The organism is Streptomyces sp. JLSY215, from assembly GCF_059682825.1.
In genome coordinates this window covers 4357905-4817554 of the sequence record NZ_CM185022.1, presented here as the reverse complement: position 1 = coordinate 4817554, position 459650 = coordinate 4357905, and the positions used below count along the sequence as shown (strand labels likewise).

Genomic DNA, 459650 nt, shown 5'->3' with positions numbered 1-459650 from the left:
ACCCAACGCACCGAAGCCCTGACAGACTTCCTCCACACCTACAACCACCACCGATGCCACACCGCACTGGACGGGAAACCACCCATCAGCCGCGTGAACAACGCTGCGGGTCAATACACCTAGGGAGCCCCCGATGAGCATCACCGTCAACGGCCTGGCCGAACTGAAGAAGCTCGCCGGCAGCGATCTCGGCGCCGGCGCATGGACCGAGATCACTCAGGAGCACATCGACACCTTCGCGGACGCCACCGGAGACCACCAGTGGATCCACACCGACCCCGAGCGCGCCGCGAGCGGTCCGTTCGGCGCCCCGATAGCCCACGGATACCTGACCCTCTCCCTCTTCATCCCGCTGTTCACCGAGCTGCTCGACATGCGGGGCGTCACCACCAAGGTCAACTACGGCCTGGACAGGGTGCGTTTCCCCGCGCCCGTCACGGTCGGCTCCCGCATCCGCCTGGTGGCCCGCCTCGCTTCGGTCGACGACGTGCCCGGCGACGGCGTACAGCTGGCGGTCGACGGCACCCTCGAGATCGAGGGCGGCCCCAAACCCGCGGCCGTCCTGCGGAGCCTGACCCGCTTCTACGCATAGGGGCCCCGCCATGACCACCACCACAACCCCCGCACGCCCACCCCGCTCCCGGACACGCCGCGCCACCGGCATGGCGCTGGCCGCCCTGCTCATCGCCGCGGCCCCCGCCCCGCCCGCCACCGCGGCCCCCGACGGGCCACACCCCCGCCACCTCACCGGCACGCTCGGCTCCGGCGCCGCCTACGTGATCGACGTACCGGCCGCATGGCACGGCACCGTGCTGCTGTTCAGCCACGGCTACCGCCCGGAAGGCAGCGCCAACCCGGCCGTCGACGCCCCCGACGAAGCCACCCGCGCGCTGCTGCTCCGGCAGGGTTACGCCCTCGCCGGCTCCTCCTACGCCGGCACCGGCTGGGCCGCCGAGCAGGCCGTGCCCGACCAGCTGCACACGCTCGGCGCGTTCGCCCGGCGCGTCGGCCCGCCCCGGCGCACGCTCGCCTGGGGCGAGTCGTACGGCGGACTCGTCACCACCGCGACCGCCGAACGCCATGCCGACCGGATCGACGGCTCGCTGGCGATGTGCGGGCTCGTGCACGGCGGCGTCGCCAACTGGAACAACACCCTCGACCCCGTCTACGCGCTCAAGACCCTGCTCGCTCCCCGCTCCGGCATCCCCCTGACCGGATTCGCCAACCAGCGGGAGGCCAGGAACGCCGCCGCGGCCCTGAGCGGCACCGTCGCACGGGCACAGGACACCGGGGCGGGGCGCGCCCGCATCGCCCTCGCCGCGGCCCTGCACAACATCCCCGCCTGGAACAGCCCGGACCGGCCGCGCCCCTCCCCCGGCGACCACACGGGCCAGGAACGCGCCCAGTACCCGGTGATCCAGAACCTCATCACCGGCCCCGCCTTCTCCTGGCGCCAGGAAGCCGAGGCACGGGCGGGCGGGAACATGTCCTGGAACACCGGCGTGGACTACGCCGCGATGCTCCGCCGCTCCGCCAACTACCGCCAGGTCAAGGCCCTCTACCGATCCGCGGGGCGCTCCCTGCGCGACGACCTGCGCACGCTGGCCCACGCACCCCGCACCAGGGCGGACCGCGGCGCCGTCGGCTACCTGGAGCGCAACGTCACCTTCACCGGCCGGCTGACGAAACCGCAGCTCGACGTGCACACCATCGGCGACCCTCTGGTGCCGGTACAGACCGAGAGCGCGTACCGCCGCGCGGTCACCCGAGCCGGCCGCACCCACAACCTCCGCCAGGCCTATGTGCACAACGCCGGGCACTGCACCTTCTCCCCCGGGGAGTTCGCCGCCGCGGTGAAGGCACTCGACCACCGCGTGCACACCGGCCACTGGGGCAACACCTCCGCCGGCTCCCTCAACTCCGCCGCGCGAACGGCCGACCCCACCTCCCCGGCCCGCTTCCTCCACTACCGCCCCGGCCCGTACCTCCGCCCCTACGAGCTGCCCGCCCCCTGAACACCCCGCTCCCCCGACGGACCTCCGCCGCACCCGGCGCTACGCCACCGGCGGCCGCCGGTCCCCCCTCCCACCCTCCACATGCCGAACGTGCCGAACATGCCGAACATGCCGGAAGAAATCCAACGCCCACTCCCACTGTTCCTCGGTGTCCGGCACGCGCCTGCCCCGTGCCCGCTCCATCCGCGCCCAGGCGCGCTCCGGCGCGCTGCCTTCCAGGATCAGCAGCGAGACGGCTATCAGGGAGGAGCGCCCGATGGCGCAGCGGCAGTGCGCGACGAGATGAGCACCGGCCCGCAGGTCCGCGGCGAGCCCGCGCAGCACCGGCAGGACGGCGGGGATCGACGGAACCGTCAGATCGGGGATGGGCAGGGGGACGAACCGCAGCCCGGCGGCCTCGGCGAGGCGGGGCTCGTCCGCGAGACCGAGTGCGGTGCGCTCGGCGTCGGTGAGGGCACACACGAGGATGTCGGTGCCGGCCCGCCGCAGGGCCGCCATATCGGCCGCGAGGCGCCCGTGCCCGCGGGGCCGGGCCATGGTGCTCAGCCGCCCGGGTCCCTTCGGCCCGGTAACGGTGAAGAGGACGGGGCCGGGGTGGGCACCGGGAGCGGGGGCGGGCGACTCGGTCATCGGACGGACTCCCCCGGCGCGAGCCACTGGTAGCGGCCGCCGCACTCGTCCCCGAGCCAGCCGTTGAGGCTGCTCAGCCCCCGCCCGTTGACCTGCCCGTCATGAATGCCGTACGCCCGTTCCGGCGCGGCGGCCCGCACGAAGTCGATGGCCTCGGACGTCTTCAACCAGGATCCTTGCAGCGGCACCATCAGGGTCTCCAGCGGCCGGCCGGGAAGGCACAACGAGTCCCCGGGATGATAGAGCCGCCCCTCGACGAGGTACCCCAGGTTGGCGCAGTCCGGAAGATTCCCGTAACTCGGCGCATGCCGCCCGCCATGGGCCGACACCCGGAACCCGGCCGCGGTGAACTCCTCGCCGGGGACGACACCGACAAATTCCAGCCCGGGAATCCGCGCCCCCCTGGGCGCGTGGACGGGCACCCCCAGCCCCTTCAGCCGCAACGGGTCGACATGGTCGCCGTGTTCATGCGTCACCAGCACCGCATCCGCCCCGACGAGCGCCTCGGGCTCGCTCCACACTCCGGGATCGATGACGAGCGTGCCGCCACCGTCATGCTCCAACCGGACACAGGAATGGGTGTACTTGGTCATCAGCACCCACACGAGCTTAGCGACAGGGCGGCGCCCATCCCCTCGGAAATCGGATCCGCCGGACGGCTCCACGGCGACTGGCGTCCCGCACTCCCCCCCCCGCCCGAGGTCCGGCTTCCGCCCGGACACTGCCACCAGGGCGGACGCCCTCCCACCACGGGCACCGCCGTCAACGAGCCGGACGTGGACATGCCCACCATCCCGGAGATCCTCGGGGAACGCCTTCCCGCCTCGCCAGGAGCCCGCATCCGAGACCAGCACCGAGACCACCGCCACACCCGCGGCACGGCTCCCGCCGCCGTCGCCACCTCCACCGAACGAGAAAACCCCAGGTCGGAACGGATCCGACCTGGGGTTTCTCACTGAGCCGCCTTCGGGATTCGAACCCGAGACCTACGCATTACGAGTGCGTTGCTCTGGCCAACTGAGCTAAGGCGGCGTGGTGCGCGGCCCAGTCTACACATTGCCAGGGGGTGCTTCTGCACGGGTTTACGGGCTGGTCAGGGGCGGCGGGGTGCGGGTCAGGTGCAGCGCTTGTTTTTGGGCGGGGCGGTGCCTTCGAGGAGGTAGGTGTTGATGGCGGTGTCGATGCAGTCGCTGCCGCGGCCGTAGGCGGTGTGGCCGTCGCCCACGTAGGTCAGGAGGGTCGCGCTGGAGAGCTGGCCGGCGAGGCTCTTGGCCCAGGTGTAGGGGGTGGCGGGGTCGCGGGTGGTGCCTACGACGACGATGGGGGCGGCGCCCTTGGCCGGGATGCGGTGGGCGTTGCCGCTGGGCTTGACGGGCCAGTAGGCGCAGTTCAGGGCGGACCAGGCGAAGGTGTCGCCGAAGACCGGGGAGGCCTTGCGGAACTCCGGGAGGGCGGCGCGGACCTGGTCGGGGGTGGTGAAGGCGGGCGGGAGGTCGAGGCAGTTGACGGCCGGGTTGGCGTACATCTGGTTGGCGTAGTGGCCGCTGGCGTTGCGCTCGTAGTAGCTGTCGGAGAGGGCGAGCAGGGCTCGGCCGTTGCCCTTCTGGGCCTGGGCGATGGCCACGCGCAGGGTGGGCCAGGACTGGTTGTCGTACATGGCCGCGATCACGCCCGTGGTGCCCAGGGACTCGGTCAGCTTGCGGGCCTCGCCGGTTTCGGCCGGATGGGCGTCGAGCTGCTTGAAGAAGGCGGAGAGGCGTCGGCCGGCGTCTGCGGTGTCCTTGTTGCCGAGGGGGCAGTTCGCGTGCTTGATGCAGTCGGCGGCGAAGGACATGAAGGCGGTGTTGAAGCCCGCGGTCTGGTTGATGTTGGTGGTGCGGGAGTCGAGTTCGGGGTTCATGGCGCCGTCGAGGACCAGACGGCCGGTGCGGGTGGGGTAGAGACCGGCGTAGGTGGCGCCGAGGAAGGTGCCGTAGGAGGCACCCACATAGGTGAGCTTCTTGTCGCCCAGGACGGCGCGCAGCATGTCCATGTCGCGGGCCGCCTCGATGGTGGAGACATGCCCGAGCAGCTTGCCGGAGCGGGCTTCGCAGTCCTTGGAGAAGTCGCGGTAGGCGGTGGTGAGCTTGTTGACCTCGGCAGGTGAGTCAGGGGTCTGGTCGGTCTGGGTGTAGCGGTCCATCTGCTTGTCGGTGAGGCATTCGACGGGTTCGCTGCGGGCGACGCCGCGCGGGTCCATGGCCACCATGTCGTAGCGCGCGCGGACGGCCGCGGGCTGGGGCGCGAACTGCTGGAGGTAGTCGATCGCCGATCCGCCGGGGCCGCCCGGGTTGACCATGAGGGAGCCGAGGCGGCTGCCGGGGCCGGTCGCCTTCTTGCGGGCCACCGCGAGTTTGATCGTCCCCGCGCCGGGATTGTCGTAGTCCAGCGGCGCCTTCATCGTCGCGCAGTCGAAGCCGGCGACGCCGCATGCGTGCCAGCTGAGCTTCTGGGCGTAGAAGGGGCGCAGGTCCGCCGGAAGGACGGTCGGGAGGGGTTCCAGGACGGACGACGAACCGTCGCCGGGGGTGGCGCGCTCGGCGCCGGCGTCATTCGCGCGGCCGGGGGACGCCGCCGTATGGGGGGCGGCCGGGCCTCCCGATGAGCAGCCCGAGATCAGCAGGGCGGTGGCCGCGAAGACGGCAGCGGAGGTGCGGAGCAAGCGGCTGGTGGCCATGAGCGATCGATCCCTCGGTCTCGGTCCCTGGTTCGGCGAGGCGGCTTGGCCGGTGTGGGCGGCGCAAGCGGGCGGGCGGGCGGCGCAGGCGGGACGGGCGGCGTGGGCAGCGGGGGCGTGCACCGTTGGCTGCGGTGACGGCGAATGTGATGTTGAACGGAGCGTATCCGGGGTGGGACTGTCTGTGCGCTCTGGTTCGTGCATTCCGGGCTGTACGGACGGTCCGGTGCCTCGGCCGAGACTCTGCGGGAGGGGTGGGTGTCGGGTGGGGCTCCTTTCCGCGGTGGGGTCCGGTGTCGGTGTCCGTGTCGCTGTCGGTACCGGTGCCGGTGCCGGTCAGCCGGACCGTAGGGCGACGGTCATCGCTTCCACGGCGAGCAGCGGGGCCACATTGCGGTCCAGGGCGCCGCGGCAGGCGATGACGGCTTCTATGCGGCGCAGGGTGCGCTCGGGGGTCGAGGTCGTGGCGACGCGCTGGATGCTGTCGCGGACCTCGTCGTTGGCCAGGGGGACGGCGGCGCCCACCTGAAGGGCGAGGACGTCGCGGTAGAAGCCGGTGAGGTCGACCAGGGCCAGGTCGAGGCTGTCGCGCTGGGTGCGGGTGGCGCGGCGCTTCTGTTTGTCCTGGAGCTCCTTCATGGCGCCGGCCGTGCCGCGGGGCAGCCGGCCGCCCGTCCCGGCCGCGGCGCCGAGGGCGGCGCGCAGCTCCTCGGTCTCCTTCGCGTCGACCTCCTCGGCGACCTGCTTGGCATCCTCGCCCGCGGCGTCGATGAGCTCCTGGGCCGCCTTGAGGCAGCCGCCGATGTCGTCGATGCGCAGCGGGAGCTTGAGGACGGCGGCGCGGCGGGCACGGGCCCGCTCGTCGGTGGCGAGGCGGCGGGCCCGGCCGATGTGGCCTTGGGTGGCGCGGGCGGCGCGGGCGGCGGCCGCCGGCTCGATGCCGTCGCGGCGGACCAGCACATCGGCGACGGCGTCGACCGGCGGCGTGGTCAGCGTGAGGTGGCGGCAGCGCGAGCGGATCGTGGGGAGGACGTCCTCGATGGAGGGGGCACAGAGCAGCCAGACCGTACGGGGGGCGGGCTCCTCGACGGCCTTCAGGAGGACGTTGCCGGCGCCTTCCGTGAGGCGGTCGGCGTCCTCCAGGACGATCACCTGCCAGCGGCCGCCGGCGGGTGAGAGGGAGGCCCGGCGGACCAGATCGCGGGTCTCCTTGACGCCGATGGAGAGCAGATCCGTACGGACGATCTCGACGTCGGCGTGCGTGCCGACCAGGGTGGTGTGGCAGCCGTCGCAGAAGCCGCAGCCCGGGACGCCGCCGAGCGCACGGTCCGGACTCACGCACTGCAGCGCGGCGGCGAAGGCGCGGGCGGCGGTGGCCCGGCCGGAGCCGGGCGGGCCGGTGAACAGCCAGGCGTGCGTCATCTGGGAGGCGCCGCGCGGTCCGGCGGGCCCTGGTGCGCCGAGCGGGGCGTGCGCGGCGTCGCCCGCCGCGTCATCGGCCGTCACGACGGCGTCGGCGTCGCGCGCGGCCGCGGCGAGCTGCTCCGTCACCCGCTCCTGGCCGACCACGTCGTCCCATACCGCCATCGCGCTGCCCGCCGTTCCTGTCCGTCCTGCGTCGTGCCCTGCTGTGGGCCTCTTGCTGCCGTGGGACCTGCTGCCGTGCGCACGCTGTCGTGCGCACGGTGCCATGAACCCCGTGCCGACCTGTCGGCCCACTCTTCGACCCATTGTGGTGCAACCCACTGACAAATGGATTCGGGCGCCGGTCACGAGGCCATCCGGCACCCGCCCCGCACCGGAAAACGGCCGTGGCCGCAGCGTCTGCGCTGCGGCCACGGCCGATGTCGTACGCGATGCGGGCTCAGCCGCGCCGCCCCCGGCGGCCGCCGTCCCCGTCCGTGTCCTCGTCGGGACGCGGGCCCAGGAGCTCGTCGGCCAGCGTCGGCAGATCGTCCAGCGGGGTCTCCTCCGCCCAGTCCGGGCGGGGGCGGGAGCGCTGCGGCTCCACGGGGTGGCCGGTGGCCGGGTCGATCTGCGGGAGCTCGCGGGTGCGCTCGGTGCCCGACTCGGCGGTGCCGGACTGCTGCGCCGCCGCGCCGTTGGCGTCCTCCTTGCGGAACATCCACGGCGGCACCCGGTCGGCGGGGTCACCCCCGTCCCGTACGGGCGGCAGGACGCTGGTCTCCTCGGCGTCCGGCCCGGTGTCGTACCGCGGCAGCACCGCCGTCTCGTCCGCCGCGCTCCGCGGCGCCTCGGGCCGCGGCAGTGCCTCCGTACGCTCGGCATCGGCACCGGAGGCCGGGGCGGAGCCCGTACCGCCGTCCTCCACGTACCGCTTCCGCAGATCCGCGACCGGCGTCTCCCGGGTCGGCGCATCGGCCGCCGCGGCCGCCTCCGCCGCCGCCCTGGCCTCCGCCGCCGCGGCCGCCTCGGCCGCCGCCACCCGGGCCTCCTCGGCGCGGAGCAGGGCCTCCTCGGCCTTGCGCTGCTTCTCCAGGCGGCGCTCCTCGGCCTCCCGGCGCAGCTTCGCCTCCTCCTCGGCGCGCTGCCGCAGCCGCTCCTGCTCGGCCGCGCGGGCGCGTTCCTCGGCCTCGCGGCGCTGCCGCTCCGCCTCCGCCGCCTGCCGGGCCTCCTCGGCGCGCTGCCGCGCCTCCTCCGCCTGGCGGGCGGCCTCGCGGGCCCTGGCGGCCTCTTCTTCCTGGCGCTTGCGCTCCTCTTCCTCGGCGCGCAGCTTGGCGAGCTGCTCCTGGCGCTCGCGCTCCAGCCGCGCCTCCTCCGCCTTGCGCGCGGCCTCCTCCTCGGCCTTGCGGCGGGCTTCCTCCTCGGCCGCCCTGCGGGCCTCCGCCTGGGCCTTGACCTCGGATTCGGACAGCGGCAGGACCTGGTCGAGGCGGTGCCGTACGACCGTGGTGACGGCCTCCGGCTCCTGTCCGGCGTCGACGACGAGATAGCGCGCCGGGTCGGCGGCGGCCAGGGTCAGGAATCCGGCCCGTACCCGCTCGTGGAATTCGGCGGGCTCGGACTCCATCCGGTCGGGCGCCTCGGTGAAGCGCTCGCGGGCGGTCTCCGGGGAGACGTCCAGGAGGACCGTGAGGTGCGGGACCAGGCCGGTCGTCGCCCAGCGGTTGATCCGGGCGATCTCGGTGGGGGCGAGGTTGCGGCCGGCGCCCTGGTAGGCGACGGAGGAGTCGATGTAGCGGTCGGTGATGACGATGGCGCCGCGCTCCAGGGCGGGCCGGATCACGCTGTCGACGTGCTCGGCGCGGTCGGCGGCGAACATCAGCGCCTCGGCCCGGTCCGAGAGCCCGGACGTGGACACGTCCAGGATGATCGAGCGCAGCCGCTTGCCGATGGCGGTGGCGCCCGGCTCGCGGGTCACCACGACCTCGTGGCCCTTGGCGCGGATCCATTCGGCCAGCGCCTCGACCTGGGTGGACTTCCCGGCGCCGTCGCCGCCCTCCAGGGCGATGAAGAAGCCGGTGGCGGCGGGCGTCTGGTCCGGGTCGCCGCCGCGCAGCGCCTCGCGCAGATCGCGCCGCAGCGGTACGCCGTGCCGGTCGTCGACCTTGCCCAGCACCAAGGCGGCGACGGGCAGCAGCAGCGCGCCGGCCAGCATCAGGGTGAAGGCGGCGCCGCCGTGCGCGAAGGCGAAGGTGCCGTTGTCGAAGCGGTGCGGCCCGATGACGGCGGCCAGCAGCGGGGCGGCGATGGCGGCCAGCGCGACCGCGAGGCGGACGACGGCGTGCAGATGCTCGGTCGTCCGTGCCGTACGGAACTCCTCGACCTCCTGCTCCAGCAGCACATGGCCGGTGTTGGCCGCGATGCCCGCGGCGACGCCGGCGAGCAGCCCCAGCAGCAGCACCGTCGTGGTGTCCGGGACCAGGCCCATGGCCAGCAGCGCCAGCCCGGTGGCGGCCACCGCCAGGGCGAGCAGCCGACGCCGCGAGAGCGCGGGCAGCACCTTGTGGGCGCCGCGGATCCCGGCGGCCGTACCGCCGGTCAGCACGAGCACCAGGAGCCCGAAGGTGGCCGGCCCGGCGCTCAGGTCGAAGGCGTGCAGCACGGCCAGCGAGACGGCCGCGGCGATCGCGGCGGAGACGGCGGCGCAGGCGAGCACCAGCAGCGGGATCGCGCCGGTGCGGCCCTTGTCGGCGCCCGACCCGGCGTTCTTGGGACGGCGCAGCCCCTCCAGAGGGGACCGCGGCCGCGGCGTCTGCGCGTCGGGGAGCTCGATGAAGTAGAGGATCGAGACGGAGGCGGCGAACAGTCCAGCCGCCAGATAAGAGCCCAGGGCCGCCTGGTGGAGGTGGAACCAGTCGATGCCGGTGCCCAGCAGCTTGCTGATGAGGGTGACGACCACCAGGGCGGCGGCCGCGATCGGCAGCGCGATGAAGCCGGTGCGCAGCGAGAGGCGGCGCAGCGCGTCCATGTTGTCGGGCAGCGGCCTGACGGCGGCGCCCTCCGAGGGAGGCGCGGGCAGCAGGGCGGGCGCCGCGCTCTCCCGCGCGACGGTCCAGAAACGCTCGGCGACGCCGCTGACGAAGATCGTGACCAGCAGCCAGGCCAGCGCGTCGGTGGGCGTCCAGTCGATCCACAGGGGCGCGATGACCAGCAGCGCCAGCCGCAGGCCGTCCGCGCCGATCATCGTCCAGCGCCGGTCCAGCGGCCCCGAGGGCGAGGTCAGCGCCGACAGCGGGCCGAGCAGAACGGCCCCGAAGAGCAAGGTGGCCAGCATCCGGGCCCCGAAGGCCGCGGTGACCGCGAGGGCGGCGCCGCGATAGCCGCCGCCGAAGACGGGCTCGCCGCCCATCGGTACGAACAGTGCCGCCTGGAGGGCGAGAAGTACCAGGACAAGCATGGACAGGGCATCGCCGATACCCCCGACAAACTGGGCGCTCCACAGTCGCTTCAGCGGAGGGAAGCGCAGCAGGGCCCGTACGGCGCGCTCGCGGGAATCCGCGGCGAGGGCGTCTGAAGTGGGGGGCACGACCGTTGGCTGCTCGGCACGCGTCATCCTGCCAGCCTATCGGGACCGTACGCACTACCGGACGCCTGCCCGAACAAACAGGCGGGCTCGACGGACCGGAGTCCGTCTTGCCCGCCCTTGTCCTGCGCGTCGGCCCGCTTGCCGCCCGGCGGTCAGTCCTCGGCCGGGACCGCCGCCGTCTTCTTCGCCGCCGCGGTGGTCTTCTTCGCGGTGGTCTTCTTGGCGGTCGTCTTCTTGGCCGTGGTGGTCTTCTTCGCCGCGGTCTTCTTGGCGGCCGTCTTCTTCGCGGTCGTCTTCTTCGCCGCGGCCTTCTTCGCCGGTGCCTTCTTGGCGGTCTTCTTCGCCGGCCCCTTGGCGCGCTTCTCCGCCAGCAGCTCGTAGCCGCGCTCGGGCGTGATGGTCTCGACGTCGTCGTCCCGCCGCAGCGTCGCATTGGTCTCGCCGTCGGTGACATACGCACCGAACCGGCCGTCCTTGACGACCACCGGCTTGCCGCTGACCGGGTCCGTGCCCAGCTCCTTCAGCGGCGGCTTGGCGGCTGCCCGCCCGCGCTGCTTGGGCTGCGCATAGATCGCCAGCGCCTCGTCGAGCGTGATGCTGAAGAGCTGGTCCTCGGTCTCCAGGGAGCGCGAGTCCGTGCCCTTCTTCAGGTACGGGCCGTAGCGGCCGTTCTGCGCGGTGATCTCCACGCCCTCGGCATCCTTGCCGACGACCCGCGGCAGCGACATCAGCTTGAGCGCTTCCTCGAGGGTGACGGTGTCCAGGGACATCGACTTGAAGAGCGAGGCCGTGCGCGGCTTGACGGCGTTCTTGCCGGTCTTCGGGGTGCCCTCGGGCAGGATCTCGGTGACGTACGGGCCGTAGCGGCCGTCCTTGGCGACGATCTGGTGGCCGGACTCCGGGTCCATGCCCAGCTCGAAGTCGCCGCTCGGCTTGGCGAGCAGCTCCTCCGCGTACGTGACGGACAGCTCGTCGGGCGCGAGGTCGGCGGGGACATCGGCGCGCTGGTGGCCCTCTTCGCCCTTCTCCCCGCGCTCGACGTAGGGGCCGTAGCGGCCGACCCGCAGCTTGATGTCGTCGCTGACCGGGAAGGAGGAGATCTCCCGGGCGTCGATCGCGCCCAGGTCCTCGACCAGCTCCTTCAGCCCGCCGAGGTGGTCGCCGTCGCCGTTCCCGGCGTCCGCCGCGCCGCCCTCGCCATGGCCCTCGCCGAAGTAGAAGCGCCGCAGCCACGGCACGGACTGCGCCTCGCCGCGGGCGATGCGGTCGAGGTCGTCCTCCATCTTGGCAGTGAAGCTGTAGTCGACCAGCCGGCCGAAGTGCTTCTCCAGGAGGTTGACGACGGCGAAGGACAGGAACGACGGGACCAGCGCCGTCCCCTTCTTGAAGACATAGCCGCGGTCGAGGATCGTGCCGATGATCGACGCATACGTCGACGGGCGGCCGATCTCGCGCTCTTCCAGCTCCTTGACCAGCGTGGCCTCGGTGTAGCGGGCGGGCGGCTTGGTGGCGTGCCCGTCGGCGGTGATCTCCCGCGCGGCCAGCGCGTCGCCCTCGGCGACCTGCGGCAGCCGGCGCTCGCGGTCGTCCAGCTCGGCGTTCGGGTCGTCGGCGCCCTCGACATAGGCCTTGAGGAAGCCGTGGAAGGTGATGGTCTTGCCGGACGCGCTGAACTCGGCGTCCCGCCCGTCGGCGGCCCGGCCGCCGATCTTGACGGTGACGGAGTTGCCCGTCGCGTCCTTCATCTGGGAGGCCACCGTCCGCTTCCAGATCAGCTCGTACAGCTTGAACTGGTCGCCGGTCAGACCGGTCTCGGCCGGGGTGCGGAAGCGGTCGCCGGAGGGGCGGATCGCCTCGTGCGCCTCCTGGGCGTTCTTGACCTTGCCGGCGTACGTGCGCGGCTTGTCCGGCAGGTAGTCGGCGCCGTACAGCTGCGTCACCTGCCGCCGGGCCGCGGCGACCGCGGTGTCCGAGAGCGTGGTGGAGTCCGTACGCATATAGGTGATGTAGCCGTTCTCGTACAGCTTCTGCGCCACCTGCATGGTCGCCTTGGCGCCGAAGCCGAGCTTGCGGCTGGCCTCCTGCTGCAGGGTGGTCGTACGGAAGGGCGCGTACGGGGAGCGGCGGTAGGGCTTGGACTCGACCGAACGGACCGCGAAGTCGGTGCTCTCCAGGGCGGCGGCGAGCGCGCGGGCGTTCGCCTCGTCCAGATGGAGTACGTCGTTGTTCTTGAGCTGACCGTTGGGGCCGAAGTCGCGGCCCTGGGCGATACGGCGGCCGTCGACGGCGTTCAGGCGCGCGACCAGGGTGGACGGATCGCTCGCGTCACCCGCCCGGCCGGTGGCGAACGTGCCGGTCAGGTCCCAGTACTCGGCGGAGCGGAAGGCGATGCGCTCGCGCTCCCGCTCGACGACGAGGCGGGTCGCCACCGACTGGACACGGCCGGCCGACAGCCGGGGCATGACCTTCTTCCACAGGACCGGCGAGACCTCGTAGCCGTAGAGGCGGTCGAGGATGCGGCGGGTCTCCTGGGCGTCGACCAGCTTCTGGTTCAGATCGCGCGGATTGGCGACGGCCTCGCGGATCGCGTCCTTGGTGATCTCGTGGAAGACCATCCGGTGGACCGGAACCTTGGGCTTGAGGATCTCCTGGAGGTGCCAGGCGATGGCCTCGCCCTCGCGGTCCTCATCGGTGGCGAGGAAGAGTTCGTCGGATTCGGCCAGCAGCTCCTTGAGCTTCTTGACCTGGTCCTTCTTATCGCTGTTGACCACGTAGATCGGCTGGAAGTCGGCGTCGACGTTCACCCCGAGGCGGGCCCACGGCTCGCCCTTGTACTTCGCGGGGACCTCCGCCGCGCCGTTGGGAAGGTCGCGGATGTGCCCGACGCTGGCCTCGACCACGTAGCCACGGCCGAGGTAGCCCTTGATCGTCTTCGCCTTGGCAGGCGACTCGACGATGACAAGTCGGCGGGTGCCGCCCTCTTCGGTCTCGCTGGTCGCGGACAACTTCGCTCTTCTCTCCGGTCGACGCTGGAAAAGCTCCCCCGGCAGGACGCTGGGGGCCACTGCGGTGACGCTTGACGCTGCGGAGTGTGACGGTACCTCCCGCCCCCGTGTCAAACGGAAAAACCCCACAACGCCACTCGAACGGTAACCCGACTACATGTCTTCGTGCCGCCCCGGACCGCGCACGGCGCTTCCCACGGGGCTTCGACGATCTTCGCCACCCGGGCGGCACCCGTTCGCGCCCTCCGTCCGTACCCTGCCCCGAACCCGCTCCCGGCGCCATAGCGGCGCCGCCGGTGATCTCACACAGTGACGATCCCCACGGCGGCGGCGACGGGGATCGGTGCTGATCATGGGGCCGTCGAGGGTCACAAGGCTGCTGCGGAAGCCGCCGCCGTCTTGATACGCCCTGTCGGGCGGCTGGCAGGATGGACGCGGCACGGCCCACTGCTGGGCCCGGCAACTGCCGCCATCACACAGACTCGGGGGGTCAGAACACCCATGGCGAACCAGTACCCCGGACCGCCGCCGGAAGAGCCCGGCCACAATCCGTACGCCAAACCGGCCGCCGACAATCCTTACGCGGCGCCGCAGGACGGCGGCCCCGCCGCCCCCGGATACGGCTACCCGCAGGACGGCGCCCCGGGGGCACCCGGCTACGGATATCCGCAGGCCGCGCCGGTGCCGCCGGGATACGGCTACCCCAACCAGGCCCCGCCCGCCGCCGCGCCGGGCTTCGCGCCGGGCGCGCCGCCGCAGCCGGCGCCCGCCGCCGTCCCGGGGCAGGCCATGCAGCCCGCCGGCACGGTGCTGTCGCTCGGCGACATAGCCGTGACCGGTGACACGATCATGACGCCGGCCGGTCCCATGCCGCTCAAGGGCGCGGTGTGGACGGCGACCGACATGTCGCGGACGGAGGAGAAGATCCAGACGGCCGGCATCGTGCTCGCCATCGTCTTCTTCTTTTTCTGTCTGCTCGGCCTGCTCTTCCTGCTGATGAAGGAGCGCACCACGACCGGGTTCGTGCAGGTCACGGTCAACAGCGGCGGCCGGCACCACGCCACGATGATCCCGGTGCAGTCGCCCGAGCAGGTCATGTTCGTGATCAACCAGGTCAACTACGCCAGGTCGCTGAGCGTGTGAGTTCCCTGCCGGTCTCCGCCACCGCGATCCGCAGGCGCACCCTGCGCATCGCGGCCCTCGGGCTCGGCGTCGGTGCGCCGGCCGCCGTCTATCTCTGGCACACCAATCCGCACCAGCCCGGACAGATCCTGCTGCCCTGCCCGCTCAAGCTGACGACCGGGCTGCTGTGCCCGCTGTGCGGCGGGACGCGGATGGCGTACGACCTGATGCACGGCGATGTCCTGGCGGCCTTCCACGACAACATGGTGGCGCTCACGCTGGGTGTACCGGCCGCCGTCTGGATCCTCGCGAGCTGGCTGAATGCGGGACTGCGCGGGCGCTACTTCCGGCCACGGCTCTCCGCCCGCGGCAATGCCGTGGCGCTGGGCATCGCCGCGGTGTGGATGATCGCCCGCAATCTCGTCGGCTGAGGCGACGCCCGTCCCGGCCGATGCCCGTCCCGGCCCATGCCCGTCCCGGGCCGGCGCCTGTCGCGGATGCCCCGTCCCGGATGACCCGGACCGGACGCCGGACGGGGCGCCGGCCCGGGTCGGCTTCGTCCGCCGCTCAGCGAACGGTGACGCTGACCACGGGCGATATCGCGCTGCCCGCGGCGATGCGCAGCTGGTTGAGGCCCTTGATGCCGAGCTTGACCCGCACCGAGTACGTGCCCGTGGTGTTGATCGGCGCCTGGGCGGGCAGCGAGACCCACTTGGCGCCCTGCTTCTGCTGGACGGTGACCTTCTTGCCGGCCGCGATGCCCTTCGCCGTGCCGGAGATCCGGAACTCCTGCCAGGCGTTGACCGTGGTCACGCTCGCCTTGGCGGTCAGCTGCGCCGTGGTCGGGGCGGTGGCCACGACGGGCTTCGGCGCATGCAGCTGGGCGGGCTCGGCGAACGCGGCGGCCGATCCCCCGGCGAGCAGGGCGACGGCGACCACACCGACGGCGACGTAGCGAAGTGAACGGTTCATGGGGGTTCCTCACTGACAAGCCGATTCGTGACTTTCATCAAGGAACACGAGCAGCAGGATGCGGAGGTTCCCCGGTCCGCCGCGTGTCGGCCACGCGGAACACAACTGGCCGGAAGCGAACGCCCTCGGCCCGGCGGCCAGTTGACGGCTCGTAGGGAAGCACCCTCCGGCCGTACCGGCTACAGCGACGCCAGCATCCAGCCGCCCACGCCCAGAAACACCACCGCGAACAGCAGCGCCGTCACGGCCCCCGCCACCCGGCCGACGCCCTCGGCGACCGGCGCCCCGGTCCGTACGCATACGCCCGTCCACAGCAGCAGTCCGGCGCCGAACAGCGCGAACGCCGCCCCCGCGAACGCCTCGGGTGCACTCTCCATGGGCGCAGCGTGGCACCCGCGGGCGGCGCCCGGGAGAACGCCGGATGAACGGCCTCCGCTTGCCGCGCGGAATGCGCCCGTACGGGTGCCCGCGCGGGGATACCGCACGGGCATCCGGCACCCCGCACGGGCATCCGGCGCCCCGTACGGGAAGTCGCCCCCGGCCCGCCGCCTCAGCCCTCCGACGCCACCGGCTCCAGGAACCCCTGCTCGATCAGCATCCGGATCGACTCCGGCGTACGGTCCCGCAGCATCACCGGATCCTCGCCGACGAGCTGGGCGATGGCATCCAGGATCCGCCCGGCCGGCAGCGAGCCGTCACACACCCCGGCGAAGCCCGCGCCGACCGTGTCCACCTTCGTGGCCCGCCGCATCCCGCGGTGCTGACGCAGCACCACATGCTCCGGGTCCTCCGCGCCGGGCAGCCCGACCTGCTCCTGAACCACCTCGTCGGCGAGCCGGAAATGGCCGGACAGCAGCGCCGCGTCGTCGGTGGCCCGCAGATAGTCCTGGCGCGCGAAGTGTCCTACGACCGACTCCCCCAGCGGCTGCTCCACCGGATGCGGCCACTCCTCGACCGTGACGGCCGGGCTGCCGGAGCCGGATTTGCGCAGCGTGATCCAGCCGAAGCCGACGGCCTTGGTCCCGCGCGCCTCGAATTCGTCGAGCCAGGCGTCGTACCGCGCGGCATACGCCTCGTCACCGGCGCGGTGGTCGCCCGCATCGCGCAGCCACAGCTCGGCGTACTGCGTGATGTCCTGCACCTCCCGCTGAACGATCCAGGCGTCGCAGCCGCGCGGCACCCAGGAGCGCACCCGCTCGTGCCATTCCTCGCCCGCGACATGCTGCCAATTGGCCAGCAGCTGGCAGTACCCGCCGTCGTTGAGATGCGCCGCGGACTGCTGGACCAGCGTCCGGCACAGGTCGTCGCCGCCCATCCCGCCGTCCCGGTAGGTCAGGCGCGCGCCGGGCGAGATCACGAACGGCGGGTTGGACACGATCAGGTCGTACCTCTCCTCGCCGACCGGCTCGAAGAGCGAGCCCTCCCTCAGGTCCGCGGGGCGCGCCCCGGAGAGCGCCAGGGTCAGCGCGGCGATCCGCAGCGCCCGCGGATTGAGGTCGGTGGCCGTGACGCGGGTGGCGTGCTGGGCGGCATGCAGCGCCTGGATGCCGGAGCCCGTACCGAGGTCGAGGGCCTTGGCGACGGGCGTACGCGCCGTGATCCCGGCGAGGGTCGTGGACGCGCCGCCCACGCCGAGCACCAGCTGCGCGCGGTCCTCGGCGCGGGCGCCCCCGATGCCGCCCGCGCCGCCGACCGCACAGCCCAGGTCGGAGACGATCCACCAGTCCTGCCCCTCGGGACCGCCGTACGGCCGTACGTCCACGGTGGCGCGCACCTCGTCGCCGTCCCGCTCCAGCCAGCCGTCGGCGAGGCAGTCGGCGACCGGGAGCGCGGCCCCTGCCCGCCGCTCCGCCACCGGCTGCTGGAGCAGGAACAGCCGCACCAGGGTCTCCAGCGGGCCGTCGCCGCGCGTCGCCCGCAGCGCGGGGACGGTCTCGCTGCGCGCCAGCGCGGCATAGGCCGGCGCGCCGAGCAGGTCCAGCAGGCCGTCGGCGGTGAAGGCGGCGGCCAGCAGCGCCTGGCGCAGCCGCTCGGTGCGGGCGGCGCTCTCGGGGTCCTGGACATCTGCGGTGGGGAGGTGCGTACTCACGCTCCTATTGTCAGGCCAACCACTGACAATCGGCGACGGCCCGGTGCCGCGCCCCTCTCGGGCGCGTCGCCGGGCCGTCACCCACCTGCGAACGCCGGCGGCGGTGACGCCTATGACTTGGACGGCTTGGCCGGCGGAGCGCCGGACGCGCTCTGGCTCTGGCAGCCCTTCTGATTGGCCATCGCCTTGCCGACGTCGCCGGACTCCAGCTTCTTGAAGGCCTGCTCGCTCTGGGTGTTGAGCTTCTTGATGCCGTCGGAGAGCTTGCTCAGGCCGTCCGCGAACTTCGCCTTGTCCTGGGTGCTCAGCGCGTCGATCTGCTTCTTGAGGCTCTCATAGCCCTTCGAGAGCGAATTGAGCTCGTTCACCGCGTTCTTCTGGGCGTCCTGGCCGCCCTCTCCGGGCGGGGCGCCCGCCTTGTCCAGCGAGGTGGCCAACGAGGCGTAGGCCTGGGAGATCTTCTGGAAGGCCGCCGAGTCCGTCTGCTGGATCTTCTTGGAGTCGGTGCTGCCGCCTTCGGTCGCCTGCATGGCGGCGTTCGCGTCCTGGATCGCCTTGAAGTGGGCCTGCGCGGGGTCGCAGAACTTCTTCGCCCAGCTGTCGAGTTCCTTGCTGCTGTCGTCGCTGCAGCCGGTCAGCGCGAGCAGGAGTGCCGCACCGCCGGACAGTGCAGCCACAAGCTTCTTGTTCACCGGATTGGTCCCTTCCATGGCTCTCGGCCCCGGAACATACACGTCCAAACGGCCTGGTCCATGGGTCGGGCATCCCGCCCGGCCCTCATTGCAGCCATTTGCACCAAGGAGCGCAGGGCCGGCCGAGCGCAACAACGGCGGGTGGCCGGCGCCCGCAAAATGCGCCGTCCACCCGCCCGTTGAGCCGCTTCCGGGCCCTTCCCTGAGCCCTCGTCAGTCAGGAGACAGGGGCCGCTTCTGTCGACTTGGCGACTTTTTCCGGGTTTCCGGAGTTGGATTCGTCACCCACGGCGATTCCGCGCCGCTTCGAGACGTACACCGCACCGACGATGACGACGAGCGCCAGCACCGCGACCACGATCCGCACGCCGACGTTCTTGTCCTCGCCGTACGAGAACTTCACCACCGCCGGGGCGATCAGCAGCGCCACCAGGTTCATGACCTTCAGCAGCGGGTTGATCGCCGGGCCCGCGGTGTCCTTGAACGGGTCGCCGACGGTGTCACCGATGACGGTTGCGGCATGCGCCTCGCTGCCCTTGCCGCCGTGATGACCGTCCTCCACCAGCTTCTTCGCGTTGTCCCAGGCACCACCCGAGTTGGCGAGGAAGACCGCCATCAGCGTGCCGGTACCGATCGCACCGGCCAGGAAGGAGCCGAGCGCACCGACGCCGAGCGAGAAGCCGACCGCGATCGGGGTGAGCACCGCCAGCAGCCCCGGGGTCGCCAGCTCACGCAGCGCGTCCTTGGTGCAGATGTCGACGACCCGCCCGTACTCCGGCGTCTCGGTGTAGTCCATGATCCCGGGGTGCTCGCGGAACTGCCGGCGCACCTCGAAGACCACCGCGCCCGCCGACCGCGACACGGCGTTGATCGCCAGCCCCGAGAACAGGAACACGACCGAGGCGCCGAGCACCAGCCCCACCAGGTTGTTGGGCTGCGAGATGTCCAGGCTCAGCCCCATTCCGGTCGCGGCATTGCCGATCTCGCGTACGGCGGTTCCGATGGCGTCCCGGTACGAGCCGAACAGTGCGGCCGCCGCCAGCACCGCCGTCGCGATGGCGATGCCCTTGGTGATGGCCTTGGTGGTGTTGCCGACGGCGTCCAGGTCGGTCAGGACCTGCGCGCCGTCCCCGGTGACGTCGCCGGACATCTCGGCGATGCCCTGCGCGTTGTCGGAGACCGGGCCGAAGGTGTCCATCGCCACGATCACGCCGACGGTGGTCAGCAGGCCGGTACCGGCCAGGGCCACCGCGAACAGCGCCAGCATGATGGACGCGCCGCCCAGCAGGAACGCCCCGTAGACGGCCAGACCGATCAGTACCGCCGAGTACACCGCCGATTCCAGGCCGACGGAGATACCCGCGAGGACGACGGTGGCCGGGCCGGTCAGCGAGGTCTTCCCGATGTCCCGCACGGGGCGCCGGCTGGTCTCGGTGAAGTAGCCGGTCAGCTGCTGGATCAGCGCGGCGAGCACGATGCCGATGGCGACCGCCACCAGGGCCAGCATCCGCGGGTCGCCGGCGTGGCCGAGGATGTCCTCGTCGGCGACGCCCTTGAGGTCCTTGTAGCTGGACGGCAGGTAGGTGAAGACCGCGGCGGCCACCAGGACCAGCGAGATGCCCGCGGAGATGAAGAAGCCGCGGTTGATGGCCGTCATACCGCTGCGGTCGCTGCGGCGGGGCGCCACGACGAAGATGCCGATCATCGCGGTGAGCACGCCGATGGCCGGGACCAGCAGCGGGAAGGCGAGCCCGGCGTTGCCGAAGGCCGCCATGCCCAGGATGAGCGCGGCGACCAGGGTGACGGCGTACGACTCGAAGAGGTCGGCCGCCATGCCGGCGCAGTCGCCGACGTTGTCGCCCACGTTGTCCGCGATGGTCGCAGCGTTGCGCGGGTCGTCCTCCGGGATGCCCTGTTCGACCTTGCCGACGAGGTCGGCGCCGACATCCGCGGCCTTGGTGAAGATGCCGCCGCCGACCCTCATGAACATCGCGATCAGCGCGGCACCGAGGCCGAAGCCCTCCAGCACCTTGGGCGCGTCGACCGCGTACACGAGCACCACGCAGGAGGCGCCGAGCAGGCCGAGCCCGACGGTGAACATACCGACGACGCCACCCGTGCGAAAAGCGATCTTCATAGCTTTGTGCGCGACCGCCGTAAGATCTTTTTCTTTGGTATCGCCTTCGGCCGGTGTGGCTTCCCGGGCGGCGGCGGCCACTCGCACATTGCTGCGCACCGCGAGCCACATGCCGATATAGCCGGTGGCCGCGGAGAATCCGGCACCGATCAAGAAGAAGGCGCTGCGTCCCGCGCGCTGCGTCCAATTTTCCGCGGGCAGCAGCATGAGCAGGAAGAACACCACCACGGCGAATACGCCGAGGGTCCGCAACTGCCGTGCCAGGTAGGCGTTTGCGCCTTCCTGCACGGCCGCCGCGATCTTCTTCATACTGTCGGTTCCCTCGCCGGCCGCGAGCACTTGGCGGACCAGCACCGCCGCGACGGCCAGCGCGGCCAGCGCGACGACGGCGATCGCCAGCACGATGCCGCGATTGCCTGACGTCAGCGTCGGTCCGGCCAGAAATGAGGGGGTGTCCAGCAACTGAGGGGTGTAAGGCCCCGCCATTCGTCCTCCTTGACGTTTGGCACATGGGCGCGCGGAAGCACGCTCAGGCGTCCTGAGCAAGATGTGGACGGATTGTAGGGAGCCGCACCTGATCAAAACAGTGCGCCTCAAAGGGAATTCGCCGGTAGCCGCGATGATCAAAAGGATGTCGGCCACAGAATTCGCCCGGACGAAGGAAAGTGGCGAATTCGCTGACCGGTGACCGATGATCTCCCTGTCGTACTGATCGCCGCTGTTCAAAGACGTTATGCGGGCGCGAGGGCCGGATGTGACCGGCGTGACGACAGAGATAATTGGTTCCCTCGGCCACCGCCGAACGGGTGAGTTGGGGCTCCTGACGCACCCTCGATTGCGCTTGATCCCGCGTCAGGTCGGATCGGGATCGGGTCCGGATCGAGTCGGGACCGGGTCCGGATCGGGACGCTTGGGGAGCGGCGGCGGGCGCGGCTGCCCGGCAGCGCCACCAGCTCGTACGGCGGGCGCTCGGCCTCCCCGCCACGATCGCCGGCCCCGCCGCGGGCCCTGCCGGGCCCACTGAGGCCGCCGGTGAGCCCGGAGCCGGGCGTAGGGGGTACAGGGAGCGCGGCGGGCGCGGTGGGCGCACAACAAGACGCGCGACGGCCACACGGACTCGACGCGATGAAGATCAGCGCAAGGAAGAAATAAAAATCAGCACAATGAACGCTCGGAGCGCACCCGAGAAGATCGGCGCGAACCGACCGCGTTGCGGCGGTTGCGCTACGGCACGACCGCGGCCGCTGCCGTCGGCCAGCTCATCCGGATCACGCCGCCGTGCTCGCCGGTCGTCACCTCGACGTCGTCGACCAGCCCGCTGATGACCGCGAGGCCCATCTCGTCCTCGCCCTCGGGCTCGCCGTCCGCGCCGCCCTCGGTCCCTTCCGCGGCATGCGCCCCGGCCGGACCGGCCCCGCCGGGCACCTCGTCGCCGACCTCGATCGAGAACTTCTTCTCGTCCTCGATCAGCAGCACCCGCACCGGGGCCACGATGTCGTTGCTGGTGTGCAGGCCCACGGCGCGGCTGCACGCCTCACCGACCGCGAGACGCACCTCGTCCAGCACGGCCTCGTCCACTCCGGCGCGCCGTGCCACCGCAGCGGCGACCAGACGCGCGGTCCGGACGTGCTCGGGAAGGGCGCTGAAGCGAAGTTCGACGGTGGCCATGCCATCCCCCTCGATATGCGGACGTGCAACGCAGGGGGCCGGACAGGACGTCCGGTACCCCCCACTACTTCCTTCCCCGCGCCTGGGGCGCGGGGCACCACCCAGCCTCAGTCCGTCGCGGAGACGGCTTCGTCGACCGAGGTGTGAATCGGGAACACCTTGGTCAGACCGGTGATACGGAAGATCTTGAGAATGCGCTCCTGGTTGCAGACCAGGCGCAGCGAGCCCTCATGGGCACGCACTCGCTTGAGCCCACCGACCAGCACGCCGAGCCCAGTGGAGTCCAGGAAGTCGACACGTTCCATGTCCACCACGAGGTGGTAGCTTCCGTCGTTCACAAGCTCGACCAGCTGCTCACGCAGCTTGGGCGCGGTGTATACATCAATCTCGCCACCGACCTCGACGACCGTACGGTCGCCAACGGTCCGGGTCGACAGGGACAGGTCCACGGATCCTCCAGCACCTTGCTATCGAGCGGTCGCCCCCCTGGGGCCTCCCCACCGAAGTAGGGGCGGATCTGGCAGCCGCGATGGCATTCAATCACTTACCAGCAGGCGTGCACGACGCCTTGTCAGCATTGTCGGTCAGTCCGGTGACACACTCGGTGCCGATGGCCTCCAATCGACTGCCGCAGGACGCGGGCGCGCGTCCCTCCCCAGGCATGATTCTCGACCGTCTCGCCCGGGGCGCGACCCGCGCTGCGCGCATCACTCATACGGAGCACTTGCCCCCGCGCATCGGCAGCCATGCCGACTGGCCCGAAGAGATCCGTCCGGAAGTGATCGACGCCATCCGTTCGGCCGGAATCGATCGTCCCTGGGCCCACCAGGCACGGACATCCGAACACGCGCTGCGCGGCGAGTCCGTCGTCGTCGCCACCGGGACCGCCTCCGGCAAGTCCCTGGCGTATCTCGCGCCGGTCCTCTCCACGCTGCTGGACGGCTCCGAGGCGCCCAACGGCAGGGGCGCCACGGCCCTGTATCTGGCGCCCACCAAGGCGCTGGCGGCCGACCAGCGGCGCGCCGTACGCGAGCTGGCCGCCCCGCTGGGCACGGCGATCCGGCCCGCGGTGTACGACGGCGACACCCCCGTCGAGGAGCGCGAATGGGTGCGTCAGTACGGCAACTACGTCCTGACCAACCCCGACATGCTGCACCGCGGGATCCTGCCGGCCCACCCCCGCTGGTCCTCCTTTCTGCGCGCCCTGCGCTATGTCGTCATCGACGAGTGCCACTCCTACCGCGGCGTGTTCGGCTCCCATGTCGCGCAGGTCGTCCGCCGGCTGCGGCGGATCTGCGCCCGCTACGGCGCCGAGCCGGTCTTCCTGCTCGCCTCCGCCACCGCCGCCGAGCCCGGCGAGGCCGCCACCCGGCTCACCGGGCTGCCCGTGGTGGAGATCACCGAGGACACCTCGCCGCGCGGCGAGCTGGTCTTCGCGTTGTGGGAGCCGCCGCTGACCGAGCTCCACGGCGAACAGGGCGCACCGGTACGCCGCACCGCCACCGCCGAGACCGCCGATCTGCTCACCGACCTCGCCGTCCAGGGCGTGCGCACCGTCGCCTTCGTACGCTCCCGGCGCGGCGCCGAGCTGATCGCCCTGATCGCGCAGGAGCGGCTCGCGGAGGTGGACCGCTCGCTGCCCGCACGGGTCGCGGCCTACCGGGGCGGCTATCTGCCCGAGGAACGCCGCGCCCTGGAACGCGCACTGCACCGCGGCGACCTGCTCGGCCTGGCCGCCACCACCGCCCTGGAGCTGGGCGTGGACGTCTCCGGCCTGGATGCGGTGGTCATCGCGGGCTATCCGGGGACCCGCGCCTCGCTCTGGCAGCAGGCCGGGCGGGCGGGGCGCTCCGGGCAGGGCGCCCTCGCCATCCTGGTGGCCCGCGACGATCCGCTGGACACCTATCTCGTCCATCACCCCGAGGCGCTCTTCGACCAGCCGGTCGAATCCACCGTCCTGGACCCGGACAACCCCTATGTCCTCGCCCCGCACCTGTGCGCGGCCGCCTCCGAACTCCCCCTCACCGAGGCCGACTTCCCGCTCTTCGGCCCCGCGACCGCCGGGCTGCTGCCGCAGCTGGAGTCCGCCGCGCTGCTGCGCCGGCGCGCCACCGCCTGGCACTGGACGCGCCGCGAGCGGGCCGCCGACCTCACCGACATCCGCGGCCAGGGCGGCTCGCCGGTGCAGGTCGTCGAGGACGGCACCGGGCGGCTGCTGGGCACCGTGGACGCCGGCGCCGCGCACGCCTCCGTCCACGACGGCGCCGTCCACCTCCACCAGGGCCGCACCTATCTGGTCAAGCGGCTCGACCTCGACGACGACGTCGCCCTCGTCGAGGAGGCCAACCCGCCCTATTCCACGACGGCCCGCGACACGACCGCCATCTCCATCCTCGAAACCGACACCGAGATTCCGTGGGGCGACGCCCGGCTGTGCTTCGGCTCGGTCGAGGTCACCAACCAGGTCGTCTCCTTTCTGCGCCGCAAGCTCATCACCGGCGAGGTCCTGGGCGAGACCAAGCTGGACCTGCCGCCGCGGACGCTGCGCACCCGCGCGGTGTGGTGGACGGTCACCGAGGACCAGCTCGACGCCGCCCGGGTCAATCCCCAGCAGCTGGGCGGCGCGCTGCACGCCGCCGAACACGCCTCCATCGGCATGCTGCCGCTGTTCGCCACGTGTGACCGCTGGGACATCGGCGGCGTCTCCGTCCCGCTCCACCCGGACACGCTCCTGCCGACCGTCTTCGTCTACGACGGCCACCCCGGCGGCGCGGGCTTCGCCGAGCGCGCCTTCCACACCGCCGCCGAGTGGCTCACCGCCACCCGCGCCGCCATCGCCGCCTGCGAGTGCGAGGCCGGCTGCCCGTCCTGCATCCAGTCCCCCAAGTGCGGCAACGGCAACGATCCGCTGCACAAACGGGGCGCGATCCGGCTGCTGGGCGAGCTGCTGCGGGGCGTGCCCAAGGAGTCGTAGCGGCCGCGCCGGGCCGGCACGGGCCCGCACCCGGGCCGTGTACGGATGGTCGCCCGCCTCGGCCGATACGTCGGCGACCGCCCCGGTCAGGGCACAGCGCACCAGGCGCGTGTGCTGCGCGCGTGCCACCCGGCGCGCCGCCGCGCAGGCCGCGGCCCGCCCCTGTACGGCATGATCCGCGGCGGCCAGCGCCGCCAGGTCCGCGGCGCCACCTGCCCGGTGCCGCGCCGTGACGACCTGGCCCACGCCGATCAGGGCCGCGAAGACCACGCAGAGCGCCGCCGCCGCGAAGACCGTCCACACCGTCGCAAAGCCGTCGTCACCGCCCCACCGTCTCCTCCGCAAGAGCCACCGCCTCCCCTCTGACCTGTGCCGTCAACCGCCCCACACCGGGCAGCTCGGCCGCGACCCGTACGCGGACGAGGTCGCCCTCCCGTGCCAGCTCGACCCGCGCGCCCCGCGGAGCCACGTCCCTGGCCGCCCGGATCACCGCGGCGCGTGGTTCCGAGCGGGCCGCGGCCCTCGCCCCGGCCCGCGCCGCATCCAGGCACTCGATACGGGCGCAGACCGCCATCAGCCCCCAGACGAGCGCCGCCACGACCGCCACCAGAACCGGCAGCACCACGGCCGTCTCCGCCGTCACCGAGCCCGCGTCCCGGGCGGTCCGGCCGCGCGGGACGGCCTCAGGCCTGGTCACCGAGCGCCTTCTCCAGCACGCCTTGCAGCAGGTCGGCCACCGCGCCGCTGGTGACGACCTTGTACAGGACCGCCGCCAGGGCGCAGGCCGCGAGCGTTATCTCTAGGTTTCTCAGAGGCATAAGGCACGTGAGGTTCGGGGTTCTTCTCCCACGTTCCAGTGGTTTATCTGCAAGCTGTGAGGCACGTTGGCTTGCTGTTCCCTAGGTTCCTCGGCATGGCTCTCACGTATTGCGCTGAACGGGCGGTGTCGCCCACGACTGGTGCCGTCTCGTGGGTGGTGATGGATCAGGATTTCCAGTTGCACCCGGAAGGGTCCACCTTTCTGGAGGGCCTTCGAGGTGCCGATCGATCGGTCAACACCGAGCGTGTTTACGCAGGTCGGACAGCTCTCTTCCTCTCGCACTGTGCAGAGGAGGCGGTCGACTGGAAAACCATCACGCTCGGCTCGATGGTCGGCTTTAAGAGATGGCTGGTCGACACGCCGTTGCCCTCCCGTCGGCGAGACGGCGGCGGCCCGGTCCGGGTGCGGACGGAGAAAAGCGCCAACGCCGTGTTGACGACGGTCTGTGAGTTTCTGCGGTTCTGCCTGCGGCACGACCTGATCGAGGATTCCGTGATGGATCGCCTTTATGAGCCGCGCTACCTGCGTTTTCTCCCGGCCGGCTACGACCCCGGTGAGTTCGGACAGTTCCGTACGGTCCGCTCCCGGCTGCTGAAGTTCAACGAGGCCCAGGAGCCCTTCGAGTTCCTGATGCCGGACCAGATCCCGCCGCTGGTCGAGGCGACCTGCAACGTCCGAGACCGGTTCTTGGTCTCCCTCGGTGCGGTCACAGGCATGCGGATCGGTGAACTGCTTGGTCTGCACCGCCAGGACATGCACCTGCTGTCGGACTCGCGGGTCCTGGGCTGCCCGGTCGCCGGCCCGCACGTCCACGCCCGGCGTCGGCGGGACAACACCAACGGCGCCCTGGCGAAGGCCCGCATCCCCCGCGCGATCCCGGTCACCACCGATGTGGTCGGTCTCTACGCCGACTACACGCACGAGCGGGCCCGGCTACTGCCCCAGGACGATCAGGAACTCGTCTTCGTCAACCTCTACCGGCCGCCGCTGGGCCGGGGCCTGACCTACCAGGCGGCCAAGGACATGTTCGACCGGCTGGCCCGCGCCACCGGCATCACGGTCCGGCCCCATCTGCTGCGGCACACCGCGGCCACCACCTGGCTGCGCAATGGCACCCCGCGCGATGTCGTCCAGCACCTCCTGGGCCACGTCTCCTCGTCCTCGATGGAGCCTTACCTCCATCCCGACCAGCGTGATCAGCGTGACGCAGTCGAGCGGGGGGCCGCCTGGGCCGGGAGCCACCGGTGACCGCCACTGCGGCGGCGGAGACCGCCGTCCTGCCGCTGGCCGCCAACGTCGACCTGCCGGCCTGGACCGCCTGGCTCAAAGACCAGTGCGATGCCGGGTGGCGGCCGACGGAGTGGGCTCCAGACGCCTGGCTGTTCACCGGTGACCTGGACAACCCCGCCACCACCAGCCAGAAGTGCGCCGTGCTGTCCTGCACGGTGATCGTCAGCTCCAACGGGCCGTGCTGCCAGTGCCTGCGCGCATTCCACAAGAGCGGTCTGGACCGCGCGACCTTCCTGGTCACCTACCGGCCGCCGCCGCCACAACGGCGCCCTCGTGGAAGCGAGTTGTGCATCGTGACACGCGACGGCCGCCCCTGCCAGCGGCCACAGGCGGGCAACGGAGCGGGGCTGTGCTCCTCGCACTACAGCTGCTGGACCGGGACGACGGCTCGCCACAAGTACACCCCGCAGGAATGGGCGGTCACCCGAGCCCACCCGCTGGACTCGCTCGGCGAGTGCATCGTCACCGGCTGCGAGGATCTGCAAGGCACCTCCTACCGCCTCTGCCCGCTCCATCATGACCGCTGGCGCCGGGCACGCGCGGCCGACGACCTGCCCCGGACCCCGGACGCCGTCGCCCAGTGGGCGGCGACCCAGCAGCCACGACTCAACACCCACCAGTTCAGCCTCGTGACGCTGAGCGAAACGGTCCGCTGGGAACTGCTCTACGCGATGCAGTCGCGTGACGACCGCGGCGCCAGGATCGACCCCCAGGGCGTCAGGAAGATGGTCCAGGCCCTGACCGGGTCCGCGACGATCACCGCGTTCACGCCCTCCAGCCTCTCCGCGCTCTGCACGGGAGACGCCAATGGCCGGGCTCACGCCCGCGAACTCGTCCGAACCATCCACCGCGGGTTCGAGCTCTTCGCCGGCATCGATCCGACCCGCAAGGAGGTCTGGGACCTGGTCGCCGTCGGGCTGCCCTCCCGGGCCAGCCAGACCGGCCGCCGGGTCAACCCCGGTTTCGTCGACTTCACCGTGATCCAGCAGCGATGGCTCCGCGAGCTGACCCTGGAGTGGGCCCGCACCGCCCGGCCGGACAGCCAGGACCTCAAGCAGACCGTCCAGTCCTGCGGCGTCGCCTCCCAGACACTGGCCGCTCGCCCCGGTGGCGGCCACGACCTGCGGACCTTGAAGTTCGCGGACATGACCACGGTCTTCACCACGTTCACCGAGCTCAAGCACGACAACGGCACCCTCTTTGGCCTCCAGCACCGCCGGCACCTGCTCGCCCGCTTCCACAACGTCCTCGACTTCGGCCGGGCCAACGACATGCTCGGCGACCTCCCAGCCAGCTTCGCCCGTCACCCCTCGCACCGGTTCCCGCCCGAAGAGGCCAACGAAGACGAGATCGGCAAGGCCATCCCGGAACCGGTCATCGCCCAGCTCGATGCCCACCTCCACCTCATCGGCCGCAACCAGGTCTATGGCCGCGGCCGGCCACAGGCCGACGTCCAGATGCTGTTGGAGACCGTCTACAAGATCCTGCGGGACACCGGCCGGCGCCCGCTGGAGATCGCGTCCCTGCCGCTGGACTGCCTGGAGCGTGACGGCGAGAACGACATCCTCATCTACGACAACCACAAGGCCCGCCGCCTGCGGCGGCGGCTGCCGATCACCGCCTCAACGGCGGCGACCATCCGCGGCTGGCAGGCATACCGGGCAGAGCTCGACATTCCCGAACGCGCCCGCCCTTGGCTCTTCCCTGCAATCACCAACCGCAAGGGCCGCGGACACATGGAGACCAACCACATCAGCATCGTCTTCCGAGCCTGGGTCGATCTGATTCCCGTCCTGAACAGCGACGTTCCCGGCCCGGACGGTTCGCCGCTGCCATTCGACCGGTCCTTGATCTTCCCCTACGCGTTTCGGTTCTCCTACGCCCAGCGGCATGCGGACGCCGGCGTCCCGGTCGAGATCCTCAAAGAGCTCATGGATCACAAACACATCCAAACCAGCCTTGGCTACTACAAGATCTCTTTGAAGCGGAAGCTCGAAGCGATCAAGACCATGAGCCAGTACGTCCGCGACCGCACCGGCTCCCCCATCCCCCAACCCGCCGACGCCAACAGCTACGAACTCCGCTCGGTGGGCGCCCCGTTCGGCAACTGCATCGAGCCCAGCAACGTCCGGGCCGGCGGCAAGCAGTGTCCCATCCGGTTCCAGTGCGCGGGCTGCGGCTTCTATCGCCCCGACCCGTCCTACCTCCCCGCCATCGAAGAGCAGATCAACACCCTCAAAGCGGACCGGGAAACCGCCCTGGCCATGGACGTCGACGACTTCGTCGTCCGCAACCTTACCGAACAGATCCGGGCCTTCACCGGCATCCACGACGAGATGCACCGCCTCCTGGAAGGCATGCCCGCCGACCAGCGGGCCGAGATCGAGGACGCCAGCAAGGTCCTCCGCCGGGCCAGGGCCGCACGACAACTTCCCGTGATCGTCCTGCCCCGCCCGCGGCCACAGCCATGACCGACACCGGCCCCGCCACCGACGGCATGATCGCCTCCCGGCGACGTGATAGCCAGCACAAACGCTCCCGCGTCCTGGCCGCCCTCGAACAAATGATCCGCGACCAAACCCCGATCACCTTCGCCGCCGTCGCCCGCCAAGCCCAGGTCTCCACCTGGCTCGTCTATGCCGACGGTGTCCGCGACGCGATCGAGGACGCCCGCGAACGCCAACGGGACCAGCCCAGGCCAGAGCCCAGCCCGGACAACAAACCCGGCCTGGCAACCGACCTCGCCCTTGCCCGCGAAGAGATCAACCGACTTCGCAACGAACGCGACGGACTGCGCGACAAGCTCCGGCTCTCCCTCGGCGCCCAACTCGACGGCCTGCACAGGAACGACCTCACCGACAAGATCGACGAACTCGCCGAGCACAATCAACAGCTCGTCGCCACAGAAGCCCAGACCCGGACAGAAAACGAGGCCCTGCAGGCCCGCATCAGCGAACTCGAAGACGACCTCACCGCCACTCGCACCAGCCTCCGCCGCATGATCCGAGGCGAGAACCTCACCTCGCGGCCAACCACGTGACCCACGTGTCAGAGATCAACACAACCAGCTGACCTGCGCGTTCGTTCGCGAGCTAGAGATAAAGTAAGTGCACATGGCGTACTCCGCCGTGGCCATCCCCCGGTCCCGCTCCGCGGTGCGCAGCCACATCCACCAACGTCGAAACATGTCATCCCCCTTGAATTGATCACTCATCACTCACGGCTCAGGGCGCATGGCTCACGGCTCACGGCTCACGGCTCACGGCTCACGGCTCATGGATCGCGCCCCGTGGCTCGGTTACATCCCTCAGTTACGTCCCAGCAGTCCGCCTGCCAGGCCGATCAGCACTGGCGCCACACCGAGCATCAAGAACGCCGGCAGGAAGCACGCCGACAGCGGCAGGGTGACCAGCACCCCCGCCCGCCGGGCCCGCGCGGCGGCCGTTCTGCCGTGCTCCGCGCGCAGCTCGGCCGCGATACGGGACATCGACTCGACGGCCGGCACGCCCGATATCCCGGCGCGCTCCAGACAGCGCGCCAGCCCCTCGGCTCCGGGCAGGGCCGCCGCCAACCTCGGCCATACGACGGCCGGTTCGCCACCGAGGCGGAGTTCCGCCGCCACTTGGCGCAGTCGCTCGGCGACGGTCCCGTCCAGCGACCGGCCCACCGCCTCCGCCGACTCCCTCGGACCGGCCCCGGCGGCGAGGGTGGCGGCCAACAGATCGGCGGCCGGTGCCAGTTCGGCGCGTACTGCGGCCTCCGCCGATCGGCCGGCCTCCGCGGCCCGTTGCCGTGCGAGCCAGAGGCGGGCCCCGCCGCCCGCGGCCAACCCCGCCAGGACACCGGCCGCTCCACCGACGAGAATGATCACGAACCCCGCCGCGCCCAGCGGTCCCGCCCACTCCTTCAGCAGACGCCCCAGCCGCCCGTCACCCTGCGCCCCACTCGCTTCCCGGCGCCGCACCACCCGCCCGCCGCCGTCCCCGAGCATCGCTCGGGCCCGTTTCCGTACGATCCGCCCGCGGCGCGCCTCCCCCACCAGAGCGATCGCGCACACCGCCGCCGTCACGGCCGAAACCGCCGCCACGATCGAACTCGTCATCCCCAGGCTGTGGATAACTTCCGCGTCGACAACCTCCACGCTCACCGCGTCCCCCTCTCCTCGCCGGCCGCCGCGACGATCCGTGCCGCCCAGGCCACGCCGCCGCACTCCAGTAGCCCGCCGATCACCAGGCAGCCCCATCCCGCCGGGGTGTGCAGCAGCACCCGTAACGGGTCGGCGCCGAGCGCGCCGCCCATCAGCAGCCCGGCCAACGGAAGCAGCGCGAGCATCAGAGCCGTGACCCGCGGTCCCGCCAACTGGGCGCGTAATTCGTCCCGTTGGTCGCATCGCGCCCTGAGGCCGGCCGCGATCCGCTCCAGCCCGGAGGCGAGCCCGGCGCCTCCCTGCACCGCGACCTGCCAGCACGCCGCCATCCCGGTCAGCCCCTCGGCTCCGGGCAGCCGCGCCGCCGCACGCAGCGCCTGCGGGACATCGCCTCCGTAGCGCGCGGCCGCCGACACCGCCGCTCCCTCCTTGCCGAGGCCCGGCACCCCGTTGGCGAGCAGGGCCCGGTCCGGTTGCTGTCCGGCGCGCAGTTCACCCGCCACGGCGGCGCACAGTCCGATCACCGCGGCCGTCCGCCGGTCTCGTTCGCGCTCATCGGCGCGGGCGGCCAGCCACCGGCGGACGGCGTACGCGGCGACCGGCGCGGCGAGCACGGGCACCACGGACACGCCGGCCACACCGACCCCGAGCCCCGCCGGGAAGCACCAGGCCTCCGGCCCGATGCGCCCACGCCACCAACGACCCGCACGCCGCCACCAGGCCCACCGGACCCGCCGGGCCGCCGGTTCCGGCGCCTCCCCGCCATTCCCGAGCAACGCCCGAGCCCGCCGTCGCGCATCGTCCCGCCCCTCGGCGCCCAGCCACCCGGCCGCCCCCGCGCAGAGCACCGCCACCACCGCCGCCCCCGGCCCCACAGCGCCCGTCACCGCTCGCCGCCCCGCGCGCAGAGCTCCGCCAACCGCCCTCGGCCACGCGCCTCCTGGAAGCCGTCCGGGCCCCAGACCGCGGCCGGTACGGTCACCACGAATCCGTCGCGGTCCCGCTCCAGGACATGGATCTCGGCGATCCGCCGACGCCCGCACCGGTCCCGCACGAGATGCAGGACGACGGAGAGCGCGGCGGCCAGCTGGCTGTGCAGGGCGGCGCGGTCCAGCCCGGCCGTCGAGCCAAGGGCCTCGAGGCGGGCGGGCACATCGCACGCGGCATTGGCATGCACGGTGCCGCAGCCGCCCTCATGCCCCGTGTTCAGGGCCGCCAGCAGATCGGTGACCTCGGCGCCCCGCACCTCACCGACCACCAGCCGGTCGGGCCGCATCCGCAGCGCCTGCCGTACGAGGTCCCGTAGCGTCACCCGCCCTACGCCCTCCTGGTTGGCGGGGCGGGTCTCCAGTCGCACCACATGGGGATGGTCCGGGCACAGTTCCGCCGAATCCTCGGCCAGGACGATCCGCTCGTCCGGGCCGACCAGTCCCAGCAGGGTGCTGAGCAGCGTCGTCTTGCCCGAGCCCGTGCCGCCGCTGATCACAAAGGACAGCCGGGCCGCCAGCACGGCCGTGAGCAGCCGGTCGCCGCCCGGTGGGACCGTCCCGGCCGCCACCAGGTCGGCGAGGGTGAAGGCCCGGGGGCGGAGTACCCGCAGGGAGAGGCAGGTCCCAACCACGGCCACCGGGGGCAGCACGGCATGCAGCCGGGTGCCGTTCGGGAGCCGGGCGTCGAGCCAGGGGTGGGCATCGTCGAGGCGGCGTCCGGCCACCGCCGCCAGCCGCTGTGCGAGCCGACGCACCTCCGCCTCGTCCCGGAAGCGCACCGCCGCGCGCTCGAGACCGCCGCCCCGGTCCACCCATACCTCGTCCGGCGCGGTGACCAGGACGTCCGTGACGTCCGGCGCGGCCAGCAGCGGCTCCAGCGGCCCGCTGCCCACCATCTCGGAACGCAACGCGGCCACCACGCCCAGCACTTCGGCGTCCCCCAGGAGCCGCCCCTCCTCCCGCAGCGCCACCGCCACCCGGGCCGGCGTCGGTTCCGCCCCGGCCTCGGCCAGCCGCCTGCGCACCCCGTCCAGCAGATCCCGGCCGGTCATGCGCGGACACCGCCCCGGACGCTCGTAACGTCCGGCCGCCCGACAGCCGGCCGGGACGGGGGCGAGCCCGAGGGCGCCAACACCCGCTCCCAGAAAGCCGTACAGAACCGAGCCAGGGGCCGCCGCGGATCGGCCCCCGGCGGCACCTCCCGTCGCAGATCACCCAACAGGTCCGCGTCCCAGGCAACTTCACCGGCCAACGGCAGCCCCAGCAGGCAGCCGATCTCGTCCGGATCCAGCCCCGGGTCCGGTCCGGGCACTCCGCGTACGACCACCCGGACGTCGCCGAGCACGTCGCGCACCCCCGCCGCCACCCGCCGCGCCGCCGCGACCGCGCGCAGCTCCGCCGGGACGATCAGCAGCCCAAGGTCCAGCTGCGCAAGCGCCTCCGCCACCGCGTCGTCGACCCTGCGGGGCAGATCCGCCACCACGACGCCGCCGCGTCGGCGCGCCGCCGCGAGCACCGCGCGCATGGCCGGTGGCGGGATGGCGGCCTCGCCGCGCCGGTCCCAGCTGAGCACCCGCAGGGAGTGCAGCAGCGGCAGCGACTCCGCCAGGGCTCCGCCGGCCACCCGGCCGCGCGATTCGGAGAACGCGGGCCAGCGCAGGCCCTGTTCCTTCTCTCCACCCAGCAGGACGTCGAGCCCGCCGCCCAAGGGATCGCCGTCCACCAGCATGGTGCGCGCTTCCGTACGGGCCGCCGTGACGGCGAGGGCGCAGGCCACGGTGCTCGCCCCGGCCCCGCCGCAGCCGCCGATGACGCCGACCGTGCGGGCCGGTGGCCCGACGCCCTCGACGGCGTCGGCGATCCGGTCGGCCAGCCAGCGTTCGCCGTCGGGGAGCGCCAGCACCCGTTCCGCCCCGATGGCGACCGCCTGGCGCAGGAGCGCGGGATCGTCGGCGTCGCGGCCGGCGACCACCACGCCCTCGCGCCGCGCGACGCCGCCCAGCCGGGCCGCGCGGTCCGCCCCGACGATCACCAGGGGCGCCCTTTCCCAGTGGCCGTTCCGGGCCGGCCGGCCGGGCGCCACTTCGGGCAGCGCACCGGCCGCGGCGCACAGCCGGAGAAGGTCGTCGAGAAGTCCTTCGTCCTCGGTGATGAGCAGCGGCACGCCCCGCTCTTCGCTGTTTCCGTTCTCCTGGTGATCCGGTCGATCGGATGCCCTGGATCCAGCCACGTTCCGTCCCCCTATCGCTACACAACTCACGCATCCGCGAACTCGCGGGCTTTTACGATGCAGCGATCGGGAAAATCCCGTGGATCTTGAAGCAAATCTGTGGACAACTCCGCGGCTGTGAATATCCCCGTCACCTATTCCAGCTACGAACGCGTACTTCTGGGGGCACAGAGCGGGACGAAGACCGACAAGGAGATCGGGCACGAAGAAGAGCTTTCGCAGCGCAGTGCAGCAACTACAGGGAGTTATGGGTGACGCCCGTCATCAAGGAGCGCGGCGCGGGCGAAGAGGAAGATCCGGATCCGGGTCCGGTGACGCAAAAGGCGTCCGGACATGCGACGACCCCCGCCGGGGGGGAGAGCGGGGGTCGTCCCCACGGCCGACTCGGGGGGGGAGGAGCCGGACCGGGTTAGCACGGTCGCGAACGATCCGTGACTTCCATGGTGTACCCGAGAGCCTTCTCAGGCAAACCCACGCGCCACACCTTACGCCGAATGGTTGCCCCTATGCTCACCCCGTGGAAAACCACTCCGTGCCTCACTCGACGCCCCGTACTGCCGCGTTCTTCGACTTGGACAAGACCGTGATTGCAAAGTCGAGCACGCTGGCCTTCAGCAAGTCGTTCTACCAAGGCGGCCTGATCAATCGCCGTGCCGTCCTGCGCACCGCGTATGCCCAGTTCGTGTTCCTCGCCGGCGGTGCGGATCACGACCAGATGGAGCGCATGCGCGAATATCTCTCCTCTCTCTGCCGCGGCTGGGATGTGGCCCAGGTCCGGGAGATCGTCGCCGAAACGCTGCACGGCCTGATCGACCCGATCATTTACGACGAGGCGGCCTCGCTCATCGAAGAACATCACGCCGCCGGGCGGGACGTCGTCATCGTCTCCACCTCGGGCGCCGAGGTCGTCGAGCCGATCGGCCAACTCCTGGGCGCCGACCGGGTGGTGGCCACCAGGATGGTGGTCGGCGACGACGGCTGCTTCACCGGCGAGGTGGAGTACTACGCCTACGGGCCGACCAAGGCGCAGGCCGTCCGGGAGCTCGCCGCTTCCGAGGGCTACGACTTGGAGCGCTGCTACGCATACAGCGACTCGGCAACCGACGTCCCGATGCTGGAAGCGGTCGGCCACGCCTTCGCGGTCAATCCGGACCGGGCACTGCGCCGCGAGGCGGTGACGCGCGGCTGGCCGGTGCTCTCCTTCAACCGGCCGGTCCCGCTCAAGCAGCGACTGCCGGCACTGACGCTGCCCCCTCGGCCGGTGCTCGCCGCCGTCGCCGCGGTGGGTGCGGCGGCGGCCACCGCGGGCCTGGTCTGGTACACGAGCCGGCGCCGGACGACGACCAAACACCTCGCTCGCATTGCCCGGATTTGAGGCAATACGTAAATATCTGCGGCCTGGGGTTCCACTTGCCCCGTATCAGTAGTACAAAGGACTTAACGGCCCGCGAGACCAAGGACATCCGAGAGGACTACCTGAAAACGCAGCAAGGCCCACGGACCGATGCATGAAAGTCGGGCACCCACGCGACGCCGACCCGTCGATTACGGGCCAGCCGCACCAGGTAACGGACAAAGTTTCCGACCTGATGGGCAAATATCGTGCACGCATGGTCACGCGACAGACATGCCAGCGGCGGTACCAAGTAGCACCGGTACCGCCGCAACCCCTTTTTCAGGGCAGGTAATACGGCCCTGTCAAAGGGCCGTCAGGGGCGCCGCCCATCGGGGCGAGCGCCCTTGAGCCTGCTTGTGCCGCGCCGGCCCCGCCTGCGCCGCGCCGGACCGGCTCACGCCGCGCCGCGCTGCAGCGCCTCGCAGACCGCCGTGCTCTCCCGCGAGCCCAGGTCCACCGCGCGGCCGCAGTGCGCGATCCAGGCCGCGACACCGTCCGGTGTCCCCGAGACGTAGCCCTCCAAGGCCGCCAGATACGCCGCGCGCCCCAGTTCGGCGTGTCCGACCTCGGCCGGACAGATGGACTTCGGGTCCAGCCCGCTGCCGACCAGCACGATCCGCTCGGCCGCCCGCGCGACCAGCCCGTTGTACGACCCGAAGGGCCGCAGCGCCAGCAGCTCGCCGTGCACCACCGCGGCCGTCACGAGGGCCGGGGCCTCGCTGCCGGCCAGCAGCAGCCGTGCCAGCCCGTCCAGCCTCCCCGCGACCTCCTGGGCGTCCGGCAGCGGCAGCTCGATCAGCGGCTCGTCCACCGGCTCGGCGCCCAGCCGGGGCCGCCCCACCGTTTCGTCCGGCGCCTCGCCGCCGGCCGCCACCAGATGCAGCCGCGCCAGCACCCGCAGCGGCGACTGCCGCCAGACGCTGAGCAGCTGCCCGGCCTCCGCCGTCAGCCGCAGCGCGGCGCCGACCGTCCGCGGCTCACCGTCGACGCCGAAGTCGGTGCGCCGCCGGACCTCCTCCAGCGCCCAGTCGGCCCCCGCGAGCGCCGCGGAACCGCGCGCTCCGCGCAGCGCCGCCTCGGAGGTGACCTCATTGCTGCGGCGTCGCATGATCCGGTGCCCATACACCCGGTCGACGCCCTTGCGTACGGAGTCCACCGCGTCGGCAACCCCCGGGAGCGACGCCAGGGCGGCGAGCGGATCGGCGCCGGCGTTCGGGGGTGCGGGGGTCTCGCCCCGGGAGTGTGCAGCCATGGGTATGACCCTACGCACCACCAGGCCGGACCCCTCGAAGGAGTGGTCTTCTTCACGTACCGCTCTCACCCAACGCGATATGACGATTACCCTTGGTGAACATGAAGATCGCTTTCGTAGGCAAGGGCGGCAGCGGCAAGACCACCCTGTCCTCCCTGTTCATCCGCCATCTCGCCGCGTCCCGGATCCCCGTGATCGCAGTGGACGCCGACATCAACCAGCATCTGGGCGCCGCCCTCGGCCTGGACGAGGACGCGGCCGCCACGCTTCCCGCGATGGGCGCCCATCTCCCGTTGATCAAGGACTACTTGCGCGGCAGCAACCCCCGGCTCCCCTCCGCCGAAACGATGATCAAGACCACGCCACCGGGCGAGGGCTCACGCCTGCTGCGGGTGTGCGAGGACAACCCCGTCTACGACGCCTGCGCCCGGACCGTGCCGCTGGACGACGGCTCCGTGCGACTCATGGCGACCGGCCCGTTCACCGAGTCCGACCTGGGCGTGGCCTGCTATCACTCCAAGGTCGGCGCGGTGGAGTTGTGCCTGAATCACCTGGTGGACGGCCGCACGGAGTATGTCGTCGTCGATATGACGGCTGGTTCGGATTCGTTCGCCTCCGGGATGTTCACCCGCTTCGACATGACCTTCCTGGTGGCCGAGCCGACCCGTAAGGGCATCGCCGTCTACCGCCAGTACAAGGAGTACGCCCGGGATTTCGGCGTCCCCCTGAAGGTGGTGGGCAACAAGGTCCAGGGCCCGGACGACCTGGCGTATCTGCGCTCCGAGGTGGGCGAAGACCTGCTGGTGACCGTCGGGCACTCCGACTGGGTGCGTGCCATGGAGAAGGGCCGCCCGGCCGCCTTTGCGCAGCTGGAGACGGCCAACCGCCGCGCCCTCACGGCACTGCACCACGCGGCCGATGCCTCGTACGAGCGGCGCGACTGGGAGCGCTACACCCGTCAGATGGTGCACTTCCACCTCAAGAACGCCGAGAGCTGGGGCAACGCCAAGACGGGCGCCGACCTGGCAGCCCAGGTCGACCCCGCCTTCGTGCTGTTGGAGGAGGCGGCTACTCCGCAGCCGGCCTGATGGGTCCGAGGGGCGTGACGGGTCCGAGAGGCCTGACGGGCCTGGTCCGCGCGTCCGCACCGGCGGGCAGCACCGGCCCGTCCGGCCCGCCCGTCGGGGCGTACGGCCAGCCCGTCGGGGCGTACGGGGTGCCATCGGCAGCGCCGGGGAGATCGGCCGTGTCGGCGAGATACGAAGCCCAGCCGCCCTTCGGGGACTCACCCACCCGCAGCTTGCGCAGTCTGGCCAGTACGTCGGGCTGCTGCGCGTCCAGCCAGTCGGCCAGCTGCTTGAAGCTGACGCACCGGACGCCTTCTCTGGGGCAGATGGTCTTGATGGCCTTCTCGACGGCCGCCATGTAGGTGCCGCCGTTCCAGGACTCGAAGTGGTCGCCGATGAACAGCGGTGCGCGATTGCCGTGGTAGGCCCGCTCGAACCCTTCCATGACGCCGCCGAGCATCTGCCTGCCCCAGGTGGCGTGCAGGGCGCGATTGCCATGGGTGGTGCCGGACTGGTTGGCGAGGAAGTTGTAGTCCATCGAGAGGGTCTCGCGGCCCCGGCCGGGCAGCGGTATCGCCTGCAACGGGAAGTCCCAGATGCCGCCGGTCCTGCGCGGCCAGGTCTGCCGCCCCCCGGGCGAGCTGGCGTCGTAGCGGAAGCCCATCGCCCTGGCGGCGGGCAGCAGATTGCGCTGCCCCTCCAGACAGGGCGCCCGCCCGCCGACCAGCTCCTGGGAGTAGTCGAACGGCAACGGCCGCTCGGATATCAGGCCCGAGTTGGTCTTCCAGTGCTTGACGAACTCCTCGGCCTGCTCGATCTCGCTGATCCATTCGTCCGGCGTCCAGACACCGACGCCCCGGGGGCCGCAGAAGTGGCCGTTGAAATGCGTGCCTATCTCGTGGCCCTCCCGCCAGGCGCCGCGCATCTGCGTCACGGTGTCCTTGACTCCCTGGACGTCGTTGAAGCCGATCGCCGAGGTACCGGGGGCGTGCCGGGGCGGGACGTACAGGCTCCGCTTGTCCTCCGGGAGCAGATAGACGCCGCTGACGAAGAACGTCATGGTCGCCTGGTACTTCCTGCCGACCGCCCGGAAGTGCGAGAACAGCCGCTGACCGTCCTCACCCGCGCCGTCCCAGGAGAACACCACGAACTGCGGGGGCCGTTTGCCCGGCTCGAGGGGGACGGGGGTGGGCTGGTTGGGCTGCTCTCCGGTGTAGGCGGTGGAGCCGTCGCCGATGAGCCGAACCGTCTGGGCGGGGGCGTGCGGCGCGACCCGTCCCTTCCTGGAGTGCGGTGCCGGGCCGCCACGGAGGGACCCGCCACAGCCGGCTATCGCGGCCAGCGCCACCGCCGCCGCTATGGATGCCGTGACCTTCGACGGTGCCGTCATCGGCCCACCTCAATCCCGGTGCCGCAGCACCTTCCGAGTGATTTATCGGAAGAACTACCCGCAGACGACACAAGACCGGAGAGAACGGGAAAAGGGCAGCCTAATGGTCATTTAAATTCACCCGATAGGTGGAATGACTGCGTCGTATGCCCGAAAAACCTTCCCTTTGCCTTTACGTGTCATTACGATCCATTTACCGAAGCTTGAGAGTCGTATAAAAAGCTTGAGCCGTACCGAAGCCTGAGAGTCGCCGGACTGCCACCCGCACGGCGACCGCCCGGCCGGCCGGCTCGCGTCCCGCCGCAGTACACCGCCGCCCACGATCGCGCCCCGCGCGACCGCGTCGCCCCGGAGGAGACGGGAATGTCGCAGATCGAGAAGTCGCCGCCGCCGAAGCCGCGCGCCCCGCACCCCGCCGAGCTCCCGTCCGGGATCCCGTCCGAGATCCCGTCCGAGATCCCTGCGCATCCCGTACCCGAGCCCCGTGCCGAGAAGCCCCGCCGCGCGACGCTGCGCCGGGACCTGTCCGCCTCGATCGTCGTCTTCCTGCTCGCCGTGCCCCTGTCGCTCGGCATCGCCCTCGCCACCGGCGCCCCGCCGCAGGCGGGCCTGGTCGCCGCGGCCGTGGGCGGCATCGTCGCCGGCCTGCTCGGCGGCGCCCCGCTCCAGGTCACCGGCGCGGCCACCGGCCTGCTGGTGATCACCGCCGACCTCGTACAGCGCTACGGCTGGCGCGCCACGTGCGCCATCACCGTCCTCGCCGGCCTCGCCCAACTCGCCCTCGGGGCGCTGCGGGTGGCCCGCGCGGCGCTGGCCATCAGCCCGGCGATCGTGCACGGCATGCTGGCCGGGATCGGCGTGACGATCGCCGTCGGGCAGCTGCATGTGGTGCTCGGCGGCAGCCCCGACAGCTCGGCGCTGGACAACGTCGCCGCGCTGCCCGGCCAGTTGGAGCACCCGCACGTCGCCGCCCTGCTGATCGGCGCCGTCACCGTCGCCGTACTGGCCGGCTGGAAGCGCCTGCCGGGGCGCGGCGGGCGCTGGGCGCGGGTGATCCCGGCCCCGCTGGCCGCCGTCCTCGCCGCAACGGCGATCAGCGCCGGGACGGCGGTGCCGCGGGTCGATCTGCCGTCCTGGCGGCTGCCCGAACTGCCCGCGCTGCCGGACGCCTCCTGGCCGGCGGCCGCCGCCGCGGTACTGACCGTCACCCTGGTGGCCAGCATGGAGTCCCTGCTGTCCGCGGTGGCGGTGGACCGTCTCGCGGCCGAGCAGCCCGGCGCCCCCGAGGGCCGTTCGCAGCTCAATCGCGAGCTGGCCGGGCAGGGCGTCGCCAACGTCGTCTCCGGTCTGCTGGGCGGCATGCCCGTCTCCGGTGGCGCGATGCGCGGCTCGGCGAACGTCAAGGCGGGCGCGGCGACCCGGCGCGCAACGGTGCTGCACGGCGTATGGGTGCTGGTCTGCGCGGGCCTGCTGGCCGGGACGCTGGAGCTGATCCCGCTGGCTTCGCTGGCCGCCCTGGTGATGGTCGTCGGCGTACGGATGGTGAGCTTCGCGCATATCCGCCATGTGCAGCGGCACCGCGAATTCCCGGTGTACGCCGCCACCTTGGGCGCGGTCGTGGTCCTCGGCGTACTGCAGGGCGTGGCAACGGGCATCGCGGTCTCGGTGTTCCTGGCACTGCGGCGGCTGACCCACACCCGTATCGCGGTCACCGAGGAGGCCGACTGCCACCGGGTGCGGGTCAGCGGGCAGTTGACGTTCCTGGCGGTGCCGCGGCTGACCCGGGCGCTCGCACTGGTGCCGGCCCGCGCCAATGTGGTCGTCGAGCTGTGCGGATCGTTCATGGACCATGCCGCTTACGAGGCGCTGCGGTCCTGGTCCGCCGGGCACCGCGCGCACGGCGGCTGGGTCACCCTCGGGGGCCGTTCGGGCCGTCCCATCGCCGAGCCCGCCAGCGCGCACTCCTGCCGCCCCTGGACTCCGTGGCGCAATCACCACTGCACCCGGCCCGCCCCGGCCCCCGAGTCGGCGCCGCAGAGCAGCGGCAGCCAACTGCTGGGCGGGCTCAGCGCCTTCCAGCGCCATACGGCCCCGCTGGTGCGCGAGGAGCTGGCCCGGCTGGCGCGCGAGGGCCAGCGGCCCACCCAGCTGTTCCTGACCTGCGCCGACTCCCGGCTGGTCACGAGCATGATCACGTCCAGTGGACCGGGCGATCTGTTCACCGTCCGCAATGTGGGCAACCTGATGCCGCCGCCCGGCTCGGACGCCTCCTGTGACTCGGTGGCGGCGGCGATCGAGTACGCGGTGGAGGTGCTGCGGGTCGGCTCGATCACGGTCTGCGGGCATTCGGGGTGCGGTGCGATGGGAGCGCTGCTGGCCTCCGCGGCGCCGGGCGAGACCGAACCGACCCCGCTCTCCCGGTGGCTGCGGCACGGCGGGCCGAGTCTGGCCCGTATGGCGCGCATCGGACGGCTGGGCCGGGGCGAGGTCGCCCTCGACAACCGGCCGGTGGCCGACGACCAGGAACGGCTGGCGCTCGTCAACGTCCGGCAGCAGCTCGACCATCTGCGGGCGCACCCGTGCGTGGCCCGCCGGGTGGCGGAGGGTTCGCTCGCGCTGCACGGCATGTATTTCCATGTCGGTGACGCGCAGGCGTATGTGCTCGACGAGGCCACCGGACGGTTCTCGGCGGTCTGCGGCGAGCCGGCGCCGGCCAGGGTCTGACCTGCGCGGCATCCCCCGAACGGCCCTGGAACGGACCGATATTTGACAGGTCTAAACCAATATTTATCCACAGACCTTGTCACGGCCGGGCATGGGCTGATGAGCTAGGGCCCGGGGACACATCGGACGCCCTGGGAATGGGAGATGTCGTGAGCAACGAAAGCCTGGCCAACCTGTTGAAAGAGGAGCGACGGTTCGCACCGCCCGCCGATCTGGCCGCGCATGCCAACGTCAAGGCTGCCGCGTACGAACAGGCCGCGGCGGATCGGCTGGGCTTCTGGGCCGAACAGGCCACCCGCCTCAAGTGGGCGGTCGAGCCCACCCAGACACTCGACTGGTCCAACCCGCCCTTCGCGAAGTGGTTCGCGGACGGCAAGCTCAATGTCGCCTACAACTGCGTGGACCGGCATGTGGAGAACGGCCTGGGTGACCGGGTCGCCATCCACTTCGAGGGCGAGCCCGGCGACACCCGCACCATCACCTACGCCGAGCTCCAGCAGGAGGTCTCCAAGGCCGCCAACGCCCTGATCGAGCTGGGTGTGCAGACCGGCGACCGGGTCGCCATCTATCTGCCGATGATCCCGGAGGCGGTCATCGCCATGCTGGCCTGCGCCCGCCTGGGCGCGCCGCATTCGGTCGTCTTCGGCGGCTTCTCCGCGGACGCGCTGGCGACCCGTATCAACGACGCCGACGTCCGCGTGGTGATCACCGCCGACGGCGGCTACCGCCGCGGCAAGGCATCCGCCCTCAAGCCCGCCGTGGACGAGGCGCTGACCAGGCCCGGCACGGAGAAGGTACGCAGCGTGCTGGTCGTGCGCCGTACGGGCCAGGAGGACATCGGCTGGACCGAGGGCCGCGATGTGTGGTGGCACGACATCGTCGAGCGGCAGAGCGGGACCCACACCCCCGAGGCGTTCGACGCCGAGCACCCGCTCTTCATCCTCTACACCTCCGGTACGACAGGGAAGCCCAAGGGCATCCTGCACACCACCGGCGGCTACCTCACCCAGGTCTCGTACACCCACCACGCCGTTTTCGACCTCAAGCCGGAGACCGACGTCTTCTGGTGCACCGCCGACGTCGGCTGGGTCACGGGCCACTCGTACATCACCTACGGCCCGCTCTCCAACGGCGCGACCGAGGTGCTCTACGAAGGCACGCCGGACACCCCGCACCAGGGCCGCTGGTGGGAGATCGTCCAGAAGTACAAGGTGACGATCCTCTACACCGCGCCGACCGCGATCCGCGCCTGCATGAAGTGGGGCGACGACATCCCGGCGAAGTTCGACCTGTCCTCGCTGCGGATCCTCGGGTCGGTCGGTGAGCCGATCAACCCCGAGGCCTGGATCTGGTACCGCAAGCACATCGGGGCCGACGCCACGCCGATCGTCGACACCTGGTGGCAGACCGAGACCGGCGCGATGATGCTCAGCCCGCTGCCCGGCGTCACGGAAACCAAGCCGGGCTCGGCGCAGGTACCGCTGCCCGGGATCGCCGCCACCGTGGTGGACGACGACGCCAACGAGGTGCCGGACGGCGCCGGCGGCTATCTGGTCCTCACCGAGCCGTGGCCGTCGATGCTGCGCACCATCTGGGGCGACGACCAGCGCTATCTGGACACGTACTGGTCCCGCTTCGAGGGCAAGTACTTCGCGGGCGACGGCGCCAAGAAGGACGAGGACGGCGACATCTGGCTGCTGGGCCGGGTGGACGACGTCATGCTCGTCTCCGGGCACAACATCTCCACCACCGAGGTCGAGTCGGCCCTGGTCTCGCACCCGAAGGTGGCCGAGGCCGCGGTCGTCGGCGCCGCCGACCCGCAGACCACCCAGGCCATCTGCGCCTTTGTCATCCTGCGCGGCGACGCGGCGGAGGACGAGGGCCTGGTCGACGAGCTGCGCGCGCATGTCGCCCAGCAGCTCGGCCCGATCGCCAAGCCCAAGCGGATCCTGCCGGTCGCGGAGCTGCCCAAGACCCGCTCCGGCAAGATCATGCGGCGGCTGCTGCGCGATGTCGCCGAGAACCGCGACCTCGGTGACGTCACCACGCTCACCGACTCCTCGGTCATGGATCTGATCCAGGCGAAGCTGCCGAGCGCGGCCGGCGAGGACTGAGCCCCAGCGCTCACGGAGGGGGCACCGGGCCGCGCAGGCCGGGTGCCCCCTCCGTCGTACTCCGGCGGCCTTTCGACCGTTATGCCCGTAAGGTGAGATCCACTGGCTAGCCCCTTGCACCCGCCCGGTAAAGTGGTAGGCGCGTTAACGAAGCGCAAAGAATTTCAGGGTGCGCCGGGAAGTCTGGTCGGCAACTGCAACAGCCGTACTCAGCTGCCGAATTGACCGGAGGTCACCCGTGAGCGCGCCGAAGAACCGCCGTTCCATATTCCTCGGCCGGATGCCCCTGCCGGAGCGGAACTTCATCGCGGAGGCCCTGCGCGCCGAGACCGTCGGCGGGGTGCTTCTCCTCGTCGCCGCCGTAGTGGCCCTGATCTGGGCAAACACCCTGAGCGGCAGCTACGCGTCGATCCGCGACTTCCATCTCGGCCCCGCCGCACTGGGCCTGGACCTTTCCGTGCAGCACTGGGCCGCCAACGGCCTGCTCGCGGTCTTCTTCTTCGTCGCCGGCATCGAGCTCAAGCGCGAGCTGGTCGCAGGCGAGCTGCGCGACCCCAGATCCGCCGCCCTCCCGGTGGTCGCCGCGATCTGCGGCATGGCGATGCCCGCGATCGTCTACGCCGTCGTCAACGGCATCGGCGGCGGCTCACTACAGGGCTGGGCTGTTCCCACCGCCACGGACATCGCCTTCGCACTCGCCGTCCTCGCCGTCATCGGCACCTCCCTGCCCTCGGCGCTGCGCGCCTTCCTGCTCACCCTCGCCGTCGTCGACGACCTCTTCGCGATCCTGATCATCGCGGCGTTCTTCACCTCGAAGATCAATTTCCTGGCCCTCGGCCTCGCCGTCGCCGGCCTGGTGATCTTCTATCTGCTGCTCCGCAAGGGCGTCCGCGGCTGGTACGTCTACGTCCCGCTGGCGCTGGCCATCTGGGCCCTGATGGAGAACAGCGGGGTGCACGCCACCATCGCGGGCGTCGCCATGGGCCTGATGCTGCGCTGCCACCGCCACGACGGCGAGCGCCAGTCCCCCGGCGAGCACATCGAGCACCTGGTCCGCCCGCTCTCCGCCGGTCTCGCGGTGCCGCTGTTCGCCCTCTTCTCCGCGGGCGTGTCCATCTCCGACAGCGCGGTCCACGACGTCTTCACCCGGCCCGAGACGCTCGGCGTCGTCCTCGGCCTGATAGTCGGCAAGGCACTGGGCGTCTTCGGCGGCACCTGGGTCACCGCCCGCTTCACCAGGGCCGAACTCAACCCCGACCTCAAGTGGCCGGACGTCTTCGCCGTCGCCGCCCTGGCCGGCATCGGCTTCACGGTCTCTTTGCTCATCGGCGAACTCGCCTTCTCCGACGACCTCGCGCTGGCCGCCGAGATCAAGGCATCGGTGCTGATCGGCTCGCTGCTCGCCGCCGTGTTCGCGGGCGTCCTGCTCAAGGTCCGCAACAACAAGTACAAGAAGCTGTGCGAGGACGAGGAGCGGGACGAGGACCAGGACGGCATCCCCGACATCTACGAACTCGACAAGCCCGAGTACCACCTGCGGATGGCCGCGATCCACGAGGCAAAGGCCGCCGAGCACCGCCGCCTTGCCGAAGTAGCCGCCGACACCCACGCCGGAGACGATGGTCCGGCATGATCTGAGAGGCTTTGCCATCCGGGCGAAGAGAAGAGGGAGACGGCGATGAGCGCAGCCGACGGCAGCACGGACCGCAGCCTCGGACAACTGGTGGCCACGGCCACCGCCGAGATGTCCGCACTGGTGCACGACGAGATCGCGCTGGCCAAGGCGGAAATCCGGCAGGACGCCAAGCGGGCCGGCATCGGCAGCGCCGCGTTCGTGGTGGCGGGTGCGCTGGCGCTGTTCGCGCTGCCGGTGCTGAGTTTCGCGGCGGCGTACGGCATCCACAACCTCGGCCTCGGACTGGCCTGGTCCTTCCTGATCGTGGGCGGCGCCTTCCTGGTCATCGCCGGGCTGCTGGTCCTGATCGCGATGGCCAAGATCAAGAAGATCAAGAAGCCGGAGCGGTCGATCAGCTCCGCAAAGGAGACCGCGGCCGTACTGCAGAAGGCCAAGCCACACCCGCGCGCCGCGGCGGACGGCCACCCGGTCCTGGAGTCTGTGACACGCTCGTCGGTATGACAGCCCCTGACAGCACCGCCTCGGTCGTACGCCTCGACGTCCCCGGGGAGCGAGAGGTCTCGCACCGGGACGTCGCGGCGAACGGTGCGCGCTTCCACATCGCCGAGATGGGCGACGGCCCCCTGGTGCTGCTGCTGCACGGCTTCCCGCAGTTCTGGTGGACCTGGCGCCACCAGCTGCCCGCGCTCGCCGACGCCGGCTTCCGGGCGGTCGCGATGGACCTGCGCGGCGTCGGCGGCAGCGACCGCACCCCGCGCGGCTACGACCCGGCCAACCTCGCCCTCGACATCACCGGCGTCGTGCGCTCCCTGGGCGAGCCGGACGCCGCGCTGGTCGGGCACGATCTGGGCGGCTATCTCGCCTGGACGGCGGCGGTGATGCGGCCCAAGCTGGTGCGCCGGCTCGCCGTCTCCTCGATGCCGCATCCGCGGCGCTGGCGCTCGGCGATGCTCGCCGACGTACGGCAGAGCGCCCGCAGCTCGCACATCTGGAACTTCCAGCGCCCCTGGCTGCCCGAACGGCGGCTGACCGCGGACGACGCGGCGCTGGTCGGCCGCATGATCCGCGACTGGTCCGGGCCCCGGCTGCCCGAGGACGACGCCATCGCCGTCTACCAGCGCGCGATGAGCATCCCCTCGACCGCGCACTGCTCGATCGAGCCGTACCGCTGGATGGTGCGCTCGATGGCCCGCCCGGACGGCATCCAGTTCAACCGCCGCATGAAGATGCCCGTACGGGTGCCGACGCTGCATCTGCACGGCTCCCTCGACCCGGTGATGCGCACCCGCAGCGCGGCCGGCTCCGGCCAGTACGTGGAGGCCCCGTACCGGTGGCGGCTCTTCGACGGGCTGGGGCACTTCCCGCACGAAGAGGACCCCGTGGCGTTCTCCACGGAGCTGATCAACTGGCTCAAGGACCCGGAACCGGACCGCTGAGCGGACGCCGTACTCCGCTGAGCGGAGCAGCCGGGACAGTGCCCCCGCAGGCCCGTTCGAGATCACGTCGAACATTCGTATGACGAACGGCCAATTGCCTGGCGCATAGGCCAATTGGCGGCTCCCGAGGCGGTTACGGACCTTGGGCCACGGGCAGTGTCGTGGGTATGGGCTGGACGCACGACTACCGTGACGTGGCACGCAACCGCCGCAGCAGTGCCGCTGCAGTGGGCACTCGGGAGAGGGAAGCCCCGGACCTCAGGTCCGACGGCTCCCCCGGTCCCGCGGACCCGATGGGCATTCCGCGCATCCTGCGCCGCAGAGCGCGCTGGATGAGTGCGCGCCTGCGCCATCCCCGAAGCTGAGCCGCCGCTCCCCGGCGCGCGCCCGGCGCGGGAAACAGCCGTCCCCCGCGCCGCCTCCGGCGCCCGTCCGCCTCAGATCGCGCAGCCCTGGCTGTTGACCTGCCGCTCGGCCGTACGCCCCTTGGCGACGTCCTCGCGGATCTCGTCGGCGGTCAGCGCATAGCCGGTGTGGGAGTCGTCCAGCGATTTGGCGAAGACGACGCCGTAGACCTCGCCCTTGGGGGTGAGCAGCGGGCCGCCGGAGTTGCCCTGCCGGACCGTGGCGTAGAGGGAGTAGACGTCCCTGGCGACCGTGCCGCGGTGGTAGATGTCCGGGCCGTTCGCCTGGATACGGCCGCGGATCCGGGCCGCGCGGACGTCATAGCCGCCGTTCTCCGGGAAGCCCGCGACGATGGCGCTCTTGCCGCTGCTCGCGTCCTGGTCGGAGAACTTCAGCACCGGGGCGTTCAGCGAGGGCACATCCAGGACCGCGATATCGCGCTGCCAGTCGTAGAGCACCACCTTGGCGTCGTACTGCCGCCCCTCGCCGCCCACCTGGACGGTCGGCTCGGTGACGCCGCCGACAACATGCGCATTGGTCATGACGCGGTGCTTGCCGAAGACGAATCCGCTGCCTTCGAGGACCTTGCCGCAGCTGGGCGCCGTACCGACGATCTTGACGATGCTGCGCCGGGCCCCCGCCGCCACCGAGCCGTTGACCAGCCTGGGGTCCGGCGCGGGCACGGACGTGATCGGCTCGTTGGAGAACGGCGTGAAGACCTGCGGGAAGCCGTTCTGCGCGAGCGCGGCCGAGAAGTCGGCGAACCAGGTGTTGGCCGCCTGGGGCAGCACACGGGACACCCCCAGCAGCACCTTGGAGTTGCGCACCTCCTTGCCGAGCGTCGGCAGGGACGTGCCCGCCAGGGCGGAGCCGATCAGCCAGGCGACCAGCAGCATCGCCATGACGTTGACCAGCGCGCCGCCGGTCGCGTCCAGCGCCCGCGCCGGTGACCAGGTGATGTGACGGCGCAGTTTGTTGCCCAGATGCGTGGTGAGCGCCTGGCCCACCGAGGCGCACACGATCACGATGGCGACGGCCGCGATGGCCGCGAAGGTGCCGGGCGTCGCGTCGTCGGTGATCTCGTTCCAGATCAAGGGCAGCAGATAGACCGCGATCAGGCCGCCTCCGAGGAAGCCGATCACGGACAGGATGCCGACGACAAAGCCTTGCCGATAGCCGACGATCGCGAACCACACGGCGGCGACCAGCAGCAGGATGTCCAGGACGTTCACGCCGGACACCGTCTCACGAGCGCCAGTCGAGCGGGACCTGCTTGTCACGGTCCCACGGAATCTCCCAGCCCGCGTAATGCAGTATCCGGTCGATCACGCCGGCCGTAAAGCCCCAGACCAGGGCGTCCTCGACGAGGAAGGCCGGGCCGACGTGACCGCTGGGGTGACGGGTGGTGACCCGATGCGCCGGATCCGTGAGATCCGCCACCGGAACCGCGAAGACCCGTGCGGTCTCGGCCTGGTCCACCGCACCCACCGGGCTCGGCTCGCGCCACCACCCCAGGACGGGCGTCACCACGAAGCCGCTGACCGGGATGTAGAGCCGCGGCAGCACGCCGAAGACCTGGACGCCGGCCGGATCCAGACCGGTCTCCTCCTGGGCCTCGCGCAGCGCCGCCCGCACCGGGCCGTGCCCGTCGGGATCGCCGTCCTCAGGATCGAGGGCGCCGCCGGGGAAGGAGGGCTGGCCGGCATGCGAGCGCAGGGTGCCGGCCCGCTCCAGGAGCAGCAGCTCGGGGCCGCGCGGGCCGTGGCCGAAGAGGACCAGCACCGCGGACTGGCGCCCACCGCTCTCGGGCGGCAGGAAGCGGCTGAGCTGCCGCGGCTCGAGCGTGGCGGCCGCGCGGGCCACCGGGGTCAGCCACTCGGGCAGGCCCTCCGCCGTGACGGGGACCTCCCGGCCGTACGCCGTCCCCGCGCGGGCCCCGGTCTCCTCGCCGTACTGCTCCCGTGCACTCCTCATACGCGCCCCCTCAGGCCCTGGCATCGATGGTCGGTCCCCGTGCGGGGCCGCCCTGTGGTCACGCGGCTGCCGTCATGGGGCCGCCATCGGAGGCGCGGGCTGCCCCGGATAGTCGGCCGGCGGCTTCAGCCGCTGCCCCGGCTGGCCGCCCAGCTCGTACTTCAGCAGCTTCTTCGCCTTCTCCGGATCCGTCTCGCCCTCGCCGTACGCGGGGCACAGCGGGGCGATGGGACAGGCGCCGCAGGCGGGCTTACGGGAGTGGCAGACGCGGCGGCCGTGGAAGACGACGCGGTGCGAGAGCATCGTCCACTCGCTCTTGGGGAAGATCTCGGCGACATCCGCCTCGACCTTCTCGGCGTCCTCCGCGGTGGTCCAGCCGAAGCGGCGGGCCAGGCGGCCGAAGTGCGTGTCGACCGTGATCCCCGGGACGCCGAAGGCATTGCCCAGCACCACATTGGCGGTCTTGCGGCCGACTCCGGGGAGCGTGACGAGATCCTCCAGGCGGCCGGGCACCTCGCCGCCGAAGCGGTCGCGCAGCGCCGCCGACAGCCCCAGCAGCGACTTCGTCTTGGCCCGGAAGAAGCCCGTCGGCCGGATCAGCTCCTCCAGCCGCTCCGGCTCCATCGCCGCCATGTCCTCGGGCGTCGGGCAGACCGCGAACAGCCGCGGCGTGGTCTGGTTGACCCGCAGATCGGTCGTCTGCGCCGACAGCACCGTGGCGACCAGCAGCTCGAAGGGGTTGGTGAAGTCCAGCTCCGGGTGGGCGTACGGATACAGCTCGGCCAGCTCCCGGTTGATCCGCCGCGCCCGCCGCACCATGGCGACCCGCGATTCGGGCTTGCGGGCGGGAGCGGCCTTCTTGGCCGGTGCCGCCTTCTTGGCGGGGGCTTTCTTGGCCGCGGCCTTCTTCGTGGCCGCGGCGGTCTTCTTCGTGGCCGCAGCGGTCTTCTTCGCGGCGGGGGCCTTCGCGGCCGCCTTCGCCGGCTTCACGCTCTTCGCGGCTTTCGCGGTCTTCGCAGCCTTCGCGGGCTTCTTGGCGGCGCTCTTGGCTGCCGCCGACGTCGCGGGCGGGGTTTCCTTCACGCCGGCCTTCTTCCCTGCCGAGATCTTGCCTACCGGGCTCTTCGATGCGGAGTTCCTGGCGGTTGCGCCCGCCGGTATCCCGCGCTTCGCCGTCGCGTCCTTCGTCGTCGTGTCCGTCGTCGTCGCGTTTGCCGTGTCCGTCGCGTTCGTCTTGTCCGCCGCCGTGCCCGTCGTCGGCCGCGACGCGCCGGACCGCCGCGCGGCCGCCTCCCGGCCGACCGTCACCCTGGAGAGGGATTTGTTACTTTTATCCGTATTCGCCGCACCTGTGGACGCGTGTTCGCCCACAGCGGAATCGCCTACGGCGTTCACTCACCCAGCCCCCCAGTCCCGTGCTCTCACCGGCGTATTGGACACTCGGCCAGACTAAGGCCACCCACTGACATCCGCCCCGGCCACTGTGATTCGTGACCCCAATCGGCCCCCTGCCTTATGGCTTGCGGCACCGGTCCGGCAAACTTGTGATTGATCGCACTGTTTTGCATTCCGGCATGATGGGGACCACAGTCCCCCGGAGCATGTCGACAAGGAGAGATCTCGTGGACGACGTTCTGCGGCGCGCACCGCTCTTTGCGGCGCTCGATGACGAGCAGGCGGCCGAGCTGCGCGCCTCGATGGGAGAGGTCACGCTCGCCCGCGGCGACGCCCTGTTCCACGAAGGGGACCCCGGCGACCGCCTCTACGTGGTCACCGAGGGCAAGGTGAAGCTGCACCGCACTTCCCCGGACGGACGCGAGAACATGCTCGCCGTCCTGGGCCCCGGTGAGCTGATCGGCGAGCTCTCGCTGTTCGACCCGGGCCCGCGCACGGCCACCGCCTCGGCACTCACCGAGGTCAAGCTGCTCGGCCTGGGCCACGGCGACCTTCAGCCCTGGCTGAACGCCCGCCCGGAGGTCGCCACGGCCCTGCTGCGCGCCGTCGCCCGCCGCCTGCGCAAGACCAACGACCAGATGTCCGACCTGGTCTTCTCCGACGTGCCGGGCCGTGTGGCGCGCGCCCTCCTGGACCTGTCCCGCCGCTTCGGCGTGCAGTCCGAGGAAGGCATCCACGTCGTCCACGACCTGACGCAGGAAGAGCTGGCCCAGCTGGTCGGCGCCTCCCGCGAGACGGTCAACAAGGCGCTCGCCGACTTCGCCGGCCGTGGCTGGCTCCGCCTGGAGGCCCGCGCCGTGATCCTCCTGGACGTCGAGCGACTGGCCAAGCGGTCGCGCTGACGCCGACAGGTCGAACTCCTCGCAAGGGCCCCGCTTCGGCGGGGCCCTTCGCCATGGGGGCACCCCGGGCGGCGGGGCCGCTCAGGCTGACCTGACGGGCGGCCAGACCAGAGGCGAGCGGGCGTACAAGCACCCGGGCGTACAGGCACCCGGGAGTACGGGCATACGGGCACGCGGGCACGGCCGTGCCGGGCGTAGCCCACGCGCCCGCGGCCCGGCCGCCCCGGCCTCGTACCGAAAGCACGCACCACGGGCCCGGTTTCACATGGGATCAGGCGGATCAGGTAAGGCCGGACGGGCTCAGATCAGCCCATGCTCGCCCAGATACTCCAGCTGTGCCCGCACCGACAGCTCCGCCGCCGGCCACAGGGACCGGTCGACGTCGGCGTACACGCTGGCGACGATCTCGGCGGAGCTGCGATGCCCGGCCTCGACCGCCGTCTCCACCTGGGCGAGCCGGTGCGCGCGGTGCGCCAGATAGAACTCCACCGCCCCCTGGGCGTCGTTCAGGACGGGCCCATGGCCGGGAAGGACCGTCGAGACACCGTCGTCGACGGCGAGCGAGCGCAGCCGCCGCAGCGAATCCAGGTAGTCACCCAGGCGCCCGTCGGGGTGCGCGACCACGGTGGTGCCGCGCCCCAGGATCGTGTCACCGGTGAGGACCGCGGCATCGGCCGGCAGGTGGAACGAGAGCGAGTCAGCCGTGTGCCCCGGTGTGGGCACCACGCGCATCTCCAGGCCGCCGGTGGTGATGACATCGCCGGCCCCCAGCCCCTCGTCACCGAGCCGCAGCGCCGGGTCCAGGGCCCGTACGGCCGAACGGGTCAGCTCGGCGAACCGGGCGGCGCCCTCGGAGTGGTCCGGGTGGCCATGGGTCAGCAGGGTCAGACCGATGCGTTTTCCGGCCCGCTCGGCGGTGTCGATGACCTCCTGGAGGTGGGTCTCGTCGAGCGGCCCGGGGTCGATGACGACGGCGAGGTCGGAGTCCGGCTCGGCGACGATCCAGGTGTTGGTGCCGTCCAGCGTCATCGCCGACGGGTTCGGCGCCAGTACGCAGTGGGCACGCGCGGTGGCCTGCCCGGAGATCACTCCGCCGCGTGGCTGGCCGGGGAGGGCTGCTGCTTCGGTCATCGGGGGTTCCCTCCCTCGGGGCTCGTGGTGCCGGAGGGGCCGTCGGACGCGTCGTCCCCGGGGCCGTCGCCGGTGGCGATGTGCTTGGTGAACTCGTCGTGCCCCGGCCAGCTCAGCACGATCTCGCCGCCCACCAGGCGGGCGCGGGCCAGCACCGGTGTCAGGTCCTGCGCCTCCGCCGCGGCCAGCGTGTCCGCGGCGGTGCCGTACGGCTGGAGTGTGCGCAGCGTCGCGATGGTCGGCGGCATCATCAGCAGCTCGCCGCGGTCATAGCCGGCCGCGGCCTCCTCCGGCCGGATCCACACGGTCCGGTCCGCCTCCGTGGAGGCGTTGCGGGTGCGTTGCCCCTCCGGGAGCGCGGCGACGAAGAACCAGGTGTCGTAGCGCCGTGGTTCGAACTCCGGGGTGATCCAGTGCGCCCAGGCACCCAGCAGATCGGAGCGCAGGACCAGGCCACGGCGGCCCAGGAAATCGGCGAAGGACAGCTCGCGGGCCACCAGGGCGGCGCGGTCGGCCTCCCAGTCGTCGCCGGTGGTGTCGGCCACGACCGTGTCGGCCGAGTCGCCGGCCAGCAGCACGCCCGCCTCCTCGAACGTCTCGCGCACGGCCGCGCAGACGATGCTCTGCGCGGTGGCCGGGTCGACGCCCATCCGGACCGCCCACTGGGCGCGCGAGGGCCCCGCCCAGGCCACCGGGCGCTCGTCGCGGGAGTCGACGGAGCCCCCCGGATACGCGTACGCGCCTCCGGCGAAAGCCATGGAGGCGCGTCTGCGCAGCATGTGAACGGCAAGGCCACGGGAGGCCGAGCCGGGGGCGGCGTCGCGCAGCAGCAGAACGGTCGCGGCCCGCCGGGGCGTGGCAGGTGTCAGCTCACCGTTCGCAAGCGCCCGGATGCGGTCCGGCCACTCCGGCGGATACCACTGGCCATTGGTCGTCGACGACATGGCCGGATGCTATGCGCTCACGCGCTGATGTTCGAGGGCCTGTTGGTCCCCTTGGCTGCTATTCGACGCCCAGGGCCCCTATTCGGCTATCCGGCTATCCGGCTGTCCGGCTATTCGGCGATCTCGACCTGGATCTCGACCTCGACCGGTGCATCGAGCGGCAGCACCGCCACGCCCACCGCGGACCGGGCGTGCACGCCCTTGTCGCCGAGGATCTCGCCCAGCAGCTCGCTGGCGCCGTTGACGACACCCGGCTGACCGGTGAAGTCCGGTGCGGAGGCCACGAACCCGACGACCTTCACGACGCGCTGGATCTTGTCCAGGTCGCCGGTCACCGACTTCACGGCGGCCAGGGCGTTGAGCGCGCAGGTCGCGGCGAGTTCCTTGGCCTGCTCCGGGCTGATCTCGGCGCCCACCTTGCCGGTGGCCGGCAGGGCGCCGTCCACCATCGGCAGCTGGCCGGAGGTGAAGACGTATGCACCGGAGCGCACCGCGGGCTGGTACGTGGCCAGCGGCGGTACGACCTCGGGCAGCTTCAGGCCGAGCGCCGCGATCTTCTCCTCCGCCGTGCTCACGCCTTCTCCCGCTTCAGGTAGGCCACCAACTGCTCGGGGTTGTTCGGGCCCGGCACGACCTGGACCAGCTCCCAGCCGTCCTCGCCCCAGGTGTCCAGAATCTGCTTCGTCGCGTGCACGAGCAGCGGCACGGTCGCGTATTCCCACTTGGTCATGGGCCGAGGGTAATACCTGTACGGGGCGTCGACGGACGCCGTCCACGCCTGGTCCCGGCGGTGGGTTCCCGGCGCAACCCTGACGTGTCCCGGAGAAATGTTCAGCTGATCTCCGGGTCATCCCAGGCGTATCCCGTGCGTATCCGCGACACGGACTGGTTAGGCTCCTTGGCGTGAGCAGGTTCCATGTCGTCAGCGGCAAGGGCGGCACCGGCAAGACCACGGTCGCCGCTGCCCTCGCCCTCGCCCTTGCCACGGAGGGGCGCCGCACCCTCCTGGTCGAGGTCGAGGGCCGCCAGGGCATTGCCCAACTGTTCGAAACCGAGGCGCTTCCGTACGAGGAGCGCAAGATCGCGGTGGGGCCGGGCGGAGGAGAGGTGCATGCGCTGGCCATCGACGCCGAGCGCGCCCTCCTGGACTACCTCCAGATGTTCTACAAGCTGGGCGGCGCCGGCCGGGCGCTCAAGAAGCTCGGCGCGATCGACTTCGCCACCACCATCGCGCCGGGCCTGCGGGACGTCCTGCTGACCGGCAAGGCGTGCGAGGCGGTCCGCCGTAAGGACAAGAACGGCAGGTTCGTCTACGACGCGGTCGTGATGGACGCCCCGCCGACCGGCCGCATCACCCGCTTCCTGAACGTCAATGACGAGGTGGCGGGCCTGGCCAAGATAGGCCCCATCCACAATCAGGCGCAGGCCGTGATGCGGGTCCTCAAATCGCCCGAGACGGCGGTCCACATGGTGACGCTGCTGGAGGAGATGCCGGTTCAGGAGACCGCTGACGGCATCGCCGAGCTGCGCGCCGCCGGCATCCCGGTGGGCGGCATCGTCATCAACATGACCCGCCCCGCCCTGCTGGACAACGGCGACCTCGACGTCGCCGCCCGCGGGGCCCGTACGGGCATCGCCAAGGCGCTCTCCCAGGCCGGCCTGGGCGGCGCACGGCGCGGCGGGCTGGCGGAGCGGCTGATCGACCCGCTGCTGGAGCAGGCCCGCGAGCACGCCGAGCGGGTCGAGCTGGAGCGCACCGAACACGCCGAGCTGAAGGCAATCGGCCTGCCCACCTTCGAGTTGGAGCTGCTCCCCGAGGGAGTGGACCTCGCCGGGCTCTACCGCCTGGCGAGAGACCTGCGGAAACAGGGGCCCATATGACCTCGGACGACACGACCCTGGACGCCTCGGCCCCGTGGCTCGAGGTCGACGCACTCCTCGACGACCCGCGCACCCGCATCGTGGTGTGCTGCGGCTCGGGCGGCGTCGGCAAGACCACGACCGCCGCGGCGCTGGGCGTACGCGCCGCCGAACGCGGCCGCAAGGCCGTCGTGCTGACCATCGACCCGGCCCGGCGGCTGGCGCAGTCGATGGGCATCTCGGAGCTCGACAACGTCCCGCGCCAGGTCAAGGGCGTCGACGAGACCGCGGGCGGCGAACTGCACGCGATGATGCTGGACATGAAGCGCACCTTCGACGAGATCGTCGAGGGGCATGCGGACGCCGAGCGGGCCCGCGCCATCCTGGAGAACCCGTTCTACCAGTCGCTGTCGGCCGGTTTCGCGGGCACGCAGGAGTACATGGCCATGGAGAAGCTCGGCCAGCTCCGGGCCGGCGACGAGTGGGATCTGATCATCGTCGACACCCCGCCGAGCCGCTCCGCGCTGGACTTCCTGGACGCGCCCAAGCGTCTGGGCTCCTTCCTGGACGGCAAGTTCATCCGGGTCCTGATGGCGCCCGCGAAGGTCGGCGGCCGGGCCGGCATGAAATTCCTGAACGTCGGCATGTCCATGATGACGGGCACTCTCAGCAAGCTGATGGGCGGTCAGCTGCTGCGCGACGTACAGACCTTCGTGGCCGCGATGGACACCATGTTCGGCGGCTTCCGCACCCGCGCGGACGCCACGTACCGGCTGCTGCAGGCGCCGGGCACGGCATTCCTCGTGGTCGCCGCGCCGGAGCGGGACGCGCTGCGCGAGGCGGCGTACTTCGTCGAACGGCTCGCCGCCGAGCAGATGCCGCTGGCCGGTCTCGTGCTGAACCGCGTACACGGCAGCGGCGCCGCCCAACTGAGCGCGGAGCGCGCGCTGGCCGCCGCCGAGACCCTCACGGAACAAGCCGAAAATCTTGAACCGGACGGCATTGTCGATCATCACAACGGGCAGGCTGCTTCAGGAACCGCCGGCGGCCTCTCCCCCGCTGCCGCGGCGGAGCAGACGCCACCCACATCGGCCTCAGCGGCACACCTCGCCGCCCGGCTGCTACGACTGCACGCGGAACGCATGCAGGTCCTCGCGCGCGAACGGCGCACACGGGATCGCTTCACCGCGCTGCATCCCGAGGTCCCGGTGACCGAAGTCGCCGCGCTGCCCGGTGATGTCCATGACCTCGCCGGCCTGCGCGCGATCGGTGACCGTCTCGCGCTGGGCCCAGCCGCAGCCGACGACGACTGACGCAGTCGACGGCCGACCGCCCACACCGAGCGACCCGCAACGGGCGCCCCACAGCGATCCATCCGCAACGGACCGCCGGCAACTGACCACCGACGCCCGGCGCCTACGACCGCATGGCAGGACGTACGAACGACGCGCCCGCCGACCTGGTGGCTCACCACCCCGGCGACCCGCCGGACTCACCGCCGCCGGCCGCTTCGGCTCGGCCTACCCGACCGCGGCGTACTCGTCGAAGGCCTCGTCCTCGCAGTCCACCGGCAGGATGCCCGTGCTGCGCTCGTATTCCGTACGCGCTGTCTCCAGCAGTCGGCGCCATGACGTCACGGTCGGCCGACGGCGCAGCAGCGCCCTCCGCTCCCGCTCCGTCATACCGCCCCACACACCGAACTCCACCCGGTTGTCCAGGGCGTCGGCCAGGCACTCCGTACGCACCGGACATCCGGTGCACACCGCCTTGGCGCGGTTCTGCGCCGCCCCTTGCACGAACAATTCATCCGGATCGGTAGTGCGGCAGGCTGCCTGTGCACTCCAGTCGGTTACCCAGCTCATGCTGGCGCCGTCCTCTCCCGAATCGAGGCTCCCCCACGGCGGCAAGCGGCATATTCACCGTTGCCAGTTGAGGACGTTACGGAAGGCAAGCAGGGCGCAACACCCCCTTCGGGCCCAATCTTGAATGGCCCGAACGGACTATGCGTACGCGGCAGATCACCCAACGGAGTGACCGGACGGCATACGTCGCTTTCCGTCCAAGTCCGGACACTTCACCGTGGACACACGGGATTTCCGGCGACAGAAAGGGTCAAGAGGGGCAGGGTCCGCACAGAGGGGTGGGGTTGACGAACCGAGGCGTAACCATCCCGCCGTGACAGGTGAGAACAGGCTAAGCGAACAGGTGCACCCCTGTCCGGCGATTCAGAACGTAGGGTTGTCCGCATGGCTAAGAAGCGCGATGGCGGAGGTCTGTCCAAAACCCAGACGGCCGCCAAGTTCCTCGGTGTCAGCGTCCTCGCCGGAGCCGTGCTCGCCGGCATCGCGCTGCCCGCCGCCGGGGCCCTGGGGCTGGCGGCGAAGGGCTCGGTCGAGGGTTTCGACGACATACCGGCCAACTTGAAGACGCCACCGCTCAGCCAGCGGACCACCATCCTGGACTCCAAGGGCGGCGAGATCGCCAAGGTCTACTCCCGCGACCGCACGGTGGTGGGCCTCAAAGACATCTCGCCGTACATGCAGCAGGCGATCGTCGCCATCGAGGACGCCCGCTTCTACCAGCACGGCGCCATCGACCTGAAGGGCATCCTGCGCGCGCTCAACAAGAACGCCCAGTCGGGCGGCGTCGCCCAGGGCGCCTCGACGCTGACCCAGCAGTATGTGAAGAACGTCTTCATCGAGGAGGCGGGCGACAACCCCGACAAGGTCGCGCAGGCCACCCAGCAGACGCTCGGCCGCAAGGTCAAGGAGCTCAAGTACGCGATCCAGCTGGAGAAGGAGCTCGGCAAGCGCAAGATCTTGCAGAACTACCTCAACATCACTTTCTTCGGCCAGCAGGCGTACGGCATCGAGGCCGCCTCGCAGCGCTACTTCAGCAAGCACGCCAAGGATCTGAAACTGGAGGAGGCGGCTCTGCTGGCCGGCGTCGTGCAGTCGCCGAGCCGCTTCGACCCGGTCAACGACCCGCAGGAGGCGACCCGGCGGCGCAATATCGTCCTGCAGCGGATGGCCGATGTGAAGGACATCACTCAGGCGCAGGCCCACGCGGCCGCCCAGAAGCCGATCAAGTTGAAGGTCAGCCGCCCCAAGAACGGCTGCATCACCGCCGTGGACGGCGCGGGCTTCTTCTGTGACTACATCCGCAAGGTCTTTCTCAACGACAAGGCTTTCGGAAAGACCCGGAAAGCCCGTTCCAAGCGGTGGGACCAGGGCGGCATGACGATTCGCACCACCCTCGACCCGCAGACGCAGAAGTCGATCCAGAAGTCGATCGGCGACCATGTCTATGAGGACGACCCGGTCGCCACCGCCGCCACCATCGTGGAGCCGGGCACCGGCAAGATCCTCGGCATGGGCCAGTCCCGCCCGTACGGCCTCGGGCCGCACGAGACCCAGATGAACCTCTCCGTGGACCACGACATGGGCGGCGGCGCCGGCTACCAGCCCGGGTCGACCTTCAAGCCCGTGGTCGCGGCGGCCGCGCTCGAACAGGGCACCAGCCCGTACCAGAAGTACTCCTCGCCGTACCGGATGCAGTATCCGAGCCCGGTACAGACCTGCAACGGCGAGTGGCAGGGCACGGAATCCACCCAGAACGAGAACAAGTCCGAGGTCGGCCCGTACGGCATGAAGGAGGCGACCGCGAAGTCGGTCAACACCTACTTCGTGCAGCTGATCAGCGACATGGGTGTCTGCCCCGCGGTCAAGATGGCCCAGAAGATGGGCATCGAGCGGGCGGACGGCAAGCCGTTGCAGCAAGTTCCTTCGCTGACGCTGGGCGTGCAGGAAATGTCGCCGCTGACCATGGCCGCCGGCTACGCGGCGTTCGCCAACGGCGGCGAGTACTGCTCCCCCATCGCCATCGAGTCGATCACGGACGCGCGGGGCAGGGCGATGACCGTCCCGCAGAGCAGCTGCCGCAGCGCGATGTCCAAGCGGACCGCGGACACGATCAACACGCTCCTCAAGGGCGTCGTCCAGGACGGCACCGGCCAGAAGGCGGGCCTCAGGGGCCGCGACAGCGCCGGCAAGACGGGCACCAGCGACAGCCGCTACGCCGCCTGGTTCGTGGGCTACACCCCGAACGCGGCCGGCGCGGTATGGGTCGGCGACCCGCAGCACCAGCGCAAGATGTACGACATCACCATCGGCGGCGTCTCCCACGACAAGGTCTACGGCGCCGACACCCCCGGCCCCATCTGGCGCGACGCGATGACCGGCGCGCTGGCGGGCCGTCCGGCACCGGCCCTGTCCACCGTCCCGATCAACGACCCGGACAAGGGCAAGGGCGACGGCGGCAGGGGGAAGGGCAGGCCCCGGCCCGGCCGGGGCCACGGCGGCGGTGACAACAAGCCGGGCGGCGGATGGCACATCCCGGGCTTCCCGGACATACTGGGCGGCGGTAACGGCGGCTGGTAGCCCGCTCGTCGGGCGCCCGGTGACCGCCCGCAGGACGGACCGGCCGCCACGCCGACGAAACGGAGAAGGGGCGCCCTCCCAGGAGGGCGCCCCTTCGCGTACGGTCCGGCATCCCGGCGGCGCCGCCTCGGCGCGCCCCCGGCCTACGAGCTCAGCCCGCCAGCAGCTTCTTCACCACCGCGGCCACCCGGCCGCCGTCGGCGCGGCCCGCCACCTGCGGGTTGACGATCTTCATCACGGCACCCATCGCGCGCGGCCCCTCGGCACCGGCCCCCTTGGCCTCCGCCACCGCCGCCGCGACCAGCTGCTCCAGCTCGTCGTCGGTCAGCTGCTTGGGCAGATAGTCCGCGAGCACCTCGCCCTCGGCCCGCTCCCGCTCCGCCGACTCGGCCCGGCCGCCCTTGTCGAAGGCCTCCGCGGCCTCCCGGCGCTTCTTCGCCTCCCGCGCGATGATCTTCTCGACCTCGCCGTCGGACAGCTCGCGCGCCTCGGTACCCGCGACCTCCTCCTTCTGGATCGCGGTCAGCGTGAGGCGGAGGGTGGAGGAGCGCAGCTCGTCGCGCCCCTTGATCGCGGTGGTGAGGTCGTCCTGCAGCTTGGACTTGAGCGTGGTCATGCCGTTGAGTATGCCCCCACCCACCGACAACCGCCGCGCCTTTTCCCCGCAGGCCCCGCCCGTCGCCCCCCGGTCGCCTCCCGTTCTCCCGCACCCGCGCACCTCTGCCACGATGGGTACATGCGCGCGCGATACGGAGTACCCCTGACCCTGACCGCAGTCGGCGCGGCCGGCCTGGCCTACGCCGCCGGCTTCGAAGTCCGCTCCTTCCGCCTCCGACGCGTGACCGTGCCCGTACTGCCCCGCGGCATGCGACCGTTGCGCGTCCTGCAGGTCTCCGACATCCACATGGTCGGCGGACAGCGCAAGAAACAGCGCTGGCTGCAGTCGCTGGCCGGGCTGCGCCCCGACTTCGTCATCAACACGGGCGACAACCTCTCCGACCCCAACGCCGTCCCGGAGACCCTGGACGCCCTGGGCCCGCTGATGGAGTTCCCCGGCGCGTACGTCTTCGGCTCGAACGACTACTACGGCCCCAAGCTGCGCAACCCCGCCCGCTATCTGATCGAACGGGCCCAGGGCCGGCACGGCCTCAACGGCAACGCGCCCGCCGTCGGCGTCGTCCACAACCCCTGGGAAGACCTCCGCGACGCCTTCGACGCGGCGGGCTGGGTCGGCCTGTCCAATGCCCGCGGCCGCCTCAAGCTGGAGGGCATCGAGATCGCCCTGACCGGCCTGGACGACCCGCACATCAAGCGCGACCGCTACGCCGAGGTGGCCGGCGGCCCGGAATCCGGCGCCGACCTCTCGCTCGCCGTCGTCCACGCCCCCTACCTGCGCTCCCTGGACGCGTTCGCCGCCGACGGCTATCCGCTGATCCTGGCGGGCCATACGCACGGCGGCCAGCTGTGCATCCCCTTCTACGGCGCCCTGGTCACCAACTGCGACATCGACACCGACCGCGTCAAGGGCCTGTCCACCCACACCGCCGACGGCCGCACCTCCTACCTCCACGTCTCCGCCGGCTGCGGCACCAACCGCTACACCCCGGTCCGCTTCGCCTGCCCCCCGGAGGCGACGCTGCTGACGCTCACGGCGCGCGACTGAGCGGCAGGAGGGGCGGCGCCGCACGGCCCCGCCCCTCCCCCGCCCGGGGGTCCGCCCCCTAACGTGGAGGAATGTCCGACCCCACCCGGACCTCGCAGTCCACGCGCCACGCGACCGGCCCGGCCGGCGCCGCCGCCCGGACCCCGGCCGCGGCCGTCGCCCCCACCATCCGCCGCCCCGTCACAGCCGCCGTCCGCGCCCTGATCGCCGCGACCGCCCTCGCCGGCGTCGCCCTCGCGGCCGCCGCTTCCCCCGACCCGCCGCGCCTCCTCACCGACTTCACCGTCCAGGCCGGCCTCGCCGCGGCCCTCGGCTTCTCCGTGTCCGCCCATCGCGCCTGGACCGGCCGCCGCCCCGTTTCCCCCCGCCTCACCGGCGCCCTCGTCGTCTTCCTCGCCCTGGCCGCCATCACCCAGCACCTCGCCCCACCCACCGACACCACCAACCCCCTCCTCACCACCGCCACCCCCATCGGCGCCCTCACCGACTGGCTCCTCCTGACGGCCCCCCGCGGCTTCCGCCTCCCCTACGCCTGGCAGTGGCCGGCCTACCCCCTCCTCCACCTCTCCCTCACCACCGCCATCGGCTCCCCGCCCCGCCCCCTCTCCACCACCCTCACCCTCGCCGCGACCGCCTGCCTCCTCCCACTGATCGCCCTCACGATCGACCAGGTCAGGCCCGCTCCCCGGCTCAACAGGAACCGGATTTCGCCTACGGGGATCAGTCCGCTAAAGTAGAGCTCGTTGCTTCGGGGTGTAGCGCAGCTTGGCAGCGCGCTTCGTTCGGGACGAAGAGGTCGTGGGTTCAAATCCCGCCACCCCGACTGAAGGAACACAGGAGAGGCGCCTACGAAATTTCGTAGGCGCCTCTCCTGCATTTGGTGGCCAACTGTGTGACCGGCGCTCCGGATTCACCGTGAAGGCGCCATCCATGGCGACCACACTCCGGTGGCCGCTCTCTCCCGCCCGTCCGGATCGCGGGGCGGGTCTGGTTTCGGTGGACCTCTGGACCTCCTCAGTGACTGGCGTCCCGGGTGCCCGAACGTCTCCGGGTGTCCGAACGTCTCCGGGTGTCCGAACCAGGGAGATCGCTTCCGGCGGGAGATCTCTTCCCGTGGGACACCGCCGCCCGAGAGCGGCAGTGCGCGGCTGTGGCGTGGCTCACGTGGAGTCGATTTCGCCTTCCCGACGATCGACGAGTCGACGAGCGGACGGGCAGACGGGCGGAGGGGGCGGACGAGCCCGTTCTCGTCCCAGGCGTCGCGGGCCGCCGGACGATCCTGGCCCGGACCCTCCCAGTGCTGCCGAAGCGCCCCGGCGGCACTCCAAGCCGGGCTCGGTGTCGCCGCCGGTGCGCACCAACCGCCACCGCGCAAGCGGCCGCAGGGCTTTCGTACGTGCTCCCGTGCACCAACTGGCGGGCTGAGCAGTTGGGTTGGCGGACACACGCATTCCCTCGCGGTGGCTGCCGGGCCCGCGATGCCTCGATGACCTCGGCCGGTAGGGGCCCCGGCGTGGGTTGCCATGGGCTGCTGGAGCCGACCCGCCCCCTCCACAGGGACGGTCCGCCCGAACCTCCGGCCGTCCGCCCGCACTTCCTCCGCTTCACCACCCGGCTCCGCTTCACCGCCCGGCTCCACTTCACCGCCCGGCCTGGTCCGGCCGCCGACTTCGTCGCGCGCTCCGATAGGCGCCGTGTCACATTCCGGCGCGGCCGTGCCGTCGTACCCCTGGGGCGGGCACACCGTCCAGCGAGCAGGAGACCCGGTGGCGCTCGGCGAGTGCGTCCGGCCGGCACCCGGGCCCGTTCGTACAGCGAGTTCACGGCGACAGGGAGGAATCCGATGAGTGACTTTGAGGCCATCGCGGATCGCGTCGAGATCGAGGCGCTGCGCGGTGAGTTCACCGACGCGGTGATGATGCGCGACTACGACCGTATCGCTCTGCTGTTCACACCGGACGGCGCGCTGCGGATGCCGAATATTCCCGTTGAGCTCGAAGGCCGTGAGGCGATCCGGGCCTGGGGCAGGCGGGTGCCGGAGGTGGTGGAGTTCCTTGTACAGCACACGCACCCGGGCGTGATCCGGCTGGACGGCGACACCGCGTCCGGCCGCGCGTACATGTCAGAGATCGGGCGCCTCCGCGACGGTCGCGGAGGACTGAACCACGCCATTTACCACGACCGTTACCTGCGCACCGGCGACGGCTGGAAGTTCGCCGAGCGTGTCTACGAGGTCCGGTACGAGGACAGCTCGACGCCGGCCGGTTCGCCGGCCGGTTCGCCGCCCCGCCCGGCCGAGGCCCGGTCCCAGGCCCGGACCGGGACCGGGACCGGGCCTGGGACTGGAGCCGGGGCCGGGGCCGGGACCGGGGATTCGTGACCGGTTCGCCGAGGCGGCCGGGTCGGCGAGAGCCGCTTCCGCATGCGCTGAGCTGACGTCCGGCGCACGCTATGACCGTGGGGCGTGCCGTCCGAGCCATGGCCTGTGGCGCGCTGTCACACGCGCCTTACCCGCAGTGGGCAGCCCCGCGCGCATGCGTCGCCACGCATGCGGCGACGGCCGTTCCCCGGCCGCCGCGCGCATCGGGTCGGCCGAGGAGGGTTCGTGAACCGTTGCCCGCCCATCGCCGAGCACGGCATCGCCGGTGATCCCCCTCCGGACGGCCGCCGCGCCGGTCTCTTCCGGCCCGGGAGGCGGCACCGGCCTCCCGCACGCCACAGCGCGGGGCGGGGGCCGGCCCTGGCCGCCCCCGGGCGGAGGAGGCGCCGATGACCGAGGCAGGCACCTCGCAACCGGTGGACACGGCGGGATCCGGCCCCTGACAGCGCAGCGCGACGGGAGGCCGCGTCGTCCGCGCCGGCTCCCCAGGGAAAGGTGGTGAGGCCGTGCCTCGGCGCATCGTCATCGTCACTGCCGTTCATGCCCCCTCGGCCCACTTCCTGCCGGACGCCTACATATCGGTGTGCCGGCAGGACCTGCCCGAAGGGTGGGAATGGCACTGGGTCATCCAGGAGGATGGGAAGAGCGATCAGGTTGCCCCGCACGTCCCGGACGATGAGCGCGTGACCTTCCGCCAGGGGCGCCCCGGCGGGCCCGGCGTCGCACGCACCATCGCCCTGTCCCAGGCGGACGGCGCATACGTCAAGGTCCTCGACGCCGATGACCAGCTGCCGCCCGGCGCGCTGGCCCGCGATCTGGCCGCGCTCGAGGCCGACCGGAGCCTCGGCTGGACGACGTCGCGCGTCCTCGATCTGCTGCCCGACGGTTCCACGGCCGGCTTTCCCTGGGATCCCGCGCCGGGGCCGATCGAGCGCGGCGCCGTGCTCGACTTCTGGAGGGCGAACGGTTTCCGCGCCCAGGTGCACCCGGCGACCCTCTTCGTCCGCCGCGACCTGCTTCTCGCCCTCGGCGGCTGGATGGCCCTGCCGGCGTCGGAGGACACGGGGCTGCTGCTCGCGCTGAACGCGACGAGCCGCGGTCATTTCTCGTCCGAGGTCGGACTCCTCTACCGGAAGTGGCCCGGCCAGGCGACCGGTCAGCCGTCCCACACCGAAGCCGTGGAGCGCGATGCCCGCATGGCGGTCGTGGAGGCACGGGCGCGGGAGCTGGCGCGCCTTCGGTGGAGCTACGCGGCCACCACGGAGTGACCGGCGGCCGGCGGCCCCTCGCTCCCCCTCGGACGCCGGTGACCGGCAGCCGCGGCGACACCGCAAGCCGTCGCCGACCCCGACCGGGCCGTGAAGAACGTCGCCGAACTCACCGTCCACGCACCCCAGGGGCCGTGGCGCACGGCGGTCCACGCCCGGCTGCCGCCGGCCGACACCGCGGAGGCGCACCGGCCGCCGGAGAGCCGTACACAGCCGGGCCGCGTACCGGCCGTCCCGTAGGACGGAGGATCCGGCGTGGGTTCAGGCGCTGCCCGCCGTCCTGTAGGGCGGAGGCTCCGGCGTCGGTTCAGGCGCTGCCCGCCGTCCGGTCCCGGTCGAACGGCAGATCCAGCATCCGGATGGCGTTGCCGCGCAACAGCTTGTACGTCACCTCGTCGGAAAGGCCGCCGACGTGCTCCGCCGCCACCTCCTTCGTGTGCGGCCATGTCGAGTCGACGTGCGGGTAGTCGGTCTCGAAGGTCGCGTTGTCCACGCCCACGGTCTCGATCGATGCGACGCCGTGCCTGTCGCGGAAGAAGCAGCAGAAGATCTGGCGGTAGTAGTACGTCGAGGGCGGTTCGGGCACGAGGTCCTTCACTCCACCCCAGGCCCGGTGCTCCTCCCAGACGTCGTCCGCGCGTTCCAGGGCGTACGGGATCCATCCCATCTGCCCCTCGCTGTACGCCAGCTTCAGCCGGGGGAACTTCACCAGGACGCCGCTGAACAGGAAGTCCATCATCGAGGCCATGGCGTTGTTGAAGCTCAGCGACGCCTGCACCGCGGGCGGCGCGTCCGGTGAGGCCGCCGGCATCTGGGAGGACGAGCCGATGTGCATGTTCACCACGGTCCCGGTGTCCTCGCACGCCGCGAAGAACGGATCCCAGTAGCCGGAGTGGATCGACGGCAGCCCCAGGTGCGTCGGGATCTCGCTGAACGTCACCGCCCGGACTCCCCGCGCCGCGTTGCGCCTGATCTCGGCGACCGCGAGGTCGATGTCCCACAGCGGGATGAGGCACAGCGGGATGAGCCGGCCGCCGCTGTCCCCGCACCACTCCTCGACCATCCAGTCGTTGTACGCACGGACGCAGGCCAGGCCGACTTCCTTGTCCTCGGCCTCCGCGAACGTCTGGCCGCAGAAACGCGGAAACGTCGGGAAGCAGAGCGACGCCTCCACGTGGTTGACGTCCATGTCCGCCAGCCGCGCCTTGGGATCCCAGCAGCCGCGGCGCATCTGGTCCCGGGTGATGCCGTCCAGGGTCATCTCGTCGCGGGAGAAGCCGACGGCCGCGATGATGCGCTTGTACGGGAAGAGCAGGCCTTCGTACTGCCACCAGTCGGTGATCTGGCCCTCCGGATCGGTGGTGAACCGGTACTTCCCGCCGACGTACTCCAGCTCCCCGATGCCGGCCGTAAGGGGCTTCGGCCCCCTGTCCTGGTACTTCTTCGGAAGCCAGGTCTCGAAGAGGTGCGCGGGCTCGATCACGTGATCATCCACGCTGATGATCCTGGGGAGCTCCGTCACGCCACTGCCGTTGCTGATCACGCTGTACCCCCAACTGCCCGCCGACTCGGCCGGCCCTATCTGACGGTCCATCAGTTTTCAGGTTATGGGCCGACCCTCGCGACCACAAGAAGCGCGAGGAATCCGCACCCCTTGCCAGATCAAGGGAGTTCCGCTCAACTGACGTTCCGTCAGTTCATCACTGGGGCGAGGGGAACGGCATGCACACGATCTGGCTCGGCGGAGCCGAATGGCTCGCGGTCCTCCGTATCGGCCTTGGGCTCTGGTGGCTGGAAAGCTGGCGCCACAAGGACAAGAAGGACTGGTTCGCCGGCGGCGGCATCGCATGGGCCGCCGGCGTGGCGGAGAAGCACCGCTGGCCCCTGGTACGGACGGGCTTCGACCGCGTCGTGAAGCCCCGGCCGCGGCTGATGGCGTACGTCGTCGCCTATGCGGAACTGGCCCTCGGCCTGGGCCTGATCGTCGGACTCCTGACGCCCGTCGCGCTGGTCTGCGGGCTCGTACTGAATCTGCTCTATCTCGTGCTGATGATCCACGACTGGGGAGAGCAGGGGCAGAACCTGATGATGGCGCTGATTTCGGCCACGGGGCTGATGGCCGTGTCGTGGCAGAGCTGGTCGATCGATAGTGCGGTTGGGCTGTTTCTGCCTTAGGGGGATGGGGGCGGGGGCCGGGGGCTAGTGGCCGGGGCAGTCCCCTCTACCCCCCTGGCCCCATTCCGCCCGTGTCGCCGCGGAGACGGCCGGCCGCCGGCCTCGCTGCCCGGTGGGTGGCGGTCCCGCGATCCGACTGCCGGTTCTTGCTCGTGGCCCGAGCTCGCGTGTGCAGCTTGCGGTCCGGGCTTGCGGCTTGCGGCTTGCGGCTTGCGGCTTGCAATTCCGGGCTTGCGGCTTCCGCTGCGTCAACTCCTACTGTCATCCGTGTGGCCGGAGAGACCGGCCCGGGTGGTGGAAGGCGGGGCGATGGCCTGGTCGATCGCGGATGTGGCCCGGATGTCCCGGGTGACGTCCCGGACGCTGCGGCACTACGACGAGATCGGCCTGCTGCCGCCGGCGTGGATCGGGAGCAACGGCCACCGCTATTACGAGGAGGCCGATCTGCTGCGGCTGCAGCAGATCCTGCTGATGCGGGAGATGGACGTGGGGCTGCGCGAGATCCGGGCGGTCCTGGACAGCCAGGTCGATCAGGTTGCCGTGCTCCGTGAGCACCACCAACGGCTGCTGGCGGAACGGGACCGGCTGGAGACGCTCGCCCGCACGGTCGACCGCACCATCACCGAACTGACGGAAGCAAAGGAGAACACCGGCATGACAAAGATCAACCGGCCCGAGAACCTGTTCGAGGGCTTTGAGCGCGCCTCTACCGAGGCCGAGGCCGAGGTGCAGGAGCGATGGCCGCAGGCGTGGGAGCAGTCCCAGCGGGTCGTCGATTCGATGAGCGCCGAGGACATGGAGCAGTGGCAGCGTGAGGCGACGGCGCAGATGATCCGCCTGGCGGAGTTCATGGTGGCCGGCACCCCGGTTGACGACCCGGCGGTGCAGGCCGAGCTGGACGCGCACTACCAGGGCGTGTGCCGTTTCTGGACCCCGTGCGCCGACGCGTACAAGGGGCTGGGCCAGACCTACGTCGACGACCCGCAGATGCGCGCGAACTTCGACAAGATCGCCGACGGGCTGGCCGTCTACCAGCGCGACGCGATGAACGTTTACGCCGAAGCCCGGCTGAGCTGACCGACGGCTCACACTGCCGGGGGGCTGCAGACCCCCGGCGGCAGGCAACTCGCCCCGCCCTCGCCACACTCGGCCCACCGGACGGGGACCGCTCGCTCCTCGGCTGACTCTTCAGTTGCCCGTTCAGCCGACGCTTGAGCCAGCTCTTCAGCTCACCTTCAGCTCAACCCTTCAGCCGCCGCTCCCGCAGCTCCTCGACGTCGGCAGGAACCACGTCTGCTGCCCGCGGTTGCACTCGCGGACGAAGTGCCGCAGCGCCGAACCGGCCTCCGTGCAACGGGAGATATCGCCACGGACGGCGATCCCCGCGCGATGGTTCGGCCATCGCATCGCCGATGAAATCCAGGACGTCGCCTTCGCTGCCGTCGACGAGAACGACGTCAGCGAGGTCAACCCGTGCCTCCGTCGCCCGTCTGCGGTCCCGGGGGGCCCTTCCTGGCCGAGGGGGGCAGGGCCGGTTCCCCGCGCCGGACGGAGCCCGGGGCGCGGACGCTGGGGCGTGGGGGCCTGCGTTCGGAACTGCTGAGGTGCCAGGGGACGCTGGTGACCATGACGCCGGGGGCGAAGAGAAGGCGGCTCTTGAGCCAGAGCGCCGACTGGTTGTGGAGGAGGTTCTCCCACCAGCGTCCGACGACGTACTCGGGGATGAAGACGCTGATCACATCGCGGGGACTGGTGCGGCCGATGGAGCGCACGTACTCGACAACAGGGCGGGTGATCTCGCGGTAAGGGGATGCAAGAGTTTTCAGCGGGGTGTCGAAACCCGTTGCCTCCCATTGCGCGGTGAGGGTCTCGAGCTCGTCGCGGTCGACGGCGACGGTCAGCGCTTCCAGGACGTCGGGGCGGGTGGCGCGGGCGTAGGCGAGGGCCCGTAGCGTCGGCTTGTGGATCTTGGCGACCAGAACGACGGCGTGCACGCGGGAGGGCAGGACGATCTCGGCCTGCGGGTCCACGACGGCGAGTTCGGCCGCGGTGTTGTCGTAGTGGCGCCGGATGCCGCGCATCATCACCCACAGCACGACGGCCGCAATCACCGCCAGATAGGCGCCCTGGGTGAACTTCGTGAGCAGCACGATGACCAGGACCAGGCCGGTGACCACGGCGCCGACGGCGTTGATGACGCGGGCGATGTGGTGGTGCCGTCGCCGTGCCGTGACCGGCTCGGAGCGCAGGGCGCGGTTCCAGTGCCGGACCATGCCGGTCTGGGAGAGCGTGAAGGAGGTGAAGACGCCCAGGATGTAGAGGTGGATGAGGTTGGTGACGGAGGCGTGGAAGGCCCACAGGAGGGCTCCGGCCACCAAGGCCAGCGCGACGATGCCGTTGGAGAAGGCCAGTCGGTCCCCGCGGGTGTGCAGCTGGCGCGGCAGATAGCGGTGCTGGGCCAGGATCGAGGCCAGCAGCGGGAAGCCGTTGAAGGCGGTGTTGGCGGCCAGGACCAGGACCAGGGCGGTGGCGGCCTGGATGTAGAAGAAGCCGACGCTGTGGGCGCCGCCGAAGATGGAGGCGGCGAGCTGCGCGATGACGGTGCGCTGCGGGGTGGTGTGGCAGTTGCCGCCGAAGCCGGTGAGCCGGCAGGTGTCGTCGGCGATATGGACGTTCGCGATCAGGGCGAGGGCGGTGATGCCGGAGAACATCACGATCGCGATCAGGCCCATCGCGCCCATCGTGGTCGCCGCGTTCTTCGACTTGGGCTTGCGGAACGCCGGGACGCCGTTGGAGATCGCCTCCACGCCGGTCAGCGCCGTACAGCCGCTGGAGAACGCCCGCAGGCCGAGCATGAGCAGCGCGAGACCGGCCAGGTGGGCGTCCCCGGGTGCGGGCTCGATTCCGTACGCCGCGGATTCGGCGACCGGGGCGTCGCCGATGAGCCAGCGGAACAGTCCGGTGGCGCACATGATGAGCACCCCGGCGATGAAGAGGTAGGTGGGGGCGGCGAAGGCGCGGCCTGATTCGCGTACGCCGCGCAGGTTCACGGTCGCGAGCAGGGCGACGAAGACGACCGCCATCACCGTTCGGTACTCGTTGAGGGAGGGGATGGCGGAGATGATGTTGTCCACCCCCGATGCGACCGAGACGGCGACCGTCATCACGTAGTCGACCAAGAGGGACGCGGCGACCACCAGGCCCGCGGACGGCCCGAGGTTGGTCGAGACCACCTCGTAGGAGCCGCCGCCCGACGGATACGCGTAGACGACCTGGCGGTAGGAGAGCACCACCACCGCCAGCAGGCAGACCACGGCGGCCGCGGCCCAGGTGGCGAAGTGCAGATACGCCAGTCCGCCCAGGGTGAGGACCAGCAGGATTTCCTGGGTGGCGTAGGCGACCGACGACAGTGGGTCGGAGGCGAAAATCGGCAGCGCCAGGCGTTTGGGCAGCAATGTCTCCTGCAGGCCTTCGCTGGGCAGCGCCCGGCCGATCAGCAATCGCTTGACTGCGTCCACGATTTTCGCCACGCGGGCGAGCGTACGGGCACGTCAGCGCGGAGCGGGGATTTGGCGTGACCGCCAGAAGGGCTAGGCGAACGGGGCGGGGAAATCCGCCGTCGGGTGGCGGAAGCGCGTTTATCGGTTCGCCAATGGAACCTGTGAGGTGGGTTGGTGACGGCGCGTTGAGTGGTGTGCGGGGGCCGCGTGCCCGGTGAGGGGTGGCGTTCCGTGCGACGAGGAATCCCGCGGGAGTGGCGGCGATTGATCATCATGGGTGGCGGCTCGGTGAGGTATCCGAAATTCGCGAGGGGCAGGAATGCGATGAGGGCTGGAGAGAGGGATGCAGAGAGGGTTGGAGAGAGGGATGGAGAGAGATGCAGCGTGGGATGTCGGCAACGATGCGTGCAGGGATGCCGACATGGACACGGCACGGGGCGCGGCATGAGCCGTTGAACGGGCTGAGCCGGAGCGGCCCCCGCTCATGGCGGCCATACCTCAGGGAGCGACGTAGAGCCAATCGTGGTGTCATCGAAGGCGGGGGAAATCAACGCTCCGAAGGCGGGAGAAATCATGGCTACGACGCTACGAGCCCGAGACATCATGTCCGCCGGCGTGCAGTGCGTAGGCGCTCACCAGACGCTTCTCGACGCGGCGAAAATGATGCGCGACATGAATGTCGGTTGCCTGCCCATCTGCGGCGACAACAACAGGCTCATGGGCCTGATCACCGACCGTGACATCGTCATTCAGTGTTGTGCCGAAGGCATCGATCCGGCGACGGTGCAGGCCGGTTCCCTCGACGGGGCTCTGCACTGGATCGACGCCGATGCCGACGCCAACGAGGTCCTGATGACCATGGAGACGCACCAGATCAAGCGCCTTCCGGTGATCGACGTCAAGGGCGGCCACCAGCTGATCGGAATGATCACGGAGGCCAATCTCGCAAAGAATCTCAGCGACGAACAGATCGCGGAATTCGCCAGCCGGGTGTACGCGGGCGCGGGCTAGCCGTTCCGCCCACGGGGCCGGCGCGTCCCGCACGGTCGCGGCCGGGGCCGACGCTCCGATCGGAAATCCGTCGGTCGTCCGCCCCGGCCCGGCCTGCATTCCCTTGACGCTTTTCCGGCGCGCACCCAGGACCTCCTGACGGAGGCTTAACACCTCATCGGATCTCCCTCGGCAATGCGGAGCGGCGGCCGTAAGAGAGCCGCAAATTCCTTCCGCAGCAAGGCGTTCGGGCGTCACTCGCGGCCTAGATTTCCTTTCGGCCGCCCGGCATCCGCGAACGCCGGCGCGCAGCATGCGCCATCCCGTACCGCACCCCTGGTACCGCACCCCTGGAGCAACCGTCGGGGCGGGCAGCGGCAGGCCGCGGCGGCCACCCGCCCCCGTCCCCTATCGGCCCGTCCGGCCGCCCGCGTGCGAGTGACCGGACGCGCAGAAGGTCTCCGCGCATGCTTCCCGCCGCCCCGCCGCAGAATCCGTCGGCTCCTCAGCGCGATTCGGCACCTGGCGCCCCAGGCGCAGTGAGCGCACCACGAGCCCGGTCGCGGCGCCGACGACGCGAGAGCCGGGGATTCTTCGATCCCAAACAGCTGCTCAAAGCCCTCCCCGACGCACTGCGCAAGCTGCACCCCCGGGCGCTGGCCAGGAATCCCGTGCTCTTCGTCGTCGCGGCCGGATCGCTGCTCACCACGCTCTCCGCGGCATTCCATCCCTCCGTCTTCACCTGGATGATCAGTCTCTGGCTCTGGCTGACGGTGATTTTCGCGAACCTCGCGGAGGCGGTCGCCGAGGGCCGCGGCAAGGCCCAGGCCGCCTCCCTGCGCAAGGCGCGCACCGACACCGTCGTGCGCCGGCTGCGCAACTGGCGGGTCGGTATGCATCCCCAGCACGCGGACACCGAGGTCATCGCGGCGAGCGAGGTGCGGCAGTTCGACTTCCTGCTCATCGAGGCGGGCGAGCTCATTCCGGCCGACGGCGAGGCGGTCGACGGTGTCGCCGCGGTCGACGAATCCGCCGTCACCGGCGAGTCCGCGCCCGTTATCCGGGAGGCCGGCGGCGACCGCAGCGGCGTCACGGGCGGTACGACCGTGCTGTCCGACCGCATCGTCGTACGGGTCACCGCGCGCCCCGGGCACTCCTTCCTCGACCGCATGATCGCCCTCGTCGAGGGCGCCAGCAGGCAGAAGACCCCGAACGAGATCGCCCTCAACATCCTCCTCGCCGCGCTCACCATCGCCTTCATCCTGATCGTCGTCACCCTCCAGCCCATGGCCGGATACGCGGGCGCCACACCGTCCACCACCGTCCTCGTCGCCCTCCTCGTCACCTTGATCCCGACCACCATCGGGGCGCTGCTCTCGGCGATCGGCATCGCCGGGATGGACCGGCTCGTCCAGCGCAATGTGGTGGCGATGTCGGGGCGCGCCGTAGAGGCGGCCGGCGACGTCAACACCCTGCTGCTGGACAAGACCGGCACCATCACTCTCGGTAACCGCGTGGCGACCGCGTTTGTTCCCCTGCCCGGCATCGACGAATTCCAGCTCGCGGAAATCGCCCAGCTGTCCTCCCTGGCGGACGAGACCCCGGAAGGCCGCTCCGTCGTCGCGCTCGCCGAGCGCCGCTACGCCCTCCCGGCCCCCGGGCTGAACGGAGCGAGAGAGGCGGACGGGGCGGACAGGGCGGACAGGGCGAGCGAGGAAGGCCCAGGGCACGCCGTATACATCGAGTTCAGCGCGCAGACCCGGATGAGCGGCGTCGATCTGTGCTGGGCCGACGGCACCGACGGCGCGATCCGTAAGGGCGCGGCCGCCCAGGTGATCGAGTGGGTGGAGCGTTACGGGGGGCAAGTCCCGCCCGAAGCACGGTGGTTCAGCGATGCGATCGCGGCCTCCGGGGGCACCCCGCTCCTGGTGGCGGTGCACGACACCCACGGGCGGCGCGTCCTGGGCGTCATCCACCTCAAGGACGTCATGAAGGACGGCATCCGCGAACGCTTCGCCGAGCTGCGCCGGATGGGCATCAGGACCGTCATGATCACGGGTGACAACCCGTTGACGGCGAAGGCGATCGCGGACGAGGCGGGGGTGGACGACTTCCTCGCGGAGGCCACGCCCGAGGACAAGATGGCCCTCATCAAGCGGGAGCAGGCGGGCGGCAAGCTGGTCGCGATGACCGGCGACGGCACCAACGACGCGCCCGCGCTGGCGCAGGCGGACGTCGGCGTGGCCATGAACACCGGGACCTCGGCCGCCAAGGAAGCCGGGAACATGGTGGACCTGGACTCCAACCCGACCAAGCTCATCGAGATCGTCGAGATCGGCAAGCAGCTCCTGATCACCCGCGGCGCACTGACGACCTTCTCCATCACCAACGACGTCGCGAAGTACTTCGCGATCATCCCCGCCATGTTCACCAGCGCCTATCCGGGCCTGGCGGCACTGAACGTCATGGGCCTGCACAGCCCTACCTCGGCGATCGCCTCCGCGATCATCTTCAACGCGCTGGTCATCGTCGCACTTATCCCCCTCGCGCTGCGCGGCGTGCGCTACACCCCGTCCTCGGCGGACGATCTGCTGCGGCGCAACCTGGCCATTTACGGGCTCGGCGGCCTGATCGCGCCCTTCCTCGGCATCAAGCTCATCGATGTGGTGATCTCGGGGGTGCCGGGGCTGGGCGGCTGAGGAAGGAAGCCCGGGGCCAAGGGCCAGGTATCAGCCGGACATGAAGACCGCATCGGGTCACCGGCGAACGCCGGGCAACCACAAACGACACACCGCCCACCGCAACCTCCTCCCCCCAACCTCCCCTCCCCCCGGACCCGCTCACCACGACCCGCTCACCACGCCCTGGTCACCACGCCCTGGTCACCGAGGACGGGTCGCCTTCACCGAATACATAAGGGGAATACGCGGGCGGCCGTCAGGAAACCGGTAGTAGCCGTCGTCGTTACGGCGCAGCGCCCTGAACCGCTCGAACATGGTCATGTCGTGTTCGTGCAGGAAGTCGATCCGCAGCCCGGTGCCGGCCAGGGCGGTGACCACATCACCGATCGGGTGCTGCCACTCGACGCTGCGGTTGTTGACGGTCGGCGCGCCGAAATCCGTATACGTCCCCGAGGTTTCCTCCACCCAGGCGTCGCGGCTGAAGTAGTCGTAGGTGATCCGCGATCCCGTTTCCTCGTCCAGGGCGTCGCACAGCGGGTGGAATTCGGCGAGGTAGAGGAAGCCACCGGGGGCGACGAGGGAGGCGGCGGTCTCGGCCCAGCGGGTCAGGTCCGGGAGCCAGTTCAGGGCGCCGATGCCGGTGTAGACGATGTCGTACGACGAGTCGGGGACGGCTTCGGCGGCGTCGTAGACGTCGGCGGCGACGAAGGACGCACGGTCGGGGCCGTAGCCGAGTTCGGCGGCCAGCTCACGGGCGGTCTCGATGGCGGGTTCGGAGAAGTCCAGGCCGACGACGTGGGCCGCGCCACGGTGCGCCCAGGAAAGGGTGTCCTGGCCGAAGTGGCACTGGAGATGGAGAAGGGTGCGGCCGGTGACATCGCCGACCTCCGCGGTCTCGAAGTCGCGGATCACGTCCCGGGCCCGGCGGAATCGGTCCTGGTCGTAATAATCGCTCGCGGTGTGGATGGCCACGCGTTCGTCCCACCTCGCGCGGTTGGTCTCGCGCCAGTCGTCGGGACCGGTATGGGTGTGCATGCGGCGAAGTTATCCACAGGCTGAGGGCCTCGCCAACGCATTTGTGGCGCCGGGCGCAGAATGGGCGCATGACGAACGAGACCACCGGCTCCGCCCAGGCCCCCGACCCGCACCGTCCAAGCCCTCAGACCCCTTCGACCAGCTCCAGCGACGCCACCGGCTCCGCCGTCCCGACCGGCTCCGCGGGCACTACGGGCACCACGGGCTCGCCTCACTCCGGGGACCTCCCCGACTGGGAGAAGCGCTTCCGTGCGCCCCGGATCGGCCTGCCGGACTGGGCCGAGCACGCCCCGGACCGTTCCCTGTTCGTCTCCAACGCCACCGGCACCTTCGAGTTGTACGCATGGGACCGCGCGACCGGCGCCCAGCGGCAGGCGACGGACCGGCCGAACGGCACGACGGACGGGACGCTGTCGCCGGACGGCGAGTGGATCTGGTGGTTCTCCGACACGGACGGGGACGAGTTCGGCGTCTGGATGCGCCAGCCGTTCGCGGGCGGCCCGGATGAGCCGGCCACTCCGGGTCTGGACGCCTCGTATCCCGCGGGGCTGTCGATCGGCCGGGACGGCACGGCGGTCGTCGGGCGCTCCACCGACGAGGAGGGTACGACCGTTCATGTCGTACGGCCCGGGAAGCCGCCGGTGGAGATATACCGCCACCGCGAATCGGCAGGCGTCGGCGACCTCTCGCACGACGGCTCGCTGATCGCCATCGAGCACACCGAACACGGCGATGCGATGCACTCCGCGATCCGTGTCGTACGGGCGGACGGCTCGACGGTTGCGGAGCTGGACGACACCAACGGCGGCACCGAGGAGCTGGGGCTGTCGGTGATGGGCTTCGCCCCGGTGGACGGTGACGCCCGGCTGCTGGTGGGCCATCAGCGGCGGGGCCGCTGGGAGCCGATGATCTGGGATCCGGTGACCGGGGTGGAGACGGCCCTGGAGATAGACCTTCCTGGCGACGTGGGGGCGGACTGGTACCCGGACGGGTCGGCGCTGCTGGTGGAGCACGAGTACCAGGCGCGGAGCGAGCTGTGGCGCTACGACCTGGGCGCGGCGGGCGGCGACGGTACGGCGGACGGTGCCGACTCCGGGTCCGGGCATGCGCTGACCCGGGTGGAGACCCCGGCGGGTACGGTCTCGGGCGCGACGGCCCGGCCGGACGGGACGGTGGAGTTCCTGTGGTCCTCCGCGGCGCAGCCGCCGGAGGTGCGGTCCACGAGCGGCAAGGTCGTGCTGGACCCGCCCGGGATGAAGGCACCCGGGTCGGTGCCCGTGACCGACGCGTGGGTGGAGGGCCCCGGCGGCCGTATCCACGCACTGGTGCAGCGGCCCGCCGGCGAGGGCCCCTTCCCCACGATCTTCGACATCCACGGCGGCCCGACCTGGCACGACAGCGACGCGTTCGCCTCGTCCCCGGCGGCCTGGGTGGACCACGGCTTCGCGGTCGTCCGCGTCAACTACCGCGGTTCCACCGGCTACGGCCGCGCGTGGACGGATGCGCTCAAGCATCGCGTCGGCCTGATCGAGCTGGAGGACATCGACGCGGTGCGCACGTGGGCGGTCTCGTCGGGGCTCGCCGACCCGAAGCGGCTGATACTGGCCGGCGGCTCGTGGGGCGGCTATCTGACACTGCTCGGCCTCGGCACACAGCCGGAGGTGTGGGCCGTGGGCCTGGCGGCGGTCCCGGTCGCGGACTACGTCACGGCGTACCACGACGAAATGGAAGCCCTGAAGGCCATGGACCGGACGCTGCTGGGCGGCACGCCCGAGGAGGTCCCGGAGCGCTTCACGGCATCGTCACCGCTGACGTATGTGGACGAGGTACGGGCGCCGGTCTACATCTCCGCGGGCGTCAACGATCCCCGCTGCCCCATCCGCCAGGTGGAGAACTACGTGGAGCGGCTGGAACAGCGCGGACACCCCCACGAGGTCTATCGCTATGACGCCGGGCACGGCTCCCTCGTGGTGGAGGAGCGCATCAAGCAGGTCCGCCTGGAGCTCGAATTCGCGCAGCGGTATGTGACGGGAGAGGGGAAGCGATAACTGGGCGAGTCGTGCCCGCCGCTGGGCGGGCACGAGTCGGCCCGGGCTCGAATCCGCTCGGGCTCGAGCCCGAGCGCGCTCGAATCCGCTCAGGTTCAGATGATCTTGCGGTCCGAGTGACGGCGTGGGGAGGCGGGGGCGGGGGGAGGGGGCGGGGGGGGAGCCCCCCAAGGCGCACCGTTCAGACGTGAGCCACAGGCCTCTCCCCGCCCCCATCCGTGCCCTCGCCCTCGCCGCCGTCCCGCTTCGCCGTAGCCGTAGCCGTAGCCGCGGTGTCCCCCGGGAGGATGCCCAGTGCCGCGTCCTTCGCCGCCTCGGCCTCGCGGCGGAAGAGGCGGAACCACATGAACACGACGAAGCCCGCGAAGACGAACCATTCCCCGGTGTAGCCGAGGTTCTGGAAGGCCTTCAGGTCCAGGCCGCTGCCCTCGGCGGCGGTCGGCGGGACGGCGTGCAGCGGGGCCGGGGCTTCGCTGAGCGTGATCCAGGCGTCGTAGACCTTGTACGGCACGATGTTCACCAGCGACGCCGCGCTGATCATGCCGAGCTGGCCCCGCGGCAGCCCACCGTCGGCCCGCACCCCATCGGTGCCCTGGTTCTCGGAGGCCTGCAGCGCCCCGGTGACCGTCACCTCGCCCTTCGGCGGCGCGGGTACCTTCGCCCGGTCGGCCTTGTCGTTCGCGTCGCCGGGCAGCCAGCCCCGTACGACCGGGAGGGCCCGGCCGGAGTCCGTACGCAGCAAGGTCAGCACATAGAAGCCCCGCCGCTCGCCCTTGTCCCGCAAAGTGCGGTCCGGTACGAGCAGTTGGTGGGCGGTGTCATAGTGCCCGCGGGCGCTGGCCTGGCGGCCCGAGGTGATCTGGTCGACCGGCAGCAGGCTCGCCAACGGCCGGGCGGCCGCGGCCTTGGCCTGGGCGGAGCGGTCCTCTTGCTGGTGGTGCGTATCGACGCGATCCTCGAAGCGGCTCAGCTGCCAGCTGCCCATGAAGATGCAGAAGGGAATCGCCAGCAGGGCGAAGACGTTGATCCCCCACCACCGCGGGGTCAGCAGGAACCGATACACCCCACCAACGGTACGGGGCCCGAACGGCGGGGCAGCACCGCCCCCTCCCCGGCCCGCTTCCGCTCACACCGAGCGCACGAGGAAGGGCCGAGGAGCGCCCACGGAGGGCATACGGGGTCAAGCCGCACCCCGCGCGGCCCGGTACCCCGCCCCACCCCCGGCCGCGCACGCCAAGCCCCCGCACGCCGCCCCCTTCGCGGCAGCGCACGCCAAGCCCCCCGCTACGCCGCCCCCTCCGCAGCCGTACCCGCGTCACCGGCCGCCCGCGCCCGCTACTGCGCCGCCAGCGCCTCGGTCCGGTACACCGTGCCGGCACACGCGTCGGGGATCTTGGCATCGGCCGCGGCGGGCTCACCGGCCTCCGGCGTATGGCTGAGGACCACTCCCCCGGGCGCCGCGCCCCCGCCATCGCCGCCGCCCGTACCGTCGGCGCCGCCCGCCTGGCCGCTTCCGGTGCCGTCACCGCTCGCCGCTGCCCCGGAGTCCGGGGACTCGCCGGCGCCCTTCGTGGGGTCCGGGGTCGGTGTGGGTCCCGGATTGACGCACCCGGTCGGCCCGCCGCCCGCTTCCGGGATCCAGGCGAACTTGACCTCGTACGCCTCGCCCGGCTTGAGAACCAGCTGGTCGGGAGTGGTGGCCGGGTCGGGCAGGCCGGTGGCTTCGTCGCCCGAGGTGTGGTCGACGACGTGGATACGGTCGGCGTTCGTGGCGCCCTGCGCGGTCACGCCGACATCTCCGCCGCCCTCGACCGAGCAGGCCGTACCGGACGTGTTGACCACCCGGAACGATCCGTAGACGCGGCCGGCCGAGTCCGCCGGGCCAACCGTGCCGGTGCCCTGACCGAGCTGGTCACGACTGCAGGCCGGGGAAGTGACGTCCATCGTCTCGTCCGGGGCCGGGGTGCCGGCGTCGGCGCCATGGCCCGTGCCGTTCTTGTCCGCCGGCCGGCCGTCCTTGCCCTTGGGCTTGTCCGGGCCCGGCCGCTTGCCGTCCTTGCCGGTCGGCTGCGGGAAGGCGTGCTCGGTGCCCTCGCCGTGGGCGCCCTCGGTATCGCCGTGGGCACGCTGGCTGCTGGCGGCGTTGGCAGACCGGTCCTCGGCGGAGCCGTCGAGGTTCGCTACGTGCACCATGGCGGGGATCGACGTGCCGCCGAGCAGCAGCGCGGCGGCCGCGCCCACGACGACGTGCCGACGGCGCTGACGGCGGGCCGGCACCGCGCGCCGCAGCCGTTGCAGCGCGTCCGGCGCGGGCTCCAGGTCACCGACCCGGGCCTGTAGCAGCCGCCGCAGCTCGTCCTCGCCGCCGAGACCTCCGCCACCGGTTTCGAGCCCGCGGACACCGCCCCCATCGCGGCCGCCGCTGCCACCGTGCGCGCGCTCGCTGTCGGAGCCCCCGTCATCCGCGCACCCGGGACCCTCGCTGAACTCGGCACCTTCACCGAACTCAGGCCCATCTTCAGGCTGAAGACCACCTGTACCACCGGGAACGCCACCGGGAACACCACCGGGAACACCACCAGAAGCAGCCCCGGAAGCAGCCCCAGGAACGCCCCCGGTCACACCGCCGCCCTCGGCACCGCCGGCTCCCCCAGAGCCCGCGGCCCCTCCGGAGCCTCCCTGCTCACCCACCATGTACAACCCACGCACCACTTCACCCGGCACCCCGCGGCCACCACGTGCGCCGCCGACCGCCCCATAAGAACCCACCGTCCGCGACGACGGAACCGCTCTTCCCGGCCCGCGCTGAGCCCCCCACCGCTCAAGCCTCTCGGACCTCTCGGACCGCTCAGGCCTCTCAAGCCGATCGAATCGGCCGACCCGGTCGAGCCGATCGGCCCGATCGAACCGATCGGCCGGTTCGTACGGACCGAACACCTTCCCACTCATGCCGGAGCCTCCATCGCGACGCGAAGCGCCGCGATTCCCCGCGACCCGTACGCCTTGACCGAGCCGAGCGATATCCCCAGCGTCTCGGCGACCTGCGCCTCGGTCATATCGGCGAAGTAGCGCAGCACCAGCACCTCGCGCTGCCGCCGTTGGAGTCCGCGCATCGCCTGGATCAGCTGATCCCGTTCCAGCAGGTCGTACGCGCCCTCCTCGGCGCTCGCCATGTCCGGCATCGGCTTGGAGAGCAGCTTCAGCCCGAGGATGCGGCGGCGCAGCGCGGAGCGCGAGAGATTGACGACCGTCTGGCGGAGGTAGGCGAGGGTCTTCTCGGGGTCGCGCACCCGTCCGCGCGCGGAGTGCACGCGGATGAAGGCCTCTTGGACGACGTCCTCGCAGGAGGCGGTGTCGTCGAGGAGCAGCGCGGCGAGGCCGAGCAGTGAGCGGTAGTGCGCGCGGTAGGTCTCGGTGAGGTGATCGACTGTTGTGCCCGCTGCCATCGCGTCGTCAGTGTCCCCACGCTGAGAAGGAACCTGTGCGGGACGCGCGGTGGGCCATGGGGCGATCACCGGCATTCCGCCGGACGCACGGGGGCGCGGCGGGCGCACTGCTGCGCCTGCGGTGCCTCCTGGGGCGATGGTGAATCCGAGTACCTCTGCCACGCCTGTTGGACACGCTTCCCCCCACAAGGGTTGTACGCGCAAGGCACCGCCTTTGACGATGCATCAAATGCCCTCATGCGTACCAGCTCTTCCTCAATGCCCCATATTTCCGACGCATTCGCCCTACGATCCGAGGCCCCACGGCGACCCACGGGCGCCCTGGAACCCTCCGCGCGAGACGGCCCGAAAGACGCCTCCCACCCAGCCGCCGGTTGCAGTGTGACGGGACCGAACAGTCGAACGATTCGTCAACCCGGACCAAGCGGCCCAGACCGATAATCGCTCACAAAATCTTCACACGTCACACAGGGCGTACACAAAGTATCTCTGAGGGATCAGGCCCGCGACACCCGAACCCGCCAAGTCACCGGGACAAACAAGGGCGGCGGACGAAGAGGCGCCATGAAGACGCACCACGGAGACGCGCCATGGAGACGCACCACGGAAACGCACCACGGAAGCCTGCCCGCGAAGACACACCACGGCAACGATCGCGAAGACACCCCTCAGCGACCGCCGGCCCACGGCGGCAGGCTACGACGAGGCCCCCGGCAACTCCCCCGCCACCAGCTCCCCCACCTGCGCCGTATTCAGCGCCGCGCCCTTGCGCAGGTTGTCCCCGCACACGAACAGCTCCAGCGCCCGGGGATCGTCCAGCGACCGCCGCACCCGCCCCACCCAGGCCGGATCCGTCCCCACCACATCGGCGGGCGTCGGGAATTCCCCCTCCGCCGGATCGTCGCTCAGCACCACGCCCGGGGCCGCGGCCAGGATCTCGTGTGCGCCGGCGACCGTGACCTCGTTCTCGAACCGCGCGTGCACGGTCAGCGAATGGGCCGTGATCACCGGCACCCGTACGCAGGTCGCGGTCACCCGCAGATCGGGCAGCCCCAGGATCTTGCGGGTTTCGTCACGGACCTTCAGCTCCTCCGAGGACCAGCCGCCCTCCTGGAGCGACCCGGCCCACGGCACGACATTGAGCGCGATCGGCGCCGGGAACGGCCCCAGCGTGTCCCCGACGGCCCGCCGGACATCGCCCGGCGTCGTCCCCAGCTCCGTACCGGCCACCGCCGAGAGCTGCGCCCGCAGCGTGTCGATGCCGGCCTGCCCCACGCCCGAGGCGGCCTGGTACGCGGAGACGATCAGCTCGCTCAGGCCGTACTCGGCATGCAGCGCGCCCAGCGTGACGATCATCGAGAGGGTCGTGCAGTTGGGGATGGCGATGATCCCGCGCGGCCGTACCCGGGCCGCGCACGCATTGACCTCGGGCACGACAAGGGGCACGTCCGGATCCATCCGGAACGCGCCCGAGTTGTCCACCACGACCGCGCCCTTGGCCACCGCGACCGGTGCCCACTGCGCGGAAATCTCTTCCGGTACGTCGAACATCGCGACGTCGATGCCGTCGAAGACGTCCTCGCTCAGCGCGACGACCTCGACTTCCTCGCCCCGCACGGTCAGCTTGCGGCCGGCCGAACGGGGGGAGGCGATCAGCCGGATCTCGCCCCAGATGTCGGCGTGCTCGGACAGGATGCCGAGCAGCACCGAGCCGACGGCGCCGGTGGCGCCGACGACGGCGAGATGCGGCTTGCGGGCCGCGCGGGCGTCCGCCCCCGCGAAGACTTCGTGGGACGGACGGCCCGCCTCGGCCGGAATCATCGTGCGGCGCCGATCAGCGACCGGTACCGCCGTACACGACGGCCTCGTCGCTTTCGGTGTCGAGACCGAAGGCACTGTGGACGGCCTGTACGGCTTCCTTGACGTCATCGGCGCGGGTGACGACCGAGATGCGGATCTCGGAGGTCGAGATGAGCTCGATGTTCACGCCCGCGTTCGACAGCGCCTCGAAGAAGGTCGCCGTGACGCCCGGGTTGGTCTTCATCCCGGCGCCGACCAGCGAGATCTTGGCGATCTGGTCGTCGTAGCGCAGCGAGTCGAAGCCGACCGCGGCCCGGGTGCGCTCCAGCGCGGCGACGGCCTTGCGGCCCTCGTCCTTCGGCAGCGTGAAGGAGATGTCGGTCAGCCCGGTCGACGCGGCCGACACGTTCTGCACGACCATGTCGATGTTGACCTCGGAGTCCGCGATGGCGCGGAAGATCCGAGCGGCCTCGCCCGGCTTGTCCGGGACTCCGACGACCGTGACCTTCGCCTCGGAGGTGTCGTGTGCGACGCCCGAGATGATTGCCTGCTCCATCGGCTGGTCCCCTTGCGGTTCGTTGCTGACCCACGTGCCCTTCAGCCCCGAGAAGGAGGAGCGGACGTGGATCGGGATGTTGTAACGGCGTGCGTACTCGACGCAGCGGTGCAGCAGCACCTTGGAGCCGGAGCTGGCCAGCTCCAGCATGTCCTCGAAGGAGATCCAGTCGATCTTCCGGGCCTTCTTCACGACCCGCGGGTCGGCGGTGAAGACACCGTCCACATCGGTGTAGATCTCGCAGACCTCGGCGTCCAGCGCCGCCGCCAGCGCGACGGCGGTGGTGTCCGAGCCGCCGCGGCCCAGCGTCGTGATGTCCTTCTTGTCCTGGGACACACCCTGGAAGCCGGCGACGATGGCGATATTGCCCTCGTCGACCGAGTCCTTGATCCGGCCCGGCGTGACGTCGATGATCCGTGCCTTGTTGTGCACGGAGTCGGTGATGACGCCGGCCTGACTGCCGGTGAAGGACTGCGCTTCATGGCCGAGGTTTTTGATCGCCATCGCCAGCAGGGCCATGGAGATCCGCTCTCCGGCGGTCAGCAGCATGTCGAACTCGCGCCCCGACGGAATCGGGGACACTTCCTGAGCGAGATCGATCAGCTCGTCCGTCGTGTCGCCCATCGCCGAAACCACGACGACCACCTGGTGGCCGTTCTTCTTGGCTTCGACGACTCGCTTGGCAACGCGCTTGATGCCCTCGGCATCCGCAACGGATGAGCCGCCGTACTTCTGCACGACAAGGCCCACGTGCGCTCCTCGCAACTGTCTCTTCGGGAGTTTCCTCCCGGACCCCCGGAAATGGGGGTACTGCGGTCGGCTCAGTCTAACGAGCAAGCGGAGTCCGCCCCGTGAATACCACATCGTGAGACACGAAACTCAGTAAGTGATCACTTCGGGATCACCCGTGAGCACCACGTCCGGCGGCGGATCCGCGGGGCGCATCCTCACGCCCGCTCGGCCAGCACATGCCCGCTACGGGCCGGGACACACGGGAACGTAACTCAGGTCACACGCCACGAGTCGTCCGCGCACCCCCGGCCGCTCACATCCCCCGCAGACCCAGCGGCCCGGCGATCTCCGCCGCCATGACCCTCCCGGCCTCCTCGGCCAGCCGGTCCTCGTCGCCGTCGGTGCCACTGTCCGTGTCCAGGCCGTCCAGCTCGTCCAGCGGCTGGTCGAGGCGTACGTGGGCGACCAGCGACTGGAGGGCGCGCAGCGCGGCGGAGGCGGTCGGGCCCCAGTTCGTGAGGTAGGAGAACTGCCACCACCACAGGGCCTCGACGATCCGGCCGGCGCGGTAGTGCGCCAGGCCGTGCCGCAGATCGGTGACGATGTCGGCGAGGTCGTCGGAGATCCGGCAGGGCACCGGCTCCGAACGCGGCACATACGGGTCGAAGACCTCGGAGTAGACGTCCACGGGGTCGAGCAGCGCGGCGAACCGCTCCCGCAGCTCGTCCACATCCGCCTCCGGCCCGGTGTCGGGCTCGTAACGCTCCTCCGGGACGATGTCCTCGTGGGCGCCCAGCCGGCCGCCGGTGAGCAGCAGCTGGGAGATCTCCAGCAGCAGGAAGGGCACCGCGCTGTCCGGCTCGTCACCCTTGGCGACCTCCGTCACCGCGACGATGAAACTCTCGATCGAGTCGGAGATCGATACGGCGAAGTCGTCCGGGTCCTGTGTCGCGTTGTGCAGCGTGGCATCAGACATCGAGAAGTCTCCTCCCTTCGAAGGCCCGCCCGAGCGTGACCTCGTCCGCGTACTCCAGATCACCACCGACCGGCAGTCCACTCGCCAGTCGCGTCACTCTCAGGCCCATGGGTTTGATCATGCGGGCCAGATAGGTGGCCGTGGCCTCGCCCTCGAGATTCGGGTCGGTGGCCAGGATCAGCTCGGTGACGGTGCCGTCCGCGAGCCTGGCCAGGAGTTCCCGTATCCGCAGATCGTCGGGGCCCACGCCCTCGATCGGGCTGATCGCCCCACCGAGGACGTGGTAGCGGCCGCGGAATTCCCGCGTCCGCTCGATCGCCACGACGTCCTTGGGCTCCTCCACGACGCAGATGACCGCCGGATCGCGCCGCGGGTCCAGACAGACCCGGCACTGCTCCTCCTGCGCGACATTGCCGCAGGTCGTGCAGAACCGGACCTTCGCCTTGACCTCCATCAGCGCATTCGCGAGCCGGCGCACATCGGTCGGCTCGGCCTGAAGAATGTGGAAGGCGATCCGCTGCGCGCTCTTGGGACCGACGCCGGGCAGCCTGCCCAACTCGTCGATCAGATCCTGAACCACGCCTTCATACACGGAACGTCTTCTCTCTCTTCTGCCGTGCTGCGTACGCTAGTTGGCTACTCCTCAGAAGGGGAGACCAGGGATGCCACTGCCGCCGCCCAGCCCCTGGGCGAGCGGACCGAGCTTCTGCTGCTGCAGCTGCTGGGCGCTGGCGTTGGCGTCCCGGACCGCCGCGAGGACGAGGTCGGCGAGGGTCTCGGCCGTCTCCTCCGCGGAGTCGGCGTCGACCGCCTTGGGGTCGATGACCAGGCCCTTGAGCTCACCGGAGCCGGTCACCGTCGCCTTGACCAGACCGCCGCCCGCGGAACCCTCGACGGGCGTCTCCGCCAGCTCCTGCTGGGCGGCCGCGAGGTCCTGCTGCATCTTCTGGGCCTGCTGAAGCAGCTGCTGCATATTGGGCTGACCACCGGGGATCACGACGTGACTCCTGCCATACGACAACGATTGGTGCGGTAGCCCGAGCCTACGTGTTTCCCGCGCGCCGCGCCCTACGCCGTACGGAGGAGCCCGGATATCCCTTGCGGGCCCCGGCGCGCAGGGGTATTCGCCGCTATTCCACGGCAATCCGGGCATAGGGGCGCCCGTCCGTACCGCTCGCCCGACCACCCCGTATGACGGAACGCGACCGTCCGCAACAATGCGTCACCCACGGACTCGCGCACCTCCCCTCGCCCCCTCACACGCCCGTTCGCTCGCGCGTTTCGCTCACTCGTTGTTGTCGAACTCTTCCACCACTGTTGCGCCCAGCTCCCGGACGATCAGGTCGTGGCCGCTGAGCGCGGAGTCGACGAGATCCGGGTCGTCCTCGGCCGGCATGTCGTACTCGATCGACATGGGCGGGGGCTCCGGCGGGGTGTACGAGGGCTCCGGCGCGGCCGCGCCGCGGCCGCCTCCGGCGGAGGCCGACGGGGCCACCGCCTCCCGCGCCCTCCGCGCGGCCTGGCTCCCGCCGCCGGACCCGCCGTCCTGCCCGCCTTGCCCGTACTGCCCGCCGGGGCCCTCGGGCGCCGCCGAGGCGCTCTGCCGGGGCGGCTGCGGCGCGGACTGCTGCGGCGCGGCGGGCGCCCCGCCGAAGCCGCCGCCCGCCCCACCGCCGCCGCTACGGGGCGGGCCACCGGCGGGCGCGTTGGCGCCGCCCGACGGGTCGACGATCGCCTCGACCCGCCACTGCACATGGAAGCGCTCGGCGAGCACGTCCTTGAGGACCTCCTCGCTGCCGCCGTTCGCGAAGCTGTCGCGCGCTCCGGCGTTGGGGAAGCCGATCTGCAGGGTCGTGCCGTCGAACCCGGACACCGAGGCGTTCTGGCTCAGCAGGATCCAGGTGAAACGCCGGCGGCCCTTGACCGCGTCCAGGATGTCCGGCCACATCTGCCGCACCTGCGCCGCGCCCTGAGGGGCCCCGGCCCCCGGCTGCTGCTGTACGGGCGCGGGTGCGGCCGCGGCCGGTCCGGCGGTGGGCGGCGCAGCGGCGGGCGGCCCCGTGGGGGCACCTCCTTGCGCCCCCTGGCCACCCTGCCCCGGCGCCACGGCCGACGGCCAGCCACCGGGCTGCCGCCCGCCTGCGCCGGCGCCCGCGCTGCCGGCGCCTCCGCCGGTGCCTCCGGGCCACGCTCCGGGCCGCGTGGGCGCATTCGTCTGCCCGCCGCCCTGTGCCGCCGCGCCGCCCAGGTCGGCCCGCTGGTGCTCACCATCGGAGCCGCCGGGCGCCCCCGCGGAGGCCGGCCCCCCCGCCGACGGAGCCGGAGCAGGGGCCTGGGCCGGAGACGAAGGCGCCTGCCCCGCCGTCCCCTCGCCTTCACTGCCACTGCCACTGCCCGTGGCCCCCCGTACCGCGGCCCGCGCGGCAGCCGGTCCGGACGGCCCGCCGGGCGCCGCCACCGGATGGGCCTCCGGCCCCGGCACGTACCCGGCCGCCGGCCCGCCCCCGGAGGAGACGACCGGCACCCCGGCCCCCACACCGCCGCCGGCAGTCGTCCCGCCACTCATACCGACCGGCGCCATCGCGCCCGCGCCACGCTCCAGCCGGTCCAGCCGCGCCTGCACCGACCGCTCGTCGTCGTATGCCGCGGGCAGCAGCACCCGCGCGCAGATCAGCTCCAGCTGCAGCCGCGGCGACGTCGCCCCGCGCATCTCCGTAAGGCCCGTGTTGACGAGATCCGCGGCCCGGCTGAGCTCCGCCGCCCCGAAGACGGAGGCCTGCGCCGTCATGCGCTCCACCACATCGGCGGGAGCGTCGATCAGCCCCTTCTCCCCCGCGTCCGGCACCGCCGCCAAGATCACCAGATCCCGCAGCCGCTCCAGCAGGTCGGCCACGAAGCGGCGGGGATCATTGCCGCCCTCGATGACGCGGTCCACCACCTCGAAGGCGGCCGCCCCGTCGCCCGCGGCAAATGCCTCGACGACGGAGTCCAGCAGCGACCCGTCGGTGTACCCCAGCAGAGCCGTCGCCATGGCGTATGTCACACCGTCGGCACCCGCGCCGGCGAGCAGCTGGTCCATCACCGACATCGAGTCACGTACGGAACCGGCGCCGGCGCGGACGACCAGCGGCAGCACGCCGTCCTCGACCGGGATCTCCTCCTGCCCGCACACCTGGCCCAGGTACTCGCGCAGCGTCCCCGGCGGCACCAGCCGGAACGGATAGTGATGCGTCCGCGACCGGATCGTCCCGATGACCTTCTCGGGCTCGGTCGTCGCGAAAATGAACTTCAGATGCTCCGGCGGCTCCTCGACGACCTTCAGCAGGGCGTTGAAGCCCGCCGAGGTCACCATGTGCGCCTCGTCGATGATGTAGATCTTGTACCGGCTGGCGGCCGGCCCGAAGAACGCCTTTTCCCGCAGCTCACGGGCGTCGTCCACGCCACCGTGCGACGCCGCGTCGATCTCGATCACATCGATCGAGCCCCGCCCGTTCCTGGCCAGGTCCACACATGAGTGGCACGTCCCGCAGGGCGTGGGAGTGGGACCTTCCTCACAGTTCAAGCACCGCGCCAGGATCCGCGCGCTGGTCGTCTTGCCGCAGCCGCGCGGCCCGCTGAACAGATACGCGTGGTTGACGCGGTTGTTCCGCAACGCCTGCTGCAGCGGATCGGTTACGTGCTCTTGCCCGATGACCTCGGCGAAGGTCTCGGGTCGGTAGCGGCGGTACAGCGCGAGGGACGACACGCTTACGACGATATCGGGCCCCACTGACAACCGGCCCTGCCCCGAACTCTCGGCTTTGCCCGCAGGGGAGACCCCCTCCGCAAACGCAAGCGCCCCCCACGCACCCGCCAGAGCCGACCTACCCTTGCTGCCTTCCGGCCCTGGGGGAGTTCAGTCAGATAGCGCCACGTGAGGGGCTGCGCTCCACACTAGCGGATCCCCCGCCCAACAATCGAACCCGGCTCCCGCCCCCACCCCGCTCCGATCCCCCCGCGACCCCCTCCTCCGGATCATGTTCGCGAGCACTCCCCAACGTCTTGTATTGTTTGCGGCGGAGGATTCGCCTAGTGGCCTAGGGCGCACGCTTGGAAAGCGTGTTGGGGGCAACCCCTCACGAGTTCGAATCTCGTATCCTCCGCCAGTGCTCTCACCGGGCACGTTGTCGAAGGGCCCCACCGTTCGCGGTGGGGCCCTTCGGCGTTCCTCGGCCCTCGTTGTCCGGGTCTTCGTCCACAAGGGATGTTTCCGGGCTTCCCCGGATCGCCGTACCGATCTTCTGCGCCACCGCCTTGGGGAAGCTGTCAGGCGCGTGGAGGTACCGCGCTCGCACCCTCGCGGCACCGCCCGGTTCCCACCCCATGATCTGGTCGACGACGCGGTCCGGGACGCCCGGCAACGTCGGCACCGTCCCGGCGGTGTGACGTGCGTCATGGGTCCGGGGCTGACCGACCTGCATCGAGCTACGGATCAGCTGCCCCTCTGCACCGCCCGGCGCAGGCCACCGCGCCATCCACATACCGCGCCCTACTCGCCCTCTTCGTCCCGGCCGTCTTCGTCCCGGACGTCTTCGAGGACGAGGAGCGGTTTGGCGCCGTGCGCGGGTTTTTCGGCGAACGAGATGGCTTCGGTGAAGCGTTCGAGCGGGAACGGCCGGCCTTGGGGGATGCTCAGCACGTCATCGGTGACGAGGCTGCGCACCTCGGACAGCGCGCGCTGCGCATCCGCGGGTGAGGCAGTGCCGAACCAGCGGTTCAGCCAGAAGCCACGGACCACTTTGGTCTCGTAGATGACCGAGCGCGCCAGCAGCGGAATCGTCAGCGCCGCCGGGTCGGTCTGCCGATGGGTGGAGAGCGCGCCGTAGACCACGGCCTCCCCTCCCGGAGCCAATGCCTGGGACACCTGGGCACCTACCTGGCCCGCGACACAGTCGATGGCCTTGTGCACGCCGGCCGGCCCCGCAATCTCCGTCACACGCCGCACCAGGTCCTCGTCCTCGGTGCACATGACCTCGTCGCCACCGAGCGCTTTGATCTCCTGAACGGCATCGGGCCGCCGCACCACATTGATCGTGCGAATTCCCAGATGCCCGGCCAGCTGAATGACGAGCCGGCCGACGGTGGAGCCCGCCGCCGTCTGCAACAGCCATTCCCCCGGCCGTACGTCGAGTTCGCGCGTCACCAGGAGCAGCGCGGTCAACGGATTGACAGCGAGTTGACAGGCGCTGGAGTCGCTCAGACGGTCGGGGGCCGGCAGAAGCCTCTGCGCATCGGCAACAAGGTATTCCTGCCAGGTGCCGGCCACACGCGGCCCGGGTACGGCCGGGACGGCGACGGCCACCACCCGCTCGCCGATCCTCAGTCCCTCGGTATCCGGCCCCAGGGCCTCAATACGGCCGACGCATTCCATGTGCCCCCCGACAGTGGGAAATTCGGGGGAGAAACCGTAGCGACCACGCAACACGTGCAGATCGCTGGCGTGAATCGGAGCCGCCTTCACGCGGATCAACGCCTGGCCGGCTGCCGGCGTGGGAACGGGCCGGGATTCCAGCCGCAGGACATCCTTCGGCTCGCCGACCTCGCCGGCTACGAGCGCGCGCATGGATCGCGGCATGAGTGACCTCTCGCCTCTCAGCACCCGACGAACGCGGCGGACGTTCCGCGCCGGAACGACGCAACCTCCGGCGGGCCTCGACGCCTTGTGTACAGCTCGCCCCGCCCGATCGCTCGCCAGGCGTCCCCCTGCACTCCTTCCAGCTTGCGCTCCTCCGCGAGCGCTGTCATGTCGTGGGCAGCCCCGCCCCCGGATGCGAGGCTGTGGCGATCCCGCCGCCGCTGCTTCCGTACATCGGGTTTTTGTCCGGCGATGTTCGGCGCTGTTCGGTGGGGTGGCGCGGCGTATTTGCGGAGGGGTCAGCTCCCCTTGATAGGGGGTCGTCCGCGGAAACCTGAGTTTTTGCCAAGTTCTGCTCCCGTGTCCGAATTCTTGTGGCGCTTCGCTCGCTTCGCCGGATGTGGGGGATGTGCCGGATGACCTCAGGTTCGTCGGTGAAAAGGGAGGGCGGGGCGGGCTGTCCGGGGCGGCCGCGGGTGGGGGTGGCCGGGGAAAGTCGGGGAAGGGCGCGGGGTATTCGGGCGGTCTAGCTGGTCGTTCGATAAATACCAGCCAGTACGCATAACGTGGCGCGATTTGCTCCACCCAGAACCTAGCTCTGCGACCATCATCGCTACGAAAATCAGCTGTACGGACAGCCGTGGGGGGAGTGGCCATGGGGCTGCTCGGCGATGAGCTGGCGTTCGCGCGGGCTTTGACGACCCGTGAGAACGAGAGCGTGATGGCGCTCGGAAACCGGAAACACTATGTGGCCGATACCCCTCTCCTGACGGAGGGCGAACGGTCCCATCACGTCGTGATCGTTCTTCGGGGGTGGGTGACCGTTTCTGTGTCGACGGACCGTGGTGCCACCCGGCTGATTCTCGGCCTGCGCGGTCCCGGTGAACTGATCGGTGAGATGGCCGCGCTGGACAGCCATCCCCGAAGCGCCACCGTGCGCGCGCTGGGCCCCCTGGAGGCCCAGGTCATCGCCGGGGACGCGTTCCGTCGCTTTCTCGCCCTGCATCCGCGGGTCAGCGGGCTGGTGATACGCCAGCTCACCTTCCGGCTCCGCAGCGCCGACCAGGAGCGGTCCGCGCTCGCCTCGCTCACCGTTCTGCAGCGCCTGGCCAGCCGGCTCACCGAGCTGTCGCGGGCCGAACCGTCCGGGCCCTACACCCCTTCCGTACCGGGCTCCTCGCGCGCGGGCACCGTCGTCCATCTGGCGCAGGACGAGCTGGCCGCCACCGTCGGAGCCACCCGCGAGGCCGTCGCCAAGGCGCTGCGGCTGCTGCGCGCCCAGCACGTCGTGCGCACCGGCAACCGGATGGTGGAAATCCTCGATCCCGGACTGCTCGCCCTCCTCGCGGACGGCCATCACGACGCGGACGGTCAACAGAGATGAAGCTCTCGGCCCGTCGTGTGTAAACCGCTACAGCCGGATTTCATCCCGGGCCCGAAGCTGATGGGGACGACAAGGGAATCAGGACTGGGGACAGGGGGCACGGGGTGGACGACTCGATGGATGTCGCCGAAGCGCGCTACGAGTTGGTGATCAGCGTCGACGCCCGGCGTTCGGGCGAATACGACGACGTGGACAAGCCGCGGATGCGCGCCCGGATCTACCGGATCCTGGAAGCGGCGTTCGCCGGCGCCAACGTGCCGCGGGACGCCGTACACATGGAGGACCGCGGCGACGGTGTGCTGCTGTCGGTGGCGGGCCGGATCGCGGTGACCCGGCTGCTCGGCCTGTGGATGGTCGAGGTGCACGAGAACCTGCGGGACGAGAACCGCGCGCTGCGCGTCCCCCTGGGGCTTCGGGTGGGCATGCATGTCGGCCCGGTCCGGCACGACGCACGGGGCATCAGCGGGCGCGCGGTCGACCTCGCGTGCCGGCTGGCCGACTCGGCCGTCGGGCGGCGGCTGCTGGACGCCGAGCGGGCCGACCTCGTGCAGGTCACCTCGGACTCGCTGTACGAGGACGTGGTCAGCAGCGGCGGCAAGTTCATCGAGCCCGCGCACTATGTCCCGGCCCGGCTGGAGCTCAAGGAAGGCGAGGTCACCGCCTGGTTCCGGCTTCCCGGGCGAACGGCGCCCGCGATTCCGGGAGTTGGGGATGCGGCGGCCGGCGGGGGCGAGCGCGAGGGCGAGGAGGTTGGCGGGGATACGGCGGTCGTCGGGGATGCGCAGGTGTCCGCGGACGGGGACGACCGGCCCGGTTCCTCCGGCGCCCGCTACACCGTGCACGGCGATATGTCCCAGCACAGCGGCAACGTCTACCAGCAGCCCGTGCACATCGGCCGGACCACCGGCGACGCCGGGCCGCGGAAGGGCTGAGCCAGGTGGCGGACGAGCAGCAGGCGGGCGGTTCTCCCGAGCGCGCACCCGAGAAGCCGGCGGCCGATGCCCGGGCCCCCAAGGGCGACGAGAAGGCCAGGGACGACCGGGCGCGCGGGGACGAGGGCAAGGCCGACGGCGACGGGGGGTCCGCGGAGGGCAAGGACGCGGAGAGCAGCGACGCGGAGAAGGAGCGGGAGCGGGCCGCGGGGCGGTTCAAGGAGTACACCCGCGACCCGCTCGCGGAGGAGCAGCACGGCGAGGGGGCCGGGGACGGGGCAGGGGCCGGGCCCACCGATCTCGCCGCGGCCTCGCGGGCGCGGCGGGACACCCGGACGCTGTTCGACACCGGCCGGGACCTGAACAGCTTCGACCGTTCGTACATCCAGAGCGCCCATATCGGCGACATCCATCTGCGGCTGGACGCCCACCGGTCCGGTGCGGGGATCCGCAGCGGACCCGTGCCCGTCGAGGAGCTGCGCAGGCTCCGCCGGGTCCATGTGGAGCCGCAGGGGTACCTGCTGCTGCGCACCGCGCTCGGCGCCCGCCGGCTCCTGGTGCTCGGCGCCGCACCCGGCACCGGGCGGACCAGCACCGCGCTCTCCCTCCTCGACGAGGTCACCGCGCTCGCGGTGGACGGCGACGGCCCGCGGCCCGAGGACGGATCCCGGGTACGGCGGGTCGATCCGGACGGCGGGGTACGGCAGTTGGCCGGTTCGCTGGGCGGCGAGGCCGGGGAGAACGAGTCCGGCATCGGCTATCTGCTGGAGCTCAAGCCCGGCGCGCCGCCGCCCGACGCGATGGACCTGGACGGGCTGGCCGCGGCCCTGGACCGACGCCGGTCCTTCGCGGTGATCGTCGTGGCGGTCGGTTCGGCGGCGAACCCGCTGCTGGCCGGGCGGTACGGCATGCTCTGCCCGCCCGCGCCCACCCAGGAGCTGCTGACCACCCGGCTGCGGGAGCGGCTGGAGAACCACGCCGCCGCGGCCCCGGACGGCCCCGGGCCGGCGGATCTCCAGGCGCGGGCGGAGGAGCTCGCGGACCGGCCGGCGGTCAAGGACGCGGTCGGGCTGACGGACCTGCGCCCGGCCGAGGCCGAGCTGCTCGCGTCGCTGCTGGCCGGGCATCTGCTGGGGAACGTCTCCTACGAGGAGCTGCTGGCCGGATGCCGGAGCCTGGCCGCCGCGCAGGCCCAGGAGTGGTTCGCCGGCGTGGACCGGGCGCCGGCCGCGGCCCCGGCCGAGGCGGAGGGGGGCGCGGGGCGGCCGGGTACGGCGGCCCTGTTCCACCCGGTGGCGTTCCGGATCGCGCTGGCCGTACTGGGCGGCGTCCCGCACAGCGCCGTGGCTGCCGCCGCCCACCTGCTGACCTGGGAACTGTCCGTACAGAGCGATCCGGACACCACCCCGGCCCGCCCGCTGTTCTGCGACGACCCGGAATCCGACCTGGCGCTGTCGCGGGCCGTACTGACCGAGGGCCGGGTCGAGGTGGCCGGCGCCGAGGTGCCCGCTCAGCTGATCGGGTACCGCGGGTCCGCGCTGCCCGCCGCGGTGCTGACCGAGATCTGGGCGCGGCATTTCCCCGTCCGGGCGCCGGTCGTGCGCTGGCTGCGGCTGCTGGCGGACGATCCGCGCCCCCAGGTGTGGATGCGCGCCGCGGTGGCCGCGGGGGAGCTGAGCGTGCGGGACTTCGACCACGGCTACGCGGAGCTGATCCGGCCGCTCGCCGAGGCGGCCACCCCCCGCCGGCGGGTCTTCGCGGCCACCACGATGGATCAGGCGGCCGGGCACGCCTCGCACCGGAAGGCGGTGCGCAAGCTGGTCGACGACTGGAGCCGGTACGGCACCAAGCCGCTGCGCTGGACCGCGGCGATGGCGCTGGGCTACGGGAACGCCGCGGCCACCACGGACGACACCCTGGACGCCCTGGCCCGGATCGCGGTCCGCGACGACGGGGAGCAGCTGGCGGTCGCCTCGTTCAACGTCGTACGGCTGCTGGCGCTGCCGGACAGCGCGCGGGTGCTGCGGCGGATGGCCGACTGGACGCACCACAAGCGCGAGGCGTACCAGGACCTCGGCCTGGTGACCACGGTCCGGCTCGCGGTGACCCAGGTGGACGAGGTCCTGGACGACGAACCGGGGTCCCCGCTGGGCGACCGTTCGGACTGGCCGCTGCCGCTGGCCCTGGCCGCGACCCGGCCCGAACTCGTCGGCCCGATGGCCGACTTGATGTGGACCGCGCTGAACACCCCGCGGTCGCGGGACGTGGCGATGGACGCCCTGGAGTCCTTGCTGCGCTCGGCCGTGCGCAAGGACGGCGCCGAGTGGACCCGGCCGGGGCTGGCGGCGCTGCTGCCCGCGCTGGCGGCCGGGGAGCACGACCGGCGGCGGCTGGACTGGCTGCTGCGCCGAATGATGAACGATCCGGAGAATCCGCTCCCCGACGCGCAGGCGCGCTCCTTGTGGTGGCTCGCCGTCCCGCCGCGGGACCGGCCGGGCGCGACGGACGAGGAGGAGACACATGGCTGAGGACGAGGACGTGGCGGCGGAGAGTCCGGCCGGCCCGTTCCTGCGGGAGTACGCGCCGACGGGTCCGATCCGGCAGGCGAGTGCCCGGACGGCCTTGGTGATGTTCTACCGGAACGGCGGCCACAGCGTGGCCACCGTCTCCGGTGTCCAGCACCACAACAAGCGGGCGCTGGCCCGGCCGCACACGGTCTGCGAGATCGCGCTCGGCATGTTCGAGACGACGCTCCAGATGGAGCTGCCGGCCGCGGGCGGCACCACGTTCTTCAAGGCCGAGGTGGACATCCACTGGACGGTGACCGATCCCCATCTGGTCGCCACCGAGGTCGTGACCGATGTCGCCAAACGGCTCACCGCCCCGACGCTGGAGCGGCTGCGCGAGATCTCCTCCCAGTTCCCGGTGACCCAGGGCGAACAGGCCGACCGCGCCATCACCCAGGACTGCGCCAGTGGGCGCTGGGCCGACCTGGGCGCCGAACTCGGGCTGCGGGTAAGGCTGTACGTCCGCGTGCGGGTGGACGACCGGACGATCGACCACATGGACGGCATCCGGGACGCGCACGCCTCGGCCGAGCTGACCCGGGTGCATCAGAACAAGTTCCGGGCCATGCTCCAGGGCGGCGAGCTGGACCAGCTCAGCTACATGCTGGCGGCCGAGCCGGAGGCGGCGAAGGACTTCCTGGAGAAGATCCGCCAGGAGGGCAGGCAGGACGAGAAGGAGCGCGTCGAGCGGCTCTTCTCGATGGTCGCCGGGGGCCAGATCCAGTCCAACGACGTGGAGACGCAGGCGCTGGAGCTCCTCAACCAGGGCCGCCACCGCGTCCAGGGGCCCATCGGCTCGCTGCCCGCCCGCCGGGACACCCCGCAGCTGGAGCCGGCCGAGCCCGAGCCGTTCACCCCGGACTGGGTGGCGGACGAGCCGTCCTCCCGGGCGGAGCGGCGCGCCTACCGGGCGGAGGACGAGGACTCCGAGCCGCGGCCGCCGCGCCGCCGCAGCCGTGGCCGGGACGAGGGATGGTCCTGGGCGGGGGAGGACTGATGACCGCCGACGGCGGGGCGCCCGCTTCCCCCGACCCGATCGTGCCGGTGCCGGACGGGGGTCTGCACTGCCATGACCGGGCGGGGGAACGCATCGCCGAACGGCTGCTGAGCACGGTCCGGGAGGACCTCGGCCGGGCCGACTCCAAGGCGGCCGTGCTGCTCTCCGGGGCGCTGGCGCTGCCCGCGTTCCTGATCGGGCGGCACGGCGCACCCGACTGGCGCGGGCCGGCCGGCGTCACGCTGATCGTCGCGGGGGCGCTCTGGGCGGTCGCGGTGACCGCGCTGGTGCGGGCGCTGATGCCGCGTACCGGCACGGTCCGCAGCCGGGACGGGGTGACGTTCTTCGGCGACCTGCTGCCTCCCCTCGACTTCGCGCGGCTGTCCGCCGAGGTCGCCGAGGCCGGGCGCGATCCGGCCGGCTGGCTGCTCGTCCAGGCCGTGGACGTCAGCTCGATCCTGTCCGCGAAATACCGCGCCATCCGCTGGGGAGTGGGCGCACTGGCTCCTTCGGCGGCGCTGGCGATGGCCTGGAGTCTGACCGCGCGCTGACCCCGCGGCCCGCCCGCGCCGTCGACGACGGCCCGCCACCACGCACACCACGCAGAAACGAAATAAGGGGACGGCTGTGGCAACAGTCAGGGCAGAACGGCAGACGAGAAGGGGCTGGGCGCGCCGCGGTGTGGTCTCCGCGCTGAGCGGCGCCGCGGTGCTGGTGTCGCTGCTGGCACCGGCCGGTCATGATCCGGTGCCGGTGGCGGCGACCAGGCCGGCCTTCGCCTCGGTCAACTACGCGGTCGCCGTGGACGAGTCCGCCAGCCTCGCGCCCGCGGACATGAAGGCCGAGAAGGCCGCCGCCGCGCGGATCGCGCTGGGCGACGTCTCCTCGTCCTCCCATGTCACGGTCTTCGGTTTCGCCGCCGCCGAGTCCGGTGACCAGCGCGCGGTGGACCCGGTGTGCCCGCGGACGACGCTGGACGCGGCGGGGCGCGAGTCGATCGGCGGGTGCGTCGGCAAGCTGCGCAGCCGTAAGAAGAACGAGGGCACCGGCACGGACTTCCCCAGCGCGATACGTCAGGGAGTGCACGAGCTCAGCACCAACACCGACCCGTCGGTGCCCCGTGTGCTGTTCCTGCTCACCGACGGGGAGATGGACGTCACCGGCAGCCCCAAGTACGGCGACGCCGCGCACCGCAAGGCCGAGGGCGAACGGCAGTTGACGCAGGAGCTCAAGGCCGCCGCCGCCCAGGGCGTCCAGATCTGGCCGCTGGGCTTCGGGCCGGCTCCGGACAAAGCACAGCTCGACCGGATGGCGGCCGGCGGATACCAGAAGGGCTGTGTCGAACTGCCCTCCGCCCGCCCGAAGGCCGGCAAGGTCTCCGGGGCGAAGGACGTCGGCCCGATGCTGGAGAAGGTCTTCGCCGCCGCCCACTGCCTGCGCTACCAGCAGGGCACCAGCAAGCGGCCGCCCGCCACCCTGGAGATCGGCATCTCGCCGCTGGCGACGGTGGGCAGCATCGTGGTCGACAAGAGCGACCCGGCGGTGACGGTCACCTACTACGACCCGAGCGGACACAAGGTCCCCACCTCGGGGACCTACCGGAATTCGCGGTTCGAGCTGGCGGGCGCCGGCCGCGCCGTCGAGGCGCTGAAGATCACCGACCCGGTGCCCGGCGTCTGGAAGGTGAAGGCCGAGGCCCCCGAAGGGCACCGCTCGCTGCCCGTCGGCGTCAGCGTGCTGTGGCAGGGCGAGCTGCGCGGCGCCATCACCATGGACCCGCCGTCGCCGCAGGCCGGACAGAAGACCACGGTGACCATGCGGCTGCAGACCCGCGAGGGCTACGAGATCGAGGACCCGCGCGACTACGCGGGGCTGCGGGTCCGCCCCCAGCTGACCGGGGACGGGTTCGCGCCGCTGCCGCTGCACCTCACCGACGACGGCAAGGGGCCCGATCCCAAGGCGAGCGACGGCTCGTTCACCGGTTCCGTGACGATCCCCAAGAGCGCCGAGGGGGCGCTGAAGGTGTGCGGCACGCTGACGGCCTCGGGGCTGCACGCCGACACCCGCTGCGAGAGCGGCGAGGTCGCGCCCGGCGTGCTGCCCGTCACCACCGCGCTCACCCTGCCCGACGCCGACGCCCACCCCGGCGACACGGTCACCGGCACGCTGGCCGTCCACAACACCAGCGACACCCCGCACACCCTGCGGCTGTCCGTCGCCGACCTGCGGCCCGGTCTGCTCTCCGTCACTCCGGCCACCCTCACGGTGAAGCCCGGCGAGTCCGCGACCCGGAACGTGACGGCCGAGGTCGGCCCCGAGGGCGTCTTCGGCAGCCGTCTCGACGACGGCGAACTGCGGCTGGGCGGCACCGTCACGGTCGTCGACACCACCGACCACGACCGGACGCTGGTGCGCTCCCCCTTCTCGGTACGGGTGACGCCGGAGCCCGGGATCTGGGCGAAGTACTGGTGGGCGTTCCTCTCCGCCGCCGCCCTGATCGCGCTGGTCACCGTGGTGGTCCTGGCCTGGCTGCGGCAGCGCCGCAGCCGCCGGGACCCGAACGGTCTGACGCTGCAACTGGTCTCCGAGGACGGCACCGTGCTCAACGATCACCTCGCCGGACACGGCCACAAGCAGTGGTACGCGTTCTCCGTCGTCGAGGCCCACCGCAACCCGCGCATCGAGCGCCACAACCACGGCCAGTACGCCGTCCAGCGCAGCCCCGAGGGCGGGGCGGTGCTGCGCAAGCGCGGCGGCGGACGGACCCGGGTGCCCACTAGCGGCAGCGTGCCGCTGACCGACACGCTGAGCCTGTCCCTGGGGGAGGACACCCGCCCCCCGAAGCCCCGCCGGTCGCGGCCTTCCCGGTTCCGGTCCCGCACCACCACGGCAACCCCCACGCCCGCGCCCGACGAGGGCGGCAGCGGGAGCACCTACGAGTCGTACGAGTGACGCAACCGGGGCGGGCCGGTGCGTCGCCGGCCCGCCCCTGGCACCACAGCGCGGCCGCCGTGCCGCGCGGAAACCACGGACGTATCGAGGACGAACCGGCCGCCGGTACGGCCGTAACGGGAGGAAAACCATGAAAATCTTCCAGCCGATGCTCTTCGTCGGCCTCGGCGGCACCGGTGGCCTGGTCGGCGCCGAACTGGAGCGCAGGCTACGCGCCGAGCTGTGCGGTCCGGACGGTGTCGCGCTCAGCCATCTCGGCGGCCACGCCCCCTACCAGCTGCCCGACTGCCTCCAGTTCGTGTACGCGGACTACAGCGAGAACGACCTCCAGCGGCTGCCGCAGTTCAATGTGGACCCGTCGCTGCGGGCCGCGTACGCCCGCACGTCCCGGGCCACCCACAATCTGCTGCCGAACTTCGACAGTTCACCGGAAGTCACCAAGATGCTCCGGGCGAGCCTGCGCGAGGAGGTCGCCGACTGGCTGCCGCCGCGCCTGGACGAGCCCAAGGTCGCCCCGCTCCACAACGGCGCCGGCCAGCTGCCCACCGTCGGGCGCGCCGCGCTGTTCGCCACGCTCCGGCACAGCCTCGCCCCGGTCCTGGAGCCGTTGCTGGCGGCGATCGACGCGATCGCCAAGTCGGCGGGTGAGCTGAGCGAGCTCGGCGGCGGCAAGGTCAAGGGCTGCGATGTGTTCGTCTCGTTCTCGGTGGCCGGCGGCACCGGGGCGGGCATCTTCCTGGACTATCTGCACCTGATCAACCACGCCTTCAAGATGCGCCGGTTCGACGGGGTGAAGATCTACCCGCTGGTCGTCATGCCGTCCTCGTTCCCCACGACCGCCGGCGGCGGGCGGGAGGCCGAACTCAACGCGGCCCGCGCGCTGGTGGACCTGTTCCGGCTGGTCGACGACCAGAACGCGCCGTCGGAGGACGGCGAGGTCGGCGACCTGGACCACGACGCCGGGGCCGGGATCCGCTACCCGGGCGTGACGCCGATCCGGCTGCGCCCCGGCATTCTGCCCACCGCGTTCCTGTTCAGTCCGACCGCGGGCATCCGCCGGGACGATCTGCGCCGGTCCATGGTGTCGCTGGTGATGTCGCTGATCGGCACGGAGCTGGGGGACGGCCGCTCCCAGGGCAAGACCACCACCGCTGACGACGATTCCCAGACCTTCGCGTCGAGCTTCATCAACGGCGGGGTGCAGCGCGGCTCCCTGTCCCCCACCGGCATCGGACGGCAGGGCGTCTCCACCAGTCTGGTGGCCTCCATGACGGCCCCGATGGACCAGCTGGCCGACCTGGTGGCCGGACGGCTGCTGCGGGAGGCGGTCACCGAGCTCGTGGAGCGGCCCCGCAGTCTCCTGCGGGAATCCGCGGTGCCGTTGGTGCGGCAGCTGTTCATCGACTCCAACCTCGAAGAGCTCTGGGAACGGCGGCAGTTGACCGTCCCCGACCCCGATCCGCTGCCCCGCGGCAGCCGCGCCATCGAGGTGGCGCTGGGCGAGCGGCTCGCCGATATGCAGCGCCTGCTGTCCGATCTCCAGTCGGTCGCCGCCCGGCAGACCGCCTCGATGGCCGACCGGTTCTCCCCGCACCCCGCCATCGACAAGCTGCTCCAGAGCGAGGACCCCTTCCTCGCCGAACGGGTCGTCAGGGGCGTTCCGGGCAGCGACGAACAGATCGCCCGGCTCGGCTTCCTGGGCATGCTCGGCAGTCGCGCCGCCACTCCCCCGCGCCGGCCGGGTGTGACCGAACAGCCGCCCAAGACCCCGCGGATCAAGGGCCGGCTGGCGGGCATGTCACCGGCCCGCTGGGGCGACGCCGATGTGCAGGCCGTGCTGCGGGAGCAGGAGGCCTGGTACGAGTGGCGCAGCCGGTGCATCTGGCACGAAGCCTGGCGGGAGCAGCAGCAGCGCTGGCAGCCGCACGCGAACGCCGCCGGAACCGACCTCGGGCGGCTGGTGAACGCCTTCCTCAAGCACTCCGACCGGGAGCAGAAGGTCTCGGAACAGAAGGCGCTCGACCTCTTCGAGGACCGCACGGGCATCTCCTACCTGCTGCCGCCGCAGCGCTCGATCAACCAGTTCTACGAGGACCTGGTGGCCCGGCTGATCCGCCGGGAGGGGCTGCGCGAGCACGACGACGAGGCGGCGCTCCTGCTGAAGATGGTCAACGGCGACCTGTGGCGCCAGGTGCACGCGATGAGCCGGCGCAACCCGGACGCCGCGGTGTCGGCCGTCAAGGCACAGCTGGAAGGCCGCATCACCCGGCTGTTCGCCGAGCACGGCGCGCACCTCGAGGAGCGCCCCCTGCTGCCCGCCATGAGCACCCTGCTGGCCGCGGCGGCGGGCGACGCGGACGCCGCCGAGCAGGTCAGCAAGGAGGCCCTCGATCTCTTCACCCGCAAACTCACCGGGCTGCTGCCGGTGGGCTTCACCCCGGAGGGCACCGGCCCGCTGCGGGCCCTCGTCACCTATCCGCGGGTCCAGGCGGTGGACGAGGTGAAGGAGTACCTCGGCAAGGCGCTGCCGCTGCCCTCCGACGCCAAGAACTCCGTGGAGTACCGGGGGGTGGAGACCGACTCGATCACCGTGGTCCTGTTCCGCAGCGAGATGGGCCTCACCCAGGTGCCCGAGGCGTGCAAGGTGCTGCGCCAGTGGGCCAGGGCCAAGGAGTCCGAGCAGGCCCGGGACGTACTGCGGTGGCGTCAGCGGACCGGTTACAAGGACAGCTGGCTGGTGAGCACCGAGGAGGACCGCCGCACCATCCTGCACCAGCTGCTGTGCTGCATGTGGAACGGCCAGGTGGAGGTGGTGGACGGTGACCGGGTGTCGCCGGCCCGGGTGCGGCTGCGGCTGTTCCCCGAGACGGGCAGCGATGTGCCGGGCGTGCGGCTGCGGCTCGGGGACTTCCCCGGCGGCGTGTCGAGCTGGGCCGAGCTGCTGCGCGCGTACGAACGCTGGACCGTCCTCGACGCCGAGCGGACCGTCGGGGACTACTGCCAGGAGCTGATGGGCGCCAAGCCGCTGGGGCTCACCGAGAACGGCAGCGAACCGCATCCGCTCTTCGTCGAGCTGGTCGAGAAGATCGCCCCGCGTCAGCTGGAGCTGCTGGAGGAGCGCCGGGAGCGCGGCGGCGCGCGGGTCGAGGGATGGGTCCGGCCGCTGTGGGAGTTCTGGGCGGAGACGCTGCCGGCCGCGCTGGACATGGAGTTCAGTGGCGACCGGGCCGTCCAGCCGACCCTGCGCACGCTGCTGGAGCACGTACGCGGCGGGGATCCGGCGCCGCGCGGCCGCAAGAAGCCGTCGGAGCCCCGGCGCCCCGCGGCCGATGAGGACGACTGGGGGACCGAACCGGGCGCCACGCTCGACGCGTACCGGGCCCGCGGCACCGGCGGGTCCCGGCGGCACGAGTCCGCGGACGACCACGACGGCGGGTACGGCGGCCGCGAGGACGACCGCGAGACGTACCGCGACGACCCCCCGCGCTCGTCCAGGGACCGCCTCAACGGCCACTCCGGCGGCGCCGACCGGCCGTCGGCGCCCTGGGACGACGACGAGGCCCCCCGCCCGTACGGTGACAGCGGCGACCGCGACCGCTCCCGCCGCAACCCGTGGGACGGTGATGCGGAGTGATCACGCCCGAGGACGTCGGCGCCATCATCCACCTGGACCTGCGCAGCGGGGCGGCGGCACTCGCCACCGCCCCGGCCCTGCGGGCCAAGGTCGCCCGGCAGCTGGGCCGGGCCGGACTGCCGGAACCCGACCACCCGCTGTTCCTGGTGGTCGACACCCCGGCCGGGCTGACCGACCATCAGCGGCAGTACGAACTCCTCACCGCCTACCGGGCCGTGGGCGAGGTCAGGATCCTGGTCCTGCTGGTGGGCAGCGCGCCCGGTTCGTACGCAGGTGAGGACGAGCCGTTCCAGCCGGACCGGCGGCTGAGGCGGCCGGCGGTGCTGCGCGGCTCCGGCACCGCCCTGCTGTGGGCGGGCGATCTGCGCTCCGCCCGTACGGCGCTGGAGCAGCCCGCGCCGGACGACCCGGCGGCGCTGGCGGTCCTGGTGGACGTGCTGTCGGTGCCGGATGTCTACCTCCGGGTGCTCGACGACATCGGGTCGCTGCCCGAGACGGTCGCGGCGCCCGGGGTGCGGCTGCTGGAACAGGACCTGCCGCCGCAGGTGCGCGACCGGGCCTGGCGCGATGCGCTCACCCGGTTCGCGGGCGAGGACGCCGAGCACGCACCGGATCTGCCGGTGGCCGCCGGGTCCGGCGCCGATCTGCCGGAGCCGCTGCGGGGGCTGGTGGCGGGCCGGGGCGGCCACGACCAGCGGCACCGGGAGGCGGGCGGGGCGGCGGACGGCGCGTACCGGGCGTGCGCGGAGGCCCTCGGCGATGCCGAGGACGCGCTGGCCGGGCTGCGGGCCCTCCCCGGGCTGCTGAGTCCCACCCGCCGAATGGACTTCGAGGCGGATCTCGACCGGGCGCGGCGGGCGCTCGACGAGTACCGGGACCTCGTCGACACGGCGCTGCACGGCGGCGGTTCCGGCGCGGCACCGTCCGCGGCCGAGGCGGCGGCGCGGCTCGCGGCGCTGGGGCTGCGGGTGCCCTCGGCCGGGGGTGTGGGCGAGCGGATCGGCGAGGGCCTGCGGGAGTTCGCCGGGAAGCTGCTGGGGCAGGGGCTGGCGCTGCGCACGGTGGCGCAGCGTTTCACGGGGCTGGCCGGGCGGGTGGAGCCGGTGCCGGGTGCGGCGCTGCGGCCCCGGCTCGCCCAATACTCCGCCGCCGCGGTGGCCCGGGAGTCGGGGGCGGCGGGCGCCCCGCCGCCGGGCTCCCTGGCCGGCCCGGCGGCGGCGGCCGTGGCGGGGCTGCTCGGCGCGCTGTGGCAGGGGCCCCTCATGGCGCTGGCGATCCTCGTCCCGCTGGTCTTCTTCGGCGTGGCGGTGCTCGGCGCGTCCCGGCTGCGGGGCGAGGGGCGCCCGGACCGCTGGCCGGTGGGCCACCGCGTCGCGGCGCCGGCCGGCGCCATGGCCGGGGTGCTGGTGGCGTACCTGACCGGGCCCCCGGCCTGGCTGAGCACCCTCGCGCTGCTCGTGGGCCTCGGCGTCGCGGTGGAGACGGCGCGCCGGCTCTGGCGGGCGACGGCCGACCATTGGGCCGGAGGGTACGGGACCGCCGCGCTGCGCCGGGCCCTGGACGGGCTCGACGGCCTGCTGGCCAAGGCGGTCGGCGAGCACTGGGCCGCCGAGGAACGCCTGTACTGCGCCGACGCGGCCCGGTCCGTCGCCGGCATGCTGCGGGCGACGGCGGCCGCCGCGGACGCGGAGGCGGTGCCCGGGACCGAGGGGCAACGGCCCGCGGTCACCGATGAGTTCGCCATGGACGCGTTCGGCAAGGACGCGTCCGAGGGCGATGCGTCCGGTACGGAGCCGGACGCCGAGGACGACGACTGGCTCTCCAGCGTCTCGGCCCTGGAGAGCGACGACTTCGCCGCGTCCGACGACGGGGGCGGCGACTGGGCGAGTGCGTACGCCCGGCAGGACGAGCCCGGCGGGGACAAGCCCGCCGAGGACAAAATTTCCGCCCGGCCCGCCGGTCCGTCGGACGACCCGGACGCCGGGATCCCGCGCTGGCTGGACCGCGAGAGCGGCGAGGGCGGGCCGAAGCTGGTCGCCACCCTGGCGGACGATCTGGCGGACGCCGCCATGGCCGCGATGGCGCCCTACTGGGGCGCCATCGAACGCGGCCAGGCCGGCACCCTCGCCGTCCAGCGCACCGAGGAACGGGTCCGCGAGCTGCTGTCGACGGCCCGTCGTCACCTCCAGCTCAACGGGGTGCTCGCCCCGCCCCCGTTCGCCGCCGGGCACCGCACCCGCACCACCTCCGCGAACCTGCTGGGCACCGACCCGCACCGGCTGGCCGAACTGGTCGGCGCGGAGGCCGAACGGCGGGCCGTGGTGCAGCTGTCCTCGCCCGAGCAGGGCGCTCTGCTCAGCCGCGACCCGGCGGCGGTGGTGTGGATCAGATTCGCTCCGGAGGCCGTGCGCGGCGAGGTCGAGTCGGCCTGGCGGACGAGCGGTTCGGGCCAGCCGGAGGAGGCGCTGTGGACCTCGTCGGGACGGTACGCCGGCCTGATCCGGCTCACCCCGCTGCGGATGGGGGTGGTGGACACCTTCCGGCCCCACCAGGACCCCGACCCCGACTGGCCGGACGAGGGCGCACGACGGCTCGGCGACGACTGGCCGGACGAGGACGAACGACAGGACGGCGACCGCTGGTGACCACACTCACCTTCACCACCCCCTCGGGGCGGCGCCGCACCGCCCCGGTCCGCTTCGGCCCCGAATCCCGCCGGGATCCGCTGCTGCCCCAGCGGATCCGCAACGGCCTGCTCGGCGACGAGCGGCAGCAGTGCGTCCAGGTGCGTCTGACCGCCGCCGACGCGGCGAACCCGGAGGCCCGCGCGCTGCTGGACACGGAGGCGAGCACCGCCCTGCAGCTGCTCCGGGTCCTCGACGACCCGGAGCACGCGGTGCTCTTCCCGGAGATCATCGGCTACGAGCTGGACACGGCCGAGCCGTTCCTGCTGTACGTCGCGCCGCGCGGCGCGGCGGCCGTGCGTACCCATGTGATGTCCGCGACCGACCAGCCGGTCTTCGCCCGCGGTCTGCTGGAGGCCCTGTGCCTGCTGGACGGCCAGGGCCTGGTGTTGCGCGGTATCTCGCCCGCCACCGTGCTCTGGGACGGCGCCTCGGTCCAGCTCTGGGGGCTGGAGGCGGTGGCCCGCGCCGGGCGGCCGAGGTCCCCGTGGGGCCGGGCGCCCTACGGCCCGCCCGAACAGCGCCGCGGGGAGGGGCTCGTCGACTCCCGGGACATGGTGTGGAGCGCGGCCCAGGTGCTCTACCAGCTGGCGACCGGGCGGCCCGGTCCCACCGACCGGGCACCCGCCGATCTCGCCGGGCACCGGGTGCTCGCCGAGACCCTGCGGGGCGCCTTCGCCCCGCTGGCGGCCGACCGGCCGACGCCCGCCCGGCTGCTCGAGCGCCTCGCCCCGGGTGCCGCCCGGCGCATCGCGCTCACCGTGCCGGCCGACGACACGCGCCCGCACCGGGCGGCGTTCGCACAGACGCTGCGGCTCAAACGGCAGACGCCCCCCGCCGAGTCCCCCAACGGGTCGGCGGGGCGCGGCAACGGCGAGGTGCTCTGCCCGTACTGCCTGGAGTCCATCCAGCTCGATCTCGCGTCGCTGTTCGACACCGACAGCAAGATGCAGTACCAGAAGCTGGACGTCTCGGGCATCAGCAACGCCCTGCGGCTCCAGGACGTCATGCGCGGCGCCGTCCAGAAGTGCACGGCGGACCCGGACTTCCCCGAGCACTTCATTCCGGTGCCGTACCTCACCCACGGCCGGCCGCTCACGGTCGCGATGGTCGGCCAGTCCTCCACCGGCAAGAGCCATCTGCTGACCCAGATGATCGCGGAGATCACCGACGGCGGCCTGGAGCCGTTCGGCCTCAAGTGGCAGTCCGTCAACCCGGAGCAGCATGCGCGCTTCGTCCGGGAGCGGGTCCAGCCGCTGCGCAACGGCAAGGTCCTCGACCACACCGGCGCCCTCGGCCTGGACGGCTTCGCCCGGTTCGTGGAGTCCCTGCTGATCACCGACGCCCGCGGGCAGGTGCGCCCGGTCGCGTTCTTCGACCTCGGCGGCGAGGACCTCGTACGGACCGATGCCGCGCTCCGTTTCCTGCTCGGGGTCGACGCCATGATCTTCGTCGTCGACCCGGCGCTGGCGCTCCCGCTGCCGCAGCTGGACCACGCCAGGAAACGCTGGGGACTGGAGGTGAACCGGGACGGCGATCTCGCCTTCGGCACCGTCCTGGACCGGCTGCCGAAGAACGGCCCCTATCTGGAGGTGGCGGCCGCGATGGTGCTCGCCAAGGCCGACCTCCTGCGGTTCCAGCCGCCCGTCGACCGATGGCTGGACGAGGCGCCGCCCGCCTCGCTCGACCCCGCGCTGGTGCGCGCGGAGAGCCGGGACGTCTACGGGCTGCTGCGCCGGCACTCCGGCCAGGCGTGGCTGCGCCCCTTCGACGCGATCCGCCGGTGCACCCTGCACGTCGCGTCGGCCACCGGCGGCCAGGAGGAGCAGGGCCGCTATCCCGCGGGGGCCAGGCCCCGGCGGGTGCTGGAGCCGCTGTTGTCGCTGCTGGCGATGCACGGACTGATCGAAGTACCGGGCGGCGCCGATGCGTTCGCCGTGGGCACGGCGTCCGCGGAGGACGCGGTGCCGCCGTCGCAAGCCGGAAGATCTGTCGGAGAGGACGCGAAGTGAGCGACTTCCAGGGCTCGGTGCACCAAGTGGTCTTCCGGTGGGACGGCAACCAGGGCCGCCAGGGCACCGGAATGAAGGCCGTGGCCCACTCCTGCCCGGCCGAGCGGGCCGAGGAACTGGGCCGGGAGCTGGGCCCGTTGCTGTGGGTGTCCGGTACGGCGGCCCCGCGGCAGAGCGTCGTCCGCACCCTCTCCCGCGACGGCGAGGTCATGCTCGTCCAGCGCTGGCCCACCACCGACCCGGGCGGCCGGCCCAGCACGGTCAGCCATGTACTGATCGGTGATCCGCAGATCCTCAAGGCCCGGTTCTGCCTCGGGCTCGCGTACGGCGGCTGGGGCAAACGGGCGTCCGCCGAGAACGCCTCGGGGCCGCAGGAGATGGTGGAGTGCGCGCAGCTCGACGAGTTGGCGCGCACGCGGCTGGACGTCATGCAGGAGCAGTGGCCGACGGTCAAACACGCGCTGGTGCTGGTCACCGCGGAGTGGCTGCGCGATCCGGCGCAGCGGGTGTCGCTGCTCACGGAGGACGAGGAGCTGCCCGGCTGGCCGGACCGGGAGGCGGTGCCGCTGGTGTATCACGGGCTGTTCATGCTCTTCGGCCGCTGGCTGCGACAGGAGTGGACGTTCGCCACGTACGACACGGTCGACACCCATCAGCTGCGTCTGATGTGTGTCCCGCGCTGGGAGACGGACACCGGTGCCTCCGGTCCGCTGGCCCGCCTCACGGGCCGGAAGCCGGCCCATGTCCCGTTCGAGCTCTGGGCGGCGAACCGGCTGGTGGAGCACCTCCTGGCGTACCCGCCGGCTGCCCCCGGTGTGCCGCAGCTGGTCGAGGGGCTCCCGGACGGTGCGGCGCTGGACTGGGCGCAGCGGCGCGCCCTGCTGAAGGACGTCCTGGACACCGACCGCTGGTCCGGCCCCCCACCACGCCGCCGACCGGCCCCGGAACGGGGACCGGCCGCGGAACGGGGACCGGCCGCGGAACGGGGACCGGCGCAGAAACCGCCACGGGGACGGACACCGGAGACGGCGCGGGACACGGCGCGGGAGACAGCACGGGAAACGGCGCAGGACACCGCGCGCGAAGCGGCGCACGGACCGGTCCACGAACCAGCCCATGTCCCGGTCGATGCCCCGGTCGATGCCCCGGTCCACGAACCGGTCCATGTCCACGAACCGGTCCATGAGGCTCCGGAACCGGTCGCCCAGCCCGCCCCCACGCCCGCCCCCGCGCCTCCGCCGCCGACGCTCCCACCCACGCCCGGACCCACGCCCGCGCCGCCCCCGCCGCCCTCCCACCCCACAGCCGCCCCCCGGTCGACGGCGCCCGGCACCGGCTACCCGGCGGCGGACCCGCTCCCGCCGCGCACGCTTTCCGAGGACCTGCGGGCGCAACAGCACCTGAACTCCACCGAGCGCGGCCCGCTGGCGGAGCGCCTGCGCACGCAGCCCGACCGTCTGCTCCTGCACGAGCTGCGCTCCGGCCAGCTGCCGCCGGACGCCGTGGAACTGCTGCTGGACGAGCTGGGGCAGGAGCACCGCGTCCGGGCCCGCGACACGGCGATGCAGCACGAGCTGTGCACCGAGGTGCTGCGCAACAACCTGTACGTCCCCCCGAACGGGCAGGGCGTGGAACCCTTTTCGAGGGCGGCCATGACCCGCCGGGCGGCCGAGCTCTTCACCTGGGCCGTCGCCCCGCTGGCGCGGGACGCACGCCATCTGGACGATCTGCAGAAGCTGCTGCACCGCATCGACCGGGACCGCTACCCCACCCCGGGCAGCTGGCTCTGGCAGAGCATCATCGCGCCCGCCAACGGCCGGGCCCCCGACCTGCCCCCCGTCCTGTGGCAGCAGATTCTGCGCGATGTGATCAACCGGAGCCCCGCACCGTCCGCCCCTCCCCAGTCGCCCTCTCCCCAGACCACCCCTGCTCAGTCCACCCCTCCCCCGACGCCGCTCACCTCCCCGGTGTCCGCCCCGGTGTCCGCCCCTCCCCCGGAGCCCAGGCCCGCCGCGCCGGAGCGGCCCGCGTTCGCCACCCGGTTCGCCGCGCTCAATGACAGGCCGGGCTGCGTGGTGGCAACCGGCTTCGGCGTGCTCGCCGCGCTCATCGTGATCGTGTTCGTGATCATGTTCTCCTGACGGGCGGACTCCGCAGGGCCGGATCCGCCGGGCGGGCACCGGCGCATCGGTACGGTGCAGAGTCCATGCGGTGCAGTGCAGGACCGGTGCGGTGCAGGTCAGCTGCCCGGCGGGCGGAAGTCGACGCTCTTCCTGGCGGCCTCGTCGATCTCCTCGACGGACAGCAGCGGGGTCGCCGAGGACTGCACCACGCCGCGCGCCGTCCCTACGGCGTGTCGGCCCTACGGCGTGTCGGCCCTACGGCGTGTCGGCGCGCAGGCCGCCCACCCCGCCGCCGCCGTCGAGGCGGGCGATCCGCCGCAGCGCCGCGTACGCGGCGGCCGGGTAGCGGGGGTCGGGCCGCAGCGCGTACTCCCGCAGACATGCTTCGGTGAACTTGATGACGTGTTCGTCGCCGTGCTCGGCGGCCCGCGCGCCCAGTTCGGCCGTCGACGGCGGCTCCTCGGCGAACTCCGCACGCCAGGCCTCCGTTCCCTCCCCGCGCCGGTCGACGGTGAAGGCCAGCAGGAACGCCGCCTGCACCTGCCACAGTTGGGCCACCGTCGGCAGCTGCATCTCGGGCGGCAGATGCGGGAGGACCAGGCGTACGGCGGCGGGCGCGGTGACGCCGTGGATCAGGGGCACCGGGTACACCTCGGGGTGACCCAGGTAGACGTCGGCGAACTGGACCGTCATCTCGCTCAGCAGCCGGGGTGCCTGCTCGGCGGTCAGCGACCGGAGCGCCTCGTGGTAGCCGGGCATCCGGTCGAGGGTCTCCAGGCGTTCGCGGGCGGTGCCCGGACCCAGGCCGCCCTCCTGGGGCATGCGGGGCAGCGCGGCGATCGCGGCGGACAGTTCGTGGCGGCCGCTCAGCCGAGGGTCGCCGGGCAGCGGGGTGTAGCGGGCGGCCCAGTACGACAGACCCCTTGCCAGTTCGGTCAGTTGGAGGCGGGTCGGCGCCCCGCCGGCGGCGGACAGGCCGCGGACCGCGTGGCCGGTGCGGATGACGCCATGGGTCAGCCCGGCGAACAGGCCCGGGAGCAGGCGCGGCCACCACCGGGCGAGGACGTCCCGCCAGTGTCCCTCGGCCAGTTCACGCTCGAAGAGCCGCTCCCAGTCCCCGGCCCGGCCGAAGTCCCCGAGGGCGGGGCGCCAGGAGGACTCGTCCGCGGGGTCGAGGACGAACCGCGCGGCCGGCGGCTCGTGGTGTTCCATCGCGCGCCGGTAGCGCTCCACCCACCGGGCGACTTCGTCCTCCTGTCCGAGCAGCGCGAGCGCCTCGGCGCCCATCGGGCCGTGGTTGGCGAGATCGACCCCCTTGCCCCGCTCGTATCCGAGGTCGTCCAACCGTTCCAGCGCATCGTTGACCGCGTCGCGGTAGCTGATCGATGACATGAGAAACCCCCAGTTCCCCTGCTCTTCCCGCATGGCACTGGCTTCGACTATCCAAATAGTTTGGATAGTCGAAGCATCTACACTCGCAGTATGCACCACACCCCCGACGCCGGGACGACGCCCCGGGTACCGACCCCCGAGGACATCCAAGTCGTCGGCCTGGTCCCCCTGTTGGCGCCGCATTTCCGCGGCGCCGTCGTACGGGACCTCATGCCGGAGCCGCTGCGCACCGCGATGGAGTCGCACGGGCTGACGCCACGCCACGGCGCCGTACTGCCGCAGCTGCTGGCCGGCGCGCCGCTGACGGTCGGCGAGATCGCCCGGCGGCTTCAGGTGTCGCTGCCCACCGCCAGCGAACTGGTCGGCGGGCTGAGCCGGGCCGGCATCGTGGAACGCGCCGAGGACCCGGCGAACCGCCGCCGGATCCTGGTGTCGCTGGCCGAGGAGTTCCGCCCCGCGTTCGAGGAATTCGCCGCCCGCCGCACCGAACCGCTGCTGCGCGCCCTGGACGGTCTCTCACCGGACGAACGGGCCGGGTTCCTGGCGGGACTGCGCGCCTGGGTGCGCGAAGTGCAGGGCTGACCGGGACATCGGCCCGGTCACCGCGGGTATCCGCCGGTGTGCTGCGGTTCCGGAAGGGAGGGGGCACGGCCTTGGGCCGCGCCGTCGGCCGGCCGGTCCCCGCCCCGGAGTACGGCGAGGGCCGCTGCCAGGACCCAGGCATCCGTCCCGAAGGCGGCGACCCGTTCCAAGGTGCCCATCCCGATGCCGGGGTCGTACTGGCCGAAGAACATCGCCGCGGCGGTCAGCGCCAGCACGGCGATCACCAGCGTTGCGGGCCGCAGCCTGCCGAGCCGGGAGCCGCGCGGGAGGAATCCGGCGAGGAGGAGCCCGAGGTTCCCCACGCCCATGATGATCATTGCGCCCAGTACGTGGAGGTTCTCGTCGGCATCGGCGGGGACGAAGCCCACGAGGACCCATGCCGCCGCATTGAGCAGGAACATGATCCGGGCGGTCACGGACACCCCGCCCCGGCCCCAGCAGGCGCCGGTCAACAGGGCGCCGGCCAGCAGCAGCACACCGTGGACGACGAAGGACGTGTTCATGAGGTCGTGCAGCGGCGAGCACACGTAGCGCGGGCGGGAGACGTCCCAGATCTGACAGTGGACGTTGCCCAGATCGCTGATGTTGTGGCGGACCCAGCTGTAGGGCGTGCGCCAGGCGGCGCCCACGGCCAGTTGGACGGCCATGATCTGCACGGCGGCGAAAATCCATAGCGCGGCACCGATTCTGTTGCCCGGTGTCGTGCGGCCTTCTGGGTGCGGTGCCGGCTGCGGCCTCACGTTCCCCCTCCTCGGTTCCGATGCGAATCCGTCGGGCCGCCCCGGGAGTTGACGACGGCGCGTCGCTCGGCCCGGTGCGCGGCACGGGCCCATGCTCACAGTCGGCCGGGGGCGGGCACATCGCTGTCCTGGGGGAATGACGGTCCCCCGTCATCGGGATGCCGTCCTGGCTCTTTCGGGGGAGGGGCGGACCGGCCTACCGCAGCGGGCCGCCGGGCGACCCGGAGGGGGCAGCCGGGCTCACGCGCGGGTGCACCGTGCCGTTCCGTCCGGTGGGACGGGCCTCGAGGAGGGTGGCGTACAGACCGCCCTGGTCGAGGAGCTGGGCGTGGGTGCCCGACTGGACCAGGCGGCCCTCGTCCAGAACGAGGACGCGGTCGGCGCCGGCGGCGAGGGCCAGATCGTGGGTGATCACGATGGTGGTGCGGCCCTCGGCCAGGCGGTGCAGCGGCCCGAGGATGCGCTGCGCGGCCAGATGGTCCAGGCCGGTGGTGGGCTCGTCCAGGAGCAGCACGGGGGCGTCGCGCAGCATGGCGCGGGCGATCGCGACGCGCTGCAGCTGGCCTCCGGAGAGCCGGGAGGTGCCGGGCGCGATGACGGTCTCGTAGCCGTCAGGGAGGGCGGAGATGAAGCCGTCGGCGTCGGCCGCGCGGGCGGCGTCCACCACATCCTGGTGGGTGGCGTTGAGCCGTCCGGAGGCGATGTTCTCCTCCACGGTGTCGTGCAGGACGAGGGTCTCCTGGGGCAGCAACGTGATGTTCCGGCGGACCTGGGCGAGGGGCAGCCGGTTCACGGGGATGTCGTCCAGCCGGATGCTGCCGAGGTCCGGGTCGTAGAACCGCAGCAGCAGGGCAGCCAGGGTCGACTTGCCCGCGCCGCTGGGGCCGGTGATGACCAGCAGCTCCCCGGGGACCGCGGAGAAGGAGAAGTCCTGGAGGGCGGCGACGGGGCTGCCCGGGTAACGGAAGGTGACATCGCGCGCCTCCACCTCGCCCCTGGCGCGGGCCGGGGCCGGTATGACCTCGGAGGGGGGCGGGTCGGCGACGGCGGGGCGGGCGTCGAGGATCTCCAGCAGGCGGTCGGAACCCGCGGTCGCGGCGGTCAGCGTCAGGCCGAGCTGGCCGAGGTTGCGGATCGGCGGGTAGAGGTAGCCGATGAAGGCGGCGAAGGCCAGCAGCTGCCCGAGCGTCATCCGCCCGGCGGAGATCTCCCAGGCGCCCAGGCCGATGATCGCCAGGACGCAGATGGTCTCCAGGACCTCCAGCAGCTGCGTGTAGAAGTTGTTGAGCCGTGCGCTGACCACCGACGCCCGGAACCAGGTGCCCGTCTCGCGCCGCAGCCGCTCCTCCTCGTCGTGCTGGCGGTTGTACGCCTGGGTCAGTACGACGTTCACCAGGTTCTCCTCGACGACCGAGGTGATGGCGCCGTCCGCCCGGCGTTCACGGCGTGCCACCGTTTGCAGACGGCCGGTGAAGCGGCGGGTGATGATCCAGAACAGCGGCGCCAGGACGAAGGTGACCAGGGCCAGGTCCCAGCGCAGGAGCAGGGCAGCCCCGCCGTAGAACAGGATGCCGAACAGGGCCGTCGTCGCCTGGACCAGGCCGGTGACCACCAGCTGTTCGATGGCGTCCACATCGCCCGTCAGCCGCTCCACCAGGTCACCGCGCCGGTTGCGCTGGAAGAAGTGCGGCGGCAGCTTCTGCAGGTGCGAGAAGACCCGGGCCCGCAGGCGTACCACGAAGCGTTCGGCGGTCCAGGCGCCGAGGGAATTGCCCAGGTAGCCCACTATGGCGCCGATGACGGCCACCGCGAGCCATTTGGCGGCGGGCCCCCAAAAGGCGCTCACCGACCCTTTCTGCAGGGCGTGGTCGGTGAGTTGGGCGAAGAGGAGGATCGCCGCGGTCTCGGCGAAGGCCGCCACGACCGCGGACAGTCCGACGAAGACCAGCCAGCGCCGGTCCCCCTTGGTCAGGGGCCAGAAGCGCCGGAACGCCTCCTTGGCGCGGAAGTGCTGGGGATACGCGTACTGCCGCTCCGTCAGCAGGCCCTGGTCCAGTGAGCGTGACCGTGGGCCGTCCGGCCCCGCGGGGGCTGGGCCGTTCGGCCCAGCGGGCCCGGGGTCGTACGGCCCTGCCGCAGCGGCCCCGTCCGGCCCGAGGGACGGGCTGTCGGGGCGGACCGCGCGCTGACGCGAGCTGTGAAAGTGCATGGCTACCAGGCCAAACCCTCGGTCGAGGACGGTTCGGGGCGCTGCCCGGAAGCGGGCGTCGGCCCCCATGACACGAGGCGGACCCGCGCTGTGCGCGAGCCCGCCTCGATCTCAGGACATCTCGTCAGGACACCTGGTCGGTCAGCTGATCAGCGGAATCCGCGTCCGCCGCCGCGGCCGAATCCACCGCCACGGCCGAAGCCGCCGCGGCCGAATCCGCGGCCGAACCCGCCGTAGCCGCCGTAGCCGCCGTAGCCGCCGTAGCCATATCCACGGCCGCCATACCAGCCGTCGCCCCAGCACCCACCGTGCCGGCGCCTGTGCAGGATCCGGAAGCTCATAATCGCCTCCTGTTGTTTCCGTATGCCTGATCGTGGTGTCTGACCACGACACTTTCGAGGCTACGTCTACCTGTTCCGGACAACAAGCACTCTTGCGTGAAAATTCACGCAAATCGGAAATAGTACGCATTGGCCCCAGTTGGGCACATAGCGTCACTGGGGAGTGGGTGCGGCGTCGCGACTCGGAGGGGCGCTTCCTGCGCCCAACAGGCCTATGAGGAAAGGGAGTTGAGGATCCACGCGACGGGCCCACAGTCCTCGTCGATTACGGAGAGCTGACGGGCAGCCACCCCCCGATGCGGCCATCGGGAAGCCCGCCCGCCGCCCGAACCCCTCCGGCGGGCTTCACCGCATCCCGCATCCCGGCCCTCCCGCGGGGACTTCCGCGAAGCCCTTCCGGCCGGTTTCCAGGGCATGTTGACGGTGCGTCATATGGCGCAGCGTCAGATCATCTCGGCCATGGACGGGCGGCGGGACCCGAGGCCGCTCCCGCCCGCCCGTACACACACCTGTGGCCGATCGGCCCCTGAAGCAAAGAGATATGACGAAGCGTCATGCTCCAGTGGCCGACGCGGCTCACTCCCCGCAGTGCCGCTGGTAGAAGTGCGCGAACCGCTCCAGCGGATCCCCGTCCGCGCTCCACGGCCAGGGGGTGGCCACGCCTTCGGTGGCACGCAGCGCGGTCGCCGCCTCGGCATGACGGGTGGATTTGAGCAACGCGTAGGCCAGCAGGTTGAGATCGGCCACCGCGGCCGCGTGGGTGAGGAACCCCGGGGTGGTCCAGTCCAGGGCCGCCTGGTCGAGGGCCTTGGCCGCGTCGGGGCGGCGCCAGATCTCCGCGGCACCGAGGGCCATCAGGCCGCCGACGGCGACGGCGCGCTGGTGGTTGCGGACCATGGCGGTGAGTTCCAGGGCGGCGGCGGGGGCGTTCGGCGGCATCTCGGCGCGCAGACCGTCGAGCAGGTCCAGGACCAGGACGCTGGAGCCGCACTCCTCCGGCGACAGATAGCCCAGGGCCTGGAGGTGGGCCTCCCGGTTCCAGGGGTCGCGGGCCTTGATCTCTCGCCAGATGGGCGACAGTTCCCGGGTGGGGCGCCGCTCCAGGCGGAGCGTGGCCAGGTGGAGGGTCCACGGGATGGGGTCGGCGGGCAGCAGCTCGGCGGCCAGCCGGCAGGTCTCGCGTACCTCGCCCAGATCGCCGATGGAGCCCTGCTGCCGGGCCTGGAAGAGTTCGGACCAGGCATGGAGCAGCAGTGCGCCCTGGTCACGGGGCTTGTGCTCGCGCCAGATGCCGGGCAGTGCCCGCCCCGCGGTGGCGGCCAGCACCTCCAGGCGGTGGGCCTTGCGGTCCCAGTCCTGGCCGGCGTCGTCGATCACCTGCGACAGCAGGGCCATGACGGCCGTGTCCAGCGAACCGCGGTCCCAGCAGGTCCGGACGCGCCGCCGGACCTTGCCCAGGTCGCGGTCGTCGAGCTCGGGGGCCAGGCGGGGCGTGTTGCCTTTGCGGCGGCGTCTTATGAAGGCAGGCATTCTTCGCGAGCGGCCTTCCGGGTTGGGGCGTGTGCGGTGGGGACGTCGCGCCGGGTAGACGAGGGGTTGGGATGAAAACAGCTGTACGGGCGGCAGCGTGCCATGCACACCGCCGCCCGTACAGCACGTTCGGTTAACGAGAGGTGACGGATGTCTTTCCGGTGGAGGTCCCGGTGCGGCCGAGCCGGTCGCGGACCAGGGAGATGCCGACGACCACCACGGCCAGCAGCACGGACAGCAGGACCTGGATCCGGCCGCCGCCGTCGCTGTCGTCGGTGAGCATGTACGCCAGCACGAACGTGATCATCGCGATGGTGGCCCAGGTGAGGTACGGGAAGAGCCACATGCGGACGACGAGCTTGTCCGGGTTCTCGCGCAGGATGATGCCGCGCATCCGCAGCTGCGAGAAGCAGATGACCAGCCAGACGAAGAGCGCGACCGCACCCGAGGAGTTCAGCAGGAACTGGAAGACGGTGTCCGGCCACACGTAGTTGAAGCCGACCGCGATGAAGCCGAAGACGACGGAGGCCACGATCGCGGCCTGCGGCACACCCCGGGAGTTCGTCCGGGCGAAGGCCTTCGGCGCGTCGCCGCGCTGGCCGAGGGAGAAGGCCATCCGGGACGCGGTGTAGAGGCCGGAGTTGAGGCAGGAGAGCACGGCGGTCAGCACGATGACGTTCATGATCTGGCCGGCGTGCGGGATGCCGATCGAGTCGAGCGCGGCGACGTAGGAGCCCTTCTTGACGATCGAGGGGTCGTTCCACGGGAGGAGGGAGACGACGACCAGGATCGAGCCGAGGTAGAAGATGCCGACCCGCCAGATGACGCTCTTGGTGGCCTTGGTGACCGCGCGCTGCGGGTCCTCGGACTCACCGGCGGCGAGGGTGACGATCTCGCTGCCCATGAAGGAGAAGACGACCATCAGGACGCCGGTGAGGATCGCGCTGGGCCCGTTGGGCAGGAAGCCGCCGTGCGAGGTGAGGTTGGCGAAGCCGGTGGCGGCGTTCTCGGAGCCGGGCAGGACTCCGAAGATCGCCAGACCGCCGAGGACGATGAACGCCGCGATGGCGACGACCTTGATGCCCGCGAACCAGAACTCGAACTCGCCGAACGAGGCCACCGAGGCGAGGTTGGTGGCGGTCAGGACGACCATCACAATCAGCGCCCAGGCCCACTGCGGGACGGCCGGGACCCAGCTCGTGAGGATGGCGGCGCCGGCCGTCGCCTCCACGGCGAGGACGACGACCCAGAAGAACCAGTACAGCCAGCCGATGGAGAAGCCCGCCCAGCGGCCGAGCGCCCGGTCCGCGTAGGCGGAGAAGGAGCCGGACGTCGGGTTGGCGGCGGCCATCTCGCCGAGCATCCGCATCACGAAGACGACGAGCGCGCCGACCAGGGCGTACGAGAGGAGGATGCCGGGGCCAGCCGCCTTGATGCCGGAGGCGGAGCCCACGAACAGACCGGCGCCGATGACCCCGCCGACGGCGATCATGGACAGATGGCGGTTCTTGAGGCCCGACTGCAGGCCTGAGTGCTGCGGAGCCTGGCCGTCACCGGGCGGAGCGGGCGGCGCGGCCACGGGGCCGGGGGGAGGTGTAGTCATCGTGACATCCATGGAGAGTTGAGGGGTCATGCACGGGGTGACTGCGGGGATCGCCTCGGTAGCGGGCTGCTCGACAGGTGTTCTCGGTGGCTGCTCGGACATCCGGACGCGCGAAAGGGCCTGGGTTGGCAGGTGGCGATCGCGGCCCTGACGCATAGCGGCCGCGGCAGCACGGGCCGCGGTCCTCTGATGCCTGCGTGGGTGGGGAAGCGCCTACCGCGCGGCCACGCCGTGGCTCGTTACTCCTGGTGAGGGGTGAGCCGCATCACGTCCGGATGGGATTTGCGCAAGCGTATGCGGCGGTGCCCGGCCACGTATTTGTGCGGCCCGACAAATTCGCCCTCGATGGCTGTGCGGTCGGCCAATGCCGTACCGGAGCGTCCGGGCCCGTGACCCCTCCGTACACGCTCCGGCCCGGTGTCCCGCCGCCGTCCGCCCAGCACAGCAGCGGTGGCCGACCGCCGCGGGGCGGGCAGCGGAACGCCGGATGAATGCGGCCGGGATTCGGGGTCAGGGCGCGGCGCCGGGGGCACCTGCGGCCGGCCCGGTCACCATTTGCTCGGTCCAGATGGTCTTCCCGGTGGGCGTGTACCGCGTCCCCCACCGCCGGCTGAGCTGCGCCACGATGAACAGCCCGCGGCCGCCCTCGTCCGTGGTCCGGGCGTGGCGCAGCCGCGGCGAGGTGCTGGCGGCGTCGAAGACCTCGCAGATCAGTACGTCCTGCCGGATCAGGCGCAGGGTGAGGGGTCCGGTGGCGTGGCGGATGGCGTTGGTGAGCAGTTCGCTGACGATCAGCTCCGTGGTGAAGACGAGGTCGGCCATGCCCCAGTCCGTCAGCTTCCGGCCGGCGAGCGTCCGGGCGCCGGCGACCACGGCCGGGTCGGCGGGCAGGTCCCAGGAGGCGACCTGGTGGGCGCCCAGGGCGCGGGTACGGGCGAGCAGGAGGGCCGCGTCGTCGGACGGCGGGCCGGTCAGCAGGGCTTTGACGACCCTCCCGCCGGTCTCCTCCAGCGTCCGGCCGGGTGCCGCGAGGGCCTCGCGCAGCCGGGACAGTCCGACGCCGATGTCCTGGTCGCAGGCCTCGATGAGGCCGTCGGTGAAGAGCGTGATCAGACTGCCCTCGGCCAGTTCCCGCTCCACGGATTCGAAGGGCATCGCGCCCAGGCCGAGCGGCGGTCCGGCGGGCAGCTCGGGGAAGTCGACGGTGCCGTCGGGGCCGACGACCGCGGGCGGGAGGTGTCCGGCGCGGGCCATGGTGCACTTCCGGCTGACCGGGTCGTACACGGCGTACAGGCAGGTGGCGCCCGTGAAGGTGGCGGCCACGCTGGCGTTCTCCGCCGCCACGTCCGCGTCCGTGCCGCGCGTCTCCACCAGGCCGATGACCAGGTCGTCCAGCCGGGCCAGCAGTTCGTCGGGCGGCAGGTCCAGGTTGGCGAGGGTACGGACGGCGGTGCGCAGCCGGCCCATGGTGGCCGCGGCGTGGATGCCGTGTCCGACGACGTCCCCGACGACCAGGGCGACCCGGGCGCCGGAGAGCGGGATGACATCGAACCAGTCGCCGCCCACGCCGCTGGGGGCGTCCGCCGGGAAGTACCAGGACGCCACCTCCAGGGCGGAGCCGCCGGTCAGCTCGTGGGGCAGCAGAGTGCGCTGCATGAGGCGGGCCGCGGCGCGCTCGCGGGTGTAGCGGCGCGCGTTGTCGACGCAGACCGCGGCGCGGGCGACCAGCTCCTCGGCGAGCCGTACGTCGTCCGCGACGAACGGGCCCAGGCGCCGCGAGCGGACGAAGGTGGCCGCGCCGAGCGTGATGCCGCGGGCCCGGATGGGCGCCACCATCACGGAGCGGTAGCCGAAGGCCCGGATGATGGCGGCCCGCTCCGGCGTCTCGGTGACCCAGCCGCTCTTGTCGAAGTCCAGGGCCGCTTCGACCAGGGGCTCGCCCGAGCGCAGACAGCGGGCGATCAGCGACGAGGGGGCGCGCTGGGCGGCCTCACCGACGGCGAGCGCCGCCTCCGGGCAGCCTTCGTGGACGGACTGCTGCCCGGAGCGGCGCAGCGTGGGCGTACCGTCGACCGGCCCGGGGACCGGCTCCTCGCCTCCGATGACGGAGTCGAGCAGGTCCACGGCGGCGAAGTCGGCGAGCGGCGGCACGGCGACATCGGTGAGTTCCTGCGCGGTGCGGGTGATGTCGAGCGTGCTGCCGATGCGGGCGCTGGCGTCGTTGAGCAGGGCCAGGCGTTCCTGGGCGCGCCAGCGTTCGGTGACGTCGATGACCATGTACCAGAGGCCGACGCGGCGGCCCTGGGGGTTCGCCAGGACGAAGAAGGAGGCGGAGTAGGCGCGCTCCTGGTCGGGGTCGGCGTAGGTGGGGCTGCGGAACTCGTAGTCCAGCACCGGGGAACCGGTCCCCAGGACGTGCCGCATCCGCTCCGCGAACGCCTCGGCCTCCAGCTTCGGCAGGACCTCGTGCACGGTGTGCCCCAGCCGCCGTTCGAGGGGGATCAGCCGCTCCAGTACGTCGTTGACCCAGACGTAGCGCAGGTCGGTGTCGAGTACGGCCATGCCGACCGGCGCATGCGCCAGAAACGGCTCCAGCATCAGCTGGTTGACCCCGCCGCCGGGCAGCCGCCACTCCTCCAGGGCGAGCACCGACCACCGCTCGTGCTCCGGGGCCGCGGCGGCGCCGTCGACGACGGGCGTGACCTGCACCGCGAGCTGGACCTCCCGGCCGTCCCGGTGGCGCGCCGCGACCGAGCCGCCCCAGCCGTCGCCGCTGCGGCACCACTGGGCGACGGCGGCCACCCGCGCCGCGTCCCCGGGCACCGCCAGCAGCTCCGCCGCCGGGTGGTCGAGGATCTCCGCGGCGGGATAGCCGAGCAGCCGCTCGGCCGCCCGGGTCCAGGCCACCACCCGGCCCCGCGCGTCCAGTTCGGCCGTGGCGGCGTTCGCTATGTCGCACGCCTGGCCGGCCCCGCCCGGCGGGGCGTTCCGTGAGGTCATCATCGCCAGCCCGTCACCCACCCCTCGGCCCGCAGGCCACCGAGGGGACTTACCACTCATTTTAGGGCAGTTGCGGATTCAAGGACGGCCGCGGGCGGCCCGGACGGGACGGGACGGCCCGGCGGGAGCGGCCCGGACGGGACCGGTTCAGACCGCGGGCGGCAGCCGCAGCTGCAGCATCGCCAGCAGCCGCTGGTCCGGGCGGCTCAGATCCAGCCCGGTCAGCTCCTCCGACCGGCGGATCCGGTAGCGCAGCGTATTGGGGTGCACATGCAGCCCGGCGGCGGCCTCCCGGACGTCCCCGAAGGCGTTCAGATACGCGAGGACGGACTCGGCCAGCCGGCCCTGGCCTCGGCTGTCGTGCGCCACCAGGGCGGTCAGCCGGGGGTCGCGCAGGTCGGGATGCGCGGTCAGCAGCGCCAGCAGTTCGCTGACCAGCACCTCCGCCTGGATGTCCGGCAGCGCGGCGACGGTGGTGGCGACGCCGACCCGCACCATGGCGTCCAGGATCCGGTCCGCCTCCCGGCGCGACTCGGGAACGTCCCCCAGGCCCGGCACGATGCAGCCGACCGAGCCGCGCAGCGCCAGCCCCAGATGGCGGCGCGCGGCCTCGCTGATCTCCTGGCCCCAGCCGCGCAGCGTCCCCAGGTCGATACTGCGGGGCAGCTGCGGCAGCAGCACATAGATGCGCCCGTCGACCTGGGCGACCAGGGCGCTGCGGTGCCGGGCGGCGGTGTGCACCGAGATCAGATTGCCGACCTCGGCGCGGGTCAGCTCGGAGGCGGACGCGGTGGCCTCGGCGGCCCCGTACGCGAAGCCGAGGACGGCCGCCGGGCGGGCCACGTCCAGCCCCAGATGGTTCGCCAGCGGCTGGGGGCCGGTGCTGCCTTCCAGGAGCCCGGCGGTCAGCGTCCGGGTCAGCACCAGGTCGGCGGAGAGCTCCCGGCGGCGGCGTACGAGATGCAGCGCGGCGACCCGGGCGGCACCCAGCAGCGCCTGGTCCGCGTGCTCGGACAGCGCCGCCGAACCCTCCTGCACCCAGATGGTGCCCAGCTGCCGTTCCCCGGACCGGATGGCCACCGCGAGCCGGCGGCGGATGCCCAGTTCGGGATGGCTGTCGATGGCGATCACCTCGTCCGAGGCGCGCAGCCGCTGGAAGACGCCCCATTTCCGCAGCTGCGCCAGATATGGCTCCGGGCCGTGCCAGCCCAGGATGGACAGCCGCCGCAGATCGTCGACCTCGTCGGAGTCGGCGGAGCGGGAGTAGGCCAGGACGCGGTTGGCGGTGTCCTCGATGCTGACGATCCCCCCGGTGAGGACGGCGGTGGTCTGCGCCAGCGCGAAGAGGTCCCCTTCCTCGCGGCCCTCGCCGTTGCGCCCCTGCGGCACGTCCTCCAGCGCCGCGCGGGCCAGGGCGTCCACCTGCTCCCAGCGCGCCTCGGCCCGTACGGAGAGCAGCGCCACCCCCGCCTCGACGGCGGTCTCGGTGAGGGCGGCGGCCTGTCCGGGGGCGGCCAGCTTCACGGCGACGGCGGCGGCCCCGTCGCGTCCGCCGGCCCGCAGCGCGGGGAGCGCGGCGCGGCCGCGCGCGCCGATGGCCAGGACCAGCGCACCGGGACGGGCGGCCGGCGGGTCCTCGGGGTCGAGCAGCGCGACGCTGCGGATCTCCACGTCCAGCCCGGCGGGCGCGGCCTGCAGCTCCACCAGGGGCTCGCCCAGGGACATCAGCAGCTGGCGCAGGCTGATGCCGGCGTTCGGTGGCGGTGCCGCGGCAGCTGAATCCATGATCGGCGCCTTTGGTGGGGTCGTGACCTGCTTCTGATGCTATCCGCCGGGGAAACCGTCACCTCCGTCGCGCGCTTCGCGTGCTCAGCCGAAGACGCTCCGCACCGTCTCCGTGCCGCCGCCGTCCGCCCCGGCGGCGGACTCCTCGCCGTCCGCCTCGGGATCGGTCAGCGACAGCGTGCGGGCGGTGCCGAGCAGTACCTCGCGGTGGTCGTCGGCGAGTTCCACCGCCCCGGTCGCCAACTGCACGGTGATCACCGACGACGAGGCGCTGTCCGGGACGGCCACCAGCCCCTGCCAGACCGCGGCTTCCGGGTCGTCCGGGTCGTCCGGGCCGTCGGAGGGCGGGTCCGGCGGCCCCGCCGTCCGCTCCGATTCGACCAGGAAGCCGGTGCCGATGGGCAGTTCCACCGGCCGCATGCCCTCGTCGGCGCCGTCCGCGGTGGAACCGGCCAGCATCTTGGTGAGCACGGCCCCGGGGTTCACACCGGGCATCGGGAGCCGGGAGACCGTGACGACGGACAGCACGCCCGCGCCCGCGCCCTCCGCATCCAGGCGCACCCGGAACCCGGAGTCCAGCACCTCGTGTTTCCGCAACTTCAGCTGGACGACGGCGAAAAGCCGCAGCAGCCCATCGGCGTGGTCGCCGACTTCCCCGGGCAGTTCCCGTATCTGCCGGGCGACCGCTTCGAGCCCCTCGGGTGAGGGGTCGAGGTCCACCCGCCGATATCCGTCCGGAAGCGCGTACCAGAAAAGCGGTTCGGGCTCGGCCGGCGCACCATTGAACGGTTCGTTCACAGCCGAATTCCCCTCACCATTTCACCGACATCGGCCGCAATTGCCGCGGCCACGCCCTCAATACCGGCCTTCGCACGGGCCTTGGCGCGAACCTTGGCGAAATTCCCGACAGGCTCTTCCTTGAGCATGTCGGGCACCGATGCGACGAATCCGCCCGACTGATCCACATCGGCCTTGGAATGCCCCCACGCACTTGCCCCTCCGTCACGACAGGCGAAGCGAATTACCGCACATGCGGGACAGAACAGGCATTGTTTCACGGCGCCGGTCGGCGGCAGTTTAATGTATGAGTAAAGGCTGGGATGAGCAGGACCGGTGGACGAGGCCCGGATCGCGGCGGCCCGGGAGAAGGCCCGGCGCGCGGCCGGGGAGAAGTCCGGGGGACGGCAACTCCCGCCGGGCGAGGCCGCGTTCGACCATCCGGCGACCCGCACCGCCTGGACGAAGGCCCGCCGCCGGGTGCGCTGGAGCCTGGCCCTCTGGACCGTTCTGTGGATGGCCCTGTTCCTCGGCGTCACCCTGCTCGGCGAACTCGACCTCTCCCCCAAGGCCGAGCACAACCTCGTCGGCGGCCGATCGCTCGGCGTCCTCGCCCTCCCGGACGGCACGGAGCTGAGGGAACTCACCCAGCGGCCCTGACGTTCCCCGCGGGCCGCCGCCTGGAGCCTTCACACCCGTGCCCCCTACAGTCGGCGTGCCGTTCCGGGCGGCTCCGCCGTCACGCCCAGCCGGGCCCCCGCCTCGTCGTCGAACTCCTCGCAGAACGGGCCCAGCACATCGGTCAGATGCCGCATCGACCGGGCGCTGAAGAGCACCGGTTGGTACCCGGTGACGTCGTACGGCGTCCGCACCATGTCCCGGATGTTCAGCTCCCGGATCTCGTTCCGCGCCAGCTGGGTGATCTCCGCGTACGAGGACAGCAGCGCCGCACCGTACGCCTTGACCCCGCCGCCCTCCGCCATCACCCCGACCTCGAGGGTGAACCAGTACACCCGGCTGAGCAGGTCCAGGGCCGCCGCGGTGCGGGCCTGCCCGGCGGCCCGCCCGATCAGCCGGTAGAGGACCGCGAACTCCTCCGATGCCAGATGCACCCCGTGGCCGAACACGTCGTGGATCACATCCGGCTCGGGGGTGTACAGCGGCACGGCCGGATGGCGCACGAACTGCACCGCGTGGAAGAAGCTGCGCTCCATGGACCCCAGGAACCGCCGGTTGGGCACGAACCCGCCGGCCGGGGTGAAGTCGAAGCCCGTACGGGAGCGCAGATGCGCGCCCACCTCCCAGTGCTGCGGGACCCGGTCGGCGGGAATCGCCGCGTCCTCCCGGGCCTCCAGTACGGCGCGGCACGCATGCTCCCGGTGGGCGGGCCCGAGCGCCGCATGGACCGTGCGCCAGGTCCGGTGCTCCTCCTCGGTGTAGGTGACCGGCGGGGAGGCGTCCCCCGGCGCATGCTCGCTGGCCAGCGCGGCGAGCGCATTGCGCCGCGCCAGATAGCGGCGGTCCCGGAATCCGGGGTGGTGGCTGACGGGGCCCAGCCGCCCATCGAAGGCGACCGGAATTTTCGGGAGCTTTGCGTTGATATCGGCCATGTCGCTAGCGTGCCCGCCCCGGGCGGGAGATCAACACCACCGCGACCGATCAGGGCGCCGCGCGCCGCGCGTCGCGCCCCGCCGGCCCGGTCGTACGGTCAGATGCCGTCCACTTCCGCCACGGTGAACGGCGTCTGCGGTGTCCCGGACCCCATCGGGCCGCCCTTGTCGAACTGGGAGCGGACCACGAGCGTCCGGCCCCCGCTGCGGACGAGGGTGGTCGGGATCTGGAGCGCCGGGTCGGACATCCGGCGCTCCAGGCGGGCCGAGGCGCCGTCGTCGCCGAGGCGCCACCGGCTGATGCCGTTGGCGGTGTTGTGCACGATCCACAGGGTGCTGCCGCGCAGCTCCAGGCCGTCGCCGTGCAGCGCGTCCCCGCCGTGCAGGGCGACCTGGCGCACCGCGCCCGACGCCAGGTCGATGCGGTACAGCGCGCCCGCGGTCATGTCGACCGTCAGGAGGTAGCGCCCGGCGGGGCCGGCCACGATGCCGTTGAGCCTGACGGCGTCGGGCGGGTCCGCCGGCAGCGCGCCGCGCAGGTCGTATGCCGTGGTCAGCGCGGCGCGCCCGCCGTGCGCGGCGGCGCGGGCCAGCTGTCCGGGCGTGACGCGGTAGATGACGTTCCGCTTGCTGTCGGTCAGGTAGGCGCTGCCGTCCGGGGTGATCGCCAGGTCGTTGACGAACGACTCGGCGTCACCGGGGACGTCGAAGCGGGCGAGGAGACCGCGGTCGCGCAGGTCGTAGACGGCGACCCCGGCCGTCGAGTCGATGACCCACAGCCGCCCGGCGCGGTCGACCTTCAGCCCGTTCGCGGTGGTGCGGCCGTCGGCGCCGGACGGCAGGAAGACCTGGGCGGCGCGGTGTCCCGGCGTGGCCTTGTAGACCGCGCCGGTCGTGTAGGAGCCCACGTAGAGGTCGCCGGTGCGCGGGTCGGCGGCGATGCCCTCGGGGTAGACGCGGTCGCCCGGCAGGTCGAACGCGGTGGAGATCCGGGCCCGGACGTCGTGCGGGACGGCGGCGTGCGGGGCCGGTGCCTGCGCCGTCGGCCGCGCCTGCGCCATGGCGGCGGGCGGGACGACGAGCGCGGTCAGGGCCAGGGCGGCCGCGGCCAGGGCGCGGCGTGGGATCGCTCGGGACATGGGTGGATGCCTCCCCGTTCTCGGATGCCCGCGGACGTCGCCCGCCGGTCATCGAATGAACACGAAGGTAGATTAGAACTCTAACGATCGTCAAGACTCTAATCTCCATATGCATCCTCATGACTGGCAGGGGCGGCGCCCGGCACCCGGCCGTTACGATGCGGCGGTGACCTCCATGCCTGCCTCCGAGCGCCTCGGCTCCTCCATCAAGCGCGCCGAGCAGGCCCTGAGCGGCGCCAAGAACGCGGCGCTGAAGCCCGCGGGCCTGACCGTTCCGCAGTACGCCGCCCTGCTGCACAGCTCCGAGCACCCGGGCATCTCGGCCGCCGCGCTGGCACGGGCATGCGGGGTGACGCCGCCGACCATGAACACGGTGCTGAAGAACCTCCAGGAGCGCGGCCTCATCGAGCGCACGCCGCACGAATGGCACAAGAACGTCCTGGAGACCCGGCTCACGGACGAGGGCCGGACCGTCATGGAGAACGCCGACGCACGCGCGGTGCGGGTGGAGCGGGCGCTGGCCGCCGAATTCACGGACGAGGAACGGGCCTCGCTCGTCAGCCTGTTGGGACGGTGCGTCGCCCTGCTCGACTCCGTGCACCCGGAACGGTCCTGAGACAGCCCCTCACGGTCCCCGACCGGCCCTAATAATCCGACGGCAGCACATTCTGGTTGGCGCGGAAGAAGTTGTCCGGGTCGTACGTCCGCTTCACCGCCGCCAGCCGGCCGTAGTGATCCCGGTAGGTGGCCCGGACCCGGTCCTGCCCCTCCCCCGTCCCCATGAAGTTCACATACGCCCCGCCCATCGAATGCGGATGCAGCTCTTCCCAGTAGTCGACCGACCACTGCTTGATGGCCTCGGCGTTGTCCGGGTCGGGGTCGATGCCCGCGATGACGCCGGACCATACGGCGTCCCGGTAGGCCCAGGCGGTGTCGTCCTTGCCGACCCGCGCCGCGGCGCCGTTGACCGGGTAGAGGTGCATCGTCGACAGGTCCGTCGGGAGGTTCTCCCCGTACTTCAGATGCACGCCGATGGCCTCGTCCGTGATCCGGTCGAAGAACGCGCCGCGCCAGTACCACTGCAGACCCGGCGGCATCAGCTCGTCGAACATGCCCTGCAACGCCGGGTAGGGCATCGGCGCCGCGAAGTGGAAGGTGGGCGCCCCGGGCCCGTCGGGCGGCGCGAGCGCCGTCTCCACCGCCGCCAGATCGCCGGTCCAGCACCACACCACCCCGCACATCTTGTGCCCGTGGATGTCCTCCGGGAACGGCGGCGCGGGCGGCACGACCAGCTGCGCGAAGAAACCGCTCAGGTCCTCGGACGCCGCGGGAAGGAATTCCCGGTACCACTCCAGCACCTCGCGGGCCTGGTCGACGGGCCACAAGGTCACGCCGACACCCACCGTGTGCACCGGATGCAGCTGGAAGTTGAACGACGTCACGACCCCGAAGTTCCCGCCCCCGCCGCGCAGCGCCCAGAAGAGATCCGGGTGCTCGGTCACGCTCGCCGTGACGAAACTGCCGTCCGCCAGCACGACATCCGCGCCCACCAGACTGTCCACCGTCAGGCCGTACTTGCGGGTGAGATGGCCGTGCCCGCCGCCGAGGGCGAGGCCCCCGACGCCCGTCGTCGACACGATGCCGGACGGAATCCCCAGGCCGAAGGCGTGCGCCGCGTGGTCGACGTCGCCGAGCAGGGTGCCGCCGCCGACCCGTGCGGTCCTCGCCTTGGGATCGACGCGCACCCACCGCATCGGCGTCAGATCGATCGTGACGGCATCGTCCTGGACGCACAGCCCGGCGCCGCTGTGCCCGCCGCCGCGTACGGCCGCCTCCAGCCCGTGGTCACGGAGGAAATCGACCGCCGCCATCACATCCGCCGCGTCCGAGCACCGCACCACCGCCGCCGGACGGCGATGGATCATGGCGTTGTAGACCGTGCGGGCCTCGGGATAGTCCTGGTCCTGGGGGCCGATGACCGGGCCGCGCAGCGCGCTCCGCATCCGCTCCCACGTCGTGCCGTCCATGGCGACTCCTCCGACGAGATGAGATGCCGTTCTTCGCACCTCACCCGCCCCGCCGCCCGGGCCCTCCCGACGGCAGGACGTACCCCCGCAACGCTGCTTCCTCCAGCGTCCCGCCGGTGACGGGGGCCCGCAATTCCGCGACGAACGCGCACCATGGAGGTATGGGCCGGCACCCTGCACACCGCGGCGAGGGCCGTGGCGAGGGCCGTGGCGACACCTCCCTCGCCGCCCTCAGCCCGCCCGGCCGCGTGGCCGCCCCCGGCGAGGCCCTCGGCCCGGACGAACTCGCCCTCGCCACCCGCAACCACGGCCTGCCGCTGGAGGCGCTGCGCTACGCCGTCACCCCCGCCGGGCTGCACTACGTCCTCGTCCACTACGACATCCCCGCCGTCGACCCCGAAACCTGGCGGCTGACCGTACGCGGCCGCGTCCGCACGCCGCTGACCCTCGACCTGCCCACCCTGCGGTCGCTCCCCGCGGTCACCCACCGCGTGACGATGGAGTGCGCGGGCAACGGCCGGGCCCGGCTCTCCCCGCGGCCGGTGAGCCAGCCCTGGCTGGACGAGGCGGTCGGCACCGCGGAGTGGACGGGCGTACCGCTGCGCACCCTGCTGGCCGGGGCCGGGCCGGCCGACGACACCGTCGACGTGGTCTTCACCGGCGCCGACCACGGCATCGAGCGCGGCACCGAACAGGACTACCGGCGGAGCCTGCCGCTCGCCGTCGCCACCGCCGCCGACCCCGAAGTACTCGTCGCCTACGCCATGAACCAGACCCCGCTGCCGCCCCAACACGGCTTCCCCGTCCGCCTGGTGGTCCCCGGCTGGTACGGCATGGCGCATGTGAAGTGGCTCCGCGACATCACCCTCACCGTCACCCCCTTCACCGGCTTCCAGCAGACCACCGCCTACCGCTACCGCATCGGCGCCGACGACCCCGGAGCCCCGGTCACCCGCATCGCCCCCCGCGCGCTCCTCGCCCCGCCGGGCTTCCCCGATTTCATGTCCCGCACCCGTGTCGTCCGCCCCGGCCCCGTCCACCTGGAGGGCCGCGCCTGGTCCGGCATGGCCCCCGTCACCAGGGTCGACCTCGCCTACGACGACGCCACCACCTGGCACCCCACCGACCTCGCCCCACCCGACCCCGCCCACCCCTGGTCCTGGCGCCACTGGCACACCACCTGGACCGCCACCCCCGGCCACCACGTCCTCACCCCCCGCGCCACCGACGCCGAGGGCCACACCCAGCCGACCACCCAGCCGTGGAACCGCGGCGGCTTCGGCAACAACCTCGTCCAACGGGTGCAGGTCATCTGCCTGCCGGAGTGAATCCGCCGGTCAGACCGCGTCGAACGCCCGCGCCAGGGCCAGGCTGTCCTCGAAGGTGATGTAGCGCATGATCTTCCCGTGCTCGACCGTGAGGTGGAAGGCGAACGGCGAGGCGAAGGTCTTCCCCGTGGCCTTGACCACGTGCCGCATCCGGCCGAGGGCCACCGCCTCCGTGCCGTCGACGACGATCCCCGACACCGTGAAGTCCTCCAGCTGGAGGTGCTCGGGAAGCGACCTGAAGAACTCGACGGCCTCCGCGCGCGTGGCCCGGCGCCCCGTCCACGGCACCTCCTCCGCCCCGTAGATGTCCCACTCGATCTCCTCGGCGAACAGTTCGCCCAGCTTCTGCGTCTCGCCGTTACCGACGTGGCGGTAGAACGCCTCGACCACGGACCGGGTATCGCTCATTGCGGGCCTCACAACTGGTGGAAGGAGATGGACGACGGCAGTACGGATACGAGAGCACCGGCCGAGGACCCGGCATTCCCGCCCCCTCACCTCCGGGGCGGGAGCACCGCACATCCGGGGCGGGAACACCGCCGTGCCGCCCGCCGCGCCGCCTATCCCGTGACCGCGGCCACCCGGCGGACCCGCGCCGCCGCCGTGCCCAGGCCCGTCGGCACCCCGAGGCGCAGCGGCGACCCCTGCGGGTGGCGCAGGTCCGGCTCCCGGTAGCGGTGGCATTCCCGGTGCCAGGTGAGGACGGCGGCCATCCAGCACTCCAGCTCCCGGACATAGCCGTCGAGAGCCTCGCGGACGTCGGCCGGGAGGGCGAAGTCATCGCAGAGGACGGGGAGTTCGCTGGCGGCGACGTGCTGGAATTCGCTCAGCCGGGAGGTCATCAGGTCGTCGATGACGGCCAGCGCGGCCGGGTAGTCGCAGTCGAAGAAATTCTGGACGACCAGGATGCCGTTGTGGATCTCGCCCTCGTACTCGATCTCCTTCTGGTACGAGAAGACGTCGTTCATCAGCATCGCGTAGTCGGCGGCGGCGTTCTCCAGGGAGCGCACGGTCCCGCTGCGGTAGATCTCGGGCGGGATCTCCCGGCCGCGGCCGATACGGCCGAGCGCCATCGTGAGGTCCGAACCGAAGGTGGCCCGGCGCATCTCGATGTAGTCGACGGGGTCGGGGATACGGTTCTGCACCTGGTTGTCGAGCTCCCAGAGCCAGGCGGCCGTCATCGTGTCGACGGCGGCGCGGAAGGAGCGGCGCTCCTCCGGCGCCATCGGGCCCGCGGTACGGGACCACAGGTCGGCCAGCGCGCGTTCCATGGCACCGACCGGTGCGGGGGCCGGGGCCCGGGGGTCGAGGGGCATCAGGGCGGACAGCCGCTCGTTGGACGCCTTGGCCCCGGCCAGGTCGCGGGTCCGGCCGAAGACCGCGGGGTAGTAGTCGTCGGCGTAGGTGCCCCAGGTCAGCCACTGGGAGGCCAGGTCGAGTTCCTCGGGGGTGGCGTCCGGATGGATGCCGGCCGCGCACAGGGGGAAGTCGAAACCGGCGAGCGCGCGCTCGTCCCAGATGCCGGAGAGCGGTACGCCGGGCTGCGGTTCGAGCAGGCCCATGCGGTGGGACCAGGCGAGGCAGTTGCGGCGGGCGGCGTCCAGGTGGGGGCTGAGGACGGTGGTGAACGGCAGGGAGAAGTCGGGGATGCGGGACGGGCCGACCTTCTGGTGCGGGGTGTGGGTGTAGCGCCGTACGCGCCGCGCCTCGGAGGCGGTGAGCGCGGCCTTCAGATCGGCGGCGGAGGTGCCCAGGCCCTCCAGGGCGAACGGCGACCAGGAGGTGGCGGCCGCGGCGCCCGCCCCGCCGCCGTTCATGTAGCGGCTGGAGCGCAGATGCCATTCATGGCCGCCGGACTGCCAGTCCTGGAGCCCCTTGGCGTAGGCGAGGACGGCCGCGCAGCCCTGGGGGTCGAGGCCCTTGTCCGCGAAGAGGACCGGGAGTTCGGTGAATACCGTGTTCTCGAATTGCTGGAGCCGGGAGGTGATCAGCTCGTTGACGGCGTCCGCGGCCTCTTGCGTCGTACAGCCCAGGAAGGTCTCCAGAACCAGGACCCCATTGCTCAACTCCCCTTCCTCCTCGGTCTCCCGCTGATAGGAGAAGAGGTCATTGCGCAGATGGACGGCGTCGGAAAAGGTTTCCTTGAGGACGCGCAGCGCCCGCGAACCGGCGACGGCGGCCGGGACTTCGGCGGCCGCCGCGTACTCCACCAGGCCCGCGGACCAGGGCGCGCCGCCCACCTTGCGGCGCATTTCGATGTACTCGACGGGATTGGGGACCCGGTCGATATCGATATTGGAGAGTTCCCAGAGCGACTCGTTGAGGAGATGCTCGGTGCTTTCCCGGAAGCGCGCCCGCCATTCCATGGACATGGCCGGAACGGTGCGCGCCCACAGGTCGGCGAGCCCCGCCTCCACCGGGTTGGTCGGCTCCGGTACGGGCGTGGCCAGGTCCATCGGCATAAAGGCCGGCAGCCGGTCGAGATACTCCTTTCCGCCCTTGCGGTCCAGCGTCCGTTTGAACTTCTCCAGGAAGTGATCGTCGAAGAAGAACACCCAGACATACCAGTCGGTGACGAGGGAGAGCACCTGGGCGGAACAGTCCGGGTGGGTGTAGGAGCACAGCAGGGCATAGTCGTGCGCATCGAGATCGCTTTCCTCCCAGATGCCCGAGCCCTCCAGCATTTCCATGCCCTTGGCCCATTCCTTCGAATGCCGTCGGGCCGCCTCCAGATGCGGGTTGAGCCGCGCCGGATACGGTGTGTAGAAGTTCGGCAATTCGAATGGCTGTGTCATTGTCGCTCGCCTCTCCCCATAGGTGTGCTGAACGGCACAGCACTACCCGGGGACGGCGCGGACTAGGCTATTCCCGGGCTTAACTTGCGGTCCGGGGCGCGGTATTGGTAAAGGGCTCCGGAATCCGCGGAAGAGGCACGGGCGTCGGGGCCGGTTTCCGTCGCGGTGCCCGTTCGGCCGCCCGCAGCGCCAGTGCCGCCAGGGCCCCGGGCGCGCCCGCCTGGCCGCGGATACCGGGAAAGGCGTTGATGTCCACGATGAGCGGCGCACCGCCCGCGGTTTCCAGGATGTCCACGCCGTAGACCTCCAGGCCGAAGACCTCGCCGGCCCGCAGCGCCGGGCCGGTCCAGGCCGCCGGCAGATCGGCGACCGCCAGCGGCAGTGTCGGTCCCCGTCCTTCCGGCGCCAGTTCCGAGCGGCGCCGGGCGGCGAAGAGCCGGCCGTCGACCACCCACAGCTTGAGGTCCCAGCCGCTGTTCGCGGTGAACTCCTGCACGATCACCGGTTCGTCGGCCCAGTCGGCCGCGAGCGCCCGCAGCCGTGCGGCGCCGTCGGCGCGGGCCACGAGGTCGCCGCGGCGGCTGTGGCGACTCTTGATCACCAGCGGGGCGGACGGTTCGCCCTCCGCCGCCAGCTGCGCCAGCGTGGGTACGTACCGCGTCGCGGCGAACGGCAGACCGGCGCCCCGCGCGAGCTCGGCCATCTCGACCCGGTCCTGGCACCGCGCGGTGGCCGCCGCGGAGTTGACGACCGCCGCGCCGCGCGCCTCCAGGAGGGCGGCGAGCGCCAGCGCCCTCGGCGTACGCGCCTTGAGGAGGTAGACATCGGCGAGGCCACCGGGCAACGCGTCGAGCGCGTCGGCGGGGTGGGCCCAGGCATCGTCCCCGGGGTCGAGGGTCTCCACCTGGTGGCGCGGCGCCAGCAGCGCGGCGGTGGCGGCCAGCAGCGGGTGCTCCGGGTCCGCCGTCAGCAGACAGATCCTCATCGCGCGCCGTCCATCGCCGCCCCGGACCCGGCCTTGGCCAGCACGACGCGGGGCCGCGCGGCGGACGCGCGCCCGGCAGGGGGCTGCTCGCCGGGGGACACCACTGCCGGGACGCCTACGGGGCCGCCCATCAGGACATCCGCGGGGCCGCCCGCCGCACTTCCCGCACCGGCCGCCGCACGACCGCCGGTACGCGCTAGCCGCAGCACCGCCTCCGACACCCGGGCCACCGCATCCGGCACCTGCCGGAAGCTCGGGAAGTCATTGACGTCGACGACCACCGGCCCGTCCGGCCCGAGCAGGATGTCGGCCCCGTACAGATCCAGCCCGAAGACCTCGCCGATCTCCGCCGTGATCCGGGCGACTTCGGGCGTCAGCGCGACCTGCCGCTCGCAGACGGTGTGCGCCGGGTGCAGCGGCGAGCAGCGTTCGGTCGCGTAGATGTCACCGGCGACGCTGTACACCTTCAGATCGGTACCGGAGTTGGGCACATACGGCTGCGCGATGAGCAGCCCGCCCCCGGCCTCCTCGAAGCCCGGGTCCAGCAGCCGGTCCGGCGAGGCGACCAGCCGTACGGCGCGTCCGGAACTGCCGTCGGCGGGCTTGACCACCAGCGGATATTCCGCCTCGGGCAGCTCGGCGAACTCCTCCGGCCGGGCCGCCGCATAGGTCACCGGAACGGGCAGTCCGCCGCGGCGGGCGAGCACCGCCGCCAGCGCCTTGTCGCGGACGCCCCGGATCGTGCGCGCGTCGTTCACCGTCGTCAGACCGACGGCGGCGGCGGCTTCCAGAAGGGTGAGCCCGGGGCCGCCGGAGACGGTCTTGAGGACCCAGGCATCGTGGCTGCCCGCCTGTATCGCCTCGGATATCCGCAGCAGCGACCGGCCGGGCCACACCACGTCCACCTGGTGCCCCCAGGCGGTGAGTTGGCGGATCACGTCCAGGGGCATGCCGTCGTGGCGGTACTGCTCCTCCACCAGGAAGCACAGCTTCATCAACACACCCTCAACCGCCTCAGTGGTCGCCGCATGACACACCAGGATCCCATGCGCCTTTCGGACACCGGGCCGTGACCCGTATCCGGCACACGGCTGTGACGGTCTTCGCCGTCCGGCCGCGCCGCGTGTCCCGCGCCGGGAAGACGCCCGCCGTGTTTCGGCGAAGTTACGCCACCGGCGGCACCTGGCGCGCACGCCATGACCTGGGCTTTGCCGGACGCCTCCGAGAGCTTCGCCACCCGCCCTCTCACCTCGTAAATCCCGGATGTCGGAAGCCTTGTTCCGCTTCTGACCGTGGTCCTAAGGTCAGGCCACCCGGCGCGGCTGACCTCGTTCACGGGTGCTTTCTGGCGTCGACCCGTGCCCGGCACACCCCGCCGCGGCCCGCGTGCGGACGCGTACCAACAGCGGAAACTCGGGAAGCAGGCGAGCGGGTTGGCGAACGAACGGCAGGACCGGCAGCAGGAGGCCGCGGCCCCCCAGGGCGACGGCCGGAACGACGGCCGGGGCACCGGCGAGGACGGCGTCGCACGGCGGGGCTTCCTCGTCAAGGTGGGGCTGACCGGCGCCGGGGGACTCCTCGGCGCGGCGATGGCCGGCGGCGCGTCCGCCACGGCGGCCCCCGCGGCAGCGGCCACCGGGGCGACGGCAACGGCGGCGGCCGGCGCGAAGAAGAACGCCCCGCGCCCCGAGGACTTCGACGGCCACCAGCAGCTCCTCGTCCCCGAGCTGCTCCTCCTCCCGGACGGACCGGCCCGGGATCGGGCCGTCCTCGTCGACGGCGGGAAGTTCCGCGCGATCGGCCCCGCGAAGAAGCTGATCGCCGCGCACCCCCACCTCCACCCGGTGCGGCTGGACGGCCATCTCCTCATGCCCGGGTTCGTCGACGCCCACCATCACCTCACCCAGAGTTTCGGCAAGGCCCAGTCGTTCGGGCAGCCTTCGGAGATCTTCAAGACCATCTGGGAGCCGCTGGAACATGCGCTGGACGAGGAGACCGCCTACCTCTCGGCGAAACTGGCCGCTCTGGAGGCGCTACGCGGCGGCTTCACCACCGTCGCCGATGCGGGCACCCGCGCTCCGGTCGATGTGGCGGCGCTGGCGAAGGGGACCGAGGAAGCCGGGATCCGCTGCGTACTGTCCAAGATCGTCTCCGATGGGACGGGCGGACCCGCGCACCTGGCACGGTGGGAGAAGCACCCGCTGATCCATCCGTCGCTGGCGATCGCCGTCGCCGAGGACGCGACGCCCGCCGTCATCAAGCACACCGTGGACCTCTGCGCCGAGGCCGGGGCGATCCTCCAGATCCATGTGAACGAACATCTGGCCTCCGTGGAGCGCTCGTTGAAGAGCGTGGGCCGCCGTCCGGTCGACTATCTGCACCACATCGGCGCCCTCGGGCCGCACACCCTCGGCGCGCACGCCACCCTGCTCACGCCCGCCGAGATGCGCATGCTGGCCGACTCCGGGGCGGCCATCAGCTACAACCCGGTGGCCAGCGCCTGGAAGGGCAACGCCGTCGCGCAGGCCGGCATGCTGGCGGCGCTGGGCGTGCGGTTCGGGATGGGGACCGACGGCACCCGCGGCGACGGCTTCCGGCTGCTCGACGCGGCCGAATCGGCGCAGCGGCTGACCAGCGGCCTGGCGACCGGGGACTCGGTGTGCGGGGCCGGACGGCTGTGGCTGGAGCATGCGACCTCGCGGAGCGCCGATGCGCTCGGACTGGGCAAGATCACCGGCGAGATCGCGGTCGGCAAGGCGGCGGACTTCCTTGTCGTGGACATCAACGTCCCCGAACTGACCCCCTCCTACGACCTGCAATGGGAACTCGTCCGCCTGGCGAACCGCGACCTGATCACCGCCGTGGTCGTCGCCGGCCGGCTCCGGCTGTGGGAGGGCTGGCCCACGGACTGGGACGCCCGCGCGCTGGTGGAGCGGGCGGCGCAGGTGGGGCCCGAGGTCGTACGGAAGGCCAGGATCCAGCGCGTCGAGCCGCGATAGGGGGCACGGCCGGGGCGGTGGCCGGTCCTCGGGGTCCGGTCACCGCCTCCCCTTCGCGGACCGCCCCGTCACGCCCCCGGTCAGCGCCCCTCGGGAATCCACCGCGCGATCAGCAGCGCCGTGAGGACGACGCCCGCGGCCAGCCCCAGCGTCGCCATGTGCAGCCCGTCCGTGAACGCCTCGACGACCGCCGCCCGTACCCGTGCGTCCGGCGTCCGGGCCTCGGCCGCCGCCACCGTCGTCGGAGCGCCGGGGCCCGACAGCGCCGCGGGCAGCCGCGCCGTGAACACCGCCGTCGTGACCGTCCCCGTCACCGCGATGCCGAGGGCGCTGCCCAACTCCCGCGTCAGGCTCTGCAGTCCGGACCCGGTGCCCGCCCGCTCGGCGGGCAGCGCGGCCATCATGGCGTGCGAGAGCAGCGGGGTGGCGATACCGCAGCCGAGCGCGGTGAGCCCGGCGCCCAGGGCGTAGAGCGCGTACGGGGTACGGGCATCGGCGGCCGACACCGTCGCCAGCCCGCCCGCCAGCACGCACATGCCGACGACGACCGTGCCGCGCCGCCCGCACACCCGCTCCAGCAGCAGCCCGCAGCGCGGCCCGGCCAGCAGCGCCGCCGCCATCGGCAGCAGCCGCACCCCCGCGCCCAACGGCCCGTACCCCTTGGCGTACTGCAGATACTGGCCGTTGAGGTAGAAGAGCCCGAACATGCCGGTGAACAGCGCCGCCATGCCCACCGCCCCCGCGCGCACGCCCGGTCGCGCGAACAGCCGCGGATCGAGCAGCGGCTCGGCGGCCCGCAGTTCGTGCCGGGCCCAGGCCGCCAGCAGCACCGCCGCCACGGCGAGCGCGCCCAGCACCACCGGACTCCCCCACCCGGACTGCGGCCCCGACACGATCCCGTACAGCAGGGCGAGAAAACCGCCGGTCAGCAGCGCGCTGCCGAGCGGCGCGGCCGGGCGGGGATGGCGGGCGGTGACGGGGGTGACCGCGGCGACCAGCAGCAGCGCGCCCAGCGCCGGCGGCACCACACAGCAGAAGAGGGTGCGCCAGGTGCCGTACTCGATGGCCGCGCCGCCGCCGACATTGCCCAGTACGGCGGCGAGGCCGGTCATCGACGCCCAGATGGCGATGGCCTTGCGGCGCGGCCCGTCCGGCAGCCCCTCCACCAGCAGGGCAAGGGTGGTGGGCAGCACGGCGGCCGCGCCCATCCCGCTGATCATCCGTCCGGCGATCAGCGCGCCGACGTCCGGCGCCGCCGCGCACACCACCGCGCCGGCCGCGAAGACGCCCATCCCGCACAGCAGCGTGCCCTTGCGCCCGCGCCGGTCGGCGAGCGCTCCCGCCGGCACCAACAGGCAGGCGAAGACGACGACATAGCCGTCGACGACCCAGACGACCGCCTCCGCCGAGGGGTGCAGCGTCCCGGCGGAGAGGTCCGGGATGGCCAGGTTCACGGCGGAGACCATGCCGACGACCAGGGTGACGCACAGGCACATGGCGACGGTCACCAGGGCGCGGGGCCCGCGTCCGCGGCTGCGCCCGTCACCGGCCGTCCCCGCACCGCCGCGCGCCCCGGCCGCCCGCTCGCCGTCCTCCGTGTCGGAACGACTCAACGGTCCGGCCTCCTAAGGCTGTTGGGGAGGGCCGGCGGCTGCGCCCCGCGCCCGGTCGAGCGTCGCGTGCAGCGTCAGGCGGTCCCCCCGCAGATGAATGAACTCCAGGTCGGCGGGGCGGCCGTCGGCGAGCCGGGTGAGCCGCTCCACGGCGAGCACCGCACCGCCCTCGGGCATCGCCAGCACCGCACAGGTCGCCGGGTCCGCGACCACGGCCTGTACGGACACCTCAGCCCTGCCCAGCGGCATCCCCACGCCCGTCTCGATCAGCTCGAAGACGTCCTGCCGCTCCAGGGCGTCGCGCCCCAGCGCCAGCAGCGGCTCCCCCACCTCGGCGAGGAGATAGGTGCAGTCCAGGGACAGCGGTGTGCCGTCCACCCGCCGCAGCCGCTCCAGATAGACGGCCGGGGCGCCGTCGGCCAGCCCCAGCCGCCGGGCGACCGCATCCGGCGGCCGTACGATCCCGGCCTCCCGCACCTCGTTGGCGACCGCACCGTGCCGCTGGAGCACCTCGGCGAGCCCGGACAGTTCCCCGAGCGGATGCTGATACGCCCGCCCGACCACCACCGTCCCCACACCCCGCCGCCGCGCCACCAGCCCCTCGTCCCGCAGCAGCCCCAGCGCCTGACGCACCGTGTTCCGCGAGGTCCCGAACTCGGCGATCAACGCCCGCTCGTCCGGCAGCACCCCGTCCGGAAACGCCCCCCGCAGCACCTGCCCGCGCAGCACGTTCGCCACCCGGCGGGCCCGGTCGGCGCGCGTCAGCGACTCCCCGGCCGCCGCACCGTCCCCCGGCCTCGGATCACTCACCGCGCCTCCTTCCGCCCGCACGCACCCGCGCACACCCGGGCGCGGGCCCGAACCCACGCCCAACGCCCGCCCGCCGCGCGCCCGGCGCCAGTGCCGGACCCGGCCGACGCTAGGCGCCGTATGTTGCGGCGACGTTACGCCACCCCATCTGACCTGCATCGATGCCTGACCTGGGGATTCCGTGCCGGAGGCCGGGGCAACGCCACCCGCAGCACCGTGGCCCCGCGCCCCGCCGATCGCTACGGTGAGCCCATGACCAGCAAGAACGCCCCCTTCGACGCACTGGACCGCAAGATCGTCGCGGCCCTGATGGAGAACGGCCGGGCGAGCTTCGCGGAGATCGGCTCGGCCATCGGGCTGTCGTCCACCGCGGTCAAACGCCGCGTCGACCGGCTCCGCGAGAACAACGTGATCACCGGCTTCACCGCCACCGTGCGGCCCGCCGCGCTCGGCTGGCTCACCGAGGCGTACGTCGAGGTGTACTGCGACGGCGCCGCCCCGCCGCGCCGCCTCGCGGAGGTCGTACGCAACCATCCGGAGATCGCCGCCGCGATGACCGTCACCGGCGGCGCCGATGCCCTGCTGCACGTACGGGCCACGGACGTCGAGCACTTCGAGGAAGTCCTGGAGCGCATCCGCGCCGAGCCGTTCATCCGCAAGACGATCAGCTACATGGTCCTGTCCCATCTGCTCCCGGACAGCCCGGACGCGGGCGGCGGCCGCCCCTCCACCCCGATGGGCGCTCCGCCCCACGCAGCAAACCCGCGCTGACCGCCCCCTCTACGCAGCATTCCTGCGCCAACAAGCAGCTTTCGCTTCTTGTGGCCGGAATCCTGTGCTCCGTACCGTATGGACTGATCCGAGTGACGATCCCTCACCCTCGGTCATCTCGGTCACCCCCACCTGCCCTGGAGCAGGAAGCGAAGGGATGCTTCTGTGCCAACACGTCGTATCTCGCACGCCCGGCGCTATCTGGTCTGCCCACCCCGGTACTTCGACGTGCACTACGCCATCAACCCCTGGATGCGGGACGACGCCCAGGTGGACACGGCCCTCGCGAACCGCCAGTGGCACACCCTGATCGACGCCTACCGCGACCACGGCCACGAGGTGGAGACCGTGGCCCCCGCCCCCGGCCTCCCCGACATGGTCTTCGCGGCGAACTCCGCGCTCACCCTCTCCGGCAAGGTCTTCGGCTCCCGCTTCCACGCCCCCCAGCGCCGCCCGGAATCCAGCGAGTACGAGACCTGGTTCAAGGCCGCCGGATACGACGTCTACCAGCCGGAGTCGACGTGCGAGGGCGAGGGCGACCTCGTACCGGCCGGCCGCTGCATCCTCGCCGGTACGGGCTTCCGCACGACCCGCGCCGCGCACGCCGAGGTCCAGGAGTTCTTCGGCGTACCGACCATCGGCCTGCGCCTGGTGGACCCGTACTTCTACCACCTGGACACCGCGCTCTTCGTCCTCGACGGCGAGGAGACGGCGACGGCGGAAGAGGCGTCGGGAATCCCGCCGCAGCCCGCACCCACCATCGCCTACTACCCGGAGGCGTTCTCCTCCGGCAGCCGCGAAGTGCTCGAACGGCTCTTCCCGCACGCGATCCTCGCCACCCGCGACGACGCCCTGGCCTTCGGCCTCAACTCCGTCTCCGACGGCCGCCATGTCTTCATCGCGCCCCAGGCGACCGGCCTCATCGACCAGCTCACCGCCCGTGGCTATGTCCCCGTCCCCGTCGACCTCTCGGAGTTCCACAAGGCCGGCGGCGGCATCAAGTGCTGCACCCAGGAGATCCGCCCGTGACCGCTCCCGCGCGCATCGCGCCCCCTCGCTCCCCCCGCTCCTCGGCCGACCTCATCCAGGCCGAACGCCCGGTCCTCGCCCACAACTACCACCCCCTCCCCGTCGTCATCGCCCGCGCCGAAGGCGTCTGGGTCGAGGACGTCGAGGGCCGCCGCTACCTCGACATGCTGGCCGGCTACTCGGCCCTGAACTTCGGCCACCGCCACCCCGCCCTGATCGAGGCCGCCCACCGCCAGCTCGACCAGCTCACCCTCACCTCGCGCGCCTTCCACCACGACCGCCTCGCCGACTTCGCCGCACGCCTGGCCCGCCTCACCGGCCTCGACATGGTGCTCCCGATGAACACCGGCGCCGAAGCGGTGGAGAGCGGCATCAAGGTCGCCCGCAAATGGGCCTACGACGTCAAGGGCGTCCCGGCCGACCGGGCCACGATCGTCGTGGCCGCCGGCAACTTCCACGGCCGGACGACCACGATCGTCAGCTTCTCCGACGACGACACCGCCCGCACCGGCTTCGGCCCCTTCACCCCCGGCTTCCGCGTCGTCCCCTACAACGACCTCGCGGCCCTCGAAGCGGCCATCGACGACACCACGGCCGCCGTCCTGATCGAACCCATCCAGGGCGAAGCGGGCGTCCTCATCCCCGACGACGGCTACCTCACCGGCGTCCGCGAGCTCACCCGGCGCGCCGGCTGCCTGTTCATCGCCGACGAGATCCAGTCCGGCCTCGGCCGCACCGGCCGCACCCTGGCCGTCGACCACGAATCCGTCGTCCCGGACGTCCTCCTGCTCGGCAAGGCCCTCGGCGGCGGCATCGTCCCCGTCTCCGCCGTCGTCGCCCGCCGCGACATCATGAGCGTCCTCGGCCCCGGCCAGCACGGCTCCACCTTCGGCGGCAACCCCCTCGCGGCCGCCGTCGGCTCCGCCGTCGTCGACCTCCTGACCACCGGCGAATTCCAGCGCCACGCCGCCGACCTGGGCGACGTCCTCCGCACCGGCCTCGCCGCCCTCACCGGCAAGGGCGTCACCGGCTTCCGCACCCGCGGCCTGTGGGCCGGCATCGACATCGACCCCGCCCTCGGCACCGGCCGCGAGATCAGCGAACGCCTCCTGAAGGAAGGCATCCTGGTCAAGGACACCCACGGCTCCACCATCCGCCTCGCCCCGCCGCTGACCATCACCCGGGACGAGCTGACGGGAGCGCTGGACGCCCTGGAGCGGGCACTGTCGTAAGGCACGCGCCGCGGTTTCGTCCCACTCTCCCCCCGCGTTCGGCCCTCAGCGCATCCGCCTCACCGGCGAGCCCTGAGGGCCGAACAGGTCCACGCCGCCCGGCTGCCGTCCCGATGGCCAACCGTCCCGCCCGGCTGCCGTCGCGACCGGCTGACGGCATGCCCGTGGGCCCGGCTCAGCCCTGCCCCTCACCGCCGACCGCGGCTTCGTACGCGAGCAGCGTGTCGACGAACAGCCGCCGCTGATCCGGCGTCAGCGGCGCCAGCGCCTTGCGCCATGCGGCCGCCCCCGGGGCGAGCCAGGCAGCGATCGCGGGTTGCTGGTCGGCCGCGATGCCGATGATCCGCCGACGCCGGTCCGTCTCGTCCTCGCGCCGTTCCAGGATCCCCTTCCGGCTCAGATCGCCGACCAGCAGGCTCACCGTCGTCGGCGCGACCTGGAGCCGCGCCGCCAGCTCGTTCACGGTCATCGCCCCGTCGAAGAGCAGGTAGGAGAGCAGCGAGAGGTGACGCGGCGCCAGCGCGAAGGACCGCAGCGCCTCGGGCACCGGGATCTTCTTGACCCGGCCCACCATCCGGGGCATGAGCAGCAGCAGGGACCTGACGGCGTCATCGACCCCGTTCTCGCCGCCCGCCGCGGCATCACGCGCCTTGCCCCTTGACATCGCGCACCCTTCGACATTTACCTTTGCCCTCAAAGCTATTTTGCTTTGCTTGCAAAGTGACCTTTTCTCCATCGTACGTACCGACGTGAACGGAGTCGTCACCATGCCCCACTTCAGCGTGCACATCCGCGAAGAGACCCTCGACGGGACGGTCGAACCCCAGCTGATCCGCGCCCTGACCGACGCGGTCGGCGCCGTCTACGGCGCGGAGTTCAGCCGCCTCGTCGGGGTGGACCTGATCGGCATCCCACAGCACCGCCGCGGCATCGGCGGCAACCAGACGGACCTCGACGCACCCCACGTCACCCTCAGCATGCGTGAGGCCGCGTATCACGTACCCGAGGTCCCGGATGCTCCCGCCCGCCTGATCGCCACCATCACCGACGCGGTCGCCGACGTACTCGGCGAGGCCGTCCGCAAGCAGGTCATCGTGACGATCGACGGCGTCCCCGACGGCCGCACCGGAGTCGCCGGCACGGCGGCCTGACCGGCACGCTCAGGCCGGGGCCACCCGCTCCGGCCTGAGCACCGCCCCTAGGCGTCGAGCTCAGGCGGGGACGGGCCCCAGGTCTGCATCGTCAAAGGGGGGATAGCTCACGTCGCCCATGCGCTCGGCCGCCTCGATGTAGTCGGCAAGAGCGTCGCGGGATTGAGTGATCCTCCGCATCTGATCGTCCAGTCGTCGCAGCCGTGACCGCATCGCGGCCAGCAACTCGGGACACCCGGGCAGCTCCGGGGCCTCTCCGACCGCACAGGGCAGCAGGTACGCGATGTCCTCGGAGGACAGACCGGCGCCGAGCAGGTGCCGGATCTGCTTGACCCGCAGCACATCGCTCTCGTCGAACTCGCGGTATCCGTTCGCGCCGCGGTCCGCCCGCAGCAGGCCCTGGGCCTCGTAGTAGCGCAACTGATGAGCGTTGACGCCCGTCCGGCGACCCAGTTCCCCGATCCGCATCAAAACCTCGCTTGACCTTCACACCGGTATCAACGTTGACGATGCTGCCATGGACAACACCACCGATACCCCCGTATCCGTCATCGGCCTTGGACTGATGGGCCAGGCACTCGCCGGCGCCTTCCTGAAGGCCGGGCATCCCACAACCGTCTGGAACCGTACGGCCTCCAAGGCCGACCAGTTGGTGGCCGAGGGTGCTCGTCTGGCGCCGACGGTCGGCGACGCGCTCGCGGCAGGTTCCCTGACGATCCTCTGCGTCACCGACTACCAGGCCATGCACGAGCTGCTCGGCGCGAGCGACATCGAGCTGGACGGCACGACATTGATCAATCTGACCTCGGGCGACTCGGCCCAGGCCCGGGAAGCCGCCCTATGGGCGGAGCAGCGCGGCGCTCATTACCTGGACGGCGCCATCATGGCCATCCCCCCGGCGATAGGGACCGCCGAGGCCGTGATTCTGCACAGCGGGCGGCAGGCGGACTTCGAGGCGCACGAATCGACACTTCAGGCGCTCGGCACCGTCACCTACCTCGGTGCGGACCACGGGCTGGCGTCCCTGTACGACGTGGCCGGCCTGGCCATGATGTGGAGCGTCCTGAACGCCTGGCTCCAGGGCACCGCCCTGCTCAGGACGGCCGGTGTCGACGCTGCGACGTACGCGCCGTTCGCGCAGCAGATTGCCGCCGGTGTGGCCGCATGGCTGCCGGGGTACGCCCAGCAGATCGACAGCGGCTCCTACCCGGCCGAGGTGTCGGCACTGGAGACCGATGCGCGGGCGATGGCGCACTTGATCGAGGAGAGCGAGGCGGTGGGCGTCAACGCCGAACTACCGAAGTTGATCAAGGCGATGGCCGATCGCGCGATCGCCGCCGGACACGGTGGGGAGCAGTACCCGGTGCTGATCGAAGAGTTCGGCACACCACGGACCGACTGACCGATCCCGACGAACGGACTGACGGGCAGTCATGCACGATCGAGGCTAGGTGGGCCGGGAAATCTCGGGCACGGTCTTCTTCACCGCGGCGGCCAGATCCATCAGCGCGCCGACGTCGCCGTACTCCGCGGGAATGCTCACCTCGACATAGGCCTTGCGGAGTGCGGTGGTGCAGCGGTGACCGCCGTCCTCCGCGTTCTCCAGCAGCCAGCGCACCCCATGGATCTCCCCGCCCGGCGCCTGGGCGTTGAGCATTTCCGCCGGCCGTACGACACCGCAGCGGAGCACGATGGCGGAATCGCCCCATGCCGCCGTGTACGGCGACGCCGGGTCCGTCTCCCGCCGCTTGCCTCCGGCCACGGAATCCGGCAGGGCCTCGATCAGCTTCGCGCACATCCGCTCGGTCTTCGCCTCCGGGACGGGCGCCGTCACCGGCACCGCGTCCCCGGAGAAGGCGACGATCGCCCCGATGGCCGCCAGCACCGCCGCGACCGAAGCACCGCCCACGGCGAAGCGACGAGAATTCATACCTCCGACGATATCCACCGCCCTTCAGCGCAGATGACGCGGCGCCCTGCCATCGGGCGGCAGCGGGACATCGGAATCACGGAATCACCAAGTCCTCTTCCCCTGGGCAGAGTTCGGCATCCAGCCCAAGCCCCCTACCCGCCCTCCCCTCCCCGCCTCTTGGATGTCGGGCATGGATGGCGCGGCAGCGGGGGCGGACCGCGGTCCTTCCCGTCCGCGGTCCTTCCAGCTCACGGGCCGGTTCGTTGCCCTGGCTCTTTCGATGCCCTGGCTATGCTGACCGCTGCGCGGTGTGCGCGAGACGGTTGCGCCACTTCGGATGATCTCGGGAGAGGTGAGGGCGTGGCCAAGCCGGTACGTGCGGCTATAGGGAAAGTGTGGGTCAAATGCACTTTCTGTCAGGGTGATCTGTTTCGGGACCGTGAGGTGAAGCTCAACAGCTCCGGCATGGAGTTCATGAACTTCGGCTGGGCGAACGAGTCGGCGACCGGGCTGATCTGCTGGAGCTGCGGCTATGTGCACCTGTTCGTGAACAGAGATCTCGAACTGTACAAAGTGAAGAAGGGCTAGGGGCGGGCGACGCAGCCCCCTCTCAGGTGGCCCGCGAGCGCGGGTCGCTGTCGCCCGGATCGGTCCGGAACGCCCGGCGGTAGGCGCCCGGTGTGGTGCCCACGGCGCGCAGGAAACGTCTGCGGAGGTTGGTGGCCGAGGAGAGGCCGACCCGGCGGGCGATGGCCTCCAGGGGAAGGCCGGAGGATTCCAGCAGCTCGCGGGAGGCGGCGATGCGCTGGGCGAGCAGCCACTGCCCCGGGCTGACGCCGAGCTGATCGGCGAAGCGGCGGGCGAGGGTACGGGCCGAGAGGCCGGCGTGCGCGGCCAGTTCTCCGACCGAGAGCGGTTCGTGGAGCCGGCCGGTCATCCACTCCAGCAGCGGTGCGAGCGAACCGTCGATCTGGGCGGGGTGCGGCGGCGCCGAATACTGCAGCTGCCCGCCCTCGCGGTGGGGCGGCATGACCATGCTCCGGGCGACCTGCGCGGCGTACCTGGCGCCCTGGTCGCCGCGCACCAGGTGCAGACACAGGTCGATACCGGCGCCGGAGCCCGCGCTGGTGGCCACATCGCCATGGTCCACGTACAGCACGTCCGGATCGACCTGGACGCCCGGGAACCGTTCGGCCAGCTCGCCCGCCCGCGCCCAGTGCGTGGTGGCCCGGCGTCCGTCCAGCAGCCCGGCGTGCGCCAGCGCGAAGGCGCCGGAGCAGATGCTGACCACCCGCGCACCGCGCTCGTGTGCCCGGCGCAGGGCCCGGACCACCGCGGGCGAGGGCGGTTCCCCGATGGGCAGCCAGCCGGGGACGACGACGGTGTCCGCCCGGTCGAGGGCGTCCAGCCCGTCGGTCACGAGCATGTCGTACCCGGCGGGCGTCGGCACCGGGCCCGGGTCCTCGGTGCACACCCCGAAGGCGTACCGGGCGGGGATCCCGCGTCGTTCGATGCCGAACACCTCGGCCGCGCAGCCGAGTTCGAAGGTGGACTGCGGAGGGTGGATCAGCGCGACCACGCGATGCATGGCAGGAAAGTACCGCAACATGTCCCTTGCGACACTCGGCCCGGCACGAGCCGACGGACAAGCTGGCCTCATGACAGCGAACGAGCAGGCAGCGAACGAGCAGGCAGCGAAAGAGCGGGCAGCGGAGCCGCGGACGACCGGCCGGCACCCGGCGCCCCGGGCCCCGGGACTTTCGCAGGTACCCGGCTATGTCTGGTCCGCCGTGCACGACGCCCCCGTGCGCGAACTCTTTCCCGGGATCCGGGTGCGCCCGCTGTGGACCGGGGACGACGGCGCGAAGGCCCAGATCCTGGAGATGGACGCGGGCACCTGCTGGGAAGGCCTCGATGTCCACGAACCGGGCCCCGAAGAGGTCTACGTGGTCTCGGGCGAATTCCATGACGGCGACCGCGCCTATCCGGCCGGAACGTTCATCCATGCCCCCGCGGGTTCCGCACATGTCCCGCAGACGGCGACGGGCTGCACGTTGTTCGTCTTCTATCCGGAGGGTTAGGGCCTGTCCGACGGGGAGCCGTCCGGCCAGACGGCGTCGGGGAAGAGGGCCTCGTCGGAGTCGGTGTCGGGCATGAACGTGGCGAGCATCTGCTGGGCGGTCTTCGCGTTGTCGTGGGCGCGCGGCAGCATGACGCTTTCGTAGGCGTCGAGGGCCTCGCCGACGGAGGCGTGCCCGATGACGGCCTGGGCGAGTTCGGCGCCGTCGAGCAGGGCGAGGTTGGCCCCGACGCCGACGGGCGGCATCAGGTGGGCGGCGTCGCCGAGCAGGGTGACGCCCGGGACGCGCTGCCAGGTGTGGGGAACCGGCAGGACGAACATGGGCCGGTTGCGGAAACCGCTCTCGTTGGCGCGCAGGACGTCCAGCAGGCTCTCGTCCCAGCCCTGGTACCGGTCGAGGAGCCGGGCGCGTACCGCCTCCGTGTCGGCGAGGTCGAGGCCGGCGTGCCAGTCCTGGGGGCCGCGGAAGATGAGGTAGGCGCGGACGTGCCCGCCGCTGTTGCGCTGCATCACCAGGCTGCGGCCGCCCGCCTTGGCCGACATGGTGCCGGCGCCGATCAACGCCGCGATGCCGGGGTGACGGTGGTCGACGTCGTCGAAGTGCGCTTCGACCATCGTGACGCCGGCATACGAGGGCTGGGCGTCGGAGAGCGCGGGGCGCACCCGGGACCAGGCGCCGTCGGCGCCGATGACCAGGTCGAAGTCCTCGGCGGTGCGGTCGTGGTGCTGCACGCGGGCGGCGCCGTGCGGCAGCGGGACGACGGCCTGCACGGCGTGGTTCCAGCGGACCGTGCCGGGGGCGAGGGAGTCCAGCAGGAGGCCGCGCAGCTGTCCGCGGTCGATCTCGGGCCTGCTCAGATCGCCCTCGCCGGCCCGGTCGTGGCGTATCAGGGTCGCGTGACGGTCGTACAGGCGCCACTCCTGACCGTCGGGCCGGGACAGCGCGAGGAACGCGTCGAACAATCCGGCTGCGCGCAAGGCGACTTGGCCGGTGTCCTCGTGGATGTCGAGGGTGCCGCCCTGCGAGCGGGAGTCGGGGCCGGACTCGCGCTCGAAGACGGTGACCGGCACGCCGTGCCGCTGCAGGACGCGCGCACAGACGAGGCCGCCGGGGCCGGCGCCGATGATCGCGATACGAGGAGTGGTGGACAAGAGGGTCACGCTCCGTTCTTCGCGTCCCTCCGGTGCGGGGAACGCGTCCGGGATCCGCGGCCGGCTGCCGACGGACTCACCCCTCCACAAAAACACAGCAGCTCTAAAAGTGCAATCGATACGACTTTTGAGTTGCTCGCCTTTACGAGCGAATCGCCTCACGGGGTAGGGTGGGGGCATGGCCGAGACGACGACGGGGCGCCGCGAGCGCAAGAAGGCCCAGACCCGGCAGGCCCTGGCGGATGCCGCCATGCGGCTGTTCACCGAGCGCGGCTTCGACAACGTCGGTGTGCGTGACGTGGCGGAGGCGGCCGATGTCTCGCTGAGCACGCTCTTCAAGCACTTCCCCAGCAAGGAAGCCCTCGTCTTCGACCTGGACGCGGATCTCGAAAGCGCCCTGGTCGCCGCCGTGCGCGAGCGCGCCCCCGGCCGGTCCGCGCTGCAGGCTCTGCGCGACCACATGGTGCACAGCCGCACCGCCGTGCGGACCGACGACCCGACGTTCCGGCTCGTCGACTCCACCCCCGCGCTGCGGGATTACGCCCGGCGCATGTGGTCGCGCCACGAGAAGGCCTTGGCCGCCGCCCTCGCCGATGCCACCGGTCTGCCCCCGGACGACCTCGCCGTCATGAGCCTGGCGCGCTTCGCCCTGGAAGCCCCCGGCCTCGCCCGCGCGAGCGAGGACCCGGCCCGGGCCATGCACGACCTGTTCGACCTGCTGGAACACGGCTGGGGCGGCACCGCCCTGGCGCGAGAGGGAGACCGCCCCGCTCAGGACGGGTGAGCCCGAACGGCGTGGGGACTACGCGGTGTTGCCGACCACGTCGCGGAACCGGAGAGCGCACCCACGGCCGACCGGCCCGGCGAGCGTCGCCGCCCTGCTGCTGACGTACTGAGCGCACGACACAAAGCACCGGCCTCAAGGCCTCAGCGCTGACCTGTCTGCCAGTTGGTCTGTTTGCCTGCTGGTTTGTCGGTCCGCTGATCGCTACACCTCGGCACTGGTCTCCACACCTCACGGTGGACCAAGTCGCCTGGGACGGACCGGGCAAGCGATACCCCACCCCTTGCCACTCTCAACGTATAGCGCACTGGGGGGCTTGCGGCAAGGCCCCGGTCGTACCGCAGAATCGCTGACCTGAGCCCGAACCTACGGAAATAGGTGATTCGCGCAGTGCGCACAATGTTGTCTGCTTATGGGGCGTGTGGAGACGCCGAGCCGATGGTGGGACTCGCGCTGCGGCTGCGGGCACTCGGCGCCGCGGCGTGGATATGCGCGCGACCGGGCATCGCGGGAGCGATCTCCGAAGGGAGCCGATGACATGACCAGCCCCCTGACCACCACGGCGTTCGCCCTTCCCGAGCGCCTCTCCGCCAAGGCCGACCCGACACTGATCGCCGGCGACGAGGCGCACTTCGCGGCCATCGCGGAGTGCCTCCAGCGGTCGATCGCCGACCTGTCCGGCCGCCTCGACGCCGAGCGCAAGGCGCCCGGTGGCCTGGGACGGGCGGCGATGGACCGCGACGCGGAGGTCCACCGGCTGACCGCTCGCCTGCGCACCCTGCGGCGCTTCGGTCTGGATCTGTGCCTCGGACGCATCGTCAGCACGGACGATCCCGACAACACCGAGCCCGTCTACATCGGACGGCTCGGCCTCACCGACGACACGGGCCGCCGGCTGCTGATCGACTGGCGCTCCCCCGCGGCCGAGCCGTTCTTCGCCGCGACCCACGCCGACCCGATGGGGCTGGCAAGCCGCCGCCGGTATCGCTGGACCGATGGCCGGATCGGCGACTACTGGGACGAGGTGTTCACCGCGGACGGGCTCGACGGACACGCCGCGCTCGACGACCAGTCCGCCTTCATCGCCAGCCTGGGCAGCAACCGTTCGTCCCGGATGCGCGACGTACTCGGCACCATCCAGGCCGACCAGGACGCCATCATCCGCGCCGGTTCCCGCGGCGCGCTCGTCGTGGACGGCGGCCCGGGTACGGGCAAGACCGTCGTCGCGCTGCACCGCTCCGCCCACCTCCTCTACTCCGACCCTCGCCTCGGTCACCGTCGGGGCGGCGTGCTGTTCGTCGGTCCGCACCGGCCCTACCTGTCCTATGTCGCCGATGTCCTCCCCAGCCTCGGCGAGGAGGGTGTGCAGACCTGCATCGTGCAGGACCTCGTCGCCGAGGGAGCCACCGCGGCGATCGAGTCCGATCCGGAGGTGGCCGCGCTGAAGTCGTCCGCGGAGCTGGTGAAGGCGATCGAGAAGGCCGTCCGGTTCTACGAAGAGCCGCCCGCCGAGGGGATGACGGTATCGACCCACTGGGACGACCTCTGGCTGAGCGCCGACGATTGGGCCGAGGCGTTCGACGCGCCGGAACCAGGCACTCCCCACAACGAGGCGCGCGAACAGATCTGGGCGGAGCTGGTCACGATCCTGCTGGACAAGAGCGGCGGGGACAACATCCCGCCCGACCTGTTCCAGCGGTCGCTGAGGGAGGACAAAGAGCTGGTCACGACCCTCAATCGCGCATGGCCGATGCTGGAGGCCGCCGACCTCGTCGGAGACCTGTGGACGGTACCCGCCTACCTGCGGCTGTGCGCCCCCTGGCTCAGCCGCGACGACATCCGCAAGCTGCAGCGCCCGGACGCCCAGGCCTGGACGGTGTCCGACCTGCCGCTCCTGGACGCCGCGCGGCAGCGGCTCGGCGACCCCGAGGCGGCACGGCGAAAGCGCCGGCACAACGCCGCCGTTGCCGCCGAGCGCGAGCGGATGGCGGACGTCATCGACGGGATCATCCAGGCCGACGACGACGGCGAAGGCGCGGTCACGATGCTGCGCGGTCAGGACCTTCAGGACAGCCTGATCGACGAGAGCGCCCTGCCCGGCGCCGACCCCGACCGGCTCGCCGGCCCGTTCGCGCACATCGTCGTGGACGAGGCCCAGGAACTGACCGACGCCGAATGGCAGATGCTGCTGCTCCGCTGCCCGTCCCGGAGCTTCACCATCGTCGGGGACCGCGCCCAGGCACAGCGCGGGTTCACCGAGTCGTGGCAGGAACGCCTGGAGCGGATCGGACTCGACCGGATCAACGTGGCCTCGCTGAGCATCAATTACCGCACCCCGGAGGAGGTCATGGCCGAGGCCGAGCCGGTCATTCGGGCCGCGCTCCCGGATGCCAATGTGCCGACCTCCATCCGCAGCAGCGGCGTCCCCGTCGTCCACGGATCCGTTGCCGATCTGGACGCGGTCCTCGACAGCTGGCTGGCCGCACATGCCGACGGGGTCGCCTGCGTCATCGGCGCTGGTGGCACCGGAGTTGGCGCGTTCCGGCCATCGCCCCGCATCCGGTCGCTGACCCCCGAGCTGTCGAAGGGGCTCGAATTCGATCTGGTCGTCCTCATCGATCCCGAGTCGTTCGGCACGGGGATCGAAGGCGCGGTCGACCGTTATGTCGCGATGACCCGGGCGACCCAGCAACTCGTCATTCTCACCAGCTCCTGACACCGACCCAGGCGACAGAGATCTTCCTCCATCTTCCGTCGCCTTCCTTCGCCTTCCTTCGCCTTCTCTCTTCTTCCTTTATGAGGGCGGAGATCAGCAAGGATTACTACCCTGCGGAAGCATGACCTACATCTTCGACGTGTTCACCGAGGCACGCGACGGCGCCACTCTCTCCGGATTCGTGCAGTACCGCTCCACCGACGGCTACGGGTTCTCCCAAGAGCCCGAATTCGGGCTGCAACTCATCATGGATGCCTGGTACGAGTGCCGTAAATTCGGCGACGGGTCCGTCTCCGCCGCGACGGAATCCGAGTTCAACGAGCTTTTCGAGCTCTATCTCGGCCGGAAGGTACGCGTGGACGAGGAGGGCTATCTGCTCGAAGACGGCTCCACGGACGTGCGGATACCTCGCGTCAAGGCGGAGGATTTCTATAAGAACCAGCTCCATCCCTACGGAGGGCGAGGCTCCTCGGAGGGGGTCCACTACATCGCTCTCGCTCCCCGGCCCGCCGAGTTCGCCCGCCGCACCGCGAAAATCATCGTCTCATTCGAACTCAGCGAAGAAGAATCCGACGAAGGAGACGAAGGAGAAGGCGCGCTCGCCTGGTTCACGATCGAAGTGAGCGATCCCCGCTATCTCGATCACTTGACCAAGAACACGCACTTCCAAACGGCCTTCACCGGCCATCTCCCCTTTATGTAGATTCACCCGGATCTGATTTCAGGGCTGTCCCGGCCGGCGCCTGAGCAGGCCGGGGCAGTTCGTTCCGCGGACGGGGAGCACTTGTCTTCCGCGCGCCGTTCCGGGCGTCCGCCCTGTCGAGCCCCCGCCGCGCACGACCCGCTATTTGTCCGGGAGTATGTCGGAGGGCTCCAGCACCGCATCGGCGATGTCGTCCTCCACGAACTGCCGCAGCCAGTCGGCGAACCGCTGACCGTGCTCGTCCATGGCCGCCTTCAGAATGACCCCGGGATCCGCGGGCCGGGTGAGGCCGAAGTTCTCCTGCAGCCATGCGAGATAGGCAGCATTCCCGCCGTCGCGCCCTTCGTCCTCGTCCTCGCCCTCGCCCCCATCCCCGTCCCCGTCCCCGTCCCCGTCCTCGTCCTCGTCACCGTCGAGGTACCACTCGTGGTCGATCGCGAGCAGCCGGAGCAGGTCGGACAGACCGGACGCGACGACATCGAGGTCGCCTTCGTCGCCGAACCGGATGACGGGCAGCGTCGCCAGGTGCTCGCGGTCGTCGCACCGCCACAGCGCATAGAACGAGCCGGACGCGCTGGCCTGCGCGAACGGGACGAGCCGCGCCAGGAAGCGCAGCCGGTCCGGGTCCTGCGTATCGCGCAGGTCGAACCACTCCACCAGTCCGGCGTCGGGCCGCCCGTACGCATACAGCTCGAACCCGTCCGAGACGTAACGGTGCTGATCCTCGAATTCCTTGAGCAGGTTCAGCTGAGGAATGGGCGAGTACGCGTCACTCATGGCGCCTCCGCAACGCGAAGAAGGGACCTACCGACGCCATCGACGCTAGCCCCAGGGTCTGACAATCCGGCCGACGGCAAGGGCAGGCCCGTTCGCCGCCTCAGCCCGCGGAGCCGTACGCCCGCAGGAAGGCCCGGACTCCGGCCGTGGTGAGCCGTTCGGTCTCCTCTTGTGGGAGGGGGTTCACGCCCCAGTAGGAGCGGTGCACGATGTCGGTCGAGGTGAGCGTCATGAAATGCGCGGCGGCCTGGGCCGGATCGCCGTGCGCGTCGATCAGGCCGTGGTCGTCCAACGCGGCCATGACGGCGCGGAATTCGCGCCCCACCGCGCGCGGCCCGGCCTCCTGCCAGGCGTCCAGGACCTCGGCCGGGACGTGCCCGGCCTCCGCGTAGATGTGCCGGACCAGCGAGAAGTGGTTGCGGAAGTCCGCCATCAGACGGATCCAGGCACGGGCGAGGGCGAGCAGATCGCGCTCCAGGTCCTCGGGGCGCGGCGGGCGCTCCGGGTCCAGGTACTTGTGCAGCAGCGTGAGCTGCTCGTCCCGTACCTGACCCGAACTCCACTGCACGACCGTGCGGAACAACTCCTCCTTCCCGCCGGGGAAGTGGTTGTAGAGGGTGCGGGTGGAGGCGCCGGCCTCGGCGGCGATCGCGTCGATGCCCGCGCGGGAGTAGCCGTCCCGCCCGAAGACCTCGCACGCGGCCTGCACGATCGCCGCCGCCTTGTTCGCCCGGCCGCCCCGCGGGGCCGTCCTCGCCGCCTTCTCGCCGGCCTTTGCACTGGTCATCGCCGCTGCCCTCCCATGCCCACCAGGATAATTACAACCAGCGTTGCATTTTCTACAACGCTAGTTGTACTTTACCGGACGTGGCCGCATCCCGCGGCCCGCAACGAGGGAACCAAGGGGATTCGCCATGTCCGACACCACGCCCGCCCACGACTCCGCTCTCCGCGTCGCCGTCATCGTCGCCAGCGCCCGCGGCGGCCGCGTCGGCCCGTCCGTCGCCGACTGGTTCACCGGCCAGGTCCGCGACCGCACCGACATCGAGTGCGACCTCGTCGACGTCGCCGACCTGGCCCTGCCGGTGGCCATGCCCGGCTGGGACGGCACTCCCGCTCCCGCCCCGGAGACCGCGGCCGCGCTCGCCGACGTCAGCCCGCGGCTGGCCGCCGCCGACGCCTTCGTCGTCGTCACCCCCGAGTACAACCACAGCTTCCCGGCCTCCCTGAAGAACCTCATCGACTGGCACTACACCCAGTGGCAGGCCAAGCCGGTCGGCTTCGTCTCCTACGGCGGGCTGGGCGGCGGGCTGCGCGCCGTCGAACAACTGCGGCAGGTCTTCGCCGAGCTGCACGCCATGACCGTGCGCGACTCCGTCAGCCTGCACGGCCCCTGGTCCGGGCTCGGCCCGGACGGCCGGCCGCGCGACGCGGAGGTGTGCGAGGGCGCCGCCAAGGGCATGGTCGACCAGTTGGTGTGGTGGGGCCGCGCGCTGCGCACCGCCCGCGCCGATCACCCGTACGGGAAGTGACGAGGGTGATGAGCACCGGCAGCCGTCCGGGGGCCGCCATCGCCCCCGGCCCCCGATCCGCACCCGGCCTGGGCGGCATCCTCACCGTCGTCATCATCGGCTCGATCATGTCCGTACTGGACGTGACCATCGTCAATGTCGCGCTGCATCCGCTGGCGGTGGCGTTCGGCGCGCCGGTCGCCGCCGTCCAGTGGGTCGCCACCGGCTACACCCTCGCGCTCGCCGCCGTCATCCCGGTCGCGGCCTGGGCCATGGGCCGCTTCGGCGCCAAGCGCAGCTATCTCACCGCCATCGCGCTGTTCGTCGCCGGCTCCGCGCTGGCCTCACTGGCCTGGAACATCGAGACGCTGGTGGCGTTCCGGGTGGTGCAGGGGCTCGGCGGCGGCCTGCTGATGCCGGTCGGCATGACCATGGTCATCCGCGCCGCGGACCGGGAGCGGATGGGCCGGCCGATGGCGCTGCTCGGCATCCCGGTCCTGATCGGTCCGGTGAGCGGTCCGGTCCTGGGCGGCTGGCTGATCGACGCCGCGTCCTGGCACTGGATCTTCCTGGTCAACCTGCCGGTCGGTGCGGCCGCGCTGGCACTGGCGGCGCGGCTGCTGCCGCGCGACGCGCCCCAGCCGGCGCGGCGGCTGGACGTGCCGGGACTGCTGATGCTGTCGCCGGGCCTGGCCCTGCTCCTCTACGGGCTGTCCACCGGCGGCGAACGCGGCGACTTCACCGCACCCGCAGCGCTGCTTCCCGCCGGCACCGGACTGCTGCTGACCGTCGCCTTCGTCGTCCGAGGGCTGACAACCGATCACCCCCTGTTGCAGCTGCGGCTGTTCCGCGATCGCACCTTCGCCGCGGGCATCGCCACCATGGTGCTGTTCCCCTGCGGTTACTTCGGCTCGATGCTGCTGACGCCGATGTACTACCAGACGGCGCGGGGGCTGAGCGCCGCCGCCTCGGGCCTGCTGGGCGCCCCGCTGGCGGTCGCCGTGGGCACGTCCATGCAGATCGCCACGCGCCGGATCGACAGGGTGTCCCCGCGGCTGATGGTCGTCTCGGGCATCGCGGTGGCCGCCGCCGGGCTGTCCCTGTTCGCCGCTCAGATCGGGCCGGACACCCCGTACTGGCGGCTGTGCGGCGCCCTGCTGGTGATGGGCACCGGGGTCGGCATGGTGATGATGCCGGTCAATGCGACGGCGACCCGGGGGCTGGCCCCCGACGACGTTCCGTCCGGCAGCACCACGCTGAACATCGTCTCCCAGGTCGGGACGTCGATCGGTACGGCGCTGATGTCGGTGCTGCTGGCGTCGAACACGGCGGACTCGGCGGGCGCGGTGGAGCGGGCGGGCGCGTTCCGGCACACCTACTGGTGGGCGGTGGCGCTGCTGGCCCTCGCGGCGGTCCCGGCGCTGCTGCTGCCGGCACGGCGGCGCCCCGGCAGATCACCGGCTCCGGCATCGGCCGCACCGGCGTCGACGGCTCCGGCATCGACGACTGCGGCCTGACGAGACCGCCCGACGGCTCCGGCGTCGGCCCGCACGGGGTGAACAGCGCTCCCCTCACGGCTTGTTGAGGTAGGCCAGCACGGCGAGGACGCGGCGGTTGCTGTTGTCGTCATCGGTGATGCCGAGTTTGCCGAACATGGAGGTGGTGTACTTGCTGATGGCGCTGTCGCTGAGGAAGAGCCGCTGGGCGATGGCCTGGTTGGACAGGCCTTCGGCCATGAGGGCGAGCACGGAGTGTTCGCGTTCGGTGAGCCCCTCCAGCCGTCGGTTCGAGGACCCGGCGGAGAGCAGTTTGGTGATGACGGCCGGGTCCATGGCGGTCCCGCCGCCGGCGACGCGTTCCAGCGCGTCGATGAACTGATCGGCGTCGAAGACGCTTTCCTTGAGGAAGTAGCCGATGCCGCCGGCGCCGTCGGCCAGGAGCTCGCGGGCATAGAGCTGTTCGACGTGCTGGGAGAGAATCAGGACCGGCAGTCCGGGCAGTTCGCGGCGGGCCGCAAGCACCGCCCGCAGGCCCTCGTCCGACTGGGTGGGTGGCATGCGGACATCGACGAGGGACACATCCGGCCGCCACTTCAGCAGCGCGTCCAGCGTCTCGGGTCCGGTGGCCGCCGTCGCCACCACCTGGTGTCCGTACGCCTCCAGGAGACGGACCATGCCGTCGCGCAGGAGGTAGAGGTCTTCGGCTACAACGATTCGCATGGCACCACCATGGTTGCGCGGGTCGGGCCGCCCGTCGGACTGCTGATCCCCAGGGTGCCGTCGAAGACCGTGAGGCGGCGGCGCAGCCCCGCAAGTCCGCCGTCGACGCGCATGGTGGCGCCGCCGCGGCCGTCGTCCGTCACTTCGACGACGATGCCGGTGTCGTCCCGGGTGAGATGGATGTGCGCCCGGGTCGCGCGGGCGTGCTTGGCCGCGTTGGTCAGCAGTTCGGCGATCCCGAAGTACAGGGCGGACTCGATCGGCGGGTCGAGGTGGAGTTGGACGTGCGCGCTGACGGTCGCTTCGAGCGGGCTGTCCAGGGCAAGGGCGCGCACGGCGTCGACGAGTCCGCGCTCGTTCAGTACCGGCGGGTTGATTCCCCTGACCAGTTCGCGGAGTTCGGTGAGCGAGGTGGCGGCGCCGGTGCGCGCCTCCCGCATCAGCGCCTTGGCCCGTTCGGGGTCGGTTTCCATCAGTTTCTCCGCGGTCGCCAGGGAGAGCCCGAGCGCGACCAGGCGTGCCTGCGCTCCGTCGTGCAGGTCCCGTTCGATCCGGCGGATCTCGGCGGCCTGCGCGACGGTGGCATCCGCGCGTTGGGCGGTCAGCTCGTCCACCCGGTCCGCCAGCACCCGGGCGGGCGATGCGCCCAGGAAGCGGACGGCCACCGGACCGAGGGGCCGCCAGGCGTACGGGGCGGCGGCGACGGCCACGACCAGGCCGAGCGCCCCGATGGCGCTCGCGGCGGGCGTGGCCCGGGAGAAGCTGATGCACGCCGCCACGACTCCGGCCGGCGGGACGGCCGCGATCAGGCCCACGGTGAACGGCGCGATCACCGTGAACCGCAGGTCGCGCCGGCCTGCGGGATCGCTCCACCGGATCCGCAACCGCTGCTCGCGGCGGGCGTCGCGGCTGCTGCGCGTGTAGGAATAGCCGTTCCACCAGTACCCGGTGGACATCCGCACCACCGGACCGGGCTCCCGGTATCCGGCGGGAATGACGGTGGCGGTCCACTTCGCCACGAGGGAGCGGAACATCCCGCAGACCGGGCGGGACAGGGCGAAGGTGCCGAGAGAGGCCCAGACGATCTCCGGGATCCACGCCCACGGGCTGCCCGCCCACCAGATCCCCAGCACCACCGCGGCGGCCCAGACGGCCGGGACCAGCATGCTGACGACCAGCAGCACACACGCCCGGACGAGCCCCGCGCCGGCACTTGCCGCCCACGACACCAGCTGTCGCATGATCATTCCTTCTCGTTCGATGGCCCCGACCGCACCGCGGCTCCCGCGTACTGCCGCACTGACTGCCGCACTGGGCTGCTGTACGGCGCTGCTGCACGGTGCCGCCGCACGGCCCCGGCCCGGCCGGTTCGACTTGGTGCCTCCACTGTGCGCCGCACGGAGCCCGTTACCCGCCGGATCGGCCCGGAAGTGGGTCTGGCCCCACCCACCCGTACGTCCAGGCCCATACCGGGCCCCTCATGCGCTCCCTAGCGTCGACACCCCACCGACGAGACGAAGGAAGCACGCCATGGCAACGACCCACCGCGCCACCGCCACCGCGCCTGCCGCGGCCACCCACCGCACCGCGGCGGAGGCGGACCGCCTCCGCCGTCCGCGCATCCAACGGGCCTTCGACCGGGCGAAGATCCTCATCGCGGCCTACGGTGCGCTGAGCGCCGTCGTCCTCGTGGCGGTCGTCGTGCTCGCGCTCACCGGACACCCGGTGACCTCGTTCATGTGGGGCCGGTCGGGCGGAGTGCTCGCGAGCGCGGCGGTGCTCTACTGGCTGACCGTCCTCGCCGCACGCGGAACACGGTGGGCCTACCTGCGCGTGCGCATCCTCTCGGTGCTCATGCCGTTCGTGATCGTCGCCGTCGACGCGATCCCCGGTGTCTGTCCGCTGTGGTTCGGCCTGGCGCAGACCGTCTGCGCGCTCCCCCTCGCCGCCGCCGCGTTCCTCAGCAACGGCGCCGTCCTGCGCGCCGCGTTCCCCAGGAAGTCCCCGGTGTGAGCGTGCAGTACTCCCCGGTGTGCGCGTGTCCGCGCGGGGCACGGCGGCCGGCGCATCAAGGTGAGCCGCCCGCTTCCGCCGCCACCAGTACCCGCGCCGCGCCCCGGGCCCGATGCGCCGCATCCGGGCTCCCGGAGAGCGCCGCCATGGTGATCGCACCATCCACCAGAAGCGCCAACTGGCCGCCCAGTACGTCCGGTTCGGGTGCCCCGAGATCGCCGGCCAGTCCGGTGAGATAGCTCAGCAGCGCCTCCTTGTGCCGCCGGGCGGCGGATGCCACGGCCTCGGAGGTGGCGCCCAGCTCACCGAAGGAGTTGAGGAAGGCGCAGCCGCGGAAGCCGGGGGCGGCGAACCAGGTGTGGAGCCAGTCGAAGACGGCGGACAGGCGGTCTTCGGGGGTCGCGGCGCACTCGTCGACATGGGCGGTGAGGGCGTCGCGCCAGCGGGTGTCGCGGCGTTCGAGGTAGGCGGCGACGAGGTCGTTCTTGGAGGGGAAGCAGCCGTAGAGGCGCTTGAGGGAGACCCCGGCCGCGGTGCGGAGTTCATCCATGCCGACGGCCTGGATGCCGCGGTCGTAGAAGAGCCGGTCGGCGGCGTCGAGTATCCGCGTGCGGGGATCGTCCGCGGCCGTTCCCCCACCGTCGCCGCCGTCGCCCGCCTTGCCCTGGCCCATCCCTGACTCCCGCTTCCCTTGCGCACTTCCCTTGAGCGCTCCCCTTGAGTGCTCCCCTTGAGCGCTTCCCTGGAGAACGCGCGTTCTCTACACTAGCCGGGACGACGGGAGAACGACCGTTCTCCGCAGGTCGTCATCAAGAACCGCGCACGAGAAGGAGTCCTCCGACATGACGTCACGGCCACCGTTCCCGCCCTTCGACGGGCCCAGCGCACGGCAAAAGGTGCAGGCCGCGGAGGATGCGTGGAACACCCGCGATCCCGAGCGCGTCTCGCTCGCCTACACCGAGGACTCGGTCTGGCGGAACCGGGACACCTTCCTCACCGGCCGCGACGAGATCGTCGCCTTCCTGCGCAAGAAGTGGGAACGGGAGCTGGACTACGCGCTGCGCAAGGAGCTCTGGTCGTACGACGGGAACCGGATCGCGGTGCGGTTCCAGTACGAGTGCCGCGATGCGGGCGGGCAGTGGTGGCGCAGCTACGGCAACGAGCTGTGGGAATTCGCGGACAACGGGCTGATGCGGCGGCGGGAGGCGAGCATCAACGACGTACCGATCGCGGAATCGGAGCGGCGGATCTTCGGGGCGCGAAGCGCTCAGGACAGCTGACGGAGGGCCTCGCCGATCAGGGCCACGCCCTCGGCGATGGCCGCCGGGGAACTCGCGGCGTAGCCGAGGACGAGCCCCGGCGGGTGGGGGCGCTGACTGTGCCAGGAAAGGGGCTGGGCCTTCACCCCGGCGGCGAGGGCGGTGGCGGCCAGGACGGTGTCCACGACGCGGGTGTCGACGACGCGGGTGTCCATGTCGCGGGTGTCCATGTCGCGGGTGTCCATGTCGCGGGTGTCCGTGCGGCCGACGGGCCGTTCGAAGGTGATCGTCAGATGCAGCCCCGCCGCCGCCCCGTGCACCACCGCGCCCGGGAGATGCCTGCGGATCGCCTCGATCATCGCGTCCCGGCGGCGGCGATGACGGGTGCGCAGCAGCCGGAGCCGGCGTTCCAGTTCGCCCGATTCCATCAGGTGGGCCAGCACGTGCTGCGGCAGTACGGCGTTACCGAGGTCGGCGAAGCGCTTGGCGTCGACCAGGGCGTCCCGGTAGCGCGGCGGCGCGAGCAGCCAGCCCACCCGCAGGGCGGGCGCGAGCAGCTTGGAGACGCTGCCCGCGTAGAAGACGTGCTCGGCGAGCATGGCCCGCAGCGCGGGCACCGGCGGGCGGTCGTAGCGGTGCTCGGCGTCGTAGTCGTCCTCGATGATCAGGCCGCCCTCGCCCGCCCAGTCCAGCAGCTCGCGGCGCCTGCGGCCGCCGAGCACCACCCCGGTGGGGAACTGATGCGCCGGGGTGAGCATGACGGCGGGCGCGCATGCGGCCCGCAGGGCATCGACGCGTACGCCGTCGGCGTCCACCGGGACGGGCGGGGTCTCCAGCTGCCCGCTCCGCAGCTGCTGGCGTGCGCCGAGCGATCCGGGGTCCTCCACCGCGACCTCGGAGATGCCGTCGCGCCGCAGCACCTGGGCGATCAGGCCGAGCGCCTGCGCGGTCCCGGCGACGATCAGCACCTCCGCCGGATCCGCCCTGATCCCGCGGTTGCGGGCCAGCCAGTTGGCGACGGCGCGGCGGAGGGGCGCGGCGCCGCGGGGGTCGCCGTACCCGAGGTCGGAGGCGGGGACGGTCCGCAGAACGGCGCGTTCGGCGCGCAGCCATGCCGCGCGGGGGAACGCCGCCAGGTCGGGCACTCCGGGCGAGAGGTCGATGCGGGCCGGTGCGGCGCGCAGGGCATCGAAGACGTCCAGGCCGGGAGGCGCGGCGAAGAGCGCACTCCGGGACGGGCGCGGCGACGGCTCGTCGGGTACCGGCGCGGGCGCCGCCAGGGGCGCGGCGACGACGACCGTACCGGCCCGCCCCCGCCCCGCCACCTGTCCGTCCTCGGTCAGCCGCTGGTACGCCTCGGTCACCACGCCTCGGGACACCCGCAGGTCAGCGGCGAGCGCCCGGGTGGCGGGCAGCTTGCTCCCCACCGGGAGGCGGCCGTCGGAGATCGCCAGCCGCAACTGCCGGGCCAGCCAGTCGGCACGCCCGCCCCTGGGCGCGTCGTCGATGGACAGCTGGAGGAAATCGGCGCCGGGGGAAGCGGCTCCCGGCGGGGTGAGGGATCGCTCGGCAGGATCATCGGGGGGCCTGTTCACGGGTCCATTCTTGCGGCGCGGTGAATTCAGTTACGGGGAGGGCGAGTTGAAGGCGATGCGGGTGCGGGGACGCGTCGCGGCGCGGAGCGCCGCGGTATCGCTGCTGGGTGCCCGGCCGCGGAGCGGCGCTGCTGCCCTTCCTGCCCCGCACCGCGGCGCCGCGCGCCCAGGCGCCCGCCGAACGCGCCAACACCCCGTCGAATCCGGGAACTTAACCCTCAGTCACCGAAAACCCCTTGGCAATCGCTCGCAGTTGACTTAACTTGGACTGAACGTTCCAAGATTCGTGGGTGCGTTCGTCGGCGCTTTCACGGGCGCATCCGTGGCCGCGTCCGCGGACACAGGCACAGGCACAGGCACAGGCACAGGCACAGGGAGGCTCCATGTCGCCGGACATCAAGCACTTCAACCCCGATGTCGTACTCGACGACGCGGTGCGCGTCTTCTGGCGCCAGGGCCTGCCCGCCACGGGGATACAGGCACTGGTTTCCGCGACGGGCCTGAGCCGCTCCAGCCTCTACGCAACGTTCGGCAACAAGGACGGTCTCTACGCCGCCGCCCTGGGGCGCTATATAGCGCAGCACTCCACACCCGCGTTCGCCGCGCTCGCCGCCGATCCCTCGGGGCTGACCGCGATCGAGGAGTTCTTCACGGGCCTGATCGGGCTGCGCTGTTCCGGTCCGGTCGCCGGCTGGGGCTGCATGGTCACCAACGCCCACGCCGGGCCGGAATGCGCCGACCCCGCGATACGCGCACTGCTCGACGCGCATCACCACACCCTCCAGTCGGCCATGCGTTCCGCGCTGAGCACGGCCGCCGGGCTCGGGCAGCTCGACGCGCCCGTCGACCTGGACGCCGCGGCTGCCGTGCTCGCGACCCTGGCGTACGGGGTCAATCTGCGCTCCCGCGCGGGCGCCTCCCCCGACACGCTGCGGGAGTCCGTGGCGGGCGCCCTGGCCCCGCTGCGCGCCCGCCCGACGGCCGCCCCCACACCCACACCCCCCACGCCCACACCCCAGGAGGTACCACCGCAATGAGCCTCAACGACGAGCTCAAGGCCTTCTACAACGCCCGCGCACACGAGATCCCGGCCGCCGCACACGAGGTCATGGGGCGGGCCGCGGCCGAACTCGCCGCCTCCGGCCAAGCCGGCCGCGCCCTGAACGTCGGCGACACCGCCCCCCGCTTCGGCCTCCCCGCCGCGGACGGCACCACCGTGACCCTGGACGCCCTGCTGGCCGACGGACCGGTCGTGCTCACCTTCTATCGCGGCGCCTGGTGCCCGTTCTGCAATCTGGCGCTGCGGGCCCTTCAGCAGCGGCACGGCGAGATCACCGCCCGCGGCGCCCAGCTGGTGGCCGTATCGCCGCAGATCCCCGACGAATCCCTCTCCCTCGCCGAGAAGCACGCGCTCGCCTTCCCGGTCCTCAGCGACCTCGGCTCCGACACCGCCAAGGGATACGGCCTCAGCTTCGACCTCTCCGAAGAGCTGGCCGCCGTCTACGACTCCCTGGGCTTCGACCTGCAGCGCGTGAATGGCGGCCATCCGTACACGCTCCCCATACCCGCCACCTACGTCATCGACCGCGACGCCGTCATCCGGTGGGCCTTCGTCGACACCGACTACAAGGCCCGCGCCGAACCGTCCGACATCCTGGCCGCCCTCGACGCGCTGTCCTGACCCGGCGCACCGCCCCGCACCCACCCGGAACGCCCCTGCGGCATCCGCCCGGCGCTCCCGCCCGGCCCGCCCGTGACGGCGCCTGCAGCTCGAAAGCCCCTGAGGATAGGCCCCCGGCCGGGGGGAGCGCTATGGTCGGATTTCCAGGAACGTAACGGGGAAGGCAGTCGCCGATGGCGCAGGATGATGCCGTGATCGGCTGCACGGGGGTGCTGTTGATCGGCACTCGTGGGGCCGTCGGCCCCGGTGAGGTACTGGTGTCGATCCGAGGTGGCTCCGAGGCCTTCGTCGCCTGGTCGGCCGAGCCCCTCCCGGTGGGTGCGACGGTGCTCGTGATCGAGTCCCGCGGCGCGCGCCAGGTCGACGTTATCGAGTGGGCTGATCCGTTGGAGGCGTTGGCCGGCGATCCCGGCAACGCCGGTTGAGGAGTCAAAGGATGTTCGGTTACCGCGTTCCTGCCCCCGATCAAGCCATGCTGATCTCGGGAGGCAAGCGTGGACAGGGTGGCGCGCCATTCCGGGTGGTGACCGGTCATGGCAAGTTCGTACTGCCCGTCTTCCGCAAGGTCCGCTTTCTGACACTGGCGATGTGCGAGGCGGAGGTCGCGGAGAAGTGCGTCACCCGGCAGGGCATCGCGCTGACGGTCCGCGCCGTGATCGCTTTCAAGGTCGGCAACGACACCGAGAGCGTGGTCAACGCCGGCCAGCGCTTCCTGTCCGACCAGGACCAGATGGCCGTGCTGACCGGCCGGATCTTCGCCGGTCATCTGCGGTCCATCATCGGTTCGATGACGGTCGAGGAGATCGTCACGGAGCGCCAGAAGCTGGCCACCGAGGTGCTGGAGACGTCCAAGACGGAAATGGCGAAGATCGGCCTGATCGTCGACTCGCTGCAGATCCAGTCGATCGACGACGGTGACACCGGCTATATCGCCGCGATGTCGGCCCCGCACAAGGCCGCCATCCAGCAGAAGGCGCAGATCTCCCAGGCCCAGGCCACCCAGGCGTCGGTCGAGGCACAGCAGGAGGCCGCGCGTAATCAGGCCGAGTACCAGCGGCGGACGGCCATCGTCCAGGCCGAGTACAACGCCGAGGTCGAGCGCGCCCAGGCGATGGCCGCGCAGGCCGGTCCGCTGGCGCAGGCGCATGCGCAGCAGGAGGTGCTGGCCGCCCAGACCGAGCTGGCCGAGCGCGCCGCGAAGCTGCGTCAGCAGCAACTGGTCGCCGAGGTCGTCAAGCCCGCCGAGGCGGAGGCCGAGCGCATCCGGCTGCTGGCCCTGGCCGAGGCCGAGCGGATGAAGATCCAGGCCGAGGCCGCCGCGTCGTACGACCGGGTGGCGCTGGACCGCATGGTCATCGACCAGCTCCCGCAGATCGTCAAGGAGGCCTCGGCCGGCCTCCAGGGCGCCAACGTCAACGTCCTCAACGGCGCCGACGGCCTCGGCGAGATCGCCGCCGGCCTGGTCGGCCAGGGCCTGACCATCCTCGACTCGGTCCGCCGCAACCTCGGCGCCACCGACGCGCCCGACAACAACGCCGGCAAGAGCGACACCACGGGCCCGGCCAACGGCCAGGGCCGCACCGGCCGGATCGAGATCGAATAACTGAGGAGTGGAGGTGGGCGGGGGAGGGACGGCCGTCCCTCCCCCGCCTCCCGGAAAAGTCCCGCCTCCCGGAACGGTCCGGCCGGCGCCGAGCCGTCAGCGCCCCGGGCGGCGGCTGAGGTCGGGGCGGCCGAGGTGACCGGAGGCGCGCTGGGCCTCGCCCAGCCAAAGCTGCGGCGGGGCGTACTGCCGGACGGCCGCTGTCACCTTCTCCTTGCTGCCCGCCGGGACCGGCAGCCGGTAGCGCAGGCGCGGCAGGCCGGGCGCGATCGGGTCCTCGTCGCGGACCAGCGCCCAGAGCACCGGATCGCGGTCATCGATGGGGCCGCTGGGGCAGAGTTCGACGGAGTACTGCTTCGCCCGTCCCAGCTTGCTCCAGTAGATGCCGACCCCGGCCAGCACGGCCCAGGGGACGAGCCCCCGCGCCGTGCCGTTGTCCAGCCACACGCCGGCGCGGTCCACCAGGATCGCCACCCGCCTGCCGCGCCATATCGGGATCCCGAGGAGCACCCCGACAGAGCCGAGCACCAGCATCATCAGCAGGCCGAGCAGGCCCTTGATCGAGAACTCGCCCTTCGCCGTGCCGGTGAGCAGCATGATCAGCCCGACCACACCGACCAGACCCAGGGCAATCAGCAGCAGGCAGAGAGGGAGACTGGTCAGCGCACCACGGCGGCCGGTACGCACCACGGTCGCGTCGGGCGCCGGCGAAGGCTGTGATGGCTGTGATGGCTGTGGCGTATGTGGCATGGACATGCTTCCGCAGTCTACGCAGGACCCCCGTACACCCGCCCGGCCGCTTCTCCGCACACGTAAGCTTCCACCCCATGACCGAAGTTGGGGACGAGAACGGCCGAACCGAGCAGCTGCGCGCCGCCTTTCAGCAGCAGGACGCGTCCGGGCGCGCCGAGCAGGCGGCACGCGAGCGGGCACAGAAGCGCCGGGCGCACACCGTGGCGGCCGTAGGGGCGGCCGTCATTGGCGTCATTGTGCTCGTCTACCGGCTCACGCGCGGTGAACGCGTCGGCGCCTGGACCGCCCTCATCGCCGCGGGCCTCTGCCTCGCCACCCTGGGCGGCTTCCTCGCCAGGCGCGACCGGCCCCGCCTGTCCTTCACCGCCACCGTGGCCGGCCTTCTCCTGACGTCGACCAGCGACATGGTCGGCGGCGTGCCGTAAAGCACGTGTCGCAAAGCGCGTGCCGTAAAGAGCATGCCGTAATCGTCTGCCGTGAACGCCTGCCGTGAAGCCGAGCCCGCCCCCGCCGGGCCTTACGCCCCCCGCCCGCGCTGACGGTCCTCCTGCGCATGCTTGTCCCGGGCGTAGGCCACCAGATGGTTGAGCACGGCGACGGTGGTGGCGACATCCTCGTCGTCGAAGCCGGCGAGGGCTTCGTGCAGGCCGGCCTGACTGGTCTCCTGGAGGCTTCTGAGGACGGATCTGCCGCGCGGGGTGATCGCCACCTTGCGGGCCCGCCGGTCCAGGGTGTCGGCGGTGCGCTCGACGAGGTCCTGGGATTCCAACTGGCCGATCTGCCGCGTGACATGAGGCGGCTCGACCATGAGCAGGGCGGCCAGGTCGCCGACCCGGCTGACGCCACCGCTGTCCTCCAGCGCCATCAGCAGCCACAGATCGGAGCGGGCCACCGCGACCCCCGCCAGCGCCGCCTGACGCTCGTGCGCCCGGGAGCGGGTCAGCAGGTAGGACAGCGTGGCCAGCACGCTCTGCAGCGCGGCGGTGGAGTCCTGTTCGCGGTCCCGGTCGTGGGTCCGTTCTCTTGCGGGGTCCGGCATGGGGTGACTGTAGCGGCCGCGCCGCCGACCTCGTAGCGGTACCGACCGGTGGCAGTCCGTGCAGGTCGGCGACCGCTTTGAGCCAACCTCGTGCGGATCGTGATCAACCCTTCCCCGCCCGGCGGAGAGGGAGTTACCGTGAGGAACGTAGTTACTTAAGTTTGGTAACTAAGTATCAGTGTCGGCACATGCACTCCCGCGGCAGCGACGCCCGCCGCATCCCGATCGTGGAAGGACAGCCGCATGACGACCGCACAACGACCCCACGAAGCGCACATGGCGCACCCTGACTCCCTGGCCATCCCGGCCACACGTGCCACCGGCTGCCCCTTCGACCCCGCCCCCGAAGTCGCCCGCGCCCGGCGCGAGGAACCGGTCACCCGGGCCACCCTCTGGGACGGCTCCACCTGCTGGCTGGTCACCCGCCACGAGGACGTCCGCGCGGTGCTCGGCGACCCCCGCTTCAGCGCCGACGCCGCCCGCCCCGGCTTCCCCTTCCTCACCGCCGGCGCCCGCGAACTCGCCACGAGCAACCGGACCTTCCTCCGCCTGGACGACCCGGAACACGCCCGCCTGCGCCGGATGCTCACCGCCGACTTCATGGTCAAGAAGATCGAGGCGATGCGCCCCGAGGTGCAGCGCATCGCCGACGATCTGCTGGACACGATGACCGACGGCAAGACCTCGGCCGATCTGGTCGCCGAGTTCGCGCTGCCGCTGCCGTCCCTGGTGATCTGCCTGCTGCTCGGCGTCCCGTACGAGGACCACGCCTACTTCCAGCAGCGCAGCCAGATCCTGCTCAGCCTCCGGTCGACCCCCGACGAGGTACGCACCGCGTCGGACGAGCTGCTCGCCTATATGACGCGGCTGGCCGAGACCAAGCGGCAGCAGCCGGACGACGGCATCTTCAGCCGGCTGGTGGCGCGCGGCGAGCTGGATTCCGAGGAGATCGCCTCCATGGGGCGGCTGTTGCTCATCGCCGGGCATGAGACCACCGCCAATATGACGGCCCTGTCGACGCTCGCACTGCTGCGCAACCCCGGCCAGCTGGCCCGGCTGCGCGCGGAACCGTCGCTGATCAAGGGCGCGGTGGAGGAACTGCTGCGCTATCTGACGATCGTGCACAACGGCGTCCCGCGGGTCGCCACCGAGGACGTCACCATCGGCGGCCGGACGATCCCGGCCGGCGAGGGCGTGCTCTGCACGATCAACACCGCCAACCGCGACGACGACGTCTTCCCGGCGGGCGACACCCTCGACGTCGGCCGCGACGCCCGCCGCCATCTCGCCTTCGGCTTCGGCGTCCACCAGTGTCTGGGCCAGCCGCTGGCCCGGGTGGAGCTGCAGATCGCGATCGAAACGCTGCTGCGCCGGCTGCCCGGCCTGCGGCTGGACACCGCCTTCGAGGACGTCCCGTTCCGCCACGACATGGGGATCTACGGGGTTCACGCGCTGCCGGTGGCCTGGTAGCCCGCCCGCATCCCTGACCCCATCCCGAATCCCGCCCCCTCCGCACCACTTGGGAGAACGACCATGCGTATTGACGCCGACCAGGAGAAATGCTGCGGCGCCGGAAGCTGTGTGCTGGCGGCACCGGACGTGTTCGACCAGCGCGACGAGGACGGCATCGTCGTCCTTCTGACCACCGAGCCGCCGGCGGAACTGCACGACGCGGTGCGCGAGGCCGCGGCCCTCTGCCCCGCCGCCGCGATCTCGGTGGCCGACTGACCGGCCGACCGACCGCCCCTCCGCCTCACTGACCGGCACCGGCCGGGCCACCGGGCGCCGGCCCCCGCACCGTCTGCGGGGGCCGGCGCCCGTCGCGCTACGACTGCTGCGGGACGAGCCCGTCGGCCACCAGACCGGCCAGCACCGCCTCGCCCAGCGCCTGCACCGCGGACTGCGGCCGCACCATCACCGTGAACTCCTTGATCCGCCCCGCCTCGTCGCACTGCAGCAGATCGATGCCGTGGATCTCCTTGCCGTTCACGGTGGCCCGGAAGATCAGGATCGCCGAGTCCGCGGCGCCCGCCGCCGGCCCCGCCGCCGTCTCCGCCCGGCCGTCCAGCTCGCCCACGTACCGGAAGTCCTCGAAGGTCCGCAGCAGCACCCCGAACAGGCCGAGCACCGCCGCACGGCCCTCGAAGGGCGTGAACTTCACCGGGCTGTAGAGCCGGATGTCCTCCGTCAACAGCTCTTCCACCGCATCGAGTTGACGCGTCTCCACCGCCGCCCGGAAACGGTCCGCCGCGCTCGTGGCCCCAGTCGTCGTCATGCTGCCCTCTCCTCGTCCCGGCCGGTCCGGCGTGCGCGGACATCGCCCCGCGCCCCGCCCGTGCGCACCTTCTCCGCGCCACGTCTCCGGCTCATCCACCGCCTGCTGCGCACCGGCTATTGCGCACTGGCTACTGCGCACTCGCTACTCACGGATATGATTAGTCAGATTCTTGATTATGGGAAGCCCGGGAAAGGGGTGGCCCGAGAAAGGGGTGACCGGAATGGCTCTCAAGCACGCGGTGCTGGCGGCGCTGCTCGACGGCGAGTACAGCGGCTACCAGCTGGCCAAGGCGTTCGACGTCGGCGTCGCCAACTTCTGGCACGCGCTGCCGCAGCAGCTCTACGCCGAGCTGACCCGGCTGGAGGCGGAGGGCCTGGTCGCCGGCCGCCAGGTGGTCCAGGAAACCCGGCCGAACAAGCGGCTGTTCCAGGTCACCGCGGCGGGCCTGGCCGAGCTGGAGCGGTTTGCGACGGCCCCCTCCAAGCCGACGTTCATCCGGGACGACCTGCTGGTGAAGGTGCAGGCCGCGGACCGGACCGATGCCGCGCCGGTGATCGAGCAGCTGACGGAACGGGCCCGGATCGCCGACGCCAAGGTGGACCTCTTCGGCAAGCTGCTGGCGCGGATGCGGGGCACCGCGAGCGAGGAGGAGTTCCTGGCGCGCGGCGAGCGGATCGGCCCGTATCTGACGTGTCTGTACGGGCTCGGCTTCGAGCGGGAGACGCGCGACTGGTGCGAGCGGATCGCCGGGGTACTGCGGGCGCGGATCGCCAACTCGGCGGAATCGGGCCGGGGATAGCGCCGATTCGCACGGCGCGCGAGGGATCGACACGGCAGCGCTCCCCGTGTGAACCGGTACATCTCCGGACGTACGCATGCGCGTCAGGCAATCGGCCCGGTGGGTGGTTCTGCCGGAACCAGGCACGCCGGACATACGTACAAGGGGGCACTGGTTACCGGCCAAGGTGTGGCGCACGCTCGATGCCATGACCACCCACACCTCTGTCGCTGCGTACGCCGCACCCGCCCCGAAGGCTCCGCTGGAGCGGACCACCATCCCGCGCCGCGAGCTGGGTGCCCACGACATCCTGATCGACATCAAGTACGCCGGCATCTGCCACTCCGACATCCACACCGTGCGCGCCGAGTGGGGCGACGGCGGGAACTTCCCGATCGTCCCCGGCCATGAGATCGCCGGTGTGGTCGCCGAGGTCGGCTCCGCGGTCACCCGCTACCGGGCGGGCGACCGGGTCGGCGTCGGCTGCTTCGTCGACTCCTGCCGGGAGTGCGAGAACTGCCGGGCCGGCCTGGAGCAGTACTGCACCGGCGAGTCCGGCAACATCGGCACGTACAACGCCATCGGCCGGGACGGCGAACCCACCTACGGCGGCTACTCCACCCACCTGGTCGTCGACGAGAACTACGCGCTGCGCATCCCCGAGTCCATCCCGCTGGACGCCGCCGCCCCGCTGCTGTGCGCCGGCATCACCCTCTACTCCCCGCTCGCCCACTGGAAGGCCGGCCCCGGCAAGAAGGTCGCGGTCGTCGGCCTCGGCGGCCTCGGCCACATGGGCGTGAAGATCGCGCATGCGATGGGCGCGGAGGTCACCGTCCTGAGCCAGTCCCTGCGCAAGAAGGACGACGGCCTGCGGCTCGGCGCCGACCACTACCACGCGACGTCCGACCCGGCCACCTTCGAGGCGCTGGCGGGCTCCTTCGACCTGATCCTGAACACCGTCTCCGCCGACCTGGACATCAACGCCTATCTCGGTCTGCTGCGCACCGACGGCACCCTGGTCCAGGTGGGCGCGCCCGAGAAGCCGCTGGCGATCGCGCCGTTCGCGCTGATCCCGGGGCGGAAGTCGTTCTCCGGCTCGATGATCGGCGGCATCCGCGAGACCCAGGAGATGCTCGACTTCTGCGGTGCGCACGGCCTGGCCGCGGACATCGAGGTGATCAGCGCGGACCGGATCAACGAGGCGTACGAGCGGGTGCTGGCGAGCGATGTGCGCTACCGCTTCGTGATCGACACGGCCACGATCTGATCCTCCCGGGACCGCGTCCCGACCGTGCCCGGGGCGGCCTGCAAAGACCGCTCCGGGCACGATGCGTACCGCCCGCGGAACCGGCCAACTGCCGTGCAAGACTGCCGGGATGAGCGCCCGCCGCACCCGCCCCGCCCGCCTCACCCGCACCGCCGTCCGCCCGTACGGTCGCGGCCGTGCGGGCCTCCTTCTGACGGTCGCCGCGGGCGCCGCGGTCCTGAGCGCCTGCGGCCCCGGCGCCCCCGAGGGCGGCGCCGACCGCCGGCCGGACTCCGTCCAGGGCAAGGACGGCATCGTCACCGTCCCCGTGGCGGAGCGCCGACCGGCGCCGGACCTCTCGGGCACCACCACCCGGGGCAAGCCCCTGGACCTCGCCGACTACCGGGGCAAGGTCGTCGTCGTCAACATCTGGAGCTCGACCTGCGGCCCCTGCATCGCGGAGACCCCCAACCTCGTACGGGTCGCCAGGAGCACCCGGGGCGAGGGCGTGCGGTTCGTCGGCATCAACACCCGTGACCCGGACACCCCGCAGGCCGTCGGCTTCGAGGAGCGGCACAAAGTGTCGTACCCGAGCCTGTCCGACCCGTCCGGCAAGCTCCTGCTGCGGTTCCCCAAGGGCAGCATCAACCCGCAGCTCATCCCCACCACGGTCGTCCTCGACCGGCAGGGACGTCCCGCTGCCCGGACCTTGGGCCCGGTCAGCGAGGACGTCCTGCGCAAGATGATCGCCCCGCTGCTCAAGGAGAAGTGAGCGCGTCAGGGAGAGGCGAGCGCCCGCACCGGGGAGTCGCCGGCCGGCACGGCCCGCTCCTGTGCCCGCCGCATGCCCCGCGACGGCCACCAGGTCACCCCGCCCAGCAGCGTCAGCGCCGCCGGCAGGATCAGGACCCGGATGACGAAGGCGTCCAGGAGGACCGCCACCGCGAGGCTGAACCCGATCTGCTTCATCTCGGCGAGGTGCAGCAGCGTGAAGCTGGCGAACACCGTCACCATCACCACGGCGGCGCTGGTCACGACCTTGGCGGAGGTGACGGTGCCCTGGAGTACGGCCTGCCGGGTCGGTACGCCGGCGAGCGCGGCCTCGCGGATCCGGCTGACGACGAAGACCTGGTAGTCCATCGACAGCCCGAAGAGGATGACGAAGAGGAAGAGCGGCACCCGGGAACCGATGGCGTTGGTCGCCGCCGGGTCGAAGCCGAACAGCGTGCTGGCCAGCCCGTGCTGGAAGAAGACCACGACCAGGCCGAACGCGGCCGCCGCGGACAGCAGGTTGAGCACCACGCCGATCAGCCCGAGGACGAGGGACCGGAAGGCCAGGGCGGTGAGGACGAAGGTGAGCAGGAGCAGCATCCCCACGACCAAGGGGAGCTTCTCGTCCTGATGGGCGAGGTAGTCGGTGTCGTGCGGGACATCGCCGGTGACGGCGAAGCGGGCTCCGGCGATCTTGCCGACGGTGGACGGCAGATAGTCCTTGCGGAGGTGGTCGAGCGAGGCGAGCGCCTCGGGTGAGCTGAGCTTGTGCGGTACGGCCAGGTACATGGCGTGGGTCCGGCGGTCCGCCGAGACCCGTACGGTCGGCTTCACGCCCTTGGCGTACAGCGGATCGCGCTCGGCCTTCCGCGCCAACTCCTTCAGCGCGCCCGCCACTTGACCGGCGTCGCCGGGCGCGGCCTGCACGACGACCTGGTGCTGGATGCGCAGTTCGGGGAAGGCCGCCACGAGCCGGTCGTACGCCTGGAGGGCGGGGATCTCGCGGGAGTGGCTGTCCTTGTTGAGGACCCGCAGCTGCATGCCCAGCGCGGGGGCCGCGAGCCCCAGCATCAGCAGGACCGATACGCACAGGGTGATCGCCGGGTGCTTGCTCGCGGGGCGGAGCAGCGCGGTCCAGACCCGGCCGGCCTCGGCGTGGTCCTTCGCGGCGCGCCGGACGCCGGTCCGGGCGACGCGGCGGGCGGCCCGCCGTTCGGCGCGCCGCCCGATGGTGACCAGCAGGGCGGGCAGCGCGGTCAGCGAGCTGAGCACGGCGGCCAGGACGACGACGATGGTGCAGGTGGCCAGGGACGAGAAGATGACGTCGGTGGCCAGGTAGAGGGTGGCCGTGGAGACGATCACGGCGAAGCCGGAGACGACGATCGCCCGGCCGGAGGTGGCGGCGGCCAGTTCCACCAGCGCCTCGGGGCCGAGCCGGCCGCCCGAGCGGACCCGCTCCTCGCGTTCGCGCTTGAGGTAGAAGAGCGTGTAGTCGACGCCCACGGCCATGCCGATCAGGATGATGATGTTCATCCCCACGCCGACGTCCGGCACGACGTGCGAGGCAATCATGGACAGGCCGACGGCGGCGGCGATGGAGGTCAGCGCGAGCAGCACCGGCACCGCCACCATCACGGCCGATCCGAAGACGGCCAGCAGCGTGAGCAGCGTGATCGGCAGCGTGATCGCTTCGGAGAGTGCCAGGTCGTCGCCGCGTTGGGTGTCCACGCCCACGCTGATGGACGGGCTGCCGCTCTCCTCCACCCGCAGTCCGGGGTAGCTGCGCTGCGCCGCCTCGGTCTGGGCGACGAGCGGCGCGACATGGTTATCGGCGTCCGCGTCGCTGCCGTGCAGGGTCACCTCGACCCGCAGCGTGCCGCCGTCGGCGCTGCGGACCGCGGGCGCGACCCGCTTGACCTCGGGCAGCTTGTGCATCCGCGCGGTGATGTCCCGTACGGCCGCATCGGCGGCGGCCCGGTCGAGCGGGCCCGACCGGGCGGAGATCAGCACCTCTTCGACCGGCTCATGGTCCAGATGCCCCTGGGCCGCCATGGTCTCGGCGCGGCCCGCCTCGCCGGTGCGGTGGTCGTCCGCGGTGGCGCTGTGGGTGCCCAGCATGCTGCCCACCCCCAGGGACAGCACCACGAACGCCAGCCATACGGCCAGCCCGCGCCAGGGATGCCGGGCGCTCCAGCCCGCCATCCGTACGGCGATCGACCGTTGTGCCACGGCCTCATCCCTCCCCCTCATGTGCCCAGCTCCTTCGACGTGATTTCGACGTGATGCCGCGCCCCCCACCGGACGCGAGAACTCATGCGGACAGGCGAGGACACTGACACTGCCGCTGACGCATGTAAGTCGAGAATTACAGGTGTTGGTGAGAGGCGTCAACCGTAAGATCGGAGTGGGCGAGCCCGGCGGACTCGCTTGACAGCCCGTCCAGGCATGCGAAAACCTCCGCTGACAGGCGTCCGGAACGGCAAGAAGGTGGGCCATGAACAGCGAGGAGCTGCTGGCCCTGCTGTCCGCCGTGGGACATGCGCAGCGGCTGCGGGTGATCGGCGAACTGGCCGAGGGCCGGCTGTACGTCAGCGAACTGGCCCGCCGGCTGGAGATGTCCCGGCCGCTGCTCTACATGCACCTGGACCGGCTGGAGAAGGCCGGCCTGGTCGCGGGCCGGCTGGAGCTGTCCGACGACGGCAAGGCACTGAAGTACTTCGAACTGGCCCCGTTCGAGCTGAAGCTGAACGTGGCCACCGTCCTCGCCGCCCTCCAGGAGGACGCGACCGGGGCGACGACGTCGGTTGAACGACCCTAGGGGGACGCATACATGGACGGCAGCACCATCATCCCGATAGCCATCATCACGATCGCCTTTGTTTCGGTGGTGGCGATCGTGACCTCGTACTTCAAGCTCCAGCGGCATCGCGCGGACGCCGCGGCGCTGGCGGAGTACCGCAAGCTCGCCGAGCAGATCGCCGCCGCCCAGCAGGCGACGAACGAGCGGCTGACGGAGCTGAGCGACCGGGTCAAGGCCGTGGAGAAGCTGCTGCAGAGCGTGGGCTGAAATTTTTCGTACGGGTCGGCAACCTCCCCCTCGGCCGGACGTCGTGAGGGGTGAGGGCGCCATCAGGCGCCGCCCCGTCGAAGAACGTGGAGCCCGTTGTGAAGTCCATCCGCACCACCCGCAGCCACCGGCCCGGCGCCGCCCGCACCCGCCTCCGGGGCGCCTCCGGCGCCGGGCTGCTGGCCGCGCTCGTCCTCACCGCACTGCCCACGGCCGCCACCGCGCACGCCGATTCCCCGTCGCCGCGCCCCACGGCCCCGGCCCCGACCGCGCCCCCGTCCGCGAGCCCGTCGCCCGCGCCGGACGGCACCCCGGCCCCCACCGCCCGGCCCAGCGTCCCGCCCTCCCCGCAGCCCACCCAGGCCCACCCCAAGCCGACCGCGACCCCCTCCCGCCCCGGCCCGGCCCCCAGCCAGGCCCCGAAGTCCGGTGCCACACCGGCTCCCAAGGACGGAGAGCTCGCACACACCGGCGCCTCCCCCGCCACCACCTACGCGCTCGGCGGCGGCGCCGCGGCGCTGCTCGCCGCGGGCGGCGGAACGCTCTACGTGGTCCGCCGCCGGCGCGCCTGACGCCCCTGATGGCGTTCGCCACCCCACGCATCGCCCCGGTACGGCGCGCCGTACCGGGGCCGCGGTATGCCCTGTGGCGGTGGCTGCTGCGCACCGCCCGCCCGGCGCCCGCCCCCGCGGATTCCGGGACCGGCGACCCCCGGTACGCGGCCCCGGGGCACGCCGGGTACGCCCCCCACCGCCCGACGATCAGCGAGCTGTACCACGCACAACGCCTGAACATGGTCCGGCTGGCCGTCCTGCTCGTCGACGACCGGGCCACCGCCGAGGACGTCGTCCAGGACGCGTTCGCCGCGCTCTACAAACGCCACGGCGACCACCTCGGCGAGGTCGACAACGCCCTCGCCTACCTGCGCACCGCCGTCGTCAACGCCGCCCGCTCGGTGCTGCGCCGCCGCCGTACGGCCCGCGACTACACACCCCCGTACGAGGCGGACGCACCGTCCGCCGAGGAGCGCATCGTGCTGGCCGAGGAGCACCGCGAGGTGTTCGCCGCACTGAGCGGCCTGACCGCGCGCCGCCGCGAGGTCCTCGTCCTGCGCTACTGGGGCGATCTCACCGAGGCCCAGATCGCCGACACCCTCGGCATCAGCCGCGGCGCGGTGAAGTCCCTCGCCAGCCGCGCCCTGGACGCCCTGGAGAAGATCTTGGAGGAGAGAGCATGAACGGCTCCGGCAGCGAGCCCGAGCGTCCCGTCGAGGACCGGCTGCGGCGGGCCTTCGCGGCGCGCGCCGCCACCGTCGCCGTACGGGACCTGCGGCCCGCCGAGCCGCCGGGTGCGCATCTGCGCCGCGGCCGGGCGGCGCTCGCCCGGCCCTGGTTGCGGCGCTTCGGGCTGCCGCTGGCCGCGGCCGCCGCGGTGGCGCTCGGCTATCTGGCCCTCACCCCCGAGGACCCGCCCGTACGCCCCGCGCCCCGGCCCGCCCCCGCGGCCCCGCCGACCCCCGTCGCCCCCACACCCACCCCGTCCCCTCCCGCGACGTCCGCCACCCCGTCCCCTTCCGCCACCTCCGCCCGGCCCCCCTCCACCCCACCCCCCTCCGCCACCCCCACACATCCGGGCCCGCACCTCTCCCACAGCCCTGACGGCAAGGGAGGTACCCCCACGACCGTCCCCTCCCCGTCCCGCACCCCCGCCGACAGCCCCCGCCCCACCGAACACCCGCGTTAGCAGCGCGTTAGCCGTTCACCAGCGCCCCCGCGGAGGATCGTGTCCCCATCACCCAGCTGCGCCCGCCCCGGGGGACCCCATGCCGCATGCCGCCACCGCCGGGCGCCGCATCGCCGCCGTCACGCTGATGGCCGCCGCCGTCCTGTCCGTCACCGCCTGCCATCACGACCGCGGCAGCCGGCCCGGCGCCCCGACGCGGCCCTCCGACCCGCCCCGGCAGCCGGCCCCGGGCGCCCGCGTCGCCTGCACACCCGAAATGCTCCGGTTCCATGCGCGCGGGGTCCGGCACCCGGCACACCACATGCTGCTGACCGTCACCAACTACTCGGACCGGCCCTGCGACTTCGCCGACCAGCCGTACCCGCTGCTGCGCCTCGGCGCCGGACAGCGGGCGATCACCCCGGCGATCGGGGCCAGCGATCCGGGCACCGTCATCACCCTCGCCCCGGACGCCACCGCCTACGCCGGAATCACCACCTCCGCCGACGGCGCACCCGGCGGCGAGAAGATCTCCCAGTTCGGCGTCGCGCTCGTCCCCCACACCGCCCCCTGCCAGGTCGGGCTGGACAGCGGTCCCCCGGTCCGGGTCGACCCGCGCACCGCCGAGGTCACCTACTGGCAGAGCCGCCGCGAGGCCGCCCTGAAGTGGTGAACGGCACGAACACCCGCCCGCACGATCCCGCCCGCCGTACCCCCTTCGGGTCGATTTCCGGTTACCCGAAGAACGGCCCCGTGCAGGGCCGTCGCTCATGATCACTCCTGTTTTGCGGCTATTGATCACCTTTACGCTCCTGTGGCATGGCTGCGCCTCCCACCGCTCGCCCGGTAGGCTTTCCGTGTGATCTTCAAGCGCATCGGAAATGGGCGGCCGTACCCCGACCACGGCCGGGAGAGCACCCGCCAGTGGGCGGACGTCGCCCCGCGCCCGGTACGCCTCGACCAGTTGGTGACGACCAAGCAGCAGCTCGACCTGGAGACGCTGCTCGCCGAGGACTCGACGTTCTACGGCGACCTCTTCGCGCACGTCGTGAAGTGGGAGGGCGATCTCTACCTGGAGGACGGGCTGCACCGCGCGGTGCGCGCCGCCCTTCAGCAGCGTCAGGTGCTGCACGCCCGGGTGCTCGAACTGGACGGCAGCACCGCAGCGGAATGACGCCCTCCGCGCCATCGACATGCCCGAATTGACCTGTTCACCCCGTGCCGCATTGACCCGTTCGGGTTGCCTCGTACACCACCGGCTGATCATCTAGTAGGCATGGCTCGCGGCCCGCACTACGCTGCGGACATGAGCATGCTGACGCCCCCGGGCATGGGCGGTAAGAAGTACCGCATCACGGGCGACAGGTACCCGCGGATGCGCCGTCCCCGACACCGTCGCCGCATTGTCCTCACCGTTGTGGCCGCGGCCTGTGTACTCGGCCTGGTCGGCTGGGGATCGCTGCAGCTCATCGACGTCTTCGGGGGCAAGGGCAGTACGGCCCAGGCCGCCCCGGGCAAGAAGAAATGCGCCTCCCGGACGGAAGCGGCGGAGCAGGCACGCGCCAGGGCCGCCGCCCGCAAGCCACTGCCCAAGCCGGGCGCGCTGACCGTCAACGTCTTCAACGCCACCCCGCGCTCCGGGCTGGCCAAGCGCACCGCCGACGAGCTGGAGAAGCGCGGCTTCAAGATCGGCAAGGTGGGCAACGCCCCCGCCGCCTACGACAAGCAGGTCAAGGGCGCCGGGATAGTGCTGGGCCCGAAGGCCGCGGCGACCGGCCCGCTGAAGGTGCTCGCCACCCAGCTCACCGGCGCCGCGCAGAAGACCGACAACCGCAAGGGCGCCGATATCGACCTGATCATCGGCACCGCCTTCAAGGACCTGACCACGGCGAAGGACGCCGAGAAGGCCCTGACCGCGCTGGCAAAGCCGTCCCCGCCGCCCGCGCATCGCGCCACCTGCTGACGTCCCCGGCACCACGCACTCGGGCCCGGTACGCCGATGCGTACCGGGCCCGAGTGCGTGCCATGTGCCTGTTCAGCCGCAGAGGACGGCCGGTCAGCCGGCCGTGCCGTACATCCGGTCGCCCGCATCGCCCAGACCCGGCACGATGTAGCGGTCGTCGTTCAGCCGCTCGTCGACCGCCGCGGTGACCACCGTCACGGGCGCGCCGGCCAGCTCCTTCTCCATGACCTTGACGCCTTCCGGCGCGGCCAGCAGACAGATCGCGGTGACATCGTCCGCACCGCGCTTGATCAGCTCACGGATCGCCGCGACCAGCGTCCCGCCGGTGGCCAGCATCGGGTCGACGACATAGACCTGGCGGCCCGAGAGGTCGTCGGGCATCCGCGTCGCGTACGTGTGCGCCTCGTACGTCTCCTCGTTGCGGACCATGCCCATGAAACCGACCTCGGCGGTCGGCAGCAGCCGGACCATGCCGTCCAGCATGCCCAGGCCGGCCCGCAGGATCGGTACGACCAGCGGGCGCGGGTGCGACAGCCGAACGCCGGTGGTCGCCGTCACCGGGGTCTCGATGTCGACCTGCTCGGTGCGCACATCACGGGTGGCCTCGTAGGCGAGCAGGGTGACCAGCTCGTCGGCGAGCCGCCGGAAGGTGGGGGAGTCGGTGCGCTTGTCGCGCAGAGTGGTGAGTTTGTGCGCCACCAACGGGTGGTCGACGACGTGGATCCGCATGCATCGACAGTAACCGAGCCAAAGGCCACCGGCGCCCACCGTGACGGGGCCCGGCGCCCGCCCCTCATCCGGCGCCGCGGTGGCGCCGGATGAGGGGAAAGGGGGAAAGTAGGCACAAAGGTGTCATTTCTCGTCCGGCGCGAGAGGAGGGGGTGGGGGCGCGTGTCCGACCGTCCGCCCGCGGCCGACAGCGCCGCCCGCGACATCGAGAGCGAGGTGGCGCGGCGCAGGCGCCGGGCCCAATTCCTGCGCGAGCGGCAGGATGCCAAGGAGCTGTGGGAACGCGTCCAGCCGCGACGCGCGCGGGCCGCCCGAATGCGCCAGGCGCTGCGGATGCGCACATTTCGCGGATAGCCGCGCACATTCTGCAGGCACATGCCCGCAGAATGTGGGCCGTCGTACGCCCCGCGCACCCGACTGCGCTGCGGCACGTGAGCGACATCTCTCACAACCTCCGCACGACGCAGCGTCGAAGACCCCGCGCGAGCGCGATGTTTCTGCCACGATTCCGAGGGGGCGGGACCCGCGGCGCATCAGCGTCGCCCCCGCCCGGCCCGGACCTATGACAGGTGGGAGAGGCACGGTGTATTTCGCCGCACTGCTCGCGCGCACCGAAGACGGGTGGGAAGCGAGCGATATGGAGCTCGACAATGTGGAGACCCTCGCCGATCTGGCCGATCTGGCCCGAGAGGCGGCGGTCGACGACGACACGGTGGTGGCCTTCATCGAGCAGGAGGACGCCTGGTTCGGCGTCATCCGCGTGGATGGCGAGGACGACCCCCGGGTCTTCCTCTCCAATGCCGCCACTGCCGCCAGGAGCTCGTACGGAGCGATGCTGACCGACGAGCTGCTGGGACGCGACGACGATGACGCGGACGACCTCGACAGCCTCAATCTGGACGGCACGGAGGACGGCGAACCGGAAGCTGACGACGACGTTGACGACGACATGATTGAGGCGGTGAACGGCTCCGGGAACCATGCCACCATCGGCCCCCTCGGCGACGGCACGCTCCTGGCCGACCTGGGCGTCGACGAGACGGAGCTGCTCGCCCTGAACGGCGACGCGCTCGGCACCATCGCCGAATCCCTGGGCTGCACGGACGTCCTGGAAGCGGTGCGCTGAGCACGGCCGGGCCCGGCAGCGGGCCCGCCCCAGGTCACGTACCCGACACTGGGGACATGACCGTCCCGCCATCCACCCCTGCCCCCTCCCCCGCGCCCGACCCGCTGCGCGATCCCTGGATCGTCCCCATGCGGCGGGCGCTGGACGAGGCCACCCGCGCCCCCGGGACGGGAGACGTCCCGGTGGGCGCCGTTGTGCTGTCCGCCGACGGCACCGTCCTCGGCGTCGGCCACAACGAACGCGAGGCCACCGGCGACCCGACCGCGCACGCGGAGGTCCTGGCCCTGCGGGCCGCCGCGCGGGCCCTGCGGGAGGAAGCGACGCACCGCACGTCCGGCGGGGGCGATGGCGGGCGACGGGCCGGAGACTGGCGGCTGACCGGCTGCACCCTCCTCGTCACCCTTGAGCCCTGCACGATGTGCGCGGGCGCGATCGTGCTCTCGCGCGTCGACCGCGTCGTCTACGGCGCCCGCGACGCCAAGGCCGGCGCGGTCGGCTCCCTCTGGGACGTCGTCCGCGACCGCCGCCTCAACCATCGCCCCGAGGTCATCACCGGCGTCCTGGAAGCCGACTGCGCCGCCCTCCTCACCGCCTTCTTCCGCGACCGCTGACCCCCGGGGCAGGCCCCCGCACGACCCCGCACGCCGCTCCGCCGTAATCCGATTTCGGCGCACGGGCCCCCTTGGGCTAAGCTCTCTCTCGGTAGCGTGTCCGAGCGGCCGAAGGAGCTCGCCTCGAAAGCGAGTGTGGCGCAAGTCACCGAGGGTTCAAATCCCTCCGCTACCGCTGTTGAATGAGGCGCCCGGTCCATCGGATCGGGCGCCTCATCAGTTTCCGTCCCGGTCTGCGGCTCGGTCGGCCGGTGCGAGGGGCGGACTTCGACCGGGCTTCGGTCAACCGGGGCTCTTTGACGGAGCGTTGGTGGCGTCTGTCGCCGCCTCGGCTGTGGTGGGACGGCGGTCGCGTTCGGCCCGGCGGACGGCCGCCGGGGTGAGCAGGCCGGTCACCGCGAACAGGGCGCCCACGAGCCACCAGCCCGGCATCCCCCACTCCACGCAGAGCGTGATCAGCACGACCGGGCCGATCGCCACGCCCAGCCCGGAGCCCATGCCGAACAGGCCCTGGTACTGGCCCACCGCGTGCGCGGGGGCGAGGGCGAAGGAGATCTCGAAGCCGCCGGCGACCTGCCAGAGCTCGCCGAGGGTGTGCACCACGACCGCGCCCAGCAGCAGGGTCAGGGCGAGCCACGGGGGCAGTCCGGGCAGCACCGAGAGCAGGACGCACGCCGCCAGGAAGGCGAAGCCGGCGCGGCGGAAGGCGATGCCCCCGGTACGGGCGGTGTCGACGCGCCGGCTCATGCGGACCTGGAAGAGCACCACCAGAGCGGTGTTGACCAGCATCACGCCCGAGACCGACCAGCGGGGTGCGGAGGTCTCGTCGACCAGCCAGAGCGGTACGGCCGCGGTGAGCACGCGGTACTGCATGGCCATGATGCCGTCGAGGGCGGTCAGCACCAGATACGGCCGGTCGCGCAGCGCGAGCCAGCGCGGCCCGGCCGCGGCCCGTACCGGCGGCGCCGCGGGCAGGAAGAACACCAGCGCCGCACCGGCCGCCCAGGAGGCGGCGCTGCCCACGATCAGCAGGAGGTACGCGCTTCGGGTGTCGATCTGGGCGCCCCAGCCGGCCAGCAGGGCACCCACGGAGATGCCGATGTTGGCGACCGCGCGCAGATAGGCGCGGAACTCCGCCGGCCGCTCTCCCCCGTACCGCTGGATCAGCGGCCCCCGCGCGGCCGGGCCGGAGGTCTGCGCGATGGCGACCAGCGAGGCGAAGAGGAGGAACGACCAGAAGGTTTCCGCCAGGCAGAGCCCGGCCGTGGCGACCGCACCGAGCGCCAGGGTCCCCAGGTAGACGCCGCGCGCTCCCCGGCTGTCGGCGAGATGGCCCACGGGGACGCCGGCGGCCAGGGCCAGGCCGCCGGCGACGCTCAGTCCGACGCCCACCTGGGCGGCGGGCAGCTGCACGGACCGGGTGAAGTACAGGACGCCCGCCGTCAGATAGATCCCCCAGCCGAGCATGTTGATGAGGATCGACAGCGCCATCAGGCGGCGCGGGCCGCCGTCGGGGAGGAGGGCGGACATCCGGCGAGCGGGCGTCCCGGGAGCGGGCATTTACCGGTACCTCGCCAACGGCAGCTCGCAGGCGTCCTCCATGTCGGACAGCAGCTCCAGCCCGCGGGCACGGGCCTCGTCGGCGGTGGCCGCGGGCAGGCAGAAGTAGCCGAGCGCGCTGAAGTTCCCGGCCATTTTCCGGATGCGCCCGCCGTTGCGGAGACCCACCGCGTACCGCAGCGGCAGGTACCTGTCCCGGATGCGCTCGACCCGCCGCTCGATGTCCGGCGGGGCGACCCCGCCCGCCACGCTCCCGAACACCACGACGATCCCCGCGCGTCCGAAGGGCGGGGCGGGGGCCGCGCAGGGCTCGCCGAGATGCTCCCGGATCAGGATCTCGAAGGGGTCGGCCCGGGTGACGTGCTGGTAGATGGTCGGCGACGAGCCGCCCATCATCCGGGAATTGATCTCGACGAGGGTCGGGCCGTCCTCGGTCATGATGAATTCGACGTGGTAGACGCCGACGGTCAGGCGCAGCTCGCGGAAGATGTCCCGCATGTAGTGCGCGACGTCCGCCGCCCGTTCCTCCGGCAGGCCCGACGGCATCAGCGCGGCCACCTCGAAGAGTTCGTTGTGCACGGCCCGTTCGCGACGAGTGATCATCACTACCCGGGGGTCGCCGCCCTGCGCCACGACCTCGGCGGAATAGAGGTCGCCCTCGAGATAGCTCTCCATCAGCAGATCGGCGCCGATGAAGGCGTCCAGGGCCTTGCTCCTGACGGCTCGTGAGGCCTTCAGCTCGGCGAAGTACGCGTCGAGTTCGCCGTCCGAGCGGATGACGCCCGCGGCCTCCTTCGCCACCCCGCGGCTGGGCTTGATGACCAGCGGGAATCCCAGTTCCCGGGCCGCGAGCCGGGCCTCTTCGGCGCTGGTCACCGTGGCGTGGCGGGCCGAGCGGAGGCCGACCTCCCGGAGCCGTCCGCGGCACGCGTCCTTGCGGGCCGCCTGGGCGAGATGGCGTACGGGGGTGCCCCGGACGCCGATCGACTCCGCCGCCCGCGCCGTGGGGAGCACGGCCAGCTCGGACGTCGTCAGGAGCGCATCGACCGGACGGGCGCGATGGATCCGGCCGATCGCGGCTTCCAGCTCCGCCTCCAGCGCGTCGAGGGTGACGACCTGGTCGACGCGTTCCAGGGCCTCGGCGATGCGTTCCTCGGAGGTCGACGTCTCCTGGAGCATGGAGATGTCGCGGGCCCGTACGAAGGTGACGTGGTGACCCAGTTCCTTGGCCCGCGCGAACGCCGGGAGGTAGGCCGGACCGCTGTCGACGAAAACGACGTGCGCCATGCTCAGCCCCGCGGCAGCTTCTCGAAGGCGGTCACGGACGAGCCCGAAGCACCGAGCTCCTCGCAGGCGTCGAGGTATTCCCGCAGCAGGGTCAGTCCGGTCCTGGTCTGCTCCTCGGAGAGCGGGGTGAGCGGCTGCCGCAGCCGTCCGGCCGGCAGCCCCGCCGCGTTCATCAGGGACTTGATGCCGATCGGGCTGCGGAAGCCGTACATGAAATTGATCAGCGGGATCAGCCGGGAGTGCAGCTCGCGGAACTCCTCGACGCCCCGGAAGTTCTTCCAGGGCCGCGACAGGGCGGCGAGTTCGCGCGGCAGCAGATTTCCCGTGGCGTTGGCGATGCCCTGGGCGCCGCGGGCGAGGGCCGGTGTGAGGATGTCCTGGTCGGGGCTGTCGTCGGCCAGGAAGCAGACATCGCGCTGCGCCGCCAGGATGGCGCCGATCTGGCCGGTGCGCGGCGAGCCTTCCTTGTGCAGCACGATCCTGGGGTGTTCCAGGATCTCCAGCAGCGTCGCGGTGTCCAGGTCGGTCAGCAGCCGCGCGGGGTTGTTGAAGGTGCCGATCGGGATCGTGGTGGCGTCGGCGATGTCCAGGAAGTAGCGGGCCGCCTGCTCCTGGTTGGGGCCCATGTTCGCGGGGACGGTGAGGATGGCGCCGTCGGCGCCGTGTGCGGCCGCTATCTGCACGCGGCGCAGCGCATGACCGGTGTAGGTGCCGGTACAGCCGATGAAGTACGGGAGGGTGCGGTCCGCCTCCAGGACGGTCTTGGCGAAGGTGGCGAAGTCGGTGTCGTCGAGGGTCGCCCCCTCACCGGCGACGCCGAGGAAGAAGATTCCCGCCGTCCCGTTCTGCTCCTGCCGGGCAATGAGCTCGGACAGGGCGCCGTAGTCGATGCTGCCGTCCTGGTTGAACGGGGTGACGAGGGCCACGAGTGAGCCCGTGAAGGAGCGCGCCGTCTCGAAGGGGTCCCGGTCGTTCCGCATGCTGTTCGCCTTTCTCGCCTTTTCCTTGCCGTGCCGTGGTGTTCGGGTGGTGCCGCGCGCCCGCTGTCAGAGGCAGGCCTCGATCACTCCGCCCAGGCGGGCGACCATTTCCTCGATCTCGTCGGCGTCGGCGATGAACGGCGGCGCGAGCAGCACGTGGTTCCCGCGCTGTCCGTCGACGGTCCCGGAGCCGGGATAGAGCAGTACGCCGCGGTGCAGCCCCTCCCGCTTGATGGCGGCGACGAGCCTTCCGCCGCCTTCGAGCGGCGTACGGCCGTCCTCGGGATCCACGAACTCGACCCCGACGAACAGCCCGCGGCCCCGGATATCGCCGACGGCCGGATTGCCGGCGAACCGCTCGGCGAGCGAACTCCGCAGCTGCTCGCCCCTTTTGCGTACGCTCTGGAGCAGATTCTCGTCGTGGATGGTCCGCTGGACCTCCAGCGCCACGGCGCAGGCAAAGGCGTGGTTGACGTTCGTCTGGCCGTTCTGCAGAACTCCCGATCCCTCGCCCAGCGCCTTCAGGACCTGCGGGGACACGAGGACCGCCGAGATCGGGGCGTAGCCCGCGGCCAGGCCCTTTCCGACGGCCACGATGTCCGGGGTGACGTCGTCGTCGAGGTAGGCGAAATGCTGGCCGGTCCGGCCGAGGCCGGCCATGACCTCGTCGAGAATCAGCAGGACGCCGTGGCGCCGGCAGACCTCCTTGACCCGGCTGAGGTATCCGGGGACCGCCGGTACGGCGCCATTGGTCGATCCGACCACCGTTTCCGCCGTGAAGGCGGCGACGTTTTCCGGGCCCACCTCGCGGATCTTCGCGTCGAGTTCGGCGGCCAGGCGCTCGGCGTAATCCTCGGTGGATTCGGCGGGGAGGCGGTCGCGGTACTCGTAGCACGGCGAGACGAATGCGGCGGGGCCCAGCAGCGGTTCGAAGACGGAGCGGCGCTGGATGTTGCCGGATATGGCGAGCATGGCCATGGTGCTGCCGTGATAGCTCTGGCGGCGGGAGATCACCAGGGTGCGGTCCGTGTCGCGGCGTTCGGCGTGGTACTGGTACGCGATCTTGAGGGCCAGTTCCATCGCCTCGGAGCCGCCGGACAGGAACTGCGCATGCGACAGTCCGCCGGACCAGCCGGCCAGCAGCGCCGCGAGTTCCTCCGCGGCCGCGGAGGTGAAGGCGCCCGCGTGTGCCCAGGCCAGGTCGTGTGCGGAGCGCGCGACGGCCTCGATGATCCGCGGGTGCCGGTGCCCCAGGCTGGACACCCCGACGCCGCCGCAGGTGTCCAGATAGCGCTTGCCGTCGCGGTCCTCCAGCCACACCCCGGTGCCGCCGCCGGCCCACGCCGGCTGTTGGTCGATGGTCTTGTAGATGACGCTGCTCGCGGCCATGCGGAGCATTCCTTCCTGGTGGTCGACGATTCCGGAAGCGCTCCGGGTCGATGCGGTGGTCAGCTGCGGGTGAGGTGCCAGTAGGTCGTCGCCCGGGGGTTCCACCGGCGCTTGAGCGGATCGCGGACCGCGCAGACGATCAGGCCGGCCAGGGCCAGCGGTCCGTAGACGACGGCGAGCAGCGCTCTCTGTACGGCGCGCATGGGGGTGTCCTCCTTCAAGGGGCTTCGCGGGGGTGCGTGCTCCGGACTTCTCCGGCCTGCTCCGGGCTCCTCCGGCTAGTCCAGCGGGATGTCGGTGCGCCAGTCGCCGTCCTCGCGCCACTCCGGCTGTTCTTCCTTGCGCAGCAGGAAGCCGCCGATCGCGAGCAGGTCGATATGGGTCCGCATGAAGCAGGTGTAGGCATCGCGCGGGGTGTGCACGATCGGTTCGCCGCGCACGTTGAAGGAGGTGTTCACCAGGACCGGGCAGCCGGTCCGTTCCTTGAATGCGGTCAGCAGCCGGTGGTACCGGGGGTTGGCCTCCTCGGTCACCGTCTGCACCCGCGCCGAGGAGTCGACATGGGTGACGGCCGGAATGGTCGACCGCTGCACGCCGAGCCGGTCCAGGCCGGTGACCTCGTCGGAATCGCCGTCCGCCAGCCGCTGCGCCGCCGCGACCTTGGCCACCACGAGCATGTACGGGCTTTCCTGCGCCAGCTCGAAATAGTCCTTGGCGTCCGCGGCCAGCACGGAGGGGGCGAACGGCCGGAAGGATTCCCGGAATTTGATTTTGAGGTTCATCGCGGACTGCATCGCCGGATCCCGGGGATCGCCCACGATCGACCGGGCGCCCAGTGCCCTGGGGCCGAACTCCATACGTCCCTGGAACCAGCCGGCGATCTTCCCTTCGGCGAGTTCGGCCGCCACCGCGCGGTCCAGCACGTCCTCGTCGAGCCGGGTGTAGACGGCGCCCTGGGCATCCAGCTCGGCGGCGATCTCGTCGTCGGAGAAGGCGGGCCCCAGCAGTGCGCCGGACATCGCGTCCCCGCCGGTGCCCGCCTGCGGGCGTACCGCGCCGCGCTCCGCCGTCACGGCCAGCGCGGCGCCCAGCGCGCCCCCGGCGTCACCGGCGGCCGGCTGGACCCAGACCTCGTCGAAGATCCCTTCCTCGATCACCTTGCCGTTCGCCACGCAGTTGAGGGCCACACCGCCGGCCAGGCACAGTTTCGACTCGCCGGTGACCTCGTGCGCATGGCGGGCCAGCCGGATCGCCACCTCCTCGGTCACCGCCTGCACGGAGGCCGCCAGATCGAACTCCCGCTCCGTGAGCGGCCCTTCGGGGGAGCGCCGCGGACCGCCGAAGAGTTCCTCGAAGGCGCGGCCGGTCATCACCTGGCCGCGCAAATAGGCGAAGTAGCGCAGATCGAGCCGGAAGGAGCCGTCCGGCTTGATGTCGATCAGCCGCTCGCGAATGACCTGTGCATAGCGGGGCTTTCCATATGGCGCCAGCCCCATCAGCTTGTACTCGCCGGAGTCGACCTTGAATCCGCAGAAGTAGGTGAAGGCGGAGTAGAGCAGGCCCAGGGAATGCGGGAAACGGATTTCGGCGACCGATCGGAGCCGTTTCCCCTGCCCGTGCCACAGCGTCGTGGTGGCCCATTCGCCGACTCCGTCGATGCACAGCACGGCGGCCGAGGCGTACGGGCTCGGGAAGAAGGCCGACGCGGCGTGCGATTCGTGGTGCCGGCGGACGACGATCTCGGGCACCGGCCCCAGATCCAGCTCCGCCAGCCGGCGCGCCAGGGTCTTGGGGGTGCGCATCTTCCAGGAGAGCCAGGAGGGGAGGGTGTCCCGGAAGGAGGCGTAGCCGTGCGGCGCCGCGCCCAGGTACGTGGCCAGCACCCGGCGGAACTTGAGCACCGGGTCCTCGTAATAGGCGATGGCCGATACGTCGCCCAGTCCGGCGCCCGCCTCGCGCAGGCAGTACTTCACCGCCTCGGCGGGGAACGCCGGGTCGTGCCGGACCCTGGTGAAGCGTTCTTCCTGGGCGGCGGCCACCACCTCGCCGCCGTTCACCAATGCCGCCGCGCTGTCGTGGTAGAAAGCGGAAATTCCCAGCGTTAATTCAGACATGAATCTGCCCGCCGCTCCGTCGTATTCGCGTGGTGGTTGCTGACATGGCCTCGGAGCGCCTCATCGCGCCCGGACGGTGCGCCACACCCGGCGAGAGGCCCGGCGCGCCAGATATCCCGAGGGGGGATTGAGCGAGCGGTAGCCCGTGCGCACGCGCGCCCAGGCCTGGGCGCGGGCGCCGTTCCCGTGCGAGGCGGACAGCGTCGACAGCGCGGCCATATAGGCGTCGATCGCATCGGCGGCCCATGCGGAATGGCCGGTGGCGACGTTGTCGATGACGTTGTGGATGTCGACGAACCGGGTGTTGAACCCGTATTCCCTGAGCGCGAGCCGGGCCCGCCGGTAGCTGCCGCCCACCCCGGACAGTTCCATGGCCAGGTTCAGCCCCAGCACCTCCGGCAGGAACGTCCGCGGGAAGCGGCCCACGCTCAGCCAGTACACGGGAAGTTCGAAGGAGCGCTCCTCGAACCCGGGCCACCGGGCGAATTCGGCCGAGCCCGTGGGCGGCAGCGCCACGTCCATCTCCGCGAGCACCTCGCGATAGATCAGCGGGTGGTTCAACCAGGGCTCGCCGTTTCCCAGTTCGTCCCAGTAGGTCTCGAAGAGGGAGAAGCCGATCTCGGAGGAGGCGTGGTCGTAGTCGGTGAATCCCTGGAGCCAGCTGCCGTCGATCAGCGTCAGCGGCGCCAGCTGCACGGTGGAATCGATCAGCGCCTCGCGCGACGGCAGCGGGGCCTCGGCGGTCCCCTCGAACTCCGCGCTGTGCCGGTCGTGCTGGTCGGCGAGCCAGGCGCGCAGCATCTGCGGTTTCCATGCGGCGGGCAGCGGGTGGTCGCTCCGCTCGATGCCGTGCCGGGAGCGGGCCAGCCAGCCCCGTACGTATTCCTCGGCGAACCGGCGCAGCGCGGGCGTGTCGGCGCGGCCCTGCAGAAGGTGGTACGCCTCCCGCAGATCCGCCGGCGCCCGTCCCTGCCCGGCCCGTCCCCGCTCGGCCCGGTCCTGGAGGATCCGGGCGGGTACGGCCGCTGAGGGGCTCGGCCCGGCGCCGGGGTGGGTTCCGGTCCCGTCTCCGGCGGCCGGGAGTGCGGAGATCCACCGGCGGATGACGGCGAGGTCCTCCTCGGCGAACACCCGGAACATCGGGCCGCTCTCCCCGACCAGGGCGTTGACCAGCGGGCTCTTCTCCGGTTTGCCCGGTCTGACCAGCCGGCTGGCGGCCAGGACGCGCAGCAGCGGTCCGGGGTCGGTCCGGGCCTCCTTCAGCCATGCGGACAGCGGCCGGTCCTGGAGGACGAACGACTGGTGGTAGACGGCGCCCTCCCGGGCGCGCAGCCGCATCAGCTCGGCCATCTCGTACGCGGGGTCGAGGGCGGCGACGAGCTCCGCGTACAGGGCGTCCGTGGTGTGCCTCAGCTCCGTCAGCGCCCAGCGGAATCCCTTTGCGATCCGCCGTTCGCCGTCGTCGAGCGTGGCGGCCAGCTCGTCCACCGCGGCCCGGCACAGCGCGGCCCCGGAGGGCTCGCCCGGCTGTCGTGCGCCACCGGGGTCGATGGCCGCCCAGTCCGCGGCCTCCGGGAACAGCTCCCGCAGCGGCGCGAGGGCCGGCAGCAGGCCGACGGTGCGCAGGCACAGGTCCGCGCCCAGGATTTCCGGGGTGAAGGCGTCCGGGCGGCGGCTCATCGCCAGCAGCAGGCCGGGGAAGTGGAACGCGGCGTCGCCGACGGAACCGTCTTGGCCGAGGCTGCCGGGCGGGGTCGCCTGGTCCGAGAGGCGCAGGGTGCGCAGCAGCGCGGTGTAGGCGTTGCCCCGGGAGATCCCGGGGTGGCCCACGCCGATGTCGGAGGCGTAGAGGCCGAGGATCCGCAGGATGGCGTGCTCGTCGGCGTTGCCGGGGGCGCTGAGCCACTGCAGCCATGCGCCGGCGACCAGGGCGAGCGGTGCGCAGCCGAGGGCGGCCCGGCGCACCAGCACGCGGCGGTCGTCCTCGGTGGCCGCCTCGGCGAAGAGGGTGCGATGGCGGATCGTTTCGGCAGCCGACCAGCTCGCGGCGTCCTGCCGTAGCGCCGCCAGTCCGCCGGATTCCCCGCCACAGCTGTCGAGGGCGGCGCGGAGCGCGTCCTCGACGCCCGTCCCCGCGAGCAACGCCTCCGGGTCGCTCGCCCGGACGTACACCATTCGTGAGGCGGCGGCGTCCGGCCGTAATCGGTCCGGCGTGGTCGGCCGCACCGCCATCTGCTCCTGCAAGCTGCTATCCCTTCACGCTTTTCCGGAAAGGCGTCATCCTCCGGCCCGGCTCAGAACATCGGGTAGATGGACGCGTCATCCGGTTTCTTGGGTTTGCGCCGGAATATCTTGTCCAGGATTCTCTTCAGGAACGACATGGCTCTCTCTCCGTCTTCTGCGGGTGCCGGGCCGGGGGTCCGCCGGTCAGGAAATCTCCAGCAGGTCGGCGAGGGTGCCGGCCACCAGGTCGTGTCCCTCGTCCGTGAAATGGATGCGGTCGACGAAAAGCCAGTCGTTCTGGCTCACCGCTTCCGACAGCACGGGGCTCAGGTCGAAGAAACGCATGCCGAGCTTGTCGCAACCGCGCCGCAGGACATCGGCATAGCGCCGGCCGGATTCCATTTTCGCGATATCGCCGTAGACCGTGCCGAAATGGGAGATCCGGTCGAGTTCGTCGAACAGCGCGATCTCCTGGGGCGCGGGCCGTTCCCGGACCCAGGTGGCGAGCGGCTGCAGCACGTAGGTGATCCTGGCCCCCATCGCCTCCGCGAAGAGTCGCCAGGTGTCGAGATGGCGGAGGGTGAGATCCGCGGCCGTGGCGATCTGATCGTCGAGGGTCGGTACGGCCGGCGCCGGGGTCTCGGGGGCCGCCGGGCCCCGGAGCCACCCGCGTTTGCGGGGCCCGGCCGGGCGGGCCTCGTCCTGCGGTGCGCCCATCCGGGAGAAGAAGTCGCCGCAGTTGAAGAACGCACCGTGGTCCCCGCGCAGGCTCTCCGGCAGCCGGGCCAGACCCAGGTCGTTGAAGCCGGAGAAGATGACGATCTCATCGATCTCGGGCAGCAGATGCCGGTGGAGGGTGAAGAGCAGAAGTTCCTGGGTGGAATTGAAGCTGCGGCCGCCGAAATTGAGCCAGGGGCGGGCGGGTGCGTGCTTCGTCCACAGCCGGGACGACAGCGTCGCCGCGTCGTTCGTCGCCCCGATGCCGAACACCGTGGAGCTGCCGACCAATAATCGGGCCGGCCCTTGCGGCTTTCTCCCGCCCACCGAGGCACGGGCGTCCGCACCATGGGATATTCGGAAACCGAGCTCATCGGTATTGACGACTTCCGAGGAATGGTTCGCCGGATGGAAATACATGAGATACGGCAGCCAGCGGATCTGGCCGCGGTCATCGAACTTCTCCTCGTACTTCAACATATGAGGAGTGAGCGTTGCTCTGTCGGATTTCATAGGTGCTCGAGGGATCCAATCTCTCGTGTGCGCCGTGGGGCAACGATAGATCCCGACCGATGTCCGACACAAGAAAAATATTCATATGCCAAGGGAATGTAGATACCTGCATTGGCTCAATACATCGTTGACAGCACGCGGCGGCTTCCTGCGCAAGAGCGAAGTTCCTCCCCGATCGCTCGGAACCGCCCCGTTCTCCCGGTTCCGCCGTACCGCACCGGCGCGATCCGCCGCGCCGCCACGCTCAGGCACGGCTCGTAACCTGGTCCGCGCAAGGACCACGACGGCTCAGCAACTCCCCTTGTTCTCAAGTGTGTTCAGTGTGTGAACTCATCCCCTGTCACGAACCGGCCACCGGAGGATCCCCACGATGTCCGACGCCCCGACCGATCCGCTCCCCCCGCGCCTGCTGCTGGTCGGCGGCGCGCGGCCGGTGTCCCTCAGCATCGACATGCTGGAACGGGCCCTGGCCCAGGCCCGCGCGCGCGGCCTGTACACGCACGTCACCGGCCCGGCCGACGCGCTGGCCGCCACCGGGCCGGCGCTCGACGCGGCGGATGCGGCCTCCGCGGTGGACCACACCGCGCCGGGCGCCACCGCCGAGTGGGCGCGCCGTCGGGCGGCGCGGGGCGAGCGCTTCGACGCCGTCTTCGCGCTCCAGGAGATGGCCCAGGTGGCGGTGGCCGAGACCGCCGAGGCCATCGGGGCGCCGGGCAATCCGCCCGAGGCGATCCGCCGCATCCGCACCAAGGACGCCTGCCGGCGCGCGCTCGCGGCGGCCGGCTTCGCCCAGCCCGAGGTCCGGCTGTGCGCCGACGCGGCCGAAGCCGGGGCGTTCCTGCGGGAGTCGGCCGGGCCCTGGATCGTCAAGCCGCGCGATGCGATGGGAAGCATCGGGGTGAGCCTGCTGCACGCGCCCGCGGAGCTGCCCGCGGCCCTGAAGCTGCTGCCCGACACCAAGCCGTTCCTGGTGGAGGAGTACGTCGAGGGGCCGGAGTTCAGCGTCGAGGGGGCATTTCTGGACGGTGTTCCGAGGATTCTCGCCATTACGGCGAAGGAGAAGGTGCCGCCGCCCTATTTCGTCGAGGTGGGACACGTCCTGCCCGCCGAACTCCCCGATACCGCACGGCACGAGATCGAACGTCAGGTGGCCGCGGCGCTGACCACCCTGGGGCTGCGCACCGGCGCCTTCCATGTGGAGCTGTGGCTCACCGCCACCGGGGTGGTCCTCGGCGAGGTGCACGGACGCTACGGCGGGGACTGGATCCACCGGATGCTGGCCCATGCCATCCCGGGGCTGGACGTGTACGGGCTGCTCTACGACGACATGCTGGCCGGCGCCCCGCGGCACGGTGCCCGGCCGGGAACCCCGGCGTCCCTGGAGGCGGTGCGCGGCGCCGCGGTCCGCTATTTCACCCCGCCGCCCGGCCGGCTGGTCGCGGTCGAGGGCTGGGAGGAGGTGCGGGCGCAGCCGGACGTCCTGTACGCCGAGCTGACCGTCGCGGCGGGCGATGTCATCCGGCCGCTGCAGCGGTCCGGTGACCGGGTCGGCTTCGTCGTCGTCGGCGCGCCGGATGCCGCCCAGGCGCGCCGCCGGGCCCGGGAGTTGACCGATGCGGTGTGCTTCCGGACGGTGCCCTAGGCGCGCTGCCCGGTGGCCGCGGCGCCCGGCCGGGCAGCCGGGAATTCCCGCCGCGGCCGTCCGCGGGCCGGAGCCGTCCCGAGGCGCGATGCGCCCCGGGCACCAAGGCCGGAGCATTGGCGTGAGATCGCAGGTGAATGGAGCGTTAAGGCGTCATATCAAAGGTGAGTGTGAGGGACGCCACAATGATCACCCTCGGTTGATGATGACCCTTCTTCGTCGCACCGGATTTTGCCGAGCATTTCCGGTCTGCGATGCATCGATCATTGGCGCGCTCCCCCACGGCCACCCATACGTTGCGTGAAAGCGAAATAGTTCATTCCGGTTCAGTTCACAATCGGCGCCTGCAAAGACCACCAAGGCCGGTTAAAGTCGTGAACGATCACCCCGGGGTTCGACCGGATGCTTACCGGATTCGCCCCGTGAGGTGTTCTCCTTCCTGCGGACCGTCCATGACCGCCGAGATCGAGCCAGTGACGTCCCGATAGCGGACGCATTGAGCCAAGAGCCACCACGCCGTAGACCACCAGCGCACCGGGGTGACGTCTGCCCCGGCTGAATATCCATTGGGGACATTCGATGCCGACTGCGTTATCGCACGGGAAGACTCTGATACTTGGCTGCGCCTCCACGGGTGCAAAATTCACGCCGAACAACCACCGGCTGACCGGCGACAGCACGCTGGACAGCATCTGCACCGGAAAAACCATCAAAACGTCGGCCATGGCCTCCATCGCCGAGGCCGAGGCGCTGTACGGAATGGGCTGCCGGTATTACCACTACCACGCCAGGAATCCCCTGACGCACGAGCAGACCACGGACAACGAGATCTACCAGGAGATCAGCCGGGGCGTGCAGCGCCGGTGCAAGGACATCCTGCTCAGCTTCGGTGCCAGCCGTAACGGCGGCGAGGTGCGGGAGCGCATCCGCGCCTTCGGGGAGTGGGAACGGGTCAGCCAGTGCGCCATCCCGCTCCATCTCGGCGGGGCGCATTACGTCACGATTCAGGCCGCCGTCGAACTCCAGATCATTTGCGAGCTGGAACGGCAGCTGGAGAAGCAGGGCCGGGTACTGGACCTGGACTTCGTGTCCTCTCCGGAATTCCTTGCGGCCATCGACGCATACGAACCTTCCGACCGGGTGCAGGACGCCCAATTGGACACCCACTCGACGAGCAAGGGCGCGGACTACGGCAAGACCTCGCCGCTGATCCAGTTCCATGTCTACCGGAATGCCATTCAGGCCCGGCGGCAGCTCGTCCTCTTCCATGAGATCGAATGGGTGCAGCTGCTGCGCAGCTATGCGATGACCCGGTACGCGGTCGAGCACCCGGCGATGCGCCTGGGCAGTTCCGGACAGCTGAACATCACCCTTCTCTTCGGCTTCTCGCCGCGGCTTCCCTTCCCGGAGAACTACGCCGAGTTCAAGCGGGTCGTCGATGCGGCAAAGAGCCTCGAATACGACCTCGCCGAGCCCGGCGTGAAAAAGCGCAAGGTCACCGTCAGCGTGGGCGCCGCGGTGCTGCCGCAACACGCGGACCAGCACTTCAAGGAGCTGGATATCGGGCCGCGACGCGGCACAAAGGCCTGCGCGGTACGCCGCCTCGCGGCCTGGGCGTCACAGCCGGACAGCCGGGTCGACATTCTGCGGGTGGGAATGGAGGACACGCCTTATATGGTCGACGGCGCCGGACAGGTCCAGCTCGCCGACAACATCCAGCTCATCGCCCAGGCCATCGAGGAGGTGGACGCCAACGGCGCCGCCCTCGAACTCGACCACGATGCGATCTTCGAGCGGATGGGCCTGCTGGGCGTCCAGGACGAGCTGCTGTCCGTACAGCGGGAACGCCCGCTGGGCACGGCCCTGCCCGAGGCCGCACCGGAGCCCGAGGCCGCACCGGAGCCCGTCGCGGCGCCGGCGGCCGACCCCACCGGCCTGGTAACCGTCGGATGAGCTCGGTCACGGTCCCCTTACGCGCGCAGAGCTATCGCTGGGTGATCCTCGGCATCGCCACGTTCGCCCAGGCCAGTGCCGCATTCTTCGTCCAGGGCATCGGCGCGATCGGCGTCTATCTTCAGCGTGATCTCCATCTGACCACCACCGAGATCGGTCTGCTCATTTCGGCGGCGCAGCTCGTACCGCTGGTCGGTCTGCTGGTCGCCGGCGAATTGCTGGACCGCTACAGCGAACGCTGGGTCGTGGGAATCGGCACCCTGCTGGTGGCGCTCTCGCTGCTCGGCGGCAGCCTCGCCACGGGCTATGTGTCGCTGCTGCTGCTGTTGATCGTGGTCGGTACGGGCTACAGCACGGCCCAGCCCGGCGGCAGCAAATCGGTGGCCCAGTGGTTCGATTCCAGCCGGCGGGGATTCGCCATGGGGATCCGCCAGGCGGGCCTGCCGCTGGGCGGGGCGCTGGCCGCCGCGCTGCTGCCCTACCTGGCGAACGAGCTGGGCTGGCGGTCGGCCTTCGTCACCGGCGGCCTGGTGGCGCTGCTCGGCGCCTGCGTCTTCATGAGCTTCTACCGGGCACCCGAATCGGCCGCCGCGCCCCGCCCGAAGTCCTCGGGCACATCGATCGGCGCGGAACTGAGGTCCCGGCTGCGGATGGTCCGCGAACCGGCCATGGGAAAGATCATGCTGTCGGGCGTGAGCCTGATTTCCGTGCAGTACGGAATTCAGGTGCTCACGGTGCTCTACCTGCACGACAAGGCGTCGTTGAGCATCGGCACGGCGGCGCTGCTGCTCTTCGTCGCGCAATGCGGCGGCGTCGCGGGACGGATCGTCCTGGCCGCCTGGAGCGACCGCTGCACATCCGGGCGCTATCTTCCCGTACTCGTCTGTATGAGCGCGGTGATCGCCGGCCTGATCGTGCTGGTGGTCGTCCCGCTGCACTCCGCCGTCCTCGCCGGAATCCTGGTCGCCTGGCTCGGCTTCTTCGGATTCGGCTGGTACGGCCCCTGGGTGGCCTATGTCGCCGAGTCGGCGAGCCCCGACAAGACCGGCTTCGCGCTCGGCCTGGCCATGGCCGTCAACCAGATCGCGGTCATCGCCGTTCCTCCCGTACTGGGCCTCCTCAAGGACTCGACCCACAGCTACACGCCCGGCTGGAGCCTGCTGGCGGTCATGACGCTGGTGGCACTGGTCGCCACGTCCTGGGGTGCCCGCAGCACCGCGGCCCGGCCGCGCGCGTAGCCCCCGGCCGCGGCCCCGTTCCCGGCCGCGGCCCCCGCCACAACTCCCGCTGCACGAGGCTCGATGCACCGCGCTCGATGCACCTGCGCCGACGCACGCGAGGTGTCGACCCGGATCCAACGCCCCGCATTCCTTGCCCCAGATCCCCTGCCCCAGATCTCTCGACCCAGATTTCCTGCCCCAGATTTCTTGACGCACAGACAGGAGTCCCCAATGGCGTACGTGGTCGCCGAGCCCTGCGCGGATGTGCTGGACCAGGCATGTGTCGAGGAATGCCCGGTCGACTGCATTTATCAGGGCGACCGGATGATGTACATCCACCCGGAGGAATGCGTGGACTGCGCCGCCTGCGAGGTCGTCTGCCCGGTGGAGGCCATCTACTTCGAGGACGACGTTCCGGACAAGTGGTCCGCGTACACCGGAGCCAACGCGGAATTCTTCACGGAGATCGGCTCGCCCGGCGGAGCGATCACGGTCGGAAAGCTCGGCCATGACGTCGAGCCGGTCCTCAGCCTGCCGCGCGACGCCGGACGGCGGTCCCCCGCTCCGGACGCCCCGCAATCCCCCGTACGCCCCGCCGCCGAGACACCCCCGTCCCGATGAAGGGCCCGTCCCGATGAGCAGCCCGTCCCCTCCCGGCCTCGCACCCCACCGCCCGGCCGCCGCCGAAAGCGCCCGGCCGCTGACCGTGGTCCGCCTGATGGGCCCCGCGTTCGTGGCGGCCGTCGCCTATGTCGACCCCGGTAATGTCGCCACCAACATCACCGCCGGCGCCCGCTACGGCTACCTCCTGGTCTGGGTGGTGGTCGGCGCCAGCGCGATGGCGATGCTGGTGCAGTACCTGTCCGCCAAGCTCACCATCGCCACCGGCCGCACCCTGCCGGAGATGTGTGCGCAGCGCTTCGGCCGTGGCACCCGGCTGGCGCTGTGGGCCCAGGCGGAAATCGTCGCCATGGCCACCGACCTCGCCGAGGTGGTCGGCGGCGCCGTCGCCCTGCATCTGCTGTTCGGGATCCCGTTGCTCCCGGGCGGTCTGATCACCGGGCTGGCCTCATGGCTGGTGATCGTCGTGCAGTCGCGGCGCGGCCAGCGGCCGTTCGAGGCGGTCGTCGCCGGGCTGCTGGCGGTGGTGCTGATCGGGTTCCTGTACGACGCGTTCAGCGGCGGGTTCTCGGCCGGCGGGGTCGCGTCCGGGATGGTGCCGCGGTTCGCCGGCGGCGACAGCCTCCTCCTCGCCTGCGGGATCGTCGGCGCGACCGTCATGCCGCATGCGATCTATCTGCACGGTGCGCTGGTCCGCGACCGGCACGGCGACCACCGGGGCGGGAAGCGGAGACTGCTCGTCGCGACCCGGCTCGATGTGACGGCGGCGATGAGCACCGCGGCGGTGGTGAATCTGGCGATGCTCGTCGTCGGTGCCGCCACCCTCGGCGCGGGGGCGGGCGACTCGATCGAGGCGGCGCACGGCGGGCTGGCCGCCGCGCTCGGCCCGCTGCCGGCGATGCTCTTCGCCCTGGCCCTGCTCGCGTCGGGGTTCGCCGCCACCTCGGTGGGCACCTACGCCGGGGCGGTGATCCTCGAAGGGTTCGTCGGGCGCACCTTTCCGCTCGCGGTACGCCGCCTGCTCACCCTCGTCCCGGCGCTGGCGGTGCTGGCCCTCGGCGCCGAGCCCGGACAGGCCCTGGTGCTCTCCCAGGTCGTACTGAGCTTCGGCATACCGTTCGCGCTCTGGCCCCTGGTGGCGTTCACCGGGCGGCGCGAGGTGATGGGCGAGCTGGTCAACGGCCGCGTCACCACCGTCTGCGCGGTGGCCGCCGCCTCGGTCAGCACGCTGCTCAACGCCGCGCTGCTGTGGCTCACGGTGGCGGGGTGAGGCGGCGCGCCGGGGAGGCGTGAACAGCGCGCGGCGGCGCCCCGGTTCGGGGCGCCGCCGCGGGATGTCCGTAGCTGCACAGGGCCGGAGACCGGCCGGGCCGGGCCTCAGTCGTGACGACGGCCCAGCGCGCGGCGGATGAAGTGGACGATCAGCCAGATCACGACCACCGCGATGACCAGGAAGACCACGAACAGCACGATCGCGATGATGCCGAGCTTCTTGAAGAAGCTCTTCGACTTCTTCTTGACCTTCTTCTTCCACTTCGACGTCTTCTTGCCCTTCGAGACGAAGTGCGAAGAGTGGGACGCGTGGTGCGAGAACGAGCTGTGGCCGTGCCGCCCGAACGTCAGCGGGGACGCGGGAGCGGCGGCGGAGACGCGCGCGGAGCCGTCGGCGGCGCTCACCGCGGCGCGGGGCGCGACGGCGGTCTCGGCGGCCACGGCGGGCCCGGCGGCCACGGCCAGCAGGCCGAACAGCAGCGCCAGGACGACGGCCGGCCGGCGCCGGCTGCGGATGCGGGACGCAGGATGCGCGGCGGCCGTGGTGGGCGTGGGCGTGGGCGTGGACATGATGGATCCCCCTCGGGTCGTGGCGTCAGCCATTATGGGCGGGGGCGGGAACCCCTGCCGAGGTTTCGACCTCCATGAGGGAGGCGCTGTGCCGCTCCTCGTCGAAGGCCCTGCGGCCGCCCCGTAGGCCGAACAGCCGCTTGGTGACCGCGATGTAGAGCACCGCAAGAATGTTGATGACCAGCGTGGCGATCTTGAGCCAGCTGACCTTCTCCGTCAGCTCGTAGATCTCCAGCGGCAGGAAGGCCGCCGTGGCCACCACCGTCAGATACTCCGCCCACCGCTTGGCGCGCCACAGGCCCACGCCCTCGACGATCTCCACCAGGGCGTACACGAGCAGCAGCGCGGCCACCAGCATCAGCGTGGAGTGCTGATAGCCGAAGGTCTTCTGGATGGTGCCGACGACCGGTGAGTGGTCCAGGTCGTAGTGGAAGTGCCGGGCCACCGGACGGAGCACCGCGACGTACTCGTCGAAGAAGCGGCGGACCGCGTCCTTGCGGTTGCTGAACTGCCACACGCCGACCGCGGCCAGCACGATGAACACGCCGCGGATGGCCCGTTCGACGGCCAGGAAGCGCAGGAGGAACAGATCGCGCAGGACCTTGCCGCGCGGGACGAGGGGGGCGTCGGCGGCCGGGCCGGAGCCGTGCGGCTCGCCGAGCGCGAAGTCGCCGCAGCGCAGACAGCGCCAGGCCTCGCCGAGCGCGGTGGCCGCGTGCAGCCTCTCCCGCAGGTTGTCCTCCTGCGGGGCGTAGGTGACGTGCCCGCGGCGCGCGCAGGTACGCCGGTCCCAGTCGATCTTCATCGTCGGTGCCCTGTGTTCCTTTCGTCCTCCCGCACGGCACACACCGCGCCGTGGCGCGCGCTGCCACGCTCCGTTCTGTCGCGTACATGATGCATGCCGCGCAGGGCGTCCGGGCCGTACGGGGTGAGGGACGCGGGTCACCCTACGGCCGGTTGCAGCGGGGCGGGGCACAGGGGGCAGGAGGGCCGCGAGGGGAAAGGGAGGGGGACGGGCGGGGGAAGGGCGAACGGCAGAGCCCCGGCTCCGGGCCGCCGCTCAATGGCCCGGGAGCCGGGGCTCCTGGTCGGTCGGGGGAAACGGCCTCGGGGGCCGCTCCCCCCGAGGAAGACCGGATCCCAAAGTCCACGCCGCAGTCAGGGGGATGCGCGGCGCGGACCCCGCAGTGGAATCCCGTCCCAGGTCCCGCGGATTCCTGCCAGATCCGCCGGACACCCCTATCGTGCCTCCGCCATCCGCCACCACCATCGGGCAAAGGACCTCCCTTGCCGGGCCTTTGGTCCTTAAAGGCCAGATCAGCGCCGCAGCGGCCGGGGAGCGACCGCGCACCGGCGGCGCCTTTACCACTGCCACCCTCGAACACCTGTGGTTAGACTCACCCGACTGCATCCGGGCCGGGAGGGCAGCGGAAAGCAGGGGAAAACCAGGGACTGCCGTAGGGGACAGGGGAGACCGGACCGATGGCGCAGGCAAAAAAGATCGCGTTGTATTTGGTCATCGTCTTCGTGCTCTACACGATCATCACGTCCCCGGGACGGGCCGCGGATCTCGTCCAGATAGGCTTCGAGGGCATCTCGTCCGCTGCTCAGGGCGTCGGCGAGTTCATGACCCAGCTGATCAAGTAGTCGGCTGGGGCGCCGGCCGGTCGCCCGACCGGGCGCGTATCGTCCGCCGCACGGAGGTCCCAGTGATCCGCCACCTGGTCCTGTTCAAGCTCAACGAAGGCGTCTCCCGCGACGAGGAGCGGGTGCAGGCCGGCGTCCGCGCGTTCGCGGCCCTGAAGGACGAGATCCCGGAGCTGACGTTCTGGGAGTGCGCCTGGAACATCACCGACCGCCCGATCGCCTACGACTTCGCGATCAACTCCGCCGTGGCCGACACCGATGCCCTCAAGCGCTACATCGAGCACCCCGCCCACCAGGCCGCGGCCGGTCAGTGGCGCGAATTCGCCACCTGGGTGATCGCCGACTACGAGTTCTAGGGCGGCCGCCGAGCCCCGGCACCCCGCACTCCGAGCCCCTCGCCCCTTACGGGCGGGGGGCTTCGTCATATCCCGCCCCCGAACGGCAAATCTCGCGCCCCTCCACCGGCCCAACTCTCCGCCCAACACGGAATTATGCGGTGCTTGCGCACACTGCACATGTCTTGTGATGCTATGACCGCTTTTGCCCGATACATACACTGTGAAGGGTGGCGTGACCGTGACGGCCCGTACTGCGCCCAAGGCTCCATCCCGCGAGAGCCGTAGCGCGGACACGCGGGCGCTCACACAGGTGCTGTTCGCGGAGCTGACGGGCCTCGAGCCCGGCACCCCCGAGCACACCCGGGTCCGCGCCGCCCTCATCGAGGCCAACCTTCCGCTGGTCAGATATGCCGCGGCCCGCTTCCGCAGCCGTAACGAACCCATGGAGGACGTCGTCCAGGTCGGCACCATCGGCCTGATCAATGCGATCGACCGGTTCGACCCCGACCGGGGCGTCCAGTTCCCGACCTTCGCGATGCCGACCGTCGTCGGCGAGATCAAACGCTACTTTCGGGACAATGTCCGTACCGTGCATGTCCCGCGCCGCCTCCACGAGCTGTGGGTGCAGGTCAACGGCGCCACCGAGGATCTGACGGTGTTGCACGGCCGCTCCCCGACCACCGCCGAGATCGCCGAACGCCTCAAGATCGGCGAGGACGAGGTACTGGCCTGCCTGGAGGCGGGCCGTTCGTACCATGCGACCTCCCTGGAGGCCGCCCAGGAAGGCGACGGCCTGCCCGGCCTCCTGGACCGCCTCGGGTACGAGGATCCCGAGCTGGCCGGCGTGGAGCACCGCGACCTCGTACGGCATCTGCTCGTCCAGCTCCCCGAGCGCGAGCAGCGCATCCTCCTGCTCCGTTACTACAGCAATCTGACGCAGTCACAGATCAGTGCCGAGCTGGGGGTGTCGCAGATGCATGTCTCGCGGCTACTGTCGCGGAGCTTCGCCCGACTGCGATCCGCAAACAGGATCGACGCCTAACCGGGACGGGCGACCCGCCCCGGCACAGCCTGCGCAGATATGTCGACATGGCGCTACAGCGTGTTGCCGACATGTGACATTCTGCAGAAACCGCGTTTGCCGTGGCGCTGCCTCCGGTATTCAGGTGGAGGCATAACTCCTCGGTCCGCCCCGGCCCGAGGACACCGCAGCGACACCTCAAGGGGGTGGCATGTCCGTAGAACTGGGCAGCTCGAAGGTGCTTCCCGCGATTCCCGCGCCCGCGCCGCACCTGCACGACCAGGTCGACCAGGTACACGACGACGCCGCCATCAACACCCGTACGCTCTCCCGCTCCCTGTTCCTGCGGCTGGCCACGCTCGACAAGGACTGCGCGGAGCGCACCTACGTCCGTGACACCCTCATCGAGCTGAACCTCCCGCTCGTCCGTTACGCCGCGGCCCGCTTCCGCAGCCGTAATGAGCCGATGGAGGACATCGTCCAGGTCGGCACGATCGGTCTGATCAAGGCCATCGACCGTTTCGATTGCGAACGCGGCGTGGAATTCCCGACGTTCGCGATGCCCACCGTCGTCGGCGAGATCAAGCGCTTCTTCCGCGACACGTCGTGGTCGGTACGGGTCCCGCGCCGGCTCCAGGAGCTCCGCCTCGCCCTCACCAAGGCCAGCGACGAGCTCGCCCAGAAGCTGGACCGCTCCCCGACCGTCCCCGAACTCGCCCTGTGCCTGGGTGTGTCGGAGGAGGACGTCGTCGACGGCCTGGCGGTCGGCAACGCCTACACCGCCTCCTCGCTCGACTCCCCGTCCCCCGAGGACGACGGCGGCGAGGGCTCCCTCGCGGACCGCCTCGGCTACGAGGACACCGCGCTGGAGGGCGTGGAGTACCGCGAGTCCCTCAAGCCCCTGCTGGCCAAACTCCCGCCCCGGGAGCGCCAGATCATCATGTTGCGCTTCTTCGCCAACATGACGCAGTCCCAGATCGGCGAGGAGGTCGGCATCTCCCAGATGCACGTCTCCCGGCTGCTGACCCGCACCCTGGCGCAGCTGCGCGACGGGCTCATCGCCGACTGAGGTCCGGTCCGCCGAGGGGTGCGCCGCTCGGCGGACAGCTGCAAGGGAAGGCCGCGACGACGGCCCGCCACCCCCCACCCCTGTACTCCTGATGGCCCGTCAGCAACACTGGCCCCCGGCTACCGCTGGGAGGTCCCCACCATGCGACGGACGACGACAGTTGCCTCCGCCTCGGCGACCGTACTGTGCCTGGGCGTCCTGCTCACCGGCTGCGGCAGCGCGGCCCCCAAAAGCTATGTCGCGCTCGGCGCGGCGGGCCCCGCCGACGGCCGGGCCCCGACGAACGCCCTGCCACCCAAGGGCAAGGTCGAGCTGACCCCCCTGGACGGCGACCGGGACAGCCGGAAAGCCGGCCATGACGGCACCGCCGCACACCCTTCCCACGGACGCCCCTCATCGGGCTCCCCCTCCGGGACGGACGCCGGCGGCACGGCCCCCTCGGACCTCACCGGGACCGCAGGCGGCGCGGACGGCAGCAGCGCCTCCCCCACCTCTCCCGGATCACCCGGCTCCTCGACGGCCCCCGGCTCCCCCGGACGCGACACCGGCAGCGGAGGAGGCAGCAGCGGCGGCAGCAGTGGCGGCACCGGCGGCGGCAGCCCCTCGCCCGCCCCCGAGCCCCCCTCCCCCACCATCCCCGCCGGCCCCGGCGCCCCCGCCGGCCTTCTGATCGGCAAGCCCGGCCTCGCGGACACCGACGTCCGCTGGTGCGAAAAGGTCAGCCTCGACCTCCTCAACACCGGCACCCGCAAGGTCACCGACGGCACCGTCACCTTCGGCACCCACATCATCGGCGCCCTCGGCGTCGACTGGTCCACCATCGACTCCACCCACGAACTCCCGCTGCCCCTCGCCCCCGGCGAGAAGAGGACCGGCACCTGGCGGGTGTGCGTGGACGCCTGGCGGGTGCCGCTCGGGATGCACCTCGACACCAAGGACGTGACGTTCCACTGGGATTGACGACGGCCCGGCACGGGCCGGGGCGAGGGCGGGGCAGGGCCGGGGGCAGGGCCGGGCCGGGATTTCCTCCCGATGGCCGATGAGTTCCGCCCGTCACGACGGTCAGTACTGCTACAGACGACCGCCGACCCGGCCGACCCGCGCCAGGAGGACCCATGCCCCAGATCACGCCCAACCTCTGGTTCGACACCCAGAGCGTGGAGGCCGCCGAGTTCTATGTCTCGGTGTTCCCGAACTCGAAGATCAAGAACATCTCCTACTACACCGAGGCCGGACCGCGCCCGGCCGGCTCCGTCCTGACCGTCGACTTCGTCCTCGACGGCAAGGAATTCACCGCGATCAACGGCGGCCCCGAGTTCACCTTCGACGAGGCGGTCTCGTTCATGATCACCTGCGCCGACCAGGAGGAGATCGACCACTACTGGAACAAGCTCTCCGAAGGCGGCGAGGAGGGCCCGTGCGGCTGGCTGAAGGACAGGTTCGGCCTGTCCTGGCAGGTCGTCCCCACCGGGATGGCCGAGGTGATGAGCGGCCCGGACCAGGGCCGCGCCACCCGGGCCATGCGGGCCATGCTCGGCATGAAGAAGATCGACATGGCGGCGCTGCAGGCGGCGGCCGACGGACAGTAGCGAAAAGCGGGCCCGGCCCCGCACGTCCGGGCCCGCCGCACGCCCCGGCTCAGCCGCCGTCCTCGGCCCGCCCGTCGGGTGCGCCCGGGGAGGGCGCGCGGGCGGGGAAGAGGACCGGGCTGAGCAGATACCGCATGCGTTCGGGAGAGGGCTCCTGGCCCATCCGGGACACGATCGCCGCGCGCATCTCGCCGATCATCTCGGTGAGTTCCGGCCGGCTCAGCCAGAGCGCATGCTGCCGGAAGCCCACCAGGTCGGCGGCCGGGTCGGCGCCGTCCTGGTCGAGGTAGGCGTTGAACTCCGCCAGCAGGGTGGCCATGGCCACGGCGAACCCCCGGCGGTAGTCCTCCGACGACATCGACCCGGCCGCATCGGCGTCGATCACCGCCCGGTCGCGGTGCAGCCGGTAGCGGCGCTCGACGGAGCCGCGCACCCGCTGTTCGTCCTCCACCAGCAGCAGTCCGCCGTCGGCCAGGAGACCGACGTGCCGGTAGACGGTGGCCTTCGACACGTCGGGCAGCAGGGCGCAGAGCTCGGTGGTCGTACGCGTCCGTCCGTCGTACATGGCGTGCACGATGCGCAGCCGCACCGGGTGCAGGAGCAGATCAACGGTTTCCATGGACACATCTTCTCAGCTTCGATACTTTTCTCAACATTGAGAATCACCTTTCTCGAATCTGAGAATGACCGCTCCGAGAAGGAACGTGCCCGGCCGAGGCGGCCGAGCCCGTCCATGAGATGCGAGGGACCCACCATGCCGCACCCATCGCCCGCAGCCCGGCCCGAAGCCGCCCCCTCCCCGCCTCCGCTGGGGCGCCTGTACGACGTCCGGGGCCGGCGGCTGATGCTGCACCGCTCCGGCACCGGGGGCCCGTCAGTGGTGTTCCTGCCGGGCGCCGGACTGGTCGGCCTGGACTACCTGAACACCCACGACCGGACGGCCGGGCTGACCACCAGCGTGCTCTACGACCGCGCCGGCACCGGCTGGAGCGACGGGCTGGAGCTGCTGCCCCGGACCGCCGCCGAGGTCGCCGACGAACTCCGCGACCTGCTGCGCGCCGCCGATGTGCCCGCCCCCTATGTACTGGTGGGCCACTCCCTGGGCGGCGCCTACGCCAGGCGCTACGCGCAGCGCTTCCCCGACGAGGTGGCCGGCCTGCTCCTGCTGGACCCCTTCCACGAGGACCTCCACGATAGGGGCCCCCAGGAAGCGCGGGAGAAGCTGGCGCAGATGCACGACCAGGAGGTGCCGGAGGCGACGGAGGAGCAGCTCCAGCAGGCCCGGGAGCAGGCCGCACCACTCTTCGCGAAGTGGCCGGAAGCCGTCCGTGAGCCGCTCATCGAACACCACCTCGCGTCGTGGAAGACCGGCCTGTACGAGAACCGCAACGTCTACGACGAGGTCGCCGGTGAACTCCGGCACGCACCGGCCCTCCCCGACGTGCCACTGATCGTGATCACCGTGCTGGGCCACGACGCCACCCAGGCTCAGCTGTGGTCCGAGGAAACGCTGCGGGCGATCAACAGCGCCAAGGCCGCCCTGCACGCACAGCTCGCCGCCTCCGTCCCGCGCGGCGAGCACCGCACCCTGGACGACGCCGGCCACGGCTGGCTCCACGAGGAGCGCCCGGACGCCGTCCTCCAGGCGATCACCGACCTGCTGCGCACGGCGGGGTGACGCGGGCTCCGGGCGCCGCGACGGGGCGGCGGCCGCCGGGGCCCGTCGCGGCGGGCGGGCCGTCCGGCACCGGCTGCGTCAGGCTCGGTAGAGCGCCTCTTCGAGGCGGCTCTTCACGACCTCTTCGTACCTGCGGCCCGCGCGCTTGTCTCCGTGCCGGTTGGCGGCCAGGGCCTCTTGGGCGTTGTCCTCGGACTCCCTCAGGAGGTCCCGCACCCGCTCCCGGTGAGGGGCGTTCCGGCATGCCGGGAGGGCGGGGCGGATCGCCTTGACGGTGGCGTAGTTGTACCTCGCGGCCTCTTTTGCGTCCCCGTTCTTGCTGGACATGAGGGCGTAGTAATTCCGCGAATTGGCATGGCCGATCCTGCTCTTGCACTCCGATGCGGCAGCGGCGGGCTGGGCCGCGGCGAGAGGGAGGACGAAGGTGGCGGCGGTCAGTGCGAGCGTCGTGGCCACCCCTGCCGTCCTGACGTTCCCCGTTTTTCCGCGCACGTGATCCTCCCTGGATTCCGGGCCGCCTGCCGGGCCCGTGACGGTCGCCAGTGGTCGTCCGGCGGCCCTCAACGATGCCGAGCCCGGCGAACCGGCCGCATCCTCTTCAGGTCGGAGGACGCTCCCCCGCGAGGGGGAGCGTCGGCCCCGGACCCGGAGCGCGGGAGAGCGCCCGCCCGGACCGGGCGGGAGCGGGGCTCAGGGGTGCCAGATCTCCTTGATGCTCTTCACCTTGCCCTCGCCGTCCAGCGTGATGTCGTAGATGTTCCCGGAGCAGGTGTACGGCGCCTTGACGGCGCTCATGTCGGTCATGCAGTCGCTGACGTGGTTCCACAGCTCTCCGACGACCACCGACTTGAAGGAACCGGGTCCGGTGGACACTTCCGCCTTCACGTCTCCCGGGGAGAACAGGTAGTACTTCGCCGCGCCCTGGCCGTGGTAGATCCAGTCGTTGGGCGTGCAGGTCGGCTTGGCGTCCTTGGCGGTCATCGAGTCCTGCCGCGGCGGCGTGGCGATCTCGATCATCTTGTGCCCGGCCGGCAGCTTCGGCGGCCGGCCGCAGTCGCCGGCGCCGGGACCGCGGGAGGAGTCGTCACCCTGGCTCGGGTCCGCCGACGGCCGGGCGGACTGGGACGGCCGGGCGGACTGGGACGGCTGAGCCGATGCCGACGGGCGGGCGGAGGCTCCGGGGTCCGCGGCGTCCCCGCCGGGCGCGTCCTCCGGGCCGCAGGCGGTGACGCCGGCTCCGAGCAGGCCGACAAGACCAAGAGTGCACATGAGACGCCGAGTTGACTTCACGCCAATTCCCCCGATGGCTGAAAAATATCGCAATCACGTTTGATTGCTGATGTGTTGTACACGAGGAGGCGAGCCGTTGGCCAATTAGCGCGGGCCCGGCGCCTACGGCGTACGACAGCGTGCCCGGCGGGATCAAAAAAGCGGCCCCGCTGCCTGTCGACAGCGGGGCGAGAGACCTGCAAGGGGTCGTGGTCCGGAGGGGTCGGCCGGGGGGCCGGACGAGTCCGGGCGGGCTCGGCGAGGTGGGGGCGCCCGGTGGGCCCGTACGCGTCCGCGCCCAGGGCCTGCGGGACGGGCTTCCTAGCCCAGCGCCAGATAAGCCGCCCCCGCCACCACCAGAATCGCGACGATCACGCCCACGATGAGGCCCACGCGCGCCCCGCCCCCGCCCTGCTGCGGCGCCGCCGCGCGACGGCCCTCGGGGCCCTGAGGGGTGCCGCCCTCGTCCACGAAGGCGCGGAACATCTGGGTGCTGCCCGCCGGGTCGTAGTTGCCGCCGGCCTGGTTCTGGGGGTTGGTCGCCATGAGGAAGGACCCTAGCGAATCGCGCCCCTCAGGGGCACCCCCGTGGCGAGAACCCACATGACCTGCACCTTTACCCCACCGGACGGGGCCAGTGACGGCGCCGCGCGCCAGACTTTTCGTTCCCTTTACCCCGGACGCCCGAAACAAGTTTGCCTTCAGCAACCAACATAATCTATGGTTGCCTCAAGCAACAAAGACAGGAAGCGTGGAGGAGCCAGTGGCCGCTCGGAGTCAGTACGAAGAGCTGGCCAGGCAACTCAGTGCCATCGGTGCCGTCAAGCGCGAAATGGGGCGGATCCTGCCCCAGGACTGCCCGCCCGCATCGGCCGGCGTGCTCACCCTCCTCGACCGGCACGGCGAGATGCGGATGAGCCAGCTCGCCGAGCTGCTCGCGATCGACATGTCGGTGACCAGCCGGCACGTCGCCCACGTCTGCGAGCGCGGCTGGATCGAGCGCAAGCCCGATCCGGCGGACAAGCGGTCGCGGCTGCTGCGCCTGACCCCGAGCGGCCGAGAGGTCCTCGCGGAGCTCTCCGAGCGCTACACACAGACCCTCGCCCGGTATCTGGACGACTGGACCGACACCGACGTCGGGCACCTCGTCGAGCTGCTCGCCAGGCTCCGCACAAGCTTCGGCGACTGCCGCACCCGGGCCCATCACGAACCCTTCCACCCCCTCACCCGTACGCCCGCAGGCTGAACAGGAAAAAGGAACTACATGGCTACGACCACACCAGCAGGTGTGCGGGGCGGCCACGCCAAGCACGGAGGCGGACACGGCGCCTCCGACGGGGCCCCCATGACGCACCGTCAGATCATGGAGGCGCTGTCCGGGCTGCTGCTCGGCATGTTCGTCGCCATCCTGTCCTCGACGATCGTCTCGAACGCGCTGCCCGAGATCATCCATGACCTCGACGGCGGCCAGAGCGCCTACACCTGGGTCGTCACCGCCGCGCTGCTGGCGATGACCGCGACCACCCCGCTGTGGGGCAAGCTCTCCGACCTCTTCAGCAAGAAGCTGCTGGTGCAGTTCGCGCTGATCATCTACGTCGCGGGTTCGGTCGTCGCCGGCCTCTCGCAGAACACCGGCATGCTGATCGCCTGCCGTGTGGTGCAGGGCATAGGCGTGGGCGGTCTGTCCGCCCTGGCCCAGATCGTCATGGCCGCGATGATCTCGCCGCGCGAGCGCGGCCGGTACAGCGGCTACCTCGGCGCCGTCTTCGCGGTCGCCACCGTCGGCGGCCCGCTGCTCGGCGGCGTCATCACCGACACCAGCTGGCTCGGCTGGCGCTGGTGCTTCTACGTGGGTGTGCCGTTCGCGGTCATCGCCCTGATCGTGCTCCAGAAGACCCTGAAGCTGCCCGTCGTCAAGCGCGAGGGCGTCAAGGTCGACTGGGCGGGTGCCTTCTTCATCAGCGCGGCGGTCTCGCTGCTGCTGGTGTGGGTGACGCTGGCCGGCGACAAGTACGACTGGATGTCGTGGCAGACCGCCGCCATGGTCGGCGGCGCGGTGGTGCTCGGCGCGGTCTTCATCTTCGTCGAGTCCAAGGCCAAGGAGCCGATCGTCCCGCTGCGGCTGTTCCGCAACAAGACGATCACCCTCGCCTCGCTGGCCTCGCTGTTCGTCGGTATCGCGATGTTCACCGGCACCGTCTTCTTCAGCCAGTACTTCCAGCTGGCGCGCGGCAAGACGCCGACCATGTCGGGCATCATGACGATCCCGATGATCGGTGGCCTGTTCATCTCCTCGACCGTCTCCGGCCAGATCATCACCAAGACCGGCCGCTGGAAGGCCTGGCTGGTCTCCGGTGGTGTGCTGCTGACCGCCGGTCTGGGCCTGCTGGGCACCATCCGCTACGACACCGAGTACTGGCACATCGCGATCTTCATGGCGCTGATGGGTCTCGGCATCGGCATGATGATGCAGAACCTGGTCCTCGCCACGCAGAACCAGGTCGCCCCCGAGGACCTCGGCTCCGCCTCGTCCCTCGTGACGTTCTTCCGCTCCCTCGGTGGTGCGGTGGGCGTCTCGGCCCTCGGTGCGGTGCTCGCCAACCGCGTCACCCACTACGTCAAGGACGGGCTGGCCGAACTCGGCCCCAAGGCCGCCAAGGCCGCCGCACACGGCGCCGGCAACAGCGGCGGCGGCATCCCGGACCTGGACGCCCTCCCGGCGCCGCTGCGCACCGTCATGGAGAGCGCCTACGGTCACGGTGTCGCCGATGTGTTCCTCTACGCGGCGCCCTGCGCGCTGCTCGCCTTCCTCTTCACCCTGTTCATCAAGGAGGTCGCGTTGAAGACGCGTGGCGGACTGTCCCAGAGCGCGGAGAAGGCCGAGGCCGCCTCCGCACCGGCCACCACCCCTGCCGCCGCCGCGGCGCCGGCCGAGGAGCTCGAGCCCGCCCTGGTGGGCGCGCCCCTCACCTCGGACGACGACGCACACACCCCCTCCTGGGCACAGCCCGCCGTCGCGGCGGCCGCCCAGCCGCTGGCCGCGTATGCCTCCGCCGGCGGCGACGGCGCCCCGGCCGGCCCCGCCATCCACGGCTTCGTCCGTAACGCGGAGGGCAACCCCGTACCCCGCTCGGCCGTCACGCTGATCTCGCTCAGCGGCCGCCAGCTGGGCCGCGCGGTCGCCCAGGCCAACGGCTCGTACGTGCTCAACGCCCCCGGCGCCGGGTCGTACGTCCTGATCGCCGCGGCCGACGGCCACCAGCCGCAGGCCTCCACGGTCGTCGTCGGCGAGACGCCCTTCGGCTACGACATCCTGCTCAGCGGCACCAGCGGCCTCGGCGGCCTGGTCCGCAGCGCGGTCACCGGCCAGCCGGTCAACGGCGCGATGGTCGTCGTCACGGACGTCCGCGGCGAGGTGCTGGCCACCGGCAAGACCAACGCCGAGGGCTACTTCGCCTTCGACGAGCTGGCGCCCGGCACCTTCACCGTCGCCGTGAACGCCGCCGACTACCGCCCCGCCGCGCTGCCGGTCGAGGTCGGCGGCCAGGGCACGACCCGTATCGAGGTCGAGCTGCTCTCCGGCGCACGGGTCCAGGGCGTCGTCCGGGCGGGTGCCCAGCGCACCCCGCTGCCCGACGCCCGCGTCACACTGGTGGACGCGGCGGGCAACGTCGTGGCCACCTCGACCACCGGGGAGGACGGCGCCTACGCCTTCACCGACCTGGATGCCGGCGACTACACGGTCATCGCGAGCGGCTACCCGCCGGTCGCCACCGGCCTTGCGGTCGACGCCCGCGGGGTCGACGGTTACGACGTCGAGCTCGCCCACCCGGGGGAGTAGCCCCCTCAATGCCCCGGTCCGGGGCGCGCTTTGAGCGGAGACGCGCACCGGACCGGACCCCAGGGCTCCGGCGGCGGCGCTGCGCACAGGCAGGGGACGGCCTGCACGCCGCCGTCCGGAGCCCGATCATGTACCGAGCAACAAACGGGAGACGTAATGACTTCGAGCGGCGCGGGAGCTGCCGGACTGCGGGCCCAGGTCCGCACGCGGGACGGCTGGGCGGTCCAGCACGCCGTAATGACCGTCACCGACATGACGGGCGCGCAGGTGCTGCGCGCCTCCGCCGACGAGGAAGGCGCCGTCCGCAGTGAAGCGCCGCTGCCGGCCGGCCCGTACACGGTCATCGTGACCGCCGTCGGCTACGCCCCGGTCGCCTCCAGCGCGATCGTGACGGCGAGCGGCCGGATGGACGTGGGCACGGTCGTCCTGGCCCGCCAGGGCGGGGCCGAGCTGCCGCCGCCCGGCGCCTGGACCATCGACCCGATGCACTCCACCGTGGGCGCGGTCGCCCAGCACCTGGGCATCTCCAGCGTGCACGGCCGGTTCACGGAGTTCAGCGGCCGGATCGAGATCGCCGAGGTCCTGGAGAAGTCGGTGGTCGAGGCGTCCATCAAGGCCGCCTCCATCGACACCGGCAACGGCATGCGCGACGGCCATCTGCGCTCCGAGGACTTCCTGAACGTCGAGGAGTACCCCGAGCTCACCTACCGCAGCACCGGCCTGTCCGCGGCCGGCCCGGACCGCTGGACGGTCCACGGCGACCTCTCCCTGCACGGCGTCGTACGCCCCGTCGACCTCGACCTGAGCTACCTCGGCACCGGCCCCGACCCGTGGGGCGGCGTCCGCGCCGCCTTCCGCGCCACGGCCGAGCTGCGCCGCGAGGACTTCAAGATGAACTACAACCAGGTCGTTGCGGCCGGCATCGCGGCCATCGGGACGACGCTGAAGGTCGAACTGGACATCCAGGCGGTGCAGGGCGAGAGCCTGCCGATGGGCTGACCGGCGACGCGCCGCGGCGGCGGCCCCGCGGCTCGGGCGGGCCGCCGCCACGCCCCTGGCGGCGGCCCGCCCGTCTCCGCACCGTCGGCCCGTCTCTCCCGCAGCTCCTGCTCGTCTCTCCTACTCGTCCTCCAGCATGGCGAAAACCTTCTCCCACAAGGCGGATTCGACCGCTGGATCGAGTATCTCGACCGCCTGCCGGAACAGCCCGAGGGCCTCCGGCCGCCACGGTCCCGCGAGCGGCTGCGCGAACTTCGTGGCCAGTCCCAGCGCCCCGGCCAGGACCGGCAGGGAGGAGTGCACCTCTCCGGCGTAACCACTGGCGTGGTCCCAGCCGTTCGGGTCGTAGAGGTCGATCCTTCCGGCCACGCCGTCCAGCATCAGCGCGTACCCCTCGTACTCACCGAACCGGAAGGCGTACTTCCGCGGCGGTGAGTCGTCGTCGGGCGTCCGCCGCCCGAACAGCTCGTCCGGATCCTCCGCCCGCGGCCCGTCCTCGTCCCTGAGCTCACACGAGTCGAACTCGAAGGCGTCCAGGAACCATTCGATCCGGACCGCCGGGAAGCCGACCGTGGTCAGGAACTTCCTGGTCTCCTCGTGCTCCAGCCGCTCCGGCAGCTCCGACTCCTCGGGCCGCCAGAGCGAACCCGCGCCGAAACAGGACTCCAGCCACTGCGCCGTCGGATTCCCGGCCTCGGCGATCCACGCGTCCACATCCACTTTTCCCCCTGATAAACGCTGATCCCCACTGCACAACGCCACCCCTGCCCTCGCGGCTTCTCCGAACCTACAACGGGCCACTGACAGTCGGCCGCGGCCGGGTTCTTCGGATTCTCCTTGGCGTCATTTCCCCTGCTCACAGCCGTGTTAGCCGGACGTTAGCGGAGCGGCAGCCGCGCGACAGGGGCCCCGGGCAGAGTGGGTGACGTACCGAGGAGATCACGACACCGACTGCCCCCGGGGGACCCGAAATGAGCTCCAGCACCACTGCCCGCACCGCTCGCCGCCGCACCCTGCGCGTTGCCGTCGCGGCCCTGACCGCAGCCGCCGGCCTCACCCTGACCGCCTGCTCCGGCTCGGACGCCGCCGACGCGAAGCCCGCGGGCCAGAGCCAGGGCCAGGCTGGGGCGAGCAAGCCCATCGCCGAGTCCGGCGGCACGGACTCCTCCGCCGGATCCCAGGGCTCCGACGCCAAGGCGGACCCCGGTGCCAAGCCCGACACCAACGCGGGCGCCGCGGGCAAGCAGGCCGGCAAGCAGTCGGGCGGCGGGCAGGCCGCCAACAACGGTGGCACGGCGGGCTCGGGGACCCAGCGCTGCCACACCTCCGGCCTGAAGGCGGTGTTCGCCACGGGCGAGGATGCGGCCCCGGACCCGGACGCGGCCGGCGCGACGACCACCAGCGTCGTGCTGACCAACAAGGGCAGCAGCGCCTGCGTGATCGGCGGCTTCGCGGGCGTGGACCTCAAGTCCGAGAACGGCGGCGAGCGCTGGTCGCTGGCCCGCTCGTCGGCCAAGCACGGCTCGATCACCCTGCAGCCCGGCGACAGCACCGACTTCACGATCAACGTCGCCATGACCAAGGAGGACAAGGGCTTCTACCAGCCCGCCTTCGCGGACATCACCCCGCCCAACGAGACCAAGTCGATCACCATCAAGTGGCCCTGGGGCACGCTCGTCGACCAGCGCGCCGCCACCCACCCGGCCACCTTCGTCAACCCCATCGGCTGACCACCCGGGCACCTCCCTGGGCACGAGCCGAGCACAACTCTGAGCCGGACCAGCTCAGAACGCGAAGGACGAACGAGGAGACAACCATGAAGTCGTTGAAGTCGTTGAAGTCGTTACGCACTCGCATCGGCGTCGGTCTCGCCGTCGGTGCCGCAGCGGTCGCCATTCCGCTGACCGCCACCACCGCCTCCGCCGCGCCGCCGCCCGGCGATGGCTGGGTCCCCGTCGGTGCCGAGAGGTACCCCTCGAAGGCGGCGTGCGAAGCGACCGAACTCCCCTACGCCCAGGCGAACGGATACCACGAGGTGTGGTGCGACGACAGCGAAGCCATCATGCCCATCTACAACCGCTGACCACTCTCCGCCCGGCGAGGCCCCGTCCCGCCGGCGCTGCGCCAAGAAAGTCCGCTGTGCAAGGGCCGTGCAGGGGCCGTGAGGCTGCCCGCCATGCACGGCCGCCCCTAGCACACGCCCCGCTCCCCCGCCCCCGATTTCGGTCCAGAACGAATAGATGGTGCGACCCCGGCGACTCGGGCAAACTGCCTCTCGCGACGACGGGTACGGCCCCTCGCACCGCATCCGCGACAGGAGGCCCGTGCGCCACGTCGTGCACCACGACCACGAAAACAGGGGGAACACCATGCGAAAGATCGCCAAGGCCGCCGCGGCCCTCGCCTTCGCGGCCGGCGCGCTGACCGCCACCGCCACCAGCGCCAACGCCGCCCAGGCGGCCGGCACCGTCCACGGCTGCCCGTCCGGAGCCTTCTGCATCTACCCGCAGAACGCCGGCTGGAACAACGACCGCCCGTCGAACACCTACTACTCCTACGGCGCCCACAACCTGTCCAACCAGGTCGGGAACCACATGATCTTCAACAACCAGACCGGCGGCGCCTGGGTACGCACCTGCACCGGCTACAACGGCTCCGGCGACTGCCAGGGCTGGATGGCCGCCGGCCAGTACTTCGTCAAGGACCTGACGCCGATCAACTCGGTGCTGCTGATCCGCCAGTGATCTCCCGCAGGCGCCCCGGCGGGCGCCCCAGGTGAAACGGGCCGGAACTCCTCCTGGAGTTCCGGCCCGCGCCGTCGTCATGGCGCCCACGCCCAAGAGCCCGCCGCGCGCCGCCATCCCTCATGACCGGCGCCACGCGCCCGGCATTCGACCCCTTCGAAGAGCCAGCACGCCGCGGACCGCCCCCGCGCGCCGGTCCCTGAACGGCCGGACAAGTCCCAAGTACCGCACGTACCTCGCACGAGGGCCATAACAGACAGTTCTGGATTCCAGAAGATGCCCCGCAACCCTTGCCTTCATGCGCATCAGAATCGTCCACGGACTCGCCCTGCTCTCCACCGGCCTCCTCGCCGGCGCGTTCGGCTACGGCGCGGCCAATCTCGTCCCCACCTTCAATGCCGTACCGCTCGGAATGCGGCTGTCGTTCCATGCCGAGCTGATGAAGATGAACGGCATCACCATGCAGGCGGCAATGGGCACGGCGTTCCTCAGCTCCCTGGCCCTCGCCGTCCTGACGGGCGGCCGCGCCCGTCTGATCGCGGGTGCGGCAAGTCTGCTGACCCTCGCTTCCTTCCTGATAACCCGGTTCGGCAATGTGCCGATCAACGGACAGATCAAGCGATGGGCGGTTACCTCGGCCCCGGCCGGGCACGCAGAGATCCTGGGGCGCTGGGAGTTGTTCAACAACATGCGCACGCTCACCGCCCTCGCCGCGTTTGGCCTGCTGATCGTCCTCGCCGTCCGCGGGCTCCGTCCGGTCATCCGCCCCGAACACGACCGGGCGGACCAGTCCTAGTTCATGGTCATCTCGGGAGTTTCGGTTGGGCAGTTGGGCGGCTGACTAGTGTGGAACGAAGGAGTTGCAGCTGGGGGAAGGGCAGGCTCGCGGATCCGCAGAGAGCCGCGTCGGCGGACGCGGCAGGAGCGACTCGGGCGCCTTGTCGGCGGACGCGGCGCGGCAGCGCACCGCATTCCTCCGTGACCGGATTTGGGGGGATGGATGAGCGGCAGCTATGACGCCTGGGCCGAGGGCCAGGGCCGCGTCTATCAGGCTTCTGGTGATCAGCACATCACCGAACACCATCATCACGGCCCGGATTGGTCGGGGCCGGACTCCGTGCGTCATCCCGCGGTCGGTCGTGCGCCTGTGGTGCTGCGGGACCGCGCCGGGGAGATGGACCGCCTGCGTGCCGCCGTCGAACCGGGCGTCGCCAACCGCGTCTACGTCCTCCATGGCCTGGGCGGCTGCGGCAAGACCGCCGTCGCCTACACCCTCTTCCAGCACGCCACCGGCCAGGCCGGCCGCATCGGCCTGTGGGTCAACGCCTCCGACCCCGCCTCCTTACGCGCCGGCATGCTCGCCGTCGCAGCGGACCGAGGCGCCTCCGACGGCGAACTGATGGGCGCCCGCAGCGGACTGCGCCCCGCCGCCGACCTCGTCTGGCACTACCTCGACCGCTCCGACCAGCCCTGGCTGCTGGTCCTCGACAACGCCGACACCCCCGCCATCCTCCGCGACGGCGGCTGGCTGCGCACCAGCCCCACCGGCACCGTCGTCGTCACCACCCGGCAAGCGGCGGCCCACTGGTGGCCCGGCGCCGAACTCCTCCAATTCGGCGTGCTGCCAAGGGAAGAGGCCGCGCTCGTCCTGCGGGACTTGGCACCGCACGCGGGGTCGGTCGAAGACGCCGCGCAGGTCGCCGACCGGCTCGGACGGCTGCCCTTGGCGCTCACCCTCGCCGGCGGCTTCCTCGCCCACCAGGTCATCGACCCCTGGACCCTCGCCGACTACGGCCGCTGTCTCGACAGCGGCACCGGCCTCGACCCCATCGAACTCATCGACCAGGGCGCCCCCGCCGTCGGCAACGACTCCCGCCACCTGCTCACCCGCACCTGGCAACTCTCCCTCGACGCCCTCACCTCCCAACAACTCCCCGAAGCAGGCCACCTCCTGCGCCTCCTCGCCTGCTGGGCCAACGACCCCCTGCCCCTGTCGATCCTCTCCGGCGCCGAACTCGGCCCCCAACTCGCTGCCGCTCGCGTCGAAACAGCCCTCCGCGGACTCCTCGACCACTCCCTCACCGAACTCGTCTCCCGCGGAATCCGCTGCCTGCGCACCCACGGCGTCCTCCTCGACAGCGTCGCCCGCACCACCCCCACCGACCAACGAGAACACCTCACCGCCACAGCAGCTGGCTTGCTGCTCGCCGCACTACCCGAAGTCCCCGACCGCGGAGCGCAGGAACCTCGCGTTCGCCTGCTAGCACCTCATGCGATCGCTTTACTGAAGAGAACAATCCACTGGTCGACCAGTCAATCAGTGATAGAGACCGCAGCGGAGAGTGCGCTGCGTTTGATCACCGCTATCCACAGGTCTGGCGACTACGCGTCGGCTCTCACATTAGGCGGCGAAGCTGTGGCGCTAGCAGCAGCGGGACTGGGAAATGACCACGTCGCGGTTCTGAGGCTGCGCCTGCGTGTCGCGCGAACCCAATTTCGGCTCGGGCATTTCAATGAGTCCGAGACCCTTTGTCGGCAATTGCTTGAAGACTGCGAACGAACGCTGGGCCCTGATGCTCCGGAAACCTTAGAAGCGTGCTTGCGGCTATCGGGTCCGCTCGTCAACCTCGGCCAGGGGCCGGAAAGTGCCTCGCTGATTCGGCGGGCAGCGTTGGGGCGCACTCAGGCCTTCGGCCACTTGCACCCACTTACGCTCTCGGCTCGCTGCTACCTGCTAGGGGAAGCTGTGCAGCCAGACGATTTGGCAGCGGGTGCCACCTTGCTTGCCGACTGCCGACGCGAGATCGGCGAAGATCACTCAATCACGCTGGGAGTGAAGCTGACCTATGCGCTCGCCCTGCGCCGCGCCGGCCGACCTACCGAGGCTCTGCCGCACATCCGCGTAGCGTTTGAGAGTTTAACGAGAAGCTATGGCCCGGATTACCCTCTAACGTTGAACGCCCGAGAGAATCTGAGCGCGGTTCTGTTTGCTCTCGGTCGATATGCAGAGGCCACCGATCATGCAGAGGTGCTTGTAGTGGGTCGGACCAGAGTACTGGGGCCCACTCATCCCTGGACGCTTATCGCCAAGGAACTCGTAGGACAATGCCTACGCGCACAAAGCGGGACTTAACGCGATGGCGTTGAACACCACACCTGTTGGCGACTCCTCCACCACCCTCTGCTAGCGCATGTTCTTCTTGAACCCATCGAGAAACATCGCCAAGAGGAGTGAGCCAACGAGACCGGCCAGCGCGACGAGACTGGCCACCACCATCCCGAAGACCGCCCAGACCCCGGAGCCGTGCAGCAGGAGCAGGGCGAAGACGGTGATCCCAACGACGGTGAAGGTAAATAGAAATCCGAAGATCCCCGGAGCCCCTTGCAGGCCAGCGCGCCACGTCATATGTCCCCCAAACCTAATCGGCGTCCGACCTTGTCACTCATGGTCCCTACGCCCGGCGGTGAAGTCGCCCCGTCGCACCCCGGCGACGAAGTCCGCCAAGGCGGCCGACGAGATGCGTAGCCCCGGCCTGGGGTTCTTGGAGTCCCGCACGGGGACGACACCGGAGGGGGCCGCTGCGGGGACCCATTCGAGGCAGTCGCTGCCGTTATCGGCACCGCTGTAGCCGGACCTCACCCACGGGTGATGCCGGGGCGTGGTCACAGTGCCTCCATTAGCTCGCGAGTCAGATGGTCGGACGCGGCCGTCGATGATGCGCGCGGGCCGGGCCCCTGGTGGGGACCCGGCCCGAGTGCGCCTCAGACGGCGGGGGAGCCACCGTCCCGCCGAACCCTGCGAACGAAGGACGCCCAGGCACCGGACGAGAAGTGCAGCTCCGGGCCCGGGTTCTTGGAATCCCGTACGGGGACGACGCCGGAGGTCGCGGCGCCGGGGGCCCACTCAAGGCAGTCGCTGCCGTTCTCGGCACCGCTGTAGCTGGACTTCACCCACTTGCGAGCAACAGAGTCCGTAGTCACGTCAGAGCCTCCATCTGTCCCGTGATCAGGCGTGCGCTCTCCCTGGTGGAAAGAGCCTCCCCTGTCAGGCCATCGTAGGCACGCATCGCTTCCCGCACGTGCTCTGGGTCGTCGATAAACGCCACCGTGCGATATGCCTCAACGCAGATGATTGTCACGTGATTTGGCCCGGTGAGGAACCTGGCTCCGCCGTCGATGAACAGATGCGCCTCCGCGTCCAACGGCAGGACCTGAATCCGGATGGCGGCTTTGGCCCCGTGCGTCAGCAGCGCGGCGAGTTGCCCGCGCATGATGTCGCGAGTGCCGACCTGTCGGCGGATCACAGACTCGCAGAGCACGACGTGCACGTCGGGGGAGGGATCCCCTTTCAGAATTTCCTGCCTGGCCATCCTGGCAGCGACCGAAGCCCTGATCTCATCCTCACTCGCTCGCGGTGCCCCGCCACGGAGCAGCGTTCGGGCGTAGTCCGCCGTCTGGAGAAGGCCGGGCACGACCGTCGGAGACCACTGCCGTACGACTATCGCCTCCCGCTCTAGTGCCACCCGTCGTCGGTACTGCGCCGGAAAAGACTGCGCCACGATCTCCTCATACAGCCGCTTGAACAGCCCGTCCGTCGCAAACACCTGGTCCAGCAGCGGCGGCAGATCCGGCGGGATCGGGCCCGCGCATGTCTCCACACGGCTGACCGTCGACCTCGATGTCCGGAGCATTCGGGCCAACTGGCCCTGATTCAGCTGCCGTTCCGGGTACAGCTCCCTACCGTTCCGACACTCCTCGGCAAAACGTCGTCGCGGGTCCGACGCCTCGCCCTCGATTGCATCCCCATCCATAACTCCCCCTGACCACGGTTCTGGTCACGTACAGCGCGTCGGTGTTTCCCCAGGTCAGCCAGAGGCGCATATGCCCCGCTACTCAATCCACTGATCGGTCACCGAATAGCCCCAATGCTACCCATTCCTGACTCATCCTTGTAAGCAAATGGCCACACTGAGTGAGGAGTTGGCATGACCGCCCCAGCACACAACAACGAACCCCCCTGCCCCGCATGCAACGAACTCAGGATCAAGCTGGCGCACGCCCTGTTCGCCCGCGACCTCTCCGAAGCCGTCGACTACCGCGTCCTGCTGCGCCGCCATCCGCGTCATGACGGCATCCCCGTCCAGAAGACCGTCGGCTCGGACACCCCGTGACGGCGGGTGACAGGAGCTGACGCCGACGACATGCGCGCCCTTCCCGTACGCCTCGCCCTGCGTCGCTGGGTCGGGCGCCTGTTCCCCGCGACCGGGCGGCACCGTGCGGCAGCCCCGTCCCCGGTGCCCCCTCCCAAACTGCCGCCCCGTCGGAGCCTTCTGCCAACCCACAAGAGCCCCTACGCCCAAGAGGCCGCGGCCGACGCGCCGTTCACGGACGCGGATGCGCTCGGGTCCGTGCGGCCCTACGTGCGCGTGGAACGGCACTGGGCCCTCGACATGGTGGGGGGCTGACGTGACGGACGAGGCACCCCCGCGAGCGCCGTGGCAGCCCCGGCTGTGCGGGGCGACCCGGCCCGAGGGGAGCGGCAATCCGCGGCCCTGCGCGCGGGCAGAGCACGCCGACGGCGAGCATGTGGACCGGCAGGGCGTGGCGTGGCCCGGATGGGACGCCACGGAGCTGCGATGAGGTAGATGAGGTAGATGAGGTACTTGCCAAGGGGTCGGCTCGGGTGCCACCGGCCGTGGCCGACGAGACGGCTGTTGCGACCGGTTATTCGCCGTCCGAACCTGGCGCAGCCGTGTCGTCCGGGGTCGTTTCGGCCCTGGTGTAGAGGACCTCGCGGCCCTGTTCCGCGGCGCGGATGAGCCCCTCGCTGACGAAGTCGAGGAAGCGGGCGGCGTTTTCGAGGCGGTTGGCGGCCGGGGTGCCTTGGCCGAGGACGCCGACGCCCTGGCGTGCGGTTTCGATGAACTGGTCGTTGGCACGGGCACTGCGGATCATCGCCTGGTACCAGAGGTCGTCGTCGACGACGTAGCGCTCGCGGCGGCGTTCGTCGCGTTCCCGGCGGACGAGGTCCTGGCTCTCCAGGAACGTGATCGCTTTGGAGATGGACGCCGGGCTGACCTGGAGGCGCTGGGCGAGTTCGGAGGCGGTGAGGCTGCCGGCGTCGGTGGTGTAGAGGCAGCCCAGCACCCGGGCCATCATCTTGGGCAGGCCCGAGATCATGTAGACGGTGGTGAGGGCCTCCTGGTAGTCGCGCACGGCCTCGGCGTCGCGTCCGTAGGGCTGCGGGGACGCCTGCGGCCCCCGGGGCGCGGCCTGCCTGCGCTGGTGGGTGCGCTGCTGGGTGGCGCGGTGGGCCAGGTCGGCGCGGTAGCCGGCGGGGCCGCCGTTGCGTGTCACCTCACGCGTGATCGTGGAGGTCGGACGTTCCAGACGGCGGGCGATCTCGGCGTAGGCCAGGCCGTCGGCCAGCCCCATTGCGATCTGCTGACGCTCGGCCTGGGTGAGCCTGCCTCCCGGCATCACGACCCCTTTCGTGCCCCATGGGTGCTCCATGGGGCCGCTCGGTGTTCCTCGACGCTTCCATCATAGCTTTCACCTTCAATTCATTGCAACGATCAACGCTTCGTCGTTGCGTTAAGCGAGAGGGTGTTGCAATGATTATTGCGCTCTCACCTGCAGGTATAGCGTTTTCATGCAAAGAAGTTGTTGCCTGACATTGGAAAGCAACGTAGCTTTTCCATCGTTCGGAAACATCGAGCGGACAACGCAAAGGGAGAGCACGATGCAGAAGTTCGACACCACCGCCCCGATCGCCGCCGTCCTGGCCATCCCCGCGGGACGCGTCCAGTTCATCGCCGCGGACCGGGCCGACACCGTGGTCGAGGTCCTGCCCGCCAACGCCTCGAAGGGCCGCGACGTGAAGGCCGCGGAGCAGACCACGGTCGCGTACGCCGACGGAGTCCTGCGGATCGAATCCTCGATGAAGGACCAGTACTTCGGCCCCACCGGATCCGTCGAGGTGACGGTCAAGCTGCCCGCCGGTTCCCGCGTCGAGGCCAAGTCGGCCGGCGCCGAACTGCGGACCGTCGGCCGCCTCGGCGACGTCGCCTTCGAAGGCGCGTACCGCCGGATCAAGCTGGACGAGACCGCGAGCCTCCGTCTCACCGCGGTCGACGGCGACATCGAGATCGGCCGCCTCGGCGGCCCCGCGGAGATCAGCACCGCACGCGGCGACATCCTCATCACCGAGGCCACGGGCGGCAAGGTCCAGCTCAGCACCCAGTCCGGCGACATCACCATCGGCGCCGCCGCCGGCGTCTCCGCCGCCCTGGACGCCGGCACCGGCCACGGCCGCATCAGCAACGCCCTCAAGAACGACGGCACCGCCGATCTCGACATCCACGCCACCACCCCCTACGGCGACATCACCGCCCGCAGCCTCTGACCCGCCCCCTCCGAGGCAGCACCCGCAACACCACCCGGTCATCGGGGCGGACGCGAACTCGCGAACGCCCTGGCCGACATGGACGCCGCAGCCGGGCAGGCGTCCCGCACGGCGAACGCAGCACCGTCGCCGTCCAGGGACGCGCCCGGCGGCAGCGCACCCCACCCGCGCCAACCGCCCCTCCACACGGCCCACAAGGAGCACACAGCCATGTCTTCCCACCTCACCGGCCACCACAACGGCTTCTCCGAAAAGGGGCTGCGCAACGTCCGCGACGTGCTGGCACGGCACGTGGAGTCGGGGAAGATTCCCGGACTCGTCGCCCTGATCGGCCGGGGCGACCAGACGCACGTCGAAGCGGTCGGGACGATGCGCCATGACGGTGGCGCGCCGATGCGCCGGGACACGATCTTCCGGATGGCGTCCACGTCCAAGCCGGTCACGGTCGCGGCGGCGATGGTCCTGCTGGACGAGTGCCGGCTGCGGCTCGATGACCCGGTACAGGAGTGGCTGCCCGAACTCGCCGACCGGCGGGTACTGAAGCGGATCGACGGCCCGCTGGACGACACCGTGCCGGCGCGGCGGCCGATCACCGTACGGGACGTGCTGACCTCCACGTTCGGGCTCGGCATGGACATGACGGTGCTTGGCACTCCGATCATGGGCGCGGTCTTCGAGCAGGGGCTCACGCCCAATCTGCCGGAGCCGATGCCTGAGCCGGACGAGTGGATGCGCCGCCTGGGCACGCTTCCCCTGATGCACCAGCCCGGGGAGCGCTGGCAGTACCAGATCAGCAGCGATCTGGTCGGAGTGCTTGTCGCCAGGGTCACGGGCCAGTCGTTCGGGACGTTCCTGCGTGAACGCATCTTCGACCCGCTGGGCATGAAGGACACCGGCTTCCACGTGCCCGCCGACAAGATCGACCGGCTGCCGGCGCTCTACGCCCCCGACCCGCAGACCGGTGAGTTCACCGTGTGGGACGAGGCCGAGGGAGGACGGTGGAGCAGTCCTCCGGCGTTCGAGGGCGGCGGTGGCGGCCTCGTCTCCACCGCCGACGACTACCACGCCTACTTCCGGATGCTGCTGAACGGCGGGATGCACGGGAGCGAACGGATCCTGTCCCGCCCCGCCGTCGAGCTGATGACCACCGACCGCCTCACGCCCGAGCAGAACGCCGCCCGGACCGCCCTGGCCCGCGACAACGTCCATGTGTCGTTCGGCCAAGGGCAGCACGGCGGCTGGGGCTTCGGGATGGCGGTGCGCACCTACCGCGGCGACTACGCGCCCATCGGCCAGTTCGGCTGGGACGGCGGAAGCGGCACCTCCACCTACGCCGACCCGGCCAACCGGCTCACCGGCATCCTGCTCACCCAGGTCGGGGCGTCCGTCCCGAATTCGATACGGCTCATGCACGACTTCTGGACCACGCTCTACCAGGCCATCGGCGACTGACACCGAGCCCCCGGCCCCGAGCCTGTGCTCGGCTGCCGGGAACGGCCGGGGCGCGGTGCCGTTCTGGTGCGGCACCCGGGCCGTCGCCCGGCGGGAGGGCTCAGGTCAGGACGAGAAGTGTGGCGAGGGCCGGGCCGAGTGCTCCGCCGAGTTGGTAGCAGAGGACGAAAAGGCCGATCGCGGCCGGCCGTTGGGCGGCCGGGGCGTCCTGGGCCGCATGCACGGACAGGACGGCGTTGCTGCCGCTGGCGACGAGCACGGCCGCTGCCGCGGCGATGAGCAGCACGGGCCCCCAGGAGGTGAAGGCGGCGGTGAGGGGCGCGGCCGCGCCGAGGGCGATGAGGACGGTGAGGACCCTTCGGTGGCCCAGCCGCGCTGCCGTGGCGGCGAGGAGCCAGGAGAGCGCGGAGCCGGTGAGGAGTGCGACCAGCTGCCCCGTGCCGATGGCCTCGGTGCTCCATCCCGTCCGCCGCCGCGCGAGTTCGGGGAGGGCGAACAGCAGGATGAAGTAGGAGGTGGAGAACGTGAAGGCGAGCAGGGCGGAGCTGACGAACGCACGTGAGCGCAGCACGGCGGCGGGAACGAAACCGTCCGGACGGCGCCGCACGTGGAGGGCGAGCGGGAGGGCCGCGGCCGCGGCGGCCAGCGCGCCCATGAAGGGAGCCATGGGGATCAGCACCACGGCGGATGCCAGTGCCGCGACGAGCCCGGCCCCGACGGTGTCGAACGGCGCGGCCGTGGTGCGTTCCGGAGCGGTCCGCGTGGTGTGACGCCAGACGGCGGGCACCGCGAGGAGCGCAAGGGCGGAAAGGGCGAGCGAGGCACGCCAGGTGAACATGCCCGCGAGCGCGGAGCCGAGGAGCGGCCCGACGGCGCCCAGCGCCCCGAACCCGGCGGTGATCGCCCCCATCCGGCGGGTCGTGCCGGCGAGGTTCATCGCCACGGCGACCAGCCCCGCGCCCCCCGCCGCCTGTGCGGCTCTGCCCACGAGCGTCAAGGGAAGCCACGGCGCGACCGCGACGAGCGCGGTACCGGCCAGCGCGGTGACCGCGCTCGTGAGGAGGGTCGCCCGCAGGCCACGGTGCCGGACGAGGGCCCCGAACAGGGGCGTTCCGACCGTCATGGCCCAGGCGAAGGCGGTGACCATCCAGGTCGCCTGGGCGGTGGAGACGCCCAGCGAGCGGGCCATGTCGGGAAGGATGAGGACGGGTGCGTTGGCTCCGGTGGCGATGGGCGCGGCGAGGAGTGCCAGCCACAGCGCGGACGGCCGGCGAGGCGCCGTGGGAGTGGTGAGCTGAGGTGCGGAGACTGCGGTGGACACGATGACCCCCGGTTTGGTCGTGCAGGCAGCGGTGGACGGTGAGGGAGGCGGAGCGGGTCGGCCCGGACGGTGACGTCCTGGGCTCAGACGGTGGTGACGGCCTCGTCGTAGGCCAGGCGCGGGGAGCGGGGGTACCAGGCGTTCTCGCCGGGCCTGCCGATGTTGACGACCATGAGCGGGGTGTGGTCGTCGTCGAGGAACTCCTTCTGGACGCCCGCGAAGTCGAGGCCGGTCATCGGGCCGGCGGCCAGACCGGCGGCGCGGACGCCCACGATGAAGTAGGCGGCCTGGAGGGCGGCGTTCAGCAGGGCGGACTGCTCGCGGACCGGGCGCTCCGCGAAGAACACGTCCTTGGCCTGCGGGAAGTGCGGCAGCAGGGACGGGAGTTCCTCGTGGAACTCGTTGTCCGCTGCCAGGATCGCGACCAGTGGGGCCCCGGCGGTCTTGGCCTGGTTGCCCTCGGCCATGTGCGCGATCAGACGCTCGCGGGCCTCGGGGGAACGGACCAGGACGACGCGCAGCGGCGACTGGTTGTAGGCGGTCGGGCCGTACTTGACCAGGTCGTAGATCGCCTGGACATGCTCGTCGGTCACCGGCTCGTCGGTGAACGTGTTGGCGGTGCGGGCCTCACGGAAGAGGAGGTCCTGGGCGGCGGCGTCAAGGGCGAGGAAGGGCGTGGACATGGGGACTCCGTCCGTTCAAGGTTGAGAGTTTCAACGTTGAGATAAAAGCATCGCGACTAGTTCAACGTCAAGTGATTCAACGTTGAGATACCCTGGGGGCCCGACGCGCGGAGGAGACGGTCATGAACGAAGCGAATGACGGGGCGGGTGCCGATGCCGTGGACGGCATCATCGAGCAGTGGACGCAGGAGCGCCCCGACCTGGCCGACGCGCTATGGCCCGTGCAGGTGCTCGGCCGGCTCCAGCGCCTCGGCGTCGTGCTGGAGAAGCAGTTCCGCGCCCACGCCGCCCAACGGGATCTGGAACTCGGCGAGTTCGACGTCCTGAGCACCCTGCAACGCTCCGGGCCCCCGTACGAACTGACCGCCGGAGCCTTCCGCAAGGCGGCCATGGTCACGTCCGGGGCGATCACGAACCGCATCGACCGGATGGAGGCCAAGGGCCTGGTCGAGCGGGTCCGGGACACCGGGGACCGGCGCTCGGTGAAGATCCGCCTCACCGAGCGTGGCCACGAGATCACCCGCGCCTACATGGCCGGCCACCTCGCCGACTCGGCTCACCTGCTCGAAGCCTTCGACCGCGAGGAATGCGAGGACCTGGCGCGCACCCTGCGCCGCCTGCTGATCTCCCTCGGCGACACCACCATCAAGTAGCACCACCCTCACCGAGGCGGCGCAGGAAACGACGCCTTGACGCCCCCGGCGACTCCCCCACCGATCAGGCCCTGGCGCCGGGAAGGGAGATGGCGCGGAACATGGCGTCGCCGAGCTGATCCCGGATCAGCGTGTCGATCCTGTTGGCCCGCGGAACATGGCCGCAGGGCCGCCAGGGATAAATGCGGTCATTGATCCAGGGAGTCCGCCAGTCGTCCGCACGGCTGGTTCGGCCGGGGACCGGAAACACCTAGGTGCTCTCTGCGCTCACCGATACGTGCTCGTTGGGCTCACCGACCGGCCCGGTCCCGCATCGCCTCGATGCCTGCGAACTGCAGTTCCAGGGCGAACGTGAAGTCCTGGTCGAGCATCTCCAGCGCGCTCCGGCCCTCCCGGACGTAGGCGGTCCGGCTGGACAGTTCCATCGTCTCGGTGAACTCCGGGCGGTCGGCGAGCGTGGTCAGGACCTGTTCGAAGTACTCGTCGATGCTCATGCCCGCGGCCCGGCAGCGGGCCTCGTGCGTGGCGCGGATCGTGGCGAAGCCGTAGACGAAGTGGAAGAGGGAGGCCAGCGCGCCCGAGGCGCGGTCCGGGTCCAGGCCGGTGCGCCGCATCACCCTCATGGTGGCGTTGGCGAAGGCCATCGACTGCGGGCCGATGTTCATGAACTCGGCGAGCAGCCGGGCCGCCCAGGTGTGGCGCAGCAGCAGGTCGCGGTAGCCGGTGGCGAGGACGCGCAGCTGGTCGCGCCAGTCGGCGTCGGCGTCCGACTCGTCGGGCAGGGCCATCTCGCCGGTGACCGCGTCCACGGCCAGTTCCAGCAGTTCGTCCTTGGTGTCGACGTACCAGTAGACGGACATCGCGGTGACGCCCAGCTCGGCGGCGAGGCGGCGCATCGAGAACTTCGCCAGGCCCTCGGCGTCCAGCAGCCGGACCGTCGCCGCGATGATCTTGTCGAGGTCGAGTCCGGCCGGCTGGTCCGCCTTGCGTTTCAGCGGGGGGCGTTCGGTCAGCCAGACGCTGTTCGGCCGCGCCGGTTGTGTCGGTCGCTTCCTGGCGCGGCCGTCCGTCGCTGCCATGGCGCCCCTCCCTGCTCGTCGTGCGCGGTCCCGTACACCGCCGATGCTATTCCGCCGGTGCGGCGGACGGTCCCGGCACCGATGCCCCGTCGGCCTCCTGACCGGCGTCCTGACCGGTGCGTTCCGCGCGGCGCAGGAGCAGCGCGGCGAGCAGTCCGCCGACGAACACCGCGGCGGCGCCGACCAGCTGGCTGGTGTGGATGCCGGTGGCGAAGGCGTCCTGGACGGCGGCCCGTTCGGTGTCCGTATGAGTCCGGGCGAGCGCGGCGGGGAGCGAGCCGGCGCCCGCGGCGACCACCGGGAGCAGCGCCACGAAGCGGGAGCTGAGGACCGCGCCGAGGGCGGCGACGCCGAGGCCCTGGCCGAATTCCATCAGCGTGCCGTTGACGCCCGCGCCGACGCCGGCCTTGGCGGGCGGGATGGCGGACATGACGGCGTTGGCCATGGCGGGCATGGCGAGCGCGGCGCCGACGCCCATCACGATCAGGCCGGTCAGCATGCCGCCGTAGCTGTGCCCGCCGAGCAGCGAGATGGCGGCGAGGCCGACGGCGAGCAGCGACATCCCGGAGACGATCATGCCGGGGGTGCCGAGCTTGGGCAGCAGACGGACGCCCAGGCCGGTGAAGTTGATCAGGATGATGGTGACGGCGAGCGGCGCCATCCGCAGTCCGCCCTCCAACGGGCCGTAGCCCAGGACCAGTTGGAGGTGCTGAGTGAGCAGGAAGAGGGAGCCGCCCATGCCGAAGGCGACGAGGATGCCGCCGGAGACGGCGCCGATGAAGCGGCGGTCCTGGAAGAAGTGCATGTCCAGCATGGGGTGCGGGACGCGCAGCTCCCAGAGGGCGAAGGCGGCCAGGCCGACGATGCCGACGGCGGCGGAGAGCAGGACCTGGGCCGAGAACCAGCCGGACGCCGGGCCGGTGATGATCGCGTAGACGACGCCGACCATGCCGACCATGGACAGCAGCGCGCCGACGACGTCGGGCCGGTCGCCGACGCGGTTCTTGGACTCGGGAACGAGGGCCAGTACGGCCGCGAGCGAGACCAGCGCCACGGGGATGTTGACCAGGAAGAGCGAGCCCCACCAGAAGTGGTCGAGGAGCCCGCCGCCGATCAGCGGGCCGGCGGCGAAGCCGAGGGAGTTGATCGAGCCCCAGATGCCGATGGCCTTGGGGCGCTCCTCGTCGTCGAAGATCTGCATGACGACGGCGAGGGTGGTGGTCATCAGGAGCGCACCGCCGATGCCCATGGCGGCGCGGGCGGCGATCAGCTGTCCGGGCGACTGGGACAGCGTGGCGCCGAGCGAGGCGATGCCGAACAGCGCCAGGCCGACGGCGAGCATCTTCTTGCGGCCGTAGCGGTCGGCGGCATTGCCGGCGGTGAGCAGCAGGCCGGACTGGACGAGCGAGTAGGCGCTGATCGTCCACTGGACGTCGGCGGTGGTCGCGCCCAGCTCCTTGGTGAGCGAGGGGATGGCGACGTTCAGCACGGTGTTGTCGAGGACGACGGTGAGCTGGGCGAGGCAGATGACCCCGAGTATCAGCCAGCGGGCGGCGTTGCGGCCCGGTGGCGGGAGGGGCGTGGCGGCGGAGGTGGCGCCGGAGGCCACGGAGGGCATAGGGGCTCCCTGTGCGGTGTGAGCGGGGACGAGATATACACCGTACAACTTTCCTATACGTCGTACATTTGTTTTTCCGGCCGGGCCCGGGATCCGGCCCCGGGGATCGACGGAGCCGTGGCCGGAGCCGGGATCGATCACGGCCGCCTCCGCGCCGGACGCCCTCGTGCACCTCGGCGACGACCGCGCACACCGGGAGGATCCGCAGACCTCCCTGGCCGCGCCGCTGGTCGCCGAGGCGTCAGCCGGGTCGTCGGGTCCGGCCGGTCAGCCGTTCCCCCGAAGCCCTCGCCGCCCCCGGACGCCCCCTCATCCCCGAAGCCACCTTCACCCGGTTCCTCAACCGCCTGATCGACGGCCTCGACGGCGGCTGAGCCCGGCAGCGGGCGGTCCGACAGAGAAGCCGAAGGGCCGGTATCTCAGGGGAGATACCGGCCTTCCGGGTGCGGGTGCGGGCCCGATCGCGCGGCACGGCCTTCGGCCCTGGCCCGCGGGGGGCTTCGCGTCGAGGGCGGCCGTACGGCCCCTCAGCGTCTCTTCGCCAGGTCAGCGCCGCTTCGTCAGGTCATAGAAGGTGGCGTTGCCGACGGTGACCTTCTTGAAGGTCTTCTCGACCCAGGAAGTGATCTCGGACGAGCCTCCCTTGCCACGGGGGCCGCCGCCGGGGCCGCCGCGGCCTCCGAAGCCACCACCGCCGATGAAGTAGTGGATCTTCCCGTCCGTGACGTACTTCTTGAACTGGGCGAGGGTCGGCGACGGGTCGCTGCCGTTGAAGCCGCCGATGGACATCACCGGCTTCTGGGTGGCGAGTTGGTAGCCGGCGGCGTTCTGGGAGCCGATGGCCGCGGCGGCCCAGGTGTAGTGGTCCGCGTTGCCGGTGAGCATCGCCTTGGCCTCGGCGCTCACCTTGGCGCCGTTGAGCAGGCCGCCCATGCCGCCCATCCGGCCGGCCTTGCCGCCGGCCTTCCCGCCGCCCGGCCAGCCGCCCATCCGGCCGTTCCCGGCCTTGCCGGTGCCGGGGAAGCCCTGCCGACGCCCCTGCTGCTGCCGGCCGGGGGCCTGGCCCTGCGGTCCGGCCTGGGGTCCGCCTTGGGGCGCGCCCGGGACGTTGCCGCCACGCCACAGGCCGGCGTAGCGCATCCCGCCCGGGAACCGGCCGCCCGGCCCGCCGAAGGAACCCCGGACCTGGGGCCCGGCCGTGATGATCGAGCCGCCCTTGGCCGTGTTGACCGTGTCGAGGACGTACGCGAACGGCCCGGCCAGCGCGGTCACCACGGCGAGCCCGGCCGCGAGCGCGGCGAGACGCGCACGCGGGGACGTGGCGGAGGACGGAGGGGAGGACGGAGAGGAGGACGGAAGGGAGGACGTACCAGGGGCCGCCGTCGCTCGGCTCCGGAGCGCCGGCAGCAGGCCCACCGCCGCCAGCAGCCCGAGCACCAGCACCGTCCAGCGCAGCCACGGCAGCCAGTTGGCCGAGCGGTCGAGCAGGACGTACGACCACACGGCGGTCACCGCGGTCGTTCCGGCGAGGACGAGGGAGGCCGCCAGCCCGCCGCGCCGCCACAGCAGCACGGCCCCCATGCCGACCAGCGCCGCGATATAGGGCGCCAGCGCGATGTTGTAGTACTGGTGGAAGATGCCGGACATGAAGCTGAAGACCGCGAAGGTCATCAGCAGCGCACCGCCCCAGACCAGGAACTCCGCCCGCTGACCGGCCTGTTCGGCGGCCTCCGCGCGCCGCGCCCGCCACAGCACGCACACGGCCGCGACCAGCAGGATCAGCGCGGCGGGCAGCAGCCAGGCGATCTGGCCGCCCATATCGGACGAGAAGAGACGGGTGATACCGGTCTCGCCCCAGCCACCGCCGCCGCCACCGGGACGGCCGCCCCCGCCGACGCTGCCCGTCTCATTGCCGCTGATCCGCCCGAAGCCGTTGTAGCCGAAGGTCAGTTCCAGGAAGCTGTTGTGCTGCGACCCGCCGATGTACGGCCGCGAGGACGCCGGCCACAGCTCGACCAGCGCCACCCACCAGCCGCCGGAAACCACCATCGCCAGCCCGCCGAGCAGCAGCTGCCCGAACCGGCGGCGCAGCGCGACCGGCGCACAGCACGCATAGACCACGGCCAGCGCCGGCAGGATCAGCCACGCCTGCAGTGTCTTGGTGAGGAACCCCAGCCCGAAGCACAGCCCGGCCAGCACCAGCCACTTCGTCCGGCCGTCCTCCAGGGCGCGCAGCACCGCCGCGACGGCGCACACCATCAGCAGGCACAGCAGCGCATCGGGATTGTTGAAGCGGAACATCAGCGCCGCGACCGGCGTCAGCGCCAGCACCCCGCCCGCCAGCAGCCCGGCCGCCGCGCCGAACCGCCGCCGCACGGCCCCGTACAGCACGCCGACCGTCGCGACGCCCATCAGCGCCTCGGGCACCAGGATCGCCCAGGAGCTGAGCCCGAAGAGCCGTACGGACAGCGCCATCGGCCACAGGGCGGCCGGCGGCTTGTCGACGGTGATGGAGTTGGCCGCGTCGGAGGAGCCGAAGAAGAAGGCCTTCCAGCTCTCGCTGCCGGCCTGTACGGCGGCCGAGTAGAACTGGTTGGCGTAGTCGTTGGCGCTCAGGTTCCACAGGTAGAGCACGGCGGTGACCAGCAGGAGCGCGAGCAGGACGGGGCGCGCCCAGCGGGGGTCCGGCGGCCCGGCCGGTGCCTCGGGACCGGCCGGAGCGCCGTCGGCGGGTGGTGCCGGTGCGCCCTCCGGTGGGGTGAGCGGGGGCGGCGACTGGGCGGCCGTGGCCTCCGGGTCGGCGGGCTGGTGCGGGGTCATCGAGCGCTCCTGGTCAGGTCGTCACGGTCGTCACGGTCGTCATGGTCGTCGCGGTCGTCGCGGTCGTCGCGGTCGTTCCGGTGGTGCGGGGCGGGCGGGGCGGGCGGGGCGGGCGGGTGGGCCTCCAGGGACTCGGCGCGCCGCTCCCGCTCGCGTTCCGGGAACACCCACGCCCGGAAGAGCAGGAACCGCAGCACGGTCGCCGCGAGGTTGGCGGCCACCAGGACGGCGAGTTCGGTGCCGTGCGAGGGGTTCCCGGTGGCGGTGTCGAGGGCGGCGAGGGAGCCGCTGGTCAGGGCCAGCCCGATGGCGAAGACGACCAGCCCCTGGGCCTGGTGGCGCATCGCCCGGTCCCGTCCCCGTACCCCGAAGGTGAGCCTCCGGTTGGCGGCGGTATTACCGAGGGCGGACACCAACAGGGCGGCCGCATTGGACAGTTGGGGCCCGAGGGCGAGCCGGAAGAGGGAGTAGAGCCCCAGATAGAGCAGGGTGCTGAGCGCCCCGACCACACAGAAGCCGACCAGCTGACGGGCCAGTCCGCCGGGCACTCCGGTCAGCTCGCGGTCGCGGGGGTCGTCGCCGAACGGCCGCACGAGCCGGTCCAGCGGCAGCCGCCCGGTGGCCAGCGCCCGCCCCACCCGCCACACGCCCTTGAGGTCATCGGCGGCCGTCCGTACGAGGTGGACGGTGCTGTCGGGGTCGTCGACCCAGTCCACCGGCACCTCATGGATCCGCAGCCCGGCCCGCTCCGCGAGCACCAGCATCTCGGTGTCGAAGAACCAGCCGGTGTCCTCCACCATCGGCAGCAGCCGCTCGGCGACATCGCCCCGCACGGCCTTGAACCCGCACTGCGCATCGGAGAACCGCGCCGCCAGCGAGCCGCGCAGGATGAGGTTGTACGTCCGCGAGATGAACTCCCGCTTCGGTCCGCGCACGACCCGCGCGCTACGGCTGAGCCGCGAGCCGATCGCCAGATCGGAGTGGCCGGATATCAGCGGCGCGACCAGCGGAAGCAGGGCATTGAGGTCCGTGGACAGATCGACGTCCATATAGGCCAGCACCGGCGCCTCGGACAGCGTCCACACGGTGCGCAGCGCGCGGCCGCGCCCCTTCTGCTCCAGCCGTACGGCGGTGACCTCGTCGAGCGCGTCGTCGAGCCGGGCCGCGACCTCGGGGGTGCGGTCGGTGCTCGCGTTGTCGGCGATGGTGATCCGGAAGCCGTACGGGAAGGTGCGGACGAGATGCTCGCGCAGCCGCCGCACGCAGGGTTCAAGGTCGGTCTCCTCGTTGTAGACGGGGATCACGACGTCGAGGACCGTCTCGGTCTGGCCGAGGCGCAGATGCTCGCGGGGCGGCAGGGCGCCCAGCGGGGGGCGGGTCGGCTGTGTCGTCGTCATGCGGACGACACTCGCCAACCGGGCTGTCATGGTGGTGTGGTGAGCCTGTGTCCGGGCTTTGAATCGGCGGCCGGGGGGCGTCGGAGGTCGTCCTGGGGCGCGGGCGAGGCCTGAGGCGCGGGTGAGGCCTGAGGCGCGGGCGGGCCCTGGGGCCGTGCCGCCGGGAGGGCGACCGTGAAGACCGTCCGGCCGGGCGCGCTCTCGACGGCGACCGTGCCGCCGTGCGCACCGACCACCGCCTGCACGATGGCCAGCCCCAGCCCCGTACTCCCGGCGCCCCGCGACCGCGAGGCATCGCCGCGGGCGAACCGTTCGAAGACATGCGGCAGCAGGTCGGGCGGGATACCCGGCCCGTCGTCGCGGATCTCCAGGAGGACGGACGGGGCGGTGGCGCCGGGGGCGGACGGGGCGGTGGCGCCGGACGGTTCGCCGGGGGCGGACCGCACGCCGACGACGGCCTGCGCGCCGGTGACGGCCGTACCGTCGCGGCCGCCGGGCCCGCAGTCCGCGCGTCCGCGCACCCGGGCCGTCACGGTCGTCCCCTCGGGGGTGTGCGTCCGGGCGTTGGCCAGCAGATTGACCAGGACCTGGTGCAGCCGGTCGGCGTCGCCGTGCACCAGCACCGGATCGTCGGGCAGCTCCAGCCGCCACCGGTGACCGGGCCCGGCCGCCTGCGCATCGCTCACCCCGTCCACCACCAGGGCCGAGAGATCGGTGCTCTCGTACGAGAGCGGGCGTCCGGAATCGAGCCGGGCGAGCAGCAGCAGGTCCTCCACCAGCCCCGTCATCCGCTCCGCCTCGGATTCGATCCGCCCCAGGGCATGCCGCGTCTCCGGCCCCGGCCGCTCCCGCCCGCGCCGGGTCAGCTCCGCATAGCCCCGTATCGACGCCAGCGGCGTACGCAGCTCATGGCTGGCGTCGGCGACGAACCGCCGCACCCGCGTCTCGCTCTCCTGCCGCGCCGACAGCGCCGAGCCGACATGCCCCAGCATCCGGTTGAGCGCCGCACCGACCTGCCCCACCTCCGTACGGGCGTCCGCCTCGGCCGCCGGCACCCGCACATGCAGCGCCACCTCGCCCTGGTGCAGGGGGAGTTCGGACACCCGGGTGGCGGTGGCCGCGACCCGGCGCAGCGGCCGCAGCGCGACCCCGACCATCACCGCGCCCGCGATCCCGGCCGCGGCCAGGCCGGCGACCGTCACCCACGCCTCGACGCGGATGAGCCTGGCGACCGTGTGGTCCACCTCGCGGAGCGGCATCGCCAGCACGACCGTGCCGTCCGGGGAGGACCGCACCCGGTAGTCGCCGAGGCCCGGTATCTCGGCGGTGTGGGGCGCCCCGTCGCGCGGCACCCGGGCCAGCGCCGCCGCCTGCGCACCGCTCAGCCCGTCCAGCCGCTCCCGCGGCAGCCGGCCGGTGGAGTTGTTGCTCTTCGCCCCGCCCTCCATCGCCCCGTCGGGTCCGAACCGCGCGCCCACCGTCCCGATCGGCGCCCCGCCCATCGCCACGAAATCGAGGTTCGTACCGCCCACCAGGCCGGGCGGATGCAGCCTCTGGGCGCCTACCAGGCCCTCCCCCACCTTCTCGTCCAACTGGCCCTGCAGATACGACTGCAGCGCGATCGTGGTGACGGTGCCGATGACGGCCGCGACGACGGCGATCAGCGCAACCGCCGACACCACCAGCCGGGTGCGCAGCGTCCAGCGCCTCGGAAGAGCGGACGTCGGCGAGGAGCTCATCCGCACTACCCACCCGGCTTGATCAGATACCCCGCACCCCGCCGGGTGTGGATCATCGGCGCCCGTCCGGCGTCGATCTTCCGCCGCAGATAGGAGATGTAGAGCTCGACGACGTTCGCCTGGCCGCCGAAGTCATAGCTCCACACCCGGTCCAGGATCTGCGTCTTGCTCAGCACCCGCCGCGGATTGCGCATCAGGTAGCGCAGCAGCTCGAACTCGGTGGCGGTCAGATGGATCTCGTCCCCGCCCCGCCACACCTCGTGGCTGTCCTCGTCCAGCTCCAGATCGCCGACCGTGAGCCGCGGCGCGCTGCGCGCGGCCGCCGCCCCGGCCCGCCGCAGCAGCCCGCGCAGCCGGGCCACCACCTCCTCCAGGCTGAACGGCTTGGTGACGTAGTCGTCGCCGCCCGCCGTCAGCCCGGCGATACGGTCCTCGACGGCGTCCTTGGCGGTCAGGAACAGCACCGGCACATCCGGCAGCTCCCGCCGCAGCCGCCCCAGCACGGTCAGCCCGTCCATGTCCGGCAGCATCACATCGAGCAGCACCGCATCCGGCCGCCAGCTCCGCGCACACCGCAGCGCTCCCGCACCGTCCCCCTCGGCACGGATGTCCCAGCCCTCGTACCGCAGCGCCAGCGACAGCAGATCGGCGAGCGACGATTCGTCGTCGACGACCAGCACCCGCACCGGGCTTCCGTCGGCACGCAGGAGCTCGGGCTGCTTGGCGGGCCCGCGCCGCGCACCGCCCGCGGCGGCGGAAGCGGACGGGCGCGCGGCCCCCGTAGGGGCGGAACCCGTGGAGGCGGAGGACGGCGCTGGGGACGGCGAAGTCACGGTCATGCGGCAAGGCTGACCCGCGCCCGTGAAAGCTCCCTTGGGGATTTCTGTGAATTCCCTGAGAAGTGCGCGGGGCGGGACGGCGCGGCCCTCGTCGCACCGCCTCCCCCGCACCCTCCCCGGGCGTGCGCGACCGGCCTGGGCCGCCCCCCGCGCGGTCCAGCCCGATCACCACTTCCTCAGCATCGCACCCCCCACTGACAATCGCCCTGACCAGCGAAAACGCCCCAGCTGCCGCCCAACTGGCCGCCTCGCGCCCCCTCCTGCGATGCGCCCCTCCCCTTCTCCCGCTTGCCTTGCCGCCCACGTCAAGCCGTAGCGTCCCCCCATGCGACTCCTGGCCCTCTCCGGCAGCCTCCGCGCCCGTTCCGGTAACGGCGCGGTCCTGCGCTCCGCCCTCGACCTGCACGACGGCCCCGCCACCACGGCGGACATCGGCGCCCTGCCGCACTTCAACCCGGACCTCGACGGCGAGGACGCCACACCCCCGCCCGCCGTCGCCGCCTTCCGTGCGGCCGCCGCGGCCGCGGAGGCGATCCTCGTCGTCAGCCCCGAGTACGCGCACGGCGTGCCCGGCGTGCTCAAGAACGCCCTCGACTGGCTGGTCAGCAGCGGCGAATGCGTCGACAAGCCGATCGCCGTGATCACCGCCTCGCCCTTCCCCACCGGCGGCAGCCACGCCAACGCCCAACTCCGCGAGATCCTGGGGACGATGAGCGGCGAGGTCATCGCGGCCGCCTGCCTCGAAATCCCCGCCATCGGCCCGAAGACCGACCCCACGACGGAACGCGTCACGGACGAGGCGACCCTGACGGACCTGCGCACCGCCCTCGCCCACCTGACCGCCGCCCCGCGGCCGGCCTGATCCACAGGGGGCGGCACCGGCCTCACAAAAGGGGAAGCGCCACAAGGAAGGGAAGCGCCACAAGAGGGAGGCGCCACAAAGGAGTGGCCTCACAGCCCGAACAGCCGCGCCCCGTTCCCGTAACAGACCCCCCGCAGCCACTCATCCCCCAACTCCAGCCGCTCCAGCGCCTCCAGGGCATGCGCGTACCCGTACGGGATGTTCGGGAAGTCGCTGCCGAACAGCACCCGGTCGCCGAGGTCCGCGAGCCGCGCCCGCTCCACCCGCGGGAAGGGCGCGGCCTGTTCGGCGAAATCGGTGAAGGTCATCGTCGTATCGAGGTGCACGCCCGGATAGCGTTCCGCCAGCTCCAGGAAGTCGGTGTACTCCGGCATTCCCATGTGCGCGATGATCAGCCGTAGTCGGGGATGCCGGGACAGCACCTGCGCTATCGGCTCCGGCCCGGTGTGCTTGCCGGGCGCCGGCCCCGATCCGCAGTGGATGACGACCGGCGTACGGGCCTCCGCGAGGGCGCCCCACACCGCATCGAGCGCCACATCGGCCGGGTCGTACCCGCCCACCTGCACATGCGCCTTGAAGACCCGCACGCCGCCCGCCAATTCGGCCCGTACGTAATCCGCCGCCCCGTCCTCCGGAAAGAACGTCGCGGTCCGCAGGCAGTCGGGCGTACGGGCCGCAAAGTCCGCCGCCCAGCCGTTCAGCCACTGCGCCATCCCGGGCTTGTGCGGATAGATCATCGACGTGAACGCCCGCACCCCGAAACCCCGCAGCACCGCCAGCCGCTCGTCCTCCTCGTACCGGTACGTGATCGGCCACGGCCGTCCCACCAGCGGGCCGAGGGCGTCGAAGTACGCCCAGACCTTCGTCATCACCCGCTCGGGCATGAAGTGCGTATGCACATCGACCAGCCCCGGCAGCCCCAGGCCCCGCCAGAACTCACCGACCCGCTCATCCCCCGCCACCGCATCCGCCACGCCCGGCTCTCCCGCTTCAGCCCCGCCAACACCGCAGCTACACACCTGCACCACCCCTATCAGCCCGCCCAGGCCTACCAGAGAACTCCCCCGTCAGAACAGCCCCACCTGCCCGTCCCCGTCCTCATCGCGGACACGCCCGCCCACCGGCCCCCGCACCGGCACCGTCGTCACCTCCCCCGAGGCCGCCCCCAACACCCACCCCGACAGAACCCGCAGATCCAGCACCGCGATCCCCCCACCGCCCCCGGGCTCCCCCGAACCCCCCGGCCGCAGCCGCAGATACACATCCGCCCCCACCCCGGCCACCACCTCCCCGACGATCTCCGCCCCCGCCGTCATCGCCCCAAGCTCCGCGGCCTCCGACGGGATACGGTCCAGCCCGAACTGCTCCGTATGGTCATGGCAGTGGAACCCGACCGGCTCCAACGTCTCCGGCCAGCCCGCCAACCCCATTGCCGCGCCGTGGAGTTGGGCAAGCTCGGCGATCCGTTCCGGCACCGGAGGCAACGCCCCCCGCGCGGCCCGCTTCGCCGCCTTCCCGAAGCGGTCCGGCACCCCCAGCGCGCTCCCCAGCAGCGCCTCCGCCCGCCGCGCCGCCATCAACGGCCCGCGCCCCAGCCACGCATACGCCACCGCCCCCTGCTCCACCAGCCGCACGGGTCCCCGCTCGGCGGCCGTGATGCCCACCTTGAGCAGCCCGGGACCGAAGTACGCCAGATAGACACCGTACGGGCGCGGATCGTCGGCCATGGTGTCGGCCGCCACCGACCGCGACCGGTCCAGCTGGGCGCAGCTCGCGCACTGGCTCCTGGCGCCCGCACCGTCGAGCACCGCCGCATACGGGCACACCGTCCACCGGCCGCCCCGCCGCACCCCCAGGCAGCACCGCTCACCCCGCGCCGCGAACGCCAGCACCTTCCCGGCGGGCAGCGGGCTCACCCTCTCCTCGCCCCGCTCGGCGTCATACCACCCGAGCCCCTGCTCGTACCGCCGGCCCGCGGCGCCCCCCGCCGCCCCGCCCGACCAGCGCGGTCCCGTACATCGCCACACACCGCCAGCGTACGACGGGGGTACGACAACGCCCCGCCCCCGGAGAAGCGCCCCCACCCACCGGCACCCGAAATCAAACCCGAGCCTCCACACCCCCCACCCCCCACCCACGGAAGGCGCCGGGCCGTAGCGGCGAAGCCGTGGAGGCCCGGCGCCGCAGCCGCAAAGCCCCGCGCAGCGGCAACAGCCCGCCGCTGGGGGCACCTCCCACGCCCTTAAGGCAGTGGGGGAGCTACGACGGGAGAGCCCACCACGTACGGCGCAGGCACAGCGCCATCAGCCCGCCGCAGGCGCCAGGGCGGGAGAGCCCACCCACGCAGCACAGCCGACGCACAGCGCCATCAGCCCGCCACAGGCGCCACAGCGAGAGAACCCGCCCCGTACGGCCCAGGCACAGCGCCGCGGAACGTGCTCCGGTAGGCCCTCGGCGACACCCCCAACGCCACCTGCAGATGCTGCCGCAGCGACGCCGCCGTCCCGAAGCCGGCCTCGGCGGCGATCCGCTCCACGGTCAGGTCCGTCTCCTCCAGCAACTGCCGCGCCCGCTCGATCCGTTGCTGCGTCAGCCACTGCACCGGCGACATCCCGACCTCCTCCCGGAACCGCCGGGTGAACGTCCGCACGCTCGTCGCCTCCCGCGCCGCCAGCTCCCGCAGGCTCAGCGGCCGGTCCAGATGCGCCAGCGCCCAGGCCCGCGCCGCCCCCGTGGACGACCCCTGGGGCTCCGGCACCGGCCGCCGGATGTACTGCGCCTGCCCGCCCTCCCGGTGCGGCGGTACGACGGTCCGCCGGGCCACGTCATTGGCCACCACCGCCCCGTGATCACACCGCACCATGTGCAGACACAGATCGACCCCCGAGGCGACCCCGGCCGCGGTCAGCACGTCCCCCTCGTCCGTGTACAGCACATCCGCGTCCAGCTCGACCGCCGGAAACATCCGCCGGAAGTCGTCCACCGACCGCCAGTGCGTGGTCGCCCGCCGCCCGTCCAGCAACCCCGCCGCGGCCAGCACGAACGCCCCCGTACAGATCGACGCGATCCGCGCCCCCGGCCGGATCCGCCCCAGCGCGTCCGCCATCGCCGGACTCAGCCACCCCTCACTCCGCTCCGTCGCCGGGCCGTAGTCCACCCCCGAAGCCGGCACGACCACGGTGTCCGCCGCCTCCAGCGCCTCCACCCCGTGCGCCACATTCACCGTGAAGTCCGTATCCGTACGCACCTCCCCCGGCTCCAGCGCGCAGGTCACCAGCTCGTACAGCCGCTCCCCGTCCGCCGACCTGGCCTCCCCGAAGATCCGGTGCACGATCCCCACCTCGATCGGCAGCATCCCGTCCCGCACCAGCACCACCACCCGATGCCGGGCGGACACCCCGCCGCCCACATCTCTCTCAGCCATGGCCCGATCCTTGCACACTATGACCATCCGGCCACTCGTCCGCCGTCGCACCGCCCCGGACAGTGGACCGCATGAAGGCCCTCTGGCTGTTCACCCACCCCGACCCTCGCTCCCTGAGCGGCGCCCTCAAGACCGAGGGCCTGCGCACCCTCGACGCCCACGGCCACCAGCACCGCGTCTCCGACCTCTACGCCATGGGCTGGAACCCGCTGGTCAACCCCGCCGACTACGCCCACGACCCGGCCGACCGCCTCCTCATCGGCGACGCCTCACAACGCGCCTACGAACACGGCCGGTTGTCCCCCGACATCCGCGCCGAACAGGAAAAACTCACCTGGGCCGACACGCTCATCGTCCAGTTCCCCCTGTGGTGGTACGGCATGCCCGCCATCCTCAAGGGCTGGTTCGACCGCGTCTTCGTCAAGGGCTTCGCCTTCGGCATCACGGACCACGCCACCGGCCGCCCGCAGCGCTACGGCGACGGCAAGCTGACCGGCAAGCGCGCCCTGGTCGTCGTCACCGCCGGCGCCCGCGCCACCACCCTCGGCCCGCGCGGCGTCAACGGCGACCTCAACGACCTCCTCTTCCCCCTCCAGCACGGCACCCTCTGGTACACCGGCATCTCCGTCGTCCCGCCCCTCCTGATCCCCGGCTCGGACCGCACCACCCCCGCCGACTACGAAACCGCCGCCACCCGCCTGCGCGACCGCCTCCTCACGCTCCCCACCACCGCCCCGCTCCCCTTCCGCCACCAAAACACCGGCGACTACGACGACGACCTCCTCCTCCACCCCCACCTGACCCCACCCCACCCAGGCCCGGCCGCCCACTACACCGCCCCGCCCCCACCGACCCACCCCTGAGTCCCCCCACAAACGCACCGCACCCCGCCGCACCCCGCCGCACCCCAACCCCTACAACCACCCCACGCAAAAAAAGCCGCAGGCCCAGCGGATCCAAGATCCACTGGGCCTGCGGCGTCAGTAGCGGGGACAGGATTTGAACCTGCGACCTCTGGGTTATGAGCCCAGCGAGCTACCGAGCTGCTCCACCCCGCGTCGGTTGACCCCACACTACGCGAAGCCCCCACCAATGCCTAATCGTTTCCTCCGGCCCCCACCCACCAACATCACCAACACCGCCACAGACCCCCCACTCCCACCCCATCCCCCCAACGCCGGCCGCGCCCCCGGCCCCGCCCGCATCCCCACCCCGAAACACCCACACCCCCCGGTCCACCCCTTCCGGTGAACCAGAGCCGCCGGACCGCCACCACACCCCGTCACTCCGATATCACTCTGCGAGTGCCGACCGGTTCCCTCACCGGGAACCACCCACCGGCCCCCACCCACACCCGGCCACAACAGGAGTCCCGCCATGCGCCACCGCTCACTCTTGGCCTCCGTCTTCACCGCCGCACTACTGGGCCTGTCGGCCACCGCCGCCTCCCCGGCCACCGCCGCCACCTACAACCCCTGCGGCTTCTACAAGACGGGCTCGGACGCCTTCTACAACCACTGCACGAGCGACGGCTCCCGTGTGGTGATCAAGGTCGAACTGGCCTGGGCCCCCGACTACGAAACCTGCGTCGGCCCAGGCCGAACCTGGCTCGGCTCCGCCAAAAAGGTCCAAGGCGCCCACTACACCGGCCGCACCTGCTGACCCCACACCCCCGCACCCCCACGCACCCCGACCAACTGGGCCGCCCACCCACCCCAACACGGCCAGGCGGCCCAGCCCCTCCCCCAGAGACCTCGCATTTTTTCCGCCCCCACACGAACCACCCAGCAAAGCCCCGGCACTCACCAACCGAACACCCATGACCTGCAAAGAGACTCAACACACCCGGCCGCAAACCCCTCTTTACGCGCGAACTGACCTCCCCTACGCAAGATTTGACGTGTCGTCAGTCGCAATTTCGGCGTAGTAGCGTCCCTTTCCGTACCCGACGCTTCACCGACCCATTCCGGGTCTGCGTCAGCGTGCACAGGGAGGGGAACATCCATGCCCAAGATCCACATCCCGGTCATCGGCTACAAGCAGGGCGGCCGCCAGATGATGACCACCGCCATGTCCGCCGTCGACCTCGTATCGATGGTCGCCAAGCCCGAGGCGTGGGATCCGGTCAAGACCACGGCACACGGCAATCGGCCCCGCGACAACAACCACATGGCGGGCATCGTCAACTACCTGGAGACCGAGGAGAAGTTCGTCCTCGGAGCCGCGGTCCTCTATCTCACCTCGAAGGAGGCCGAGTTCAAGCCCATCCTGGTCGACGGCGTCACCACCGACCTCGACGCTGCCCAGGTCGGCACGCTTGCCATCGACATCGGCGCGAAGTTCGACATCGGCGACGGCCAGCACCGCATCGGCGCCTACGAGAAGATCGTCCAGAACCGCGACGAGGACGACCCCCTCATCGAGCGTCTGCGCACCTCCGGCCAGCCTCTCATCATCGTCATCGAGGACGACCCCAAGCACCGGGCGCAGGATTTCGCCGACCTCCAGCGCAACGTCAAGGCTCCGACCGCCTCCATGGGGCAGTCGATGGATCGCCGACAGCCCATCAACCGCGAGCTCTCCGACCTCTTCGAAGACGTCCCGCTGCTCCAGGACAAGGTCGAGTACTTCAAGGACAACCCCGGCAAGCTCTCGGCGAAGGCCTTCAGCTTCAAGACCGTCCGCTACGTCTCCAGCCTGCTGCTGGTCGGCAACGGCTACCGTTCCCCGGCCACCATGGACAAGGCCGTCAATGCCCACTTCGAGGGCGAGAAGAGCACCCCCGAGCAGGCACGCGCCACCCTCAAGGACTTCTGGACCGGGCTGGGCGAGCTGGTCCGCTTCGCCGACGTCGTGGAGGGCAATGTCACCGTCCCCGAGCTGCGTGAGGCCACGTACCTGACCTCCGCGGGTGTCCTGTACGCGATCGCCTTCGCCGTCCACACGGTCACCGCCGACGGCGAGATCAGCGTTACCGATGCGGTCCGCGCACTGGACTCGGTCGATTTCGACCGCACTGCCAAGACGGCCGACATCAAGCCCCAGGACACCCTCTTCTCCGGCAACCTGATCGACCCGGACACCGGCAAGCTCGTGGCCGGGCGCACCGCTTGGGAGTCCGCGGCCGCCCTCCTCGTCTCGGAGATCACCGCCGCCCTCACCGCCAAGGGCATGATTCCCGCCCAGCTCTCCGCCGAGGCTCAGGCCACCGCCTGATCCGCCTCCGCCACGACAGGATCCCGCCCTCCACACCACGGGGAGCGGGATCCTTCGCGCGTCGGCCGTTGCCTCAGGGTGCGGTCGGACGGTCCTCCGTCAGCTCGGCCAGTACCTTCCTGCTAGCAGCCGTAAAAGGATGGTCGACGCCTAGACTATTCGCCCGCTTTTCCACCACATCGCCCATAATACGCACTGCCGCCTCGTAATTTCCGAGTTTATGCTGAATACGGGCGTTCAGCTGTTCCGCGGATAGCGCGATGGGATAGTCCGGGCCGAATCGACGCTCATACATATCTGCCACCAGTCGAATCTCTTCATCCGCCTCACCCAAGCGCCCGAGTACGTACAGCGCCCAGGCGTGGTTGTGCCGCGCTCCCAACGTCACCGTGTGGTCCGGCCCGAGGTGACGCTCGCACTCCGCGGGCAAGGAGAGCAGTCCAGAGTTGCCCTCCCTTTCGAGTTCGGATTCCGACAGCATCGTCAGCAGGCTCGCCTGAGAACGCAGCGTCAATGGATGTGCGGGCCCCAGTGACGCTTTTCGGCCCGCCATGGTGGCGCGGAGCAGGGACAGCGCTTCCGCTCTCCGGCCGAGATTCCCGAGAACCAGTTGAAGTCCATGGCCACTGTTCAAGGTGTCCGGATCATCCGCCCCGAACAGCCGCTCCTGATTGCTTCGCACCTGGCTCAGCAACGGCTCGGCCTCGGCGTACTTTCCCAACCGGAACAGCGCCCGGCCGGCCCGGGATCGCGCAGCCAGCACCACGCGGTGCTCTGAACCGAGGGTTTGCTCCGACAGTTCTGCCGCACCATGGGCGGTCTCCCAGGCAGACAGATAGTCCCCTGTGCGGTGCAACGCAATTGCCAAGCGGGTGGCAACGGCTGCCAATTCGGCGACGGCCGCCGGAGTCCGGGCACGTTGCAACAATGCGATGGCGTGGGGGCCGAGCAGCCGCAGACGTGGGTCTTCCGGCCCGGCATCAGGCAGTTCAGGAATGGCGGCGTCCAGCAGTCTGCTGGCCGTGGCGTTGAGGGTGGTCAGCGCGTCCGGAGGCGTGGCGGAAGCGACGCTGTCGAGCAGCACCCCATGGCTTTGGACGCACCGCACGCCCACATCCACCAGTTCGGTCAGTGACTGGTCGAGCAGTGCACGCAGCGCGGTTTCGGTACGCGCGCGGGGGAGGACCACACTGATTTCAGGCCGGTTCAGCAGAGACAGCGGAAGCGGCTCCGAAGCAAAACGGGCAAGCAACCGGAGGAGCGCCACCGCCTCGGGCAGGCCGCGGCCTTCGAATGCGTCGAGTGTGAGTTGCCACGTGCGCCCTACCAGGTGGCGCGGGTCTTCGTCCGACAAGATGTCAGCTCCTTGATCTATGAGCTCGACACGCTCTCCTTCCTCGAGGTGCCGCCTGTAGGCGTCCATCGTCCAGGGGTCGAGCACTTGATGGGACAGGAAGCCACCCGCCAGCGTCAGCGCGAGCGGCAGTCGGCCCAGTCTGTCTGCGATCTCCGCAGCCTGCTTCAACGTTCCGCTCTGCGGTGCCAGGTCGCACAGCACCCGTGCGGCGTCTTCCCGCGGCAGCACACCAATATGCTGCAGCTCCGCCCCTGGCCACCAGCGAGCGGCCGCACGGCGGGTCGTCACCACGACGATGCCCCTGGGGCTGGTACGCAGCCAGCTGCCGTCCCGCAAAATCTCGGGATCGTCCGCGTTGTCCAGCACCAGCAGCCACGGCTCACCGGATCGGTTGAGGTGTTCCCACACAAGGTCGGCTCCAGGCCGCAGGCCATTGCGCGCGGCCAACAGCTCGCCGTCCGTTGCACCACGGTCAGCCGCAACGGCCAGCATGCCGGAGCGCAGGCTCGCCCGGTCGGAGGCATTCACCCACAGGCCGGCCAGCCCTCTGCTCTCCGTGGCGAATTGAAAGAAGGCATACGCAACGGCGGTCTTGCCGCAGCCGCCCATCCCGTGGAGGACGAAGACCTGGCCGCCGCCACCTGCCGTGACGCTCTCCTGCAGGCGCTCAAGTACTTCGGTGCGATCACGCAGCACCACAGGCGCCCGGCCCACCGCCGGGCGCCGGACCGAGTCCGGGCCGGCCAGGCCGGGCTCTTCGCTGCCGTGGTAGTGGTACTCGCTGATGTGCTGGTCACGCGACGATTGGTAGACACGGCCGGAGTCCTCGGCATGGCCGTCCATCGCTCCCCTCACTGTTCGTCGATGTGCATGTCTTGACCGGCCGGCAGCAGTTCTTCGCGACACGCTGTCAATGTCAATTCACCGGAGACCAATTCATCGGAGGCAATGTGTGCGGTGCCGGACTGTCGTCGTCGGACCGGCCACAGACGAGTGGTTCGCTCGCGAGCGTGTTGACGCTGCCCAGTTGCCACCAAGGTGGCTAATGTGATTCCAGCAACCTGCGGGACCGACGTTAATTCCGGATTCACAGTTCCCCCAGCCCAATCTCTGCTACTCCAGCTTTCGCCTCATATGCCGTAAATCAGACCATAGGCTGCCGCGCGGCATTGCATAGCAGCTCAAGGTCGACATGTTTGCATCGCCAAACCGAACGAGCAACCGAGCTTCCGGTGGAGTACTTTGCCTGTGGCATATGCCATTGTCTATTTTCCCTCGGTAACTCCGTGTTCGCTCTAGCCACTTCAAGGCCCAGTGGCTAGCCTCAAAACGTTCCAGACCTATCGACGGAGGGAGGGGTGGTTGTGGCCAGGCCATGGGAAGCCGATCCGACGACGGGGTTCAAGAGGCGGCTAGGTAAATCCCCCCAGGAATTAGGCACGACAACCGACAATCCCGACTGCCCCGATATTTGGGAGCTCGAGAACGGAGATGTCGCCATCATCGGCAGAGATCTCACGGAGTCGCTCGGGAAGTCACTGCCGGCAGGTGTGTCCGTGGGAGATGACGAGCGACTCGTGGTCATCCCCAGGCGCATGATGGTCGCGGCGAAACCGGACATTCCCAGTGTTTGAGTCGTTCCAGCGCAGCGCCTCAGACTATCTGGATCGGCCAAGCTACCACGATGACTTTCGCCGCCACTACGAGAGCGGCATCCGTTTCCTGAAAAAGCTCGAACGCGGGCAGAACTTCAAGGAACGAGGCTTCGCCAGCTGGGAAGCATTCTCCGCCGGCGAGTGGGACACGGCGCTCTCCCTGATCGAGGAGAAGCGTGAAATCTACACCGCGCAATTCCGGAAAGCCGCGGCACTCGGCATTCTGGAGCGCCGACTCCGCGTAGTGGAGTTTCCCATCACCCCATACGTGCAATGGGAATTGTTCGTACTTCGCCTCCGCGTGGAGTTGGGCGACAACATTCGGGTCATAGACGCCCGCAATCTCGCGCACATCGAAGGCGAGCACTTGGTACCCGAGGTGGTGATCCTCGGCACTGACGTCATGTACGAAGTGGTTTACCACGACGGGAACGCAGCGGGCGCCAACCGGATCACGGACCGAATGGCAATCGCGGAAACTTCCACGGGCTTCGACACGCTCTACCGCCGGGGCGAGGATTTCGCGGAGTTCTTCGACCGGGAAGTCGCTCCTCTGGGTCCGCCGATGGTCGCTCGTTGAGCGAACCCGTCGGGATGAGAATCCGCTTGTGTGTGGTGCACACCGCGCGCAAGCGGACACCGCCGCCGTCACCATTGCCGTCATCAGCGCAATCGATCATTCGGCTTGCTCAGTCGTCAGCCCTTCAAGTGGAGGACGACCATACGCAGCCCCTTCCCGCCCGCGTAGGTGAAGAACACGCCCGCGTCCTTGGTCAGGGCATACGGGATCTCGGTCTTCGCCGGCAGCGGCTTGGCGCCGGTTCGGGCCGAGACGGACACCGGAATCCACGGCTCATCGTTGCCCGTCCCCTCCTTTGCCGTGCCGTAGGCGGTCCCGTCGTCACCGACGGCCGTAAGGGAAATCTTCTTGGCGTCCTCGTCCGCGTCGGCGCAGAAGCCCTTACCCGTCCTGAGGTTGAAGATATTGCCCCCCTTGGCCAGGTAGGTGCCGTTGTGCGACAGGGCCGGCGGGGTGTCCTCCCGGCTGGCCCGCACCGGTACCTGCGCTTCGTACGAGGTGGCAGCGGTGTCGCACGGGGCCGTCGCCTCCACCTTGCCCGTCGCCACATCGTGCAGCGACGAGCTCATGCCGTCCTTGCCGGCCCAGCCGACGATCAGGTGGCTGTCCGCGACACCGACGATGTGGCCGTTCGGCCCCTCCGGGCCGGCCATGCCCGGATCCGGCTTGAGGATCTTCGCGACGCCGGGCGGCGTCACATCGGCGCTGCGCCAGCCGCCGTCCGCGCCGAAGCCACCGCCTTCTCCGCTGCTGCCCTCCGCGTCCGCGTTGGTCACCAGCCCCTGCGGCCCCGGGACGCTCATCATGTCGTCCGGCTCAACCGGCTGCCCCCCGATCTTCACCTCCGCAATTTTGGTGACCTTGCCGGCCGGAGACACCGACACCTCGTCGGCGTAAGCACTGGCGAAGACCAGGCCTCCCGGCCCGGGAAACACACCCGTGTTGTCGTTCTCGTACTCCACGTCCGCGCTGCCGGACGGAGCAACGTCCTTCCCGGACGCATCGGCCGGATAGAAGGCCACCGAGAAGACCTCTTTGTAGCCGTGGAGTTGGTCTTTGCGCTTCTGGCCGTACGCCCATATCGCAAAGTACTCACGCTCTCCCTGCGAGACGAGCACCACCCGCGGAACCGTCAGCCCCTGGCCCCTCTGGGTCTGGGAGGCGGTGAGCTCCGGGGCCTTCCAGGGCTTACCGGCCGACAGCAGCTTGCCGGTCGAGGCTTCGCGGACATTCAGGACGTAGCCCTGCTTCGCCTTGGCCAAGTACGCGATCTTGCCGCTCTTCGCCGACACCGCATACGGGAAGGCCTGCCCCTCGGGCATCCAGCCGGCCCCGATCTCCCACCCGTGACCGCGGTCGAAGGCAGCCGGTGCGTTGATCTTGCTCTGGAGGGAAGTCCCGGTCGCCCGGCCGTCGTCCTCTCCCGTGCCGTCGTCGCCCCCGCCACCGGTCCCGCACCCCGCCAGCGCCCCCGACAGCACCCCTGCCACCAGCACGGCCGTGGCCTTCTTGCTGATCTTCATCCTCATCCTTCAACGAATGGGGCGAAGCCGCAGCCGAGCCGTCTCCCCCCGGTGGACGGTGCTTGCACATGATCGAACGGGCGGAGGCTACCAGCAGCTCACGGACCTGCGCGGCCGTTGAGTACGCATGACCGGCGGCCGGGAGATCCAGGTACGCCGGCCGGCACACAGCCCGGCTCCACTGGCCACCAACTCGTGTGCTCCCGACCTGAACCGGGGCTGCCCTCATCCCCTCGTCGTGCTCCCCCTCACGCAGTCTCAACACATTCCGCCGCCACCCAGGTTGCGAGGGGGAGGGGCCCAACTGGCCAACTGCTGCGGGCCGTAGAGACGGTGGGGAACGGCCTTGATGGCCGGCGCACTGGACCACACGGGGCGGCCGTGCCGGTCAGGGCTCGTGCCGAGGGTGGTCCCGGCGATCGTGGCCACGCCCGCGGCTCCGCCCCGGACGCCCACCGCGGCGCCCGGCCGCGAAGCGCAGCCCGGCGTGCAGGTCGCACTGAAGGCGGTGGATGCGGACCCGTTCCGCCGGGCGTGACGCCAACCCGCCGGACGACGACGACGGCGCGGCCGGCACCCCGCTAGCCATCCGCCCCACCCAGCGCCAGCTCCCGACGCGGTTGCCGTCAAACACTGCCGCCAACCCCATACGCCAGAGGCCCCGTCGATTCCTCGACGGGGCCTCTGGCCTGCTGTGCGCTCGGCAGGATTCGAACCTGCAACCTTCTGATCCGTAGCTCTATGCGGATCGGTCACCGAGGGTCGCACGGGGCACTTCGCGGCCTCCTGGGCGCATCGACAGCCGCGATGGGTTGCAGTGGTTGCGGTACTCCGCTGCTGTACAGCAGCCACAGCCCCACAGCCGCTCCCAGCCTGGCAACCGGTGGTGACCCAGCATTGGATGGCAAAGCGCTGCGTGATCCAGGTGACCTAGCCTCTCCTCTGGATCACGAGCATAGATCTTTTCCTGCGGCGAACGTCCCACGCGTGGCAGCGCCCAGTGGTAATCTCACGCTGGCCTCCAGGGGGCCTGTCCTGACGCTGAGCTGCCCCAGTGCAGCGTCACCCACAGGATGAAGAAGCCTTAGCTTCACCAGGTTGATTTCGTGTGTCCGATTGCACCCCTACCGGGTGCGCCGATCAGTTATTCGGACGTTTCGGGGCAGCGGCGTTCGAGGACGGATCGTGCCATGTCTGCTGGCGGACGCCTCTCCACGCTGGTTCGGAAGCGGATCACCTACACCGGTGAGCCGTATCAATTCGCCCTGGAAGCGCTCAAGAAAGCGAACAACCCCACCCCATTGCCGGACTCCGCAGGCGATCAGGCGCTGCTTGAGTCGCAGGTCTTGTCGAAACTTGGCGACGGCGGATCATGGTCTGCTCACCCCGTGGGAATTGCCGGCGTACGCCTGAGCCCGAGCAAGCCGATCGTGATCTGTCTCGACAGCCGCCTTGAGCTTTCACAGGGCGACCACTATCCCTTGGCATGGCACTCCCTCGATCGCCTCTTGCCGTACGCAGAACCGGACACCCAAGTAAACGGCGTCTTGGGGCTGCGCATCGCCGCAATCCGCGGGACCGACCTGCACCTCACGCTGGCGGAGACTGACAGTCGCCTCATCATCCGCGGCATGGCTGGCACCAAGTGGGAGGACTACCTCGACGAACGATGGGAGACCCTGGTCACGGCGCACGTACGGCCCCTGTGGCGAACCCGCTGGATTAGCGAGTACGAACGGCAGGACGAGCAGTCACACCCACTGGCCCGGGGGACGGAGAAGGACATTGCGTGGGTGGGTGCGGGTTTGCTCCGCAGGATCGCGCTGTTCCACACGTCCAGCTCTGCCTACTCCACTCGTTCATGGATAACTGGCAGCGAGTGGATCTTCGAGCTGGACACGCGCCGCGACGTACGTCTCGATCACGACACGCTGCTTGCAAAGCTCTCCGATCCCGTTTGGGGGCTACCACTCCACATCGTCGAGCGCCACTGCACCTGTGACGACCCACCCTTGCAAGACGACCGGTACATGCGGCAGTGCACCTACGACCTGGCCCACAGCGACGGTCCGGGGCCCGGGATCCAGTTCCGGTTCCGATGGGGCCATGGCGTGTACGACAAAGACGCCCGAAAGCAACTTGAAAGGCTCGGCGCAGATACCGACTGGCTAGACCGTGTCCTTCCGCGGACACCGCAAGGCTCTCGCGGGGAGGTGAAGTCGTGAACTGGGACAGCATCACGCTTTACGTCTTGGCTGGCTTCGGCGTCGTCCTTCTCGTTCTCGGTCAGCTACGCGAGCTGCTGGGGAAGGTCGCTGAGGTCGTCAGCGCTTGGCACGAACTGCGCAGCAGCATGCGCGGAAGCACCAATTCCCAGCACGCTCCGTCCAGCTCACAGCAGAGCCTCAATGAGCAGTGATCCCCATGCGCCCAGACCCGTACATCTGAGCAACAATGCAGTTGCCCGCCCACATGCTTTCCAAGTCTCCTGGTGGGCGTGGAGGAGCCGCCTGAGGGTCATTCACAAGCGTTGGTGGCTGGCAGAACCATGGGGTGGGCCACGCTTTGGAATCCGTCGGAACGCCCTGCCGCACTAGTGGCTGATGGGGATCTCGTAGACGATCTCGCACAGCGCGACGGGGACGACGATGTCCGCTGTCTCCACCGGCTGCCCCTCGTCGCTGTAGTACGTCCGCCGGATGTGCGTGACCAGGCTGGCCTTCTGGATGCCGAGGAGCGATGCCTCCTCGGCATCCGCCTGCCGTGGCTCCGGCTGCTCCACAGCGTGGCTGACGGTGATGCCGATCTCGGCCATGCGGTTCACCACGCCCGCCCCGGCGTGCGGCCCACCCTCCGGGAGAACGACGAGCGTGCCGGCGGTGAGGTCGTACGGCTCCCAGCTGGTCGACAACTGCACCGGCTTGCCGTCGGCGAGGAACTCGTACACGGTGCGGACGCACAGGTCGCCCTCGGCGATACCGAGGCGCGACGCGATCTCGGCCGGTGCCGGCACCTTCGCCTCGGTCCGGCTTTCCCAGTCGCCCTGCTTGCCCACAGCCTTCATGTCCGCGCGGAACGGGGAGCCGTCGGGCTGCTCGCGTGCCGAGGAACGGACCACGCGTACGCGCTGACGAGGAGCGGCAACGTACGTGCCAGATCCGGCACGACCTTCCAGCACTCCCTGAGAGATCAGCAGCTCTTGAGCCCGGCGGATCACGTTCTCACCGACGCCGCACTCCTGGGCGATCTGGGCACGTGAGGGGAGCCGGTCTCCAGGCGTCCACTCATGCTCCGCGATCCGTCGCCGGAGCTCGTCAGCGATGCGGAGATACGGCGGCTGCTCAGGCATATGGAAAATCTAGTCCACTAGCTCTAATCTAGTTAACTAGCTTTGCTCTGAGTGATCGCCCGACGACGGAGGCTGTCCTGTGCCTGCTTCGGAATTAAGCGCCGAAGACATCGCAGCGCGGTTGTCCGCCGTCGGGCTCACTCCGCGCGTGGAGCAGCACGCCCACCTCACGTCGATCGAAGCGGAGGTGCCGGAATCGCTCCCCGCCGAGTCGTGGCGAGAGGTTTTGGAAGCAGTGGCGGAGGCCGATCGATTCGGGCTCCTCGCCAACAGCTTGAACGGCCGCACCTTGTGGGCCGCAGTGCACACAGCAGCCCCCGCGACGGGCGATGTCCGGGGGCCTGGCCATCAGCGATAGGAGCTGATCAGCGTGTTCAACCGTATCCGCTATACCGTCTGCACACCGATGAGCGGGGCGTCCCGATGAGCAGGGGCCACCGTTACCCAAGTCCCGCCCAGTCGGCGGCCGTGCCTCGTGCTCGCTTTCTGCGCCACTGGTTCGCGACGGCGGAGGCCCTCTGATGCCCCCTCGTCGCCCACACGGCATGCCCCGCACGAACGCCGTTCCCTACCAGTCGAGTTCCTGTCTGATTGGCAGGCACTCTGAGTGCGCGCAGTCCTCGCCCGCTGCCGCACCGATCGGCATCCCGGTGGTCTACGAGGCGTGCAGTTGCTCCTGCCACGCGGTGGCCGGCCACGGGAACCGAACGGATGGCCACCAGTGAGGGGCTGGACACCGGGCGGTGAACCGTCTGCCTCTGTCGAGATCACCTCTCGCAGCGTTCAGCGCGGCGACGTCATCCAGATCGGCGGTCGCCCGTGTCGCGTCACCGACCTGATCCAGCTTCCGGGCGGAGTGACGCGCCTGCGGTTCGAGTCGGGCGAACTGCTCGTCATGCGCTCCCGGAGTCGGCTGGTAGCCCTACGAACGTTGAGAAGGCGGTGATGCAGCCCGTGCCCTCTCGCCGTCACGTCATCGCCGATGATCTTCGGAACAAGATCTCGACCGGTCGGATCAAGGCCGGCGAACGTCTCCCCTCCGAGGCACAGCTCGCCTTTGGCTATGCGGTGAGCACGGCGACGCTGCGGAGTGCCCTTGCCATCCTCCACGGTGAGGGGCTCGTGGAGAAGATCCACGGCAAGGGAAACTTCGTCCGCCGCCCCCTCCGCAGAATCACGTACATCGGCGGTGGTCGCACACCCAGCACGGAACCCTCTGCCGAGTCGGCGCTACGCGTCAGTGTCCGCACCACCAATCTCCAGGCGCACGGTCAACTCATCGGCCTGCTGGGGGTGTCGGCAAACAGCCCACTCACCGAATTCCTCTGCCTCAGCTACGACAGGACCTCACCACACAGCCTCGCTCGCATCTATGTACCTCGCGACCTCGCGCCGACCGACGTTCCCACCGAGTCGCACTGCTGCAAGAGCATTGAGGCGAAGCTGGCAGAGCTCCGCCCGCTGCCGGCCGAGGTCCGGGAACGAGTGAGCGCCCGCCCTCCGACACCAGAGGAAGCGGCGACCCTTCGGATCAGTTCGGCCATGGCAGTCCTCGCACTCACACGCGTGACGGCCGACAACACGGGACGCGTGGTCGAGGCAGCACTTTTGGTGCTTCCCGGCGACCGCGCCGACGCACTCTTCACCACCCACCACATGACCCATGAGAGGACGAGTGGAGTATGACGACTCGCAACGAGCGGCGTCTCCTCCCGTGGTCAGGCCTGGATGGCAAGCCCTGCTATCTGACCATCGAGGCCAGCGGCGGCTACCTGTCCCGCCTGGCTGACCAGACCGAATCGGTGCAGCTGGACCTCGCAGCCGAACTGCTAGAGCACGCCTTCGAGGTACTCGGCGACGGTGACGTGGGGCCGGACGAGCTGCGCCGGCTGACGATGGACATGACCGGAGCCCTGCGTGACGTGCATCGCGTAGCGACCAGCCGCGGATATCGCCTGCCGGTAACGGATCCTCCCGCTTGCGAAGGGGGCGACGAGGGTCCTCGGCTGCCAGCGGAGGCCTTCGGCTAGCAGCGACGTATCGAGCGGTAGGGGAGTCGCATTCCCAATCCGGGGCTCCCTTACCGCTCGATCCGGCCCTCGGGCGCACTTGCCCACAACCGGACGCTGGGCTGACCACCGCCTTACAAGTTCAATCGGGTCACCCGCCAGCCTCCGGTCCGACCCGCGCAGAACAAGCGGGCCACGGCGTGGCCCATGCTGGAAGACAGAGTGAGGCATAACCACCCACGGCAACTCTCCCGCGACCGGAAACGAAGAAGAGGCCCGCGGCCAGCATTTACGCTGGTCGCGGGCCCTTTCATAGCTGTGGCGGCGCCAGGATTCGAACCTGGGAAGGCGAAGCCGGCAGATTTACAGTGGGTCCTGCTTGCAGGGCGATCATCGGGTCCGACCGGGCTTTTCTTGGTATCTGACCCGCCTTGCGTGCGCTGTGGTCCGCGCATGGCTCGGATCTTGGTAATCCGGGCCGCGCTGCGGCGTTCGAACTTCGTTATTTCGGCGACGGACAGGCGGCGGAGCTTGCGCGGGGCCACAGCAAGCACCGTCCGCCGGTCTGCCTGCGAGGACCGCCCCTTCTTCTCAACCCAGAGGCCCGGACGGCAGAGGATGAAGACGACACCGCAAACGGGTGGACACTGCCGTCCGGTACGCCTTCGATCGCCGTGGCGTCACCGCACTCTTCGCCGACATCGAGCCCGGATGCGCGCGACCTTCAGAATTTCTGCTGTTCAGCCCCAGGCGGGAGGAAGCAGCCAGTGCTGACTGACAGCCGGAGTGTGTTCGCGGGCTTAACCGTGTCGGCGATGATCAGGTAGCCCTCGGATTCGTTCTTGCCGAACAGCGTGACCGCCGGCCGATCCGGGTCCTCCGTGTAATCGGAGACGTCCAGCCCGTGCTTCTTCAGCTCCGTCCGCAGCTTCCTGACCGCCGCTGTGTGCTCCTGGGCTGGGAGGCGAGCGTAGGTGGCGTAGGTGAGGGTGAACCTCCCATCGTCCGCTACTTCGTCATCCTTACCGATGCAGTCCTCGAAGTGCGTGCGGGGAGCGGGGTCTTGTGCGATGTCGACCTGCGCGTAGTGCGCCATCGCAGATGTGTACTGCTTGGCCCAGGCCAAGGTGTCCGCTCTGCTCTTCCGTGGCAGTGGTGCATTGGCGTTGTCATCGGATTGCTGGGACATACAGGCTCCCGTGAACAGTACGGTCAGAGCGATCAGTACGAAGGAACGAACGGAGTTCATGCGCTGAGCTGCCATGGGCTAAGGATGCGGTCCCGCCGGTACCTGAGGAGGACGGAAGGGGTCCTTCGGAACCTGGGTGGGCGCATCCCCAGCGATGATCTTTCCTTGGTTGGCGAGACTTTGACTCGACCCGTCCCAGTAGCCGCTGTGGCCGTGAGTGTCCACCTCAAACCTGTGTCCTCCGAAGTCCTCTTTTGCGGGGTCTGGGCCCAAAGTCCAGCCCGTTGCCCCTTCGATGCCGTCATCCTCGGCTCGACCCATGTACACATGGTCGGGGTCGATATTGAGCTGGTCTGCGCGGTCGACGGTCATTCCAGGACTGCCGACCACAGCAATGTTGTCTACATCCAGGCCGCCGTGGTGCGAGGCGGCAGCTCCTACCACCGTAGATCCGTAACTGTGACCGAGCACAGTCATGTTGGCCTGCTCATCACCCTCGTGCGAGGCTCGTAGTCCATGCGTGAAGTTCCGCAAATCCGGGGCAGCGTCCTCGGCGCGCCCGGTACCGGCAACTTCTAGATTTCCTGCTTCTTTCGCAGGGATTTCGGGTGCGTCGTAGCCGAGCCAGTAGACCATGGATGTCTTGGCGCCTGAGTCGGCATCCTCGGCGGCATTCTGCAGCTTCCCCATTCGACTCAGCTGCCCACCGGTAGATTCCATATTCGTGGCGGTGCCCGGAACGTGAACTCCGACATTGTCTGCGGTGTCCGGATTCCCCATGGCGATAACCGCTTTTCCGTCGCCCTTGGAGTCGAACCCGAGTACGTACAGCTGCTTGTTCCCAGTGACTCCGTCCCGCTTGTCCAGCTCTGCCTGCAAGGTCTTCAGGTTGGTGAACCGCTTGTTGTAGTCATCATCGGAGTACTTGTCGTGGTACTCGTAATTCTCCATTGCGCTCAACTCTTGGTCCAGAGCGAGCCTGTTGGCGTCATCGCGTACATCGGACGGCAGGCCGTCGGTCTTTCCGACGATTTCCGGATGGAGGGCCGCGTACGATTCCCGCTGACTCTCAGGCAGGTTCTTCCACCACTCTGCAGCGTCCTTGGGATCGCGCGGAGGGTATGGCTTGCCGATGTCGTTGTGCAGATCTTTGGATGCCTGCTTGACGTCGTCGCGTGCCTCGCCCGCAGCGTCGCCGATATTGCCCTGCAGAATGTCACCGCTGAGCTCCCCCAGCGCCTTGGCGGCATCGTCGCTGGCTTCCTTGGCCCTCTTGACGCAGCCGTTGACGTCTTCCTGGTAGTTCTGCTGCATATCAAAGAACGCCCCCTGGTCAGGCGCTCGCCACTGCACAGGCCCCAGGGGCGGACGGACGACGCCCTCGTCGTCCACAATCAAACCATCGCTCTCGATATCCTTGAGGGTGCTGCGCAGATGACTCTGCGCCAGGAACATTTTGGCTGCGGCCTGTGCAATCGCTTCGGATATGGCCATCGCTTCGGTGCGGACGATACCGAAGCGGCTTTCCAGGTCTTCCAGGTAGTGCAGTGCCCCGTCGGCATCGTCCCCGGACCAGTTGGAATGCAGTGGCCCGGTGACCTTTGTCCTATGCTGATCGTTGAGCTCATCCATATGAGTGGACAGCCTGTGCCAGGCCTTGGACGCTTCGTCGCAGTCCGAGAAGTCCTGCTTCAGCAGTCGCAAATAGTCGCTGGTCAACTTTTCTTTCCTCCCCCTTTGATGCAGTCGATGCCAATGCGGTTATCTACCGCTCACCCGAAAGGGGAATCAGCGGTCGGCGTCTGCATGGGCTTCGCACTCTGCATCCGGTCGGCAGTCCATTCTGCGCGAGGGTCGGGGCCGGGATACGGCGCGTTCTCACGGTCCACGAAGGGGGGCCGAGCCGTAGGTGTTACTCCTTCAGAGCCCACGGATCCCGGACTGCCGGGGCCGGGGGTGAGGCTGTCGCGCAGGTTTTCGGCGCCGGGCATGGCATGGCGGCCTTCCGAGCCGATCGCCCCCGGGCCACCGAATCCGGTGGATGCGGACATAGTCTGCGGCGCGAACTGCGTCTGGGCCCCTGCTGTCTCGAAGTCCTTGGACACCATGGCGTCGTTCCAGTCGTGCCCGTCGGCACAGGTTCTGAGATTGGCAGCGCCGGTTTCGGCGCGGCTGCGCATACCATCGAGAGACGGTTTCCAGCTGTCGGCCGTGGCCTCCAGCGCTTGCGACAACGACCAGCCGTTGAATGACGCCGCGGCATCCTTGGTGGCACTGATCGTCTTGTGGTTCTTGTCCGTCATGTCTTGGGCAATCGAGTCCTCCGCATGAGCGGCGGCGCGCAATTCCCCCGGATCGACGGATGTCTTGGCCGACACCCTTGTGCCCTCCCCCTGAGTCCTACTTCCGCATCGACGGTATCAACGTTGTGTTGACAAGTGTTGTTGTTCAGCCACGTACCCACAGGGATGTTTCCGCTATCCCGGCGCGTTCCTCGCACGCCTCCACCGATGGCCAATAGCGACGGGTATACGCAGGCTGTGACTCAGCCAGACGTGCTTCTCCTTCTGCCTAGCCCACGCCAACCATTCGCCCCAACTCCCATCCCGTCTGCCGTCGACCCACACGTACGTGGAGCAGGCGCGGTGCCGGGCGTCCAGGTGGAGCGCGCCACCGTACGAACGACCTGGACGCCCGGTGCCGTGCCTGCTTGGCTTGCCTGGGTTGATGGCAGACGGGATGGGAGTTCCCCACCGCTACGCCCCACCGGCCAGCACCCGCGTACGGTCTCCTCCACCCCGGAGCCGGAGCGCCCCCGCCGGAGGCATTGTTCTGACCTGAGCGTCGCGCCCGCACCGCGGCCATATCGTGGGGTCGTCGCCCATCAATCTAAGCTGTCAGGCGTGCGGCCGGCGGCCGGGCTGGAGCGGGGCGGAGACAGGAGCGCAGGCCCGGGCGACGGGCCGCGCGCGCCGCGCCGCGCGCGGCGAGTGCCTTGATGAAGTAGAGAAAGTTCTATCGCGCCGGGGTCAGTCGCTTGCCGTCATGGCTCCGCACGTGAGGGCCCGCCCCATCCAGGGCATCCAGGAGTCGGATCGAGAAGACCTCGGGCATGCACTCCGCCACCTCATCGGGCGTGAGCCAGGTGACAGCTGTTGACTCGCTGGAGGTGCGCTCCTCGCCACCTACAGGCTTGCAGCGGAAGACCAGGGCGACGATGCCGCGTGCCGTGTTCTTGTAGACCCCGGTGAGCTCGTCCACCTCGACGTGGATGCCCGTCTCTTCCCAGACCTCGCGTCGTACGCCGGCCTCTGGGGTCTCGTCGAGTTCGAGCACCCCGCCGGGGAGTTCCCAGGCGCCGTTGTCGGCCCGCCGGATTGTCAGGAGCTTGCCGTCCTCGCGGACCACCACGCCGGCCACGGACACGGAATGCAGTGGCGTTGACTGGGCTTCCGAGGCGCTGTTACTCATGTACAGGAGCATAGGAGGATGGGAAGAGCTATGGGAACCGCGGTAGGAGGGGGCAAGGCCGTACCTCGATACGTGCAGATCGCCGATGACATCGTGCAGCAGATCAGGGCTGGGATCCTCAAGCCCGGCAAGATGGTGCCGAGCGAATCCGAGCTGGTCGAGCGCTATAGCGTCTCGGGCGGCACGATCCGTAAGGCGATGGTGGAGGTCCGTGCGAGCGGCCTGGTGGAGACCCGCCACGGCAAGGGTTCGATCGTGAAGGACCGGCCGCCGGTACGGCACCGCTCTTCCGACCGCTTCCGACGCTCGCACCGGCAGGGCGGCAAGGCCGCGTATCTGGCGGAGTCCGAGCAGTCCGGGGCCACGGCCAAGGTCAGCGTTCTGTACATCGGGCCCATGGAGGTCCCGGAGGACGTGGCCGAACGCCTCGGGGTCGAGCCCGGCACTCAGGTCCTCGCCCGCCGGCGGCTCTACTTCCGCAACGGCACTCCGGTCGAGACGGCCAGCTCGTACTTGCCCTGGGACGTCGTGAAGGACATCCCCGAGCTCTTCGCTGAGAACCCCGGCGGTGGCGGCATCTACGCCCGACTGGAAGACCACGGGCATGAGTTCGCCGAGTTCGTTGAGACCTTGCAGGCCCGGTCGGCCACCAAGGCCGAAGCGTCCGAGCTCGCGCTCAGCCCGGGTGCACCCGTCGTGCATCTCGTCCGTGAGGCGCTGACGACCGAGGGCCGCGTGGTGGAGGTCTGCGACACCCTCATGGCCGCTGACCAGTTCGTTTTCAGCTACCGCATCCCCGCCACGGACTGACGTCCGCTCAACTCTCCTCAACCCGCCCCGACTTCTTCGTCGCGGCGGGTTGACTCATGTACAGGAGTCAGGCACTCTTCTTCATGTCACTCATGTATATGAGTGGCGGAGTTCAGCACCTATAGAGGAGTGATCCGTAGTGCGTCAGATCCCCGTCGACACCTCCGCCGCGACCGTGATGGTCGCGAAGCAGCCGCAGATCAAGGTCAAGGACCGCCGTACGGGCGAGGTCGCCCTCGACGCCGAGACCGGGGCGAAGCTGATGACCGTGGACGTGATGTTCGCTGCCAATGACGCGGTGGAGATCCTGTCCGTCACCGTGCCCGAGAGCGGGGTCTCCGGTGAGCTGGGCATGGGCACGCCGGTGGCGCTGACCGGCCTGATCGCCCGGCCGTGGGAGAACGAGTTCAACGGGCAGAAGCGGCATGGCATCGCCTACCGCGCGGTGGCAGTCACCTCGCTCGCCGCCGGCGGCTCGCAGGCTGAGGCGGCCTGATCATGGCCCGCCTCACGGTCGTACTGCTGCTGGTCGTCGCCACCGCTCTCGTACTGCGGTGGCGGCGCCCCGCCTGGTACTGGATGACCTTCGGAGTCGTCCTCGCCGCCCTGCGGGTCTTAGTCCGGTACGCCTCGGTCATGGACGCCTGCGGCCTGACAGTCCCGCCGCCGCGCTGGCGGCTCGCACTCTCCCGCTTGACCAACCGCCCGGCCCCCGAGTCGCGCGCCCCACGCATCCTCCGCCTCCGGCCCACCCGCACCGGGCTGGTCCTGCGGCTCAAACTCCGTCCCGGCCAGGACGCTTTCGATGTCTCCACCGCTACCGATCGACTGCGGCACTCCTTCGGGATGTACGGCGTCGCCGCGCGGGAGATCCGCTCCGGCGTCGTCGAACTGCGGATGACGGGTTACGACGTGCTCAAGCGCGTGCAGATGCCCGCCAAGATCGACCGTGCTCCGATGCGCGTACCCGTCGCACTGCGCGAGGACGGATCGGTCCACTACCGCGACTACCGGATCGTCCCGCACGGGCTCACGCTCGGGGCCACCGAGTCGGGCAAGTCCGTCTACCAGCGGAACTTGGTGGCGGGTCTCGCCGCTCAGGACGTCGCGCTCGTCGGTATCGACTGCAAGCAGGGAGTTGAGCTGTTCCCGCTCGCTCGCCGCTTCTCCGCCCTCGCCGACAACCAGGACGCCGCCCTCGATCTGCTCGAAGCCCTCGTCTCGCACATGGAGTCCGTCTACCAACTCATCCGCGAGGAACAGCGCATCAGCGTGAACGTCCCCGACGCGGAGATCGCCGCCGACATCTGGGATCTGACCGAGGACGTTCGCCCCACACCCGTCGTGGTCCTGGTGGACGAGGTGGCCGAACTCGCGCTCTTCGCCTCGAAGGAGGAGGAGAAGCGACGGGACCGGATCATCACCGCGCTCGTCCGCCTGGCCCAGCTTGGCCGCGCCGCCGGCATCTACCTGGAGATCTGCGGCCAGCGCTTCGGCTCTGAACTCGGCAAGGGCATCACGATGCTGCGGGCCCAGCTCACCGGCCGAACCGCGCACCGCGTCAACGACGAGACCAGCGCGAACATGGCCTTCGGCGACATCTCCCCTGACGCCGTACTGGCCGCCATCCAAATTCCCACCGACGCCCCCGGCATCGCTGTCGCCGGTGACTCGACCGGAGGGTGGTCCCGCATCCGCGCCCCGCACACCTCGCTGCGCGAAGCAGTGAATCTCTGCAACAAGTACGCCGACCGCACGCCGGACCTGCCCGCGCTCGCGCCCTTCCGGCCCGCCGTCGCCCCGCCGGCCTCCGCCGCCGTATCGCTCACCAAGGCGTCCACCGCGACTGCCTGACCCTCCCGCTCCAAGGTCGGCGCGGCCTCGACGCGCCAGGTCCCTACCCCCTTCATGCCAGAACCCGGAAGGAGAACCGTCATGGGACGCATTCGCCCGGACCCCGTTCTCGTACAAGCCGTCATCGCCGGAGCGCTCTCCTTCGCTCATCTCCACGACCTGGCCGCCGCTGCCGGACAGGACGGCTGGAAGGCGTGGGCCTACCCGATCAGCGTCGACCTGCTGTTGGTCGTGGCCTGGCAGCGCCTCCGCAACGACGGCCCCTCGCGGCTCGCCTGGTGCTGGTTCCTGATCGCCCTGGTGGCCTCGCTCGGCGCCAACGTCGCGACCGCCGGATTCCTCGATCTCCAGCACCCGCCCGCCTGGCTCCGCTTCGGCATCGCCGGATGGCCGGCGCTCGCCTTCCTGGGCGGGACTCTGCTGGCCCATACGCGGAGTGCGGCCGAAGCCGCCGATCTCGCCCCGCCGGCCGACGTGGCTCCGGCACCCGAACCCGTATCCGCTCCGGTCGCTCCCACTGAACCTGCCTCAACGCCTCCTGAGTTGGACGCTGCAGACATCCCTGCGGCCGAAGCGCCCCGGCCCGTCTCCGCCCCCGTCCCAGCCGCGCTCGTCGCCCACGCCCGCATGGTCGCCGACGAACACCACGCCCGGACCGGAACCCGGATCGACACCGACACCCTGCGCGCCCGCCTCGGCGTCCCGCCCCAAATCGCCGACTCCATCGCCGCCCAACTCGCCTGACCAGCAAGGAGAACCACCATGCCCTCCCGCGACCATTTCCACTCCGTGATGCGCATCGGCCCCGTACAGATCGGCACCTATCGCGATCGCTACGGCCGCACCAAGCACGCCTCCGTCTGCACCGCCGACCGCTGCGGCTGGTCCGCCGACTTCAACAGCCGCTCGGCCGCCCAGCTCGCCGCCCGCACCCACCGCTGCACCGTCCGCTGACCGACTGAGGAGAGACCCATGGACGTCCCGCTCTGGCTTGCCCTGATCGCCGTCGGCTACCTCGGCATCAAGCTCATCCGCCCGCCCTGGTGGCTCGTGGCCGTGTTCCTCCTCGGCGGCTACCTCCTCGCCGACAGCTTCCTGGCCTCCGCCATCGACACGGCCGTCAAGTAACGCCCACGAAGGGAGATTCACCATGCTCCGACCTAAGGTCCCGACCAACCCGACGCCCACCGGACTCGTCATCCCGTCCGTCGTCGAACCGACCGCCATCGTGCGGCACATCCCGCCGCCGGCCCCTGTCGCTCAGCCCTCGCCCCGCCCCGCGGTCCAGCTCACGCCCGGCACCGCGCTCGCCCTCGTCGGCGGCGGCGCGGCCGTGGTCCTGATCGTCGGCGCCGTCCTGGTCTCGATGCTCCTGGCGGTCGCCATCAGCGGTGCGTCCGTCGCCGTCTGCGCGGTCGTACTCCGCTCGCTGCTCGCCTTCGGGCGCACGCACCGCTAACCGGCCCCCGGGCGGCCTCAACCGCCAAGTTTCCGCCGCCCGGGAGCCGTGCTCCTGTCCGAACCACAGATCCGGAAGGAATCCCCATCATGACCGACCGCACCCGCGTACGTGGGAGGTCGCCCATGCCTGACGCGCTCCTCGACCCGACCACCCTCGGCGACCTGCTGAGGGTGGCGTCGGCCCCCGACTACGACCGCTGGGCAGACCAGATCCACCGCACCGGCGGCTGCTCCGACCCAATCCACCTCACCGGCTGGACCCTCGCCAAGGACCGCACGTCGGGCGAGACCCTGCACCACTACTCGACCGCGTCCGAACCCGGTGGACGACTCCGCCTCGCCTGCGGCAACCGCCGCGCCTCCCGCTGCCCTGCCTGCGCCTGGACCTACGCCGGGGACACCTACCACCTCATCCGCGCCGGCCTGGCGGGAGACAACCGCCGCGACATCCCCGGCACCGTGCGAGACCACCCCCGTGTCTTCGCCACCCTCACCGCGCCCTCCTTCGGCCCCGTGCACAACCGGCCCGACCGAGGCATCTGCCGCTGCGGCACACAGCACCACACGGACGATCCGACGCTCGGCACCGCCCTGGACTCCGAGACGTACGACTACGCAGCCGCCGCCCTGTTCAACAACCACGCCGGCGACCTCTGGCAACGCTTCACCACCCGACTCCGCCGCGAACTGGCCGCCCGCGCCGGCCTCACCCAACGCGACCTCAAGGAATCGGCCCGCCTCTCCTACGGCAAGGTCGCCGAGTTCCAGAAGCGCGGCGCCCTCCACTTCCATGCGGTGATCCGGATCGACGGACCGGACGGGCCCGCAACGCCCCCGCCGTCCTGGGCAAGCGTCGCCCTGCTCACCAATGCGATCCGCGCCGCCGCCGCACACTCCTACACCTCGGTCACGGCCCCGGCCGCCGGGGACCAGCCCGCCCGGACCTTCCGCTGGGGCACACAGCTGGACGTACGGCCGGTCAAGGCGTTCGGCGACGGCTCAGACATCACCGAACAGGCGGTGGCCTCCTACGTGGCGAAGTACGCGACCAAGGCCGCCGAGACCACCGGCAGCCTGGACCGGCGCATCGGCGAACTGGCCGAGCTGGACCGCCACCAGGTCCCTGACCACACCCGCCGCCTGATCACCGCGTGCAAAACCCTGGACCCGCTCTACCCGGACCGTCGCCTCTGGGCCTGGGCCCACATGCTCGGCTTCCGCGGCCACTTCTCCTCCAAGTCCCGCCGCTACTCGACCACCCTCGGCGAACTCCGCGCGGCCCGCGCCGACTTCCGCGCCGCCCAGGAACGCGAAGCCCTCGGCCTCGAACCCACACAGCCGGACACCGTCCTCGTCCTGACCGACTGGCAGTACGCCGGCCACGGTCACACCCCCGGCGAATCCGCCCTCGCCGCCACCATCGCCCGCGACCTCCAACTCAACCGCGAGACCGCACGCGAAGCACGCACCGACCTCCAAGCCGAAGAAGGAGACGACTGGACATGACCACCACCGCGATCGAGAGGAAGTGGCACACCACCGCCGAAGTCGCGCAGATGCTCGGCTACGGCCTGTCCAAGACCAAGATGCTCGTGCTCACCGGCGAGATCCACTCGGTCAAGGACGGCCGCAACCGCCGCATCCTGCCGCGCTGGGTGGATGAGTACGTCGAGCGCCTGGCCCGTGAGGCTGAAGCGGAGTGTTCGGCATGAGCGGCAAGCGCGGCAACGGTGAAGGCTCCATCTATCCCTACAAGAACGGCTTCGCCGCCTATGCCTGGGTGACCACCCCGGACGGCAAGAAGAAGCGCAAGTACGTCTACGGCAAGACCCGCGAAGACGTCCACGACAAGTGGATCAAGCTTCATACAGAAGCGAAGAACGGCCCGGTCGCTACCCGACACCGCACGGTCTCCACCTTCCTGGCGTACTGGTTGGAGTCCATCGTGAAGCCCAACCTCGCGCCCCTGTCGTACGTCTCGTACGAGGGCTGCGTGCGGCTCTACATCGCTCCCCACCTCGGCACGAAGCGGTTGGACAAGCTCACCGTCCGAGACGTGCGCGAATGGCTCACCAAGCTGACGACCACCTGCCAGTGCTGCGCCCAGGGGAAGGACGCCAAGAGGGCTCCTAGCCGTCGGCGCTGCTGTGCGGCCGGAGAGTGCTGCGAGGCCTACGCATCCCGCCGTGTGATCCAAGCCGCTCGCGATGCGTTGCGGGCCGCTCTGACCCACGCAGTCGCCGAGGAAGAGATCGGCAAGAACGTCGCCGCCCTGGTGAAGGTGCCCAAGCCGCGACGTCGCCGGATCAAGCCGTGGTCCGCGGTCGAAGCGGGTCAGTTCCTCGCGGACGGAGTGGCCCGTGAGGATCCCCTCTTGGCGGCCTGGGTGCTCGTGCTGTGTCTCGGCCTTCGCCGCGGGGAAGTGCTGGGCCTCACCTGGAAGTCCATCGACTTCGAGGCGGGTGAGCTGTACGTGGATCACCAGATCCAGCGGGCGGGGCGTCAGATCCTCCACCGGGAGACCAAGACGGAGGACTCGGACGACTTCCTGCCGCTGCCCGCGCTCTGCCTCAAGGCGCTCCGGATCCGTCGCGCACAGCAGACCGGAGACCGCAAAGCCGCCGGTGACCTCTGGCAGGACAGTCACGGGCTGGTCTTCACGACGAAGTACGGCACCCCGATCGAGCCGGGGAACCTCACCCGGATGTTCGCGCTGCGTGCCCGCCGCGCCGGCCTCCGAGTGATCCCGCTGCGGAACACCCGGCACACCTGCAGCTCGCTCCTGGTCGCCCTCGGCGTCCACCCCAAGGTGGCTCAGCGCATCCTGCGGCACTCGCAGATCGCGATGACGATGGAGGTCTACGCCGAAGCGAGTGACGAAGCGGTGCGCGAAGCCTTGGCCAAGCTGTCCGGCGCCATGGAGGGCACCGGCTGACCCGGTTGCTGTACTTCGCTGCTGTACGGCACGACAAAGCCCCCGTCCGGATTACCCGGCGGGGGCTTTGACCTGCTGTGCGCTCGGCAGGATTCGAACCTGCAACCTTCTGATCCGTAGTCAGATGCTCTATCCGTTAAGCTACGAGCGCTTGGCTTTCCGGCGGTTTTTCTTGCCGGTCGGCGTTGCGAGAACAACATTACATGACCTGCGCCGTGAGGCGAAATCCATTGCCCGTAGCCGCTCTGACCTGCGGAAATGCGCTTGCGGTGGGAGTCGGGGGGCTATTGGGGCCAGGGGGAGTCCTCGATGATCCGGACGAAGTTCGGGCGGGTGTAGTCCTCTTCGAAGCGGGCCAGGACGTCGGCCTTGACGTTGCCGAGGGTCGTCCGGGGGCGGTGGGTCAGGCCCTGGTGGAAGGCGTGGAGGATGCGGCGCTTGAAGTCGGGGCGGGGGTGGGCGGCCACGATGGCCTCGCGGGTTTCGGCGGGGAGGGTGTCGTAGCCGATGCCGAGGACGTCGAGTTCGACGCCGGCTGTGACGAGGGCCACTTCCGGGGCCATATGGTGCGGGATCTCCGGAGTGGTGTGCAGGGCGATGCCCTCCCAGACCAGGCGGGCGCGGTCCTCGGGGATGCCGCGGGCGGTGAGGAAGGCGCGGGCCTCGTCGGCGCCGTCGAGTTCGAAGCGCTGCCGGGAGGCACGGAACTTTTCCGTGAGGCCGAGGTCGTGGAAGAGGGCGCCCACGTAGAGCAGCTCCGGGTCGAAGTCCAGGCCGCGGTCGAGGCCGTGGCGGGCGCCGAAGAGGTAGACGCGGCGGGAGTGGTGGTAGAGCAGGTCGTCGGCGAGGTCGCGGACCAGGTCGGTGGCCTCCCGGGCGAGCTTGCTGTCGGGGACGGGGATGCCGCCGATGGCCGCGGGGGTGGGGGCGTGGTGGTTCGGGGTGGTCATGGAGCCAGCGTGGCGCGCGGCCGGCGGGGGCGCCCGGTGCGTGCGGGACGCGTTGCCCACAGATGTGGACGGCGGGCGGCGGGACGGCGCCGGGCGAGGTGCGGCGGTCAGCGGCTCGTCGTGCGGAAGCGGGCCCGGTAGGCGGAGGGGGTGACGCCCAGGCGGCGGAGGAAGAGGCGGCGCAGGGATTCGTCGCTGCCGATGCCGGTGCGGCGTGCCGTGGCGGTGGCGGTTTCGCCGTTGGCGAGGAAGGTCTGGGCGGCTTCGAGGCGTACGGCTTCGACGTAGGCGGCCGGGGTGGCGCCGGTGTGCTCGCGGAAGAGGCGGGTGAGATGGCGGCCACTGAGGCCGGCACGGGAGGCCAGGGCGGCGAGGGAGTGGTCGGCGGCCGGGTCGGCGGCGATCGCGTCCAGGAGGGCGCGCAGCGCGTCGTGACGGGGGCGCGGGGTGCGGGCGGGCACCGAGAACTGGGACTGGCCGCCCGGCCGCTGCATGAAGACGACCAGGTCGCGCGCCACCTCGCGGGCCAGGTCCGGGCCCTCGTCGGCCTCGACGAGGGCGAGGGAGAGATCGATCCCGGCCGAGACCCCGGCGGAGGTGTAGAGGGCGCCGTCGCGGACGTAGATCGCGTCCGGGTCGACGCGGAGGGTGGGGTGGCGGGCCGCGAGGGTGCCGGTGTGGCGCCAGTGGGTGGTGGCGCGGCGGCCGTCCAGGAGGCCCGCCTCGGCCAGGGCGAAGGCGCCGGCGCAGACCGAGGCGGTCCGGTGGGCGCGGGCGGCGAGGGTGCGTACGGCGTCGAGCAGGCCGGGCGGGAAGCGGCCCTGGGTGAGTTCCTCCGCGCCCGGGACGAGGAGCGTGTGGAGGGCGGGCGGGTCGGCCGCGGTGGCGGGACCGTCGGCCGACAGGCGGGTGCCGGCGGTGGTGGCGATGTCCCGGCCGTCGGGGGTGCGGACCTGGATCTCGTAGCGGCCGCCCAGCCGGGCCGCGGCGCTGAAGACCTCCAACGGGCCGGTCACATCCAGCAGTCGGGCCCCCTCGAAGGCCAGCATGACGACGATGCGGCGGGCCCCCACCGCGGGGGAAATATCGGGCCGCGGCTCGCGCCGGGCCCCCTCCACAGGCTTCATCGGCTTCATCGGCTTCGTGGCCATGATCGGAGCGTAGGGCCAGGACCGGGCGGCGCGAGCGCCCGGAAAAGCGTTCAGGCCCCGGTCGCGAGGGACCGGGGCCTGAACGAAGAGAAGCGGAGGCGGAGGGATTTGAACCCTCGATGGGGGGTAAGCCCCAAACCGCATTAGCAGTGCGGCGCCATAGACCGGACTAGGCGACGCCTCCACACACCCCACGCGCGCACGCACGCTGTGGTGTGTCCAGATGATGGCACAGCTCTGCGGGCTGTCACCAATCGCCCCCTACGGTACTAGGCCCGCGGGCCACCCGGCAAAGACGTTCCTGCGGCGCAACGTCGGGGCTCGCGACGCGTTAGGAGTGTCGGGAACCGCGTCGACCCGCGTGTCGTGCGCCCCCGGCGTGTACGTACCGCGTACCGCCCCGCACTCGCCTCTCTGGAGCCCGTGATGCCGTATCGCCGGACGAACCCCGGGAAGTCGCTTCTCGTCGCCGCCACGACCGCCGCCGTGTCCCTCGTCTGTGCGGCGCCCGCCCTCGCCGCCCCGATCCCGCTCCCGATCCCGCTGCCGATTCCGCTGGCCGACCAGCGGCCCGCCGACAACGACACCGGCATCGGGCTGACCGACGAGCTGCTCGGCACCGTCCCCGCCCACCGCACGGCCGGCGACCACCTCACCGTCACCGTCCGCCACTCCGGCTCGCGGGCCACCGACCGCACCTACGAGCTGCGCTGTCACCCCGACGGCGGCAACCACCCCGACGCCAAGGCGGCCTGCGACAAGCTGGACGGGATGACGCGGTGGGGACGGGACACCTTCGCGGGGGTCCGGCCGGACTCCATGTGCACGGCGATCTACGGCAGCGCGGCCACCGCGCATGTCACCGGCACCTGGGCGGGACGCCCGGTCGACGCCCGCTTCCGGCGCACCAACGGGTGTGAGATCGAACGCTGGCGCCGCTTCGTACCCCTGCTCCCGCGCACCACTTCGTGACCCGGTTCATGACGGAGTAGCGCCCCAGGTCAGGACGAGGGGCACATGTCGGGCGTGCGGCGAGTCGCACACGACCGTGGCATTACCTCCTCGTCATGCGCCTCCGCTTCGCGGGCACATGCCCGTAGACTCCACCCCAGCGGTCCGCCACGGCGGGTCGGCAAGGTGCGGTAACAGGGAGGAAGCGACTCGTGAGCAGCAGGCCATCCCGAGGCGCTGCTCGCCTCGCAGCCATACTCGATGCCCTTCCCGACGCGCTGTTGCTCGTCAACTGCAACGGCACGGTCGTCAACGCCAACACCATTGCGCTGGAGACGTTCGAGGCGCCCGGTACCGCCCTGGTCGGCCGCGGCCTGCTGGACCTGCTGCCGACCTTCGACTCCAAGCGGATCCCGGGCTCCATGCGGCGCCGGGACGAGGAGTCCGAGGGCGGCCGGACGAAGCCGACGCGGATGGTGGCACGGCGTACGGACGGGACCGAGCTGCTGGTCGAGGTGACCAGCGCCAACCTGGAGGACGGCCGCACGCCGTACGAGTCCTCCTTCGAGGCCGCGTACGCCGATCACCGCAACGGCTACACGGGCGATGAGCTGCTGATGCTCGTCGTGCGCGATCTGACCGGGACGCTGGACACCGAGGCGGAGCTGGCGCGCCAGCAGCGGCAGACCGAGATGATCCTGCGGGCCGCGGCCGAGGGCGTGGTCGGGGTCGACGCCGAGGGCAAGGTCGTTCTCGTCAATCCGTCCGCGGCGCAGATCCTCGGGTACCGCGCGAGTGAGCTGGGCGGCAAGGAGCTGCATCCGCTGATCCACCACTCGCGGGCGGACGGTTCGGCGCTGCCGTGGGAGGACACGCCGCTGGCCGACACCCTCAAGTCCGGGCGCAAGCACCGGGTGCGGGGGCAGGCCCTGTGGGCGAAGGACGGGCGGTCGGTGTCCGTCGATCTGACGACGGCGCCGGTGCGGGACGGGGACCAGCTCGTCGGCGCGGTGATGACCTTTACGGACCGGCGTCCCTACGACGCGCTGGCGGCGCGGCACGCCCAGCTGCTCGCCGTGCTCGACCAGGCGCTGCGCGGGCCGTTGGAGGAGCTGACCGGCGAGCTCGGCACCCTCGCGGCCGACCCGGCCGGCCAGCTGTGGCCGGAGGCGAACCAGATCCTGCACCATCTGGCGGCCGGTCACGCCCGGATGACGACGCTGGTCGACAACGTCCTGAGCTATCAGCGGCTGGACGCCGGGGCGGAGCGGCTCAACCGCACCAAGGTCTCGATGGACAAGGTCGTCGCGGCGGGTGTGGAGGGCGCGGTCGAGCTGATCGGGCCGGGCCGGGCGCAGTTCGCGGTGCATGCGCCCCCGATAGACGCCCTGGTCGACGCGGACCGGATGGCGCAGGCGCTGTCGCATCTGATCGCGGATGTCGCGGGTGTGGACTCGACGGGCCGGATGCCGGCGGGCGCCGGCGCGCCGGGCTCGGGCGCCGCCGGCCGTACGGGGCCGATCCCCGGGGACTCGACGATCGTGGTGGCGGCCGCCAAGCGCGGGGACGTCGTACGGATCGAGGTGCGCGGCCCGTTCGGCGGCGGCGACCCGGTCCATGAGCCTCTCGTGCGCGGGATCGTGCGGCAGCACGGCGGGCTGCTGCAGACCCATGAGGTGCCCGGCGGCTCGGGCGCGGGCGGCAGCGCGTATGTGCTGGAGCTGCCGGTGGCGGCGGACGGTCCGGAGAAGACGGCCGGGGCGGACAAGGTCGCCGAGGCGACCGGCGAGACGACGGTGATGCCGGTACCGGCCGCGCGGGCGCGGGGCACGCAGCCGGCCGGGGCCGATGCGGGCGAGGGCGACACGGGCCGGGGCGCGGCCGCGGCCGCCGGGGATTCCGGTACGGAAGGCGGCGCGCAGCCGACCGGGCGGCGCCGGGCGCGCCACTCGGGTGCCGAGCAGGGTGCGGGCCCCCGTGCGCTCGGCCCGGCGACCGGTGCGCCGGGTGCCGACGGCGCCGGGGCCGGTGCGGCGGAGGGCGGTGCGCCGGCCCTCCCGGCCGGGTCCGGCCAGGGCCGCGGTGCGGGCGAGGTGAACGATGCGGGTGACGGCGGGGTGCCCGCGGCGGGCGGCGGTGCCGACGCGGGGAGCGGTGGCGCGGGTGCCGCGGCGCCCGGCCCGGTTCCGGGGCAGCCGCAGCCGCAGATCCCCGGTCAGGGGCAGCCGCAGGGACTTTCGCCGGTGCAGCCGGGTGGCCGGCGGGCGCGCCGGGCGCTGGGCGCGGCGCCGGAACGGGGCGCGCAGGGCGAAGCCGGTCAGATGCCGGTGCCGCCGGGCGGGCAGCCGCAGTCGGCGGCGCGGTCCGCGGAGCCGTCGGCGCCCGCGGGTGCGCGGGCCGCCTTTGCGCTGCCGCCCGCCGCGGCCGACCGGACGCCTCAGCCGGAGCAGTCGGTGCCCGCGCTCGCCGCGGCCACCGGGCAGCCCGCCGGTCCGCAGGACGGCGGCGGTACGGGGCGGCGCCGGGCACGGCGGCCGGCCGCCGACGGCGCGGGCGAGATGCCCGGCGCGCGGCCGGGATTCGAACTGGAAGCGGCCGGCTCCGGTGCCGAGCACGACGCCGCCGAGCCGGGCACGTGGGAGGGCGAGCCGACCGGGCGCCGCCGGGCCCGGCGGGCCGCGGCCGAGGAGCGGGCGGCGGCCGCGATGGCCGATTCCGAGGCGTCCGGCACCTTCGTCGCGGGCCCGGAGGGGCTTGTGGCGCAGCCGACCGAGCCCTCGGAGGAGACCGGTACGGCAACGGGTACGGCCCCGGGTGTCGCCCCGGCGCCGGCTCAGATCACGGACGGCGCCGCCGAAGCGCCCGGCGCCGCCGCACCGGCCCCCACGGGCCGCAGGCGCGGCCGCCCCAGCCCCGCCGAGGAGGCCCCGGCTCCGGGGGCGCAGGCAGCCGTCCCGCCGCAGGGCCGGGCGCCCGTCCCCGCGGCCCGGCAGCCGCTGCCGCCGACCTCCGATGACGACGGCGCCGCGGGCCACTCCAACGGGCGGGCCTTCAGCGTGCGCACGCTCGGCCAGGGCGTGCCGTTCGCCCAGCAGATCGCCGACCAGCAGCGCCCCCCGGCGCCCCCCGGCAGCACCCCGCCCGGTGGCACGTCCGCCGGTTCGGGCCGCCGCCGCAAGCTCGCCGCGCCTCAGGAGCGGCGTGCCCAGGACGACGAGCGCGCCCCGGCCGCCCAGGGAGACCGGCCGGGGGCCCAGCCGGGAGCCCAGCCGCCCCAGCAGGCCAAGCCCGCGCAGTCGGCCGACCGGCCCAAGCCGCCGTCCCCGCCCCAGCCGCGTCTGAGGGATGTCGGCGAGGGCCGCGCCTTCGCGATCTCCGCGCCCGACGAGGGCAGCGAGGGTCCCGAGCCGCTGGACGGTCCGAACGGCGCCATCGAGGTGATGGACCGTCAGCCGCCGCCGATGGACGACGAGCTGCCGCCGGAGCCGCTGGACAATCCGCGCCGGCTGCTGGTGTGGCCCGCGCCGGACGTCGCGACCCAGCAGGCGCTGAGCGACCGCGGCTACCGGCCGGTGATCGTCAACTCCCGCGAGGAGGTCGACGCGCAGATCGCGGCGTACCCCGCGGCGCTCTTCGTCGACCCGCTGACCGGGCCGATCACCCGTACCGCGCTGCAGTCGCTGCGCCAGGCGGCGGGCGCGGCCCAGGTCCCGGTGCTGGTGACCGCCGGACTGGGCCAGGCGACCCGAGAGGCCGCGTACGGCGCCGACCCGGCCGTACTCCTCAAGGCGCTCGCACCGCGCGACGGTGAGAACCATCCGGCGCGGGTGCTGCTGATCGAGCAGAACGACGCCATCGCGGGTGCCCTGACGACCTCTCTGGAGCGGCGCGGGATGCAGGTCGCGCGGGCCGACGCGGACACCGACGCGGTGACCCTGGCGACGCAGATGCGGCCGAATCTCGTGGTGATGGACCTGATGCAGGTCCGCCGCCGGCGGGCCGGCATCGTCGACTGGCTGCGCGCCAACGGGCATTTGGACCACACCCCGCTGGTCGTCTACACCTCCGCCGACATGGACCCCGCCCAGCTGCCGCGGCTCGCCGCCGGGGAGACGGTGCTCTTCCTGGCCGAGCGCTCCACCAGCGCCGAGGTGCAGGCCCGGATCGTCGATCTGCTGGCCAAGATCGGCACGAACTGACGCACGGGGGGCGGTGTTTCACGTGAAACACCGCCCCCCGCTCGCCTCATCCCAGCCGCGTCACGGTCAGCTCCCCGTCGGCGTACTGCCGCCGCAGCACCTTCTTGTCGAACTTGCCCACGCTGGTCTTCGGCACCACCGGGATGACCGCCCACCGCTCCGGCAGCTGCCAGCGCGCGACCCGTTCGCCGAGGAAGGCCTTCAGCTCCTCGTAGGTGACCGACGAGCCGTCCGTCACCACGACCGTCGCCAGCGGCCGTTCGCCCCACTTCTCGTCCGGTACGGCGACCACCGCGGCCTCCGCGACGCCCGGGTGGGCCATCAGATGGTTCTCCAGCTCGACGGACGAGATCCATTCGCCGCCCGACTTGATGACGTCCTTGGCGCGGTCGGTGAGCGTCAGATAGCCGTTGGGGGTGATGGTGCCGACGTCACCGGTGCGCAGCCAGCCATCGGGGCTGAACTTGTCCTCCGGGCGCAGCGGTTCGTCCCGGCCGCCGAAGTACGCGCCCGCGATCCAGGGCCCGCGGACCTCCAGTTCGCCCGCGGACTCGCCGTCCCAGGGCAGCTCCTCGCCGCCCGGGCCGATCAGCCGCGCCTCCACGGAGGCGGGGAAGCGGCCCTGGGTGGCGCGGTAGGCCCACTCCTCCTCGCCGCTCACCCCGGCCGGCGGATGTCCCACGGTGCCCAGCGGGGAGGTTTCGGTCATGCCCCAGGCGTGGACGACGCGGATGCCGTGCCGCTCCTGGAAGCCGCGCATCAGGACGGGCGGGCAGGCGGAGCCGCCGATGATGACCGTGCGCAGGCTGCTGACATCGCGCTCGGTGGCGTCCAGTTCGGCGAGCAGCCCCTGCCAGATGGTGGGGACGGCGGCGCCGATGGTGGGCCGCAGCGACGCGATCATCTCGGCGAGCGGGGCCGGCTGGAGGAAGCGGTCCGGCATCAGCAGCGAGGCGCCGGCCATGAAGGCGGCGTGCGGCAGGCCCCAGGCGTTCACATGGAACATCGGCACGACCGGCAGCGCGAGGTCGCGGGGGGCGAGCGCGAACGACTCGGCGGTGTTGACCTGGAGGGAGTGCAGATAGACCGAACGGTGGCTGTAGAGCACGCCCTTGGGGTCCCCGGTGGTCCCGGAGGTGTAGCAGAGGGCGGCGGCCTCCCGTTCGTCGATCTCCGGCCAGTCGTAGGTCTCCGGGCGGCCGGCGAGCAGCTCCTCGTAGTCGTGCACCTGGGCGGCGGCTCCGGCGAGCAGGGAGCGGTCGCCGGGGCCCACGACGACGAGGTGTTCCACCGTGGGCAGCTGCGGCAGCAGGGGCGCGAGGAGCGGGAGCAGGGTGCCGTTGACGAGGATGACGCGGTCCTCGGCGTGGTGGACGATCCAGGTCAGCTGCTCGGCGGGCAGCCGCAGGTTGAGGGTGTGCAGCACCGCTCCCATGGAGGGGATGGCGAGATATGCCTCCAGGTGCTCCGCGTTGTTCCACATGAGGGTGGCCGTGCGCTCCTCGGCGGCCACCCCGAGTTCGTCGCGGAGCGCATGCGCCAGCTGCGCGGCCCGGCGGCCGACCTCGGCGAAGGTGCGGCGGTGCGGTTCCGTATCGGTCCAGGTGATGACCTCCGAATCGCCGTGGACGGTCGATCCGTGGGCCAGGATTCGCGAGACCGTGAGCGCTACGTCCTGCATCGTGCTGAGCACCGGGTGCCTCCGCTTGGTTACGGACGGGTAGTGGTGCTGCGATTCTCGACGCATACCGCTTGGTATGTCACGCCCTTGAAGTGTGTTCTTGCCCGCAGGCCACGGAACGGTGGGTCAGGACGCCGGTGACACGAGCTGTCGGCAGATCACCGCGTGGGCGAGCCGCGCCGTCGCGAGCAGATCCTCGCGGGGCGCGTCGAGGCGGGAGCGCGCCGACAAGCCGTGCCAGATGGACTGGATGAGCCCGGTCAGCACCGCCGCGTCGGTCCCGGCGGCCAGTTCCCCGTCCTGCACCGCCCGTTCGACGCGGGCGAGGAGGATCTGCTCGTTCGAGCGGTGGAGTTCGGCGATATAGGCGCCGGTGTCGAGCGTGCTCGCGCTGTCGGCCATCGCGGCGCTGCTGATGAGGCACCCGGGATGCGTCTCGCCCGGCTGCGTGAACTCGTGGACCGAGCCGGTGAGGACGGCTTCGATGACGGCCGGGAGGTCCTTCTCGGCGACGGCCTGCCGGTAGATCTCCCGGTAGCGCTCGGCGTAGGTCCGCACCGCTTCCTCGAACAGCCCGGCCTTGCTGCCGAAGGCCGCGTAGAGGCTGGAGGTGGAGAGCCCGAGGGCGGCCGTCAGGGCGCGGGTCGACGTGCCGGAGTAGCCGCGTCGCCAGAAGAGGCGAGCGGCGTCGAGGACCGCGCGGTCGCGGTCGAAGGCTCGGGGGCGTCCACGGTTCGGCTGGGGCACGATTGCATTGTAGATCGTTCGCTCCATAATGGAGTTATGGAGCGAACGTTTCAGAAGAGGCTGCCGGTCGGCGGGGGCAGCTGGGTCACGGTCGATGTGTACGGGGAGCCGGACGCCGGGGGTCTCGTCGTCGTCCCCGGGGTGATGAGCGATGCGCACGGATGGCGCGGCGTCGCGCGCGCCCTCGACGCCTGGCCGTCGGTGGCCGTGGTGAACCGCCGGGGCCGGGCGCCCTCGGGGCCGTTGACCGGCGGGTACTCGCTGCGGACCGAGGTCGAGGACCTCGGCGTGATCCTCGATGAGCTCGGCGGCGCGCGGACGGTCTTCGGCTGGAGCTACGGCGGCCTGATCGCCTTGCTGGCCGCCAACGACCGGCCGATACCCCAGGTGATCGCCTACGAGCCGGTGATGCGACCGTTCGGCCGTCATGCCCTGCCCGGCCTGAAGGCCGCCGAGGAGACGGCGGACCGGGACCGCGGCGTCGAGATCGTGAACCGGGACATCTCCGGTTTCGACGCGGCGCATGTGGCGGCCCTGCGCGCCGACCGTCAGGGGTGGGCGGCCCTGCGGCGGCTGAGCGGGCCGCTGTATGCCGAAATCGGCGCGCTGAACGCCGCGCCGGCACCGGAGGCGATGGGGCGGCGGGCGGACCGCGTCGATCTGATCATCGGCCGGTGCAATCGTGGAAGGGCGCCCTACGGGGTGTCGTTCGACGACGTCCGGCGGCGGGTCGCGGACGCCGCGGTCCACGAACTTCCCGGCCAGGGCCATCTGGCCCACATCCAGGCGCCGGCGGAGCTCGGGCGCCTGGTCAACGGCCTCGCCGCCGCCCGATGACGCCCCCGCCGACGCCCCTGCCCACGCGCCGCCGTACGCGCCTCGGCGGCACGGCGCCCGGTCAGGTCGCCGCGCTCGCGCCCCGCCGTCCGTTCCCGCCCCGGACCGCCTGGAGCACCAGCACCGACAGATCGTCCTCCACCGGCCCGGTGCCGAAGTCGTGCGCCGCGCGCCGTACGTGTTCGGCCAGCGCCTTGGCGCCCAGCCCGATGCCGTCCCGGAGGATGTCGGCCAGGCCGTCGTTGTCGTCCAACTGCCAGTTGCCGCAGCGGCGTTCGGTGACGCCGTCGGTGACGCAGAGGAGGGTTTCGCCGGGGGCGAGGTCGAAGGAGCTGGCCTGGAACTCCGTGCCCTCGTCGATGCCCAGGAGCATTTGGGGGTCGGAGGCCGGCTCCACCCGCCCGTCGCCGAACAGATGCAGCGGCGGCGGATGGCCGGCGGTGGCGACCGTGCAGTGGGCGCCGGCCACGCCCGGTTCGACCTCCAGCTCGCCGTAGAGCAGGCTCAGGAAGCGGGAGCTGGCCTGTTCGCCGCTCAGCTCCACGGCCTCCGCACTGTCCTCGGCCATCGCGGTGTTCAGCCGGTCGAGCACGGACTCCACGCCGTGCCCCTCGCGGGCCAGCAGCCGCACCAGATGGCGGGCCAGTCCGGTGACCGACATCGCCTCCGGGTCCTTGCCCTGGACGTCCCCGAGCAGGAAGCACCAGCGGTGTTCGCCCATCGGGAAGATGTCGTAGAAGTCGCCGCCGACGGTCTGCCCCTCGCCGTGCGGCTCGTAGACGATGGCCGTGTCGACGCCCTCGATGCTGGCCAGCGACGCGGGCAGCTGGCGGCGCTGGAGCGCCTGGCTGATGGTGGTCTGCCGGGTGTACTGGCGGGCGGTGAACACGGCCTGGGCCACCCGCCGGGCCACGTCCTCCACCATCCGTACGACGGTGTCGGTCATCTGCAGCTGCCCGGCCCGGCCGAGCAGCAGGAGGCCCTGCTCGGTGTCCCGGGCCACCAGGGGGAAGGCCAGCGCCGAGCCGCCGGTGCGCTGGGCGCCGGCGCTTTCCGGCCAGGGCCAGGGGGTGCCGGCGGTGCGGACGCCGAAGGACGGGGTGTCCCGCTCCAGGTCGGCGCGGAGCGGCAGGATGCGCCGCTCGTCGACGTGCCAGACCCGGGACAGCCGCATTTCGGAGCCCTCGGTGTTCAGCCAGATGGCGCACCAGTCGGCGAGGCGGGGGACGAGCAGCTGGGCCGCGAGCGCGGTGACCATTTCCTGGTCGAGCTGCCCCGCCAGCAGCTCGCTGGTCTCGGCCAGAAACGACGGGCCGCCGCGGTCGGCCCATTCGGCGGCGTGTGCGCGGGAGGCGACGGCGGGATGACCGGGCGGGGGATGTGTGGTGCGCCCGGCGCCGCGGGGCCGGGCGGGCGGCGGGGGGCCGGGGACCTCGGGCTCGCCCTCCCTGGCCACGAGGCGGAACCACACCGTCTTCTCGGACTGCCGGTAGGTGACGCCCCAGGCATCGGCCACCGCGCTGACCAGCTGGAGGCCGTAGCCGGGCTCCCCGCTGCGGGCATCCACCCCGCCGTGTACGCCCCGGGAGGGGTGCCGGTCGGCCACCTCGACGACGACGCCCATGACGGCGGGGCGGTCGTCCGGGTGGGCGGTCCCGCCGTCGGCGCGCTTGCCGCCGTCCCGCGACGCCCCGTCCGGCTCCCCGGCCGGCTCCAGGCGGCAGGTCACGTCGATCTCCGTACCGGCGTACATGACGGCGTTGGTGACCAGTTCGCTCACCAGGAGCAGGACGTCGTCGATGAAGCGCTCGGTGAGCGCCGCGGCCCACGGGGTGACCGGGCGCCGCCGGGCCCGCTCCATGAGCACCGTCCGGACGAATTTCCGGGCACCGGCGGGCGCGAGCTGATTCGCCGGCAGCCCCTTCCGGGACACGGCTTCCGTCGCGGGTGCGGACAACGGCCCCACTGCACCCCCCGGGAACGCCTGGGAAGAACTAATGGTGAGCGCTTTATACTATGACATATCTGCCCAAATGGATCACTGGGGGGATGGTGTGCCATGGCCCTCGACCCGGCCCGGCCCGACTCCGCTTCTCCACCTCCGCACCCGGCACATTCCCCCTCTCCTGCCCCCTGCGACACCACACCTGACGGGCAGGAGGGGGACACGCGCGCGCCGCAGTCGATGACGGGCGACCTGCAGCAGATCCGCACCGGCGATCTGCGGCAGCTGCTGGCGGCCATGCACGCCCTGTGCGACGGGGATTTCACGGCGCGCGCGGACGGCGTCCATGACGGGGCGCTGGCCGATATCGCGGGGGTCTTCCACCAGATCGTGGCGCGTAACGCCCATCTGGCCGATGAGCTGCAGCGGGTCCGGCGCGAGATCGTCCGGCAGGGCAGGGTGGACGAACGGATCACGGCGAGCCCCGGCCAGGGCGGCTGGACGGGCAATGTCGACGCGGCCAACACCATGCTCGACGCTCTTGTGGTCCCGATCTCGAAGGCCACTCGGGTGCTGGACGCGGTGGCGGACGGCGATCTGACCCAGCACGTCGATCTGCACCACGGCAACCGCCAGCTCCGCGGCGATCTGCGCCGCCTGGGCAGCGGCGTCAACCGCATGGTGGACCAGCTGTCGCTGTTCACCGGCGAGGTCACGCGAGTGGCCCGCGAGGTCGGCACGGAAGGCCGGCTCGGCGGCCGGGCCAAGGCCCAGGGCCTCTCCGGTGACTGGCTGCATGTGACCGAGGCGGTCAACACCATGGCGTCGCGGCTGACGGCGCAGGTGCGGGACATCGCGGTCGTCACCACGGCGGTGGCGCGCGGCGACCTGACCCAGCAGGTGACGGTCGAGGCCACCGGCGAGCTGCTGGAGCTGAAGCTGACCGTGAACAAGATGGTCGACCAGCTGCGGGCCTTCGCCGACGAGGTCACCCGCGTGGCCCGCGAGGTCGGCACGGAAGGCCAGCTGGGCGGCCGCGCGCAGGTCAGGGGCGTATCCGGAGTCTGGAAGGACCTCACCGACAACGTCAACTTCATGGCGTCCAACCTGACCTGGCAGGTCCGCAACATCGCGCAGGTGACCACGGCAGTGGCCAACGGCGACCTCAGCCAGAAGATCACCGTGGATGCGCAGGGCGAGATCCTGCAGCTCAAGTCGACGGTCAACACGATGGTCGACCAGCTGTCCGCCTTCGCCGACGAGGTCACCCGCGTGGCCCGCGAGGTCGGCACCGAAGGCAGGCTGGGCGGCCGCGCGCAGGTCAGGGGCGTATCCGGAGTCTGGAAGGACCTCACCGACAGCGTCAACTTCATGGCCGACAACCTGACCACCCAGGTCCGCAACATCGCTCTGGTGGCCACGGCCGTCGCGGAGGGCGACCTCGGCAAGACGATCACCGTGGAGGCCAAGGGCGAGATCCTGGAGCTCAAGACCACGATCAACACCATGGTCGACCAGCTGTCCGCCTTCGCCGACGAGGTCACCCGCGTCGCCCGCGAGGTCGGCACCGAAGGCAACCTCGGCGGTCAGGCGCAGGTCAGGGGCGTATCCGGAGTCTGGAAGGACCTCACCGACAACGTCAACTCGATGGCGCTCAACCTGACCTCCCAGGTCCGCAACATCGCGCAGGTGACGACCGCCGTGGCCAACGGCGACCTGTCGAAGAAGATCGACGTGGACGCCCGGGGCGAGATCCTGGAGCTGAAGGAGACCGTGAACACCATGGTCCAGCAGCTGCGGGCGTTCGCGGACGAGGTCACCCGCGTGGCCCGCGAGGTCGGCACCGAGGGCAGGCTGGGCGGCCGCGCGCAGGTCCACGGCGTATCGGGGGTCTGGAAGAACCTCACCGACAACGTCAACTCCATGGCCGACAACCTGACCTCCCAGGTCCGCAACATCGCGCAGGTCGCCACGGCCGTGGCGAAGGGCGACCTGTCGAAGAAGATCGACGTGGATGCGCGCGGCGAGATCCTGGAGCTGAAGACCACCATCAACACCATGGTCGACACCCTGTCGTCGTTCTCCTCCGAGGTGACCCGCGTCGCCCGCGAGGTGGGCAGCGAGGGCCAGCTGGGCGGCCAGGCCCGGGTCGAGGGCGTCTACGGCACCTGGAAGAAGCTCACCACCAGCGTCAACGAGCTGGCGCTGAACCTGACCACGCAGGTCCGCGCGATCGCCGAAGTCGCCAGCGCGGTCACCCAGGGCGATATGTCCGGCTCCATCTCCGTGGAGGCCCAGGGCGAGGTCGCCGCACTGAAGAACAACGTCAACCTCATGGTGGCCAACCTCCGCGAGACCACCCGCGCCAAGGACTGGCTGGAGTCCAACCTCACCCGTATCGCCGGCCTGATGCAGGGCCACCGCGACCTGGTCGAGGTCGCCGATCTGATCCTGCGCGAGCTGACACCGCTGGTGAACGCGCAGTTCGGCGCCTTCTTCCTGGCTGAGGCGGGCGCAGAGCCGGGCGAAGGACTGGAGTTCATCGCCGGCTACGGAACCGAGCAGGCCGACGGGCGGCGCTCGCTGCCCAGCCCCGGCGCCCCCGGCTGGGGCCTGATCACCCAGGCCGCGATGGAGAAGAAGCGCATCCTCGTCGACGCCGTCCCCCCGGACTACATCACCATCCGCTCCGGCCTCGGCGCCGCCGCCCCCGCCAGCGTCGTCATCCTGCCCGTCCTCTTCGAGGACCAGGTGCTCGGCGTGATCGAGCTGGCGTCGTTCAGCAGGTTCAGCGAAGTGCACCTCGCCTTCATCGACCAGTTCGCCAACACCATCGGCGTCTCCATCAACACCATCATCGCCAACTCCCGTACCGAGTCCCTCCTTTCGGAGTCGCAGCGGCTGACCGCCGAGCTGCGCCAGCGCTCCGACGAGCTGCAGCTCACCAACGCCGAGCTGGAGGAGAAGGCCGCACTGCTGGCCACGTCCTCCCAGTACAAGTCCGAATTCCTCGCCAATATGTCGCACGAACTGCGCACCCCCCTCAACTCCCTGCTCGTGCTCTCCCGCCTCCTCGCCGACAACCCCGACAGCCGGCTCTCCGCACAGGAGGTGGAGTTCGCGGTCACCATCCACCGCGCCGGCTCCGACCTCCTCCAGCTCATCAACGACATCCTCGACCTGTCGAAGATCGAGGCGGGGAGGATGGACGTCCACCCCAAGGCGCTCCCCCTGGACAAGCTCCTCGACTACGTCCGGGCGACCTTCCGCCCGCTCACCGTCGACCGCGGCCTCTCCTTCAACGTCAAGGTCGGCGAGGGCGTCCCCCACGAGCTGTACTCCGACGAACAGCGCCTCCAGCAGATCCTGCGCAACCTCCTCTCCAACGCCGTGAAGTTCACCTCCACCGGCGGCGTCGAGCTCAGCGTCGAACGCGTCCCCTCCGTGGGCTTCACCGAGGAGTCCCTGCGCAACGCCGATGTCGTCATCGCCCTCGCGGTCAAGGACACCGGCATCGGCATCCCGGCGGAGAAACTCGACGGCATCTTCGAGGCGTTCCAGCAGTCCGACGGCACCACCAACCGCAAGTACGGCGGCACCGGCCTCGGCCTCTCCATCAGCCGCGACATGGCCGCCCTGCTCGGCGGCCGGATCATCGCCGAAAGCGAGCCCGGCATCGGCTCGACCTTCACCCTCTTCGTCCCCGCCCGCTACAGCAGCGCCACCCCCCTCTCCGTCTCCCCGGCCGCGACCCCCGCCGCCCTACCTCCTGTACGTGAGAACACCGCTACGCACCGTGAGGTTGCCGCGCCGGGCGAACAGGCCACCGAGCAGACGGCCGCCACCGCGGAAACCACCGAGGACGCGCTCGCCGAACACCGCGCGGACGGCCTCCCGACGCCGGAAGCCCCCACCCTCGCCGGAGTCCAGTCCGCCCCGCGGCCCGACGGCTCGGACGTCGCCTGGCCGGAGACCACCAGGCTCAGGGAATGGCTGAGCGGCCGCCCCGGCCGGGTGCTGGCCAACCGCCGCATCCTCATCGTCGACGACGACATCCGCAACGTCTTCGCCCTCACGCACGTCCTGGGCCGGGTCGGCATCAGCGTGAAGTACGCGGAGAACGGCCGCGAGGGCCTTGAGGTCCTGGACCGGACGCCCGATGTCTCGCTGATCCTGATGGACATCATGATGCCCGAAATGGATGGCTACGAGATGATCAAGGCGATCCGTCACGCACCCCGCTTCGCGGACCTGCCGGTCATCGCCCTCACCGCGAAGGCCATGCCGGGCGACCGCGAGAAGGCGATCGAGAGCGGGGCCGACGACTACATCCCCAAGCCGGTCGACGTCGACCGGCTGCTGGCCGTGATCTGCCGCCTCCTGGATCCGCAGGACCGTACCGACGTCGTACGGCCGGAGCCCGAAGCGGCCGGGGCGGCGGCCGAAACGACCGATGCGGCGGCCGGTGTCGGCGGTGACGCCACCGGCGCGGCGGGAGAGGCCACATGACCACCACACCCGACAGCACCACCAGCATCCTCATCGTCGACGACATGGAAGAGAACCTGGTCGCCCTCGAGGCCGTCCTCGGGTCGCTCAGCCAGCACGTGGTCCGCGCGCGCTCGGGCGAGGAGGCGCTCAAGGCGATGCTGCGCCAGGAGTTCGCGGTGGTCCTCATCGACGTGCTGATGCCGGGCATGAACGGCTTCGAGACCGCCGCCAACATCAAGGGCCTCGACCAGACCAAGGACGTCCCGATCATCCTGCTGACCGGCGCCTCCGTGGACCCCAACTACGCCTACCGCGGCTACACGGTCGGCGCGGCCGACTTCCTCGTCAAGCCCTTCGACCCGTGGCTGCTGCGCACCAAGGTCAACGTCTTCCTCGAACTGCACCGCAAGAACCGCCAACTCGCCGCCCAGGCAGAGCAGTTGAAACGACTGCTGACCTCGGAGGAGGAGACCGAGCAGCTGACCCCGGCACCCGCCGACCACCCCACGCAGACACCGGCGCCCGCCGGCCCTCCGCCCGCCCCCGCCGGCCCGCCCCAGACCGCGCAGCCCATGGAGGCCAGGGAGGCCAGGGAGGCCAGGGAAGCCACCGAGCTCCCGGAGCCCGCCGTGGTGACAGAGACCCCGGCGGCCTCCCCCGCCTCACTGTCACCGGAGCCCGCCATCCCCCCGGGGCAGGACGCCCTCACCACGGCCGGGGCCGGCGAGGCCGCCCGCCTGGCGGACGTCGTCGGCCAACTCACCGAGATCGAAACCATGCTGCGCGAGGCCCAGGGCGCCGAGCCCACCAGCCTCGCCGACCGCATCGCGGAGCTGGAACAGGCGGTGGGCAGACTCCTGGTGAGCCGGGGGAGGTAACCGGGGCCGTTACCGTGCGGCCGAGATCCGGTACACCACGCTGCGGCGCAGGGGGCCCTCGGGGAACGTCGGGTCGTCGAAGTCGTCGGCGGGGTCGTGGCGCATGCCGATGCGGCGCATCACCGCCTGGGAACGGAGGTTGGCGGCGGACGTGACGGCGAGGATCTCGGGCAGGGCGAGGGTCCCGAAGCCGAAGGACAGTACGGCCCGGGCAGCCTCCGTGGCGTAGCCGTGGCCCCAGGCCCGCCGCGCCAGCCGCCAGCCGGCCTCCACCCCGGTGAACGGCATGTCCTCGTCCACCGGGTCCAGGCCGGTGAACCCGATGAACGCGCCGGTGGCACGCACCTCCACCGCCCACCACCCCCAGCCCCGCCGGTCGATATCGGCCTGGAAGCGGGCCGCCGATGCCTCGCTCTGCGCGCGCGTGAGCACGTCCGGGAAGTAGGCGCGGACCTCGGGGTCGGCGTTCATCGCCGCCCAGGGGGCGAGGTCGGACTCCCGCCAGCCGCGGAGTATCAGGCGCTCGGTTCGCAGTTCGGTGCGCGGTTCGGACATCGCGCCAAGGTAGTGCAGCCGGGCCGTGCCGCCTCGGGATTTTTCCGCCGGCGCCGGTCGCCGGCGCCCGGCCGGTGCCGGTCGCGGCGCGCCCCTACCCGATCATCGCCAGCTCCGGATCCTCCCGGAGCTTGGCCAGGGCGCGGGACACGGCGCTCTTGACCGTACCGACCGAGACCTCCATGACCTCGGCGGTCTGAACCTCGCTGAGGTCCTCGTAATACCGCAGGACGACCATGGCCCGCTGACGGGCGGGCAGCCGCATCACCGCGCGCCACATCGCGTCGCGCAGGCCCTGCAGCTCGGCCGGGTCGGGGGCCGGTGTCGTCTCCGGCTCGGGCAGTTCGTCGCAGACGTACTCCTCGACCTTGCGCTTGCGCCACTGGGACGTGCGGGTGTTGATCAGCGCGCGGCGGACGTAGCCGTCCAGCGCGCGGTGGTCCTCGATCCGCTCCCATGCCACGAAGGTCTTGGTGAGCGCCGTCTGGAGCAGGTCCTCGGCGTCGTTCGGATTGCCGGACAGCGACCGCGCGGCGCGCAGCAGGACCGGCCCCCGGGCCCGTACGTAGGACGAGAACGACGGGTACACAGCGGCGGCCGAAGCCCTCTTGCACACTGGCGTGGTCATGGGATCCACGCTAGAAGCGGGGCAGGGGGTGAGGGATCGGCCCCAGGTGCCGAAGACCTCTCCCTCTCAAGTTGTACGAGTGGCTCACGCGGTACCTCCTCAGGGGGGACGGACCGGCGACAACCCCTAGGTGACCGCGCCCGGCGCGGTTGCATCCCGTCAGCCGTCCCGGCCCAGCACCAGCCCCGAGGTCGGCACCCCGGTCCCCGCGGTCACCAGCACCTGCGCCGCATCCGGTACCTGATTGACGGACGTGCCGCGCAGCTGCCGCACCGCCTCCGCGATGCCGTTCATGCCGTGCAGATACGCCTCGCCCAGCTGCCCGCCGTGGGTGTTGAGCGGCAGCGCGTCCGAGGCGACGAAATCGGCGGCCTCACCGGGCCCGCAGAACCCGAATTCCTCCAGCTGCATCAGCACGAACGGCGTGAAGTGGTCGTAGAGGATCGCGACGTCGACATCGGCGGGGGCGAGGCCGGAGGTGCGCCACAACTGCCGGGCGACGACGTTCATTTCGGGAAGTCCCGTCAGATCGTCGCGGTAGAAGCTGGTCATCTGCTCCTGCGCCCGGCCGGCCCCCTGCGCCGCGGCCGTGATCAGCGCGGGCCGTTGGCGCAGATCACGGGCCCGCTCCGGGGACGTCACGACGATCGCCTGGCCGCCGTCGGTCTCCTGGCAGCAGTCCAGCAGCCGCAGCGGCTCCACGATCCACCGGGAGGCGGCGTGGTCGGCGAGGGTGATGGGCCTGCCGTAGAAGTACGCGGCGGGGTTACGGGCCGCATGGCGACGGTCGGTGACGGCGACCGGGCCGAAGGCGTCCGGCGTCAGACCGTAGGTGTGCAGATAGCGCTGGGCGGCCATGGCGACCCAGGACGCGGGCGTGAGCAGCCCGTAGGGGAGGTTCCAGCCGAGCGCCGCACCCTCGGCGGACGGCTCGCGGTGCTGGACCCCGGAGCCGAAGCGGCGGCCGGAGCGCTCGTTGAAGGCGCGGTAGCAGACGACGACGTCGGCGATGCCGGTGGCGACGGCCAGGGCCGCCTGCTGAACGGTGGCACAGGCCGCGCCGCCCCCGTAGTGGACGCGTGAGAAGAAGGACAGCTCGCCGATGCCGGCCGCCTGGGCGACGGTGATCTCGGGGTTGGTGTCCATGGTGAAGGTGACCAGGCCGTCGACGTCGGCGGGGGTGAGTCCGGCGTCGTCGAGGGCGGCGTGGACGGCCTCGACGGCGAGCTTGAGTTCGCTGCGGCCGGAGTCCTTGGAGAACTCGGTGGCGCCGATGCCGGCGATGGCGGCGCGGCCGGAGAGGGAGTCGGGTCGGCGCAGGCTCATCGGTCGGCTCCCAGCTGGACGGTGACCGTGCCCGTGACGTGCCGGCCGAGCCCATTGGCGCCGATCACCTGCACCTGCGCCGTACCGTCGTCGACGGCGGTGACCGTGCCGCTCAACACCATCGTGTCTCCCGGGTAGTTGGGCGCGCCGAGCCGTATCGCCACCTTCCGCAGTACGGCGGTGGGCCCGAAGTGGTCGGTGATGTAGCGGCCGACCAGGCCGTTGGTGGTGAGGATGTTCATGAAGATGTCGGGCGAGCCCTTCTCCTTGGCGAGCTCGGCGTCGTGGTGCACGTCCTGATAGTCGCGGGAGGCGAGGGCGCCGGCGACGATCAGGGTGCGGGTGATGGGGACGGTGAGCTGCGGCAGCTCGTCACCGGCTCTCATGCCCGGTCCTCCTCCTTGGTCAGCAACTCGCCGAGTTCTTCCAGAAGCTGGGCACCGGGCCCCAGATAGGCGGCCAGCTGGCGGCCCCAGAGGAAGTGCCGGTGTACGGGATGGTCGATGTCGGCGCCGATACCGCCGTGCAGATGCTGGCCCGCGTGCACCACCCGGACGCCCGCCTCGGCGGCCCACCAGGCGGCGGTCAGCGCGTGCGCGGCGGCGTCCAGCCCCGCGTCCCGGCGCCAGCCCGCCTCGTACGCGGTGACCCGGATCGCCTCGGTGTCCATGTGCGCGTCGGCGGCCCGCAGCAGCACGCCCTGGTTGGTGGAGAGCGGGCGTCCGAACTGTTCGCGGGTGGTGGTGTGCGCGACCGCGCGCGCCAGGGAGCCCGCGCACACCCCGGCCTGGAGGGCGGCGCAGGCGGTACGGGCGACGGCCAGCACATCGGCGTACGCGCCAATCCCGCCCAGCCGCTCGCCGGGCGCCCCGTCCAGGACGAGCCGCCCCGCCGACCACGGCGCGGTCGTCTCCACCGGCTCCCGCCGCACCCCCGCCGCATCGGTCCGCACCAGCCACAGCGTCCGCCGGGCGTCCGCCACCAGGACATGGGTGGCCTCGCGCAGCCACGGCACCGCCCCGACCGCGCCGGTCAGCCGCCCCGGCCCGCCCGGCCGCCCCTCGGCCCGTACGCCGGGCTGCGCCGGAAACGCGCCCGTCGCCACCTGGGCGCCGTCCCGCAGACCGGGCAGCAGCCGCGCGCGCTGCTCGTCCGTACCGTGCCGGGCGAGCGCCAGCACGCCGTACACGCAGGTCGCGGCGAACGGCACCTGCGCCGTGACCCGCCCCTGCTCCTCCAGCAGCAGTACCAGCCCCAGCAGCCCGATCTCCTCGACCGCGCCCGGCAGCCCGGCCGCGCACAGGGCCTTCCACAGCTCGGCGTCCGAGCCGGTCCCGGCGGCCGCGAGCCGTTCGTGCGTGGCGAGATCGCCGAAGATCCGCGCCGCGAGCTCCTGGGCCGCGGCCTGCTCCTCCGTGGGCGTGAAGTCCATCAGCCACAGCTCCCCGCCGTCGCGCGGAACACCGGAAGCTCCCACTCCCCGTCCACCCGCAGGAATTCCAGCCGCACCGGCATCCCGATGCGCACCTTGTCGTACGGCACCCCGGTCACATTGCTGACCATCCGCACCCCTTCGGCGAGCTCGACCAGGGCGACGGCATAGGGCCCCGCCGTGTCCCCGGTCTGATCGGGCATCGCGAAGGCGGGGAAGGACGGATGGTGCATGACGACGTACGAGTGGACCGTGCCCTCGCCGCTCGCCTCGACGGTGTCCCACTCCCCCGACCCGCACGCGTTGCATCCGGGCAGCCAGGGGAAGCGGAGCGTCGCGCACCCGCCACACCGCTGGATCAGCAGCCGGTGCTCGCCCACCCCCTCCCAGAACCCGGCGTTGTCCCGGTTGATCACCGGCCGCGGCCGCTTGCCCCGTGGCTTCTTCGGCGCCGGCGCGTACTTGAGGACGCGGAACCGGTGCGTCCCCACCGGCTCCGGATCGCCGTCCACCCGGACGTCCATCCGGGTCGTGATGAAGTGCCCGGTCCCCAGCTTGGTCGTCTTGCGCTCCGACACGGACTCGATCACCCCGGCGAACGCGACCCGGTCCCCGGGGCGCAGCGGGCGCCGGTACTCCTGCTCGCAGTCGGTGGCGACGATCGAGGTGTACCCGGCGTCGTCCAGCAGCCGGGACAGCTCGTCGTACGCGCCCGAGCGGTCCGCGTACCCGGAGAGCCCGGCCATCGTCCAGGCCTGGAGCATCGTCGGCGGGGCGATCGCGTCGGGGCCCTGGTAGGCGGGGTTGGTGTCGCCCATCGCCTCGCACCAGTGCCTGATCATCGGCTCGTTGACCGGGTCCTTGCCGCGGCCGGCGGCGGCCGTCGCCCGCCCCTCGAAGGCCTGGAGCCGCTCGTACGGGATCCCGGTCATCGCCGCCCCCTCCGCATCCCCAGCCGCATCGTCGCCACGATCTCCCGCTGGACCTCGCTCACGCCGCCCCCAAAGGTGTTGATCTGCGCCGCACGGTTCATCCGCTCCAGCTCGCCGTCCCCGAAGGCGCCCGGCGATCCCCGCCGTACGAGGGCGGCGTCGCCGACCGCCTCCTGGCACATCCGGTAGACCTCGACGGTGCTCTCCGTACCGGCGAATTTCACGCCGCTGGCGTCGCCGGGGCCGAGCGTTCCGGCGCCCACATCGCCGACCAGCCGCCAGTTCAGCAGCCGGGTGGCGGCGAGCCGGGCGTGCGCCTCGGCGAGCCGCGACCGCACCCACGGCCGGTCCGCGGGCCGCTCGCCGGTCTCCGGGTCCGGCGTCCGGGCGTATGCCAGCGCCGCGTCGAAGGAGTCCTCGGCCTGCATGCCGATCGCCGCCAACGCGACCCGTTCGTGGTTGAGCTGATTGGTGATCAGCTGCCAGCCGGCGTTCTCCTCGCCGACGAGATTCCCGGCCGGGACGCGTACGCCGTCGTAGTACGTGGCGGTGGTCGTCAGCCCGCCGACGGTCTCGATCGGGGTCCAGGAGAAGCCGGGCGCATCGGTGGGGACCAGGATGATGGAGATGCCCTTGTGCTTGGGGGCGTCCGGGTCGGTGCGGCAGGCCAGCCAGATCCAGTCGGCCTGGTGGGCGTTGCTGGTGAAGCTCTTGCCCCCGTCGATCAGCCAGTCCTGGCCCTGCTCGGCATCCCGGTGGTCCCGTACGGCGCGGGTGCGGAGGGCGGCGAGGTCGGTGCCCGCCCCCGGTTCCGTGTAGCCGATCGCGAAGACGATCTCGCCGCTGAGGATCCGCGGCAGGAAGAAGTCCTTCTGGCGCCGGGTCCCGTACTTCATCAGGGTCGGGCCGACGGTGTTGAGGGTGACCATCGAGACGGGCGCGCCCGCACGGTAGGCCTCGTCGAAGAAGACGAACTGTTCGTCGGGGCCGCGCCCCTGGCCGCCGTACTCGGTCGGCCACCCCAGGCCCAGCATGCCGTCGGCGCCGATCCGGCGGAGGACCGCGCGCTGCCCGGCGGGGTCCTCGACCGGGCCGTCGGGCAGCACCTCCCGGAAGTAGGCGCGGAGTTCGCTACGCAACTGCTCCTGGCGCGCGGTGGGGGCGAGGTGCACGTCGGCGGCCTCCCCTTCTGGTGGCCGTACGTCCGGTGCGCAGGGGATCCGGGCGTACGAACGAGCGAGCGGGTTTCTGACTGTCCGTCAGAAACCCGCTCGCTGTCAAGGTCGGTGCGGTGAACCCCGGACAGTCCCGCCCGCCACACCGACCCCGACAGATCACCTGCCGCATCACCTTGCGGTCAGCCGCCGCTCCCCCTCGCAGCGCCGGCATATCCCCTGCTCATCCGGGGCCCGGTGAGGGCTCAGCCGATGTTGTTGCCGAAGCTGACGGAGGCGTTGTCCTGGTCGATGGCCGTGAACCCGGAGCCGTTCACGCTCGCGGTGTTGTTCTGGTTGGAGGCGCCGGCACCGTTGGCGACCTGCTGGCCGGTGGTCGAGTTTCCGTGGTTGTGGCCGGCGACACCGGTCCCCGTCTGGCTCACTGCGGCCGCGCTCGACCCGTTGTTCGCAAGGCCGCCATTGTCGGCCTGCGCCACACCGCTGAAGAGAACGGCCGCGAAGGGCAGCGCGGCGGCGACAGCGATGACGCGGGCGGTACGAGTGCTTGCCATGTCATTTCCTCCTACGGAACACAACTTCGGGATCTGAACTGCTTGCTCACCGGATCTGACCCACGGACCTGACACCGCCGGATTCCGACCCGCCCGGCCGGCTGAGCCCGCTCGAGCTGCTCGTCCTGCTCAAGCCGCTCGGCCTGCTCAACCTGCCCGGCTCCGCCGAATCCGGCCCGTTCGCCAGCTCCGACTGCCAATTCCGAGTACCAACTCCGTTTGCCAACTCCACTTGCTCACCGGGTAGTTGGCCGACCACCCGGCGTGTGCCTCGACGTCGCGACCTCAGGATTGCCCACCGAATCCCCGGCGAACCCGTCACCAAGGGTCGATTCCCTCGCAAGTATGAGGAACATCGGATAAACCATCTCCGCGCCCCAGCGCCCCCGAACACGCCCCAGAACCCTTCTGACCTGCCCATTCACCCCCTCCCCCGGCCACTCCCCCCTTCCTTTTCTCGAACATTTATACGAAAATGGAGCCATGGGCACGCCACGAAGCAATGCCGCCGCACCACCGCCCACCGAGCCCCCCACCGGACCCCGGCCCGACCGGCGCCCACCGGCCCGCCCCCATCCGGACCCTGCCCCGAGCCCTCAACCGCTCCCCCAAGCCCTCGACCCGGCTGGCGCAGGGGGCACCCCCATGCACAGCGGAGACCCCCATTCCGCCGCCCTCGCCCATGCCCTGCACGCCGCCGAGCGCGGTTACGCCGTCATCCCGCTGACCCGCACCAAGCACCCCGCCGTCCGCTCACCGCACCGCGGCCACCCCGAGTCGCCGCCCTGCCGCGGCGCCTGCGGCCGGATCGGGCACGGCGTCCATGACGCGAGCAGCGACCCGCTCACCATCCGCCGGATGTTCGCCGCGGCCCCCTGGGCCACCGGATACGGCATCGCCTGCGGCCTGCCCCCGCACCACCTCATCGGCGTCGACCTCGACACCAAGAACGGCGCCGACGCCCTCACGGCCCTGCGCTTCATCGCCGAGGCGCACCACTTCCCGCTGCCGCCGACGGTGACGGTCCGCACCCCGAGCGGCGGTCGCCATCTCTGGTTCACGGGCCCGCCGTCGCCCGCCGTGCCCAACTCCGTCGGACGGCTCGCCCCGGGCATCGACATCCGCGGGGCCGGCGGCTATCTGGTCGGCCCCGGCTCCCTCACGGCCCGTGGCCGCTATGTGCTCGCGCCCGGCGCACCCCGCGTGCCGGCCCCCGCCCCGCACGCCCTGCTCGCCCTTCTCACTCCCCCGCCGCCGCGCCACGAGGCCCCCTCCGCCATCCCGCCGCAGCCCGCCTCGGCCCTCGTACGCTTCGTCCGCACATCCCCCGAGGGCCAGCGAAACGCCCGCCTCTTCTGGGCCGCCTGCCGCGCGCACGAGGCCGGACTGGCCCAGGAGCTGGCCGCCCGGCTGATCGAGGCCGCATGCCATACGGGACTGTCCGAACAGGAGGCACGGGCCACCCTCGCCTCGGCGGGCCGCCACCAGGGAAGCCCCAAGCGCCCATGACGCACTCGGGCCAGGACGATGCCCGACACACCCCAGGCGCACGTGGAACGGGCAGGCCCACCGGGAACCCGTGGGCTCACACGGAACGGATGGGCTGAGCTTCCACGGACCGGCGCGGGCGGAACGGACGGGCTCAGGCGGAATGGACGACCCCAGGCAGAACGGACGGCCTCAGGCGGAACGGACGGGCTTACGCGCCTCGATCAAAAACCGCGTCGTATGGGCCACAAAAGCCCCCTCACGGCGGATCAGCTCGTCCAACTCCCGCAGTCGCTCCCGATATCCGTCGACGGTGAAGCCGGGCACCATCCAGATCACCTTCCGCAGAAAGTAAACGACCGCCCCGATATCGAAGAACTCGGTCCGCAGCGACTCCGCGCGCAGATCGACCACTTCCAGCCCCGCCGCCTCCGCGTCCCGGCGGGCGTCCTCGGGGTGGCGGGCGCGCCGTACCTCCTCCGGCTGCGGCCCCAGGAAGTACTCCACCAGCTCGAACACGCTGGCCGGGCCGACCTGTTGGGAGAAGTACGTGCCCCCGGGCCGAAGCACCCGCGCGATCTCCTCCCACCACACCGTCACCGGATGACGGCTGGTCACCAGGTCGAAGGCGCCGTCGGCGAACGGCAGCGGCGGCTCGTCCACATCGGCCACCACAACGGCGCCGAGCGGATGCAGCAGCGCGGTGGCCTTGCCGACATTCGGCGGCCAGGACTCGGTGGCCACCATCACGGGCGGCAGCTTCTCCGCCTCCGCCAGCACCTCACCGCCCCCGGTCTGCACGTCCAACGCGGCCGACGCCCCCGCCAACCGCCCACTCACCGCCCGCTGATAACCCCACGAAGGCCGCTCCTCCGTGGCCCGGCCCGCCAGCCAGGAAAAATCCCATCCCGCGACCGATACGGCGTCGGCCTCGGCCACCAGTTCCTCAAAAGTCCGTGACGTACTCATGACCCCATCGTCGCGACAAAACCCTCAACACGCCAACGAGTTAAGCCCACCCCGAACACCACTCACCAAACCAACCCAGCCCCCCTCCCACACCTGAAAACTTCCACAACGCCCCAAAGAATCCCCACCCCCCGAAGTGCCCTTCCCCCTGGAAGAATTCCCCACCCCGAAGAATCCCCCCACACTCCAATCAAATCCCCGCCCCCGAAAAAACGCTCATCAGCCCGAAGAACGCTCATGGACCGGAAGAACACTCATCCGCCCGAAGATTCCCCAGCGACCGCATCGGATCCCACCCCCACCGGAATCACAAGCTCCGGCCGATCCCACATCACCGCCGGCGGCCTCGCCCATTCCGTACCGGTCCGCTGCGCCCCCACACTCCGGTAAAACCCCTCGGCAGGCGGATGCGACACCACCCGTACACGGTCGATCCCCGCCCGCCGCGCCTCGCCCAGCATGTGATCAATAAGCAGCCGCCCGACGCCCATCCCCTGCGCATGATCAGCCACAAACAACAAATCCAGCTCCGGCGGATCAACGATCAACGAGTAGAACCCGAGCACCCTTCCCTCGCCCACCCCCTCCACCGCCACAAACACCCGATGCACCGCTATGTAATCGGCCCCCATCCGATACCCCTCAACCATCGAGGAATACGGCCCCTGATAAGCACCGGAGCTCCGAACCATCCGCCCGAGCCGCCGCCCGTCCGACGCCTCCGCCCGCCGAATCACCACCATCGCGCACCCGCCCCACAATCCATCAAAACACCCAGTCACTCCACTCACCGCGACAATACCTCACCACCTCGACAACCCACCCCCATTTCCCGAGCCCTAAGCGTTTCCCCCATCGCGCACGCATTCACCCATTCATCCAGCACCCAGCAATTAGCCAGGCGAATGAATGCACCGTCCCGTCCGCCCACTCCCAAGGCCGAGGCCGAACGGCACGCAGAAGGGGCGCCCCGCCAAAGCGAGACACCCCTTCTGAAGGCGAAGCATCACCACTCAATGGAGATGCCTCATTCAGTCCTGGATCACCGAGCCGACACGAACAAGGTACGACGCCCCCGGGCAATGCTTGCTCGACGTCTTCGCGTTGGCGACCCACGGACCGTAGGTGGTGTCCTCAACGCCTCGAATATCCGTACATACAACCTTGACTCGGTGCGCACCGACCGTCCCAAGGCCGGAACAGTAGGCGTATCCGGTTTCCCCCCTGGACCATGTGTTGCAGTCTGCCGACTTGATTCCGACCTCAGTCGCCCCAGCCGAAGGCGCGAAGACGCCCGAACCCATGACTATCCCCGCAACAACGAGGCCGGCCCTCATCTTGTTCACTCTGAACTCCGCTCAAAATCTAGGCTTTGACTCCACGGCACGGTCGACACTCAGCCGAGTTCGACCTGGTAACCGGCCTTGTAGAAGTAACCCGACCCGGGGCAGGACTTGGTCGACCATTCCCCGCTGCGGCCGTTCTTCCAAGGCCCGTAGGTGTGGTCCTGAACCCCTCGGGAGTCAATACAGGTCACCTTGACCCGGTACTGGTCGATGTTTGCGAGGTTGGCGCACTTGGCTGACGCGGTGTTCCCCGAGTGCTTTGAGGTGCAGACATATTCGGACGCCTTCGGGGTCACGTCCGCGGATGCAGCAGGCGCCGCAAGAATGCTCGCGGTAACAGCAGCGGCTGCGGTCACACAAGCCGCTCGCACCTTGTTCCTCATCATTCCCCCTTCTTTGGAGGCCAGGTGAGGATTCAAGCGAAACCGTCCCGCCCCCGATGCGCTTTGGTCTCAACAACTCTCTGCGAGTGCCCTGACCCTAGTCACGCACTTCGAAACCTGGCAACCATCTTTGCGCTTTTTTGATTTCACTCGCCAATGGAAATCCGAAAGCAATGGAACTGCACCTTTCCCCGCAAAAGGCATATTCCTGGATCACGGACGTGTACTCGCCCGACCGTCCGTCAGGTCCGTCGGTTTCTCTGGCGAGTCGTCCTCGGGCGAGCCGGCCACGGGCGCACTGAGGCCCAGCCGCCGCCGTCGGGCGAGGGGCCCCGCCGGAGCCCGTGGATCCCGGTCGCGGAAGTGCCCGGGTGCAGCGGCAGGGAACCTGACCTGCGGGAACCAGCGGGAGAACGACGGCTCTAGGCAGCCTGTCGGGGACCCCGTTGCCCGCAGTCCTCGGGGGTATCCCCTTTCTGAGGCCAATCACCGAGAAAGTCGATCTCCGGCGTGAGCCGTATGCCGGTGCACGCCAGCACCTGTTGGGTGACGACGTCGATGGCTTCGGTGAAGCCCGCCGCGGTCGCACCCTCGTCGGCGACCAGGGTGTGGTGCAGGGACGAGACGCGGACGCCCTCGGCAACGGGGCTGCCCAGGGCGAAGCCCGCCCGCCGCATCAGCCAGCTCGCACTCACCCTCGTCGAGCCGTCGGGAAAACGGTTGAGGGAAGCGCCCTCGCCCTGCAGCCATCTGGCCTGGGCCGGCGTCACTTCGGGGCTGAAGAAGACACTGCCGACCGTCCGGCGGTCGGCGCCTGAGCACCCCAGCACCATGCCCTTGCCCCTCCGGACGGCCAGCACCGCCCGGACCGCCTCGACCGTCGGAACCCGGCTGCCGACCGGCACATCAAGCCGCTCGGCGACCATGCGATACGTGACAGGGGCACTGAGCACGGACTTCCGCAGGGCGAAGGTCACCGTCAGCAGGGTCCAGCGGCCGCGGCCCTTGAAGACGCTGGTGCGATGCCCCAGCCCGCATGCGGCCGCGTCGAGGGTGACGCGGCGGCGCAACACCCAGTCCCAGGCCGTCACCGCAACCAGCGTGTCGGAGATCTCCTGGCCATACGCGCCGACGTTCTGCACCGGCGTGGCACCGACGGTCCCAGGAATACCCGCGAGCATCTCCAAGCCGATCAGCCCGTGACCGACGGCCGTGTCGACCAGATCGGACAGGGGGTGGCCGGCCTGCACCTCCACCAGGCTCCGGCCGTCGGCCGCCTCTCCCACGAACCGCACACCCCTCGTGTTCATCCGCAGCACCGGCGACGAACACCCCACGTCCGCGACCAGCGCATTGCTGCCGGCCCCCAGACAGGTCGGCGCGCCGGGCAAGGCATCGGCGAGGGCAACGAACTCCGGGAAGTCAGCCAAGTCCCCAAGATCGGCGAACACCGCCGCCGGACCTCCGATGCCCAAGGTCGTCTTCCGGGCAAGCGGCACCCCGTGCGCTAACCGCATGAACGTCCTGTCCCCTCAACGGTGATGAGCGTTCCCCACTGGTCCGGCCGGTGATGCCGCGTGCTGAGCTTCGCCCCCGTCCCCCGTCCAGGCCACGCATTCCCCGTCCACGTCTCGTGCACACGGGCTGATTCCCGGCCGGGCAGGGGCGCTCCAGGGTGCGACAACACACGAGTGGGCGGCGGCCCCGGATCGCTCCGGAACCGCCGCCCACCTGCGCGTTTGTCTACCTCGGCGGAGGCTGTGGGATTTGAACCCACGGTGACGTCGCCGCCACGACAGTTTTCAAGACTGTTCCCTTAGGCCGCTCGGGCAAGCCTCCCCGCGGCACCGGTGTGCGGTGTCGCGGGATCAGACTAGCGCGTCACTTGTCGCCCGTGCGCTGGCCCAGGGTGACTTGGGCCGTGTGCTCCTTGCCGCCGCGCAGGTACGTCAGGGTGACCTGGTCGCCGGGCTTGTGCTGCCAGATCTCGCTGATCAGGGTGGGGCCGCTGTCGATGACGGTGCTGTCGAGCTTGGTGATGGTGTCGCCGGGGCGCAGGCCCGCCTTGTCGGCGGGGCCGTTCGGGGTGACCGAGTCGGAGCCGTTGTTGCCGGTCTGGGCGATGGTGGCGCCGTTGCCGGTGTCCTTCATGCCGACCTGGACGCCTATCTGGGGATAGACGGGACGGCCGGTCCTGATCAGGTCCTGCGCCACCCGCTTGGCCTGGTCGATGGGGATGGCGAAGCCCAGGCCGATGCTGCCGGACTGCTGCGACTCGCCGCCCATGCCGCCGCCGTTGCCGGCGGACTGGATGGCGGAGTTGATGCCGATCACGTTGCCGCTGGCGTCCATCAGGGGGCCGCCGGAGTTGCCGGGGTTTATCGAGGCGTCCGTCTGGAGGGCGCTCATGTACGAGGCGCTGGTGCCGGCGCCGTCGCTGGAGGCCACCGGGCGGTCCTTGGCACTGATGATGCCGGTGGTGACCGTGCCGGACAGGCCGAACGGGGCGCCGATCGCGATCGTGGCGTCACCCACCTGGACGTGGGAGGACTTGCCGAGGGGGAGCGGGTTGAGCGGAGCTCCCGCGGCGTGCTTGAGCTTGATCACGGCGACGTCGTAGCCCTGGGCCCGGCCGATGACCTCGGCGTCGTACTTCTTGCCGTTGGAGAACGTCGCGGTGAGTTTGCCGCCGTCGGCCGCGCTGGAGACGACGTGGTTGTTGGTGAGGATGTGGCCCTGCTTGTCGTAGATGAAGCCGGTGCCCGTGCCGCCCTCGCCGGTCGCGCCCTGCGCCTCGATCGTCACGACGCTGGGCAGCGCCTTCTGCGCTATCCCGGAGACCGAGGTGGGCTTGCGGTTCAGCGCCTCGGGGTTGCCGGCCGCGGAGACCGTCGTCGAGCTCGTGTCGTTGCGGTCCGCGGCCCAGAAGCCGATGCCGCCGCCGATACCGCCGGCGACCAGCGCGGCGGCCAGAAGGGCGGCGATCATGCCGCCGTTACTCCGCTTGGGGGCCGGGCCGGCCGGCGCGCCCCAGGGAGCACCGCCACCGCCGCCCCCGTGGGAGCCCCAGCCGCCACCGGCCGAGCCGTGGTCGGCGGGCGGGTACGCGGGGATCCGGGCGGTCTGCTCGGGTTGGGACGGGCCCGGTCCGCCGGGTGCGTGGGACTGCTCCCAAGGGCTGCCACCCGAAGCCCCGGCGGCGGCCGGACGGAATCCCGGCGGCGGGGGCGCCACGGGGGGCGCGGGCGGGACGTCCGGAGTCTGGGCGCCGGAGGCGGACGCGGGGGCGCTGTCCGACGCCTGCGGCCCGGTCGGCGGCGTGGCCTCCGACGGGACGTTGGCTCCCTCGTTCTCGGTGCTCACAGATCTCTCCTCAGCTTCACGACTGTGCCGGTCCACAGCCCATGGGGCCATGCCGTCCCGGGCCGGCGGTCCTCGGGTCCGGTGTCCGGCGGTTCCGGCGGTTCCTCTTTCGCCCTGGGGTGCGGATGCCGCCGGTCACGGCATCCGAGGTCCAGGACCCAGCATCAAGGATGCCGCCGTTTCGGGCCATACGGGCAGGCGATCCGTACGGGAATGCCTGCCGTACGCGCCGTCGGACCACTACGGCACCGCATCCAGCTTTTCCCATGGCGCGTCAGGGTGCCGTAAGCCGAGGCTGTGACTGTCGCCCCGTTCTTCATGTCGGGCGAATCCGGCATATTCGCCGCGTTGCGCACCGCGCACCTCGCGGCCGGTCCCGCGGTGGCGAATGGCACGATAACTCGGTGACCTCTGCACGCCCCGCCAAGGACGCCCATTCGAGTCCGCCGGCCATTTCCGTCGTCGCCCACCGGGGCGCCTCCGAGGACGCTCCGGAGCACACGCTGGCCGCCTACCGCAAGGCGATCGAGGACGGGGCGGACGCCCTGGAGTGCGACGTCCGGCTGACCGCCGACGGCCACCTGGTGTGCGTGCACGACCGGCGGGTGAACCGCACCTCCAACGGGCGGGGCGCCGTCTCCGCCCTGGAGCTGGCCGATCTCGCGAGCCTCGACTTCGGGTCCTGGAAGGCCGGCGCGGACGGCCCGGACGCACTGGACCCCAACGAGGCGCCGGACCGGCAGCACGAGGACCCCGAGCGGACGTCCGTACTGACCCTGGAGCGGCTGCTGGAGCTGGTCGCCGATGCGGACCGGCGGGTCGAGCTGGCCATCGAGACCAAACATCCGACGCGCTGGGCCGGACAGGTGGAGGAGCGGCTGGTCGAGCTGCTCGACCGGTTCGGGCATACAAAACCGGCCAGGGCGGGCGCGTGGACGCCGTCGGTCCGGGTGATGAGCTTCTCGGCGCGCTCACTGCACCGCGTACGGGCCGCCGCGCCGGACATCCCCGGCGTCTACCTCATGCAATTCCTCACCCCGCGGCTCCGCGACGGCCGGCTGCCGCCCGGCGTCGGCATCGCGGGCCCCGGCATCCGGATCCTGCGCGCGCACCCCGAGTACGTCGCCAGGGCCCACCGCGCGGGCCACCGCGTCCACGTATGGACCGTGAATGAACCGGCGGATGTCGAGCTGTGCCGCGACCTGGGCGTGGATGCAGTGATTACAAATCGACCCAAACAGGTGCGAACCCAACTCGGCCTTACCTAAAGCCCTTCACAGGGTGTGCACCGGCGCATTCGACCTGTATTCCGAAGTGTCGAGTGCGTCACTGTGTGCCGCTTGGCCGGTTTCCGGTCCAGTCCATTGGGGCATTCAACCCGTGGCGTGGGGCAAAGGAGGTCTCGGGGGTGGCGTTGTTGGTGGCACAAGAGGTGCCGACGTCGTCGATCATGGCCGTACCCCATGGTCCAGCGGGTGTGGGCATGGCCAGGCGGCGCATGCGTGACGAGCTGTTGGCAAGTGGAGTTCAGGACACAGTCGTCGATGACGCGGTTCTTATCCTGTCGGAGCTGCTGAGCAATTCGTGTCGGCATGCGCGTCCGATATACGAGAACGGCACACCGGTTTACGGCAACGGGTCGTCACACGGCGCGTCACGGGGCCCCCTGCGGGAGTCCGTACGGGCGTCCTGGCGGATCGACGCCGAGGGCCGGCTGACCGTCTCCGTCACGGACGGCGGCGGGCCGACCCGACCGCTTCCGGCCACTCCCTCGGTCACCGCACACGGCGGCCGCGGCCTGGCGATCATCCGGTCGCTCGCCAAGGACTGGGGCGTACGCGACACGGCCAACGGCGAGGTGACGGTCTGGGCGGTGCTGCCGCTTCAGGATTCTTTCGCTACGCGCGTGGATCTGCCGCCGAGGCTCACCGGAGGACCTGGCGGCGGCCTGCCGTCCGGGCTGGCCTTCACGGACTTCGACGAGTCGTGAGCGCGCCGGCGAAGGCCTGCTGACGGGCCGTCGCGGCACGGCTCCGGCGGCGCCCCGGCGACCCCGGCGGCGCAAGCGGCGCAATTTCGGTGACGCTCCTCTAGGCTCGCGCCGAAACGCGTCCGCGTAGGTCTCCGCATGACTCCGGGCGCATCCGAACGCCCAGGAACGACCGGGAGACACCGCCGCCATGGCCAAGAAGCGCCGCCCCCAGCCCCAGGCCGCAGCACCGAAGATCAAGGACGGCGAGGTGCCCGTCGTCGGCGCCCGCGAGCCCTGTCCGTGCGGTTCCGGCCGCCGGTACAAAGCGTGTCACGGGCGGCAGGCGGCGCATGCCGCCACCGAGCTGGTGCAGCGCCCGTTCGAGGGCCTGACCGGGGAGTGCGACTGGGTGGCGCTGCGCGAGCTGGTGCCCGCCGCCACGGTCGAGTTGACGCTCAAGGGCGGGCTGCCCGAGGGCGTTCCGTCGGTGACGCTGGCGACCGTGCTGCCGATGGCCTGGCCCGCGCTGCGCCGCGACGACGGCGCGGTCCTGCTCGGCCTGCAGAACGACACCGCCTCCGGCGACATCAGCCGCGACCTCGCCGACACCCTCCAGCGCGCGCTGGTCGCCGAGCCGGGCAACCCGGTCGCCGCCGGACGGCCCGCCGCCGACGGTCCCCGGCTCCAGGATCTGCTCGACCCGCACGCGCCGTTCGAGCCGACCGTCCACACCGGCTTCGAGTTCTGGGTGGAGAACGCCGAGAACGCCACCGGCGAGGTGGCCGCCTCCCTGGAACGGGCCAACGCCGCCGCCATCCCGACCGCCCGGATCCCCGGCCTGGACGGCGCCTACTGGTGCGAGGCCCCGGAGAAGAACCATCTGCGCTGGGTCACCGCGCACCCCGAGGAGAAGCTGCTGGACGCGCTGGCCCGGCTGCACGCCGCGGGGACGTCCTCGCTCGGCGAGGGCACCCGGCTGGTCGGCTCGTTCCGCGCCCACGGCCTGGTCGTCCCGGTCTGGGACCTGCCGTCCTCGATGGGCGCCGAGGCGGTCGCCGGGCCGGCCGCGGAATTCGCCGAGCGGCTGGCGGCGGCGCTCGCCTCCGACGCGCCGCTGACCCCGCAGGAGCGCCGGGCGCGCGGCGGCCTCACCAACCGGCAGCTCACTCTGAGCTGACCGTGGCACCCCGGACGCCCCACGAGTGACACCCGTCACAACTGCCCCTACGTGTCAGTAAATAGGCGTCCGGAAATCCACGATCGAATTTGCGAACCGCCGATCTCTTGTTACGGTTCTAAAAGCCCGGTCGCTGGTGCATCCCCCGTCGCCAGCGACCGGGCGCTTCCATGCCCGGACCCGGACGGCGCTCAGCTCTTCCGCCGCGGGCCCGAACGCTCGTGGTACGGCGCCGAGTTGGCGCCCGTGCGCAGCAGCAGCCGCGCCCCGGCCGCATCCGAGACCTCCGCCACCGCGTCGTACCGCTTCCGCCCCCGCTTCACGGTCACCCCGGTCGGCGTCTCACACACCCCCGGCTCGCCCGCCGCCGGCACCTCGCAGTGCGCCTGGTCGCTCCGGCCGTCCGGCCGCAGCAGCGTCAGCACCGCCCGCAGCGGGTCGCCGGTGGGATTGCGGTAGTACGTCCGCGCCCAGGTCAGCCCCTTCTCGGCGAGCACACAGGTCTGCGCTTCGATCCCTCGGGGAGAGGCGAGTTCGGGCCCGCAGCGGAAGGTGCGACCGCCGGAGAGAAGCGGGAGGCCGAGGCCGGTCAGAGGGCCGCGGAAATTATTACCGCTACGACCATTTTCGGCCTTGTCGGCGGGTTTTTCGGCCTTGTTGTCGGACGCGGCATCGGGCCCGTTCCCGGGCGCGTTCTCCGACTTGCCGCCCGGCCCGTTCCCCGGCTCGCTCCCGGGCTCGGCGGCCGGCCGGGCACCGGGCCCGGTGAGCGCGTCGTCGACCCATGTGGCGGTGTCCGCGGGACCGGCCGTCGCGGCGGCCAGCGGTACGACGACGGCGAGCACGGCCGTACCCGCGAGAGAGATCAGGCGGATTTTCGGCGCACGCTGCATGGGACCCACCTGCGGAGCGATTGAGGTGCCGAGGCGAGCGACGGCCGCTACGGCTTGACGGTGCGCCGAACTTATCGGGCCATGGGGGTGCCCCCGGGCGCCCCGACACCCGTTTTCCGTAGTCGGCCGCATCGCTCACACCCGTACGGGTGAATCGCGCGGGCGTTCTTTCCGGCCACCTGTCGGAGGGGCCGCCGCCTAATAGGCGAGGCGGCTGCCGCCATCCGGGGTGGCCGTGCTCGCCGCCACCAAGGCGTCGACGACCGTGGTCACCGTCGGCAGCCAGGGCGCGGCCGGGCCGGCCGCGGGCGGCCGCTCCCAGCGCACCTTGCCGGCGCCGATCCCGGACGGCGGGAGCACCACATAGCCTCCCTCGCCATGGAACCGCAGCGAGCTGGGCACCCAGTCCTGGGAGTGCAGCAACTCGCCCAACTCCGCGAGGTCATAGGGCGATACGAGCAGCGACCAGCGGGTGGGCGTGGCCACCACCGGGCCGATACGCACGCCGAAGTGCTCCAGGGCCGCCAGCGCCCGCGCCCCGGCGACGGCCGGCAGGCTCACCGCGCACGGCGCGCGGCCGCCGGTGGCCAGCACGACCGGGGCATCGGGGCGGTTGGCCCACCACCAGCGCACCATCCGCTCATCGGTCGTGGCCGCCAGCAGCCCGGGGTCGAAGGGATGCGCGCCGGGCACCACACAGTCGGGATCGGGACAGCTGCACCTGCGGGCACCCCGGCCGCCGGACCGCAGGCCGACCCCCGGGAGCACGGGCCACCGCCACTCGGTGGCGCACTGGAGCGCCGCAGCGAGCGGCGCCGACCTTCCGCCGCGCCGAAACAGGAGCTTGCGTCGCCTTCCGAGGATCTCGCGCATGAGCGCTCGTTCCTTTCCGTTAACGCCGAGGGCTATGTCCATCGCACTGTCCATGGCACTGCATGCCGCGGCACACCTGCTGCTTCACGCATCTTCACGTGCTGCTTCTCGCATGCCGCGTGTGGCGTTCAAACGGCCGGAACCGGGTCCGTACGACCTGGCTCCGCGACCCGGCCCCGGGAGCCCGGAGCCGATCACGCCACGTGGATCATTTGTCACCGCGTGTACAAGGCAGCGCATCACGCCGTACATCGAGCGTGGAACGTGGCGGAGGGTGGCGCACGCATGGCGCTTGCGGTTCTGTGGTGCAATCCCGCCACTTGGGAGTGCGTCGCGGTCGTCGCCGTATGAGACGCCCGCGCTCGCTGGAGGGTTCCGGCGCGGGCTCAACTGGCCCCGCACCTTTCCGAGTACGTACCCGCCATCGTGCATATGACGCGCTGTCGATGGCCGTCAGTCGACCTCAAATTGACGCCAGGGGGGCTATTTTTAGGCCAATCTACAGACCTCGTTGACACCACAAACCCCACCGGGACAATGCTGGACATCACATCGCTGGTGCGTGTACATGTGGAGGCATTGATAGCGGAGCAGCATGACATGGGGGTTTGCGATGCTATTGAGGAAATTGGGCGGCCAAAAATACCGCACAACATCACTCAACAAAATGCCGCACTCCCTAACACACTGCGGCCTGACCTGGTGTTATGACGTGCCGGACATGAGCCGTCAGCCATGACTGTCCCTCACGTACCGAAAGTGGCTGGAATCGAACCAGCTCTTCCCGCTCCCGCGCACACTGCCGATCCGCTCACGCCGAAGGCCGCCGCGGACACCTCCTCGGACACCGCCCCCGACTCCCCCGCATCCCCCGATTCCCCCCAGGGTGTTCCTCCTGACGGCTCCCGTCCAGGCTCCCCGGACGCCTCCCCGGTCGACCGCATCGCCGCCGTACAGGATCAGCTCGCGGGCTGGATCTCGGATCTCAGCACGCTGCACGACCTCACCGAACAGCTCGCGCGCACCAGTACGTTGAACGAGGCCCTGCACGAACTCCTGCGGGCCGGCGCCTCGCTCGTCGGCGCGCGCCGCGGTCTGGTCGTGCTCGCACCGGCGGACGGACTCGGACCGGAGACCACCATCGGCCTCGGCCTCGGCCACGCCGACATCGGACATATCGAAACCATCCCCCGCCGCGCCCTGTCGTACGCGCGGATACTGGACGGCCTTCCGGAGCCGGGCGCCGCCGACGACTGCCACACGGAGAAGGGTCCGGACTCCCGTACGGAGATCTCCGAGCCCGACATCCCCGGCGAAAAGGACCTCGATCCCCGCCTGCGCGAGGTCGCCGCCCGCCTCGGCTACGCCGCCAGTTACGCGGTCCCGCTCATCGCCGAACCCATCGGCAGAACCGGCGCCGCGGTCTGGCTCTACGACGAACCCGCCGTCCCCACCGACCGCCAGCGCCATCTCATCGGCCTCTACCGCGCGCACGCCGCCGAGCATCTCGCCCGGCTCCTCGAACTCCACCGCAGCAAACAGGACACCGCGACCCTCCGCGAGGAGCTGCTGCCCAGCCGGCTGCCGCGGGTCCCCGGCGTACGGCTCGCGGTGCGGCACAGCACCGGGCCGCGCGGCGGCGGCGACTGGTACGACGCGCTGTCGCTGCCCGACGGCGCGCTGGGCCTGGCCGTCGGGTCGGTCACCGGCTCCGGACCGAGCGCGGTGGCGGCCATGGGACGGCTGCGTGCCTCGCTGCGTGCGTATGCGGTCATGGAAGGCGAGGACCCGGTGGCGGTCCTCTCCGACCTCGAACTGCTGCTGCGGCTGACCGAGCCCGCGCGCAGCGCCACCGCGCTGTTCGCCTTCACCGAGCCGCCGCCCGGCGCACCGGGCGGGCCCCCCGCACCCCCGATGCCGGCCGGTCTCGACGACCCGTTCCCCCGCAAGCTGGTGCTCGCCGGGGCCGGTCACTGCCCGCCGCTGCTGATCGGCGAGCTGCGCACCGAATACGTGGAGACGACGCTGTCCGCACCGCTGGGGATGCTCGCCTGCTGGGAAGCGCCGAGCGTGGAGATCGAGCTCGCGCCCGGCGAGACCCTGCTCCTCTACAGCGACGGGCTGCTGCATCGCACCGGCGAGGCCATGGACCGCGCGTTCGCCCGGCTGCACGCCGCCGCGGCGAGCGTCCCGAGGGCCAGCCGTCATGATCCGGAGGCGCTCGTCGATCACATCGTGCGCGCGATGCTGCCGGGCGGGCTGGACGATCCGACGTCGGAGGAGGATGTGGTGCTGATGGCGGCGCGCTTCGAGGAGTAGGCCCGCGGGGCGCCCCGCAGCAGCGGCCGGAAGGCCTCGCCGCGCCTCCACCCGGGGCCCCTGAGCGGTCGGCTCGGCCGCCCCCTGAACCGATTCCCGTCCACACATACGATGGATGGCGGTTCACTCTTAAAAGGAGGCATTGTGACCGACGAGCTCACGCCGGAGACCCCGGACGAGGACGAGCAGCCGATCAAGCAGCGCAAGAACGGCCTTTACCCGGGCGTATCGGATGAGCTCGCGGAGAACATGCGGAGCGGCTGGGCCGACACCGAGCTGCACGATCTGCAGCCGATCGAGCAGGCCCCGAACGCCGCCCGGCGCCGTGCCGCACTGTCGGCGCGCTTCCCCGGCGAGCGGCTGGTGATCCCGGCGGGCAACATCAAGATGCGCTCCAACGACACCGAGTACAACTTCCGCGCCGCGACGGAGTACGTCTACCTCACCGGCGACCAGACCGACGGCAGCGTCCTGGTCCTGGAACCCCGTAAGAACGCCGCCGACGGCCACGAGCCGACGATCTACCGCCTGCCCCGCTCCAACCGCGAGAACGGCGAGTTCTGGCTCAGCGGCATGGGTGAGCTGTGGGTCGGCCGCCGCCACAGCCTGTCCGAGGCCGAGGCGCTGCTCGGCGTCCCCTGCAAGGACGTCCGCGAGCTCGCCGGCGCGCTGGCCGAGGCCACCGGACCGGTCCGGGTCGTCCGCGGTCACGACGCCGCCATCGAGGCCGCGCTGAACGACAAGATCACCGCAGAGCGCGACGAAGAGCTGCGGACGCATCTGTCCGAGGCCCGGGTGATCAAGGACGAGTTCGAGATCGGCGAGCTGCAGAAGGCCGTCGACTCGACGGTGCGCGGCTTCGAGGACGTCGTCAAGGTCCTCGACAAGGCCGAGGCCACCAGCGAGCGCTACATCGAGGGCACGTTCTTCCTGCGCGCCCGGGTCGAGGGCTACGACATCGGCTACGGCTCCATCTGCGCCGCCGGCCCGAACGCCACCACCCTGCACTGGGTCCGCAACAACGGCCGGGTCCGCTCCGGCGATCTGCTCCTCCTGGACGCCGGCGTGGAGACCCACACCCTCTACACCGCCGACGTCACCCGCACCCTGCCGATCAACGGGCGCTACACCGACCTCCAGCGCAAGGTCTACGACGCGGTCCACGAGGCCCAGGAGGCGGGCATCGCGGCGGTCAAGCCGGGCGCGGCCTACCGCGACTTCCATGACGCGGCGCAGCGGGTGCTCACCGAGAAGCTGGTCGAGTGGGGCCTGGTCGAGGGCCCGGTCGAGCGCGTGCTGGAGCTGGGCCTGCAGCGCCGCTGGACGCTGCACGGCACCGGCCACATGCTCGGCCTCGACGTCCACGACTGCGCCGCGGCGCGCACCGAGGCGTACGTCAACGGCACGCTGGAGCCGGGCACGGTGCTGACCGTGGAGCCGGGTCTGTACTTCCAGGCGGACGACCTGACGGTGCCCGAGGAGTACCGCGGCATCGGCGTCCGGATCGAGGACGACATCCTCGTGACGGAGGACGGCAACCGCAACCTGTCCGCCGGGCTGCCCCGGCGGTCGGACGAGGTCGAGGCCTGGATGGCGGACCTGCTCGGGCAGAAGTAGGACGCAGCCGCCTTGCGACGATGACGGCCGGTGGACCCCGAGGACGGGCTCACCGGCCGTCGTGCGTCTCGGGGGTCTCGTACGTGCCGGGACTCTGGTGCGTGCCCGCGTCCCCGGTCTCGTCGGCGCCCGCGGCGGCTGCCTTCTTGTACGCGCCCGCTCGGGCCGCCGCCCAGACCGCGGTCGCGGCGGAGTCGCTGAGGGCCATGTCCACGGGGCGCCGGGCGATCAGGATCCGGTAGTAGAAGGGCGCGCCGAGGCCCGCCATCACCAGCTCCGGGTCCGTATCGGCGGGCAGCTCGCCGCGCTCGATGGACCGGTTGACCATCTGGCCGGCCAGCGCCAGCCGCTCCGCGAAGAACCTCCGCAGCGCCGTGGCGGCCTGGGGGTCGCGCGCCGCGGCCGACACCACCGCCTCTATCAGGCTGCGCATCCGGTCGTCCCCGTAGAACGTGCCTATCGAGCGGGCCAGCGCCCGCAGGTCCCCCTCCAGCGTGCCGGTGTCGGGCAGCGGCACATCGGCGCTCAGCTCCGTCAGCAGATCGCAGACCAGCCTCTCGACGGACCGCCAGCGCCGGTAGAGCGTCGCAAGATGAATTCCCGAGGCCTGAGCGATCTTCTCCATGCTCAGCGCGGCGAGGCCGCCCTTGCCCAACTCCTCGAAGACGGCGGCCAGTACGGCCTGCCGGGTGCGCGCAGTACGTCCCCCGGGGCGGGTCTCACCCGAGGCCTGGTGCGCAGTGGTCACGGCGCCTCCGTATTGCAGTGCGGGTTCTCGCCAAGTATTGTCCACTCCAGATTAACGCGAGCAACTTCGCGTTAGTCGTGGTGCACGTCGGTCTCGCAGGGGCAGGGGACGCCGCGGGGGAGGTCCTCACGCTGCGAGACGACGCTGCCCAATACCGCACAAAGGCGATTTCCGGTCAGACAGCCGTCTGTCGACGTTCGCCCTGGTTTGACTCTACGCCGGGTGTTTGTGCGAGTGCGTCCATGAGCGCGGGGCCGCCTCCCGCCCGCCGGGGCCCGGCCGATGATCACCCTGCGGGCCCGGCCCGCTGAAGAACTGCCCCGCCTGAGGCGGTTGCCCTGCCCGGTGCCGTCCACAAGATGCGGCACGGCATGCCCGCCAACGGAGCGGCCGCGGCGAAACTTTGGTCGTTGTGCCTCGCGACGAAAGGCGGTATCGGCGGCGGGTGGGGCTGCTTAACGTAACTGCGTGACACGTGTGGGACTTACGGACTCTGTGGTGCGGGCCCGCCGGGCGCCGGCGGTGTGGCTGCGTGCCGCGTCCTTTCGGCCGGCGTGGCCGGGCAGGGCTCTCTTCGAGCCCGGGATGTGGCCTGGCCGGCGCATCGCGGGCGAACCGCTGCTGAGCATGGTGCTGGCGCTGCTCGCGGCAGGCATCACCGCGCTGGGCAACGGCGGTGTCGTAGGGATCGTCGGCGTTGCCCTCGCCACCGCGGTGCTGTCGGTGCTGCGCCGGGCGCTGCCGGGGACCGTCCTGCTGGCCACCGCCATCGGTTCGGCCGCGCTCGTCGGTCTCGGCCCCCTGGTCCTCGTCGCCGCCTGGTCGGCCGGGCGGCGGATCGCCGGCGTCTCCAGGGCGACCTGCACCTTCGCCCTGGCGTACGTCCTCACCTTCGCCCTGGCCGTCCTGCAGGAACTGCCCCACCTCTCGCCGCCGCTGTTCGTGGTCCAAGCCCTGTGGCTGGTGGTCACGGTCATCGTGCCCGGTCTCGCCGGCCGCTACTGGTCGCAGCGCCGCACGCTGCTGGACACGCTCCGGGAGTACAACGCCCAGCTGCTGCGCGAGCGCGCGATGATCGCCGGACAGGCCCGGCTGCGGGAACGCCAGCGCATCGCCCAGGACATGCACGACAGCCTCGGCCATCAGCTCGCGCTCATCTCGGTGCACACCGGCGCGCTGGAGGTGGACCGCGAGCTGACCGGCCGGCAGCGGGAGGCCGTCGGCGTCCTGCGCGAGGCGTCGGTGGCCGCGATGCACGAGCTGCGCGAGGTGGTGGGGTTGCTGCGGGACGGCACGCAGGCGCCCGGCCGTACGGACGGCACGCAGGGCCCCCACCGTACGGGCGGCGCCTCCCACGGCCTCGGGGCCATGGAGGCGGAGGACGCCACGGCGCCGTCGCGCGGGGTGGCGGGCATCGACGGCCTGGCGGAGGCGTCCCGGGGCGCGGGCACGGCCGTGACGCTGCGGCGCTCCGGCGAGCCGCGCCCGCTCCCCCCGACCGCCGATCATGCGGCGTACCGCATCGCCCAGGAGGGCCTGACCAACGCCCACAAGCACTCCCCGGGCGCGTCGATCACCATCGAGCTGCGGTACGAGCCGGACTCGCTGATCGTGGAGATCGCGAACGGCCCCGCGGCAGCGACGGCGGACGGTGCCCGGTACGTGGTGAGCGGCGGCCAGGGGCTGACCGGCCTCGGTGAACGGACCCGGCTCATCGGGGGCATGGTGCACGCGGGCCCGACGGCGGGCGGCGGCTTCCGGCTGGCGGGCGTACTGCCGTACACCTCGCCGGAGGGCGCCGTACCGAGCCCCTTGCCCGGGGGCGGGACCACGCCGTTGGTCGATCCGGCAGACGACTTTCGGCGGCAGATACCGGCCGTCCTCCCGGGCCAGGCTGATCCGGTCATCGACGGGAGCGGTCTGCCGAAGGAGCTGGCCAGGGCAATGAGCAGGAACAAGAGAAGCAGCGGCATAGCCATCGGCTGCGGGTTGGCGGCGCTGATCGCCCTGGTGCTGGTGATCGCCGCGGCCGTCGGCCTGGTCTTCGTCATGGGCGAATGGGACAAGGCCATGCTCGAGCCGAAGCAGTACGACGCGGTGAAGGTGGGTCAGTCCGAGGCGGAGGTCCGCAAACAGCTGCCCCACGGGGACTCGGTCCTGACCAACGGCCTGGAGGAGGGCGCACCGCCGGTGCCCAAGGGGGCGACGTGCCTCAGCCTGAATTCCACGGAGACCGGCAGCGGCTGGACCAAGTCGCCCGTCTTCCGGTTCTGTTTCAAGGGCGGCAAGCTGATCGAGAAGAAGTCCTTCGAGATCGACGAGTAACGGCGGACCGGGCACCACACCGGCCGGGCCGGTGGCCGGCTCGGGGATGATGTCGCGACAGCCGCGGCGATGACCGCTCGGACCAGCGCAGGAGAGTCGTGATCAGGGTTCTCGTCACGGATGACGAGCCGCTCATTCGGGCAGGCATCAGGATGATTCTGAGCTCGGCCGACGACATCGACGTCGTCGCGGAGGCCGCGAACGGCCGAGAGGCCGTCGACCTGGCCCGCGCCCAGCCGGTGGACGTCGTGCTGCTCGACATCCAGATGCCCGTCATGGACGGGCTCACGGCCCTCGCCGAACTGCGCCGGGCCGTCCCCGACACGCGCGTGCTGATCCTCACGACGTTCGGCGAGCAGCAGAACGTCCTGCGGGCCCTTACGGAGGGCAGCGCGGGCTTTCTCCTCAAGGACTCGGCGCCCGCGGAGCTCATGCGGGCGGTACGGGCCGCCGCGGCCGGAGATGCGTACCTGTCGCCGGGCGCCACTCGCCATGTCGTGGACTCGCTGGTGTCCGGCCGGGCCGCGGGCCGCGCCGAGCAGGCCCGCCGCCGGCTGGAGACGCTGACGGACCGCGAGCTGGAGGTCCTGGCGCTGCTGGGCGAGGGCCTCTCCAACGCGGCGGCCGGTCAGCGGATCCACATGAGCGAGGCCACGGTGAAGACATATGTGAGCCGGATCCTGACCAAGCTGGGGTGCGAAAACCGGGTACAGGCCGCACTCCTGGCGCGGGACGCCGGTCTGGGTAACTGACCCCGGCGCACGGTCGCGCCGACGTCGGGTCGGACCACCGATGCCGCGGCCGCACTTCAGTAGGCCGGCGGTACTGCCGCACCCAGCGGCCGTTGCTGCTGGGTGCGGCAGTACCGCCGGCACGGTCGCGGGAAGCGTAGCGGCTTCGCGAGCGGGGCCGCGGGCTGCCACACGTGCCATGACGTCCCGGCACGCGGGAGCGTCCCCGGCCCGGGCGGCGGATCAGGCCACGCGGGCAAGCAGGTGCCGGACGAGTGCGATCAGTGCCTTGGCGGACGATGGCTGGTCCCGTGCGTCGCAGTACACGACGGGGGTGTCGGGGAGCAGGTCGAGCGCTTCGCGGATCTCGTCTTCGCCGTACTGGTTGTGCGGGTCGAAGGTATTGACGGCGATGGCGTACTCGAGGCCGAATTCCTCCACCAGGTCGATGACGGGGAAGGTCTCGGCCAGCCGGGACGGGTCGACGATGAGCAGCGCGCCGAGAGCGCCGCGGGCCATGTCCTCCCACAGCTGCATGAACCGCTGCTGGCCGGGCGTGCCGAACAAATAGAGCGCGATTTCATCGCTCAGGGTCAGCCGGCCGAAGTCCAACGCGACCGTGGTGGTGACCTTGCTCGGTGTGCCCCGCAGGTCGTCGACATGCTCGGACGCCTGAGTCATCTTTTCCTCAGTGCGCAGCGGAGCGATCTCCGAGAGCGAGCCGATGAACGTCGTCTTGCCCACGGCGAAGTGCCCCACGACAAGAATTTTCGCGGTGGCGGTCACCGCATCGGAGACGTAAATGGTCTCAGCCGTAGAGGGATTCGAGTCCATGCAGCACCTTTTCGATGGTTCCTCTGTCAACGAGCTGGGCACGGGGTGGGGCAGCGCGGCGCAGCAGGTGTCCCTGTTCGAACAGATCGGTCAGCAGCAGCCTGGCGACGCCCACGGGCAGATTCAGATGGGCGGCCACTTCGGCCACGGACAGGTAGCCGCCCGCGCACAGCTCCCAGATCGCCACGACTTCGGGATTGGCCCCGAGGGGAAGTTCCCGGTCGGGGCCCAGCGTGACCAGGGTGTGCAGGGACAGTTCTTCGGCGGACGGCAGGCGTCGACCACCAGTGATGACATAGGAGCGGACGAAGTCGCTGGTGACCGCGGCCTCCTCACCGGGCGTGGTCACTGGTGGATGCTCCTTCCTGCCGGCCTTGGCCGGATCGTGGCCACATGGCCGCGAGAGCCGAAGGGACGGCCCGTGGTGGTCACCCGCCCCGGCTGCCGCACTCCCGCGAACGGGGCCTGGATCATCCTCATGCGGTGCGTGTGATGGACCGCCCTTCGATGTGCGTCCTCTGTCGCTGTCGGCTCAGCCATGAGCCCTCCCCGTCCCCCAAACACTGTCAAGCCCCCGCCTCACAGCTTCCCCACCCTTGACGGAGACGCGTGAGGCTGCCGCAGAGTGCTGTCATACGTCGGCGCCGGCGTTCTGGCGCGGCGGTGTGGTCATCGCCTTCCCCAGCGCACTGACCTGCTGCTGCATCCGGAACGACATCGCTTCCATGTCCACGTCCAAGGCTGCCGAGACGGCCATGTAGGCGCCGCTTCCCGCAGCGATCAGGAAGATCCAACCGCCGTCGTACTCGATGAGCGTCTGCTTCCAGATGCCGCGCCCGCCGCCGACGAAGGGGGCGACGGCCCGGCTGAGGGACTGCATGGAACTCATCGCGGCCGCGTTGGTCTCCGCGGCGTCGCGATCGATGTCGCTGGATCGTTCCAGCAACAGACCGTCCGCCGAAACGAGGATCGCGTAACGGGCGCCGCGCACTTGCAGCACGTCGTTCAGCACCCATGACAGATCGGAGTTCACTGCTCCTGGGGTCCTTCCGTGGTCGTCATGTCCCGCCCGAGCAACGTTCCTCGCTGAAACGCCCCGATACGACTGGCCATCACTTCGCTGTTGTGCTCCGGCTCCGGCTCCGGCTCCACCGCCTCCGGCACCGCAGCCACCTCGACCGCGCCGACGCGCCGCCGGCGCTTGGGAAGACCGCCCGTCGTGGTGCCGACCGGCGCTGCCGGGGCCGCCGGGGCCGAAGCGGCCACCGAGGCCCGCCGCTGCCGGAACGCGGTGTTCTCCGCCGGAAGCTCACCGACCTCGACCGCTGCCGAAGGCGTGGGACCGTCCGTGGTCAGCAGGTCCTTCGGCAGAAGGATCACTGCACGCACACCGCCGTAAGGGGAGACGGAATCGACCGAGACCTTGAACCCGTAGCGGGTGGCGAGCATGCCGCAGACGGCGAAGCCGAACTTGGGCGGGTCGCCGAGGCCGGTGATGGCGACCGGCCCTTCCGGCGACAGCAGCGCGCCGGCCCGGACCTTCTCTTCCTGGCTCATCCCCAGTCCGGCATCGTCGACGATCAGGCAGATGCCGGTCGGGACGGCCTGGATGTTGATGTCGACGCGCGTGCCGGGCGCGCTGTAGTTGGTGGCGTTGGCGAGCAACTCCGCCAGGACGACCGCCACCGGCTCAACGGCCTTGTTGGCGACCGAGACGTTGACCTGCGTGTTGATGTTCACGCGGTCGAAGTGCTTGATCCGGCCCTGGGCACTGCGGGCCACGTCGTACACCGAGGCGGTGGTCTCACGGCGGCCGAGCCAGCCACCGCACAGCACCGCGATGCCCTGGGCGCGACGGCCGAACTGGCCGTTGGTGTGATCGATCGTCATCAGGTCGGCGAGGATCTGCTCGTCCTCGCCGTACGTCTTCTGGGCCTTCTCGATGATGAGCTGCTGCTCGTCGGCGAGGACCTGCAGCGTGCGCATCGCGGACTTCAGGACCGCCTTGGTGTCTTCCTCGGCCTCGGTGCGCATCGCGGCAAGGTTGTTCGCCTGCACGTCGGTCAGTGCCCTGTACTCCACATGGAGCCGATCGCGCTCGCCTTGCAAGGCGTCGCGGGCGCTCTCCAGGTTGCTGCACTTCCCGCGCAGCTCCTTGTTAATGCTCCGCGCACGTACCACTACGGCGATCGCGACGAGGAGAAGCACGAGGAGGATCCACAGCAGTGGCTCCAGGATCGATATCGTCATGAGACCTGAACCACTTCACGTCACCTCGCGGTAGGAACGGTTGCTGCCACTGAGTCCGCTGCTCTCGCAGGCGCTACCCAGCGACGGGCCTTACTGGCGGACCGCAGCCACTCCTCCGCGATGAGGCCTGAGAGACTGTCCACCGGTGCGCGTCGTTGCGCGCGATCACCTTACACAGGCTGTGCCACCGCGTGATCACGCTCTGACGACAGTCTATCCTCCCCCTTTCGTGGCACCCCGTGCGCTCAACTCTTGGTCCTTTGGGGCTAATTCGGAGGTCGGCGGGCAGGCCGAAGGCCCGTCTGCCGCGTCAGGCGGGCGCCGGGTTCCAGGGCCAACAGGGGCTTCCGGGCGGGCAGGTGGATGGCATCGCTCGGTCATACCGACCTGGTAGAGCAGCCATCTTCCGCGCGTGGAGGGCCGGTCGGCGAACTCGTGGACCCACCGCCGGAGTCGCTGCGCACCGGCATCCGATGCTCAGGACCCGCGCTTCTGGGGTCGACCGTCCTGCCGTGACGGTGTCTGCGAGTGGGCGGGGAGGTTACGTGTTCCGCCGGCGCGGCCCTACATGCCGTACATGCCGTTGCGATGACGTCAAATTCCCGGGCATCCGGCGTGGATCTCCGTCGGCTCGGCTCTTCCGGTCCCGGGTCCGGCCGGGGCGCATTGATGCCTGGTGAAGTGGTCCGTCGCGGCTTTCCGCATACCGCGAAATCCCCTCCGGTGGCCGCTCTTGATTGCGGTGTAGCGCTTCGGGGCGCGCAGGCGCAACTGGCTAGACTCCTCATTCACTTCGCTTACAAGATCATTAGGAGAGAGCATGGATGCACAATCCATACCGCAGCCACCACCGGGATGCCCGGCCCACGGCAGTGGTGAGCATGTTCCTCTGCACACGCCGGAGTTCCAGGCCGATCCGCAGGCTTACTACGCCTACATGCGGCATTTCGGGCCGACAACGCCCGTTGAGCTCGCCCCCGGTGTGGAGGCGACGCTGGTGACGGATTACTCGGCCGCGCTGCAGCTGCTCCAGTCTCCTGCCTTTCGCAAGGACTCGCGCCACTGGCGGGCTTTCCGCGAAGGCAGGGTGGGTCCCGACAGCCCGGTCTTCCCCTTGCTGGCATACCGGCCCAACTGCATGTTCACCGACGGCGCCGACCATCTGCGGCTGCGTCAGGCGGTAACGGACTGCTTCGCGCGGGTGAGTTCCGCGCGGCTGCGGCATTCCACCGAGCGGGCCTCCGCCTACCTCGTCGAGCAGTTCGGGACCCGCGGCTCGGTGGACTTGCTCAACGACTACGCCAAGCAGCTGCCCCTGTTCGTGTTCAACCAGCTCTTCGACTGCCCCGCGGACATCGGCGACCGGGTCCTGTTCGGCGTCACCGGCATTTTCGACGGGATAAACGCCGAGAAGGCCAACGTGGTGCTGTTCCAGGCCGTGAGTGAACTGGTGGCGCACAAGCGGTCCCGGCCCGGCGACGACATCACCTCCTGGCTGATGGAGCACCCGGCGCAGCTGGACGACGAGGAAATGGTGCACCAGCTCGTCCTGCTCCTGGGCGCGGGCGCCGAACCTCTGCGCAACCTCCTGGGCAACACCCTGTACCAGCTGCTGACCCGCAGCCGCTACGGGAAGGGCGGCCTGATTGACGAGGCCCTCAATGACACGCTGTGGGACAACCCGCCCATCAGCAACTACGCGCCCCACTACCCCGTGGAGGACATGGAGTTCGCGGGGCAGAAGCTTCAGGCGGGCGATCTGATGCTGGTCAGCCTCGCAGCCGCCAACAGCGACCCGGCACTCGACTCGGCCCGCGAGAGTTCCAGCAACCACGCCCACCTGGCGTGGAGCGCGGGCGTGCACGCCTGCCCGTCCAAGGAACCCGCCCGGCTGGTCACCACGGTCAGCGTCGAAAAGCTCCTCAACCAGTTCCCCGACCTCGAACTCGCCGTGCCCGAGGAGAGCCTGACCTGGCGTCCGGGACCGTTCAACCGGGCCCTGGCCTCGCTCCCCGCCAAGTTCACTCCGGTGTCCCCGCAGCCGAGCGCCCCGTCTCGGCAGCCCACGACCGTGCCCGCGGAGGCCGTGACGCCTTCCCGAGGCGACCTCGGCAGCGGCACGAGCACACAGCAACGCCGGGGCCCGTGGCGCAAGTTCCTGGACTGGCTGGCGACTGAGTAAGTGACATGCGCCACATCAGCCGGGCTCTTCGTGTTGCATGACGGTTCAACCGGTCGGGTAACGATGCACCTCGTTGACGGTTGGTACACGAGTTACAGGAGGTGTCGTGGGGCACATAGCCAGCGACGCTGATTCCCCTCTGTTCTCCGCGGCTTCGCCCAGCTCTCGACGGCGCGTCCGTCGGGACTTCTCGGCCATAGATACCGAATGCGGCACACCGGAAGGCGAGATACCCGCCCTCGCAGGCGGGTCTCTTTTTGCCCTCCGTGCGGTACGGCTCTCGCCCGGGGCATCCATTCCGCCTCGGCGCCCTCGCGTGGGCCAGGCAGCTTGGCGGATGGCCTGGTGACCGCCATTTCCTCGTTCAGCGGCCGGGAGCCTCGGGCCACGGATCTGGTCGGCGGCTTCACGGCCGCCCAACTGCAGCGACTGTGCGGCGTCGTGGGGCTGGACCGAGCCGACGCCGAGAGCTACGCGCAGGTACTGATCGACGCTCTGGGATCCGCGGCCCAGCGGCCGTTGCGTCTTCCGCCGCCGACGCCGACCTTCCTTTCCGACGACCACACGCCGGTGGAGTTCTCCCTCTCCTTCGTCGCAGGCGCAGCCCCCACGCTCAGGGTGCTGTTCGACCCGGGGTGGGCTGCGGATGACCTGACGGAGAACGGACGGGCCGGACTGCGCGTCATCAAGGCCATGGCGGAGCGCTGGGGCTTCGCCACCGACCAACTCGCACTTCTGGAAGACCTGTTCTTCCCTGACTCACCCTGCGGTCCCCTCGCGCTGTGGTGTGCGCTGGAGCTGCGTCCCGGAGGGGTCCCTCGGGTCAAGGTGTACCTCAACCCTGCCGCGGCCGGGCCGGAAAAGGCGGCCGAGACCGTGCGCGAGGCGATGAGCCGCCTCGGTCACCGCGCCGCGTTCGAGGCGCTGCCGCCTGCCGACAGCCATCCGTTCATCGCCCTTGACCTGGGTGAATGGGAAACGCCCCGGGTGAAGGTCTACTGCATCCACCACGATCTGTCCGCCGCCGACGTCGGGGGTTTGTCCCGTATGAACCCCGCCCCGGAGCACGGGGTGGTGGAAGAATTCTTCCGAATGGGGGCAGGGAGAAAGGCGCGGCTGTCGAGGCGTCCTGGCATGTCCTGCCACTCGCTGTCCGAGACGAAGACGGGCCTGCCGAGCGGGTTCACCCTGCACATTCCGGTCAGGGACTACGTCCGACATGACGCGGAGGCACATGAGCGGGCGGTGGACGTACTGCACCGCTGGGGCATGGACGCCACCGTGCTCAGCCGGGCGCTGGCCGCGGTCACCTCGCGGCGCCTGGAGGACGGCGTGGGCCTCATCTCGTATCTGGCTCTGGTGCACGAGCGAGGCCGCACCCCGCGGGTGACGGCCTATATCTCATCGGAGGCATACGAGGTCCGGCCACCGGCTTTGCGAACCTCTCCTGAGGCCAAGCTGCCGCTGAGCCGCATCGACCGCGCGAAATCGTCCACCAAGTAGCACAAGCTGCCGGAAGCAAGGAGCACCATGGAGCCGTACCGCATCAAGGTCGTCGAACCGATCCCCTTCCTTTCGCGGAAGGAGCGCGAACAAGCGCTGGAACGCGTCCACTACAGCCTCTTCGACCTGCGCGCCGAGGAGGTCACCATTGACCTGTTGACCGACTCGGGCACCGGCGCACTGTCGGGCGACCAGCTCGCCGCGGGCATGGGCGCCGACGAGTCCTACGCGGGCTCCCGTTCCTTCTACCGGTTCCACGAGACCGTGACGGAACTGACGGGCTTTCAGCACATCCTCCCGGCCCATCAGGGACGTGCCGCGGAACGCATCTTGTTCTCCACGCTCCTCCAGCCCGGCGGCATCGTCCTGTCCAACACGCACTTCGACACCACCCGGGCCAACGTGGAGCTGAACGGTTGCGAGGCCCGCGACCTGCCATGTCCCGAGGCCCGGAACCTGGACAGCGACGCGCCGTTCAAGGGAAACATCGATGTGGAGTCGCTGCGGCAACAGCTCACGGGACCGGACGGTGCCCGCGTCGCCTTCGTGGTCATGACCATCACCAACAACGGTGGCGGCGGTCAGCCGGTCTCCATGGAGAACCTGCGGCAGACGGCAGAACTGTGCCGTCGCCACGGTGTCCCCATGATCCTCGACGCGGCCCGGTTCGCCGAGAACGCCTGGCTGGTGACCCGTCGCGAAGCCGCCTACCGCAACCACACCCCCCGCCAGGTCGCCGAAGAAGCCTTCCGTCTCGCCGACGGCTGCGTCATGAGCGCGAAGAAGGACGGCATCGTCCACATCGGCGGCTTCATCGGACTCAACGACGCGGAACTCGCGCAGCGGTGTGAGCAACTGCTCATCGCCACGGAGGGCTTCGCCACCTACGGCGGCCTGGCCGGACGCGACCTGGACATGATGGCCACCGGCCTCAAGGAGGTCACCGACCCGGGCTACCTCGAAGAGCGGGCCGACATCGCCGCCTACCTGGCCGAACGCATTCGCGCCGCCGGCGTCGACATCGTGCAGCCCGCCGGCCTGCACGCCCTGTACCTCAACGCCGGACGACTGTTCCCGCACATACCGCCCCACCAGTACCCGGGTCACGCCCTCGCCTGCCAGCTCTATCTGGAAGGTGGAATACGGTCGGCCGAACTCGGCTCGCTCTACCTGGGCGAGGAGGACGAGGACGGCAACCCCGTGAAGAGCGCGCCGTACGAGCTCGTCCGACTCGCACTCCCGCGCCGCGTGTACACCCGCAGTCACTACGATCACGTCGCCGAAACCCTTGAGCGCGTCGTCAAGAACAAGGACGCCGTGTCCGGCTACCGGATCGTGGAGCAGTCCCCTGTGCTGCGGCACTTCCGCGCGAAGCTGGTGCCCGTCAGCTCGTGAGCGCGGGCGCCCTTGGCTCCTGCGCGCGGCTGATGCCGTCGGGGCGCGCCCGTGCTGCGTTGGCCGACCGGGTGGGACGGCCTTCGGGTTGATCATGGTCGAGGGGGGTGTTCTTGCTGGACCGACACCCCCTCGACGAGGGCCGCATCGGCGTCGCCGGGCAACGCGTCGTAAAGCGCCCGAGATTCCGGATCCAGTGCAGGTCAGAGCCCCACTCTCAGCTCACGACGCCATCGGCAGCGCCGCGCCCTCCCGCCACTTGAGGATTTTGTCGAAGCTGACCACGGCGCCGCGTCTGCCGGTGCGGTTGCGGTAGCGGACGTGGTCGGTGAGCGCCTCGATCAGAAAGAGCCCCCGGCCGTCCTCGGCGTCCGCGGGGGCCTGCGTGGGGGTGGGTACGGGGGCGGGCGCGGGGGTGTGGTCCGCCGAGGTCCCGGAAGGGGCCGGGAGGGGCAGGCGGCGGAAGCCGGGGCCGGAGTCCGTGACCTCGATGCGACACGTGTCCCCGTCGATGAACGCCGTGACGCGGTAGTCCCCGGTGGCGGCGTCCCCGCCGTGTTCGACGGCGTTGGCGCAGGCCTCGGAGAGGGCGACGGACAGGTCGTAGCAGATGTCCGGGTCGACGCCCGCCGTCTCCATCGTGCCCAGCAGCAGACGGCGGGCGAGCGGCACGCTCGCAGCCTCGCGTCGCAGTTGGAGGGACCACCAGATGCTCATGCTCCAGCCTCCTGGCCACTGCTAGACATACCGATACCTATTGCCGCACCGCATGGTCCGTAAGCCTGCCCCGGACGTGACGCCGCTCATTCGGCGGAGGCGGGCAGCGAGCGCATGGACCAAGGCGTACCGACCCCCGCGCGCTCCCGCGCGCCCCGTCGGGCGCCGTCACCGCCCCCCGAGCGCGCCGCTGAGCGGCGCCCTGCCGCGGGCGGCGGATGAGGACAGTGGGATGATGTCGCCGCCATGTCTGCCCCGCACGCCCCCACAGCGCGCGCAGCCGCCGATCTGCGGCTGCTGAGGGCCGCGGTCTTCACCGCGGTCTGTGTTGCGCTGTCCGCGGCCGGGCACATGATCGCCTCGTTCGCCACCGTTCCGCTGTGGACGCTGGGCGTCGCCTGCGCCGCCGTCTTCGCCGTCGCGGCCCCCCTGGCCGGGCGGGAACGCTCGCTGCCGGGGATCGCGGCCGGGCTGGCCGTGGGCCAGCTCGCGCTGCACGCGCTGTTCGCGACGGGGCAGCACCCGATGGCGATGCCCGCGGCGGCCGGCAGGTCCGGTGGCCTCGGTGGTCTGCGGGGGCTGTCGGACCAGGCTGCGGTCGCCGTCGCGCAGCATGTCAGCTGCGGGCTGGGCGGCGGCCGGCCGGCCGTCGCCGAGGCGCGGCGCATTCTGGGATCCGGTGGCTTCGACACGGCCGTGGCGGGTGGGGTGGTCGCGCCCGCCGGTTCCGGCGGCGGAGCGGTCGGTATGGCCGATTCCGCCGGTGCCGCCGGGCATCAGGTGGCTGATGCGGCCGCCGGCGGGCCGGTGATGGCGCACTGCCTGCTGCCCTCGCTGCCCATGCTGTTGGGGCATCTGCTCGCGGCGCTCGCCGCCGGGTGGCTGCTGCGGCGTGGTGAGGCCGCCCTGTGGCGGCTGGTACGGCTGTCGGCCCCGGCGGCGTGTGAGGTCGCGACGCAGGCCCTGGTCGGCGCCCTGCGCTCGGCGCTCACCCTCGTGCGCGCCCTGCTCTCGGGGCTCGGCGCGGCGCACGATGAGGCGCTGCGCGCCCCCGTTTCGTACGGGGATGACAAACCCGGTCCGCGGGACCTCGCGCTCCACCACAGTGTCGTCAGGCGGGGGCCGCCTGCCCTGACCTCCCTTGCCCTCGCGGCCTGACGTACGCGAAGCACGCTCCTACAGAACAGGTACGGGCTCTCGCGCCGTCACCGCCTGCGCGCAAGGCAGCCGGTCAGCACCCGTGTACCCGTAACCCGCACATACCCGTGCGTTCTCCTTCCTGTGGAGTGTTTCTGTGATGCCGAAGATGACGAAGATGTCGCAGCCCACCGCCGCTTCCGCCGCGCCCCGCCCCGCCCGCCGGCTCGCCCGCCGGCTGCCCGTCGTGGGCGGCATCGCCGCGGGCAGCGTGCTGCTGCTCGCCGGTCCGGCCTTCGCGCACGTCAGCGTGCAGCCGTTGGGGGATGCCGCGAAGGGCGGTTTCGCGACCGTCAACTTCAAGGTGCCCAACGAGCGCGACGACTCCTCGACGGTGAAGCTGGAGGTCACCCTGCCCACCGATCACCCGCTGGCGTCCGTGATGCCGGAGGCGGTGCCCGGCTGGAAGATCGACGTCGAGAAGGGCAAGCTGCCCAAGCCGATCGAGATGGAGGGCGAGAAGATCACCGAAGCGCCCACCAAGATCACCTGGACCGCCGACGGCAAGGGCGTCGAGCCCGGCCGCTTCCAGCAGTTCCCGGTGTCCGTCGGGCAGCTTCCCGAGGACGCCGACCAGCTCGTCTTCAAGGCCCTGCAGACGTACGACGACAAGAAGGTCGTGCGCTGGATCGAGCCCACGAAGGAAGGCGCCCCGGAGCCGGAGAACCCCGCGCCGGTGCTCAAGCTCACCGCGGCGACCGAGGACGGCCACGGCGGCGCGGGCGCCAAGGACGCCAACAACGCAGCCAAGGACGCCGGCACCACGGCCGCCGCGGGCAAGGACGCGTCCGACAGCGACACCACCGCGCGCGTGCTGGCCGTCGTCGGCATCGTCGTCGGTATCGCGGGGATCGGCTTCGGCCTGTTCGCCGGCCGCCGCCGCAACGCCTGACCACCGACCGGGCCGGCGACCGACCCGCGCCGGCCCGGCCCCCAACCCTGTACAGAAGGACCCATGCGTAGAAGGACTCTGCTCGCGTCCGCCCTCGCGGCGGCCGCGGCCCTCTCCCTGACCGCCTGCAACGACGACGGCGGCAAGCCCACCGCCGATGTCTCCGGCTCCACCTCCAAGCCGATCGTCACGCTCGACAGCCCGCTGGAGAAGCCGGACCTCGTCCTGACCGACACCGCGGGCAAGAAGTACGACCTGCTGGAGAAGACCAAGGGCCATCCGACCCTGATCTACTTCGGCTACACCAACTGCCCGGACGTGTGCCCGCTGACGATGGCCAACCTGGCCGTCGCGGTGAAGGACCTGCCGAAGGCCGAGCAGGACGACCTGCGGGTCGTGTTCGTGACCTCCGACCCGGAGCGCGACACCCCGGCCGCCCTCAAGAAGTGGCTCGGCGGCATCAACAAGAACTTCATCGGCCTGACCGGGAAGTTCGACACCATCCAGCGCGGGGCGCGCGACGTGAACATCGGCATCGAGAAGCCGGTCAAGAAGAACGGCCAGGTCGTCTCCACGCACGGCGCGCAGGTGCTCCTGAGCTCCCCCAAGGACGACAAGATCCACTGGATGGGCATGCAGGAAGCCACCTCCGGCAACTACACCAAGGCACTTCCGAAGATCATCAAGGGGCAGAACCCGTGAACCGCCGCACCACCCTCCGCCGCCTCCACATACCGGCCGCCGCCGCCCTCGCCCTCGCCGCCGGCCTCGCACTGTCGGGCTGCGGCGCCGGGGACAGCGCCCCGAAGCTCGCGGTCGCCGACCCGTACATGCCACAGCCGGTCACCCAGAACATGGCCGGTGCGTTCTTCGTCGTCAAGAACACCGGTGGCACCGCGGACAAGCTGACCTCGGTCACCAGCGACCTGTCCAAGGACATCTCGATCCACAGGACGGTCGGCAACAAGATGGAGCAGGTCAAGTCCCTGGACGTGCCCGCGAACGGCGAGCTCAGGCTCGGCCGCGGCGGCAACCATCTGATGCTCATGGGGCTGAAGAACAAGCCCATGAAGGGCGACAAGGTCACCCTCGAGCTGCACTTCGCCACCTCCGACCCGATCAAGGTGGATGTCCCGGTCGAGGCCGGCGACTACGCACCGAAGAAGTAGCGGGCGTCGGGGAAGCACAGCAGTCACCGGAGTCAAGGAAGCAGGGGAGCGATCACCATGGCTGTGGCCAGCACCGGCTCCAGGCCGCGAGCGGGCGCCGCGCTGCGTCTGCTGGTCGTCGTGGCCGCGCTGTTCGGCGCGCTGTTCGGCGGCGCCGCACCGGCCTCGGCGCATGCCGCGCTGACCGGCAGCGACCCCGCGCAGGGAGCGGTGGTGGAGCGGGCCCCCGAGCAGGTCTCGCTCACCTTCTCCGAGGGCGTGGCGATGGGCGACGACTCCATCCGTGTGCTCGATCCGAAGGGCAAACGGGTGGACCGCGGCAAGCTGCGCAACCTGTGCAGCGGCAGCACCGTCAAGTACGGAGCGGGGCTGCCACCGGGGCTCGCCGACGGTACGTACACCGTCGCCTGGCAGGCGGTCTCGGCCGACAGCCACCCGGTCTCCGGTGCCTTCACCTTCTCCGTCGGCGCGCCCTCCAAGACCGCCGCCGCACTTCCCCAACAGGAGGCCGGCGGCGGGCTGGTGGGCGCGCTCTACGGGATCGCGCGCTACCTGGCGTACGCCGGATTCGTGCTGATGGCGGGCGGCGCGGCCTTCGTCGTCGCCTGCCGCCCGGCCGCCGCGCGCGTACGGTCCGTGCAGCGGCTGGTCGTCCAGGGCTGGGCCGTGCTGACGGGCACCACCGTCGCGATGCTGCTGCTGCGGACCCCGTACACCGGGTCCGGCGAGCTCGCCGACGTCTTCGATCTCGGCGGCCTCCAACAGGTCCTGCTGACGAAGCCGGGCGCGGCGCTGGTCTCCCGGCTGCTGTTGCTGGCGGCCGCGGCACTGTTCATCGCGGTGCTGTTCGGGGCGTATGCGCGGGTGCAGGACGGGGCCGGAACGGAGGATTCCGGGGAGTCCGGGGAGTCCGGGAGTTCCGAGGGCTCTGAGAATTCGGGGGAATCCGGGGAATCCGGGGAGCCCCGGGACCCCGTTGGGGACGCACGGCGGCGCAAGGACCTCTCGCTGGGGCTCGGCATCGGCGGGGTGATCGTCGCCGCCGGGCTCGCCGCCACCTGGGCGATGGCCGAGCACGCCTCGACCGGACTGCAGACCGCCGTCGCGATGCCGGTCGATGTGCTGCATCTGCTCGCCGTCGCCGCCTGGCTCGGCGGGCTGGCGGCCCTGGTCGTGTCCCTGTACTGGGGCCCGGCCGTCGAGCGGTCCGCGGTACGCCGCTTCTCGCGGATCGCGTTCGGCTCCGTGCTGGTCCTGGTGGCCACCGGGATCTACCAGTCCTGGCGGCAGGTCGGCACCTGGCGGGCACTGACCGACACCTCGTACGGGCGGCTGCTGCTGCTCAAGGCGGGCCTGGTGGTGGTGCTCGTCGGGATCGCATGGGTGTCGCGGCGGTGGACGGCGCGGCTGGGGGACGCCGTCGCACCCGAGGCCCGGTCTGAACCCGTAACCGGCCCCGACGCCGACCCTGACACCGACCCGGACTCCGCCCCTGACACCGACCCGGACGCCATCCCCGACGCCGAGCCCGACCCCGCCCGCGCCGCCCAGCTGGCCCGCCAGCAGGTGGCGTTGCGCACCGCCCGCACCAAGCGCATCCGGGACGCCGACCCGGAGCGGCTCGGGCTGCGGCGTTCCGTGCTGGCCGAGGTGTCGGTGGCCGTCGTCCTGCTCGCGGTGACCACCGTGCTGACCGCCACCGAACCGGCCCGCACGGCCGAGGCGGTCAAGGCCGTCGCCGGACAGTCCGCCGCGGCCAACCGGCCGCAGGTGCTGACCATCCCCTTCGACACCGGTGGCCCGCACGGCAAGGGCACCGCCCGTCTGGACCTCGACCCGGGGCGCAGCGGCAGCGGCAATACACTGCGGCTGCGCATCTCGGACCCGTCGGGCAAAACCCGGGACGTCCCCGAGGTGAAGGTGTCCTTCACCCTGAAGGCCAAGAAGCTGGGGCCGCTGGCGGTCGTCCCCCGGCACGTCGACCGGGGCCACTGGAGCGCGAACGGCGTCCAGCTGCCGGTCCCCGGACGGTGGCAGCTCTCGCTGCTCGTACGGACCTCCGACATCGACCAGGTGACCGAGATCAGGAACGTGAAGATCGGCTGATGAGCAAGCAGACCTCGGGCAAGCAGGCCCCCAAGGGCGCCAGGATCCCCAAGGCGGCCGCGGCCCCGGAGGCCACCAGGACGGCCCCCGCCGCCCCCGCCCCGGAGGCCGACGGCTCCCCCACCGTCGAGCTTTCCCGGCGCCGCCTCCTCGGCACCGTCGGGGCGGCGGGCGCGGCCGGGCTCGTCGTCGGCGGGGCGGGCGGCGCGCTCGCGGCCTCCGCCGCCCAGGGCGATGCCCCGGCCGCGCTCACCACCCTCGGCTCGACCGCGGTCGCCTTCCGCCCGGCGCGGGCCAAGCACCAGGCGGGGATCACCACCCCGCTGCAGGCCAACGGGCATCTCGTCGCCTTCGACCTGGCCCCCGGCCACGGCCGCAAGGAAGCCGCGGCTCTGCTGCGCCGCTGGTCACGGACGGCCGAGGAGCTGATGGCCGGGCGGACGCCGGACTCCGACACCGGGGTGGCGCTGGATGCCGGCCCCTCCTCGCTGACCGTGACCTTCGGCTTCGGCCACAGCTTCTTCGGCCGTACCGGGCTGGCGAAGCGGCGCCCCGCGCAGCTCGACCCGCTGCCCGACTTCTCCGCCGACGCCCTGGACCCCGGGCGCAGCAATGGCGATCTGTGGATCCAGATCGGCTCCGACGACGCGCTGGTCGCCTTCCATGCGCTGCGGACGCTGCAGAAGGAGGCCGGCGGCACCGCCCGGCTGCGCTGGCAGATGAACGGCTTCAACCGCACCCCGGGCGCCACCGCGCACCCGATGACCACCCGCAACCTCATGGGACAGGTCGACGGCACCAACAACCCGAAACCCTCCGACGAGAACTTCGACGAGCGGATCTTCGTGGGGCGGGACGCCGACCAGGAGTGGATGCGCGGCGGGTCCTACGCCGTCGTCCGGCGGATCCGGATGCTGCTGGACGAGTGGGAGAAGCGTTCACTGGGCGAACAGGAAAAGGTCATAGGGCGGCGGAAGTCCAACGGGGCACCGCTGACCGGCGGTTCCGAGACGACGCCGATGCGGCTGGACGCGAACGGCGCCGACGGGCTGCCGGTGATCCCCGCCAACGCGCATGCCCGGGTCGCGGCGCCGGAGTCCAACCAGGGCGCGGCGATGCTGCGCCGCCCGTTCTCCTTCCACGACGGGTTCCGCGACGACGGGGCGCCGGACGCGGGCCTGCTCTTCATCTGCTGGCAGGCCGATCCGCTGCGCGCCTTCACCCAGATCCAGCGCAAGCTGGACCGCGGGGACGCGCTCTCGGCATTCCTGCGGCACGAGGCGAGCGGGCTGTACGCGGTGCCGCCGGCGGCGGAGGCCGGGGACTACGTGGGCCGGCCGCTGCTGGAGGGCTGAGCCCGCGCCCTGCGGGCGGTCCGGGGAAAGCGTCCACCGGGCCCCGGGCGGGCTCGGTATCGTTGCAGCACAGGGAGAGATCGGCGGGGCGCCCCCGCACCTTCGCGAGGAGTCCTTTGCATGTCGGCCAGCCGCTATACGTACCTCGGACCCGCGGGCACGTTCACCGAGGCCGCCCTGCGCACTCTCCCGGAGGCGGCGACCCGCGAGCTGGTGCCGATGGTGTCGGTGCCGGCCGCCCTGGACGCGGTGCGCGGCGGTGAGGCGGCCGCCGCGCTGGTGCCGATCGAGAACTCCGTCGAGGGCGGGGTGACCACCACCCTCGACGAGCTGGCCGCCGGCGAACCCCTGATGATCTACCGCGAGGTGCTGCTGCCGATCGCCTTCGCGCTGCTGGTGCGTCCGGGCACGACGCTGGACGAGGTGAAGACGGTCACCGGGCACCCGGTGGCGCAGCCGCAGGTGCGCAAGTGGCTCGCGTCCCAACTCCCCGAATCCGTATGGGAGTCGGCGGCCTCCAACGCCGATGGCGCACGGCTGGTGCAGGAGGGACGCTACGACGGCGCCTTCGCGGGTGAGTTCGCGGCGGCGACGTACGGCCTGGAGCCGCTGGTCACCGACATCCACGACGCACAGAACGCCGCCACCCGCTTCGTACTGGTCGGCCGCCCGGCCCGGCCGGCCGCGCCCACCGGCGCGGACAAGACCTCGGTGGTGCTGTGGCTGGCCGAGGACCACCCCGGTGCGCTGCTGGAGCTGCTCCAGGAGTACGCGGTCCGCGGCGTGAACATGATGCGGATCGAGTCCCGGCCGACCGGCGAGGGCATCGGCCGCTACTGCTTCTCGGTCGACTGCGAGGGGCACGTCACCGACCGCCGCGTCAGCGAGGTCCTGATGGGCCTCAAGCGGGTCTGCCGCGATGTGCGGTTCCTCGGCTCGTATCCGCGGGCGGACGAGGTGACGGCGACCGTACGGCCGACGATGACGGACTCGGCGTTCACCGAGGCATCGGACTGGCTGACACGCTGCCTCGACGGGCGCAGCTGACCCCATTTTCCGGGGGCTTCGCGGCCACTCCACCGGCCTTCTCCACTGTCCACAGAGTTATCCACAGGCCCGGTTCTCGACCTGTGGGTAAGTCGACAAGAAGCGTCTGACGATTCGGGCAGAGTCGACAAATACCTCTACCGATCTCACGTCGTTCCACAGCGGTTCACATCGCTTCACGGCACCCCAACTCCGGCCGCGTCAGCACAATTCGCGCGATCAATCCTTTAGAGCGAGGCAATCCCACACGAAAGAGCGCGAGAAGGGGGTTTGGACGAAGAATCCATAGCCGAACATTCCGGGAGCGGAATGATCACCTCCGACTTCCACAGATCTCGCACACAGCCTGTGGATAAAGGCCATCCGGTGCCCCATGCCTGTGGACAAACGCAATGGGAAAGAATTGCGGGACGCCCGGAGGCCGGCATTCCCGTCATGGAATAAACAACCCCAAACCGGACAATTCGCAACGCGGAGCAATATCACGTCGAAGGGCCGGGCACGGCCCCGGTAGCCTGGTGGGGTGATTGACCTTCGCCTGCTCCGTGAGGACCCCGACCGTGTGCGCGCGTCCCAGCGCGCCCGTGGAGAGGACGTCGCACTCGTCGACGCGCTTCTCTCCGCCGACGAGCGGCGCAGGTCGTCCGGCGTCCGCTTCGACGAGCTGCGCGCCGAACAGAAGGCGCTCGGCAAGCTCATCCCCAAGGCCTCCGGCGACGAGAAGGCCGTACTGCTGAAGAAGGCCGGCGAGCTGGCCGCCGCCGTCAAGGCCGCCGACGCCGCGCAGGACGAGGCCAAGGAAGAGACCCAGCAGCTCCTGCTGAAGCTCGGCAACCTCGTCCACCCCGACGTACCGGTCGGCGGCGAGGAGGACTTCACGGTCCTGGAGACGCACGGCACCATCCGCGACTTCGCCGCCGAGGGCTTCGAGCCCAAGGACCACCTGGAGATCGGCGAGCTGCTCGGCGCGATCGACGTCGAGCGCGGCGCCAAGGTGTCCGGCTCGCGCTTCTACTACCTGACGGGCGTCGGCGCGCTGCTGGAGCTCGCCCTCGTCAACGCCGCCATCGCCCAGGCCACCGCGGCCGGCTTCACGCCGATGCTGACCCCCGCCCTGGTCCGTCCGCGCGCCATGGAGGGCACGGGCTTCCTCGGCCAGGCCGCCGAGAACGTCTACCACCTGGAGAAGGACGACTACTACCTGGTCGGCACCTCCGAGGTCCCGCTCGCCGCGTACCACATGGACGAGATCCTGGACGCGGCCAAGCTGCCGCTGCGCTACGCCGGTTTCTCGCCGTGCTTCCGACGCGAGGCCGGCACGTACGGCAAGGACACCCGCGGCATCTTCCGGGTCCACCAGTTCGACAAGGTGGAGATGTTCTCCTACGTCGCCCCGGAGGACGCGCAGGCCGAGCACCAGCGCCTGCTGGACTGGGAGAAGCAGTGGCTGAACGCCCTTGAGCTGCCCTTCCAGGTGATCGACGTCGCCACGGGTGACCTCGGCGCCTCCGCCTCCCGCAAGTTCGACTGCGAGGCCTGGATCCCGACCCAGGGCAAGTACCGCGAGCTGACCTCCGCCTCCAACTGCGACGAGTTCCAGGCCCGGCGGCTGTCGGTCCGGATGCGCGACACCGCCGAGGGCAAGCCGAAGGTCCAGCCGCTGGCGACGCTGAACGGCACGCTGTGCGCCGTCCCGCGCACCATCGTGGCGATCTTCGAGAACCACCAGCAGCCGGACGGTTCGGTGCGCGTCCCCGAGGTGCTCCGTCCCTACCTGGGCGGCCGCGAGTTCCTCGAGCCCGTCGAACGGTGAGCGCCCCCGCCCTGCCCTACAAGCTCATCGCGACGGACCTCGACGGGACGCTGCTGCGCCACGACGAGTCCGTCTCCGAGCGCACCCGTGCGGCGCTCACCGCGGCCACCGCGGCGGGCGCGGCGCACATCGTCGTCACCGGCCGATCGGTGCCCTGGACCCGGCACATCCTCGACGCCCTGGACTACCGGGGCCTGGCGGTGTGCGGGCAGGGCGCGCAGCTCTACCACGCCGGCGAGCACCGGCTGCTGACGTCCGTCACGCTCGACCGCCAGCTGGCCGGCCTGGCCCTGTCCAAGATCGAGGCGGAGACCGGCCCGCTGTATCTGGCGGCGAGCCGGGACGGCCTCGAAGGCGAGGTGCTGGTCGGACCCGGCTACCGCGTCCAGGAAGGCCCGCTGCAGAGCGTCATGATCGACGAGCCGGCCGAGCTGTGGACCGCCCCGCTCAACAAGGTCTACATACAGCACCCGACCCTCGACGACGACTCCCTGGCCCGGATCTCCCGCGAGGTCGCCGGTGACCTGGTGGGCGTCATGGTCGCCGGCCACGGCATCGTCGAGCTGCTGCCGCTGGGCCTGACGAAGGCCACCGGCCTGTCGCTGGCCGCCCGCCGTCTGGGCGTCAAGGCCGCCGACACCGTCGCCTTCGGCGATATGCCCAATGACATCGCCATGTTCGCCTGGGCCGCGCGCGGCGTGGCGATGGGCAACGCCCACGACGAGCTGAAGGCCGTCGCGGACGAGATCACCGCCTCCAACGAAGAGGACGGCATCGCGGTCGTGCTGGAGCGGCTCTACCTTTCCTGACCCCTTCCTGACCTTTCTGAGGCGTTACCGGTCCGGGGGGCGTTACCGGTCCTGAGGATCGCTACCCCTCCTGAGGGCCGTTCCGGGAATCGCTCGTGCCGGGGGGCCGGGCCTCGTCCGCGGGCCGCGCCCGGTCTCCCTCCGCCTCCCCACCCGACTCCTCGGGCTCGTACGGCGGCTCCCTCCCCGCCGGTGTCAGCGGCCAGGCCACCAGCCCCAGGACGAGGGAGATGGCATGCCCGAAGTCGGTGAAGGTCGCCCCGGTCAGCAGCGGGACGCCGAAGAACAGCAGCACGCCGATGAGCCATCCGTAGCACCAGGGCGGCCGCAGACGGTACGTCAGCACACCGGCGGCGGCCGCCAGTCCGTAGGACACCCCGATGTCCACGACATGGGTCATCGAACGCGGCAGCCGATGGCCCTCAATGGCCAGCAGCACGAGCTCCTGGCTGGCGAGCGTGGCGGCACAGTGCGCCGCGCCGACGATCAGCAGCCAGCGCCAGGTGCCCAGCCAGCGCTCGACATTGGCGTGCAGCAGCTCGAACATCACCACGTACAGCAGGAACGACTCCGGACGCTCGATCCAGAAGCCGCTCATCAGGAGTGAGGGGAGGGGATGCTCGTTCAGCTCGTGGATGTTGCTGCTGGTGCGGTGGAGAAGGAACTGCCCCAGGCCCTCGGAGGCGGAGGCGACGACGAGGCTGGTGATGCCGATGATCAGCAGCCAGATGTGCGTGCCGGGGGCGCTGCGCACCCAGGCCCGTGCCCAGGCCACCGACCGGCGCAGCGCATGGGCGGGCCGGCGCAGCCGGCGTCCGGGGAGGACCGGTTTCATCGGCGTCGCCCCATCGCTGCCCGCCCGGTGGCCATGACCGGTCCGGCGCCCTTGACGTGCCGGATCCGCGGCGCGCTCTCCATCGTCCGTATGCCGGGCAGCGCCGCGACCCGCGTCGTCAGATACGTGTAGAGCGCGCCGACGTCCGCGCACAGCACGGACGCGAAGAGATTGTTCGGCCCGGTGGTGGCGCAGGCGAAGGCGACCTCCGGGTGGGCGGCCAACGCCTCGCCGGTGGCAGCCAGTTCGGCGGGGGTGACGGACAGCCACAGGGCGACTATCACGCCGTACCCGAAGAGCCGCAGGTCGTAGTCGACGTCGTAGTACAGGACACCGTCGGCACGCAGTTCGGCGAGGCGGCGGCGGACGGTGGTGGGCGACCAGCCGGTGGTGGCGGCCAGTTCGGCCGGCGGGGTGCGGCCGTCGTGGCCCAGGGCGTCGAAGAGGCGGCGGTCGGCGGCGGTGAGCGCGAGCGGGGCGGCGGCCGGGTCCGGTGGCGGCGGGCTCAGCCGGGCGATCTGCTCGTCGCTCAGCGCGCCCGACTTGCTGACCATGCCCCGCGGGCCACCGAAGAACTCGTGCAGCATGCAGTGCGCGGTGACGCCGACGACGCCGGGCGTACGGGGCAGCTGCCGGAGCAGCGCGGGCCCGTTGGCCGGGGGAGCGTCGCCGGCCTCGCCGCTCGCCGCGCGGCACACCGCGCCGATCTCCGTCCCGCCGGACATCAGGCCCACCCAGGCGGTGTCCGTCCGGCGGGCCATCGCCTCGGCCAGCGGCAGCGCGGAATCCGGGGCGCACACCACCCGCACCAGCCATTCGGTCTCGCCCAGCGGCCGCGCATCGGCCAGCCCCAGCACGCGCAGCGCCCCGCTGCCGCGGTGCCGGGTGTAGCGGCGGGCGACGGTCTGGTCGGAGACGCCGAGCACGGCGGCGATACGGCTGAAGGGCGCCCGGCCGTCGAGCTGGAGGGCGTGGATGAGCTGCCGGTCGAGGACGTCGAACCCGTTGGCGGGACCGGCGGCCTTCGCGTCGGTTTTCACCGTTCGAGGCTAACGCGAGTCGGATTGCGCCGCGGGGAGCCCGGCGGCTGGGACATCGGGCGGCGGACACCGGACCGTGGGCCGATCCCCTTGCCGGAACCGACGGAGGAATGGTCATGGGCGCGAGCGCGTCGCACGGGAAGCATGAGGCGGACGAGAAGTACGGGAAGTATGAGGCGGGCGAGAAGCACAGGACGTATGAGAGCGACGAGAAGCACGGGAAGTATGAGAGGAACGGGAAGCGCGGGAAGTGGTGGCCGCTGGTCGCCATCGCCCTGGGCAATTTCCTGCTGCTGATCGACGTGACCATCGTGAACACCGCGCTGCCGCGGATATCCGCCGGCCTGGGCGCCTCCTTCACCTCGCTGCAGTGGGTGATGGACAGCTATGCGCTGGCCCTGGCCGCGCTGCTGATGCTGGCGGGCTCGGCCGCCGACCTCTTCGGACGGCGCCGGCTGTACGTGGCCGGGCTGGCCCTCTTCGCGCTCGCCTCGCTCGCCTGCGGGCTGGCCCCCGGCGCGGGCGTCCTGATCGCGGCCCGCGCCGTCCAGGGCATCGGCGCGGCGGCGATGTTCGCGGCCAACACCCCGCTGCTGATGGCCGCCTACCAGGGCCGCGACCGCGGCGTGGCGTTCGGCATCTGGGGCGGTACGAGCGGCGCCGCGGCCGCGGTGGGCCCCGTACTCGGCGGACTGCTCACCGAGTACCTGAACTGGCGGGCGATCTTCCTCGTCAATCTGCCGCTGACCGCTCTCGCCGGGTATCTGACGGTGCGCCACCTCCGCGAGTCGCACGGCGACCTCCACCGGCCTCGAACGAACTCGGCCGGGAGCCCCATGGCGCGCATCGACTGGCCGGGCGCGGCGTCCTTCACGGTGTCGGCGGGCGCCCTGACGTACGGGCTGATGCGCGGCGGCGAGCGCGGCTGGACGGAAGGCGGGACGCTCGCCTCGCTCGCGGGCGCGGCGGTGGCACTGCTCGCGTTCGCCATCGTGGAGCGGCGGGTACCGCGGCCCCTGCTGGACCTGCGGCTGCTGCGCCGCCCCTCGTTCGCCGCGCTGATGGCGGCGGCCCTGCTGATGCAGGCGGCGGCGTTCCCGTATCTGACGTTCGTGGGGCTGTGGGCGCAGGACGTCCTCGGGCTGAGCCCGGTACAGGCGGGGCTGGCGGGGCTGCCGCTGGCGCTGATGTCCCTGCTGGTCGGCGCGCTCGGCGGCCGGTGGCTTCAGCGGTTGGCGCCGCAACTCCCGGTCGGTATCGGCCTGTTGCTGGTCGGCGCGGGCGCGCTGCTGCATGCCGGGCTGCTCGGTGACGGCGCGGGCTGGGCCACGCTGATCCCCGGGCTCGCGGTGAGCGGGCTGGGCGTCGGCGCGGCCATGCCGGTGCTGGTCTCGGCGGCGCTCGGCGCGACGCCGCCGCAGCGGGCCGGCATGGCGAGCGGCGCGGTGAACACCTTCCGGCAGCTGGGGTTCGTCTTCGGGATCGCGGCCCTCGGCACGGTCTTCGCCGATGCCCTGCACGACCTCACGCCCGGCACCCCGCCGGCCGCGGTCCGGGCCGCGTACGTGTCGGGGCTGACGCACATCACGGCGGTCTCCGGGGTGGCGGCGGTGGCGGCCGGGGCGCTGGTGCTGGGGGTCGTGCGGAGGCCGGGGCGGGTGGCGGCGGTGGGGGGCGCGGCGGACACGGGGGATGCGGGGGACGTGGGGGACTCAGGGGACGCGGGGGATGCGGGGGCGGCTTCTGTGGGGGTGGGGGTGTAGGCGGGGTGGCGGCGGGACGGCGGGGGCTGGGGCCGGATGGCGGGGTCGCGTGGCGGGTCGTATGGCGGGCGCGTGGCGGGGTCGTACGGCCCCGAACGACTGGGCGCCAGGGGTGCTGGCGGTATCAGGGGGGCGGGCACCGTCTGCGCTGCGCCTGCCGCCTTTCTCCCCGCTCCGGCCCTGGCCGCCCTTCCTTCCTTCCTTCCTTCCCTACCTCCCCCCTCCCTCCCTTCCCCTTTCCGCCCGTCAAGGTCAGGAACGGGGACACCCGGACGGGCGGTCACCGACGCAAACCGCCCCCGACCGGCCACCCGACGGCAGCATCGCGTCAAGTCCCGTCCACAAACCGTCAATGATGCGTCAGCGGCCGGAGAAGTGCCCCGGTCAGCGGGCATAGCGTCGTCAGAGCCGAGCCCCGGCGTCAGCGTTTCCTACCGGTCCGGGGCCGCCGATGCGCAGTCCGAGGAGCAACGCCGTGTCCCATCACCTTTACGCGGAAGATCCCGAGCCCTCCGATCGGGTCCCGGCCGGGCCTTTGTTCGTTCCCGTCCGGTCGGGCCCCGCGGGCTGCACGGCCCGCCTGTTCCGCACCCCGCTCGGTGGCCGCATCGCGGTCGCCTTCACCTCGCCCCAGCGGCTCGCCGCGGCCCTCGGCAGCGGCCAGCCCTGGGTACGGCTCGCCGAACCCGCGCTGCGCGCGCTGGCCGAACCCGTGGGAGCGACCGGCCTGGCCGTCGATCCCCGGTTCGCCCCGGACATGCCCCACGCACCGGCCCTCACCCCGCCGCTGACACCACCCCGGACACCACCGCGGGCACAAGGCCGCACACAGCCCCTGACCCAGCCCCGTACGCAGTCGCTGCGGACCGTCTGAGGGAGGGCGAGCGATCATGAGCCACACCGTGAACCACACCGCGAACCACACCGCGAGCAGCACCATGAGCGGCACCACGCTCCCGCTGACCGCCGTACCGGAGCCCGGCCGGGTATCCGCCCGGGAATCCGCTCAGCAGCCCTCCTCACTGGCCATATGGCCCGGGTCCACCACCCCGCTGATGGATGACGATCTCGCCGTCGGCGGCGTCCCGCTCACCGAGCTCGCCGAGCGCTTCGGGACGCCCACGTACGTCCTCGACGAGGGCGAGGTACGCCGCCGCTGCCGCTCCTACCTGCGGGCCTTCCCCGACACCGATGTCTTCTACGCCGCCAAGGCGTTCCTGTGCCGCGCCATGGTGCACTGGGTGCAGGAAGAGGGCCTGGGCCTGGACGTCTGCTCGGCGGGCGAGCTGGAGCTGGCCGTCACCACGGGCTTCCCGCCCGAGCGGATCCTGCTGCACGGCAACGCCAAGAGCCCGGACGACCTGCGGACCGCGCTGCGGCTGGGCGTCGGGCGGATCGTCATCGACAGCACTTCGGAGATCGCCCGGCTGGCCGCCGCGGTCCCGGCGGGCAGCCGGCAGAAGGTGCTGATCCGGGTCGTGCCGGGGATCGCCGCGGGCGGCCACGCCAAGATCCAGACCGGGACCGACGGACAGAAGTTCGGGCTGTCGCTGGCGGACGGTTCCGCGCAGCACGCCGTCACCCGGGTGCTGGGCCAGCAGCGCCTCCAGCTGGTGGGCCTGCACTGCCACTTGGGGTCGCAGATCACCACCATCAAGCCGTATCTGTCGGCCGTACGGCGACTGGTCGGGCTGCTGGCCCGGATCCATGAGCAGCACGGCATCACGCTGCCCGAGCTGGACCTCGGCGGCGGCCACGGCGTCTCCTACCGGCCCGGCGAACCCGCGCTCGACATCGTCGGCCTCGGCGCCAGGATCCGCGCCGAACTGGCCGGCAGCTGCGCGGCGGCCGGTCTGCCGGTGCCGCGGCTCGCCATCGAACCGGGCCGCGCCATCGCGGGCCCGGCCGGCGTCGCCCTCTACCGGGTGCTGGCCGTCAAACAGACCGGCGGGCACACCTTCGTCGCGGTGGACGGCGGCATGAGCGACAACCCGCGGCCCGCGCTGTACGGGGTGCGCTATGCGCCCCGGCTGGTCGGCCGCCGCTCGGCCGCCGCGCCGGAGGCGGTCACGGTCGTCGGCCGCCACTGCGAGGCCGGTGACGTGCTCGCCTCGGACGTCCGCCTGCCGGGGGACATCCGCCCCGGCGACCTCCTGGCCGTCCCTGTGGCGGGCGCCTACCACCTCTCGATGGCCTCCGGCTACAACCTGGTCGGACGGCCACCCGTGGTCGCGGTCACCGGGGGCCATGCCCGGCTCCTGGTGCGGCGGGAGCTGCTGGCGGACATCCAGGGGCGGGATGTGGGGTTGTGAGGGTGTCAGGGGCTGAGGGGCTGAGGGTGTGAGGGCGTAGAGGTGTGACGGGGGTGGGGTTCAGGCGGCTGGCAGGTCGGCTTTCCGGCAGGCTGGTCTGCCGGCCGGCGGATCGGCGGGCGGCGGACGGCGGGCGGCGGATCGGCGGCCGGCGGATCGGCGGATCGGCGGATCAGCGGATCGGCGGCCGGCGGATCGGCGGATCGGCGGGCCGGTTATCCCGCCCCCTCCACCGGCGGCATGGGCGCCCCGCCCGGATCCCAGGCCTCCAGGAAGGCGGGCTGCCGGGCCAGATCCACCAGCTCGACCCGGGCACCGATGCTGTCCATCCGGTGATAGGCGAAGGGACGCCCATACGGGCAGCCGGAGAAGTCGGCGGGAAAGCCCTGGTCCTCCAGGTGCCGGGAGCCTTCCTCTATGGAGCGCGTCCAGAAGCCGAGATGGTCGAAGCGCGCACCCTTCGATGCGTCCCAGGGACTGCCGGGCGGCCCTTCGATGAGTTCGATGTAAGGCGGGCCGCTCCGTGTGAAGGTGATCCGGTAGTCCCAGTCGCCCAGCCGGTCCGCCTTGGGCTCCCTGAACTCGACCCCGGCAGCCGTCCCAAGGTCCCGTATCGCCGCCTCGATCTCCGGGACGACGAAACACACGTGGTAGAAGCCCGTCACACCGGCCACCTCCTCTTCCGCCTCTTCTGCCCGCTCTTCTGCCCGCGCTCCGGCCGGGGGTCTGCCTTCATCCGGGGGCCTGCCTTCATCCCGGGCCTGCCTTCATGACGGAACGGTCGCCGGGCGACGGGCGTTCCCGGGCCGTCGCCCCAACCGTGTACATGTACAGTGAATCCATCAGTTGTAGGATGACTGGGCAACTGAGGGATGACAGGGCGAATGACGCTGCCCCGCAAACCGGCGGACGGGCCGCAGGACGGACCGGCGGACGGACCGGTAGACGAGCCGGTGGGCGGACGGACCGGCTGGTGAAGCGGCTCGTGAACCGACTGGTGAACCGGCGGGCGGATGGACTGACGAAGGGCGACCGGACGGACATGGCACTACAGGCGGCGGGACGACAGTCCCTGGTGGACACCGTCGTCGAGACCCTGCGGTCCCAGCTGACCTCCGGGGAGTGGAAGGTCGGGGCCCGCATCCCTACGGAACACGCCCTGGCCGAACAGCTCCAGGTCGGCCGTAACACCGTCCGCGAGGCGGTCCGCGTACTCGTACACGCCGGAATGCTGCGTTCACGCCAGGGCGAGGGCACCTTCGTCGTCTCCACGGCGGACCCCGGCGAGATCATGCGCGGCGTCCAGCGGGCCGGTATCCGCGACGTGCTGGAACTGCGGATCGCGCTGGAGGCCGAGGCCGCCCGGCTGGCCGCGCTCCGGCATGAACCCGCCGACCTGGAGCGGATGCGCGCGGCCCTGGACGCCCAGGCCGAGCTGGCGGACGCCGAGGGGCAGCCCGACGCCAGCAACCTCGAGCTGTACGCCGACCACGACATCGCCTTCCACAAGGCCGTCGTCGAGGCCGCGCACAACGCCGCGCTGACCGCGACCTATGGGTGGTTCAGCAGTTCGGTGCGGGAGGCACTGGTCAGCGCGCTCGGCGACAACGAGATGCCGAAAATCGTGCACGGCGATCACCGCGCCGTGCTGGACGCCATCGCCACGGGCGATCCGGAGGGCGCGGAGCGCGCCACCCGCGCATTGCTGGAGAAGCCGAAACGCGCCGTGGAGGCGCTGCTCGCCACCCGCTGAGGGCCCCATCCCCGCCCCCATCCCCTCCCCCCACATCTCTCCCAACTCCCTCAGACCCCTCAACTCCCTTGTAATACAACGACCTTGGCGAGGTACACGCGCATGTCCGGGCCCCTGTCCGAAGCACCCTTGATCGACGCAGAGGAGGACTCGATAGCGGCACCGCCGGTCACCGCGGCCCGCCGTCGCCTCCGGACTCACCCGGCACTCCTCCTGGCCGGGATCGTGCTTGCGGCGCTCAACATGCGCGCGGCGCTCGCCGGGGTCTCGCCACTGCTCAGCGAGATCGGCGAGCACTTTCACCTCGCCGCGACCGCCAGCAGCCTGGTGACGACCATTCCGCTGATCTTCATGGGCCTCGGCTCCATCGCCGCCCCCAAGCTGGCCCGCCGCTGGGGAACCGAGGCGGCGCTGTGCGCTGCGCTGGTGCTGCTCTGCGGCGGCATCGTGCTCCGGATCGCCCCGCCCGTCATCGCGCTGTTCGTCGGCTGCGCGGTGGTCGGCACGTCCATAGCCCTGCTGAACGTCCTGATGCCGGGCCTGATCAAGCGGGATTTCCCCGAGCGGGCCGCGGGCATGACGGCGCTGTACTCGACCGCGATGATCCTTGGCGCCACGGTCTCGGCGGCCTCCGCCGTCCCCCTGGAGAACGCGCTCGGCGGCTGGCAGGGCTCCCTGGTCTCCTGGTCGCTGCTGGCCGCCGTCGCCGCGGTCGCCTGGATCCCACAGGCGGTCATCGCCCGACGAGGCACCGGGACGGGCGCGGCCGCGGCGACGCCCCTCCACGCCGCCGGAGACGGGCCGAAGCTCAGCCGCTCCCCGCTGGCCTGGCAGGTCACGCTCTTCATGGGATCGCAGTCGCTGATCGCCTACGTGGTCATCGCCTGGATGCCGACGATCTTCACCGATCACGGCATGGGCAAGGGCGCGGCGGGGCTGGTCTTCGCCTTCAGCACGCTGGTGCAGATGGTGGGGTCGTTCGTGGTGCCGATGCTCGCGGGACGGATGCGTCGCCAGCGGCTGCTGGGCGTCGCGGTCTCCGCGCTGATGGCCTGCGGCGTCGTCGGACTGCTGGTGGCCCCGGTGGCCGGTGCCTGGCTGTGGGCGGCGCTGCTCGGCGTCGGCCAGGGCGGCGCCCTGGGCCTGGCCCTGACCATGATGGTCCTCCGCTCCGGCGACGCCCACACCGCCGCCCGCCTCTCCGGCATGGCCCAGACCGGCGGCTACCTCCTCGCCGCGGTCGGCCCCCTGGCGCTCGGCGCCGTCCACCAGACCACCGGCGGCTGGACCGTCCCGATCCTGCTGCTCCTGGCCGTGTGCGCGGGGCTCGCCCTGCTGGGCCTGGGCGCGGGCCGCGATCGACGCATCGGGGACGGGGCGTAGGGGCGGCGGGGCATAGGGACGACGGGACGTAGAGGAGACGGGGCGTAGGCGCGGGGCGTAGGCGCGGGACGTAGGGCGGCGGGGCGGCGATACGGCCGCGGGTCGCCCTGCCGCCGATGAGCCCGGGGCCGACGTGGCCGATGTCTCACCGGCCCCGCCGCCACGCCCCGCCCGCCCCGCCCGCTCCGCCGCTACGCCGCCACGCCGCGCCCGCTACCCGCCCGACGCGCCCGGCGCGGCACAGCCCCTCTCGCCGCACACGCCCCAAAAGCCGCACCCCCGCCGACTCGGTGAACACCGGGCATCCCACCCGCGTCCGGAATCCGTCATCGGTAGCGATCCGGGGGAGGCCTTCCCCATAGTGCCGCCGACTGGCTTACGGTGCCCCCATGAGCGATGTTCAGCGCACCGTTCGCCGGTCCGGACCGCGGCTTTCCCGCACCGGCCGGCTTGTTCTCGTTTCCCTTTTGTGCGTTCTTGTCCTTCTCGCCGCACTGGTCCTGCTGTGGCTGCTGCGCGGGCCCCGGCCCGAGGCGAAGCTGACCGTCCCGGAAGGGCAGCGGGCGACGCAGGTCTATGCCGCCGCCGACAAGGCCCTGCACCTGGCCAAGGGCAGTACCGCCAAGGCCGCCAAGGCCGCGCACCTCAAGCTGCCGGGCGCGGCAAAGGGCAACCCGGAGGGCTATCTCTTCCCGGCCACGTATCCGATCGGCAAGGACACCACTCCGGCGTCCCTGCTCGCGTACATGGTCGACACGGCCAACCAGCGGCTCGCCGACGACCGCATCACCTCCTACCGGACGGTGGTGATCGCCAGCATCGTGCAGGCCGAGGCGGACCGGCCGGCCGATATGGGCAAGGTCGCCCGGGTCATCAGCAACCGGCTCGCCAAGAACATGCCGCTGCAGATGGATTCGACGATCAACTACGCGCTGGGCCGCAGCACCCTCAACACCAGCCACTCGGACACCAGGACCGACAGCCCCTACAACACCTACAAGCACCAGGGCCTGCCCCCCACCCCGATCGACAACCCCGGGGCGGACGCGCTCAAGGCGGCCGGCGCACCGCCCAAGGGCGACTGGCTGTACTTCGTCACCGTCAAACCGGGCGACACCCGCTTCACCGCCGACTTCCAGGAGCATCAGCGCAACGTCCGGGAGTTCAACCAGAACCAGCAGGCCGGCAGCGGTAACGGTCAGGCGCAGGGCGGCTGACCCCGGGGCCTCCGGGCCTGCACCCGGCCGCCGCGCCCCGGGCCGCCCCCCTTCTCGGCCCCCCGGCCCGCCGCGCCCCGCTCCCTCTTACTCCTCTCCGGCCAGGGTCAGCGCCTTCAGGCGACGTCCGGCGTACCAGGTGGCGCCGACCGTGACCAGCGCCAACAGGCATACGGCAAGCGGCAGTTGAACGTCCGAGACGAGCGCGCCCTCCGCGCCGACCTTCTGGCCGACGGCCAGCGCCCACTGCTGGACGCTGAGGGTCCGGGCCCCGGGGACGAGCGTCCCGAAGAGCGACTCCCAGACCAGGGCGTAGACCAGGCCGAAGACGACGGCATGGCGGGTGATGGTGCCGAGGAGGAGGAAGAGCGCGCTGTAGGCGACCGAGGCGACGGCTGCCGCCAGGGCGTAGGCCACGGCTATCTGCTGGCTGTTGCCGTTGAGGACGAAGCCGGCGAGCAGGACGGGGACGGCGGAGAACGTCACCGTCACGCCCGTCGCGACCAGGAGTTTGGTGAAGATGATCGTCGGCCGCGGCACCGGCTTGGACAGGAGATAGACCATGGAGCCGTCGTCGATCTCGGGGCCGATCGCGCCCGTACCGGCGATCACACCGATCAGCGGGACCATCGTGCCCAGGGCGAAACCGCCCAGGATGCCGCTCGCCGTGGAGTCATCGGCGCCGGTCAGCACACGGACGGCGACGGCGATGACCACGAGCAGGGCGGGCAGCGCGAAGAGGATCAGCGCACGGCGCCGGCCGAGCAGGGCGCGGTAGGTGAGCCGGGCGACGGTGGGGTGGAACGGTGTGGCCCGGAGTGCGCCGCCGGGTGCGGGCGGGGCCGTCGGAGTGGTCGTGGACATGCGTCGGGCTCCTTTCCGGCCTCAGGCCGCTACGAGGTAGGAGAAGACGGATTCCAGCGACTCGTCGGAGGGCGAGACCGTCAGCAGGCGGATGCCGTGGTCACGGGCGACCCGCGGCAGGAGTTCGGTGAAGCGGCCGAAGTCGATGGCCTGGATGCGCAGCGCACCCTCGACGAGATCCACTTCGATGCCGGCCGTGGAGGGGTCGGCGATCAGCGCACCGGCCAGCGCACGGTCGTTGTCGGACCGGACGAGGTAGCGGTGCGGACGGTCGGTCATCAGGCGGCGGATCTTGCGGAAATCACCGGATGCGGCGTGCCGGCCGGCCACCACCACCTCGATGTGGGAGGCCAGCTGCTCGACCTCTTCGAGGATGTGCGAGGAGAACAGGACCGTACGCCCCTGGTCACCCATCCGCCGCAGCAATTCCATCAGCTGCATCCGCTGCCGCGGGTCCATGCCGTTGAACGGCTCGTCCAGCAGCAGCACGGACGGGTCGTGGACCAGCGCGGACGCCATTTTCACCCGCTGCCGCATCCCCTTGCTGTACGTCGAGATCTTGCGGTCCTGGGCGTACTCCATCTCCACCGTGGCCAGCGCCCTGGCCGCCTCGGCCCGGCCCAGGCCGTGCAACTCGGCGTTGGCGAGGACGAATTCCCGGCCGGTGAGGAAGTCGTACATCGCCTCGCGCTCGGGGACGATGCCGATGTGGCGGTAGATACCGGCGTTGCGCCAGATCGTGCTGCCGTCGAGGGTGACGGTGCCGTTCGAGGGGGCCAGGAAGCCGCCCATCATGTTGATGAGGGTGGACTTTCCGGCGCCGTTGGGGCCGAGCAGGCCGGTGACGCCGGGGGCGATGGTCATGGTGATGTCGTTGACGGCCACGACATTTCCGAACCAGCGGGAGACATGGTCGATATGGAGCGTTGTCACAGGCCGGCCTTCCGGTAGCGGCGCATCAGCAGGGCGTAGGAGCCGACGATGGCTATCAGCGTGACGAGGAGATAGACCGGCCCGGCGGCCGTCGACGGCGCCAGGTCGTTCGGGAAGGAGGTGGTTCCGCCGAGGAAGGAGGCCTGCACCCCGTCGATGAGCGTGATGGGGGAGAACAGCCCCAGCCAGCCGACGGCGGACTCGCTGCCCTGGACGAAGGCGATGCTCTGGACGGCACTCACGGCACCGTACGGAATGGTGAGGACGGCGATCACCGCGGCGACGCCGAAGCCGCGGCGCGGGGTCAGCGCCGAGACGACCAGGCCGATCCCCGCGAAGAGGAGGGAGAGCAGCGTGACGGAGACCAGTCCCTGCCCCAGCCCCTTTGTCTGGTCCAGGAAATCCAGCTTCGCCAGCAGCGCGCCGACGTAGAGGACCACAAGGGGGGCCGCGGTGAGGAGGAACAGGGCGCTCGCCATGGCCGCGAACTTCGCCGCCACATAGTCGGCGCGCTCTATCGGGCGGGAGAAATACAGCGGGACGGTCTTGAAGCGCAGATCGCGGGAGACGGACTGCGGGGCCTGCGCGGCGAGATAGAGGCCGATGACGGCCTGAAGGTAGATGGCGTACTGGGTGTAGCTGACCGTGAGGGCGGAGGCCTTGGTGACCACCGCGACCGCGACCATGATCGCGGCGGGCACGCACATCACCCCGAAGAGCAGCATCGGCAGGACCTTGGACTTGGCCGAGCGGCCGAGTCCGTAGGCACCGCGCAGGCTCTGCGAAAAGAGCGACCGGCGGGCGTAGGCGCGGCCCAGACGGGGGCCGTCGTAGTGGCGGTAGCCGATGTTGTGGATGGAGGCCCCACCAGGGGTGGCGGGGGGCGTGGCGTGGGCCGGCATCGGGGACTCAGTTGGCATCGGATGCGCCTCCGTCCTGAGTGGCGTGCGCGGCGCCCGGGGCGCCTGCGGTGACGGGGGTGGTCGGCGGCTCGGAGGCCGCGGCGGTGTCCGCCTCGTGGAAGACCTCCGCTATCTGGTGCCGACGCTGTTCCATCCGGATCAGGCCGAGCCCGAGGCCGGCGACGGTGTCCCGTACGAGGTCGTAGGTCTCCTCGCCGGTCGCCTCGATGTACAGCAGACGCCCCGAGGAGGCCAGGCCCTCGACGCGGTGCGCGTCGGTCACCACGGCCCCCGCGGCGATCAGTGCCGCGCGCAGCGCCGCGGTGCCGTCCGGGCAGCGGTCGGTGTCCGTCACCTCCACCGCCAGCGAGGCCGTGGCCTGCGTGAACTCGTCCGTCGAAGAGGAGCGCAGCAGCTTGCCGCCGTCGATGACGACGACATGGTCGCAGGTGCGCTCCAGCTCGCCCAGGAGGTGGGAGGTCACCAGGACGGAGATCCCGAAGTCGGTGTGGATGCGGCGGATCAGGCCGAGCATCTCGTCCCGGCCGACCGGGTCCAGGCCGTTGGTCGGTTCGTCGAGGAACACCAGCTGGGGGTCGTGGACCAGCGCCTGGGCCAGCTTCACGCGCTGCTTCATGCCCGTCGAATAGCCGCCGATGGGGCGGTAGCGCTCCTCGTAGAGCCCGACATGGCGCAGCGTGTCCGCGGTGCGCTCGCGCGCGGCGGTCGGTGGCAGGCCCGACATCCGGGCCATGTGCACCACCAACTCGGTGGCCGAGACGTCCGGCGGCAGGCAGTCGTGCTCGGGCATATAGCCGACCCGCTCACGGATGGTGGCGCCGTCCTTCGTCACGTCCAGGCCGAGGACATGGGCGGTCCCTTCGGTGGCCGGGGCCAGACCGAGAAGGATCTTGATCAGGGTGGACTTTCCGGCGCCGTTGGCACCCACCAGGCCGGTCACGCCGGGGGCGATGTCAACGGAGAGCCGGTCCAAAGCGGTCACCCGCGGGTACCGCTTGCTCAGGCTTTCGGTCGCGATCACAGTCACGTCTTCGACGGTAGGGGCGGCAGGGCCGCATGGCGTCAGCCCGTGCGATGGTCTCTGCCTACCTCTCGGGTATTACGAACCCGTAGGGGAAGTCATGCCTGGGGCGTCCCCGGCATCAGGGTCGGAGCGCGGTGCGGTGTGCCATGCCCTATGCACACCCTCTTGACGCAGCCGCCAGTCATTGTCACATTCATCAGTGTCAAGTTACGGGCGCGTACCGCGATGAACCGCTTACGGACGGACGGTTGGCGATGGCCTCAGTCACCTCAGCGACCTCAGCAGGAACTGCCGGACTCACCGCCGAACTACGCGGGTTCAGAGAGGTCCAGCGGCTCGCGTACGACTGCGCGGAGGCGGTTGCGGCCCAGCTCAAGCCCGGTGTCACCGAGCGCGCGGCGGCGCGGATGCAGCGCGAGTGGCTGCGCGAGCGCGGCGTACGGGACTGGTTCCATCTGCCGTTCGCGTGGTTCGGCGACCGCACGGCCTTCGTCAATTTCCGCATCCCGCTCCAGTTCTTCCCCACCCACCGCGAGCTGGAGCCGGGCATGGCCTTCATCCTCGACATGGCGCCGGTCCACAAAGGCTTCACCGCCGACATCGGCTACTCCGGCTGCCTCGGCCTCAACCCCGTACACGACCGGCTGCTCGCCGACCTCGAGGCACACCGCGAGCTGATCCTGCGCGAGGTGCGCGAGCGGCGCCCGCTGCGCGAGATCTACGAGGACGTGGAGCGGCTGATGGTGCGGCAGGGATACGCCAACCGCCATCGCGCCTATCCGTTCGGCGTCATCGCGCACAAGATAGACCGGGTCAAGGAGCGCCGCTGGTCGCCCACCCTCTTCGGGTTCGGCACCCAGTCCCTCAAGGGCCTCGCCTCCGATGCGCTGCACGGCCACCGGGACGGCTGGTCCCCCCTGTGGAGCCCGTACACCTTCTCCGACCACCCGCCGCAGCCCGGTCTGTGGGCGGTCGAACCCCACCTCGGCTTCCGGGGTACCGGCGCCAAATTCGAGGAGATCCTGGTCGTCACCGACTCCAAGGACCCACTGGAAAGCGCCTTTTGGCTGGACGACGATCTGCCGCATGTGCGGCGCTGGCAGGAGGAGAAGGCCGCATGAACAGGGAACAGGGCAAGGGCCAGGAGCCGGGACAGGGGCAGGACCAAGGGCTCCGGGCGGCACGGGAGCGCCGGGTGCGTACCGGCGGCGTCGAGCTGTGCGTCGCCGAGCTGGGCGACGCCGCGCGGCCCACGGTGATCCTCGTGCACGGCTATCCGGACAGCAAAGAGGTGTGGTCCGAGGTCGCGCAGCGGCTGGCCGAGCGCTTCCATGTGGTGCTCTACGACGTCCGGGGCTGCGGCCGCTCGACGGCGCCGAAGCCGCTGCGCGGTGGGTTCACCCTGGAGAAGCTGACCGACGACTTCCTGGCCGTCGCGGACGCCGTCAGCCCCGACCGGCCGGTCCATGTGGTGGGCCATGACTGGGGCTCCGTACAGGCCTGGGAATTCGCCACGGTCCGGCGCACGGAGGGCCGGATCGCGTCCTTCACCTCCATGTCGGGCCCGTCCCTGGACCACTTCGGCCACTGGATCAAGAAGCGGATGTCGCGCCCCACCCCCCGGCGCGCCGCCCAGCTCCTCAACCAGAGCGCCAAGTCCTGGTACGTCTACATGCTGCACACCCCCGTACTGCCCGAAATGGCGTGGAAGGGCCCGCTCGGCAAGCGCTGGCCAAGGATTCTCCAGCGGGTGGAGAAGGTGCCTGCCGGCGGCTATCCGACGCCGTCGCTGCCGACCGACGCCGCCCACGGCGCCTGGCTCTACCGCGACAACGTCCTCCCCCGGCTGCGCCGCCCGCGCGCCGACGCCTATGCGCACTGCCCGGTCCAGCTGATCACCCCGACCGGCGACGCCTTCCTGTCCCAGCGGCTGTACGACGACCTGGAGCAGTGGGCGCCCCAGCTGGTGCGCCGCACCCTCCCCGCCAAGCACTGGGTGCCGCGTACCCGGCCCGACCAACTGTCCGCCTGGATCACTGAGTTCATCGTCGCCAAGGAGGAGGGGGACCCGGCGAAGAAGGTGCTGGCCTCCGGCCCGTATGCCGACCGTTTCGGCGGGCAGCTGGTGCTGGTGACCGGAGCGGCCAGCGGGATAGGGCGCGCGACGGCGTTCGCCTTCGCGGAGGCCGGCGCGCGGATCATCGCCGTCGACCGGGATGCGGAGGGCGCGGCGCGGACCGCCGACATGGCGCGGCTGATCGGCGCCCCGCAGGCCTGGGCCGAGACCGTCGACGTCGCGGACGAGGCGGCGATGGAAAAGCTCGCCGACAAGGTGGACGCCGAATACGGCACCGTCGACGTCCTCGTGAACAACGCCGGAATCGGCCTGTCCGGGGCCTTCCTCGACACCACCACCGAGGACTGGAAAAAGGTCCTGGACGTCAATCTGTGGGGCGTCATCCACGGCTGCCGGATCTTCGGCAAGCGCATGGCCGACCGCGGGCAGGGCGGCCATATCGTCAACACCGCCTCGGCCGCCGCCTTCCAGCCGTCCAAGGTCCTGCCCGCCTACAGCACGTCCAAGGCGGCCGTCCTGATGCTCAGTGAGTGCCTGCGCGCCGAACTGGCGAGCCAGGGCATCGGTGTCTCGGCGATCTGCCCGGGGCTGGTCAACACCAACATCACCGCCACCTCGCGCTTCGCCGGCGTCCCGGCGGACGAGGAAAAACGCCGCCAGGCCAAGGCGTCCCGGATGTACGGGATGCGCAACTACCCGCCGGAGAAGGTCGCCGACGCCGTGCTGCGGGCGGTGGTCCGTAACCAGGCGGTGGTGCCCGTCACCCCCGAGGCGCGCGGCGCCCATCTGATGTCCCGCTTCACTCCGCGCGCGCTGCGTGCCATCGCCCGCATCGAGCCACCGCTGTAGGCACGCCTGTCGTCCCCGTTCGCCGTTTCTGTTCGCTGTCTCCGAGCGTCGTCCCCGTTCGCCGTTTCTGTTCGCCGTCCCCGTTGGTCGCCTCCAGGAGAAATCTGCGCACGTCAGGAGCCGCGCATGAGCACATCACCCGCATCGGCGCACCACCCGATAACGCCGCGCCGGGTCACGTTCGACTGGCGCGAAACACCGCTGCACTGGATACCGGACGAACCCACCGCCACGCACGTCATCAATGTGCTGCATCTGCTGCTGCCGGCGGGCGAGCGGTGGTTCGTCAAGGTCTTCAAGGAGGCCCTCCCGCAGGTCCGGGACGAGGAGCTCCTCAAGGACGTCAAGGGCTTCATGGGCCAGGAGGCCACACACAGCGTCCAGCACGCTTACGTCCTTGAGCACTTGTCCCATCAGGGCCTTGATACCGGCCCGTACACCCGGCACGTCGACTTTCTCTTCGAGTATCTCCTCGGCGAGAAGCCGCCGTTCGGCATACCGCTCCCCGAACGGGAGTGGCTGCGCTTCCGCCTCTCCCTCATCGCCGCCATCGAGCAGTTCACCGCGGTGCTCGGCAACTGGGTGCTGGCCGCCGAAGCGCTCGACCGCGCCGCCCCCGACCCGGTCATGCTCGATCTGCTGCGCTGGCACGGCGCCGAGGAGGTCGAGCACCGTGCCGTCGCCTTCGACATGTACCAGCACACCGGCGGTGAGGAGCCCGCCCGCTACCTCCGCCGCATTCTGGGGATGTCCGTCACGGCTCCCGTCCTCCTCTACCTGTGGGTCTGGGGGCGACCTACCTTCTCCGGCACGATCCGCAGCTCGCCGGCCCTTCCCGGTACGCGCTGCGCGAGCACAACCGCGCCGTACGCAAGGGCCTGCTGCCCACCTGGCGGGAGCTGGGCGCGGCGATACCGCGCTATCTGCGGCGGTCGTACCATCCCTCGCAGGAAGGGTCGCTGCGCACGGCCGTCGCCTACCTGGCGTCCTCCCCGGCCGCACGGGCGGCGGCGGGTGCGGTGGGCCGCGCGGCACTCTCGTAACGCGCCACCAGCCACGCGCTCATGAGGAGCACCGCAGTGACCGAGCAGCCGCCACCGGCCGAATACCGCATCGAGGATCTGGCCCATCTCAGCGGCACCACGGTCCGTACCATCCGCGCCTACCAGGACCGCGGGCTGCTCCCCCGCCCCGAACGCCGCGGCCGGGCAAATGTCTACGGCGACGCCCACCTGGCCCGGCTGCGCCAGATCGCCGACCTCCTCGACCGCGGCTACACCCTCGCCAGCATCAAGGAACTCCTGGAGGCCTGGGACGCGGGGCTCGACCTCGGCGGGGTACTCGGCCTGGTCGCCGAGATCGACGGGCCGTGGACCGACGAGAAGGCGGCCCGTATCAGCCGCGCCGATCTGGACACGGCCTTCGGCGGCACCTCGGACGAGGCGGCGGTGGCCGAGGCCGTGGAGCTCGGTGTCCTCGAACGCATCCCGGGCCATGACGACGAGTTCTTCGTCCCCAGCCCGCAGGAGCTCGCCGTCGCCGTCGAACTCCACTCCGCCGGTGTCCCTCTTCTGGCCATCTCCGGCCATCTGCGAGAGGTACGCGGCCAGGTCGAACACATCGCCGCCCGCTTCGTCGACTTCACCACCGAGCACGTCTTCCACCCCTTCCTGGACCACCCGCCCACCCAGTCCGAAGCCTCCGAGGCGGCGGCCCTCGTACGGCGCCTCCGCCCGCTGGCCCAGCACACCATCGACGCCGAACTCGCCCGCGCCATGCGCACCCTGGCCACGCGCTCCCTTCGGCGCCATCTCGCCGAGGCACTGCCGGAGGCACTGCCACAGCCACTGCCACAGCCGCTGCGAGAGGCGCTGCCCGAAGCGCCGCCGGAAGCGCTTCCGGAAGCACCGGAGGCGGATTCGCGGGGCGTCGGCGGGCGGGAGTCCGCGCCGGCTCCGGAGCGGCGGCCGGCTCACCCGTCCGGGCTTGAGCTTGCAGCGGGAACCGCCCCCGCACCCGGGCCGGTCGCAGACCCCCGTCCCGCGACCGACCCGGAGCCGGTGCCGCTCCCTGCCGACACCGTCCAGGCCGTACGGGACCTGGTCGGCCCCGACAACGCGGCCGCCTTCATCACCGCCGCCGCCCAGCGCGAGGTCCAGGCCCGCACCATGGACGCGCTGGCGGCCTCGGCCGTACGGGATGCGCCGACCGGCGACGCGGCGCCTCGCCGCTGACCGGGTCCCCCCGCACGGCCCTCAACTGCAGCTGTCCGGAAGCCAGTTGCCGTGGAAGCCGTACGGCACCCGCTGCGGAAGATGGACCGTCGCCACCGGGTCGGCGGATATGTCCTCCGCGTCCAGGATGACGAGATCGCTGGTGTCGGTGGACGCGTCATAGACATAGGTCATCAGCCAGCCCGGCCCGCCCGGACGGTCGTCCGCGGCGGCGAAGGCCGCCTCCGACGGGGTGCGGCCGGCTCCGAAGTCGTGCCGGGTGACCGCGCCGGACCGCAGGTCGTAGCGGAGCAGCGCGCCAGGCATCGGCCCCGAGCCGGGCAGCTCGCCGGATATGGCGTGCCCGAAGCGGGCCTGCTGCCCGGCGAGCCGGTCGTCGATCCGCGGGAACTCGCAGAACTGGTCGTCGAGCTGCTCCTCCGCCACCGTTCCGGAGGCCAGGTCGATCGTCCAACGCCATAGATGGGCCGGGCTGTTGGTGCCGCATTCGGCATAGCGGGCCACATGAAGGACGATCCGCTGCGCCCCGTCGTCGTAAGCATTGAGGCTGTGGAAGACGTAGCAGGGGTCGATGGAGAACCAGCGGACCTCGCCGTACGGGTCGTCGCGGCGTAGCACTCCCAGCCGGGCGCCGTACTCCGGGTCCCAGGCGTACGGCATGCCGGGGCGGCGGTGATCGAAGACGACGGGGAGGTCCATGAAGACGACATGGCCGGCGGTGAGGTGGAAGTCGTGCATCATCGTCGGCGCCGGCACGTCTATCGGGCGGCTGACCGCTAGCTCCCCCGCCGCGTCTGCCCGGTGATAGGTGAGGTACGGCGGGCGGGGACCGCCGTACCCGAAGAAGTGGAGCTCGCCCGTCGTGGGGCAGGTCTTGGGGTGAGCGGTCATGGCGGTGTTGAGCCGGCCACCGAAGTCATGGACGCCGATGGTCTCCAGCTCATGGCCGGGACGGCAGTCGACCTCGTAGGGGAATGACGACTCGACCAGCGCCAGGGTGCGGCCGGCGTGCCGGACGATATGGGTGTTGGCGACTCCCGCCCGGAAATTGCGCTGGCCCTGCTCGTCCACGACGGGTGCGCCGTCGGTGAAGGTGGCCGTCCGGACCCAGCGGTTGCGGTAGGAGACGGCGCGCCCGCCCTCCAGCCGCAGGCCGTGCACCATGCCGTCACCGAAGAACCAGTGCGGGGAGGCGGCGTCTCGCGGATTGGGGCCGTTGCGGAGAAACCAGCCGGTGAGCTCCGGCGGGATGGCGCCCGTGACCGGCAGGTCATAGGCGGTCAGCTCGTCCTGCACCGGCGCGAAGTTGCCGGCCAGGTGGGGCGTGGGGGCCACGGATTCGGATGCGGTGCCGGGAGTCGTAGCGGTCATGGCGTCATGCCTCCTGGAGACCGGGCTGCGCACCGGACTGTTCCTGCAGGAACCGGGCGCGGGCCCGGTCCGGGTACGAAGCGGTGAAGCGGACGGGAAGAACGAATCCGGCGATCTGGATGGGGATGGAGACAGCCAGGCCCAGATGCTCGGCGGTGACGACCGCCTGTGCGGCCGCACTGAGGGTGAAGGACAGCGCCCAGGCCGCGGTGATCACCACATTGATGCGCCGGAACAGCGGGGTGTGCCAGACCTCCGGCGGCGCCATCCGACGCGCGATCGCCATCGTGAAGGGGCGGCGGACAGCGATGGACAACCAGGCTATGAACGCGAGCCAGCCCATGGAGAGCGCGCTGCCGTAGAACTGGAGACCGCTGTGAGGTTGGACGAAGGCCAGGATCGTCAGGGCGACGAAGAACACGATCGTGCCGTACTCCAGCAGCCGGGACTCCAGCGAGAGGCCCGCGGCGCGGTCCGCGACGAGCAGCCCGGCCGAGACCACCAGCGCCGCCAGCGCCCCCCACTGCCAGCCGAACGACGACACCCCTGCGAACACCAGCCACGGTATGAAGCTCCGCAGATATCCCATGATCCCCCTCTTCCTCAGCGCTTCCTTGGCCCGCCGGGCCAAGGGATGCACCTGCGCTTCGGCTCCGGATTCTCATCGCCGGAACCACATTCCAATCTCGACATGTCGAAGATAGAAGGTCCTTCTTTGACATGTCAACAGTGGAAGGTAATGTGTAGGTCATGAGCCTCCGACATGCCGTGCTGGGTCTGCTGGCGGAAGCCCCCGCCAGCGGCTACGACCTGATGAAGACGTTCAACGCCTCGCTCGCGAACGTCTGGCCCGCCACACAGAGTCAGGTCTATGGAGAGCTGACCAAACTCACCACCGCCGGCATGGTCGAGGTCGTCGCCGAAGGCCCCCGCGGCCGCAAGGAATACGCGATCACCGACACCGGCGTGAGCGAACTACGACACTGGCTGATCGAGGTCGAGCCCAGCGGCCCCCCGCGCTTCGACGGCCTGCTGCGGGTCTTCTTCCTCGGCGTGCTCACCCCGCTCGAGGCCCGCACCTACCTCCTGTCCCGGGCCGAGGCGGCGTCACGCGCGCACGGCGCACTGGAGCACATCGACGAAGTGACCCCATGGGACGACGACATGATCTCGGTCTATGGGCGGCTCGCGCTGGAATACGGCCTGCGCCAGACGGCGATGCAGGAGGAATGGGCCCGCTGGGCCGCCGAGGAGGTCGAGCGCGACAAGGCCAGGTCGGCGAGCGAGCGCACCAGTGAGAGGACGAGCGGGGATGACGCCTAGACCGGGAATTCAGGTGCCGGCGGATGTGCCGGGCGGCACTCTGGAGCCATGAACAGTCAGCGCTCCGTGCGCATTTCCAAGTACCTGGCCAAGCATCTACGGCATGAGCCGGAACGGATCGGCATCACCCTCGACGCCCAGGGGTGGGTGGCGGTGCCGGAATTGATCGAGGCGGCCGCACGGCACGGATTCCGGTTCACCCGGGCCGAGTTGGAGGCCGTGGTCGCGCAGAACGACAAGCGGCGCTACGCCATCGAGCGCGACCGTATCCGCGCCAACCAGGGCCATTCGATCCGCGTCGACCTCGACCTGCCGCCGACCGAACCGCCCGCGCATCTCTTCCACGGCACGGTGGCCCGCAGCGTCGCCGCCATCCGGGACGAGGGGCTGCGGCCCATGTCCCGGCACGCCGTCCATCTCTCGCCGGACCGCGAGACCGCGGCCCGGGTGGGCGCCCGCCGCGGCAAGGCCGTCGTGCTGACGGTCGACGCGGCCGCGATGCACCGGGCCGGCCATGTCTTCCAGGTCAGCGCCAACGGCGTCTGGCTCACCGCCCACGTGCCGCCGGAGTTCCTTCGCTTCCCGGGCTGAGCGGCCATCCCGCTCAGCAGCCATCCCGCTCAGCGGCCGTTTCGCTCAAGGCCTGTTCGCTGGCCTGTTCCCCGGCCTCTGCCCGCGCCCCCGGCTCACAGCCCAGGCGCCCCCCACACCGGGAACCACCGCGCCAGATCCTTCTCGACCGTCAGATCGTCCCCGAGCAGCGCCCGCGTCTGCAGCTCCAGCGGATTGTCCCGCTTCTCGCCACCACCCGGCTGCGGGGCGAACGGATAGAACGTCCCCCGCTTGTAGAGGTACACCAGCGCCAGCGGCCGGTCCCGCCCGTCGCGGAAGCCGATCAGCGAGCACAGCAGCTGCGGCCCAAAACCCGCCTCCTCCAGGGAGGTATTGACCGCATGCAGGTCATTGACCAGGCCCGCCACATCGTCCGGCGCATGCCGCGCCAGCAGCCACGTATAGCCGTAGGCGTCCTGAGTGAACTCCACCGAGCCGCCCAGCAGCCCCTGTGCCTCCTCCTGGATCCGCGAGAACGCCCCGCCCTCGACGCTCGCGAAACACACCGACCCCAGGCCGGTGGGCTGAAAACCGGCCGCGGCCTCCAGCGTCACAGCCGCGGACGGCAGCGCGAAAAGCCGGTCGAGGTCGGGACGTACCGGCTTGCTGCGGCCCAGAATGGCGTCCAGAAATCCCATGCGCGGCCCACTCTCCTTCGCTCACTGACGGATTCCCCCGCTGGTCGATTCCGGTACGGGACACCTCACGGCCGCCCCAGCTGCGCCGCGATCCGGCCGAGCTGATCCAGCCGCTGTTCCAGCGTCGGGTGCGAGGACAGCAGCCTGCTGAAGCTCTCCTTGTTGAACGCCGGGGCGAAGTAGAACGCGTTGAACGGCTGCGCCTTGCGCAGATCCTCGGTCGGGATCCTCGCCATCTGCCCGGTGACCTTGGTCAGCGCGGAGGCCAGGGCCGACGGCCGGCCGGTCAGCATCGCGGCGGCGCGGTCCGCGGACAGCTCCCGATAGCGGGACAGCAGCCGGGTCAGCAGGAAGCTGATGGCATAGACGACGGCACTGACGGCGGTGACGATCAGTACGGCGATGGCCGTGTTCTGGTCGCGGTTGTTGCGCCCGACGCCGCTCCACAGAGCGGCCCGGGTGATGATTCCGGCCAGTACGCCGAGGAACGACGCGATGGTCATCACGGCAACATCGCGGTGCGCCACGTGCGAGAGCTCGTGCGCCAGCACGCCCTCCAGCTCCTCCGGCTCCAGCCGCCGCAGCAGCCCCGTCGTCGCGCACACCATCGCGTTCTTCTGATTACGGCCGGTCGCAAACGCATTCGGCACATCCGAGTTCGCGATCGCGACCCGCGGCTTGGGCATATCCGCCAGCGCGCACAGCCGGTCGACGGCACCGTGCAGCTCTGGCGCCTGCTCCGGTGTCACCTCGCGCGCACCCATGCTGAACGCCGCGATCCGGTCGCTGAACCAGAACTGCGCGACGAACAGACCTCCCGCAATGATCAACACCACCACCCAGGCGCCCTTGAGCAGCACCACCAGCACGCCAACGACCACGACATACAGCAGGCCGATGAAGAACATCGTCGTCACCATGCGCGAGGTCAGCCCGCGGTCGGGGGCGAATCGGGTCTGTGCCATGGCTCCTCCACATCGCACCACTCTTCGCGCAGCCCGCACGTTCACGCGCTGCCCTGCCTTGCGCGCCACACCCTGCGCACTGCGCCGCTGTCCCGATTCTCCCTCTTTGCCGCTATATGCGGGGTAAAGTGCGGGCCGCTATGGCGTGCGGCGGGTTTCACGTGAAACAAACGCCCGAGGACCGGACTGCCACCGAATGGCCCCGTAACCGACGTCACCCCACGCTTCGCGGGCCTCCCCGTACGCTTTACGGCATGAGCGCTTCCCTCCGCCTGAGCACCGTCATCCTTCCCGTCCGCCGCTGGCACGAGGGCGGCCGCGAACAGTGGCAGCGGGCCGAAGAGCTCGGATTCCACACCGCCTACACCTACGACCACCTGTCCTGGCGGTCCTTCCGCGACCAGGCGTGGTTCGGCGCCGTGCCCACGCTGACCGCCGCCGCGGCGGCCACCTCGCAGCTGCGCCTGGGCACGCTGGTGACCTCGCCCAACTTCCGGCACCCGGTCACCCTCGCCAAGGAACTGATCACCCTCGACGACATCTCCGGCGGCCGGATCACCCTCGGCATCGGCGCCGGCGGCAACGGCTTCGACGCGACCGCGCTCGGCCAGGAGGCCTGGTCACCGCGCGAGCGGGCGGACCGCTTCGGCGAGTTCGTCCCGCTGCTCGACCGGCTGCTCACCGAGGACGCGGTCTCCCACCAGGGCACCCATTACTCGGCCGAGGAAGCCCGCAACATTCCCGGCTGTGTGCAGCGGCCCCGTCTCCCCTTCGCGGTCGCCGCCACCGGCCCGCGCGGGCTGCGGCTCGCCGCCCGCCACGGCCAGGCATGGGTGACGACCGGCGACCCCAAGATCGCCGCGACCGGCACCCCCGAGGACTCGGTGGCCGCCCTCCAGGGCCAGCTGGAGAAGCTGGAGAAGGCGTGCTCGGACGTCGGCCGGGACATCGCCCAGCTGGACAAGATCCTTCTCACCGGCTTCACGCCGGACGGCAGCCGTCCGCTGGAGTCCCTCGACGCATTCGTGGACTTCGCGGGCAGGCACCGTGCGCTCGGCTTCACCGAGATCGTCGTCCACGCGCCGATACCGGACTCGATTTTCGCCGCGGACCAGAAGGTGTTCGAGCGGATCGCCACCGAGGCGGCCGCACAGCTCGGATGACCAACGGGGCGCTCGCCCCAGAGCCGGGCGAGCGCCCCAGCGCACGCCGGTACGCCGACGTACGCGAGGATGACCCCGTGACTGATGCCTCCGCCACGCCGCTCGAGCCGGTCGTTCCCTCCCGGCCGACCCGGCTGATCGCCACCGACCTCGACGGCACGCTGCTGCACGACGACAAGACGGTCTCCGACCGGACGATCGCCGCGCTCGCCGCTGCCGAGGAGGCCGGCATCGAGGTCTTCTTCGTCACCGGACGCCCGGCCCGCTGGATGGACGTGGTCAGCGACCATGTGCACGGCCACGGCCTGGCGATCTGTGCGAACGGCGCGGCCGTCGTCGACCTGCACCGCGGCCGCCGCATCGTCGAGGTCAGCCCCCTGGAACCCACGGTCGCGCTGAACGTCGTCACCGCGCTGCGCAGCGTTGCCCCCGGCACCAGCTTCGCGGTGGAGCGGACCGGCAGTTTCCACTACGAACCGGGATACCCGCCGCTCCGCCTGGACCCGACCACGAACGTCGCCCCGGCGGAAAAGCTTCTCGCCGAGGATTTCGCGGCCTCCGTGGACCCGGAAGGCAAGGGCCAGCCCGTCCTCAAGCTCCTCGCGCACCACCCCGACCTGGACCCCGACGCCTTCCTTGCGCTGGCCCGTACGGCCGCGGGCGATCTCGCGTCCTTCACCCGGTCCAGCCCCACCGCTCTCCTGGAGATCAGCGGCCCCGGTGTCAGCAAGGCCGGCACCCTCGCCCGCTGCTGCGCGGAGCGCGGCATCTCGCCCGCCGAAGTCGTCGCGTTCGGCGATATGCCCAACGACATAGAGATGCTCAGCTGGGCCGGTACGTCGTATGCGATGGCCAACGCCCACCCCGACGTGCTGGCCGCCACCACCCGCCGTACGGCATCCAACAACGACGACGGTGTCGCCATGGTCATCGAGCGGATCCTGAAGGCCCGGTAGCCCCGTACGGTCCGCCGCCCGGTACCGCTTCACGGCCCGTACATGCCCGGCGGCAGCTCACGCCCGGCAGCGGCTCACACCGTGACGCCGTGCTCCCGCAGCCACGGCACGGGGTCCACCCCCGACCCCAGGTAGGGCGTCCGCCGCACCTCGAAGTGCAGATGCGGCCCGGTGGAGTTGCCGGTGTCGCCCGACAGCGCGATCCGCTCCCCGGGGCTGACCTGCTGTCCTGGGCGCGCCAGCGCCGCCGACAGATGCGCGTACACCGTGTACAGGCCCTCGCGATGCCGTACGACCATGCTGATCCCGAGGCCGTCACCGCAGCTCACGCTCTCGATACGGCCCTCACCGGCGGCCCGCACGGCAGTGCCGACCGGCACCGCGAAGTCCTGGCCCGTATGGCCGGCGGCCCAGTGCGACCCCGCGCCACCGAAGGGGGCGGACAGCACATAGCGCTCCACCGGCCGCATCCACGGTGCGTCCGGAGCGACCACCGGGGCAACGGCCCGGACCGCGGTGGTCACCTCGTTCGGGAGCGTGCCGCAGTTCCCGCTCCGGGACGCCTGCGACGCCAGCTGCCGCAGCGCGACGCGGGCCGAATCCAGACCGCGGTCGGCCCGCTCCTGCATCTCCCTGAGCCGGTCGCGATCCGCGGCGAGCGCGGCCGCACGGGCGGTCGCCGTCGCGCTGTCGCCCGCCAGCGTGCGGCCGGCGCGCTGCACGGTGCCCACCCGCGCCACCAGCGCCCGCTCCCGCCGCGCCGCCTCCTCGTACACGCTGACCAGCGGCTTCCGCCCGTCGAGGGCCGCCGTGCGCAAGGTGTAGGCGACACGGCTGCCGGCGCGGTACTGCGCACCGGCGATCGCGCCGGCCCGGCGGTGCAGTGCCTCGGCCAGCCGTCGGGCCCGGTCCGCCTCCGTGCGCAGCCGGTCGCTCTCCGCCCGCTGCTCCTGGACCGCGCGGCGCCTCGCTTCGTACGAGCGGCCCGCCCGTCGCGCCGTCTCGCCGAGCCGCACCACTTCGAGGCTCACCTCCGCCAGCCGAGGCCGGGCCGAGTGGCCGGCCACGGCGCGCGGGCCCTCGGGGCGCTCGCCGACGACATGCCGCCCCGGGGCGGCCGCCCTCGCGGCCGGGACGTTAGGCCCGACAACCCCCACGGCCACCGACACCGCCAGGGCGAACGCACCCATCCCGCACGCCCCCGCCCGCTTTACCCCCCGTCCCTTCCAGCACGCCCATGAACGCATAGCCAGAGATTGACCCGAAATAATGGAAAAACTTCGCATCTCGGGCCCTTGCGGCCCGCCCAACGCCCCGAACGGGCGAGCGCCACCCCCTCACAGCGGCGCCTCCCACGTCACTTTCGTACCACTGCCCCCCTCGCCCAGCCCCGGTCCGTACGCACTGGAACCGCCCAGCGACTCCGCACGCCTGGCGAGATTCTTCAGACCGCTGCGGCGACCGTCCTCCGGGATGCCGATGCCGTCGTCGGCGACCGTCAGACGGACCCCCTCCGCCCCGTCCGGCAAGGTGACCGTCGAGTCGACGACCACCTCGATCCGCGAGGCCTGTGCGTGCCGGAAGGCGTTCGAGAGCGCCTCGCGCAGCGCGGCGATGAGGTTCTTGCCGGTCAGCTCGCCGACCCGGGAGTCGACCGGCCCGATGAAGTTCGCCGACGGCTGGAAGCCGAGCAGGACGGCGGCGGTGCCGATCTCGCGCAGCACCCGGGTGCGCAGCCCGGACGGCACCTCGGCCGGGCCCTGCTGGAGCGCGAAGATCGCCGTCCGGATCTCCTGGATGGTCACATCCAGTTCATCGATGGCCTTACCGACGCCCCGCGTCACCTCCGGCACCTGGGCCTTGCGGTACGCGCTCTCCAGCATCATCCCGGTCGCGAACAGCCGCTGGATGACCAGATCGTGCAGGTCACGGGCGATGCGGTCGCGGTCCTCGTAGACCGCCAGCCGCTCGCGGTCGCGCTGCGCATCGGCGAGCACCAGCGCCAGCGCGGCCTGCGCCGCGAACTGGGTGGCCAGCGTCCGCTCGGCGGCGGTGTACTGACGGGCGCCGCGGTTGCGCGGGATCGCGAGCGTACCCAGCACCCGGCCACCACTCTTGAGCGGCAGCATCATGCTCGGGCCGAAGCGGGGCGCGATGGCCGTGACCATGCGCGGATCGGTGGCCGAATCGTCCACGAACACCGGCTCTCCGGCGAGGAGTTGCTCCGCCACCGGGCTGTCCGGCGGAACCTGCGTGCCCATGATGCCGGTCGGGTCTTCCGCCGACACCGCGACGATCTCCAGCCCGCCCACGTCGTCGGGCAGCAGCACAATGCCGGCCGACGACTCCGCCAGCCGCCGCGCCTGCTCGGCAACCACCGCGAGCGCATCGTCGACATCGCTGCCCGCCAGGAGTTCGGTGGTCACCGCGACCGAGCCGTCGATCCAGCGCTCCCGCTGCCGGGTCGCCGCGTGCATCCGGGCGTTGCCGATCGCGATACCCGCCTCGGTGGCCAGCACCCGCACCATGTGCAGGTCCTCCTCGCTGAATTCCCCGCCGCCGCGCTTCTCCGTCAGATAGAGATTGCCGAAGATCTCTCCCTGGACGCGGATCGGCACCCCCAGGAACGTCCGCATCGGCGGATGCCCCGGCGGAAAGCCGGCCGAGCGCGGGTCCTGCGTCAGATCGCCGAGGCGCAGCGGCTTCGGATCGTGGATCAGCGCGCCGAGCAGGCCCTTGTGGCCGTCGGGCAGCGCGCCGATCCGCCGGTGCTGCCGCGCGGTCACCCCGTAGGTGACGAAGTCCGACAGCCCCTCGCGGGTTTCATCGATGATCCCGATCGCGGCATAGCGGGCGTCGGCAAGCTCGGCGGCGGTCTCCACGATCCGGTCGAGGGTGATGTGCAGATCGAGCCCCGCGCCGACCGTGCGCATCGCCTCCAGCAGCTGCGGGATCCGGGCGGTCAGCTCGGACGACAGGCCGTGCAGACTGCGGGTGGCCTCGGTGGCCGCGTCCATGGGATCGCCGGCCGGGGGTGCGTCCGCTCCCCCTGGGCCCACCGGGCCGGCGTCCATGGGGTCAGAGGGTCCTTCCGTGGCTGCCATGCCATGAGCCTAATAAGGGCCCATTTCTGGGGAAAGTCCGGTTATGCGGCCCGCGGTCCTCCCGGGGGCGGGCCTATACGAGGACGCCGACGGGTGCGGGGCCCTCTCCGTACGCCGCATCGACCGCCCGCTCGCGCTCCAGCATCCGCCGGAACGGGCCGTCGGCCGCGGCCAGCTCCGCATATCCGCCGTGCTGTACGGCCCGGCCCCGGTCCAGCACCAGCACCTCGTCGACCGCGTCGAGGCCGGTGAGCCGATGGGTGATCAGAACGGTCGTACGGCCCTCGGTCGCGGCCAGCAGATCGGCGGTCAGCGCATCGGCGGTGGCCAGGTCGAGGTGCTCTGCGGGCTCGTCCAGCACGAGCACCGGGAAGTCCGCGAGCAGCGCACGCGCCAGCGCCAGCCGCTGCCGCTGACCACCCGACAGCCTGGCACCGTGCTCGCCGACCATGGTGTCCAGCCCGTCGGGCAGGCCCCGCACCCAGTCCGCCAGCCGCGCCCGCTCGAGCGCGTCCCACAGGTCCCGGTCGGCGGATTCCGCCGCGTCCGAGCCGCCCGGGCGGGCGAGCCGGAGGTTCTCCCGCAGCGAGCTGTCGAAGATATGCGCGTCCTGTGCACACAGCCCGACCAGGCGCCGGACCGCATCGCCGTCCATCGCCTGGGCATCCGTCCCGGCCAGCGTGTACGCACCGGCCTCCCGGTCGAGGAAACGCAGCAGCACCTGCGCCAGCGTGGTCTTGCCGGAGCCGGACGGGCCGACCACGGCCAGCCGCCGGCCGGCCGTCAGCGTGAACCCGACGCCGTCCAGCGCGGGCTCGGCCTGTCCCGGGTGGCGCGCACTCAGATCCCGTACGGCCAGCGGGAACGGCGCCTCGGGTGCAGCTGTCGGCGTGACCGGCTCCTGCACCGGCACGGGGGCGTCCAGCACCTCGAAGACCCGCTCAGCGGCGCGCCGGGTGCGCTGGCGGTACTGCACGGCGAGCGGCAGCCCGGCCACCGCCTCGAACGCGGCGAGCGGGGTGAGCACGACCACGGCCAGCGCCACTCCGTGCAGCCGCCCCGCGTGCACGGCCTGGACACCGGCCACCGCCGCCGCGGCGACGGTCAGCCCGCACAGCAGCGCCGAGAGCCCGGCGCCGGTACCGGCCGCGGCCGCGGAGCGGGAGGCGATCCGGGTCAGGTCGCGATCCGCGCGGCGGGCCGCTTCCGTACGGGCCGTCAGGGCGCCGGCGACGGTCAACTCGGCCGTACCGGTGAGCAGATCGACGACGCGCGTGGACAGCACGCCGCGGGCCGACGCCAGCTGACGCTCCGCCCGCCTGGCGAGCGCACCCGAGATCAGCGGCACTCCGGCACCGGCGAGCAGCAGCCCGACGGCAAGGATCATGCCGGCCTCCGGCAGCAGCCAGCCGGTGAACCCGACCGCTCCCAGCCCGACCACGACCGCCGCGCCGACGGGCAGCAGCCAGCGCAGGAAGTAGTCCTGCACCGCATCGACATCGGCAACGAGCCGGGAGAGCAGATCGCCGCGGCTGCGGTACCGGAGACCGGCGGGCGCCAGCCGCTCCAGTCGCCGGAAGACGGCGACGCGTACGTCGGCGAGCATCCGGAACACCGCGTCATGCGCCACCAGCCGCTCGGCGTAGCGGAAGACGGCCCGCCCGATGCCGAACGCCCGGGTCGCGGTGACCGCCACCATCAAATACAGCACCGGCGGCTGCTGCGCGGCCCGCGAGATCAGCCAGCCGGAGGTCGCCATCAGGCCGACCGCGCTGCCGAGCGCAAGGCTGCCGAGCAGGAGGGCGAGGGCGAAGCGCGCCCGGCGGGCACGGGCCAGACGGCGGAGACGGGTCAGGGCGGAGAGTCCGGTGGCCGGGGTGTCGGCGGGCGGGGCGGTGTCGCCGTCGATCGCCGTGGGGGAGGGGGCCAAGGACGGTGCGGGCGCAAGGGTTTCGGTTTCACGTGAAACCGAGGTCGCGCCCGAAACCTCGGCCGGCCCGGTCAGCCGCACCACCCGGTCCGCCACCGCCAACAGCGCCGGCCGGTGGACGACCAGCAGGACCGTGCGACCGGCCGCCAGGCGGCGGACCGCGGCCACGATGGCCTCCTCGGTCTCGCCGTCGAGGTTCGCGGTCGGCTCGTCCATCAGCAGGATCGGGCGGTCGGCGAGGAAGGCGCGGGCGAGCGCGATGCGCTGGCGCTGGCCCGCGGAGAGTCCGGCGCCCCGTTCACCGAGGCGGGTGGCCTCGCCTTGCGGGAGCGCGTCGACGAAGTCAAGCGCCCCGGCGTCGCGCAGGGCGGCCCGTACCGTCGCGTCGTCCGCGTCCGGGCGCGCCAGCCGTACGTTCTCGGCGATGGTGCCGGCGAAGAGATGCGGGTGCTGCGGGACCCAGGCGATCCGCCGCCGCCAGCTTTCGGGGGCGAGGGAGGCGATGTCCTGGCCATCGGCCAGGGCGCGGCCCTCGGCGGGTTCGGTGAAGCCGAGCAGCACGCTGAGCAGCGTGGACTTGCCCGCACCCGAGGGGCCGACCAGGGCAACGGTCTCGCCGGGCCGCACCTCGAACGAGGTCGCGGGCAGCGAGTCGGCGGTGCGCCCGGGATGGCGGACGACCAGATTCTCGACGGTCAGTCCGGTGCCTTCGGGCGCGGGGGCGGTGCCGGGCGCGGGCACCGGGGTCTCCAGCACCGCAAAGATCTCCTCCGCGGCCGACAGCCCCTCGGCCGCGGCGTGGTACTGCGCACCCACCTGCCGCAGCGGCAGATAGGCCTCGGGCGCCAGGACCAGCACCATCAGGCCGGTGTAGAGATCGAGTTCACCGTGGACCAGGCGCATACCGATACCGACGGCGACCAGCGCAACGGAGATGGTGGCGAGGAGTTCGAGGGCGAAGGAAGAGAGGAAGGCGATCCGCAGGGTGCGCAGCGTGGCGCGGCGGTAGGCACCGGTGATGGCGCGGATCGAGGCGGCCTGGGCCTTGGCCCGGCCGAAGACCTTGAGGGTGGGCAGCCCCTCGACGACATCGAGGAAGTGGCCGGAGAGCCGGGCGAGCAGCCGCCACTGGCGATCCATCCGGGACTGGGTGGCCCAGCCGATCAGGACCATGAACAGCGGGATCAGCGGGAGGGTGAGAACGATCGTGAGCGCAGAGATCCAGTCGCCCAGGACGATCCGGGCGAGTACGGCGACGGGGACGACGACCGCAAGGCCCAGCTGCGGCAGATAGCGGGCGAAGTAGTCGTCGAGAGCATCGATACCGCGAGTGGCCAGGGTGGCGAGTTCGCCGGTACGCATCTGGAGCGTGCCCGCGTCGGCCGCATCCGCTCCGTCCGCGCCCGGGGCCTCGCCGCCGGCGTCCGTACGGCGGATCGTGGCACCGGGCCCCAGCCGCGCCGCACGTTCGATCAGCCGCATCCGCAGCTCGGACTTGACCGCGGCGCTCGCGCGGTGGGCGGCCAGTTCGGTGAGCCAGGAGACCAGCCCGCGGCCGACCGAGACCGCGGCGAGCAGCGCGATCGGTGTGGTCAGAGCGCCGAGATCAAGGTGGTGCTGGAAGGCACCGACCACGATCTCGGCGATCAGCATGGCCTGTCCGACGACCAGCCCCGCTCCGGCAAGCCCGAGGACCACCACCGCGACGAGGAAGTGCCGGGTGGCGCGGGCGTATCGGAGCAGGCGCGGGTCGATCGGTTTCACGTGAAACCTCCGTCAGCTGGTCGGCGTAGGAGTAGGGGCGTCGACGGTGGGCACATGGGCGTCGGCGATGTGCTGGGTGCCGATCCGCTTGCGGAAGACCCAGTACGTCCACGCCTGGTAGAGCATCACGATGGGTGCGGCGATCACGGCACACCACGTCATGATCTTCAGGGTGTAGGGGCTGGACGAGGCGTTGCTGACCGTGAGGCTCCAGCTCTCGTTCAGCGTCGACGGCATGACGTTGGGGAACAGCGTGAGGAACAGCATCGCGACCGAGGCCGCGATGGTGATCCCGGAGAACGCGAACGCCCATCCCTCGCGGCCGAGCCGGTTGGCCCCGATGGCCGCCACCAGCGCGACGACCGCGACGATCATGGCGATCAGGCTGGCGCCGTCTCCCTTGCTGACCTGGGTCCATGCCAGGAAGGCGACCGCGGCAACGGCCGCGAGCAGTCCAAGTACGGTCGCGATCCTGCGCGCCCGCTCCCGGATGTCGCCCACGGTCTTGAGCGAAGCGAACACCGCACCGTGGAAGGTGAACAGCGTCAGGGTGACCAGTCCGCCAAGGATCGCGTACGGGTTCAGCAGATCGAGGACGCTGCCCACGTACTCCTTGTGGGCGTCGATCTTCACTCCGCCCACGATGTTGCCGAACGCGATGCCCCACAGGACGGCCGGCAGCAGCGAGGTCCAGAAAATCGCCGTCTCCCAGTTGCGCTGCCACTTCTCCTCGGGCCGCTTGGCGCGGTACTCGAAGGCGACACCGCGCACGATCAGGCAGACGAGGATCAGCAGCAGCGGCAGGTAGAAGCCGGAGAAGAGGGTGGCGTACCACTCGGGGAAGGCCGCGAAGGTCGCGCCGCCCGCGCTGAGCAGCCAGACCTCGTTGCCGTCCCAGACCGGGCCGATGGTGTTGATCAGTACGCGCTTCTCGCTCCGGTCACGGGCGAGGAGCTTGGTGAGGACGCCGATCCCGAAGTCGAATCCTTCGAGGAAGAAGTACCCGGTCCACAGGAAGGCGATGAGGACGAACCAGATGTCGTGGAGTTGCACAGCCGCCTCCTAGTACGAGAAGGCCATCGGCCGGTCGGCGTCCGCGGGGTCGCCGCCGATCTTGGTGGGAGGGTTGAGGTCGGAGTCGGTGAGTTCCTGGGGTCCGGCCTTGATGTACTTCACCAGCAGCTTGACCTCGATCACTGCGAGGATCGCGTAGAGCGTGGTGAAGACGACCAGCGAGGTGATCACCTCGCCCTGCGAGACGCCCGGGGAGACCGCGTCCGAGGTGCGCAGCACGCCGTAGACGACCCAGGGCTGGCGGCCCATCTCGGTGAAGATCCAGCCCCAGGAGTTCGCGATCAGCGGGAAGCCGAGGGTGACGAAGGCGAGCGACCAGTACCACTTGCTCAGCCGGGCACCGAGCACCTTGTTCTTGGTGAGCGCGAGATGCGGTGGCTCCTCGTCCCCCGTACGCAGCCCCGGCGACAGCCAGAACTTCTTCCGGGTGAGCCAGAGCCCGGCCAGGCCGATGGCGAAGGACGACATGCCGAAGCCGATCATCCAGCGGAAGCCCCAGTAGGCGACCGGGATGTTGGGCCGGTAGTCGCCGGGCCCGAACTTCTGCTGCTCGGCCTTGTTGACGTCGTTGATACCGGGGACCGGCGAGGTGAAGTCGTTGTGGGCGAGGAAGGAGAGCAGGCCGGGCACCTCGATGGCGACCGTGTTGTGGCCCTTCTCGACATCGCCGTAGGCGAAGACGGAGAACGGCGCGGGCTCTTCCTTGTCCCACAGCGCCTCGGCGGCGGCCATCTTCATCGGCTGCTGCTTGAACATCACCTTGCCGAGCTCGTCGCCGCTGATGGCGGTGAGCAGGCCGGAGATGACCAGGGTGACCAGGCCGAGCCGCAGCGATGTGCGCATCACCTTGATGTGCTTCTTGCGCATCAGGTGGAACGCGGAGATGCCGACCATGAAGGCGGCGCCGGTCAGGAAGGCGGCGGTCAGCGTGTGGAAGGCGACGACCAGGGTGGTGTCCTGGGTGAGCACCTTCAGGAAGTCGGTGAGCTCGGCGCGGCCGGTGTGGGCGTTGTACTTGTAGCCGACCGGGTGCTGCATCCAGGAGTTGGCGGCGAGGATGAAGTACGCGGACAGGATCGTGCCGATCGAGACCATCCACATGCAGAAGCAGTGGATCTTCTTGGGCAGCTTGTCCCAGCCGAAGATCCACAGTCCGATGAAGGTGGACTCGAAGAAGAAGGCAATGAGCGCCTCGAAGGCGAGCGGGGCACCGAAGATGTCACCGACGAACCGCGAGTAGTCGGACCAGTTCATGCCGAACTGGAACTCCTGGACGATGCCGGTGACGACACCCATCGCGATGTTGATCAGAAACAGCTTGCCCCAGAACTTGGTCGCCTTGAGGTACTTCTGCTTCGCCGTTCGGACCCATGCGGTCTCCAATCCGGCCACCAGAGCGGCAAGGGAGATCGTCAAGGGGACAAACAGGAAGTGGTACACGGTCGTGATGCCGAATTGCCATCGCGCCAGAGTCTCTGGCGCCAACGCCAGCTCCACGTCGCTTCCTCCTTACGTCGCCGATGCACTACGGCAATGTCCCGTTGCGTCCCTTGCCAGACACAGACCGCGCGTGCGCTTGTGAACGCGTTCACATTCACAAGCATTATTACGCATGGGCCTACAACCTTCGATAAGGGGGGTACGTGACCGCCGTCACGCTCAAATCCATGGCCTATGAATCCTTACGCCAGGCTTACTACGCACCCCTTCCCCTGGCCTTCAACATATTGTTGAATTCGTCGCCATGAAGATCCGAATCTCCTGGCCCGCAGGGCAGGTCACCGCCACGCTCGACGACACCCCGACCGCCGCGGCGCTGCTCGCGGCCCTGCCGATCGACGGCACCGCAAACACCTGGGGCGAAGAGGTCTACTTCGACACCGGGCTCACGCCCGCGCTCGAGGCCGACGCCCGTCAGGTGGTCGAACCCGGCACGGTCGCCTTCTGGACCGAGGGCAACGCCCTCGCCCTGCCCTACGGCCCCACGCCGATCTCCCGGGGCGAGGAGTGCCGCCTCGCCTCCCCCTGCAACGTGCTGGGCCGGATAGACGGCGACCCCCGCACGCTGGCCACCGTCCGTGGCGGCGACACGATCCACGTACACAAAGCCTGAGGCCGCGGGTCAACCGACCCACGGCCTCAGTGCAACGCCATACAGCGCCCTTGCAACACCCCGCAATGCGTTACAGCGCCTTGCGGAACTCCTCCGCTGCCTGCAGGAACAGATCCATCGCCGCGCTCTCACCGATGGTCACCCGCACGCCCTCACCCGGGAACGGCCGCACGACCACCCCGGCGCGCTCACATGCCGCCGCGAAGTCGACGGTACGGTCCCCCAGCCGCAGCCAGACGAAGTTGGCGTGCGACTCGGGGACCGTCCACCCCTGCCCGGCCAGGCCGTCGACCACCCGGGCCCGCTCGGCCACCAACGCATCGACCCGCTCCAGCAGCGCCGCCTCGCTGCGCAGCGACGCCACCGCCGCCTCCTGCGCCAGCTGGCTCACCCCGAACGGCACCGCCGTCTTGCGCAGCGCCGCGGCCACCGGCTCGTGCGCCACCGCGAAACCGACCCGCAGCCCCGCCAGGCCGTACGCCTTGGAGAAGGTCCGCAGCACGCAGACATTCGGCCGGTCACGGTAGAGCTCTATGCCGTCCGGCACCTGCTCGTCCCGGATGAATTCGCGGTACGCCTCGTCCAGCACCACCAGGACATCGCTCGGCACCCGGTCCAGGAAGGACTCCAGCTCGGCGCGGCGTACAACGGTGCCGGTGGGGTTGTTGGGGTTGCAGACGAAGATCAGCCGAGTCCGGTCGGTGACCGCGGCGAGCATCGCGTCCAGGTCGTGCACCTCGCCGGAGGTCAGCGGCACCTGCACCGGAGTGGCGCCGGAGACCTGGGTGACGATCGGGTACGCCTCGAACGAGCGCCAGGCGTAGATCACTTCATCGCCGGGCCCGGCCGTCGACTGCACCAGCTGCTGGGCCACACCCACCGAGCCGGTGCCGGTCGCCAGGTGCGTGAGCGGCACCGAAAATCGCTCGGCCAGCTCCGCCACCAGGCCCGTACAGGCCAGGTCCGGGTAACGGTTGAGGGACCCGGCGGCGGTCACCGCGCTCTCCAGAACGCCCGGCAGCGGCGGGTAGGGGTTCTCGTTGGAGGACAGCTTGTAGGCGACAGGACCGTCGGCCGCCGCGGGCCGGCCCGGCTTATAGGTGGGGATGCCGTCCAGCGCAGCACGCAGCTTCGGGGTCTTCTCGCTCACCGCAGGTCCTCCTCGACCGTCCCATTCGACTCCAATACTGCACACCTTATGAGGATTGCCCCGTCCGGCGGCAGTCCCTGATCCATCAGGGCCACCCGCGCACAGGCTCTGCGGAGCGCTCCCCATTCCGTCACGCGCCGGTGGCTTGCGCCGTGGCGCGCATCCCCCGTGAAGGTGACTTGAGACCTCTTCGAGACCTGGACCGACCGGCAGGCGGGGGCGGCCAAAATAGCCCCGTATGATCACCTCAAGCGTCAACTACCTTTGTTTCAAAGGATATTGATGGTCCGTCACCATGCAGAAACGTACCTTTTAACAAGCCTCGGCGGGGCCCCGCGAATGGCCCTGCCGAGCCCTACTATCGGCTCGCCATGACAGCAGCAGGGAAGCACCAGGTGAGCCGGTCGACCGGTCGCCGGCTGGGACGGGCGGGCATCCGGGACGTCGCCGCCGCAGCCGGTGTGTCCATCACGACTGTCTCAGACGCGCTCAACGGCAAGGGCCGGCTCCCGGATGCCACCCGTAGCCATGTCCGCGAGGTGGCCGACCGGCTGGGCTACCGCCCGTCCGCAGCCGCCCGCACCCTCCGTACCGGCAAGTCAGGGCTCCTCGGCCTGACCGTGACCACGTACGGGGATGAACCTTTCACCTTCACCGAATTCGCGTACTTCGCCGAGATGGCCAGAGCCGCCACCTCCGCGGCGCTGGCCCGCGGCTATGCGCTGGTCATCCTGCCGGCGACCTCCCGCCACGACGTATGGTCCAACGTCGCGCTCGACGGCACCGTCGTCATCGACCCGGCCGACGGCGACCCCGTCGTCACCGAACTCGTCCGGCACGGCATCCCCGTCGTCTCCGACGGCCGCCCCGGCGGCGCGCTGCCCGTCACCGGCTGGGTCGACAACGATCACGAAGCCGCGGTCCTCGACCTGCTCGACCACCTAGCCGAGGCCGGCGCCCGGCGCATCGGCCTGCTCACGGGCAACACCACCGACACCTACACCCGGCTGTCGACCACCGCGTATCTGAGCTGGTGCGAGCGGGTCGGACAGGACCCGGTGTACGAGTCCTACCCGGCTCACGACCCCTGCGCGGGCGCCGTCGCCGCCGACCGGCTGCTGGCCCGGCCGGACCGGCCTGACGCCGTCTACGGACTCTTCGACCCCAACGGCACGGACCTGCTCGCCGCCGCCCGGCGCTACGGCCTGCGCGTCCCCGAGGATTTGTTGCTGGTCTGCTGCAGCGAGTCCACCGTGTACGCCACGACCGAGCCGCCCATCACGACTCTCTCCCTCAAGCCCCGCCGCATCGGCACCGCCGTGGTCCAGATCCTCATCGACGCCATCGAAGGCCTCGACAACGGCCGGCCCATCGAACAGGTGATACCGACCGATCTGATCGTGCGGACCTCGTCCCAGCGACGCTCGCCCCGCACGGCCGTGAGTCCGCCACGGGGATCGGCCGGCGCCTGAGTGCACGCCGTCACACGACGAATCACGCGTAACATCGCCGCCCACGCGCCTCCTTCGGTCAGGAAAAAACAGGGCGATCCCGGGAGAAATCAGCCGCGAACGCCGGGCTCCTGTCGATTGACCACCCCCGGGTGCGTCACAACCCGCGAGCAGCATTCCTATGATGGGCGCACGACACCGCGGACCGCCGTCGACCAGGCAAGGTCCGAGAGGTGCACGGCGGCGACGGTGGAGGGGTCAATGACTCAGGGGGCCAGTCAGGGACCCATGGTGTGGACCATGGCGGAACAATCACCGGCGTCTCCTGTGCCGCCCGGACCGCGCTTCGGTGCGCCCGCGGCGCCGCCGCCGATGCCCCCGGCCGGTCCGCCGGTCCATCTGCCCGCCGGCCCGCCGGCCGCACCGCCTCTGGTGCCGACCCCCGCCGCGCCGGTCGAGCTGCCCGAGGAGTACACCCCGACCGCGCGCGACCTCCCGGTCATCGGTTCGGCCCGTACGGACACCCTCATCGACCGCCCGGCCGCCGACCTCATCCCGTCGGCCGAGCCCGCCGTCGACCAGGACGCGCCCGAAGGCATGGGCCCGCTGTACGTCGTCGGCGACGTCCACGGCTACTACGACGAGCTGCGCGAGGCGCTCGCCGCCGAAGGGCTGATCGACGCCGACGGCAACTGGGCGGCCGGCAACGCCCGTCTCTGGTTCCTCGGCGACTTCACCGACCGCGGCCCGGACGGCATCGGCGTCATCGACCTGGTCATGCAGCTCTCCGCCGAGGCCGCGGCGGCCGGCGGCTACTGCAAGGCCCTGATGGGCAACCACGAGCTTCTGCTGCTGGGCGCCAAGCGGTTCGGCGACACCCCCATCCAGTCCGGTGCCGGCACCGCCTCCTTCCAGGCCGCCTGGCTCCTCAACGGCGGCCAGAAGTCCGACATGGACCGCCTGCAGGACCACCACCTGCAGTGGATGGCCCGCCTGGACGCCGTGATGGAGGAGGACGGGCATCTGCTCGTGCACTCCGACACCACCGCCTACCTCGAATACGGCGACTCCATCGAGGCCGTCAACGACACCGTCCACGACGTGCTGACCCGCAGCGACGCCGGCGAAGTCTGGGACCTGTTCCGCAAGTTCACCAAGCGCTTCGCGTTCCGCGACGAGTCCGGCTCGCTGGCCGTACGCGAACTTCTGGACGCCTACGGCGGCGAGCGCGTGGTGCACGGCCACAGCCCGATCCCGTATCTGCTCGGCGAGGTCGGCACCGAGGACGGCGACAACGACGGCATCGCCGTCGACGGTCCGCATGTCTACGCCGACGGGCTGGCCATCGCGATGGACGGCGGTGTCACCATGGCCGGAAAGCTGCTGGTGGTGCAGCTCCCCCTGACGGACTGAGCGTTCTCCGGGCCGATGCGCTCCGGGCCGTTGGGTGTGCGGCGGGCCTTTGGTTGGGGCGGAATCCGGTCTCGGCATTACTCAAATTCCGCAAACTCACTGTCACCCCGTGGCGGAGGCGCTCTACCATCGGGCTATCCGTAGCAGGCTCTCCTCCGTTTCCGCCCGCTGCCCGGCCCAGCCGGCACGTACGGCCGTACGGAGCATCGGGGGATGCACATGAACAGCGCTCCGCACCTGCTGAACGAGGATCGCGCGGAATTCACGCGGCTCCTCGATGAGGCACTGCGCACCGCCGAACACCGCCCGGACGGCCTCACCGCCGCCGCGGGACAGCACCTCAGCGCCGAGCAGTTGCGTGCGATGGCACTCAGCGCCACCACCGCCATCGCCGCCTGCGCCACGGCCGAATACCAACGCTATGTCCAGCTCCGTACCGCCCTGCGGACACCCGCCGCGGCATCTTCCGGGGACAGAACGGAGTCCTCGGAGCGGGACGGAACGGCCGACGAGGCAACGGGTTCGGCCACTGATCCGCACTCGGCCGACGTCACCTCCGCCCCCGAGGCCGCGGAAACGGCCGGTGCCGGGCTGGCCGCCATGATCGCCGTCCTCGTCCCGGTCCTCGCCGGCATCGCCGCCGTCCTCTTCCTCCTCATCGGCTATGTTCTGCGCGCCGTCAGCCCCGACAAGTCCATGGCTCAGCCGCTGATCAGCGTCGGCTGGATATTCGCCGCCCTGACGGCGGCCGGGTCCCTCGTCGCAATGGCCGGCCTCGTCATCACGGCCCTGCGCAACGGTTCGACGTCCTCCCGCGCCTCCAAAGCGGAGAAACTCCAGGCCATGGACGTCGACCGCGCCCACGATGCCTGGTGCCACGCCCTCCTCGAACGCGGCCTGCTCCCCTTCCTCCGCGAGGCCCTCACGGACCCCTCGCCGGGCGCGGATCCGGACCCCGTCCGGTACGTCCCCCACCCGGCTCCCCAGCACCGCATCCCGACGCTGGGCTACACCCGCCCCACGTTCTCGAGCCCCGACAACGGCTCATCGGGGTCGCGTCCGCGCTATTCCAGCCCGGATTTCACGAGCCCGGAGTACGGGGGATCGGGTGCGGGGCCGGGCGGGGGATCGCCGGAGTAGCCTGCGACGGCCGGGACATGCGCCTCCGCAACGGCCCCGGCGTCGCCCACCGCTCGTCTTGCGCCACACGAACCGGCGTCGCCCCCAGGCATCCTTCGCCTCGGAGCGACGCCGGGCCGCGCGGCAACGATCCGCGTTCCGGCTGCGGGTATCAGTCCGCCATCGGCAGATACACCCGGTTCCCGCTGGCCGCGAACTCCTTGGACTTCTCCAGCATCCCCGCCTCGATCTCCTCGGGTGATGCGTTCGCCTCGCCGCCGAACTGCTCGGTGATGCTCCGGCTGATCTTCATCGAGCAGAACTTCGGGCCGCACATCGAGCAGAAGTGAGCCGTCTTGGCCGGTTCGGCGGGCAGGGTCTCGTCGTGGAAGGCACGGGCGGTGTCGGGGTCGAGGGCCAGGTTGAACTGGTCCTCCCAGCGGAACTCGAACCGCGCGTCCGAGAGGGCGTCGTCCCAGTCCTGAGCGCCCGGGTGGCCCTTGGCGAGGTCCGCCGCATGGGCCGCGATCTTGTACGTGATGACGCCGGTCTTGACGTCGTCGCGGTCGGGCAGGCCCAGGTGCTCCTTGGGCGTGACGTAGCAGAGCATCGCGGTGCCCCACCAGGCGATCATCGCGGCGCCGATTCCGGACGTGATGTGGTCGTAGGCGGGCGCGATGTCGGTGGTCAGCGGGCCGAGCGTGTAGAACGGGGCCTCTTCGCAGATCTCCTGCTGGAGGTCGATGTTCTCCTTGATCTTGTGCATCGGGACGTGTCCCGGGCCCTCGATCATCGTCTGGACGCCGTGCCGCTTGGCGATCGTGTTGAGCTCACCGAGCGTCCGCAGCTCCGCGAACTGCGCCTCGTCGTTGGCATCCGCGATGGAGCCGGGGCGCAGGCCGTCGCCGAGCGAGTAGGTGACGTCGTAGGAGGCGAGGATCTCGCAGAGCTCCTCGAAGTGCGTGTAGAGGAACGACTCCTGATGGTGGGCCAGACACCAGGCGGCCATGATCGAGCCACCGCGGGAGACGATGCCGGTCTTACGGCGGGCGGTGAGCGGGACATAGCGGAGCAGCACGCCCGCGTGCACCGTCATGTAGTCGACGCCCTGTTCGGCCTGCTCGATGACGGTGTCCTTGTAGATCTCCCAGGTCAGCTCCTCGGCCTTGCCGTCGACCTTCTCCAGAGCCTGGTAGAGCGGGACGGTGCCGATGGGGACGGGGGAGTTGCGCAGCACCCACTCGCGGGTGGTGTGGATGTTACGGCCGGTGGAGAGGTCCATGACCGTGTCGGCGCCCCACTTGGTGGCCCAGGTCATCTTGTCGACCTCCTCCTCGATGGAGGAGGTGACGGCGGAGTTGCCGATGTTGGCGTTGACCTTCACCAGGAAGTTCTTGCCGATGATCATCGGCTCGATCTCCGGGTGGTTGACGTTGGCCGGCAGTACGGCGCGGCCCGCCGCGATCTCGTCCCGTACGAACTTGGGGCTGACGTTCTCGCGGATGGCGACGTACTCCATCTCCGCGGTGATTTCGCCTCGTCGGGCGTAGGCGAGCTGGGTCACCGCGGCGCCGCCCCGGCCGCGGCGCGGCTGGCGCGGGCGGCCGGGGAAGACCGCGTCGAGGTTCTTGAGCCCGCCGCGCGGCGAGGTGTGCTTGAGGCCGTCGTCCTCCGGCCGCATGGGGCGGCCCGCGTACTCCTCCGTGTCGCCGCGAGCGATGATCCAGTTCTCCCGCAGCGGCGCGAGGCCGCGGCGGACGTCGGTGTCGATGTTCGGATCGGTGTACGGCCCGGACGTGTCGTAGAGCGTCACGTCCTTGCCGTTGGTGAGGTGCACCTTCCGGACGGGGACCCGTAGATCGGGCCGCGAACCGGAGACATAGCCCTTGTGCCAGCCGATCAGCGGCCGGCTGCCGTTGGCGGCGCCGTTCTGGCTGCCGTCCTGAACGTTTTCAGGCGTGCGTGCATCCTGCAGAGTCATAAAGACCCAACTCCCTACGCCGGCATTACCCGGTAACAGGTTCGGCGGTCGACGCAGCGGCTTCCGTCCGCCGACGTTTCACGTGAAACGCCGCTGGGACGAAGGTCAGCGCCCTCTCAGCCCGGTGCTCCGAGCTCCCGCGATTGCAAAGGTGGCACCACGGTAGCGGCCGATATGCCGGGGTGAACAGGGGGCCCCTGGAGTTCTTGCAAGGATCGGGGTGTGACCCCTCCCGAGTCCCACCCTCATTCCGTCGCGCACTCGCACGCCCACAGCCATGGGCCTGCCGCACCCGTCTCACGCCATCTGCGCAAGGTCATCGCAGCGATTCTGATCCCCTTCGCGGCCGCGGTGGTCGTCGGCCTGGTCGTGCTGTGGCCGGGCGGCGCACCCCCGCACAAGCCGTCCGGCGTCGGCTTCGACCAGCCCACGGAGCAGGCCCGGGTGATCAAGGTGGAGGAGGTGAACTGTGCGGATGTGCATGCCGAGCCGCAGTCCCAGCCACCGGGGTCACAGGGGCAGCCCCCGTCCGCGGGAGCGCCCAAGGGCAAGAACTGCCAGCAGGCGACGATCAAGGTCACCACGGGAAAGAACGCCGGGCGCACCTTCCGGACGGTGGTGACACCGGACGCCTTGCGGCACTACACGACCGGCCAGGGCCTGGTGGTGTCGTACTCCCCCCGGGCCCCGAAGGATTTGCAGTACTCGGTCAGCGATGTCGACCGAACGTTCCCGATGTGGGTACTGGCCGCCATCTTCGCGATCGCGGTCGTGATCGTCGGCCGATTGCGCGGGGTCCTCGCGCTGGTCGCGCTGATGGCGAGCTTCGTGGTGCTGACGCTGTTCATCCTGCCGGCCATTCTCCAGGGCTCCGATCCGCTGGTGGTGGCCGTGATCGGCGGCAGCGCGATCATGCTGATCGCGCTCTATCTGTGCCATGGCCTGACGGCTCGTACGTCGGTGGCGGTGCTCGGCACGCTCGCCTCGCTGCTGCTGATCAGCCTGCTCGGCTCGATCTTCACGGGGTGGGCGCTGCTGACGGGCAATACGGACGACACCACTGGGTTGGTGCACGGCCTCTACCCGGACATCGAGATCCGTGGGCTGCTGCTGGCGGGGATCATCATCGGATCGCTGGGCGTGCTCGACGATGTGACGGTGACCCAGACCGCCGCGGTATGGGAGCTCAAGGAGGCGGATCCGTCGGCGAGTTGGCGCAAGCTGTACGGCGCCGCGATGCGGATCGGACGGGACCACATCGCGTCGGTCGTGAACACCCTCGTACTGGCCTATGCGGGCGCGGCGCTGCCGTTGCTCTTGCTCTTCTCGATCGCCCAGAGCAGCGTCGGCACGGTCGCCACGAGTGAGGTCGTCGCGGAGGAGATCGTGCGCACGCTGGTGGGCAGCATCGGGCTGGTCGCCTCGGTGCCGCTGACGACGCTGTTGGCGGCGCTGGTGGTCTCCGCGGACCGCCGGGAACAGGGCGCGCCGGGGTCCGCCTCGGGCGCGACGTTGGCCGCCACGGGTGGACGTCCCGGGCGGCACGGGTCGCGTGGCAGACGCCGTAAGCGATGAACTGCCGTAAGGAGTGACCGCCACAGAGATGTGACTGCCACGAGCGGTGAGTGCGGCAGGCGGTACTGCGGGCGGCGGTCGGTAATACGGAGGGCGGTGACGGGTGGGGGACCGGCGGGCGGGCCGCCCGAGATCAGCCTGCCGGCGCCTCCGTGAGGATCCGGTCCAGTACGGCCTCCAGGGTGTCGCACACCTCTTCCTCGCCGAGCGGGACCAGCCGGTCGGTGCGGTCCAGGAAGGCGACCAGCGGGGGTGCGCCGGCCCGGAACAGGGCTCGCTCGGTGCCTACTTGGAGGCTGATGAAGACATCGCCCAGGCGCTCCGGAGACGACGGCTCGACGTGCACATCCCCCTCGCCGGCGGGCCGGCTCAGTCCATCCAGCAGCAGCTCACGGCTGAACACCCAGGTCACGGGCATATCGCCGGGAAGATCAAAGGTGAAACGGACGGCAAGCGGATCGGCGATGTCGAATTCCAGCTGTACCGGGATCCGGAACGCGAGCTCCTCCGAAACGAGAAAGCTCATGATCACTTCTGCCTGAACTGTGTCGGTCATCAACCACTGCCCCGCAATTGATCGGAGATGGCCGGGAATCATCCCCCGCAGCCCTATTGACGCCATCGTCTGCCAGGCACCAGCAGATCACAAGGAGTGAGTTTTCAGATACTGATAGAGAACGCGAGTGTCGTTAGCGTCACCTCCGCCATTTTTCGTAGTTGTTCTGTGACGGTACGCAATCGATGCTGTTCGTCGACCGGAAGAGAGAGCGCGAGCGCCGCGGCGGCCGAACCGACTTGGATGGGGATGGCGGAGCACACGGTGCCCAGGGCATATTCCTGTTGCTCATATGCGGCGTGACAACGACGCACCGTGTCCAGGCGGTGCAGCAAATCGTCCTCGGTCCGCACGGAGAACGGGGTGACGGACTGGACGGGATGGCGCGCCAGATGCTCCTTCCTGGTCGCGTCGTCGAGCTGCGCCAGCAGACACTGGCCGATCGCATGGGCGTGTGCGGTGGTACGGAAGTCCACCCACTCCTCGACCGGCGGGCGTTCCGGATCATCGGTGACGGCCACCACCTCCACCTCGCCCTCGCGGTAAACGCCGAAGTAGACGGCGGCTCCCAGCTCCCGGCCCGCCAGGGCCAGCGCCTCGGAGATACGAGTGCGCTGCCGACGCCGCGCCCCCGCCTGTCCGATGGCCTCGGCGGCCTCGCCCAGGACGAAGACGCCGCTCTCCCGCCGCAGATAGCCCTCGTGCGTCAGGGTCCGCAGCAGGTGGTACGTCGTCGGAAGCGGCAGCCCGGCCTCTCTGGCGAGCTGCTTGGCGGGCGCCCCGCCGGCATGCTCGCCGACCGCCTCCAAGAGCCGGAGCGCGCGCTGCACCGATCCGATCAATGTGGGGTGAGCAGCGGATTCGCCGTTCCCGATCGCCAAGGCCAACCCCCCAGGACCCACTGCTTTCCGGAATGTCACGATCCGGAAGACGACTGCGATCCGCACTCTAGCCGGGGCGGTCCGGACCGCACGGCGAAAGACGATGAGTTAACCCACCTGGCGCACGTCATGGCCGGTTATGGCGTGACGTGATGCTGCGCGTGCCTCCGGTGAACGAACGATGCCCCGCTCCGGGGCCGGAGCGGGGCATCGTCGGACGGGGATTCAAACGGAGATCGCACGGCGATCGGACGGTGCCGGCCGGATCAGTGAGAGCTGACCCGTGGCCGGTCGCCGGCTGTCTACCAGTCGCCCTTCGACGAGGACGACGAGGATCCGGTGAACCTGCGCACGAGATAGATGACTCCGGCGATCAGGGCCGCCGCTACCAGAACCTTGAACAGCAGGCCGACCAGGAAGCCGACCGCCGTGGCGATCAGTCCGCCGAACACCACGATCAGGATGACGGGCAGCACAACCCAGGTGACCCACCACGGAAGCCCTGCGAATATCCCCTTACCAGCCACTGCTCTGCCCTGCTTTCTCTCGGTCTGTCGCATCGGTCTGTCGCGTCCATGGCACCGTCCGCACACGTCGCATCTGCCGTGTCGCGTCTCCGGTCCCCCTTCACCACCGATGCTAGGTCGCCGAAAGAGGCCGCGGGGGCTTCGCAGCCCCGGTTCTCCCCTGAACCGACCCTTACGGGTTCGAGGGTCCGGCCCTCAGCTCTCAGGTGGAGAAAAGACCACCAGCACCCGTAGGTCCTCGCTGATGTGGTGGAACTTATGGGGCATTCCGGCTGGCACGTAGACCACGCTGCCGCGCGCCACCGACTGCGTCTCCGTCCCAACGGTGATCGCTCCCCGGCCGCTGACCACCAGATACACCTCGTCCTGGTCATGCGGCTGCTGGGGATCAACGCTGCCGGCATCCAGCGCGTACAAGCCGACGGACATGTTGCGCTCCTGGAGGAACTGCAGATACGCGCCGTCGTGTGCGGCCCGCTCCGCTTCCAGCTCGTCCAGTCTGAAGGCCTTCATGCCGTTCGCACCCCTCAAGGTTTTCAGAGTCGTCTGCGACGATCTCACCATGAAGCATTTTCTGGTCAAGACGATCGCCAACGCCGCGGCGCTTGCCGTGGCCATCTGGCTGCTCAAGGACATCACGCTCACCGGCGACAACACCGGCCGCAAGATACTCACGCTGGTCCTCGTCGCGCTGATCTTCGGCCTGGTCAACTTCATCGTCAAGCCGGTGGTGAAGCTGCTGTCCCTGCCTCTGTTCATTCTCACGCTCGGCCTGATCACCCTGGTCGTCAATGCGCTCATGCTGCTGCTGACGTCCTTCGTCGCCGGCAAATTCGATCTGGCCTTCCACGTGAACGGCTTCTGGACCGCGGTGCTCGGCGGCGTGATCGTCTCCATCGTCTCCTGGGCGATGCACATGATCCTTCCCGAGGACGACTGACTGCCCCAGGCTCCCCGGGCCAACAACCGGCCAACACTCGGCCGGCGACCGAACGCTCGGAGGACGCCCCCGACCGCACTGTCCGCCCCGACCGCCCCGACCGCCCCGACAAGGACTGACCCTCGTGAACCGCGTCTTCCGCATCTGTTTCGTCTGCACCGGCAACATATGCCGCTCGCCGATGGCGGAGTCCGTCTTCCGCTCCCGTATCGCGGAGGAAGGGCTCGGCGGCCTGGTCGAGGTCGACAGTGCGGGCACCGGCGGCTGGCACGAGGGCGACGGAGCCGACCCGCGCACGGTCGCCGTACTGCGCGCGGGCGGCTACGAATCCGCCCACTCCGCCCGGCAGTTCCACGCCTCCTGGTTCGCCGACCGCGATCTGGTCATCGCGCTCGACTCCGGCCACCTGCGCGAGCTGCGCCGGCTGGCCCCCACCCCGCAGGACGCCGCCAAGGTCCGTCTGCTGCGCTCCTACGCGGCCGACGCGGCGCCCGTCGGGGAGCCCGTCGGGGAGTCCGGCCTCGATGTGCCGGACCCGTACTACGGGGGATTCGAAGGCTTTGAGGAGTGCCTGGAAATGATCGAGAAGGCCGGCGACGGCCTCCTGGACGCGGTCCGCGCCGCCGTCACCACCGGCGCAGCGGACGGCCCAGCCCCACTCAGCACCCCCTCAGGGACGAAGGAGAACGCATGACGGGCGACGGCACGCGCGTCGTACGGGCCGGGCTTCCGGAGCCCGCGGCCTACGAGCCATCACTGCCTGGTCCGGTTTTCGCGGCCCATTTCCATCTCCCCGGCGATGCCACCGGCCCCTACACCTACGGCCGCGAGGCCAACCCGACCTGGTCGCGCCTGGAACAGGCCATCGGCGAACTCGAATCGCCGGAAGAGCCCGCGCACACCATCACCTTCGCCTCCGGCATGGCAGCGATCACCGCCGTCCTCTTCTCCCAACTGCGGACCGGCGACACGGTGGTGCTGCCCAACGACGGCTACCAGCTGCTGCCCGCCGTCCGCGACCGCCTGGAGAGCTACGGCATCGAGGTCCGTACCGCACCGACCACGGGCGATGCGCAGCTCGACGTGCTGGACGGCGCGCGGCTGCTGTGGATCGAGACGCCCTCCAACCCCGGCCTCGACGTCTGCGACATCCGGCGACTGGCCGACGCCGCGCACGCCCGCGGCGCCCTGGTCGCCGTCGACAACACCCTGGCCACTCCCCTCGGTCAGCGCCCCCTGGATCTCGGCGCCGACTTCTCGGTCGCCAGCGGTACCAAGGCGCTGACCGGCCACGGTGACGTCCTGCTCGGGTATGCCAGCACCCGCGACGCCGCGCTGGCCGATGGCGTACGGCTGTGGCGCAAGACGGTCGGCGCGATCCCCGGCCCGATGGAGAGCTGGCTCGCCCATCGTTCGCTCGCCACCCTCGCGCTACGCGTCCGCCAGCAGGCGGCCGGTGCGCTGGTGCTCGCCGAGGCATTGGCCGCCCGCCCCGAGATCACCGGCCTGCGCCACCCCGGCCTGCCCTCCGACCCGTCCCATGCGCTGGCCGCAGCGCAGATGCGCCCTGGCCGTTTCGGCTCCGTGGTGTCCTTCACCCTGCCTGACAAGGCGCATGCGGAGCGGTTCCTGGCCGCGCTGACCTTGGTGGACGACGCAACGAGCTTCGGCGGCGTACGGTCCACCGCCGAGCGCCGGGCCCGCTGGGGCGGCGACGCCGTGCCCGAGGGGTTCATCCGCTTCTCGGTCGGCATCGAGGAGCCGGAAGACCTGGTCACGGACATCGTACGGGCACTGGACGCGGCGCAGAAGGTCGACTGACGGCGGACAGCAGCCGAACGACGGAATTGGCCGGCAGGATATCCCCCCTCGTCACCCTGCCGGCCGCGGTGTTTCACGTGAAACCAACAGTCCCGGTGTTTCACGTGAAACTACCCGTTTTCACAAGGCTAGTTGACTGAGCGTCAGTGTCCAATCACACCAGCGACACATCCCTATCGCCAAATTTATAGTTGACCCGCGAACAGGCTTCCGAGGGGCGCGGGAGGTACGCGATGGATCTGACTCTGCTGCGTACCTTCGTCACGGTGCACCGGGCCGGTTCCCTCACCCGCGCCGCGGCGCTGCTCGGCCTCTCCCAGCCCGCCGTGACCAGCCAGATCCAGGCGCTGGAACGCCAGTTGGGCCGGCCCCTCTTCCTGCGCACTGCCCGCGGCGTCACCGCCACCACCCTCGGCGATGAACTCGCCCACAAAGTGGCCCCGCACCTCGATGCGCTCACCGAGATCGCCGAGACCGGTCTGGATGCGGATTCCGTCACCCGCACCGTGCATCTCGCGGGGCCACCGGAGTTCACCGCGGAACGCGCGCTGCCCGCGCTCGCACCGCTCATCGCTGAGGGCCTCTCCATACGCGCCGCGTTCGGCCCGGCTGAGAAGCTGCTGGCCGGCCTCGCCGACGGCCACCACGATCTGACCGTGACGGCCGTCCGCCCGCGCGGCGGCCTGCTGACCTCGACACCCCTGTGCGACGAGGAACATGTGCTGGTCGCCGCGCCGGGCTGGGCGGCCGAACTGGGCGGCCCGGCGACCCTCCAGGCCAGGGGCGTGCACGCGCTGGACCCCGTACCGCTTGTCGAGGTGCATGAGAGCCTTCCGCTGATCACCCGCTACTGGTCGACGGTCTTCGACGCCAAGCCCGCGGCCTCCGCCGCCGTCGTCGCGGCCGACCTCCGCGCGGTACTGGGCTGCGTCGCGGCGGGCGCGGGGCTCGCGGTACTGCCGCGCTATCTGTGCGCCCACGCGCTGGACAGCGGCGAGGTCGTCGCCCTACTGGACCCTCCGGTGCCCCCACTGCGCACGTATTTCCTCGCCGTACGGACCGGAACGCTCGGCCTGCCGCATATCGCGCGGACGCATGAGTGGCTGCTGCGGACGGCGGTGGGGTGGTGAGCGGGGAAAACGCGCCGCTGCGGGGAGGGCACAAGCGCGGGACACGGCCGTGAGGCGCCGGTGAGGGACGTCCGCGAGGGCACCGGGCGAGCGTGTCGGGGAGGGTCGGCGAAACCCGCGTCCAAGGACGCGGGTTTCGCCGGCCCATGACTGCGGCATCTGTCCCCTATGACCGTACGGCCAGTCGTCAAACGCACCGCCCGCGCGATTCTGCTCGACGGCGCGGATCTCGTTCTGATCAAGCGCACCAAGCCGGGCCGGGCCCCGTACTGGATCACTCCGGGCGGCGGCGTGGAGCCCGAGGACGCCACCGTCATCGACGCCCTCCACCGCGAGCTGGACGAAGAGCTGGGCGCCAAGGTCAAAGACGTGGTGCCGGTCTTCGTCGACACCGTCGAGCACTTCAGCGACGGCGGCGTGGACGGGGTGAAGGTGCAGCACTTCTTCGTCTGCCGGCTGGACTCGATGGATCCCGCACGCCGGCACGGCCCCGAAGTCGAGGAGCCGTGCGGGGATTACGAGATCGTGCGGGTGCCCTTCACCCGGGTGGGGATCGCCTCCGTCGAGGTCGTACCGCTGTCGCTGCGGCACTATCTCGACGGCAACATCGAGGGCGTACGGGCGATGCACGCGCCGGACCTCGGCTGAGGCCGACGTCCGGTCGAGGTCAACGTCCGGTCGGGGTCAACGCCCCGGTCGGGGCGGCAAGGCACCGGCTACGGACCGTCGTCGACCCCCGCGGAGAGTGTCGGACAGATGCCGGGCAGGGGCCCGTGGTCAAGCCGGCCGCGCGCTCACGCGAACCACCCACGGAATTCGGGGTCGTCCTCCGCGGGCCGCCGCGGCTGCGCCCGCGCCAGCACCTGCTCTACCCGGTCGAGGAACTCCTCGTTCAGCTGCTCCGCAAAGCTGGACCGCAGGGGCCCGACGGCCGGCGACGAAGCGCCCCGCCGCTCGGGGACGTCCGCGTGCCGCTCGTACGTGTCCTCGTGCAGGCCACCCCGCAGATGCTGGTTCTTGTGCTCCTCGCGCTGGAACGGCGGGCGCTCCGCCGCCTCGGCCGCGGCGCCGAAGAAGTCGCCGCCCTTGCGTCGGAAGTCGTCCGTGCCCCAGGCCCGCGCCCCGCGCGCCTGTGCCGGGACCTTCTGCAGATGCGGGATGTGCTTGGCGCAGTGGATGTACGCCTCTTCCACCGCGACCGTCACCCACAGCTGCGCGCGCCGCCCGGGTATCGGGTCCACCGGCAGATCCGGACAGGCGGCCCGCATCTCGTCATCCAGGACCACCCGCGCCCGGCCGTTGACGTGGAGCCCGATACGGTCCCGGGTGAAATCGATCATCAGGATGCCCAGCTGCGGATTCTCCGAAATGTTGCCGATGGACGCCATGACGCCGTTGCCCCGGTATTCCGGGTAGGCCAGCGTCCGCTCGTCCAGCACCTGGATGAATCCGGGCGGTCCGGCGCGGAAGGTGGAGTCGCATTCGCCGTGCCGGTCGGCCGTGGCCAGGAAGAACATTTCCTGCCGGGCCACGAACTCCCGCATCCGGTCGTTGAGATGGTCCAGGACCTGGTCCCCGTAGAAGCGGTCGGCGCGCTCGGTCGTCCCGAGTCTCTGCTGCACCAAGTGCTCGCCGTCACTCCCAGGGCGCTGCCTCCGCATGCCCCGTTCGTCCCCCGTGGAACCGTAGTCGCCCCGACCGAAATCGCCCTGTGCTGCCAAGACCTCAATCTCCCGCCGAGACCAGCTCTTCTATGGAGTCATGCCGTATGCGGTCGGACGAAATGCCGACCCCTCGCAGCGCTTCCACGCCGCTGCGGATCAGGCCGGGCGGCCCGGACAGGTAGGCGTCGTATTCCCGGAACGGACCGTGTTGGCGGACGGCGTCCGGGAGTTGCCCGGTGACGCCGTTCGATGCGCCGCGCACCGACCCGGTGGCGACCACCGGGCGCACCGAGAGCCAGGGGTGGCTCTGCTCCAGGCGCAGCATGGTGTCGAGGTCGTAGAGGCCGTGATCGCTGCGGGCGCCGTAGAAGACCTCGACGGGGCGTCGGCTGCCGCGCTGGGCGACGTCCTCGATCATCGCCTTGATGGGCGCGATGCCGGTGCCGCCGCCGACGCAGAGCAGGCCGTTGCTGGTGGAGTGGTCGACGGTCATCGAGCCGCCCGGGGCGCCGAGGCGGATGACGTCACCGGGACGGGCGCGGTGCACCATCGCGTTGGATACCCAGCCCGCCGGGACCGCCTTCACATGGAACGAGAGCAGACCGTCGGAGCGGGGCGCGGAGGCGAAGGAGTAATGCCGCCAGACCCGGGGCCACCAAGGGGTTTCCAGGCTCGTGTACTGCCCGGCGAGGAACGGGTACGGCTGGTCGGGGCGGACCGTCACCACGGCGGTGTCCGGCGTCCGCAGCTCGTGCGAGACGACCTCGGCCTGCCACCAGGCTGGGGCGACCGCCTCGTTCTCGGCGGCCGCGTCGATCATGATCTGCGAGATCGCGGTGTACGCACGCACCCACGCGGCCTCGGTCTCCTCGCTCCAGCTGGACGTCGCATACCGCGAGAGCGCGTTGAGCAGGCATTCGCCGACCGCGGGGTAGTGGTCGGGCAGGGTGCCGTATTTACGGTGGCCGCGGCCGAGGTGCGAGAGGTACTCGGTGAGGATGTCGGCATCGTCGACGTGCTTGGCGGCGGTGAGCAGCGCCTTGAACAGCCGGTCGCGCTGGGTGTCCATCGAGGCGGGGAACAGCGCCCGCAGATCGGGATGCTGGACGAAGAGCAGCGCATAGAAATACGAGGTCACCTTGTCGGCGACGGGCTCGATCTCCGCCATGGTGCGACGGATGAGAATCGCGTCGGGGGAGGCGGGAGGTTCGGTGGAGGCGGCCGCTTCCACCGCGCTGAGGGTGGGCTCCGCGGCGGGGCGGGGCGCGGGGTCCTGGCCTTCCGCCTGCCGCTCGGTCTGGTGTGGCGCCTGACGCTCCGCCTGGCGCTCCGGGGGAGTGAAGAAGGAGCGGGGGGCGGGCGCGGCGGCCGGTTCCGCTGCGGCGCGTGTGGTGTGCACCGACTCGTGTACCGGCTCGGGCTCACGGTAAGGACGCGGCTGCTGATACGACTGCGGCTCCTGGCGTGGCGGTGCCTCGCGGAACGGCTGGGCCGCCTGGAGCGGCTGGGGCTCCGGTCGCGACGGGGACTCTGCCCGGGGCTCCGGTACGCGCTCACGCTCGGCGGCGGTGCCTACCGGTCTGATCGGGTTGACCGGCCGGCTGGGTATCTGGCCGTCCTGCTCCTGGCCATCGGTATCGCCCTGCGTTCCGTGAGCGTCCTGGCCGTCCGGACGGTGCTGCCGGTCCCGCGGTTCTTCGGGGGACTTCTTCGACGGCGGAGTGAACCAACCCCAATCGCCACTGCTGCCGCCAGAAGAGCCGTTGTCGGCCGATGTGGTGGTCGGAGCGTCCATGGTTTGCCTCGCCTCGAACGTCTTTCGGTTGTCTTCGCACTTCCGTTGATCGGAACTGCCCGGAATTCCCCCGCCCTGCCCCGGAATTCTTCATCAGTCAAGCTATTCCGGCAACATCCTCCAAAGCGGACAATCTCACTTCCCTGCAGCAGTCGATGCGGATACCGTCCGAGGAGCATGCCACCCCGGCTCAGCACAACGGACAAATAGCCGGAAGTTCGGTCGTCGCGGGCCGCTTCACCGGTAGGCTGGCGGGCTTGCACGCCCCTCGGGGGCCCACGGAAGACCTCACCCCCGCCAAGCCGGACTCGACCATACCGGCACCGGTTGAAACCACAAGACCCGATCTGGGAACACTCGGCGCGCCCCGCTCGATAACAGTGAGACTCCCCACAGAGTGCATTTTCCGCACATACCACGGACGAATGCCGCCACGGAAAGCTCGGAATTACTCGCCAGTACGCACCAGTTCGTATGCGTCGCGAAGATCACGCCCCACATACGCATATGAGGCGACGTCACTGACATGGTGGTCCGCATTCACGGCCACCGATACCGGAACCGCCGCGAACAGGTCGGTGTCGGACATCGAATCGCCGTATGCCACGCAGTCGGCACGGGTCAACCCGTACTCCGCACAGAGTTCATCCGCGATCCGCACCTTCGCCGCCGTGGTGAGGATGCCGGCCGGCTCCACGGGCTGACGGATCGGCACCGCGGGCCAGCGCGAACCACGCGCCGCATCGACGCCCCAGGGCAGCAGCCGCTCGACGAAGAAGTCCGGGGACAGGGAAATCACCGCGCACCGTTCGCCCCGTGCACGGATGTCCGCCCAGACCTCCCGGATCCCGGCCAGCCAGGGCGCATTGTCGAATGCCGCCGCGAGGTGAGATTCGGTCAGCTCGGCGGCCCAGAGATCGGCCGCCAGCTGCGCGAACCGCGCCGGCGCCAGCCCGCCCGCCAAGAAGCCGCGCTCCAACTCGGCAATCTCCCGGTCCAGCCCGAGCTGCCGGGAAATCTCGACGGCGGCCGCGGACCCGTACAGCAGGGTTCCGTCCATGTCGAACAGATGCAGCTTGGTCATGCGTGGGAGGGTACGTCGGCGCCGCACCCCTGCAACGGCCGGGTTCACCGCGCACCGGGACGGGCGCGGGTTGGGGTTCGGGTACGGGTACGGCCGTGCTCGCCGTACTCAACGCCGGGTACGCGGGGATACTCCCGCCGTCAGATGTGGCGCGCGGCCCCGCCCGGCACGGTGGAGGGCATGCCACAGCTCAGCCGCCCCGTCCGCCGGGCTCTCCTCGTCGTCCATGTCGCCGTCTCCGTCGGCTGGCTCGGGCTCACGCTCGGGCTGCTCGCCCTGAGCATCACCGGTTACACCACCGCCTCCCCCGATATGGCCGTGGTCGCCTACCGCGCGATGAAGATCTTCAGCGACTGGCTGGTCCTGCCAGTCGCACTGATTGCCCTGGTCAGCGGCCTGGTGCTGGCGCTGGGTACGCCATGGGGGCTGGTCCGGCACCGCTGGGTCCATGTCAAGTTCTGGCTGACCCTCATCACCGTGCTGCTGTCGGTGTTCTCCCTCCGGCCGGGCATCGACCACCTTGCGGCGCAGGCCGCCGCGGGCACCCCGACGCCCGACATCGGCCTCCTCGTCGCGCCGTCGGTCGCCACGGCCACGTACGTCTTCATCACCGCCATCTCGGTGCTCAAGCCCTGGGGGCGGGCCGAACGCGGCGGCCGACTGCGCCGCCGGGCGCAGTCGGCCTAGCGGAGCCCCGGTCCTCAGGCGAGCGCTGCCTCCGCCGTCGCCGCAACAGCGATCCGGTGGTCCTGCTCCGGGGCGCCGCCGCCGACGCCGATTGCGCCGATCAGCCGGCCGTCCCGGTGGAGCGGCACCCCGCCAGCGATGAAGAGCAGCGGCCGGTCCAGGGCGGTGGGCAGTGTGTGAAAAAGCCCGTCGGGACGTACGAGATCCACGAGGTCGGCGGTCGGCGTGTCCAGCTGGAGCGCGGTGTACGCCTTGCGGGTGCTGGTCTCCCCGGAGATCAGCACCGCCCGGTCGTCCCGCCGGAAGCCGAGAAGGTGGCCGCCCGCGTCCAGCACGGTGACGCTGCCCTGTACGCCGAGGCCGTCGGCGGCCCGTACGGCGGCCTCGATGAGCGCCTCGGCGTCGCGGGTGGTGAGGGGACGGACGGTGGGGGTGGGGGTGGTGGTGCTCATGGGTGGTGCTCCTTGAAGGGGTGCGGTGGCGTGGCGCTTCCTGCGCACGAGGGGGCTATGGGCCCATTAGCGTGTTTGGGGAGTTAAGCGAGCTAAGTGGTTTGAGTGGGGTAAGTACCTTGAGTCGCTCAGGTAACTCATGACCTGAATGCCCTTTAGATCGGCCTCGTCGGCTGGTCGATCTCGTCGGTCACACGGCCTGGTCGGCCATCGGCCGGTCGGCGACCGCGGTGGGCGCGCCGCCGGCCACCACCTGGCTACGACGCCCCGTACGCCGCTCCAGCGCGGAGGCGAAGACCGCCACACCGAGCGCCGCCACGGTCATCAGCGCGCCGACCCAGTTGGGTGCGGTGAAGCCGAGTCCGGCCGAGATGACGATCCCGCCGAGCCAAGCGGCCAGCGCGTTGCCGAAGTTGAAGGCGGCGATATTGCCCGCCGAGGCGAGGGTGGGGGCGGAGGCGGCCTGGTCCATCACCCGCTTCTGCAGCGGCGGTACGGTCGCGAAGCCGAAGAAGCCGATCAGCGCGACGGTGACGGTGGCGGCCACCTTGTTGTGCGCGGTGAAGGTGAATGCGGCCAGCACCAGCGCCAGCCCCGTCAGCGCGATGTACAGCATCGGCATCATCGCGCGGTCGGTGAAGCGGCCGGAGATCAGGTTTCCGCCCACCATGCCGACGCCGAAGACCGCCGTCAGCAGGATGACGGAGGACGGGGCGAAGCCGGTGACCTCGGTCATCATCGAGGCGAGGTAGGTGACGGCCGCGAAGACGCCGCCGAAGCCGAGGACCGTCATCAGCATCGCGAGGCCGACCTGCGGGTTACGGAAGACCGCGAGCTCGCTCCCGATGCGCGAGGCCGCCTTAGCCGGGTGGGCGGGGACGAGCTTGACGACGCCCAGCAGGGCGAGCACGCCGAGCGCGGCGATGGCATAGAACGTCGTCCGCCAGTCGAACTGCTGGCTGAGCATGGTGCCGGCCGGTACGCCGACGACGTTGGCGATGGTGAGGCCGCTGAACATCATCGAGAGGGCGGCGGCCCGCTTCTGCGGCGCGACGAGGTCGGCAGCCACCAGGGCGCCGATGCCGAAGAACGCGCCGTGCGTGAATGCCGCGACGATCCGTCCGGCCAGCATGATCCCGAAGTTCGGGGCCAGGCCCGTCAGCAGGTTGCCCACGATGAACAGGCCCATCAGCAGCGTCAGCATCTGCTTGCGGGTGAACCGCGTGCCCAGCGCGGTCATCAGTGGCGCTCCGACCACCACACCCATGGCGTAGAGGGTGGTCGCGTAACCGGCGAGCGGGATGGAGATACCGAAGCCGGCCGCCATGTCGGGCAACAGGCCCATGACCGCGAATTCGGTCGTTCCGATCCCAAAGGCGCCGATGGCGAGCGCCAGGAGTGCGAGAGGCATGACGGATCCCTTCAGATGATTGCGTCCGTCGCTTACGGGCGTCCACAATAATTGCAGACGCTGATTACTTGCAAGCGCGGGCTATTTCGAAAGTGTCCTATCCTGGTTCGTACGACCCACGAGGAGGTCTCCGATGACGCAGCAGACGCACGCGACGCCGCAGGCGGCAGCCGCAGAGGCACCCAGCGGCGGGCTCGCCCAGGGCTGGTGCGCGCTCTCCGCCCTGCACGGCCGTATCGAGTCGCACATCGAGCGCGCGCTCCAGGCCAAGCACGACCTCAGCGTCCGTGAGTTCTCCGTCATCAATGTGCTCAGCGAGCAGCACAGCGGACCGGGTGGCCATCTGCGGATGCACCAGGTCGCGGACGCCGTCGTACTCAGCCAGAGCGCCACCACCCGGCTGGTCACCCGGCTCGAGGAGCGCGGACTGCTGGAGCGCTATCTGTGCCCGGACGACCGGCGGGGCATCTACACCAACGTCACGCCGGACGGCCTCGTGCTCCTGGAAGAAGCCCGGCCGACGCACGACAGCGCCCTGCGCGAGGCCCTCCAGGACGCGGCGAAGCGCCCGGAGCTGGCGCCGCTGGTCACGGCCGTCGAGACGCTCCCGTCCTCGGCATGACGCGGACGCCCGCGGCGGACGCCCGGCGGGCCCGCATAAGGTCGCGCCCATGAGCGATATCGAGATACGCCGCGCGACCGAGGCCGACCTGCCCGCCATCATCGCGATGCTGGCCGACGATCCGCTGGGCGCCGCCCGCGAGTCGCCGGACGACCTGACCCCGTACCGCGCCGCATACGAGGCAATCGACGCCGATCCCCAGCAGCAACTGGTCGTCGCGGTCCGCGAGAGCCGTACCATCGGCACGCTCCAGCTCACCGTCATCCCGGGCCTCTCCCGGCGCGGCGCCGCCCGCTCGATCATCGAGGGCGTACGGATCCACTCCGACGAGCGGGGCGGCGGCCTCGGCACCCGGCTCATCGAGTGGGCGATCGACGAGTCCCGGGCACGGGGCTGCGCGCTGGTGCAGCTCACCTCCGACGCGAGCCGTATCGATGCCCACCGCTTCTATGAGCGCCTCGGCTTCGAGGCCTCTCACCTGGGGTTCAAGCTCCTGCTCTGAGCAGTGTCCGGGCTGAGGGCTTCCGGGCTGAGGGCCTCCGGGCTGGAGAACGGCGCGGAGCTACTGGGCGCGGTCGGCACGCTCCCGTGCCCGTGCTCGCGCCCGGTGCGCCTTCTGCCGGCAGGCCGGACCGCAGTAGCGCGCGGGCCTGCCGGTAGGGGCGGCCGCGACCGGCTCGTCACACACCTCGCACCGCGTTTCGTTACGCCGAGCCGCCCTCTTCGGCAGTTTCGTTACGGTACGGCTCGCCCGCAGCCCATCGCACATCAGCGCCGTCATCCGGCCGGGAGCCTCCGCCGAAGCCCCCACACCGGACCGTCGGCGTTCCATCGCCATACACCCGACCAGCACCGCACGGACATCGCCCAATTCCACGTCCGGCCTTACAGCGCCCGCCTGTTGAGCGCGTACCACGAGGACGCCCAAGGCCTCCGCGAAGTCCCGCTCGGGCCCCGGCAACATCTCCGTTTCCGCCGTGCCCGCCGCCTCCAGCGCATCGCAGAGCGCGTTGTTCTGCGCGGCATGCCGCACCACCGACGCCAGGAAGCGAAAGAACACCCCGCCCGGGTCCTCGGCATCGGCCAAGTCCCTTGCCGTGTCGGTGAAGAGCTGTATCCGGTCCACGACCGACGCCCTGAACAGAGCTGCTTTGGAAGGGAAATGGCGGTACACGGTCCCCGCGCCCACTCCGGCACGGCGTGCGATCTCGCCGAGCGGGACGCCCAACCCCCGTTCCTCGAAGGCGGATCGGGCCGCCTGGAGCACCAGAGCTCGATTGCGCCGGGCATCCGCGCGCGACGGAGCCGACCCGCCATCCGTCATCCTCAAGTCTCCTCAGATCGCCCGGCTCCACCATCGAGCATGCGCCGGACCTCAACCGGGCCCTTCATTCCGATTCTATGAGGGACCTGAAAGGGGGGTCTGGAGGGGCACGCCGGGTCGCGGGGCGAGGCCCAGCCCCGGCCCTGGCGCCGGCCTCGACCCCGGACCAAAGCAAAAGGGCCCTGTTTCACGTGAAACCGTCGGTTTCACGTGAAACAGGGCCCCATCCGCCGCCTCCGACGGCCTCTGGCCGACGTCAGCGGCGCCCCGCTCCCCTCAGCGCGCGGCAATCGCCTCATCCCATGCCGCGCCGGCCGCGCCGGCGGCCGCAGCTTCGTCCACGTCGGTGCCCAGCGCCCGCAGCCCGACGGCCAGCGCCGCGATCGAGGCCAGCACCACGCCCCGGTCCGCGGCGCGGCCGTAGTGGTTCACCCGGATCATCTCCTTGGCCAGCGCGCCCGCAGCCGCCTGCACCGGAACCGAGCCATCGGCGGCGAGCGCGGCGGACACCACCTCACGGGCGTCCAGGTCCCCCGGCGCGCGCAGCGTCGTCGCGGCCGGCGCCGCGTCCTCGTCCCGGATGACATACGGCACCGGACCACCCAGCGCCTGTACGCCCGCCCGGACAGCCGCGGCCGACGCACGGTGCCGCGCAATGACCGCGTCCAGGCCCTCCGCCTCGATACGGTCGACGGCCTGCTCCAGAGCGAGCATCTCCAGCTGCGCCGGGGCGTGTGGCAGAGCGGTGCGGCCGCCGTCGATCCAGCGCTCCTTCCAGTCCCGCAGCGAGAGGTACGAACGCCGCGGCGCCTGCTCATTGGCCACGATCCGCTCCCAGGCGCGAGGGCTGACCGACGCCACGGAAACCCCGGCCGGCCCAGCCAGCGCCTTCTGGCCTCCGATCACACACAGGTCCACGCCCCACTCATCGGTGAGCAGCGGCTCGGCACCGACCGAGGCGACCGCGTCGAGCATCAGCAGCGCCCCGTGCTCGCGCACCACGGCACCGATCTCGGCGACCGGGTTGGTGTTGCCGGTCGCCGCCTCGGCGTGCACCAGGCTCACAAAGTCGATCTCGGGGCGCTCGTTCAGGGCGTCCGCCACCTGCTGGGGACTGACCGCGCCCGTGAACGGCGCGGTGATGGTGACGACCTCGGCGCCACAGGAGCGCAGCCAGCCGCCGAAGGTCTCGCCGTACGGGCCGGTGATGATGTTGAGCGCGGTGCTGCCGGGCCGTACGGCCGAGCGAATGCAGGCCTCCAGGGGCAGCAGCGCCTCGCCCTGCATCGCCACGACATCGCAACGGGTGCCCATCAGCCCGGCAACCTTGTCCTCGATCCGCGCGAAGTGGGCGGCGGTGAGCGGTGGCAGGTCGAGCAGGTCCGGGGCGGCGGAATTCGCGGTCGGGTCAGACACGGCAGTCACAGGGCCTTCCAGCGGTAGCGAGCCGCGCGATCCGGTGCGGCTCCTGGTATCTCGCTCGACTGTACGTCCGCCCCTGACACCCCCGCCGAACGGCCCTGGACTCTCCGCCCGGTCCCGCCGTGCCGCTCAGACTCGCCAGCCCTCCTCGTCGACCCCGCCCGGTACGGGCCCGGCGGGCTCGTACGGTCCACGGGTAAAGACGAACGTCCCCAGGTCCAGATGGCTGACCGAGCCGTCCGACTCCCGCACCACCCGCAGCGTTTCGCCCGCGTAGTAGCCGTCCAGACCGGTCCAGGTGCCGTCCGGCTCCGGCCGGAAACGCGAGCCGCGGCCCGCCCCCGACAGCGGCGCCAGCTCCAGTCCGCGCTCCGCCGTCAACCGCAGCACGAAGGGACGCGCACCCCAGTACCAGGGGCCGGTCAGCGCCAGCAGATCGTGGTCGAGCGGTCCGGCCAGCGGGCGCCAGGGCTCCGGAATCCGCGGTTCGCGGTCGGCCACGATCTCCAGGAGATCGGCCGTGATGGCGCCCACCGCGGGCCCCGAGGTGCAGTTGGCCAGTGCGATGGCGGCGAGGTCTTCCTCGACGTCCACCCACAGGGCCGCGAGAAATCCGGGCATCGATCCCGTGTGCCCCGCCAGCAGGCGGCCGCCCGGTGCGCCGCCGCCCGTCCGTCGTGGCTGTGTCCGTACGAGCTGCAGCCCCAGGCCATAGCCCGCCTCCCAGCCGCCCCCCTCGGGCGGCACCGCCGGGGCCCGCATCTCGGCCAGGCTCGACGCGCTCAGCACCCGTTCATCGCCCCGCAGCAGAAACGCCGCCCACCGGCACAGGTCGTCCAGCGTGGACCACAGCTGGCCCGCCGGGCCCATCAGCCCGGTGTCCTGAGCCGGTTCGGGCAGCATCGCATCGGCCCACGGGTGCACCGCCCAGCCGCCCGCATGCGGCATCTGCGGCCGCAGCGCCGTGCGCGCCATACCCAGCGGCTCCAGCACCTCTCGCCGCAGCACCTCGCCCCACGGCTCGCCGCCCCGCAGTCGTTCGACGAGCGCACCGAGCAGGGCATAGCCGGGATTGGAGTAGTGATGCCGCTGTCCGGCCGGCAGGCGCTGCGGCCGTTCGCCGAAGAGATCGGCCGGCTCGGGCCGCAGCTCACCCACGGTCCGCTCCCACCACGGCCCCCGAGGTTCCGCCGCCAGCCCCGAACTGTGCGCCAGTAGTTGAGCGACCGTCGCCTGCGGCACCGGCGTCCCCTCCAGGTGGCGGCCGATCGGGTCCGCCAACCCCAGGAGCCCTTCATCCCGCAGCCGCAGCACCAGCACGGCGACGAAGGTCTTGGTGAGGGAGCCGATCCGGTACTGCACATCGGCGTGCGGCACCTCCCCCGGCACCGAGGTCCGGGCCCCCGTCCACACCGCTCGCCCCTCTCGGACGACCGCGCCCATCATCGACGGCGCCCGCCCCTCGGCTTGCCCGACCGCCAGCCGGTGCAGCAACGCCCGCCGCGTCTGCGGCATCAGCTCGGCATACGCCTCGCCGGTATCGGCCGCCCCCGCCCCGACGGCCGCCGGCAGAGGCTCACCGGCCCGCGGCTCGGGCAGGGCCTCGGTCTCCTGGGGCTCCGGGCTTTCGCCCGCGGCCTCCCGGGACTCGGGCTGCTGGGACTTGGCGGACGCAGCGGTGGTCATGGTGCTCCTCAACGGCCGGTGCGGCTGATGCGGCTGATCGGCGGGCTCCTGCCCACCACAGCTCACCTTCTCGCGATCACCGCCCGGCACGCGAGGCCATTTCGGCCCCGCCGCTCACCGTCACCGCAGCGCAGCAGCCCCTATCACCGCCCCGAGCTCGGCCTGTTCGTCCTCCGGCAGCCGCCGCGCCGCATGGACCGTATGGAGCGCGGTGCGCAGCCGCATCCGGTCCTCGTCCGTCCCCAGATAGCCGAGGTACGCTGGCAGCGTCAGCCCCAACGCCATGAGATCGGCCCGCGCACACCACCGCCTCAACAGCTTCCGGATGGCCGTATCGACGGCTTCCTCGACGGCCCGTGGTGCCGGAGCAATGTCCCCCATGGGGTCGTCTCCCGTCGCGGCGTCCCTCTCCTCCCGTGCCGTATCGCGCAGGCCGTCGCCGATCGCGAAGCGGATCCAGTCGCCGTACTGTCCCTCCGGCAGCTCGCCCACCCGCTCGGCGGCCCGCACGAAGTACCCGTACGCCAGGGCCGGTTGTCTGAGATCCCGGTACGCCCGCGCCATGTTCACGTACAACGAGGGATAGAACCCCCGCACCCGCTCGTCCGCCACCAGGTCGGCCCGGTCCAGACACTCCTGGTTCCAGCGGAGCGTCTCCTCGGGCGAGCTCTGATGCCGGGCGAGGTAGTGCGCGGCGATGCACGCCTCATAGTCGTCGGCGGCAGCATCCCAGGCCTGCCGAAAGAGCTCGTACGCCACATCCGTGCGCCCGTCCGCCTCCGCCTGCATCCCGGCCACACACAGCCGCACAACCGGCAGATCCGGATCCATCCCCCGGTTCCCCTGATCAGCCATCGGTACCAACCCCACCCCCGCCGGCACCCTCACTCACCGGCATCACCAACGTCGTGAAGCTCCCCTGGTCAGCGGAACGGACCACGACGGGTCGTTCCCCCGAGGCGATTTCCAGCAGCGCATCGGGACCCACTCCGGCCTCCAGCGCGGGCACAAGAACCGCCGGATCAAAGGCGATCCGCGGCACCCCTCCATGTCTCACGACGTCACGTTTCACGGCGTCATGCCTCACGGCGTCATGCCTCACGGCGTCATGTTTCACGTGAAACACCGCCCGGAGCCGAACGGGCTCGCGCTCTCCGCCCGTCACCTGGAGCTCCTGCTCGCCGCCGGGCCCCGTGCCCGCCGCGAGCGACACCACACCGCCGCGCCCGGTAACCGCGTCCCGCAGCCCGCCCCGGTCGACGACGACGCGGTATCCCCCGTGCTCCAGCCCCTCCAGAATCAGCCGGTAGTCCGGAAAAGTGTCGAGGTCCTGGCACGCGCGCCGACCTCGCTCCCCTGGTGGCTCCCAGCACTCGCCCTCCACGGCATCCCGAAGCCGGAACCCCACCGCCTCCGCCGCGCCCTCCGCGCTCATCGCCTCCGTCCCGCACTCCACCACAACCGTCATCCGCCGTACGGCCCACTCCGCCAGGTCACGCGCCGCCCCCGCGCCGATCAGCAGCTTGCGCGGCCCGCCCTCAAAGGCCTCGGCCCGCAGCACCCGCACAGCCAGCCGATAGCGGTCCGTGGCCACCAGCCGCACCTCGCCATCGACGAGTTCGAGCAGCACACTCCCCAGCGCCGGGAACTCCTCACACGCCGCCCCCACCGCAGCGGCGGGCGCCACCTGGCGTACCGCACCGGCGAGTTCGGCCCCATCCACCCAGGCCCGTACCCAGCACCCCCTCGTATCCTCCGACGCCTCCCACAGGAAGCTCTCCACGACCGCCTGCGCCTCGTCCGCCGTACGCCGTGTCCGCTCCAGATGCGCCCGCAGCACGTCCCGCGCCGCGTCCCGAGGCCCATCCAGCACCACCCCGATATCCACCAGCGGCAGTCCCGCCGCCCGCAGCCGGCGCAGCCGCACACCCCGGGCCGCCTGCCCCGCCGCGTAGTGCCGGTACCCCGTCGCCGCATCCACCCGGGCCGGCCGTAGCACGCCGCAGTCGTCGTAGAACCGCAGCGCGCTCGGCGTCAGCCCCACCCGCCGCGCGAATGCACCGATGCCCAAAAGCTCTTCGTCCTCGTCCATGAGCGGGATTGTCGTGCTTCAACCAGCCTGAAGGTCAAAGGCTTCGGCACGGACGATCGGCTACGGCATCAGAAGCGCGGAACGTCAGGAGGGCGTTCTGCCCATGAGCCGCCGACGGAGGGCGGCGCGGCTACCGGACGTCGCCCCGCAGACCGCTCGCCCCGGGCCCCACCAGCCCCGTCTCATACGCCAGGATCACCGCCTGGGTCCGGTTCTGGGCGCCGAGCTTGGCGAGCACATTGCCCACATGGGTCTTCACGGTCTCCAGGCTCACGGTCAGCTCGACGGAGATCTCCTGGTTCGTCAGGCCCTTCGCCATCCGCCGCAGAATGTCGGTCTCGCGGTGGGTGAGTGCGTCCAGCCTGCGGGCGGCGTCGCGGCGCACGGGCCGGCCGGTGGCCAGCCGTCGTACCGCCTCGGGGAACAGCACGCTGTCGCCGGTGACGACCAGCCGGATGGCGTGCGCGATCTGCTGTGCCGGGGCGCGCTTGAGGACAAAGCCGCTGGCTCCGGCCTGCAGGGCGTCGTAGACGTACTCGTCGTTCTCGAATGTGGTGATCACGATGACCTTGGGCGGGTCGGTCAGCTCGGACCGCAACCGCCGGGTGGCCTCGATTCCGTCCAGCCGTGGCATCCGTACATCCATCAGCACCACGTCCGGCCGCAGCCGCGCGACCAGGGGAAGCACCTCCGCGCCATCGGCGGCCTCACCGACCACATCCAGGTCGGGCTTGGCCGACAACAGGGCACGCAGCCCGGTACGGGTCAGCTCTTCGTCATCGGCGATGAGCACGCTCACCGGCACATCCGGGGCCGTATCCGGCTCGGCCGCACCGGTGTTCGCGGTGCCGACGGTGTGTGCGCTGCTCATGGCGCCGACGGTAGTGGAATCCGCACCACGAGACGCCAGACTCCGCCGACGTGCCCATCTCCCTCGTCACCCGCGCTCGGCGCGATCCCGGTGAACACCTCGCCGCGCAGCAGCCGCACCCGCTCCCCGATCCCGGCCAGGCCACGCCCCGGCCCCAGCCGCTCGGCCGAGCGGAAGCAAGCACCGGCCTCATCAACGGGGTTGGTGAGCTCCACCACCAGCCGGCCGTCCTGGGCGGTGACCCTCAGCGCGATCCCCGTCTTCGTCCCGTATCGCAGGGCATTGGTCAGTCCCTCCTGAACGATGCGATACGCCTCCCGGGAGACGGTGGCCGGTATGCGGTCCACCACGCCGACGGTCTCGACGCGCACCTCCGCCCCGGCCCGCCGGACCCGCTCCACCAAGGAACCGAGCTCGCCGAGCGTGGGCTGCGGTGCTCTGGGTGCCTGCCCCTCCCGCAGAACCCCCAGCACATGGTCGAGGTCGTCCATCGCCGCCCGGGAGGTCTCCTCGATGCTGGTGAGGGCCCGGCGTGCCGCATCCGGGTCGCGCTCCATCAACTCCCCCGCCACGGCGGCCTGGATGGTGGACGCCGTGAGGGTGTGGCCGATGGAGTCGTGCAGTTCCTGGGCCAGTCGATTGCGCTGGGCCAGCTGGTGCATCTGCTCCTCCACGGCGGCCAGCCGCTCCACCGGGTGGTGATCCAGGAGGACCGGTGCCAGCAGCCGGAGTACGGCCGCCGCCCCGGCACAGACCGCCACCGACAACGCCAGCGCCCCGGCGGCCGCGCCCCATGCCCACAGGCCGGCCGGACCGGAGTCCACCTTGATGTGCCGGCCGAAGGCATCGACGACGCCTCCACCCCGCAGCCAGACCGAGCCGAACATGGCAGCGGTGAACAACAGCAGGCCGGTCAGCCCTGTCACCACCCCGCCCAGCGCCATATGGGGCAGCAGCCACCCCGCCGTACGGAGCCGATTGGCCCAGGGAACCCAGGAGCGTTCCCCTGACGACGGCTCGACGGGAGCGGGAAGACCGGTCCCCAGCAGGCGATTCGCCAGGCGCACGCTGCCGCGGCGCGCCGCACGGGGGCAGGCCATGGCCACGATCACCACCGCGAGCGCGCACGTGAAGCCGACGATCCGCAGCGCCGCCGGCCACGCCGGCGGCGCGAACAGCAGCGCGGTCGTCAGCGGCACGACGCCCAACAGCGCGCCGAGGAACGCGTGACTCCAGTCCGCCATGCCTTGTTTCACGGCCCTGCCGAAGCGCGGGCGATTCATTCTGCGCACGGCCTGATCATGGCACCCGGCCGGTTCGTCATCCTCCCCCGAAAGAGCCAGAACGACGTCCCGATTTCGAGGGGCCGACATTCCCCCTTCGCGGCGAGGTGTCGATCCGATGCACAGTGCGATGCTCACTGAGGCCACATCCATTGCCGGCGCCCGAAAACTCGCTGCAGGGATGTGCGACTGCCCGGTTCTCCGGGATATCAGCCGGATCGGAATCAGCCCGCCTGATGGCAAAACGGCAACTGGACGGAAGATATGCATGTCAACAAGAAACAAAGGAATCGCAGCATTCCTCGCCCTCTCCTTCGCGGGAGCATGGCTGTGGCTGCTGATCGCGCACCTGGGCCTCGGCCTGTCGGCGCTCAACCCCTTGCTGCAACTTCCCGCGTTCTGCATGCCGGGGATGGCCGCGCTGATCGTGCGGCGCTGGGTCACCAAGGAGGGATTCGCCGATGCGGGGCTGCGCCCCCGCCTGAAGACCGGCTGGCCCTACTACCTCACGGCCTGGCTCGGCCCACTCCTGACGGCCGCCGCCACCGTCGGCCTGGCAGCAGCCCTCGGCCTTTGGCGCCCAGATTTCTCGCCGCTGAACAGCCTGCTCCCCGGAATCCCCGGATGGACTGCGGTGGCCCTGCTGATGTTGCTGGTCCCCGTCCTCATGCCGGTGTACTGGGGCGAGGAATTCGGCTGGACCAGCTATCTCCGCCCGCGCCTGTACGCGGGAAGAACTGCACCGTCCCTCATCGCCACCAGCCTTATCTGGGCCACGTGGCACTACCCCTTGGCCTTTATCGGCTATATCGAATTCTCGGACCTGATACCCGGCCTCGTCGCCTGGACCTTTTCCTTTCTCTGCCAGGAGATCATTCTCGCCTGGCTCTACGAGCGCAGCGGCAGCGTCTGGGTCGCAAGCCTGGCCCATGCCGGAAACAACATGGTCCTTTTCCTGCTCGCCGGCCAATTGCTCGGCGCCGGGGGTGGCCTGAGCACCCTCGTCATCACCTTGCTCCCCACCGTCCCGACCGCCGTGATCAGCGCATGCATCATCCTCGGCCGCGGGCTGACGCCCCGTCGCGACCGTGCCCCTTCTCACCGCGTCCCCACCTCGGCGACTGCTCCGGCCTCGCGCGGCGGCGAATGCCTGGCGGCCGACCCGCGTGGAGCGGGTGAGCTCAAGCAGATGGCCCATCCCGTCGCTCCCCGCGAGTCAGGCACGTCCCTCCGAAAGGGGGAGTCCGGGAAATCCGGGAGTCCGGTGTAGCTGGCCACGCTGTCTCCGGACTCACGCTGTCTCCGGCGATGAGGAGGTTCGCCACCCAGCGGCGCTGCCCGACGGCGGGTCAGGCGCCTCCGGCCGTCCGCATCGATGTCCCGGTAGAGCCGAGCGGACCGGCTGAAGAACCGTTCCAGGCGCCAGGCCGCTTACCCGTCCGGCGAGTCGTAGAACGCACGGCGCCTTCTACGGGTGGCGGGCATCTGGGTGGCATAGCCGGAATGGCCGTACCACCGCTTCCGGCACTTCTGGTTCGCCGGAACGTGGCCGCATTCGGCGTCCAAGAGCCGACCCACCGCGATGACCCCGCCACCCCGCCACTCCCACTACCCCCGCCACTGCACCGTTCCGGATCCTCCGAGAGGGCATGGGGTGTTGGTCAGCCGCATCGTCCAAGTGGGCCACAGCAACTTCGAGATCGCCATGGAGCGCTGGCGCGGGGCTCTTGATGCCTGGGGGACGGCAGGGTGGGGTCCGCCTTCCTCCTGCGGAGTCGGCAGTGCAGTGGCAGGCCAGTATCCACCGAGACCGGCACCCGTCACCTCGGCAAGACAACGAGATTCCGTACGTACGAAGGGTGTTGAAGGCCAAGACACTGAAAGATCCCTCGCTGCAAAGGCCGTTGAGCACGCGGCCGAGTCGAGGGCGACACCCGACCGGACCGATTTCCCCAATCGAAAGATCACGCAATAGCTGCCGAACAATGGCGCCTCGCCTTGCCCCACCGAAGCCAACCTCAGCCGCTGCACGGAGAGTTGGCATCCCTGCGAAGCAACGCGGGCGCTCCATCCAGTCTCCCGAGCGGCCGACCGAACCCGCCGCAAACAAACGCTCCGCCCCGAAATCCAGAAGCCTGAGGCCGCAGCAGTTTTCATCCCACCCTCCACGATGACGGCAGGTCACACGATCACCCTTGGCGTCGGCCCCCCTGGAGGAAGCCCACGGCGTGTTGCGCGCCACGGCCGGCCGCCTCCGGAGACCCGTATGCCAGCGCCGATGAGCGGTGCGGGATTTTTCGTATTAGCTTCCAGTAACTGTACGAAGTGGATCTGTTGCAGATCGCATCCGCTCAATCAATGGAGGAGATATGCGCAAGCTTCAGAAGGCCGCCGTGGTAGCAGCCGTCCTCGGCAGTGTCAGCTTCCTTGGCGCCGGCACCGCCAACGCCGGTGGCGGCGGTGGATGCTCGGCGCAAGTTCTCGACGTCGACGTCCTCGGCGAAGTCGGGATCCTCAACGGCCTGCTGGGCAACGCTCTCAACGGCGCGGGCGCTCCGGGCGGTCAGATCACCGGGATGGGCTCCTCCATGGGTTGTAACGGCGGCCATGGTTGGTAAGCACCCGGAAGTCGCGTAGGTGACGGAAATGGGCCTCGGTGTCCGCGCCACAGGCCGGACGCCGGGGCCCGTTTTCGACCGTCTGCAAGGCCTGGGCGTGGACCGGTTCACGAGGACCGGCCCCGCAGTCAACTGCTCTGCTCCAACGCCACTCGGCACAACCCCCTACGAGGTTGCAGGGTCTCGCGGCCGGTGTCGGAATTCGCCCTCGTGACATGCAGGTTCTCCCGCAGCCTCAGGTCGTGTCGGACGTCGGAGTCTCCACTTCATGTCGTTTCCTCGACGGTCCGTCTTGATCGGATCGCCTGCTGTTCCGAGACGAGTTGGCTCGTGCGGAACCAGAGTTCGTGCTGAGGTCCCGTCCGGCTCCGGGTTCACTGCTCGCCAGCAGCCTCACCCAGAAGGCCAGGTGACTTCCCAGGCCGCCTCGATCATCTGAAAGATCTCGTCCAGCGCGGCGTCCGGGTCGGCCGCCTCGCGGACCAGCGCATAGGCATCGATCACGAACCTCGCGATCGTCCGGCAGGCCGTTTCGCTCTGTGACAGGTCGGGATCGGCGACGAGGGCCGTGGCCAACGACTCTGCGTGGCGCAGCCGCATCGACTCCTCGTACTCCCGCAGGGCACGTGACGCGTCGATCATGCGGTAGATCGGGGCGGCGCCGTCCCCCGTGCAGTGCCGGACCATGGCCTGGACCTCGCGGCGCAGCGCGGGGATGAGTGACTCGTGCGGCCCTCGTCCGGTGACCGCCTGCGTGAGGCGCTGCTCGAAGTTCTCGTCCTGGTCGAACACCAGGGCCTCTTTCGAGGCGAAGTGGGAGAAGAGCGTGGTGACGGCCACGTCGGCCTCGGCGGCCACGTCACGGATGCCCACCGCGTCGTACCCGCGCTCCAGGAAGAGCCGCAGTGCGGTGTCGGCGATCTTCTGGCGGGTCGCGGCCTTCTTGCGTTCACGGCGTCCGGTCGTCGGCACGGTCATGCCACTGACACTACCAAATCCAAAGGAATACCAGTTCCTAAACCATAACCGTTAGTGTTACGGTCGGCCGCATGAAGAGAGTGAGCTTCGCCGAGTTCGGCGGCCCCGACGTTCTCCACCTCGAAGACGCCGAGGAGCCCCACGCGGGCCCCGGCCAGATACGCGTCGCCGTGCGGGCGGCGGGCGTGAACCCGGTCGACTGGCGGATCCGTGAAGGCCAGTTCCAGAAGGTCCGCCCGGTCGAGTTGCCCGCCGGAGTCGGGCAGGACGCCGCCGGGGTGGTGGACCAGGTCGGCGAGCACGTCGAAGGGGTCGAGGTCGGTGACCGCGTGTTCGGGCGGGGCTCGAGTACGTATGCCGAGTTAGCCGTCCTCGCGGCCTGGGCCCGAATGCCCGAGAGCCTGACCTTCGAAGAGGCGGCCGGGTACCCCTCCGTCGTGGAGACCGCGCTGCGCATCATCGGTCAGGCCGGTGTGCGGTCCGGGCAGACGCTGCTGGTCAGCGGCGCGTCCGGGGGAGTTGGATCGGCGGTCCTCCAGATCGCCCGCGAGCGCGGCATCACGGTGATCGGCACGGCCGGAGCCGCGAACCAGGAGTATCTGCGGAGCCTGGGCGCCCTCGCCACGACGTACGGCGAGGGCTGGGTCGAGCGGGTGCGGCGGCTCGGACAGGTCGACGCGGCGCTCGATCTGGCCGGGTCGGGCGTGATCCGCGAGCTCGTCGAGCTGACCGGGGATCCGCTGAGGGTGGTCTCCATCGCCGACCTGGGTGCGCCGGAGCTCGGTGCCCGGTACTCCGGCGTGACCGGGAACGTTCCGGAAGCGCTCGCCGAGGCCGTCCGCCTCATCACGCGGGGAAAGCTCCACATCCCGGTCGAGAAGTCGTACCCGCTCGCCGAGGCCCCGGCGGCACACATCGACAGCCGGGCCGGTCACACGCGCGGGCGCCGGGTCATCGTCGTCTGAGCCGTTCCCTGCCCGGTCACACGGCCCGGCGAGCTGCCTTCCTTCCAGCGATCCTGCCGGGGCCCGCCCGGCAGGTGTGCGACACGCAAGGAGTCCCATGCACACTCCTGTCACGATCATCGGCGCCGGACTCGGCGGCCTCGTCCTGGCCCGCGTCCTGCACCTCCACGGCATCCCGGTCACGGTCTACGAGGCGGAGTCCTCCCCGACGGCGCGTTCGCAGGGCGGGATGCTCGACATCCACGACTACAACGGCCAACCCGCCCTCAAGGCAGCCGGACTGATGGACGAGTTCCGCGGCCTCATCCTGGAGGGCCGCCAAGCGATACGGCTCCTGGACCGCAACGGAACCGTCCTGTTCGACAAGGCCGACGACGGCGCGGGCGAAAGCCCCGAGGTACAGCGCGGCGAGCTGCGACAGATCCTGCTGGACGCACTCCCCGACGGCACCGTCCGATGGGGCCACAAGGCCACTGGCGTCCGCGCCCTCACCGAGGGCCGCCACGAGGTGACCTTCGCAGGCGGCGCCGCCGTCGTCACGAACCTGCTGGTCGGCGCGGACGGCGCATGGTCACGAGTCCGACCGCTGCTCTCCGACGCCACACCCGAATACGTCGGCCGGTCCTTCGTCGAGACCTACCTGCACGACGCCGACACCCGGCACCCGGCCGCCGCGAAAGCGGTCGGCGGCGGGACACTCGTCGCGCTCGACCCGGACGGGAACGGGAAGTGGCTCGTGGCTCACCGGGAGAGGAGCGGGGCCCTCCGCACCTACATCACACTGGCCAAGCCGCAGGACTGGTTCGCCGGCATCGATTTCACCGATGCCGCCGCAGCCGCCGAGCGGATCGCGGAGGAGTACGACGGCTGGGCACCGGAACTCACCGCCCTGATCACCGCCGGCCGGACCGCGCCGGTCCTGCGCCCCCTCCACGCCCTGCCGGTCGGGCACCGCTGGGACCGGGTGCCGGGAGTGACCCTGCTCGGCGACGCCGCCCACCTCTCCACCCCCAACGGTGAAGGCGCCAACCTGGCCATGCAGGACGGTGCCGAACTCGGAAAGGCCCTCGCCGCACACCCCGACGCCATCGAGACCGCCCTCACCTCATACGAACAAGCGCTGTTCCCCCGCAGCGCCGCGGCCGCCGCCGAAGTCGCCCACAACCCCACGCCCCAGGACGTGATCAATTTCTTCACCGACCGGGACCCCGCGGGAATCTGACAGTCCCGCGGAGGTGAGCGACTGCAAGCTCTCCTGCTGAACGACTTACTACGCGTACGGAGGTTGTCCGTGTTTGCTGTGCAATACCACCGCTACGGCGGTTCCGAAGTCCTGTGCATGGAGGAGGTCGAAGAGCCGCACGCCGGGCCCGGTCAGGTCCGCATCGCGGTGCGTGCCACCGGCGTCACCCCGGTGGACTGGTACCTGCGTTCAGGGATGCTGCGGGACCTCGCCACCCTGGACTTCCCCCACATCCCCGGCATGGATGCCGCCGGAACGGTCGACGAGGTGGGAGCGGGCGTGACCGGCACCGCCGTGGGAGACGAGGTCTTCGGCCTCGTCCCCTTCGTGGATCAGGGAGGCGCCGCGGCCCAGTACGCCGTCCTTGAGGCATGGGCACCCAAGCCTCAGTCGTGGTCTTTCGAGGAAGCGGGTGGCGCCGCGGGCAACATCGACACAGCCGTGCGTGTACTGGAGGCCCTGGAAGCCGCCGAGGGCATGACCTTGCTGATCGATGGTGCCGCCGGAGGCGTCGGCACCATCACCGCGCAACTCGCCCGGGCCCGCGGCCTCACCGTGATCGGCACCGCGAGCGAAGGCAACCACGGCTTCCTCGACCGGCTCGGCGTCGTTCCGGTCACCTACGGGGCGGGGCTGGCCGATCGCCTTGCCCCACTGGCTCCGCACGGGGTCGACGTGGTTCTGGACGCGGCCGGCAAGGGCTCTCTCGGCGAACTGGTGGCCATCGCCGGCGACCCGCACCGCGTGGTGACCATCGCAGACTTCGACGCCGACCGACACGGAGTGCGGTACTCACGCTCCCGAGCAGGAGAGTCGCCGGGCTGGGCAGGGCTGCCACTGGCGGCCGATCTCGCCGACCGCGGACGCCTCACCGTCCCGCTGCACGCCGTGTTCCCGTTGAAGGAGACCGCCACAGCTCACGACGTGAGCGCCACCGGCCACGCGCGCGGCAAGATCGTCATCACCGTGCCCTGACAGCCGTGGGCCTGGTCGCGCGGCCCGGTCGAAGTCGTCCAAGAGGAGACGAGACAGCTCCCCGGACCTCACTCACGTCTGCGCCATGTCCACAAACCGCGAGTAGTGGCCCTGGAACGCCACCGTGATCGTCGCCGTAGGGCCGTTACGGTGTTTCGCCACAATCAGGTCGGCCTCGCCGGCGCGCGGGGACTCCTTCTCGTAGGCGTCCTCGCGGTGCAACAGGATGACCATGTCGGCGTCCTGCTCGATCGAGCCGGATTCACGCAGGTCGGAGACCATCGGCTTCTTGTCCGTGCGCTGCTCGGGGCCACGGTTGAGCTGGGAGAGCGCGATGACCGGGAGTTCGAGTTCCTTCGCCAGGAGCTTGAGGTTTCGGGACATGTCCGAGACCTCCTGCTGGCGGCTCTCGGCACGCTTCGAACCGCCGGACTGCATCAGCTGGAGATAGTCGATGACCACGAGCTTCAGCTCGTTGCGCTGCTTGAGCCGACGGCACTTGGCGCGGATTTCCATCATCGAGAGGTTGGGCGAGTCGTCGATGTACAGCGGCGCGGCCGACACATCCGGCATACGGCGCGCCAGGCGCGTCCAGTCCTCGTCCGTCATGCTGCCGGAGCGCATGTGGTGCAGCGCCACCCGGGCCTCGGCGGACAGCAGGCGCATCGCGATCTCGTTGCGCCCCATTTCCAGCGAGAAGATCACGCTCGGCAGATTGCTCTTGATCGAGCAGGCTCGCGCGAAGTCCAGGGCGAGGGTGGAGTTGTGGGTGGGGACCATCGACCGGGTGGCCAGGTAGAGGTGATCGGGGTTGTCCACCTGGACACAGCGGACCGGGACGCTCTCGATCTCCCGGACGTCGGTGATGAAGCGCTGGTTCAGCTGCTCAGTGCCGTGGCCGCCGGGCTCCGCATGCGCGCTGCCCTTCCGCTCCGGTCCGAGCGCATCGTCGTTCGGCGTGTAGGCGACGAGATACGCGGTGGACGACCCCTCTGAGCCCTCCGCGATCCGCTGGGTACGCATGGCACAGCGATGGCCGAGGCTCACCACCAGCTCGCAAAGCCCTTCGGCCAGCGCCTTGTTGGTGGCCGTGAACTGCACCGATCCGGTCGCAGTGACCGTTCCGTCGGCGTCCACGAGCCCCGCGAGGAGTTCTCTGCGCTGGGCGACGGAACTGCGCAGATACTCCTGGGGGATGTGCCTGTTCGCCAGGAGACCCATGCTCTGCAGCGCCGTTTGAAGACCGTCGTGGCTCGTGTCGCCGTCTCCCAGCCATGTGCCCAGGGCGTACGGAGACAGCGGCAGGTCCCGGTGCGGGAGTTCGAGCGGGTCGGCGTTCTTCACGCTGTGGTTGTTGCGCCGGTCGGCTGTGGGGCCGTGCAGCGTCGCAGCGATTTCCTTGGTCGTCCTGACCGAGGCGGAGGCGCGCTTGCCGGGGGAGCCGTCGTGCCCGGCAGCGGCGGCCTGAGCCGATCTGCGGGACGCCCCGGTGTCGGTGAGCCACTGGTGATCCGCATCGGCGATCACGGTCGTGCCGTCATCGAAGGTCATCTCGTAGCAGGGGCGCCCCGTCATCACCTCGGTGGCGGCCACCACGCGGGTGGGCTTCCCCGTTGCGTCGAGGAGATGGTCCCCGGGCTGCACCTCGCCCATGGTGGTCCACCCGGAGGGGGTGGGCAGCGGGGTGTCCAGGGCGAGGGCCTTACCCATGGCGGGACGGGCCGCGATCACGATCATCTGGCCCGGGTGCAGGCCGTTCGTCAAGGAATCGAGGTCGGTGAAGCCGGTGGGCACGCCCGTCATCTGGCCCTGACGCGAGCCGATCGCCTCGATCTCGTCGAGGGCGCCCTCCATGATGTCGCCGAGCGGGAGGTAGTCCTCGCTGGTCCGCTGCTCGGTGACGGCGTAGATCTCCGCCTGGGCGCTGTTGACGATCTCGTCGACGTCGCCGTCCGCCGCGTATCCCATCTGCGTGATCCGCGTACCGGCCTCGACCAGCCGGCGCAGCACGGCACGCTCGTGGACGATCTCGGCGTAGTACTCGGCGTTGGCAGCCGTGGGCACGGACTGGACGAGGGTGTGCAGATACGATGCGCCGCCGACCCGTCCGATCTCGCCGCGCTTGGTCAGCTCCGCCGCGATGGTGATCGGGTCGGCGGGCTCGCCCTTGGCGTAGAGGTCGAGGATCGCCTGAAATACCAGCTCATGGGCGGGACGGTAGAAGTCCTCGCCCTTGAGGACCTCGACGACGTCGGCGATGGCGTCCTTCGACAGGAGCATGCCGCCGAGCACCGACTGCTCCGCGTCCAGATCCTGTGGGGGGACCCGCTCGAAGCCGCCCGCCCAGGAGCCGCCGTCATCGTCACCGCGCTCCTGGCGGTCGCCGCGTCCGCGGCCCTTTCCCTCACCTCGACGGGAGCGGGGGGCCGGCAGCCGGTCGCTCGGACCGGAGTCCGCCCAAGGGTCCTCCATGGGCTCGGGCATGCTCACCCCGGCACCTCCTCCCGTCCGCGGCGCGGACCTTGCTGTGCTCTTCTTTCTTACGGCACAGCTCTGACAATCGAGACGCCCGACTCCGGTTACGGCGCGTCGAGTTCGGACGATGTCTCAGGCCGGAACAGGCGGCGGGTGCCGGACCACGGTAGGCCCGCGAGCACCTTCCGCCAATCTGGTTATCCACAGGCCGTGTGGATGACGGGCCTCCAGCTGTGGAGAAGTCCCCGGATCCTGTGCACGGGCCGGGGGAAACTACTGTGGACAAGCACACAATCAGCCCACCCGCACGCCCCTGACCTGCACTTTTCTCATCCATAGGCTGTGGGGGAGAAAAACTTCGGCGACCCGGTCAAGATCACGGCAAACAGTACGGAGATGACGACTCCACACAGCGGAAAGTAAGGACCGCAATGGGATTGCATCTCTTACCTGTGGAAGATTAGATTGCCTGCATGACACAGGCTCCCGCGACGCCACGGCGCGCCCACCGCCGCCATGACCGCGAGATCGTAGCCCTCGCCCTGCCGGCCTTCGGCGCACTGGTCGCGGAACCGCTCTTCCTCATGGTCGACAGCGCCGTCGTCGGCCACCTCGGCACCCCCCAGCTGGCCGGCCTCGGCGTCGCCGCCGCCCTGCTGACCACCGCGGTCTCCGTCTTCGTCTTCCTCGCGTACGCCACCACCGCCGCGGTTGCCCGCAGGGTCGGCGCCGGTGATCTGCCCGCCGCCATCCGCCAGGGCATGGACGGGATCTGGCTCGCCCTCCTGCTCGGCGCCGCGGTCATCACGGCCGTGCTGCCCACCGCCCCCTGGCTCGTCGAAGCCTTCGGCGCCTCCGGCACCGCAGCACCGTACGCCACGACCTACCTTCGTATCAGCGCCCTCGGCATCCCCGCGATGCTGGTCGTCCTGGCCGCCACCGGGGTGCTCCGCGGCCTCCAGGACACCAGGACCCCGCTGTACGTCGCCATCGGCGGCTTCTCCGCCAACGCCGCCCTCAACGCCGGCCTGGTCTACGGCACCGGCCTCGGCATCGCGGGCTCCGCCTGGGGCACGGTCATCGCCCAGTGCGGCATGGCCGCCGTCTATCTCACCGTCGTGATCCGCGGCGCACGGCGCAACGGCGCCTCGCTCCGCCCCGATGCGGCGGGGATACGCGCCTGTGCACAGGCCGGCGTCCCGCTGCTCGTGCGCACCCTCTCGCTGCGCGCGGTGCTGATGATCGCCACCGCCGTCGCCGCCCGGCTCGGCGACGCCGAGATAGCCGCCCACCAGATCGTACTCACTCTCTGGCAGCTGCTGGCCTTCGCTCTGGACGCGATAGCGATCGCCGGCCAGGCCATCATCGGCCGCTACCTCGGTGCGGGCGACCGCGACGGCGCCAAGGCCGCCTGCCGACGCATGGTCCAGTGGGGCATCGCCTCCGGCCTGGTCCTCGGGGTGCTGGTCGTGCTCGCCCGGCCGCTGTTCATCCCCCTGTTCACCGCCGATCCCGCCGTCCGCGGCCCACTGATGACCACGCTGCTGGTCGTGGCCGTCACCCAGCCCATATCCGGCATCGTCTTCATACTCGACGGCGTCCTGATGGGCGCGGGCGATGGCCCGTATCTCGCCTGGGCAATGGTCGCGACGCTGGCCGTGTTCGCGCCCGTGGCACTGGCCGTGCCCGCCCTCGGCGGCGGCCTTGTCGCCCTGTGGTGGGCAATGGCCTTGATGATGACCGTGCGGATGCTGACGCTCTGGTTCCGGACCAGCTCGGGCCGATGGATTGTGACCGGGGCCTCCCGCTGAACTGTCCCGTAACCGCGAGTGGCTGTCGATAATGACCGTGTGCGCGCCCTCACCAGGAAATCACTCCTGCCCCTGACGTTCTTCGTCATCGTGGCAGCCGCTGTGGTGGGCTACTCCGCGGAGGACGCCGATACCGGCAACGTCGCCGGCGGCCGCAGCAGTTTCGGCAAGTCCGGCGAGGCGGGACAGGACCCCCAGGACCAGGATCCCGCCGCGACGGCCCCGGCCGATGACGGCAACGCCTACACCCCGCGCAGAACGGAGCAGAACGCCCGGGTCGGCGTGGTCTTCGAGAAGGACGACTCCGGCGACCACTTCTGCACCGCCAGCGTCGTCCAGAGTCCCGGCCGGAACATGCTCATCACGGCCGCGCACTGCGCCTTCGACGCCGACGCCGGGACCACCGTGAACGATCTCGTCTTCGCCCCCGACTACCGCGGCGGCGACGAGCCCACCGGCTTGTGGAAGGTCAAGAAGGTGGTCGTCGACGACCGCTGGGCCAAGTCACAGGACGAGGATCTCGACGTCGCCTTCCTGATACTCGACAAGAAGCACGGCAAGCAGATCCAGGACGTCCTGGGCGGCAACACCCTCGGCATCGACCGCGGCTTCGACAACGAGGTCAAGATCACCGGCTATCCCACGAGCCGCGACACCCCGATCTCCTGCCAGAACCGCACCACGAAGTTCAGCGACACCCAGCTACGCGTCCAGTGCACCGACTTCGAAGGCGGCACCAGCGGCAGTCCCTGGCTGGCCGACTACGACCCCAAGAGCCACACCGGCACGGTCATCGGCGTCCTGGGCGGCCATGAAGGAGGCGGCGACGAGGATGACATCTCCTATGCCGCGTACTTCGACGACGATGTCGCCGAGCTGTACAAGCACGCACAGGACGTGGACTGAGCCCCGGCCCGCAGGACACCGGCACGGCAAAGGGCCGTACCCCGGAGGGGGTACGGCCCTTCAGCGTTGTGCTGTGGTGCTGCGATTACGCGGCGACGACCTCGACGCCGAGCTTCGCAACGACCTCGGCGTGCAGACGCACGGAGATCTGGTGCGCGCCCAGGGTCTTGATCGGCGAACCGAGCTCGACGCGGCGCTTGTCGACGTCCGGGCCACCGGCAGCCTTGATCGCCGAGGCGATGTCGGCCGGGGTGACGGAGCCGAACAGACGACCCGCGTCGCCGGCACGGACGGCCAGCTTCACGTTGACGCCCTCGAGCTGGCCCTTGACCTCGTTGGCCTGCTCGATCGTGGCGATCTCGCGGATCTTACGACCGCGACGGATCTGCTCGACGTCCTTCTCGCCACCCTTGGTCCAGCGGATCGCGAAACCACGCGGGACCAGGTAGTTACGGGCGTACCCGTCCTTGACGTCAACGACGTCGCCGGCGGTGCCGAGGCCGGAGACCTCGTGGGTGAGGATGATCTTCATGTTTCGGTCACCCTTCCCTTATCGCGCGGTGGACGTGTAGGGCAGCAGCGCCATCTCACGGCTGTTCTTCACGGCCGTGGCGACGTCACGCTGGTGCTGAGTGCAGTTGCCGGTGACCCGGCGGGCACGGATCTTGCCGCGGTCGGAGATGAACTTCCGCAGCAGGTTCGTGTCCTTGTAGTCGACGTAGGAGATCTTCTCCTTGCAGAACACGCAAACCTTCTTCTTAGGCTTGCGAGCAGGCGGCTTCGCCATTGTCTCTCTCCAGTGAGTTCAAGAAGTTTGTGCTGACGCCCTCAGGCCCCCGGCCGCTCCACGGCGTTGTTTCACGTGAAACAACGCGTCGGACGGACCGGCTGTACGGACCTAGAAGGGCGGCTCGTCCGAGTAGCCGCCGCCGGAGCCACCGCCCCAGCCACCACCGCCGCCGCCACCCTGCTGGCCGCCGCCGGCGGGTGCACCGGTCGCCCACGGGTCGTCGGCGGGAGCCCCGCCGCCGCCCTGCTGGCCGCCGCCGGGACCGCCGCCCCAACCGCCGCCACCCTGGCCACCGCCGCCCTGCTGGCCGCCGCCGAAGCCGCCGCCCTGGCCACCGCGACCACCGGTCTTGGTGATCTTGGCCGTGGCGTTCTTCAAGCTCGCGCCGACTTCCTCGACGTCGAGCTCGTAGACCGTGCGCTTCACGCCCTCGCGGTCCTCGTACGACCGCTGCTTGAGACGGCCCTGCACGACCACGCGGGTACCCCGCGTGAGGGACTCGGCGACGTTCTCCGCCGCCTGACGCCACACCGAGCAGGTCAGGAACAGGCTCTCGCCGTCCTTCCACTCATTGGTCTGACGGTCGAAGGTGCGGGGGGTGGACGCGACGCGGAACTTCGCGACCGCCGCACCGGACGGGGTGAAGCGCAGCTCGGGGTCGTCGACAAGATTGCCGACAACCGTGATGACGGTCTCGCCTGCCATTAGGGGAACCTCTCGGCGGGTGTGCTGCTGGCTGCTGGTGTTGCTGCTACTCGAACCCGGTTACCGCTGGACGCTTGCGCGCTCAGTGGGTCTCGGGACGGAGGACCTTGGTCCGAAGGACCGACTCATTCAGGTTCATCTGACGGTCGAGCTCCTTGACGACCGCAGGCTCGGCCTGCAGGTCGATGACCGAGTAGATGCCCTCGGGCTTCTTGTTGATCTCGTACGAGAGACGACGACGGCCCCAGGTGTCGACCTTCTCGACCTTTCCGTTGCCCTCACGGACGACGGAGAGGAAGTTCTCGATCAGCGGGGAGACAGCGCGCTCCTCGAGATCGGGGTCGAGGATGACCATCACCTCGTAGTGACGCATGTAGAACCCACCTCCTTTGGACTCAGCGGCCACGGTCGTTCCGTGGCAGGAGGGTCATGATGCGTTCCGCACCGAGCCCGGCCGGAGTATCCGGACAGACATGGGCGCAGACCGTACAGAGTACCTGCCTCAGGCCTTCCGGTTGAAATCCGAGCGGCACACCCCTCAATCTGGAACACAACGGGTGTGAGCGGCGTTACAGTGCGCCGCCCTGTCATCGGAGGTGCCGCATGGCACAGGCAGTAAGGACCCAGCGCAGCCTGATCTCGCTGCTCAACAGCGACGGCCAGGCTCATCCCGTCGAGAACACCCTCGCCATCGTGACCGTAGTCCTCGGCGCGATCGCCGCCTTCGCCACATTTTCCCCCAGTCTGCACCTGGTCAGTTCCTGGGTCGGCCTGGTCGGAATCGGCACCGGCCTCTGGGGCCAGTTCATCTCGTCGACGACAGGTGAACGCTTCCTGTTGATCATCGGGCTAGGAGCCGCGGCCTTCGGCTTCTACCTCGGTCTGGCACACGGCGGCCTCTTCGGCGGCGTCATCGGTTAGCGCAACGGATAAGGGCCGTACGGCCCTGTGCCCGCACGGGCCAGTCGGGGCGCTCCCCGGTCACAGTAGGCTTCGGCGCGAGAGCCGGAGCCCCGACAATGGGGACACACCTGCCGAGGAGCGCCCCGCATGAGCCTGACCCTGAGGACCATCAGTCGAGAGCAGCATCTGGCATACATCCAGAGCCTGCCCGCGGCCAGCCACATGCAGGTCCCTGCCTGGGCGGACGTCAAGGCCGAATGGCGCTCGGAGAGCCTGGGCTGGTTCGACGCGAGCGGCGAGCTGGTCGGCGCCGGCCTCGTCCTCTACCGCCAGGTGCCCAAGGTCAAGCGCTACCTCGCCTACCTCCCCGAGGGCCCGGTCATCAACTGGTACGCGCCGAACCTCAAGGACTGGCTGCAGCCGATGCTCGCGCATCTCAAGCAGCAGGGTGCCTTCACCGTGAAGATGGGCCCGCCGGTCGTCATCCGCCGCTGGGACGCCGCGGCGATCAAGGCCGGCATCCAGAACCAGGACGTCAAGCGCCTGCGCGACGTCGAGGCGACCCACATCGAGCCGCGCGCCTTCGAGGTGGCCGACCAGCTGCGCCGTATGGGCTGGCAGCAGGGCGAGGAGGGTGGCGCCGGCTTCGCCGATGTCCAGCCCCGCTATGTGTTCCAGGTACCGCTCGCCGACCGCAGCCTGGAGGAGGTCCACAAGGGCTTCAACCAGCTGTGGCGCCGTAACATCAAGAAGGCCGAGAAGGCCGGTGTCGAGGTCGTCCAGGGCGGCTACGAAGACCTTGCTGAATGGCAGCGGCTCTACGAGATCACCGCGGAACGCGACAAGTTCCGTCCGCGACCGCTCAGCTACTTCCAGCGCATGTGGACCGCCCTCAACACCGAGGACCCCAACCGCATGCGTCTGTACTTCGCGCGGCACAACGGCGTGAACCTCTCCGCGGCGACGATGCTGGTCGTCGGCGGGCACGTCTGGTACTCCTACGGCGCCTCCGACAACATCGGCCGGGAAGTCCGCCCGTCCAACGCCATGCAGTGGCAGATGCTGCAGGACGCCTACAAGCTCGGCGGCTCGGTCTACGACCTCCGTGGCATCAGCGACTCGCTGGACGAGAACGACCATCTCTTCGGTCTGATCCAGTTCAAGGTCGGCACGGGTGGGCAGGCAGCGGAGTACCTCGGTGAGTGGGACTTCCCGCTCAACAAGCTCATGCAGAAGGCGTTCGACATCGCGATGTCGCTCCGCGGATAGCCTGCGCACCGCCGACAGCTCCACCGCACCGTTCGTACCCTGAGACACCCAGCTACGAGAAAGGTCCCGGGCCCGGCCATGGCGCTCACTCTCTACGTCGACACCGCGCGCTGGCGGGCACACCAGCAGAGCGTGCTCCAGCAGTTCCCCGGGCTGGTCCCGGTCTGCAAAGGCAACGGTTACGGCTTCGGCCATGAGCGCCTCGCCGAGGAGGCGACCCGCCTCGGTTCCGACATTCTCGCGGTCGGTACGACCTACGAAGCGGCCCGCATCAAGGACTACTTCAGCGGCGACCTGCTCGTCCTGACCCCGTTCCGGCACGGCGAGGAGCCGGTTCCGCTGCCGGACCGGGCGATCCGCTCGGTCTCCTCGGTCGAGGGCGTGGGCGGCCTGGTCGGCGCCCGGGTCGTCATCGAGGTCATGAGCAGCATGAAGCGGCACGGCGTCAAGCCGGAGGACCTGCCGAAGCTGGCCGCGGCCATAGAAGACGTCCGGCTCGAAGGATTCGCCATCCACCTGCCGCTGGACCGCGCCGACGGCTCCGACGCCGTCGAGGAGGTCATCGGCTGGATGGACCGGCTGCGCGCCGCCCGGCTGCCGCTGCACACCATGTTCGTCAGCCACCTCAAGGCGCAGGAACTCGCCCGGCTCCAGCAGCAGTTCCCGCAGACCCGCTTCCGCGCGCGGATCGGGACGCTGCTGTGGCTCGGCGACCACGAGGCCACCGAGTACCGCGGCTCGGTTCTTGATGTGACCCGGATCGCGAAGGGGGAGCGCTTCGGCTACCGCCAGCAGAAGGCGGCCTCCGACGGCTACCTGGTCGTGGTGGCCGGCGGCACCTCGCACGGCGTCGGCCTGGAGTCACCCAAGGCGCTGCATGGCGTGATGCCGCGCGCCAAGGGCGTGGCCCGAGCGGGCCTGGCAACCGTCAACCGCAACCTGGCCCCGTACGTATGGGCCGGTAAGCAGCGCTGGTTCGCGGAGCCGCCACACATGCAGGTGTCGATCTTGTTCGTGCCGGGGGATGCACCCGAGCCCCAGGTCGGCGAGGAGCTGGTGGCCCACCTGCGCCACACCACCACCCAGTTCGACCGGATCGTGGACCGCTGAAGAACCTGTCTTCCATGACGTCAAGGGCCCGGTGCCGCAGACACCCTCTGCGACACCGGGCCCGATGCTTGTCCACCGTGCTCGGCCTACTTCCGTACGGCGCCCCAGCGCACCGGCGCCGCGCCTTCGAAGTGCGCCGCGCGGCGTGGCTCGCGGGCCGTCTGTCCGAGCACAAACACATCCGGCGCCCGGTCCAGGACACCGCCCGACGGGTCATCGTCCCCGTCCCTGCGCACCACATCGCGCTCCGGCATCAGAATGTCCCGTACGACCACAGCGCACAGATAGAGCGTGCCCAGGAGGTGCAGCACGATGGCGAGCTGATAGCCCTCGGGCGGCAGCCCCTGATGCTTGTCGCCGTTGCTGGTGTAGGCGAGGTACATCCAGATCCCGAGGTAGTACATGACCTCGCAGCCCTGCCAGATCAGGAAGTCCCGCCAGCGTGGACGGGCCAGCGCGGCGAGCGGGATCAGCCACAGGACGTACTGCGGCGAGTAGACCTTGTTCGTGAGGATGAACAGCGCCACGACGAGAAACGCGAGCTGCGCGAAGCGCGGCCGACGCGGTGCGTACAGAGTGAGCAAACCGATGACGCCGCAGCCGACGATCATCAGCAGCGTGGCGTAGGTGTTGGCGTTCTCCAGGGGGTTGCCGGTGCGCTGTGAGATCAGGAGCCAGAGCGAACCGAAGTCGATCGGCCGTTCCTGGCTGAAGGTGTAGAACTTCGCCCAGCCCTCCCGGATGTGGAAGCCGGCCGCATCGTGCGTGATCATCACCGGCAGGTTCACCACAAGCCAGGCCGCCACGGCACCGGTGAGGGCCCGGCCGTAGGCCCGCCAGGCTCCCGCGCGCCAGCACAGCACCAGCAATGGCCCCAACAGCAGCACCGGGTACAGCTTCGCCGCGGTCGCCAGGCCGATCAGCACACCGGCCGTCAGCGGGCGGCTGCGTGACCACATCAGCATCCCCGCAGCGGTCAGGGCGACCGCCAGCAGGTCCCAGTTGATGGTGGCGGTAAGGGCGAAGGCGGGTGCCAGTGCGACCAGCAGTCCGTCCCAGGGACGGCGGCGGTGGGTACGGGCCACACAGACCGCCATGATGACGGCGCACACCATCAGCATCCCGGCATTGACCAGCCAGTAGATCTGCTCACTGGGGACACGGTCCTGGATCGTGGCCGGATGCGGGGTCATCCACGAGGCGACCTCCATGAAGAGACCGGTCAGCACGGGGTACTCGAGGTACTCCATATCGCCGGGCAGTCGCTGGAAATACGGGATCAGCCCATCGGCGAATCCCCGCCCCACATAGAGATGGGGAATGTCGGAGTAGCAGGCGTGGGTGTACTGGGTCGTGGCACCGAAGAACCACCCGCCGTCGAAGCAAGGCAGCTTCTGCACCATGCCGAGTGCGAACACGCCGATGGCGACCAGCGCGATGCCCCGCACCGGCGTCAGCCAGTTCGTTCCGAGCAGCGCGCGCCGGCCGATCGGCCCTCCGATCAACTCGCTACCGGCCGCCGCAACCTCATCCCGCCTCGTCGGCCGTACAGGCTCGTCCTGTCGCACGCTCGTCATGGCCCCATCCTGCCGTACAGCCCTCGGCCGAATATGGCGAAGCCCCCGCCCGGTCATCCCGGGTCGGGGGCTTCGTGAGTCCATGTTTCACGTGAAACGGTCTGCGTGTTTCACGTGAAACGTCTCGCGGCCGTGGACGCTACCTGCCCTTGGGGCCGCCGAAGATCCCGCCACCGCCGCTGGTGGGATCAGGCGTCGGAGTCGTGTCGCCTCCGGGGCCACCGCCCGGTCCTCCGCCGGTACCTCCGCCATTACCCGTACCGCCACCGTCGCCTCCACAGCCGATGTCCCACTTGGAGCAGGTCTCGCTCGGGCTGGGGCTCGGCGAGTCGCCCGGGGAGGCAGACTCGCTCGGCGTCTCGGACGGGGTCCCGCTCGGCTCCTGCGACGGAGTCGGGGTGGGCTTGGGGGTCGGCATACCTACCTCGTTCACCGGCGGACCGACGGACGACGTGGGCGGATTGAACTCCTCCGACGGGATATGCGCCGCCAGCATGTACTCGGTCCACACCTCGGTCGGCAGGGCGCCACCGTGGATCGAGTCGAAACCACCGACTCCGTTCATGGACAGCTGGCGGGGATTCTGCGGGTCCTCACGGAACATCGTCACAGACGTCGAGAGACGCGGCGTGTAGCCAACGAACCATGCCGACTTGTTCTCGTCGGTCGTACCGGTCTTGCCCGCGGCCGGAATGCCCAGCCGCTTCGCTTCCTTCGCCGTGCCGTTCTGGATGACGTTCTGCAGCACCTTGGTCACGGTGTCGGCAATGTTGGGCTGCAGCGCCGACACCTGCTCGGGCTTGTCGAAGCCGTCCAGGTCCTTGCCCTCCAACGTCACCTTGGTCACCGAGTACGGTTCAACCTTGGTGCCCGAAGCGGCAAAGGTCGCGTAGGCATTGGCCATCCGGATCGCACTCGGCGTGGAGGTGCCCAGCGCGAACGACGGGTTGAGGTTCTTGTCGAAGCTGTCCGGCGAGATACCGACCGACTCGGCCACGTCCCGCACCTTGCGCATCCCGACATCCATGCCGAGCTGAACGAACGGGGTGTTGACGGACTGCTCCATCGCCTTGGTCAGGGTGATGTAGCCCCAGGGATGGTTGCTCTCGTTCTCCTGGTAGAAGGGTGAGCCGTCCTGCTTCAGGACAAAGCCGCCCTCTGCGTTCCGCACCTTGAGATGGTCGTCGCCGTTGTACTTGCTTTCCGGAGGGATCGGCGCACCGCCGCTGGCGGCCGTGCCGTCCTTCATCGCCGCCGCAAGAACGAACGGCTTCCAGGTCGAGCCGACGGGCACACCATAGGTGTCCGCGTTATTGCTGAAATGCCCCTTGTCGTAACCCTCACCGCCGTAAAGGGCAACGATCTTGCCGTCGCCGGGCACCACGGAGGCAGCACCGAACTGGACGTATTTATCCTTCGCGCGCTTTTTGGGATCGATATACCGCTTGTCGACTTTCTTGACCGCTTCGGCGAGTTTGTTGACCTTCGACTCATCAAAGGTTGTCTGGATGGTGTAGCCGCCCCTGTCGAACTCCCGCTCACTGAGGTTGGAGTGCTTCAGGACGTACTTCTTGGCCGTGTCCATCAGGTAGCCGATCTGGCCGGCCTTACTGGCCACCGGCTTCGGGTCCTCGACGTGGGGGAACTTTGTGATCTTGAGCCGCTCCGCCTTCGAGATCATCCCGTTCTCGACTTCCCGGTCGAGGATCCAGCGCCATCGAGCCTTCGCCCGCTTGGTGTTGGACGCCCGGTCGGAGTTCGGCCCGGAACCGCCGGCCGGGTCGTAGAGGTCGGCACCCTTGAGCACCGTTGCCAGCAGGGCGCTCTCGCTCCGCGACAGCTTGCTGGCGTCCTTCCCGAAGTACGCCTGGGCTGCGGCCTGGATGCCGTAGGCACCGCGCCCGTAGTAACTGGTGTTGAGGTAACCCTGCAAGATCTCGGGCTTGCCCTTGAGCGCCCCGACCTTTATCGAGATGAACAGTTCCTTGAACTTGCGGTCCAGCGTCTGGTTCTGGGTCAGCATCGCGTTCTTGACGTACTGCTGCGTGATGGTCGAGCCACCCTGGGTTTCCCCACCCTTGGCCATGTTGAACAGCGCGCGTGCGATACCCATGGGATCCACGCCCGAGTCGTGCCAGAACGACGCGTTCTCCGCCGCGACCGCCGCGTCCTGCATTTCACCGGGGATCTGGGCAATCTTGAGGTTCTGCCGGTTCGTGTCACCGTCGCGGGCCATGACCTTGCCATTGGACCAGAGGTAGACGTTGTTCTGGGCCATGGCGGCCTTGTTCTCATCGGGAACATCCACCACAGCCAGCGCGACGCCCGCGGCTCCGACGATCAGGCCGATGAAACCCAGACACAGGCTGGTGACCTGTTTCCAGGACGGCACAAAGCGACGCCAGCCGTCGCGGTGGGCACGCGGGTAGTCGATCCAGCGCTTCTTGGCAGGCTTCCCATTGCCACGCCCTCGACCTCCCCCCTCGGGCCCGTTCCCGCCGCCACCGGTGCGGCGGCCTCCACGGCCGCCACCGCCATGGCCAGCGGACCCACCACCGGTGGCCATCGCAGCGGGATCGGATCCTCGCCGGCGGCCGCCACGCTGCGCGGCCCGGCGGGCTTCGGCACGTCCACCGTACGGCCGCTCCTGGCCATGCGGATCGGAGGTGGGCGGCGGACCGGCAGCCGAGTCCCGCGAGGGCGCGGCACGACGCCCTGATGGCTGCTGCGCGGAACGTCGGGCCGCGGCACGTCCGCCACCTTGTGGCTGTGGCGGTTTGCGACGGTGCTCGCTCATGGAACGATTACTCCTCGGGCAGGCGCGCTTTCTCGTCGCCTGAAGGCGGCAGTTGTCTTCAGGTCCCCCCGATGCACGGCCCACCTGTGGGGTGAGGGCCGCACTACACCGAGGACAGGGACGCCAGATATCGGTCCACGGTTCCCGGCAGTCTGCATGCCGCACAGACTACGCACCGCCAAAACCTGCCCAGCGTTGAAATTCACTCCAAATCAGTCAGGTTGCCTGAAGCGAATTGGTGATGTGACGCCGTTCACCGTGCCCCCGCTTGTTCCATTCGAGGCACCGTTCTATCGTCTGGATGTATCGAGTCGATACATCAGCACGAGATAAAGAACGCACCGGGTCAAGGAGGCGGAGGATGAGCAGACGTTCCGGCATCCTCGAGTTCGCCGTCCTGGGCCTGCTTCGTGAGTCTCCGATGCACGGCTATGAGCTGCGAAAACGGCTCAACACCTCGCTCGGCGTCTTCCGCGCGTTCAGCTACGGCACCCTCTACCCCTGCCTCAAGGCGCTGGTCGCGAACGGCTGGCTCGTCGAGGAGACGGGCGACGCCCCGGAGGGCTCGTCCGCCGTGGCACTGTCGGGGCGCCGGGCAAAGATCGTCTACCGATTGACCGCCGAGGGCAAAGAGCACTTCGAGGAGCTGCTCGCCCACTCCGGACCGGATGCGTGGGAGGACGAGCACTTCGGCGTCCGCTTCGCATTCTTCGGTCAGACGTCGCGGGATGTTCGGATGCGCGTGCTGGAAGGCCGCCGCAGTCGGCTGGAGGAGCGCCTCGAGAAAATGCGCACCTCTTTGGCCAGGACCCGCGAGCGGCTGGACGACTACACCCTCGAACTGCAACGCCACGGCATGGAATCCGTGGAGCGCGAAGTCCGTTGGTTGAACGAGCTCATCGAGAGTGAGCGCACCGGGCGCGATCAGCGCGCACCGGATCCCGCAGAGCAGGACAAGAAGTCAGAAGATGCGGGCGGCCTGCCCCGGCACCGGGGTGGTTCCCGGCCGGATCCGTCCGATGACACCACCACATGAGGCCCTGCGGTGCCAGGTCCTCATCGAGAACACAGGGAGCAACCGGAATGGGTTCGGTTCGCGTAGCCATCGTCGGCGTAGGTAACTGCGCCGCCTCGCTGGTACAGGGCGTCGAGTACTACAAGGACGCCGACCCGAAGAGCCGCGTGCCCGGCCTCATGCACGTGCAGTTCGGCGACTACCACGTGCGTGACATCGAGTTCGTGGCGGCTTTCGACGTCGACGCCAAGAAGGTCGGCCTCGACCTCTCGGACGCCATCGGCGCCAGCGAGAACAACACCATCAAGATCTGCGATGTGCCGAACGCCGGCGTGACGGTCCAGCGCGGTCACACCCTCGACGGTCTGGGCAAGTACTACCGCCAGACCATCGAGGAGTCCGCAGAGGCCCCGGTCGACATCGTCCAGGTCCTCAAGGACAAGCAGGTCGACGTTCTAGTCTGCTACCTCCCTGTCGGCTCCGAGGACGCCGCGAAGTACTACGCCCAGTGCGCCATCGACGCCAAGGTCGGCTTCGTCAACGCCCTCCCGGTCTTCATCGCCGGCACCAAGGAGTGGGCGGACAAGTTCACCGAGGCCGGTGTCCCGATCGTCGGTGACGACATCAAGTCGCAGGTCGGCGCCACCATCACGCACCGCGTGATGGCCAAGCTCTTCGAGGACCGGGGCGTCATCCTGGACCGCACGATGCAGCTGAACGTCGGCGGCAACATGGACTTCAAGAACATGCTCGAGCGGGAGCGGCTGGAGTCCAAGAAGATCTCCAAGACCCAGGCCGTCACCTCCCAGATCCGGGACCGTGAGCTGGGCGAGGACAACGTCCACATCGGCCCGTCGGACTACGTGGCCTGGCTGGACGACCGCAAGTGGGCCTACGTCCGCCTCGAGGGTCGCGCCTTCGGTGACGTCCCGCTGAACCTCGAGTACAAGCTCGAGGTCTGGGACTCCCCGAACTCCGCGGGTGTCATCATCGACGCCCTGCGTGCCGCGAAGATCGCGAAGGACCGAGGCATCGGCGGCCCGATCCTCTCCGCGTCGTCGTACTTCATGAAGTCGCCGCCGGTGCAGTACTTCGACGACGAGGCGCGGGAGAACGTCGAGAAGTTCATTCAGGGCGAGGTCGAGCGCTAAGACGTTCGCCCCGCACAGCCCGCAGGCCCCTGGGAATTCCACCCGGGGGCCTGCGGGCTGTGTGAGGCTGTGCGCCATGCATGCAGTGCGCGACCTCCGCGTATTACTCCGGCTTCGCGACTTCCGTTCGCTTCTTGCCGTACGGCTTCAGTCCCAGGCTGCCGACGGTGTCTTCCAGGTCGCGCTCGCCACATACGTCGTCTTCTCACCCGAGAAACAGGCCTCGCCCGCAGCCATCGCCTCCGCCATGGCGATCCTGCTGCTGCCTTACTCACTCCTCGGGCCGTTCACGGGCGTGCTGCTCGACCGCTGGCGCCGCCGCCAGGTCCTGCTGTACGGAAATCTGCTGCGCGCCGCGCTCGCCGCCGCGACCGCAGCCTTGATCGTGGCCCGTGTCCCTGACTGGCTCTTCTACGCGTCGGCCCTCTCCGTGACAGCCGTGAACCGCTTTGTTCTGGCCGGTATTTCGGCCGCGTTGCCCCGCGTCGTCGACAACGCACAGCAACTGGTGATGGCCAACTCCCTTTCGCCCACAGCCGGAACGCTTGCCGCGACAGCCGGCGGCGGCCTCGCCTTCGCCGTCCGGCTCGCCGGCTCGCATGCCGACGCCTTTGTCGTGCTGCTTGCCTCGGCTCTCTATTTCTTTTCGGCCCTCACTGCCCTGCGCATTGCACCGGCACTCCTCGGGCCCGACGCCTCCCGGCTCCAACCACATCTGTGGGAAGCCCTGTTGAGCACCGTGCGGGGGCTTGTGGATGGTCTGCGCCACCTCAAGGAGCGGCGCACAGCGGCCCGCGCTCTTGCGGCAATGACCTTGATCCGCTTCTGCTACGGAGCTCTGACGGTCACGGTGCTGATGCTGTGCCGCTACTCCTGGGCCGACACCGAATCCGAAGGTCTGGCCCTGCTCGGCATCACGGTCCTGGTGTCCGGAATCGGCTTCTTCGCTGCCGCTCTCGTCACGCCCTGGGCGGTCGAGCATCTCAACCCGTTCGGTTGGATCGCCTGCTGCGCGGCCATAGGAGCCGTGCTGGTGCCGGCCCTCGGGCTGTTCTTCGCCCCCGAGCCGATGCTGACCGCCGCATTGGTACTCGGCCTCAGCACCCAGGGAACCAAGATCTCCACGGATACCGTGGTGCAGTCCTCGGTCGACGACGCGTACCGCGGCCGGATCTTCGCCATCTATGACGTGCTGTTCAACGTGGCCTTCGTCGGCGCGGCGGCGGTCGCGGCGCTCATGCTGCCGCCGAGCGGACGGTCCGTCGTGCTACTTGTCGTGGTGACCGTGATCTACGCAGTCGTTGCCACAGCATTGGTCCGACCCTGGCGACGATGGGCCAAGTCTTTCCTGGGATAGCGATGCCCAGCTGACGGGGCGGCGGCTCCCACCCGAGGAGGGCGATGTTTCACGTGAAACATCGCCCCATGTTTCACGTGAAACATGGCGGTTCATCGACCGGCCGTTTCACGTGAAACATTCAGCCCTGCGCGGCCCACCACTCCTTCAAAGCGGCAACCGCCGCATCCCGATCCATGGGACCACGCTCCAGTCGCAGTTCCAGCATCGCCTTGTACGCCTTGCCAACCTCCGGCCCCGGCGCGATCCCCAGAATCTGCATGATGTCGTTGCCGTCCAGGTCCGGACGGATGGCATCCAGCTCTTCCTGCTCCTGGAGCCGTGCGATGCGGTCCTCAAGCCCGTCATAGGCGCGCGACAGCGCATTGGCCTTGCGCTTGTTCCGGGTGGTGCAGTCCGAGCGGGTCAGCTTGTGCAGCCGCTTCAGCTGCGGGCCGGCGTCCCGCACATAGCGACGGACCGCCGAGTCCGTCCACTCACCCGTCCCGTATCCGTGGAAGCGCAGGTGCAGCTCCACCAGACGCGAAACATCCTTGATCATGTCATTGGAGTACTTCAGCGCGGTCATCCGCTTCTTGGTCATCTTCGCTCCCACCACCTCGTGGTGGTGGAAGGAGACCCGCCCGTCCGACTCGAAGCGCCGCGTCCTGGGCTTGCCGATGTCATGCAGCAGGGCCGCCAGCCGCAGCACCAGATCTGGCCCGTCCTCTTCCAGATCGATCGCCTGCTCCAGGACGGTCAGCGAGTGCTCGTAGACGTCCTTGTGGCGGTGATGCTCATCACTTTCCAGCTGGAGCGCGGGCAGCTCGGGCAGCACCCGGTCGGCGAGCCCCGAGTCGACGAGCAGCCGGAGCCCCTTGCGCGGGTGAGCCCCCAGGATCAGCTTGTTCAGCTCGTCCCGTACGCGCTCCGCGGAGACAATCTCGATCCGCTCCGACATCGCCTTCATCGCGGCGACCACCTCGGGCGCGACCTCGAAGTCCAGCTGGGCGGCAAAGCGGGCCGCGCGCATCATCCGCAGCGGATCGTCGGAGAACGACTCCTCAGGCGTCCCCGGCGTCCGCAGCACTCGCGATGCCAGGTCCTCCAGCCCGTCGTGCGGGTCGACGAACTCCTTCTGCGGCAGCAGCACCGCCATGGCGTTCACCGTGAAGTCCCGACGGACCAGGTCCTCCTCGATGGAGTCGCCGTAGGACACCTCGGGCTTGCGCGAGGTGCGGTCGTACGCCTCGGAGCGGTAGGTCGTGACCTCGATGTCGAACGAGCTCTTCTTGCAGCCCACCGTGCCGAAGGCAATGCCGACCTCCCACACCGCGTCCGCCCACGGCCGGACGATCTTCAGGACGTCCTCGGGACGGGCATCGGTGGTGAAGTCCAGGTCATTGCCGAGCCGCCCCAGCAGCGCATCCCGCACCGACCCCCCGACCAGGGCAAGCGTGAACCCGGCCTCCTGGAATCGGCGGGCCAGATCGTCCGCAACGGGGGACACCCGCAGCAGCTCGCTCACGGCACGGCGCTGGACATGGTTCAACGCGTCCGTCGACTGCGGCGTCCGCTCGGTCGGCGGGGTGGGGAGGTCATTGTTGGCGTTCGGCACAACAAAACAGGGTACGTGGCTGCGCTGTAGGAAGCGTCACGTTAATAAAGGGGACGCGGTGTCCGACGCCAAGGGACACGGCGTCCGGCGCCGTCCCGGCGATCATGTGGAGCAGTCCCCGGCACTACGGCACAGCGGGCCTCGTTACCATTCGTGGACGCACATTCCGAACGACCACTGACGACGACGAGGGACGGGCGAGCGCGTGGCCGAGGCGGCAGGGTTCCAGGGGACTGAACGGCCGCGCGGCCGATGGCTGCGCAGGACCGTGGCACTGTTCACCGGAACACCCCTGCTCACGGGCCTGCTGCTGGCCCCGCAGGCCCCCACCGCACAAGCCGCCACGGCGGGCTCCCGTGGAGTCGACGTCAGCATCGAATCAATGACGCCGTCCGCTCCCACCAAGACGGACACGGTCACGGTCTCCGGCACGCTGACCAACGACGGCAGCAGCCCGATCACCGACGCGCACGTCGGAATGCACCGTGGCTCACCTCTCGGCGGCCGCAGCTCCATCGACACCACGTCCCGGCACGCCGGGTACGTACCCGGCGTCGACGGACCGGAGGTCAAGGGCCACAAGGAGAAGATCGACAAGCTGGACCCCGGTGCCAGCCGCCCCTTCTCCCTCAGCGTGCCGGTGAAGGATCTCCGCCTCGACGAAGACGGTGTGTATCGGCTCGGTGTCTCACTGTCAGGGCACACTCAGGCCTCGGCCTACGAGCAGGTGCTCGGCATCGACCGGACCTTCCTGCCCTGGCAGAAGACGGATGCAGGCAAGAAGACCCAGCTCACCTACCTGTGGCCGCTGATCTCCGCCACCCACCTCACCGCCGAGACCGACGCAGCGCAGACGCCGGTCTTCCGCAATGACGATCTCGCCGCGGAGCTCGCGCCCGGCGGCCGGCTGCAGCAGATGGTGGCGCTCGCCAAGAACTTGCCGGTGACTTTCGTCATCGATCCCGACCTGCTCGCCAGCGTCGACGCCATGACCAGGACGTACAAGGTCGGCGGCCCGGACGGTCCCACGGGCAGGAATCAGGCCGTCGCCAAGCAGTGGCTGAACGACCTCCAAAAGGCGGTGAAGACGCACGAGGTCATCGCGCTGCCGTTCGCCGATCCCGACCTCGCCTCACTCGCGCACCACGGCAAGAGCGTCCCCAGCGCGCTCAGCCACCTCGGTCCGGCCACCGACCTCGCCGGCAAGACCGTGGACACGGTCCTGGGGGTCACACCGCGTACGGACTTCGCCTGGCCCGTCGACGGCGCCATCGACTCCTCCATCGTCGATGTCGCCACCTCGGCCGGTGCGCACAACGTCATCACCCGCAGCGACAGCCTGCGCGAGACCAACGGACTGCCCTACACCCCGACAGCGGCGCGGCCCATCGGCGGTGGCAACACCGCCATCGTCGCGGACGCGCGGCTCTCCCGGGCGTTCGAAGGCGATATGTCGAAGGCGGACAACGCCTCCCACGCGGTCCAGCAATTCCTTGCTCAGACGCAGATGATCAACCTTCAGGCCCCGGACCGGCAGCGCAGCATCGTCGTCGCCCCCCAGCGCATGCCGTCGGCCGCCCAGGCCCGCGCAATGGCCACCGCCCTGCGGAATCTGGATGACGCCGGGCGCTGGACACAGCCGCTGGACCTCAGCGATGCGACCAACGCCAAGCCCGACCCCGCCGCCACCCGGCAGGTACCGAGCGGCGCCGCCTACCCGGGCTCGCTGCGCAGGCAAGAGCTCCCCACCGATGCCTTCCGGCAGATCCAGGAAACCCAGTCCGCACTGGACGACTACCGCGTGATCCTGGCCCAGCCGGAGCGCGTGGTGACCCCGTTCGGCACCGCCATACTGCGTGAGATGTCGACCGAGTGGCGGGGCGACCCGACCGGTGCCGGGGCCTTCCGCAACTCCGTGCGCGGCTATCTCGACGGCCTGACCAAGAAGGTCCACCTGATCCAGAAGTCGGATGCGACACTCTCCGGGCGCAGCGCAACGATTCCTGTGACGGTGCAGAACAACCTGGTCCAGGGCGTCGAAGGCATGACGCTGAAGCTGACCTCGTCCCAGCCCAACCGTCTGGACGTGGGGACGTCACAGCAGATCAAGGTGGACGGCGGGCACAGCCAGTCGTTCAAGTTCGACACCACGGCGAACGCCAACGGTCGTGCCTGGGTGACCGCCCAGCTCTACACCGCCGACGGAAAGCCCTACGGTGAACCGATGACGTTCCAGGTGAACGTCACTGAGATCACCGCGACTGTGATGCTCGTCATCGCCGGCGGTGTGCTGCTGCTGGTCCTGGCCGGCGTACGGATCTACCTCCAGCGCAAGCGGATGGCCGCGGCGCCCGCCGAGGACGGACCCGATGACGAAGGCCCGGACGGCGAAGAAGGCACGAACGGCGACAACGGCGGCACGGACGGCGACAAGCCCGAGCAGCCGAGTGACCCCACGCCGGACACCGGTTCGGAAAGCACCGACCCGTCCGGCTCAGGTGAGAAAGTGGACCGTTGATAGATGGCGGGGCCGGACGGCCCGCGACGGATGAGATGGGGCAGCGATGAACGCGCCGTACGACGGTGACCGCAGCCGGGACGCCCATGGCGACCCGGCTGGGCCGGTCCCTGCGACGCCCCAGGTGCCCGCAGCTTCCGGCCCTCACTCCCAGGATCCCTACGTTCAGGACCCCTACGTCCAGGACGCCTACCGCAACGACCCGCACCACGCTCCGCACCCGGGGGTTCCGGATCCCGGCGCCGAGGCGCCGTACGACAGCGCCGCGCACCCCGCGCCCCCGCTGGGACACACCCAGCCGCTCTACCAGCAGCCCCCCACGGCACAGCACACCCCCGACCCGCAGTTCTGGGCGGCGCCCGCCCCGTCCGACTCCCGTGCCGGCGGACCCGACCCCCAGTACGGTGACGCCGCGACCACGCAATTCGTGGGTGTCGACGACCTGATCACCCAGGCATCCGAAGAGCGCTCGGAGCCCGATGCCTTCGCGCATCTCTTCCGGGACCAGCAGCCGTACGAGCCCCAGCGGCCCGCCCCGGCACCGGCACCCGCCGCGGCCGGAGGAGTGGGCGCGCCGGTGCCGGAAGCCGTACCCCAGCAGCCCGCGCCAACGCCCGAGCCTGCCCCCGCGGCCGCCGGCAAGCAGTCCGGTGGCAAGGCCTCCGGACTGCTCAAGTCCAGCGCCGTGATGGCCGCCGGCACGATGGTGTCCCGGCTCACCGGCTTCGTCCGCTCCGCGCTGATCGTCGCGGCGCTCGGCGGTGCGGTCCTCGGCGACTCCTGGCAGGTGGCCTACCAGCTGCCGACGATGATCTACATCCTCACCATCGGCGGCGGTCTGAACTCCGTCTTCGTCCCGCAGCTCGTCCGCGCGATGAAGGAGGACGACGACGGCGGTGAGGCGTACGCCAACCGCCTGCTGACGCTGGTCATGGTCCTCCTCGGAGGACTGACCGTCCTGGCGGTGGTCGCCGCGCCGCTCCTGGTGAAGCTTGTCTCCCTCGATATCTCCCGCGACCCGGCAGCCAACGAGGTCGCCGTCGCCTTCACCCGCTACTGCCTGCCGACGATCTTCTTCATGGGTCTGCACGTCGTAATGGGGCAGATCCTCAACGCCCGCGGCCGCTTCGGCGCGATGATGTGGACCCCGGTCCTCAACAACATCGTCATGATCGCCACCTTCGGCCTGTTCATCTGGGTCTACGGCTCGGCCAAGACGTCCCAGATCGGTGTGACGACCATCCCCACCGAGGGAATCCGGCTGCTGGGCATCGGTACCCTCCTCGGCCTCGTCGTCCAGGCGCTGGCGATGATCCCGTACCTGCGTGACGCCGACTTCAAGCTCCGGCTGCGCTTCGACTGGCGCGGCCACGGCCTGGGCAAGGCCGCCAAGCTCGCCAAGTGGACGGTTCTGTTCGTCCTCGCCAACCAGGCGGGCGTCCTCGTCGTCACCCAGCTCTCCACCTGGGCCGGCAACACCGCCGACCATCAGGGCCACCCGGGCAACGGCTTCATCTCGTACGCCAGCGCCCAGCTGATCTGGAACATGCCGCAGGCGATCATCACCGTCTCCGTGATGGCGGCGCTGCTGCCACGCCTGGCACGCTCCGCGCACGACGGCGACACCGCGGCCGTCCGCGACGACATGTCCCAGGGGCTGCGGACCTCCGCCGTCGCCATCGTCCCGATCGCGTTCGGGTTCCTGTCCCTCGGCGTCCCGCTGTGCACGCTCGTCTACGGCTCGTCCGGGGCCGGTGTCCCGATGGGCTACATGCTGATGGCCTTCGGCGTCGGCCTGATCCCGTTCTCGGTGCAGTACGTCGTCCTGCGCGCCTTCTACGCGTACGAGGACACCCGCACCCCCTTCTACAACACGGTGATCGTCGCCGCCGTCAACGCCGTCGCCTCCGCCCTCTGCTTCCTGATCCTCCCCGCACGCTGGGCTGTGATCGGCATGGCGGCCTCCTACGGGCTGGCGTACATCATCGGCGTGGGTGTGGCCTGGCGCCGCCTGAGCAAGCGGATGGGCGGCGACCTCGACACCGCGCATGTCGTGCGCACCTACGCACGTCTGGCCGGCGCCAGCATTCCGGCCACGATCGTCTCGGGGGCCGCGGTGTACGGCATCATGCAGGCACTCGGCAGTGGGGTCACCGGCTCGCTCGCCGCCCTTGTCGGCGGCAGCGCCGCACTTCTGGCGGTCTTCTACGCGGCCGCCCGGAAGATGCGGATCCAAGAGTTGAACGCCCTGGTCGGGATGGTCCGCGCCAAGCTGGGGCGCTGACCGAGCACAACCATCGACCGCCACCGTGTGTCGTGCATAGTGGCGGACTGTGGGCACAATTGTCGTGGCTCATTGAGCCTGCAACGGATGGGGAGGCAGGAACGACGGTGGCGGAACGGAGCACGGCTGCCGTCGACGTGGCCGACACGAGCGGTGAGGAACCGCTGACCGCCAAGGCGGGTCAGGCCACGGACGACGGAGCGGAGGCCGAGAAGGTATCCGGCGGGGACAAGGACACCGCACGCACTGAAGAGATCGGTGCCACGGCGGCCGAATCCCAGCCACCGGAGCTGCACAGTGGCCATAAGCTCGCCAGACGCTACCGCCTCGAGGAGTGCGTCACCCGTCTGGACGGATTCAGCAGCTGGCGCGCGGTCGACGAAAAGCTGCGCAGAGCAGTCGGTGTGCACATCCTGCCCGCCGATCATCCGCGGGCCCGCCCGGTGCTGTCCGCCGCCCGCTCCTCCGCGCTCCTCGGCGACCCTCGGTTCGTCCAGGTCCTCGACGCCGTGGAGGAGAACGACCTCGTCTACGTCGTCCACGAATGGCTGCCGGACGCCACCGAGCTCACCACCGTCCTCGCAAGCGGCCCGCTCGAAGCGCACGACGCCTACCAGCTCGTCAGCCAGGTCTCCCAGGCCATGGCCGCCGCGCACCGCGAGGGCCTGGCACATTTGCGGATCACTCCCGGATCGGTGCTGCGGACGGAGTCCGGCCAGTACCGCATCCGCGGCCTCGCGGTCATGGCCGCGCTGCGCGGCATCACCTGTGAGCACCCTCAACGCACGGACACCGAAGCGATCGGCGCACTGCTGTATGCCTCGCTGACCCAGCGCTGGCCGTACGAGAACGACGCCTACGGTCTCACCGGTCTGCCCAAGGGCGTCGGGCTGATCGCCCCCGACCAGGTGCGTGCGGGGGTCCACCGCGGGCTGTCCGAACTCGCCATGCGCGCGGTCGTCAACGATGGCGCCACGGCTTCCCGGCAGGAGCAGCCCTGCACCACCCCGGAGGAGCTGGCCAAGGCCGTCGCGGCCATGCCGCGCATCCGGCCCCCCGAGACGGCCTTCAACACGCCGCCGCCCTACCAGCGCACCGGTTACCAGCAGGGCACCTACAGCCAGTCGTCGGCCCGCAACGGCCAGCCCGGTCGGCCGACTCAGGCCATCCCCACCCCGCCGCCCCCGCTGCAGAGCCGTACCGGAAAGGCGCTGAAGTGGTCCGTCTCCGCGCTGCTCATCGCGGCACTGGGACTGGGCAGCTGGCAGCTCGCGGACACCCTGCTCTCGCTGGAAGGCGACAAGGACAGCCCGGGTAGCTCTCAGACCACTGGCGGCAAGGCCAAAACGCCCGCCAGTAAGCCGATCAAGATCGAAAATGCCGTGGAGTACTACCCCGACGGCAAGCCGCAGCACCCCGACCAGGCTCAGAACTCCCACGACGGGGACACCGGCACCTTCTGGTACAGCAAGACCTTCAAGGAAGGCCCCGACCTCAATCCGGTCTTCAAGCAGGGTGTCGGCCTCATCTACGACCTGGGATCGAAACAAGGGATAAGCAGCGCGTCGATCGGGCTGCACTACGGCGGCCCTCACACCACCGTGACGCTGTACGCGGCCAACTCTCTGTCGACATCGGAACCGCTGAGTTCCATGCAGAAGCTCGGTACGGCCCAGACCTCGCAGAAGACGGCCGAGATCAAGCTCGAGAAGCCGGCGAAGGCGCAGTACGTCCTGGTGTGGATCACCGCCATGCCGCACTCCCCGGCAGATCCGACTACGTACAGCGGCGACGGCTACAAGCAGGGCGTGACGGAGGTTTCCTTCACCAGCTGAGAACGCAGCAAGCTCAGCGACTGTCGAGGGGCTGTGTACCCCGGCCGGACGGCTTGGGTTCTCAGGGGCGTTGCAATACCCCAGCACAAGGGGTGCAAGGGTCTTGAAGATCCGAAAGGCCCGAACGGGTCGGGAACGGCGGAAGCTGGTCCGTGAGCGGGAGGAACACTTCCGGCTCACGGACCAGGGCCCGAACGGCTACGAAGCATGCCGGACCGTCGGAACCAACCACCCGAATACCCGCACGGCTACTCGCCGCCTCCCCAAGCGATCACGCGTGGCGACGATCTCCAGGTTCCGCCTGGAACCCGTGGGGCCCCGAATTCGTCGGCATTTACTTTCCTGACCTGGCGGGCTTCAATGGGACCCGAGATCAGGCAGCTACGGCCGGGGGGCCCGTGTCCACCGACAGCGACGAGGCTTCGACACCAACCGACGCCGATCTCCTTGCTCTGCATGTGAAAGGCGATCCCGATGCCTTCGGGGAGATCGTCCGACGCCACCGTGACCGCCTCTGGGCCGTGGCACTGCGCACCCTCGGCGATCGCGAAGAAGCCGCCGACGCCGTCCAGGACGCACTGGTCTCCGCCTACCGCGCGGCCCACACATTCCGTGGACAGTCCGCCGTCACGACCTGGCTGCATCGCATCACGGTGAACGCTTGCCTGGACCGGGCCCGCAAGGCCGCCTCCCGGCGCACCTCACCCGTGGCCGAGACAGAGCGACTGGAGCAGCTTCTCGAACCGCAAGAATCCGCCGCCGTCCCCGCCGAGCGGCGGGATCTACACCGGCAACTGCTCGGCGCACTGCGCACCCTTCCCGAGGAACAGCGCGCCGCGCTCGTCCTCGTCGATATGCAGGGCTACCCCGTCGCCGAGGCAGCCGCGATCCTCGGTATCCCAACGGGAACGGTCAAGAGCCGCTGTGCGCGGGGCCGTGCGCGGCTCCTTCCTTTGGTCACCCATCTGCGCGCCGACGCCGGGGATAGCCCGCCCGCGAGTGGGGGAAGGAACCGGGCGCAGGGGACATCCGTCCCACCGACGGCAGGACCGAAGGACACAGGTGCCGTGAAGGGCGGAGGTGGGTGAGCGTGACGTCGACGACCGGCTCGGATGAGCACCCGGAGGTCTCCGAGATTTCCGACCTGACGGACGGACTACTGTCCCCGTCCCGCACCACGGAGCTTCGCGGCCATCTCGACGGCTGCCCGCTGTGCGCGGAGGTACACGCATCACTGGAGGAAATCCGGGGGCTGCTGGGCACGCTCCCCGGCCCCACGAGAATGCCCGCCGATGTCGCGGGGCGCATCGATGCCGCGCTCGCAGCCGAGGCGCTGCTCAACTCCACGACCCCCACCACAGGCACCCTTGTTTCACGTGAAACATCGACCGCCGCCGGTTCGGTTTCACGTGAAACCGATGTGGAATCGCCCACACACACCGCTCCCTCGGACCGGCCGGCGGGCCGCCCCAGGGGCGCCTCCGGGCCCGGCCGCCAGACGTCCGGCAGCCGCTCGTCCCGTGCACGGCGTTGGCCCCGCATGCTGCTGGCTACGGCAGCGGCCGCCGCGGCCATCAGCATCGGCGGACTCTTCCTCCAGAACGCCGCCACCAACGGCACCCAGGCCGCCCGTCAGGACCAGGCGAGCGCACCCGCTGAGCAGAACGCTGGCGGTTCCGCGCTGACCTCGGCATCCCTCGAAGCGCATGTCCATCGCCTGCTGGCGGCGAAAAACTCGCATAAGACTCCGGAGATCGGCACCCGCAGCTCTCCGGAAACACCGCTGCGCGGCAATGCCGACACCGTCCCGTCCTGTGTGCGCCAAGGCATCGGCCGCACGGAAGCCCCGCTCGCCTCCAGCCACAACACCTACAACGGCAAGGACGCCTATCTCGTGGTGCTGCCGCACGCGTCCGACCCGTCACGTGTCTCCGCCTACGTCGTGTCTTCCTCCTGCGTCTCCGCCACCCCTCCGGCTCCCGGCAAGGTCCTGCTGACCCACTCGTACCAGCGAGACTGAAACGACGAGACGTGCGCTGTGACACTCCGGGAATGCTCGCCCCGTAGGATCCGTTGGGTGGGGTGAGAGTTCCGAGACCCCAGCAAGCCGTCGGCAGAGACAAGGAAGACACCCGTGAGCGACGTCCGCAACGTGATCATCATCGGCTCCGGGCCCGCGGGCTACACCGCAGCGCTCTACACCGCCCGCGCGTCCCTGAAGCCGCTGGTCTTCGAAGGTGCCGTCACCGCCGGCGGCGCACTGATGAACACCACCGACGTGGAGAACTTCCCCGGTTTCCGCGACGGCATCATGGGGCCGGACCTCATGGACAACATGCGCGCCCAGGCCGAGCGCTTCGGTGCCGAGCTCGTCCCGGACGACATCGTCGCGGTCGACCTCTCCGAAGAGATCAAGACCGTCACCGACACCGCGGGCACCGTCCACCAGGCGAAGGCCGTCATCGTCACCACCGGCTCCCAGCACCGCAAGCTTGGGCTGCCCCGTGAGGACGAGCTGTCCGGCCGCGGCGTCTCGTGGTGCGCGACCTGCGACGGGTTCTTCTTCAAGGGCCAGGACATCGCCGTCATCGGTGGTGGCGACACCGCGATGGAAGAGGCCACGTTCCTCTCTCGCTTCGCCAACTCCGTCACGGTCGTCCACCGCCGCGACGCCCTGCGGGCGAGCAAGGCGATGCAGGATCGTGCCGTCGCCGACCCGAAGATCAAGTTCGTGTGGGACAGCGAGGTCGCCGAGATCCACGGCGACAACAAGCTCAGCGGTCTGACGCTGCGCAACGTCAAGACCGGCGAGACCTCGGAACTCCCCGTGACCGGCCTGTTCATCGCGATCGGCCACGACCCGCGGACCGAGCTGTTCAAGGGCCAGCTGAATCTGGACGACGACGGTTACCTCAAGGTCGAGGCACCCAGCACTCGTACGAACCTGAAGGGTGTCTTTGCCGCCGGCGACGTCGTCGACCACACCTACCGTCAGGCGATCACCGCGGCCGGCACGGGTTGTTCTGCGGCCCTGGACGCCGAGCGGTTCATCGCGGCGCTGTCGGACGGCGAGGCCACGGCCGAGCCGGAGAAGACCATCTCCGCCTGACCATCGTCACCCCCAGCTTTTCATCACCCACCGAATAAGGAGACTGCCATGGCCGGCGCCACGGTGACCGTTACGGACGACAACTTCGAGGAGGTCGTCCTCAAGAGCGACAAGCCCGTCCTCGTCGACTTCTGGGCCACCTGGTGCGGCCCGTGCCGTCAGATCGCCCCGTCCTTGGAGGCCATTGCCGCCGAGCACGACGAGATCGTCATCGCCAAGCTGAACACCGACGAGAACCCGGCGACCACGGCCAAGTACGGCGTCATGTCGATCCCGACCATGAACGTCTACAAGGGCGGCGAGGTCGTGAAGACCATCGTCGGCGCCAAGCCGAAGGCCGCGATCGAGCGCGACCTGGCGGACTTCCTCGCCTGAACCACGCGGTCACGTTTCACGTGAAACATGGGCCCGTCCCCTTCAAGGGGGCGGGCCCATTCTCTGTGCTGGACCGATCTCGGTGTTCCCGGCCGAAAGCTCAGAGCGGCCGCAGCGCGGGTTCCTTCTGGACCGCTCCCAGCAAACGGTCGAGGGCCAGCTCCACGTCTTCCTTCCACGAGATGGTGGCCCGCAGCTCAAGCCGCAGCCGCGGAAAGCGTGGGTGGGGACGTACGGTCTTGAAGCCCACCGCGAGGAGATGATCGGCAGGCAGCACACACGCCGGCTCGGTCCAGCGGGCATCGCCGAAGGCCTCGATCGCCTTGAACCCGCGCTGAATGAGGTCCTTGGCGACCGTCTGCACCATCACCCGGCCCAGTCCCTGGCCCTGGTAACCGGGTATCAGCCACCCCGTGAGCAACTGCACGGCATCCGCTGACACCGGGCTGGTGGGAAAGGCCATGGACCTTGGCACGTAGGCAGGCGGGGCATACATCACGAACCCGACCGGGACATCGTCGACGTAGACCACCCGCCCGCATGATCCCCACTCCAGTAGCACCGCCGAGATCCAGGCTTCTTTCTCCAGCTCGGGCCGGCCCGCCTTTACTGCGGCTTCACCGCTGACGGGGTCGAGCTCCCAGAAGACACAGGAGCGGCAACGCTTGGGGAGATCCGGAAGGTTGTCCAGCGTGAGCGGTACGAGCCGACGGCCCATGAAGCCAGATCCTCACTTCCCTCGCCTGCCGCACCGCGCAGGGCCGTCAGCGCAGCCTGCTCCCTGAGCAGACCGCCGACGAACCCTCCGACGGCAGCAAGGCCGAACCCTGCTGCCAACAGTCCGGTGCGGCTCACTGTTCGCATGGCCTCTCCTCGGTGTGAGGTCTCTCCATGTGGATGCGCGCCATACCCGATCGCATCGTATCCACCCTTTACGGGCACGGATACCGTCATAGAGCAAAGGGCGGGCCGTGTTCCGGTATGGACTCCGGAACACGGCCCGCCAGCGGAGCCAAAGCCCGTCAGCTCATTCCTTGTCGTCGCTCTCCTCGGAGAGGGACTTTCCCAGCACCGGGCCCTCGCCCGGAGCCAACGTGCCGAGAATGCGCTCCAGATCGTCCATTGAGGCGAACTCGACGACGATCTTTCCCTTCTTCTGACCGAGGTCGACCTTCACCCGGGTCTCGAAACGATCGGACAAGCGCGTGGCCAGACCGGTGAGCGCGGGGGACACACGGGCCCCCGCGCGCGGCTTCTTGGTCTTCGTCGGGCTCTTGGGATCCAGCCCCAACAGCTTCACGATCTCCTCGAGGCTGCGCACCGACAGCCCCTCCCGCACCGTGCGACTGGCGAGGTGTTCCTGCTCCTCGTGGTCCTCCACAGCAAGCAGGGAACGCGCATGTCCCGCGGACAGCACGCCCGCCGCCAGGCGGCTCTGGACGGACGGTGCCAGCTTCAGCAAGCGCAGCGTGTTGGTGACCTGTGGACGCGATCGCCCGATCCGGTCGGCCAGCTCGTCATGCGTGCATTTGAAGTCCTTCAGCAGCTGGTCGTAGGCGGCCGCCTCTTCCAGCGGATTCAGCTGCGCCCGGTGCAGGTTCTCCAGAAGCGCATCGAGCAGTAGCTTCTCGTCTTCGGTGGCCCGGACGATGGCAGGAATCTTCTCCAGCCCGGCCTCACGGCATGCCCGCCAACGGCGCTCACCCATGATGAGCTCATATCGCTCCGGCGCGGTCTGGCGTACCACCACCGGCTGGAGCAGGCCCACCTCCTTGATGGAGACCACCAACTCGGCGAGCGCGTCCTCGTTGAACACCTCCCGTGGCTGCCGCGGGTTCGGCGTGATCGCATCCAGCGGCACCTCGGCGAAGTGCGCGCCCGCGACCGCCGATACAGCCTGAGACATCGTCTCCGACTCAGCCGGTGTCTCTGTTTCACGTGAAACACCATTCGCCGGCAGCGCGGCGACCTTGGCCGCCGCCACCCCCCGGCCTGGTGCCAGTACCGGTACGGCCGACGGTGACGTCGTCCCCGGTCCCACCGCAGGCCCGGCGTTGTCCGTGCTCTGCGGTGCCGCGGGGATCAGCGCACCGAGCCCACGGCCCAGTCCTCTACGTCGTTCGCTCACTGGGTCCCCTCCGACATGCTGTGCTGTCCTTCATAGTTGACCGCGAGGCCCTGACCGCCGGTCTGAGGAGCCCCACGCAACGCGATCTCTCGGGCCGCTTCGAGGTACGAGAGCGAACCACTGGATCCCGGGTCATAGGTGAGCACCGTCTGCCCATAGCTAGGTGCCTCGGAGATACGCACCGAGCGGGGGATGCTCGTACGAAGCACCTCGTTACCGAAGTGGCTGCGCACCTCGTCGGCGACCTGAGAGGCCAGCCGGGTACGCCCGTCGTACATGGTGAGCAGGATTGTGGAGACATGGAGCTTGGGGTTGAGATGCCCCCGCACCAGGTCGACGTTTCGCAGCAGCTGCCCCAGGCCCTCCAGTGCGTAGTACTCGCACTGAATCGGGATCAGCACCTCGGCGCCGGCGACCATCGCGTTCACCGTCAGCAGGCCCAGCGAGGGCGGGCAGTCGATGAGGATGTAATCCAGCGGCTGCTCATAGGCCTTGATGGCCCGGTCCAGCCGGCTCTCCCGGGCGACCAGCGAGACCAGCTCAATCTCCGCGCCGGCCAGGTCGATCGTGGCGGGCGCACAGAACAGCCCCTCCACATCGACCACGGGCTGCACCACGTCGGAGAGCGGCTTGCTGTCCACGAGCACGTCATAGATCGATGGCACTTCGGCGTGATGGTCGATCCCCAGCGCCGTCGAAGCATTGCCCTGGGGGTCGAGGTCGACCACCAGAACCCGTGCTCCGTGCAGGGCCAGCGAGGCCGCCAGGTTCACCGTGGTCGTGGTCTTACCGACCCCGCCCTTCTGGTTGGCAACCACCATGACCCTGGTCTGCTCGGGCCGGGGAAGCCCGTCGCCCGCGCGGCCGAATGCCTCTACCGCCAGCTGAGCTGCACGACCGATCGGGGTGTCGTCCATCGGGGGCGGCGTTTCACGTGAAACGTCGTCCCCGAACGACTCGTTACGGGGACCGGGGACCGGATCGGTCATCGGTCCCGCGATGTTGGCGTCGGACCGCAAGGATTCACTCTCCTCGACATCAGGCTCGCAATGGACAGAGCCTGCCATGCTTTCGGTGTCGCGAACCAGTGAGGTCCGTTCTCCTGTGGACGAATCCACTTCTGTGGATACTTCCGTGACCCTTGTGGGTTTACGGTCGCGCGGCGCGGCGGCCGCGCGACCCCGGTCAATGATCCCTTGCAGCAGAGAACGACGTTTCACGTGAAACACGATGCCAGCGCCGCGCCCGATTAAGCCGCGACACTCCGTCTTATGCTCTTTTGATGGCGTTTATGGAATTCGCCCTATTCGTTGCCGTGTAGACGTCACACACACGGCCCCGATGCCGGCCTGGCACTCTCCGCCATCAAGGCATCAGCGCCGGCGCCCCCTCGACGCACGGCTGGTACGTGCCGCCTTCGCCCGCTTGGCCGCAAAGCGCACACCGCCGGGGCTCTCGCCCACCTCGACCCGCACCACCGTCGACGGAGGATCCACGATCCCCTCGCCCACGTGCACCACCGAAGTCTCCACCACGCCGAGCTTGCTCAATGCCGCCCGAGCTCCCTTGAGCTCCTCCTCCGCGGCATCGCCCTTCAGCGCCAGCATCTCGCCGTACGGACGCAGCAGCGGCACACCCCAGCCCGCCAGCCGGTCGAGCGGGGCCACGGCCCGGGCCGTCACCACATGCACCTGCGGAAGCTTGCCCATGACCTCTTCGGCCCGCCCCCGCATCACCGTCACATGATCCAGGCCGAGCAGCTCGACGACCTCCTGCAGGAAGTTCGTGCGCCGTAGCAGCGGCTCCAGCAACGTGATCTTCAGATCCGGGCGGACCAGCGCCAGCGGGATACCGGGCAGCCCGGCGCCCGACCCCACATCACAGACCGAAACGCCCTCCGGAACCACTTCGGAGAGCACCGCGCAGTTCAGCAGGTGCCGCTCCCACAGCCGCGGCACCTCGCGCGGGCCGATCAGCCCCCGCTTCACGCCCGCATCGGCGAGCAGTTCGCCGTAGCGCACAGCCTCCGGAAAGCGCTCACCGAATACCTCCTGCGCCGCCTTCGGCGCAGGAGGGAGCTCCGCTGCTGCCTCCGTCACGGGAACCGCCCTTCCTCTGGACTGCTTTTCCTGCCGGGAACCGGGGGATACGCCCCGGGATAACACAGAACGCTGACAACATTTGGCCCCGCCTGCGAGCAGACGGGGCCAAAGACAAACGAAGCGCTGAAGGTCAGGCCGGAAGGACGACCACTCGGCGCTGCGGCTCCTCGCCCTCGGACTCGCTGCGCAGCCCGGCCGCGGCCACCGCGTCGTGCACGACCTTGCGCTCGAACGGCGTCATCGGGTCGAGCTTCACCGGCTGGCCGGTGCCCTTCGCCTCCTCCGCCGCCTTCGCACCGATCTCCGTGAGCTGCTCACGCTTACGCGCACGGAATCCGGCGATGTCCAGCATCAGACGGCTGCGGTCACCGGTCTCGCGGTGCACGGCCAGCCGGGTCAGCTCCTGCAGCGCCTCCAGCACCTCACCGTCACGGCCGACCAACTTCTGCAGATCACGGCTGGTCGAGTCGCTGATGATCGACACCGCGGCACGGTCGGCCTCGACGTCCATGTCGATGTCACCGTCGAGGTCAGCGATGTCCAGCAGGCCCTCGAGGTAGTCGGCCGCGATCTCGCCTTCCTGCTCCAGGCGCGTCAGGGTGTCGGTGCCCTTGGTGCCAGGGGTCGTGTCCGTCACGAAAGGACTCCTTCTTACTTCTTGGACGGGTGCTTGGGGCGCTGCTGGCCCTTGCGCTGTCCGGACTTGGTGTTACGGGATCCGGAGGCGGAGGCGCCCTTCGCGGACGCACCGCCCTTCTCCTCGCTGCCCTGCGGGGCCTTCTTCTCCAGCGACTGCTTGGCGGCACCCTGTCCGGTGCTGCCGCCCGTGGAGCCGGCCCGCGTACGGTTCTGCGTACCGCCGGAGGCACCGGTGCCGGCCGGAGAGTGCTGCCGCTTGGCCTTCGTCTGGCGCTTGGGCTGCTGGCGGTTCTGGCGCGCCTCTTCGGCGGCCTTCTTCGCCTCGACCTCGGCCGGGTCCTCGACCAGCTTGCCCTTGGCGCGCAGCCGCTCCTGGCGCTCGTTGAAGGCCTTGCTGCCCGGGGTGGGGTTACGACGGATGACGAACATCTGCTGGCCCATGGTCCACACGTTGGTGGTCAGCCAGTAGACGAGAACACCGACGGGGAAGTTGATACCGAAGACGGCGAACATGATCGGGAAGACGTACATCAGCATCTTCTGCTGCTGCATGAACGGCGTCTTCACCGTGAGGTCGACGTTCTTCGTCATCAGCTGACGCTGGGTGTAGAACTGCGACGCCGACATCAGAACGATCATGATGATCGTGACCACACGGACGTTCGTGACCGAAGCGCCGAGGCTTTCGATCTTCGCCGCGCTGTCCATGAACTTCGCCGCCAGCGGCGCACCGAAGATGTGCGCCTTCTGCGCGCTCTCCAGCAGCGTCTGGTCGATGACACCGACCGTCTTGCCGTTCGCGATGTGGCTGAGGACCTGGTACAGCGAGATGAAGAACGGCGACTGGGCCAGAATCGGGAGACAGCTCGAGAGCGGGTTGGTGCCCGTCTCCTTGTAGAGCTTCATCATCTCTTCGGACTGGCGCTGCTTGTCGCTCTTGTAGCGCTCCTGGATCGCCTTCATCTTCGGCTGGAGCGCCTGCATGTTCCGCGTCGACTTGATCTGCTTCACAAAGAGCGGAATCAGGCAGACACGGATCAGCACCACCAGCGAGACGATGGACAAACCCCACGCCGCGCCACTGTTCGGGTTGAAGATCAAGCTGTAGAACGAGTGGAACTGGACGATGATCCAGGAAACAGCGGTATAGAGGGGACCGAGGATCGTGTCCACGAATCAGGCTCCTTGGGCGTTGGGCTGAGTCTCGGGCTGGGCGACAGGCTCAGGGACGGTGGGCCCGCCCAGGCGGCTCCTCAGCCGCTGATGCCAAACCGGACGCTTCCGGGGAGGGACGTGGTCGACCCCGCCGAGCGACCACGGATTGCAGCGCAGGATGCGCCAGGCAGTCAGCGCAGTCCCTTTCACCGCGCCGTGCCGGTCGATGGCCGTATAGCCATAGTGCGAGCACGACGGGTAGTACTTGCAGACCGGTCCCAGCAAGGGGCTGATGGTCCACTGATAGATCTTGATCAAAAGCAACAGCGGGTACTTCACTGTGCGCTCCCTCCCGGGTCCCGTCCGGGGTTCCGGGGGCCCGCGGCGTAGCCGCCGGTCACAGCCCCGGTGGGATTGCAGCCTTTCGGCACCCCTCCCAGCAGCCGCAGGAGCGCGGCGTCCAGGTCGCGGGCCAGCTGGTCGTGCTCCGCCGCACCCGCGCCGGGCAGGGCCCGTACGACAACCAGGCTACCGGCGGGCAGCCGGTCCAGCCGATCACGCATGAGGTGACGAAGCCTCCGCTTGACCTTGTTGCGTAGGACGGCGACGCCAACGGCCTTGCTCACGACGAAACCCGCACGCGCCGGGGGAACGCATTCCCCCGCTGCGTGCGGGTCCGTTGCACCGCTACGAAAATGAACGACAAGGAGCGGGCGCCCGGCCCTGCGTCCCCGGCGTACCGCGGTCGCAAAGTCCTCGCGCCGCCTCAGCCGATGCTCGGTAGGCAGCACGTCATGGACCTAGGGTCAGGCTGCTCAGGCCGACAGGCGGGCGCGACCCTTGCCACGGCGGGACGCGAGAATCGCGCGGCCGGCGCGGGTCCGCATGCGCAGACGGAAGCCGTGGGTCTTCGCGCGACGGCGGTTGTTCGGCTGGAAGGTGCGCTTGCTCACTCGGGGGCTCCAGGAATGCTTGTTGTCTCAAGGTTGAGACAGATGTGGGGCGTCGTTGGCTGTCACCGTGCGCCCACGAGTAACTCGCAACGCCTAAGTGCACCGCTTCACGATCACCAGAGCGCGATCTTTGCCCATCGGAGGCAGGCGGCAGCAGCCATCGACAACTCGACCTGGTCACGGTACGCGCGGCTACGCCATCCGGTCAAACCGGCTCCGGTCCGCCCCACACGACCTCTTGTCAGGACACACTATGCACAGCCTGTGGACAACAACTTGAATCCGCAGGCCCGGCCTGACTACCGTTGCTGAACTCCGATTCCTTCCCGCCCGTCCTGAGAATCACACATTCGTGGGACTGTGAGAGAGCGTGCCTTGTGGCTGAAGTCCCTGCTGATCTTGCCGCAGTGTGGCCGCGCGTACTCGACCACCTCCTGCGTGCCGAGGCCGATGGCCTCAAGCCCAAGGACCAGGACTGGCTCAAGCGCACCCAGCCGCTGGCGCTGGTCGCCGATACCGCACTGCTCGCCGTCCCCAATGAATTCGCCAAGGGTGTGCTCGAAGGACGGCTCGCGCCGCTGATCGGGGAGGCCCTCAGTCACGAATGCGGGCGGCCGATCCGGATCGCGATCACCGTGGACGACTCCTCCGAGGAGCCGCCGGCGCAGTCCGCGCCCCCCTCGCCCCCCGCACCGCAGCAGCAACAGCACCTGCAGCAGCACCCGCAACACCAGCAGCCGCAGCACGACGCATACGACGGCTACGACAACCGGCACGACAGTCGGCACGACAGCCGCCAGGGCTACGGCCACCAGGGCGACGACCTGCCCACCGTCCGGCCCGCCTATCCCGACTACCAGCAGTCCCGCCACGAGCCGGGATCCTGGCCGCAGCACCCCGCCAATATGGCCGGCGGCCCCGGCCCGCGCGACGACTACGGCTGGCAGCAGCAGCACCTCGGCGGTTTCCCCGACCGCGACCCGTCCCCGGAGCAGTGGCGCGAGCCGTACGGCTCCCGGCCGCAGTCCCACGGACAGCAGCAGAACGACTACCGTTCGCCGCGCCGCGACCTGTCCGAGCACCAGCCGCCCGGCCGGTCCGGCGGCCCCGCGCTCCCCGCGCCCAGCGGTGCGCCCAGCCCGCTCGCCGCCCAGCCCGCGCCGGCGACCGGCCCCGGTGAGCCGACCGCGCGGCTGAACCCGAAGTACCTCTTCGACACCTTCGTCATCGGCGCCTCGAACCGCTTCGCACACGCCGCCGCGGTCGCCGTCGCCGAGGCGCCCGCCAAGGCGTACAACCCGCTGTTCATCTACGGGGAATCGGGCCTGGGCAAGACCCACCTGCTGCACGCCATCGGGCACTACGCGCGGAGCCTGTATCCGGGCACCCGGGTGCGGTATGTGAGCTCGGAGGAGTTCACCAACGAGTTCATCAACTCCATCCGCGACGGCAAGGCGGACGCGTTCCGCAAGCGCTACCGGGACATGGACATCCTGCTCGTCGACGACATCCAGTTCCTGGCGAGCAAGGAGTCGACGCAGGAGGAGTTCTTCCACACCTTCAACACGCTGCACAACGCCAACAAGCAGATCGTGCTGTCCTCGGACCGGCCGCCCAAGCAGCTGGTCACCCTGGAGGACCGGCTGCGCAACCGCTTCGAGTGGGGTCTGATCACCGACGTCCAGCCGCCCGAGCTGGAGACCCGGATCGCGATCCTGCGCAAGAAGGCGGTGCAGGAGCAGCTGAACGCGCCCCCGGAGGTGCTGGAGTTCATCGCGTCCCGCATCTCGCGCAACATCCGCGAGCTGGAGGGCGCGCTCATCCGGGTCACCGCGTTCGCCTCACTCAACCGGCAGCCGGTGGACCTGGGGCTGACCGAGATCGTGCTCAAGGACCTGATCCCCGGTGGCGAGGACGCGGCACCGGAGATCACGGCGACCGCGATCATGGCGTCGACCGCGGACTACTTCGGGCTGACCATCGACGATCTGTGCGGCTCCTCACGCAGCAGGGTGCTCGTCACCGCCCGCCAGATCGCCATGTATCTGTGCCGCGAGCTGACCGATCTCTCGCTGCCGAAGATCGGCGCGCAATTCGGCGGCCGGGACCATACGACCGTGATGCACGCCGACCGCAAGATCCGCGCGCTGATGGCCGAGCGGCGTTCCATCTACAACCAGGTCACCGAGCTGACCAACCGCATCAAGAACGGCTGACGCCGGCCACGGCCGGTCGCCGCAGGCGCGCTCAGGGCGCTCCGGAGACATCCTCCCGGGGCGCCCTTCGTCGTACGGGGACGCGTGACGAACGCCCGTGGACGACGGTGAACCGCCTCTGAGCCCCCGGAAAACCGCTCCGGGACGCCGTCCTTGCACGCTTCGCCGTCATCCCAAACCTGTGGAGCGCGCCGAGCCTGTTCGATTCCGGACCAGGTCACGGCCTCTCTCCACAGATTGGGCAAGAATCTTCCATCCACACCCTGGGGAGAGCAGAGTTATCCCTGGGGAATCCACAGCGCGCCGTCCGAAGGGGGCATCGAGGGAGGTCAGCAGCATGTGGATTTGTGGCCAACCGCAATCCACAGGGTGTGGATGAAGATTTCATCCACAAGGGCGGCGTCGGCTTGTCCACCGGCTGCCCACAGGAGAGGCCGCGTTGTCCCCAGTGATCGTCGGCTTCTCCACACCCCTGTCCACTGTTCGGCAACCCGACACCCGTCCTCACCGCGCCGAGTGAAAGCCGTCACATCAAGTTGGTTGGTTGGGCTGTGGGGAACCGGGGTAAAGCTGGGGATGGCACTGGGGAGAACTACCCCTCCCCTGTGCATCGGGTGTGCAGAACTTTCGGCGGTCCACAGATCCGCCCGCTTATCCACGGCTGCCGCCCACAGGGCCAGTGGACAAAAATGCCGCGTTGACCTGCGCAAAGACAGTTGTCCACGGTTTCCACAGGCCCTACTACTACGACCACGGATATCTACCGGGGACTTCGCTTGAAAGCGGGGGCTGTGCACAAGTTGGCCGCCGAGCGCCCGGACCGGGCCGAGTCGACTTGACCCCGAGCCGCACCGACTGTCGGCGGCGTGCGTCAGACTGGTCTCCGGCAACCCAGCCGACGAAGAAGGCCAGCAGGGCGCAAGCCAGCAACAGCAGGAGGCGGTTTCCGGTGAAGATCCGGGTGGAGCGCGATGTACTCGCGGAGGCAGTGGCCTGGGCGGCCAAGAGCCTCCCGGCCCGTCCGCCGGTGCCCGTCCTCGCGGGCCTGCTGCTGAAGGCGGAGGAAGGCGCACTGAGCCTCTCCGGCTTCGACTACGAGGTGTCCGCGCGCGTTTCGGTGGAAGCCGAGGTCGAGGAGGAGGGCACGGTCCTCGTCTCCGGCCGGCTGCTCGCCGACATCTGCCGCGCACTCCCCAACCGCCCGGTGGAGATTTCCACCGACGGTGTACGGGCGACCGTGGTCTGCGGCTCTTCCCGCTTCACCCTCCACACCCTGCCTGTGGAGGAGTACCCGTCGCTCCCGACGATGCCCACCGCCACCGGCACCGTCCCCGGTGAGGTCTTCGCCGCGGCCGCCGCCCAGGTGGCCATCGCCGCCGGCCGCGATGACACGCTCCCGGTGCTCACCGGCGTACGGATCGAGATCGAGGGCGACACCGTCACCCTGGCCTCCACAGACCGCTACCGCTTCGCGGTCCGCGAGTTCCTGTGGAAGCCGGAGAGCCCCGACGCCTCCGCCGTCGCCCTGGTCCCCGCCAAGACGCTGCTGGACACCGCCAAGTCGCTGAGCAGCGGTGACACCGTCACGCTGGCGCTGTCCGGCTCGGGCGCGGGCGAGGGGCTGATCGGCTTCGAGGGCGCCGGGCGCCGTACGACCACGCGGCTGCTGGAAGGCGATCTGCCGAAGTACCGCACGCTCTTCCCGACGGAGTTCAACTCCGTCGCCGTGATCGAGACCGCCCCGTTCGTAGAGGCCGTCAAGCGTGTGGCGCTGGTGGCCGAGCGGAACACCCCGGTGCGGCTGAGCTTCGAGCAGGGTGTGCTGATCCTGGAGGCCGGCTCCAGCGACGATGCACAGGCTGTGGAAAGGGTGGACGCCGATCTGGACGGCGACGACATCTCGATCGCCTTCAACCCGGGCTTCCTCCTGGAGGGGCTGTCGGCCATCGACTCCCCGGTGGCGCAGCTGTCGTTCACGACGTCCACCAAGCCCGCGCTGCTCAGCGGCCGACCCGCCAAGGACGCCGAGGCGGACGACGCGTACAAGTACCTGATCATGCCGGTCCGGCTGAGCGGCTGACGGCTGGGAACGCGGCCCGTGGCGGAGCCGCTGCGGGCCGCGGACCGAGCGTCCGGCCGCTCATCGGAGCCCTTGCGGCGACTGGCCGGCAGGCCCCCCGATGAGCGGCTGAGCCCACAGCTGTGCACGAGGTCGCGGGCGTAGGCTCGGACCCGGGTACAACAGCAACGACTACGTGCAAAGAGGGTCTCTGATGGAGCTCGGTCTCGTCGGTCTCGGCAAGATGGGCGGCAATATGCGCGAGCGCATCCGCCGCGCCGGCCACACCGTCGTCGGATACGACCGCAACCCGGACCTGGCTGATGTCAACAGCCTCAAGGAGCTGGTGAACCAGCTCAAGGGTCCGCGGGTCGTCTGGGTCATGGTGCCGGCCGGTGCCGCCACCCAGTCGACGATCGACGAGCTGGCCGAGCTGCTCTCGCCCGGCGACATCGTCGTGGACGGCGGCAACTCCCGCTGGACCGACGACGAGAAGCACGCCGGGGAGCTCAAGGCCAAGGGCATCGGCTTCGTCGACTGCGGCGTCTCCGGCGGCGTGTGGGGCCTGGAGAACGGCTACGCGCTGATGTACGGCGGCGACAAGGACGATGTCGCCAAGGTGCAGCCGATCTTCGACGCCCTCAAGCCCGAGGGCGAGTTCGGTTCGGTGCACGCCGGCAAGGTCGGCGCCGGTCACTTCGCGAAGATGGTCCACAACGGCATCGAGTACGCGATGATGCAGGCCTACGCCGAGGGCTGGGAGCTGCTGGAGAAGGTCGACTCCGTCACGGACGTGCGCGAGGTCTTCCGCTCCTGGCAGGAAGGCACGGTCATCCGTTCCTGGCTGCTGGACCTGGCCGTCAACGCCCTCGACGACGACGAGCACCTGGAGAAGCTGCGCGGCGTCGCCGCCGACTCCGGTGAGGGCCGCTGGACGGTCGAGGCGGCGATCGACAACGCCGTGCCGCTGCCCGCCATCACGGCCTCGCTCTTCGCGCGCTTCTCGTCCCGCCAGGACGATTCCCCGCAGATGAAGATGATCGCCGCGCTGCGCAACCAGTTCGGCGGCCACGCGGTCGAGAACACGAAGTAACTCTCAGCAACAGCACGGAGCAATCAGCCGGGGGAGGTCGGCGCACCAAGCTATGCACGTCACGCATCTCTCACTGGCTGACTTCCGCTCGTACGCCCGGGTCGAGGTCCCGCTCGACCCGGGCGTCACGGCTTTTGTGGGCCCCAACGGGCAGGGCAAGACCAATCTGGTCGAGGCCGTCGGGTATCTGGCGACCCTGGGCAGCCACCGTGTCTCCTCGGATGCCCCGCTGGTACGGATGGGCGCCGAGCGCGCGATCGTCCGGGCCGCGGTCGTCCAGGGCGAGCGGCAGCAGCTGGTGGAGCTGGAGCTCAATCCGGGCAAGGCGAATCGCGCCAGGATCAACCGGTCCTCGCAGGTCAGGCCGCGGGATGTGCTGGGGATCATACGGACGGTGCTGTTCGCGCCTGAGGACCTGGCGCTGGTCAAGGGGGACCCCGGGGAACGGCGGCGCTTCCTGGACGAGCTGATCACGGCGCGCTCGCCGCGGATGGCGGGGGTGCGCTCCGACTACGACCGTGTGCTCAAGCAGCGCAACACCCTGCTGAAGACGGCCGCGCTGGCGCGCCGGCACGGCGGGCGGCAGATGGACCTGTCGACGCTGGACGTGTGGGACCAGCATCTGGCACGCGCGGGGGCCGAGCTGCTGGCGCAGCGGCTGGATCTCATCGGCGCGCTGCAGCCGCTGGCCGACAAGGCGTATGAGCAGCTGGCGCCCGGTGGTGGGCCGCTGGCGCTGGAGTACCGCGGCTCGGCCGGCGAGGCGATGGCCGCCGCCACCACGCGTGAAGAGCTGTACGAGGTGCTGCTGGCGGCGCTGGGCGAGGCCCGTAAGGGAGAGATCGAGCGCGGGGTGACGCTGGTCGGCCCGCACCGAGACGATCTGGTGCTGAAGCTGGGGCAGCTCCCGGCGAAGGGCTATGCGAGCCACGGCGAGTCCTGGTCGTATGCGCTGGCGCTGCGGCTGGCCTCGTACGACCTGCTGCGGGCCGAGGGCAATGAGCCTGTGCTGGTCCTCGACGACGTCTTCGCTGAGCTGGATGCGCGGCGGCGGGAGCGGCTGGCCGAGCTGGTGGCTCCGGGCGAACAGGTGCTGGTGACCGCCGCGGTCGACGACGATGTGCCGGGGATGCTGGCCGGGGCGCGCTATGCGGTGTCCGGCGGCACCGTGGAGAAGGTGACCTCGTGAGCGAGGAACAGCCCGACCGGCCGAAGCCCCCGGAGCTGTCCGGTGTGGATCTGGCCCGGCAGGCCCTGGTCGCCGCCAAGGAACAGGCACGTGCACGAGGCGCGGCCCTGCAGCAGAAGAAGCAGGCCAAGCGTGGCGGGCTGCGTTCGGGGGCACGGGCGGACGGCCGCGATCCGTTGCCGCTGGGTGCGGCGATCAACCGGCTGATCACCGAGCGCGGCTGGGAGACCCCGGCGGCGGTCGGCGGGGTCATGGGGCGCTGGCCGCAGCTGGTCGGGCCCGAGGTGGCGCAGCACTGCGAGCCACAGCGGTACGACGAGGACGCCCGTGTGCTGACGGTGCAGTGCGATTCGACGGCATGGGCGACGCAGCTGCGGCTGCTGGCGCCGCAGCTGGTGGCGCGCCTCAACCAGGACCTGGGCCAGGGCACGGTCAAGCTGATCAAGGTGCTGGGGCCCGGAGGCCCCGCGCGGCGCTACGGGTCGCTGCGGGCGCCCGGCAGCAAGGGGCCCGGGGACACCTACGGCTAGGCCCTGTGTGACGAGTCAGGCCCTTGGTCCGGCCATGGACGGATGGCGGTGTTTCACAGGAAGCGATGTTTCACGTGAAACAGCCGCCCTGCCCCGCTTACGGACCGTTTCACGTGAAACAGTCCGCGGCTCCATGAGCCCTGTAAACACATGAGGCGGGTGAGACTCCGCTCACGGTAGCCGGCGGTTGACAGCCGGAAGCGCTGAGTGCCCGTGTGAGCGTCCTGAGGCCCCTTCTCGAATATGGGGAGTCGGCGGACGTCAGTTCAGGGCGGCACATGACGACTCAGGTGCCTGCAAACCCCCATGAGTGTCAGCGCTACCGGTAGACTGGTGGCAATCCCGCCCACTCGCGGAACATGTCGAACGACGCAGCCGTTCTCGCCTGTCTTTTCTGGGGTTGCCCCGCAGGCGCGGAAGGGCTTGTGCTGTGCCAGAAAGGGCGCTTCGTGGCCGACTCCGGCGACCTCAACGAGAACAACACGGCTTCTACTGAAGAGGGGGTTCCGGCCGACGCCCTGGGCGACTCCTCGGTGGAGAAGTCGTACGACGCCAGCGCCATCACCGTCCTCGAAGGCCTGGACGCGGTCCGTAAGCGCCCCGGCATGTACATCGGCTCGACCGGCGAGCGCGGCCTGCACCACCTCGTGCAGGAAGTCGTCGACAACTCCGTCGACGAGGCGATGGCCGGCCACGCCGACACCATCGACGTGACGATCCTGGCCGACGGCGGCGTCCGCGTCGTCGACAACGGCCGCGGTATCCCGGTCGGCATCGTGCCGTCGGAGAACAAGCCGGCCGTCGAGGTCGTGATGACGGTGCTGCACGCCGGCGGCAAGTTCGGCGGCGGCGGCTACGCGGTCTCCGGTGGTCTGCACGGCGTGGGTGTCTCGGTCGTGAACGCGCTGTCGCAGCGGGTGGCGGTCGAGGTCCGCACGGACGGCCACCGCTGGACCCAGGACTACAAGCTCGGTGTGCCGACCGCGCCGCTCGCGAAGCACGAGGCCACCGAGGAATCCGGTACGTCGGTGACGTTCTGGGCCGACGGCGACATCTTCGAGACCACCGAGTACAGCTTCGAGACGCTCTCCCGGCGCTTCCAGGAGATGGCCTTCCTCAACAAGGGCCTCTCGATCGCGCTGCGGGACGAGCGCCCGGCCCATGTGGACGAGGAGGGCAACCCGCTCTCGGTGCGGTACCACTACGAGGGCGGCATCGTCGACTTCGTGAAGTACCTCAACTCCCGCAAGGGCGAGCTGGTGCACCCGACCGTCATCAGCGTGGAGGCCGAGGACAAGGAGCGGCTGCTCTCGGTCGAGCTCGCGATGCAGTGGAACACCCAGTACAGCGAGGGCGTCTACAGCTTCGCGAACACCATCCACACCCACGAGGGCGGCACGCACGAGGAGGGCTTCCGGGCGGCGCTGACGGGTCTGATCAACCGCTACGCGCGGGACAAGAAGCTGCTGCGCGAGAAGGACGACAACCTCACGGGTGAGGACATCCGCGAGGGTCTGACCGCGATCATCTCGGTCAAGCTCGGTGAGCCGCAGTTCGAGGGCCAGACCAAGACCAAGCTGGGCAACACCGAGGCCAAGACCTTTGTGCAGAAGGTCGTCCACGAGCACCTCACGGACTGGCTGGACCGCAACCCCAACGAGGCCGCGGACATCATCCGCAAGGGCATCCAGGCGGCCACCGCCCGCGTCGCCGCCCGTAAGGCGCGCGATCTGACCCGCCGTAAGGGCCTGCTGGAGACGGCGTCGCTGCCGGGCAAGCTCAGCGACTGCCAGTCCAACGACCCGACCAAGTGCGAGATCTTCATCGTCGAGGGTGACTCCGCCGGCGGCTCGGCCAAGTCCGGCCGTAACCCGCAGTACCAGGCGATCCTCCCGATCCGCGGCAAGATCCTCAACGTCGAGAAGGCGCGGGTCGACAAGATCCTGCAGAACAACGAGGTCCAGGCGCTGATCTCGGCCTTCGGCACGGGCGTCCACGAGGACTTCGACATCGAGAAGCTCCGCTACCACAAGATCATCTTGATGGCGGACGCCGACGTCGACGGACAGCACATCAACACCCTGCTGCTCACGTTCCTCTTCCGCTTCATGCGGCCACTGGTCGAGGCCGGACACGTCTACCTCTCCCGCCCCCCGCTGTACAAGATCAAGTGGGGCCGGGACGACTTCGAGTACGCGTACTCCGACTCCGAGCGGGACGCGCTGATCGAGCTCGGCAAGCAGGCCGGCAAGCGCATCAAGGACGACTCGGTCCAGCGGTTCAAGGGTCTGGGCGAGATGAACGCCGAGGAACTGCGCGTGACCACGATGGACATCGACCACCGTGTCCTCGGCCAGGTCTCGCTGGACGACGCGGCCCGCGCGGACGACCTGTTCTCGGTGCTGATGGGTGAGGACGTCGAGGCACGCCGCTCCTTCATCCAGCGCAACGCCAAGGACGTCCGCTTCCTCGACATCTGAGCCCGGTCGGCCCTCACAACAGCCGCCGCTCGAAAGGACTTTGAACAGCAATGGCCGACGAGAATCCCCCCGTGACGCCGGACGGTGTGACCCCCGAGGGCGCGCCCGCCGCCATCGAAGGCGTAGGCATGCGCGTCGAGCCCGTCGGGCTCGAGACGGAGATGCAGCGCTCCTACCTCGACTACGCGATGTCCGTCATCGTCTCGCGTGCGCTGCCGGACGTACGGGACGGCCTCAAGCCCGTCCACCGCCGCGTCCTGTACGCGATGTACGACGGCGGCTACCGCCCCGAGAAGGGCTTCTACAAGTGCGCCCGCGTCGTCGGCGACGTCATGGGTACGTACCACCCGCACGGTGACACCTCCATCTACGACGCCCTCGTGCGCCTGGCGCAGCCGTGGTCGATGCGGATGCCGCTGGTGGACTCCAACGGCAACTTCGGTTCCCCGGGCAACGACCCGGCCGCGGCCATGCGGTACACCGAGTGCAAGATGAAGCAGCTGTCGATGGAGATGCTCCGGGACATCGACGAGGAGACCGTCGACTTCCAGGACAACTACGACGGCCGTAACCAGGAGCCGACGGTGCTGCCGTCGCGCTTCCCGAATCTGCTGATCAACGGCTCGGCCGGTATCGCGGTCGGTATGGCCACCAACATCCCGCCGCACAACCTGCGTGAGGTGGCGGACGGTGCCCAGTGGGCGCTGGCCCACCCGGAGGCCTCCAACGAGGAACTGCTCGACGCCCTGATCGAGCGGGTCAAGGGCCCGGACTTCCCCACCGGCGCGCTGGTGGTGGGCCGTAAGGGCATCGAGGAGGCGTACCGCACCGGCCGCGGCTCCATCACGATGCGCGCGGTGGTGGCCGTCGAGGAGATCCAGAACCGCCAGTGCCTGGTGGTCACCGAGCTGCCCTACCAGGTCAACCCGGACAACCTCGCGCAGAAGATCGCCGACCTGGTCAAGGACGGCAAGATCGGCGGCATCGCGGACGTCCGCGACGAGACGTCCTCGCGGACGGGCCAGCGGCTGGTCATCGTCCTCAAGCGGGACGCGGTCGCCAAGGTCGTCCTCAACAACCTCTACAAGCACACCGACCTCCAGACCAACTTCGGCGCGAACATGCTCGCCCTGGTCGACGGGGTGCCGCGCACGCTGTCGCTGGATGCGTTCATCCGTAACTGGGTCAACCACCAGATCGAGGTCATCGTCCGCCGGACGAAGTTCCGGCTGCGCAAGGCCGAGGAGCGGGCGCACATCCTGCGCGGTCTGCTCAAGGCCCTGGACGCGATCGACGAGGTCATCGCGCTGATCCGGCGCAGCGAGACGGTCGAGGTGGCGCGCGAGGGCCTGATGGGCCTGCTGACCATCGACGAGATCCAGGCGAACGCGATCCTGGAGATGCAGCTGCGCCGGCTGGCCGCCCTGGAGCGCCAGAAGATCACCGCCGAGCACGACGAGCTGCAGCGCAAGATCAGCGAGTACAACGCGATCCTGGCCTCGCCGGAGCGCCAGCGCCAGATCATCAGCGAGGAACTCGCCGCGATCGTCGAGAAGTTCGGCGACGACCGGCGCTCCAAGCTGGTGCCCTTCGAGGGCGACATGTCCATCGAGGACCTGATCGCCGAGGAGGACATCGTCGTCACGATCACCCGTGGCGGCTATGTGAAGCGCACCAAGACCGACGACTACCGCTCGCAGAAGCGCGGCGGCAAGGGTGTGCGGGGCACGAAGCTCAAGGAAGACGACATCGTCGACCACTTCTTCGTCTCCACCACCCACCACTGGCTGCTGTTCTTCACGAACAAGGGCCGGGTCTACCGCGCCAAGGCCTACGAGCTGCCCGACGCGGGGCGCGATGCCCGCGGCCAGCACGTGGCCAACCTCCTGGCCTTCCAGCCGGACGAGCAGATCGCGCAGATCCTGGCGATCCGTGACTACGAGGCCGCGCCGTATCTGGTGCTCGCCACCAAGGCCGGCCTGGTGAAGAAGACGCCGCTCAAGGACTACGACTCGCCCCGCTCCGGCGGTGTGATCGCGATCAACCTGCGCGAGCAGGAGGACGGCAGCGATGACGAGCTGATCGGCGCCGAGCTGGTGTCGGACACCGACGATCTGCTGCTGATCAGTAAGAAGGCGCAGTCGATCCGGTTCACCGCGACGGACGAGGCGCTGCGGCCGATGGGCCGGGCCACGTCCGGCGTCAAGGGCATGAGCTTCCGCGAGGGAGACGAGCTGCTCTCGTTGAATGTGGTGCGTGAGGGTACCTTCGTGTTCACTGCGACGGACGGTGGCTACGCCAAGCGCACCGCGGTGGACGAGTACCGCGTCCAGGGCCGCGGTGGTCTCGGCATCAAGGCCGCCAAGATCGTGGAGGACCGGGGTTCGCTGGTCGGCGCCCTGGTGGTCGAGGGGACCGATGAGATCCTCGCGATCACCCTGGGTGGTGGCGTGATTCGTACGCGGGTCAACGAGGTCAGGGAGACCGGCCGTGACACCATGGGCGTCCAACTGATCAACCTGGGCAAGCGAGATGCCGTTGTCGGCATCGCACGGAACGCCGAGGCCGGTCGTGAGGCCGAAGAGGTCGACGGGGTCGATGAGACCGAGGAGACCGAAGAGGCCGCAGGGACCGAGCCGGCGGCGGCCGAGGGCGAGCAGCCCGCGGCGGAGTAGCACGAGGAGTAGGTCGTGAGTGGAGCCACGGGCGCTGCAGCGGGTGGACCGGGAGTCAAGAAGGGCTCCTCGTCCGGACCCGCGACCGTGACGGAAGACGGCGCCCGTGGCTCTGCCGCGTCCGAAGGCCCCCGAGACGAGGGCTCCAACCAGGGGGGAACCGTGACCGATACGCGTCAGCCGCAGCCGCAACCCCAGCAGCAACCGCAGCCGCCGCAGCAGCAGCCCCACGGCGGCCAGGGGCAGCCGTACCAGCCGCCCCAGGCCTACCGCACCGGCGGCGGCACGGGAGGCGGCCAGGCCGTGCGCAAGCCCCGTACGAGTGCCGGCACGGTGCCGCGTACTCGCAAGGCCCGGCTGCGGGTGGCGCGCGCCGACCCCTGGTCGGTGATGAAGGTCAGCTTCCTGCTGTCCATCGCGCTGGGTATCTGCACGGTGGTGGCCGTTTCGGTGCTGTGGATGGTGATGAACGCGATGGGCGTCTTCTCCACCGTCGGCAGCACCATCAGCGAGGCGACCGGCTCGGGCGACGGCGGCGGATTCGATCTGCAGTCCTTCCTGTCGCTGCCGCGGGTGCTGCTGTTCACGTCGGTCATCGCGGTGATCGATGTCGTGCTGGCGACGGCGCTGGCCACGCTGGGCGCGTTCATCTACAACCTGTCCGCGGGCTTGGTGGGCGGGGTGGAGCTCACCCTCGCCGAGGACGAGTAGTGCCCCTGGTGGAGGGCCCTTCGAGGGTCCTCGGGAACCGATTTTGGGAACGCCTCTGAAGTGCGCTAATCTTCTGGTGCAGCGAGCGAGCGGCTATAGCTCAGACGGTTAGAGCGCTTCCCTGATAAGGAAGAGGCCCCAGGTTCAAGTCCTGGTAGCCGCACTGCACACTCGGCCCGGCCGGAGATCTCTCCGGCCGGGCCGATGCGTTTGTGGCGTGCGGGGGAAATTCTCGATGCCGCCCGATTCTCCGTACGGAAAACGGAAGTTGAGCCTCCTGCGAGGTCAGGGCGCCGGTTGTAGCCGGGCTCGGCCTAGATAACCGAACGGTATCGGTCGGTGTGTATCATCGGCCGACATAGGTCCCCTACGTCAACGAAAGACGAGGTCGCGCGGTGAAGAAGCTTCTCCTGGTCGCACTGGCCGCCATCGGCGGGCTCCTCGTGTACCGCCAGATCCAGGCGGATCGCGCCGAGCAGGATCTGTGGACGGAGGCGACCGACTCCGTGCCCGCAGGTTCGGGTGTGTGAGACCCCAACGCACAGCAGTTTGTACGAACCCCGGTTGCCTTAGGGCGGCCGGGGTTTCGTGCGTCGTGGGGGTGGTCCGGGAGCGGTGGCATGATGCCGGGCGCGGGTGTGTCGCGGTGGGCCGCTGCTGTTGCAGGGCTGTGACGGCGAGCCCCTTGAATTTGCGGTAGCACATTACTAACTTGCAGTAGCAAAGTTGAAGTGTGTGGCATCGCGGTATGCGTTGACGTGCGGGTGTGCGGGTGCGTTGATGTGCGGAAAGTGACACGCGGTACGCAAGGGGGACGACGGACATGGCACGACGACGCCGCAGGGGGGCGGTGGCGTTGCTCGGCGGACTGCTGCTGGCGCTTGCCGCCGCGCCGCTGCAGACAACGCCGGCCACGGCGGCGCCACCGGCCGCGCCGCCCGCCGAGGGCACCGGCATGGTGATGGTGCTGGACTCCTCCGGCTCCATGGCCGAGAAGGACGGCTCCGGCAGCACCCGGATCGCGGCCGCCGGTAAGGCCGTCGGCACGGTCGTCGACGCGCTGCCGGACGGCTACCCGACCGGCCTCAGGGTCTACGGCGCCGACAAGGCCAGGGGCTGCGACGACACCCGCCTCGCCCAGCCCGTCTCCCCGCTCGATCGTGCGGGTCTCAAGCGGGCCGTGGCGGCGGTGCGGCCCAAGGGTGACACCCCCATCGGGCTGTCCCTCGAAAAGGCCGCCCAGGACCTTCCCAAGGCCTCCGACGGCTCGATCGGCAGGCGCACGATCCTGCTGATCTCCGACGGCGAGGACAACTGCCAGGCGCCGCCGCCCTGCAAGGTCGCCGCTCAACTCGCCGCCTCCGGCGTCGATCTGCACATCGACGCCATCGGCTTCGAGGTCGCCGGCAAGGCCCGGCAGCAGCTGGAGTGCGTCGCGAAGGCCGGCGGCGGCCAGTACTTCGACGCCCCCGACGCCAAGGCGCTCGCGCGACAGCTCCAGCGGGCCGGGCAACTCTCCGCGGCCGGCTACCGGTTCGACGGGACCAAGGTCCGGGGCACGCCCACCGAGTCCAATGCGCCCGGTCTTGCGCCGGGGAAGTACCTGGACAGCATCGGGCCCAACCAGAAGCGCTACTACGTCACCGACCTGGACGCGGCCTCCACAGCGGACTTCTCGGCGACCGTGGTTCCGCGGCCCGGGGCGCCGGTCGGGCTTCTCGACTCCCTGCACACCGAGATCGTCCACGGCATCGGCAGCACCTGCGGGTCCACCACCGAACTGTTCGGACAGCGGCAGAGCGCCAAGCCGCTCACCTCAGGCATCAGCCGTGTTCCCTCGGAGAAGGGCACCGCTCCCTGTGACAGGGCGGGCCGTTACTGGTTCGTCGTCGAGCGCAAGGCTCCCAAGGGCTCGAAGGCCTCGCCCTGGCCGCTCGAGGTGATGTTTCACGTGGAACATCCGCTGGATAAGGGCGTCACGCCCGCGCAGTCGGAGCCGGAGTACGGAGCGGGCGGCAAGGACGCCCTACTGCCCACCGGCACCCCCGAGGCCGTCAACGGCGGCACCGGCTTCAACGACGCCCGCGCTCTGACCCAGGGCGTCTGGCGGGACAAGATCCTCCCCTCGCAGACCCTCTGGTACAAGGTGCCGGTCGGCTGGGGCCAGCAGCTGCGCTACGACGTGGAATTCGCCAATGAGCGCAGGGTCGAGGGCCATAACGCGGTCACCTCCTACGGCGGCACCCAGGTCTACACGCCCGCGCGGGCACCGGTCGGCAGTGGCACGGGGGAGTTCGACACACAGGTGGCCTACACCGGGCAGCCGGCCTCGCTCAGCATGGGGACGGTCCCCGTCGCCTGGACCAACCGCTACGAGAGCGGTACCAACGTCGTGCCCGTGCACGACAAGGGCAACTTCTACATCGCGGTGTCGCTCAGCGCCCAGGCCGCCGAGATCGCGCGGAACCCGGGGATCGGCGTGGTGCTCCGGGTCGCCGTACTGGGCAAGGAGAAGTCCGGTCCGGAGGCCGGTGCCGGCGTCGTCAAGGGCGACGACACGGGTGCTTCCGGGGCTTCGGCGGACGGCCCGCAGAACGACAGGGGAGGGTGGCCGGCGGGCCGAGTGGTCGGGGTCGTCGCAGGCGGTATCGGCGTACTGCTGCTGGCCGGACTCGCGTTCGCCTTCCTGTGGGCCCGCCGGAAGCAGCGGCCCAGCGGCGGCGACGCGGATGCGATGAGGGGTGGCTCGTGGTGACGGGGCGTGGGACGCACACGGGGCTGGTCATGCTGGCGGCGCTGGGCATGGTGGCGGTCCTGCCGGGAGCGGTGGGGGTGGCCTCCGCGGAGAACGTGCCCACCTACAAGACGGCGAGCGACGCCACCCCGGTCAACGGCGCCGCCACCACCACGGACGCCCCAACCCTCACGCCCGGACGGTACACCGACAAGATCAAGCGCGGCACAGAGAAGTTCTACACCGTCGCGCTCGACGCCAAGTCCAGCGCCTACTTCTCGGCGGTCGCCGTGCCCAGTCCCGGCAGCAAGGTCGAGGAATACAAGGACAAGCTGACCATCAGGGTCCAGGACACCAACCACAACACCTGCAGTTCGCAGACTTCGCCGACCTTCCACGCCGGCGAAACGGCCTACCCCATCGGCGACTACGCCAGCCGTGACATCGGCGAGGACAAGACGGAATGCCAGGAGGCCGGTCCGTACTACGTCGTGGTGACCCGCGAGGGATCGTCCACGTCCGGACCCGCTGACTGGGACATCGAGTTGAGCTACGTCACCGAGCCCGCGCTGAAAGGCAGAACGCCCGCCGCGCCGGACGACGGCAGCTGGAGCACCAAGCCCCCCGCGCCGCGCACCGACCCCACCAAGCGCAAGGTCAGGGGCAGTGGCGGTACCGGATTCAATGACGCGCTCCCGGTCTACACCGGCGTGTGGACGGACCGGATCAGGCCCGGCGAGACCCGCTTCTACCGGGTGCCGGTCGACTGGGGCCAGCGGCTCAACCTGTGGGCGGAGCTGCCGAACGCGACCTCGTCCGCCGGCGGCGGGTTCCTCGCGGACGCCCTCGGGCTGAGTGTCTTCAACCCCGCGCGGGGTGCCGTCGTCGACGACAACTTCGCTTTCTACGACGCCAGAGGCACCACCGCCAAGACGTTCACCGCCCCCGTCGCCTACGGCAACCGCTTCAAGACCACCGAATCGGTCAAGGCGATGAGGTTCGCCGGCTGGTACTACCTCGAAGTGACCCTGAACTCCAAGGCCGTGCGGTACTTCCCCAAGGGTGCCGACATCACCCTGCGAGTCGACGTACGGGACCGTGCGACGGCCGGACCGGCCTACTCCGGGCCCGCCCCCGAGTTCACGGTCACCGACGAGGAGCAGGAGATGGCCAGGAAGGGCCAGACCGAGCAGGAGGCGGAGAAGAGCGGCACTCTGCGGACGGTGGCCTACGCCGGCATCGGCACGGGTGTCGTACTGCTGCTGGGACTGGGCGCGTGGACGCTGATTGCCCGGAACAGGGCCGCAGCCGCCGCAGGAACGCCCGCGACGGCCGGGCTGCTCCCCCACCAGGCCGAGCAGCCCACACAGCCCAAGCATCCCCAACAGGGCGGCCGGCAAGGGCAGTCCGGGCCTCCGCAGGGCTGGTAGGCGCCCCGCCTGCCGGGGCGGTGGGTCAGGAGACCGACAGCGCCCAGACGCCCACCGCGATGCACAGCAGCGCGACGATCAGCACCGGGACCGCCACCTTCGCGGGCGGTCCCGGCCGCCGTGCCGGCACCGCAGCGGGCCGCGCGGCGACCGGAGCGCCCGCGGGTGCCTGCTGTCCCAGGGCCGCGGCCGGCGGCTGACCGGGAACGGGATACGGGCCCGCGGTGTACGGCCGGGTCGCGGCAACCTCCGGCCGGACGGCCGCCGTCGGCTCGTACGCCCGGACCGGGGCCGGCGTCGGCGCGGCCGGTGCGGCGGGCATGCCCTGGGGCGGGGGCGTATCACCCCATGGCGCGCTCGGCAGGGGCGTCGGGGTCGGCGGGGTGCTGGGCTGCGGCGGCACCGGCAAGCTCTGCTCCGGCGGCGCGAGCTGGAAGCTCCCGGTGTCCGACAGTGAGCCCTGGCCGGTGGCCGCGTCCTCGGACGTGCCCTTGGAAGCCAGGGGACCGGCCGGCCCGAACCCTCCCGGCAGCGGCCCGATGTGGTCGAAGACCTCGACGACCTCGTCCTCGATCGTCGTCTCCGGCAGCAGCTCGGCCGCCGACAGGACCGCCTTGCGCGCCCCCGTGGCCGTCTTGAACCGCGACTCCGGGTCCGGGTGCACCAGACCGGCCAGCACCTGCCACAGCGGTTCCGGCACGCCCTCAGGGGCGTTGGGGATGCCGCGCTCGGCGAAGTGCCGGATCAGCGCCTCGGAGTCCGGCTTGGTGCCGGTGATCAGATAGAGCGCCACCAGACCGACCGCGAACAAGTCGGCCGGGAAGTCCGGCTCGGAGCCCAGCATCTGCTCGGGCGCGAAGTAACCGGGCGTGCCCACCACATAGTTGGTCTCGGTGAGCCGCGGCTCACCCTTGCGC

The 459650-nt window shown here is 70.6% G+C and carries 405 protein-coding genes, 9 tRNA genes, 1 other RNA gene and 7 pseudogenes (2 of these 422 cut by a window edge); 216 read left to right on the top strand and 206 right to left on the bottom strand.

Going from position 1 to position 459650, the window contains the following annotated elements; genetic code table 11:
- The 3 genes in view from AC5677_RS21570 to AC5677_RS21560 are tightly spaced (at most 10 nt apart) and all read left to right on the top strand, a layout consistent with a single transcriptional unit that may run on beyond the window.
- Positions 1-123 carry the final stretch of an IS481 family transposase gene (locus AC5677_RS21570; RefSeq protein WP_497189560.1) on the top strand. Its footprint begins 861 nt before the window's first position, so only the last 123 of its 984 coding nucleotides appear in the window; the start codon falls outside the window, past its left edge; the stop codon is at positions 121-123.
- Between the two features lie 10 nt (positions 124-133).
- The gene (locus AC5677_RS21565) at positions 134-592 is read left to right on the top strand and encodes a MaoC family dehydratase (protein WP_497189559.1); all 459 of its coding nucleotides are present in this window, start codon (positions 134-136) and stop codon (positions 590-592) included.
- Positions 593-602: 10 nt separating this feature from the next.
- A complete protein-coding gene (locus tag AC5677_RS21560) occupies positions 603-2015 on the top strand; it encodes an alpha/beta hydrolase family protein (RefSeq protein ID WP_497189558.1) in 1413 nt (470 codons plus the stop codon).
- 39 nt (positions 2016-2054) lie between these two features.
- Here the strand turns inward: AC5677_RS21560 and AC5677_RS21555 are convergent, their stop codons facing one another.
- The 7 genes from AC5677_RS21555 to topA all read right to left on the bottom strand — a co-directional run bounded on the left by AC5677_RS21555 (position 2055) and on the right by topA (position 13356).
- Positions 2055-2645, bottom strand: a complete 591-nt coding sequence (locus tag AC5677_RS21555; protein WP_497189557.1) for a phosphatase domain-containing putative toxin — start codon at positions 2643-2645, stop codon at positions 2055-2057.
- Positions 2642-3238, bottom strand: coding sequence for an MBL fold metallo-hydrolase (locus AC5677_RS21550; protein WP_497196706.1), 597 nt, complete (start codon positions 3236-3238; stop codon positions 2642-2644). The genes AC5677_RS21555 and AC5677_RS21550 overlap by 4 nt, the downstream gene beginning before the upstream one ends.
- Before the next feature lie 365 nt (positions 3239-3603).
- Positions 3604-3677, bottom strand: a tRNA-Thr gene (locus AC5677_RS21545).
- Positions 3678-3759: 82 nt separating this feature from the next.
- Positions 3760-5361 (bottom strand): alpha/beta hydrolase, encoded by a 1602-nt coding sequence (locus AC5677_RS21540; protein WP_497189556.1) that lies wholly within the window; start codon positions 5359-5361, stop codon positions 3760-3762.
- A gap of 336 nt (positions 5362-5697) precedes the next feature.
- Complete coding sequence (locus AC5677_RS21535) at positions 5698-6948, bottom strand: DNA polymerase III subunit delta' (RefSeq protein WP_497189555.1); 1251 nt, start codon at positions 6946-6948, stop codon at positions 5698-5700.
- Between the two features lie 277 nt (positions 6949-7225).
- A complete protein-coding gene (tmk, locus tag AC5677_RS21530; protein WP_497189554.1) occupies positions 7226-10378 on the bottom strand; it encodes a dTMP kinase in 3153 nt (1050 codons plus the stop codon).
- Positions 10379-10503: 125 nt separating this feature from the next.
- A complete protein-coding gene (topA, locus tag AC5677_RS21525; protein ID WP_497189553.1) occupies positions 10504-13356 on the bottom strand; it encodes a type I DNA topoisomerase in 2853 nt (950 codons plus the stop codon).
- A gap of 501 nt (positions 13357-13857) precedes the next feature.
- Between topA and AC5677_RS21520 the strand changes: the two genes are divergently transcribed.
- Both AC5677_RS21520 and AC5677_RS21515 read left to right on the top strand, forming a co-directional pair.
- Entirely contained in the window at positions 13858-14499 is a 642-nt protein-coding gene (locus AC5677_RS21520; RefSeq protein WP_497189552.1) for a hypothetical protein, read from the top strand.
- Entirely contained in the window at positions 14496-14909 is a 414-nt protein-coding gene (locus AC5677_RS21515; RefSeq protein ID WP_497189551.1) for a DUF2752 domain-containing protein, read from the top strand. The genes AC5677_RS21520 and AC5677_RS21515 overlap by 4 nt, the downstream gene beginning before the upstream one ends.
- Positions 14910-15045: 136 nt before the next feature.
- Here the strand turns inward: AC5677_RS21515 and AC5677_RS21510 are convergent, their stop codons facing one another.
- From AC5677_RS21510 to bldG, 7 genes are all read right to left on the bottom strand, one after another.
- Positions 15046-15450, bottom strand: coding sequence for a hypothetical protein (locus AC5677_RS21510; RefSeq protein ID WP_497189550.1), 405 nt, complete (start codon positions 15448-15450; stop codon positions 15046-15048).
- 179 nt (positions 15451-15629) lie between these two features.
- Positions 15630-15827 (bottom strand): hypothetical protein, encoded by a 198-nt coding sequence (locus tag AC5677_RS21505; protein WP_497189549.1) that lies wholly within the window; start codon positions 15825-15827, stop codon positions 15630-15632.
- A 173-nt stretch (positions 15828-16000) separates the two neighbouring features.
- Positions 16001-17539 (bottom strand): DUF7059 domain-containing protein, encoded by a 1539-nt coding sequence (locus AC5677_RS21500; protein WP_497189548.1) that lies wholly within the window; start codon positions 17537-17539, stop codon positions 16001-16003.
- A gap of 110 nt (positions 17540-17649) precedes the next feature.
- On the bottom strand, positions 17650-18231 hold the full coding sequence (locus AC5677_RS21495) for a small secreted protein (protein ID WP_497189547.1): 582 nt from the start codon (positions 18229-18231) through the stop codon (positions 17650-17652).
- Between the two features lie 217 nt (positions 18232-18448).
- Positions 18449-20854 (bottom strand): sodium-translocating pyrophosphatase, encoded by a 2406-nt coding sequence (locus AC5677_RS21490; protein ID WP_497189546.1) that lies wholly within the window; start codon positions 20852-20854, stop codon positions 18449-18451.
- A gap of 738 nt (positions 20855-21592) precedes the next feature.
- A complete protein-coding gene (locus tag AC5677_RS21485; RefSeq protein ID WP_497189545.1) occupies positions 21593-22036 on the bottom strand; it encodes an ATP-binding protein in 444 nt (147 codons plus the stop codon).
- A 107-nt stretch (positions 22037-22143) separates the two neighbouring features.
- Entirely contained in the window at positions 22144-22485 is a 342-nt protein-coding gene (bldG, locus tag AC5677_RS21480; RefSeq protein ID WP_046926810.1) for an anti-sigma factor antagonist BldG, read from the bottom strand.
- 80 nt (positions 22486-22565) lie between these two features.
- On the opposite strand from bldG, the gene AC5677_RS21475 reads away from it, so the two are divergent.
- Entirely contained in the window at positions 22566-25010 is a 2445-nt protein-coding gene (locus AC5677_RS21475) for a DEAD/DEAH box helicase (protein WP_497189544.1), read from the top strand.
- 69 nt (positions 25011-25079) lie between these two features.
- On the opposite strand, the pseudogene AC5677_RS21470 reads toward AC5677_RS21475, so the two are convergent.
- The 3 genes and pseudogenes from AC5677_RS21470 to AC5677_RS21460 form a co-directional block, all read right to left on the bottom strand.
- A pseudogene (locus AC5677_RS21470) lies at positions 25080-25280 on the bottom strand (Rv3654c family TadE-like protein); the annotation flags it as partial.
- Positions 25281-25329: 49 nt separating this feature from the next.
- Positions 25330-25707 (bottom strand): TadE family type IV pilus minor pilin, encoded by a 378-nt coding sequence (locus tag AC5677_RS21465; RefSeq protein WP_497189543.1) that lies wholly within the window; start codon positions 25705-25707, stop codon positions 25330-25332.
- Complete coding sequence (locus AC5677_RS21460) at positions 25694-25828, bottom strand: DUF4244 domain-containing protein (protein WP_497189542.1); 135 nt, start codon at positions 25826-25828, stop codon at positions 25694-25696. Before AC5677_RS21460 ends, AC5677_RS21465 begins: the two co-directional genes overlap by 14 nt.
- A 497-nt stretch (positions 25829-26325) precedes the next feature.
- Between AC5677_RS21460 and AC5677_RS21455 the strand changes: the two genes are divergently transcribed.
- The 3 genes from AC5677_RS21455 to AC5677_RS21445 are packed head-to-tail and all read left to right on the top strand — an operon-like array spanning position 26326 to position 30160.
- The gene (locus tag AC5677_RS21455; RefSeq protein ID WP_497189541.1) at positions 26326-27078 is read left to right on the top strand and encodes a tyrosine-type recombinase/integrase; all 753 of its coding nucleotides are present in this window, start codon (positions 26326-26328) and stop codon (positions 27076-27078) included.
- Entirely contained in the window at positions 27075-29591 is a 2517-nt protein-coding gene (locus tag AC5677_RS21450) for a site-specific integrase (RefSeq protein WP_497189540.1), read from the top strand. Before AC5677_RS21455 ends, AC5677_RS21450 begins: the two co-directional genes overlap by 4 nt.
- On the top strand, positions 29588-30160 hold the full coding sequence (locus tag AC5677_RS21445) for a DUF6262 family protein (RefSeq protein ID WP_497189539.1): 573 nt from the start codon (positions 29588-29590) through the stop codon (positions 30158-30160). Before AC5677_RS21450 ends, AC5677_RS21445 begins: the two co-directional genes overlap by 4 nt.
- Before the next feature lie 267 nt (positions 30161-30427).
- Here the strand turns inward: AC5677_RS21445 and AC5677_RS21440 are convergent, their stop codons facing one another.
- Genes AC5677_RS21440 through ssd form a run of 4 tightly spaced genes read right to left on the bottom strand, consistent with a single transcriptional unit; the run spans position 30428 to position 34486 of the window.
- A complete protein-coding gene (locus AC5677_RS21440; protein ID WP_497189538.1) occupies positions 30428-31267 on the bottom strand; it encodes a type II secretion system F family protein in 840 nt (279 codons plus the stop codon).
- Positions 31264-32154 (bottom strand): type II secretion system F family protein, encoded by an 891-nt coding sequence (locus tag AC5677_RS21435; RefSeq protein ID WP_497189537.1) that lies wholly within the window; start codon positions 32152-32154, stop codon positions 31264-31266. Before AC5677_RS21435 ends, AC5677_RS21440 begins: the two co-directional genes overlap by 4 nt.
- Positions 32151-33308, bottom strand: a complete 1158-nt coding sequence (locus AC5677_RS21430) for a TadA family conjugal transfer-associated ATPase (RefSeq protein WP_497189536.1) — start codon at positions 33306-33308, stop codon at positions 32151-32153. Before AC5677_RS21430 ends, AC5677_RS21435 begins: the two co-directional genes overlap by 4 nt.
- A complete protein-coding gene (gene ssd, locus AC5677_RS21425; protein WP_497189535.1) occupies positions 33305-34486 on the bottom strand; it encodes a septum site-determining protein Ssd in 1182 nt (393 codons plus the stop codon). Before ssd ends, AC5677_RS21430 begins: the two co-directional genes overlap by 4 nt.
- Positions 34487-35003: 517 nt before the next feature.
- Between ssd and AC5677_RS21420 the strand changes: the two genes are divergently transcribed.
- On the top strand, positions 35004-35861 hold the full coding sequence (locus AC5677_RS21420; protein ID WP_497189534.1) for an HAD family hydrolase: 858 nt from the start codon (positions 35004-35006) through the stop codon (positions 35859-35861).
- 415 nt (positions 35862-36276) lie between these two features.
- On the opposite strand, the gene AC5677_RS21415 is transcribed toward AC5677_RS21420, so the two are convergent.
- Positions 36277-37134, bottom strand: a complete 858-nt coding sequence (locus tag AC5677_RS21415) for a Fic family protein (protein ID WP_497189533.1) — start codon at positions 37132-37134, stop codon at positions 36277-36279.
- A 101-nt stretch (positions 37135-37235) separates the two neighbouring features.
- Between AC5677_RS21415 and AC5677_RS21410 the strand changes: the two genes are divergently transcribed.
- Positions 37236-38222, top strand: coding sequence for an ATP-binding protein (locus AC5677_RS21410; protein ID WP_497189532.1), 987 nt, complete (start codon positions 37236-37238; stop codon positions 38220-38222).
- Here AC5677_RS21410 and AC5677_RS21405 read toward each other — a convergent pair.
- Positions 38203-39591, bottom strand: a complete 1389-nt coding sequence (locus tag AC5677_RS21405; RefSeq protein ID WP_497189531.1) for a polysaccharide deacetylase family protein — start codon at positions 39589-39591, stop codon at positions 38203-38205. The genes AC5677_RS21410 and AC5677_RS21405 overlap by 20 nt on opposite strands.
- Positions 39592-39954: 363 nt before the next feature.
- On the opposite strand from AC5677_RS21405, the gene AC5677_RS21400 reads away from it, so the two are divergent.
- From AC5677_RS21400 to AC5677_RS21375, 6 genes are all read left to right on the top strand, one after another.
- Positions 39955-42315 carry a SulP family inorganic anion transporter gene (locus AC5677_RS21400; RefSeq protein ID WP_497189530.1) on the top strand — a complete coding sequence of 787 codons (2361 nt, stop codon included), beginning with the start codon at positions 39955-39957 and terminating at the stop codon, positions 42313-42315.
- Positions 42316-42464: 149 nt separating this feature from the next.
- Positions 42465-44429 carry an acetate--CoA ligase gene (gene acs / locus AC5677_RS21395; protein WP_497189529.1) on the top strand — a complete coding sequence of 655 codons (1965 nt, stop codon included), beginning with the start codon at positions 42465-42467 and terminating at the stop codon, positions 44427-44429.
- 280 nt (positions 44430-44709) lie between these two features.
- A complete protein-coding gene (gene nhaA, locus AC5677_RS21390) occupies positions 44710-46062 on the top strand; it encodes a Na+/H+ antiporter NhaA (RefSeq protein WP_497196705.1) in 1353 nt (450 codons plus the stop codon).
- A gap of 45 nt (positions 46063-46107) precedes the next feature.
- The gene (locus tag AC5677_RS21385; protein WP_497189528.1) at positions 46108-46566 is read left to right on the top strand and encodes a phage holin family protein; all 459 of its coding nucleotides are present in this window, start codon (positions 46108-46110) and stop codon (positions 46564-46566) included.
- Positions 46563-47501: an alpha/beta fold hydrolase gene (locus AC5677_RS21380; protein ID WP_497189527.1), complete on the top strand. Its 939-nt coding sequence runs from the start codon at positions 46563-46565 to the stop codon at positions 47499-47501. Before AC5677_RS21385 ends, AC5677_RS21380 begins: the two co-directional genes overlap by 4 nt.
- 167 nt (positions 47502-47668) lie before the next feature.
- Positions 47669-47866, top strand: coding sequence for a hypothetical protein (locus AC5677_RS21375; protein ID WP_497189526.1), 198 nt, complete (start codon positions 47669-47671; stop codon positions 47864-47866).
- Positions 47867-47938: 72 nt separating this feature from the next.
- On the opposite strand, the gene AC5677_RS21370 is transcribed toward AC5677_RS21375, so the two are convergent.
- The 3 genes from AC5677_RS21370 to nth all read right to left on the bottom strand — a co-directional run bounded on the left by AC5677_RS21370 (position 47939) and on the right by nth (position 50870).
- On the bottom strand, positions 47939-49138 hold the full coding sequence (locus AC5677_RS21370) for a MarP family serine protease (protein ID WP_497189525.1): 1200 nt from the start codon (positions 49136-49138) through the stop codon (positions 47939-47941).
- 13 nt (positions 49139-49151) lie between these two features.
- Positions 49152-49880 (bottom strand): NUDIX hydrolase, encoded by a 729-nt coding sequence (locus tag AC5677_RS21365; protein WP_497189524.1) that lies wholly within the window; start codon positions 49878-49880, stop codon positions 49152-49154.
- 72 nt (positions 49881-49952) lie between these two features.
- Positions 49953-50870 (bottom strand): endonuclease III, encoded by a 918-nt coding sequence (gene nth / locus AC5677_RS21360; RefSeq protein WP_497189523.1) that lies wholly within the window; start codon positions 50868-50870, stop codon positions 49953-49955.
- On the opposite strand from nth, the gene AC5677_RS21355 reads away from it, so the two are divergent.
- Together AC5677_RS21355 and AC5677_RS21350 are read left to right on the top strand one after the other, a co-directional pair.
- Complete coding sequence (locus AC5677_RS21355; RefSeq protein ID WP_497189522.1) at positions 50812-51333, top strand: hypothetical protein; 522 nt, start codon at positions 50812-50814, stop codon at positions 51331-51333. The genes nth and AC5677_RS21355 overlap by 59 nt on opposite strands.
- 169 nt (positions 51334-51502) lie before the next feature.
- Entirely contained in the window at positions 51503-52177 is a 675-nt protein-coding gene (locus tag AC5677_RS21350; RefSeq protein ID WP_006604164.1) for a Crp/Fnr family transcriptional regulator, read from the top strand.
- Positions 52178-52477: 300 nt separating this feature from the next.
- On the opposite strand, the gene AC5677_RS21345 is transcribed toward AC5677_RS21350, so the two are convergent.
- The 4 genes from AC5677_RS21345 to sp36 all read right to left on the bottom strand — a co-directional run bounded on the left by AC5677_RS21345 (position 52478) and on the right by sp36 (position 54982).
- Positions 52478-53308 carry an MBL fold metallo-hydrolase gene (locus tag AC5677_RS21345; protein ID WP_497189521.1) on the bottom strand — a complete coding sequence of 277 codons (831 nt, stop codon included), beginning with the start codon at positions 53306-53308 and terminating at the stop codon, positions 52478-52480.
- Positions 53305-54252 (bottom strand): NUDIX hydrolase, encoded by a 948-nt coding sequence (locus AC5677_RS21340; protein ID WP_497189520.1) that lies wholly within the window; start codon positions 54250-54252, stop codon positions 53305-53307. The genes AC5677_RS21345 and AC5677_RS21340 overlap by 4 nt, the downstream gene beginning before the upstream one ends.
- Before the next feature lie 110 nt (positions 54253-54362).
- Positions 54363-54827, bottom strand: coding sequence for a RidA family protein (locus AC5677_RS21335; RefSeq protein ID WP_497189519.1), 465 nt, complete (start codon positions 54825-54827; stop codon positions 54363-54365).
- Complete coding sequence (sp36, locus tag AC5677_RS21330) at positions 54824-54982, bottom strand: Sp36 family protein (protein WP_003967454.1); 159 nt, start codon at positions 54980-54982, stop codon at positions 54824-54826. The genes AC5677_RS21335 and sp36 overlap by 4 nt, the downstream gene beginning before the upstream one ends.
- Positions 54983-55155: 173 nt before the next feature.
- Between sp36 and bagA the strand changes: the two genes are divergently transcribed.
- The gene (bagA, locus tag AC5677_RS21325; protein ID WP_497189518.1) at positions 55156-56133 is read left to right on the top strand and encodes an ATPase BagA; all 978 of its coding nucleotides are present in this window, start codon (positions 55156-55158) and stop codon (positions 56131-56133) included.
- Positions 56130-57425, top strand: a complete 1296-nt coding sequence (gene bagB, locus AC5677_RS21320) for an ATPase BagB (RefSeq protein WP_497189517.1) — start codon at positions 56130-56132, stop codon at positions 57423-57425. Before bagA ends, bagB begins: the two co-directional genes overlap by 4 nt.
- Positions 57426-57632: 207 nt before the next feature.
- Here bagB and AC5677_RS21315 read toward each other — a convergent pair whose 3' ends face one another.
- Positions 57633-57974, bottom strand: coding sequence for a WhiB family transcriptional regulator (locus AC5677_RS21315; RefSeq protein WP_238574326.1), 342 nt, complete (start codon positions 57972-57974; stop codon positions 57633-57635).
- Positions 57975-58358: 384 nt separating this feature from the next.
- Between AC5677_RS21315 and AC5677_RS21310 the strand changes: the two genes are divergently transcribed.
- Positions 58359-60551, top strand: a complete 2193-nt coding sequence (locus tag AC5677_RS21310) for a transglycosylase domain-containing protein (RefSeq protein ID WP_497189516.1) — start codon at positions 58359-58361, stop codon at positions 60549-60551.
- Between the two features lie 151 nt (positions 60552-60702).
- On the opposite strand, the gene AC5677_RS21305 is transcribed toward AC5677_RS21310, so the two are convergent.
- Entirely contained in the window at positions 60703-61167 is a 465-nt protein-coding gene (locus AC5677_RS21305; RefSeq protein ID WP_497189515.1) for a GatB/YqeY domain-containing protein, read from the bottom strand.
- Between the two features lie 120 nt (positions 61168-61287).
- Here AC5677_RS21305 and AC5677_RS21300 point away from each other — a divergent pair, with 120 nt between their 5' ends.
- The 6 genes from AC5677_RS21300 to AC5677_RS21275 all read left to right on the top strand — a co-directional run bounded on the left by AC5677_RS21300 (position 61288) and on the right by AC5677_RS21275 (position 66102).
- Positions 61288-62214: a metallophosphoesterase gene (locus AC5677_RS21300; protein ID WP_497189514.1), complete on the top strand. Its 927-nt coding sequence runs from the start codon at positions 61288-61290 to the stop codon at positions 62212-62214.
- Positions 62215-62285: 71 nt separating this feature from the next.
- Positions 62286-62951 (top strand): Pr6Pr family membrane protein, encoded by a 666-nt coding sequence (locus tag AC5677_RS21295; protein ID WP_497189513.1) that lies wholly within the window; start codon positions 62286-62288, stop codon positions 62949-62951.
- 12 nt (positions 62952-62963) lie between these two features.
- A tRNA-Pro gene (locus AC5677_RS21290) sits at positions 62964-63037 on the top strand.
- 1020 nt (positions 63038-64057) lie between these two features.
- Positions 64058-64594, top strand: a complete 537-nt coding sequence (locus AC5677_RS21285) for a nuclear transport factor 2 family protein (RefSeq protein ID WP_497189512.1) — start codon at positions 64058-64060, stop codon at positions 64592-64594.
- Between the two features lie 506 nt (positions 64595-65100).
- On the top strand, positions 65101-65862 hold the full coding sequence (locus tag AC5677_RS21280) for a glycosyltransferase family 2 protein (protein WP_497189511.1): 762 nt from the start codon (positions 65101-65103) through the stop codon (positions 65860-65862).
- Between the two features lie 90 nt (positions 65863-65952).
- A complete protein-coding gene (locus AC5677_RS21275) occupies positions 65953-66102 on the top strand; it encodes a hypothetical protein (protein WP_497189510.1) in 150 nt (49 codons plus the stop codon).
- A gap of 67 nt (positions 66103-66169) precedes the next feature.
- Here AC5677_RS21275 and AC5677_RS21270 read toward each other — a convergent pair whose 3' ends face one another.
- Entirely contained in the window at positions 66170-67456 is a 1287-nt protein-coding gene (locus AC5677_RS21270; RefSeq protein WP_497189509.1) for an amidohydrolase family protein, read from the bottom strand.
- A 128-nt stretch (positions 67457-67584) separates the two neighbouring features.
- Between AC5677_RS21270 and AC5677_RS21265 the strand changes: the two genes are divergently transcribed.
- Positions 67585-68037: a DoxX family protein gene (locus AC5677_RS21265; RefSeq protein ID WP_497189508.1), complete on the top strand. Its 453-nt coding sequence runs from the start codon at positions 67585-67587 to the stop codon at positions 68035-68037.
- Between the two features lie 309 nt (positions 68038-68346).
- Complete coding sequence (locus AC5677_RS21260; protein WP_497189507.1) at positions 68347-69114, top strand: MerR family transcriptional regulator; 768 nt, start codon at positions 68347-68349, stop codon at positions 69112-69114.
- A gap of 171 nt (positions 69115-69285) precedes the next feature.
- On the opposite strand, the gene AC5677_RS21255 is transcribed toward AC5677_RS21260, so the two are convergent.
- Complete coding sequence (locus tag AC5677_RS21255; RefSeq protein ID WP_497189506.1) at positions 69286-69444, bottom strand: DUF4180 domain-containing protein; 159 nt, start codon at positions 69442-69444, stop codon at positions 69286-69288.
- A 59-nt stretch (positions 69445-69503) separates the two neighbouring features.
- Entirely contained in the window at positions 69504-71567 is a 2064-nt protein-coding gene (locus AC5677_RS21250) for an APC family permease (RefSeq protein ID WP_497189505.1), read from the bottom strand.
- Positions 71568-72110: 543 nt separating this feature from the next.
- Between AC5677_RS21250 and AC5677_RS21245 the strand changes: the two genes are divergently transcribed.
- Positions 72111-72548, top strand: coding sequence for a CBS domain-containing protein (locus AC5677_RS21245; RefSeq protein ID WP_497196704.1), 438 nt, complete (start codon positions 72111-72113; stop codon positions 72546-72548).
- Between the two features lie 446 nt (positions 72549-72994).
- Complete coding sequence (kdpB, locus tag AC5677_RS21240) at positions 72995-75226, top strand: potassium-transporting ATPase subunit KdpB (protein ID WP_497189504.1); 2232 nt, start codon at positions 72995-72997, stop codon at positions 75224-75226.
- A gap of 183 nt (positions 75227-75409) precedes the next feature.
- Here kdpB and AC5677_RS21235 read toward each other — a convergent pair whose 3' ends face one another.
- Complete coding sequence (locus AC5677_RS21235; protein WP_497189503.1) at positions 75410-76243, bottom strand: class I SAM-dependent methyltransferase; 834 nt, start codon at positions 76241-76243, stop codon at positions 75410-75412.
- Positions 76244-76311: 68 nt separating this feature from the next.
- On the opposite strand from AC5677_RS21235, the gene AC5677_RS21230 reads away from it, so the two are divergent.
- Positions 76312-78291 (top strand): S9 family peptidase, encoded by a 1980-nt coding sequence (locus AC5677_RS21230; RefSeq protein WP_497189502.1) that lies wholly within the window; start codon positions 76312-76314, stop codon positions 78289-78291.
- A gap of 181 nt (positions 78292-78472) precedes the next feature.
- Here AC5677_RS21230 and AC5677_RS21225 read toward each other — a convergent pair whose 3' ends face one another.
- Together AC5677_RS21225 and AC5677_RS21220 are read right to left on the bottom strand one after the other, a co-directional pair.
- Positions 78473-79354 carry an SURF1 family protein gene (locus AC5677_RS21225; RefSeq protein ID WP_497189501.1) on the bottom strand — a complete coding sequence of 294 codons (882 nt, stop codon included), beginning with the start codon at positions 79352-79354 and terminating at the stop codon, positions 78473-78475.
- Between the two features lie 272 nt (positions 79355-79626).
- Positions 79627-80484: a hypothetical protein gene (locus AC5677_RS21220; RefSeq protein ID WP_497189500.1), complete on the bottom strand. Its 858-nt coding sequence runs from the start codon at positions 80482-80484 to the stop codon at positions 79627-79629.
- Here AC5677_RS21220 and AC5677_RS21215 point away from each other — a divergent pair.
- Complete coding sequence (locus tag AC5677_RS21215; RefSeq protein WP_497189499.1) at positions 80476-80631, top strand: hypothetical protein; 156 nt, start codon at positions 80476-80478, stop codon at positions 80629-80631. The two genes, AC5677_RS21220 and AC5677_RS21215, sit on opposite strands and share 9 nt — an antisense overlap.
- A gap of 605 nt (positions 80632-81236) precedes the next feature.
- On the opposite strand, the gene AC5677_RS21210 is transcribed toward AC5677_RS21215, so the two are convergent.
- From AC5677_RS21210 to ffs, 8 genes are all read right to left on the bottom strand, one after another.
- Positions 81237-81899 (bottom strand): SigE family RNA polymerase sigma factor, encoded by a 663-nt coding sequence (locus AC5677_RS21210; RefSeq protein ID WP_497189498.1) that lies wholly within the window; start codon positions 81897-81899, stop codon positions 81237-81239.
- A gap of 534 nt (positions 81900-82433) precedes the next feature.
- Positions 82434-83558: an aspartate-semialdehyde dehydrogenase gene (locus tag AC5677_RS21205; protein WP_497189497.1), complete on the bottom strand. Its 1125-nt coding sequence runs from the start codon at positions 83556-83558 to the stop codon at positions 82434-82436.
- A 13-nt stretch (positions 83559-83571) separates the two neighbouring features.
- Entirely contained in the window at positions 83572-84843 is a 1272-nt protein-coding gene (locus AC5677_RS21200) for an aspartate kinase (RefSeq protein WP_403499081.1), read from the bottom strand.
- 295 nt (positions 84844-85138) lie between these two features.
- Positions 85139-85801, bottom strand: a complete 663-nt coding sequence (locus AC5677_RS21195; RefSeq protein ID WP_497189496.1) for a DUF5063 domain-containing protein — start codon at positions 85799-85801, stop codon at positions 85139-85141.
- Positions 85794-86393: a recombination mediator RecR gene (gene recR, locus AC5677_RS21190; protein ID WP_497189495.1), complete on the bottom strand. Its 600-nt coding sequence runs from the start codon at positions 86391-86393 to the stop codon at positions 85794-85796. Before recR ends, AC5677_RS21195 begins: the two co-directional genes overlap by 8 nt.
- 51 nt (positions 86394-86444) lie before the next feature.
- Positions 86445-86798 carry a YbaB/EbfC family nucleoid-associated protein gene (locus AC5677_RS21185; RefSeq protein WP_497189494.1) on the bottom strand — a complete coding sequence of 118 codons (354 nt, stop codon included), beginning with the start codon at positions 86796-86798 and terminating at the stop codon, positions 86445-86447.
- 288 nt (positions 86799-87086) lie between these two features.
- Positions 87087-89546, bottom strand: coding sequence for a DNA polymerase III subunit gamma and tau (locus AC5677_RS21180; protein WP_497189493.1), 2460 nt, complete (start codon positions 89544-89546; stop codon positions 87087-87089).
- A gap of 82 nt (positions 89547-89628) precedes the next feature.
- An RNA gene (ffs, locus tag AC5677_RS21175) (signal recognition particle sRNA small type) lies at positions 89629-89727 on the bottom strand.
- Between the two features lie 131 nt (positions 89728-89858).
- On the opposite strand from ffs, the gene AC5677_RS21170 reads away from it, so the two are divergent.
- Positions 89859-89946: transfer RNA gene (locus AC5677_RS21170), tRNA-Ser, on the top strand.
- 69 nt (positions 89947-90015) lie between these two features.
- Here the strand turns inward: AC5677_RS21170 and AC5677_RS21165 are convergent.
- Positions 90016-90243: pseudogene (locus tag AC5677_RS21165) on the bottom strand (site-specific integrase); the annotation flags it as partial.
- Between the two features lie 86 nt (positions 90244-90329).
- On the bottom strand, positions 90330-91403 hold the full coding sequence (locus AC5677_RS21160) for a zinc-dependent alcohol dehydrogenase family protein (protein ID WP_497189492.1): 1074 nt from the start codon (positions 91401-91403) through the stop codon (positions 90330-90332).
- A 667-nt stretch (positions 91404-92070) separates the two neighbouring features.
- Between AC5677_RS21160 and AC5677_RS21155 the strand changes: the two genes are divergently transcribed.
- The 10 genes from AC5677_RS21155 to AC5677_RS21110 all read left to right on the top strand — a co-directional run bounded on the left by AC5677_RS21155 (position 92071) and on the right by AC5677_RS21110 (position 110718).
- Positions 92071-92799, top strand: a complete 729-nt coding sequence (locus AC5677_RS21155; protein ID WP_497189491.1) for a Crp/Fnr family transcriptional regulator — start codon at positions 92071-92073, stop codon at positions 92797-92799.
- A 104-nt stretch (positions 92800-92903) separates the two neighbouring features.
- A complete protein-coding gene (locus AC5677_RS21150) occupies positions 92904-93731 on the top strand; it encodes a nucleotidyl cyclase domain-containing protein (RefSeq protein WP_497189490.1) in 828 nt (275 codons plus the stop codon).
- A 5-nt stretch (positions 93732-93736) separates the two neighbouring features.
- Entirely contained in the window at positions 93737-96259 is a 2523-nt protein-coding gene (locus AC5677_RS21145; protein WP_497189489.1) for a hypothetical protein, read from the top strand.
- Positions 96252-97295: a hypothetical protein gene (locus AC5677_RS21140; RefSeq protein ID WP_497189488.1), complete on the top strand. Its 1044-nt coding sequence runs from the start codon at positions 96252-96254 to the stop codon at positions 97293-97295. Before AC5677_RS21145 ends, AC5677_RS21140 begins: the two co-directional genes overlap by 8 nt.
- Positions 97295-97846 (top strand): Pycsar system effector family protein, encoded by a 552-nt coding sequence (locus tag AC5677_RS21135; protein WP_497189487.1) that lies wholly within the window; start codon positions 97295-97297, stop codon positions 97844-97846. Before AC5677_RS21140 ends, AC5677_RS21135 begins: the two co-directional genes overlap by 1 nt.
- Positions 97847-97922: 76 nt before the next feature.
- Complete coding sequence (locus tag AC5677_RS21130) at positions 97923-100247, top strand: VWA domain-containing protein (RefSeq protein WP_497189486.1); 2325 nt, start codon at positions 97923-97925, stop codon at positions 100245-100247.
- Between the two features lie 130 nt (positions 100248-100377).
- Positions 100378-103881: a tubulin-like doman-containing protein gene (locus AC5677_RS21125; RefSeq protein WP_497189485.1), complete on the top strand. Its 3504-nt coding sequence runs from the start codon at positions 100378-100380 to the stop codon at positions 103879-103881.
- Positions 103878-106526, top strand: a complete 2649-nt coding sequence (locus AC5677_RS21120) for a hypothetical protein (protein WP_497189484.1) — start codon at positions 103878-103880, stop codon at positions 106524-106526. Before AC5677_RS21125 ends, AC5677_RS21120 begins: the two co-directional genes overlap by 4 nt.
- On the top strand, positions 106523-108577 hold the full coding sequence (locus AC5677_RS21115; RefSeq protein WP_497189483.1) for a hypothetical protein: 2055 nt from the start codon (positions 106523-106525) through the stop codon (positions 108575-108577). Before AC5677_RS21120 ends, AC5677_RS21115 begins: the two co-directional genes overlap by 4 nt.
- Positions 108574-110718: a hypothetical protein gene (locus AC5677_RS21110; RefSeq protein WP_497189482.1), complete on the top strand. Its 2145-nt coding sequence runs from the start codon at positions 108574-108576 to the stop codon at positions 110716-110718. The genes AC5677_RS21115 and AC5677_RS21110 overlap by 4 nt, the downstream gene beginning before the upstream one ends.
- Before the next feature lie 237 nt (positions 110719-110955).
- Here the strand turns inward: AC5677_RS21110 and AC5677_RS21105 are convergent, their stop codons facing one another.
- The gene (locus tag AC5677_RS21105) at positions 110956-112092 is read right to left on the bottom strand and encodes a questin oxidase family protein (protein ID WP_497189481.1); all 1137 of its coding nucleotides are present in this window, start codon (positions 112090-112092) and stop codon (positions 110956-110958) included.
- A 90-nt stretch (positions 112093-112182) separates the two neighbouring features.
- On the opposite strand from AC5677_RS21105, the gene AC5677_RS21100 reads away from it, so the two are divergent.
- A complete protein-coding gene (locus AC5677_RS21100) occupies positions 112183-112674 on the top strand; it encodes a MarR family winged helix-turn-helix transcriptional regulator (protein WP_497189480.1) in 492 nt (163 codons plus the stop codon).
- Positions 112675-112691: 17 nt separating this feature from the next.
- On the opposite strand, the gene AC5677_RS21095 is transcribed toward AC5677_RS21100, so the two are convergent.
- The 9 genes from AC5677_RS21095 to AC5677_RS21055 all read right to left on the bottom strand — a co-directional run bounded on the left by AC5677_RS21095 (position 112692) and on the right by AC5677_RS21055 (position 124868).
- The gene (locus AC5677_RS21095; RefSeq protein ID WP_497189479.1) at positions 112692-113351 is read right to left on the bottom strand and encodes a DUF998 domain-containing protein; all 660 of its coding nucleotides are present in this window, start codon (positions 113349-113351) and stop codon (positions 112692-112694) included.
- 280 nt (positions 113352-113631) lie between these two features.
- Positions 113632-115644 (bottom strand): ABC transporter ATP-binding protein, encoded by a 2013-nt coding sequence (locus AC5677_RS21090; RefSeq protein ID WP_497189478.1) that lies wholly within the window; start codon positions 115642-115644, stop codon positions 113632-113634.
- Positions 115645-115793: 149 nt separating this feature from the next.
- Positions 115794-115985: a hypothetical protein gene (locus AC5677_RS21085; RefSeq protein ID WP_497189477.1), complete on the bottom strand. Its 192-nt coding sequence runs from the start codon at positions 115983-115985 to the stop codon at positions 115794-115796.
- Positions 115986-116561: 576 nt separating this feature from the next.
- The gene (locus tag AC5677_RS21080; protein WP_497189476.1) at positions 116562-117515 is read right to left on the bottom strand and encodes a hypothetical protein; all 954 of its coding nucleotides are present in this window, start codon (positions 117513-117515) and stop codon (positions 116562-116564) included.
- 133 nt (positions 117516-117648) lie between these two features.
- Positions 117649-119118 carry an amino acid permease gene (locus tag AC5677_RS21075; protein ID WP_497189475.1) on the bottom strand — a complete coding sequence of 490 codons (1470 nt, stop codon included), beginning with the start codon at positions 119116-119118 and terminating at the stop codon, positions 117649-117651.
- A gap of 510 nt (positions 119119-119628) precedes the next feature.
- A complete protein-coding gene (locus AC5677_RS21070; protein WP_497189474.1) occupies positions 119629-122121 on the bottom strand; it encodes a SpoIIE family protein phosphatase in 2493 nt (830 codons plus the stop codon).
- 144 nt (positions 122122-122265) lie between these two features.
- Positions 122266-123903, bottom strand: a complete 1638-nt coding sequence (locus AC5677_RS21065) for a PucR family transcriptional regulator (protein WP_497189473.1) — start codon at positions 123901-123903, stop codon at positions 122266-122268.
- An 84-nt stretch (positions 123904-123987) separates the two neighbouring features.
- Complete coding sequence (locus AC5677_RS21060; protein ID WP_497189472.1) at positions 123988-124701, bottom strand: hypothetical protein; 714 nt, start codon at positions 124699-124701, stop codon at positions 123988-123990.
- Positions 124698-124868: a hypothetical protein gene (locus tag AC5677_RS21055; RefSeq protein WP_497189471.1), complete on the bottom strand. Its 171-nt coding sequence runs from the start codon at positions 124866-124868 to the stop codon at positions 124698-124700. Before AC5677_RS21055 ends, AC5677_RS21060 begins: the two co-directional genes overlap by 4 nt.
- 148 nt (positions 124869-125016) lie before the next feature.
- Here AC5677_RS21055 and AC5677_RS21050 point away from each other — a divergent pair, with 148 nt between their 5' ends.
- Positions 125017-125340, top strand: coding sequence for a hypothetical protein (locus AC5677_RS21050; RefSeq protein ID WP_497189470.1), 324 nt, complete (start codon positions 125017-125019; stop codon positions 125338-125340).
- A 44-nt stretch (positions 125341-125384) separates the two neighbouring features.
- Here AC5677_RS21050 and AC5677_RS21045 read toward each other — a convergent pair whose 3' ends face one another.
- Both AC5677_RS21045 and AC5677_RS21040 read right to left on the bottom strand, forming a co-directional pair.
- On the bottom strand, positions 125385-126290 hold the full coding sequence (locus tag AC5677_RS21045; protein WP_497189469.1) for a phenylalanine 4-monooxygenase: 906 nt from the start codon (positions 126288-126290) through the stop codon (positions 125385-125387).
- A gap of 98 nt (positions 126291-126388) precedes the next feature.
- On the bottom strand, positions 126389-127429 hold the full coding sequence (locus AC5677_RS21040; protein ID WP_497189468.1) for an SMP-30/gluconolactonase/LRE family protein: 1041 nt from the start codon (positions 127427-127429) through the stop codon (positions 126389-126391).
- Between the two features lie 175 nt (positions 127430-127604).
- Between AC5677_RS21040 and AC5677_RS21035 the strand changes: the two genes are divergently transcribed.
- Entirely contained in the window at positions 127605-128045 is a 441-nt protein-coding gene (locus AC5677_RS21035) for a MarR family winged helix-turn-helix transcriptional regulator (protein WP_497196703.1), read from the top strand.
- A gap of 28 nt (positions 128046-128073) precedes the next feature.
- On the opposite strand, the gene AC5677_RS21030 is transcribed toward AC5677_RS21035, so the two are convergent.
- Positions 128074-129456, bottom strand: a complete 1383-nt coding sequence (locus AC5677_RS21030) for an FAD-binding oxidoreductase (RefSeq protein ID WP_497189467.1) — start codon at positions 129454-129456, stop codon at positions 128074-128076.
- A 161-nt stretch (positions 129457-129617) separates the two neighbouring features.
- Here AC5677_RS21030 and AC5677_RS21025 point away from each other — a divergent pair, with 161 nt between their 5' ends.
- A complete protein-coding gene (locus AC5677_RS21025) occupies positions 129618-130784 on the top strand; it encodes a sulfite oxidase (RefSeq protein ID WP_497189466.1) in 1167 nt (388 codons plus the stop codon).
- 9 nt (positions 130785-130793) lie between these two features.
- Here AC5677_RS21025 and AC5677_RS21020 read toward each other — a convergent pair whose 3' ends face one another.
- The 4 genes from AC5677_RS21020 to AC5677_RS21005 form a co-directional block, all read right to left on the bottom strand.
- Complete coding sequence (locus AC5677_RS21020; RefSeq protein ID WP_497189465.1) at positions 130794-131192, bottom strand: nuclear transport factor 2 family protein; 399 nt, start codon at positions 131190-131192, stop codon at positions 130794-130796.
- A gap of 152 nt (positions 131193-131344) precedes the next feature.
- Positions 131345-133579, bottom strand: a complete 2235-nt coding sequence (locus AC5677_RS21015; RefSeq protein WP_497189464.1) for a terpene synthase family protein — start codon at positions 133577-133579, stop codon at positions 131345-131347.
- Between the two features lie 79 nt (positions 133580-133658).
- Positions 133659-134564: an ATP-grasp domain-containing protein gene (locus AC5677_RS21010; RefSeq protein ID WP_497189463.1), complete on the bottom strand. Its 906-nt coding sequence runs from the start codon at positions 134562-134564 to the stop codon at positions 133659-133661.
- Positions 134561-135559 carry an ATP-grasp domain-containing protein gene (locus AC5677_RS21005; RefSeq protein ID WP_497189462.1) on the bottom strand — a complete coding sequence of 333 codons (999 nt, stop codon included), beginning with the start codon at positions 135557-135559 and terminating at the stop codon, positions 134561-134563. Before AC5677_RS21005 ends, AC5677_RS21010 begins: the two co-directional genes overlap by 4 nt.
- 363 nt (positions 135560-135922) lie before the next feature.
- Here AC5677_RS21005 and AC5677_RS21000 point away from each other — a divergent pair, with 363 nt between their 5' ends.
- Positions 135923-137563 (top strand): amidohydrolase family protein, encoded by a 1641-nt coding sequence (locus tag AC5677_RS21000; protein WP_497189461.1) that lies wholly within the window; start codon positions 135923-135925, stop codon positions 137561-137563.
- An 80-nt stretch (positions 137564-137643) separates the two neighbouring features.
- Here AC5677_RS21000 and AC5677_RS20995 read toward each other — a convergent pair whose 3' ends face one another.
- Together AC5677_RS20995 and AC5677_RS20990 are read right to left on the bottom strand one after the other, a co-directional pair.
- Positions 137644-139176 (bottom strand): MFS transporter, encoded by a 1533-nt coding sequence (locus tag AC5677_RS20995; protein WP_497189460.1) that lies wholly within the window; start codon positions 139174-139176, stop codon positions 137644-137646.
- A 12-nt stretch (positions 139177-139188) separates the two neighbouring features.
- Positions 139189-139986 carry a GntR family transcriptional regulator gene (locus tag AC5677_RS20990; protein ID WP_497189459.1) on the bottom strand — a complete coding sequence of 266 codons (798 nt, stop codon included), beginning with the start codon at positions 139984-139986 and terminating at the stop codon, positions 139189-139191.
- A gap of 252 nt (positions 139987-140238) precedes the next feature.
- Between AC5677_RS20990 and AC5677_RS20985 the strand changes: the two genes are divergently transcribed.
- From AC5677_RS20985 to rocD, 3 genes are all read left to right on the top strand, one after another.
- Positions 140239-140757, top strand: a complete 519-nt coding sequence (locus AC5677_RS20985) for an Lrp/AsnC family transcriptional regulator (protein ID WP_497189458.1) — start codon at positions 140239-140241, stop codon at positions 140755-140757.
- A 165-nt stretch (positions 140758-140922) separates the two neighbouring features.
- Complete coding sequence (gene ddaH / locus AC5677_RS20980) at positions 140923-141786, top strand: dimethylargininase (RefSeq protein WP_497189457.1); 864 nt, start codon at positions 140923-140925, stop codon at positions 141784-141786.
- Positions 141783-143018 (top strand): ornithine--oxo-acid transaminase, encoded by a 1236-nt coding sequence (rocD, locus tag AC5677_RS20975; protein WP_497189456.1) that lies wholly within the window; start codon positions 141783-141785, stop codon positions 143016-143018. The genes ddaH and rocD overlap by 4 nt, the downstream gene beginning before the upstream one ends.
- A 175-nt stretch (positions 143019-143193) precedes the next feature.
- Here the strand turns inward: rocD and AC5677_RS20970 are convergent, their stop codons facing one another.
- Positions 143194-143682, bottom strand: a complete 489-nt coding sequence (locus tag AC5677_RS20970; RefSeq protein WP_497189455.1) for a MarR family transcriptional regulator — start codon at positions 143680-143682, stop codon at positions 143194-143196.
- 103 nt (positions 143683-143785) lie between these two features.
- On the opposite strand from AC5677_RS20970, the gene AC5677_RS20965 reads away from it, so the two are divergent.
- A complete protein-coding gene (locus AC5677_RS20965; RefSeq protein ID WP_497189454.1) occupies positions 143786-144169 on the top strand; it encodes a tautomerase family protein in 384 nt (127 codons plus the stop codon).
- A gap of 60 nt (positions 144170-144229) precedes the next feature.
- On the opposite strand, the gene AC5677_RS20960 is transcribed toward AC5677_RS20965, so the two are convergent.
- Positions 144230-144637 carry a MerR family transcriptional regulator gene (locus tag AC5677_RS20960; RefSeq protein WP_497189453.1) on the bottom strand — a complete coding sequence of 136 codons (408 nt, stop codon included), beginning with the start codon at positions 144635-144637 and terminating at the stop codon, positions 144230-144232.
- A gap of 49 nt (positions 144638-144686) precedes the next feature.
- Between AC5677_RS20960 and AC5677_RS20955 the strand changes: the two genes are divergently transcribed.
- Positions 144687-145571 (top strand): NAD(P)-dependent oxidoreductase, encoded by an 885-nt coding sequence (locus tag AC5677_RS20955; protein WP_497189452.1) that lies wholly within the window; start codon positions 144687-144689, stop codon positions 145569-145571.
- A 45-nt stretch (positions 145572-145616) separates the two neighbouring features.
- On the opposite strand, the gene AC5677_RS20950 is transcribed toward AC5677_RS20955, so the two are convergent.
- Complete coding sequence (locus AC5677_RS20950) at positions 145617-146099, bottom strand: DUF3515 domain-containing protein (RefSeq protein WP_497189451.1); 483 nt, start codon at positions 146097-146099, stop codon at positions 145617-145619.
- 342 nt (positions 146100-146441) lie between these two features.
- Here AC5677_RS20950 and AC5677_RS20945 point away from each other — a divergent pair, with 342 nt between their 5' ends.
- On the top strand, positions 146442-146669 hold the full coding sequence (locus tag AC5677_RS20945; protein ID WP_497189450.1) for a hypothetical protein: 228 nt from the start codon (positions 146442-146444) through the stop codon (positions 146667-146669).
- A 22-nt stretch (positions 146670-146691) separates the two neighbouring features.
- Here AC5677_RS20945 and AC5677_RS20940 read toward each other — a convergent pair whose 3' ends face one another.
- Positions 146692-147669 (bottom strand): helix-turn-helix domain-containing protein, encoded by a 978-nt coding sequence (locus tag AC5677_RS20940; protein ID WP_497189449.1) that lies wholly within the window; start codon positions 147667-147669, stop codon positions 146692-146694.
- Between the two features lie 202 nt (positions 147670-147871).
- Here AC5677_RS20940 and AC5677_RS20935 point away from each other — a divergent pair, with 202 nt between their 5' ends.
- Complete coding sequence (locus AC5677_RS20935; protein WP_497196702.1) at positions 147872-148162, top strand: cupin domain-containing protein; 291 nt, start codon at positions 147872-147874, stop codon at positions 148160-148162.
- On the opposite strand, the gene AC5677_RS20930 is transcribed toward AC5677_RS20935, so the two are convergent.
- Positions 148159-149313 (bottom strand): FAD-dependent oxidoreductase, encoded by a 1155-nt coding sequence (locus AC5677_RS20930; RefSeq protein ID WP_497196701.1) that lies wholly within the window; start codon positions 149311-149313, stop codon positions 148159-148161. The genes AC5677_RS20935 and AC5677_RS20930 overlap by 4 nt on opposite strands.
- Positions 149314-149491: 178 nt before the next feature.
- Between AC5677_RS20930 and AC5677_RS20925 the strand changes: the two genes are divergently transcribed.
- The 3 genes from AC5677_RS20925 to AC5677_RS20915 all read left to right on the top strand — a co-directional run bounded on the left by AC5677_RS20925 (position 149492) and on the right by AC5677_RS20915 (position 153516).
- The gene (locus tag AC5677_RS20925) at positions 149492-150097 is read left to right on the top strand and encodes a TetR/AcrR family transcriptional regulator (RefSeq protein ID WP_497189448.1); all 606 of its coding nucleotides are present in this window, start codon (positions 149492-149494) and stop codon (positions 150095-150097) included.
- A 538-nt stretch (positions 150098-150635) separates the two neighbouring features.
- Positions 150636-152813 (top strand): RNA polymerase recycling motor ATPase HelR, encoded by a 2178-nt coding sequence (gene helR, locus AC5677_RS20920; RefSeq protein ID WP_497189447.1) that lies wholly within the window; start codon positions 150636-150638, stop codon positions 152811-152813.
- A gap of 121 nt (positions 152814-152934) precedes the next feature.
- A complete protein-coding gene (locus AC5677_RS20915) occupies positions 152935-153516 on the top strand; it encodes a hypothetical protein (RefSeq protein ID WP_497189446.1) in 582 nt (193 codons plus the stop codon).
- 141 nt (positions 153517-153657) lie between these two features.
- On the opposite strand, the gene AC5677_RS20910 is transcribed toward AC5677_RS20915, so the two are convergent.
- On the bottom strand, positions 153658-154293 hold the full coding sequence (locus AC5677_RS20910; protein ID WP_497189445.1) for a hypothetical protein: 636 nt from the start codon (positions 154291-154293) through the stop codon (positions 153658-153660).
- 100 nt (positions 154294-154393) lie between these two features.
- Complete coding sequence (locus AC5677_RS20905) at positions 154394-155080, bottom strand: TetR/AcrR family transcriptional regulator (RefSeq protein WP_497189444.1); 687 nt, start codon at positions 155078-155080, stop codon at positions 154394-154396.
- A gap of 127 nt (positions 155081-155207) precedes the next feature.
- Here AC5677_RS20905 and AC5677_RS20900 point away from each other — a divergent pair, with 127 nt between their 5' ends.
- Complete coding sequence (locus AC5677_RS20900; RefSeq protein WP_497189443.1) at positions 155208-155825, top strand: NADPH-dependent FMN reductase; 618 nt, start codon at positions 155208-155210, stop codon at positions 155823-155825.
- Positions 155826-155833: 8 nt separating this feature from the next.
- Positions 155834-157321, top strand: coding sequence for a DHA2 family efflux MFS transporter permease subunit (locus tag AC5677_RS20895; RefSeq protein ID WP_497189442.1), 1488 nt, complete (start codon positions 155834-155836; stop codon positions 157319-157321).
- A 54-nt stretch (positions 157322-157375) separates the two neighbouring features.
- Here the strand turns inward: AC5677_RS20895 and AC5677_RS20890 are convergent, their stop codons facing one another.
- Both AC5677_RS20890 and AC5677_RS20885 read right to left on the bottom strand, forming a co-directional pair.
- On the bottom strand, positions 157376-158023 hold the full coding sequence (locus tag AC5677_RS20890; RefSeq protein ID WP_497189441.1) for a response regulator transcription factor: 648 nt from the start codon (positions 158021-158023) through the stop codon (positions 157376-157378).
- Positions 158008-159264, bottom strand: coding sequence for a sensor histidine kinase (locus AC5677_RS20885; protein ID WP_497189440.1), 1257 nt, complete (start codon positions 159262-159264; stop codon positions 158008-158010). The genes AC5677_RS20890 and AC5677_RS20885 overlap by 16 nt, the downstream gene beginning before the upstream one ends.
- 289 nt (positions 159265-159553) lie before the next feature.
- Here AC5677_RS20885 and AC5677_RS20880 point away from each other — a divergent pair, with 289 nt between their 5' ends.
- Positions 159554-160036, top strand: coding sequence for a hypothetical protein (locus AC5677_RS20880; protein WP_497189439.1), 483 nt, complete (start codon positions 159554-159556; stop codon positions 160034-160036).
- Between the two features lie 55 nt (positions 160037-160091).
- Here the strand turns inward: AC5677_RS20880 and AC5677_RS20875 are convergent, their stop codons facing one another.
- On the bottom strand, positions 160092-160709 hold the full coding sequence (locus AC5677_RS20875) for a TetR/AcrR family transcriptional regulator (protein ID WP_497189438.1): 618 nt from the start codon (positions 160707-160709) through the stop codon (positions 160092-160094).
- Between the two features lie 169 nt (positions 160710-160878).
- Between AC5677_RS20875 and AC5677_RS20870 the strand changes: the two genes are divergently transcribed.
- The gene (locus AC5677_RS20870) at positions 160879-161316 is read left to right on the top strand and encodes a nuclear transport factor 2 family protein (RefSeq protein WP_497189437.1); all 438 of its coding nucleotides are present in this window, start codon (positions 160879-160881) and stop codon (positions 161314-161316) included.
- Here AC5677_RS20870 and pdxR read toward each other — a convergent pair.
- The gene (pdxR, locus tag AC5677_RS20865; protein ID WP_497189436.1) at positions 161304-162890 is read right to left on the bottom strand and encodes a MocR-like pyridoxine biosynthesis transcription factor PdxR; all 1587 of its coding nucleotides are present in this window, start codon (positions 162888-162890) and stop codon (positions 161304-161306) included. The two genes, AC5677_RS20870 and pdxR, sit on opposite strands and share 13 nt — an antisense overlap.
- Before the next feature lie 383 nt (positions 162891-163273).
- On the opposite strand from pdxR, the gene AC5677_RS20860 reads away from it, so the two are divergent.
- From AC5677_RS20860 to AC5677_RS20845, 4 genes are all read left to right on the top strand, one after another.
- The gene (locus AC5677_RS20860; protein ID WP_497189435.1) at positions 163274-163927 is read left to right on the top strand and encodes a TetR/AcrR family transcriptional regulator; all 654 of its coding nucleotides are present in this window, start codon (positions 163274-163276) and stop codon (positions 163925-163927) included.
- Positions 163924-164571, top strand: coding sequence for a peroxiredoxin-like family protein (locus tag AC5677_RS20855; RefSeq protein ID WP_497189434.1), 648 nt, complete (start codon positions 163924-163926; stop codon positions 164569-164571). The genes AC5677_RS20860 and AC5677_RS20855 overlap by 4 nt, the downstream gene beginning before the upstream one ends.
- Before the next feature lie 173 nt (positions 164572-164744).
- Positions 164745-164996 carry an NfeD C-terminal domain-containing protein gene (locus AC5677_RS20850; protein WP_497189433.1) on the top strand — a complete coding sequence of 84 codons (252 nt, stop codon included), beginning with the start codon at positions 164745-164747 and terminating at the stop codon, positions 164994-164996.
- Positions 164997-165007: 11 nt separating this feature from the next.
- Positions 165008-166174: a flotillin family protein gene (locus tag AC5677_RS20845; protein ID WP_497189432.1), complete on the top strand. Its 1167-nt coding sequence runs from the start codon at positions 165008-165010 to the stop codon at positions 166172-166174.
- A 96-nt stretch (positions 166175-166270) separates the two neighbouring features.
- On the opposite strand, the gene AC5677_RS20840 is transcribed toward AC5677_RS20845, so the two are convergent.
- Complete coding sequence (locus tag AC5677_RS20840; protein ID WP_497189431.1) at positions 166271-166930, bottom strand: hypothetical protein; 660 nt, start codon at positions 166928-166930, stop codon at positions 166271-166273.
- 71 nt (positions 166931-167001) lie between these two features.
- Here AC5677_RS20840 and AC5677_RS20835 point away from each other — a divergent pair, with 71 nt between their 5' ends.
- A complete protein-coding gene (locus AC5677_RS20835; protein WP_497189430.1) occupies positions 167002-167352 on the top strand; it encodes a hypothetical protein in 351 nt (116 codons plus the stop codon).
- 92 nt (positions 167353-167444) lie between these two features.
- Here AC5677_RS20835 and AC5677_RS20830 read toward each other — a convergent pair whose 3' ends face one another.
- Complete coding sequence (locus AC5677_RS20830; RefSeq protein ID WP_497189429.1) at positions 167445-167966, bottom strand: MarR family winged helix-turn-helix transcriptional regulator; 522 nt, start codon at positions 167964-167966, stop codon at positions 167445-167447.
- Positions 167967-168209: 243 nt separating this feature from the next.
- Here AC5677_RS20830 and AC5677_RS20825 point away from each other — a divergent pair, with 243 nt between their 5' ends.
- On the top strand, positions 168210-169436 hold the full coding sequence (locus tag AC5677_RS20825) for a cytochrome P450 (RefSeq protein WP_497189428.1): 1227 nt from the start codon (positions 168210-168212) through the stop codon (positions 169434-169436).
- Positions 169437-169499: 63 nt separating this feature from the next.
- Positions 169500-169694 carry a ferredoxin gene (locus AC5677_RS20820; RefSeq protein ID WP_497189427.1) on the top strand — a complete coding sequence of 65 codons (195 nt, stop codon included), beginning with the start codon at positions 169500-169502 and terminating at the stop codon, positions 169692-169694.
- A gap of 97 nt (positions 169695-169791) precedes the next feature.
- On the opposite strand, the gene AC5677_RS20815 is transcribed toward AC5677_RS20820, so the two are convergent.
- Positions 169792-170241, bottom strand: coding sequence for a nuclear transport factor 2 family protein (locus AC5677_RS20815; RefSeq protein WP_497189426.1), 450 nt, complete (start codon positions 170239-170241; stop codon positions 169792-169794).
- A 223-nt stretch (positions 170242-170464) separates the two neighbouring features.
- Here AC5677_RS20815 and AC5677_RS20810 point away from each other — a divergent pair, with 223 nt between their 5' ends.
- The 3 genes from AC5677_RS20810 to AC5677_RS20800 all read left to right on the top strand — a co-directional run bounded on the left by AC5677_RS20810 (position 170465) and on the right by AC5677_RS20800 (position 173040).
- Complete coding sequence (locus tag AC5677_RS20810) at positions 170465-171043, top strand: PadR family transcriptional regulator (RefSeq protein WP_497189425.1); 579 nt, start codon at positions 170465-170467, stop codon at positions 171041-171043.
- A 187-nt stretch (positions 171044-171230) separates the two neighbouring features.
- Positions 171231-172289 (top strand): NAD(P)-dependent alcohol dehydrogenase, encoded by a 1059-nt coding sequence (locus AC5677_RS20805; RefSeq protein ID WP_497189424.1) that lies wholly within the window; start codon positions 171231-171233, stop codon positions 172287-172289.
- Positions 172290-172398: 109 nt separating this feature from the next.
- Positions 172399-173040 carry a TlpA family protein disulfide reductase gene (locus AC5677_RS20800; RefSeq protein WP_497189423.1) on the top strand — a complete coding sequence of 214 codons (642 nt, stop codon included), beginning with the start codon at positions 172399-172401 and terminating at the stop codon, positions 173038-173040.
- A gap of 5 nt (positions 173041-173045) precedes the next feature.
- On the opposite strand, the gene AC5677_RS20795 is transcribed toward AC5677_RS20800, so the two are convergent.
- Positions 173046-175289 (bottom strand): MMPL family transporter, encoded by a 2244-nt coding sequence (locus tag AC5677_RS20795; protein WP_497189422.1) that lies wholly within the window; start codon positions 175287-175289, stop codon positions 173046-173048.
- A gap of 244 nt (positions 175290-175533) precedes the next feature.
- Here AC5677_RS20795 and AC5677_RS20790 point away from each other — a divergent pair, with 244 nt between their 5' ends.
- From AC5677_RS20790 to AC5677_RS20755, 8 genes are all read left to right on the top strand, one after another.
- Positions 175534-175857 (top strand): ArsR/SmtB family transcription factor, encoded by a 324-nt coding sequence (locus AC5677_RS20790; RefSeq protein WP_497189421.1) that lies wholly within the window; start codon positions 175534-175536, stop codon positions 175855-175857.
- Between the two features lie 12 nt (positions 175858-175869).
- The gene (locus AC5677_RS20785; protein ID WP_497189420.1) at positions 175870-176106 is read left to right on the top strand and encodes a hypothetical protein; all 237 of its coding nucleotides are present in this window, start codon (positions 175870-175872) and stop codon (positions 176104-176106) included.
- A gap of 98 nt (positions 176107-176204) precedes the next feature.
- A complete protein-coding gene (locus AC5677_RS20780; protein ID WP_497189419.1) occupies positions 176205-176678 on the top strand; it encodes an LAETG motif-containing sortase-dependent surface protein in 474 nt (157 codons plus the stop codon).
- Positions 176679-176686: 8 nt separating this feature from the next.
- On the top strand, positions 176687-177343 hold the full coding sequence (locus AC5677_RS20775) for an RNA polymerase sigma factor (protein ID WP_497189418.1): 657 nt from the start codon (positions 176687-176689) through the stop codon (positions 177341-177343).
- The gene (locus tag AC5677_RS20770) at positions 177340-177849 is read left to right on the top strand and encodes a hypothetical protein (RefSeq protein ID WP_497189417.1); all 510 of its coding nucleotides are present in this window, start codon (positions 177340-177342) and stop codon (positions 177847-177849) included. Before AC5677_RS20775 ends, AC5677_RS20770 begins: the two co-directional genes overlap by 4 nt.
- Positions 177850-177928: 79 nt before the next feature.
- A complete protein-coding gene (locus tag AC5677_RS20765) occupies positions 177929-178501 on the top strand; it encodes a DUF4232 domain-containing protein (RefSeq protein ID WP_497189416.1) in 573 nt (190 codons plus the stop codon).
- A 186-nt stretch (positions 178502-178687) separates the two neighbouring features.
- Complete coding sequence (locus AC5677_RS20760) at positions 178688-179002, top strand: type II toxin-antitoxin system VapB family antitoxin (protein ID WP_400069364.1); 315 nt, start codon at positions 178688-178690, stop codon at positions 179000-179002.
- A gap of 132 nt (positions 179003-179134) precedes the next feature.
- On the top strand, positions 179135-179791 hold the full coding sequence (locus tag AC5677_RS20755) for a LytR C-terminal domain-containing protein (RefSeq protein WP_497189415.1): 657 nt from the start codon (positions 179135-179137) through the stop codon (positions 179789-179791).
- 93 nt (positions 179792-179884) lie between these two features.
- On the opposite strand, the gene upp is transcribed toward AC5677_RS20755, so the two are convergent.
- Positions 179885-180520 carry a uracil phosphoribosyltransferase gene (gene upp, locus AC5677_RS20750; RefSeq protein ID WP_497189414.1) on the bottom strand — a complete coding sequence of 212 codons (636 nt, stop codon included), beginning with the start codon at positions 180518-180520 and terminating at the stop codon, positions 179885-179887.
- A 162-nt stretch (positions 180521-180682) separates the two neighbouring features.
- Between upp and AC5677_RS20745 the strand changes: the two genes are divergently transcribed.
- The 4 genes from AC5677_RS20745 (at position 180683) to AC5677_RS20730 (ending at position 182432) form a co-directional block, all read left to right on the top strand.
- A complete protein-coding gene (locus tag AC5677_RS20745; protein WP_497189413.1) occupies positions 180683-180874 on the top strand; it encodes a hypothetical protein in 192 nt (63 codons plus the stop codon).
- Between the two features lie 229 nt (positions 180875-181103).
- Positions 181104-181646 carry a tRNA adenosine deaminase-associated protein gene (locus AC5677_RS20740; protein ID WP_497189412.1) on the top strand — a complete coding sequence of 181 codons (543 nt, stop codon included), beginning with the start codon at positions 181104-181106 and terminating at the stop codon, positions 181644-181646.
- Positions 181647-181702: 56 nt separating this feature from the next.
- Complete coding sequence (locus AC5677_RS20735; protein WP_497189411.1) at positions 181703-182257, top strand: nucleoside deaminase; 555 nt, start codon at positions 181703-181705, stop codon at positions 182255-182257.
- 90 nt (positions 182258-182347) lie between these two features.
- Positions 182348-182432: transfer RNA gene (locus AC5677_RS20730), tRNA-Ser, on the top strand.
- 107 nt (positions 182433-182539) lie between these two features.
- Here AC5677_RS20730 and AC5677_RS20725 read toward each other — a convergent pair.
- The 8 genes from AC5677_RS20725 to AC5677_RS20690 form a co-directional block, all read right to left on the bottom strand.
- Positions 182540-183817 carry an MFS transporter gene (locus tag AC5677_RS20725; protein WP_497189410.1) on the bottom strand — a complete coding sequence of 426 codons (1278 nt, stop codon included), beginning with the start codon at positions 183815-183817 and terminating at the stop codon, positions 182540-182542.
- Positions 183818-185104: an ATP-grasp domain-containing protein gene (locus tag AC5677_RS20720; protein ID WP_497189409.1), complete on the bottom strand. Its 1287-nt coding sequence runs from the start codon at positions 185102-185104 to the stop codon at positions 183818-183820.
- 2 nt (positions 185105-185106) lie between these two features.
- On the bottom strand, positions 185107-186084 hold the full coding sequence (locus AC5677_RS20715) for a dihydrodipicolinate synthase family protein (protein ID WP_497189408.1): 978 nt from the start codon (positions 186082-186084) through the stop codon (positions 185107-185109).
- Positions 186085-186150: 66 nt separating this feature from the next.
- Entirely contained in the window at positions 186151-187473 is a 1323-nt protein-coding gene (locus AC5677_RS20710; RefSeq protein ID WP_497189407.1) for an aspartate aminotransferase family protein, read from the bottom strand.
- Between the two features lie 59 nt (positions 187474-187532).
- The gene (locus AC5677_RS20705; protein WP_497189406.1) at positions 187533-187676 is read right to left on the bottom strand and encodes a hypothetical protein; all 144 of its coding nucleotides are present in this window, start codon (positions 187674-187676) and stop codon (positions 187533-187535) included.
- A 75-nt stretch (positions 187677-187751) separates the two neighbouring features.
- Complete coding sequence (locus tag AC5677_RS20700) at positions 187752-189587, bottom strand: carbamoyltransferase family protein (RefSeq protein ID WP_497189405.1); 1836 nt, start codon at positions 189585-189587, stop codon at positions 187752-187754.
- Between the two features lie 60 nt (positions 189588-189647).
- Positions 189648-191831, bottom strand: coding sequence for an iron-containing redox enzyme family protein (locus tag AC5677_RS20695; protein WP_497189404.1), 2184 nt, complete (start codon positions 191829-191831; stop codon positions 189648-189650).
- A 183-nt stretch (positions 191832-192014) separates the two neighbouring features.
- Complete coding sequence (locus tag AC5677_RS20690) at positions 192015-193007, bottom strand: SGNH/GDSL hydrolase family protein (protein WP_497189403.1); 993 nt, start codon at positions 193005-193007, stop codon at positions 192015-192017.
- 403 nt (positions 193008-193410) lie between these two features.
- On the opposite strand from AC5677_RS20690, the gene AC5677_RS20685 reads away from it, so the two are divergent.
- Positions 193411-194682, top strand: a complete 1272-nt coding sequence (locus AC5677_RS20685) for an ATP-grasp domain-containing protein (RefSeq protein WP_497189402.1) — start codon at positions 193411-193413, stop codon at positions 194680-194682.
- 326 nt (positions 194683-195008) lie between these two features.
- Here the strand turns inward: AC5677_RS20685 and AC5677_RS20680 are convergent, their stop codons facing one another.
- Positions 195009-195407, bottom strand: a complete 399-nt coding sequence (locus AC5677_RS20680; protein WP_497189401.1) for a hypothetical protein — start codon at positions 195405-195407, stop codon at positions 195009-195011.
- Here AC5677_RS20680 and AC5677_RS20675 point away from each other — a divergent pair.
- From AC5677_RS20675 to AC5677_RS20660, 4 genes and pseudogenes are all read left to right on the top strand, one after another.
- Positions 195406-196635, top strand: a complete 1230-nt coding sequence (locus tag AC5677_RS20675) for a 3-keto-5-aminohexanoate cleavage protein (protein ID WP_497189400.1) — start codon at positions 195406-195408, stop codon at positions 196633-196635. The two genes, AC5677_RS20680 and AC5677_RS20675, sit on opposite strands and share 2 nt — an antisense overlap.
- Complete coding sequence (locus AC5677_RS20670) at positions 196632-197873, top strand: MFS transporter (protein ID WP_497189399.1); 1242 nt, start codon at positions 196632-196634, stop codon at positions 197871-197873. Before AC5677_RS20675 ends, AC5677_RS20670 begins: the two co-directional genes overlap by 4 nt.
- 213 nt (positions 197874-198086) lie before the next feature.
- Positions 198087-198392: pseudogene (fdxA, locus tag AC5677_RS20665) on the top strand (ferredoxin); the annotation flags it as partial.
- A 97-nt stretch (positions 198393-198489) separates the two neighbouring features.
- The gene (locus AC5677_RS20660) at positions 198490-199746 is read left to right on the top strand and encodes an Nramp family divalent metal transporter (protein WP_497189398.1); all 1257 of its coding nucleotides are present in this window, start codon (positions 198490-198492) and stop codon (positions 199744-199746) included.
- Positions 199747-199853: 107 nt separating this feature from the next.
- Here AC5677_RS20660 and AC5677_RS20655 read toward each other — a convergent pair whose 3' ends face one another.
- Entirely contained in the window at positions 199854-200318 is a 465-nt protein-coding gene (locus tag AC5677_RS20655; protein ID WP_497189397.1) for a hypothetical protein, read from the bottom strand.
- 25 nt (positions 200319-200343) lie between these two features.
- Positions 200344-201123: a DUF2127 domain-containing protein gene (locus AC5677_RS20650; protein WP_497189396.1), complete on the bottom strand. Its 780-nt coding sequence runs from the start codon at positions 201121-201123 to the stop codon at positions 200344-200346.
- Positions 201124-201800: 677 nt separating this feature from the next.
- Here AC5677_RS20650 and AC5677_RS20645 point away from each other — a divergent pair.
- The 6 genes from AC5677_RS20645 (at position 201801) to AC5677_RS20620 (ending at position 205982) form a co-directional block, all read left to right on the top strand.
- Positions 201801-201965: a hypothetical protein gene (locus AC5677_RS20645; protein ID WP_362702783.1), complete on the top strand. Its 165-nt coding sequence runs from the start codon at positions 201801-201803 to the stop codon at positions 201963-201965.
- 62 nt (positions 201966-202027) lie between these two features.
- Complete coding sequence (locus AC5677_RS20640) at positions 202028-202321, top strand: Dabb family protein (protein ID WP_497189395.1); 294 nt, start codon at positions 202028-202030, stop codon at positions 202319-202321.
- Between the two features lie 214 nt (positions 202322-202535).
- Entirely contained in the window at positions 202536-203345 is an 810-nt protein-coding gene (locus AC5677_RS20635; RefSeq protein ID WP_362702785.1) for an RNA polymerase sigma factor SigF, read from the top strand.
- Positions 203346-203535: 190 nt separating this feature from the next.
- Positions 203536-204393, top strand: coding sequence for an RNA polymerase sigma factor SigF (locus tag AC5677_RS20630; RefSeq protein ID WP_403499392.1), 858 nt, complete (start codon positions 203536-203538; stop codon positions 204391-204393).
- A gap of 141 nt (positions 204394-204534) precedes the next feature.
- On the top strand, positions 204535-205353 hold the full coding sequence (locus tag AC5677_RS20625) for a hypothetical protein (RefSeq protein ID WP_497189394.1): 819 nt from the start codon (positions 204535-204537) through the stop codon (positions 205351-205353).
- 155 nt (positions 205354-205508) lie between these two features.
- Entirely contained in the window at positions 205509-205982 is a 474-nt protein-coding gene (locus tag AC5677_RS20620; RefSeq protein WP_497189393.1) for a VOC family protein, read from the top strand.
- Between the two features lie 49 nt (positions 205983-206031).
- Here AC5677_RS20620 and AC5677_RS20615 read toward each other — a convergent pair whose 3' ends face one another.
- A complete protein-coding gene (locus tag AC5677_RS20615) occupies positions 206032-206601 on the bottom strand; it encodes a helix-turn-helix domain-containing protein (RefSeq protein WP_497189392.1) in 570 nt (189 codons plus the stop codon).
- A gap of 135 nt (positions 206602-206736) precedes the next feature.
- On the opposite strand from AC5677_RS20615, the gene AC5677_RS20610 reads away from it, so the two are divergent.
- A complete protein-coding gene (locus AC5677_RS20610; protein WP_497189391.1) occupies positions 206737-207660 on the top strand; it encodes an alpha/beta fold hydrolase in 924 nt (307 codons plus the stop codon).
- 78 nt (positions 207661-207738) lie between these two features.
- On the opposite strand, the gene AC5677_RS20605 is transcribed toward AC5677_RS20610, so the two are convergent.
- From AC5677_RS20605 to AC5677_RS20595, 3 genes are all read right to left on the bottom strand, one after another.
- Entirely contained in the window at positions 207739-208116 is a 378-nt protein-coding gene (locus tag AC5677_RS20605; RefSeq protein ID WP_497189390.1) for a hypothetical protein, read from the bottom strand.
- A gap of 234 nt (positions 208117-208350) precedes the next feature.
- A complete protein-coding gene (locus AC5677_RS20600) occupies positions 208351-208929 on the bottom strand; it encodes a hypothetical protein (protein ID WP_497189389.1) in 579 nt (192 codons plus the stop codon).
- A gap of 321 nt (positions 208930-209250) precedes the next feature.
- Complete coding sequence (locus AC5677_RS20595) at positions 209251-209475, bottom strand: hypothetical protein (RefSeq protein ID WP_497189388.1); 225 nt, start codon at positions 209473-209475, stop codon at positions 209251-209253.
- A gap of 217 nt (positions 209476-209692) precedes the next feature.
- On the opposite strand from AC5677_RS20595, the gene AC5677_RS20590 reads away from it, so the two are divergent.
- The 3 genes from AC5677_RS20590 to AC5677_RS20580 all read left to right on the top strand — a co-directional run bounded on the left by AC5677_RS20590 (position 209693) and on the right by AC5677_RS20580 (position 213769).
- Positions 209693-210175 (top strand): MarR family winged helix-turn-helix transcriptional regulator, encoded by a 483-nt coding sequence (locus AC5677_RS20590; RefSeq protein WP_497189387.1) that lies wholly within the window; start codon positions 209693-209695, stop codon positions 210173-210175.
- A 99-nt stretch (positions 210176-210274) separates the two neighbouring features.
- Entirely contained in the window at positions 210275-212770 is a 2496-nt protein-coding gene (locus AC5677_RS20585; RefSeq protein ID WP_497196700.1) for an MFS transporter, read from the top strand.
- Between the two features lie 156 nt (positions 212771-212926).
- Positions 212927-213769, top strand: a complete 843-nt coding sequence (locus AC5677_RS20580; protein WP_497196476.1) for a YceI family protein — start codon at positions 212927-212929, stop codon at positions 213767-213769.
- A 120-nt stretch (positions 213770-213889) separates the two neighbouring features.
- On the opposite strand, the gene AC5677_RS20575 is transcribed toward AC5677_RS20580, so the two are convergent.
- Positions 213890-214489: an SUKH-4 family immunity protein gene (locus AC5677_RS20575; RefSeq protein ID WP_497196475.1), complete on the bottom strand. Its 600-nt coding sequence runs from the start codon at positions 214487-214489 to the stop codon at positions 213890-213892.
- A 251-nt stretch (positions 214490-214740) separates the two neighbouring features.
- Here AC5677_RS20575 and AC5677_RS20570 point away from each other — a divergent pair, with 251 nt between their 5' ends.
- The 5 genes from AC5677_RS20570 to AC5677_RS20550 all read left to right on the top strand — a co-directional run bounded on the left by AC5677_RS20570 (position 214741) and on the right by AC5677_RS20550 (position 219646).
- Positions 214741-215499 carry a DUF4232 domain-containing protein gene (locus AC5677_RS20570; protein WP_497196474.1) on the top strand — a complete coding sequence of 253 codons (759 nt, stop codon included), beginning with the start codon at positions 214741-214743 and terminating at the stop codon, positions 215497-215499.
- Between the two features lie 86 nt (positions 215500-215585).
- Positions 215586-215852, top strand: coding sequence for a hypothetical protein (locus tag AC5677_RS20565; protein WP_497196473.1), 267 nt, complete (start codon positions 215586-215588; stop codon positions 215850-215852).
- A 286-nt stretch (positions 215853-216138) separates the two neighbouring features.
- Entirely contained in the window at positions 216139-216513 is a 375-nt protein-coding gene (locus AC5677_RS20560) for a hypothetical protein (RefSeq protein ID WP_497196472.1), read from the top strand.
- Positions 216514-216811: 298 nt separating this feature from the next.
- Positions 216812-217309 carry an anthrone oxygenase family protein gene (locus AC5677_RS20555; protein ID WP_497196471.1) on the top strand — a complete coding sequence of 166 codons (498 nt, stop codon included), beginning with the start codon at positions 216812-216814 and terminating at the stop codon, positions 217307-217309.
- A 204-nt stretch (positions 217310-217513) separates the two neighbouring features.
- Positions 217514-219646, top strand: coding sequence for a tetratricopeptide repeat protein (locus AC5677_RS20550; protein WP_497196470.1), 2133 nt, complete (start codon positions 217514-217516; stop codon positions 219644-219646).
- A 51-nt stretch (positions 219647-219697) separates the two neighbouring features.
- Here the strand turns inward: AC5677_RS20550 and AC5677_RS20545 are convergent, their stop codons facing one another.
- From AC5677_RS20545 to AC5677_RS20530, 4 genes are all read right to left on the bottom strand, one after another.
- On the bottom strand, positions 219698-219919 hold the full coding sequence (locus AC5677_RS20545) for a hypothetical protein (RefSeq protein ID WP_497196469.1): 222 nt from the start codon (positions 219917-219919) through the stop codon (positions 219698-219700).
- 33 nt (positions 219920-219952) lie between these two features.
- On the bottom strand, positions 219953-220180 hold the full coding sequence (locus AC5677_RS20540; protein ID WP_497196468.1) for a DUF397 domain-containing protein: 228 nt from the start codon (positions 220178-220180) through the stop codon (positions 219953-219955).
- A 95-nt stretch (positions 220181-220275) separates the two neighbouring features.
- Positions 220276-220494 carry a DUF397 domain-containing protein gene (locus AC5677_RS20535; protein ID WP_497196467.1) on the bottom strand — a complete coding sequence of 73 codons (219 nt, stop codon included), beginning with the start codon at positions 220492-220494 and terminating at the stop codon, positions 220276-220278.
- Entirely contained in the window at positions 220491-221324 is an 834-nt protein-coding gene (locus AC5677_RS20530; RefSeq protein WP_497196466.1) for a helix-turn-helix domain-containing protein, read from the bottom strand. The genes AC5677_RS20535 and AC5677_RS20530 overlap by 4 nt, the downstream gene beginning before the upstream one ends.
- Before the next feature lie 174 nt (positions 221325-221498).
- Here AC5677_RS20530 and AC5677_RS20525 point away from each other — a divergent pair, with 174 nt between their 5' ends.
- Positions 221499-221684 (top strand): hypothetical protein, encoded by a 186-nt coding sequence (locus AC5677_RS20525; RefSeq protein WP_497196465.1) that lies wholly within the window; start codon positions 221499-221501, stop codon positions 221682-221684.
- A gap of 553 nt (positions 221685-222237) precedes the next feature.
- Here AC5677_RS20525 and AC5677_RS20520 read toward each other — a convergent pair.
- Positions 222238-222993, bottom strand: a complete 756-nt coding sequence (locus tag AC5677_RS20520) for a GbsR/MarR family transcriptional regulator (RefSeq protein WP_497196464.1) — start codon at positions 222991-222993, stop codon at positions 222238-222240.
- A 262-nt stretch (positions 222994-223255) separates the two neighbouring features.
- Here AC5677_RS20520 and AC5677_RS20515 point away from each other — a divergent pair, with 262 nt between their 5' ends.
- Complete coding sequence (locus AC5677_RS20515; protein WP_497196463.1) at positions 223256-223918, top strand: DUF4097 family beta strand repeat-containing protein; 663 nt, start codon at positions 223256-223258, stop codon at positions 223916-223918.
- A gap of 210 nt (positions 223919-224128) precedes the next feature.
- Positions 224129-225370 (top strand): serine hydrolase domain-containing protein, encoded by a 1242-nt coding sequence (locus tag AC5677_RS20510; protein WP_497196462.1) that lies wholly within the window; start codon positions 224129-224131, stop codon positions 225368-225370.
- 100 nt (positions 225371-225470) lie between these two features.
- On the opposite strand, the gene AC5677_RS20505 is transcribed toward AC5677_RS20510, so the two are convergent.
- A complete protein-coding gene (locus AC5677_RS20505; RefSeq protein ID WP_497196461.1) occupies positions 225471-226691 on the bottom strand; it encodes an MFS transporter in 1221 nt (406 codons plus the stop codon).
- Positions 226692-226774: 83 nt separating this feature from the next.
- Entirely contained in the window at positions 226775-227374 is a 600-nt protein-coding gene (locus tag AC5677_RS20500) for a malonic semialdehyde reductase (RefSeq protein ID WP_497196460.1), read from the bottom strand.
- Between the two features lie 122 nt (positions 227375-227496).
- Between AC5677_RS20500 and AC5677_RS20495 the strand changes: the two genes are divergently transcribed.
- On the top strand, positions 227497-228027 hold the full coding sequence (locus AC5677_RS20495; protein ID WP_497196459.1) for a MarR family winged helix-turn-helix transcriptional regulator: 531 nt from the start codon (positions 227497-227499) through the stop codon (positions 228025-228027).
- Positions 228028-228317: 290 nt separating this feature from the next.
- On the opposite strand, the gene AC5677_RS20490 is transcribed toward AC5677_RS20495, so the two are convergent.
- Positions 228318-229106, bottom strand: a complete 789-nt coding sequence (locus tag AC5677_RS20490) for a TetR/AcrR family transcriptional regulator (RefSeq protein WP_497196458.1) — start codon at positions 229104-229106, stop codon at positions 228318-228320.
- Between the two features lie 46 nt (positions 229107-229152).
- On the bottom strand, positions 229153-230724 hold the full coding sequence (locus AC5677_RS20485; RefSeq protein WP_497196457.1) for an MFS transporter: 1572 nt from the start codon (positions 230722-230724) through the stop codon (positions 229153-229155).
- A 281-nt stretch (positions 230725-231005) separates the two neighbouring features.
- Between AC5677_RS20485 and AC5677_RS20480 the strand changes: the two are divergent.
- Positions 231006-231098, top strand: a pseudogene (locus AC5677_RS20480) (TetR/AcrR family transcriptional regulator); the annotation flags it as partial.
- A gap of 172 nt (positions 231099-231270) precedes the next feature.
- Here AC5677_RS20480 and AC5677_RS20475 read toward each other — a convergent pair.
- From AC5677_RS20475 to AC5677_RS20460, 4 genes are read right to left on the bottom strand one after another with little or no spacing between them, the layout of a single operon-like run.
- On the bottom strand, positions 231271-233544 hold the full coding sequence (locus AC5677_RS20475) for a glycosyltransferase family 39 protein (RefSeq protein WP_497196456.1): 2274 nt from the start codon (positions 233542-233544) through the stop codon (positions 231271-231273).
- Positions 233541-234941 (bottom strand): bifunctional glycosyltransferase family 2/GtrA family protein, encoded by a 1401-nt coding sequence (locus AC5677_RS20470; RefSeq protein ID WP_497196455.1) that lies wholly within the window; start codon positions 234939-234941, stop codon positions 233541-233543. Before AC5677_RS20470 ends, AC5677_RS20475 begins: the two co-directional genes overlap by 4 nt.
- A 26-nt stretch (positions 234942-234967) precedes the next feature.
- On the bottom strand, positions 234968-236680 hold the full coding sequence (locus AC5677_RS20465) for a sensor histidine kinase (protein WP_497196454.1): 1713 nt from the start codon (positions 236678-236680) through the stop codon (positions 234968-234970).
- Between the two features lie 5 nt (positions 236681-236685).
- The gene (locus AC5677_RS20460; protein ID WP_497196699.1) at positions 236686-237387 is read right to left on the bottom strand and encodes a response regulator transcription factor; all 702 of its coding nucleotides are present in this window, start codon (positions 237385-237387) and stop codon (positions 236686-236688) included.
- A gap of 457 nt (positions 237388-237844) precedes the next feature.
- Between AC5677_RS20460 and AC5677_RS20455 the strand changes: the two genes are divergently transcribed.
- A complete protein-coding gene (locus tag AC5677_RS20455; protein ID WP_497196453.1) occupies positions 237845-238381 on the top strand; it encodes an NADPH-dependent FMN reductase in 537 nt (178 codons plus the stop codon).
- Positions 238382-238470: 89 nt separating this feature from the next.
- On the opposite strand, the gene AC5677_RS20450 is transcribed toward AC5677_RS20455, so the two are convergent.
- From AC5677_RS20450 to AC5677_RS20440, 3 genes are all read right to left on the bottom strand, one after another.
- On the bottom strand, positions 238471-239355 hold the full coding sequence (locus tag AC5677_RS20450; protein WP_497196452.1) for an amidohydrolase family protein: 885 nt from the start codon (positions 239353-239355) through the stop codon (positions 238471-238473).
- A 93-nt stretch (positions 239356-239448) separates the two neighbouring features.
- Positions 239449-240408 carry a DUF2797 domain-containing protein gene (locus AC5677_RS20445; protein WP_497196451.1) on the bottom strand — a complete coding sequence of 320 codons (960 nt, stop codon included), beginning with the start codon at positions 240406-240408 and terminating at the stop codon, positions 239449-239451.
- Positions 240409-240749: 341 nt separating this feature from the next.
- Complete coding sequence (locus AC5677_RS20440) at positions 240750-241832, bottom strand: GlxA family transcriptional regulator (RefSeq protein ID WP_497196450.1); 1083 nt, start codon at positions 241830-241832, stop codon at positions 240750-240752.
- A gap of 44 nt (positions 241833-241876) precedes the next feature.
- Here AC5677_RS20440 and AC5677_RS20435 point away from each other — a divergent pair, with 44 nt between their 5' ends.
- A complete protein-coding gene (locus AC5677_RS20435; RefSeq protein WP_497196449.1) occupies positions 241877-242668 on the top strand; it encodes an NAD(P)H-dependent oxidoreductase in 792 nt (263 codons plus the stop codon).
- 121 nt (positions 242669-242789) lie between these two features.
- Here the strand turns inward: AC5677_RS20435 and AC5677_RS20430 are convergent.
- A tRNA-Met gene (locus AC5677_RS20430) sits at positions 242790-242863 on the bottom strand.
- Between the two features lie 319 nt (positions 242864-243182).
- On the opposite strand from AC5677_RS20430, the gene AC5677_RS20425 reads away from it, so the two are divergent.
- Positions 243183-243467, top strand: a complete 285-nt coding sequence (locus AC5677_RS20425) for a DUF6355 family natural product biosynthesis protein (RefSeq protein ID WP_497196448.1) — start codon at positions 243183-243185, stop codon at positions 243465-243467.
- Between the two features lie 342 nt (positions 243468-243809).
- Positions 243810-245021 (top strand): DNA sulfur modification protein DndB, encoded by a 1212-nt coding sequence (locus AC5677_RS20420; RefSeq protein WP_497196447.1) that lies wholly within the window; start codon positions 243810-243812, stop codon positions 245019-245021.
- Positions 245022-245094: 73 nt separating this feature from the next.
- On the opposite strand, the gene AC5677_RS20415 is transcribed toward AC5677_RS20420, so the two are convergent.
- On the bottom strand, positions 245095-247221 hold the full coding sequence (locus AC5677_RS20415) for a tetratricopeptide repeat protein (RefSeq protein ID WP_497196446.1): 2127 nt from the start codon (positions 247219-247221) through the stop codon (positions 245095-245097).
- A gap of 521 nt (positions 247222-247742) precedes the next feature.
- On the opposite strand from AC5677_RS20415, the gene AC5677_RS20410 reads away from it, so the two are divergent.
- Both AC5677_RS20410 and AC5677_RS20405 read left to right on the top strand, forming a co-directional pair.
- Positions 247743-248012 carry a hypothetical protein gene (locus tag AC5677_RS20410; RefSeq protein WP_497196698.1) on the top strand — a complete coding sequence of 90 codons (270 nt, stop codon included), beginning with the start codon at positions 247743-247745 and terminating at the stop codon, positions 248010-248012.
- Entirely contained in the window at positions 248005-248613 is a 609-nt protein-coding gene (locus tag AC5677_RS20405) for a DUF6879 family protein (RefSeq protein WP_497196445.1), read from the top strand. Before AC5677_RS20410 ends, AC5677_RS20405 begins: the two co-directional genes overlap by 8 nt.
- Positions 248614-248729: 116 nt before the next feature.
- Here AC5677_RS20405 and AC5677_RS20400 read toward each other — a convergent pair whose 3' ends face one another.
- Positions 248730-250136, bottom strand: a complete 1407-nt coding sequence (locus tag AC5677_RS20400) for a hypothetical protein (protein WP_497196444.1) — start codon at positions 250134-250136, stop codon at positions 248730-248732.
- Between the two features lie 1190 nt (positions 250137-251326).
- Between AC5677_RS20400 and AC5677_RS20395 the strand changes: the two genes are divergently transcribed.
- Together AC5677_RS20395 and AC5677_RS20390 are read left to right on the top strand one after the other, a co-directional pair.
- The gene (locus AC5677_RS20395; RefSeq protein WP_497196443.1) at positions 251327-252361 is read left to right on the top strand and encodes a hypothetical protein; all 1035 of its coding nucleotides are present in this window, start codon (positions 251327-251329) and stop codon (positions 252359-252361) included.
- The gene (locus AC5677_RS20390) at positions 252358-252555 is read left to right on the top strand and encodes a hypothetical protein (RefSeq protein WP_497196442.1); all 198 of its coding nucleotides are present in this window, start codon (positions 252358-252360) and stop codon (positions 252553-252555) included. Before AC5677_RS20395 ends, AC5677_RS20390 begins: the two co-directional genes overlap by 4 nt.
- A gap of 174 nt (positions 252556-252729) precedes the next feature.
- Here the strand turns inward: AC5677_RS20390 and AC5677_RS20385 are convergent, their stop codons facing one another.
- Complete coding sequence (locus AC5677_RS20385; RefSeq protein WP_497196441.1) at positions 252730-253485, bottom strand: GntR family transcriptional regulator; 756 nt, start codon at positions 253483-253485, stop codon at positions 252730-252732.
- A gap of 79 nt (positions 253486-253564) precedes the next feature.
- Between AC5677_RS20385 and AC5677_RS20380 the strand changes: the two genes are divergently transcribed.
- The 3 genes from AC5677_RS20380 (at position 253565) to AC5677_RS20370 (ending at position 255515) form a co-directional block, all read left to right on the top strand.
- On the top strand, positions 253565-253843 hold the full coding sequence (locus AC5677_RS20380; protein WP_497196440.1) for a hypothetical protein: 279 nt from the start codon (positions 253565-253567) through the stop codon (positions 253841-253843).
- Between the two features lie 587 nt (positions 253844-254430).
- Positions 254431-255171 (top strand): GntR family transcriptional regulator, encoded by a 741-nt coding sequence (locus tag AC5677_RS20375; protein ID WP_497196439.1) that lies wholly within the window; start codon positions 254431-254433, stop codon positions 255169-255171.
- On the top strand, positions 255168-255515 hold the full coding sequence (locus tag AC5677_RS20370; RefSeq protein ID WP_497196438.1) for a hypothetical protein: 348 nt from the start codon (positions 255168-255170) through the stop codon (positions 255513-255515). The genes AC5677_RS20375 and AC5677_RS20370 overlap by 4 nt, the downstream gene beginning before the upstream one ends.
- A gap of 703 nt (positions 255516-256218) precedes the next feature.
- Here AC5677_RS20370 and AC5677_RS20365 read toward each other — a convergent pair.
- The 4 genes from AC5677_RS20365 to AC5677_RS20350 form a co-directional block, all read right to left on the bottom strand.
- Entirely contained in the window at positions 256219-256758 is a 540-nt protein-coding gene (locus AC5677_RS20365; protein ID WP_497196437.1) for a hypothetical protein, read from the bottom strand.
- A 3-nt stretch (positions 256759-256761) separates the two neighbouring features.
- Positions 256762-258402, bottom strand: coding sequence for an alpha/beta hydrolase (locus tag AC5677_RS20360; protein ID WP_497196436.1), 1641 nt, complete (start codon positions 258400-258402; stop codon positions 256762-256764).
- Between the two features lie 53 nt (positions 258403-258455).
- The gene (locus AC5677_RS20355) at positions 258456-259061 is read right to left on the bottom strand and encodes a hypothetical protein (RefSeq protein ID WP_497196435.1); all 606 of its coding nucleotides are present in this window, start codon (positions 259059-259061) and stop codon (positions 258456-258458) included.
- A 637-nt stretch (positions 259062-259698) separates the two neighbouring features.
- A complete protein-coding gene (locus tag AC5677_RS20350) occupies positions 259699-260166 on the bottom strand; it encodes an NUDIX hydrolase (RefSeq protein ID WP_497196434.1) in 468 nt (155 codons plus the stop codon).
- A gap of 18 nt (positions 260167-260184) precedes the next feature.
- Between AC5677_RS20350 and AC5677_RS20345 the strand changes: the two genes are divergently transcribed.
- The 10 genes from AC5677_RS20345 (at position 260185) to AC5677_RS20300 (ending at position 267214) form a co-directional block, all read left to right on the top strand.
- The gene (locus AC5677_RS20345; RefSeq protein ID WP_497196433.1) at positions 260185-260964 is read left to right on the top strand and encodes a GntR family transcriptional regulator; all 780 of its coding nucleotides are present in this window, start codon (positions 260185-260187) and stop codon (positions 260962-260964) included.
- A gap of 139 nt (positions 260965-261103) precedes the next feature.
- Positions 261104-261460, top strand: coding sequence for an SCO3933 family regulatory protein (locus AC5677_RS20340; RefSeq protein WP_497196432.1), 357 nt, complete (start codon positions 261104-261106; stop codon positions 261458-261460).
- Between the two features lie 2 nt (positions 261461-261462).
- On the top strand, positions 261463-262818 hold the full coding sequence (locus AC5677_RS20335; RefSeq protein ID WP_497196431.1) for an FtsK/SpoIIIE domain-containing protein: 1356 nt from the start codon (positions 261463-261465) through the stop codon (positions 262816-262818).
- Between the two features lie 81 nt (positions 262819-262899).
- A complete protein-coding gene (locus AC5677_RS20330; protein WP_497196430.1) occupies positions 262900-263562 on the top strand; it encodes a DUF2637 domain-containing protein in 663 nt (220 codons plus the stop codon).
- Positions 263563-263580: 18 nt separating this feature from the next.
- On the top strand, positions 263581-263772 hold the full coding sequence (locus AC5677_RS20325; protein WP_497196429.1) for a mobile element transfer protein: 192 nt from the start codon (positions 263581-263583) through the stop codon (positions 263770-263772).
- A gap of 18 nt (positions 263773-263790) precedes the next feature.
- Positions 263791-263946, top strand: coding sequence for a hypothetical protein (locus AC5677_RS20320; protein ID WP_109891880.1), 156 nt, complete (start codon positions 263791-263793; stop codon positions 263944-263946).
- A gap of 22 nt (positions 263947-263968) precedes the next feature.
- Positions 263969-264277, top strand: coding sequence for a SpdD-like protein (locus AC5677_RS20315; RefSeq protein ID WP_497196428.1), 309 nt, complete (start codon positions 263969-263971; stop codon positions 264275-264277).
- A gap of 125 nt (positions 264278-264402) precedes the next feature.
- Entirely contained in the window at positions 264403-265785 is a 1383-nt protein-coding gene (repSA, locus tag AC5677_RS20310; RefSeq protein ID WP_497196427.1) for a replication initiator protein RepSA, read from the top strand.
- A complete protein-coding gene (locus tag AC5677_RS20305; RefSeq protein WP_497196426.1) occupies positions 265782-265991 on the top strand; it encodes a helix-turn-helix domain-containing protein in 210 nt (69 codons plus the stop codon). The genes repSA and AC5677_RS20305 overlap by 4 nt, the downstream gene beginning before the upstream one ends.
- On the top strand, positions 265979-267214 hold the full coding sequence (locus AC5677_RS20300; protein WP_497196425.1) for a site-specific integrase: 1236 nt from the start codon (positions 265979-265981) through the stop codon (positions 267212-267214). Before AC5677_RS20305 ends, AC5677_RS20300 begins: the two co-directional genes overlap by 13 nt.
- Before the next feature lie 78 nt (positions 267215-267292).
- Here the strand turns inward: AC5677_RS20300 and AC5677_RS20295 are convergent.
- The 4 genes from AC5677_RS20295 to AC5677_RS20280 form a co-directional block, all read right to left on the bottom strand.
- Positions 267293-267365 (bottom strand) — tRNA-Arg (locus tag AC5677_RS20295).
- Between the two features lie 133 nt (positions 267366-267498).
- Complete coding sequence (locus AC5677_RS20290) at positions 267499-268164, bottom strand: HD domain-containing protein (protein WP_497196424.1); 666 nt, start codon at positions 268162-268164, stop codon at positions 267499-267501.
- A gap of 107 nt (positions 268165-268271) precedes the next feature.
- A complete protein-coding gene (locus AC5677_RS20285) occupies positions 268272-269315 on the bottom strand; it encodes a GlxA family transcriptional regulator (RefSeq protein WP_497196423.1) in 1044 nt (347 codons plus the stop codon).
- Positions 269316-269408: 93 nt separating this feature from the next.
- Positions 269409-269499 (bottom strand) — tRNA-Ser (locus AC5677_RS20280).
- A 242-nt stretch (positions 269500-269741) separates the two neighbouring features.
- On the opposite strand from AC5677_RS20280, the gene AC5677_RS20275 reads away from it, so the two are divergent.
- Both AC5677_RS20275 and AC5677_RS20270 read left to right on the top strand, forming a co-directional pair.
- Positions 269742-270287: an SSI family serine proteinase inhibitor gene (locus tag AC5677_RS20275; RefSeq protein ID WP_497196422.1), complete on the top strand. Its 546-nt coding sequence runs from the start codon at positions 269742-269744 to the stop codon at positions 270285-270287.
- A gap of 191 nt (positions 270288-270478) precedes the next feature.
- Positions 270479-274465 (top strand): PAS domain-containing protein, encoded by a 3987-nt coding sequence (locus AC5677_RS20270; protein WP_497196421.1) that lies wholly within the window; start codon positions 270479-270481, stop codon positions 274463-274465.
- A gap of 46 nt (positions 274466-274511) precedes the next feature.
- Here AC5677_RS20270 and AC5677_RS20265 read toward each other — a convergent pair whose 3' ends face one another.
- Complete coding sequence (locus tag AC5677_RS20265; protein ID WP_497196420.1) at positions 274512-276158, bottom strand: long-chain fatty acid--CoA ligase; 1647 nt, start codon at positions 276156-276158, stop codon at positions 274512-274514.
- Between the two features lie 114 nt (positions 276159-276272).
- The gene (locus tag AC5677_RS20260) at positions 276273-276893 is read right to left on the bottom strand and encodes a TetR/AcrR family transcriptional regulator (RefSeq protein ID WP_497196419.1); all 621 of its coding nucleotides are present in this window, start codon (positions 276891-276893) and stop codon (positions 276273-276275) included.
- A gap of 36 nt (positions 276894-276929) precedes the next feature.
- Between AC5677_RS20260 and AC5677_RS20255 the strand changes: the two genes are divergently transcribed.
- Complete coding sequence (locus AC5677_RS20255; protein ID WP_497196418.1) at positions 276930-277730, top strand: alpha/beta fold hydrolase; 801 nt, start codon at positions 276930-276932, stop codon at positions 277728-277730.
- Positions 277731-277791: 61 nt separating this feature from the next.
- Here AC5677_RS20255 and AC5677_RS20250 read toward each other — a convergent pair whose 3' ends face one another.
- Positions 277792-279696, bottom strand: coding sequence for a SpoIIE family protein phosphatase (locus AC5677_RS20250; RefSeq protein ID WP_497196417.1), 1905 nt, complete (start codon positions 279694-279696; stop codon positions 277792-277794).
- A gap of 219 nt (positions 279697-279915) precedes the next feature.
- Between AC5677_RS20250 and AC5677_RS20245 the strand changes: the two genes are divergently transcribed.
- Together AC5677_RS20245 and AC5677_RS20240 are read left to right on the top strand one after the other, a co-directional pair.
- Positions 279916-284184 (top strand): HAMP domain-containing protein, encoded by a 4269-nt coding sequence (locus AC5677_RS20245; protein WP_497196416.1) that lies wholly within the window; start codon positions 279916-279918, stop codon positions 284182-284184.
- Positions 284181-285044 (top strand): response regulator, encoded by an 864-nt coding sequence (locus tag AC5677_RS20240; RefSeq protein ID WP_497196415.1) that lies wholly within the window; start codon positions 284181-284183, stop codon positions 285042-285044. The genes AC5677_RS20245 and AC5677_RS20240 overlap by 4 nt, the downstream gene beginning before the upstream one ends.
- Positions 285045-285053: 9 nt before the next feature.
- Here AC5677_RS20240 and AC5677_RS20235 read toward each other — a convergent pair whose 3' ends face one another.
- From AC5677_RS20235 to AC5677_RS20200, 8 genes are all read right to left on the bottom strand, one after another.
- Complete coding sequence (locus AC5677_RS20235) at positions 285054-285599, bottom strand: GNAT family N-acetyltransferase (protein WP_497196414.1); 546 nt, start codon at positions 285597-285599, stop codon at positions 285054-285056.
- Positions 285600-285693: 94 nt separating this feature from the next.
- Positions 285694-286227 (bottom strand): SigE family RNA polymerase sigma factor, encoded by a 534-nt coding sequence (locus tag AC5677_RS20230; protein WP_497196413.1) that lies wholly within the window; start codon positions 286225-286227, stop codon positions 285694-285696.
- Between the two features lie 159 nt (positions 286228-286386).
- A complete protein-coding gene (locus AC5677_RS20225; RefSeq protein ID WP_497196412.1) occupies positions 286387-287553 on the bottom strand; it encodes a lipid-transfer protein in 1167 nt (388 codons plus the stop codon).
- Positions 287550-287939, bottom strand: coding sequence for a MaoC family dehydratase (locus AC5677_RS20220; protein WP_497196411.1), 390 nt, complete (start codon positions 287937-287939; stop codon positions 287550-287552). The genes AC5677_RS20225 and AC5677_RS20220 overlap by 4 nt, the downstream gene beginning before the upstream one ends.
- On the bottom strand, positions 287936-288985 hold the full coding sequence (locus tag AC5677_RS20215; RefSeq protein WP_497196410.1) for an acyl-CoA dehydrogenase family protein: 1050 nt from the start codon (positions 288983-288985) through the stop codon (positions 287936-287938). Before AC5677_RS20215 ends, AC5677_RS20220 begins: the two co-directional genes overlap by 4 nt.
- The gene (locus AC5677_RS20210; RefSeq protein WP_497196409.1) at positions 288985-289917 is read right to left on the bottom strand and encodes a bifunctional MaoC family dehydratase N-terminal/OB-fold nucleic acid binding domain-containing protein; all 933 of its coding nucleotides are present in this window, start codon (positions 289915-289917) and stop codon (positions 288985-288987) included. The genes AC5677_RS20215 and AC5677_RS20210 overlap by 1 nt, the downstream gene beginning before the upstream one ends.
- Positions 289914-291089 carry an acyl-CoA dehydrogenase family protein gene (locus AC5677_RS20205; protein WP_497196408.1) on the bottom strand — a complete coding sequence of 392 codons (1176 nt, stop codon included), beginning with the start codon at positions 291087-291089 and terminating at the stop codon, positions 289914-289916. The genes AC5677_RS20210 and AC5677_RS20205 overlap by 4 nt, the downstream gene beginning before the upstream one ends.
- A gap of 248 nt (positions 291090-291337) precedes the next feature.
- Positions 291338-291646: a hypothetical protein gene (locus AC5677_RS20200; protein WP_497196407.1), complete on the bottom strand. Its 309-nt coding sequence runs from the start codon at positions 291644-291646 to the stop codon at positions 291338-291340.
- 645 nt (positions 291647-292291) lie between these two features.
- On the opposite strand from AC5677_RS20200, the gene AC5677_RS20195 reads away from it, so the two are divergent.
- The gene (locus AC5677_RS20195; RefSeq protein ID WP_497196406.1) at positions 292292-293155 is read left to right on the top strand and encodes a bifunctional DNA primase/polymerase; all 864 of its coding nucleotides are present in this window, start codon (positions 292292-292294) and stop codon (positions 293153-293155) included.
- A 171-nt stretch (positions 293156-293326) separates the two neighbouring features.
- Here the strand turns inward: AC5677_RS20195 and AC5677_RS20190 are convergent, their stop codons facing one another.
- The 6 genes from AC5677_RS20190 to AC5677_RS20165 all read right to left on the bottom strand — a co-directional run bounded on the left by AC5677_RS20190 (position 293327) and on the right by AC5677_RS20165 (position 299195).
- Entirely contained in the window at positions 293327-294103 is a 777-nt protein-coding gene (locus AC5677_RS20190) for a class I SAM-dependent methyltransferase (protein ID WP_497196405.1), read from the bottom strand.
- A gap of 254 nt (positions 294104-294357) precedes the next feature.
- Positions 294358-294846, bottom strand: coding sequence for a GNAT family N-acetyltransferase (locus AC5677_RS20185; protein WP_497196404.1), 489 nt, complete (start codon positions 294844-294846; stop codon positions 294358-294360).
- A gap of 653 nt (positions 294847-295499) precedes the next feature.
- Positions 295500-295805 carry a hypothetical protein gene (locus tag AC5677_RS20180; protein ID WP_497196403.1) on the bottom strand — a complete coding sequence of 102 codons (306 nt, stop codon included), beginning with the start codon at positions 295803-295805 and terminating at the stop codon, positions 295500-295502.
- Positions 295806-296254: 449 nt separating this feature from the next.
- Positions 296255-297349: a UDP-N-acetylmuramate dehydrogenase gene (locus AC5677_RS20175; protein WP_497196402.1), complete on the bottom strand. Its 1095-nt coding sequence runs from the start codon at positions 297347-297349 to the stop codon at positions 296255-296257.
- Positions 297350-297584: 235 nt separating this feature from the next.
- Positions 297585-297671, bottom strand: a tRNA-Ser gene (locus tag AC5677_RS20170).
- Between the two features lie 42 nt (positions 297672-297713).
- Complete coding sequence (locus AC5677_RS20165) at positions 297714-299195, bottom strand: S1C family serine protease (RefSeq protein ID WP_497196401.1); 1482 nt, start codon at positions 299193-299195, stop codon at positions 297714-297716.
- A gap of 404 nt (positions 299196-299599) precedes the next feature.
- Between AC5677_RS20165 and AC5677_RS20160 the strand changes: the two genes are divergently transcribed.
- The 3 genes from AC5677_RS20160 (at position 299600) to AC5677_RS20150 (ending at position 302344) form a co-directional block, all read left to right on the top strand.
- On the top strand, positions 299600-300463 hold the full coding sequence (locus AC5677_RS20160; protein WP_497196400.1) for a glycerophosphodiester phosphodiesterase: 864 nt from the start codon (positions 299600-299602) through the stop codon (positions 300461-300463).
- A 53-nt stretch (positions 300464-300516) separates the two neighbouring features.
- Positions 300517-301185: an ATP-binding protein gene (locus tag AC5677_RS20155; RefSeq protein WP_497196399.1), complete on the top strand. Its 669-nt coding sequence runs from the start codon at positions 300517-300519 to the stop codon at positions 301183-301185.
- A gap of 190 nt (positions 301186-301375) precedes the next feature.
- Positions 301376-302344, top strand: coding sequence for a DUF5926 family protein (locus AC5677_RS20150; protein ID WP_497196398.1), 969 nt, complete (start codon positions 301376-301378; stop codon positions 302342-302344).
- A gap of 191 nt (positions 302345-302535) precedes the next feature.
- Here the strand turns inward: AC5677_RS20150 and AC5677_RS20145 are convergent, their stop codons facing one another.
- Positions 302536-303237, bottom strand: coding sequence for a hypothetical protein (locus AC5677_RS20145; protein ID WP_497196397.1), 702 nt, complete (start codon positions 303235-303237; stop codon positions 302536-302538).
- 198 nt (positions 303238-303435) lie between these two features.
- Entirely contained in the window at positions 303436-304110 is a 675-nt protein-coding gene (locus AC5677_RS20140) for a bifunctional DNA primase/polymerase (protein WP_497196396.1), read from the bottom strand.
- 735 nt (positions 304111-304845) lie between these two features.
- Here AC5677_RS20140 and AC5677_RS20135 point away from each other — a divergent pair.
- The gene (locus AC5677_RS20135) at positions 304846-306429 is read left to right on the top strand and encodes a PP2C family protein-serine/threonine phosphatase (RefSeq protein ID WP_497196395.1); all 1584 of its coding nucleotides are present in this window, start codon (positions 304846-304848) and stop codon (positions 306427-306429) included.
- Positions 306430-306573: 144 nt separating this feature from the next.
- On the top strand, positions 306574-308046 hold the full coding sequence (locus tag AC5677_RS20130; RefSeq protein WP_497196394.1) for an aminopeptidase P family protein: 1473 nt from the start codon (positions 306574-306576) through the stop codon (positions 308044-308046).
- A 49-nt stretch (positions 308047-308095) separates the two neighbouring features.
- Here the strand turns inward: AC5677_RS20130 and AC5677_RS20125 are convergent, their stop codons facing one another.
- Positions 308096-308794 (bottom strand): TetR-like C-terminal domain-containing protein, encoded by a 699-nt coding sequence (locus AC5677_RS20125; protein WP_497196393.1) that lies wholly within the window; start codon positions 308792-308794, stop codon positions 308096-308098.
- A gap of 585 nt (positions 308795-309379) precedes the next feature.
- Here AC5677_RS20125 and AC5677_RS20120 point away from each other — a divergent pair.
- Entirely contained in the window at positions 309380-311119 is a 1740-nt protein-coding gene (locus tag AC5677_RS20120) for a sensor histidine kinase (RefSeq protein ID WP_497196697.1), read from the top strand.
- 98 nt (positions 311120-311217) lie between these two features.
- Complete coding sequence (locus AC5677_RS20115; protein ID WP_497196392.1) at positions 311218-311871, top strand: response regulator transcription factor; 654 nt, start codon at positions 311218-311220, stop codon at positions 311869-311871.
- 222 nt (positions 311872-312093) lie between these two features.
- Here AC5677_RS20115 and AC5677_RS20110 read toward each other — a convergent pair whose 3' ends face one another.
- From AC5677_RS20110 to AC5677_RS20095, 4 genes are all read right to left on the bottom strand, one after another.
- Entirely contained in the window at positions 312094-312684 is a 591-nt protein-coding gene (locus AC5677_RS20110) for a GTP-binding protein (protein WP_497196391.1), read from the bottom strand.
- Complete coding sequence (locus tag AC5677_RS20105) at positions 312659-313033, bottom strand: DUF742 domain-containing protein (RefSeq protein ID WP_497196390.1); 375 nt, start codon at positions 313031-313033, stop codon at positions 312659-312661. Before AC5677_RS20105 ends, AC5677_RS20110 begins: the two co-directional genes overlap by 26 nt.
- A gap of 282 nt (positions 313034-313315) precedes the next feature.
- A complete protein-coding gene (locus tag AC5677_RS20100) occupies positions 313316-313717 on the bottom strand; it encodes a roadblock/LC7 domain-containing protein (RefSeq protein WP_497196389.1) in 402 nt (133 codons plus the stop codon).
- Positions 313714-314934: an ATP-binding protein gene (locus AC5677_RS20095; RefSeq protein WP_497196388.1), complete on the bottom strand. Its 1221-nt coding sequence runs from the start codon at positions 314932-314934 to the stop codon at positions 313714-313716. Before AC5677_RS20095 ends, AC5677_RS20100 begins: the two co-directional genes overlap by 4 nt.
- Before the next feature lie 820 nt (positions 314935-315754).
- Between AC5677_RS20095 and AC5677_RS20090 the strand changes: the two genes are divergently transcribed.
- The 3 genes from AC5677_RS20090 to AC5677_RS20080 all read left to right on the top strand — a co-directional run bounded on the left by AC5677_RS20090 (position 315755) and on the right by AC5677_RS20080 (position 320014).
- Positions 315755-317116 carry a cytochrome P450 gene (locus AC5677_RS20090; protein ID WP_497196387.1) on the top strand — a complete coding sequence of 454 codons (1362 nt, stop codon included), beginning with the start codon at positions 315755-315757 and terminating at the stop codon, positions 317114-317116.
- Positions 317117-317461: 345 nt separating this feature from the next.
- Positions 317462-318619 (top strand): tryptophan dimethylallyltransferase family protein, encoded by a 1158-nt coding sequence (locus AC5677_RS20085; protein ID WP_497196386.1) that lies wholly within the window; start codon positions 317462-317464, stop codon positions 318617-318619.
- A 27-nt stretch (positions 318620-318646) separates the two neighbouring features.
- The gene (locus tag AC5677_RS20080; RefSeq protein ID WP_497196385.1) at positions 318647-320014 is read left to right on the top strand and encodes a tryptophanase; all 1368 of its coding nucleotides are present in this window, start codon (positions 318647-318649) and stop codon (positions 320012-320014) included.
- Positions 320015-320236: 222 nt separating this feature from the next.
- Here the strand turns inward: AC5677_RS20080 and AC5677_RS20075 are convergent, their stop codons facing one another.
- Positions 320237-320731, bottom strand: a complete 495-nt coding sequence (locus tag AC5677_RS20075; protein ID WP_497196384.1) for an ATP-binding protein — start codon at positions 320729-320731, stop codon at positions 320237-320239.
- A gap of 246 nt (positions 320732-320977) precedes the next feature.
- On the opposite strand from AC5677_RS20075, the gene AC5677_RS20070 reads away from it, so the two are divergent.
- The 9 genes from AC5677_RS20070 to AC5677_RS20030 all read left to right on the top strand — a co-directional run bounded on the left by AC5677_RS20070 (position 320978) and on the right by AC5677_RS20030 (position 331119).
- Complete coding sequence (locus AC5677_RS20070; RefSeq protein WP_497196383.1) at positions 320978-321889, top strand: hypothetical protein; 912 nt, start codon at positions 320978-320980, stop codon at positions 321887-321889.
- A 157-nt stretch (positions 321890-322046) separates the two neighbouring features.
- Complete coding sequence (locus AC5677_RS20065; protein ID WP_497196696.1) at positions 322047-322820, top strand: YcnI family copper-binding membrane protein; 774 nt, start codon at positions 322047-322049, stop codon at positions 322818-322820.
- Between the two features lie 63 nt (positions 322821-322883).
- Entirely contained in the window at positions 322884-323522 is a 639-nt protein-coding gene (locus tag AC5677_RS20060) for an SCO family protein (protein ID WP_497196382.1), read from the top strand.
- A complete protein-coding gene (locus AC5677_RS20055) occupies positions 323519-323989 on the top strand; it encodes a copper chaperone PCu(A)C (RefSeq protein WP_497196381.1) in 471 nt (156 codons plus the stop codon). Before AC5677_RS20060 ends, AC5677_RS20055 begins: the two co-directional genes overlap by 4 nt.
- A gap of 57 nt (positions 323990-324046) precedes the next feature.
- The gene (locus AC5677_RS20050) at positions 324047-326095 is read left to right on the top strand and encodes a copper resistance CopC/CopD family protein (RefSeq protein ID WP_497196380.1); all 2049 of its coding nucleotides are present in this window, start codon (positions 324047-324049) and stop codon (positions 326093-326095) included.
- Positions 326095-327450 carry an iron uptake transporter deferrochelatase/peroxidase subunit gene (efeB, locus tag AC5677_RS20045; RefSeq protein WP_497196379.1) on the top strand — a complete coding sequence of 452 codons (1356 nt, stop codon included), beginning with the start codon at positions 326095-326097 and terminating at the stop codon, positions 327448-327450. Before AC5677_RS20050 ends, efeB begins: the two co-directional genes overlap by 1 nt.
- A 120-nt stretch (positions 327451-327570) precedes the next feature.
- A complete protein-coding gene (gene pheA, locus AC5677_RS20040) occupies positions 327571-328497 on the top strand; it encodes a prephenate dehydratase (RefSeq protein ID WP_497196378.1) in 927 nt (308 codons plus the stop codon).
- A 523-nt stretch (positions 328498-329020) separates the two neighbouring features.
- Positions 329021-330310, top strand: coding sequence for a serine--tRNA ligase (serS, locus tag AC5677_RS20035; protein WP_497196377.1), 1290 nt, complete (start codon positions 329021-329023; stop codon positions 330308-330310).
- Complete coding sequence (locus AC5677_RS20030; RefSeq protein WP_497196376.1) at positions 330307-331119, top strand: HAD family hydrolase; 813 nt, start codon at positions 330307-330309, stop codon at positions 331117-331119. The genes serS and AC5677_RS20030 overlap by 4 nt, the downstream gene beginning before the upstream one ends.
- Before the next feature lie 61 nt (positions 331120-331180).
- On the opposite strand, the gene AC5677_RS20025 is transcribed toward AC5677_RS20030, so the two are convergent.
- Both AC5677_RS20025 and AC5677_RS20020 read right to left on the bottom strand, forming a co-directional pair.
- Positions 331181-331954, bottom strand: coding sequence for a rhomboid-like protein (locus AC5677_RS20025; RefSeq protein ID WP_497196375.1), 774 nt, complete (start codon positions 331952-331954; stop codon positions 331181-331183).
- The gene (locus AC5677_RS20020; protein WP_497196374.1) at positions 331951-332994 is read right to left on the bottom strand and encodes an Lrp/AsnC family transcriptional regulator; all 1044 of its coding nucleotides are present in this window, start codon (positions 332992-332994) and stop codon (positions 331951-331953) included. The genes AC5677_RS20025 and AC5677_RS20020 overlap by 4 nt, the downstream gene beginning before the upstream one ends.
- A gap of 116 nt (positions 332995-333110) precedes the next feature.
- Here AC5677_RS20020 and AC5677_RS20015 point away from each other — a divergent pair, with 116 nt between their 5' ends.
- The 3 genes from AC5677_RS20015 (at position 333111) to lysA (ending at position 337069) form a co-directional block, all read left to right on the top strand.
- The gene (locus tag AC5677_RS20015) at positions 333111-334757 is read left to right on the top strand and encodes an MFS transporter (RefSeq protein WP_497196373.1); all 1647 of its coding nucleotides are present in this window, start codon (positions 333111-333113) and stop codon (positions 334755-334757) included.
- Positions 334758-335232: 475 nt separating this feature from the next.
- Positions 335233-335631: an SAV_915 family protein gene (locus AC5677_RS20010; protein WP_497196372.1), complete on the top strand. Its 399-nt coding sequence runs from the start codon at positions 335233-335235 to the stop codon at positions 335629-335631.
- Positions 335632-335695: 64 nt separating this feature from the next.
- Complete coding sequence (gene lysA, locus AC5677_RS20005; protein WP_497196695.1) at positions 335696-337069, top strand: diaminopimelate decarboxylase; 1374 nt, start codon at positions 335696-335698, stop codon at positions 337067-337069.
- 215 nt (positions 337070-337284) lie between these two features.
- Here the strand turns inward: lysA and AC5677_RS20000 are convergent, their stop codons facing one another.
- Positions 337285-337734, bottom strand: a complete 450-nt coding sequence (locus AC5677_RS20000) for a VOC family protein (protein ID WP_497196371.1) — start codon at positions 337732-337734, stop codon at positions 337285-337287.
- 377 nt (positions 337735-338111) lie between these two features.
- On the opposite strand from AC5677_RS20000, the gene AC5677_RS19995 reads away from it, so the two are divergent.
- From AC5677_RS19995 to mltG, 3 genes are all read left to right on the top strand, one after another.
- Positions 338112-338822, top strand: coding sequence for a FadR/GntR family transcriptional regulator (locus AC5677_RS19995; RefSeq protein ID WP_497196694.1), 711 nt, complete (start codon positions 338112-338114; stop codon positions 338820-338822).
- 102 nt (positions 338823-338924) lie between these two features.
- The gene (locus AC5677_RS19990) at positions 338925-340205 is read left to right on the top strand and encodes a CynX/NimT family MFS transporter (protein ID WP_497196370.1); all 1281 of its coding nucleotides are present in this window, start codon (positions 338925-338927) and stop codon (positions 340203-340205) included.
- A gap of 389 nt (positions 340206-340594) precedes the next feature.
- The gene (gene mltG / locus AC5677_RS19985) at positions 340595-341422 is read left to right on the top strand and encodes an endolytic transglycosylase MltG (protein WP_497196369.1); all 828 of its coding nucleotides are present in this window, start codon (positions 340595-340597) and stop codon (positions 341420-341422) included.
- 87 nt (positions 341423-341509) lie between these two features.
- On the opposite strand, the gene AC5677_RS19980 is transcribed toward mltG, so the two are convergent.
- Genes AC5677_RS19980 through AC5677_RS19965 form a run of 4 tightly spaced genes read right to left on the bottom strand, consistent with a single transcriptional unit; the run spans position 341510 to position 345169 of the window.
- Complete coding sequence (locus AC5677_RS19980; protein WP_497196368.1) at positions 341510-342286, bottom strand: ABC transporter permease subunit; 777 nt, start codon at positions 342284-342286, stop codon at positions 341510-341512.
- Positions 342287-342307: 21 nt separating this feature from the next.
- Positions 342308-343219 carry an ABC transporter ATP-binding protein gene (locus tag AC5677_RS19975; RefSeq protein ID WP_497196367.1) on the bottom strand — a complete coding sequence of 304 codons (912 nt, stop codon included), beginning with the start codon at positions 343217-343219 and terminating at the stop codon, positions 342308-342310.
- Positions 343216-344139 carry an ABC transporter permease subunit gene (locus AC5677_RS19970; protein ID WP_497196366.1) on the bottom strand — a complete coding sequence of 308 codons (924 nt, stop codon included), beginning with the start codon at positions 344137-344139 and terminating at the stop codon, positions 343216-343218. Before AC5677_RS19970 ends, AC5677_RS19975 begins: the two co-directional genes overlap by 4 nt.
- Positions 344129-345169 (bottom strand): ABC transporter ATP-binding protein, encoded by a 1041-nt coding sequence (locus AC5677_RS19965; RefSeq protein ID WP_497196365.1) that lies wholly within the window; start codon positions 345167-345169, stop codon positions 344129-344131. Before AC5677_RS19965 ends, AC5677_RS19970 begins: the two co-directional genes overlap by 11 nt.
- Before the next feature lie 251 nt (positions 345170-345420).
- On the opposite strand from AC5677_RS19965, the gene AC5677_RS19960 reads away from it, so the two are divergent.
- From AC5677_RS19960 to AC5677_RS19945, 4 genes and pseudogenes are all read left to right on the top strand, one after another.
- Positions 345421-346287: a M24 family metallopeptidase gene (locus AC5677_RS19960; RefSeq protein WP_497196364.1), complete on the top strand. Its 867-nt coding sequence runs from the start codon at positions 345421-345423 to the stop codon at positions 346285-346287.
- A complete protein-coding gene (locus AC5677_RS19955) occupies positions 346284-348092 on the top strand; it encodes an SDR family oxidoreductase (protein ID WP_497196363.1) in 1809 nt (602 codons plus the stop codon). The genes AC5677_RS19960 and AC5677_RS19955 overlap by 4 nt, the downstream gene beginning before the upstream one ends.
- Before the next feature lie 126 nt (positions 348093-348218).
- Positions 348219-349135: pseudogene (locus AC5677_RS19950) on the top strand (metal-dependent hydrolase).
- Between the two features lie 21 nt (positions 349136-349156).
- The gene (locus tag AC5677_RS19945) at positions 349157-350326 is read left to right on the top strand and encodes a MerR family transcriptional regulator (RefSeq protein ID WP_497196362.1); all 1170 of its coding nucleotides are present in this window, start codon (positions 349157-349159) and stop codon (positions 350324-350326) included.
- Between the two features lie 21 nt (positions 350327-350347).
- On the opposite strand, the gene AC5677_RS19940 is transcribed toward AC5677_RS19945, so the two are convergent.
- Positions 350348-351697, bottom strand: coding sequence for a carotenoid oxygenase family protein (locus AC5677_RS19940; RefSeq protein WP_497196361.1), 1350 nt, complete (start codon positions 351695-351697; stop codon positions 350348-350350).
- A gap of 4 nt (positions 351698-351701) precedes the next feature.
- Entirely contained in the window at positions 351702-352286 is a 585-nt protein-coding gene (locus AC5677_RS19935) for a DUF3159 domain-containing protein (RefSeq protein WP_497196360.1), read from the bottom strand.
- A gap of 161 nt (positions 352287-352447) precedes the next feature.
- Between AC5677_RS19935 and AC5677_RS19930 the strand changes: the two genes are divergently transcribed.
- Positions 352448-353020 carry a PadR family transcriptional regulator gene (locus AC5677_RS19930; RefSeq protein ID WP_497196359.1) on the top strand — a complete coding sequence of 191 codons (573 nt, stop codon included), beginning with the start codon at positions 352448-352450 and terminating at the stop codon, positions 353018-353020.
- Between the two features lie 48 nt (positions 353021-353068).
- Positions 353069-353611 carry an RNA 2'-phosphotransferase gene (locus tag AC5677_RS19925; protein WP_497196358.1) on the top strand — a complete coding sequence of 181 codons (543 nt, stop codon included), beginning with the start codon at positions 353069-353071 and terminating at the stop codon, positions 353609-353611.
- Between the two features lie 95 nt (positions 353612-353706).
- Here AC5677_RS19925 and pspAB read toward each other — a convergent pair whose 3' ends face one another.
- Positions 353707-354270 carry a PspA-associated protein PspAB gene (gene pspAB, locus AC5677_RS19920; RefSeq protein WP_497196357.1) on the bottom strand — a complete coding sequence of 188 codons (564 nt, stop codon included), beginning with the start codon at positions 354268-354270 and terminating at the stop codon, positions 353707-353709.
- A 65-nt stretch (positions 354271-354335) separates the two neighbouring features.
- Positions 354336-355235, bottom strand: coding sequence for a zinc metalloprotease HtpX (htpX, locus tag AC5677_RS19915; protein WP_497196356.1), 900 nt, complete (start codon positions 355233-355235; stop codon positions 354336-354338).
- 254 nt (positions 355236-355489) lie between these two features.
- Here htpX and AC5677_RS19910 point away from each other — a divergent pair, with 254 nt between their 5' ends.
- Positions 355490-356398 (top strand): LLM class flavin-dependent oxidoreductase, encoded by a 909-nt coding sequence (locus AC5677_RS19910; RefSeq protein ID WP_497196355.1) that lies wholly within the window; start codon positions 355490-355492, stop codon positions 356396-356398.
- A 77-nt stretch (positions 356399-356475) separates the two neighbouring features.
- Entirely contained in the window at positions 356476-357354 is an 879-nt protein-coding gene (locus tag AC5677_RS19905; RefSeq protein ID WP_497196354.1) for a Cof-type HAD-IIB family hydrolase, read from the top strand.
- Between the two features lie 74 nt (positions 357355-357428).
- On the opposite strand, the gene AC5677_RS19900 is transcribed toward AC5677_RS19905, so the two are convergent.
- The 5 genes from AC5677_RS19900 to AC5677_RS19880 all read right to left on the bottom strand — a co-directional run bounded on the left by AC5677_RS19900 (position 357429) and on the right by AC5677_RS19880 (position 366723).
- Entirely contained in the window at positions 357429-358544 is a 1116-nt protein-coding gene (locus tag AC5677_RS19900) for a M23 family metallopeptidase (RefSeq protein WP_497196353.1), read from the bottom strand.
- A gap of 147 nt (positions 358545-358691) precedes the next feature.
- Positions 358692-360371 carry a GAF domain-containing sensor histidine kinase gene (locus AC5677_RS19895; protein ID WP_497196693.1) on the bottom strand — a complete coding sequence of 560 codons (1680 nt, stop codon included), beginning with the start codon at positions 360369-360371 and terminating at the stop codon, positions 358692-358694.
- 160 nt (positions 360372-360531) lie between these two features.
- Positions 360532-364152: a thiol reductant ABC exporter subunit CydD gene (gene cydD, locus AC5677_RS19890; protein ID WP_497196352.1), complete on the bottom strand. Its 3621-nt coding sequence runs from the start codon at positions 364150-364152 to the stop codon at positions 360532-360534.
- A 12-nt stretch (positions 364153-364164) separates the two neighbouring features.
- Positions 364165-365205 carry a cytochrome d ubiquinol oxidase subunit II gene (gene cydB, locus AC5677_RS19885; RefSeq protein ID WP_497196351.1) on the bottom strand — a complete coding sequence of 347 codons (1041 nt, stop codon included), beginning with the start codon at positions 365203-365205 and terminating at the stop codon, positions 364165-364167.
- A 9-nt stretch (positions 365206-365214) separates the two neighbouring features.
- Positions 365215-366723 carry a cytochrome ubiquinol oxidase subunit I gene (locus AC5677_RS19880; protein WP_497196350.1) on the bottom strand — a complete coding sequence of 503 codons (1509 nt, stop codon included), beginning with the start codon at positions 366721-366723 and terminating at the stop codon, positions 365215-365217.
- Positions 366724-366970: 247 nt separating this feature from the next.
- On the opposite strand from AC5677_RS19880, the gene AC5677_RS19875 reads away from it, so the two are divergent.
- A complete protein-coding gene (locus tag AC5677_RS19875) occupies positions 366971-367339 on the top strand; it encodes a cyclophilin-like fold protein (RefSeq protein ID WP_497196349.1) in 369 nt (122 codons plus the stop codon).
- Between the two features lie 70 nt (positions 367340-367409).
- Here AC5677_RS19875 and hisC read toward each other — a convergent pair whose 3' ends face one another.
- Entirely contained in the window at positions 367410-368489 is a 1080-nt protein-coding gene (hisC, locus tag AC5677_RS19870; RefSeq protein WP_497196348.1) for a histidinol-phosphate transaminase, read from the bottom strand.
- Positions 368490-368860: 371 nt separating this feature from the next.
- Here hisC and AC5677_RS19865 point away from each other — a divergent pair, with 371 nt between their 5' ends.
- From AC5677_RS19865 to AC5677_RS19855, 3 genes are all read left to right on the top strand, one after another.
- Positions 368861-369961, top strand: a complete 1101-nt coding sequence (locus AC5677_RS19865) for a LacI family DNA-binding transcriptional regulator (protein ID WP_497196347.1) — start codon at positions 368861-368863, stop codon at positions 369959-369961.
- 279 nt (positions 369962-370240) lie between these two features.
- Complete coding sequence (locus AC5677_RS19860; protein WP_497196346.1) at positions 370241-371353, top strand: metallophosphoesterase; 1113 nt, start codon at positions 370241-370243, stop codon at positions 371351-371353.
- Between the two features lie 213 nt (positions 371354-371566).
- Positions 371567-372493, top strand: coding sequence for a hypothetical protein (locus AC5677_RS19855; protein WP_497196345.1), 927 nt, complete (start codon positions 371567-371569; stop codon positions 372491-372493).
- A gap of 151 nt (positions 372494-372644) precedes the next feature.
- Here AC5677_RS19855 and thiC read toward each other — a convergent pair whose 3' ends face one another.
- Positions 372645-374453: a phosphomethylpyrimidine synthase ThiC gene (gene thiC, locus AC5677_RS19850; RefSeq protein WP_497196344.1), complete on the bottom strand. Its 1809-nt coding sequence runs from the start codon at positions 374451-374453 to the stop codon at positions 372645-372647.
- 222 nt (positions 374454-374675) lie between these two features.
- On the opposite strand from thiC, the gene AC5677_RS19845 reads away from it, so the two are divergent.
- On the top strand, positions 374676-376028 hold the full coding sequence (locus AC5677_RS19845) for a YibE/F family protein (protein WP_497196343.1): 1353 nt from the start codon (positions 374676-374678) through the stop codon (positions 376026-376028).
- A 133-nt stretch (positions 376029-376161) separates the two neighbouring features.
- Here AC5677_RS19845 and AC5677_RS19840 read toward each other — a convergent pair whose 3' ends face one another.
- From AC5677_RS19840 to AC5677_RS19825, 4 genes are all read right to left on the bottom strand, one after another.
- Entirely contained in the window at positions 376162-376584 is a 423-nt protein-coding gene (locus AC5677_RS19840) for an SsgA family sporulation/cell division regulator (protein WP_497196342.1), read from the bottom strand.
- A gap of 104 nt (positions 376585-376688) precedes the next feature.
- Complete coding sequence (locus AC5677_RS19835) at positions 376689-377459, bottom strand: IclR family transcriptional regulator (RefSeq protein ID WP_497196692.1); 771 nt, start codon at positions 377457-377459, stop codon at positions 376689-376691.
- Positions 377460-377767: 308 nt separating this feature from the next.
- Positions 377768-377992, bottom strand: a complete 225-nt coding sequence (locus AC5677_RS19830; protein WP_497196691.1) for a DUF5326 family protein — start codon at positions 377990-377992, stop codon at positions 377768-377770.
- Between the two features lie 195 nt (positions 377993-378187).
- Positions 378188-378505: a cupin domain-containing protein gene (locus AC5677_RS19825; RefSeq protein ID WP_497196341.1), complete on the bottom strand. Its 318-nt coding sequence runs from the start codon at positions 378503-378505 to the stop codon at positions 378188-378190.
- A 49-nt stretch (positions 378506-378554) separates the two neighbouring features.
- Between AC5677_RS19825 and AC5677_RS19820 the strand changes: the two genes are divergently transcribed.
- The 5 genes from AC5677_RS19820 (at position 378555) to AC5677_RS19800 (ending at position 382531) form a co-directional block, all read left to right on the top strand.
- The gene (locus tag AC5677_RS19820) at positions 378555-378932 is read left to right on the top strand and encodes a phage holin family protein (protein ID WP_497196340.1); all 378 of its coding nucleotides are present in this window, start codon (positions 378555-378557) and stop codon (positions 378930-378932) included.
- Between the two features lie 181 nt (positions 378933-379113).
- Positions 379114-379626 (top strand): low molecular weight protein-tyrosine-phosphatase, encoded by a 513-nt coding sequence (locus AC5677_RS19815; protein WP_497196690.1) that lies wholly within the window; start codon positions 379114-379116, stop codon positions 379624-379626.
- Complete coding sequence (locus tag AC5677_RS19810; RefSeq protein ID WP_497196339.1) at positions 379623-380753, top strand: cystathionine gamma-lyase; 1131 nt, start codon at positions 379623-379625, stop codon at positions 380751-380753. The genes AC5677_RS19815 and AC5677_RS19810 overlap by 4 nt, the downstream gene beginning before the upstream one ends.
- A gap of 233 nt (positions 380754-380986) precedes the next feature.
- Entirely contained in the window at positions 380987-381883 is an 897-nt protein-coding gene (locus AC5677_RS19805) for a LysR family transcriptional regulator (RefSeq protein WP_497196338.1), read from the top strand.
- A gap of 168 nt (positions 381884-382051) precedes the next feature.
- Complete coding sequence (locus tag AC5677_RS19800) at positions 382052-382531, top strand: NUDIX domain-containing protein (RefSeq protein WP_497196337.1); 480 nt, start codon at positions 382052-382054, stop codon at positions 382529-382531.
- A 146-nt stretch (positions 382532-382677) separates the two neighbouring features.
- Here AC5677_RS19800 and AC5677_RS19795 read toward each other — a convergent pair whose 3' ends face one another.
- From AC5677_RS19795 to AC5677_RS19785, 3 genes are all read right to left on the bottom strand, one after another.
- The gene (locus AC5677_RS19795) at positions 382678-383505 is read right to left on the bottom strand and encodes a pyridoxamine 5'-phosphate oxidase family protein (protein WP_497196689.1); all 828 of its coding nucleotides are present in this window, start codon (positions 383503-383505) and stop codon (positions 382678-382680) included.
- A 103-nt stretch (positions 383506-383608) separates the two neighbouring features.
- Complete coding sequence (locus tag AC5677_RS19790; protein ID WP_497196336.1) at positions 383609-385342, bottom strand: globin domain-containing protein; 1734 nt, start codon at positions 385340-385342, stop codon at positions 383609-383611.
- A gap of 448 nt (positions 385343-385790) precedes the next feature.
- A complete protein-coding gene (locus AC5677_RS19785; RefSeq protein WP_497196335.1) occupies positions 385791-386426 on the bottom strand; it encodes an HAD family hydrolase in 636 nt (211 codons plus the stop codon).
- Between the two features lie 180 nt (positions 386427-386606).
- On the opposite strand from AC5677_RS19785, the gene AC5677_RS19780 reads away from it, so the two are divergent.
- Positions 386607-387113 carry a DUF2269 domain-containing protein gene (locus tag AC5677_RS19780; RefSeq protein ID WP_497196334.1) on the top strand — a complete coding sequence of 169 codons (507 nt, stop codon included), beginning with the start codon at positions 386607-386609 and terminating at the stop codon, positions 387111-387113.
- Positions 387114-387127: 14 nt separating this feature from the next.
- Here AC5677_RS19780 and AC5677_RS19775 read toward each other — a convergent pair whose 3' ends face one another.
- Together AC5677_RS19775 and AC5677_RS19770 are read right to left on the bottom strand one after the other, a co-directional pair.
- A complete protein-coding gene (locus AC5677_RS19775) occupies positions 387128-387565 on the bottom strand; it encodes a GlcG/HbpS family heme-binding protein (protein WP_497196333.1) in 438 nt (145 codons plus the stop codon).
- Between the two features lie 190 nt (positions 387566-387755).
- On the bottom strand, positions 387756-388976 hold the full coding sequence (locus AC5677_RS19770) for an MFS transporter (RefSeq protein ID WP_497196332.1): 1221 nt from the start codon (positions 388974-388976) through the stop codon (positions 387756-387758).
- A 133-nt stretch (positions 388977-389109) separates the two neighbouring features.
- Between AC5677_RS19770 and AC5677_RS19765 the strand changes: the two genes are divergently transcribed.
- Positions 389110-389598 carry a MarR family winged helix-turn-helix transcriptional regulator gene (locus AC5677_RS19765; RefSeq protein ID WP_497196331.1) on the top strand — a complete coding sequence of 163 codons (489 nt, stop codon included), beginning with the start codon at positions 389110-389112 and terminating at the stop codon, positions 389596-389598.
- A 49-nt stretch (positions 389599-389647) separates the two neighbouring features.
- The gene (locus AC5677_RS19760) at positions 389648-390100 is read left to right on the top strand and encodes a GNAT family N-acetyltransferase (RefSeq protein WP_497196330.1); all 453 of its coding nucleotides are present in this window, start codon (positions 389648-389650) and stop codon (positions 390098-390100) included.
- Positions 390101-390160: 60 nt separating this feature from the next.
- On the opposite strand, the gene AC5677_RS19755 is transcribed toward AC5677_RS19760, so the two are convergent.
- From AC5677_RS19755 to AC5677_RS19720, 8 genes and pseudogenes are all read right to left on the bottom strand, one after another.
- The gene (locus AC5677_RS19755) at positions 390161-390724 is read right to left on the bottom strand and encodes an SbtR family transcriptional regulator (RefSeq protein WP_497196688.1); all 564 of its coding nucleotides are present in this window, start codon (positions 390722-390724) and stop codon (positions 390161-390163) included.
- 18 nt (positions 390725-390742) lie between these two features.
- A pseudogene (locus AC5677_RS19750) lies at positions 390743-390922 on the bottom strand (helix-turn-helix domain-containing protein); the annotation flags it as partial.
- 276 nt (positions 390923-391198) lie between these two features.
- Positions 391199-392338, bottom strand: coding sequence for a pyridoxal-phosphate-dependent aminotransferase family protein (locus AC5677_RS19745; RefSeq protein ID WP_497196329.1), 1140 nt, complete (start codon positions 392336-392338; stop codon positions 391199-391201).
- A 135-nt stretch (positions 392339-392473) separates the two neighbouring features.
- On the bottom strand, positions 392474-393859 hold the full coding sequence (locus AC5677_RS19740; RefSeq protein ID WP_497196687.1) for a serine hydrolase domain-containing protein: 1386 nt from the start codon (positions 393857-393859) through the stop codon (positions 392474-392476).
- 291 nt (positions 393860-394150) lie between these two features.
- Positions 394151-394861, bottom strand: coding sequence for a hypothetical protein (locus AC5677_RS19735; protein WP_497196328.1), 711 nt, complete (start codon positions 394859-394861; stop codon positions 394151-394153).
- 16 nt (positions 394862-394877) lie between these two features.
- Complete coding sequence (locus AC5677_RS19730; protein WP_497196327.1) at positions 394878-396122, bottom strand: MerR family transcriptional regulator; 1245 nt, start codon at positions 396120-396122, stop codon at positions 394878-394880.
- A gap of 130 nt (positions 396123-396252) precedes the next feature.
- Entirely contained in the window at positions 396253-396993 is a 741-nt protein-coding gene (locus AC5677_RS19725; protein ID WP_497196326.1) for a response regulator transcription factor, read from the bottom strand.
- Positions 396990-398237 (bottom strand): sensor histidine kinase, encoded by a 1248-nt coding sequence (locus tag AC5677_RS19720; RefSeq protein ID WP_497196325.1) that lies wholly within the window; start codon positions 398235-398237, stop codon positions 396990-396992. Before AC5677_RS19720 ends, AC5677_RS19725 begins: the two co-directional genes overlap by 4 nt.
- A gap of 157 nt (positions 398238-398394) precedes the next feature.
- Here AC5677_RS19720 and AC5677_RS19715 point away from each other — a divergent pair, with 157 nt between their 5' ends.
- Together AC5677_RS19715 and AC5677_RS19710 are read left to right on the top strand one after the other, a co-directional pair.
- Positions 398395-399546, top strand: a complete 1152-nt coding sequence (locus AC5677_RS19715; protein ID WP_497196324.1) for a CPBP family intramembrane glutamic endopeptidase — start codon at positions 398395-398397, stop codon at positions 399544-399546.
- A gap of 1099 nt (positions 399547-400645) precedes the next feature.
- The gene (locus tag AC5677_RS19710; protein WP_497196323.1) at positions 400646-400894 is read left to right on the top strand and encodes a hypothetical protein; all 249 of its coding nucleotides are present in this window, start codon (positions 400646-400648) and stop codon (positions 400892-400894) included.
- Between the two features lie 393 nt (positions 400895-401287).
- Here AC5677_RS19710 and AC5677_RS19705 read toward each other — a convergent pair whose 3' ends face one another.
- Positions 401288-401872, bottom strand: coding sequence for a TetR/AcrR family transcriptional regulator (locus tag AC5677_RS19705; protein ID WP_497196322.1), 585 nt, complete (start codon positions 401870-401872; stop codon positions 401288-401290).
- 71 nt (positions 401873-401943) lie between these two features.
- Between AC5677_RS19705 and AC5677_RS19700 the strand changes: the two genes are divergently transcribed.
- The 3 genes from AC5677_RS19700 to AC5677_RS19690 all read left to right on the top strand — a co-directional run bounded on the left by AC5677_RS19700 (position 401944) and on the right by AC5677_RS19690 (position 405055).
- Positions 401944-402837, top strand: a complete 894-nt coding sequence (locus AC5677_RS19700; RefSeq protein ID WP_497196321.1) for an NADP-dependent oxidoreductase — start codon at positions 401944-401946, stop codon at positions 402835-402837.
- A gap of 97 nt (positions 402838-402934) precedes the next feature.
- Positions 402935-404059: an FAD-dependent oxidoreductase gene (locus tag AC5677_RS19695; protein WP_497196320.1), complete on the top strand. Its 1125-nt coding sequence runs from the start codon at positions 402935-402937 to the stop codon at positions 404057-404059.
- A 69-nt stretch (positions 404060-404128) separates the two neighbouring features.
- A complete protein-coding gene (locus AC5677_RS19690; RefSeq protein ID WP_497196319.1) occupies positions 404129-405055 on the top strand; it encodes an NADP-dependent oxidoreductase in 927 nt (308 codons plus the stop codon).
- A 72-nt stretch (positions 405056-405127) separates the two neighbouring features.
- Here AC5677_RS19690 and dnaB read toward each other — a convergent pair whose 3' ends face one another.
- On the bottom strand, positions 405128-407335 hold the full coding sequence (dnaB, locus tag AC5677_RS19685; RefSeq protein WP_497196686.1) for a replicative DNA helicase: 2208 nt from the start codon (positions 407333-407335) through the stop codon (positions 405128-405130).
- A 668-nt stretch (positions 407336-408003) separates the two neighbouring features.
- Here dnaB and AC5677_RS19680 point away from each other — a divergent pair.
- The gene (locus tag AC5677_RS19680; RefSeq protein WP_497196318.1) at positions 408004-409341 is read left to right on the top strand and encodes an MATE family efflux transporter; all 1338 of its coding nucleotides are present in this window, start codon (positions 408004-408006) and stop codon (positions 409339-409341) included.
- Between the two features lie 39 nt (positions 409342-409380).
- Complete coding sequence (locus tag AC5677_RS19675; protein ID WP_497196317.1) at positions 409381-410247, top strand: trypsin-like serine peptidase; 867 nt, start codon at positions 409381-409383, stop codon at positions 410245-410247.
- Between the two features lie 85 nt (positions 410248-410332).
- Here AC5677_RS19675 and rplI read toward each other — a convergent pair whose 3' ends face one another.
- The 4 genes from rplI to rpsF form a co-directional block, all read right to left on the bottom strand.
- Positions 410333-410779, bottom strand: coding sequence for a 50S ribosomal protein L9 (gene rplI / locus AC5677_RS19670; protein ID WP_400069096.1), 447 nt, complete (start codon positions 410777-410779; stop codon positions 410333-410335).
- Positions 410780-410797: 18 nt separating this feature from the next.
- A complete protein-coding gene (gene rpsR / locus AC5677_RS19665; RefSeq protein WP_003978893.1) occupies positions 410798-411034 on the bottom strand; it encodes a 30S ribosomal protein S18 in 237 nt (78 codons plus the stop codon).
- A gap of 111 nt (positions 411035-411145) precedes the next feature.
- Entirely contained in the window at positions 411146-411742 is a 597-nt protein-coding gene (locus AC5677_RS19660) for a single-stranded DNA-binding protein (RefSeq protein ID WP_497196316.1), read from the bottom strand.
- An 82-nt stretch (positions 411743-411824) separates the two neighbouring features.
- On the bottom strand, positions 411825-412115 hold the full coding sequence (gene rpsF, locus AC5677_RS19655) for a 30S ribosomal protein S6 (RefSeq protein ID WP_003978891.1): 291 nt from the start codon (positions 412113-412115) through the stop codon (positions 411825-411827).
- 230 nt (positions 412116-412345) lie between these two features.
- Here rpsF and AC5677_RS19650 point away from each other — a divergent pair, with 230 nt between their 5' ends.
- The 3 genes from AC5677_RS19650 to AC5677_RS19640 all read left to right on the top strand — a co-directional run bounded on the left by AC5677_RS19650 (position 412346) and on the right by AC5677_RS19640 (position 415024).
- Positions 412346-412663 carry a hypothetical protein gene (locus AC5677_RS19650; protein WP_403499772.1) on the top strand — a complete coding sequence of 106 codons (318 nt, stop codon included), beginning with the start codon at positions 412346-412348 and terminating at the stop codon, positions 412661-412663.
- Between the two features lie 129 nt (positions 412664-412792).
- Positions 412793-413914, top strand: a complete 1122-nt coding sequence (locus AC5677_RS19645) for a lipid II:glycine glycyltransferase FemX (RefSeq protein ID WP_497196315.1) — start codon at positions 412793-412795, stop codon at positions 413912-413914.
- A gap of 78 nt (positions 413915-413992) precedes the next feature.
- Positions 413993-415024 carry an alanine racemase gene (locus tag AC5677_RS19640; RefSeq protein ID WP_497196314.1) on the top strand — a complete coding sequence of 344 codons (1032 nt, stop codon included), beginning with the start codon at positions 413993-413995 and terminating at the stop codon, positions 415022-415024.
- Positions 415025-415110: 86 nt separating this feature from the next.
- On the opposite strand, the gene AC5677_RS19635 is transcribed toward AC5677_RS19640, so the two are convergent.
- Positions 415111-416601, bottom strand: coding sequence for a glycosyltransferase family 87 protein (locus tag AC5677_RS19635; RefSeq protein ID WP_497196313.1), 1491 nt, complete (start codon positions 416599-416601; stop codon positions 415111-415113).
- Positions 416602-416740: 139 nt separating this feature from the next.
- Positions 416741-419398 (bottom strand): transglycosylase domain-containing protein, encoded by a 2658-nt coding sequence (locus tag AC5677_RS19630; RefSeq protein WP_497196312.1) that lies wholly within the window; start codon positions 419396-419398, stop codon positions 416741-416743.
- Between the two features lie 361 nt (positions 419399-419759).
- Here AC5677_RS19630 and AC5677_RS19625 point away from each other — a divergent pair, with 361 nt between their 5' ends.
- From AC5677_RS19625 to AC5677_RS19615, 3 genes are all read left to right on the top strand, one after another.
- Positions 419760-420434 carry a PadR family transcriptional regulator gene (locus AC5677_RS19625; RefSeq protein WP_497196311.1) on the top strand — a complete coding sequence of 225 codons (675 nt, stop codon included), beginning with the start codon at positions 419760-419762 and terminating at the stop codon, positions 420432-420434.
- Between the two features lie 47 nt (positions 420435-420481).
- On the top strand, positions 420482-421564 hold the full coding sequence (locus AC5677_RS19620) for an inositol-3-phosphate synthase (RefSeq protein WP_497196310.1): 1083 nt from the start codon (positions 420482-420484) through the stop codon (positions 421562-421564).
- 76 nt (positions 421565-421640) lie between these two features.
- Positions 421641-422921 (top strand): MFS transporter, encoded by a 1281-nt coding sequence (locus AC5677_RS19615; protein WP_497196309.1) that lies wholly within the window; start codon positions 421641-421643, stop codon positions 422919-422921.
- Between the two features lie 121 nt (positions 422922-423042).
- Here the strand turns inward: AC5677_RS19615 and AC5677_RS19610 are convergent, their stop codons facing one another.
- The gene (locus AC5677_RS19610; RefSeq protein WP_497196308.1) at positions 423043-424518 is read right to left on the bottom strand and encodes a CCA tRNA nucleotidyltransferase; all 1476 of its coding nucleotides are present in this window, start codon (positions 424516-424518) and stop codon (positions 423043-423045) included.
- 205 nt (positions 424519-424723) lie between these two features.
- Here AC5677_RS19610 and AC5677_RS19605 point away from each other — a divergent pair, with 205 nt between their 5' ends.
- The 7 genes from AC5677_RS19605 to trxA all read left to right on the top strand — a co-directional run bounded on the left by AC5677_RS19605 (position 424724) and on the right by trxA (position 434639).
- Positions 424724-427036, top strand: a complete 2313-nt coding sequence (locus AC5677_RS19605) for a DUF6049 family protein (RefSeq protein WP_497196307.1) — start codon at positions 424724-424726, stop codon at positions 427034-427036.
- A gap of 46 nt (positions 427037-427082) precedes the next feature.
- Positions 427083-429320 carry a murein biosynthesis integral membrane protein MurJ gene (gene murJ, locus AC5677_RS19600; RefSeq protein WP_497196306.1) on the top strand — a complete coding sequence of 746 codons (2238 nt, stop codon included), beginning with the start codon at positions 427083-427085 and terminating at the stop codon, positions 429318-429320.
- A gap of 107 nt (positions 429321-429427) precedes the next feature.
- The gene (locus AC5677_RS19595) at positions 429428-431155 is read left to right on the top strand and encodes a protein kinase family protein (protein WP_497196305.1); all 1728 of its coding nucleotides are present in this window, start codon (positions 429428-429430) and stop codon (positions 431153-431155) included.
- Between the two features lie 398 nt (positions 431156-431553).
- Positions 431554-432243: an RNA polymerase sigma factor SigM gene (sigM, locus tag AC5677_RS19590; RefSeq protein WP_497196304.1), complete on the top strand. Its 690-nt coding sequence runs from the start codon at positions 431554-431556 to the stop codon at positions 432241-432243.
- Between the two features lie 2 nt (positions 432244-432245).
- Positions 432246-433175 carry an anti-sigma factor family protein gene (locus AC5677_RS19585; protein ID WP_497196303.1) on the top strand — a complete coding sequence of 310 codons (930 nt, stop codon included), beginning with the start codon at positions 432246-432248 and terminating at the stop codon, positions 433173-433175.
- Positions 433176-433289: 114 nt separating this feature from the next.
- On the top strand, positions 433290-434264 hold the full coding sequence (gene trxB / locus AC5677_RS19580) for a thioredoxin-disulfide reductase (protein ID WP_497196302.1): 975 nt from the start codon (positions 433290-433292) through the stop codon (positions 434262-434264).
- Positions 434265-434312: 48 nt separating this feature from the next.
- Complete coding sequence (gene trxA / locus AC5677_RS19575; protein WP_497196301.1) at positions 434313-434639, top strand: thioredoxin; 327 nt, start codon at positions 434313-434315, stop codon at positions 434637-434639.
- Between the two features lie 100 nt (positions 434640-434739).
- On the opposite strand, the gene AC5677_RS19570 is transcribed toward trxA, so the two are convergent.
- From AC5677_RS19570 to rpmH, 9 genes and pseudogenes are all read right to left on the bottom strand, one after another.
- Positions 434740-435357 carry a GNAT family N-acetyltransferase gene (locus tag AC5677_RS19570; RefSeq protein ID WP_497196300.1) on the bottom strand — a complete coding sequence of 206 codons (618 nt, stop codon included), beginning with the start codon at positions 435355-435357 and terminating at the stop codon, positions 434740-434742.
- A 309-nt stretch (positions 435358-435666) separates the two neighbouring features.
- Complete coding sequence (locus AC5677_RS19565) at positions 435667-436767, bottom strand: ParB/RepB/Spo0J family partition protein (protein ID WP_497196299.1); 1101 nt, start codon at positions 436765-436767, stop codon at positions 435667-435669.
- Entirely contained in the window at positions 436764-437834 is a 1071-nt protein-coding gene (locus AC5677_RS19560) for a ParA family protein (RefSeq protein ID WP_497196685.1), read from the bottom strand. Before AC5677_RS19560 ends, AC5677_RS19565 begins: the two co-directional genes overlap by 4 nt.
- A 306-nt stretch (positions 437835-438140) precedes the next feature.
- Positions 438141-438866, bottom strand: a complete 726-nt coding sequence (gene rsmG, locus AC5677_RS19555; protein ID WP_497196298.1) for a 16S rRNA (guanine(527)-N(7))-methyltransferase RsmG — start codon at positions 438864-438866, stop codon at positions 438141-438143.
- A 133-nt stretch (positions 438867-438999) separates the two neighbouring features.
- Positions 439000-439506, bottom strand: a complete 507-nt coding sequence (locus tag AC5677_RS19550; protein WP_403499820.1) for a Jag family protein — start codon at positions 439504-439506, stop codon at positions 439000-439002.
- 14 nt (positions 439507-439520) lie between these two features.
- Complete coding sequence (gene yidC / locus AC5677_RS19545; protein WP_497196297.1) at positions 439521-440681, bottom strand: membrane protein insertase YidC; 1161 nt, start codon at positions 440679-440681, stop codon at positions 439521-439523.
- A 3-nt stretch (positions 440682-440684) separates the two neighbouring features.
- Entirely contained in the window at positions 440685-441002 is a 318-nt protein-coding gene (yidD, locus tag AC5677_RS19540; protein ID WP_006604423.1) for a membrane protein insertion efficiency factor YidD, read from the bottom strand.
- Positions 441003-441094: 92 nt separating this feature from the next.
- A pseudogene (rnpA, locus tag AC5677_RS19535) lies at positions 441095-441454 on the bottom strand (ribonuclease P protein component); the annotation flags it as partial.
- Between the two features lie 24 nt (positions 441455-441478).
- Positions 441479-441616 carry a 50S ribosomal protein L34 gene (gene rpmH, locus AC5677_RS19530; protein WP_003949374.1) on the bottom strand — a complete coding sequence of 46 codons (138 nt, stop codon included), beginning with the start codon at positions 441614-441616 and terminating at the stop codon, positions 441479-441481.
- A gap of 377 nt (positions 441617-441993) precedes the next feature.
- On the opposite strand from rpmH, the gene dnaA reads away from it, so the two are divergent.
- The 12 genes from dnaA (at position 441994) to AC5677_RS19470 (ending at position 458733) form a co-directional block, all read left to right on the top strand.
- Positions 441994-443832 (top strand): chromosomal replication initiator protein DnaA, encoded by a 1839-nt coding sequence (gene dnaA, locus AC5677_RS19525; protein WP_497196296.1) that lies wholly within the window; start codon positions 441994-441996, stop codon positions 443830-443832.
- 949 nt (positions 443833-444781) lie between these two features.
- Complete coding sequence (gene dnaN, locus AC5677_RS19520) at positions 444782-445912, top strand: DNA polymerase III subunit beta (protein WP_497196295.1); 1131 nt, start codon at positions 444782-444784, stop codon at positions 445910-445912.
- 193 nt (positions 445913-446105) lie between these two features.
- Complete coding sequence (gnd, locus tag AC5677_RS19515) at positions 446106-446984, top strand: phosphogluconate dehydrogenase (NAD(+)-dependent, decarboxylating) (RefSeq protein ID WP_497196294.1); 879 nt, start codon at positions 446106-446108, stop codon at positions 446982-446984.
- Positions 446985-447036: 52 nt separating this feature from the next.
- The gene (recF, locus tag AC5677_RS19510; protein WP_497196293.1) at positions 447037-448173 is read left to right on the top strand and encodes a DNA replication/repair protein RecF; all 1137 of its coding nucleotides are present in this window, start codon (positions 447037-447039) and stop codon (positions 448171-448173) included.
- Positions 448170-448703 carry a DciA family protein gene (locus AC5677_RS19505; RefSeq protein WP_497196292.1) on the top strand — a complete coding sequence of 178 codons (534 nt, stop codon included), beginning with the start codon at positions 448170-448172 and terminating at the stop codon, positions 448701-448703. The genes recF and AC5677_RS19505 overlap by 4 nt, the downstream gene beginning before the upstream one ends.
- A gap of 425 nt (positions 448704-449128) precedes the next feature.
- Complete coding sequence (gyrB, locus tag AC5677_RS19500) at positions 449129-451183, top strand: DNA topoisomerase (ATP-hydrolyzing) subunit B (protein ID WP_497196291.1); 2055 nt, start codon at positions 449129-449131, stop codon at positions 451181-451183.
- Positions 451184-451233: 50 nt separating this feature from the next.
- The gene (gene gyrA / locus AC5677_RS19495; protein ID WP_497196290.1) at positions 451234-453858 is read left to right on the top strand and encodes a DNA gyrase subunit A; all 2625 of its coding nucleotides are present in this window, start codon (positions 451234-451236) and stop codon (positions 453856-453858) included.
- A 15-nt stretch (positions 453859-453873) separates the two neighbouring features.
- On the top strand, positions 453874-454569 hold the full coding sequence (locus tag AC5677_RS19490; protein ID WP_497196289.1) for a DUF3566 domain-containing protein: 696 nt from the start codon (positions 453874-453876) through the stop codon (positions 454567-454569).
- 89 nt (positions 454570-454658) lie between these two features.
- Positions 454659-454732 (top strand) — tRNA-Ile (locus AC5677_RS19485).
- Positions 454733-454964: 232 nt separating this feature from the next.
- Positions 454965-455099: a DLW-39 family protein gene (locus tag AC5677_RS19480; RefSeq protein ID WP_003958712.1), complete on the top strand. Its 135-nt coding sequence runs from the start codon at positions 454965-454967 to the stop codon at positions 455097-455099.
- A 293-nt stretch (positions 455100-455392) separates the two neighbouring features.
- The gene (locus AC5677_RS19475; RefSeq protein WP_497196288.1) at positions 455393-457324 is read left to right on the top strand and encodes a vWA domain-containing protein; all 1932 of its coding nucleotides are present in this window, start codon (positions 455393-455395) and stop codon (positions 457322-457324) included.
- Positions 457318-458733: a hypothetical protein gene (locus tag AC5677_RS19470; protein WP_497196287.1), complete on the top strand. Its 1416-nt coding sequence runs from the start codon at positions 457318-457320 to the stop codon at positions 458731-458733. The genes AC5677_RS19475 and AC5677_RS19470 overlap by 7 nt, the downstream gene beginning before the upstream one ends.
- A 25-nt stretch (positions 458734-458758) precedes the next feature.
- Here AC5677_RS19470 and AC5677_RS19465 read toward each other — a convergent pair whose 3' ends face one another.
- Positions 458759-459650, bottom strand: partial view of a serine/threonine-protein kinase gene (locus AC5677_RS19465; RefSeq protein ID WP_497196286.1) — the 3' portion only. It continues 461 nt past the right edge of the window; the window shows 892 of its 1353 coding nt (coding positions 462-1353); its start codon lies beyond the right edge, outside the window — the gene reads right to left on this strand; its stop codon occupies positions 458759-458761.

Excerpts from the sequence above, each read along its gene's own strand:
- AC5677_RS21565 (WP_497189559.1), top strand. The coding sequence starts at position 134 with ATGAGCATCACCGTCAACGGCCTGGCCGAACTGAAGAAGCTCGCCGGC.
- AC5677_RS21560 (WP_497189558.1), top strand. The coding sequence starts at position 603 with ATGACCACCACCACAACCCCCGCACGCCCACCCCGCTCCCGGACACGC.
- AC5677_RS21555 (WP_497189557.1), bottom strand. The coding sequence starts at position 2,645 with ATGACCGAGTCGCCCGCCCCCGCTCCCGGTGCCCACCCCGGCCCCGTC.
- AC5677_RS21550 (WP_497196706.1), bottom strand. The coding sequence starts at position 3,238 with ATGACCAAGTACACCCATTCCTGTGTCCGGTTGGAGCATGACGGTGGC.
- AC5677_RS21540 (WP_497189556.1), bottom strand. The coding sequence starts at position 5,361 with ATGGCCACCAGCCGCTTGCTCCGCACCTCCGCTGCCGTCTTCGCGGCC.
- AC5677_RS21535 (WP_497189555.1), bottom strand. The coding sequence starts at position 6,948 with ATGGCGGTATGGGACGACGTGGTCGGCCAGGAGCGGGTGACGGAGCAG.
- tmk (WP_497189554.1), bottom strand. The coding sequence starts at position 10,378 with ATGACGCGTGCCGAGCAGCCAACGGTCGTGCCCCCCACTTCAGACGCC.
- AC5677_RS21520 (WP_497189552.1), top strand. The coding sequence starts at position 13,858 with ATGGCGAACCAGTACCCCGGACCGCCGCCGGAAGAGCCCGGCCACAAT.
- AC5677_RS21510 (WP_497189550.1), bottom strand. The coding sequence starts at position 15,450 with ATGAACCGTTCACTTCGCTACGTCGCCGTCGGTGTGGTCGCCGTCGCC.
- AC5677_RS21505 (WP_497189549.1), bottom strand. The coding sequence starts at position 15,827 with ATGGAGAGTGCACCCGAGGCGTTCGCGGGGGCGGCGTTCGCGCTGTTC.
- AC5677_RS21490 (WP_497189546.1), bottom strand. The coding sequence starts at position 20,854 with ATGGCGGGGCCTTACACCCCTCAGTTGCTGGACACCCCCTCATTTCTG.
- AC5677_RS21485 (WP_497189545.1), bottom strand. The coding sequence starts at position 22,036 with ATGGCCACCGTCGAACTTCGCTTCAGCGCCCTTCCCGAGCACGTCCGG.
- AC5677_RS21475 (WP_497189544.1), top strand. The coding sequence starts at position 22,566 with ATGGCATTCAATCACTTACCAGCAGGCGTGCACGACGCCTTGTCAGCA.
- AC5677_RS21460 (WP_497189542.1), bottom strand. The coding sequence starts at position 25,828 with ATGCCTCTGAGAAACCTAGAGATAACGCTCGCGGCCTGCGCCCTGGCG.
- AC5677_RS21455 (WP_497189541.1), top strand. The coding sequence starts at position 26,326 with ATGGATCGCCTTTATGAGCCGCGCTACCTGCGTTTTCTCCCGGCCGGC.
- AC5677_RS21445 (WP_497189539.1), top strand. The coding sequence starts at position 29,588 with ATGACCGACACCGGCCCCGCCACCGACGGCATGATCGCCTCCCGGCGA.
- AC5677_RS21430 (WP_497189536.1), bottom strand. The coding sequence starts at position 33,308 with ATGACCGGCCGGGATCTGCTGGACGGGGTGCGCAGGCGGCTGGCCGAG.
- AC5677_RS21415 (WP_497189533.1), bottom strand. The coding sequence starts at position 37,134 with ATGGCTGCACACTCCCGGGGCGAGACCCCCGCACCCCCGAACGCCGGC.
- AC5677_RS21410 (WP_497189532.1), top strand. The coding sequence starts at position 37,236 with ATGAAGATCGCTTTCGTAGGCAAGGGCGGCAGCGGCAAGACCACCCTG.
- AC5677_RS21405 (WP_497189531.1), bottom strand. The coding sequence starts at position 39,591 with ATGACGGCACCGTCGAAGGTCACGGCATCCATAGCGGCGGCGGTGGCG.
- AC5677_RS21400 (WP_497189530.1), top strand. The coding sequence starts at position 39,955 with ATGTCGCAGATCGAGAAGTCGCCGCCGCCGAAGCCGCGCGCCCCGCAC.
- nhaA (WP_497196705.1), top strand. The coding sequence starts at position 44,710 with ATGCCCCTGCCGGAGCGGAACTTCATCGCGGAGGCCCTGCGCGCCGAG.
- AC5677_RS21385 (WP_497189528.1), top strand. The coding sequence starts at position 46,108 with ATGAGCGCAGCCGACGGCAGCACGGACCGCAGCCTCGGACAACTGGTG.
- AC5677_RS21380 (WP_497189527.1), top strand. The coding sequence starts at position 46,563 with ATGACAGCCCCTGACAGCACCGCCTCGGTCGTACGCCTCGACGTCCCC.
- AC5677_RS21375 (WP_497189526.1), top strand. The coding sequence starts at position 47,669 with ATGGGCTGGACGCACGACTACCGTGACGTGGCACGCAACCGCCGCAGC.
- AC5677_RS21365 (WP_497189524.1), bottom strand. The coding sequence starts at position 49,880 with ATGAGGAGTGCACGGGAGCAGTACGGCGAGGAGACCGGGGCCCGCGCG.
- AC5677_RS21345 (WP_497189521.1), bottom strand. The coding sequence starts at position 53,308 with ATGACCGAAGCAGCAGCCCTCCCCGGCCAGCCACGCGGCGGAGTGATC.
- AC5677_RS21340 (WP_497189520.1), bottom strand. The coding sequence starts at position 54,252 with ATGTCGTCGACGACCAATGGCCAGTGGTATCCGCCGGAGTGGCCGGAC.
- sp36 (WP_003967454.1), bottom strand. The coding sequence starts at position 54,982 with ATGACCAAGTGGGAATACGCGACCGTGCCGCTGCTCGTGCACGCGACG.
- bagB (WP_497189517.1), top strand. The coding sequence starts at position 56,130 with ATGACCTCGGACGACACGACCCTGGACGCCTCGGCCCCGTGGCTCGAG.
- AC5677_RS21315 (WP_238574326.1), bottom strand. The coding sequence starts at position 57,974 with ATGAGCTGGGTAACCGACTGGAGTGCACAGGCAGCCTGCCGCACTACC.
- AC5677_RS21310 (WP_497189516.1), top strand. The coding sequence starts at position 58,359 with ATGGCTAAGAAGCGCGATGGCGGAGGTCTGTCCAAAACCCAGACGGCC.
- AC5677_RS21305 (WP_497189515.1), bottom strand. The coding sequence starts at position 61,167 with ATGACCACGCTCAAGTCCAAGCTGCAGGACGACCTCACCACCGCGATC.
- AC5677_RS21300 (WP_497189514.1), top strand. The coding sequence starts at position 61,288 with ATGCGCGCGCGATACGGAGTACCCCTGACCCTGACCGCAGTCGGCGCG.
- AC5677_RS21295 (WP_497189513.1), top strand. The coding sequence starts at position 62,286 with ATGTCCGACCCCACCCGGACCTCGCAGTCCACGCGCCACGCGACCGGC.
- AC5677_RS21285 (WP_497189512.1), top strand. The coding sequence starts at position 64,058 with ATGAGTGACTTTGAGGCCATCGCGGATCGCGTCGAGATCGAGGCGCTG.
- AC5677_RS21270 (WP_497189509.1), bottom strand. The coding sequence starts at position 67,456 with ATGGACCGTCAGATAGGGCCGGCCGAGTCGGCGGGCAGTTGGGGGTAC.
- AC5677_RS21265 (WP_497189508.1), top strand. The coding sequence starts at position 67,585 with ATGCACACGATCTGGCTCGGCGGAGCCGAATGGCTCGCGGTCCTCCGT.
- AC5677_RS21260 (WP_497189507.1), top strand. The coding sequence starts at position 68,347 with ATGGCCTGGTCGATCGCGGATGTGGCCCGGATGTCCCGGGTGACGTCC.
- AC5677_RS21255 (WP_497189506.1), bottom strand. The coding sequence starts at position 69,444 with ATGCGATGGCCGAACCATCGCGCGGGGATCGCCGTCCGTGGCGATATC.
- AC5677_RS21245 (WP_497196704.1), top strand. The coding sequence starts at position 72,111 with ATGGCTACGACGCTACGAGCCCGAGACATCATGTCCGCCGGCGTGCAG.
- kdpB (WP_497189504.1), top strand. The coding sequence starts at position 72,995 with ATGCTTCCCGCCGCCCCGCCGCAGAATCCGTCGGCTCCTCAGCGCGAT.
- AC5677_RS21235 (WP_497189503.1), bottom strand. The coding sequence starts at position 76,243 with ATGCACACCCATACCGGTCCCGACGACTGGCGCGAGACCAACCGCGCG.
- AC5677_RS21230 (WP_497189502.1), top strand. The coding sequence starts at position 76,312 with ATGACGAACGAGACCACCGGCTCCGCCCAGGCCCCCGACCCGCACCGT.
- AC5677_RS21220 (WP_497189500.1), bottom strand. The coding sequence starts at position 80,484 with ATGGTGCACGTAGCGAACCTCGACGGCTCCGCCGAGGACCGGTCTGCC.
- AC5677_RS21205 (WP_497189497.1), bottom strand. The coding sequence starts at position 83,558 with ATGATTCCGGCCGAGGCGGGCCGTCCGTCCCACGAAGTCTTCGCGGGG.
- AC5677_RS21195 (WP_497189496.1), bottom strand. The coding sequence starts at position 85,801 with ATGTCTGATGCCACGCTGCACAACGCGACACAGGACCCGGACGACTTC.
- AC5677_RS21160 (WP_497189492.1), bottom strand. The coding sequence starts at position 91,403 with ATGCGCGCGCTCGTAGCCGGCGAGGTCGGCGAGCCGAAGGATGTCCTG.
- AC5677_RS21155 (WP_497189491.1), top strand. The coding sequence starts at position 92,071 with ATGGGGCTGCTCGGCGATGAGCTGGCGTTCGCGCGGGCTTTGACGACC.
- AC5677_RS21140 (WP_497189488.1), top strand. The coding sequence starts at position 96,252 with ATGGCTGAGGACGAGGACGTGGCGGCGGAGAGTCCGGCCGGCCCGTTC.
- AC5677_RS21135 (WP_497189487.1), top strand. The coding sequence starts at position 97,295 with ATGACCGCCGACGGCGGGGCGCCCGCTTCCCCCGACCCGATCGTGCCG.
- AC5677_RS21125 (WP_497189485.1), top strand. The coding sequence starts at position 100,378 with ATGAAAATCTTCCAGCCGATGCTCTTCGTCGGCCTCGGCGGCACCGGT.
- AC5677_RS21105 (WP_497189481.1), bottom strand. The coding sequence starts at position 112,092 with ATGTCATCGATCAGCTACCGCGACGCGGTCAACGATGCGCTGGAACGG.
- AC5677_RS21100 (WP_497189480.1), top strand. The coding sequence starts at position 112,183 with ATGCACCACACCCCCGACGCCGGGACGACGCCCCGGGTACCGACCCCC.
- AC5677_RS21090 (WP_497189478.1), bottom strand. The coding sequence starts at position 115,644 with ATGCACTTTCACAGCTCGCGTCAGCGCGCGGTCCGCCCCGACAGCCCG.
- AC5677_RS21085 (WP_497189477.1), bottom strand. The coding sequence starts at position 115,985 with ATGAGCTTCCGGATCCTGCACAGGCGCCGGCACGGTGGGTGCTGGGGC.
- AC5677_RS21080 (WP_497189476.1), bottom strand. The coding sequence starts at position 117,515 with ATGCCTGCCTTCATAAGACGCCGCCGCAAAGGCAACACGCCCCGCCTG.
- AC5677_RS21075 (WP_497189475.1), bottom strand. The coding sequence starts at position 119,118 with ATGACTACACCTCCCCCCGGCCCCGTGGCCGCGCCGCCCGCTCCGCCC.
- AC5677_RS21070 (WP_497189474.1), bottom strand. The coding sequence starts at position 122,121 with ATGATGACCTCACGGAACGCCCCGCCGGGCGGGGCCGGCCAGGCGTGC.
- AC5677_RS21065 (WP_497189473.1), bottom strand. The coding sequence starts at position 123,903 with ATGGATTCAGCTGCCGCGGCACCGCCACCGAACGCCGGCATCAGCCTG.
- AC5677_RS21045 (WP_497189469.1), bottom strand. The coding sequence starts at position 126,290 with ATGGCCGATATCAACGCAAAGCTCCCGAAAATTCCGGTCGCCTTCGAT.
- AC5677_RS21040 (WP_497189468.1), bottom strand. The coding sequence starts at position 127,429 with ATGTCCCGAGCGATCCCACGCCGCGCCCTGGCCGCGGCCGCCCTGGCC.
- AC5677_RS21035 (WP_497196703.1), top strand. The coding sequence starts at position 127,605 with ATGCCTGCCTCCGAGCGCCTCGGCTCCTCCATCAAGCGCGCCGAGCAG.
- AC5677_RS21030 (WP_497189467.1), bottom strand. The coding sequence starts at position 129,456 with ATGGACGGCACGACGTGGGAGCGGATGCGGAGCGCGCTGCGCGGCCCG.
- AC5677_RS21025 (WP_497189466.1), top strand. The coding sequence starts at position 129,618 with ATGGGCCGGCACCCTGCACACCGCGGCGAGGGCCGTGGCGAGGGCCGT.
- AC5677_RS21020 (WP_497189465.1), bottom strand. The coding sequence starts at position 131,192 with ATGAGCGATACCCGGTCCGTGGTCGAGGCGTTCTACCGCCACGTCGGT.
- AC5677_RS21015 (WP_497189464.1), bottom strand. The coding sequence starts at position 133,579 with ATGACACAGCCATTCGAATTGCCGAACTTCTACACACCGTATCCGGCG.
- AC5677_RS21010 (WP_497189463.1), bottom strand. The coding sequence starts at position 134,564 with ATGAGGATCTGTCTGCTGACGGCGGACCCGGAGCACCCGCTGCTGGCC.
- AC5677_RS21005 (WP_497189462.1), bottom strand. The coding sequence starts at position 135,559 with ATGAAGCTGTGCTTCCTGGTGGAGGAGCAGTACCGCCACGACGGCATG.
- AC5677_RS20985 (WP_497189458.1), top strand. The coding sequence starts at position 140,239 with ATGACCAGCAAGAACGCCCCCTTCGACGCACTGGACCGCAAGATCGTC.
- AC5677_RS20970 (WP_497189455.1), bottom strand. The coding sequence starts at position 143,682 with ATGTCAAGGGGCAAGGCGCGTGATGCCGCGGCGGGCGGCGAGAACGGG.
- AC5677_RS20965 (WP_497189454.1), top strand. The coding sequence starts at position 143,786 with ATGCCCCACTTCAGCGTGCACATCCGCGAAGAGACCCTCGACGGGACG.
- AC5677_RS20960 (WP_497189453.1), bottom strand. The coding sequence starts at position 144,637 with ATGCGGATCGGGGAACTGGGTCGCCGGACGGGCGTCAACGCTCATCAG.
- AC5677_RS20955 (WP_497189452.1), top strand. The coding sequence starts at position 144,687 with ATGGACAACACCACCGATACCCCCGTATCCGTCATCGGCCTTGGACTG.
- AC5677_RS20950 (WP_497189451.1), bottom strand. The coding sequence starts at position 146,099 with ATGAATTCTCGTCGCTTCGCCGTGGGCGGTGCTTCGGTCGCGGCGGTG.
- AC5677_RS20940 (WP_497189449.1), bottom strand. The coding sequence starts at position 147,669 with ATGCATCGCGTGGTCGCGCTGATCCACCCTCCGCAGTCCACCTTCGAA.
- AC5677_RS20925 (WP_497189448.1), top strand. The coding sequence starts at position 149,492 with ATGGCCGAGACGACGACGGGGCGCCGCGAGCGCAAGAAGGCCCAGACC.
- helR (WP_497189447.1), top strand. The coding sequence starts at position 150,636 with ATGACCAGCCCCCTGACCACCACGGCGTTCGCCCTTCCCGAGCGCCTC.
- AC5677_RS20915 (WP_497189446.1), top strand. The coding sequence starts at position 152,935 with ATGACCTACATCTTCGACGTGTTCACCGAGGCACGCGACGGCGCCACT.
- AC5677_RS20910 (WP_497189445.1), bottom strand. The coding sequence starts at position 154,293 with ATGAGTGACGCGTACTCGCCCATTCCTCAGCTGAACCTGCTCAAGGAA.
- AC5677_RS20905 (WP_497189444.1), bottom strand. The coding sequence starts at position 155,080 with ATGACCAGTGCAAAGGCCGGCGAGAAGGCGGCGAGGACGGCCCCGCGG.
- AC5677_RS20900 (WP_497189443.1), top strand. The coding sequence starts at position 155,208 with ATGTCCGACACCACGCCCGCCCACGACTCCGCTCTCCGCGTCGCCGTC.
- AC5677_RS20895 (WP_497189442.1), top strand. The coding sequence starts at position 155,834 with ATGAGCACCGGCAGCCGTCCGGGGGCCGCCATCGCCCCCGGCCCCCGA.
- AC5677_RS20890 (WP_497189441.1), bottom strand. The coding sequence starts at position 158,023 with ATGCGAATCGTTGTAGCCGAAGACCTCTACCTCCTGCGCGACGGCATG.
- AC5677_RS20885 (WP_497189440.1), bottom strand. The coding sequence starts at position 159,264 with ATGCGACAGCTGGTGTCGTGGGCGGCAAGTGCCGGCGCGGGGCTCGTC.
- AC5677_RS20880 (WP_497189439.1), top strand. The coding sequence starts at position 159,554 with ATGGCAACGACCCACCGCGCCACCGCCACCGCGCCTGCCGCGGCCACC.
- AC5677_RS20875 (WP_497189438.1), bottom strand. The coding sequence starts at position 160,709 with ATGGGCCAGGGCAAGGCGGGCGACGGCGGCGACGGTGGGGGAACGGCC.
- AC5677_RS20870 (WP_497189437.1), top strand. The coding sequence starts at position 160,879 with ATGACGTCACGGCCACCGTTCCCGCCCTTCGACGGGCCCAGCGCACGG.
- AC5677_RS20860 (WP_497189435.1), top strand. The coding sequence starts at position 163,274 with ATGTCGCCGGACATCAAGCACTTCAACCCCGATGTCGTACTCGACGAC.
- AC5677_RS20855 (WP_497189434.1), top strand. The coding sequence starts at position 163,924 with ATGAGCCTCAACGACGAGCTCAAGGCCTTCTACAACGCCCGCGCACAC.
- AC5677_RS20850 (WP_497189433.1), top strand. The coding sequence starts at position 164,745 with ATGGCGCAGGATGATGCCGTGATCGGCTGCACGGGGGTGCTGTTGATC.
- AC5677_RS20845 (WP_497189432.1), top strand. The coding sequence starts at position 165,008 with ATGTTCGGTTACCGCGTTCCTGCCCCCGATCAAGCCATGCTGATCTCG.
- AC5677_RS20840 (WP_497189431.1), bottom strand. The coding sequence starts at position 166,930 with ATGTCCATGCCACATACGCCACAGCCATCACAGCCATCACAGCCTTCG.
- AC5677_RS20835 (WP_497189430.1), top strand. The coding sequence starts at position 167,002 with ATGACCGAAGTTGGGGACGAGAACGGCCGAACCGAGCAGCTGCGCGCC.
- AC5677_RS20830 (WP_497189429.1), bottom strand. The coding sequence starts at position 167,966 with ATGCCGGACCCCGCAAGAGAACGGACCCACGACCGGGACCGCGAACAG.
- AC5677_RS20825 (WP_497189428.1), top strand. The coding sequence starts at position 168,210 with ATGACGACCGCACAACGACCCCACGAAGCGCACATGGCGCACCCTGAC.
- AC5677_RS20820 (WP_497189427.1), top strand. The coding sequence starts at position 169,500 with ATGCGTATTGACGCCGACCAGGAGAAATGCTGCGGCGCCGGAAGCTGT.
- AC5677_RS20815 (WP_497189426.1), bottom strand. The coding sequence starts at position 170,241 with ATGACGACGACTGGGGCCACGAGCGCGGCGGACCGTTTCCGGGCGGCG.
- AC5677_RS20810 (WP_497189425.1), top strand. The coding sequence starts at position 170,465 with ATGGCTCTCAAGCACGCGGTGCTGGCGGCGCTGCTCGACGGCGAGTAC.
- AC5677_RS20805 (WP_497189424.1), top strand. The coding sequence starts at position 171,231 with ATGACCACCCACACCTCTGTCGCTGCGTACGCCGCACCCGCCCCGAAG.
- AC5677_RS20800 (WP_497189423.1), top strand. The coding sequence starts at position 172,399 with ATGAGCGCCCGCCGCACCCGCCCCGCCCGCCTCACCCGCACCGCCGTC.
- AC5677_RS20795 (WP_497189422.1), bottom strand. The coding sequence starts at position 175,289 with ATGAGGGGGAGGGATGAGGCCGTGGCACAACGGTCGATCGCCGTACGG.
- AC5677_RS20790 (WP_497189421.1), top strand. The coding sequence starts at position 175,534 with ATGAACAGCGAGGAGCTGCTGGCCCTGCTGTCCGCCGTGGGACATGCG.
- AC5677_RS20785 (WP_497189420.1), top strand. The coding sequence starts at position 175,870 with ATGGACGGCAGCACCATCATCCCGATAGCCATCATCACGATCGCCTTT.
- AC5677_RS20775 (WP_497189418.1), top strand. The coding sequence starts at position 176,687 with ATGGCGTTCGCCACCCCACGCATCGCCCCGGTACGGCGCGCCGTACCG.
- AC5677_RS20770 (WP_497189417.1), top strand. The coding sequence starts at position 177,340 with ATGAACGGCTCCGGCAGCGAGCCCGAGCGTCCCGTCGAGGACCGGCTG.
- AC5677_RS20765 (WP_497189416.1), top strand. The coding sequence starts at position 177,929 with ATGCCGCATGCCGCCACCGCCGGGCGCCGCATCGCCGCCGTCACGCTG.
- AC5677_RS20755 (WP_497189415.1), top strand. The coding sequence starts at position 179,135 with ATGAGCATGCTGACGCCCCCGGGCATGGGCGGTAAGAAGTACCGCATC.
- upp (WP_497189414.1), bottom strand. The coding sequence starts at position 180,520 with ATGCGGATCCACGTCGTCGACCACCCGTTGGTGGCGCACAAACTCACC.
- AC5677_RS20735 (WP_497189411.1), top strand. The coding sequence starts at position 181,703 with ATGACCGTCCCGCCATCCACCCCTGCCCCCTCCCCCGCGCCCGACCCG.
- AC5677_RS20725 (WP_497189410.1), bottom strand. The coding sequence starts at position 183,817 with ATGCCCGCTCCCGGGACGCCCGCTCGCCGGATGTCCGCCCTCCTCCCC.
- AC5677_RS20720 (WP_497189409.1), bottom strand. The coding sequence starts at position 185,104 with ATGGCGCACGTCGTTTTCGTCGACAGCGGTCCGGCCTACCTCCCGGCG.
- AC5677_RS20715 (WP_497189408.1), bottom strand. The coding sequence starts at position 186,084 with ATGCGGAACGACCGGGACCCCTTCGAGACGGCGCGCTCCTTCACGGGC.
- AC5677_RS20710 (WP_497189407.1), bottom strand. The coding sequence starts at position 187,473 with ATGGCCGCGAGCAGCGTCATCTACAAGACCATCGACCAACAGCCGGCG.
- AC5677_RS20705 (WP_497189406.1), bottom strand. The coding sequence starts at position 187,676 with ATGCGCGCCGTACAGAGAGCGCTGCTCGCCGTCGTCTACGGACCGCTG.
- AC5677_RS20700 (WP_497189405.1), bottom strand. The coding sequence starts at position 189,587 with ATGTCTGAATTAACGCTGGGAATTTCCGCTTTCTACCACGACAGCGCG.
- AC5677_RS20690 (WP_497189403.1), bottom strand. The coding sequence starts at position 193,007 with ATGTTGAAGTACGAGGAGAAGTTCGATGACCGCGGCCAGATCCGCTGG.
- AC5677_RS20685 (WP_497189402.1), top strand. The coding sequence starts at position 193,411 with ATGTCCGACGCCCCGACCGATCCGCTCCCCCCGCGCCTGCTGCTGGTC.
- AC5677_RS20675 (WP_497189400.1), top strand. The coding sequence starts at position 195,406 with ATGGCCTCCATCGCCGAGGCCGAGGCGCTGTACGGAATGGGCTGCCGG.
- AC5677_RS20680 (WP_497189401.1), bottom strand. The coding sequence starts at position 195,407 with ATGGCCGACGTTTTGATGGTTTTTCCGGTGCAGATGCTGTCCAGCGTG.
- AC5677_RS20670 (WP_497189399.1), top strand. The coding sequence starts at position 196,632 with ATGAGCTCGGTCACGGTCCCCTTACGCGCGCAGAGCTATCGCTGGGTG.
- AC5677_RS20660 (WP_497189398.1), top strand. The coding sequence starts at position 198,490 with ATGAGCAGCCCGTCCCCTCCCGGCCTCGCACCCCACCGCCCGGCCGCC.
- AC5677_RS20655 (WP_497189397.1), bottom strand. The coding sequence starts at position 200,318 with ATGTCCACGCCCACGCCCACGCCCACCACGGCCGCCGCGCATCCTGCG.
- AC5677_RS20650 (WP_497189396.1), bottom strand. The coding sequence starts at position 201,123 with ATGAAGATCGACTGGGACCGGCGTACCTGCGCGCGCCGCGGGCACGTC.
- AC5677_RS20645 (WP_362702783.1), top strand. The coding sequence starts at position 201,801 with ATGGCGCAGGCAAAAAAGATCGCGTTGTATTTGGTCATCGTCTTCGTG.
- AC5677_RS20630 (WP_403499392.1), top strand. The coding sequence starts at position 203,536 with ATGTCCGTAGAACTGGGCAGCTCGAAGGTGCTTCCCGCGATTCCCGCG.
- AC5677_RS20625 (WP_497189394.1), top strand. The coding sequence starts at position 204,535 with ATGCGACGGACGACGACAGTTGCCTCCGCCTCGGCGACCGTACTGTGC.
- AC5677_RS20620 (WP_497189393.1), top strand. The coding sequence starts at position 205,509 with ATGCCCCAGATCACGCCCAACCTCTGGTTCGACACCCAGAGCGTGGAG.
- AC5677_RS20615 (WP_497189392.1), bottom strand. The coding sequence starts at position 206,601 with ATGGAAACCGTTGATCTGCTCCTGCACCCGGTGCGGCTGCGCATCGTG.
- AC5677_RS20610 (WP_497189391.1), top strand. The coding sequence starts at position 206,737 with ATGCCGCACCCATCGCCCGCAGCCCGGCCCGAAGCCGCCCCCTCCCCG.
- AC5677_RS20600 (WP_497189389.1), bottom strand. The coding sequence starts at position 208,929 with ATGTGCACTCTTGGTCTTGTCGGCCTGCTCGGAGCCGGCGTCACCGCC.
- AC5677_RS20595 (WP_497189388.1), bottom strand. The coding sequence starts at position 209,475 with ATGGCGACCAACCCCCAGAACCAGGCCGGCGGCAACTACGACCCGGCG.
- AC5677_RS20585 (WP_497196700.1), top strand. The coding sequence starts at position 210,275 with ATGACGCACCGTCAGATCATGGAGGCGCTGTCCGGGCTGCTGCTCGGC.
- AC5677_RS20580 (WP_497196476.1), top strand. The coding sequence starts at position 212,927 with ATGACTTCGAGCGGCGCGGGAGCTGCCGGACTGCGGGCCCAGGTCCGC.
- AC5677_RS20570 (WP_497196474.1), top strand. The coding sequence starts at position 214,741 with ATGAGCTCCAGCACCACTGCCCGCACCGCTCGCCGCCGCACCCTGCGC.
- AC5677_RS20565 (WP_497196473.1), top strand. The coding sequence starts at position 215,586 with ATGAAGTCGTTGAAGTCGTTGAAGTCGTTACGCACTCGCATCGGCGTC.
- AC5677_RS20560 (WP_497196472.1), top strand. The coding sequence starts at position 216,139 with ATGCGAAAGATCGCCAAGGCCGCCGCGGCCCTCGCCTTCGCGGCCGGC.
- AC5677_RS20555 (WP_497196471.1), top strand. The coding sequence starts at position 216,812 with ATGCGCATCAGAATCGTCCACGGACTCGCCCTGCTCTCCACCGGCCTC.
- AC5677_RS20550 (WP_497196470.1), top strand. The coding sequence starts at position 217,514 with ATGAGCGGCAGCTATGACGCCTGGGCCGAGGGCCAGGGCCGCGTCTAT.
- AC5677_RS20545 (WP_497196469.1), bottom strand. The coding sequence starts at position 219,919 with ATGACGTGGCGCGCTGGCCTGCAAGGGGCTCCGGGGATCTTCGGATTT.
- AC5677_RS20530 (WP_497196466.1), bottom strand. The coding sequence starts at position 221,324 with ATGGATGGGGATGCAATCGAGGGCGAGGCGTCGGACCCGCGACGACGT.
- AC5677_RS20525 (WP_497196465.1), top strand. The coding sequence starts at position 221,499 with ATGACCGCCCCAGCACACAACAACGAACCCCCCTGCCCCGCATGCAAC.
- AC5677_RS20520 (WP_497196464.1), bottom strand. The coding sequence starts at position 222,993 with ATGCCGGGAGGCAGGCTCACCCAGGCCGAGCGTCAGCAGATCGCAATG.
- AC5677_RS20515 (WP_497196463.1), top strand. The coding sequence starts at position 223,256 with ATGCAGAAGTTCGACACCACCGCCCCGATCGCCGCCGTCCTGGCCATC.
- AC5677_RS20510 (WP_497196462.1), top strand. The coding sequence starts at position 224,129 with ATGTCTTCCCACCTCACCGGCCACCACAACGGCTTCTCCGAAAAGGGG.
- AC5677_RS20500 (WP_497196460.1), bottom strand. The coding sequence starts at position 227,374 with ATGTCCACGCCCTTCCTCGCCCTTGACGCCGCCGCCCAGGACCTCCTC.
- AC5677_RS20495 (WP_497196459.1), top strand. The coding sequence starts at position 227,497 with ATGAACGAAGCGAATGACGGGGCGGGTGCCGATGCCGTGGACGGCATC.
- AC5677_RS20490 (WP_497196458.1), bottom strand. The coding sequence starts at position 229,106 with ATGGCAGCGACGGACGGCCGCGCCAGGAAGCGACCGACACAACCGGCG.
- AC5677_RS20485 (WP_497196457.1), bottom strand. The coding sequence starts at position 230,724 with ATGCCCTCCGTGGCCTCCGGCGCCACCTCCGCCGCCACGCCCCTCCCG.
- AC5677_RS20475 (WP_497196456.1), bottom strand. The coding sequence starts at position 233,544 with ATGACCCCGCACCAGCCCGCCGACCCGGAGGCCACGGCCGCCCAGTCG.
- AC5677_RS20470 (WP_497196455.1), bottom strand. The coding sequence starts at position 234,941 with ATGACGACGACACAGCCGACCCGCCCCCCGCTGGGCGCCCTGCCGCCC.
- AC5677_RS20465 (WP_497196454.1), bottom strand. The coding sequence starts at position 236,680 with ATGAGCTCCTCGCCGACGTCCGCTCTTCCGAGGCGCTGGACGCTGCGC.
- AC5677_RS20455 (WP_497196453.1), top strand. The coding sequence starts at position 237,845 with ATGCGACTCCTGGCCCTCTCCGGCAGCCTCCGCGCCCGTTCCGGTAAC.
- AC5677_RS20440 (WP_497196450.1), bottom strand. The coding sequence starts at position 241,832 with ATGGTCATAGTGTGCAAGGATCGGGCCATGGCTGAGAGAGATGTGGGC.
- AC5677_RS20435 (WP_497196449.1), top strand. The coding sequence starts at position 241,877 with ATGAAGGCCCTCTGGCTGTTCACCCACCCCGACCCTCGCTCCCTGAGC.
- AC5677_RS20425 (WP_497196448.1), top strand. The coding sequence starts at position 243,183 with ATGCGCCACCGCTCACTCTTGGCCTCCGTCTTCACCGCCGCACTACTG.
- AC5677_RS20420 (WP_497196447.1), top strand. The coding sequence starts at position 243,810 with ATGCCCAAGATCCACATCCCGGTCATCGGCTACAAGCAGGGCGGCCGC.
- AC5677_RS20415 (WP_497196446.1), bottom strand. The coding sequence starts at position 247,221 with ATGGACGGCCATGCCGAGGACTCCGGCCGTGTCTACCAATCGTCGCGT.
- AC5677_RS20400 (WP_497196444.1), bottom strand. The coding sequence starts at position 250,136 with ATGAAGATCAGCAAGAAGGCCACGGCCGTGCTGGTGGCAGGGGTGCTG.
- AC5677_RS20395 (WP_497196443.1), top strand. The coding sequence starts at position 251,327 with ATGTCTGCTGGCGGACGCCTCTCCACGCTGGTTCGGAAGCGGATCACC.
- AC5677_RS20385 (WP_497196441.1), bottom strand. The coding sequence starts at position 253,485 with ATGCCTGAGCAGCCGCCGTATCTCCGCATCGCTGACGAGCTCCGGCGA.
- AC5677_RS20375 (WP_497196439.1), top strand. The coding sequence starts at position 254,431 with ATGCAGCCCGTGCCCTCTCGCCGTCACGTCATCGCCGATGATCTTCGG.
- AC5677_RS20370 (WP_497196438.1), top strand. The coding sequence starts at position 255,168 with ATGACGACTCGCAACGAGCGGCGTCTCCTCCCGTGGTCAGGCCTGGAT.
- AC5677_RS20365 (WP_497196437.1), bottom strand. The coding sequence starts at position 256,758 with ATGGCAGCTCAGCGCATGAACTCCGTTCGTTCCTTCGTACTGATCGCT.
- AC5677_RS20350 (WP_497196434.1), bottom strand. The coding sequence starts at position 260,166 with ATGCTCCTGTACATGAGTAACAGCGCCTCGGAAGCCCAGTCAACGCCA.
- AC5677_RS20345 (WP_497196433.1), top strand. The coding sequence starts at position 260,185 with ATGGGAACCGCGGTAGGAGGGGGCAAGGCCGTACCTCGATACGTGCAG.
- AC5677_RS20335 (WP_497196431.1), top strand. The coding sequence starts at position 261,463 with ATGGCCCGCCTCACGGTCGTACTGCTGCTGGTCGTCGCCACCGCTCTC.
- AC5677_RS20330 (WP_497196430.1), top strand. The coding sequence starts at position 262,900 with ATGGGACGCATTCGCCCGGACCCCGTTCTCGTACAAGCCGTCATCGCC.
- AC5677_RS20325 (WP_497196429.1), top strand. The coding sequence starts at position 263,581 with ATGCCCTCCCGCGACCATTTCCACTCCGTGATGCGCATCGGCCCCGTA.
- AC5677_RS20320 (WP_109891880.1), top strand. The coding sequence starts at position 263,791 with ATGGACGTCCCGCTCTGGCTTGCCCTGATCGCCGTCGGCTACCTCGGC.
- AC5677_RS20315 (WP_497196428.1), top strand. The coding sequence starts at position 263,969 with ATGCTCCGACCTAAGGTCCCGACCAACCCGACGCCCACCGGACTCGTC.
- repSA (WP_497196427.1), top strand. The coding sequence starts at position 264,403 with ATGCCTGACGCGCTCCTCGACCCGACCACCCTCGGCGACCTGCTGAGG.
- AC5677_RS20305 (WP_497196426.1), top strand. The coding sequence starts at position 265,782 with ATGACCACCACCGCGATCGAGAGGAAGTGGCACACCACCGCCGAAGTC.
- AC5677_RS20290 (WP_497196424.1), bottom strand. The coding sequence starts at position 268,164 with ATGACCACCCCGAACCACCACGCCCCCACCCCCGCGGCCATCGGCGGC.
- AC5677_RS20285 (WP_497196423.1), bottom strand. The coding sequence starts at position 269,315 with ATGGCCACGAAGCCGATGAAGCCGATGAAGCCTGTGGAGGGGGCCCGG.
- AC5677_RS20275 (WP_497196422.1), top strand. The coding sequence starts at position 269,742 with ATGCCGTATCGCCGGACGAACCCCGGGAAGTCGCTTCTCGTCGCCGCC.
- AC5677_RS20255 (WP_497196418.1), top strand. The coding sequence starts at position 276,930 with ATGGAGCGAACGTTTCAGAAGAGGCTGCCGGTCGGCGGGGGCAGCTGG.
- AC5677_RS20245 (WP_497196416.1), top strand. The coding sequence starts at position 279,916 with ATGACGGGCGACCTGCAGCAGATCCGCACCGGCGATCTGCGGCAGCTG.
- AC5677_RS20240 (WP_497196415.1), top strand. The coding sequence starts at position 284,181 with ATGACCACCACACCCGACAGCACCACCAGCATCCTCATCGTCGACGAC.
- AC5677_RS20235 (WP_497196414.1), bottom strand. The coding sequence starts at position 285,599 with ATGTCCGAACCGCGCACCGAACTGCGAACCGAGCGCCTGATACTCCGC.
- AC5677_RS20230 (WP_497196413.1), bottom strand. The coding sequence starts at position 286,227 with ATGACCACGCCAGTGTGCAAGAGGGCTTCGGCCGCCGCTGTGTACCCG.
- AC5677_RS20225 (WP_497196412.1), bottom strand. The coding sequence starts at position 287,553 with ATGAGCCTGCGCCGACCCGACTCCCTCTCCGGCCGCGCCGCCATCGCC.
- AC5677_RS20220 (WP_497196411.1), bottom strand. The coding sequence starts at position 287,939 with ATGAGAGCCGGTGACGAGCTGCCGCAGCTCACCGTCCCCATCACCCGC.
- AC5677_RS20215 (WP_497196410.1), bottom strand. The coding sequence starts at position 288,985 with ATGGACTTCACGCCCACGGAGGAGCAGGCCGCGGCCCAGGAGCTCGCG.
- AC5677_RS20210 (WP_497196409.1), bottom strand. The coding sequence starts at position 289,917 with ATGACCGGGATCCCGTACGAGCGGCTCCAGGCCTTCGAGGGGCGGGCG.
- AC5677_RS20200 (WP_497196407.1), bottom strand. The coding sequence starts at position 291,646 with ATGGCAAGCACTCGTACCGCCCGCGTCATCGCTGTCGCCGCCGCGCTG.
- AC5677_RS20195 (WP_497196406.1), top strand. The coding sequence starts at position 292,292 with ATGCACAGCGGAGACCCCCATTCCGCCGCCCTCGCCCATGCCCTGCAC.
- AC5677_RS20190 (WP_497196405.1), bottom strand. The coding sequence starts at position 294,103 with ATGAGTACGTCACGGACTTTTGAGGAACTGGTGGCCGAGGCCGACGCC.
- AC5677_RS20185 (WP_497196404.1), bottom strand. The coding sequence starts at position 294,846 with ATGGTGGTGATTCGGCGGGCGGAGGCGTCGGACGGGCGGCGGCTCGGG.
- AC5677_RS20175 (WP_497196402.1), bottom strand. The coding sequence starts at position 297,349 with ATGCGGTTAGCGCACGGGGTGCCGCTTGCCCGGAAGACGACCTTGGGC.
- AC5677_RS20150 (WP_497196398.1), top strand. The coding sequence starts at position 301,376 with ATGGCCAAGAAGCGCCGCCCCCAGCCCCAGGCCGCAGCACCGAAGATC.
- AC5677_RS20145 (WP_497196397.1), bottom strand. The coding sequence starts at position 303,237 with ATGCAGCGTGCGCCGAAAATCCGCCTGATCTCTCTCGCGGGTACGGCC.
- AC5677_RS20140 (WP_497196396.1), bottom strand. The coding sequence starts at position 304,110 with ATGCGCGAGATCCTCGGAAGGCGACGCAAGCTCCTGTTTCGGCGCGGC.
- AC5677_RS20135 (WP_497196395.1), top strand. The coding sequence starts at position 304,846 with ATGACTGTCCCTCACGTACCGAAAGTGGCTGGAATCGAACCAGCTCTT.
- AC5677_RS20120 (WP_497196697.1), top strand. The coding sequence starts at position 309,380 with ATGTGGCCTGGCCGGCGCATCGCGGGCGAACCGCTGCTGAGCATGGTG.
- AC5677_RS20110 (WP_497196391.1), bottom strand. The coding sequence starts at position 312,684 with ATGGACTCGAATCCCTCTACGGCTGAGACCATTTACGTCTCCGATGCG.
- AC5677_RS20095 (WP_497196388.1), bottom strand. The coding sequence starts at position 314,934 with ATGACGATATCGATCCTGGAGCCACTGCTGTGGATCCTCCTCGTGCTT.
- AC5677_RS20090 (WP_497196387.1), top strand. The coding sequence starts at position 315,755 with ATGGATGCACAATCCATACCGCAGCCACCACCGGGATGCCCGGCCCAC.
- AC5677_RS20080 (WP_497196385.1), top strand. The coding sequence starts at position 318,647 with ATGGAGCCGTACCGCATCAAGGTCGTCGAACCGATCCCCTTCCTTTCG.
- AC5677_RS20075 (WP_497196384.1), bottom strand. The coding sequence starts at position 320,731 with ATGAGCATCTGGTGGTCCCTCCAACTGCGACGCGAGGCTGCGAGCGTG.
- AC5677_RS20070 (WP_497196383.1), top strand. The coding sequence starts at position 320,978 with ATGTCTGCCCCGCACGCCCCCACAGCGCGCGCAGCCGCCGATCTGCGG.
- AC5677_RS20065 (WP_497196696.1), top strand. The coding sequence starts at position 322,047 with ATGTCGCAGCCCACCGCCGCTTCCGCCGCGCCCCGCCCCGCCCGCCGG.
- AC5677_RS20060 (WP_497196382.1), top strand. The coding sequence starts at position 322,884 with ATGCGTAGAAGGACTCTGCTCGCGTCCGCCCTCGCGGCGGCCGCGGCC.
- AC5677_RS20050 (WP_497196380.1), top strand. The coding sequence starts at position 324,047 with ATGGCTGTGGCCAGCACCGGCTCCAGGCCGCGAGCGGGCGCCGCGCTG.
- efeB (WP_497196379.1), top strand. The coding sequence starts at position 326,095 with ATGAGCAAGCAGACCTCGGGCAAGCAGGCCCCCAAGGGCGCCAGGATC.
- pheA (WP_497196378.1), top strand. The coding sequence starts at position 327,571 with ATGTCGGCCAGCCGCTATACGTACCTCGGACCCGCGGGCACGTTCACC.
- AC5677_RS20025 (WP_497196375.1), bottom strand. The coding sequence starts at position 331,954 with ATGAAACCGGTCCTCCCCGGACGCCGGCTGCGCCGGCCCGCCCATGCG.
- AC5677_RS20015 (WP_497196373.1), top strand. The coding sequence starts at position 333,111 with ATGGGCGCGAGCGCGTCGCACGGGAAGCATGAGGCGGACGAGAAGTAC.
- lysA (WP_497196695.1), top strand. The coding sequence starts at position 335,696 with ATGAGCGGCACCACGCTCCCGCTGACCGCCGTACCGGAGCCCGGCCGG.
- AC5677_RS19995 (WP_497196694.1), top strand. The coding sequence starts at position 338,112 with ATGGCACTACAGGCGGCGGGACGACAGTCCCTGGTGGACACCGTCGTC.
- AC5677_RS19990 (WP_497196370.1), top strand. The coding sequence starts at position 338,925 with ATGTCCGGGCCCCTGTCCGAAGCACCCTTGATCGACGCAGAGGAGGAC.
- mltG (WP_497196369.1), top strand. The coding sequence starts at position 340,595 with ATGAGCGATGTTCAGCGCACCGTTCGCCGGTCCGGACCGCGGCTTTCC.
- AC5677_RS19980 (WP_497196368.1), bottom strand. The coding sequence starts at position 342,286 with ATGTCCACGACCACTCCGACGGCCCCGCCCGCACCCGGCGGCGCACTC.
- AC5677_RS19970 (WP_497196366.1), bottom strand. The coding sequence starts at position 344,139 with ATGCCAACTGAGTCCCCGATGCCGGCCCACGCCACGCCCCCCGCCACC.
- AC5677_RS19960 (WP_497196364.1), top strand. The coding sequence starts at position 345,421 with ATGGCCTCAGTCACCTCAGCGACCTCAGCAGGAACTGCCGGACTCACC.
- AC5677_RS19955 (WP_497196363.1), top strand. The coding sequence starts at position 346,284 with ATGAACAGGGAACAGGGCAAGGGCCAGGAGCCGGGACAGGGGCAGGAC.
- AC5677_RS19945 (WP_497196362.1), top strand. The coding sequence starts at position 349,157 with ATGAGGAGCACCGCAGTGACCGAGCAGCCGCCACCGGCCGAATACCGC.
- AC5677_RS19940 (WP_497196361.1), bottom strand. The coding sequence starts at position 351,697 with ATGACCGCTACGACTCCCGGCACCGCATCCGAATCCGTGGCCCCCACG.
- AC5677_RS19935 (WP_497196360.1), bottom strand. The coding sequence starts at position 352,286 with ATGGGATATCTGCGGAGCTTCATACCGTGGCTGGTGTTCGCAGGGGTG.
- AC5677_RS19930 (WP_497196359.1), top strand. The coding sequence starts at position 352,448 with ATGAGCCTCCGACATGCCGTGCTGGGTCTGCTGGCGGAAGCCCCCGCC.
- AC5677_RS19925 (WP_497196358.1), top strand. The coding sequence starts at position 353,069 with ATGAACAGTCAGCGCTCCGTGCGCATTTCCAAGTACCTGGCCAAGCAT.
- pspAB (WP_497196357.1), bottom strand. The coding sequence starts at position 354,270 with ATGGGATTTCTGGACGCCATTCTGGGCCGCAGCAAGCCGGTACGTCCC.
- htpX (WP_497196356.1), bottom strand. The coding sequence starts at position 355,235 with ATGGCACAGACCCGATTCGCCCCCGACCGCGGGCTGACCTCGCGCATG.
- AC5677_RS19910 (WP_497196355.1), top strand. The coding sequence starts at position 355,490 with ATGAGCGCTTCCCTCCGCCTGAGCACCGTCATCCTTCCCGTCCGCCGC.
- AC5677_RS19900 (WP_497196353.1), bottom strand. The coding sequence starts at position 358,544 with ATGGGTGCGTTCGCCCTGGCGGTGTCGGTGGCCGTGGGGGTTGTCGGG.
- AC5677_RS19895 (WP_497196693.1), bottom strand. The coding sequence starts at position 360,371 with ATGGACGCGGCCACCGAGGCCACCCGCAGTCTGCACGGCCTGTCGTCC.
- AC5677_RS19875 (WP_497196349.1), top strand. The coding sequence starts at position 366,971 with ATGAAGATCCGAATCTCCTGGCCCGCAGGGCAGGTCACCGCCACGCTC.
- AC5677_RS19865 (WP_497196347.1), top strand. The coding sequence starts at position 368,861 with ATGACAGCAGCAGGGAAGCACCAGGTGAGCCGGTCGACCGGTCGCCGG.
- AC5677_RS19860 (WP_497196346.1), top strand. The coding sequence starts at position 370,241 with ATGGCGGAACAATCACCGGCGTCTCCTGTGCCGCCCGGACCGCGCTTC.
- AC5677_RS19855 (WP_497196345.1), top strand. The coding sequence starts at position 371,567 with ATGCACATGAACAGCGCTCCGCACCTGCTGAACGAGGATCGCGCGGAA.
- thiC (WP_497196344.1), bottom strand. The coding sequence starts at position 374,453 with ATGACTCTGCAGGATGCACGCACGCCTGAAAACGTTCAGGACGGCAGC.
- AC5677_RS19840 (WP_497196342.1), bottom strand. The coding sequence starts at position 376,584 with ATGACCGACACAGTTCAGGCAGAAGTGATCATGAGCTTTCTCGTTTCG.
- AC5677_RS19825 (WP_497196341.1), bottom strand. The coding sequence starts at position 378,505 with ATGAAGGCCTTCAGACTGGACGAGCTGGAAGCGGAGCGGGCCGCACAC.
- AC5677_RS19820 (WP_497196340.1), top strand. The coding sequence starts at position 378,555 with ATGAAGCATTTTCTGGTCAAGACGATCGCCAACGCCGCGGCGCTTGCC.
- AC5677_RS19815 (WP_497196690.1), top strand. The coding sequence starts at position 379,114 with ATGGCGGAGTCCGTCTTCCGCTCCCGTATCGCGGAGGAAGGGCTCGGC.
- AC5677_RS19810 (WP_497196339.1), top strand. The coding sequence starts at position 379,623 with ATGACGGGCGACGGCACGCGCGTCGTACGGGCCGGGCTTCCGGAGCCC.
- AC5677_RS19805 (WP_497196338.1), top strand. The coding sequence starts at position 380,987 with ATGGATCTGACTCTGCTGCGTACCTTCGTCACGGTGCACCGGGCCGGT.
- AC5677_RS19800 (WP_497196337.1), top strand. The coding sequence starts at position 382,052 with ATGACCGTACGGCCAGTCGTCAAACGCACCGCCCGCGCGATTCTGCTC.
- AC5677_RS19790 (WP_497196336.1), bottom strand. The coding sequence starts at position 385,342 with ATGGACGCTCCGACCACCACATCGGCCGACAACGGCTCTTCTGGCGGC.
- AC5677_RS19785 (WP_497196335.1), bottom strand. The coding sequence starts at position 386,426 with ATGACCAAGCTGCATCTGTTCGACATGGACGGAACCCTGCTGTACGGG.
- AC5677_RS19780 (WP_497196334.1), top strand. The coding sequence starts at position 386,607 with ATGCCACAGCTCAGCCGCCCCGTCCGCCGGGCTCTCCTCGTCGTCCAT.
- AC5677_RS19775 (WP_497196333.1), bottom strand. The coding sequence starts at position 387,565 with ATGAGCACCACCACCCCCACCCCCACCGTCCGTCCCCTCACCACCCGC.
- AC5677_RS19770 (WP_497196332.1), bottom strand. The coding sequence starts at position 388,976 with ATGCCTCTCGCACTCCTGGCGCTCGCCATCGGCGCCTTTGGGATCGGA.
- AC5677_RS19765 (WP_497196331.1), top strand. The coding sequence starts at position 389,110 with ATGACGCAGCAGACGCACGCGACGCCGCAGGCGGCAGCCGCAGAGGCA.
- AC5677_RS19760 (WP_497196330.1), top strand. The coding sequence starts at position 389,648 with ATGAGCGATATCGAGATACGCCGCGCGACCGAGGCCGACCTGCCCGCC.
- AC5677_RS19740 (WP_497196687.1), bottom strand. The coding sequence starts at position 393,859 with ATGCCGCAGACGCGGCGGGCGTTGCTGCACCGGCTGGCGGTCGGGCAA.
- AC5677_RS19735 (WP_497196328.1), bottom strand. The coding sequence starts at position 394,861 with ATGGATCCGGATCTGCCGGTTGTGCGGCTGTGTGTGGCCGGGATGCAG.
- AC5677_RS19730 (WP_497196327.1), bottom strand. The coding sequence starts at position 396,122 with ATGGACGAGGACGAAGAGCTTTTGGGCATCGGTGCATTCGCGCGGCGG.
- AC5677_RS19725 (WP_497196326.1), bottom strand. The coding sequence starts at position 396,993 with ATGAGCAGCGCACACACCGTCGGCACCGCGAACACCGGTGCGGCCGAG.
- AC5677_RS19720 (WP_497196325.1), bottom strand. The coding sequence starts at position 398,237 with ATGGCGGACTGGAGTCACGCGTTCCTCGGCGCGCTGTTGGGCGTCGTG.
- AC5677_RS19715 (WP_497196324.1), top strand. The coding sequence starts at position 398,395 with ATGCACAGTGCGATGCTCACTGAGGCCACATCCATTGCCGGCGCCCGA.
- AC5677_RS19710 (WP_497196323.1), top strand. The coding sequence starts at position 400,646 with ATGCGCAAGCTTCAGAAGGCCGCCGTGGTAGCAGCCGTCCTCGGCAGT.
- AC5677_RS19705 (WP_497196322.1), bottom strand. The coding sequence starts at position 401,872 with ATGACCGTGCCGACGACCGGACGCCGTGAACGCAAGAAGGCCGCGACC.
- AC5677_RS19700 (WP_497196321.1), top strand. The coding sequence starts at position 401,944 with ATGAAGAGAGTGAGCTTCGCCGAGTTCGGCGGCCCCGACGTTCTCCAC.
- AC5677_RS19695 (WP_497196320.1), top strand. The coding sequence starts at position 402,935 with ATGCACACTCCTGTCACGATCATCGGCGCCGGACTCGGCGGCCTCGTC.
- dnaB (WP_497196686.1), bottom strand. The coding sequence starts at position 407,335 with ATGCTCCTGTCGAAGGACGCCATCGCCGACGTCGTCGAGGTCCTCAAG.
- AC5677_RS19680 (WP_497196318.1), top strand. The coding sequence starts at position 408,004 with ATGACACAGGCTCCCGCGACGCCACGGCGCGCCCACCGCCGCCATGAC.
- rplI (WP_400069096.1), bottom strand. The coding sequence starts at position 410,779 with ATGAAGATCATCCTCACCCACGAGGTCTCCGGCCTCGGCACCGCCGGC.
- rpsR (WP_003978893.1), bottom strand. The coding sequence starts at position 411,034 with ATGGCGAAGCCGCCTGCTCGCAAGCCTAAGAAGAAGGTTTGCGTGTTC.
- AC5677_RS19660 (WP_497196316.1), bottom strand. The coding sequence starts at position 411,742 with ATGGCAGGCGAGACCGTCATCACGGTTGTCGGCAATCTTGTCGACGAC.
- rpsF (WP_003978891.1), bottom strand. The coding sequence starts at position 412,115 with ATGCGTCACTACGAGGTGATGGTCATCCTCGACCCCGATCTCGAGGAG.
- AC5677_RS19650 (WP_403499772.1), top strand. The coding sequence starts at position 412,346 with ATGGCACAGGCAGTAAGGACCCAGCGCAGCCTGATCTCGCTGCTCAAC.
- AC5677_RS19645 (WP_497196315.1), top strand. The coding sequence starts at position 412,793 with ATGAGCCTGACCCTGAGGACCATCAGTCGAGAGCAGCATCTGGCATAC.
- AC5677_RS19640 (WP_497196314.1), top strand. The coding sequence starts at position 413,993 with ATGGCGCTCACTCTCTACGTCGACACCGCGCGCTGGCGGGCACACCAG.
- AC5677_RS19635 (WP_497196313.1), bottom strand. The coding sequence starts at position 416,601 with ATGACGAGCGTGCGACAGGACGAGCCTGTACGGCCGACGAGGCGGGAT.
- AC5677_RS19630 (WP_497196312.1), bottom strand. The coding sequence starts at position 419,398 with ATGAGCGAGCACCGTCGCAAACCGCCACAGCCACAAGGTGGCGGACGT.
- AC5677_RS19625 (WP_497196311.1), top strand. The coding sequence starts at position 419,760 with ATGAGCAGACGTTCCGGCATCCTCGAGTTCGCCGTCCTGGGCCTGCTT.
- AC5677_RS19620 (WP_497196310.1), top strand. The coding sequence starts at position 420,482 with ATGGGTTCGGTTCGCGTAGCCATCGTCGGCGTAGGTAACTGCGCCGCC.
- AC5677_RS19615 (WP_497196309.1), top strand. The coding sequence starts at position 421,641 with ATGCATGCAGTGCGCGACCTCCGCGTATTACTCCGGCTTCGCGACTTC.
- murJ (WP_497196306.1), top strand. The coding sequence starts at position 427,083 with ATGAACGCGCCGTACGACGGTGACCGCAGCCGGGACGCCCATGGCGAC.
- trxA (WP_497196301.1), top strand. The coding sequence starts at position 434,313 with ATGGCCGGCGCCACGGTGACCGTTACGGACGACAACTTCGAGGAGGTC.
- AC5677_RS19570 (WP_497196300.1), bottom strand. The coding sequence starts at position 435,357 with ATGGGCCGTCGGCTCGTACCGCTCACGCTGGACAACCTTCCGGATCTC.
- AC5677_RS19560 (WP_497196685.1), bottom strand. The coding sequence starts at position 437,834 with ATGGCAGGCTCTGTCCATTGCGAGCCTGATGTCGAGGAGAGTGAATCC.
- gnd (WP_497196294.1), top strand. The coding sequence starts at position 446,106 with ATGGAGCTCGGTCTCGTCGGTCTCGGCAAGATGGGCGGCAATATGCGC.
- recF (WP_497196293.1), top strand. The coding sequence starts at position 447,037 with ATGCACGTCACGCATCTCTCACTGGCTGACTTCCGCTCGTACGCCCGG.
- gyrA (WP_497196290.1), top strand. The coding sequence starts at position 451,234 with ATGGCCGACGAGAATCCCCCCGTGACGCCGGACGGTGTGACCCCCGAG.
- AC5677_RS19475 (WP_497196288.1), top strand. The coding sequence starts at position 455,393 with ATGGCACGACGACGCCGCAGGGGGGCGGTGGCGTTGCTCGGCGGACTG.